A 461,373-nucleotide genomic window follows, 5' to 3' on the forward strand; every position below is an offset into this window, starting at 1 on the left:
TTGCTGCAATTTGGCGAGATGGGTGACGCTGCATTGTTGATTGACACATCTTTCTTTGAAGGTGAAGATCAAGTTGAGGGTCAGTTTTTCCTCATTCCGGATCCACCATCCTTTGCAAAGATATTTGAATCGCTAGGGGTGCCACTGAGCCATGATTGAGGACAAAAGCGTCGTTAAAGTCGGTATGGCGGATTTAAACATCGCTCATCTTCCTGGTGTAATCCGTACGACGGGCTTGGGCTCGTGTGTGGGATTAACAATGTATGACCCACATTTGAAGCTGGCTGGAATGGCGCATGTCATGCTTCCTACTTCAGAGATCGCCCGTGAAGGGAAACTGAACACTGCGAAATATGCGGATACGGCGTTGCCTGAGCTTTTGGAAAAGATGATAAAACTAGGCGCTTCTCACTCACGTATTGTGTCTAAAATGGCCGGGGGCTCTCAGATGTTTGCCTTTGCTGGCGCTGGAGATACAATGCGCATTGGACCAAGGAATGCAGATTCTTGTCGAGAGTGGCTTCAAAAACTCAATATCCCTCTTCTAGCAGAAGATACGGGTGGGAATTATGGACGAACGATTGAGATGGACTGTGAAACTGGACTTTTGACTATTCGAAGTGTACAAATGGGTGTAAAGGAATTATAAGACTATGATAGGAAACTACCGCATTAATCTTGGAGCAGGCATCGTTGGGTTTATTCTTACTTTTTTTGTAGCGTACAGCAGCAATGTGCTGATGACCAGTTTAATTCGCGGATTGATCGGATTCGTAGCCTGGTTTGTCCTTGCATATGGTTTACGCTGGGGATTGGGATTGCTGCTGAACCCTCAGATCGAGGGAAATGGGTATGGTTATGATTCACCAAATGCTCAAGATCAAAGAGGTTCACAGGTGGACATTAAAATCGAAGACGATGGACAAGAGCTGAATGATTTGCTCAAGAGTGGACAGAACGCTTCATCTGGGGACGATCTTCCGCCATCTGAGACGAAAGCTCCAACGGGATTCGCCCCTTTGGATCCGCCTAAACTTGTCCGGACCAAGGATCCGGAGGAATTGGCGCAGGCCGTTCGTCACCTGACAGACAAATAAGGAGGGTGAAAGCAATTGAACGAGCGTAAAGCTTCACATTTGAACCATTCTGATCTGTGGGAAAAGTGGAAAGAACATGGAGATCTTGATGCCAAGAAAACGTTGATTGAAAAGTATCTTCATATTGTAAATTATGTATCCGGTCGACTGGCTGTTGGTTTACCCAAAAATGTTCCCAAGGATGACTTGGAGAGCAATGGCGTTATGGGGTTAATTGATGCATTGGAGAAGTTCGACTATGAACGTGGTCTGCAATTTGAAACTTATGCATCATGGAGGGTCCGCGGAGCCATTCTTGACGGTCTGCGTCAAGGAGATTGGGTTCCGCGTTCTGTGCGTGAGAAGGCCAAGCGAATTGAAGACGCCTACCAACAGCTGGAACAAAGTTATCTGAGGTCTGTTAGTGATGAGGAAATGAGCGAGTACCTGGACGTGTCCACTAAAGATTTTCAACATATGCTTCAGGAAGTGGCAGTCATGTCACTTTGCTCGCTGGAGGACCCAATTCGTGAGGAAGAGTCTGAGACTCGTCTGTCTTTGATGGTGGATGAGAAAGCCAAAAACCCGGATTATAAAGTGAATGAGTTTTATTTGAAGGAAGCTTTGGTGCAAGGGCTTGACAAGTTGACGGTAAAAGAGAGAACGGTTGTTTCACTCTTGTATTACGAAGATCTTTCTCTTAGTGAAATTGCTGAGGTTATGTCTCTTTCTCCGTCTCGTATATCCCAGTTACATTCCAAGGCAATATTACGATTACGCGGCACGTTGGACAAACAGAAAGATTTGTTGATGCGTAAAGATTAATAGAGAGAAGTAATATCATTGGAGTTTGGGGAGTGGAAAGTCTAAAAGGGGGAAGAATTGCAGTGACACAGCGGACTGCTTTGGAGCAATGTTTAAACATTGTTTTATCGGACGACAAATGCACAGCCTACCTTGAATTTTCCAAAGAGGAAGAAGGCTTTGCCTGCACGATCGATGAACTTGAACAATTTGTGGCGGACAAGGGCATCAAACAAGGTGTATCGCGAGAGGCATTATTACTTTTTGTGAGCAACCCTGAAACCTATTTGAAAGATAAATACAAGATTGCAGAAGGTGTCGCTCCCATTCAAGGAACAGATGGCTTCATCAAGGTCCTGGTTGGGATGGACGATACGAATGAACGACGACCATTGGAATCGGAAGATGGAACCGTCGATTACAAAGAAGTGACCCGGTTAAACAATGTCCGTAGTGGTCAGATCATTGCAGAGCGGATCGCTCCTAGCGATGGTATACCAGGCAGGGCAGTAACAGGTGAGGAAATTCCTTATCGTCCGGGAAAAGAAGCTCGGTTTAAAGTTGGGAAAAACGTTGTGATTAACCCGGATGGTTCTGCGATGTATGCTGCACTGGATGGGCTGGTTACCAAAACGGACGGTAACAAACTGAATGTGTTTCCGGTCTATGAAGTCAATGGTGACGTTGACTACAATAACGGTAATATCGACTTTGTAGGCACAGTTGTCATACGAGGCAATGTACTTACCGGATTTAAAGTAAAAGCAGCAGGTGACATTCGTGTCGTCGGAGGTGTCGAAGGAGCTGAACTGGAAGCAGGCGGCTCAATCGAAATTACCGGTGGTATTATTGGTTATAACAAAGGACTGGTACAAGCAGGCCATAATGTTAAATGTACTTTCATTCAAGAAGGTAACGTAGATGCCGGTGAAGATGTTCTGGTTTCCCAAAGTATTATGCATTCCAATATTCGTGCTGGCCATGGTGTCATCTGTGCGGGCACCAAAGGTCTTATCGTTGGTGGCTCGATCCAGGCTGGTCAGAACGTCTCAGCGCGTGTTGTGGGCAACAGCATGTCCACGGTCACTTCCATTGAAGTTGGTGTGCTACCAAAGCTGCGTAACGAACTCAATGATTTGCGCAAGGAAGTCAGAGAGCAGATGGATTCCTTGGATAAAACGAAGAAAGCTTTGACATTGCTGGATCAATTAGCTGCCGCTGGACAACTCACTCCAGATAAGATGTCGATGCGAATCAAGCTGAATGCTACGCAGAAATCTGCTCTTCGTATAAGTGAAGAAACGAAAATGCGTATCTTTGAAATTGAAAAGGCACTTGAAGATACAAGTAAGGCTCGTGTTGATATTCTGAAGATGATTTATGGAGGCTCTAAAATAGTTATCGGCAGATACACGAAATTTATTAAAGATCCAGTGAGTCGAATTTCATTTTATTATCACGATGGTGATATTACGATGGTTCCATACGTTTAAGTACAGCATTCAGGCACAGGAAGAAATCCATTCGAAACCGTGAGGTGAGCGTATGAGTTTCAAAGCAGTGGAGTTGCAGATTGCGGTACCACGAACAAGTGAAGCGGGACGTTATCAAAGTGAAGCTCAGCAGCGACCGATTACGGATCAGAATCTTTTGGCAGAGCAAACGTCGAAAGAAGCAAATGAAGCAAGGCAACGAAGTGAAGCAATGGACGAAACTTCACAGACTTCGGTGCGTGATGGTCATAACCATGATGGGGATCAGCAGAGTGGTTCCGATGGACAGGAGTCTGCTCAGGCTCAAGAAACTGTCAAACCTGCAGAGCACCCGTACAAGGGAAAACACATAGATCTGTCTTTATAATAAATGGTTGTTATGGACATGGAGTCTTGCGCACCGATGGTTGAATCAGAAGGAGAGAACCCAATTTGTCACCATGGATCATTATTGTCATATTAGGGGCCTGCGCCATCGCCTATGCTTGTATTATGCCTCGGAAAAACAAGGCGCAAGAGCCTGGGCATCAACTGGTGCAGGAGATGGAATCTACGCTTGAACACTACATGACCGAGATCGAAAATGATAATGATGCTCTTATTCAACGTGTGGCTGAAATGAAGGGAGAAGCGACAGCAGCCGATCAACGTATGCAATTGCAACTTCAGGAATTACAGCAACGGTTGGATCAGCTGGAACAGAGCAAAAAGTACGAACCTGTCGCAACACCTGTTGCACACTCCGGTAATGTATCCGTACCATCTTCCGAAGGTTTGCAAGCACAAGCGCTCGTGAAAAGTGTACAAGCAGAGGCGGCCCAGCAGGCGTTAGAAGCAGACCAACAGACCAGTGAAGCCGAATCTTTGCCTGGGCGTGAGTCGATTAAAGATCGATATGCAGAACTCTTTAATCTACATGCTGAGGGTAAGTCGATGGATGCCATATCCAAGCAGACAGGCATTCAGCGTGGTGAGGTACAGTTAATACTGCAACTGGCAGAACGGGAGGAAAGCTAAGTCATGGACAAGCGATCCTTGTGGATTGGTCTGGGGAGCGGCTTGATTATTGGTGCGGTTTTGCTACAACTGGCCACAGTTGGACAAAATGCATTATCGGATAGTAATCTGGACCCCGAGCAGACCGCCAATATGACCAAAGAACAGCTCGAAACAGCCGCAAAAAGCCTGGATATGAAGGTGGTCGGTTCTGAAGAGGAATTGTACACAGAAGCTGAGTGGGTAGAGAAGAAAAAGCAAGAAAGCAGTGAGTTGCAAGGGGAAACAGCAACACCGCCTGAGACAGTAACCTCTACGGAAACACCCGCAGAGCCTGAGAAGCCACAAGAGCCTGCTGCAAGTGAAGGTGAAGGGCAAAAAGAGATAACTGAGCCGAAGACAACAGAACCTGTAACGCCGAGCAATCCGAAAGGCGCAACAGTATCGTTCAAGGTACGTTCAGGCAATAGTCTGGCGATCGTTGCAGCAAACCTGAAAACTGCGGGAATCGTAGATGATGCTCAAGCGTTCATCAAGGCTGGCAAGGCTGAGCGAATCAATACGAAAATCCAAGTGGGTACCTATGCGCTTGAAAAAGGCGAAAGTTTCAAATCCATTATCGCAAAAATTACGAAAGAACCGTCAAACTGAGCATGCTCGGACAGGACGGTTTTTGCGTATTAAACGGTGCATTTTCAAAGCTTGGTAATAATTAGCGCCTGAGTTACATATCAAGTTTAAATGATTCGATACTAGCAAAAAACGAAAAGTAGATTTTAGCTTTAAAGATGTTGCATCGGACAGTCAGTTATGCTATATTAGATAACGGTGTTAAAACACACGCATGTGCTAATTTTGTTGAGGGTGCTTTCCTTATGGAGAGTCTTGGCGAAAAATGATGCCGGCGGAGGACACAATAAAAACCATATTAGGAGGTGTGTGAAGATGGCAGTAATCTCCATGAAGCAGCTTCTCGAAGCTGGGGTACACTTCGGTCACCAGACTCGTCGTTGGAACCCAAAAATGGATCGTTATATCTTCACTGAAAGAAACGGAATTTATATCATCGACTTGCAAAAGACGGTGAAAAAAGTCGAAGAGGCTTACAACTTCGTTAAAGGAATCGCAGGAGAGAATGGTAAAATTCTTTTCGTGGGTACTAAGAAACAAGCTCAAGATTCCGTTAAAGAAGAAGCTGAACGTGCTGGTCAATTCTACATTAACCAACGCTGGCTTGGCGGTACCCTGACTAACTTCCAAACAATTCAAAAACGTATTGATCGTTTGAAACAGTTGGAAGCTTGGGAAGAAGACGGTACATTCGCTGTATTGCCTAAAAAAGAAGTTATCTTGCTTCGCAAAGAAAAAGATCGTCTGGAGAAATTCTTGGGCGGTATTAAAAATATGAAAGGCCTGCCAAGCGCCCTGTTCATCATCGATCCACGCAAAGAGCGTATCGCTGTTGCGGAAGCTCGCAAATTGGGTATCCCAATTGTAGGTATCGTTGATACTAACTGCGATCCGGACGAGATCGATTATGTTATCCCAGGTAATGACGACGCGATCCGCGCTGTTAAATTGCTGACAGGTAAAATGGCTGACGCAGTAATCGAAGCTAACCAAGGCGAAGAAACTTCCGCTTAATAGATTCGAACATATGTTATAAACTAAATGAAAAGGGTGGTTGGCAGGTGGATAACCTCTCACTACCCTTTTTTTAGAGTGTACGTACAATACTTAATGTTGGAGGGAATTTATAATGGCAGTTAATGCGAGTGCGGTAAAAGAACTTCGCGAAAGAACGGGCGCTGGTATGCTCGATTGTAAAAAAGCACTGGAAGAAGCAAATGGTGATGTAACAAAAGCAGCTGAATTGTTGCGTGAGAAAGGTCTCTCAGCAGCAGCAAGCAAAGCAGGCCGTGCAGCCACTGAAGGCGTTGTAGAATCTTACATCCACGCTGGTGGACGTATTGGTGTCTTGGTTGAAGTTAACTGTGAAACTGACTTCGTTGGTAAAACGGATCAATTTAAGGATTTCGTTAAAGATGTAGCTATGCAAATCGCTGCAGCTAATCCTAAATTCGTTACACGCGAAGAAGTTCCTGCAGATGAGCTGGAAAAAGAAAAAGAAATCCTGAAAGCTCAAGCTCTTAACGAAGGCAAACCAGAGAAAATCATTGAAAAAATGGTTGAAGGCCGTATCGGTAAATACTACGAAGAGTACTGCCTGCTGGAACAAACTTTCGTAAAAGATCCAGACAAAACGATCTCTCAATTGCTGAACGAAAAAATCAGCCAAATTGGTGAAAACATCTCCATCCGTCGTTTCGTTCGTTATGAACTGGGTGAAGGTCTTGAGAAAAAAGTAGACAACTTCGTAGAAGAAGTAATGTCCCAAGTAAACAAATAAGACGGTTTCCATAAACCGGCGAGCAAAATTGATTTTCGAAGATATAAGAATGATGAAACTTCGAAGCGTAAACTCCCTTATATCTCAGGAAAACAGTGCCTTACCGGTTAAACGTTTTTCCTAAAAGAGCGGAACACAACTGTGTTCCTTTCTTTTTAAGCAGGAGGCCATGCGCGAGAAGTTTTGTTGGTTGAACACCAAGCGTGTTCAATTCAAAGTGGAGGGTGAATAATTGGAACAGCCAGTATTTAAACGTGTTGTCTTAAAGGTCAGCGGAGAGTCTCTTTCCGGTCAAAACGGCTACGGTATTGATGCAGATACGATCTCGTCGATTGCCCAACAGGTAAAAGAGGTTGTTGCACTTGGTGTACAGGTTGCTATTGTTTGTGGCGGCGGAAACATCTGGCGTGGAATTGCCGGTAGCGAAAAAGGCATCGATCGTGCAACTGCCGATTATATGGGTATGCTGGCGACAGTGATGAACTCGCTGGCACTGCAGGATGCTTTGGAACAGATTGAAGTGCCTACGCGTGTACAGACATCTATTGCAATGCAACAGATTGCAGAGCCTTATATTCGTCGTAGAGCTATTCGTCATCTGGAGAAAGGCCGGGTCGTTATTTTTGCAGCAGGTACAGGTAACCCGTTCTTTTCCACGGATACAACAGCAGCACTGCGCGCAGCGGAGATTGAAGCAGAAGTTATCTTGATGGCCAAAAATAAAGTTGATGGTGTATACTCAGCAGATCCGTTTAAGGACAGTACAGCTGTGAAATTTGATCAGTTGACTTACATGGATATTCTTAACAAAGACCTTGGTGTAATGGATTCAACGGCATCCTCGCTTTGTAAGGACAACAACATCCCGTTGATCGTATTTGCCATTACAGAACAAGGTAACATCAAACGTGTTGTTCTGGGCGAACGTATCGGAACAATCGTTAAAGGGAGTGTAGATTAATGCCACAAGCGGTTAAACAACATGCCGAAGAGCGTATGGAAAAAGCAATTCAAGCATTGCGTCGTGACCTGGCTACTTTGCGTGCAGGCCGTGCAACTCCAGCTCTTCTGGACCGAATCCAGGTAGAGTATTATGGAGCAATGACGCCATTGAATCAACTCGCTAATATCAGTACTCCGGATTCCCGTACACTGATGATTCAGCCTTGGGACAAATCCTCCATGGGTGACATCGAGCGTGCCATCATGAAATCGGATCTGGGTCTTACTCCAGCCAATGATGGTAGCATGATCCGTTTGTCTATTCCGGCATTGACGGAAGAACGTAGAGCGGAACTTGTTAAGCTGACGAAAAAGTTCGGTGAAGAAGGTAAAGTAGCGATTCGTAACATTCGCCGTGACGCGAATGATGACATCAAGAAAATGGAAAAGTCAGATATTTCCGAGGATGAATCCCGGAGACATCAGGACGATATCCAAAAATCGACCGACAAGTTTATTGCTGAAGTCGATAAGGTACTCGCTGCCAAAGAAAAAGAAATCATGGAAGTGTAAGACAAGCGCAGCCCCTCCAATACGGTGGGGTTTTGTCTCTTTTTCCAAGCTTCAGATAAAGAAACTTCAGGGATTTTGGAGGAACAGGAATGATCAAACGGGTTCGGTCGTGGTGGAATGGGGCTGACAAGCAGGAAACGCTGACTATATCCGAGGACAATATCCCGCAGCACGTCGCCATCATCATGGACGGCAATGGACGATGGGCCAAACGTTTGGGACTCCCGCGTATAGCCGGGCACCAAAATGGCATGAAGGCGGTCAAACGTGCGACCATCGCGGCGGATGAACTGGGCATCAAATATCTGACGATGTACGCTTTTTCGACAGAAAACTGGACGCGTCCAAAAGAAGAAGTGGATTTTCTGATGCGACTTCCGCAAGAATTTCTAGCCATAGAGCTGGATGAACTTATAGAAAAAAATGTGCGCATTCGCATGATGGGTCAAGAGGAACATTTACCTTCTCATACCATTAATGCCTTGCGGGAAGCCATTCGTCTTACGGAACATAATACAGGTCTCGTTTTGAACTTTGCAATGAACTATGGAAGTCGTCGTGAAATGACGGACTGTGTTAAACAGATCGCTCTGCAGGTGAAATCGGGGGAACTATCGGCAGAGGACATAACACCTGAACTCATTGATAGACATATGCTGACGGTTGACATGCCTGATCCGGATCTGCTGATCCGGACGAGCGGAGAGTTGAGATTAAGCAACTTTATGCTTTGGCAGCTTGCATATAGTGAATTATGGTTTACGGATATATACTGGCCCGAATTTGGCAAAAAGCATTTGCTTGAAGCAATAGCCGAATATCAGCGCAGAACAAGGCGTTACGGCGGTTTGAAATAGATGGAGGATGAAGCCGTTGAAACAGCGACTAACGACAGGAATCATAGCAGGTGTGTTGTTTTTAGGTTTTTGCATGCTGGGCGGACCCTGGTACCATGGTTTGGTATTGCTTATGGCTCTCATCGGTTATTATGAATTTGTTAAAATGACCGGGGTGATGCCTTTTTCAGGTGTGGCCCTGATTGGATATGCTGGTGTTTTTGCCATTGTGTTTCCTTGGGAAATGCTTTGGGAGGCAAGACCGCTATCCTTATTTCAGGTCATCTGGATAGTAATGCTTGTACTGATGACAGCTTCGGTTGTCACCAAAAATAAGGTTCCCGTGAATACAGTGGCCATGCTTTTCCTCGGCGTGTTGTATATAGGGATCGGTTTCTATTACATTGCAGAATCCAGACATCTGCATCATGGGTTGTTCTGGACGTTCCTGTTGCTGGGCTCCATATGGGCCAGTGATGCAGGAGCTTATTTTGTAGGGAAACTCATTGGTAAAAACAAACTGTGGCCTTCCATCAGTCCAAACAAGACTATAGAGGGTGCACTGGGTGGCATCGTAATTGCAATTGTTACTTCTGTTATTTTTGCATTAGTATCAGATGGTTTGCTTTCCTGGCAGAGAGCGATTGTGATCGGAATTGCCTGTGCAGTTGTAGGTCAGATGGGTGACTTGATCCAGTCTGCATACAAACGTGTATATAATATCAAGGATTCAGGCAGTCTTCTCCCAGGGCATGGAGGCATTCTTGATCGGTGCGACAGCTGGATTGTTGTTTTTCCATTCGTACATATACTAATGCTACTGCCCTACTAAAGAAGAACATGAGTCTGAGATAACAGCATTATTCGCCGTAGGCATTGGATAATTAAAGATGAGGTGCAGCATGAAAAAAATTGCGATTCTTGGGTCAACCGGTTCCATTGGAACCCAGACACTGGATGTAGTTGACATGCATCCAGAACTCTTTCAAGTGGAGGGACTGGCTGCCGGAGGCAATACAGACCTGCTGATCGAACAAACCAAACGTTACCGGCCGAAGAAAGTATCAGTGGGGTCCAAAGAACTGGCGGAGAAGATAGCTCCACATTTGCCAGCAGGAACGCAACTATTTTATGGCAACGAAGGACTCGTAGAAGTTGCGGCAGGAACCGATGCGCATACGGTTGTTACAGCGGTGGTGGGCAGTGTTGGATTGGAGTCAACGCTTGCTGCCATAGATGCAGGCAAACAGATCGGACTGGCCAATAAGGAGACATTGGTTACAGCGGGGCATATCGTTACGACAAGAGCAGCTGCCAAAGGAGTCTCTTTACTGCCCGTTGATAGTGAGCACTCTGCGATATTCCAATGTTTAAATGGTGAAAACAGAGAACGCCTGACAGGCATCACGCTCACCGCTTCAGGTGGATCATTCCGTGATCTTACCCGTGAACAGTTGAAGAACGTGACTATAGAGGATGCGCTTAAACATCCGAATTGGTCAATGGGCTCCAAAATCACGATAGATTCGGCAACGATGGTTAACAAGGGTCTTGAGGTCATTGAAGCACATTGGTTATTTGGTCTTCGATATGATCAGATTAATGTATTGCTTCACCCAGAGAGTGTTATTCATTCATATGTGGAATTTGATGACACAAGCATCATCGCACAACTGGGGAATCCGGATATGCGAGTTCCAATTCAATATGCACTGACTTACCCTGACCGCTTGCCATCACCGGCACAGCGTCTGTCTCTTGCTCAAGCTGGGAAATTACATTTCCGTGATATGGATATGGAACGGTTCCCGTGTTTAAGAATGGCGTATGAGTGTGGTAAAATGGGAGGAACCGCAACAACGGCGTTTAATGCAGCCAACGAGGTTGCTGTGGCAAGATTTCTAAAAGGTGATATTTCTTTTTTGCAAATTGAATATATTATAGAAAAAATTCTCGAAAAGCATATCAACGTCCTAAATCCTAGTTTAGAAGAAATAATGCAGTCAGACGAAATTTCTCGTGATTTAGCCAATTCTTTACGTTTATTTTAAATTCTTATATGGGGATACTTTCTAAAACTGGTCATTATTTTTTAGTGTGGTATAATATGTATGTATTTTATCTTTTTTTAGGAGGTTTTATAATAATGAGCGTACAAGAACAAATTATGGCTATGCGTAATCCTGATTTTAGAGCTACTCTTGTTGATTTTGAACACCCCTCTGGTTCAGTTAGTGAAGCGAATCTGGTAAATATGATGTCGGACCAAGAAAATGATCCTGAATTTATTGCTATTAGTAATTTTTGTCTGACTGTTCTTACTTGCAATTCGCTAGGATGCATGGCATAACAGATTGGGAGATTATAGCTAATGAGATATAGCAAGAAAAAGAGTCACTTTTCAAGATCGATTGTTGATCTAAAAGGTGACCTTTTTACTTTATGTCAGAGCACCCTATACCAATCGTGATTATAATGGTGATGCTTTGCTTCTTAGAAGATAAAAATAAGTTTAGGTGATACAGGAAGGTTAATGTTGAACAGTAGTCCAAACTTAGAATTTAGAAAAAAGCTTATAGAGACATACGATCCTAATGCAGAGATCGGAATGGAAGGAAGCCTTGATTGGGTGAAAACAATTATTCATTCCTATGTGGAATTTGATGACACGAGTATTATTGCGCAGCTTGGTAATCCGGACATGCGAGTTCCCTTTCAGTATGCGCTGACCTATCCAGACCGATTACCGTCACCTGCACAGCGACTTTCCTTAGTGCAAGCGGGCAAGTTGCAATTCCGTGAGATGGATATGGAACGGTTCCCATGTTTAAGAATGGCATATGAGTGTGGTAGAATGGGTGGAACAGCAACAACGGCATATAATGCAGCGAATGAGGTTGCTGTGGCAAGATTTCTAAAAGGTGATATTTCTTTTTTGCAAATTGAATATATTATAGAAAAAATTCTCGAAAAGCATATCAACGTCCTAAACCCTAGTTTAGAAGAAATAATGCAGTCAGAAGAAATTTCTCGTGATTTAGCCAATTCTTTCCGGTTATTTTAAATTCTTATATGGGGATACTTTCTAAAACTGGTCATTATTTCTTTAGTGTAGTATAATATATATGTATTATATCTTTTTTTAGGAGGTTTTATAATAATGAGCGTACAAGAACAAATTATGGCTATGCGTAATCCTGATTTTAGAGCTAGTCTTGCTGATTTTGAACACCCCTCTGGCTCAGTTAACGAAGCGAATCTGGTAAATATGATGTCGGACCAAGAAAATGATCCTGAATTTATTTCTATTACGATTTATAGATGCCCGTCTCTTTTTTGTGAGTCTGTTCTTTCTTGCAAAACGGTAGGATGCATGGCATAACAGATTGCGAGATTATAGCTAATGAGATATAGCAAGAAAAAGGGTCACTTTTCAAGATCGATTGTTGATCTAAAAGGTGACCTTTTTACTTTATGTCAGAGCACCCTATACCAATCGTGATTATAATGGTGATGCTTTGCTTCTTAGAAGATAAAAATAAGTTTAGGTGATACAGGAGGGGTAATGTTGAACAGTAGTCCAAACTTAGAATTTAGAAAAAAGCTTATAGAGACATACGATCCTAATGCAGAGGTCGGAATGGAAGGAAGCCTTGATTGGGTGAAAACAATTGGAATGATATTGAATCAATCCACAGTCCAAAAATCCTCAAATCAGGATAAAAAGCTCTTTAGTTCATTTTTTGAACCCTTTCTTATGTTTGCGCAGAAGCATTTTGATGTCCTATTGCTAAAACACGAGTCACTTCAGGGAAGTATTGAATCGCTGAGGCATAATTGGTATGAGGAACTTTATTCAAAACTGTTAAACTTGAGTATTCGAACGTTAATTCAGGAGATGCATATCGCAAGGTTATCAGGACTTTTACTGGGCGATACGTCTGAAAACCGCTATAACTATTATAATAATGTATTATTACATGATAAAGATTATATCGAATCGCTTTTTATGATGTATCCGGTGTTAGCTAAATTGATGACAGATGAAACAACAAGAGTCATTGAATATCATACAGAAATAATGACACATCTTAGCATGGATCTGGACACGTTAAAAAATGAATTTGATAAAGATTATCTTTTCCTAGAGAGAATTTCAACAGGAGCAGGTGATACTCATTCTAAGGGGCGTTCTGTAAGCGTACTTTATTTTAGTGATGGAAATAAGTTGATCTATAAGCCACGTTCGCTCAAAATTGATATTGCATTCGAAAAGTTGATGAACTGGATCAATGTATTCAATAATAAAATGGAGTACAAAACAACTAGATCTGTAGATTGTGGTTCATACGGCTGGCAGTCATACGTAGAATATACAGAGTGTACCACCAAAGACGAAATCAATAGATATTACTATCGTTATGGAGGTTATGTGGCCTTATTGTACATTCTGGGTTCAAGAGACTTTCATTTTGAAAATATTATAGCTGATGGGGAGTATCCTATTCTCATTGATCTGGAGACTTTGTTTTCCAATCGTGTTGCATCTGAAGCTAATGAAAACTGGCGAGAGTTGTTTCTTAATGAAATGGATCGTTCGGTATTTAGTAGCATGCTGATTCCTTTTAAACGAACCCCCGAAGAAGATACGGATACGAGTGGACTAGGAAATTGGGGAGATCAGAAGAATCAAGTGATTGGTGAAGTTATCGAATTTCCATTTACAGATGAAATGAAATTGATAAGTAAAAAAGTAACGAAAGAGCAAGGTTGTAACAGACCACAATTGCAAGGAGAACATATAGAGTTTGACGCATATATAACCAAAATCCAAGAAGGTTTCACAGATATGTATCATTTTATTATGGATTTTAAGGATGAGATTGTAGCTACGCATGGTCCGATGAATAATTTTAAAAATGCGTCAGTTAGAATGATATTCAGATCAACAAATGATTACGGAGAATTTCTTAAATCAAGTTTACATCCAGACTATCTTCAAAAATTATCCAAAAGAATTCAACTGTTTGAACACTTTCAAAAGAGTTCGGCCTATACGCCGTACTATAGCAAGCTTGTTCCGTATGAGATGGAGTGTTTATTGCAACAAGAGATTCCCGTATTTAATTTTTACATGGAATCGGAACATATAACGATTCAATCCAACATGGAGAAGGTGGAACTTAGTTTTCAAATGACAGGCTCCATAAGAATTCAAGAGCAATTAAATAGACTAGGTAAACATGATTTTGAGAAGCAGTTTAGATATTTAACGATGTCACTTACTTCGTCCGTAAAATCTTTAAAAGGCAACGAATCTTACTCTGTTGATCCGATTGTAAACAATGTAGATTTCTTGAAAATGGCTATAAAAATTGGTGATGAGTTAATAGATCATGCAGCCTGGGATCAGGAAAAACAAACGATTATATGGATTGATCGTAAACCCATTACTGATAAAGGGCATTACATTGGGATATTAGAGCCTACTTTATATGATGGTTCACTTGGAATTGTGCTATTTATGGCTTATCTTGGAATTGAATCGGGTGACTCAAGATACAGTGTCTTTGCTAAAGAAGCGCTGCAAACCTGTTTAGATACTATAACCGTGGCCCAAGAAAACAATCTTTCTCTATTCAGTGGTTTGTTGGGATATGCTTATACATTGTTGCATGTATCGTTTATTTGGAAAGAAAAGGAATATTACGATGTGGCCTTAACGTATATAGATAAAGTGAAGTCACTAATAAAAGATGACAAGCAGCTTGATGTGATTGGCGGAAGTGCGGGGGCAATTATATTGCTTACTCAATTGTACTCACAAACCTCAGATCCCAAATTCAAAATATTGGCGAGTGAATGTGGAGAGCATCTTATAAGTAAGCTAAAAGATCCTGTGGAAAGCGAGGAAGTCTTGCTCAATGGACTATCGCATGGGTTAAGCGGATATGCTTGGGCATTCGTTGAACTTTGGTCCATTACTGGTATACAAGAGTATAAAAGTTTTGCTAAGTTGTTAATGAATATGGAACGAGAAGATTACAGTCAATATCACAATAATTGGCGTGATAAACGATTTAAAGAGCAGAATGAATTTCAATCCGTCTATTGGTGTCATGGGGCACCCGGTATTGGTCTCTCAAGACTCCACATGTTACAAAAGATAGATGACTCTAGTCTGGCCGATGAGATTGAGGCAGCAAAAACCAAAATCATAGAAGATGGTCTACAGTTACCTCCTTTTATGTGCCACGGAAGCCTCGGGAATTTAGATATCTTACTATCTATTGAGAAAGTGATGGGTACAACAAGAAATCACAAAACCTTACAGGAAGTTGGCGTTGAAATTTGCTTGAAGTATAATAGAATCTCGGCTAAGGATTTTCAATTAGGGCTGATGACGGGAATTACAGGCTTCGGTTATGGTTTACTTCGATTGAACAATCCTGAAATTCCTTCTATTTTGTCACTGGAGATACCAGCAATTGGTGCATTTGCGGGGTCTTAAAAAACTTCTTGGTATTTAATTAAGAATAATGTTATTCTAGAGCATGCATAATAAGTTAAGGAGGTGTAGTGTTTGTTGGAGACTCTTAAAATTGCGTTCTATATATTCATGATGTTCTTTGTTATTGTAGCAATTCATGAGTGGGGCCATTATTATTTTGCTAAGCGCGCTGGCATTTTGGTTCGTGAATTTGCAATTGGATTTGGCCCTAAAATGTTCTCATATAAAAAGGGTGAAACTCAGTTCACGTTCCGTTTGTTACCTTTTGGTGGGTATGCTAGAATGGCAGGGGAAGATCCTGATATCTCAGAAATTGATGTAGGACAAACCATATGTGTTCGAATCAAGGACGATAAGGTTGAGAAAATCTTTACGAGCAATCTTGAAAAATACAAGAATGTTATAAAAGGTGAAGTTTTGCATATAGACCTTGAAACAGCCCTTAAGATTGAACTTGATGTTGACGGAGAGTCTATGATGTATTCTGTTCATCCTCAGGCTGTAATTGTGAATAAACACTCTAGCATGCAAATTGCGCCTAAAGATCGTTGGTTTAGCAGTAAGACTGTAGGGCAACGTTCCTTAGCTATTTTTGCAGGACCTATGATGAACTTTATTCTAGCATTTGTATTGTTCGCAATATTTGTTCAAGTGAGTGGCGTTCCTGTTGTGAATCCTTCCTACATAAAAATAGCAGATGTTACAGCAAACACTCCTGCGGAGAAGGCTGGATTTAAAGAGGGAGATATCATTAAGAGTATTAATGGTGCTCCGGTTGGAGTAGACCAGCAAAAGGTTATCTCTTCAATCTCTGAGTCAAAAGATAAAGCCATGAGTTGGACAGTTATTCGTGAGGGGAAAGAGCTTAATGTTTTTGTTACTCCTACAGCATTACCGGGACAAGATGGTGGGAAAGTAGGGATTTCACTCGGATTTCCTACTAGACAAGCTGGTTTTTTTGAAACCTTTACGCTTTCTGGTAAATACACGATTGAAACTTCAAAGTTGATTTTCAAAGGTCTTCAACAGCTTGTGCAGAACTTCACCCTGGATGATATAGGTGGACCTGTCAGAACCATTGAACTAACAGGAGAGATCGCTAAATCAGGGTTGGATAGATTAATATACTGGAGTGCAATGATTAGCATCAATCTTGGGATTTTCAACCTGTTGCCAATACCTGCACTTGACGGTAGCCGTCTTGTATTTTTGGGAATTGAAGCGCTGCGCGGCAGACCTGTTGATCCCAATCGCGAAGGCATGGTGCATTTTATCGGATTTGCGATGTTGTTTGTGTTGATGCTGGCAGTAACTTACAATGATATATTACGTTTAATTAACGGATAATTACGGTTGGACTACGCTCTGGAGATTCAGAGATAGTCGTTATGGGAGGACGCTGGAGTCTTATGTCAAAGGAAAATGATAAACAGTTCGTGACTGAAATCACACCACAGGGTGAGGATTTCTCACGCTGGTACATTGATGTTATCAAAAAAGCTGATCTCATGGACTATGCACCCGTACGCGGTTGTATTGTGTTCAAACCAGACGGCTTTGAAATCTGGGAACATATTAAGGATGAGTTGGATCGTCGTTTCCGGGAAACGGGCCATCGCAATGCGTACTTCCCGATGTTCATTCCTGAGAGCTTCTTTCAAAAGGAAAAAGAGCACGTGGAAGGTTTTAACCCTGAATTACCATGGGTTACTGAAGCTGGCGGAGAGAAGCTGGAAGAACGTCTGGCAATCCGTCCTACATCCGAAACGATTATCGGTCACATGTATTCCAAGTGGATTCAGTCTTATCGGGATCTTCCGGTACTGATCAACCAGTGGGCTAACGTAGTTCGTTGGGAAAAAAGAACGTTGCCGTTCCTTCGCACAAGTGAGTTCCTGTGGCAGGAAGGTCATACAGCGCATGAGACGGAAGAAGAAGCACGTGAAGAAACGATGAAAATGCTTGAGATTTATCGTGAAGTGGTTGAGGAATACTTGGCTATTCCTGTAATTGTGGGTCAGAAAACCAAATCCGAGAAGTTTGCGGGTGCGGTGGATACGTACTCAATCGAAGCCATGATGAAGGATGGACGTGCTGTACAAGCAGGTACATCTCACTATATGGGGACGAACTTTGCAAAAGCATTTGAAATCCAGTATCTTAGCCGCAATAATGTGCTGGAGCTGGCTTACACTACTTCATGGGGAGTAAGCACACGTTTGATCGGTGCATTAATTATGGTTCACGGAGATGACCGTGGTCTCGTACTTCCTCCTAAAGTGGCACCAACACAAGTGGTCATGATTCCAATTGGGCCTCCGAAAACGCGTGATGCTGTTGTTGGGCGTGCAGATGAGTTGTTCACTGAGTTGAAAAAAGCTGGAGTTCGTGTGAAAATGGATGACCGCAGCGATGTTCGCCCAGGTTGGAAGTTCAATGAATACGAGATGCGCGGTGTTCCGATTCGTCTGGAGATTGGTCCACGTGATATGGAAAATGGCGTTTGTGTACTCGTATCACGGATCACAGGTGAGAAGAAAGTGGTAGAACAAGCGAACCTGGTAGAAGAGATCCAGGCTATGCTGACACAGATTCAGGCAGATATGTTAGAGCGTGCTCGCACATTTATGTCGGATAACTTCTACTCCGTGGATACACTCGATGAGATGAAAGAACTGATGGAAAATAAACGCGGGTTTACACTGGCTGGATGGTGCGGTTCAGAAGCTTGCGAAGATAAAGTAAGAGAAGTCACAGGTGCAACAAGCCGGAACATTCCGTTCAAGCCTGCGGAAGAAAAGCATACGTGCCTGGCTTGTGGTGAACAGGCAGAACACACGGTTGTGTTTGCAAGAGCATACTAAGTCAGGATCACTTGACGAAAAGCACTTATTCACCGTTTAAGTAATGAATGGAGAGCTTCTGTCGGATAAAATGAGTCGGTGCGAGTTCGGATCGGTGACATTTTTGAATGCAGGGGCTTTTCATGCTTTAAGGGGGTACAAGGAGGAACACGATGAGCGGATTCGAGGAGAAGAGAAAACGGTTTGAGTTGTTGATGAAACAGGCAGAGCTTCCGGCTGGCCTGTTAGAGCCCTATTTTTTGGATGGATGGATTGAACAAGTAGAGACCAATCGAAGTAATCGGGAATGGAATATTCTGATTGCGAAGGATACGTTGGTACCGGCTCCAATCTATCGCACATTTTGCCTGCATATTCAAGAGAAGATGAATCATATTGCCAAAATTTCATTTGGCTTCAAATACACGGATCAAGTACAAAATGGTGATATCGTCAGTGAATATTGGAATCTGTTTCTGGAGTGGGTTACCCGTGAGATTCCATCTGTAAATGGTTGGATGAACCGGACAACCTTTGAATGTGAAGAGGATCTTCTACAACTGACAATGAGTGATGCAACGTCAATGGAGTTGGCTCGTAAGAAACAGATTGATCAGGCTATTACAAAATTCTATGATAAGTACTTTCATCTACCTCTTCGCATCAAGATGCAAGTGGGTGAAGTGGGAAGTAATAAAGAGGCCATGGAACAGTTCCAGGCCCAAAAACGTGTAGAGGAACTTGAGGTCATCGAGAAGATGATGAGTGAAGTGGACACAGAAATCCCGGTGGATGAGGAGCAGGGTGATCTGCGTTTGCAAATGGGTTATGACATTAAGGAACCTGCAGTGCCCATGCAGGAAATTCAGGATGAAGAGAAGAAAGTCACGCTTCAAGGTTCGGTGTTTGGACTGGATCGTAAAGAATTGCGAAACGGAAATACATTGTTTACCTTCTATCTGACCGATTTCACGGATTCCATGCAAATGAAGATGTTTGCCAAAACAAAAGAGGATGTGAAAATTCTCAGTTTGCTGGCTAACGGTAAATGGGTGAAAGTGCGTGGTCGTGTAGAATATGACCGGTTTATGCAAATTCCTGAGCTCGCCATGATTCCTTCGGATCTGATTGAAGTTAAAGCACCACCGTCTCGCAAAGATAATGCACCAGAGAAACGGGTGGAGTTCCATTTGCATTCTACGATGAGTACGATGGATGCTGTAACTTCAATCGACAAATATGTGAAAATGGCAGCGGAGTGGGGACATAAGGCGATTGCTGTCAGTGATCATGGTGGGGTGCAGGTATATCCCGAGGCTTCCAAGGCAGCTAAGAAAAACGGAATTAAAATGATCTACGGCCTTGAGGCCAATGTCGTGAATGACTCTGTTGCCGTTGTAATGGCTCCTCAGCCATTGGATCTCCAAACAGCAACATACATCGTATTTGATATCGAGACCACAGGTTTGTCGGTAACACAGAACAAAATCATTGAGATTGCAGCAGTGAAGATGCAAGATGGTAAGGAAATCGATCGGTTTGCAACATTTGTGAATCCGCATGAACGCATTCCCTACAACATTCAGCAGTTGACCAATATTAATGATGACATGGTAAAAGACGCACCTGAGCTGGAGCCTGTTATCCGTGATTTTGTGCAGTTTGCTGGTGATGGGGTGCTTGTTGCGCATAATGCACGTTTTGACATGGGCTTTATCCAGGCTTCCCTGAAGCAAATTGGATTGCCAGAGCTTCCTAACCCGGTCCTTGATACATTGGAACTGGCGCGATTGTTATTTCCCAAAAATAAGAACCACCGTCTGAATACGATGGCGGATAAATATAAGGTTGGACTCGAAAGTCATCACCGTGCCATAGATGATACGGTTGCACTCGCGGGTATACTGATCGGATTATTAAATGATGCTGCTCAGATGAAAGGTTTAACGAGGCTTGATCGCTTGAATGATTATGTAGGTGTCGACTTGTCGAATACAAGACCTTTCCATTGTGGAATCTATGCATTAAATGATGTCGGCAAGAAAAATCTATATAAGCTGGTATCTCTCTCTCATACGGAACATTTCAAGCGTGTACCTTGCATTCCCAAATCGAAACTGATTAATTTGCGTGAAGGCCTTGTTATTATATCGGGCTGTGAAAAAGGGGAGTTTTTCGAAGCGGTGCTTAACAAATCGCTCGAAGAAGCGGAAGAGATCGCTGAGTTCTATGACATACTGGAGATCCAACCGCTTACCATGTATATGCATTTGGTGGATAAAGGGTTGGTGGCTACGCCCGAAGAAATCAAAACAGCGATCCGTAAAGTCATCGATATAGGTGCAAAACTGAATAAACCGGTCATAGCCACGGGTAACGTGCACTATTTGGAACCACGTGACAAGTTATATCGGGATATCACCATTCACGGAATTACAGGATTTAGTCCACTGAAAGATCAGCGTAAACCGGATGCACATTTTAGAACGACAGAGGAAATGCTGGAAGAGTTCCAGTTCCTGGGCCAAGATAAAGCTTACGAAGTCGTTGTTACAAATACGGTGGAGCTGTCTGATCGATTTGAGGAAATTAAGTTATTCCCGGACAAACTGTTTACTCCGATTCTGGAAGGTGCAGACGAAGAAATCCGTAATACCTGCTATGAAACTGCCAAGTCCATCTATGGCGAGGAGTTACCGGAAGTAATCGTGGCACGATTAGAGAAAGAACTCATTCCAATTATTAAATACGGTTTTTCTGCCAACTATCTGATCTCGGAGCGCTTGGTTAAAAAATCGAATCAGGATGGTTACCTCGTAGGTTCACGGGGATCAGTAGGCTCCTCTGTTGTTGCTACATTCCTGGGGATATCCGAGGTTAATCCACTACCTGCTCATTATATTTGTGTGAATTCGGAATGCAAACACAGCGAGTGGTTCCTGGACGGCAGTGTACGGAGTGGATTTGACCTTCCAGAGAAAGAGTGTCCGGATTGTGGTGGCACACTTAAAGGAGAAGGCCAGGATATTCCGTTTGAGACCTTCCTTGGATTTAAAGGAGATAAAGTTCCCGATATTGACTTGAATTTCTCTGGTGATTATCAGCCTCATGCCCATAACTATACGAAAGTACTATTTAGTGAGAAGAGTGTTTTCCGTGCGGGGACCATTGGTACGGTGGCTGAGAAAACAGCATTTGGTTTTGCCAAGAAATATGAGGAAGAACATCACAAGAAATGGCGCGGAGCTGAATTGAATCGTTTGGCCTCTGGATGTACTGGGGTGAAACGGAGTACTGGACAGCATCCCGGCGGTATTGTCGTGGTACCTGATTATATCGAGGTGGAAGACGTTACACCTGTTCAGTTTCCAGCTGACGACGTTAATGCGGAGTGGAAAACCACACACTTTGATTATCATGCTTTTGAAGAAAACTTGCTAAAACTTGATATTCTGGGGCATGATGATCCAACTATGATGCGGATGTTGCAGGACTTGACAGGGGTCGATCCAACGAGCATTCCGATGAATGATCCCAAAGTTATGAGCATGTTTAACTCAACCGACGCTCTGGGTGTTACACCGGAACAGATTAGGTCGCCAGTCGCGACGTTTGGCGTGCCAGAGATGGGAACGAAGTTTGTACGTCAGATGCTTGTCGAATCCCAGCCGACGTCTTTTGCCGATTTACTGCAGATTTCCGGATTGTCCCATGGTACAGGCGTATGGCTTGGAAACGCTCAGGATCTGATTAAGAACGGAACGTGTAACATTAAGACAGTGATCGGTTGTCGGGATGATATCATGTTATTTCTGATCTATAAAACGGGAATGGACGCAAGTCTGGCATTTAAGATTACCGAGAGTGTTCGTAAGGGACGGGGCCTGCCGCAGGAATGGATTGACGAGATGAAGAATTGTAAAGTGCCTCAATGGTACATTGATTCGTGTCTCAAAATCCAGTACATGTTCCCGAAGGCACACGCGGCCGCTTATGTTATTTCGGCAGTACGTACGGCGTTCTTCAAGCTGTATCATCCGATTGAATATTACGCAACTTACTTTACCGTTCGGGCGGATGAGATTGATATCGAACTGATGTGTCAGGGATATGACGCGATCTATCGCAAAATTACGGAAATTGAGCAATTAGGTTTCCAGGCACCTCCAAAAGAGAAAAACATGTTACCTGTTCTGGAAATGGGTCTGGAAATGGCAGCACGCGGATTCTCACTGAAATCCATTGACTTATACCGTTCGGAAGCGACAAAGTTCATCGTTGACGGAAAATCACTAATCCCTCCATTTTCGGCGTTGGCAGGAATCGGGGATAATGCTGCTCGCAACATTGCTGCAGCAAGAGATCATGGTGAGTTTCTATCGGTTGAGGACTTCCAGCAAAAGTCGAAAGCAAGTAAGACCATTGTTGAACTCCTGTCCAATATGGGATGTTTCCGTGGCTTGCCAGAGAGTAATCAGCTTTCCCTTTTCTAGGATTGAATTTGGATCTAAACATCGCGATTGCTGGGGGAACGTAATTTTTCCTTCATTAGTAAGTAAACTGCCTGAACCATCGCTTACTTGTCACTATTACCAGACTATGTTATAATTTTTGAAGTGAACGAGATAGTACGAATTTCTAAAGAGTGGGGAAACCCACTCTTTAGTCTTTGGTATACAAGAATCTTGGGTATTGAATAATCTGCCAGTGCTTTTTTTGCTGGTGTAACCTAAGTTGGAGGTTATTGGTTTTGAGCACAACGAACATTAAATCTACCGTGGAAGAAATGATCCAACCCTACTTGAACGAACAAGGCTTCGAGCTGGTTGACATCGAATACGTCAAAGAAGGCAGCAACTGGTTTTTACGGGTGTATGTCGACAAAGAGGGTGGCATCGACATCGACGATTGCGTCTTGATCAGCGAAAAGCTGAGCGCCAAGCTGGATGAGAACGATCCGATTCCAACCATCTATTTCCTTGAAGTGTCTTCTCCCGGTGCGGAGCGTCCACTGAAAAAACCTGAGGACGTTACCAAAGCTGTAGGCAAAAATGTTTTTGTTACAACCTACGAGCCGGTGAACGGATTGAAGGAATTTGAAGGCAAGCTGCTTTCCTTTGATGACGAGGAACTCGTGATCGAAGCAGGCAAAAAACAGCATGCCATTTCTTATGATAAGGTTGCCAGTGCGCGCCTAGCTATTTTGTTTTAAGTGCCTTGTTCACTTTATTAATGAAAAAGACACATCTCACGATAACGGCAAGGTGCTCATGAGTTCAGAGCCTTTCGCCGTTTTACGTATGAGATGCCATGTTTGAAAGGGGGATCAACATTCATGAGTATGGATTTTATTGAAGCAATGAATGAATTGGAACGGGAAAAAGGGATCAGCAAGGATGTGCTGTTTGAAGCGATCGAGGCTGCACTAATTTCCAGCTACAAGCGGAATTTCAACACGGCCCAGAATGTGCGTGTTGACATGAACCGTAATACGGGAGTTATTCGAGTGTATGCCCGTAAATTGATCGTGGAAGAAGTCCTGGATTCACGTACCGAAATTTCATTGCCTGCTGCACGAGAAATCAACCCACACTTCCAGCTGGAAGATATTGCGGAGATTGAAGTTACGCCGCGTGATTTCGGACGTATCGCGGCACAAACTGCCAAACAGGTAGTGACCCAGCGGATTCGTGAAGCCGAACGCGGCCTGATCTACAACGCTTTCGTAGATAAGGAAGAAGATATCGTTACGGGAGTGGTGCAGCGTCAGGATTTGCGCAATATCTACATCGATCTGGGCAAAATCGAAGCGGCTTTACCGCTGACCGAATTGATGCCGAACGAGAAGTTTGTTCATGGTGACCGTATTAAGGCGTATATCACCAAGGTCGAGAATACGACGAAAGGGCCGCAAATCATTTTGTCCCGTACCCATCCGGGCCTCTTGAAACGTCTCTTTGAACTGGAAGTGCCTGAGATCTTTGACGGTGTAGTTGAAATTCGCTCCGTCGCTCGCGAAGCAGGGTTCCGCTCCAAGATTGCCGTACATTCCCGCAACGAGGAAGTTGATCCAGTTGGATCTTGTGTAGGTCCTAAGGGAATGCGCGTGCAGACCATTGTGGGTGAGCTGCGCGGTGAAAAAATCGACATTGTTCGTTTCTCCGATCAGGTAGACGAATATGTTGCTAATGCACTGAGTCCTTCCAAAGTATTGGAAGTTCATGTATTTGAGGAAGAAAAGATGGCTCGGGTTATCGTTCCGGACTATCAACTGTCGCTCGCAATTGGTATCAAAGGCCAAAATGCCAGATTGGCAGCCAAATTAACCGGCTGGAAAATCGACATTAAGAGCGAGAGCCAGGCGGAACAGGAATTCGGCAGAGAAAAAGATTCTTCTTCTGAAATGCATCAGGATTCCGTCTCCGTCGACTAAAGTAAAGTACGGGGGGCGCTGACGTATGAAACCAAAAAAAGTGCCGCTGCGCAAATGTGTGGCATGCCAAGAAATGATGCCCAAAAAGCAGCTGATTCGCATTGTTAAAACGCCAGAGGATGAAGTGCTGATCGATTTGACTGGCAAAAAATCCGGACGTGGTGCCTATTTATGCGGCAAAGAGTCCTGTTTTAAGCTCGCACTCAAAAACCGGGCTTTGGATCGGGCGTTGAAAGGCAAAGTCTCACCTGAAATTTACGAGCAATTAGCAGCTGACTTCATCGCGGTTGAGGATGAATTCAAAGCAGCACAGGAGCGTGAACATGACTAATATTAAAACGCTGTCTTATTTGGGACTCTCTATGCGTGCAGGTAAACTTGTAACAGGTGAAGAAATTGTACTTAAAGCGATCCGTTCTTCCGAAGCTAAAATGGTTATTGTTGCGGGTGACGCCTCAGCCAATACACAAAAGAAATTTCGCGATAAATGCGGAACTTATAAGGTTCCTCTGTTGATCGGATTTGACCGGGATAGTCTGGGTTCAAGTATCGGTAAAGACACGCGTGTTGTTCTTGCAGTAACGGATCGAGGGTTTGCAAAAATGATCTCCAAGCAAGTCGGTATAATGTCGGAGGTGGAGTATATTGAGTAAACAGGAAAACAAGGATAAATTGCGAGTTTATGAATATGCGAAGTCCCTTAATATGAGTAGTAAAGAAATTATAACCATTCTTAAAAAGCTGGAAATTCCCGTAAACAATCATATGAGTGTCATGGAGAATGGTTCAGTCGGTAAGGTGGAACAATTTTTTAAAGATATAAAATCCACTGCTGCTTCGAAACAAAGCAACGATGCAAAACCAGTTGCTACTTCGGCAGTGCGCAGTGACAAACCAGTGGACAGCAACAAGCCGGCCGGCGGAGTGAACACGCCGAAGAGCAGTAACCCATCCGGTAGTCCCGTACAAACAAAAATACAACAGGAAAAGCAGGTAGGTATGAACAATAGACCAAATTCCAACAATAACAATGGCACCCAAAGACCCAGCGGCCAAGACAGCCGCAACAGAACAAACTCTTCCCAAGGCTCAAGCCAAGGAGGACAATCAACTAACCGTCCAAGACCAGCTCAAGGTGGACAAAGCAGTACTGCATCCCGTCCGCAAGGATCGGGTCAACGTCCGAATAACAGCGGTGGCGGTCAGGTAAGAACTTCAGGACCTAACAGCGGTGGTAACACAGGTACTGCTGGCAACCGTAGCGGTGGCCAAGGTCAGAGCCAAGGACAAGGCCAACGTAGAAGCGGCCCAGGTGGCACTACTGGCAGCAACAACAATAGTGGTAACCGTTCGAACAGCGGTGGCGGGGGACGTCGTTATGATGACAACCGTGGCGGCAACTTCCGTGGTAACCGTGGTGGCAAGAACAACCGCAACAGAAATCAACAACAGTACCAACAACGTGAAAAAATTGATAACACACCTAAGAAAATCATCGTTCGTGGTGATATGACTGTTGGTGAAACAGCGAAGTTGCTCCATAAGGATGCTTCCGAAGTTATCAAAAAGCTCATCGCTATGGGCGTTATGGCAACAATCAACCAAGAGCTTGATATCGAAACGATCCTTCTGCTTTCAGGTGAATTCGGTGTTGAGGTTGAAGTGAAGATTGTGCTTGAAGATGACCGTTTCGAAACACTGGAAGAGAATGATGATGCTGCTGACTTGCAGGCTCGTCCACCAGTAGTTACGATCATGGGTCACGTTGACCATGGTAAAACTACTTTGCTGGATGCTATTCGTTCAACGAATGTATCCGATGGCGAAGCAGGCGGAATCACGCAACATATCGGTGCATATCAAGTTGAAATCAACAACAAAAAGATCACGTTCCTGGATACTCCGGGTCACGAAGCGTTTACAGCGATGCGTGCACGGGGCGCACAAGTTACGGATATGACGATTATTGTCGTAGCTGCGGATGACGGTGTTATGCCACAGACAATTGAGGCGATTAACCATGCCAAAGCTGCTGGGCTACCAATCATCGTGGCTGTCAATAAAATTGACAAGCCGGGCGCTGATCCAGACAAAGTGAAACAAGAACTAACTAGCTATGAACTCGTTCCTGAAGAGTGGGGCGGAGATACCATCTTTGTTAACGTGTCAGCAAAACAAAGAATGGGTCTGGAAGGTCTGCTTGAAATGATTCTGCTGGTTGCAGAAGTGAACGAATACAAAGCGAACCCGGACAAACGTGCCCGTGGTACAGTGATTGAAGCCGAGCTGGATAAAGGACGTGGCCCAGTTGCACGTATCCTCGTACAGCACGGTACATTGAAAGTCGGCGATGCATTCGTAGCAGGTAACTGCTTCGGTCGTGTCCGTGCGATGGTCAATGACAAAGGTCGTCGTCTGAAAGAGGCTGGACCTTCAACACCTGTTGAAATCACAGGTTTGACTGAAGTTCCAGGTGCGGGAGATCCATTCATGGTGTTTGAAGATGAGCGTAAAGCGCGTTCCATCGCTGACAAACGTGCGATTACGCAACGTGAATCCGATCTGGGTACACATACTCGCGTAACGTTGGATGATCTGTTCCAACACATCAAAGATGGCGAGATCAAAGATCTGAACGTAATCATCAAAGGTGACGTACAAGGTTCGGTTGAAGCATTGAAAGGTTCCCTTGCGAAGATCGAAGTTGAAGGTGTACGCGTGAAAATCATTCATAGCGGCGCTGGTGCAATCACGGAGTCCGACATCATTTTGGCGGCAGCATCCAATGCCATCGTGATTGGTTTCAACGTTCGTCCTGATAACCAGGCGAAAGCAACTGCAGATCAAGAGCAAGTAGACATTCGTCTGCATCGCGTAATCTACAGTGTTATCGAAGAAATTGAACAAGCGATGAAAGGTATGCTTGATCCGATCTACAAAGAAAAAGTTATCGGTCATGCTGAAGTTCGGAGCACGTTCTCCATCAGTAAAGTGGGTACCATCGCTGGTTGTATGGTTACCTCGGGTAAAATTACGCGTTCTGCGGAAGCACGCCTGATTCGTGATGGCATTGTCCTTTACGAAGGTAAGCTGGATTCCCTGAAACGTTATAAAGATGATGCCAAAGAAGTAGCCCAAGGTTACGAGTGCGGTATTACACTGGATAAATATAATGATCTCAAAGAGGGCGACGTTATCGAAGCCTTCATTATGGAGACAGTACAACGATAAGCAAGGAAGCATGAGGTGAACAACGATGGCTAAGATTCGTACAGGTAGAGTGGGCGAGCAGATCAAGAAAGAAATCAGTCTGCTCATCCAGTCTGAACTGAAAGATCCACGTATCGGCTTTATTACGGTAACGGGAGTCGAAGTGACAGGAGACTTGTCGCAAGCCAAAGTTTATCTGAGTGTCTTCGGTGAGCAGGAACAAAAAGATAACACGCTCAAAGCTCTGGCAAAAGCAAATGGATTTTTGCGTTCCGAGCTGGGCAAACGTATCCGGTTCCGGCATGTTCCCGAGTTGATATTTAAGATTGACGAATCCATCGCTTATGGCAGCCGAATTGAGAAGCTGCTTGGCGATATTGGTTCCGACAAAGACGAATCCCAGTAACAGAATAGAGGAGACGGCAATGCACACTTATGAACAGGCGCTCCAGGCCGGAAAGCAATTTCTGCTGGAGCATGATGATTACCTGGTCGTGTCGCATGTACAGCCGGACGGTGACGCAGTCAGCTCGACGGTAACGGTGGGCTGGCTGCTGTCATGTCTGGGTAAGACATTCACGATGATTAATGAAGGCAAAATTCCCGGGCGTATGCATTTTTTGTGGGAAGCAGGCAACATTGTGAACATGACCGAACAACCACCGCAGCGAAAATATAAAGCTGTTATTTGTGTGGATTGTGCAGACTTTGCCAGAGTAGGTTTGACACGTCATTATTTCGAAGACGATGCTGTTATTTTGAATATTGATCATCACCCTACAAATGACGGTTATGGTACAGTCAACATCATTAAGTCAGATGCTGCTGCAACCGCTGAAATTTTGTTCGATTTTCTTAACCTGTTCCAAGTAACATGGGATAAAGATGTTGCGACGGCAGTTTATACAGGATTGCTTACGGATACAGGTGGCTTCCGCTATGCCAACACCAGCCCAAATGTAATGACAACGGCCTCCAGACTGCTTGAACATGGCGTGGATGGACCCTATCTTGCCCAGACCTTGTTGGAGCAGGTGACTCTTCCGCAAGTTCGGATTTTGAATCAGGCACTATCAAGCCTGCAGATGACGGATGATGGAAAGATAGCCTGGGTTGTTATTACACCAGATGATATGGTGGCTTGTGGAGCAGCTAATGAAGATCTTGAAGGGGTAGTGAATTATCCGCGTAACATTCAGGGCGTGGAAGTTGGTATCTTTTTCAAAGTCATCAACGAGAATGCGGTCAAGGTTTCTTTGCGTTCAGCTGGCAAGATTGATGTTGCTGCACTAGCCCAGACCTTTGGCGGAGGCGGGCATGTGCTTGCAGCCGGATGTCGTCTGGAAGGCAGACTTGATGATATTGTCGCAAAAGTACTGAAGCAGGTGAACTCACAATGGTAAAGCCATTTGAAGGTGTACTTCCGGTATATAAACCGGCGGGATTTACTTCTCATGATGTTGTAGCCAAAATGCGTCGCATTCTCAAAATGAAGCGCATTGGGCATACGGGCACACTTGACCCACAAGTTACAGGCGTTCTGCCGCTCTGTCTTGGACGGGCGACACGTGTGGTGGAGTACATGCAGGAGCTTCCGAAGGAATATCTGGCTACGCTCAGATTGGGACTCTCTACTGACACAGAGGATATGACAGGGGAAGTCATTGAGCAGGCACAAACGACTGTGGAAGTAACACAGGAACAGGTTCAACAGGTGCTAGAGCAGTTTCTGGGCACGATCTCTCAAGTACCACCCATGTATTCTGCGGTAAAGGTAGACGGCAAACGTCTTTATGAGCTTGCTCGTGAAGGTAAGACGGTAGAGCGTAAGAGTCGTGAGGTCACAATCTATGAGCTCGAGCTTACAGGGATTGAGACTCAGGGTGAGACCACCGATATATCTTTCCGGGCTTTATGTTCAAAAGGTACCTATATTCGGACATTGTGTGTAGACATTGGCCGGCAACTCGGATATCCATCGACCATGGTTCAACTGGAGCGTACAATATCGGCAGGTATCTCTGCAGATCGTTGTCTTCGTATTGAAGAAGTGGAACAGCTTATGGCTGACGGGACTTTAGCGGAGGCGCTGATTCCTGTTGACGAGGCTATTTCTTCAATTCCGGCCCACAAGGTTGGAGAAGAACAGACCAAAGGAGCACTTCAAGGTCAGAAACTGTCTGCACGTCTTCTGGAACCACCTGTAGAGCAACCTGGGTTAATGCGGTTGTATGCTCAGGATGGTACGTTTCTGGGGATATTTGAGCGGGATGAACTAAAACCAACGGTGAGGGCAGTTAAAGTCTTTTTGCCGGAATAAAGAGGTTTCGGGCTTGGAGTTGTGGTGATGCTCAAGCTTGGCCTATCTAGTGAAATGCAGGTGAATGATTGTGAAAACCGTAATGCTAACCTATCCGCAGACGTTACATTCGACTGAGCTGAGCACACTGCCCCAAGTGCTTGCGATTGGTCAATTCGACGGACTGCATCTCGGACATGCAAGTGTCATTTTATCAGCTGTCCGCATTGCGCGGGAAACGGGCATGCAGGCAGCGGTCATGACCTTTCATCCACATCCGAAGGAAGTTATGCGCAAAGGGGATTACGAGGGTTATTTAACTCCCTTGAGAGATAAAGAAGATATCTTGGCAGGAATGGGCGTTGATGTACTCTATGTGGTGGAGTTCAATGAAGATTTCTCACGGTTGACGCCGCAACAATTCGTACACGACCTGTTGATTCCTCTTCAGACACGAACAGCGGTGGTGGGTTTTGACTTCCGTTTTGGTCACAAGGGTGCAGGGGATGAACAACTTCTTCGTACTTTGGGAGAAGGAGAGATGACGGTGGAAACCGTTCCTCCGTTCTTGTTAAATGGTGAAAAAGTGAGCAGTTCTCTTATTCGTGGCCTGTTGAAGCGTGGGGAGATGGATGAGGCCAGTCACTGGCTTGGCCGATCTTACAGCATCAGAGGAACCGTCATTCATGGGGAGAAGCGTGGACGAACGATTGGATTTCCTACAGCCAACCTTGAACTCACGGATCATTACGTTACCCCCTCGAAGGGTGTTTACGCTGTTCGTGTGCAGTATGGCGAACAGGAACTGCATGGCGTAATGAATCTCGGTGTGAAACCTACGTTTCACGAAAGCGGGATGAAACCTACGTTTGAAGTGCACCTGCTTGATTTTGATGGACACTTATATGACCAAGAACTAAAGGTTGAGCTCGTTCACTATATTCGTGCAGAACGAAAGTTTGACTCCATTGATGCATTGATTAGCCAGATTCGTGAAGATGCATTAACTGCCGGCCACCTGTTATCTTAAAGGTTCAGGATTAAATGCATGTTTACATTTACTTTAACTAGGCAATTATGATATACTGTACTACGTTGTCGATTAAGACAACATTAACCTTGGCTTGGTTGCTTGCTCTCACCGGCGGTGACGAGGCTAATGGCGATTATATTGAAGGAGGTGAACAGGATGGCATTGACTCAAGAACGTAAACAACAACTGATCGACGAGCACAAAACTCACGAGTCCGATACAGGATCTCCAGAGGTGCAAGTTGCTATCCTTACGGAAAACATCAGAAGTTTGACAGACCACTTGCGTACGCATAAGAAAGACCACCACTCACGTCGTGGACTTTTGAAAATGGTAGGTCAACGTCGTAAGCTTTTGGCTTACGTGAAAAACAAAGATGTTAAACGTTACAGCGCACTGATCGAAAAACTCGGATTGCGTCGTTAATTATCGTACATGTTTTCAAAACCAACCTGGCTGTTATCCGTCATTCTTTTGTCTAAAAGGACAAGCGGAACCTACAGCCGGGTTGTTTTGTAGATGAACATGTTGCCATATATTTGTAGATGGGGCTCCGTGAGGAGCTTTTGTTGTGCAGGTTAGCATGTTGAAAGTTCCATACATAGCTAATGAATGCAGGACAAGCAGGAAATACTGTAAATATGCAGAATCCATTGAATTAGGAACGAATATAAGGAGGGGTTTCATGGAACAGCGTGTTGAAATGCAGCTTGGTGGAAGAAAGCTTACGCTTGAGACCGGGCGTTTGGCCAAGCAGGCTAATGCTGCCGTTAAGGTAACATACGGGGATACCGTGGTATTGTGTACCGTGACAGCATCAAGTGAGCCGAAAGATCTGGACTTTTTCCCATTAACGGTGAACTATGAAGAAAGATTGTACGCCGTAGGTAAAATCCCGGGAGGATTTATTAAACGTGAAGGCAGACCGAGTGAGAAAGCCATTCTTTCAAGCCGTCTGACAGACCGTCCAATTCGTCCTTTGTTCCCGGAAGGCTTCCGGAATGATGTACAAGTTCTGAATATCGTTATGAGTGTGGATCAGGATTGCGAACCGCAAATTGCTGCAATGATTGGTACATCGGCAGCATTGAGTATTTCGGATGTTCCATTCAGCGGACCGATTGGTGGCGTGAAAGTTGGACGTATTGATGGCGAGTTCATCATTAACCCAACGATTGCACAGCTTGAAGTCAGTGATATTGAACTGGTCGTTGCAGGAACCAAAGATGCCATCATGATGGTTGAGGCGGAAGCAAACGAAGTGCCGGAAGAAGTGATGCTCGAAGCAATCATGTTTGGACATGATGAGATCCAAAATATTATTGCTGTAATCGAACAACTTGTGCAAGTTGCTGGAAAAGAAAAAATGGCTGTTAAGTTGCGTACCGTTAATACTGAAGTTAACAGCAGCGTGCGTGAATTCGCCAGCGCTCGTCTGGTCGAAGCGGTTAAAATCGCCGAGAAACATGCTCGTCAAGATGCAATCGATGTAGTGAATGACGAAACCGTTGCTCACTTTGAAGAGAAATATATTGAAAGTCCGGAATTGTTCAAAGACGTGAAGGAAGTTCTGCACGATATCGTCAAAGAAGAAGTGCGTCGTCTGATTACGCATGATAAAGTTCGTCCGGATGGACGTGGACTTGCTGAAATTCGCCCAATTGAATGTGATACATCTCTGTTGCCACGTGCACATGGTACAGGACTGTTTACGCGCGGTCAAACGCAAGCACTTAGCGTTTGTACACTGGGTGCACTGGGTGATGTTCAGATTTTGGACGGAATCAGTCTTGAAGAAACGAAACGATTCATGCATCACTATAACTTCCCACCATTCAGCGTAGGTGAAGCTCGTCCATTACGTGCTCCAGGCCGTCGCGAAATCGGACATGGTGCTCTGGGTGAGCGCGCGCTTTCCAAAGTGATTCCTTCCGAAACGGATTTCCCATACACGATTCGTTTGGTATCTGAAGTTCTGGAATCCAACGGTTCATCATCTCAGGCAAGTATCTGTGCCAGCACTTTAGCTATGATGGATGCAGGTGTACCAATCAAAGCTCCAGTTGCGGGTGTAGCTATGGGTCTGATCAAAGATGGAGATCATGTATCCATTCTGAGTGATATTCAAGGTATGGAAGATCACCTCGGTGACATGGACTTTAAAGTAGCTGGAACACCTGAAGGTGTAACTGCAATCCAAATGGACATCAAAATTGCTGGTATTAATCGTCAAATTTTGTCTGATGCATTGGCGCAAGCCAAAGAAGGTCGTATGCACATTTTGGGCAAAATGAACGAAATTTTGAAAACTCCACGTGAGCAGTTATCACAATATGCACCTAAAATTACAACGATGCATATCAACCCGGACAAAATCCGTGATGTTATCGGTGCAGGTGGTAAAATTATCAATAAAATCATCGAAGAAACCGGTGTTAAAATTGATATTGAACAGGATGGACGTGTCTTTATCGCTTCTTCCAACCAGGAGATGAATGATAAAGCCAAAGCGATCATCGAAGGTATTGTGCGCGAAGTATTGGTCGGCGAGATTTATGTCGGCAAAGTAAAACGCGTAGAAAAATTCGGTGCATTTGTTGAAGTACTTCCGAACAAAGAAGGTCTGGTACACATCTCGCAACTGTCAACTGAACGTGTTGCCAAAGTGGAAGATGTTGTAGCTATCGGTGATTCCATTACGGTAAAAGTAACGGAAATTGACCCACAAGGTCGAATCAACTTGTCCCGTAAAGCAGTTTTGACTGCTGAAGCTCCGGCTCAATCCTAGGATACCGAAGCGACAGGTTATAAATGGATAGATTGAATGAAGAGACAGAATGTGAATTTCTGGCTCTTTTTTTAACGTTTAAATACGTAAAGCAAGGATGAAAACATGGCTTAGCATTCATATTCTTGCCCTTGTCCTCATATGATGGGGACAAAGACGGCGGGAGGATGGAGCTGTGGGAAACCAATCCAAAAAGCTGACGGCTGTTCTGGCGGGTGTGACTGCGGTCATATTGATCGGACAAGTTGGCAGTGTACGTACATACATTACGGAGATCCGTGATGGGCCAGGTACGCAAAATGCTTTTGACATGTTTAAGGAAGCAACTGGAGAAGATGCGCTGTTGTCTGCGATTCGGGATAAAGCGGCTGAAACGAAAATTGCTCCGGTGAATGCCAGAGTGGATCGGGTATGGAAAGCAATTCCTGGTTATAATGGCATGGAGATTGATGTGGAAGCGACATACCGTAAGGCGCTGAGTGGAACGTTGAATACCAAAATAGCGTATGTCTACCGTCAGATTGAGCCGGAGATTCAGCTTAAAGATTTGGGTGCACATCCGATCTATCGGGGAAATGCAAACAAACCGATGGTTTCTTTTATGATTAATGTGGCCTGGGGGAACGAATACATTAAACCGATGCTGGATACGCTCGATGCCGAGAAAGTGAAGGCTACTTTTTTTCTGGATGGAAGTTGGTTAAGCAAAAACGTTGAACTGGCCAAAGAAATTCAGAAGCGTGGGCATGAGATGTCCAATCATGCGTATTCTCACCCGAATATGAGTCGATTGAGCGCAGAACGGGCCAAGCTGGAAATTAGCAAAACCCAGGATCTGCTCCATAAAACACTGGGTGTAGAGAATCGTTGGTTTGCTCCGCCTTCCGGTGACTTTAATCAGAAGACCGTTGACATTGCTTCATCCATGGGGCTGCAAACCGTGTTATGGACAGTAGATACTGTGGATTGGCGTAAGCCAAGCCCGGATGCCGTTGTTGCTAAAATTGCAAAAAATACCGAGGCAGGCACGTTAATTCTAATGCACCCTACAGCTGCTTCTTCGGGAGCTTTAAAGGGCATGATTCAATCCATACGGGCCAAAGGTCTGGTGCTCGGAACAGTAAGTGAGACGTTGTCTTCGGAACGTGTAAATACGTCTGCGGTTGAGTGAACGTTGTTTTTTTGTTAATATCAAACAGTTGGAACCAAATGTCGATTTCAATTTCAAGGTTGAGATCAAGGCAATTATAGAGATGTAGGAGGGCCAACCATGAAAAAAATTCAGCTGGGCAATGGCCTCAGAGTTGTCATGGAACAGATACCGACCTGCCGTTCTGTGTCTTTCGGAATATGGGTCAAGACAGGTTCGCGCAATGAGCAACCTGCAAGTAACGGAGTATCACATTTTATTGAACACATGTTGTTCAAAGGAACAGATCGTTATGATGCCAAGGCGATTGCAGAGCAGTTCGATGCGATTGGCGGTAACGTGAATGCGTTCACTTCCAAAGAATACACGTGTTATTATGCTAAAGTGTTGGATGAACATTTGCCGATTGCGGTTGATGTATTGTCTGATATGTTTTTCCGCTCCAAAATGGATGATGGTGAATTGATCAAGGAGAAAAACGTCATTCTGGAAGAAATCTCAATGTATGAAGATACGCCGGATGATATGGTTCATGATCTGATGGCCTTGGCCGCCTATGGTGAGCATCCACTCGCATACCCAATCCTGGGTACGGAAGAACGTCTCAAAGCGATGGATTCCAGTCATCTGCGTGCATATATGAAGGAGCACTACACGATTGAGAACACGGTCATTAGTATCGCGGGTAATATTGATGACAGTGTAATCGATCTGATGGAGAAGCATTTTGGTGCTTTTGATGTAAATGGGGTAACGGAAGCAGTCACGATGCCAGCCTTCCAAAGTGGACAGCTCTTTCACAAAAAGAAAACGGAACAGAATCATATCTGTATTTCGTTCCCGGGCTGTAAAATCGGTGATCCGCTGCAATTCGCTATGGTTGTTCTGAATAACGCCATTGGTGGAGGCATGAGCTCCAGACTGTTCCAGGAAATTCGTGAGAAACGGGGTCTTGCGTACTCCGTGTATTCCTATCATAGCTCTCATGCGGACAGCGGACTTTTCACGATATATGCGGGTACAGCACCAAAACAGACCAAAGAAGTGCTCGATCTGACCAAAGAGGTTCTGCGCGACCTGGCTGTTAACGGCTTGTCCGAAGATGAACTTCGTAAAGGAAAAGAACAGCTGAAAGGCAGCTTGATTCTGAGCTTGGAAAGCACAGGCAGTCGCATGAATCGTCTGGGTAAAAACGAACTCATGCTGGGCAGACACCATACGCTGGATGAGATGATCACCAAAATTGAGCAAGTTACCATGGACGATATTAACGCGGTACTTGATCTGATGTTTGCTGAGCCTTTTGCACTTGCTATGGTTGGCGCTTCAGATAAGACGATCGCTGGATTGAGAAGGGATGATTTTGTTGCATTACGTTCAAATACAGAAACTGCCGGGCAATGAAGATATTAAACTGCCTCAAAAAATGTCGGAGCTGGCATCCGGCTTTGATGTAGTAGCTGCACTTCAGGAAGATGTTGTATTGCACCCGGGTCAGCGTACGCTGATTCCTACCGGACTTGCGATGGCAATGCCAGCTGGATTGGAAGCACAGATCCGTCCTCGGAGCGGACTGGCATTCAAACATGGTATTACCTGCCTTAACACACCGGGGACCATTGATGCGGATTATCGCGGAGAAGTTAAAGTGCTGTTGATTAATCTGGGTCAGGAACCGTTCACGATTGTACGGGGAGAGCGCATCGCACAGATTGTCTTCCAGACCGTGCCTGCGGTTGAATTGACGGAAGTGAATGAACTTTCGGAAACGGTACGTGGCGAAGGCGGATTTGGTCATACCGGGAAATAAGCAGCGTAAATATACCCATTCTTTAGAGTCGTCCCTGACAGGGGCGGCTCTTTTTTACATTCGAGAAACGGACGGTGGAATGCAATTATTGTTTTCACCCCCCTGTGGGCCCTTGCATACGATAAGGCATACATGTGGTGAAAGGAGTGACGTCCCGATGCTGACCGGAGTCCGGATTGTAGTCCTGGGCGGAGATGCGCGGCAGCTTGAAGTCATTCAAAAGTGCGCTGAGCTGGATGCAACGGTAAGTGTGGTGGGTTTCGATAAAATAGAGCGTTCCATTCCAGGGATTGAGCACCAGGAACTGGAGGACGAAGTGTTTGCTTCCGCAGATGTACTGGTACTGCCTGTCGTCGGTTGCGATGATCAGGGGAAAGTAAGTACTTCATTCAGTGACACACCGATCTATTTGAAAAAGGAACATATTGCAGCATTACCAGAGCATTGTATTGTGTTCACAGGTATGGCAAAGCCGTTCCTGCGCGAACTTTGTCTTGAAAATGGGCTGCGACTTGTTGAAGTACTTGATCGTGATGATATTGCACTTTACAACTCTATTCCAACAGCTGAGGGAGCCATCGCCATAGCTATTCGGGAGACGGACTTCACAATCCATGGTTCGGAATGCATTGTGCTTGGCATTGGTCGAACAGGATTCACAATGGCCAAAACATTGCAGGGACTTGGAGCAAATGTACGGGTGGGAATCAGGCGGGAAGAGGATGCTGCCCGCGCTACAATAATGGGCTGGAAGCCTTTCATGACAACGGATTTGGCCGCTCAAACCGGGGAAGTTGACTTGCTTTTTAATACGATACCGACTATGATAATCACAGCACAAATCCTGTCCAGAATGCCGCAAAAGGCTGTCATTATCGACCTCGCATCCGCTCCTGGCGGCTGTGATTTCAGGTATGCTGACAAACGCGGTATCAAAGCGCTACTTGCGCCTGGCCTCCCCGGCATTGTTGCTCCCAAAACGGCTGGCGGCATTATTGCCGACGCGTTGATCCGTTTGCTTTTGGAAGAACAGAACGCACGGGAGGTTAAATCATGAACTGGCAGGGAAAAACGGTAGGTTATGCAATTACGGGTTCTCATTGTACGTTTGAAGAGGTTATGCCGGTAATTAGCCGCTTCGTAGCTGAAGGTGCCAACGTCATTCCGATTATTTCGAATTCGGTTCTGACGACGGATACACGCTTTGGTACGGCGCAAAATTGGCAAAAACAGTTGAAAGATATAACAGGTAATGATATCATTTCTACAATTGTTGAAGCGGAGCCATTAGGGCCTTCCAAGTTGCTTGATGTGCTGGTGATTGCTCCATGCACAGGGAATACAACAAGCAAGCTGGCTAATGCGATGACCGACAGTCCAGTGCTAATGGCCGCCAAAGCGCAGATGCGCAATCAGCGTCCGCTTGTGCTCGCGATTTCCACGAATGACGGTCTGGGCTTGAATGCTGCGAATATCGCCAAATTGCTCGTGGCCAAATATTTGTATTTTGTGCCATTTGGGCAGGACGATCCAATGAAAAAACCAAACTCGTTAGTCGCCAAAATGGAATTGATTCCAGAGGCTTGCTGGAGTGCTCTTGAGGGCAAACAGTTGCAGCCGATGATTGTGGAGCGTTCTTCACAGGCTTGATGGAACAATGATTCGGTGACAACGTTTATGCGCTTGGAGAAATGAAGGGGTTCGAGAGACAAAGAAAATCATGGGGGACGATATGCTGGATTGAACAGCTACTATGTCCACGTTCCTGTATATAAGGCATTCCTGCTTGCGGGCAGTACAGGTTAAGCAAGCGGGAGAGGTCTATTGTGAATGTATGCGTCATGACCTCGTATAAAATGCTGAAATTATCGCATCAGAACGCTCCCTAGAGTGATCCATTTGTTGATTTGACCCGTGTCCAGTCTTCTTGCGTACACAAATGGAGGAATAAAGATGCGTATCATGGTACAGAAATTCGGAGGCACGTCTCTCTCCACTGTTCAGGCGAGAGAGCATGTGCTCCGTCACGTTAAACGTGAACTTGAAGCAGGATTGAGTCTGGTCATCGTTGTGTCTGCGATGGGCCGCCGCGGCGAGCCATATGCGACTGATACATTGCTGGACTGGGCTGCACAGAACGGAAACGCACTATCCGCACGCGAAAAGGATTTACTGCTGTGCTGTGGTGAAATCATATCTGCGACAACGTTGAGCAGTTTACTCGAACATGAAGGCATTCCAACTACAGTGCTGACCGGCGCACAAGCAGGTTTTGTGACGGACGACAATTTCGGGAATGCCCGGATATTGGATGTCCGTCCTGTTCGTGTGTTGGAGCAGCTTCAGCTCGGCCGTGTCGTTGTTGTAACCGGATTCCAGGGGCAGACAGAGAACGGAGACTTCACGACACTGGGTCGTGGGGGAAGTGATACGTCTGCTACAGCTCTCGGTGCAGCATTACGTGCTGAAATGGTGGATATCTACACAGATGTGAACGGGATACTTACCGCTGATCCGCGAATTGTTGAGGATGCACGTCCACTGACTGTTGTGAGTTATGCAGAGATCTGTAACATGGCCCACCACGGGGCCAAGGTAATCCATCCACGTGCGGTTGAGATTGCGATGCAATCCCAAATTCCAGTGCGGGTAAGATCTACTTTTGCAGACACGGAAGGAACGCTGGTTACGCATCCGGAAGGATTTCAGGATGTGCAGACAGGCATTGTTGACCGTTATGTAACAGGCATCGCCTACGTGAGCAATGTAACGCAAATTACGGTGGATGTGCCTGGTGGTGGTGCAGATCGATTGCAACTTAAAGTGTTCAAAACCATGGCAGAGAATTCAATCAGTGTTGATTTTATTAATGTTACCCCCTCGGGAGTTGTCTATACGGTTTTTGACAGTGATTCCGAGAAAGCCATACAGGTATTGCAGGAGATAGGTCTCAAGCCACAAAGCTTGTCCGGTTGTGCCAAAGTGTCCGTCATTGGCGGAGGCATTAATGGTGTACCTGGAATTATGGCTCGAATCGTGGAGTCCTTGACACTGGCAGACATTCAGATCCTGCAATCGGCAGATTCGAATACAACGATCTGGGTACTCGTAAAAAAAGAAGATATGGTTCAGGCCCTGAGGGCACTTCACGCCTCATTCGAACTTCATTTGTAAATAACTGAAGTTAGAGGAGCCAAACCTGTTTTGAAGGAGGAATCGAATTGGACTTTGGAAGATTGATTACAGCAATGGTCACTCCGTTCAATGAACAAGGAGAGATTCATTGGGAGGAAACGGCACGTCTAATCGACTATCTGATTGCAGATCAAAAGTCGGAGACGCTTGTGGTTTCTGGAACAACAGGGGAGTCTCCAACACTTAGTGATACTGAGAAAGTTCAATTATTCGAATTTGCAGTGAAACATGCGGCCGGTCGGTGCAAAATTATAGCCGGAACGGGAAGCAATAACACGGCACATTCCATCCATTTGACACAGGAAGCTGAACGTGCCGGAGTGGATGGCATATTGTTGGTAGTTCCGTATTATAACAAACCTAGCCAAGAAGGTTTGTTCAAACATTTTGAAGCGATTGCAGGCTCTACCAAGCTGCCAATTATGCTCTACAACGTGCCTGGGCGGACTGTAACCAGCCTGTCAGCAGCGACAACACTTCGTCTTGCGCAGATACCTAATATCGTCGCTACGAAGGAATGTGCGTCTATGGAGCAGGTTACGCTGATTGCAGCAAGTGCTCCAGAGAATTTCAGAGTCTATTCCGGTGATGATGCTTCAGGCTTACCAGCGATTGCGGTTGGAGCACATGGAATTGTCAGTGTGGCCAGTCATGTCGTAGGGGCAGAAATGAAGAAAATGATTGATGCCTTCTATGGCGGAGCACCTCTTGAGGCTGCTCAGATTCATCAGCAGTTGTTCCCAGTGTTCAAAGGCCTGTTTGAGTGTCCACAGCCTCTACCAAACCCGGTAGCGGTGAAATATGCGCTGACATTACGTGGTCTAGACGTTGGTTCTGTACGATTGCCCCTTATTCCGCCAACGGAAGAGGAGCAGGTTTATATCAAAGGTTTGCTTAATTTGTAATCATTTTGGCTGCTTATGGACTATTTTATTAATCATGGGAATATCCTTCAGATCAGCAAAAGAACCGCTCCTCTTCGTAGAGGCTGCGGTTCTTTTTTTTACGAGTAATGTGAGGTTTCTTTTCGAATGCTAAGGGGAAACCTACAGGTTAACGAGAGAGTGACTTGTTTTTTTTGTTTTTAATCATGTATAATGATGTCAAGTGACTGGGTGCGGTATTTTTTTGAAATTGAAAGCGACATCGTTTCGTGGTGTAGCTTTGCGGTGAAAAAGGAAGGAACGGCTAAGAGGGAATTTCAAATCCAACTTGTTGGTCAAAGGGAATAACTTCGAAGAACTTCTTCCAAATATCGTGAATAAAGGTGTTCTTTTGCATTCATCCCGATAGGTGGGTATGTGATGTATGGACTACTTTTCTTAACTTACAATAAATAATAAGGTACGACGTCCAACTACCATAGGAGGTTTAGATTCATTTGTCTAAGAAAAATAATAACGATAAACTGATGATTTTTGCTTTGGGCGGCGTAGGCGAGATTGGTAAAAATATGTACGTCATCCAATACGCCAACGACATTGTAGTCGTAGATGCTGGTCTTAAATTCCCGGAAGAAGATATGCTTGGTATTGATATTGTCATCCCTGACATTTCTTACCTGACTGAGAACCGTGACAAAGTAAGAGGAATTATCCTTACTCACGGACATGAGGATCACATTGGTGGTCTGCCATATGTTCTCAAACATCTGAATGTTCCTGTATACGGAACAAGACTTACGCTTGGACTTGTAGAAAACAAGTTGAAAGAAGCGAATTTGCTGGGTGAAACAAAACGTATTCTGATTGATGCTGATTCCGAGATCCAACTTGGATCTGTTCTGAAAGCATCGTTCTTCGCTACTAACCATAGTATTCCGGATTCTGTTGGTGTATGTGTCGAAACACCGGAAGGTGCAGTTGTTCACACAGGTGACTTCAAATTCGACCATACTCCAGTCAATGGTCAATATGCAGATCTTCAGCGTATGGCACAGATCGGAACAAATGGCGTGTTAGCGCTGTTGTCCGACAGTACAAACGCTGAGAAACCTGGATTCACACCATCGGAGAAAAATGTGGGTATCGTTCTGGAAGATATCTTCCGTAAAGCGAGTCAACGTGTTGTTGTAGCGACATTTGCTTCCAACGTACACCGTATCCAACAAGTGATCAATGCAGCAGAAGTGACTGGACGTAAAGTTGCAGTTATCGGACGCAGCATGGTGAATGTGGTTGGTATTGCTTCAGAACTGGGTTATCTTGAGATTCCGGATGGCATGATCATTGAACCTGAAGAAGTAGGTAAGATGGCAGCTGATCGTGTCGTAATTCTCTGTACAGGAAGTCAAGGAGAGCCAATGTCAGCACTGACACGTATGGCTCGTTCCACACACCGTAAAGTGGACATCCTGCCAGGTGATACCGTTATTATCGCAGCAACACCAGTTCCAGGTAATGAAAAATATGTAGGCCGTACGATTGATGAACTGTTCCGTCTGGGTGCTAACGTGCATTACAGCGGTGCTAACAGTGGCGTCCACGTATCTGGTCATGGTAGCCAGGAAGAGCTGAAACTGATGCTCAACCTGATGAAACCGAAATTCTTCTTGCCAATTCACGGTGAATTCCGTATGCAGCGTCGCCACGCGGTTCTTGCTGAATCTGTAGGGGTAGAACCTGAGAACATTTTCATCACGGATATCGGTGAAGTGATTGAAATTCAAGGTGGAGCAGCACGTAGAGCGGGTAAAGTTACTGCAGGTAATGTGTTGATCGATGGCTTGGGTGTAGGCGATGTGGGTAACATTGTACTTCGTGACCGCAAATTGTTGTCACAAGATGGTATCCTTGTTGTTGTGGTAACCCTGAGCAAACAGGATGGAAAAATTGTTTCCGGTCCTGACATCATCTCTCGCGGATTTGTGTATGTACGTGAATCGGAAGGACTACTGGATGAGGCTAACCGGATCGTTAGCAGCACATTGCAGAAGTTGATGAGTGAGAACGTTAACGAGTGGGCTTCACTCAAAACGAATGTTAAAGATGCATTGGGACGCTTCCTGTATGAGCAAACTCGTCGTAGACCGATGATTTTGCCAATCATTATGGAAGTTTAAAATAAGCAAAAACATATATTCAGGCACACAGTCGCCCCTTCTCTACGAGTAATATTGGACGGTTCCTCGTAGAGAAGGGGCTTTTTTTGCGTTTTTCAAGGAGATTGCCACAATGTGAGGCAATTTGATGTTGCGGGTATAAGGCGGTTGGAAAATTCCCCATACTAAGGAAATACATTAAATGTTTCTGGAGAAGGGGATTAATGAAATGAATGAACGTATGAATGACAAGCAGGCGTCAAAATCCAATCAGCCGGAGGTTGAAGCACCGGAAATGCCGATCAGGGAGGAGAAGGACATCTCTCCCGTGACGGAGGCTATTCAGCAATTTGGGCAGACACAGTCGCCAGCAGGCGAATCGAACATCTTCTGTATGACCATTATTGGACAGGTGGAAGGGCATTTAATTTTGCCACCACAAAATAAAACAACAAAGTACGAGCATATTATTCCACAGCTTGTCGCTGCAGAGCAGAATCAGCGTATTGAAGGTATTCTGATCATTCTGAACACGGTAGGTGGAGATGTAGAGGCGGGTCTGGCTATTGCAGAGATGATTGCTTCTCTGAGCAAACCTACGGTTACTGTGGTCATTGGAGGCGGGCATAGCATTGGAGTTCCGATCGCTGTAGCTTCGACGTATTCTCTCATTGCTGGAAGTGCCACGATGACGATCCATCCCATTCGGATGAACGGTCTTGTCATTGGTGTACCTCAGACATTTGAGTACATGGAGAAAATGCAGGAACGGGTTGTTCGTTTCGTCACTTCACATTCAAATATATCTGAAGAGATGTTCAAGGAACTGATGTTTAAGACCGGTGAGTTGAACCGGGATATTGGTACAGCTGTAGGAAGCGCAGATGCAGTGAAATATGGACTAATGGATGCAGTTGGCGGCATTGGTCAGGCCATTGCGCAGTTAAATCAGCTCATAGGAGACAAGAGACAGACTCTGCAAGCGGGAGGTTACACCCAATGACATTATATACCGTGATGCCCCCTGAACAATTATGGTCAGGCATGTGGAAAGAGAGTGAAGATACGAGAGAGATCAAGATGAATGGATTATTAATGCAGGTGAGACCTGTTAATGACAATGAAGCCGTTATTGTACGTTTGCTGGATTGTCCACTTGAAGCCTATCTGAATCCTGCTAATATGCCCGGTTCGACCATTCCGCTTTCGGGTAACTTGGGACCAGCATAACGCGACGAATTCAGACAAATTGAGCAGAAAAAGAACATATGTACGGATTATATTTGTATGGTATAATATTCTTCTGGGGGTGACCTGATTTTGGCCAGAAGAAAAAAGAGGAAAAAAAAGGGCGCTGGTTTTAGTGGCGTTTTAAAATATGAAATTTACGGGATTGTGCTTATTACCCTTGCTGTCATAGCATTATCGGGTGAAGCCACCGTTGGACGTTCGCTTTCCAAGATGTTCGGACTGATGCTTGGTAAGTTTTATTTTGCGATTCCACTTGTTGGTATTTATTATGGTCTCATGGTGATGATTCACCGGAAATGGCCGAGTGGCTGGACCACACGCAAGACAGGACTTGTTTTGCTGGTCTTTGCTTTAACTCTCATGAGTACTGTTTCTGCAATGCACCAGAAGCTCATTCCGGTTGGTGCGCTTGAGCCTGGTGCTGTGATTACGCAGGTACATAATGATATGCAAACCGAGTTGCTAACCCCTGCTGCGCCAGGTGAGAGGGACTCCATGCTGAACAAGGACATCAGCGGTGGTTATCTTGGAGCTGGGCAATTTGCTCTTTTCCTGTGGCTGTTCGGCAGTCTTGGGGCGAGACTCATCATGATTGTCATGTTTATCATCAGTTTTATGCTGATTACAAGTCTATCTTATGTGGATCTGATTCGAATATTCCGAACCAAGATTTGGGATGCCGGGAGTTCGATGTACAAGAAGCTGGAGTCGAGGCCCTCTGCACGTTCTGCTTCAGCATCTGATGGAAGGAAGAAAGGTAACGCTCGTAAAGTGGTGCCTGTTCCTGTTGAAGATGACGAAGACGAGTATGAGGATGAATTAGAGGAACAGCATCTGCCAAAACGAAAAGCGCCCATATTCTTCCAACTTTTCGGAAAATGGGGAGCTAAACGGGAACAGGCGACATCAGGACGTGAAATGGATGAGGTCGATTCGGCAGAAACAGAACAGATTGTGTACCGCGCCGAACAAGATCACAATGTAGAGGCGTGGCAGGATGCGACCGAAGACGTAGTGAACAAATCAGCTTCATCACGTGTTCCTGTTCAGGCTAAACCTAACTCAGCGCCGATCATTCGAGACTTTTTCGAGCACGTCAGAACAGAAGAGGCAAGCATTGAAGATGATCTGGACGATGCTTATCCTTTCCCGGATAATCTGGCCGATCCAAACGTAGTACAACAGGACGAGCATGCCATTAAAATAACGGATGAACTGGTAGAGACGGAGTGGTCTGCATCCGATGCGGGTACAAACGGGATGAATGCTGTGGATGAGATTCAGAGTGGAGAAGAAGTACCTAATGATGCAATGCAGGGAACAGATACTCCAACTCCTGAAGGGCAGGACACACCACCGGTGAAACCAACACCGCCACCTCCTAAGCCGTACAAGCTGCCATCATTCCGTCTCCTTGCCAAGCCAAACAATGGGGGCAAGGCGGGTGACCAGAAGGATTATATGCAGACAGCACGCAAGCTGGAAGCTACACTGGAGAGTTTTGGTGTTCGTGCCAAAGTGCTTGAAGTGGTCCGGGGCCCTGCTGTTACAAGGTATGAAATTCAACCTGATATTGGTGTTAAAGTCAGCAGAATTGTCAGCCTAACTGATGATATCGCGTTGGCTCTGGCGGCAAAAGATATTCGGATGGAAGCACCGATTCCCGGAAAGTCTGCGATTGGTATCGAAGTACCTAATGGTGAAGTATCGGTTGTAACGATGCGTGAAGTAATGGAGACAGCAACGTTCCAGGATGCAGAATCCAAAGTGACCATTGCCTTTGGCCGAGATATCTCGGGACAGACGATTATTGGTAACTTGGCTCGTATGCCCCATTTGCTGGTCGCGGGTGCTACAGGTTCCGGTAAGTCGGTGTGTATTAACGGAATTATTACCAGCATATTGTACAAAGCCAAGCCGGATGAAGTGAAGTTCCTGATGGTCGATCCCAAGATGGTTGAGTTGAACGTATATAACGGAATTCCACATCTGATGGCACCAGTAGTAACTGATCCTAAACGAGCGTCACTTGCTCTCAAAAAGATTGTGGTTGAGATGGAGAAACGATATGAACTGTTCTCCAAATCAGGCACACGTAACGTCGAGGGTTACAATAATCTGATGAAAGATAATCCTGCGGCTGTTCTGCCTTATATCGTTGTCATTGTGGATGAGCTTGCAGATCTGATGATGGTTGCAGCCGGAGATGTAGAGGATGCCATTGCACGACTTGCTCAGATGGCTCGTGCAGCCGGAATCCATCTAATTATTGCCACACAACGTCCTTCTGTTGACGTTATTACCGGGGTAATCAAGGCTAACATTCCATCGCGGATTGCCTTCGGCGTATCCTCCCAAGTCGATTCCCGAACGATTCTGGATATGGGTGGGGCTGAGAAACTGTTGGGCCGTGGAGACATGTTGTTCATGCCAATGGGCGCATCAAAACCGGTTCGTGTACAAGGTGCATTTATGAGCGATGAAGAAGTCGAGAATATTGTAAACTACGTACGTGGTCAAGGTGAAGCACAGTATGATGAGTCCCTTGTACCTGAGGTGGACGACTCTATCCAAGCTGAAGATGAAGTACAGGACGAGTTATACGAAAAGGCAGTACAGATTATTCTGGAGGCCAAGCAAGCGTCTGTTTCTCTGCTACAACGTCGAATGCGAGTAGGATACACCCGTGCCGCACGTTTGATTGACTCCATGGAAACCCGGGGCGTTATTGGTCCTTACGAGGGTAGCAAACCAAGGGAAGTACTGGTTTCACTTGAACAGTATCAGCAGAATAAAATAAGCTCGTAGTGTAACATGTAACATGGTTACAACGAATCGTTTAAGCCCTCAACCGTATTGGTTGAGGGCTTTTTGCTTGCTCAGTAGACTGAAGTTTTGCCATCTACTCCAAAGATCGGATGATTTGGTGCATAGGAAACAAGCAGGCTTGTCATAATAACCTTAGCGATTCTGTTAATCCCACAAGAGAAAGGTAGAGCACAGTCGATGCGAAAAATGAACCTATGGCTTTTCACTGCTATTTTGCTGATATCCGCATTGGGAATTCGTTATTTGCTTCCTGGGAATACAGCAACTGAAAGTTCAGCCGAGCGTACACCGCAGGTAGAAGAAAAGGCCTTGCCTACGTTTAGCAGCAATACAGTGAAATATGGAAGTTACGGTCAGGATGTATATGAGCTTCAGGGGCGTCTGAAGTACCTGGGATTTTACAATGGTAAAATCGACAGTAATTTTGGCAGCAGCACACTGAAATCCGTTAAATGGTTTCAATCCGAGTTTGGCATGAAGGCAGATGGTGTGGTTGGAGCTGAGACCAAGCTCAAGCTGTACAATGCGTCAACCAAATGGTCGCCAACAGAGCCGCCGCTACACAAGGAATCCTCAGGTGGGGGGGGAGGCAGCAACAATACGGCAGATAAAGAGCAAGATAATATGGGATCTGCCAATGCCCTTGGTCTCTCAGAGAATGAACTCAAGATTATGGCTAACGCTGTATATGGTGAAGCCCGGGGTGAACCGTTTGAAGGTCAAGTCGCAGTAGCAGCAGTAATTTTGAATCGCGTAAATTCACCAAGTTTTCCAAGTACACCTTCAGGTGTAATTTTTCAACCAGGTGCATTTACGGCTGTAGCGGACGGACAGATCTATCTGGAACCGAACGCACAAGCCAAAAAGGCAGTTGAGCAAGCCTTGAATGGATGGGATCCGTCCGGTGGATGTCTCTATTATTTTAACCCGAAGACAGCAACATCCAAATGGATCTGGACCCGTCCACAAGTGAAAACAATCGGACAGCATATCTTTTGTATGTGATGATGTTGGAAGCAACCAGAAGGCGTGACTTCGGTTGCTTCTTGCCTTTTGAATGGGTTAAAATGGTTGTTACGTTTAGCATAATACGATTGCATGATAAATGACGCCGTAAAGGGGTTTTGACATTTGAATACATCAGGATTCGAACGAGGTAACAAGAGAGAGTTTCGTATACATGTGCTTCCGACTAAACGTTTCAAAACGTTTGCTATATCGCTATATGCAGGAGTTCCCTTACGGGAAGATACAGTAACCAAAGTAGCGCTGACACCTTTTGTTCTGCGACGCGGCACGGAGTCCTATCCGGAAACAACGCAATTTCGTGAGCAACTGGAGCATCTGTATGGAGCAGGTTTTGGTTTTGACGTTTATAAACGCGGGGATTATCAGATTGTACAGTTCCGAATGGATACCATTAATGATTCCTTTGTTGGAGGGGATGAGCAGCTACTGGATCGTTCATTTGCCTTCCTTGGAGAGGTTCTTACACGACCTGCACAGGAGAATGGACATTTCAGGACGTCTTATGTACAAGCAGAGCGAGAGACTGTTCGTAAAAAGCTGGAGTCCATCGTGAATGATAAAATGCGCTATGCCGGTGAACGCAGTATTGAGGAAATGTGCAAGAACGAGCCGTACCGTCTTCACCCACTGGGTGAGCGAAAGGCTCTGCCCGGAATCGAGCCTGACACACTGACTGCGTCTTATCAGGAGTGGCTGCAACAAGCGAGTATGGATCTGTATGTGGTAGGGGATACGACACTGGAGGAGGTCGAGAACCTTGTTCAGCGTCATTTCAATGTAGATCGAACGTCCTCCTCTGATTATCAGACACAGGCAGCGGTTCGAGGAGATAAGGAAGTGGAGACCGTTGTGGAGCGACTGAATGTGAGTCAAGGAAAACTCAATATGGGACTCCGTACATCTATCACTTATGGAGATCCTCTGTATGCCGCAGCACTAATGTACAACGGGATTCTCGGTGGTTATCCTCATTCCAAACTGTTTGTAAATGTTCGTGAAAAGGAAAGTCTGGCGTATTACGCGTCTTCGAGATATGACGGACATAAGGGCATTGCAACGATTCAATCCGGGATTGAAATCCCTAATTATGAGAAGGCTGTCACTATCATCAAGCAGCAGCTGGAAGAAATGAAAAGCGGTACAATCAGTGATCTGGAAATGTCTCAGACCAAAGCAATGATCCGTAACCTGCTTAAGGAAATGCAGGATTCTGCTTTTGAGATGATCGCTTATGACTTCAATCGACAGTTGTCCGGCAAAGAGAGAACGGCTGAAGAACTGTTGGCTCAGGTAGAACATATTAGCAAGGAAGATGTACGTGAGGCGGCAGAACAATTCCGTCTGGATACGATTTATTTCTTGCGGGACGAGAAGGAGGAATAATCGGTGGAGAGCATTCGGTATGAGCATTTGCAGGAGACACTATATTACGAAGTAATGGATAACGGACTGCATGTCTATATTTTGCCTAAACCGGGATTCCAGAAAACGTATGCTACGTTTGCAACCAAGTATGGATCGGTGGATAATCATTTTCAGGTTGAAGGGCAGGAAGAAGTGAAGGTCCCGGATGGGATTGCTCATTTCCTGGAGCATAAAATGTTTGAAGAACCAACAGGTGATATTTTTGCAACATTTGCGTCTCATGGTGCTTCAGCTAACGCGTTTACGAGCTTTGATCAGACGGTTTATTTGTTTTCAGCGACCGAATATGTGAATGAAAATATACAAACATTAGTCGACTTTGTGCAAAATCCTTACTTCACGGATCAGAACGTGGAAAAGGAAAAAGGCATTATTGGACAGGAAATTGACATGTATGCTGATAATCCGGATTGGCGTGTTTATTTTGGATTGATTGAGGCCATGTATCAGAAACATCCGGTGCATATCGATATTGCAGGAACGGTGGAATCCATCCGTACAATCACCAAAGAGATGTTATATGAGTGTTATAACACCTTCTATCACCCGAGTAACATGCTCTTGTTTGTGGTGGGTGGTGTAGATCCACAGGAAGTCATTGATATGGTTCGATCGAACCAGAAGCAGAAGGATTATAAGCCACAGGGGAGTATTCAACGTTTCTTCGAACCGGAGCCTGAGCAGGTAGGAGAAGCCAGACGGGAAGCAAAACTGGCTGTTTCACTGCCCAAATGTCTGTTTGGATTCAAGGAGACGGACGTTGGTCTTACCGGAGAACAATTGTTACGGCGAGATATGACAACGCAGCTGATGATGGATCTTTTGTTTGGCTCAAGCACACGGTTATTTCAGAAGCTTTACGATGAAGATCTGATCTCGGACAGCTTTGGACATGAGTATAACAGTTCACCGCAATATGCATTTTCAGCCATTGGTGGGGATACCAAAGACCCGGATCAACTGCTCGCGCGTATACGTGAAGAAGTGAATGCCATTGTAGAAAAAGGGTTCGAATCTAAGGATTTTGAACGTGCACGTAAAAAGAAAATAGGCGGATATTTGCGTATGCTCAATTCTCCGGAGAACATTGCGCATGAATTTACACGTCAGCAATTCCGTGGCGGTGATTTTTTCAATATGCTCCCGCTCTATGAATCGATTACACTGGAAGATGTAAATCTCAGACTGAGAGAGCATATTCGCTGGGATCAACTGGCTGTATCGCTAGTCGTGAGTCCTTGATATGGAGAGGGGAACAGGACAATTGAAGGCAATCGGGGAAATGACTGTACTGGTAACTGGCGCAAGCGGTGGCATTGGAGCGGCGATCGCAGAACGCTTCGCCAGAGTGGGAATGAATGTTGTTATACACTATATGAAATCGCATGAAGCAGCCAATGAAGCCGCCAGACGGTGTATGGAACAGGGGAATGGAAAAATCATGACCGTGTCTGCGGATCTTCGCAGCCGGGAACAGATTGAACGCATGCGTGAGAAGCTCGAGTCGCATAATCTCATGCCAGATATCCTTGTGAACAATGCAGGAATCTCGCATTATGGGATGTTGTCTGATGTTACAGAGGAGATCTGGGATGAAGTGATGGCGATTAATCTCAAAGGCACGTTTATGTGTACACAGGAAATGATGCCTCACATGATCTCTCAAAGGTATGGCCGAATCATTAATGTATCGTCGATCTGGGGACTGTCTGGTGCTTCTTGTGAGGTGCTGTATTCCACAACCAAGGGTGGGGTGAATGCATTCACCAAAGCGCTTGCGAAAGAACTCGCACCTTCCGGAGTAACCGTAAATGCCGTTGCTCCTGGTGCCGTTCAGACATCCATGCTGAATCATCTGGATCATAGTGAACTGAAGATGCTGGAAGAGGAAATTCCGGCAGGAAGACTTGCTCAACCTGATGAAATCTCATCACTGGTTTATTTTCTGGCCCTCCCTGAATCGGGTTATATCAATGGGCAGATCATCAGTCCAAATGGCGGTTGGTTAACGTAAGAAAAGCAAGAAAACTTGACTGGCTGTGAACGAAACAGGTGAAGGTTGCTGAGAAGCAGCCGTCTTCCGGATTATTTTCAAAATGTCCGTATATAAAATGCCTCGAAAGCACATATTACAACTGTTGATTTTAAATCTCAAGCGTCATCTAAGGAGGATTTATCATGTCAACAGAAAAAACAGTGCTCTCCAGTTTTGACACATGGAAGAAGTTCTTGGGTGACCGCGTACTGCAAGCAGAGAAGATGGGGATGAGTGAAGAAACCATCAACAAACTTGCGTATGAAATCGGCGACTTCCTTGATGAGAAAGTCGATCCGGCGAACCATTCCAACCGGGCATTGAAAGAGTTATGGGATGTCGGCGATGCAGATGAGCGTCGTACGATTGCGACCCTGATGGTCAAATTGGCCAAACAAAACGCATAAGATTACAGATGAAGAGCTCCCGCAAGGGGGCTTTTCTCTAATGATTACAAACGGATTACAGAGCTGTTCTTGTAATTCATTTTCATTTTATATATCATTAACGTGACCCATTTTTAGAAGATGTCTCAGATTGTTGTCCAGTGGACACGTTCTGTTGCTGTCGAATAATGTGGAATAATGCATTACGGGGTGTTGAAATGGAATCTAAACAATGGTACATGGAATATAAAATACATAAGAACAGACCTGGTTTGTTAGGCGATATTGCGTCTATGCTGGGGATGCTTGAAGTGAATATATTGACCATTAACGGTGTTGAAGGCAAAACTCGAGGCATGCTGCTTGAATCGGATGATGATGAAAAGATCCGTTTGCTTGGTGAAATGCTTGGCAAAGTAAACAGCATCACCGTCTCGGCTTTGCGTCAACCTAAATTGGTGGATATTCTGGCCGTGCGTCATGGCAGATACATTGACCGTGACTCGGATGATCGCAAGACATTTCGTTTCACACGAGATGAACTTGGGTTACTTGTGGACTTTTTGGGTGAAGTATTTAAGAGGGAAGGCAATCAGGTCATCGGTTTGCGCGGAATGCCTCGTGTTGGCAAAACGGAGTCTATTATTGCGGGCAGCGTATGTGCAATGAAGCGATGGACGTTTGTTTCCTCCACACTTCTTCGTCAGACGATAAGGAGTCAAATGTCCGAAGACGAATTGAACCCGAACAATGTGTTCATTATCGACGGAATTGTAAGTACGATTCGTTCAAGTGAGCGGCATTACAATTTGTTGCAGGATATTATGTCCATGCCTAGCACCAAAGTTATTGAACATCCGGATATTTTTGTTCAGGAATCCGAATATGATTTTAATGATTTTGATATTATAATTGAACTTCGCAACAATCCGAATGAAGAAATTATTTATGATACGTTTACGGCTAGCTACACCGATGAATTGTAAGGAACCGTACGGAATCATGGAATAGATTAGCAACAACTCAAGAGATAAACATAAGGAGGAGATGGCATGTCTGAACTGGGTCAGCAGTTAAGGGAGGCCCGGCTGCAAAAAGGGATGAGTCTTGACGATGTACAGGAAATGACAAAAATTCGCAAGAGGTATCTGGAGGCCATAGAAGCAGGAGACTATAAAGTGCTGCCGGGCAGCTTCTATGTGCGTGCTTTCATCAAAACCTATGCGGAGACTGTGGGACTGAACCCTGATGAGCTGCTGGAGGGACACAAAAAAGACGTACCCGCAGAAGAGACGGAAGCAACGATGGAACCGGTTATTCAGAAGCGTTCCAGCCGTCCGGTTGAGCGAAGTAATCGGTGGATGTCTGTTGCGCTGATGTGGACATTCCCTGTTTTGATCGTAGTGCTGTTGTATGTATACGTGGTGTATAACAATGGTGATGAATCAGATAATCAGGGGCTTGATTCAGTCAAAATTACAGACAGTCAACAACAGCCTGAAGATAAACCGGATCAACCTGCCGACAACGGACAGGCATCTAATCCGCCTGCGACAGATTCAGGTACTGACGGTACTGGTGAAGGCGACGCTGGCGGTAACGGTGGCGGTACTGACACAGAAGGACAGACGGACGGTCAAACTGATGGTCAAACGGACGGACAGACGGATGAAACTGAGGAAAAACCAACTGACAATTCACCGTCTAATGTGACTGTTGCAGAAGATGGGAAATCAGGGAATATTACGAACTTTAAAGTTAACGGTAGTGCAGGGCAACCTGTAACGGTTACGATCAAAGCAACAGGTAATAGCTGGCTGGAAGTGTATAAAGGCGAAAACTCCAGTGGAGAGAAGTTGGAGTATGGTAACACAGCCGAAGGTGACAGCTATACCTTTGAGTTGGATAGTGTAGGCATGTATATTAAGTCTGGTTACGCTGCAGCGACCACGATTGAAGTTGGCGGGCAAGTTGTTACGGATGGCAAGGCGACCAATCGGATCCGTTTGAAGCTTGGTGAAGACAGTAGTAGCACTACTTCTTCCACAGGTGTTGAAAATGGATCAACGGATGCTACAGGGGGTACCACGGGTAGCGAATAACCCGGTCAACTGCAGGAGACAATAATCGTGTCTTAACTTGCAGTTAACTTTTGGTGAAGTGAGGTGGATGGCTGTGACAGTCAGCTGGATCGTAACAGGTTTAGGGATCATTGTCAGCCTCCTGGGTTATTACCTGACTCCAAGTGCTTGGGGTTACGGAATATTGGGTTTTGGACTTGCACATGTACTTTTGGGTGTGCTCGATATGTTCAGACAGCCCAACCGCAGCCGCTATTAGTTGGAAGCTGGACCAGCAAAGCATTTTTGGCAGCCACTTCAAGTGGAAGCCAAAAATGCTTTTTTTCTTTGTGTAAACAGCTTGAAATTAGACTTTTGCTTAAGGTATCCTCTATAATGTTACAGAACATACGATTAACTGAAAGGGTGACTGGTTTGAGCTCAGAAAATTCATTTGATATCGTGTCCAAAATGGACTTGCAAGAACTGACAAATGCCGTTACACAAACCGAGAAGGAAATTGGCACTCGTTATGACTTCAAGGGCAGCAAGAGCAGCCTGAAACTGGATAAGGATGCGTTAACGATCGTATCTGATGATGAGACCAAACTCAAGGCTGTCATTGACGTGCTGCAATCCAAAATGGCGAAGCGTGGTCTACCATTGAAAAACATCGATTACGCAAAGGTAGAGCCAGCGTCTTCTGGTACAGTCCGCCAGCGTTTGAATTTTAAACAGGGGATTGATCAGGACATCGCCAAGAAAATCAATATCCTGATTCGGGATTCCAAGATGAAGGTGAAGAGTCAGATTCAGGGAGACCAACTCCGGGTAACTGGTAAGAGTAAAAATGATTTGCAAGCTGTCATGCAGCTGTTAAATGGTGCTAACCTGCCTCTGGATTTGCAATATACAAATTTCAAGTAATATGGCCTTTTTGTAGCAAAAGTGTTTTTTGACACGGTATTGGGCGTATATTATACTAAGTGTGCATTGCTGGCAGTCAAGCATCAAGTCCAGTCCTCATCGTTTGCTGACTTTGTGAAAAGCAGTACATCTTCTGGAAGTCACCGGAACGTTTAAAGCGTTTTGCTTTTGAGCGGTTGACTTTATTTTTTGCGTTTCTACATAGTGGGATCATGTTAATATGGATTGACATTGAAACTTTACATTTCATGTTCCGGATGATGATAACGGGATTATGATGATTGTTTGGAGTAATGGAGGATATGAGGGAGGGCGTCTTGTGAATTTACCCAACCGGATTACGCTTGCACGAATTTGCTTAATCCCTTTTTTGATGGTGTTCCTGCTCGTGGATTTTCCATTTTATCCAGAGCCGTTGCAGCTTGGAAGCTTGTCGCTTCCGTATAATCAACTGATTGCTGCTGTTATTTTTATCATCGCCGCAAGCACAGATGGAATTGACGGATACCTTGCGCGGAAAAATAACATGGTTACCAATCTGGGGAAACTGCTCGATCCACTCGCAGACAAGCTGCTGGTTACTGCAGTTTTGATCTCGCTTGTGGAGATGGGCAAGCTGGATTCCTGGATTGCAGTTGTGATTATTAGTCGTGAATTTGCAGTTACCGGCTTGCGTCAAATTGCATTGCTGGATGGTTCGGTTGTTGCCGCCAGTGCTTGGGGCAAGCTGAAGACTGTAGTGCAGATTGTGGCGATTGTGCTGTTGCTGTTGAACAATTTCCCGTTTTCATACACGGGTATTCACGTCGATATTATCGCGGTATGGGCAGCAGCGCTTATTACCATCTGGTCGGGTATCGATTACTTTATCAAAAACAAAAACCTGCTTCATTTTACAAAAGCATAATGGTTTGTTCTTAAATGGGTAATCATGAAGGAAGCATTGGGTCAGGGGCAATAGGAAATTATCCTATTGCCCTTTGATCACTCACCACGTGTACAGGAGGATGCTCAATGAAGGCAGAAATCATTGCAGTTGGCACAGAGCTACTGCTTGGACAAATCGTCAATACCAATGCCAGATACCTATCCCGTGAATTGGCTGCGATGGGGATCGATGTATATTTCCAAACGGTGGTTGGGGATAACCTGAACCGGCTTAGTGAAGCTATTCGCATTGCGCAGAGCCGTGCAGACGTTATTTTATTTTCCGGTGGCATCGGACCTACCCAAGATGATCTGACCAAGGATGCGCTCGCAGCTGTTCTTAACCGGAAACTGCATACAGATCGAATGGCTATGGACAAAATTGAGAGCTTTTTCAGAGATCGTAATGTGGACATGACAGAGAATAACCGACGTCAGGCGATCGTTATTGATGGCGGAACACCTCTGGCCAACGAAACAGGCCTTGCGGCAGGAAATGCGATTTCTGACAATGACAAATATTATGTTGTGATGCCTGGACCACCTAAAGAGCTGATTCCAATGTTTGAACAAGAAGTCAAACCTTGGCTGTTCCAGCATGTACTCACAGAAGAGATGCCGATCTATTCCCGAATGCTCAAATTCGCAGGTATTGGTGAATCTGCTCTTGAAGATCGACTTCTGGATCTGATTGACGCGCAGACAGACCCTACGATTGCTCCTTACGCGAGCGAAGGCGAAGTTACGGTACGTGTCTCCACAAAGGCTGCGAGTGAGGGAGAGGCGAAGCTGAAGCTGGATGCGATGGAGGTTCAGATTCGGGAGCGTTTGACAGAACATCTCTACGCGAACGAGGATGTGCCTATAGAGTACACGATTGTAACCATGATGTCTGACATGGGGCTGACGCTCAGCGCTGCTGAGAGCTGTACAGGAGGGCTTGTCATGCAAAGTCTGACCTCTGTACCCGGAAGTGCGTCAATGCTCAAAGGTGGAATTGTTTGTTACTCCAATGAAATTAAAGAAAAGTTGCTGAATGTGCCTCATGATTATCTGGAAGGTGAAGATGCACCTGGGGCGGTAAGTCCTGAGGTTGCAAAAGTACTTGCTGAGCAGATCCGCATGATTGGCGATGCTGATTTTGGCCTGGCTGTTACCGGTGTAGCTGGACCGGGATATTCGGAACGCAAACCACCCGGACTTGTCTTCATCGCTCTTGCCGAACGTGGAAAAGAGACGGAAATTCATGAGCTACGTATTAATGGTAATCGTGAGACGGTTCGCATTCGTTCAGCCAAAGCGATTCTTTATCGCTTATGGCAAAAACTTGTGGCGATGGATTGATTAGTTAATAGCTTCAATTGCATTTACAGTTCCAAGCAAGTATAATTAAGGAAGACGGAAGAACCGTAGAATTAGGCTTTAAAGCCTTGTTTACGGTTCTTTTTTCTGTTTAATGGAAAGTTTCCTTGAGGAAGAGGCGCCTCGGCCTTTACAAAAAAAACGAATGTATGTTCGAAAAAAAGCTTGGCAAACGTGTTAAAACAAGGTATTATTATCTTATAAACAGTAAAGGGTGTGAGCTTATTGTCAGACCGTCGTGCCGCGCTTGATATGGCGCTCCGTCAAATAGAGAAGCAATTTGGTAAAGGATCCATCATGAAACTGGGTGAGTCCACTCATATGAATGTGGAAATTATTCCCAGCGGTTCCTTGGCTTTGGATATTGCATTAGGAACAGGCGGCTTGCCTAAAGGCCGTATTGTTGAAATATATGGACCCGAATCCTCTGGTAAAACAACCGTAGCATTGCATGCTATCGCTGAAGTACAAAGAGCGGGTGGACAAGCTGCATTTATCGATGCCGAGCATGCTCTTGACCCACAATACGCAAGCAAACTTGGGGTTAATATTGATGAATTGCTTCTGTCTCAGCCAGATACGGGTGAGCAAGGGCTGGAAATTGCAGAAGCTCTTGTACGCAGTGGTGCAGTAGATATCGTCGTTATTGACTCTGTAGCCGCATTGGTTCCAAAAGCAGAGATTGAAGGCGAAATGGGTGATTCACACGTTGGTTTGCAAGCGCGTTTGATGTCTCAGGCGCTGCGTAAACTGTCTGGTGCAATCAGCAAATCCAAAACAATCGCAATCTTCATTAACCAGCTTCGTGAGAAAGTCGGCGTTATGTTTGGTAACCCGGAAACAACACCTGGTGGTCGTGCTCTGAAGTTTTATTCCACAGTACGTCTGGATGTGCGTCGTATTGAGAGTATCAAATCAGGCAATGACATGATTGGTAACCGTACTCGTATTAAAGTTGTGAAAAACAAAGTGGCACCTCCGTTTAAACAAGCGGAAGTGGATATCATGTATGGCGAGGGTATTTCGAGAGAAGGCAGTATCATTGACATTGGTACAGAGCTGGACATCGTTAATAAAAGTGGTGCATGGTACTCCTACGAAGGCGAGCGTTTAGGACAAGGTCGTGAGAACGCCAAGCAGTTCATGAAAGAGCATAAAGATATTGCTGACATCATTGAACAAAAAATTCGTGTAGCCAGTAACTTGGTTACTGCAGTTCCTGCGCCAACGAGTGAAGAGCAACAAAAAGAAGCAGCAGAAGAACAAGAATTGTTTGAAATCAACGAGTAATCTCTCAAAACCTCCCTTGTAGGGAGGATCCTGAGGGTGTTCCCCACTGGACTCCGTAAACTTATCTGATTGAGCTTGGATCAATCTGGATAATGGATTGTAGTGGGGTACTCGTGCTGTCCAACAGCCCCTGTCCCAATGGACAGGGGCTGTTGGCACGCTAACTGTGGAGATAAAGGCCGGGCTGCGCTCCCGGTCTTTTGTATTATTAGTGTTCTATGTCTTATGTGAAGATGTGCTTGGCGTAGTCAGAATGAAATTGTTATGAAAGGGGAGACCAGAATGGATCAACATGACGAGGATTTATATGAAGAAGCAGAACAGGACGGCCTATCCCAATTTCCGGACAACGAAGAACTTATTATTACACGTGTAGAACGAACGAAGAGCAGGCAAGCTCGTTATCGAATCACTTTTGGCATCCACTCCATTACGGTTCTTGAAGATGTGATGATTAAATACAGGATGACTCAAGGTAATATGTTTATGAAGAAGGATCTGGAGGAAATCATTGTAGCTGACGAGCGACAGCGGACGTATGCACAGTCTCTGCGTTTTTTGGAGCATAAGCCACGTACGCGCCATGAATTAAGTCAGAAACTTCGTCAGAAGGAGTTTGCTGCACCTTTGATTGAAGAGGCGCTGGATCGGCTTGAGCGGGAGAACCTGGTGGATGACGATCTATTTGCGAAGGAATGGACAAGACAGCGTATGGAGGGCAAGCGGAAGGGAAAACTGTGGATAAGGCAAGAGCTGCGTCAAAAGGGCATTGCCAATGATCTCATTGTTGAGGCACTAGAAGGGATCAGTACAGATGCGGAATTTGAGACTGCCTTGAGTGCAGGACGCAAAAAATGGAATCAGGTCAAAGGGGACGTCAAAGAGAAGAAAAATAAAACGCTTCCCTTCCTAATGAGACGTGGTTTTTCAATGGATATGGTGCGCAAGGTCGTGAATTGTTTAATTGAAGAAGATGAGGCTGGGGACCCTGAAGATGACGAAGCGTTGTTATGGGATTAGCAGACTAGAGTCTCTATACTGCATTCTCTTGACAATTTCTTTCGTCAAATACTAAAATGGACATGAGTCTGTAAGAAATGGACAACCCTTTTTCCTTCCAAAAAAGCGGTTTCGGTTTCTTAAGATTTATACCATTCTTAATTATGGGTTCGCTGGAAACAGTGAATAGTACGTGGAAACATGTACATGTGAAATGAAAATCGGCGGGGGATCGCCGTGAGTATTCGTTATTCCCAAACATATGTAAGGTTTGAAAACTGCAAATTGACCCAAGGAATGCCTTGGAGGAACCAACGAGGAGGTGAACAGTATGGAAATTGCAATCACGATCGCTCTCGTTGCAGCCGCGCTATTCATTGGGTTCGGAGTAGGATATTTTATTCGCAAATCTCTTGCAGAGGCTAAAATCTCTAGTGCGGAACAAGCTGCCGTACAAATCGTGGAGAACGCGAAGAAAGAGGCAGAAGCACTGAAGAAAGAAACGGTGCTGGAGGCGAAGGACGAAATCCATCGCATTCGCGCTGAAGCTGAAAAAGACACTCGTGAACGTCGGAATGAAATTCAACGACAAGAAAGACGATTGTTGCAAAAAGAAGAGTCGCTGGATAAAAAATTGGAATCACTCGAACGTAAAGAAGAGCAAGTGGCTAACAAAGAGAAACGAATTGATGAGACTCAGCAGCAGATCGAAATGATTTACAAAAACCAGGTGACAGAGTTGGAACGTATATCCAACCTCACCATGGAAGACGCACGCAGTATCATACTGTCCAACGTAGAACAGGAAGTTCGTCATGAGACGGCTCAAATGATCAAGGACATTGAACAACAAGCGAAGGAAGAAGCGGACAAAAAGTCCCGCGAGATTATTACACTCGCCATCCAACGTTGTGCGGCTGACCACGTAGCGGAAACAACGGTATCTGTTGTTACCCTGCCAAATGAAGAAATGAAAGGCCGGATTATCGGTCGTGAAGGACGTAACATCCGTGCGCTTGAAACCCTTACAGGGATTGACCTCATTATCGATGATACGCCAGAAGCTGTTATTCTGTCGGGCTTTGACCCGATTCGCCGTGAGATCGCCCGTACTGCCCTGGAGAAACTGGTGGCTGATGGACGTATTCACCCGGCACGGATTGAAGAGATGGTTGAGAAATCCCGCAAAGAAGTGGATGAGCGCATCCGTGAATACGGTGAGCAAGCTACCTTTGAAGTGGGCGTGCATGGTCTGCATCCGGATCTGATCAAAATTTTGGGCCGGTTGAAGTTCCGTACAAGTTACGGTCAGAACGTCTTGAAACATTCCATGGAAGTCGCTTATCTGGCTGGATTGATGGCTGGCGAACTCGGAGAAGACGTAACTCTGGCAAGACGTGCAGGTCTATTGCATGACATCGGTAAAGCGCTGGATCACGAAGTGGAAGGATCACACGTCGAAATTGGCGTGGAACTGGCGAAGAAATACAAAGAACATCCGGTTGTAATCAACAGTATCGCGTCCCATCACGGAGATTGCGAAGCGACTTCGGTCATTGCCATGTTGGTTGGCGCAGCAGATGCGCTCTCCGCAGCAAGACCAGGCGCACGCCGCGAAACGCTGGAAACGTATATCAAACGACTGGAGAAGCTGGAAGAAATCTCAGAGTCCTTCGAAGGTGTCGAGAAATCGTACGCCATTCAGGCCGGACGCGAAGTTCGCGTTATGGTACAGCCTGAGAAGATCGATGATGCTGAAGCCTTCCGCTTAGCCCGTGACATCACGAAGATGATTGAGAATGAACTCGACTATCCGGGTCACATCAAAGTCACCGTCATCCGGGAAACCCGTGCGGTTGAATACGCAAAATAGAGCATTACGGAAAAGTGGCCGCAGTAGTGGGCCACTTTTCCTGTTGATAGCCTGTTAAAAGGCAACTATACATCATGGAGCATGAGATAGAGTCCTGCAAAGGTTCCACATTTGAAGTAAGAGGACTTTGCAGGAATTGAGGAGGCAGTAATCAATGAAAGTTTTGTTTATTGGTGACATTGTAGGTAACGTGGGACGTAAGGCATTAAAGGAAAATTTACCTTACCTGAAATCGAAGTATAAGCCACATGTGGTGATTGTGAATGGTGAAAATGCGGCAGCAGGTCGTGGTATTACCGGTGCAATCGCAAATGAGTTTTTCAACTGGGGAGTACATGGTATTACACTTGGTAATCATACTTGGGACAATAAGGATATTTTTGATTTTATAGATGATGAGCCCCGCATGATTCGTCCAGCGAACTTTCCACCAGGAACACCAGGACGAGGGTACACGGTTGTCAAAGGCGAAGGGAAAGAGCTAGCAATTGTCAATCTTCAAGGAAGAACGTTCCTGCCTGCTCTGGATTGTCCATTCCGTGTAGCTGATGAAATTGTAGATGAGCTGCGCCAAGACCATAAATGTATTTTGGTCGATATGCATGCTGAAGCGACGTCAGAAAAGATTGCCATGGGATGGCATCTGGATGGGCGTGCGTCTCTCGTTGTAGGTACACATACGCATGTACAGAGTAATGATGATCGGATTTTGCCTGGAGGAACAGCTTACTTGACGGATGCAGGCATGGTAGGGCCTCGTGACGGTATATTGGGTATGGAGCGTGAGGCCGTGCTGCGTAAGTTCTACACCCAGCTACCTGTACGTTTTGTTGTGGATGATGGCAAATGGCACTTCCATGGTGTTTTTGTTGAAATTGATGAAGCCACAGGTGCGGCAACACGCATCGAAAAAATTCGCCTGACGGAGGACGAGTGGCGCATGGAATAGGGGTACTGTCCCAATTTGCAGGGAAACCCGTCTAAAAAGAAGGAATTTTTTTGCCTCCCGCGAATAACATCTAGTAAGTGGAAACAAACTTTCAACATTCCCAGGGAGGTACTTACCATGGATGTATTAAAAGTTTCAGCAAAGTCCAATCCTAATTCTGTAGCCGGCGCTCTTGCAGGGGTTCTTCGTGAACGTGGAAATGCTGAACTGCAGGCAATTGGAGCAGGAGCACTGAACCAAGCCATTAAAGCGGTAGCGATAGCCCGGGGATTTGTAGCACCAAGCGGAGTTGACCTGATTTGTATTCCAGCTTTTACAGACATTGTGATTGACGGCGAGGACCGAACGGCCATTAAGCTGATTGTGGAGCCCAGATAATACATGCAGTATGCATTGAACCTGTTTACGATGTAGACAGGTTTTTTTGCGTTTTTTTGCAATGACATATGGAGGAGGGTTTAAGATGTCCATGTCTGATTGGCGTGTAGCTGATTTTCACTGTGATGCACTGAGCAAAATTTTGATGCAGCCTGCTCTTTCATTCCAAGATGCTCCACAACTGGATGTGAACTTGCAACGTTTGAAAGAGGGGAATGTAGGGTTGCAGGCGTTTGCCATCTATTTACCCGAAGTGCTGGGCAGAGGCGAGTTTGAACATGTGATGGGACAGTTGGAGATTTATCGTAGACATGTGGAGAGAAGTCAGGAGCGGCCTGACGGCACACAGACGTTGTTATGGCGTGAACAGGTGGCTCAGGTGGGGCAAACAGAGGGGCCGTGGGGATTAATCACACTGGAGGGTGTGGATGGCCTGGAGGGCAACCTGTTCTATCTGGAGCTATGTTATCAGATGGGCGTTCGAATTATTGGACTAACGTGGAATTATGCCAATTGGGCGGCTGACGGAGTAATGGAGAAACGTGGAGCAGGTCTGACCGAGAAAGGGAAGCAGCTGGTGCACCAGTGTAATGAAATCGGAATGCTGCTCGACGTGTCACATCTGACAGAGAAAGGTTTCTGGGAACTGGCTGATTTGAGCAAACGTCCTTTTATCGCCTCCCATTCCAACAGTTATAGCGTGTGTCCCCATGTGCGTAATCTGAAAGATGATCAGATTCAGGCTATCATTGCCCGGGAAGGGCGGATCGGACTGACGTTTGTACCCTGGTTTGTAAAGCAGGAGGGGGAAGTACGTATAGAAGATCTGCTGCCTCATATTGAGCAATTCTGTTCTCTCGGCGGGCAGCATCATCTGATGATGGGGTCTGATTTTGATGGAATTTCAACGTATATTCAGAAACTGGAACATTCAGGACATTATCCGAGACTGATGGAAATCCTGCTCAAACATTATGATGAACATCTGGTTCGTGGCTGGTTGTGGGGGAATGCGATGAGTTATCTGAGGGAACACTTGCCAGAGAGCAATCCGAAGATGCAGATGAAGGGCAATTCCATGAAATAGTGAACTGGTGTGTGTTAAATGTGTTGAATTGAAACTGGTTTTCCAAATAAAGGAGGGGAATGATGGCGAAATAAGTGTATTTCATGAATTTTCACCACTTCGTTTTCATTTCACTCCAAAAAGGGGTATAATACCATTGGATTGTTAAGAGCCTGAGTACAGGCCATAGATAAACAAGGAGTGAATTTACAATGAGTAAAACAGTACCTGTGGGCGTATCTGCCCGTCACATTCATGTATCCCAAGAGCACGTTGAAATTTTGTTTGGCAAAGGTTATGAACTGACTGAATTTAAACCTCTGTCCCAGCCTGGCCAATACGCTGCTAACGAAACTGTAGCGGTAATTGGTTCGAAAGGACAGTTTGATAAAGTGCGTATCCTTGGACCTGTTCGCCCTGAAACGCAACTGGAGATCTCCATGACAGATTCATTTGCGATTGGTGTTAAAGCACCTGTACGTGAATCTGGAAGCATTGAAGGTACACCAGGAATCACAATTAAAGGTCCTGCTGGCGAAGTAACAATTGATAAAGGTGTTATCGTTGCTGCTCGTCACATTCACTTCCATACTTCTGATGCTGCTAAATGGGGTATCGAGGACAAACAAATGTTGAAAGTTCGCCTTGGCGGAGATCGCGGTCTTGTACTGGAAAATGTACTTGCTCGTGTATCCGATTCTTTTGCACTGGACATGCATATTGATACAGATGAAGCTAACGCTGCTGGCGCTCGTAATGGCGACACTGCTGAAATCATCGATTAATTACATGTAATAGCTTCAGCCGCCAATTAGGTCGGTCTGAATAACATATAAACCTGAGCACAGCCATCAGGGGCCGGTTAATTCCAGCCTTGATGGCAAGGCTCAGGTTTTTGTGTTTTCTGAGTGTTCTTCTGCGCATGGCATGTTTCGGATTAGACGAAGGTACATACGGTTTGGATGTGGAACTACAGCCCAATTCATGCTATAATTTGCTGTAATGCTCTTTTAATGTTCCACGCAAGAAATTCATGTGGAACAGGGATGAATGTACGATTTTTTATTAATAGAGGCTGTAAGGAGTGACCGAAGGAAATGGCTAAAGACTCAAAAAAGGATTACTCCCAATATTTTGATTTCTCGGATGCCAAAGTAATTTCGCAAGATGAATTCAGCAAAAAGATAAGAATCCGGGGCCGTGAGATTAACATCAAATCGGAACCCAATCATCGTCAGGAGAAACAGCGGGGTAAGGAAGACGTTCAGGTGCTTTACGAAAATGCCGTTCCCGATGAACTGAAAAACATAGGGAAAGGCAAACATTATATTGTATATACGTATGGATGTCAGATGAACGAGCATGACTCGGAAACCATCAAAGGACTGCTTGAGTCTATGGGATATCAGGCTACAGAGAATCGCAAAGAAGCTGATATTATTCTGCTCAATACGTGTGCCATACGGGAAAATGCGGAAGATAAAGTATTTGGTGAGCTTGGTCACCTGAAAACGCTAAAACTCGAACGTCCGGGATTGTTACTTGGCGTATGCGGTTGTATGTCCCAAGAAGAAGGCGTCGTCAACCGAATTATGCAGAAGCATGGATTTGTGGATATGATCTTTGGTACACATAATGTGCATCGACTGCCACATCTAATCCAGGAAGCGCTGTTCAGCAAAGAAATGGTTGTTGAGGTATGGTCCAAGGAAGGCGACATTATCGAGAACCTGCCGAAGAAACGTGAGGGTATGCGCGGCTGGGTGAACATTATGTATGGCTGCGACAAGTTCTGTACATATTGCATCGTTCCCTTTACCCGGGGCAAAGAACGCAGCCGTCGTCCTGAAGATGTCATTGCCGAGGTTAGAGATTTGGCACGACAAGGCTTTAAGGAGATCACGCTACTTGGTCAAAATGTGAATGCGTACGGCAAGGACTTCACCGACCTGAACTACAGCTTTGGTGACTTGATGGATGCCATTCGCCAGATTGATATTCCAAGAGTACGGTTTACAACCAGTCACCCACGTGACTTCGATGATCGCTTGATTGAAGTGCTGGCCAAGGGTGGAAATCTGGTGGAGCACATTCATCTTCCGGTGCAATCTGGCAGTTCGGAAGTACTCAAACGTATGAGCCGCAAGTATAGCCGGGAACACTATCTGAAGCTGGCTGACAAAATTAAAAAGGCCATCCCGGATGTTGTGTTGACAACGGATATTATTGTTGGTTTTCCGGGGGAAACGGAAGAACAGTTTGAAGATACACTTTCCCTTGTCCGTGAAGTAGGGTATGATTTTGCCTATACCTTTATTTATTCCCCACGGGAAGGTACACCGGCTGCGGTGATGGAAGACAACGTACCGATGGAAGTGAAGAAGGAACGTTTAAAGCGCTTGAACGAAACGATCAACGAATACAGCCACCGAAGCAATGAACAGCAACGTGGCAAAATCGTTGAAGTGCTCGTTGAAGGCGAGAGTAAGCGGAATTCCGAAGTTCTGGCAGGACGTACGCGCAGCAACAAGCTGGTGCATTTTGAAGGACCCAAAGATTTGATCGGTACTTTTGTACAAGTGGAAATCACCGATCCGATGACTTTTTATATTCGGGGCAACCTGCTCTCCGAGCCGGTAGCTGCCAATCAGTAATAGTAATACACACACCAATAAGATGAGTATTTTTTGCACTTAGCGGGGTTACGGCCGAGCGTAGCGAAGGTGACGGAATCGATTCTGTAGAAGCGAATCGTTCGCCTTTGTCTCCAAATTTTAACCTTGAACATTTCAATCGAAAAAATTCGGAGACAACAGCGATCAAAAGAACGATCCGACACCGCAGCAGTCACTCAGCAGTCAGCTGAACTTAATGCAACATTGAGTATTCATCTTATATCATCTCATAGAATGGAGCGATTTCAGTGGCGCAGGAAGAAGTGCAGTACAACCATTATGGAATGCCAACCTACGATACGCGCAATCTGGTCATACGCGACGACATTATGGGAAAAGCCAAAGAATTGGCTGATATGCTCGGAACGAGTGAGGAAGTTAGACAGTTTCAACAGGCTGAAACCAAAATTCGGGATCATGAGCGCATCCAGCAGTTGATTGCAACGATCAAGAAAAAACAAAAAGAGATTGTTGCTTTTGAAAGCTTCAAAAATGTGGAGATGGTCAGCAAAATTGAACAGGAAATTGAGGATCTGCAAAGCGAACTGGACAGTATTCCATTGGTTACGGAATTCCAACAGAGCCAGAGCGACATCAACTACTTGCTTCAACTAGTGATCTCCGTAATCCGGGATACGGTTTCTGAAAAAGTAAACGTGGAGGCTGGAACGGATTCACCTCCGACCAGTTGCGGTTAAATGACGGAAGGGTGCGGACGCTGTCCGCGCCTTTTTTGACATTACATAACCGTTAACGTGGAGTGGCTATCGCCAAGTACTCGGAATATAATTCCAAGCAAAGCTCCACGCTGTGGGGTTATTTTGTGTGGCGCAGCTGATTTTTAATGATAATGGCACATGACATCAAGAGAGCTTGATACGTACAGTGAATAAAGGAGAAATGAATAATGAGTATTTTGGACAAAATGGTGGAAGACGGAGACGGACGATTCTGGGGATTTCTCGGCTGTCGTTATATTAAAGGAGACGGCAAAGAAGTACAGATCGCGTTGACAGCAGGCGAACATCATACCAACTCCATGGGGATTATCCATGGGGGTGTATTAACTTCACTGATGGACCAGGCGATGGGTATGGTTGCAACAGCAGCAATGGAAGTGGACGGCTGTGTGACAACGAATCTGAACGTACATTTTCTCGCACCAATGAAACAAGGGGAATTAATGGTGACAGCTACGGTATTGCATCAGGCGGGACGCAGTGTTACGACTCATTCGGAGGTTCGTGATGCATCGGGTACGTTGGGATGCATGGCTACGGCGACATTCCGCATAGCACGCCCTAGAACGTAACGCACGAATCCTGCGGTTGACAAAAGATATTATTATGTCATAATGAAATTATCAAAATGAAAATAGTCGGTGGTGCCCATGAGCGAAAACTACGAACACTTCAATGCAGAGAGCGACGAACAAGCAGCACGTGAGTATAGTTCCAAAAAATATCGTACCCCCGATGGAGTTCCTGCGGATATCGTTATGTTTACCTTGACCAAGCGGGAGCGCAAGACGGTGACGAAGACACTTCCCATCCGGGAACTGAAAGTGATGCTGATCAAGCGCAAAGGCTGGCCTTTTGCAGGCAGATGGGCATTACCCGGTGGATTTTGTCAGGAGAATGAATCCATCTACGGTGCAGCTAAGCGTGAGCTGATGGAAGAGACAGGTGTAGATGGTGGACATCTGGAGTACTTGAATGTATACAGTCAGCCGGGTCGTGACCCGAGGGGATGGATTATCTCTCACGCATTTTTCGCGCTTGTGGAAGAATGGATGCTGGATCAACGCCAAGCAGCAGATGATGCTGAGGATGTTGGATTGTTCACGATCCAGGAGGCGCTGCAAGAACTGGAACTGGCCTTTGATCACAGAACAATCATTGAAGATGCTTATCGACGTATTCAACAGCAGATGCTGGAAACGACGATTGCTCGTCAGTTTCTGCCACGTGATTTTACATTAAGTGAATTATATCAGGTTATTCAAAGTGTTGTTCCGGATTTTGAAGAACCAAACTTCATTCGCAAGATTACGTCTACCCGCAGCCGTAAAGGCATTGTGGAAGAAGTACGGGATGAAGAGGGGAACCTGGTGAGTTCCAATCAGTACTCGCAGCGTCCGGCACAGCTATATCGTTTTACAGAACTGGTACCACGTCTTTCCATCTATACGTAATAAGGTGTAGATGTGTCAATCTGATTGAATCAGGATCAACCATTTCTGGGCTAAGGGAGTGTTGACGATGAAAGCACTGATTGTCATTGATTTTACGAAGGATTTTGTGACAGGCTCTTTGCCTGTAGGTCAGCCGGCAATAGAGATCGAAGAGACGATTTCGGCTGTAACTGAGGCCTATTGTAAGAATAAACATGAAGTGATTATGGCTGTGGATCTGCACGAAGAGAATGATCCGTATCACCCGGAGACGGTACTTTTCCCACCTCATAACATCCGTAATACGAAGGGAAGACAGTTATATGGTCGTCTTGCCCAAGTGATGGAAGAACGGAAAACGGATATACAGTGGATGGATAAGACGAGATATAGTGCATTCTGTGGGACCGATCTGGAACTCAGACTGCGTGCACGTGGTATTACGGATATTGCACTGATTGGGGTATGCACGGATATTTGTATATTGCATACCGCAGTGGACGCTTACAATAAGGGTTTTCATATTACGGTATATGAAGATGCTGTTGCCAGCTTCAATCCGGCAGGGCATGAGTGGGCACTTGGACATTTTCGTTCCAGCCTTGGTGCTTCGGTGGTTAAGGCGAGCGAGACGGTCTTGGCTTGATGAATGTGGTGAAGGGTGTATAGAGTTTTTCACGGGAGACTTGTTTGTTTAATACGGATGAACAGAATCATGAGAATGAGTCTCCCTATGTTAACCCGTGTTCACAGATGAAATCTGGGGGCACGAGCGGAAGTCAGAGAGGATGAGACAAATGCAGACAACTAGCCTGGCTTTACATACGGATAAATATCAGATCAATATGATGTACGCCCATTGGGTGAATGGTACTCACAAGCGGAAGGCGGTATTTGAAGCCTATTTCCGTAAACTTCCTTTTGGCAACGGATATGCGGTATTTGCCGGATTGGAACGTATTGTGAACTATATCAGTCAGCTTCGGTTCACGATGGACGACATCAAATTTTTATCCAAACAAGAGGAAAATTACGATCCGGTCTTTCTGGAAGAATTGCTCCAGTTTTCATTTCAGGGAACGATTCATTCCATGAAGGAGGGTGCAATTGTTTTCCCTGACGAACCGCTCATTCGGGTAGAAGGCTCCATTATGGAGACACAATTAGTGGAGACGGCGATACTTAACTTCATGAATTATCAGACGTTGATTGCAACCAAGGCTTCGCGGATTAAACAGGTAGCACAGCAGGATACGTTGCTCGAATTCGGCACACGGCGCGCACAGGAAGCGGATGCTGCCATCTGGGGCGCACGTGCCTCGTATGTAGCAGGTTTCCATGCAACGTCCAACATGCTGGCCGGAGAGCGCTTTGGGATCCCAACAGCAGGTACACATGCCCATTCCTGGGTACAGAGCTTTATGAGCGAACAGGAGGCGTTTGACGTGTATGCCAAAGTGTTGCCTGATCAGGTTACGCTGCTGGTTGATACCTTTGACACGTTGAACAGTGGAGTACCTCACGCCATCAAGACAGCCAAGAAGCTGGAGAGCCAAGGTAAAAAGATGAATGCCATTCGTCTCGACAGTGGTGACCTAGCGTACTTGTCGATTCAGGCACGTCAGATGCTGGATGAGGCTGGCCTGGATTATGTGAAAATTGTAGCATCCAATGATTTGGATGAAAATACGATTTTCAACCTGAAGGCTCAAGGAGCACGGATTGATACATGGGGTGTTGGTACACAGTTGATTACCGCTTCTGACCAGCCATCTTTGGGTGGAGTGTACAAATTGGTGGAGCGTGAAGTAGACGGTGCCATGCTGCCTACGATCAAAATATCTGCCAATCCTGAAAAAGTGTCCACTCCAGGTAAAAAGGAAGTGTTCCGGATCATTGATCCGAAACATGGCAAAGCGATTGCAGATTATATCTGCTATCCAGATGAAGAGCAGCCGCTACAGGGCGGACCGCTCAAGCTGTTCAACCCGCTACACCCTTACCTGAAAAAGACGGTTACCCGCTACGAAGCGGTAAATATGCTGGAGCCGATCTTTGTGAACGGACGCAAAGTGTATGAACTGCCTAATTTGGATGAGATTCGTGCGTATCATCGAGAGCAGATGGACCTTTTCTGGCCTGAATACCAGCGGAAGCTCAACCCGGAGATCTACCGTGTGAACATCAGCCCTGCGGCATGGAATATGAAGCAGAAGCTCATTGCGGAACATGTGAAATCCACAGAGGAATAATTCACACATAAGAATTACAGAGAGGCATAACCAGTGAGGAATACTGGTTATGCCTTTTTGAAGATCATAGAATTATACGTTTTCAGCGGAGCTGAACGATTCGATGATCACAAGAAAAACTTCAGCTAAATGCGGTCTGTCTTCTATGAAAGTACGTCGATAGACTTTTTTCTTATATGATCCCGATGAGATGGACCATTGATGTAAGAAATCTCATGGACAGACTGCCAAGGTAACAGGCTATACTGGAAATAGTCATGCGCAATTCAAAAAGGTTGTAGGGGAAAGCAGTAATTATTTCTCGGGAAAGCGCAGGAGACGCCAAATTCTGCATCGCATTGTTTCAATCCCGTAGCTGTAGGGGATGAAAGTAAGAGGAGGTGCAGACATGAGATGGATATTAGGACTGGTCTGGATCGCTTTTATTGCCTATGCAGTGTTGTTGGCACCAGGGCAGTCACCTGGAAGTGACCCGATATTCAAAGAACTGATCACCCTGCAAAGCAAAGAACCTTGGTTACTCACGGTATTTTCGTGGTTAGGTATTTTTCCGGCAGTGTATGCTTGTTTGCTGTTAAGAACATCTGTGAAAGAACGAGGTGGCCGTGTGCCGGCTTGGCCTTTTGTTATCCTTTCTTTCGGACTGGGGGCTTTTGCCCTGCTTCCTTATTATGCATGGTCATCATCCGCAAATAGAGCTTCGGGTTACGGAAGCTTACATTTTGGGCGTCAGCGTGAGTCGGGAATTGGACGAGTAGCCGGCAACAAGCTGACGCATGTAGTCCTTCTGCTGTTGACGCTGGTCACAGCATTTTATGCTGTGACGCAAGGTCATCCGGATGTATACATGGAAGCATTCAAGCAATCTGCCTTTGTACATATCATGACGATTGATTTTGTACTACTGACCTTACTTTCGATGATTGGGATATACAGGGATACTGAAGTGAGTCGACATTCAGCAGCTTGGACCGCGGCAGGCATCATCCCTATTGTGGGTCCACTAATCTATCTGTTGACACTCAGAAGAGACAGAGCTTGATCATCAACATCTGAAGAATGCAGAAGTAAAAGGTAGCCGTTAAGCCTGAATGCGAACAATTCATGTGCTTAATGGAAAAATATATAAAATCCAAAGAAGGAGTGGCTATCAATGAAAAATCATTTTAACGCATATGTTGTCCGTAAAGAAGAACAGGGCGGAGTGAAAGCTGCTATAGAGCAACTGAAGAAGGAAGATCTGCCTAATGGAGATGTAACGGTACAGGTGCAGTATTCCAGTGTCAATTATAAAGACGGACTCGCTACCCTAGAGAAAGGCGGTGTCGTCCGTGAGTACCCGATGGTACCTGGAATCGATCTGGCCGGAACGGTAGAGGAGTCGGTCAGTGGACGTTTTGCACCAGGAGATCGGGTGATCAGTACAGGATTTGAACCTGGCGTATCCCATTACGGAGGGTACAGCGAGTATGCTCGTCTGCGCAGTGAATGGCTGGTGCCTCTGCCACCGGGTCTCAGTGAGAAAGAAGCCATGGCAATTGGAACCGCAGGATTTACGGCTGCACTTTCGGTTGATGCGCTGTTACAGGCTGGAGTGACTGCGGAGATGGGCAAGGTTCTGGTTACGGGTGCAACGGGTGGTGTCGGCAGTATGGCAGTTGCCATTCTGGCGAAACTGGGCTTCGAAGTAACAGCCAGTACAGGTAAGAAGGTTCAGGAGGAGTCATTGCTCCGAAACTTGGGTGCCTCAGAGGTTATTACTCGTGAAGAAGCTGATGCTCCAGCTAAAGGAGCCATGGGGAAACAGCTATGGGCGGGAGTTGTTGATCCAACAGGAGGACCAGCTCTTGCGGAGCGATTGAAACAGATTCAATACGGAGGTGCGGTAGCGGTATCCGGGTTAACCGGAGGCACAGCTTTTGAATCCACGGTACTTCCGTTTATTTTGCGTGGCATCCAGCTTATAGGTATAGACTCTGTATATTGTCCAATGGAACGTCGGGAACGATTGTGGAAACTGCTCGGTGGAGAATGGAAACCGGAGCGCGCACTTGAACTGGGAATCCGGGAGATTTCTCTAGACCAATTACCTCATACACTGGAGACGATACTCCAAGGTGGTGCAGTAGGTCGTACGGTGGTCAATACAATATCAGATCTGCCATCCGCATAAGATTCTAAGTCCTTAGACATGCTAATTCTACCTGATTGGGTCACAGTACACGTGGCTGGAAAGGAAGGATTGGCATGTGGTTTGGTAGAAAAGGGCGAAGGCTGGTTGGAAAAACAATAAAGTCGGTACTTGTAAGTGGCGTGTTGATCACAAGTATCTGGTCCCTGGTGGCTTGTTCGGCATCATCCATTGAACAGGAGCGGAAGGTCTATACCCGCGAAGCGACAGATGAAGGAAATATGCGGGCACAGAATCAAGGACACGGATTAAACGGTGAATTGGTGAGTGAGATCAGTAAGAGTTTTGAATCAAAAGGCATCCAGCTGATGAATAATATGTCTGCCGATGACGGCCATGGTGGGATCTCTTATATGTATTTGTTGAATGGAAGTGGCAGACACATCGTGAAAGTTCATATTTTCAGTGATAAGGCTGCACGAGCTGCCAGCATGAAACAAATGTATAGTGAGGATCGTGATGAGGCTGTCTTGGAGAATGCGCTTGGACGGACAACGATTCGCAGCAAAGGATACGTCTCACTCGTTTATACAGCTTCTGGTGGAGAAAAGGACAAGTATGAACAGGATGTTATGCAGGTATTCCAACATGTGTTGGAGCAATTAAGGTAGGAGAAGATGGGAGCACAGAAAACTTTCAATCCTTACCGTACAGCTGAAAATAAACCCTAAAACCCGTCTGATCTTTCAGACGGGTTTATATATTTCACGCATGACATGCCGCAGCTCGGGCAAAATGAGTTTTTCCATGGCCAATTTAACAGCTCCTTTGGAACCCGGCATGGAGAATACGGCTGTGCGTCCAATCGTTCCAGCGACGGCTCTACTCAGGATGGCAGCGGAACCGATATCTTCGGTGTAACTGAGAAAACGGAAGATCTCACCGAAACCCGGGAGTTCCTTGTCCAGTAGTGAGGACACCGCTTCGTAGGTTGTATCTCGGGGTGCAATCCCTGTTCCGCCGCTAAGCAACACAGCTTCGACATCATCACGAACAGCTGCATCTTGCAGGATGGTTCGAATGCTCTCCGTTTCATCTGGTGTGATGATGTATTCAACGATCTGATAACCTGCTTCATTCAAAAGCTGGTGCATGAGCTGGCCACTGGTGTCGGTGTCTTTGGTGCGTGTGTCCGACACCGTAACAATCATGCACGATACCGTGTCAGGGGCTTCCTGGCGATGTTGTTCCACTGAATTAGTCATGAAACTTCCTCCTTCAATCAACATGTCCTCATAGCATAGACCATCCGGTAGAATCAGGCAATGTACTGGAGAAGAGTTGAACGTTATTGCACAACGAATGCGGGATGGTGTACACTCGCTAGATATAGATAGATCAGGTTAAAAGAAGGACAATCAGAGAGGTGTATACGCATGAATGAAACGATTTTAAAAGAACAATCCATACCTGTATATATACTGTCAGGTTTTTTGGGGAGTGGCAAAACAACACTGCTTGTTCAGTTGATTGAACATTGGCAACAGCAGAGTTTGCGTCCCGCAGTGGTTATGAATGAGTTAGGCGAAGTTAATCTGGATGGTCAGATTGTGGATTCCACCGTTCCGATGACAGAGATGTTAGGTGGATGCATCTGTTGTACCGTACGTGGTGACTTGGGATTGCAACTTGCTGATCTCGTTCAGGAGGAATCACCGGATGTGATCATCATTGAAGCCACCGGTGCGGCGAATCCAATGGAGATTCTGGATGCGGTAACGGAGACCTCACTCTACATGCGATTGGAACTGAAAAGTCTCATTACTGTTGTGGATGCAGCACATCTGTCTGGCCTGTATCAGGAGCAGAAGGGGCAGACGTTCAAGCTGATGCAGGAGCAGATTCGTTGTGCGTCTGTGCTTCTCTTGAACAAAACGGATCGGGTGAGTGCACAGGAACTGCAAGATCTGGAACAGCTTTTGGCAAAATGGAATGGCTTCGCACCTGTAATTCCTACAGTGAAATGTGAGGTGGAGATGGATCTGCTGCTTCGCAGCGGGGCAGACGTGCATGTACGTGATTCAGCTTCTGAAGCAGGCAAGCCGGCTCACCAAGAGCATCATGTGCATACGGAAACCTGTGGTACACATGGCTGCAATCATGGACATGAGCATACACATCATACAGTCCAAGGCGATGCTACGAATACTGACGCATCTCATAACCATAGTCATGACCACGGTCACGAGCATTCTGCTCCTCATGCCTCACACGAACATGTTATGGTGTATACGCATTATTTCAGTCATCCGGTGAACAGCGAAGCGTTTGAACAATTTGTATCTGCTTTGCCACGAGACGTGTATCGAGCGAAAGGTATTTTATCGTTTAGTGACACGGCGAGCCGTTTCTGGTTCCAGTATGCTTACCGTGAATCGGATTATATGAAGATCACACCTCAAGGAGATGTTCCTAATGTTGCTGTGTTTATAGGTGAACATTTTGACCAAACTGTCATTCGTGACCAATTACTGGAATTGGAAGCGATAAAGTAGGTTAGATGATTCAAAATTCCTCCGAACTGGGTATTAAGATGCATAGCAAACTTTGCCTGGGAGGTAACTTTAAATGACACAACAACAATATCAACAATGTATCGATGCTTGCCTGGAGTGCATGAATGCTTGCAACGTATGTTACATATCGAGTCTGAAAGAATATGATCTGGCGATGCTGCGTGATTGCATTCGTTTGAATCGGGAATGTGCGGAGATCTGCAGTTTTGCTGCACAAGCGATGACACGTGGAAGTGATTTCATTGCTGAAATATGCGAATTGTGTGTGAAAGCTTGTGAAGCTTGCGCCGCAGAGTGTGGCAAACACCACCATGATCACTGCCAGGCATGTGCAGAGGCTTGCCGCAGATGTGCAGAAGCTTGCCGGTTAATGGCAGCAGTGGCGTAAATATTATTTCACTGGAATATATAATTAAAACCGATAATGACCTTTGTCCCCTAAGGGAAGGCAGTGAACACAGGCATCTGAGACGATGTGCCTCTGTGTTGCCTTTCAATAGGGGATTTTTAATGCAGGTTGCCAAGTCTGATCGTGGTATGTATAATGATGGCAATGAATTGAAACGAAGAATATCAATGATCGGGAGAGTAGCCAGATCCATACATGACAGCGAGCCGGGAGAGGTGGAAGCCGGTATGACATGACCTGAGTGAACCGCACCCGTGAGATGGTTATCCGAAAAGATGAATTTATCCCGATTGGGGATAGGTCATATCTGTCTGAGGGTAATTCGGCTTGCGACCGTTATACGCATCGAGCGGAACAGGTTCTACAGGTATGCATGTTTGATGCATATTAGGAGTAGCTGTTCACCTAGAGTGGTACCGCGGGAACTGTTAAGTCAGCTCTCGTCTCTTATTTAGAGACGAGAGCTTTTTTTGTGTTTATTTTCAGCCAATAATGAATGGATAAGGAGTGTTTGACATGTTGATGAAGAAGGCTGCGGCCGATATTGCCCCTTTAACGGGATTGAATGAACAAGAGGTTCTGAGATTACTGGAAGTCCCACCACAGGCGGAGATGGGGGATGCAGCATTCCCTTGTTTTGCATTGGCGAAGTCATTAAAAAAAGCACCGGCAGTCATTGCGACCGAGCTCGCAACAAGTCTGCAGGCATCTGGAATTGAAGCGACTTCCGCTGGGCCGTATGTAAATATCCGATTCAATCGGGAGGAGCTTGCGCCGAATCTGCTGAAAGAACTGGGGGATGCCGCATTCGGTAAGCTTCAGCTTGGTCAAGGTTCACGTGTTGTGATTGATATGTCTTCCCCTAACATCGCAAAACCCTTCGGAATCGGACATTTGCGTTCTACTGTAATCGGTGCAGCACTGTATCGGTTGTATAACGAAGCGGGTTATACCTCTGTAAGTGTGAATCACTTGGGAGACTGGGGAACCCAGTTTGGCAAGCAGATCGCAGCGTATAAACGGTGGGGCAATGATGAAGCATTGCAGGCAGACCCGATCCGTACGTCTCTTGAGCTGTATGTGCGTTTCCACGATGAGGCGGAGAATGATCCTTCTCTGGAGATTGAGGCACGGGATTGGTTCCGCAAGCTGGAGCAGGGAGATGATGAAGCACAGCGGTTATGGGCGTTCTTTGTGGAAGTTAGCATGAAGGAATTCAACCGGATGTATGAACGTCTGAATGTACAGTTCGACCATACGCTGGGAGAAAGCTTTTACAATGACAAGATGGGTGCAGTGGTTGAAGAACTGAAGGCAAAAGGTTTACTTGAAGAGAGTGATGGAGCACTCGTGGTACGTCTGGAGGATGAGAACATGCCCCCGTGCCTGATTATCAAAAAAGATGGAACAACAATCTATCCTACACGGGATTTAGCTACGGCGGTTTATCGTCATGAGGTGATGAAGGCAGATCGGTTGTTATACGTGGTCGGAGGCGAGCAGAAGTTACATTTCCGTCAGGTATTTGCGGTCCTATCCCGGATGGGTCATGAATGGTCTGCGAAGTGTGAACATATCCCGTTTGGATTAATGCGTTTTGAGGGACGGAAAATGTCTACCCGCCGCGGTAAAGTCGTATTTTTGCAGGAAGTATTGGATGAGGCAGTCGCTCGTGCTTTGCAGATTATCCAGGAGAAAAACCCGAATCTGGAGAACCCTCAGAAGGTGGCTGAGGCGGTTGGTGTAGGTGCCATTGTCTTCGGTGATCTGCGTAATAGTCGGTTAAACGATGTGGACTTCTCCTTGGAGGATGCGGTGAGTTTTGAAGGAGAGACCGGACCTTATGTGCAGTATACCCATGCCCGGATTCAAAGTGTGCTTGCCAAGGCAGAAGAGGCGATCCGCGTGGAAAATGAAAACCCTCTGTCTAACCCCAGTCTTGCGGATGGTGAGATTGACACAGTGACCACTCCATCCTGTATCGGAGATACCTCATGGGCATTACTGAAACTGCTTGGTGATTATCCCGAGTATCTTGAAAAAGCAATTCATCGGAATGAGCCTTCGGTCATTGCCAAATATACAATAGATGTCGCTCAAGCGTTCAACAGCTTCTATCACGCCGAACGCATTGCGGATGCGTCATCTGATGTAAGATCCTTCAGGGTGGCATTGGCCAAACGGACTGCCGAACGCCTCGCGTACAGTTTACATTTGCTAGGTGTGCAAGCTCCAGAACGGATGTGATCCCAGGTGATATGGAGTACACGTGGACTTTTCAAGAAAGCCAATCAAGATGTACCAGACTCATTAGGTCGAGGTATGTTGCTTCAACGAGTGAGCAAGCGATTAGGTAATGCTCAAGTACTTGATGAAATTAACCTGGAAGTGAAGCAGGGAGAATGTGCTGTACTTGTTGGCAGAAACGGTTCTGGCAAAAGTACGTTGCTACGTATGTTGGCAGGTATTTTGTTACCCGATACAGGATCGATACAGCGCACAATGAAGGGTTCTGATGGGTATGCAGTAGATGGCTTGCCACGTTTACCCTTTACTTCTGGAGAGTACTTGTGGGACATGGGACGGATTCGGGGCATTCGCCCCGAAATACTGCGTGAGCGGATTAGAGAACTTAGTGAACTTTTATATCTGGATACCGCGATCGATCAGAAGTTACCCCTATTATCCAAGGGCACATTGCAAAAAGTGAATTTGATTCAGGCCCTGTTACCTGGACCGGGTGGACTTTTGCTGCTGGATGAACCTTTATCAGGCTTGGATATTCCAGCTCAAGAGGGCATTGTATCCCTATTGGGGCAATGGAAGGATGAAGGGACATCCATCGTTACAGCTTGTCATGAACCGTTGCTTATTGAACGTTTGGCAGACCAGGTAATTGTGTTGAAAAAAGGCAGCGTGCTCCGCTACTGGAGTCGTGAAGATATACTTCAAGCTGGCGAACCCGTTGTACGTATTCAAAGTCTGATGGAAGCTGGAGAGGATCTGGCTGACGATCCATCCATTTTACAACAACGGGGAGTCCTGTCTTTAGTCCGTAATACGAGCTTGGAGAAATCCAATGCTTGGTTGTGGGATTGGAAAGTAGTTCAACAATCAACAGATGATGTCCTCAGAATGATTCTGGCATCCGGAGGTTCGGTTGTGTCTGTACAACAGGAAGAAAGTCAATTACATATGGAAAGTCTGCTGGAAGGACAACATCCAGCTGTACATGCGAGTCGTGGAAGTGTCACAGGATCTGTGGACTTTAGCTCTTCCATGGATGATGCGGGGGGAGAAGCCGAATGATCTATCTGACCCGATATTTGTTAAGGCATCACATTCGCTCACAGAAATATTTTGCACCGGTTATCTTTTATATCATCGCCATGCTGCTGATCTATTCCTACAAACCCAACCCTATTGCGGACAGTTACAGTGTCACGGCTATGCTGTTATTTCTGGCAGCTGCTTGGCTCGGAGTAATGGTGATGAATACCGAACCTGCTAAGCAGTATCAATTACTCGTCCTTCATACAGGAAGCAGGCGTAAGGTTGTAATAAGTCAACTCATCTGTGCCTGGATAATGCAATTCATGCTCACCGTAATCACTGTGCTGTATCCCGTGTTCGCGGGAATGTTCGAGAGACAACCTACAGGTGAGGAGTGGATGATGACTTGGTTAGGACATCTGGGATTATCACTGCTGGGATTAGGCATCAGTGTATTTTTTCAAAAATCGTACATTCCCTTGCTTAGTCGCAGTATGCCTGCTCTCATTATTGTATTATTACTATCGTTTATCCAAGGTTCCTTAAGTGAACGTTTGCCTGAATCGTTAGAATGGCTTGGCCGCATTCTTCCACCAGCCTTTTATCTGGTTCGTGAGATGATGTTATTTGATGAATCAAAGATGGACTCTTTTGTCTCGGTTATGCTGTGGACTGTGCTCTATGCATTAGGGTTACTAATCATCCATGTGTGGCTGTCCGGAAGAAGAGATCTGCGGAGTTAGGAGACGCGCTTCCCGATAACTTGAATGTTGCTCTTGGTTTGGTTAGGATAGAGGGACATGGAATGGTTAACATTGTACGGTTGAAGGGGGCGCTCGCATATGCAAAATACAGATATCCAGAATGGTGACATGCTGGACAGCGAACACTCCAGGGAATTGTTTGCCTATTACGGATTGGCAGTGTACTACGGGCAGGCGCTTGAACAGCAGCTGGTCAATCTGATTTTATTAATGAAAATGTCTCAGGGCAAAGCCGTGTCTGAAGAGGATCTGGAAGATCTGTACGAACGAAAGATGAGCAGTTCACTGGGGCAGCTCATTCACGAAGTGCGCCATCATTTTACATTCTCTGAGGAAGAGACTCGCCAGTTGAATGAATTATGGCAACAACGTAACCGTATTGTACATCATTATTTCAAGGAACGAATTCACGAGACATTCAGTCCGGAAGGACGTTCACGCATGATTAAGGAATTGGAGGATTTCAAAGACCGTGCACAGGAGTTGGAGATCCGACTTCAGCAATATACGGGTGCCTGGATCGCAGAGCTTGGTCTGGATGCCGAATCCGCAGCAGCTCTGCAAACGCTGGAGCGGATGCATACCGAGAGTATGCGAGCAAGGGCTTTGGAAGAGGATGAATGACAAGCAAACGGATAACGAAACGCTGGATATTAATGACGGCTCTGGCTATAGTATTAGTTGGAATCCTGTGGACTGTAGTTACGGCAGTACGTATATCAGCCTATACGAATGAGGACTCATCCAGGGTATCGGATGCAGCGATCATTCTGGGCGCAGCCGTGGCGGGGGATGACCCTTCACCTGTATTTCGCGAACGTATTGAACACGCGATTGAATTATACCGTCAGGGTACCGTTCGTAATCTGCTTTTTACAGGCGGGTCAGGTGATGATGGAGAACATACGGAGGCTGAAGTTGGTCAGAAGTATGCCATTGAACATGGAGTAGATCCAGCGGACATTCGTGTAGAGATCAAATCCAGAATCACCGAGGAGAACCTGGTCAATTCAATTCCAATTGGTGAACAGGCCGGTTATCAAACCTATACGATTGTGAGTGATCCGTTACATATGAAACGGGCCATGAAGCTGGCTGCCGGACTGGGTATGGATGCCGTACCCTCTCCGACACGAACTACGGCGTATCGAACCTGGCGCAGCAAGTTTCCTTTTCTCGCAAGAGAGACCGTGATGTACATGGGATATACGATCAAAGGATGGATAGACAATCCGCAGCAGCCATGAGGTTGCACGCGGATTTTTTTTGTCTGGCCGAAATCGAAATAAACAGTATCGGAACCTGAATCCCGATGAAAATACAAAAAACCGATCTACACCGCAAACCCTGAGGTAGCTGTGTAGATCGGTTTTTGTTTTGCCGTCGAGTACATCATTTTGATTGGTTACTTAAAGAACGTTCTGTTTTACTCTGTTATGCATTGCCTCCGGCAAAGGAGGTGGAGGTTGGAACGGAATCACCTGACGGATTCTCGAGAGTTGCGACCGCTGCTGCTTGCGCACCTTGTTGAAGCTGATACATCTTATAATAGCGGCCTTTAAGCTCCATCAGTTCATCATGTGCACCTTGCTCAACGATACGCCCGCGATGCAGAACCAGAATCTGATCTGCTGAACGAATGGTGGAGAGACGGTGAGCAATGATGAAGGTGGTACGTCCTTTTTTGAGGACTTCGAGTGCGTTCTGAATCAAAGCTTCTGTTTCCGTATCAATATTGGCTGTCGCTTCATCCAAAATGAGGATGGCGGGATCAAACGCCAGTGCCCGAGCAAAGGAGATCAGTTGGCGTTGCCCAGCAGACAATGTACTTCCTTTTTCGATGACAGGTTCGTCAAAGCCTTGAGGCAAATGAGCCAGTATGCGTTCAGCGCCTACATCACGCAGCGCCTGTTCAATTCGTTCACGGGAGATCTTCTCATCGCCGAGACTGACGTTGGAAGCAATGGTGCCTGTGAAGAGATACGGGTCCTGCAATACAATCCCCATATGCTCGCGAATCCACTGTTTAGGCAGATCTTTGACGTTCTGACCGTCAATCGTGATCTTGCCTTTTTGCGGGTCATAGAACCGGAACAGCAGGTTGATAATTGAGCTTTTACCTGAACCGGTGTGACCGACCAGAGCGACGGTCTGACCTTGGGATGCTTTAAACGAGATATTGTTAAGCACATAATCCTTTTTATAGGCAAAGGATACATCGTCGAAGACAACATTCCCCTTGTATCTTGGCATGGAGCCATCCGTTACGGCTTCTCCCTTTTCATCCATCAGCTCAAAGACGCGACCAGCGGATACGAGGGAGGAGTCCAGGTTGGCGAGCTGATTCACCATGCCGGTAATCGGCTGGAACAAGCGGCCCAGGACATCAACGAAGGCATACAGAACACCTAATGAGATAATACTTGTGCCATCCAGCACACTGGAACCAAAGTACCACAGGACAACCGCAAAGGCGATATTCCGTAATACGTTAACCAGGTTGTGTGAGGTGAAGGCATTCAGGTTCAGCATTTTGTTCTGGTGTTTCATATAGTCATCATTCAGATCTTCGAATTCCTGTTTGGTTTGTTTCTGATGGCGGAATACGCGGATAATGGACATCCCCTGAATGGACTCGTTAATGATTGCATTGATCTCACTCAGTCGTGATCGAATGATCGTGTTGTAACGAGTGGCGAATTTGCGATAGAGCACAATCCATGTAATGAGCATCGGCACAACGAATAATGAGATTAGACCCAGGCGAACATCAAGCAGGAAGAGTGCGACATACACACCTGTAATCGTGATGATTCCTGAGAAAAAGTTCGAAAGAACGGCAACGAACAGATCCTTGACGGCTTCTGTGTCGTTCGTGACCCGAGATACAACTTTACCTGCGGGCAGGTTATCAAAAAAGTGCACCGGCAGTCGCTGAATATGGGCATACACATCGTTACGCAGTCTTTGAATGACCTTGTTGGCCGAGGACTGCAGCCAGAATGTTTTACCAAACTCCATAATGACCGAGATCACGAGGAAGATCATGTAATACACAATTAATTGATAGATGCTGGGCATCTCCGGTTTGTAAAAAGCAAACAGTTCACCAGCGGACAGCGGTGTTGCCGCATATTGGCCTGTCACTTCACCTGCGCGTGTAACCGTGAGGGTTCCATCCGTATATGTGCGGTCCCCGTCAGGTGCGCTTACCGGTTCGTTTACAAAATAAAAACTTCTGCCGGCTTGTAAAACCCGCACTTCCGAACCTTTGTTTTCATCCGGTTCGAACAAACCTTCGCGTTTGTAGTTCTTACCGTTGTATACTGCGGCTTCATCTGAAGCTGTTGTCTCATAGAAAGGCTGCTCAATCGCGAGCAAGTGATTGTCGATCATGGATTTGGCGATGAACGGCCCGGCAAGCTCGGCCGCAACACCAATGGTAAGCATAATTAATGCAGCGATAAATGTTCCTTTGGCTTTCAAGGCGTAATCAAGCAGCCTTTTGCCTGTATTAGACTTCAATGAATTGACCTCCTACGTGGACAGATTGGACTCGACCTGTTGCCGTTCATACTGTTCACGGTACCAGCCGTTCATGGCTAACAATTCCTGGTGAGTGCCTTCTTCCGTAATTTTCCCGTGCTCCAGTACGATGATTCGGTCAGCATGTTCAATAGCAGACAGGCGATGAGTCGAGATCAGCGTGGTTTTGCCCGAGCGTTTGTTGCGTATATTTTCAATGATTTTGGCTTCAGTACGTGCATCGACAGCAGATAAGGCGTCATCCAGGATCAGAATATCAGGATTGGCAATAAAGGCACGCGCCAGCGATACCCGCTGTTTCTGTCCACCGGACAGAGAGATTCCTTTTTCACCAACAAGTGTATCCAGTCCATCGGACAAGGTTCCCAGATCACCGTCAAAAGCGGCGGTACGAATGGCTTCCATGATAACTTCATCACTGGCCCCAGGTTTACCAAATTGAATGTTCTGACGAACTGATTTGGAGAACAAAACTTGTTCCTGTGGTACGTACCCAATCCAGCTGTGCAAGTCATCTTTGGCGATATCCTGAATCGGATGACCCGAGATGCTTAATGTGCCTGAACCGGCAGGGTATTCATGAAGCAGTTGTTTGAGCAAAGTAGACTTACCGCTACCTGTACGACCCACAACACCTAATGTTTGACCCCGTCGCAACGAAAAGCTGATGTGACTGAGATTGTCCACAGTGGAACTTGGGTAACGGAATGTAACATCCTGCATCGCAATTTCTGCTGGATTCGTAACGTGAGCAGGTTGATCAACATCTTGTACGGCAGGTTCTACCGATAAAGTCTCGTTGACCCGATCAAGCGAAGCGCTACCACGTTGCATCAGGTTAATTAATTCGCCGATGGCAAACATGGGCCAGATCATCATCCCCAGGTACATATTGAACGATACGAGATCTCCCAGGGTAATTTCATTATGAAATACAAGATATATGCCGTAGGCAAGTGCAATCACATAACTGAGTCCAACGAAGAGGCGGATGGTAGGTTCAAATAGGGCATCCATTCTGGCAACAGCCAAATTTTTGCGATACACATCTTCGGTCACATCGGCGAACCGTTTCTCGTCCAGACGTTCCTGCACATAGGCACGCACGACGCGAATACCGGCGATGGATTCCAGTACCTGGTCGTTCATATCTCCGAATGCATCCTGTGCCAGGGTGTAACGTTGATGTACAGCTTTACCATAGATCATCATGGCAATGGCGATAAAAGGTAATGGCAGAATTGCCGCCAGGGTCAGTTTCCAACTAACCAGGAACCCCATGGCGAACAATACGGTGGCCAGAAAGGCTGTAGAGTCTGTTAAGGTCAGCATGCCGAAGCCTGCTGTAGTGGCAATGGAACGAAGATCATTGGTGGCCCGAGCCATCAGATCTCCTGTTCGGTTTTTCTCAAAAAAGGGAGGAGTCATCCGTAACAAGTGGTCCATAAAGCGTGAACGAAGCAGCCGCTCAACCAGGTTGGCACCACCAAACAGTTTGTGCATCCAAACGTATGTAACCAGATAGATAATGATGACCGTTCCCAGAATAAGCAAAATATAACGGGTAAGTGAGGTGCCGGTAATGGAACCGCGCACAATCTCGTCGATGGCATTGCCAAGAAGACGGGGAGGCAGCAGTTCGGCAATGCCCACCAGAATAAGCAAAATGACACCGGTTAGGTATCGTTTGCGTTCCAGCCGGAAGAACCAGGCCAGGTTTTTAAGTACAGAGAACAAGTGTTATCCCTTCCTTTCGATGTCCGAGAAATGCAAATTCCGTTCATGTATGCCGAAATGTACCCACAAAAAAAGACATACCGCACGCAGGCGGTATGTCTTCATATAATCATACGGCAGCATGGCTCAGAGAACAGAGCCGTCACCATATATAAGTTCGATTGTGAGTATACATCACAGAGGTTCTAATGAAAGAACGCCTTGTCATGCCGACTTATGAACGGAATAATGATTTCGGGTGTGCTCCGGTATTTAGTTGTGTGCTGAATTGACCAATCATATGTTTATTAAACACCGTAATCACCCTTTCTTTTTTTGGAAATAAATACAATGTAGACCTCGTATGTTTGCATCTTAACACCAGCTTTTACAATCTGTCAAACATTTTTCACAACTTATTTTGTCTTTATGTGCTCACTCAGGTTTGTATTCAAGTCCCTGTCGAGATATGATGGAACATATATATACAGAAGGAGCTGACACCAAATGAGTACCATACATGTATCCGATCAAGCTGCTCGCTGGTACAAGGAAGAACTGAATTTGAACGAGGGGGACAGCATCCGTTTTTTTGCCCGTTATAGCTCTGGCGGAGGTCTTCATCCTGGATTTTCGTTAGGTATTGCTGTGGAGAAACCAAGACATCCTGCGGATCAAACCGAAGTGTCGGGAATTCAGTTCTTTATGGAAGATCACGATTATTGGTATCTGAAAGGGCACCAACTGCATGTGGATATCGTTGATGAAGGTCAGGATATCGAATACCGTTATACGGAAGTCTAGGGCGATTTTGAGACATACCCTAATCCTTGAAGTATTCTGCTAAGTAATAGATGGATTACAGGTCGCCACCGGCTTCCGAGTAGGAGGAGGGGATAAGCAGTGAATCTGCCAGCACGAGATTTGGCCCAGTATATCGCAAAACGCTCTCATATTGTTGTAAAGGCGGCTGTGCGGGCTGAGAACGAACAAGGTGAATTACTGCTGATTCAGCATGCTGAACACGGTCACTGGCGGTTGCCAGCAGGTGAGATGCGCCCGGGTGAGGCCATTGAAGATGCTGCACATCGGGAGTTATGGGAAGAGACAGGTTGGACTGCTGATACCATGACACTGGAAGGTCTCTATTCGGGGCCTGACCTTCGGTATCTGCATTCAAGCGGAGATGAAGAGTATTATGTCATTGCTCTGTTCCGGACAGTGATCATTCAGGATGACCTTGTAGAGTCGCGTGTAAATAGTGATGCAGGTCTGAAGTTTTTTGCGCTGGAGTCGTTACCACCTCTTAATCAGATTAGCCGAATCCTGTTAGCGCGGGATATTGCAGAATAAAATAAGTGTTGACCGCAAAAAAAATGACCTTGGCATGCACGATAAAGTGGATGCCAAGGTCATTTTTTAAAAAATCCCATTCAGGTGCTTAGAGCATGAATTACACCTGATCCAGTGGTTCATCATCCATCGCAAAATCAAAATCATCAATATCGAATACCTGTACAGGCGATTCAGACTCAATTATGCGTGCAATCAGTTCAACCTGATCGGTGAGAATCGGGATACTCAGGCGCTGAGATGTCAGCAGCAGTTCGGTCTCAATGGGATCGAAATACTCCCCGTACTGTGCCGTATCTATTGCATTGATAATGGCAATGGATACTTGGTCACCAAATAAAATGGAGGGGCTTTTGGCCCATGGAACAAGTAACGCACGCTCTATTTTTTTCTTATTCAGCGGTTCCTCGAAATAAGAAATCATTTCATTGATTTTGGATTTCACATGCTGATCATCTGCCGGGTTATCCATCATGGGATCAGGACTGGTCTGGAATTCATATAGCTCAAGGATGGTGGTATAAGGAACAATATATTCAACAGGCGCGGGCGGCGCTAACAATTGACCGTAAATGGCCACCATCACGGCTTCTGTAATAAACTGACGTGACATGGTTCCTGAATCCTCCTGCGCCATTAATAGTTGCAAAGTGAATCTATATTTCATGCAACAGCATAACCACAATATGCATTATTCTGCTGTAGACTCGTGTACATAATTTGCATGAATAGAAGTATATCACACAACGGTGGGAAATACAGCCAATCTGCATAGCATGTCAGGTCACAACCTTTACAACTTGAATCAGGATTTGCCCAAGAGCAATGATAAAATTCCCGCCGCAATCAATGGACCCACAGGTACACCCTTGAACAGGGCAACCCCAAGTACCGTTCCGATTAACAGCCCTGCAACGACAGTTGGTTGTGTACCCATCAGCGTAGCGCCACGTCCTCCAAGATATGCCACCAGTAATCCTACGCCAATGGCGAGCAGTGATTTCCAGTGCAGGAAAGACTCACCGATCGTCTGCAGACTCATCTTGCCACTGGCAAGAGGTGCCATCACGCCAATGGTCAGAATGATAATGCCCAGTGTAAGTCCGTATTTTTCAAGCCATGGAAATGCCTGATTCAGGTTCAGGACTCGTAGCAACAACAGAAATACCATCGCTACGGTCACAGGTGTGTTACTGCTGATAATCCCGAGAGCTGCAAATACGAGCAACAGCAGGGAAGTCATATCCATTGTTTTCATTTCCCTTCAGTCTGTCCACGTTGTTTGCTAACGATATGTTCCGCAATGTAACGTCCATGCCAGCGCCCGGATTCAATAAAGACTTCATTGGCATTACGACCCGAAGCGATGACTCCGCCTACATATACACCAGGTACGCTGCTTTCCATCGTTTGTGCATCATATAGAGGTTTATCCATATCATCAGACATCTCCACACCTACCGAAGTGAGTAGTTGACGATCTGGACGGAAACCGGTCATTGCCAGTACGAAGTCATTATCCAGTTCCCGAGTGGAACCATCCGTGTGTATCAGACGAATCGAATCATCGAGTATTTCATTCACGCGTGATTCCAGGTGGAGTGTGATATGACCTTTTGTCACCATGCTCTCGAATAGCGGACGTACCCATGGTTTAATATGCTGGGACAGACCACTGCCGCGATAAACCATATCAATATGTGCTCCGACCCGAACCAGTTCCATGGCCGCGTCCACGGCTGAGTTGCTTCCGCCAATAATGGCGACACGTGTACGGGTATAAGGGTGGGCTTCCCGGAAGTAGTGGGTTACTTTATCTTTATCTTCTCCAGGGATGCCCAGATAGTTAGGATGGTCAAAATAACCGGTAGCTACAACGACATTGCGTCCAACATGTACGATGGCCTCCCCGCGGCGATTGAGCGTATGTACCTCAAGCGTACCATCATCCTTGCGTTTAATTTCACGGGCTTCCTCATAGTTATGAACACGCAGACCAAAATGTTCGGCTACCCTGCGATAATAGGCAAGTGCTTCATAACGAAACGGTTTATCATTAGGTGTGCTGAACGGAACGTTTCCGATCTCAAGCAGCGGGGCTGTGCTGAAAAACTGCATATGGGTTGGATACAGATAAATAGATTGAACGATATTGTATTTCTCAACGATCACAGCGGACAGTCCCAGCCGCTCACATTCAATGGCAGCAGACAGACCGCATGGGCCTCCGCCGATAATAATGACATCTTCCATGTTCTTAATCCTCCTTATTTCAAGCAATATAATCCTACCGTAAATAACGAGCCAATGCCAGTTCAAGCGTGTAGTTTAATTAGACAAGCTTACTTGAAACCAAAGGAGTTGACGTGCAGAGAAGAAAAGACTAATATCAAATTAGATGTATATCTAAATGAAAGTGAGATGAACGATGATGCAGCTGGAGAAAATTGTGGCTTATCATAAAGCGTTGGCTGACCCGACCCGGCTTCGCATGCTGCTGTTGTTGGCACAGGGTGAACTGCACGGACAGGCACTTGCCGAGCGGCTGAATCTGTCACAGCCAACCGTGACACATCATGCATCCAAGCTGAGAGAGGCGGCGCTGATTAAGGAACGACGGGAGAAAAATACAGTGTATTTCACACTCAATCCTTCCTTTATCCGCGAGAATGCACAGGCTTCGGTTGATTTTATCTTTAACCGAGAGGAGGTTGCGGATATGAGTGATGTGAACGAAACATTGAAAGCGTCGGTCATGAGAAATTTTTTCTCCAAAGATGGACGACTGCGTCAGATTCCGGCTCAATACAAGAAAAAACTGATTGTACTAGGTCATCTGGTCGAGCAGCTTGAATTTGGTCGGAAGTATACGGAAAAAGAAATCAATACATTTATAAAGCAATACCATGAAGACTTTGCCACGATTCGGCGGGAATTTATCATGCATCAGTTCATGTATCGGGAAGAGGATATCTATGAATTGAATCCGAAGGAAATGTGGACACGCTGGGATCAGGTCAAATAAAGTGGGCTGGTGGTAAAAATAATTTGGGCTTGACAACTGTAAAGCTCAGTGTGTAACATAATGGATAATTCTACAAGGGAGGCGATTGTTTATGACAAACTTAAATGCAGTATACGTTAATTTGAATATGAACAGCGTCTCCGGAACGGATCAAAGCATGTAATTTTGCGTTAGCTGGATAGCAATATCCATTGTAACGTGAAGTATCACATGCTCAGATGAAGCCACGGGTGACGCACCCGTGGCTTTTTTTGTTTGCCGATAAAAGGGTGTTCCTGAATGGTTTATATCGGATGCTTAAGTATTCTGTCCGTTAGATCTGCAAGAAGGGATGATCTTGATTCGGCTAACTACTTATTGCCGCGGGTGTATTTCTACTCGTGGTTTTTTTGTTTTGATCTGAACCGGAGATGATTGTTCACTCGGCTTGAACGAAGTAAACAAACTTATTTTGGGAGGAATTTTTATTTTAGATAACCATATTGAGAAGTACGGCTGGTCTGCAAAGTGGCAGGAACTGTGGCAAGAGACAGGGATGGAAGAGCAGGAGAGAAAACCAGCCAGAATTATCGCAGACCATGGACATCTGCAACGTTTGATTACAGAAGAGGGCGAATGCTGGGGAAGGATTTCGGGTCGACTGCGTCATGATAGTCTGGAGACCAGCTTGGTTCCAGCGGTTGGCGATTGGGTGGCGATTACAGGTCAGGCAGGTGAAGAAGCTATTATTCACAATCTGGTGCCACGTCGGAGCAGGGTATCGAGACAGGCGGCAGGTCCAGTGACCAAGGAACAATTAATCGCCGCAAACGTAGATACACTGTTAATCGTGGCTGCACTTAATCATGATTTCAACCTTAGACGACTCGAAAGATACGTGATGATGGCTTGGAATGGTGGCGTGAGGCCAGTCATTGTCTTGAGCAAAAGTGATCTGTGCAACAATGTGGAAGAACAGATCCGAAGTGTAGAAGGAATTGCTCCAGGCGTTGTAGTGCTTGCGATATCTGCAGTGGAGGGTCAAGGGAAATCCTTACTGGAAAGATATTTGCACCCAGGGTTGACTGTTGCGCTCACAGGATCTTCTGGCAGTGGCAAGTCTACGCTGGTGAACTGGATGATGGGTGAGGATCTGCAGCTTACGCAATCCGTCCGCGAGGGAGACAGCCGTGGGAGACATACGACAACACACCGGGAGATGTTTGTACTTCCACAGGGCGCCGTATTAATCGATACTCCAGGAATGCGCGAGCTTAATCTCTGGGATGAGGGCAATGATGGACTGTCGCATGCGTTTGGAGAAATTGAAGAACTTGCCGCCACGTGCAGATTTCTGGATTGCAGTCATACACGGGAAGCTGGATGTGCAGTGAAAGAGGCCATACAGGACGGTTCATTGGATGAAAAAAGGCTGAATAATTATCTGAAAATGCAGAAGGAATTGCAATATCAGCAGCGCAAGGAAGAAGTGGCATCCAGAAGGCGTACCGCCTCCAGCAAACCGGCCAATAGTCGCAAACCCAAGCACTCCCGTAGTGTGAAAGAGTGGGAGGAAGCATGAAATCAGGCGGGCATCATCCAGTATCTTGCATAAGATAGGTCAGGAGGGATGTCATTATGCCAGATTACAGGATTATTGTAGATCTGTCTGACCACATGTTATATCTTCTGGATGGCAATCAGGTGATTAAAGGTTATCCCGTAGCCACCGGCAAGATGCTTACGCAGACTCCAAACGGGGAGTTCACTATTATTAACAAACAATCGAATCCAGGTGGGCCATTTGGCGTGTTCTGGATGGGACTGTCTGCTCCCCATTATGGCATACACGGAACCAATGAGCCTTGGTCTATTGGCAAATCCGTCTCCCATGGTTGTATACGCATGTACAACTCGGATGTATTGGATCTGTCTTCCAAGGTATCTGTAGGCACGAGAGTAACGATCCGGCCGTAGGGCCGGATTTTACTTTATAAGAGTTAGTTCAGTGGATGAGTTTGGAATTATAGAAAGATGAACATATAATATGGTAAAGCTGCGGCAGTTACGTGAGAAAGCGAGTGATAGCTATGTTGATCAGGCCGGCGCGTGAAGGGGATGCGCAGGGGATAGCCCATGTACATACGGAGAGTTGGAAAACAACGTATCGGGGAATTGTGCCCGATGATTTTTTGGATCATTTGACTATAGAATCAAGATTGTCCCAGTGGGAGAAGACCATTCGTTCTGGCGAAAAGGATCAGATCTTGGTAGTAGCTGAACAGCATGATGGGAACATTGTCGGATTTGCCTGTGGGGGTAGGGAGCGTGAAGGCAAATTAGCTTATGATGGAGAGTTGTACGCCATATATTTGCTGAAGGAAGTACAACAAACGGGGATAGGTCAGCAACTGGCGACACATGTCGTTCATCATCTGCAGACCCACAATATGAAACGTTTGATCATATGGGCTTTGGAGCGTAATCCAGCTTGTCGCTTCTATGAAAAGATGGGAGGCACTCCAGTCCGGACACAGTCCCTCCGCATTGGTGGTCAAGATCTGATCGAAGTTGGCTACGGATGGGAAGACTTGAGCCTCTTTGGAGAGAAGAGCCTACCCGACTGTTGAGAGACGTCCAGATGCTGAGAGAATAGTGTGGATTGTGTTGTTTCCTTAAGCTTAAGGAATGGAAGGTTAATTCAGGTCTTCTCGTTTGCGTAATTCTGAACAAGGTTAATGATGTATTACACCGTTGTGCAGGTGCGACATTTTATCTTGATCAGGAGGCGTATTCACATGACTTTAATGGACACTGAACATACAACATGGACGAAACAATATATTAATGGCCAATGGGTAGATGGCTCCGGTGAGAAAACAATGGAGAATATCAATCCTTATACGGGAGAAGTTATTGCCACATGGCGCTCTTCCAATAAGAAAGACATAGATAAGGCTTATGAGTCAGCTCAGAAAAATTCGATTGAATGGGCGAAGTCATTACCTGCTGCGAAAGAAGAGGTACTGCGTAAAGTTTCATCCCTGATGACAGAGCGGAAAGAGGAGATCATTCAACTGTTGATCACGGAATCCGGCAGTACCCGAATCAAATCGGAGGCGGAGTTTGCAGCGGCTAAACGCATTGTGGACGAAGCAGCATCTTTTCCTTATCGTATGAAGGGTGAGATTATTCCGTCCAATACCCCTGGCAAAGAGAACCGTGTGGTTCGTGAGCCGAAGGGAGTGATTGGTGTTATCGGGCCATGGAACTTCCCTTTGCATCTATGCCTGCGATCTGTCGCTCCAGCGATTGCTCTTGGTAATGGTGTGGTGATTAAACCGGCATCAGACACTCCGATTACGGCAGGTTGGCTCATTGCCGATTTGTTTGAACAGGCTGGTCTGCCTGAGGGCGTGCTGAATGTCGTTGCCGGAAGTGGCGGCGAGATCGGGGATTACTTTGTCGCTCATCCGGTTCCCAAAGTAATTTCATTTACGGGTTCCACAGAAGTTGGACAAGGGATCGGTAAACTGGCGGGTGAACATTTAAAAGAAACGGCACTGGAACTAGGCGGCAACAACGCCATGGTTGTGCTGGAAGATGCGGATATTGAACATGCTGCCGAAGCGGCTGTCTTTGGCAAGTTTCTGCATCAGGGACAGATCTGTATGGCTCTGAATCGTATCATTGTGCATGCCGATATTTACGACCAATTCGTCGAATCATTTGTTGCCAAAACGAAGAATGTCCAGGCAGGTGATCCAGCGGATGCTAACACACTCGTGGGTCCTCTCATTCGGGAAAAAGAGGTAGAACGATTGTTGGAGCTTGTAAACAAAACCAAGGCCGAAGGCGCACGGTTAATGCTCGGTGGGACCAGTAAAGGCAGTGTGCTGTATCCTACTGTACTTGCCGATGTTAAACCTGAACAGGATATCGTGCAGCAGGAATTGTTTGGCCCAGTAGCAGTGATCATGAAGGCTCATGATGAGCAGGAAGCTGTACGTTTGGCGAATGATACGCCTTATGGACTTAGTGGTTCCGTATTCACAAGAGATCTGAATCGAGGATATCAGGTTGCTCAGCGCATTGAATCGGGTATGGTGCATGTAAATGATCAGTCTGTGAACGATGAAGCGCATGTGATGTTTGGCGGTGAAAAAGCTTCGGGGATTGGACGTTTCGGTGGGGATTGGGCCATTGAGAAGTTTACACGTACGCGTTGGATCAGCATTCAGCACCAATATCGGGAATATCCGGGAGTGAAATAAGTCGAAAAAGGGTGAACTAGCAGGTTCATTTATAAATGATTAGAGTGGGTTGCAAAAAGATCGACAAATCATGCGAAAGTCCATCTCCAGCTTGGTGAGACGGGCTTTTTGCACAATTTTACACCTCAGCAAAACACGGCATAATATAAGAGCGGAAAAGCTGTTTGGGGCTGACACTATCTGGTTATTTATGGATACACGGAAGAATCGATCCGTAAATCCAATGGCAAAGGGGCTTAAATTCATGTCCATTGACCGCTTTATTCTGAGGAAACTGAATACCTGTCAGGAAGAACATACACGTGCCAATTTGGTTCGGCTGTTTGTCATTCGTATTCGTAAAGCCGAGATTGCGGAAGAAGAACATGATGCCGCCTATGTCCTGAGCAAACTGCACTGAGCGATGGCTGATAACAATTGCGATCCGCTGTTAACGTGTATACAACTCAAAAAAGGAAGCTTGTCTATATAAACTGTACCCTATGTAAAGGACATTTCTAAAAAAAACTATATGGCTTCAAGAAGATGATCTCTGTATTGTACAGGGGTCATCCTTTTTAGGTTCCACTGGTATCTATAGTGATTATAGTAGGTCATATAGGCTTTAACTTCACGTTTGACTTCGTCTAACGTGGCATAGCTCTTTAAGGAAGTTTCGTCCTTAAAATGACCAAAAAACGACTCCTGCGGTGCGTTATCCCAACAATTTCCTCGTCTTGACATGGATTGTCCAAGCCCCATCCGTTTCACTTTCTTCTGAAAATCCGGATGAGTGTAATGCGTACCTTGATCGGAATGAATGAAGGCATTACGACTCTTCTTGAATTTGCGATTTTTCTGTAAGTGGAGCAACGTGTTTGTCGCCAGATCCATCGTCATTCGCTCCGACACATGATAAGCCAAAATTTCATTGGTGGAACTATCCTTAATGGTGGACAGATAGGCGCGTTTCCCTTGGCCGTAACTTAAGTATGTAATATCTGTTAGAAGTACTTTGCCCGGGATACCTTGTTTGAAGTTGCGTTGTAACAGGTTAGGCATGGTTCGATGCTCATGGGTTGCCTTCATCATTCGTTTGTAGGGATTAGCTCGTCGATGAGGGCATACAATATCGTATTTTTTCATGATTCTTCGGATGCGCTTGAGATTCCACATGATCTGAAATTGTCCTTGCAGCGTCATCTTAATGGAGCGAGCGCCCTTGTTACGTTTCTTAAATTGGAAGGCTCGACGGATGTACACACCTATTTCCTCATCAACCTGTTCCTTCTTCGTGCGTCTGTGAATGGCTGAAGTGCTCCAGTATCGGTAGTATCCGCTTTTGGAGACCTCGGCGGTCTCACACAGAACACTTACCATTCGCTGAAGATGGTATTTCTCAATCACGGTTCGGATTAACCTGTATCGAAGACTAGGCGTTAGTTTTACTCGTGGTTCCACCCCCGTTCGGCCAGGCGAATCTTTTTTAAGAGTTCATTCTCTGCTTGGAGCAGGTGAATCTGTGCTTCGAGTTTCGCGTTCTTTTCTGCCAAGGTTAACTCACGTTTTAGAGACTCTCCTGAATGTTTGCCTCGTGTATTTTGTAAGCCTAGAGCTCCTTGCTCGTTGTAACTGGCTCTCCATCGGTCGGCTGCGGCTTTGACCCGAGTCATTCCAATGATCTGAACGTCAAATCCACAAGTCTCAAAGATCTCTCTAGGCAGCCTTTCTTGCTGATTTAATGTAATAAAGAGTTGTTTGAACTCGTCCGTATAAGTGATTCCCTTGGTCGAAACAGACTTCACATAGGGATTTGTAGCAAGTTGCACTACTTCGCCGGTTGTAAATGTTTTTTTACTCATTAATCGTTCTCCGTCCTTGTCTCATTCATGGTATACAACAAAAATACCCCATAGAGAGACTTTTTTAAAGTGTCTACTCTATAGGGTACAGTTTAATAACGACAGCTTCCTTTTTCATGTCTTGTAATGAATGTGGCTTGACTGACTCCTTTTAATATAAGGATAAAGCAAGGGAGTCGTTTTCACTTCGACTGTGGAGAATGGCTTCTCCATTAACAATCTCAATACTAATTAAAGAATGCAGACATTTTTGAATGGCGCGTTTACCGTTGCTAATTTTATGCTCAAGAGCACTGCTAAGCAATCTTAATGTCTTCTGCATAGGTTGTTTGTTTTCTTGATTAAAATATACAGGGATTGATTTGTTTTGAAAGGTTATTAGGGTTCTCACTTGAAATCACCTCACGGTTGTTATTTCATACAGCTAATATTAAATTCCAATGCTTAAAATTACCTTAAAATCAGCTTATGAAAACATAAAGGTGGGTAATGTTTGAAAAGTGTTCACAATTCAATTGTGAGCGAAGGAATAAAAGTCCTGAAATACGTAACTTAATTACCATTTAAATGGAACAAAAAACGATAATTTTCGTATCCTCGCAATATTTAATTGCATAACTGCCACGAAAGTTCTGAGTCGAATGTACGATATTTTAATATATACGTGGGTCATATGTAACAAAATTACAGGTGGTACATTGCAAACAGGGTGTTTATGTAAGAAAATAGGGTTGATATAACGATTCATTCTCTTTTTTTTGATTTAATCTGACATTAGGACAATTTACATATGAGACCATGGGAGGGATTCGGATGATTCTAACCGTGTATTCCGGCCGCGAGGAAGGAGAATGGTTCGACATCGATGTTCCGGACGAATGTACCATCGAACATTTGAAGACATTACTCGGCGTTCGCATTTTTGGACAGGCACCGGGCGACGGCATTCAGTACATCCTTGAGGCCAAGTTCCCGGAAGGTCTGTGGTTCTCTCCACAGAACGCGCAGCAGTTAATGGAAACCGGGTTGCGGCAAGGCAGTTGCGTACGTGTCCAGCGGGCATTTTCAACGACTTCAGAAGAAGCGCCTGTATATGGAAGGCGTTCATTGTTTCAGCAGGACAGCAACAAATAGGGCTTTTGAACGTATACATTCATTATTGAACGAACTAAAGGAGGTCTTCTCTTCGTGAATGTGTTATATCAGCGTTCTCCAAGAATGACACCGGTTCTCAAGGAAGAGAGACTCGAAGTACTCAGGCCTCCAACAGAACCGAGCAAACCCACGTTTTCCATGATATCCATTATTGTGCCGATCATGATGACTATGGTCAGTATTGGTTTCTACGTATATATCAATATGACCGGCAAAATGAATAACAGCAGTTATATGATGTTTCAGATGATGACGGTCATGATGATGCTTACTTCTTACACCATTCCATTCTTCGTGTATCTGAGCAACAAGAAATCATATCGCAAAAAATTGGAAGAACGAAAAATAATGTATCTTGCCCAACTGGACAAACACAGGGAAGAACTGAAAGAAGCTCAGGCGGAGCAAGTGAAGAGCCTGTACGAAATTCATGGTGATCCGGGTGTGTGTCTTCAAGTGGTGAAGAACCGGAACAGTTCCTTGTGGGAGCGTTCACCAGAGGATGATGATTTCCTTCAGGTGCGCATTGGTACGGGAGAGATTCCATTCCGCATCAAACTTCAGGTTCCGCGAATTGATGGTTACGAGAAGGATGAGCTGATTGAAGCGGCCCATGAACTTGCGGCTGAATTCCAGACGGTACCGGATGCTTCCATTACATTGCCTTTGTTCCAATCGAAGGTTATGGGACTTGTCGGTGATCGGGAGGAAGTACTTGCTTCCCTGCGAGTCATCATCTCACAACTGACGGTACGCCATTCCCCGGATGAACTGAAGCTTGTTGCTTTCTATGAAGAAAAGGACAGCAAAGAATGGGACTGGCTTCGCTGGATGCCCCACATCTGGGATGAAGACCAAGGACAACGCTATATGGCCGACAGGCACAGCGGTGCGCATCAATTGGCGGACAGCTTGTTTTCCGTGTTGAACCGGCGTCGTAACAATAAAGAAGACCGCTACAAGAAAAGCGTACAAACGCCATGTTACGTTGTGATTCTCTCCGATACGCAATTAATTGAAGAAGAACCGTTGCTTCCGTTGCTGCTGGAGTCGGCTCACGAGATTGATGTATGCACCATCATACTGGCTAATCGCAAGGAGTCTCTACCGATGCATTGTCAGTTGATTATGGATGCCTCCAAAGGCAAAGGGGTGTATATCAAAAAAACGGAAGATGCAGATGTTATTCAACAAACGTACAAGCCTGATGTGATCTCGAAGGAGATGGCAGAGGCGCTTTCCCGTTATATGTCACCGATCCGCTTAAAGCGGTCATCTGCTTCAGATATCCCGCAAGTGCTTCCGTTATTCGATATGCTGAGCACATCACGCGTGGAAGATCTGGATGTGGTGTCCAGGTGGGGACAGACGAGATATCCTGATACGCTGCCTGTACCAATGGGTGTACGCGCTGGCGGCAAAAAAATTGCGATAAACCTGCATGACAAGATTGAACGTCAGGGTCATGGTCCCCATGGTCTGATTGCAGGTACAACCGGTTCAGGTAAAAGTGAAGTCATCCAGTCCATCGTAGCTTCACTCGCTGCTGAATTCCATCCACATGATCTGGCCTTCATGCTGATTGACTATAAAGGTGGCGGTATGTCCAATACATTTGTTGATCTGCCTCATGTGGTAGGGACAATCACCAATCTGGATGGGAATCTGATCGAGCGGGCGAATATTTCACTTCGTGCCGAACTGGTCAGAAGGCAAAAAATATTAAATGATGCGGGAAACCTCCAGCATATTGATGAATATTACAAGATTCTGCGTTCCAGACATGAACAGCCACTTCCACATCTGGTTATTATCATTGACGAGTTTGCTCAATTGAAGCGGGACCAGCCGGAGTTCATGGATGAATTGATCAGTATAGCGGCGATTGGCCGGACACTTGGGGTTCATCTAATTCTGGCAACCCAAAAGCCAGCTGGTGTTGTGGACGATAAAATATGGAGTAATTCGCGCTTCCGGATCTGCCTTCGCGTACAGAGTGAGGGAGATAGCAGGGATATGATCAAGATTCCAAATGCTGCCTGGATTACAAAGCCTGGTCGTGGATATTTCCAGGTTGGTAGTGATGAAGTGTTTGAAGAAATGCAATTCGCCTGGAGTGGTGCACCGTATAACCAGCAGGAGGATTCAACAACGGTATTACCTGTTATGGAAGTGCGCCTGAACGGTAAGCGGGAGCCTCTGTTAACTGGAGAGCGCAGAGCCGTTCTCAAAGGTGAAGATGTTCCGAAACAGCTTCAGGTATTTATTGATTATGTTGCGCAGTCTGCAGCGGATGCGGGTATCCGTCGTTTGCCAGGACCATGGTTGCCACCTTTACCAGAGACACTGGAATGGGAAGGTCTTCAGGACTGGCAGGAAGAAGAGAATCGGGATCTGCTGCTTGATGGCGGGGCGAATGGTCTGAAACCACTGGTTGGTTTGCTGGATGATCTCCCTAATCAGCGCCAACAACCGCTCGCATTGCCTGTGGATCAAGGACATCTGGTCGTGTACGGCATGCCAGGACTGGGCAAAACAACATTTGTTCAGACCTTGCTTATGTCTTTGGCCCGTTCCCATAGAACTGAACCTTGGCATGGTTACATTATCGATATGGGCCGTATGATGAAAGACTTTGTAGCACTACCTCAGATCGGTGGTGTGATGATGGCTGAAGAGGAAGACCGGATCAAGCGGTTATTCCGCTATATTCTCAAGCTGTCAGCACAACGCAAAGATATCATCTCGGAGGCGGGGGTTAAAACGATTTCGGCGTACCGCCGGACAGCTCACGCGGCTGTCCCGCAGGTTGTGGTCGTTATCGATGGTTATCTTTCATTCCGCAATGCCTATCCGGAAGAGAATGAACTTCTGGAGACGATCCTGCGTGAAGGCGGAAGTCTGGGTATCACCTTTGTGCTCACAGCCAATCGGGTAACAGATGTATTTGAAAAATTCAGAAGCAATATTCCCAATGCGGTTTCATTTGAGTTATCCGATCCAAGCGATTATTATTATGCCGTGGGAAGACCTTCCAAGGCCCCAAGCCAACTTCCGCCAGGAAGAGGTCTAGTCAAAGGGCAAGTGCCTCCGTTAATGTTCCAGGCGGCATTACCCTCTTCAGGGGCAGATGAGGGCAAGCGTTCATCGGCACTGCGCCGTACGATTGCTGAGATTCGCCAAGGCTGGACAGGAGAAGAAGCTCCGCAGATTGCTCCACTTCCGGAAGAGATCAAACTGAAGGATCTGCTCATTCGGACAGGATCATATGGTCAGGCTTGGGATACATCGTCTGTAACTGTCCCTGTGGGACTGCTTACGGATGATCTGGAACCATTCGAGCTTAATCTGCGTGAAGGTCCGCATTTCATGGTAACGAGTCCGATGGAAGGCGGCAAAACGACATTTTTATTGACATGGATGTTATCACTGGCTTATCATGCTTCTCCGGAAGATGTGCAAATATACACAGTAGATATGCGTTATGGCTCAGGTGGGCTGGGGGAAATCAGCAGTTTGCCCCATGTCCGTGGACATGTATCGCGAGAAGAACAGCTTGCACCTGTGATTCAACAGTTGTACGATGAAGTTCTGAAAAGAGGCGAGATTTCCGGTGGACCGGAACTTGTGCTCGTTATCGACGATGCGGACACCTTGTCCAAGCAGCTAAACGATTTTAATGTAAAAGATCAATTGGGAGCGATTGTTCGTCAAGGAAGGGATCGCGGTGTACACGTGATTCTGTCCGGGGTTCCGGCAGACTTCCCAACCTTTGGTTCTGACTGGGTAACGGATGTGAAGGCTTCCCAGAGCGGAATGCTGTTCGGGACTTTAGACCCTAACGATCTCTCGTTCTTCCGTATACCTTATTCCGAATCTGGAGGTAGTACAGGTGGGCTGAAGGTACTGCCTCCGGGTCAAGGTTATTATGTAAAACGTAAATATTCCAGGGTTAAAGGTGCAGTTCCATGTGATGACAGCTGGAAAATGACCGATTGGATTTCTGAAATTCGTGACCGATGGCATGTTGTAGTTTGAGGGGAGGTGGCTCATAATGTTGACGGTTCATGATTCTAAGCAAAAGGTAGTCACGTTGCAAACAAAGGAACTTTTTTTCCTGGCTGGTATTCTCGGTTCAGACCGACTGCTTGGTGTGGAAGATCCGTTTCGCGGCTATATGGCGGAGGATATCGCGATGGAGTGGGAGCGTGTCAAAACCTCCCTGCTGGACAAAGGATATCTGATTCGGGATCAGGATACCGATGAGCTGATCATGACACCGACCGTTTTCTCCAGGGTAGCCATTGCCGGATTGTCCGACAGAGCTTGTTGGATTCGCTACACGATCAACGGAAAGTCGTATGAGAGTTATATCCATTGCACGGATGAGCGGGTCGTTGAAGTTTCCCGTGTTGACGACGTACCGGACTCGTTCCGGCTCAGCGATCTGGGAAGTGTTCGTGAAGCCATTGATGTTCTGATAGAGCGGATGAAATGGAGCGGCCATTCTCCTGCGGAGAAACCGGCCCTAATGTGCTCCAAGAAAAAATTTTATGATGTCATGAATGAGCTCGAAAACAGCGGGATACAGACCGTAGCAAAGGAGCTCGAGCAGGAGACAAGTGATCCTGAGGGCTCACTTGCACTGGCACGCTGTCTGGTGGGTAAGGAGTCAGACGGGGAGCTTAGGTTGCTTGTATGGAATGAAGATGGGTGGAAATCACAGTCGGCAGCATTTGCTGCAAGTGCGGTCTCCAACTGGTTGTTCCGGATGAGCACTGCGGCTTCAGATGATTGGCTTGTTGCAGCACTGACGACTAAAGAACAGTTTCACGAGATGCTGCTGGACTGGCTTAAACAGCCTGCAGGGGAAGAGGAAAGGTGATGGTAAATGCGCATTCGTGTGGAACCGGATGTGCTTCGGGCACTGAGCAAGCAGATTCAGTATGCAGCGGAGCAAATACAGCAAAAGATGACAGTGTTGGATCAGGCGATTCATTCGCTGGAGTGGGAGGTTGAATCCCGCGCAGCGGTGATGAATGAATGGAATCACAGTAAACGACTGGGCGAGGATGCGCTGCGTCGATTAATGGACTTAAGCGTACAGCTGGGACGCAAAGCGTTGTTATTCCAGCAGGCAGACATGGAGTATCGTTCCGTGCTGAGTCATGTGAACACAGCCTATGGTAATGCGGTCAATATGCTGAATGTTCTTCAGAACAATCGTACAGGAGAAATCATGCCTGCACATTCTGCAACTGTAGCTGTAGTATCCGATCCCCTTTCCGCAATGGCGGCCGTATATCGTGTACAGGATGCCGCTCCGCCTGATGGCTCCCCGGCTACACTGGTGCAGGCTATGCAGCCTGAGCCTGTAGCATGGAGATTCACAGATCCTTCCTTTCGGGGGAGAAGAGGGACCGAGCCTGTGGTTTCCTGAGCAAAGTAAATGAAAGTAACAGCAGAAAGTGAATTTTTTTTTTTTGTAAATAGGCTGTTAGGAGAAGTTTCAAATGCTGAAAATGGGGTAAATAGGATTAGGTCCTTCGGCTTTTGTCCGATCGATCCCGGTATAGTACAATTTGAACAAGCTAAAAATTTAATTGCACAAACCAAGGAGGAATTTACAAATGGCAGGACGTATTTTAGTTACCCCAGAGCAGCTTGATCAGGTTTCCAACCAATTTAAACAAAGCGGTGAGCAAAGTCAGCAAATCGTATCTACATTGACTCAATCCATCACAAGCATGGAAGGACAATGGGAAGGTATGACAAAGCAACGCTTCTTCCAGGAGTTCCAGGAAGCTAGCAAACAAATGCAATCATTCGTTCAAACGCTGAACAGCATCAGCGCTGAACTTACAGCTATTGCTAACAAATTCCGTACAGCTGACCAAGCTCGTTAATCTGCTTTACATAGATCAGGCCGATGTGAAGTCTGAATTCGTCCTGAATTATAGGTGGATAGCAAGCTGAAGATGTACAACTACAGCAAAAACCGGGCGTTTTCACAACACCCGGTTTTTGTTGCAACTATGACACTAGGACAGAGAGAGGGATAAGCATGTCTTTTCAACCAAATCCCGGGGATGAAGTGGTGATTAACGACATTGCCTATACGATTGGGCAACATCCGGCTGCGCCGGGTCTGGCTTATGCCCAAGCCGGAAGGCAGGGGATTGTTTATCAGTTGATACCCCGTAATGGTTCCATTCATGGGTCCAAAGCACTAAAAGTCTTTTTTCCTAAATTCCGTATTCCGGCTATGGTATATCAGTCTGAACATATGGAGTCTTATAGTGAACTGCCAGGTTTGCAGGTATGCAAGCGTGATGTGCTCACTCCGGAAAGAAACGGAGCGCTCATTGGAAAACATCCCGATCTGTTATATGCGGTGTTGATGCCATGGGTGCAAGGTCAGACCTGGTTCGATGTGATCAGTGATCAGAGACAGTTGACGGCTGAGGAGAGCCTGAAGCTGGCTAGAGCGCTTGCTGGAACGGGTTCGGCTATGGAACAACGTGGACTGGCTCATTGTGATATGTCCGCTCCCAATGTAATGATTCCGTTTTTTTCCGAAGTGGAGAACCTGGGGAAGGCGTCTGCGGTAGAACTTGTGGATGTCGAGCAGATGTACGGTTCCAAGATGGATCGTCCGGATGCCCTGCTTGCCGGGTCACCCGGTTATGCAGCCCATCGAACAGTGCACAGCGGTTTGTGGAGTTCATATGCTGACCGATTTGCCGGAGCTGTTATCATTGCTGAAATGTTAAGCTGGTCGGACCCTGTGATTGTAGAGAAAGCGTGGGGCGAAAGCTATTTTGACCAGCATGAAATGCAAACGGTGAGTGAACGCTATTATGCGATGCGGGAGTCCCTTGAGAAGCGTTGGGGTTCCAAACTGTCCGATCTGTTCATTCGAGCTTGGGAAAGTCACGATCTGAGCAGCTGCCCGACGTTTGGTGAGTGGTATGTTGCATTGGCTGCGGTAGACGTGGATCAGGCCAATGCGGCGGCTGCTGCGACATCGGAAGAAGAAGCTGCCAATCCGTCCGAAGCTGATGTGAATCTGAAAAAGAGCTCAGAACCAGTAATTGAACCGGTGAATACGCAAGACGGGAACCGTCCTCAAACGCCGCACTCTCCCGATCAGGAAGCGGTTGTGAACCGTCTGTTCCTGCAAGCAAGAGCCCTGGAGGATGAAGATAAACCGGCTGCAGCACTGGAAGTGTACCGCTCGCTTTATCATTTTATTCCTCATAACAGCGCGATGCAGATGGAAGTGGAAGCTGCAATCAAGGAACTGGATGCAAAGCTTAATCCAAAAGAAGACACAGACAAGCCTGTACCTGTGCCATTCTACAGATCCAAAAAGTTCATGATATCCTCCGCTGTGCTTATTGTATTGCTGGCAGGTGGCGTGCCAACGGTCAAAATACTCGCCGATCAGGCAGAGGTGAAACAGAAAGAACAGCAGGAAGCCACACGACTGGCAGATATCAAAGCTGCGGAAGAGGCTGAAGCAGCAAAGGCAGCTGCGCTCAAACAGCAGGAAGAACAAGAGAAGCAAAAGGCCGCAGATGCTGCAAAACTGGACGCAGAGGAAAAGAAAAAGCTCGCTGAAGCCAAGCAGAAGGCAGCTGAAGCAAAGAAAAAAGAAGAAGAACGTAAGGCGTTACAGGCCAAGTACGACAAACAGGCGAAATATGAGGCTTTTCTGGTGAAGCAGGAACAGCAGAAGAAAGAAGCCGCTAAGAGAGCGCAGCAGGAGAAGTACGATAAACAGGCAAAATATGAAGCTTATCTGGTCTGGAAAAAAGAGAATGATGCGAAGCTTGCAAAACAGGAAGCGGAGCGTAAAGCGGCAGCTGAAGTTAAACGTCAACAGGAGATTGCTCAAAAAGCAGCTCTGAAGAAAAAACGTGCCCAGAATGTGGTCACGCTGATTGCTCATTACAATAAGACGTATAACGCGCAAAAAGGCAGAAAAATTGAAAATGCGGAAGCATATGCCCGAGATTTCAAAAATCTCTACAATACCGATGCTTCCTATTTCAAAGGTGTTGGCAAAGTAGCCGCTCGAATGAGTGCCATTAACAAATTTCTGAGCAACAACAGTTACAAATTGCCTAACTTATAAATTAATGTGAATGATGGAGGTGACTCACCCTAGATGAACTACACGATTCAAGCATCACAGCGTACACCTGCACTTATTATATATTTAATTGATATTAGCGCCTCCATGAACATGGTTCTGGAAAATCGTCGACGGATTGACGTCGTCTATGATGCCTTATCTCTCGCGATCCGCCAAATGGTATTTCGGTCTACCAAGGGAAATCGTCTGACACCTCGCTATCGTATAGCCATATTGGCTTACAGCGATGATGTATATGACTTGTTGAACGGAATCAAAGGAATTGATGAGATCGCTGCCGTTGGTTCTTTGCCTGATCTGACTCCGAGACGGTTTTCAGATTCTGCGAAGGCTTTCCTGCAGGCCGAAAAGATTCTACAGGCCGAAATTCCAAATATGCAGGATTGTCCTGCGCCACTTGTATGCCACATGACCGATGGGGTAGCCACAGGTGAAGATCCCGAACCTATTGCAAAAAGAATTATGGGTATGAGTGTACCTGACGGCAATGTACTGGTGGAGAATATTTTTATATCGGATCATTTGCTTGAAGGACCAATTGCTGAACCTAGAAGATGGAAGGGAATCTCTTCGGAAACGAATCTACAGGATGAGCATGGAGAGAAGCTGCGGAATATGTCATCCGTCCTGCCCGAAAGTTATCGGGAAATGCTTGTTGAAGCTGATTATTTGCTTGCACCCGGTGCACTCATGATGTTGCCAGGTACATGTGCAGAATTGGTATCAATCGGGTTCCAGATGTCCGCTGCTACGCCTGTGAGATAGGAGGGGAATCATGAGAGCGATGCGTTTGGCAACATTGTCTGCTGGAGATAAGGGGGGCCATGCCGAGCAACGGCATGGCAACTTTCGCTATGTGAGTGTACAGACCGGGGAACAGCCGCTAACTCGCTATCAAGGCACATTCAAGTGCAGATATGGTTATGGCAGAGCGGCTGAGACGGTACATCAGGGAGATACCGGACAGGACTTTGCTGCGGTACGTATGAAAGGGAATATCTGTAATTTTGTTTTGTGTGATGGCGTAGGCATGAGTTACCTGGGCGATTTTGCAGCGCGTTTCCTAGGGAATGCTTTGCTGGATTGGTTGGAAACGACGCAACACACAACGGTAGAGGGTGTTGAGCGTCTTCTCTATGACCTTACCCTTCCCGCATCGGAGCAATTGGAGAAATTACAGCCACTGGAAAGTTCCCCTTTGTTGCTGCGTGAAGTGTTGATGGAAAAGCGAAGTCGGGGCAGTCAGGCCATGTATGTCTGTGGGCGGATTGAGCTCACGGGAGGCGGCCGAAAAAGTCGGGTGTGGCTTGCGTGGCAAGGAGATTCCCGTATTCGCCTGTGGCGTAATGGTCAGGAACAGTCTGAATTATTTCAGACTCACTGCAAGACAAATGAGCGTTGGTCTACCCTTGAAGGACCTGTTGGTGGTAAGCCGCACATCTGCGAGATGAAAGGGTTCGCAGGAGATTCACTGCGTCTTCAGTTATATACGGATGGACTGAACGACCTGGATGCCATTCAAGCCTATGTCCCGGATGAACACATTCAGGTACTGCTGGATGCTACACATACCGGCGGTCTTGAAGATGATGCCGCTTTCATTGAGCTGGAATGGTGAGTGCCAGTTATAAAGTTGTGGACTGATCCTGAAGTTGCTAGGACATTGGTGTAGATCAACGGTGAAAAAACTTGTTGGTGTTGATTTAAAAGACACTCTTTTTGGGTAATCTTGTGAAGAATTGACTTTTAGCTTGAACGTACATTCTTACATAATTGCTAAAATGAAGGAGTGGGATGGATAATGACACAGCATAACGGCAAGTCACGGTTCCAAGGCAAGGTTGCGATTATTACCGGAGCAGGATCCGGGATTGGGAAAGCCACTGCGGTCAAGCTGGCTAAAGAGGGTGCACATGTTGCATTGTTTGATCTGGTGAATGATCGGATCTCGGAAACGGAAGCAGAGATTAATGCGCTGCACCCCGGTGCGGCAAGAGCATTTGATGTAGACATTTCCGACCCGGCACGTGTGGAAAAGGCTGTACTGGAAACCGTTGAGTTATTCGGCGGTTTGGATATTGTTTTTGCCAATGCGGGCATTAACGGTGTATCGGCACCGATTGAGGAAATTCAGGTTGAAGATTGGCAACAGATTATTACAACCAACCTGAATGGTACGTTTTTCACGATTAAATATGCATTGCCTCACGTGAAAAAACGGGGTGGCGGCAGTATTATCATCACGAGTTCGATTAATGGCAATCAACGCTTCTCAAGCTTTGGCATGTCGGCATACAGCACGTCCAAGGCAGGACAGGTTGCTTTTGCCAAGATGGCTGCGCTTGAGCTGGCGAAGTTCAAGATACGTGTGAACGTGATCTGTCCAGGAGCGATTGCAACAAATATCGATCAAAGTACGGTCAAAACGGATGATCTACAGCAGATCATTATTCCGATGGAGTTCCCGGAAGGACAGCAACCACTTGCGGACGGGCCGGGTCAACCGGAACATGTTGCCGATCTGGTAAGTTTCCTCGCATCGTCCGAATCTAGACATATTACCGGAGCAGAGATCGTCATAGATGGTGCCGAATCATTGCTCAGCTAAGTGAGTATTCTGGATAAATTTCATTTTTGCTAAGGCGTGTCTTAGGGTGTGTCTGCGATAGTCGTTCCTCTGGAACGGCTTTTTTTGTTATAATGCTAACATTCGAATAGAGATACTGAAGAGCAGTAGGGTACATTCATTAGGAGCGATTATATGCATATAGAGTTACCGATACAAGAGATTATTCCTGAGTTAAGACAGTTATTTCGGGATCAAGATACAGGTGTGTTAATTGCAGAGCCAGGAGCGGGAAAAACGACGGTTGTACCGCTGGCTTTGCTGGAGGAGCCGTGGGTTGCGGGACGGAAAATCATAATGCTGGAACCTCGAAGGCTGGCTGCGCGTTCGGCTGCATCGAGACTGGCGGCTACGCTAGGGGAAAAGGCGGGTCAGACTGTAGGATATCGTGTACGCATGGATACCCGGGTGAGTCAGGCGACACGCATTGAAGTTGTGACGGAAGGGGTATTGACCCGGATGTTGCAGCAGGATCAGGGTCTTGAGGACACGGCAATGATTATATTTGATGAATTCCATGAGCGTCACTTACATGGGGATTTGGGCTTGGCGCTGGCATTGGAATCCCGAGCGATGTTACGTCCAGATCTGAAATTGCTGGTCATGTCGGCTACCCTTGATCCTGTTCCCGTCTGTGCATTGCTTGGCGAAGGTACAAGATCAATTCACTGTCCCGGACGCACGTTTCCGGTGGAAACTCGATATGTACCGAGACCGGCAGCTATGCAGTTGGAACAATTCACGGCTCAGACGGTGACCAGGGCATTAGCTGAACAGGAGGGAGACGTGCTTGTTTTCCTTCCTGGCGCAAGAGAGATACACCGTACAGAGCGAGAGTTATTAAACGGTTCTCTTCCTGCGCACGTGAAAGTTCATTCCCTGTATGGCAGTATGCCGATGGAACAACAGGATGAGGCCATACGGCCGGCGGCTGAGGGGTCGCGCAAAGTTGTGCTGTCCACTTCCATTGCGGAATCCAGTCTCACACTCGCTGGAGTTAAGATTGTGGTGGATGCAGGGCTGAGTCGTGCATCGGCATTTTCGCCGCGCACGGGAATGAGTCGGCTTGTCACTCTGCCGGTGTCCAAGGCGTCAGCCGATCAACGGCAGGGTCGTGCAGGGCGAATTGCCCCGGGGGTGTGTTACCGGCTATGGAGCGAAGAGGTTCATGGGGGACTGCCTGAGGCAGCTCGCCCGGAGATCACCTCCGCGGATCTTGCGCCGCTGGCGCTGGAGCTTGCCGTCTGGGGTGTCCAGTCCCCAGCAGAGCTGCAATGGCTGGACACCCCGCCTGACGCCGCCTACGGCCAGGCACAGGCGCTGCTGCGCCAGCTGGGCGGCCTGGACGACGCAGGCCGCATCACGCCCTTCGGGCGGCGGATGAACACGCTTGGCGTGCATCCGCGACTGGCCAGCATGCTGCTCCGCGCAGCGGAGCTTGGGCTGGCCAGCTACTCCAGCATGCTGGCGGCACTGTTGCAGGAGCCTGCCGGCCTTCGCAGCAGTGGCAGTGCAGGCGCGGGCACGGACCTCCGCCCGCGCGTAGAAGCGCTGCTGACCGCTGACAGCAGCGGCATGCCGCAAGCGGCAGCGGCTGTCGCAGACGGCGCGGCCGTGCGGCGCATGCTCCAGGAGAGCCGCCAGCTACGCTCGGCGCTCGGCCCGGCGGCCGATCCGGTGCGGCCGGATGAGGACAGCTGCGGATTGCTGCTGTCCTTCGCCTATCCGGACCGGATCGGGCAACGCCGGGAGGACGGCCGCTATCTGCTGAGCAGCGGCCGCGGCGTACGGCTCGCAGCGACAGAATCGCTGAGCCGTGCAGCGTATCTGGTCGCAGCCGAGGCAGACGACCAGGGCGCAGATGCGCGCATCCTGCTGGCTGCGCCGTTGCAGGAGCAGACATTGGTGCAGGCAGGTCAGCACTTGCTGCACGATGAAGTGCAAGTCGCCTGGGATTCCAATACCCGCAGCGTGCGCGCACATAAGAGACTTCGTATTGGAGCCCTTGTGATTAAAGAGAGCAGTATTGCACAGCCACCTGAAGATCAGGTGCTGGAAGCACTGTTAAACGGGATACGGATGGAAGGGCTGGATTGTCTACCCTGGACAAAAACGTCCAAACAACTTGCGGACAGGCTACGGTTCCTGCATCTCCATCTACCTGAGTGGCCTGACCTGATCGAAGATGATCTGACCGAAGAGTTGGCAGAACATCTTACCCCTTATCTGACAGGCATGCGATCGGCAGCCGACCTCAAGAGATTGTCGATGCAAGATGTATTACTTGGTGGCCTGAGCTGGACGCAACGACAACAACTGGACGATGAAGCGCCGACGCATATACAGGTGCCCAGTGGCTCACGTATTCCTGTGGACTACAGTCGTCCAGAGGACCCGGCGCTGGCAGTAAGATTACAGGAGATGTTTGGACAACAGGAGACACCGCGTATAGCGGGTGGGCGAGTCCCGTTGACCATCCACCTATTATCACCGGCTCAGCGACCTGTACAGGTCACACGAGACTTGGCGAATTTCTGGCGAGAGACGTACTTTGACGTCAAAAAAGATCTGAAAGGTCGTTATCCGAAGCATTACTGGCCGGATAATCCACTTGAAGCGGTCGCCACAAATCGGGCTAAACCACGGGGGAAATAGAATAATTATTTCATTTTTAAAGACATCAACGATTTGGTTCCCAAAGGGCGCGTTATCAGGGTTAGACTTTGCTGAACAACAGTCAGTTTTGTAGCTGATCGAATCATTCTCTGTCTTAAAGAATCACCCTTTAACCAGGACGTGTCTCCAAACTCGCTAACGTGCACTTCTACTATCTTTTCGCTCCATGTTACGTCACTTTGCCTTTTCGTCCCATGCTGCGTCACTTTCCCTTGACGTGCCCCGGCACGTCTGCTAAAAACTTCCTGCATGGAAGGAGAATTCGGCAAATCTGCTTCTTTAGAGGTTGAAGGCACACCCCAGAGCGTATCTTCAACCTGCCGAAGCCAAAGCGTAACTGGAACGTGCCTGGAGCAGAAAATGGGGCTGAACATGGAGCAGAACATAGAGCAGAGCGCTAACGAACCTGTGACGTCTTATTCGGCGATTTGAAGCGCCCGTAATAATCTAAGGAATCTGAAACACGCTATATTTGAATAACCATCCATTTACAACGGGTTTGTCAGGTGATTTTGGTAAATAACGTGTCTCATGTTCCTTACAAAATATAAGGAGGGCCCGAAGGATAAATAAGACGTCCTCGGTTCCTTAGAATATCGTCTGGACAATTCACCAGGATCAGCCAGTCTGGACTTCAAGATGATTTGGACGCCCACGTCCTTCAACGTAGAGCATGCCTGACAACGTATCATATGCCTGAGTTTGAAGGCACACCATGATGAGGAATAAAAGGAATGAACCTCAGCAATTATTTGCTATCAACACATAGTATATTGACTTGCGAGCGTTTAAAAGAAACTTAGGCGGGTAATAACATAGCGAACCACTCAATAATATGAGGAGGAATTCACTATGCAGAAGAAAATCGTAGGTGTGTTTAATACAGAACGTGAAGCATCGCAGGCTATCGAGGGTCTGAAAGCACAAGGATTCACTTCAGACGAAATCTCCGTTGTTACACAGGATCGGGATGAACTGAAGGCTATTCGGGAAGAGACAGGTACCAAAGCCCCTGAAGGTGTAGCTGCGGGTGCAGCAACAGGTGGTGTCCTTGGTGGCGTAGCCGGTCTGCTCGCAGGTATCGGTGCACTAGCCATACCCGGCATAGGACCGATTCTGGCCGCAGGCCCTATTGCAGCAACATTTACCGGTGCAGCTGTAGGTGCGGGAGCTGGCGGACTTGTGGGTGGACTTGTGGGACTTGGTATTCCGGAAGAGGACGCTAAACAGTATGAGGAGTATGTACAGAATGGTAAAATCCTGCTGCTCGTAGATTCTACGGATCGGGACTCCGATGTGTACGATGTGTTCAGTGGCAACAGCCAGCTTAACCGGGACAGAGCCGAAGCAGCTCATCGCGGAGATGTGCCAGCCGAACGTCCGGATCTGGATATGGAAGAACGCAGATTGGAAGCCCAAAACAAGGCAGCGCGATTCGGTAACAATACATTCCTGTAATCTTGCCGCGAATATAATCGATATAAAATAAAACCCAATGACTTATTATCTGCAAAATGGAATGACATATATGATCCACCAGATGGTCATTAGCCGGTTTCCTTAAGGGAAGCCGGCTTTTGTCCCTGTGTTGCATATGGGCGGGTGTCAATAATGTCGGATGGTGTTTTTACCCAGTCAAGCAGGGAATAACAATACATATAACAGTACAGCCAAAGCGAGTCCAATCACCAGTAGCATCATGGTAAGAAACCGGATTAATCCGGTCGATGCCTGAAACGTCTGTTCATTGATTTGTGTACGCTTCCGATGATAGGCTGCTGCCGAATACACAATGATGGATATGCCGCCAATCAGAGAAGTGATACCGGTAATAATCGCCGCAATATGTGCAAGCCGATCATACGCCGACGAGTTGAAACCAAATCCGGCAGCAAGAAATCCGATGCCCGCCATGGCAATACCGGTGCGTACCCAGGCCAGAAAAGTTCGCTCGTTAGCCAGATGTTGCTGGACATACTTGGAATCGGTAGTGGTTACGTCTTTGTCTGTTAAAGAAATGTGAATCAACTCCGTTCAATAAATATACGGCTTCATTGTACTTTGTTTTTATCGCAAAACCAAGAAAGGATGGCTGAATGTATGCCTCGCAAAGAACGAATTACAGAAATAGAGAGCTTAAGGGGAATTGCCTTTGGAGCGGTGGTTCTTCAGCATTCCATCGCACATTACTCATTAGTCCCGGAGACGAGACTGGAGGATGGTGTGTTACTGGCCATACTGCTGATGCTCTCCAAATTTGCAGTTCCTTTATTCATATTCATAACAGGGATGGTGCTGTTTTATAATACGGGAGACAAGCTGCATTATGGCCAGTTCATGAGAAAAAGAGTAAACGACGTCATCGTGCCTTATCTAATCTGGTCACTCATTTATTTTACACTTGCACCGCGAGGCTGGACCGGATTTGGATGGAATGACATCCCAGACCTAGGTCTGAAGTTGCTTACGGGCAAAACGACTTCACACTTTTGGTACATCATTATGCTGATCCAGTTTTATCTGTTATTTCCGCTCTTCTTGCGAGCCATTCGTTATGTATATAACCGATATGAGGCCAAGGGACGCTTGATCGCATTATTGATTTCTGGTGTGGTGTATCTTGTACTTGCGGATCAATTAAGAAACATTGCCAAATTCATGGAACGGCTGAATATACCGGTGCTGACAGATGCTTTTACAACGTATGCAGACCGCAATTTCCTCTATTTTTTTATTTATTTTGTGCTAGGTGCAGCCGCGGGGTTATCCGTCCAGCACTGGAATGAATGGATTCATCGATTGCGCTGGATATACTGGACAGTGTTTATTGTTCTGGGTCTGCGGTTTACTTATTTATTAATGCTGGAGTTTCAGAAGCCGGAAGGAATCAAAATTACGTTCTACACGGTCAGCTTGATCCGCCCTGATATGGCACTCTTTCTGATCGCTTCCATTATGGTCATGTACCAGTTGGCCGGAAAACTGCATAACCTCAGGGCTACACGATTGCTGGGATGGATTGGTGGTGTATCGTATGGCGGTTATCTGATGCATATGTTGATGCTGCGGTATAGCTACATTCCGGATGAGTTGTTTTACGTTGCTATGGGTTGGAACCCTGTCGTCCGAATGATCATCACCTGGTTGTTGGCTCTTACATTATCCTGTGTAGTGACATGGCTTATCTCGCGTGTAAGCTGGGGCAAATGGATTGTGGGAGCCGTACCGAAATCTGTCCACAATAAATGAAAACATCAACATATGAAAAATTCATAATAGATCACCACAGCCGCATAGAAGTGTACGGGAGTACGAGAGTATATGAACACAAGATACAGGAGCACAGGTATTACAGCTTTTACAGCTTTTGCACAGACTTTCTTGTCATTAAAATTCGATCTCACGACACCCTGAGCCCTGAAATAAACAACTGTTGAATCAATTTCATAACTCACTAAAAATGGATTTCTGTAACTGAATATAGACAAATTGAACCGTTTCGATCGATATCCAGCCTTGATTGAAGCAGCTAAAGGTATTATGAAATTGATTCTTTTGAATAAAAATTAAAATTTCATTACCTGAAAAATTCACAACAGAAAACCTTTTTCCGTGCTTCCCCCAGGCTATCCCATATTCACACGATTTCTTGCTCGCCCTCCTTGAAGATAGATAAAAGGGAGGCAAAGCGGAGAAAGATGGCAGAACACGAACATAAGTTTTATAATACTAGATATATAGGTTCTGACAGGAGGGGAATGAACGTGGCTTTTATGATTGCACAGCGGGCATTTATCAAGCTGTATCTGATTACGATGGTTGAACAGCACAGGGGGTATGGTTACGAGATGCTGGAGGCGATGAAGCAGGAATTCAAAGACTACGGTTATGTACCACCCCAGAGCGAGGTATATCGGGCACTGCATGAATTGGTACAGCAAGGTGTTTTTTATCGGACAAAGAAACTTAAAGGCAATGATCCAAAGGTCGATTTTCAGGAAATCGTTTTATATCATTTTACGGATGATGGTGCGGAAAAAGCTGAGTTATACAAAAAACAGGTCAAAACGGATCTGGATCGTTGTCTCGGCATGTTACACAAGGCAGATGAGGACAATTACGGTACGAAAGGAAGATAAGCATGGATAAACAGTTACAGTGGGGTGTACTCGGTACGTCAACCATTGCCAAAAATGCAGTCATTCCAGCAATCCAGCAGTCCGAACGTGGTGAAGTCTTGGCAATTGCCAGCCGCAGCAAGGAAAAAGCGGAAACCCTTGCCGAAGAACTCGGCATTGCCAGATCCTATGGCAGTTATGAAGAGCTCATCGCTGATCCGGACATTGAAGCCGTCTATATTCCTTTGCCTAACCATATGCACAAAGAATGGACCATTAAAGCTGCACAGGCTGGCAAGCACGTGTTATGTGAGAAACCAGCTGCCTTGAATGCAGATGAATCGGCAGAAATGATTGAGGCATGTCATCAACATGGTGTTCTTTTTGCAGAAGCGATTATGTATCGATATCATCCCAAGCACAGACGTGTGCAAGAGATTATAGCTAGTGGAGAAATAGGTATCGTCAGAGCCATCCATGGTAACTTTACCTGTAATACCGCTGATGACAAGGAAAATGTAAGGTTCAAAAGAGAGATGGGCGGTGGATCATTATTCGATCTTGGCGTGTATCCGATCTCGGCGGCCCGGATGTATCTGGGACAGGAACCGGAAGCGGTGACAGTTCACGCTCTATTCTCGGACGAGCATGATGGCGTGGATATGATGGCGTCGGGACTGGTAGAATTTCCGAATTCGGTAGCTTTAACTTTTGACTGTGGCATGTGGGCTTCAGGACGAGCGGAGATGGAGATTCTCGGGACGGAAGGGCGGATTGAACTGCCAAAAGTATTTGGCTGGGAGAACAGTGATATCCCACCTCAGATTATTGTGCATACCGATTCGGTCAGCCGGGAGGAACGTGTATCGGTGTCGAATTCCTATGTGCTTCAGGTGGAGACATTTGCAACGGCTGTGCTTGAAGGAGAAGCCTTACCTTTCAGTCCGGAAAATACCATTCAAAACATGCGCGTTATTGATGCATGCCTGGAATCGGCTCGAACTCGTCAACGGGTGCAACTGATCGATTAGTTTAGGTCAGGTCAGTTTAAACATACTAGAAAAGTAGACTCCATCTTCAGGGATGAGAGTCTTTTTTCTGTCTTAAAATGTTACAATTATAATATTTTACAATTTAAACCTCTTCATTTGATCTTTCTACCAAAATGATGTGATATAAATAGTCATGAGATGACTTGTTTACTATAATCTAGCAGAACATACAACTAGACCGTTACAGCTTGCAGAACGCATATCGTGACAACGTTCATCTACTTTGAGGGATCGGGAGGCCGGATTGATGAAAAAGTTGATATCCACCGCATTACTGGCATTGTTGTTAACGTTTGTTTTCCTTACAGGTTCACAGTTCACTCCAGTCGCACAGCAGAAGGCATCTGCTGCAACATGTACCATCATCAATACGTTTACGGGTGTAGCAAACTATTTGAGTGCAAACGGAACGTTGCCATGTAACTTTATTACCAAATCACAGGCAACAGGACTCGGCTGGGTAGCGTCCAAAGGAAACTTGGCTGTAGTTGCTCCTGGGAAAAGCATCGGTGGGGACACATTTGGCAACCGGGAGGGGCTGCTGCCTTCGGCCAGCGGACGTACATGGCGCGAAGCGGATATTAACTATACTTCCGGCTTCCGTAATTCGGATCGGATTGTGTACTCCAATGATGGGCTCATCTACAAAACGACAGATCACTATGCATCATTTACACGTTTGAAATAGAGGAAGGAGCAGCCATGAATACCGTGATTCTGGATGGAGAAGACTTTGCTAGTAGCGCTGAACTTCATCAACAATTAAAGGACAAGCTGAAACTGCCGGATTTTTATGGCGGTAATCTCGACGCTCTGTGGGATTGTCTGACGGGTACGATTGAACTTCCACTAGAGCTAAAATGGATCAACTACCAAATCAGCGAAGAACGACTAGGGAATGAAGCAGGCCGGGTTCGTGATTTGATGTTGGAGGTACAGGCTGAACAGGCTGGATTTCAATTGCGTCTTGAGAAGTAGGCAGCAAATGAAGGCAGTTCAAATATAATCCGTCAAGCCGAGCAGACCACATGTGGTCTGTTTTTTTGTGTTATAGGAGGTTGTCCAAAAAGGTTGTTAAAAAAGTCTTTGTGTTGATTACGAATCTTCTAAAAGCAGAGCGAATTTTTTTACTTTACTTACTTATCGTTAAAATTATTTTCACGGAGGTATTGATTTCTGCATAACTTACGTTAAAATAAAATTAACATGAAAAATATTTTAACGTTGAGGAGTGAAAAGGGATGAGCGATAACACAGCAGTTGGCAAGCAAGGTATGGGTGAGTTAATACGAATCAGACCGTACATGCAATTTATGCTTAGTAAAGTTGTATCCAGATTTGGTGATTCGATTGACTCGATTGCCTACAGTTGGATGGTGTACATTCTAACCGGTTCAAAAGTGCTGATGGGTACGTTGCTGGCGGTGAATTTTTTGCCCAATATCCTTCTGGGTCTGTTCGCCGGGGCTTTGGTTGATCGCATGTCTCCCAAAAAAGTGATTGTGATTACGAATACCGGTCGCGGGTTGTTGGTGGGGATTACAGCTCTGCTGTTTGGATTGGGCCAACTTGAAGTCTGGCATCTGTTTGTTATTACAATTCTGAATTCTTTGCTGGAATGCTTCACTAGTCCTGCGGAAGTGTCCAGTGTCCCCCGATTGCTTCCCCAATCGATGCTGCTTTCGGGTAATGCGATGTCCTCTTCCGCAACCAGAGTGGCCGAACTCGCAGGACTTGCAGTGGCTGGTGCCCTTATTGCTACAATAGGCATTGCCTGGACGATCCTGATTGATGCGGGGTTGTTTGCGCTAAGTGCTTTGATTATGAGCCGAGTAGGCTACCCTGAAGTCTTAACATCTGCTAACAATGAAGATAAAACATCAATTGAAATGAATTCTCTTCCATCCGACAAAAGTAGTATATTCTCCGAAATGGCGGAAGCTTTTCATTTTCTCCGTAAACATGCCTTATTGTTAATTGTCTCCATCCTGTTTGCCTTCGTTAATTTCTGCCTGATGCCGTTTAATGTTCTTCGTACACCCTATGTCATTGAAACACTGCATGCTGGCGCTGGGGGATTAAGTCTGCTCAGTGGGCTGATGGTGGGAGGTATGTTGCTCAGTGGCGTATGGTTGACACAAAGGGGAGCGAATTATCGTAAAAGTGTGCTGGTCATTAGCGGTATTGTCATGTTGGGTCTCAGTTATGCGATGACGGCACTACCCGCTTATATGACTTCCTTCCAACTGCCGGTTGCAGCGGCCTTTTGTCTACTGATGGGTATGGGGATTCCGCTGGCTACAACACCGCTGGCCACCTATCTTATGGAAGTTACCCCTTCGGAGATGCTAGGCAGAGTGTACGCCCTTCAAAGTATGCTTGTCTTGAGTGTCGCACCACTTGGAAGTCTGGTTTCGGGAGCACTTGCAGATTGGATGACCATGCCTGTTCTGTTTATTGTCTTTGGTATTATGCTTGCCATGTCAGCAGGTATGTTGTTATTTAGCAAAAGTTTTCGAAGTGCTCTGTGAAGATATTCAGAAGTGATCATAAGCCGATTTTCTGTATCAAGTCATTTCCGGTTCGTTTTGACCGAAGTCCTGACGCAACGTTATAATAGAGATATCGATGGACAACAGGTACCCCGGAAATGAGGATACAGGGATGGCGCACAAGGTTCTTTCAACAATTGAAGAAATTAAAATCTACTCCGATCCGTATCGGATACAGATTATGAATATGTTTAACAAGCAGGGCAGACCATCCACTGTTAAAGAGATCGCCGACCAGATGGGTGAGGTGCCAGCCAAAGTTCACTATCATGTGAAAAAGTTGGAGAAAATTGGTCTGCTGACCATCGTTTCCACGCGTGAGATTAATGGGATTATCGCAAAATATTATGAACCATTCACCGGAGAGATCCATCTCCGTCACGAAGATGAAGATAAGGAAAACTCTCCATTGAAACAGGTGTTTCGGTCCGAGACGCTCAAATTATTAAATGAGATGTTCGAACAGAGTCGTCAGCGATTCATGCATCAGGCGGAAAACGAAGATCGGATGTTTCTCTCGGACATCACACTGTATGCAACCCGTGAAGAAGTAGAGCAGTTGTATAAAAACATCATAAAACTCTGTGAACCCTATACTACAAAAGAGAATCAGCAAGGGGAACATGAGGTCTTTCAGTTATTCTCTGCTCTCTCTAAACCTATAGTGAAAATACCTGCTTCTAAGACAAATGCAAAAGAGAAAAAGAAAGCTATGTCTGATAAGGGTAAAGCAACTCCGAAAACGTCTCGATCTGTGTCTAAGCGGCAGGAATCTGCATCATCTGGTAGTGAGTCGGAAGAATAAACGGATGGAATATTTGGGTTCAGCCTTATCGCTGGAAGCAAGTAACGGCAACGTGAGAGACTGCTTTGGAGAAAACTAGAAAAAGCCGCCCAATGGCGGCTTTTTAATGCGTGATAAGGAAGGCTAATGGTGGAGCAGCCTATGGAATCAATCAATTTTGATGCCTACCGTTTCAGTTCATAACGAAGTTACATGTTCTCATCGTAGCCCTTCACATCACGTTTGGCTGCGGTTGCGGGGGAGTTGGATGTGCCATATTCTTCAACTGCTTCCCAGGCATCTGCGTTGTCGAACTTGCCCGCTCGCTGCTGTCTTCCTTCTCCAGCACCACTTGGAGGCATGGTCATTACTTCTTCTTCAACAGGCCGATCGTTGCTGATCTCCCGATTAGGCGTGTCGTCAATACAGTAAGCGGTATAGGGGATAGCCTCAAGTCGTTCGAAGGGAATATCTTCGCCGCACGTTACACATGTTCCATATGTACCTTGCTCCATACGTTCCAATGCGTCGTTTACTTGATTGAATTCGTCTGTTAATGTATCGTCGATCGCCAGATCACGGCTGCGTTCAAATGTTTCCGTACCGGCATCTGCCGGATGATTATCATAGGAGGACAGCTCACCGGTTGAATCTTTCAGCGACTCGACTGGAGCACCGTCTTCCATGCTGGATTCAAAATGACGCTGCAAGTTTTCACGTTGCTCCAAAAGGGCGTTTTTCAGTATTTGATGTTGATCTTTAGTTAATGTACTCATAAGGACATGCTCCTTTCCCGTTGTGGGGTGTAGTGTGTCTTTACCCGAATTGGAAGAAAAGCAATCATTTTCGTGAGGAATAGGGCTGTATCGTTTTATATCTGACGGATTATGTGTTATAAAAAATAGAGAGAGAAATTGCCGTGTGTTCTTCCCAGGAAATAGAACTACGGCTTGGCTTATAATGGAGGTTGTCAATATGGATGAACATATGAAACGAAGATTGGATAAACAAAGACAATTGTTCAAACAATTGGGTGTGCAGCTAGATGCGTTATCGATTCATGAAAAACAATTTAATTATAAACTTCGTGGTTATGATCCGGATGAGGTAGATGCTTATCTTGACCTGGTCATCAAAGATTACGAACGTTTCTATGCCAATATTGCAGATCTGATGGACAAATGGCAAGAACAGCAGTTAACGATCCGCGATCTCAAGTCGTCCGCGAAACCGGTGGAAGATCCAACCAAGATTGATCGCAAACAACTGGATGATATTGTAAAACAACTGGAATACAGTGTGCGACAGCTCAAGATCAGAGCACGTCCCGAAAAGGATCTGTTCTCTGAATAACGGCAGCATGTCCTGGATTATATTAAATAAAGGTGGTTAATCATGAGTACTCATTTTTCGGTCAGTGTGCATTGTTTGTTGTTATTGTCACTCAGCGCGCCTGAACGAATCACGTCTGCACATATTGCAGGTAGCGTGAATACCAACCCTGTCGTCGTCAGACGTATTCTGGGCGGGCTGAAAAAGGCAGGATTGGTGAACTCCTCTCCTGGAACAAGAGGCTTTTACTTAGCGAAGCCATCAAGTGAAATCACATTAGCCATGATCTATCAGGCTGCCAAGGACGAAGGTCCATTGTTCCCGATTCACGGCAATTGTAACCCGGATTGTGAAGTGGGCTTGCATATAGACAGCTTGCTGACCAATCTGTATCAGGTTGCCGAGGCGAAGGTGGAGCAGTTCTTTGCATCCATTACACTCGAAGATATGGAACGTTCCTGTACTCAGATGCAAGCTGTTCCATCACAGATAGAATAGATTGCAACAAGACGAAGGAAAGGTGGGTTGTTATATGAAAATTGTAGTCATCTCTGACACGCATTGTTCACGTAAATCACGGAAGTTACCGACTAGGCTCCTGGATGTATTGCCGAGTGCAGATCTCATTCTTCATGCCGGTGACTGGTCGGATTGGAGCGTATACCCATTGCTTAGTGAGTATGCACCAGTTGAAGGGGTAGCTGGTAATACCGACCCGTCCGAAATCGCTGAAAAACTGGGATATTCCCGTATTGTTGAAGTGGAGGGACTTCGTCTGGGGCTTGTGCACGGGCATCTGGGATCAAAGGGTACGGAGCAGAATGCAATTCATACCTTTGCAGGCCAGCATGTGGATGCTGTGATCTACGGACACTCACATATCCCGGTGATGCATACCGTAGACGACACGCTGGTATTTAATCCGGGGTCGCCTACGGATCGGCGTTTTCAGAAGCAATACTCATTTGGCATCATGACAATAGATCAGGGGAAAATACAGGCTGAACATGTGTTCTTTGATCGGGATTAGAGAGATAAGCGCTGGTTGCAAGTTGGACGAGTACAAGAGCCAGAACCAGAACCAGCTACTGAAGTGGCGACTTGATAACTGATAGGGAACCTTTTCCTTAAATTTCATCTTATATATATGATTATTGTACAAGGCATCTTTGAGCAGAATTCAAATCTGTTCCAAGGATGTCTTTTTTGATTTTTGATTACATCATTCTCTTGGAAGTTATCTCTGAATGGGGAATGTGCTCTGTTCGTTATCTGTCATTCATCTGTTGGCGTTTTCCCCTATGGTGACGTTCAGTGGAGTGATACAATGCCTTTACGACATAAAATGAATACGTTTACATAAGGAGATGGATCATGATGAAACTGTCTGTATTCACGGTGGCTACCCCTGATCTGAATGCAGAAGAATTGGCATCGGCTGCGGCAGCAGCGGGGATTGATGGAATTGAGTGGAGATTCCGTGGAATTCCTGAAGATGCTGTGTCTGAAGAGCCTTCTTACTGGAGAAATAATCGATGCTCCTTAGATCCGAGCCGCTGGGAAGAACAGGTTCCTGTTTTTCGTGAAGCAGCGTTAGGGCAAGGTAGAAAATCCATCGCACTTGTACCTTATCTGAACTGTGGAGATCTTTCTGCCACCGAACAGGCGTTTCAGGCTGCGGCTGGGTTAGGTGCTTCAATGATGCGTGTGGGTGTTCCTGGATATGATCGCAAGACCCGTTATCCTGAGTTGTATCGTAAAGCCGTTGATTACCTGAGTGAAGTACAGGATTTGGCCAAACAGTACAACATCAAGGCGATTGTAGAGACGCATCACCAGACGATAGCACCGACGGCATCGCTGGCCTATCGGCTTGTGCAATCACTCGACCCGCAGCATGTGGGTGTATTGTACGATCCAGGCAATATGGTACATGAAGGATATGAGAATCATCGAATGGGACTTGAGTTGCTGGGCCCTTATCTGGCTCATGTACATGTAAAAAATGCCGGGTGGTTTGAAGCAGAAGGGAAAGATTCGCAAAAGGCTAATGTGACTGAGAAGAGCAGCGGAGTGGCTCTGAATACAGCCTGGAAATGTCAATGGACGCCGCTGACTGAAGGCATGGTCGATTGGGTACAGATGGTGCGGGATCTTCGTGCCGTCGGGTATGACGGATATTACGGAATAGAGGACTTTAGTGGCGCCTTGAAATCCAAGGCAATGTTACAGCATTTTGCAGACGTTTTCGCCGAAATTGAGCGTCGTGTGGACGAGGAGGAGCAGTCATGAGTATCGTACGAGTAGCGGTGATTGGTATAGGAAACATGGGAGCAGCACATGCCAAAACGTTGGTGGCTGGAGAAGTACCCGGTGCAGAGCTGGTCGCCGTATGTGATGTAAGAAGAGAGATGGAGAGCTGGGTATCCAGTCACCTTCCGGCAACGGTCACCTATTGGCAGGATGCAGAGCAGATGATGGCTTCGGGTACGATTGATGCAGTCATTATTGCAACGCCGCATTATGATCATCCGGAACAGGCCATTCAGGCTTTCCAGCATGGCTTGCATGTCATGATCGAGAAGCCGGCCGGTGTATATACGAAACAGGTACGCAAGATGAATGAAGCGGCCGCAGCCAGTGGCAAAGTCTTTTCCATGATGTACAACCAGCGGACCAATCCATTCTACATTAAGCTGAGAGACTTGATTGCTTCGGGCGAACTGGGTGAAGTACGGCGTACCAACTGGATTATTACGAACTGGTATCGATCCCAAAGTTACTATGATTCCGGCGGCTGGCGGGCAACATGGGCAGGTGAAGGGGGCGGTGTACTGATTAACCAGGACCCGCATCAACTGGATCTGTGGCAGTGGACCATCGGCATGATGCCGGTACGAATGCGTGCTTTCTGTTCGTTTGGCAAGTATCGGAATATTGAAGTGGAAGATGATGTAACAGCTTATGTGGAGTATGAAAATGGAGCAACAGGTGTCTTTGTAACGACTACTGGCGAAGCACCGGGTACGAACCGATTTGAGGTCAACGGAGACCGAGGTAAAATCGTGATCGAAGATGGAAAACTTACGTTCTGGCGACTTCGGGAATCTGAGCCTGAATTCAATCAGCGGTTTACCGGAGGTTTTGGACAGCCAGAATGCTGGAAATGTGAAATCCCGATTACGGGTGTGGAAACGGGGCACCCGGGTCTGATTCGTAATTGGGTTGATGCGATTCGAACAGGTGCAACACTTATTGCTCCCGGTGAGGATGGTATACACGGATTGACGTTATCGAACGCTATGTTGCTGTCCACCTGGACGGATAACTGGGTGGATCTGCCGATCGACGAGAATCTGTTCTACGAGCATCTGCAGGAACGCATTGCTGGATCAACGACGAAGAAAGACAAGGCATTCAGTGGCAGTCAACCTGCTGATTTGAGTCAGACGTTTAAATGAAGACGATTTTATATAAAACGAGTTCATTGTAATCAACATTTTATAATAAGGATGGGATGACATGGCTAAAGACGGGATGTTTTATGCACCAAAAAGTGTTACCAAAGAGGTCGTATGTGGTCCGGGTGAGTTCACCATTGCTGCTGTTGCGCTGGATCATGGGCACATCTACGGCATGGTTGGGGGATTGTTGGAGGCTGGAGCTACTCTCAAGTGGGTATATGATCCGGACCCGGCGAAGGTAGAGGCATTTCGGAAGCAGTTCCCACAGGCTCAAGTCGCTGAATCGGAAGCCGAAGTGCTCGCCGATGATGAGGTGTTGCTGGTGGCAAGTGCAGCGATCCCTTCAGATCGTGCGCCGCTTGGTATGAGAGTTCTGGCCGCAGGCAAGGATTATTTTACAGACAAAGCCCCGTTTACCACGCTGGAGCAATTAAAGCTTGCACGAGAAGAAGTGAAGCGAACGGGCAAGAAGTACATGGTGTATTACAGTGAACGACTGCATGTAGAAAGTGCGATCTATGCGGGGCAGCTCATTGAACAAGGGGCAATCGGCAAAGTAGTGCAAGTTATGGGTACAGGCCCGCATCGCCTGAATGCTGGAGGAAGACCCGACTGGTTCTTCAAGCATGAGCAGTATGGCGGTATTCTCTGTGATATCGGGAGTCACCAGATCGAACAATTCCTGACGTTTGCATCATGTACGGACGCTGAGGTAGGGTTCAGTCGTGTGCATAACTTCAATCACCCACAGTTCCCGGAACTGGAAGACTTCGGCGAAGCTTCTCTGATCGGGGACAACGGAGCGTCCGGTTACTTCCGAGTGGACTGGTTCACACCGGATGGTCTGGGCACATGGGGCGATGGGCGTACAGTTATTCTGGGAACGGACGGTTATATCGAGCTGCGGAAGTATATCGACATCGCAAGGGAACCTCAGGGGGATCAGGTCTATCTGGTAAACCATGAAGGCGAGTTTCGCTACAGCGTGAAGGGCAAGGTCGGTTATCCGTTCTTCGGTCAGCTGATTCGCGATTGTCTGGATCGGACCGAGACAGCCATGACACAAGAACATGCATTCAAAGCGGCAGAACTCTGTCTGATTGCACAGCACAAAGCCATGAGCGAGCGCGTGGTGTGGAGTAGCGGAGCGAAGTAAATGTTTTAGGTGAAGGTGAGCAAAAGTTGATTACTAAAGATTATCCGTAATTCTTGTATTGTTGAGTGAAGAAAGAGCAGCCCAAATGTTAAACTGCCTCCAATAGGTTAGTCTTTTCTAACGAATGGAGCAGTTTGCACTGGGGCTGCTTTTTTAAGTATCTTCGTGACTTCGCAGATGGATTAATATGGGTTATATTATATGTAGTTCGGATATTCATTAAAAAGAGAGGTATTTACGAAGTTCGTATATATGATGTTAGGCGAAATTCAAACTAAGGAGAAATTCAAATGAAACTTGAAGGATTAAAAGCCCTTTATAAAGATATGAAAGCTAAAAAGATTGAAAGATATAAGATCCAGTTTAGCTTTCACGGAGTAGCTTTTGATGTGTTCTTTTTTATAGATGAAAATCCTTTTATACTAATGTTTGGAGTTAAAGTGGAGAACTTTTATTTTGAAGTGCAGGTTAAAGCGGGATTTGAAGTAAACCCAATTTTTGATGAAGATACATATCAAGAATTAATGAAAATCTTAAATCTTAGTTACGATCCAAATAATCCATTTAAGCCTAAGTACTTCTTTGAAGAATTTAATAAAAAGATCCCTCAAAAAGTTATTTTAAGTTATCTACCTGAGCCACAAGAAGTTGCTGCATTCCGCAGAAATGTTGAAGAGAACCAAAAGATATATTTTTTCGGCTGGAAGGATAATAACAAGACAAATGAGAATGTAAGTCCTGAGAATTTGCATAAAACTAAGCTTCTTTTAGGAGAGGTCGCTTATGAAAGATGTAAGAAAAAGAATATTAGTAGCAAATGGACTGATAAAGAACACTTAGCTCTAAAATTTAATCTTCCTAATTAATTAGAAACGTTTGAACCTCGCCTAACAATATATTCACGCTGCGGGCATACGCCCTGGGTCCGGCATACGTCGGACACTCGACATACGTCGAGTCGTGAATACAGGAACGTTATACGACAGAATCTAAATAGCAGATATATAACACACAGATGTAATCGTGTTTAACAATCCATTAAATATAAACTATGCGCTAAATATAGAGAACTAATTTTATCTTAAGGTAAAAAATGTTTATTAAGGAGATTTTATGATTAGATTCGAAGAAATCGAGGATGAAATTATAATTCGATACACACCAAGGGATGGGGTATATTGGATAGCGAAGAAATTTGAAGATAACAAGGAGATAGCTATACATAAAACCTTTTACTTCGAAAAGAATGATTTATATAAGGAGATCGGTTCAGAAGAATTTACTATAATAGAAGAGGCACAATTTTCTTTTGCAAAGTTAGAAGGCGACTATTTTAGAGTCAAGAAAACTGCAATTGGGATAGAGAAGGAGTTATTGATCCATAAAAGTATAAAATTCCAACTAAATATATTTAAGACATGGAACAATATATCTATTTTCAAAAGGGTTTTTGATGTGATAGAAGGGGATTTGTCAATTGGACCAAAAGAGTCGGATTTACCTATAGAAGAATTCAAGAAAATATTAGAGATATTCCCCAAATCTACTGAACTACGGAAATATTCGAATGCAAGGATTAGCCATATATTAAAGGAATATGTAGATATGAAACGAGATTTTGTATCGGACTATAATTCCTACATGTCTAAAAAGTCAGTTGCTAATAGTGCTAGGTCTAGCTTAAGTGCTTCATTTGCTGAATATGAAATAATGAAGTATCAGATAGTGCTGAATCGTCTTAAAGATATGCTGAAAAATGAAAAAGGCTATTCTGAATCAGACTGGCAAAACGAAATTATTGATGTTTTAATATTGATTTATCCTAAATATATCACAGTATTCAAAGAAGTAATCGTCTACGACGATTACGATTCGAAAGAAAGAAGATTAGATTATATGCTAGTTGACTCAAATGGAAATGTTGATGTGGTTGAAATAAAAAAACCTAATTCTAATGCTTTAATTTCGACAAGAACATATAGAGACAATTATGTCCCTGTTAGAGAACTCTCGGGTACTATCATGCAAGTAGAAAAGTATCTGTTTCATTTAAACAAGTCGGGTAGACAAGGTGAATTGAAGCTAACAGATAAATATAAGGATTTGCTTCCGGATGGTTTCAAGATTAACATAACAAATCCTAATGCTATATTAATTCTTGGAAGAGAAGAAGATCTTGGGATTGAACAACTTCGAGATTTAGAAGTTATTAAACGAAAGTATAAAAATGTGATGGACATTGTTACATATGATGATCTTATTAGAAGATTAGAAAGAATCATTGGAAAATTTCAAAGTCAATTGCCGAAAACCCATTCAAGAAGTGATTCCGACGTATAACATAATATTAACGACTCAGCGCATGCTGAGTCGGTTAATAAAGACGTTAGATGAAATAAAGGAGAATACAGATGGAAAAAATAGTTTTCAGTCAGATTACATATGCTTATGAATTTACAAATATAGAGATCTTCTTCAAATATAAAAATATGACTTTTTTTAGTACTGATAATCTTACAAGCGTTTATACAGATAATGGAGCTTCTCAAGCAAGGGAGTTCCAATTGAATTGCATTACCAGTATTGAAATGCACGAAGGAATAAATGAAAGTAACAGATACAATAGAGCAAGCATACTTACAGTACTTGGAATTGTTTCTTTTTTCGTGGGAATCCCATTAACGGTTTATCATAAAATAAAAGGAGAAGATACAATAATACCGAATAATTTAATTAATGAGGAACCTTTAAAATTAACTATTGAAAATGAAGATTATACGGAACGATTAAAATCTGTGTTGGAGAAGTTAGAATCCGATGAAGAGGTTGTAGTATCTTTATTAGACCGTTGGAGAAAAGCAAACTACTTAGTAAATGAAAGCGTTGATGCAAATCTCTACCATGATGAAGCTATTCTTAATTATTTTCATATTATAGAACTAATTTGTGAAATCTACTCAAAAGATTTACGAATAGATTTGGAAGAAAATATAAAAGGGTATGTTGAAGAATTTTATAAAAAACATTTCTTTTTCAATGAAAATCAACTTGAGTCACAAGTCAATTCAGTAAAAAAAGTCTTTACTGAAGTTTTGATTGGTAGGGACTTAGCATTGTCACATAAAATTAAATTTGTTCTAACTAAATTCAATATGTTGAATCCTTTTGTTGAATATTTTATAGACTCTGTAATAAAAACAAGAAATGCTATTGCTCATGGGAGATTTACATACCAAGAAAAATTATCTTGGCCTTTACCACCGTTTTTTTTCATGTCTAATGAATCGTTTGAAATATTAGACTCCTTAAACTTTCTTACAGCTAGATTGATTAGCTGTTATTTAGGGATTGAATGTTGGAAAAAGGAATGGGAAGAAGTAGATAAAGATTTAATGCCTCCTGATAAATTGCTAGAAAAATTTTTGACAAATGTTTCGGAATTTCCCGAGTTGAATTGTGTAAGTATTAATGAACCAAATCAGTATCATATTACATGGAGGTCAATTTTCAAACACTATGTAAGTAATCCTAAAAAATTCAAAATAGAAAAAATTGAAATTGTTTTAAAAAGCTTCTTTATGGATTGTACAGTCAACGAGTCCAGCGCCGGTGATTTATTTAACATATCTGTGATCTTAAGTGACTCAAAGGATGAGGAAATTCAAAATACAGCTATAAAGAATATAGATTTGATAATTCAGAATAGGTGGTATCTTTGGTCTAATAAAAGAGATATTTATAGTTATTTAGAAAAAATGAATGTTCCACCTATCTGGTATCTGAGTTATTTAAAGCAGTAAAGATCATTATTACGTTATTTAACATAATATTTAAGTGGCGTCTCCTGACAGAGCCTTGGTCTTCTGAGTGAATTTCGGAGAGAGATTTCAGTAGAAAGCTCCTTCGAGGTTCACGAATACAGAAACGTTTTACGACAGAATAAAATACAATAGAAAAGAGGATCATCTGATCCTCTAAATGCTAGAGTTTTGCAATTCGCTAAAGAGTTGTAGAGCGTCTTTGAAACCTTGTATGTAGATACTTCTTTCTAAGATGGATTGAAGAGAAATTTGAGCGTCTTCGTAAAGAAAAACCGTATGTTGAAGTTGATCGGGCAAAGCATCACGAAGTGTTTTAAAGTATTGATCTGTCTCAGAAGAAAGCCGAGTGTATTCTGCATGACAATCTAAAAGCTCAGTATAGAGTAATTCTAGACGTATTCTTATCAGTGGTTCTGTTAGCGATTCTAATGTATTAACCATATCCTGTTCCTCCTTTGATTAACTCTATAGAGTTATTATATAACCTCATAAAGTTAATTACAAGGTGAATATTTGACTTTGTAGAGTTAAAACTTCGCTTTTAATTGATGATTACTAATGTGGAAGATAAGATAGAAATATGGAGGGGAAAAGATGAACGTAATCAAGTGTAATATTCGAGAACTCATGGCAGAACATCGAATAGATGATATAACAGAATTGATGGTGAGATCAGGCTTAAGTCGTAACTCAATCAACAAGTTATATCGGGAGACGAAAATAGAAACAACAAAGCTAGAAACCTTATTTAAACTATGCGATACATTTAACTGCAAATTATCGGATTTAATTGAATATGTACCTGAAGAAGAAAAATAGTGAAGGTATATTCAAGAAGTGATTCCGTCGTATAACATAATATTCAAGCTGCGGCTCCTTTGGAGCCTTGGTCTGCTGGATGAATTTTTGGAAGCGTTTCAGCAGACACATCCGACTTCGTCGGACGTCTTGAATACAGGAACGTTATACGCAATCCCAAGACACAAATATAAAGGACTAAAAAATGAGAAGGACAATAAAGATTCTTGTAGGATTGACAGTCGCAATAATAACAGTGGCGATCATTGGGTTCGTAAGAGGTGACGAAAATCAGTCACCATTACGATATATAAAAACAGATAGTTACCATACTGAATTCAAGATCACCCAAAAAAATGAAGTGATTATAACCGAGGAAATTCATATTCAAAATCTTAGTAATGACTCACAAAGCTTTAAAGTGATTGGGGTCTATTCAGACGATTTTAATAATGGCTTACTGACAACAGAAAAACTGAATGGATATATAGGGAATCGTAAACAAGAAATTTTAGAATTAGCTGCAAATCAAGAACAGACTTTTAGAATTGATTTTATAGGGAAGAAGGGACAGATAAATACGAAGCAAGATCGAAACCCACCTAAAGAAATCGTATTTACAATCATAGATAAATAAGACGGAAGAAAGCGGACTCGAAGAAGTATGGGACAGCGTATAACATAATATTCACGCTGCGGACATTGTTCCTTGGTCCGGCATACGCCGGACACACGACATGCGTCGGGTCGTGAATACAGGAATGTTATAGGAAATCAGCAAACACACAAAGAGAACTTGTTTTATTTAACATATTTTTTGAGGAGAAGTGATTGAGTGAATAAAGACATTCTACTTGAATGGGACAATAAGCATAGTGCGATGAAATGCACGAAAGAAAACTACTGGAAAACCTATAGGAAGTGGCGTGACGAGAACAAAAGCGATTATCATGATACTTTTATGGGAAAATTATATGATGAATTTATAAGTCTTGAAGAGCGTGCTATATACCTAAAATATAGTTTTAATACAACAGAAGCAGTGGTATTTTGCTCGATTAATATCTTTTACATAGAAGAGCAAATAGGAACTTATGATATAGAGTTCTTTTTGAACGGTGAGATCGCTGATGATTACCTGGATTTTGGAGACGTATTACTTAAAGATCGGATGATTAAAGTAAAGCATAATTTGAAGACTGCAAGAAGCGCTTTAAAACTGGGATTTGAAGTATCAGACATCTTGAAAATCACAGAAATCCCACTCAAATATATAGAAATATTAAAAGAAAAATATAGTTGACATGAAGGGAATGGTACAAGAGGATAAGTGATTCACGTTGCGGACATTCGTCCTTGCCCCGGCATTCGCCGGACACCCGACATGCGTCGGGTCGTGGATATAGTAACGTTATATGCAATCCCGGAGATCTAAGTTCCAATTGAGGATGAATGTATTAGGAGGGAAGGATGATGAATAATGGTATGGCATCATGGCAAGAACTGAAAATAGATTATGAAATTAATCAAATATCTCCCAATATATCAACTAGACTAGAAGATATTGAACGTATCCCTACGGGGCTTGGAATCAAAATACTCACTATTCTTATTGAATGGGCTTGCCAGCCACAAAATACCCACCCAATTGAAATAGCGAGGAAAAAGATTAAAACAATTCCTTCTGATTGGCTAATAGAACATCTTCCTAATGTAGCTAAAACAGCAATTTGTCTTGACGATGAATGGGAGTATCGTAGATTGTTAGAGCTATTTTCAGAGGCAATTCCAAAATTACTAGATTGGGGAATTGAATTGGGGATTAATTCTAAAAATGAAGGAATCAAAGAGGCAGCAAATGACTATAAAGAAAAATAACAGTTTTGTAGAGTGCAATGAAATGAGAATGTAGATTGGAGCCTTAATTCAGTGGGGCGTCGTGAATACAGAACGTTTATTGAAATCAGCGTAAAAACAGTATAACAATTCATTATTTTATTTTTGAATAGGAGAGAAACCATGCTGGAGGCAGTCATTTTCGATATGGATGGAACACTATTTCAAACAAACAAAATTTTAGAATTATCGTTAGAAGAAACATTTACTATCTTAAGGTCTCTAAATGAATGGTCGAGTGAAGCTCCAACCCAAAAATATCGTGAAATAATGGGAGTTCCTCTACCAGTAGTTTGGGAAACGTTACTACCGAACCATTCAAACGAAATCAGACGAATTGTAGACGAAATCTTCTTGGAGAAGTTAATTGCAAATATTAATTATGGCAAAGGTGCGCTTTATCCGCATGTCAAAGAAGTTTTTGATTTTTTAAAACAGGAAGGCTGCTTAATTTTTATTGCAAGTAATGGACTAATCGAATACCTCAATGCTATCGTTAACTGTTACAAGTTAAATAATTGGGTGACAGAAACCTTTAGCATCCAGCAAATAGAGACTCAGAATAAGGATGACTTAGTTAGATATATCCTTATGAAATATCACATCAACAACGCAACAACGCTGCTGTAGTTGGCGACAGGATCTCTGATATCAATGCAGCAAAAAACAATGGATTGAAGGCTTTTGGTTGTCGATTTGACTTTGCCCAAGAATGGGAGCTTAAACAAGCGGATTACATTATTGATGATTTACTTGAATTGAAAAAATATATTTAACATCATGGGAAGTGGAACTTTTGTGTAAGTATTTTCGAAGAAGACGCTGACATCCTATAACATCATATTCACGCATCGTAGCCTGACAGCTCCTTGGTTCGCCAGAAGAGAACGGCAGAGAAGCGTAATCAAGCGAACACACCTGCGAGGCTAAGTCCGTCGGACCCGGCAGCTTCGCTGCCTTAAGCCTCTCGATGTCATGAATACAGGAACGTTATACGCAATCCCTTAAGAATGTTAAACCATTCAACCAATTAATAGCCAATAATAAGTATAGGTGAAAGAATACATTTACAACGTAGCAGTTGAAAACCAGGATGAACGGAGTATTAGAAGGTGTACCATATAACAATAAAATTCCACATCGTTAGTTATGCTCCTTGGTCATCAAGAGAAATACCAGAGAAGCGGATTCATAATAAAGTGCAAACTAAAGAATATTTCTATTATGCGAAAGAGAGGATCAAATGAATTATCATTTTGGTTTTTCATGGAAGGGTCTGATAATCTTTTTATTGCCAATGATACCAAATATATTTTATTTTTTAATTCCTGCGTTAGATATATCAGGAAACAATGCAAATAGCCATTTGATTTTAGATGTTTTGGAGCACGGAAGTCAGGCGATATTTTTCTTTCTTCTGATATTTGTTGTAAGAGAACAAGCATCTGAAATGCGATGTCCGTATATAATTGGTATGGCAATAATGTTGATTTTTTATTATGGGCTATGGATATTGTATTTTACAGGCAACGCAAACTCGATTATTTTTTTGGGGATGGCCGTTCTCCCGGTAGTATATTTTATATTAGCTGAGATTTGGCTTCAAAATTATCTGGCTATTATACCAACAGTACTTTTTGGTATTGTGCATGTCATTAATACATATTTGTCTATTGCGAATTAAAGGGAGGACAACAATCCTCTTAAATTTTGATTGTGCGTTCAGCATGTATTCTATATCAAGGATTAAGTTCCGAGTGGTGAGGTTAGAAGTAAGCCATAGCTTAAGGCAGGGGTGTCCAACTTGAGCAGGAATCTGAATGAAGCCATCGGCAAATCTCCGGTCCGAGGAACACGAGCTTCTTATAAGGGTAGCGGATGAAGTTACTACACAAACCAAAGTTGATACTGCTGAAGGCGTACGAGAGTAAATGAGGGGATCTTTCCTATGCGGAAACGGATTTGATAGGAGCAAAAGATAGAACCAAAGATAAAACACGTAAAGACATATTAAATACATAAAACACACAAGACATATAAGGATGAGGAATCGAAAAAGAAGGGCAGCGTATAACAATGCATTTTTGCTTCGTCGCTGACGCTCCTCGGTCTTCAAGAGGGATTTCGGAGAAGTGGAATCAGGCGACACATCCAACCAGCTAAGTGGCAAAGCCACCCGGACCTCCGGACCTTAAGCCGTTTGGACGTCAGAAATGCGCAACGTTATACGCGATACCCTAAAATTAAGAAGAAACTAAAGAACAATAAAAGAAGAAACATAATAAAACTTAATTGAAGGTGATAATTATGAAAGAATGGGACTACAGTAAGCCTTGGTTTCATGGCTCGCCATTATTTCTAAATGAATTACTAGTCGGAAGCACAATAACTCAAGATCGAGAGTTAGCAAGAATCTTTTCGCAGAAACCATCTATTGTTTCTTTTGATGAGAATGGCGCAAGATTTCATAATGGTAATTTATGTGGATACATTTACATAATTGATGAGGAAATTATAAGTGAGGATGTGTATCCACATCCAGCAACTACCATGAAACCTGGTGAAGAATGGCTCATAAAAAGAGGATTAAAAGTACGAAAGATAGATGAGACGAGAACAAGAGCGGAAGAACAACTTTCAGAGGAAGAGGAGTTAGAATTATTGGAAAAGCTAAATAACAGATAGCCCATAGCTTGGTCACAGAAGAGGGCACTGCAAATAACAATATATTCACGCCTCGGGCCATTCGGCCCTGGGTCAGGCAGGGGAATTGGGAGCAGCCGGACAACCCTGCACTGGCTAAGTCCGTCAGACCCAGCTGTAGCCCTTAAGCCAGTGAGGGTTCGTGAATACAAGAACGTTATCTGTAAGATTGAAAAATGATTAAAACTGTAAAAAGAAAAAGTATATATTATCTAATTATAGAGTTAATTCAATTGCAACGTTCTGTTGCTAGAGGGGAAGTGATCAAGGTGCTAATTTTGATCCTGCTTATAATTATTGTTATGGGTGTAGCGATTATAGATGGGAGATTAAAAAAGAAACTTGAAAATGATAAAAGAATTATTGAAAGATTAGATGTGTTAATTAATGAAGTGAGAGATATCCGTAAAAAATAGAGAAATAATAATCACACAAGAAAATAAAGGTTTATTGTTAATTGTAAATCGCTAAAACTATCAAATTCAAATCAGATGGAAAATAGGATTAAGTGGACTTTTTTACAAAAGGCACAAACGATTTCTTTTTTTTATCAGGGATGCATTTTAACGGACAACTGATTAGTAGTAATGAAGAAAGTATAGAACTTCAATTCTTTAATCCTGATGAAATGCCTGATTTATTTAATCAGCAACATACTGATGCTTTTAATGATTTCATGACTAAAAGAGTAGAAGTATTTAGATAGAATTAGAATAAAGTCTTAGGGGTGAAGGCAGATTCGAAGACGACTGATCCATAACATAACATAACATTCACGCTACGGGCGTCAGCCCTTGGCCCGGCATCCGCCAAATTATAAAGATTAGATATACTATTATTAAAGGACGGGGATTTCAATGAGTAGCTTGTTATTAACTTCTTGTGGTTTTTATACTCATGATATTAAAAATCAATTTCTGGATTTTATTGATGGAGATATTTCTCAATTAAAAGTCTCAATTATTACAACAGCATCCCCTAGAAAAGAAACTAATAGATATGCACAAAGAGCAATGCAAGAGTTTAAGGACATGGGATTTCAGCATATCAATTTTGTAGATATTGAATTTGATGACCCGCAAATTCTCTTACATAGAGATGTTATATATATTAATGGTGGGAATCCATTTACACTATTGTATTACGCTAAGAAAAGTGGTGCTGATGAAATTATCAAAACACTGGCCGCACAGAATGTAATTATAGTTGGAGTAAGTGCAGGAACGTTATTACTGGGGCCGAATATTAACATTGTCGATTTCTTTACTCCACAGATGAACACAATGAATTTAACGGATTTTAAGGCATTAGGTGTAACTGACAAGCTTATTTTTCCTCACTATGATCGAGAGGACATATTTAAAGATAGTACTAATAAAACAATTGAAGAGAGAATAGTAGAATTTGAATGCAATGAGAAATGTAAGGTGACAAGGCTTAAAGATGAAGAATATATCTCAATCTTAATGAACCAAGCACATTGAATCGAAGAAGCCCCTGAAATCTTGCTCACACCGCATTCACGCTGGGGCTACGCCCCTTGGTCTGCCAGTGGGGTTCGAGGAAGTAGTATCCAGCAGACAACTCCTGTGAGGATAAGTCTTCGATCCAGTCGCTCCTTTAAGTCTCTCGGGTTCGTGAATACAACAACGGTAGATAAAATAACGAAGAAGTTTATATCGGGAGTTGATTCATTGAAGTATTCAACGGTAGTTCTTGACTTGGACGGAACATTATTAAATTCAAAAAAAGAAGTATCTAAAAGAAACGTAGATGCGGTCTTATCCTGTTATCAGAGAGGAATGAGAATAATATTTGCAACAGCTCGACCGCCGAGGGCGGTTAATTGGTTGCTTCCACAAGGATTAGTAGATATCGGGGCTTTTGTATATTATAACGGAGCTCAAGTGATATGTAAGGAAACAAAGATAGAAATTAATGAATCAATCCCTGCTCATGTAACTACAGAAATTCTTGATTACTGTTTGAAGTGTAAACCTCAAATTGAGCTGACTATGGAAGTGAAGGATGAGTGGTTTAGTTTAAGAGAGCTTGATTATATTAGCTCAATGAACACACAATCAAACCCCGTAGTAAAACCTTTAAAAGAATTAAAGCAATATGATGCTACGAAGATACTTCTGACTGGCAATAATCACAATTCTGGATTGTTTGAAAAATTCGAGGGTAGAGTGAATATACTAATTACGGATAATAATAAATTAGTACAAATCATGCCTCTTCTGGCATCTAAGGAAATGGCAATTACTAAACTCTGTGAATTATATAATGTAGAATTGGATTACGTTATTGTATTTGGTGATGATCATAATGATGTAGGCCTCTTTAAGATGGCGGGATATTCTATTGCTATGGGAAATGCGATTAGGGAATTGAAGGAAATCGCTGATGAAATAACCGTTAATAATGATGAAAACGGTGTTGCTGTAAGTCTAGAAAGATTTTGTGGGTAACTCAAGGTTACTTTATCTAACAGTACATTCATACACCGTCGCACTTGCTCCTCGGTCGCCAAGAAGGATATCGGAGAAGTTGATTAAGGTGACACATTCAATCAGCTAAGTCTATTGACCCGTTCCCTACGGTAAGCTGCTTGAACGTCAGGAATACAACAACGTTAGCCGAAAGAAGTTCTTATTTTAGGAGGAGTCTATATGATATTAGAAAAAGTTATAAATAGAATTGCAATACAAAGTGAATATAAGGATTTGGTTGATAAGTATAAAGATCATATACTTAACGAATTTAAAGGTAAAATTCATAGCATTTATATGTGTGGCTCGATTCCAAAAGGAACGGCTCAACCTTTTAAGTCAGATGCAGACTTTACTATTGTATGTGCAAATCCCGAAGATATTGATTACGAAAGATTGTCAATGATTAAAGACAGGCTTTTGGAAGAATATCCATTCGTCACTAAGATGGATACGATCATTTGCTCGATTGATGATGTATTAAGTAGACCAAATGATTGGGGTTTTTGGATTAAGATCATTTGTGTTTGTATACATGGGGAGGACATTGGTGAAAAAGTACCCCCGATCATAATTTCTCCAGAATTCATTTTAGACTTAAATACAGATACCAAGGAGGAAGTAGATCGTGTACATCGTTCACTTTCTAATGTTAGTGATCACTCAATGAAAATTAGATATATTAAAGGTTACTCTAAGAGATTAATTCGTGCATTATACTCTTTGGTTTTAGAAGATACAGGGGTATGGGAAGATGAAATCATTAAGATGAAGAATGCCATATTAAACTATTGTGAGATTAACTCCGCTTTAGTTGAGTATCTATATGCTTGTTACTTGGATAGTAGCAATGTACTTGTTGAAGAGTTTTTGAGAATTGCAGATGAAGTATATCGCTATTTTGAGAACGCTTTAAATACAATGGCTGCTTCCAGAAATTCATTTGGCTAACAATATATTAACGATCGTAATTACCTTGAGAAGCGAGTGACCACATCCAGCCCCTAAGCCCATTGGACGTCGTCAATACAAAACGTTATCTGAAACTGGCAAGATTGAAAGGAGAAAACATGATACTTGGGTTGTATGAAGCACATTTACCAGTGAGTAACTTACATCAATCAATCGAATTTTATTCTAAATTAGGATTAGAGCTGGCCTGGAGAGATGAAGATACAGCTTTCTTCTGGATTGAAAAAGATAAGAGTTGGGTCGGTCTATGGCAAGGTGAAGAGTATCTCACTTCTTATCATCCATCATTAAGGCATATAGCATTTCGATTGAGTTATGAAGATCTTCGAGACAGTGTGAAATGGCTTCAAAACATTGAAATAGAGCTTGTTCCATTTGGAAAAAGAGATTCAATAGATCCATTTGCTAGGCCTAATCAGGGAAATGCTTCGGTCTACTTCAATGATCCAGATGGAAATAGTTTAGAATTAATGTGTTTTGTAAGTGTCCCTGAAAACTTAAAGAATATATCAAATAAATTATCAATCGAAGAATGGGAAGATCTTTTGAAAGATAAAAACTAAAGAATGTATTGGGATATTTAAAAGAAGTATCAGCATCAGATAACATAATATTCACGCTGCGGCTCCTACGGAGCCTTGGTCTTGTAGATGGAGGCGCTTCAGCAGACACATTGAACTACGTTGGACGATGAATATAGAAACGTTAAGCGAAATAATTGCTAGTGGAAGGAGATTTAAATGCATATTAGAGGAATAATTCTTGAAGGATACTCCAATGCCGGGAAGACTTCAGTATTAAAAGCAATTAAACGTTATCAATCACAAGAAGAATCCTCAGAACGGAGCGTAGTTATTCTTGGAGAACATTATTCTCAAATTTTGAATAATAAACATGGAGAATATGTAAGTCTGACCCGAGAAGGACACATTGAGTTACTTAAAGAGCGGGTTGAAATGCTAAAGAAACTTAACGAATGGGCAATTCAACTTGGTCCTGCATCTAGAGGATCTAGGGGACTATTTTATGTTCTGGAAAGGTTTCATTTAAATCATAGAGCCGCATTTGTAGATTCGGATTTGGATGAGATAAATAAAATAGAAGAACAGCTTGAGTCTTTAGGTGCCAGGTGTATTTTGCTTACAATCTCGCCCGAAGTTGTAGAAGAAAGAATTAAAAGTAGACAACCAGAAGAATGGATCTATAAAACAGAAGAAGAAGTAAGATCGTCGGTAAGTGAATTATTAAGAATCCAAAATGTATTAAGACATCAAGCTCAAATCTCAAGAGTTCCAACAATAGAAATCAATACAGATGATAAGAATTGGGATGAGTATGTAAGGGTAATCATGGAGGGCAACGACATTGCCTAACCAGATGTTCAAGCATCGTCGCTAGTGCTCTTTGGTCGGGTAGAAACTATAAGCAGAAGAATGTATCCAGCCAGACGTATCAGATCAAAACAACAAGCATAGGAGCAATATAATGACAATCATGTTCAAAGAAATAAAAGACATTGATACACAGGCAATTCAAGAACTGTTTCATTCGGTGGACTGGAAATCAGGAGATTTCCCAGAAGATCTGAGACAAGCAATAAACAACTCGCATACGGTTATAACAGCATGGGATGATACCAAATTAGTTGGCTTAATAAATGCATTGTCTGACGGCGTGATGACAGTATATTTTCATTACATGTTAGTACACAAAGAATATCAATCATTAGGAATTGGAAAGAGAATGATGGAACAAATGCTAAGTCGATATTCTAATATCAAAACAAAAGTGCTTATATCTTATGATAGTGCAGAAAAATTCTATGGATTATTTGGATTTAAGCCAGAAGAAGGAACTAAAGCCATGTTTATTTCAGAGATGGTATAGCATTTTGTGATGTTATCAAAGAAGTTGGTAGAATCAAATAACACCACTTTTCACTTCAAGGGATTTAGCCATAGCTATTCGAGGAAGAGTGGTTATTTAAACCAACATAGGAGGAATTAGAATGAAATTTATCGTTTCTGCTAGTGTAATCGTTCTCAATGAAGATAATGAGATTTTACTCATGAAAGGTCGAAGAGGTTGGGAAATGCCTCAAGGTTGTGTTGAAGAAGGAGAGACTATTAGGCAGGCAGCAGTTCGAGAAGTGAAAGAGGAAACAGGAATTGACATTGAATTAATTAAATTTTGTGGTTTGTATCAGAACATAACGCGCGGCGTATGCAACAATATATTTACTGGAAAACCGATTGGTGGAGCTTTAACTACCAGTGATGAAAGTGAAGAGGTGGGCTACTTTACTTTAGAAGAAGCTGGGCAAATGATAACATGGGGGAATTTCTATGACAGAATTCATAATGCATTAGATGAGAAAAGCCATCCATTTTTGATTGAATTTTCAGAATAAGGTCACTCATTAGATAAAGACAAATTAACGTATCGGATTTGCTCCCTCGGTCCGAAGACGAGATTTCAACAAATTAACTCTTACGACACTCCACAAGCTTTGCATTATGGTAGACTCCACCTTAAAGTCGCTCCTCTCTTGGTTGGTGATGTTCTAAACAAACACCATTCTACCCAAAATAGGGGCGCTTTTTATATTATTGTACCTTCGTAACTCAGGTTTAATTACGCTAGTTTTCTAATCCAAATACAGATATGAGAGTAGTGTAATATAAGGAGCAGCCCAAGAATAAAGGTTGCTTCTTTTTTGCTTTTATACTTCGCAAATGGAACATTGTGGGTTATATTGGATATGATTTGGTTCTATAGTAGAGAAATGGAGAGATGGTCAACTTTGGATAAAAATGTACGCTTTCCGATAGGACACTTTGAGCCAAGTCTTAAATTCTCTGATGAGGACCGAATCCACATCATTGGTCAAATTCTTGGAATTACGAAAACCTTAAGAGAGATTACACAACATCTCAATGATGATCAACTTTGTATTTCTTATCGTGATGGCGGTTGGACGATTACACAGATTGTGCACCACCTTGCGGACAATGACATGAACGCTTATATCAGATTTAAGAGAGCGTTAACTGAGGATGAACCGATGGCAAGCTCATATCGAGAGGATTTATGGGCATCATTACATGATTACAGGAATACGCCCATCGAAGATTCAATTTTGCTGATGGAGATACTGCACAAGCGATTTCTCACGCTGTTGTATGGTTTACATCCCGATCAGTTTAGACGAACACTCCGAACAGAAATGTTAGGTACAATTACATTGGATATTGCCCTTCAAAGATTTGTATGGCACGGGCAGCATCATATTGCTCAAATTAAATCTTGTATAACATCGCAGAGGTGGTAGGTCTTATCTCAGGTGTGGAGGTAACATAATGGGGAATTGTGAATTGAATTTCTGAGGAGCATTGGTTTGCTGCTATCACTTACCTAGGATTAGTATGTAAACGGATTCAGAAATAGGTGAGTGACTAGTGACTGCATTTAATATATAAAGTCAAATAGAAGTGAATCTAGATTAGGGGGATACGGATGTTGATTGAAGATGAGAACGTATACCCTGACTGTTCAGTTGAAATAAGAACTGTAGACATTGGCGGTTTAACAAAGCCACAGCTTATTCAAAAACTGGATCAATACTCTATTTTATTGAATAAATATGGAGAACAGTTGTTATATGATGAGAGATTTATAGTTTCCAGTGCAAAGCAAAGCTTGCAAACGGTTGAGTTGACCGTCAAACAACTTGGATTTTCGGATGGTGCTACGACTTTTGAGCTCTTTCGAAGAGCCAATGAACTTGGGTTGGAATGTTGTCCGGTTGAGTTAGGACCTTATCTAAGAATGCAATATTTGGATCAGCCTGAGATATGTTCTACCAATATATTTCAGAGGGTAACAAAGCTCCGTCCGGCTCCATTACCATAGCATCTGCAGCCCTTACGGAGGATAATGAATTTCCAAAAGGTTTTTATCTCAGACGAATAAACGACAAGTTATGGTTACGAGGATATCTTGCGGACGATTTGCATTTTTGGAGTCCTCATGATCGTTTTATCTTCTGTAGGGCTCGGCTTTCTATTGTATGAGGATCAGGAAGATGTTTTGAAAGGAAAGGAGTGAAGATCAATGGATATCAAAAACAAAAGCGGAGATGTGCTTGGAAAAATTCAAATTGAATCCTTACGCAATGATAATGCGATTGACCGAATCGTCATTGACTTAAAACCTGGTGAGGGGAAGGCGATATACACCGCAGATGTTATAGAGAACCAATTCACGCAACAGACCAATTATGCCCCCATTCCATGGGAAGACGGTTTGGAACGATTGCAACAACATTACTCTCCATGGCAGCCGAAATTTCCGATTGATTCTGATATAGATGCCATTCATGTATTTTATGGATTTGATAATTTAACTCCGCAAGAAATCGATGAAATGATTGAAGAAAGTAACAGGTCAGGCAGAAATGTAGTGCTACGAGACTTGAAGCCCAATAAGAAGGTTGTGGGCATAAGCATCACGTATAAAGAATACGGTGGTTATAAACTTAATATTTTCGGGACAACAAAGAGCCGGATCGCATTGCCTGATCATGATGGTACTAAGGTTAAACAAGCAGCCATCCGTGGCGTCGAAGCATTTTATATTTTCAATAACCAAACTTCCCAATTGGTATGGATCGAAGAGGATGTGCATGGGAAGGCGTTGCAATACGAGATCATTGGCAGAAACATGTCAGAAGATCTTGTGATGAAGATTGCGAAGTCAATGAACGGATAAATGATGATATTAATCTGAGTGAGGTGCAGCGATGAGTTACAAAGCTATTCTCATAGACCAATTAAACGCCTGTTATCATGACAAGAGCTGGTTTATACCGCTTCATGATATTCTGACAGACCTCAATGCGGCGGAGGCCGCTTATGTAAAGAATGAGGGAGAGCATTCCATTTGGGCGATCGTCAATCATCTTATTTTCTGGAATGAGAAGTGGCTTAAGAGATATATTGCCGAACAGGTCGATGGGCAGAATTCAGTGAATAATGAGGATACATTCGACATAGATCTGTCTAACTTGAATGATGTGGAATGGGGCAAGACATTACATAGACTGAAAACCGTCTTTAGTGATTGGAACAGGGCACTTGAAGATAGTGAAGAACATAAATTGACCCGTGAAATCCCTGCCTATTTCAACGCGCCATGGTGGGGAGTTGTATCAAATCTATGTATTCATAATGCCTATCATATTGGCCAGATCATGCTGCTCAAAAAATCAATGAAAAACACGTAGTACACGCTGTATTACATTTATAAAATTATACTTAAGCAAAGGAAGATGAACATCATGGAAAAAGGCAAAATTATATTTTTGAACGGTGTGACCAGCTCTGGGAAAACGTCAATTGTAGAGGCGATGCAATCATACGATGATCCGTTTTTCTATGTTGTGGCTAATGATTTATTTGAAAATACGATCGGTGATAAACATCTTCAGACGGATTACTGGAAGTATCTGAGTGAAGCGATTGTAATGATGTATCATACGGCAAAAGTATTTTCAGACCATGGCAAGCATGTTCTGATCGATGGCATACTTGTGGAAAGACCGGAGCTCGCGCCGCATTATGAACAAGTCAAACAGATTTTTGAGGGGTATCCACTGGATATCGTTGAGTTATATTGCCCCCTCGACATCTGCCGTCAGCGGAACATCGAACGTGGTGATCGCAGAGAAGAGCAATCGGATGAGCAGCATCAAACCATGGCCCAAAACATCAACTATAGCTATTCGATTGATACAAGTATGAACACACCGGAAGAATGTGCGGAGAGGATTATTGCAGCACTGTTCTAAACACAACGTTATGGGAGATGGTGACCATTCGTTCCGCATACTGGAGGTATTTTCTATATGTTGTTGAGCATAAATTGAACGTGCTGATCGAATGTTGGCAAGAAGGTCTGTATGTGCAAGGTTTAATTCATGATATATCCAAGTTCTTTCCGCAAGAATTTATTCCCTATGCAATTCATTTTTATTCAGAACAGAAGGATGAAGAAACCCATCTAAGATGGAAGAACGCATGGCTACATCATCAAAATCATAACAAACATCATTGGGAGTATTGGATTGTAAATAGGAATACAAAAGAAGCTCTGCCCATGCCTACGAAATATCTGATAGAAATGGTATGTGATTGGAGGTCTTTTTCAAGAAAATGGGGACGTAAAGTGAAAGATTCTAATCTGGTAGAACGAATGATAAATTCACAAGATATTATTTTACATCCAGTGACGAGAGAAGAGCTTGAACAGTTATTTATTAGAAAGGATGAGAAGTTCATATGATCATGGAAGCGGATCGTTATTGCAAATAAAGATACTCGATACCGTGATAATTAAGCAAAAAGCTGAATTCCGAAACTGTGGAGGTTATGATGACCATTCATACAATTGAATTAACTCAGGAAATCCCCGTAGACGGAGGTTATCTCGCGATTGGTGATGGTCACGCACGGCAGGGGGACGGTGAAGTCAGCTGTCAGGCCATTGAATGTCCGATGGAAGTGGTGGATGTCACGCTTAATGTGATTGATGATATGATTTTGACCAATCCTCGTGCACATACGCCATCCGGCTGGATTACCTTCGGTTTTCATGAAGATCTGAATGAGGCTACGGTTCAAGCATTAGACGGGATGCTCAATCTGATGGGTGAGTTGTACGGACTAGAACGAGTGGAAGCGATTGCACTTGGAAGCGCGGTAATTGACCTGCGTATCACCCAAATTGTGAATGGCGTTAAGGGTGTACATGCTGTCCTTTCGCATGACGCTTTTAAGTAACTATACAATTCAATTGTTCCCTTACCAGCCGCTCAATACCTCGAGCGATGGAGTGAGTTCGCAGATATCCATCTACTCAGCAATCATTGTAAGGAATGGATTGAGCCGAATCTGAGCTGTTTAAGCTCATTTACCAAAAGTGTAACCATTTCTAATCAAGTGGGTTTATGCAAACCTGAGATTGAAATATACCAACGGGTTGAAACCTTCTTGGCAGCTGGAGAAGAGGTTCTATTTATAGATGATCAAGAGAAAAATTTACATTCGGCTAAGCTACTTGGCTGGAGGACTTTACTGGCTGACGAAGAAGGAGATTGGGTTAATGAAGTTGAGTCATTGCTAATTTAGAATGTAATCCAGAAACCAATAAGTTCCGAATATTACCTGCTAAACTCCAAATTGTTTTAGATGATGATCTAAATGCTTGTATATGCCTTTACCCCATTGCTCGGCTGTTAATTTTCCGAAGAAGGGATGGGGGTGGCGGGAGAATTTTTCTGAAGCACCTTGTTGAAAGATATTAATCTGCTGCTCAAGCTTTTCTTTTTCTGCCATAAACTGTCGTTGGTCATCAATAATGATTGTCGGGATCGTAGACATATTATGGGGCAAGGGCTTGTCATTATAAAACATTGGTTTTGCGAACCGTCCTATAAGTCTCCCAAGTAATCCTCTAGGTGGAAAAGCATTTCCTAAGGGAATATCATGAAATGCTGAACAGTGAGCCAGCATTTGAGAGACCTGCATCGTGCCCCATTCAGGGATGGATTTTTCACTAAGTTGAGCCATGCGCTCTGTAATTTCAGCAGCATTGATCGTATCAAATATACTTTTCACAAGAACACCTCAGTCCTCTAGGATATAAAATTTGAACTTAAACTATCATCATTCTCTTATTGAAAGGTTTATCCTCTTACTATCAAGAATAATAAGATATGGTAAGTTTAGTCAATGTATTATAGGAAAACCACAATTGAAATCGGAGGATGCGAACTTGGAAAATAAGGAAACGTTTAATCTCGTAGCAGATGAATATGAACGATATAGACCCGTCTATCCGAGTGAAATGTTTGATGATATTTTTACATATCTGAATCTTAATAAAGAGGATTCCATTCTTGAGATTGGCTGCGGAACGGGGCAGGCCACTGGCGGATTGGTGAGCAAGGATTATACAAACATCACGTGTATTGAATTAGGCAGCAACTTGGCACAGTTCACCGTAGACAAATTCAAGTCATATCCATCGATTCAAGTAATCAACACTTCCTTTGAGGAATGGAATAACGAAGGAAAGCGATTTCAATTGATTGTGTCTGGAACGGCCTTTCACTTCATTGATCCGAAAGTTGGTTACCACCGGGCTTGGGAATTGCTAGAGAATACAGGCGGCATTGGACTTTTCTGGACGATTCATGTACCGGTCTATGACCCGCTGCACAATGAAATTCGTACCCACTACACAGCATTAGCCCCTCATCTCGATGATTCGCACTATCCTTCGCCAGATGAAGTTATCCAGGAGCGTAAAGAAATAACAGAAAAAACCGGCTTGTTCACGGATATTGAGGTTAAGGAGTATAACTGGATACAGACTTGCTCCAGCGAAGAATATGTCGCTTTATTAAATACCAATTCCAAACATCAGCTGCTTTCTATTGATGTTCGGCGTTCACTTCTAGAGCGAATTAAACATTCCATTGATGCTGCAGGTGGAACGATAGAGAAACAACATAAGGTTGCCCTTTTTCTAGGGAAGAAAAAGGTCTAAGGATATATGTTTTTATTTTTCCACAGAAGAACAGGAGGGAATATATGAGTGATCCGCGTTCAACATACAGTATCCAAACGGCAGCGTTAAGTTTACAAGAGGAATTAGAGAGGTTAAAGATACAGGCGGTAATGGGGTGGTCCAAAGAATTTCGAAATCTAGAGTGGTATGGTTTGAAAAATGGAATGCGTGTATTGGAGGTCGGAAGCGGACCAGGTTACATTACAGAGCAACTATTGAACAGTCTGCCGGACAGCGAGCTTACCTCGCTTGAGATTGATCGTTCACTGCAAGCACAAGCCAAAGAACGGCTGAAAGATATTCCTTCCAAGCGATTACAATTTGTAGAGTCTTCCATCTACCAGATGGATCTGCCTGATGATTCTCTTGATTTTGTCGTGGCAAGACTTATCTTTCTTCATTTGAACAATCCTGACGAAGCTGCACAAGAGATATATCGTGTACTGAAGCCTGGTGGCCGTCTTGCTATTATTGATGTGGATGACGGCGTTTTTGGAGCAGTGAATCCTGATGTTCCTGCTTTGCATACGGTATTAATGAAAATTTCGGACTATGTGGCACAACACGGCGGTAATCGCTTAATTGGCAGAAGTCTGCCGCGTCTCCTTTCTGAGAGCGGATACATCGATGTTGACATTGATTCTGTCCTTCAACATAGTGATCTGTTAGGCATAGAAGGGTTTAAGCACCAGTTTAATCTTAATCGTTTTGTACATTTTGCTGAAAAAGGTGTGATCAGTTCGGAGGAATTTGCTCAGCTGCAACAAGCTTCTGAAGCGATAAATCATTCGCCGGAAGCCTATGCCATGATGAATTTCATTACAGCTTGCGGTACGAAGCCATAGACATAGCTGGGTTGAAACTAATTAGGGACGGAGGATGGGGATGAATATCGTTCATTTTTTTCAGGAACTAGTAGTTCGAGGCGATCATCAGGGTATGATTGAGTTACTGAAAAACTTCGAACAATCCAGGAAATTGTCTGTCCATGAACGAGGCTGGGTCTACTGGAATGTTTCAGATGGTTATGCCTTGTTAAGAGAGCCGGAACCGCTTTATGCCAATCACCGGGAATTCTTCGAATGGGGGAAAGAAAACCTCGCTCCGGAGCAGTTACACTGGATTGTTTCGGATTCGACACAAGCGTTGTCATTATCTCTGGGGAACTACTTTGATCATTGGATGGATTGGTACCAATATGCTTGTGACCATGCCCCGAAGTTGGAGACCAACCGAGGTGTTCGATTCGAGAGCCATCGGGCTTTGGGTGGTTCGCTTTGGGTTTTGGAGAGATACAGTGCAATGGACAGTGTGCTTGAAAATATGAATCAGCTCATACAAGAAGATGAGACATGGTCCAATATTCTTTTTGCCCGAATTACATACAACAAACAGCGTCTGGCCTATCTGTATCATGCCGGGGAGGTTGCGGGAGTCGAAGCTCTTTTGAACGAAACGATGGACTGGATTGATGAAATCAATGATGGAACACTAAGCATTTCAAGAAAAGATGAAGTGGTCGGCAGCTGGAGGATATTAATGTCTCCAGAAATTCGCAGAGAGATATCAACATTTCGTTAAACAATTTGGCATGTATTTTAACGGATATCGAAAGGTATGAGGAAAGTGTGAGATTGTTTATGCATATACAGGAACGTGGTCACCACGTGAATGCATATGGTTTTTCCAAATGGATATATTCGATCTGGAAGACAAGAGGGGCTGAGGCAGTTAAAGATGCATTAGCAGATAATGCATCTTATGAAATAGCGGACCTTGTGAAACATACTCCTAAATTATCAGAAATCAAAGGTTTAGCATGAGGTGATTTAAGTCGCAAGAGGCCTGCACAACAACGTGAGAGGAGTGATGTGATATGAGAAACAATACGAAACGGAGTAGAAGAAATGGAGTTGCAAGAGGTGTTTTTGTCTAGCGCAGAGGACCCCCCAAGGAAGGGTTCCGAGGGATTCCTCTGTGTAATTTTCACGAGGAGGAATTTCAATCTATGATTCATTTAAAAAGTGTGTCGGAGGGTAATTGGTATGCATGCACCCAACTGAATGTAACTGAAGAGCAGAGAAAAAGTTTTCCCGCGCCAGTTGTATATTGGATTGCTGAATCCAAAGTAGTGGAAGACTTTCAACCCATGGCCATCTATTTTGATTCGGATCTGGTTGGATTTGCTGTGTACTCAGATAAGCCGGATCATGAGGATAACTACTGGCTTCTTGCTTTAATGGTAGATACAAAATATCAGGGCAGAGGTTATGGAAGAGAAGCGCTTAGGAAGTTGATTGATCTAATGAAAGAATCGCTGAATTGCAAACGCATCATGATTGGACACAGGCCGGAAAATGGTATCGCCGGAAATCTGTATGAATCACTTGGTTTTCACAGCGTAAGTGAGGGATTGATTGATGGCGAAGTCGTTCGGCTTCTAAGATGCAAGTAGTGCCAAATCACAAGTGATTTGGATTGTAAAGGAGGTAGCTTGTCTTTGAAGCATGTACACATTATTTTCTCATTACTCTTTATCATGTTAGGAATTGTGATTATTACGATCTCGAAAATGATTGAAGAGGTGATTCCCAAGCTGGGGTATGCAGCATTCCAGTCAGCAGCAGCTGGCAGTTATACTCCGAGTGATTATCAAGTGAATTTTGCAATGAATTATTGGATAGGCGCGATATGTATTTTGGGTGGAGTTATCGGTTTAATTAGTACAATGAATGTTGTCAGAAACTACATTCGTGAAATGAATATAAGAAACAGAGCGTTTGATGAAACTCATAATTATGACGATACAAGAGAACTGAAATAGGATATGATATGACATAAAAAAAGAAGGGGCGGTATACATGATTACATTCCAATACTTTGAACCGGAAGATTTTGATCAACTGATCGAATGGAGTGGGGATGAAGCATTTTTGCTCCAGTGGGCCGGCCCTCAGTTCCATTATCCACTTTCCAGAGAGCAGCTGTCGGATTATTTGCATGGTGCCAATGATAAGAACACTTCAAATAAGTTCATTTATAAAGTGATGGATGAATCAACTCAGGAGATTGTGGGCCATATTGCTCTTGGTGGTATCGATCGATATAATCGTTCAGGGCGTATCGGTAAGGTGCTTCTTGGCAAGCCATATCAGGGTAAAGGTTATGGGAAGCAAATGATCAATGAGGCACTTCGAATCGGATTTGAAGAGGAGAAGTTACACCGGATCAGTCTGGGCGTATTTGATTTTAATTTCTCAGCCATCCGATGTTATGAAAAAGCGGGCTTTGTACAAGAAGGACTTATTCGTGATGCGAGAAGATATGAAGATACATTCTGGAATCTTATCGAGATGAGCATATTAGAAAACGAATGGAAAAAATGACTTCTCAAAAGGATCATCATACTTGAGAGTCATCTTTCTTGAGAAACACTTCCATGAACGGATGTAATAACTACGTGTACGAAAATTTAAATGGGGAGGTCCTACTGTCATCAGAATGACAGCAGGACCTCCCTTAATTACTACCTTCCTGGTTTATTTCAATGATCCCCGTATCAATAAATTCCTCCACAGGCACACCGTCGCTAGCGAGTAACAGGGTCTCCATCATTTTGGCACCCCAGACTCCTTCATTCTGCGAAATAACGGCAGACAATTGACCGTTGAGTAACCCGTTTTCACTAGTCGGGCTATCACCGAACGCGATTAAATGCCGGTTAAGGCCTTTTGCTTTCCAGATCAGTGTAGAGGCAGAGAACGAAACAAAATCGAGCCCGATAATTGCATTGAAGTGAGGGTGAGCTTGAATCATGTTCTCCATATCGGACATGGCTTGATCTTCATTCCCTTGATGATAACGAACTTCCAAGATTTCGATGTCTGTTTCACTGCGGATATAGTCAATGAATCCATTAAGCCGCTGTTGCAAACCCTGCATTTCCTCCAAGCCATTCTCGACAAGAATCATGCCTTGATTATGCAGAAGTCTTGTAGTCGTCATCGCGAACTGCTGGCCAGTGCGATAGTTATCGGCGCCCACATAAGCGATTCGATGACTGGATGGGACATCTGACTCAAATGTAATGACAGGAATACCTGCAGCTTGGGCTGCATCAATAACGGGAGTAAGTGCAGCAGCATCCACAGGAGATATAGCTATCCCGTCCACATGCTGTTTGATCATATTCTCCATGATACGGATCTGTTGTTCGGTATTGGCTTCATCAGGGGCGTTTACAATTAACGTGATATTGTGTTTCCCAGCATACTCCGTTGCATCCTTCGTGATCATCTCATAAGTTGGATACGTCATTGGATAGATAATACCAAAAGTTTTGCTCGCTGCAGATTTCTCTACAGGTGGAGTCGCAGGAAGTGCTGCAGCCATCTGCTGGGGGCGAATATGTGCCGAACCGGATGAGATGATCATCGGGAACAGAAGTATTAGTGTAAGTAAAAGTGCAAATCTGGCTTTATTCATACATGGACTCTTTTCTCATATCTGATGGTCTGGCCTGCGATTCCTCGGTTCCTTGAGTTCGATATTCTCTTGGCGTAAAACCTGTTGTTTTCTTGAATATATTAGAAAAATAGTGAGAATCGTTGTAACCGACTTTGTAAGCAATTTCAAAGGTTTTGTTACTGGTTGTTTTCAACAGCTCCTTGGCTTTACCGATTCGAATCTGGGTTAGATGCTCCGTTATCGTTTGACCGGTTTCCTGACTGAAAATCTTGCTTAGATGACTTGGACTGATTCTGACGTGTGCAGAAATCATCTTCAACGAGACCTGTTCGTTATTGTATTCACGGGATACATAAGCTTTCACCTGATCAATGACATCACTGTATTTTCCGGAGCACGCTGCTCTTCTCTGCCATAACAGGTTAAGGAGGGAACAGAGGTATTGGGTGCAATCCTCCCAGCACGTAATCTTCCGAATCGTCTGTTGCAGGGAAGTAATGTTCTCATCCGAATGGTCACTCATGCGGAACAACTGATTCGCGAGCCGAAAAGACTCCAGCGTAAGATCATTCAACAGATAGAAGCCATACGAGGAGGACTTCCAGTCGAAGGACTGTAAAGGAGCGGCAAACTCCTGCACAAAATGGTCACGCAGGTTGGGGGTGCCGATTTTGAGAAATTCAAGAAACGAATTCCTGTCAAGAAAAAGAGTCGTTTGCTCATCCAGGTTAATTTCATGTAGAGAAGCTCTGTTCTGAAGAGTGAGTCGATTAATATATTTATCCTCCTCCGCTTCCAGATAAGAGACGTGAATTCCTTGCAGACGTTCCTGCTGACTGCCAATGCCCAGAATAATATTACATTTGAACGTATGCTCAAGTTCCATACGAACCCGCCCGCGAAGCTGCTCGAGATAGACGGATATGCTGTCATCGGAGTGATACTTGAGCAGAAGCACCAACTCGGTCCGGCTTCGAATATAAGGAAGAAGTTCAACGTGGGGATCACGAGTTTCCTCCAGTATGGGAAGCAGCTTCTTCATCAGGGATTCCGGGTCCCGGGAATCATCTGTTAATCGAACATCAATAATGACAATTGTATAATACCTGGCCGAGAGAGGAAGTGAGAGTTGTTTGGCTGATTCAATCGCATCGGTTGTACCGATGAGTCCTCCGCACAGATCGGCCAGCAGTTTTTCTTTGGTGATCGTCCGGTTTGTCATGCGTTGATGTTCTTCATCCATTTGTCTGCTGACCTTATGCAGCATTTGGATTAGCTCTGCTGCACTAATGGGCTTTAGACAGTACTCGGTCACACCAAGTCGGATAGCCTCCTGGGCATAGCTGAATTCATCATGACCGCTCATGATAATGATTTTGATATCAGGTTGTTGCGTGCGAACGATGGAGGTCAGTTCCAATCCGTTCATAAATGGCATTTTGATATCCGTAATCAGAATATCCGGAGCCCATTCGTGAATTAAAGGTAACGCAAGCTCACCGTCGGGTGCATCCCCGCAATAGTGAAAACCTTCCTTTTCCCAATCAATACAGCTCCGTATATTCTCCCGAATTCCAATTTCGTCATCCACGATCATAACCTTTTTCAACGGTTAACCTCCTTGCTTTTGGGGATACGAATCATAAATGTGCTGCCTTCCATATACGTACTTTCCATTTCAACACCATAAGATGGTCCGAAATAGAGCCGAATCCGGTGATGTACATTGAGTAGACCGAATCCGCCTTCCTGCTCGTTATCTTGGGGTGAATGTGAACCGGCCGGCTTCTCCAGCTCTTCACGTAATTGTGCCAATCGATCCGCAGACATGCCAATTCCGTTGTCTTGTACGGTGAGAATGATGCTATTGTCCTCTACATATCCGTGTATGGATATCAGTCCTTGACCGCGTTTGTTCTTGATCCCATGGTAGAGCGCGTTTTCAATCAGGGGCTGCAGCGTCATTTTCAAAATGGGATAATCCTGAAGCTCACGATCAACGCTGATCTCGTAGGTGAGAATATCGTGGTACCTCATCTGTTGAATAACCAAGTAACTCCGCGCATGTTCAAGCTCGGTTTGAATGGATACCCAGTCGAATCCTTTGTTCAGACTCAAACGAAAGAACTTCGAGAGGGCCTGCACAAGTTTGATTACATTTTCTTTTTTCTCTGCTTCAGCCATCCATAGGATGGATTCCAACGTGTTATACAGGAAATGAGGGTTGATCTGAGCTTGTAGCGTACGTAGTTCAGCTATTTTCACCTGTTCATTCTCTCGAATGCTCTTTTCGATTGACATTTTGAGTTTATCCAGCATCACATTGAAACTTTTGCCCAGATCAGCAATTTCGTCCGAGCCGTGTGGTGTGACTTTGGCTTCCAAGTAACCGTTTGCAGCTTTACGCATCTTGTTCATCAGAATTTGGATGGGAAGAATCAGTCGATTATTCAGGAAAAAATATAACGATATCGCAAAGAAAGCACTTAACAAAACCGTAATGATGATCAATTGGCGAATGCTATTGGCCTCTGCAATGATTTCCTGATAAGGAGCTACCCCGATCATTTTCCATCCGGTCTGTTTTGAGGTGCTGTATACAACAAATTGGGGCTTGGATCCTGCAGACAGGATAAAGCTATCGTGCTGTAGATGTAAAGGGACCGATCGGATCTGATCCATCATGGTTATGGATGCCGGGGTGGCATCCGGCCTGAAGAGTGTATTTCCGTATTGATCACTAATATAGAAAAAACCGGAATCCTTAATAGGGGTATTCGTCAAAAAATCATCAATGAACGAATCATTCAAATCAATCACTATGAACCCGATGACCTCATGTGTAATTCGCTCTTTGACCGTAGTTATAATTGAAAGCGCATTCTGTTTAGGGTAAGCAAACCCATCCAGCCTGTTATATTCGGCATAGGCTGCAGAATGAGGGATGCGCAGAATCGCATCCGGATACTGTATCAGATACTTGAAGTACGGGTTACGTAGCGGATTTCGTTCCAGCTTGAACACGCCTTTTCGTTCACTTATGCCTTTTCCATAGAAATTCACGAACGAGATATTAAGTACCTTGTCATACTTGTAGGTTTCGCGATAAAGATTGTATGTCTGAAGGATGGCTTTGGCTTCCGGGTAGGACTCCGATTGAGAATACAGGTATTGAAGCACTTGCGGGTTCTTGCCCAGTTCAAGCAGCCGTTCCGTATCCTCAAACAAGATGTCAATGTTCCTGGCAAGCTGGTCGGCAACCAGCTGTGTCGAGGCCTTGTTATGATTGGATACGACCGTATAGGATTTGTGGTAAGAAATCAATCCAACCACGATCAGTGGTACTGAACTGAGGATGATAAACATGCTGAGTAGTTTAAGCCTGAGGCTTGAAGCAATCCATTGAATGAGTTTCAACGTATTCCACTCCATCTGAAGGGATCAAAAATGTATCATTAGTATAACATGATTTTCTAATATGTAAGAGAATCGCTAAATACTACACAATTAAACAAAGAAATTACACGTTCTAAACTCCATTTTTTGAAATTACTAAATTATTACATAAATAAAGTATGAGACTCCATATAAGCTCGGAATGAAAGCGTTCTATAATGTGGTCACACCACAAGGTGAAACGAAAAAAGGGAGGATCACAACATGCGAACCAAAAAAAAGTGGGGACTTGCCATAACATTGGCTATGGTGATGCTGGTCAGCACGGCATGTAGCAGTACCAATGGAGGAGCAGGCTCCGATAAAGAAACTTCAACGAGTGGGAATGGCAGTACACCTGCCAGCGCCAAAACAATTACGCTTGGTTTTTCGCAGGTTGGTGCGGAGAGTGGTTGGCGTTCGGCGAATACCAAGTCGATTCAGGATTCAGCCAAAGAAGCGGGTTATGATTTGAAATTCTCCGATGCGCAGCAGAAGCAGGAAAATCAAATTAAAGCTTTGCGATCCTTCATACAACAGAAGGTGACGGTGATTGCTTTTTCCCCTGTTGTGGAATCGGGTTGGGACACCGTATTGAAGGAAGCGAAGGATGCAGGCATTCCCGTGATTTTGACGGACCGTGCTGTGGATTCGCCGGATAAAACCCTCTACAAAACCTTTATTGGCTCCGACTTTGTAGAAGAAGGACGCAAAGCAGGTCAGTGGCTTAGTGACCAATACAAGGACACACAAGACGAGATCAATATCGTTGAGCTGCAGGGTACAACAGGCTCTGCACCAGCGAATGACCGTCAAGAGGGCTTTATGGAATTGATTGCTTCCAATTCGAAGCTTAAAGTGATTGCTTCACAATCGGGTGACTTTACACGTGCCAAAGGCAAAGAAGTCATGCAAGCTTTCCTCAAAGCACATAAAAAAATAGATGTTCTCTATGCACATAATGACGATATGGCACTTGGTGCAATTCAGGCCATTGAAGCGGCAGGATTGAAACCAGGCGTAGATATTACCATTATCTCTGTGGATGCCGTGAAGGATGGGATGCAGGCTGCTGCTGATGGCAAAATCAACTTTATCGTTGAATGTAATCCGTTGTTGGGACCTCAATTAATGGAAGCGGTTCAATCGGTAGTGGACGGGAAAGACATCGAACCCCGAATCGTTACGGATGAGACGACCTTCACATCAGAGCAAGCCAAAGAAGCATTGCCATCACGCGAATATTAAAAGCAGATTCGTATAACACCGAAAAGTCATTTTTCGACCAGGCTGTCGCTAAATGACTTTTTTCCATAACAAAGGAGAGGGTTATATGGCTGAGCAAGCACCCATTTTGCAAATGTCAGGCATCACCAAACAATTTCCCGGGGTTAAAGCGCTATCCAGCGTCAGCTTTCGCTTGTTTCCGGGCGAGATTCATGCCTTGATGGGTGAGAACGGAGCGGGGAAGTCGACGCTTATTAAAGTTCTGACCGGCGTTTATTCCATTGACGAAGGAACGGTAACCATGGATAACCGTGATCTCTCGATCTCCGGTCCGCTTGAAGCGCAAAAGGCGGGAATCAGTACCGTTTACCAAGAGGTCAATCTCTGTCCAAACTTAACGGTTGCTGAGAATATTTTCATCGGGCGGGAACCGATGCGATTTGGCAAAATCAATTGGAAGCAAATGAACAAAGATGCGGAGAACCTTCTGCGAGACAGATTACATCTGTCCATCGACGTTAAGGCTCCTTTACAGACCTATTCGGTCGCGATGCAACAACTGATTGCAATTGCAAGAGCACTCAGCATCTCGGCAAAAGTGCTCATATTGGATGAACCCACATCCAGTCTGGACAAAAACGAGGTTCAGCAACTGTTTCGTATTATGCACAAATTAAAGAGTGAAGGTCTCGCAATTCTTTTTGTCACTCATTTTCTTGATCAGGTATACGAAATGTCGGATCGTCTAACGGTGCTCCGTAACGGGGAATTGGAAGGAGAGTACATAGCCGCAGAACTTCCACGCATGGAACTGGTGCTCAAGATGATCGGCAAGGAGCTCGAGGTCCTTGAGGAGCTTCCGAAGGAAGCGGATGCTGCCCAGGGGGAGTCGGGAGAACTGTTAATTACCGCTAAGGCACTTGGACGCAAAGGAGCAATTGAGCCGTTCGATCTGGACATTCGCAAGGGAGAAGTCGTGGGCTTGGCTGGGTTATTGGGGTCTGGTCGTACCGAGATCGCTCGCCTTTTCTTTGGTGCAGATCGTTCAGATGTAGGCAAGCTGCTCGTTGTAGATACAGGAAGTACGGTCAAGTCGCCGCGTCATGCAATTGATCAGAATATTGCTTTTTGCTCCGAGAACCGTAAAACCGAAGGCATAATCGATGATTTGACCATTCGGGAGAACATTATTCTGGCTTTACAAGCGACACGAGGCTGGTCCAAACCAATCTCACGCAAGAAACAGGATGAGATCGCCGAAAAGTACATCAACCTGTTAAATATCCATCCGAAAAACCCGGAGCATTTAATTAAAAATCTGAGCGGCGGTAATCAGCAAAAGGTGTTGCTTGCACGGTGGCTGCTGATGAACCCCGATCTGTTGATTCTCGATGAACCTACGCGTGGAATTGATATCGGTGCCAAGACTGAAATACAGAAGCTGGTGCTCTCTCTATCGAAGCAGGGCATGGCCGTGCTGTTCATTTCGTCCGAGCTGGAAGAAGTGATTCGTGTCAGCCACCGGATTGCCGTAATCCGGGACCGCAAAAAAGTGCAAGAACTTAGCGGGCATCAGATCAATCAACAGCAAATCATGAAAGCAATGGCAGGAGGTTAAAGAGATGGCGGGCAAGATGCGTAAACATCATTTGTTTTGGCCGTTATGTATGCTTGGTTTACTTTTAATCTTTAATTTGCTGTACTCTCCGGATTTCTTCTCCCTCGTCATGCGAGAAGGGAATCTGTATGGCAGCTTGATTGATATTCTCAATTTTGGAGCGCCCTTAATTCTGGTATCGATCGGCATGACACTGGTGATTGCAACCGGAGGTATCGATTTGTCCGTGGGCTCTATTGTAGCGATCTCCGGTGCCGTGGCTTGTATGAGCATCAGCAGAGGAGTGGATCAGAGTTCGCTCTGGCTTGTGTTGGGTGCACTTGGATTATCTATAGGTCTCTCACTGATCTTGGGCATATGGAATGGGGCGCTGGTTTCGGTCGCCCGAATCCAACCCATTATTGCAACGCTTATACTGATGGTAGCCGGACGTGGGATTGCGCAATTGATTACGAGTGGACAGATTATTACTGTATCCAACGCGAACTACGCCTATATCGGTGCAGGTTCGCTTGCAGCATTACCTTTTTCCATCTTCATCGTATTAACTGTGCTGCTTGTTGCCTCATTGCTGACGAGAAAAACGGCACTTGGACTGTTTATTGAATCGGTTGGAAGTAACGCAAACGCGGGCCAACTGGCAGGTATTCGTTCAAAAACAGTTATTCTCACGGTATATGTCTTCTGTGGTCTGTGTGCCGGCATTGCCGGGCTTATTCTCAGCTCAAATGTATCCAGTGCGGATGGCAATAACGCAGGTCTGTGGTATGAACTCGATGCCATTCTTGCTGTAGTCATCGGGGGTACTTCGCTCAATGGTGGTCGTTTCTATCTAATGGGTACCGTCGTTGGAGCACTCATTATCCAAACCTTAACAACGACGATCTATATGATTGGAGTCCCGCCAGAAGTTACGTTGGTTGTCAAAGCTTTTGTTGTACTGGCCGTATGTTTGATTCAATCCGATTCATTCCGCAATTCCATGGTGATCCGTTGGAAAAAACGGAAGTTTCCAGCCGAACAGGGGGTTAACCGCCATGTTTCTTAATCGTAAGTATCTCCCGGTCTTTGTCACCTTCGGTTTGCTGGCCGTGATGTTTGCCATAGGCTCTTTCCGCTATACGGGGTTCTTTTCCACACAGGTACTACTTAATCTTCTCATTGATAACGCATTTCTGATTATCACGGCGATTGGCATGACTTTTGTGATTGTATCGGGAGGAATCGACCTGTCGGTAGGTTCTGTCATTGCGCTGACGACCATCATTAGCGCAAGTCTGGTCGAGAAGCAAGGGTGGTCGCCTGCGATTGTTATACCTATGGTGCTTGTCATGGGTGCGTTGTTTGGCACAGTCATGGGGGCGATCATCCACTATTTCAAAATCCAGCCTTTCATCGTGACACTGGCAGGCATGTTTTTGGCGCGGGGGCTGTGTTATGTCATCAGTCTCGACACCATTACCATTACGAATCCATTTTACACACAGGTTGCACAGGCGAAAATTTCCTTGCCAGGGGGCAGCTTTGTCTCCATTAATGTGATAATTGGACTGGTTATTGTACTGCTCGCGATCTACCTAGCACATTACACCCGGTTTGGGCGCAACGTATACGCCATCGGCGGAAGCGAGCAATCCGCGCTGCTTATGGGACTGCCAGTTGCACGTACCAAAATCCTGGTGTACACGTTCAGCGGTTTGTGTTCCGCGCTTGCCGGTGTTGTCTTCACCTTTTATATGTTATCCGGTTATGGATTACACGCCATGGGTCTTGAACTCGATACCATCGCCGCTGTTGTAATAGGAGGCACCTTGTTAACAGGTGGTGTAGGGTATGTGGCGGGAACCTTTATTGGTGTATTGATCCAAGGGGCTATCCAAACTATAATTAGCTTCGAAGGTACGCTCAGCTCATGGTGGACCAAGATTGTGATTGGCCTGATGCTGTTTGTTTTTATTTTGTTCCAACGACTTCTTAGCGGGCGGCGAGTATCCTCGAAATCACTGCATTAAGTTGATCGAATTAAATGAAATATGGAGATGGGGGATGCGTGAGTGAGAAGACATGTGAACGGGTTGTGTTTGTTCATTCTACTGCTGCTTGTCGGCTGCACAACCCCTGAGTCTGAATCTGTTCCTCCTCCAATCTCGTCTAACAACTTAGAAACTCTTCCCTCCGTTGAGGAATGGATGGAATCAGCGGTAGCAAGGGATACCTCTACGAAACCGATTGTCTTGGGTTTTTCACAACTGGGCAGAGAGAGTGCCTGGCGTCTGGCAAACTCCACGTCTATTCGCAATGCTGCGGCTGAATCGGGAATCTCCCTTGTCATAAAAAATGCAGAACAGTCTCAGACGAAACAGTTCGAGGCTGTTCGGTCGTTCATCAGGCAAAAGGTGGATGTCATTGCCATTGCACCGGTCGTGGAATCGGGCTGGGATGGTATTCTTCAGGAGGCTAGGGATGCAGGTATACCCGTGATTATCGTAGACCGGTCCGTTGATGTCAAAGACACTTCACTTTTTGTGACAACGATTGGATCGGACTTTTATGAGGAAGGTGTGAAGGCCGGAAAGTACATTCAGGATCGGATGCGAAATCATCCGGGTTTGATACGGATTGCCGAACTGCAAGGCACGAGTGGTTCTACACCCTCTATCCAGCGTGGCGAGGGCTTTAAAAGCATTTTCGAAACCAGAGCAGATATCATTTTCTCACAAAGTGCTCCTGCCGATTTTACGGAGGACAATGGGAAACAAGTGATGAAAGAATTCCTTCAGGTCCCGGAAGACGAACGGCCGCAGGTTCTTTTTGCCCATAATGATGAAATGGCTTTTGGCGCCATTCAAGCGATAGAAGAAGTTGGGCTGAAGCCGGGAGAGGACATTATCATTGTCTCGGTGGACGGCTCCCGCAAAGCACTTGAAATTCTGGCGAGTGGGAAAATCAACGCTGTGGTGGAATGTAACCCGCTGATTGGTCCCCAGCTTATGCAGGCTACAAAAGAAATTATTGCAGGGCGTACACTCCCGAAGCGCATGGTGCCCCCGGAGGACATTTTTACACAGGAGAGTGCTAGACGGGAGATGTACAACAGGCGATTCTAGAATACGTGAATAAATAGAACATTTTGGATAAAATTCAATTTACTTTAAATAAACGTATCGTTTATACTGAACTCACCTTGAACTAAAGTTCTTTTCTATGAGAAAGGACGTAGCGGATTACATACTTTTGAAAGCGCTTTTTTGAGGGGTGAGAGTTCGATAAAGAGAGGGAGTGTAGAAGGTAGTATGCTGTGAATATATTATGAGGAGGTAATTTTATGTTCAAAGTTAAGCTGGCAAAGGCGGTAATATCTCTCGCACTTTTCGGTACCTTGTTTTCTATTCCGGGGGTGCCTGATGCTCATGCTGCAGATGCAAGTTGTCCGAATGGTTATGTAGGTCTGACGTTTGATGATGGCCCATCTGGAAATACAACAAACATGCTTAACGCGTTGAAGCAGGCGGGCTTACGGGCAACGATGTTCAATGTTGGACAAAATGCGCAAAATAATAAATCTCTGGTTTCTGCACAAGTAGCAGCTGGTATGTGGATTGGCAATCATTCCTATACACATCCAAACATGACTACATTAAACAGTTCTCAGATGTCGTCAGAGATTACACGGACACAACAGACGATCCAGTCCATTACCGGAAGTTCACCTAAACTGTTCAGACCTCCTTACGGTGCGACAAATGCGACCTTGAAATCCGTTGTGAGCCAAAACGGCCTGAAGGAAGTACTGTGGAACGTAGATTCTAAAGACTGGAATGGTGCCAGCGCAGCCCAGATCGTGGCAGCTGTGAACACGATGAAAAGTGGTGACATCATACTAATGCATGATCAGTACCAGACGACACTTCAGGCCATTCCGCAGATTGCACAAAATCTGAAGAATCGTGGCCTTTGCTCCGGCATGATCTCATCAACTACCGGTCGGGCAGTCGCACCCGATAATGGCACTACTAATCCCCCGAGTAACGGAACAAAAGTGGAAGCTGAGAACATGACCAAAGGTGGACAATACACCGGCAATATCAATTCTCCTTTCAATGGTGTGGTCCTTTATGCCAACAATGATTTGGTTAAATACACTCAGAATTTTGCAACGAGCACTCATAATTTCTCGCTTCGTGGAGCTTCAAACAATGCCAACATGGCTAGAGTTGATTTGAAGATTGGCGGACAGACGAAGGGAACCTTTTACTTTGGCGGAAGCGCTCCAGCGGTTTATACGCTGAATAATATCAGTCATGGGACGGGAAATCAGGTCATTGAGTTGGTTGTAACAGCCGATGACGGGACATGGGATATATACATCGATTACTTGGAAATACATTAACAAGCTCAAGGTTGATTGGAAAATAATGCACTATGATGAAATCCCGTTGGGTTGACCCAATGGGATTTCATCATGTTTTGGCCATTTTGTAACACAAAAGTGGAAGGAAAACATTTATAATGGATGAAATTGTATGTAAAGAATCTGGTTTCTATTGAAAAATTTTATTGAATAGGAGTGAAAGAATTAAATGATTATTATGATTAATGGAGCGTTTGGTTCGGGAAAAACTTCTGCAGCAGAAGCACTTCAGCCCTTAATTGCAAACAGCATGATCTACGATCCTGAAGAAATAGGTTATATGCTCAGAAAACTTCTTCCGGAGAATTGTAGAGAGGAAAGGGAACGTACGGATGATTTTCAAGATATCGATCTATGGAAAATTCTAACCGTAAAGACGGCTAAAGAAGTAAAGCAGAAATACAACAAACACTTAATTATCCCCATGACCATTTATAAAGAGGAAAATTTTAATTACATCTATAACGGGTTGAAAGAGATCGATCAGGACATTCATCATTTTTGCCTTACGGCTAAAGAAGAGACAATTTATCATCGTTTGGCTAAACGCGGAGATGAATATGGAGGCTGGCAATATCAGCAAGCACCAAAGTGTGTTGAAGCTTTTAAGGATGAACAATTTCAAACTCGCATTATTACCGATCATCTGGTGACTAGTGAAATCATAGAACTCATATTGAAAAAGGTCCTATCCAAATAATTATCATTTTTTTAATAGGAGGGTTTTATGATGATGATGATTGTACATGTGCTCTCGAGAAAAGAATGGGAAGCCGCGTTGATCAATGGGATTCTAAAATAAAGTCAGAAGTTATATGGGAAGATCTGTATAATGAAGGCAGGGAATATCCTCATATTTCCGGTGAATTAAATCTAGACGCGGTATTTCATACATATGATGAAGAAATGAACAGAAGAGGATGGAACCTAATTGACGACTGTGACTTTTGAAGAGGTAACCGAACAACACCTCCCTGAAATTAGAGAGATTTATAACTATTATGTAATGAATACAACGATTTCGTTTCATACGGAGGAATTAGATCTTGATCAGATTAAATCCTCTGTAATGAACAAGGATACACGGTATAAAACTTATATAATTCTTGAAAACAATCAAATGATGGGCTATGTTCTGATCACCCAGTATAAGAGTAAACAGGCATATGACATTTGCGGTGAAGTCACCATATATTTAAAGCCCGATATTTTGGGAAAAGGCTTGGGGAAACAAGCATTAAGTTTTATTGAGAAGATTGCAAAAGAACAAGGGTTCCATACCTTAATTGCGACGATTTGCATGGAGAATACAAGAAGTAAATCATTATTTGAGAGAAATGGTTATGAACAATGTGCTCTGTTTAAAGAGATTGGATATAAATTCGATAGAAAACTGGATATTGGAAGTTTCCAAAAGATATTGTAAGGAGAATACGAAATGAGTAGAAACCTATATATTATATCTGGACCCCCTGGAGTAGGGAAATCTACAACTTCCAAGCTGCTGGTTCAGACTTTAGATAAAAGTGCTTACATTTGTGGAGATGCAGTTAGTCACTTCCCGGTCAAAGGGCGAGGTAAACCCTGGCTTGATAAGGATACAAATGACTTAACTTGGAAAAATATATCTAGTCTAGTGAAAAACTTATTGGATTATAAATACGATGTAGTGCTGGACTATGTGGCCCTTCCGGAAGACATTGATGGTTTAACGACAGAATTGGCAGACTATCATGTTCGCATAATCTATGTTGTATTAATGGTTGATCGTCAAACGATTATTCGTAGAGACCGTCTAAGAGCGGAAGAATATCAAATGAAAGAAAGAAGTATAATTCTGCTAGATGAGTTTGAAAATCATCCGGACCTGAAAGTAGATAACAAGCTGTATACTATTCATTTTACAGAAGAACAACTACCAGAAATAGTAAGTGAAATTATAAATAAGGAGAAATATCGAGTGAAATAACTGTACTGTTATTGTGCTTCGAATTGAAAATGATAAGAGGGTGAACAGATGAAGAGAGGAATACGTTTTGAAATACCAAATGCCTATGGTCGCTTTCTTGGGGAGATTTTAAAACCTATGGAAGTATCTAATTTCGATTGGTTTATTGGTGAGGAGGAGTCCTACTTCGTTGTTGATGATACGTTAGGGGATGATCTTTTTCCAAATATGATTATGGGTATGAATGGAGAAGAATTACAGAAGATTATTGATAACAACGAGTATTATTTAATATTTGCGAATTTAAAAGCATTTCCAAAAGGCACACAAGTAACAGATGTAATCACCTATGAAGATTATGTGGAGAGTGAGTGTCAGATGGTTCTTCTTGTGATCGATAGTACCTACGTCACGGTTTATTGTAAAGAGCTAGAAAAAGTCGAGGAATTATATAAACATATAAATAGACAGGGATTTGAATCTCTCGCATATTTAACAGATGAGAATGATGCGAGGACAAAACTATCGGTCTGGTGATAAAGAAACTTGGGATTAACTGCTAACGTTTGATAGACCATCCCATGCATACGTGGATATCCAGTAACATAGCGATTAGTTTAGGTTTTAAGCGCTAACGAACCTGATACGTCTTATTCGGGAATTTGAAACGCCCTCCGCAATCTAAGGAATCTGAGACACGCTATACCAGAAAAATAGCCTTTTGTAGCGTTTTTGTCAGATGATTTTGGAAAATAAGATGTCTCATGTTCCTTACAATTTTAAAAGAGGACCTGAAGCAGAATAAGATGTCTTGTGTTCCTTAGAAAATCGCCTGGCCATTCGTCAGCATCAGTCACCCTGAACTTCAGCAATTTTCGGACGGTAAGCTGGAACCCATCATCGTTTACTTGCCTGAGTTTGAAGCCACACTCTAGTCCGTTTCCCCATGATATTTGAATGTTTATGAATACGATTACATCTTTATGAATGAAGAAGGAGCTGAGAAAATGATGGAGACAGAACGACTTATATTTCGGAAATATACTAAAAATGATTTTGATTTACTTTTTGAGATGACACGTGAGCCGAATATGATGAAATTTATAAGACATGGTGGACCCTGGACGAAGGAAGAAACCATGCAAAGCCTGGAAAAGTTCATCAACTGGAATAAAGACAATGAGGGGTTGTTACTCGCATTTAACAAAGAGGATAACAAGTTAATTGGAACCTCTGGACTGATTCCTCAAATCATTGAGGGCACTCATGAGCTAGAAGTTGGTTACTGGGTTATAGAGCAATACTGGGGAATGGGTTACGGATATGAACAAGCAAAAGCGTGGAAAGAATATGGAATGGATCACTTGAAGCAGAAAAGATTAATATCGTTGATTCAACATGGCAATGTGGGTTCTATGAAAGTCGCGCAAAAGAATGGCATGAAACACGAGAAGGACGTAGATATAATTGGGAAAAATGTAGCAGTATACTCGATTGAGGTGAAGTGAATATGACTCGATTTCCTGAGCTAGAAACCAAAAGATTGCTGTTAAGAGAGATTAAACAGAGTGATTCCCAAGACATATTTCATATTTTTTCTTCAGATGAAGTTACAAGATTCTACGATGTAGAAAGTTTCACAACTATAAAACAAGCAGAAGAACTTATACAAAGGAGGAAAGAACGATTCGAAAATGGTCAGGTGATCCGCTGGGGAATTGCTTTGAAATCGGACAACAGAATTATTGGAACATGCGGATTTCATGGTTGGATGAAACAACATCATAAAGCTGTGATGGGATATGAGTTAACACCGGAGTTCTGGCGGCAGGGTTACATGACCGAGGTAACTCGGAAAATCGTTGAATATGGATTTAAGAACCTTGAATTAAACAGAATTGAAGCCTTTGTGGAGCCAGAGAACGCGGGATCAAGGAAGTTGCTTGAGAAAATGGGGTTCAGTGAAGAAGGCATATTGAAAGAACATTATTATTGGAAAAATCGATTTGTTGATAATGTTATCTATGCATTTTTGAAGAAAGAATATGTATGAGAATACGAATTATTGGATCTTGCGGCAGTGGGAAATCAACATTAGCCAAAGAATTATCTGGTAAGTACGGTATTCCTTCTTATGAATTAGACAATCTCATATGGGACAGAAGTGCCAAGAATCTGAGATATCCTGAAAGTGTCAGGGATGACTCCATCCAATCTATTGTCAGTTCAGATGCTTGGATCATAGAAGGAGTGCAGTACAAGGATTGGACTTTAAAATCCATACAAGAAGCGGATTTGATTTTTGTATTAAATCCAAATGTTTTCATCAGAGATTATCGAATTATAAAGAGGTTTGTACTGTCCAGAGTTGGTTTGCAACCGTGGAATTACAAGCAGTCATTCAAGAATTTATGCCAGATGATTGTGAAATGGAACCATCAATATAATATAGAAGAAGTTATATGTACAATTAACAAAAACCATAAGACTGCAACAATCACGAAGAATAAAACACAAGTGATACAATTGATTGAACATCATTTGGAAGCGGATGTAAGTGAGAGTGAAAAGAACGTTAGAATGAATTAAGGAATGTCGAAAGAGGAGATACAGTGGTGAATATAAAAATACAACCAGTCACACGAGAGAATTGGGAAGAGGCGCTGAAGATCTCTTTGTATGAACACCAAGCGTCATTAGTTCCATCTGTTATTGAGGGGATAGCTTACGCCTATATAAAACCGTGGGATGAAGCATTTGATCCTTACGTACTTGAGATCGATGGGAAGGTTTTTGGTTTCTTTTATCTAAGTTATACTCCCAATAGTACAGATAATTACTGGATTGGTGGTTTTCAAATCGATCAATTCTATCAAGGCAAAGGAATGGGAAAGCGCGCTATAAGAGCCATTTTAGATTACATTACAAAACAGCATCCGGTATGCAAGGTTATTTCATTAACGGTTGAACGGGATAACGAAATAGCACAGAACTTGTACAAGAGCATGTCTTTCATTAGTGAGAATAGAACCAATTCAGATGATGAAGTGATCTACAGGTTGGAAATAAAATGACAGACTCAACATGTCAGAGGGCAATACATATTTGTTAACCAAGAGCTACCATTGGTTGCGGTATTCACTACAATTATATCCAATGATAGCTTGTTATCACTTCATTGGTTTAACAATTTTATATTGAAGAATAGTTGTTTATAGGAGAGATAACATGAGCCACTGGTTTGATCTATGAACTCGATCCAGAGTTAATCAAATTTGCAGTTATGATCGCTAAATACAACAATAAATTCATCATTATAAAAAATAGGAAAAGAGGAGGTTGGGAGATCCCAGGAGGCAACAAAGAAATAGGGGAAACCATTTTACACACGGCGAGTCGAGAACTCTATGAAGAGACAGGGGCAGTACGCTTCGAATTAACTCCTTATGGTGTATATGAATGGAATGGGAGCTTTGGTATGGTTTCTTATGCTGAGGTTAAATCGCTGGAGAGCTTACCGGAGTCTGAAATCGATGAAATAAAGCTTGTGGATGTATTACCTGAAGGGATGAACTTCGGAGATATGTTATATCGTTTCTCAGACAGATGGGATGGACTTGAGAACCATAAGCTTAAGAAATACACTATCGAAATAATCATTTGAATGAGTTACCTGAAATTAAAATAAGCTAGTTTTAGTTGGTGGAACTCTGTTTTGAAACTAAAGGAGATGAAAAGAACTAGTGAATAAGAATAAGGGACTCATCATGTCACTATTACTTTTATTGATTTTAATTTTGTTATGGGATTCCTTTCGAACTTCAATTTTTGAAGCAGTTACTGTTCAAAAGATTAGTGAAAATGAAATGACTGTAATTAATTTTAATAATCTTGAAAGAACAATAGCCGTTCCAATGGATATGTCAAAACTAATTGAAGAGAACAAGGAATACACTATTTTGTACGATAAAAGGGTCTTTGATAAATACAGACTTCGATCTATAAAGCCATAGGATCTTAGAAATAACATGGGGAAGGAGAGATGGCAATGACCATGATAACGTATAGAACGTTGACCCTTGATGATATGAATCAGCTGCAGGAAATAGATCGTTCGGAACATATTGATCTCATCTATGAAATGAGAGAGAACCGATTGGTTGAGCTTGAACAAAATCATGAATGCTCAAACTGGGATGAGATGCTTTTGAAAGAGATTCAAAATCGATATGTGTACGAATTAGAACAAGGTGGCATGGCATATGGTGCGTTTGCTGACGATCAATTAATCGGATTTGGTGTGCTGGCACATCAATATAGAGGAAAAGAACGAAATCAATTACAAGTTGACTTGATGTATGTCTCACGCGGGTACAGAAGACAAGGTATTGGTAAACGTATTCTAAACGAGTTAGGTGAAGAGGCTAAGAAACGTGGTGCACAGTATCTGTATATCTCCTCCACAGAGACGAAATCAGCGGTATCCTTTTATAAAAGTCAGGGCAGCCAGATTGCAAGCGACATCGATCAAGAACTTTATGACAAAGAGCCGAACGATATACATATGATAAAGGAGCTGGGCACATGACAACGGTTGGGATACTTGGCACCATTTATAATCCTGAACTCAGGGAGCGATATCATTGTTCCCTTTCTCTTTACAAGGATGTGATTACTGAGTTTAAACCAGATCTCATTTGTGGTGAAGTTCATCCGCAGAGTTGGATGAGGTATCTGAAGGACAAACATGATAGAGGATACTGGGGAGAACCAGCCAGTGAGTATTGGGAATTGGTCTTCCCTTTATGCGAGGAGCATAACATCCCATTTGTCCCTATTGACTGGTTTGAATTGGATGTGTGGAATGCTTTTGATCCATTCAACGGTTATTCGGACGTGGAACGCAAAGAACTTGAACAACGGGATGATCACTGGTTTGCAGAGCAAATGTAGACGTATCAGTTTGGCGAGATTCCTTTTAATTCAAAGGAGTTCGATCGTGTAACCAGACAAAAATATGAATGGTTGCATCAGGTAAACGCGAAGGCACAGAACTTTCGATGGGTGGTCCGCAATCAGATTATGGTTCAAAGAGTCAAAAATACAATTGAAGCTCATCCAGAAAAACGAATCCTCTGTATCGTTGGAGCCGATCACAATTACATCTTCCAACAAGAGCTTATGATAGAACCCGTTGAATTGTTGTATCCGTTACGATAAAGGAATCGCTGGTAGAATTACAAATGAAACTTATTATTTAAGGAGCATTACATGCGCAAAAAAATACGTAAAACACTCAAATACAGCATACTTAGTATTATTTTAATGGTTATAGTAGCTCTGATATTTGCCACATGGACACCCAAAATTAAAGGTGAAAACAGCATCAGCATGTTAGAGCAGGTCGAAATTAACGGTACAGGACATGAAGTCATGATCAGGGGTGTTGATCGGACTAACCCTATCCTGATTTTTGTGCATGGCGGGCCGGGATGCTCGGAGATTCCATACGTAAGGAAGTATCAGAAAGAGCTTGAGCAACACTTCACGGTGGTGCATTACGATCAACGTGGGAGTGGGAAGTCCTATCACTTTTTTGAGGATTACTCGAATCTCACAACAGATGTATTAGTAGATGATTTGTTAGCGTTAAGGAATTATGTATCTAAGGAGTTAGGTCAAGAGAAGGTTATATTAATTGGTCATTCATTTGGTACATACATCGGGATGAAAGCTGCGGCTAAAGCACCTACTCAGTTTCACGCTTATATAGGCATTGGACAGATGGCTAATACACTTCAGAGCGAACTGGAAAGTTTGGAGTACACGTACGAGCAAGCGAAACAAGCCGGTAATGAAGATGACGTTAAAAAACTGGAGCTAATCCGCAGCTCGATCGAGCAAGGAAAGGAACTTACGCCTAGAATTTTGTTGCAAAAGTACGGTGGTGCAGCCAGACTCATCAACGAGAATAGAGATTATATTTCAGGATTCCTTTTTAATCCCGAATACAATGGGCTGGATATGATACGCTTTTATTCAGGGATGTTCAGTTCACAAGACATCTTACTGAAGGAAGCATTTGGTCAAAATTTACCTGATATTGTTGATCATCTGGAGATTCCTGCCTATTTTGTAACGGGGAAATATGATTATATGACCACTGCGAATGCAGCACGTGATTATTTTGACATATTAGAAGCACCGATCAAAGACTTTATTGTATTCAACGAGTCAGCGCATTACCCACAGTTTGAGGAGAAAGAAAAATTCGTAAAGTGGTTAAATGAGCTATTTTAATATGCATTGAAAGGAGCAAGATCGTATTGTTAAGTGAATTCATTGTGCTTGAAGAAGAAAGTGATGAGAGTTACCGGTGTTACACTCTGCAAAATACAGTGCAAATATTTGAACATTGCATACAGGATGAGGGTTTAAATGACATCCGAATATATGTGTCCACTAATACACCGTTAGATTCAATTGTTCATAAAATAGAAGACTACATTAAGTGGTTTTCAACGTGTGAGACTGTCTTTCGAGAATATTATGAGAATGAACTTCATGAAAAGGTACATCCGAATTGGTTTAATGAGATTGAAGTCTATCGTGTGGATATCACATTTAACAGTATAACCCACTACGGCGCAACAATATCTTGCGGAGATCATATTTTGCGCGATCACATCATGATTATTGATTTTGATAGAGAACAAATTCAAGCAATCCACTTAAATGGATAGATGGATTATTTTGTAGTAAATAGTCATAAAAAACAATAAAGATATCGCTTTATTTTCCATAAATGTGTTATTATGTTGGTGTCGGACGAAGAATTCATTTGTTTGATCGATAGAGAGAGGAGGCACGTATTCTCGAATCATTCAATCTGTATGGATAGATTAACTGCACTGCTTGTTAAAAATAATAGAATAAGCGGAGGTATGGTTATGTTCGAAAAATGGAAGAAATTTGGCATCAGCAGCTTGGCACTGGTATTAGTGGCTGCGGTAGCCTTTACCGGATGGAGCGCTAAAGCATCAGCAGCGGACGCTTCGCAAATAGTGTCTGAGATGGGTGCAGGATGGAATCTCGGCAATCAGCTGGAAGCAGCGGTGAACGGTACACCGAATGAGACAGCTTGGGGCAATCCTACGGTAACTCCAGAGTTAATCAAAAAGGTAAAAGCGGCAGGCTTCAAATCCATTCGTATTCCCGTTTCCTATTTGAACAACATTGGAAGCGCTCCCAATTATACAATTAATGCGGCATGGCTGAATCGAATTCAGCAAGTCGTGGACTATGCGTACAATGAAGGTCTGTATGTGATCATCAATATTCATGGTGATGGGTATAATTCCGTACAGGGTGGATGGCTGCTCGTGAATGGTGGCAATCAGACTGCCATTAAGGAAAAATATAAGAAAGTGTGGCAGCAAATTGCCACCAAGTTTAGCAACTACAATGATCGCCTTATTTTCGAATCCATGAACGAAGTTTTTGATGGTAACTATGGCAATCCAAACTCGGCCTATTACGCCAATCTGAACGCATACAACCAAATCTTCGTGGATACGGTTCGTCAGACTGGAGGTAACAACAATGCCAGATGGTTGCTAGTTCCAGGCTGGAACACCAACATTGACTACACTGTTGGTAATTATGGCTTTACTCTTCCGACAGATAATTACAGATCCTCGGCTATTCCTAGTTCGCAGAAGAGAATCATGATCTCGGCACACTATTACTCTCCGTGGGATTTTGCAGGTGAGGAAAACGGCAATATCACACAGTGGGGTGCAACTTCTACGAATCCTGCCAAAAAGTCTACTTGGGGACAAGAGGATTATCTTGAATCGCAATTCAAGTCCATGTACGACAAATTTGTGACTCAGGGCTATCCTGTAGTGATTGGTGAGTTCGGTTCCATTGATAAAACGTCTTACGATTCCAGCAACAATGTTTATCGTGCTGCATATGCCAAAGCAGTTACAGCAAAAGCCAAGAAATACAAAATGGTTCCTGTGTATTGGGATAACGGGCACAATGGTCAACATGGATTCGCATTATTTAACCGTTCAAATAATACCGTGACTCAGCAAAATATCATTAATGCGATCATGCAAGGTATGCAATAATTTACTGTCTATCTGCATTCGTGCAAACGGCGTGTTCCTCCAAAAGGGACATGCCGTTTTTTGTGCTACCCGGAGATAAAGTTGAACAACATTTACCAATGCATTTTACATAAGCCACATACAGAATTCATTAAATCCCACACTACCTTTTATATACTTAATTTGCTTGATATAGCGAACTAAAAGGACTAGGTGGTAGACAGAATGTTAAAAAAACGTGATTTGCAGGAATGCCTTTCACTGTACAGCTTAATGATGGACCCCGCAGTTTCTCCTTACGTTCGTTATGCATGCCAATCGTATGAGGAATATCTATTCCTGACGAAACAATTGATGGCTGAAGAAGAACAAAAGACAGTGATATCCCGAACGATTTTGAATGAAACAGGGCAGCCTATTGGAACCATTGATCTATATCATATTGAGCATCGAACCGGTTTTTTAGCCACATGGATTGGATCACCGTTTTTTGGAAATGGGTATAGCCAAAGAGCCAAATCAGCCTTCTTTGTTGAATTGTTTCTGGAACATGGGATTGAAACGGTATTTATGAAGATACGCAAGCAGAATATAAGATCCAGAAAAGCAGTACAAAAACTGCCTTACGTGAAGTTGGCCAATGATGTCTATCCCGATGTATATCAACGGATCAATGCCAAAGAGCAAATCTATGATCTGTATCATGTAGAACGGTCAGCCTTTTTCGAAAATAGTATGGATCTGCACCAAGTAGTAGCTACGTAACTTATACAGAGAGCGTTAACAGCGGCATCAGTGATGACGCCGCTGTTTGATATGATATAGGAACGGACCGTTAATATAAAATGCAGGAATATGGACTAGAGAATCGAAAGACATTAAGTAGATAACCTCATAAAATAGTGGACGGCTCAAGAAGGAGGCATTAAATGAATAATATTAACAAGATTTTGGGTGTAGTCCTCATGCTTGGCAGTGTGTTCATTTCGACAATGGAGAGAATTTCAATCCGAGTATCTGTCGCTATAGTAGAAGCAGGATATGCTTCAGGAGGGACTAACGTCCCCCCGTTTGCTCAGACGAACGAGCATCCAACAGGTTTACTCGTATACTTCATGTTCTTTGTTGGATTCATACTATTGGTTGCGGGATTCCCGGGGAGTTATAAGAAAAATCGTAATCATGGGCATAGCAAGGAAGTTTAGCTTGAGGAGGGATGAAAGTGTCCGAACAGGAGGAAGCGTTATCGGGAGGTAATGTGAATCAGGTTGTCAGAATAGGTGAGACGGTTCGCCGGTATGCCAAACCAAATCCATACGTGATTGAATTGCTTTTGCATCTCGAAAAAGTGGGTTATGATCATGCCCCTCGATTTTTGGGAATAGATGAACAGGGGCGAGAAATACTTTCTTACCTCAAAGGCATCGTTCCAGGCAATGACTACCCTGATCTAGAAGAGTATATGTGGTCAGACGAATCTTTGATTGAAGTCGCAAAACTGTTGAGAAGTTACCATGATGCGACCGTTGGATTTACAACAACATCAGTATCAACGAACAGATATCCAGGCATAACTGAAGATGAAGTTGTATGTCATAATGATTTTGCGCCGTATAATATGGTGTTCAGGGACGGCCGTCCTCAAGGAATGATTGATTTTGATATGGCAGGTCCGGGTCCTCGTCTGTGGGATATCGCCTATGCCTTGTACACGTCCGTTCCACTCGCAGATTTCTCACCAATGATGGATGGAAAGGGTGTTATGCCTTACTCTAGCCAGGCACATGGATCTGTGCGAAAAGAACGCATTACATTATTTATGAGCAAGTATGGACTGAGTGTGCCCACAGACCTGAAGGAATGGGTTATATCACACATTCGTTTTATGTGTGAAACACTATCAGATCGCGCAGCTGCTGGGGAACATGCTTTTATGAAAATGGTAGAGGAAGGTCATCTCGCACACTATGAGAAAGAGCTTGTCTTTCTAGAAAAGCATTTTGAGGATTGGACTTAATTAAGGAGTGATCACTTCAATGTACAAACTTAAAACAATAATAACAGACCAAAGTGTCATTGAATTTATTGAACAGATCGAGCATGCAAAGAAACGTGAAGACGCTTATCAATTATTGGATATCTTCACGGAGACGACAGGTTATGATGCGAAAATGTGGGGACCGAGTATAATTGGATTCGGTGCATATCATTACAGATATGAATCGGGTCACGAAGGAGATGCACCACTAGTGGGCTTCTCGCCACGAAAGGCGAAGATCAGTTTGTATTTTGCCACAGGGGATAGCGAGCGAGAAAATCTATTAAAGGACTTTGGAAAACATACAACAGGGAAAGCATGTGTGTACATCAACAAGGTCGCGGACATTCATGTGGATGTGTTGAAAGCGCTAATCGTGCAGTCTGTTGAGTTCTTAAAAGAAACTTATCCGAATCAATAAATCTGCACGCTCAACAAGTACTGAATCACTAGAGAACATAAAACGCTTCAATCTATCACATAAACGTTATAACGCATAAACAGGCTGTCTTGAAGATCAAGACAACCTGTTTATTGCCAGCAGTTCTCGTTCAGGAGTGGAGAATCTTATACATATGACATGTTTAATTCGTACCGTAAATATCCAACGTATATGTTGAGCAGGACCATAATCAGTTAACAAAATGAATACGCTCAGAGTCCTCTACCGTGTAGCTTGCCCGTACGTCCGAATCTCGATCAATTCCGCATACCTGCTGCCATTAGTAGCATCAATGATTACTCTAAGCGCTTGCACATACACAGGTGTATCCAAGGAATGGATGACTTTTCTTCTGCGGTTTTCCGATACGTTTATAATCTCGATCCACTCATCAGACGGATTCAATACTTCCACTCGATAATCGCGTACAAGTTCAGGCATGACGCGGAATGTGGTGTGATGGTGATGTAAATTAACCAGATCCTCGTTCACATCATCATTAAACGTCAAGTGCAACTCAGCCAAGGTCTGTGGTTCTTCCCATGTCAGTTGTACCCATTCAGGCTTGCCAGACTGCATCGGCTGTGACATCCACTGCTGCGGACCACCAAAGGGGCGATGGTAACCGTTGATCGTGTTGTCCGCTGTATAGGCCGTGGTCTCAGAGAGGGTACGACAGCAGAATGGCTGACGTGCCAACCCTTGCATGGACCATAATACGACAGGCTGATCTGTGGCGTGGTCCTCCAGATTTTTGGACACATGGTTTTCTTCCGTTTTGAAGAAGATCAGTACGCCGCTGTGTGCTTCTGTCGAATGGTAGAGTGACAGGGCTTTATTTGCACGGATGATAATAAAAGCATTCTGCGGTTCTTCCGGTTGCCATTCGAGCGGAAGGTTCACCCACTGCGCGGTTCCCGCTGTAACGTTAACGGTTGCATTGACTTGTAACGAATGCGGGACGTAGTTCTCCTTACGCCCCGTATCCCACAGCTCTACCGTCAATGCGGTATCGCTGGATGCATCCAGCAGCAGCTCCAGGCCGCTGAGCATTGGATGCACAGGCAGCAGCAGTGCAACATCCGTACCCAGTGGGTACGTCTCGCCAGGCTGCTCCAGAGCGATGCCCGTCAGCGTGCTGGAGGCTGTAACCTTGGCACGCCGGGCCAGATCCAGCTCATCGTGGCTGCGCACCCCGATGATGGAAGCGTCCTGCCGCAGCAACGTCTGCTGTAGGACCGCCAGATGCCTCGCGTGCAGCTCGCGCGGCGACACCCCCATGGCCGCACAGAGCGCCGCGCCTGTACCCGCGGCTTCGCCGATGACCGCGCATGTTGCCATGACGCGGGTCGTGCCGAAGGCGACATGTGATGCACTGATGTCGCGTCCGGCCATGAGCATATTCCGCACATTCGCGGAATACAACGAGCGGAACGGCACGTGATACACGCCATCGGCATGCATATGCTTCGAGCCGCTCGCTTCGGCATACATGCCCTGCGGAGGATGCAGGTCAATGGACCAGCCGCCAAAGGCAACGGCATCCGGGAATTCCCGTTGGCTGATAATATCGTTCTGGGTGAGCACATAATCACCCGTGAAGCGGCGGTACTCCCTTTTGCCAGGCAGCGAACCAATCCACTCCAGCGTCATATGGTCGGCATCAAACTTGCCGGAGTTCTTGATATAGTCCCAGATCCCGTAGATCACGGACCACAGTTCATCACGGATCAGCTCATTGTCATGAACGGTGTCATGTTCACCGCCCCATTCAATCCACCAGTAATGACAACCGGAATCCCCGCTGCGAATGACCCGGCGAATCGGAATGCTGGTCTGTGTAATATCCTTGGCAAATGAAGGGGGGATATAACGGACAGGCGCACCCGTATCCTTGGTATAAAAGAGGAGCGTACTGCCCAGCGTGATTTGATCGGCCACCTCAGGTGCCCATTCTTCACCATATTCGCTGCGGGCTTCCCGGCCGAGTGCAAACTTGGCTCCAGCCAGAAAGCCAACCAATCCATCGCCCGTACAGTCCAGATAGATCTGACTTTCGAATCGGATTTTGCGCTCAGAACCCATCATCCATCCGGTAACGGAGGTGATCATGCGTTCATCCCCATCCCCAGTGGCCTCTACTTCATGTACATCCGTGTTCAGGTACAGGCTGATGTTGGATTCAGCTCGAACGGCTTCCAGAATGATCAAGTCCCAGAGATAAGGATTGCCCTCTGGATTACGATACTGATTCTCTACAAATAGTTCCCCCATGATGCCCGTCTCGCGGGCATAACGGTTAATCCCGTGGGCGGTAGCGCCGCAGACCCACACGCGTACTTCACTGCTGGAATTGCCACCGAGTACAGGACGATTCTGTACCAGAGCGACATGTTGGCCCAGCCGGGCAGCAGATATGGCAGCGCATACGCCAGCAAGCCCGCCCCCGATGACGGTGATATCCGGTTTAACGAGTTCGTGCTTCATATGAACACCTCTCTCTTTGAATATGGATGAGCCTAAGCTCAGAATTCATATTTCATATCTATAATTTCATATTAGTTCTATATATTTACTTTTCAAATACACTATATTATCATCGAGCATATACTTTATTTCATAACAAAGGCGGGTGTGTCATGGACCTCCTTAATCACATCTACTGGAAGAAGAAAGCCGAATTTGCTCTGGCAGAAGATATCTACGACGCTTGGGTGGTCTTTGCCGTTGAAGAGGGTGTATTTCGTTACGAGATTGATGGGCAGAGCGGAGAGGCGGGTTTTGCTGATCTGGTGTTATGTCCGCCCCACGTTCCTTTTCGCAGAGAGACGGTAACCCCGCTGACGTTTCACTATATGCTGTTCCGTTGTAACTCTGCAGAGGATGAGCGTCTCCTGCCGCCAATCGGAAAATCCCTCATTAATGATACAAAGCGTCTGGCTTCAACATATGCCTACCTGCGTCAGGCGAGTGAGGACAACGATGAGGATACAACAGGATGGAAAACCCATCTGATGTTGGATTTGTGGCGGCTATATCAATGGGAGCGCAGACAGAGCAGGCTAATGGAAACGAAGTTCACGGAGGATGCCCTCATGGCTGAAGCGGCAGTATTGTTGGAGGAATGGGCGGGAGAGGCGGTCAGTCTTCGAACGTTGGCCGAACAGTTGGCTTTGAGTCCAGTCCAGCTCACCCGAAGGTTCCGGGAGGCCTTTCAAGAGACACCATCCGATTATCTGAAAGCGATTCGTCTCAAAAAAGCAAAAGCTTTGCTGGCAGATAGCCGTCTGACTCTCACGCAGATCGCTGAGAGATGTGGATATGAGAACGGATTTTATCTGAGCCGTGTATTTTCGTCCACCATAGGAATCAGTCCCTCAGAGTATCGGAAACGACATCAAGTATGAGGTAAGGGTCTCGTCCATCTAGCCTTCCATCCATTCACTCATTCATTTCTTGCTTACACCAATAGAACATATCTGTGTAGTTCACATGGATGCAGGCAGCGAATATCACAAATCCATGCAAATCATTCGACTCCGGCTGTAAATGGCAGGCAGGTGCTATAATGGGGTCATTAATTGTAGGGGAGCGAGCACTAAGGAATGAAGAAGCCAAATTGGAAGAGTTGGTTGCCACAGCGGCTCAGATATCGTCTGTTCGGTGCATTTGTGGTGTTGATTCTTTTGCCGTTCAGTGCATTGAATGTCTACAATTATCAGCAGATTGAATCCCTGGTCGAGCAGAAAATTAGTGAACAGAGTCATGAGCAGCTAGTCCAGATGTACCGCTCTCTGGAGGAGCAGATGAGCATTGCCTTCAAAACGCTCATTTTTCTGGAACAGGATTCCGCGGTAAGAAATGTGCTAACCTCCCCGGGCAGTCGTACGCCGCTTGAGAACAAGTCGCTGGTAGAAGAAAAGTTCAAGATGATCAACAACAGTTTCTTCCTATATAATCCTTCGGTGTACTTTACCTTGCTGGATTTTCGTGATAGCGTTTACACTTCGTATTTGCCCAAAAAAGCACTAACGTATGGCCCCTATCTGGAACAATTCCGTGAGCGTCTGGGGGAAATAACCATTCCAAAAGGCGGTGCGGATTCACACTCGCTTCAACCGGAAGAACTCTTCTATCGCTGGGATGCACGGGATTCCAACCCTGTGCTCAGAGAGTTATCCTCCAGCCCATATCTCTTGTCGCTGTATGCTTATATGAAAGATAGCGGCGGCAAGCGATACGGGCTGGCACGAATTAGCATCGATTATTCCTACTGGTTCCAGACCATGCTGAAGGATTCACAGAGTAACCAGGAGTATTATCTTATTACAGGTAGTGGAGAGACCATAGCCAGTTCATCCAAAACAGCGGTGCTTTCACCAGAGGTTACGCGTGAAATAGCTCTTCATCCGGCACAGGCTTATCTGACCGATCCAGCCTCGGATACGCTGATTAACTACGTGTACATCGAATCACTGGACTGGTATATGGTGAATCGGATTCCACTTTCCATCCTGTTTACAGAGATATCCGAGCTTAAACAGCGTTACTTTCTGACCTTTTTTGGTTTCACAGGAGCATTTGTAGTGATGGCTTTTATGATCTCGGCAACGTTCACGCGTCCCTTGTCACACTTACAGAATAAGATGAGGGAGGTTGTCCGCAAAAACCTCAAGATTCGTATTCCCGAAGGCCGCAGCCGAGGGGAAGTATTGGAATTGACACGCACGTTTAATACGATGCTGGATGATGCCAATCAGATGATCAACAGACTCAAGGCGGAGGAACGCCAGAAGGAAGCGGTACATTTTCACATGCTCCTGGCCCAGATGAATCCGCACTTTCTCCTGAATACATTGAATACAATGAAATGGAGCGCGATCCGCAGCGGGAATGAAGAGATCTCCGAGATGTGTGTTTCCTTGGGCAAATTACTGGAAGTCAGCCTGAATTCACAGGTCGAATTGGTATACCTGAAGGACGAGATTGAGTTGGTTCAAGCCTACCTTCATATTCAGCGGATTCGTTACCGCGATAGCTTTGAGGTGACTTGTGAATTTGACGATAAATTGGAGTATGCGCTGGTGCCCAAGCTGAGCTTGCAGCCACTGGTGGAGAATGCCATTCATCACGGTGTCGGGCCACTGGAACAACTTGGTCAGATCCGCATCGGAATTTACAGGCAAGACACAGGAAAGCTGATGCTGGAGGTGGCAGACAACGGAATTGGAATGGAGGAATCCCGGCGTTTGCAAGTGACCCGGACGCGTCCGGGGATCGGTCTGTCCAACCTTAGGGAACGATTGCGGTTATTGTTCAAAGGTCAAAGTAAACTTGAAGTGATCGATAACAAACCTGGGACATTAGTGAGGTTCAGCATTCCTTTTTTATTGTCGACGCCTTACTTACAGAAGCGGTCAGACTAGACGACTGGAGAGGGGAATCTGGCATGTGGAAAGTATTACTTGTGGAGGATGAGGTATTTGTACGTGAATCGGTACGAGAGATTATTTCCTGGGAAGAGCTGGGTTTCACGGTCATCGGAGAATCCGGTAATGGGACCGAAGCACTGGCGATGATTATACAGGATACACCGGATTTGGTACTGACCGATATTGTCATGCCAGGTATGGATGGTCTGGAATTACTTAAACAGACCCGTCAGGCCGGGTTAAAAACCAAATTTGTCATGCTCACCTGTATGGGGGAGTTCGAATATGTACGCCGTGCAATGGAATACGGGGCTTCCAATTATATTTTGAAACTGTCCATGAGTGTGAATTCACTGCGTGATACACTCCGTAAAGTAAGTGCAGAACTGGGAGCTTCAACTGAAGCCCGGACAGAGACAGATCATCATGAAGTGCCACCTTCCACACCGGTTCTCACATCAACGCCTGATTTGCCTAATTCTCTTACGGTCTCTTCTGCGCCCTCACCTGAACCTGATCTTCCATTTACACCTGTTCGTGAGCCGATTGTGAAGCATCCGGAGATTAGCAAAATAATTCAGTATATCGGACAGCATTACGACCAGGACATTACCGTCAAATCCATGTCACGATATGTGATGATGGGCGAGAATTATGTGAGCGCTTTGTTCAAAAAGAAAACCGGTCATACCCTAATTCATTACCTGCATGGGGTACGGATGGAGAAAGCGGCTGAATACTTGCGCGAGACGGACCTTCCTGTACAGGAGATTGGTTACCGGGTAGGATTCGGAAGTGATAATTATTTCATCAAAATATTCAAGCGTTGGACCGGTTGCACGCCCAGCCAGTATCGCCATCGTTCGTGACTCACAGGATGAGTAGAAGGAATATGTGTACCGAGTGCTCAGGCAAGCACAAGTAAATCCGCATTTTTGTTCAATCCGAATCATGGATATGTATCTTATGAACCCAGCAAGGTCCCTGCTACGATGTAACGGAAGGTACACTTCAATTCAGGGAGGTCATGTGACCAGATGAAAATCAAAAAAGGATTAACGGGGTTAATCGTAGGCGCGCTGATGCTGGGATTACTTGCCGGCTGTGTAGGTAAAAATGAGACGAACGGTGGAGATAACGGAGGTGGAGCGGCAGAGGGAAAAGTGAAGCTCACCATGTGGGGCGCGGTGCCGCCTGAGAATGGTCCACAGGAAGTGGTGGATACCTGGAATGCGGAGCATCCTGATATTCAGGTGGAATATGTGCGGTTTGTGAATGACGATGATGGCAACCTGAAGCTGGATACGGCGCTGTCCACCGGGCAGAACGTTGACCTGTATGTCAACTATACCCTTACAAATCTGGATAAACGCATCAAGGGCGGGACAGCGCTGGATCTGGGCGAGTTCACCGACTACAACATTGATGAGAAAATGGGTGAAGATGCGGCTTCCTGGAAAGTGGACGGTAAATATTACGGGATGCCAACCAAGAAAAACGCTGCCTTCTTCGCTTTAAATATGAAAGCGCTTGATCAGGCCGGACTGAGTGTACCGAAAGCTTGGACATGGGATGAAGCCCGTGAATATGCACTCAAACTGAAGACAGCTGGCTTCAAGTACGGATTGGTGCAGCATACCGCTTCCTATGTAGACCCGCTCGATTCCGTTCTGGTGAAGAACGGTTATGTTAAGGCAGACGGTTCTTCCAACCTCGATGATCCACTCGTTACCAAATGGCTGGAGACGTTGAACGGGATGATGAAGGAGGATGCAACCACGCCTCCACTCGGGGAGCAGCTGACTTCCAAAATGCCGGTGGAAAACATGTTCCTTGGCGGTGAGTCTGCCATGATTAATATCGGCGAATGGCTGATCCGTACATCCAACAATATGACTGAGTTCCCTCGGGATTGGAAAATCGCCTTTGCCCCTGTACCGAGACTGGCTGCAGAGGAAGCGGATATGGTGAAGAGTGGAGGACTGGGTGACTTTATTGCGATCAATTCCAAGTCGAAAAATAAAGAAGCCGCATGGGAGTTCCTGAAATGGTACGCCGATGGGGGAATGATGCCGATGGCTGCGGGTGGACGTCTGCCTTCATCGAATGCCGTTGATCAGCAGACTGCCATTGATCATTTGCTTGGCGATTATGCTGATTCTTATGATAAAGAGTCTCTGGAATTTGTGTTGTACGGTGACGAGACACCTACGTTTGTCCGCAGCATTGCGCAGGAAGTGGTCGATCTGCGTGCACAGGAGTATGAAAAGTTCTTCCTCGGTAACCAGACTGCCGAAGTAACGGTACAGAACATGGTCAAACGACATAATGACTGGCTGAAACAGAATCAATAGATTGCAAAAGCAATGAGTCCAAAGGCCGTCCCAATGGGGCGGTTTTTTCTATATAAACAATAGAACAATTCCATGTTATTTCTCTCCCGAAAGGCACTGCCGAAATACATATATCTGTGATATCAGGTACAGGGTTATGTTCCTTAAATGTTAGAGGACATCTTGTTATGCTTAATTCCAGAACAGATGTTAAGGAGTGGGGGAGCATATGCATAAATCCTGGATGAAACGGCAGAGCAGACTCGGGTATCTGTTTATTGGGCCCAATATGATTGGCGTGCTGTTGTTTTTTATTATACCGGCTGTCTATTCGTTCTATCTCATGTTCACTGATTACAAATTCATGAGCCCGGAGACGAATTTCGTAGGGCTGGACAATATCCGCCGGATGTTGAATGATGATCTGTTTGGCGTGGCGCTGCGAAATACATTTGTATTTCTGTTAGCGGTTCCGGTATCAATGGGGTTGGCTTTTATCGTGGCGGTGGCGCTGAACAAGTCGGTGTATTGGCAAAAAACGCTGCGTGCCCTCTATTTCATGCCCTATATCACCAGCGGCGTTGCCATCGCTTTTGTCTGGATGCTGCTGTTCCAGCCAACATCGGGGCCGATTAATGGTTTCTTGCGGGGAATCGGTATTACGAATCCACCCGGCTGGTTATCAACAACCGAATGGTCCATGTATGCGATTGATATCATCTGGATCTGGTTCATGTTGGGTTACAACATGATTATTTATCTGGCCGCTTTGCAGGAAATTCCGGAGGAATTGGTTGAGGCTGCACGGATAGATGGAGCCCGTCCCTGGCAGACAATACGCCAAGTGATCTGGCCGCTTGTGAGTCCAACGACCTTTTTGTTGCTAATTACCGGGCTGATCATGACCATCAAAAACTTTGGTATCATTCAAGCGATTACCCAGGGTGGGCCAGGGAACAGTACAACCGTCCTGTCGCTGTTTATCTACCAGAATGCCTTCCGATATTACGAGATGGGATATGCTGCTGCCATTAGTTGGGCGCTCTTTGCCATCATCATGGTCTTCACTGTATTACAGTGGCTCGGTCAGAAACGTTGGGTTCACTATTAAGGAGGGGAGGAAATTGTTATGGAGAAACAAATTGCCGCGAGTGCGAAGCCCCCAGCTCCACATTCACCTAAAGTTAAAGTCCGCATGGAGTCCTTGACGCAGATTCGAAAAATCATACTGACAATTCTGATGTCCGGGTTTGCTTTGCTGATGATTATGCCGTTCATCTGGATGATCAGCACGTCGTTCAAATCTCCTGCGGACGTATTCACCTATCCCATCCAGTGGATACCCTCCAGCCTGAACTGGGAGCATCATATTAAGGTCTGGAGCGGAGTGGATACCTTTGCCACATATTATCTGAACTCGTTGAAAATATCGCTAATTAGCACGATCGGAGCTGTATTTCTCTCGGCTTTTGCAGCCTATGGCTTCGCACGGATTCAATTCAAAGGCCGGGAGACACTGTTCCTGATCTATCTCTCAATGATGATGGTGCCACCGCAGGTACTCTTTGTACCGAAGTTCCTGATGTTTGAATGGGTTGGCATATATAATACGCATTGGGCATTAATCCTGCCTGGAATATTCACGATTTTTGGGGTGTTTATGCTGCGGCAATTCTTCCTGTCCGTGCCTTCAGAGATCTCGGAAGCGGCGTTCATCGACGGTGCCGGTCACCTGCGCATATTCTTCAGGCTGATTCTGCCCTTGGCGAAGCCTGCACTGGCTACCCTGGCCATTATCGATTTCTCCTGGCACTGGAATGACTATGAGAATGCGCTAGTGTTCCTGATCGACAAAGACCTGTACACTGTGCCGCTCGGACTGCAGAACTTTATTCTGGAGAACAATGTGGACTACAACGGCATGATGGCCGCTGCCACGGCAGGCATTATTCCGATGATCATCGTTTTCCTCGTGGGTCAGCATTATATCATTCAGGGCGTGGCCGGAAGTGCCGTGAAGGGCTGAAACTGCTGTCACTGTGATCCCATATAATAACCCTTTTGCTGAACGAAGAGATTTTCGTGGCAGAAGGGTTTTCTGTTGTGAGGGAGAGTAACTTATCTTCTCCAATACAATAGTTCAAACTTCGTATATAATTAACAATGACATATGATGCTGTATGACTACATAACTATCGCGAGGTGCACTAGACTTATGCCAACCATCTACGACTTTACCGTAACCAGAACCAGTGGAGAGCGTTTCCCGCTCTATCAATATGAAGGAAAACCTGTGCTCATCGTAAACACGGCAAGTAAATGTAAATATACGCACCAGTTTGATGACATGCAGAAGCTGTATGACCAGTACAAGGATCAAGGGCTTCAGATTATTGGTTTCCCGTGTAACCAGTTTGCAGAGCAAGAGCCTGGAAGCAGTTCGGAAGCGGAATCCTTTTGTCAGATTAACTATGGTGTGAAATTTCCGATGTTCTCCAAACTGGATGTGAATGGAGAAGCGGCGCACCCGCTCTACGACTTTTTGAAAAGATCAGGGCCTTTTGCTGGCTTTGATGAAACAGATATACAGGCCAAATTATTGAAATTAATGGTGGCTGAGAAGGCACCAGAATGGTTACACGGCGATGCAATCAAATGGAATTTCACGAAATTCCTGATTGATGCAGAGGGTCGTGTGGTCAGACGCTTCGAACCTATCGACTCCATCGACGAGATTCAAGAGAGTATTAAACAGCTTCTATAATTTCACTTTCATATATCCTACAGGGGCATGACACAAATCGTTTCCCTCTTCCGAACAGGAGGTGCATGAATGTGCCGAGCATGATGCAATTTAGTGCTTCACTGGAGTATAGTTACCGATCCACTAGCACGTTTAACCCAGGCAAGTCAGATGGATTCCATTCACATCCACATTATGAGATTTATTATTTTCATGATGGAGAATGTACTTACATCATAGGGGACCGGGTATATAACCTGGAGCCGGGTGATCTGGTGCTGATGCATGGCTTGACTCTTCATCGACCGCATCCGAAACCAGGCAGTGCTTATGAGCGAAGCACACTGCATTTTGATCCGTCTGCAATCCGCAGCAGCCTGCATCCGGACCGTATGGCTGAGGTCTTGAGGCCATTTGAAGAACTCAGAAATTGCCGGGTCAATCTGAAGGGAGATAGCCGCTTTGAATTCGAAGCTCTATTGCATGATCTTCATCGTCTGTCTCAAAGTCAGAGCAATTTCAGGCAAGAGCGAATGAATGTCAGACTGTGTGATCTGTTGTATTTTGTAGCAGAGATCTGCCAGGGTGATGTCCAGGAACAACTTCCCTCATCGGAGAGAGAGCGGCATGTCCAACACATTATTCGTTATGTGGATACCCATTATATGAAGGACATTGGTCTGGATGATTTGGCACTGGAATTACATCTGTCCAAGCCATATCTGGCAGGCATGTTTAAGGAAATGACAGGTTTGACGATATTCAAATATCTGTATGACCGCCGTATCAATCAGGCGAAGCTTTTGTTTCAGTTTCAGCCTGAGATCACCGTGACAGAAGCAAGTCGATTGTCCGGTTTCAAACGCCTTTCGCATTTTAGTCGGATGTTCAAACAAAGTGTGGGATGTTCGCCTGATCTGTACCGTACCCAATTGCATCGCCAATCATAGAAGTCTTGTTTGAGCTGACCAGCTTGTCTGGTTGGCTTTTTTTGTTGATTTTCGCTTGAGGAATGCATACCACTGTGTTTAGAGGACACGCAGAACAGGTAAAGAAAGGTAATGAACCCAGAGGAGGCGAATATGAATGAAACAGCGCACACCGGATCAGAATAACAGCGATACCCATCAGGAGCAATCCCGTGACAATCCTGAACAATATAAGACAGAGCACGAAAGTCTGCTTGACAGATATGAAGAAGAACAGACTGTAGATCCAATTCCGATGGAAGATCTGAATATGGAGGCTCAGGAAGAGAAGAATAAAGACCAGACAAAAAGCAACTCGTCTACTGAAGAGAAATACCGGGCGGATTATCGTAAAAAGACGGGCGAAGGATAATTTCAATTGCTGTATTGGGCAAACTTGTTGAATTGTTTTCGGTGAATGTATATTTAGTGAAAATAAATTAGTTTGTTGACTAATGTATGTTACTATATTATAGTTACTGTGTTGGCAATTGAAAAAAAATTGGGAGGCGATTAAGAATGACAACTTTTTTTGATGCGTTGAAAAACAGAAGATCTTATTATGGGATCAGCAAGGAATCTACAATTTCGGATGCTAAAATCCAGGAAATCGTAGAAGAAGCGGTGAAATATACACCAACTTCCTTTAACTCACAAACATCCCGTGCCGTTGTATTGCTCGGTGAACAACATGATAAATTGTGGAATCACACAGAAGAAATTTTGCGTGAAGTGGTAGGCAATGAAGAAGCCTTCAAATCCACAGCAGAGAAAATGACTGGATTCCGCAGCGGATATGGTACGGTTCTCTTCTTCGAAGATAACAATGCGATCGCACAGCTTCAACAAAATTTTGCAGCTTATGCAGATAACTTCCCAATCTGGGCTAACCAATCCAACGGCATGTTGCAACTGGTAATCTGGACTGCTCTGGAACAAGAAGGTCTGGGTGCATCTTTGCAGCACTACAACCCGTTGATTGATGAGAAAGTGAAGCAAGAATGGAGCATTCCTGAGAACTGGAGATTGATCGCTCAGATGCCATTTGGTAAACCAACGGCAGCACCGGGTGAGAAAGAATTCCAACCCATTGAAGAGCGCGTAAAAGTACACAAGTAAGCTTCGCATTTCCCAACATTTAACCACATACGGCCTCGCTTTAATTTGATACGATGATAGTTGATCGTAATCCAATGAAGCGAGGCTTTTTGATGTGAATAATAGATTAAAAGACATAACAAACCAACGGATATGGAAAATAGCTTTATGCGGGTTATTAACACTTGGATCGGTGGCTGGATACGGCTCTACCGTTCAGGCTGCAAGCGTGCAGCAACAGTTTCAGGATACGCACACCAGTTACGCTAAGGATGCCATTACACATCTGGTGGCCAAAGGTATTGCTGCCGGTACGTCAGAGACTACGTTTGAACCGAAGAAAGCCGTTACTCGTGCAGAGTTTGCGACGTTTGCGGTTAGATTGCTAGGTTTGAAGTCCGTAAAAAATAATATAAATCCCTATCAGGATATAAGCATGAATGCTTGGTATTACGGCAACGTTGCCGCCATGACGAATCTTTTTATTTTGGAAGGAAAGGGTCAGGGAACGTTCCAGCCTAATGCTTCCATTACGCGTGAAGAAGCGGCTGCCCTTCTTGTGCGAATGTTAAAACAACAACCCGTAGAGACATCACTCTTATCTTCAACGTATTTCGATGCAGCGGATATCTCGGACTGGGCACGTCCTTATGTGCAGACAGTATATCAACTTGGACTAATGCGGGGAAGCGGAGGCGTGTTCCGACCACATGACCAGGTAACGCGGGAAGAAGCAGCCGTCATGCTTGATGCCATTTTACAAAAGAAAACATGGTCTGAGCAGTTACAACGTGGGGATGAACTTGGCGTTCAGCTGGGCTGGCAATATAACTCCACTACAGCTGAGTTCAAGAAGCAAGTGGAACAGTCTGAAGTGAATACGCTTGTCCCGCGCTGGTTTTTCCTGAACAGCAGTATGAAAGTAACTGATCACGCAGACCCTGCATTGATTTCCTGGGCATCCGCCACCGACAGGCAGCTATGGCCATTACTTGGGAATCGTTCCGATTCGGCACTTACGCATCAGATGTTATCCAGTTCGGCCAACCGAGCGGCAGTGATCTCACAGGTAGCCGCTTATGTCAAAACCTATAAACTGGACGGCATTAACGTGGACTTCGAGAATGTCGATCCTGTGGATCGTGAAGGATTAACGGCATTTGTCACCTCGTTGACGGCAACGTTGCACGCACTGGGTGCAGTTGTCTCCGTGGATGTATCGCCAGACCTGGGTACAGATTGGACGGATGCATTTGATTATGCCAAGCTGGGCGCTGTATCGGATTATATGGTGCTGATGGGATATGAGGAACACTGGAATGGTGATCCAAAAGCAGGGTCTGTGGCCTCTCTTCCATGGGTGGAAAAAGCTTTGGATACCATGCTCTCCGAGGTGGTACGTGCCAAAACAATTTTGGCCCTTCCGTTATATACACGGGACTGGTCTTCCGTTAATCCAGCAACCAGTTCTTGGGACATTACACTGGCAGAGCAGGGAATGCGTGCGCATGCTACGGGATCTGTAAGACGATGGGATGCAACTCTGGTTCAATATATTATTGGGTACAACAGTAACGGTATGCCAAGATATATATGGGCAGAGGATAGTCGTTCTTTATCAGCCAAAGTGTTAATGAGTGAGCAACGGCAAATTGCTGGACTGGCTTACTGGTATATGGGCGGCGAAACAGCCGATGTATGGAACGCCATTTCAAATGCTTCGCGATTTGAATCGTATAACTTCTAAATATTCATGAATTTGATAGACTCAAGCGAACCGGGATGTTGCCGGATGGTTTGGGTCTGTTTGTTTTGGTATAAGATAAGCAATATGAGGAATCGTTTAAGCTTGGCTGAACGGTTTAATGTATATAAGGACAAAATATATATATATTGAGCTAAACATTTACACAATAACGGAGAGGACAGAAAGAGCCTGAAGAAGCGAAGCGTGCGCCTAAAAGCTTTCTGAAAGAAAGCTGCATCGAAAGCATACGCTTATCTCCGGATTTACCCTTTGTAAAAGGTATTAAAAAAATCTGGGGATAACAGCGATCGGAAGGTTGTTCTGTCATCGGAGTGACCAATGTAAATATTCTTTAGTTCAATGTATATAGTTCAGGAGGAGAAGAAGCATGCGAGAGGTTGATTGCATAATTGTAGGTGGAGGGCTCGCAGGGCTTCAGGCAGCCATTCAGCTTGGACGTTATTCAGCTCATCAGGTGTTGGTAATCGACGCGGGAGAAGGCAGATCGACGTTGTGCCGGACTTATCATAATATCCTCGGTTTCCCCGATGGGGTATCCGGTGAAGAGCTTAGAGAACGAGGCAGGATGCAGGCAGAGCGGACCGGTGTATCTTTTGAGAAAGACCGTATTGTTAAAGCAGGACGTCATGGAGAGAAGATCCAATTGTTCGGTACTTCAGGAACTGAATATAGGAGCAAAACCGTGTTATTGGCAACGGGGCTCACGGATAGAGTTCCGGACATTCCGGGACTAACCCCTACGCTGGGCCGAACCGTGTATGTCTGCCCTGATTGTGATGGTTATGAGATTCAGGATCAACGTACCGTACTATTGGGATCTGGCGAACCAGGTGCCAATATGGCGATGATTTTAATTCAGCGTACGAATGATCTGTTATATATCAATCATGAGCAGGCTCCCATATCTGCAGAGCTGCATCGCAGCATGAAAGAGGCGGGAGTGCGTTATCTGGAAGCGGCTGTTCAGGAAGTGCAACAGATTGAGGATGGCCATATCACCGGTGTTCTGACCGAAGATGGTCAGATCTTTGAGTCGGAGCGTGGATTTATCGCATTTGGAGGCAATCGTGTACACTATGAACTGGCGGAGCAACTTGGAGCTGTAATCGCAGATAATAAACATGTGGAAGCTGATCCACGTAGCTTGCAGGCAGCGACAAATGTGTGGATTGCCGGGGATCTGGGCCTGCACGCAGAGCAAGCAACTGTTGCGATGGGTGAAGGTTCCATTGCCGCGATCTGGATTCATAAGGCGTTACAGCAGATGACAAAGGATTCACGTTGAAATGTACCTCTGGATAAGAGGCTGATTATTCAATTATTACCAAAAAGTCCTCCCAAGCCATGCGTATGGCAGGAGGACTTTTTAAGCTAACTTTTGCTATGGAGAAAAGGATTACGCTTGTTTATCCGATGAATCCGTTGACTTGGAAGAAGACTTCTCGTCCTTTGAGTCATGTGAGAAATCTTTGCGAATGTTGTCCACGATATCACCAACCACGCCTTCGATCATATCGGTTGGTCCGGGATTATTTTTGTCTGGATGGATAACGGTATTTACTCCTGGTTCAAGTTCATCGTTTGTCTTCTCATGTTTGGTTTTATCACGCATGGGAAATTCCTCCTGGTTCGATATTGTATAAGGTGTTCATTAACATATCCAAACACCGTTACGTATATGTAAACGATTAACCGCTGTAGTACTTTTGAAACGTGTACTTGCTCATATATAGAAGATCTATACAGAATTGAACGTACTGATTAAACTTCTGCAATACGTTTATATTATAGATAACCAGTGAGTATTAAGTTTAAAGCACCAAACCAATAAACAACTATTATGCAGGAGGTTATTCAAATGAATGAAGAAAATCATGTAATCCATAAAGATGGCCAGGTTTCAACGGACAAGGTGGACAATGCAATCGAGAAGATTGCGCCGGAAGAAAGAGAACAGATTCTACAGAACTTTGATGCATTTAAAGAATATCTGGGTAAGCGAATTGCCATGGGAGAATCGATTGGACTAAGTGAGGAGCAGATGGCCAAAATTGCCGAGAAAGTAGCGGATTATCTGGCAGCTCGGGAGGAACCCCGGAATCGTGAAGAAAAACTGCTTCAGGAGCTGTGGAATGTCGGCAAGGAAGATGAACGTCACATGCTCGCTCATATGCTCGTTCGTTTGGCACAAAGCTCCACACCCAATCATTAAGATTAACATCTATGCGGGAACCTGTGACGTCTTATTCAAGGGTTTGAAAGTCCCGCAGCAAACTAAGGAATCTGAGACGCGCTATATTGGTATAAACGGCCGTTAATTTCGTGTTTCAGGGAATTTTGGCAAATAACGTGTCTCATGTTCCTTTCAAAATAAAAGGAGCGCCAGAAGAGCAAAAAAGACGTCCTGGGCTCCTTAGTTGTCTGGACCATTCGTCAGGACGAGGCAGCTTGGACTTCAAGATGTTTTGGACACAGACATCCTTCAACGTATCACTTGCCTGAGTTTAAAAGACACACCCTAGTAAAGAACCTCTGAATGGCGATGCCTTCATTGGTTCTTTGCTGTTTACGGAGACTATAGACAGAAGTAATGACGCGCATTGTAACTATTTTTAATCTGGCTGATACTTTTATAATCCCTGTTCTAAGTATGATAGGAAAAGAAAGAACGTTGGAATCGATAGTTCACATGAGCGTTTGAGAAGCAAGACTTCCGGTTAAGGAATAATAACGTTCATATTAAGGAGAGATGTTACCTATGAAGAACGCGACAAAACAATGGAAACTACGAATGATCGGTGCAGTTGTTGCTTTACTTGGTATGATTGTGCTGACTACATATTTACTTACCCCTGCGAATGCTCAAGGTAGTACGGATGCTCAACAACCTTCTGCGAAAGAAGCTCAAGTTGCAAACTCCGAGATGTTTACAGCCTATGTTGAAGGTATGCATATAGAAGACGGCAAATTGTTTATGACAGTGGACAAGATTGGCTGGTATCAGGGTGAAGAAGCCGATGCAATTTTTGCACAGCGTAATCCAGAAGCAGGTATAGACGGTGCTCCAGATGGTTACTATATTGTCAATGACAGCAAAGAGCAGGAACAAGTTGAGGTTAGTGCCAATGCTGAAGTGTTGATGCAGTTGTATGATCGGGATGGTACGATGCAGGGCGTAGACATTCAGTGGAACGAACCCGTGACATTATCCAAGTTCGAATCGTTGTATGAGAATACCCGTATTCTTGATCTGTCCGTATTCCCGTATCATCTGACGGTGCAGGATGGAAAAGTGACTAAAATTGTGCAACAATACATCCCATAAAATAAGATGAAATTCATCATTCAAGCATTCCTCCTGTTCATTGGAACGGTGAGGGATGCTTTTTGGTTATGACAAATTCATGAAAGCGATTGTAATTAATGGTAGGTACATGTATCATTATTGGAATGGCGTTTTTACATAGTTCAGGAGGAGCCTCATGCTTAAAGACATGATTGCATTAACTAAGCCCGGACTACTAAGGTTAAATGTGTTTGCGGTGGCGGTAGGATTCTGGGTAGCTTCAAAATGGGATATCAACTGGTTATCTCTGCTCATGGTCGTGATTGGATCAACTTTGGTTATTGCTTCAGCTTGTGTAATCAACAATTATTGGGATCGTGAATTGGACCAAAAGATGGAGCGCACCAAAAAAAGGATGGATTACATCAACCATCTGAAGCCAGGGTTTGTACTTGGCTATGGCATTATCCTGGGTGTTGTGGGACTAGCAGTACTGTATCTCCTGGTGAATCCGTTATCAGGCTGGATGGCACTGCTTGGGTGGTTCGCTTACATCGTGATTTACACGATGTGGTTGAAACGCAGTTCGACGTGGAGCACGTCGCTGGGTGGAATTGCGGGAGCGATGCCGCCTGTCATCGGTTATACGGCTGTAACCAATGAGATTGATGCAGGTGCCTGGTTGCTGTTTGCACTATTATTCTTGTGGCAGCCACCACACTTCTGGTCATTGGGTATTCGCCGGGTAGAGGAGTATCGCGCTGCGGGCTTCCCGTTGTTGCCAGTGGTTAAAGGGGTGAAACGCACAAAGTTTCAGATGATTCCTTATGTTTTTCTGCTGCTTCCTGCTGTATTTCTGTTGTATTATTACAACTACGTAGGTCTGGTATTTCTGATTGTATCTCTGGTCGGTGGACTGATCTGGTTCGTGCATACACTTAGCGGACTGAAGACACAGGATGATGAGAAGTGGGCAAAAGTAAACTTTCTGATCTCGGTTAATTATCTCATGCTCGTATTTATTGTCATGGTAGCAAATACGGTATGGTCTTAATTAGACGATGAACAGATCATTTTCAGAGAGATTTCACCGTTCTGTCATCGAAGTGTCCAGTGGAAATATGCTTTAGTCCATTTTTTATAACAAGCTGCATCGAATGAAAAAGCACACGATGGAATAGCGTTTGGACAACCTTAAGTTGTTACAACATATTCTCTGGGGTGCTTTTTTGGTATAATAAAACAATTGAATCATATATGTGGAAATTATATTGCAAGATGGGAAGTGACAGCATGAGTAATTTGGAACAGGCCGTACGATGGAGACAAGAAGGCAAGGTGCAGGAAGCGATTGAACTACTGCAAGAGATTACAGTCCAGGAACCCGAGAATGCCAATGTCTGGTATCAGCTCGCTTGGGCACATGATTCGCTTGGGTTAGAGCGGGAGGCTGTCCCGCATTATGAGAAGGCACTAAGTCTTGGACTTTCTGGCGAGGACAGAGCAGGTGCAATACTTGGACTAGGCAGTACATATCGAACGCTTGGACAGTATAAGCAGGCGAAGGTTTGGTTTGAAACGGGCATGAAAGAATTCCCGGCGTACCGGGAATTTGAAGTTTTCTATGCCATGGTGCTCTACAATCTGGGTGAACATGCAGAAGCGATGCAAAGACTGCTCGTGCAACTTGCGGACACATCAAGTGACAAGAGAATCAATGACTATAACAGAGCAATCCGTTACTACGCAGATCAGCTCGATCGGGTGTGGGAATAGATCGAATACACAGAAAAGGGGATGTATGAATGAACTCCAATCAAGAACTGAAACAGGTAAATGAAAGATTGGATCAGATTGAGCAAAAGCTGGATAACCTGGGAGGCAGCCAGCGGAACAAACGCTCACCTGGCGTGCGCTTCCTGATTGGTTTTGGCATCACGATTGCGATTATATCTGTACTGCTGCTGACTCTTGGTGTTATCCAATTTGTGAGTATCGGATAGGAGAAATCGATCTTAACTACAGAGCTAGTGAGTTCTCCAAATTTACATAGCAGGGCCAAGCCACTGTTGCACCTCTTCTATAAAACGTCGCGTAGCGGGCGATAGATTACCCAAAGATGGGCAGGCCATGCCAATCGTACGATAAGGATCTCCAGTGAGTGGCACGAGCGCGAGTGAATCAGTATGATTTTGAAGTACCATTTCCGGCAGCAAACTGATTCCGAGACCATTCCGGACCATCGCCATGATGGCTTGATCCTCTGCAACTTCATAGACGACATTAAGCTTGGCTGCATGCTGCCGGATCAGTCGTTCAATCTCGTTATCTCCGCCCCACTTGGGCAGAATAAAGGGTTGCTCCAGCAGAATATCAAACGAAACAGACTCCTCTGAGGCGAGAGGATGATCCAGAGGCAGGATACACATCATCCTGTCTTTTTGCAATGGGATCGTCTCAAAAGGTGATGAATCGCCGAGGGACAGAAATCCAAGATCGATAGCACCTCCAGCCAACCAGCCCTCAATCTCAGCATAATCACCTTCCCACAGCTTGATCTCAATTCCGGGATGACGCAGACGAAATTGTTTCAGGATGCCCGGCAACCACTGTGTGGACACACTGGCGAAAGTACCAATACGCACGGTACCAATCTCCGCGCCGCGAATGAGGGAGATTTCCTGATTCATGAGTTCCGTCCAGCGCAGAATTTCACGGGTGTATCCCAGAATACGTTCGCCTTCAGCGGTAACACGCACACCGGAGCGGCCGCGATGGAGCAGTGAAAAACCACATTCTGTCTCAAGACTTGCGATGGCATGGCTGACTGCGGATTGGGTGATATTCAGAGCTTCAGCTGCTTTGGTGAGACTGCCATACTCCACAACGGTATTCAAAATTTCGTATTTGATCAGTGACATGAATGGTTCCGTTCCTTCCCATTTTCGATACATGAGTTTATTTCATATAATACATTATAAATATTCATTTTTATAATGCAAAGAGATCGTTTATACTTGCCAAGGCGAGTTACTTTGACGCACGATCACACAGATCAGAATACATAGAATGAAGGTTGAAGCAAGATGAATGGTGTACAGGTTAATCAAGGTCAGGCAACAAGAAGAGCGGACATACAGATGCTGCTCGCAACGGTCATATGGGGATCATCCTATCTGTTTATGAAATCGGGCCTGGAGTCCATGCAAGAATTGAATCTGGTCGCATTTCGTTTTGGAATTGCCTTTATTGCCGCAGGACTTCTTTTTCATCGGCGGTTGTTTAAGATGGATCGCAGAACACTTGTGGCAGGAGCGATTATGGGGACAGCTTTATTCGCTGCATTTGTATTCATCACCTATGGTGTGCAACGAACAACGACATCGCAGGCGGGATTCCTGATAAGTTTGGCCGTTATTTTTGTACCGATCCTAACGACCATCCAGCATCGTCGTATGCCAGACAAACGATTGACGCTCAGTATCCTGGTTGCAGTTACCGGGCTTGGCTTGTTGACGCTTCAACATGAGCTTAGTCTGCACACGGGAGATATTCTCTGCATACTAGCAGCACTTGTGTATGCCATCTATATCATGATTGCTGGCAAGTTCACACCGAAGCATGATCCATTAACATTAGGGACAGTTCAATTGGGTGTTGCGGCGGTGTGGGGAATTGCAGCTACATTTATGCTGGAGACGCCACGTATGCCCGATACGGCTGAATCCTGGGCAGCCATTCTCGGGTTAGGTGTTTTGTGTAGTGGCTTGGGGTATATTCTGCAGACACTCGCGCAGCGTCATGCCTCTCCTACAAGAACAAGTCTGATTTTTTCACTCGAACCACTATTTGCAGCAGCCTTTGCATTTACCTTTCAAGGAGAGTCGCTAACGTTGCAAGGGTATGCAGGAGCAGCTTTGATGTTGGTCGGTGTTCTGATCACAGAGATCAAACTTCCACAGCCTATCTTCTGGCGCAGAAAACGCCCGGTTTTACAGTCGGAACTCGGCGATCAGGGAGCACCAAGTGTATAATTGGAGACAAAGGGTCCTTTCGTCATCTTCTATGAAGGTGGGGAGAGGGCCTTTTTTGGTTATGTCGTACACCTTGTGAAACAGATAAACATCTACCTAACAAAAACAAAATAACATAACCTTGTTTTGTTGATTTTTATTTTTTATGCTACACTGAATGGAAAATTAGGAAAAACGGGTGAGTAGGATGGCCAAAAGAGTAACGATGCAGCAAATTGCGGATGCTGCGGGGGTGTCCAAATTCGCAGTCTCCCGTGCGCTGACGGGCAAGCCTGGTGTGAGTGAGCATACACGCGAGATGATTGTCAGAACAGCGGGGCAGCTCGGGTATTTCAGAACTGAGCCTAAGCGTTATCCGGGCGAGACACAGATATCAACGGAGATGAAGCCAGAAGCGGAGCGACAAGGCACGATATTGATTTTGTTTCCTAACGTTCGTTCTCAGAATCGATCTTCCTTATACTGGGGGCCAGTATTTGATGGCATTTCTGAGAGGTTGAATGAGAAGGGAATGGATATTTTAACGCTGACAGAACCCTCTTCAGATCGGATGTTCTCGGTCCTTAATCCCGAAGCGATCAGCGGAGTCATTACCGTGGGTACCATCTCGACATCGGTATTGCTGGAGATTTACAGGCTGCGTATTCCGCTTGTCATGGTGGATCATGAAGACCCTGCCATATACGCAGACTCGGTTTTTACGGACAATATGAAATGTATGAAAGAACTGGTTCTTATGCTCGTTGGAAAAGGATATAGAAGGTTCCAGTTTGCAGGGCAACTGCCAGATGCGGCAAGTTTTAGAGAACGCTGGCTTGGATATCGTACGGTGCTGGAAGAGAAACAGTTGGAGGGGAAACAGCAAGAAGGCTTGCTGGGACCAGAGTATGATGAGATCCGGAGATCCATTGCTGAAATGGAACTGGAGGATATACCTGAAGTTATCGTATGTGCAAATGACCATACAGCTGTCATTGTCATTCAGGCACTCCAAAGTCGAGGCATTCAGGTGCCCGAACGTTGTGCCGTAACCGGATTTGACAATACGCAGACGGATGAACCCATTCTTGCTTCGGTACATATTAACAAAGAGAATCTGGGAACGAGAGCAGTAGATCAGCTATTGTGGCGGATTAAACATCTCGATGAGCCTTATGAACGCAAGCTGATCTATTCGGAATTAATTATTCGTGATGAATATAACGCCAGTATACAGTAATGGGATATGAACTTACGGGCTTATTTTAACAATGATCATATGGGTAAATGAAATCAGGTGAAAGACATGGAGAGGTTGGAGCTTCATGTCTTTTTGTTATGCAGAAACCATTTAACAAATTAAATTACAAAACAGATTGACTATAAGAAGTAAATCGTGTTAATTTTGTTTTGTAAGTTATTCGTTTTTATAATAACAAAACCTAACAAAATAATGTTTACCAACTCTAACAACAATGGAGGCTGTCATGAGCACAATACAATCACATGTTTTTCAGAATTGGACGTTTAAGGCTTGCGAAGATCAAGAGTGGATGCCGGCTCAGGTGCCCGGCTGTGTGCATACAGATTTGCTGAAGCTGGGCAAGATTCCAGATCCTTTTTATGGAACGAACGAAAAGGAAGTACAATGGATTGATAAGATAGATTGGGAATATCAGACGGAATTTGACGTTGCCGAAGGGTTGTTCTCGCAGGAACATCTGGAACTGGTGTTTGATGGTCTGGATACATATGCGGATGTGTATGTGAATGATGTGCATGTGTTATCAGCAGATAATATGTTCCGAGTATGGAAGGCGGATGTGAAGGCGGTATTGAAGGGAAACGGGAACATTCTCCGAATACGTTTTCGGTCTCCAATTCAGGAAGATCTGCCGAAGCTGGAGAAGCTCGGATATGCATTACCTGCATCCAATGATCAGTCCGATGTTGGCGGACTTGGCGACAAGAGAGTAAGTATTTTTGCACGTAAAGCCCCGTATCACTATGGTTGGGACTGGGGTCCGCGATTTGTAACCAGTGGGATCTGGCGTGAAGCACGTCTTGAAGGTTGGACACAGGTACGAATCAATGATGTATATATCCAGCAAAATGAAGTAAGCGCTACCTCAGCTTCATTAACTGCTGTTGTGGAAGTCGAGACATCACAAGCGGTAGATACGATTATTCGTATCGGCGCAGATGGACAGAGATGGGAAAGATCCGTATCGCTACAACCTGGAACTCAGACTGTGGAGATTCCAATCTCCATGGATGAACCGAAACTGTGGTGGAGCCGTGGGCTTGGTGATCCGCATATGTACACTTTCCTTACCGAAGTGCTTCAAGGTGAGCGAGCTGTGGCTGAATCTACAGTGAAGACTGGGCTTCGTTCCATTCGGCTGGTACGTGACAAAGATGAAGCGGGAGCATCCTTTTATTTTGAATTAAACGGGGTTGCGGTCTTTGCCAAAGGGGCCAATCACATTCCGAATGATAGCTTCATCACTGAAATTACTCATGAACGTTATCGTCATGAGATCGTATCCGCAGCCGAATCCAATATGAATATGTTGCGTGTGTGGGGTGGCGGAATCTATGAGCAGGATGTGTTCTACGAACTGTGTGATGAATACGGAATCCTGGTATGGCAAGACTTCATGTTTGCATGCAGCATGTATCCAGGAGATGAAGCGTTCCTGAACAGTGTGAGACATGAAGCCATTGATAATGTGAAACGTCTGCGCAATCATCCAAGTATTGCACTCTGGTGTGGGAACAACGAGATTGATTCGGCATGGGCTCACTATGTTGAGAATGGTGGCTGGGGTTGGAAAAAGGAATTTACTGCCGAGCAGCGTGAAAGCATCTGGGCCGATTACGAAGCCATCTTCCATGATCTGCTGCCAGAAGTGGTTGAAGCGTATGCTCCAGGTGTGGATTACTGGCCTTCTTCACCACTTGTATCCCTGACAGGGGATGAGACGCAGCATGCGCACCCGTCCACAGCCGAAGGGGATATCCACTACTGGGGTGTGTGGCACAATGTAGAACCATTCGAGAACTATAACGTGCATGTGGGTCGTTTCATGAGTGAATACGGATTCCAGTCTTTCCCGGAGTACAAGTCAGTACGCACTTACGCGGAAGAAGAGGATCTTGCTCTGGAATCGGAAGTCATGCTTGCACATCAGAAGAATGGCGCTGGTAATCGTCTGATCAAACAGTACATGGATATGTACATGCATGAATCGAAGGACTTCCCATCGTTCCTGTATATGAGCCAGGTGCTTCAGGCCGAAGCGATGAAGACAGCGATCGAGGCACACCGTCGCCGCAAACCATTCTGCATGGGCACACTTTACTGGCAAATGAATGATTGCTGGCCGGTGGCTTCATGGGCAGGTATGGACTACCTTGGTCGCTGGAAAGCATTGCAATATTATGCGAAACGCAGCTTCAGCGATGTGTTGGTATCGGTAGATGGAACAAAAGAAGATACAACAGATATATATATCATTTCGGATCAATTACAACCTGTAATAGGGCAGTTACAGATTCGTTTGCTCGGGTTCGATGGAACGGTGCATCGTAATGAAACACATGACGTGACCTTGGCATCTAATACAGGAGATCAAGTGCTGTCATTACGTAACGCGGAGTGGCTTGAAGGTCATGATACAGCTAACACGCTGCTGCGCCTGGATCTGAAACAGGAAGGTGCGGCGAATATTGTACAGGAACACTATTTTGTACCGTCCAAAGACCTTGCTCTGCAGCCTGCAAACATCAATGTAAGCGGGGGAGCGGATGAGAACGGCGTTCATCTGGTACTGGAAAGTGATGTGCTTGCTAAACAGGTATGGCTATCTTCGGATGTGGAGGGTGTCTTCTCAGATAACTTCTTCGACTTGATTCCTGGCATTCCGGTGAAGGTGCACTTTACGTCCAGAGAGGGAATGCAGTCTAATGATGTGATATCAAATCCGGGACCGATCGAGGTTCGATCCATGATTGATTTTATTCGTTTGACCTAGAAGACACGGTTGGAGTCTCTCGTAAGAGAGATTTCAACCGTTTTTTTATCCTGACCCCATTTATATATCGTAATGGTTTCGTAATACTTCGCTTAGAGAATCGTAAGCTGTCTTGCTTATTGTAATCCATGTAAGAAATAAACGAATGGAGAGTGATAAGAATGATGAAAACAAATAAGAGCAAAAAAGTGATGGTAGCAGCGGTATTGATGATGTCTATGGCCTTTTCTGGATTGGCAAGTGCTGCAGATATGAAAACGATTAAAAAGGATGGCATGGAGCTTGTTCAATTGAGACAGGCGGCGAAAATGTATGATTACAGCATTATGTGGGACAGCAAGGATAGATCTGTAACTTTGATGTATATGGGCCAAATGGATGACATGAAGATGAAAGACGACAACATGATGGAAGATGACATGAAGATGAAAGACGACAACATGATGGAAGATGACATGAAGATGAAAGACGACAACATGATGGAAGACGACATGAAGATGAAAGATGACAACATGATGGAAGACGACATGAAGATGGAAGAAACGATGATGCCTGCGGGGAAAACGATAAAATTGTGGATTGGATCGAAAAAAATCATGGTAGACGGTATGCAAGTTAACTTGAAATCGATGCCTGTCATCCATGAAGGGAATTCGTATGCGGCTGAGTCTGTAATTAAACAGTACATGATGCCAGCCATGGGAATGAAGTAATTTAAGGGCTAAGCATCGCCATCACCATATGATATGATTGGCTCAAATGTATTTTCTGGAATATGGGGTGGGTTCGTTTGAATGAATGTGTACTTGTTGCTGATGATGATACCAATATTACGGACGTTTGTCGCAGGTATCTGGAACGGGAAGGTTATCTTGTCGTGACGGCCAAGGACGGTTTGGAGGCTATTGAGCTGTGGCACAGCCAAACACCAAGCTTGATTGTACTCGACCTGATGATGCCACATAAGAATGGCTGGGAAGTTTGCAACGAGATTCGGCAAACTGAGGATGTGCCCATTGTAATGCTGACGGCCCGTGGTGAGGAACAGGACCGTCTGATGGGACTGACGATGGGGGCGGATGATTATCTGACCAAACCATTTAGTCCGAGAGAACTTGTTTTGCGTGTGAAGGCAATCCTGCGGAGAATGCGAACCGCGCAGGCATCACCTGTAACAACATCTGAATATACGATCAATTATGAAGGGCTTACCATTGATTTTACCAAGCGTGAAGTGCACATCAGCGGGCAGGCCATTGAATTGACCGTTACAGAGTTTGAGATGTTGTATTTGCTGGCAAGTCACCCGGGTCAGGTGTTCTCCCGTAATCAGATGTTAAGCAAGATTTGGGATTTTAGCTATGAGGGAGATACAACAACGGTGACTGTACATGTTCGGAGACTACGAGAGAAGATCGAACAGAATCCTTCTGATCCAAAATATATTAAAACAGTTTGGGGTATAGGCTACAAGTTTGCGGGTGGCAGTTCATGAAACTTCGCACATACTTGGTGTTGTCCAGTCTCACAGGCATTGGCGTATTATTAATTTGTTTGTTCATCAGTTATTCCAAAATGCTGCTTACGATCGAACAATTGTATTGGTTATCGGCTATAACGGCAGGGGTAGGCTTACTTTCGTTTATTCTTCAATATTTGCTGACTAAGCCATTAGAGAAATCAATTGCGCGAATTACACAGCAGACGATACGAATTGCCGAAGGGGATTTCCATACGGAAGTCCCTCTCATCGGTACGCAGGAATTTAGGCTCCTGGCACAGCAATTTAATGAAATGAGTTCCAAGCTGAAGGAAAGCTTTGATCATCTGCATCACTCAGAAACCGCGAGACGAGAGTTGATCGCCAATGTTTCCCATGATTTACGGACTCCCTTGGCATCCATTCAGTCCTTCGTTGAAGCGTTGGAGGATGATGTCATTAAGGATAAAGAAACCTTTCAACGTTACCTGAACACAATACGACTTGAAACGATGCGTTTGGGAGGGCTTATTCAAGACTTGTTCGAATTATCCAGCCTGGAAGCGCAAGGGGAGGTATTTGAGCCTCAACCTTGTCACGTCGATGAGTTGCTGCTCAGTACGTTGGAGAGTTTTTCGTTTCACCTCGCCGAGAAAACGCTGAACGTTGAAATCGATTTGCCCGATAAATTACCAGCCGCGGTCATGATGCCTGCACAAATGAAGCGGGTCCTTTCCAATTTGCTGCAAAATGCCATTCAATACTCTCCTATTGAAGGAAAAATCATTTTGGCTGCCGAAGAGAAGGGGCAGTTTATACGAATTTCAGTTACGGATGAAGGGGAAGGCATTGAAGCGGAGGAAACTTCGCGTATATTTGAACGTTTTTATCGAATTGACAAATCACGCAGCAAGAGCAATGGGGGGGCCGGGCTTGGCCTTGCCATCGCTCAATCAATTGTTGAACTCCATGGTGGCGAGATCGGGGTTCAGAGTACAAAAGGAGAAGGAAGCTGCTTCTGGTTCACACTTCCGATCTACGTCAGTCGTTAACCTAGGTTAATCAAGCGCAGTATTTATTCAGGTGGTGAATGACTTGACCAGTGATTTAGTATTCCTTTTCGGCGTTTTTGGTGCAGGATTGTTATCGTTTTTTGCGCCATGTATTCTGCCACTGATCCCGGTATACGTATCTTATCTGTCGGGAAGTATGGTCAACGCTACGAATCAGCAACAGCCTGACACCAATTCGGTTCGGTTGCGGTCTACACTTGTTTTGCGGACATTTTTATTTGTTCTTGGGCTGTCCCTGGTATTTGTTTTACTCGGTTTTGGTTCGGGCATCGTTGGTAATTTGATCACAAGTCCTGTGTTTATTGCCATCTGCGGAGCCATCGTGGTGCTTTTTGGGATTTATCAAACCGGGTTGATCCGGCTATCCTGGCTGGAACGGGAGAGAAAGCTGTCAAACAATCAAGCCAAACGGGGAGGGTATGTCGGAGCGTTCCTGTTGGGTCTGACGTTTAGTTTTGGCTGGACGCCTTGTATCGGGCCTGTGCTGGCGGCCATTCTTGGTATCGCCGCAGGAGAAGGCTCTCCACTGTATGGCGGGTTTCTCATGTTCCTGTATACCCTTGGGTTAGCGATTCCCTTTCTGATTCTGTCCGTTTTTTCGGAATATGTTATGAAGCGGATACGTCGTTTATACAGGTACATGGGTGTCATCAAAATAACTTCCGGCTGTATTCTTATTATCATGGGACTATTGTTAATGACAGACCGACTAAACAGCTTGGTGACCTGGTTTCAATAATCATTGGAGGAATTTGGTATGAAGATGGCACGGAAATGGATGGTATCTGTAATCGTATACGCTGGAGTCCTGTTGATCTTGAGCGGATGTGGATCACAGCAAACTGAATCAAAACAAACGGGGTCATCATCAACCCCAGCATTAACATCCGATATGAGTTCGTCAACCATGATGAACAATGGCGAGACGGCTCCTGAATTTTCATTGCGTGATCTGAAAGGAAACACGGTTGGACTCTCTGATGTTCAAGGCAAGAAAGTGTATGTGAAATACTGGGCTTCCTGGTGTTCCATCTGCCTTGCGGGTTTGGAAGACCTGAACAATCTAGCGGGTCAAGACAATGATTTTCAAGTCATTACGATTGTGACGCCAGACTACAAAGGGGAGAAATCCTCCCAAGCGTTTACCGAATGGTTTGACCAACAGCCGTATGATAACATAACTGTTCTTTTGGATGAGAAAGGTGTATGGGCCAAGAAATTTGGTGTAAGAGCGTATCCTAGTTCCTTTTATATTGGCTCTGATGGTATTTTAACGAAATCGCAGCCAGGGCATGCATCCAATGAACAGATCATGGAATCATTACAAGAGATTTTGTGAGAAGGGAGGAAGTGTCATGAAAAGGACGCTGCTCGGCTTGTGCCTCCTTGTTATAGCGATAGTTGTGTCTGCTTGTGGAAACAGGGCTGAGAGTCATTCATCTTCATCTTCGATATCCACTCAACCTGTCAAGGCATCGAGTGTCTCCGAGGAAAACCTGAGTAACCTGTACTTGGCAGGAGGCTGTTTCTGGGGTGTGGAGGCATATATCGCTCGTATTCCGGGGGTTCAGGATGTGACTTCCGGTTATGCCAACGGTGAAGGAGAGAATCCAACCTATGAGGAGGTTATTCGCGGGGACCGGGGGTTTGCGGAGACGGTTCATGTAAAATATGATCCGCAGCAAGTATCTTTGCAGAAATTGCTTGAATCTTATTTTCGAGTTATTGATCCTACCAGCTTGAATAAGCAGGGCAATGATCGTGGCGTTCAGTATCGGACTGGCATATATTATACGTTGCCTGAAGATGCCAAAATCATTGAGCAGGCTGTAGCGGTAGAACAAGAAAAATATGACCAACCCATTGTAACGGAAGTGATGCCTCTGCAGAATTATTATTTGGCGGAGGAGTACCATCAGGATTATTTGGAAAAAAATCCGAACGGATATTGTCACATTGATATGACTGTCCTGGATGACCTGGAGATTGGAATTGATCCGGCTCAATATCCACGTCCAACAGATGAACAATTAAAGGAACAATTAACAGACGAACAGTATGCGGTTACGGTAAACAATGATACGGAGCATGCGTTCAGTAACGAATACTGGGATAATGAGGAGCCCGGTCTGTATGTGGATATTGCAACGGGAGAGCCGTTATTCACCAGCCTGGATAAGTACGATTCCGGTTGCGGGTGGCCAAGTTTTACAAAACCGATTGTACCTGAGGTTGTTACCTATACAACGGATACGAGCTTTGGGATGGAGCGCACGGAGGTACGAAGCCGGGCAGGTGACATCCACCTCGGTCATGTGTTCGATGATGGTCCCGAAGATCGCGGCGGCAAACGTTACTGCATTAACAGTTCATCGATCCGGTTTATTCCGTTAGACAAGATGGAGGAAGAACGATACGGGTATTTATTGTCTTTTGTCGAGTAGAGAAGGGCAGCTGACTTTATCAAAAGATAATAAGGCCATAATTTTAGAACGGTTGAGATCTCTCTATGAGGGATTTCGACCGTTTTTTGTTCTGCGGCATCTAACAAAAACGGAGCTAGGCTTCTAAGATGGTTCCATCATTGTTATAATTGATAATCATTATCAATTATAGGTGGGTTTTTAGTCACAATGCCAAGGTATTGTGTGTGTTTGATCGCTCAGGAGAGGGAGTTTATATGGGAATTCAGAATGACATCAAGCTGTGGGATCAGGTACAGGTTCGCGTGCTTGATGTGCGTCTTATATCACTCGCAACACACGAGTTCATACGCAATTATGTGTTACCAACCAGTGCATTTGTGTATGTTCAAGGCAGGGGTCAGGTCTGGCTGGATGAAGAGGTATGGACTACAAGCCAGTTCTTGCTGCTGCATGGTGGAAAAGGAAGACGTCTGACACTTGAAGCGACAGGGGTTATGGAGGTACATCTGATTTTGTACAAATCAACCTTGCCCTCCAACGTGCTTGTGGAGTACCGAATGATGTTGAACCAGCGTAATCCGTTTGAAGAGTCCTGGGCGACAGTGCCGGATCATACACTTGAGCTACGTGAGCTTGTGCGGAATATACATGAATATTGGTCAGGGCAGGAGCGAGTGAGCAAAATTCAAGTCAAAGTGTATTTTTTTCAACTGGTACAGCTAGTTTTGTTACAGCGGAGTCGCATGTTTAACGAAGTTCAACAGCCTTCGCTTACCGATCAGGTTTTGCGATATATCAAAGCTCATTACCGGGAATCCATCTCACTTGATTCGCTTGCCCAGTCCTTGAGTTACAGTCCGCAATATGTATCACGCAAATTCAAGGAACAGACGGGATGTACACCGACAGAATATGTGATTCGGTTACGAATGGGTGAGGCAAGGAGTCTGCTTGCGTCCACAGAAGCTTCATTACAGGAGATTGCTGCGTATGTGGGTTATATGGACCCGTTTTATTTCAATCGCATATTCAAAAAAGAGACCGGTATCACACCGGGGCAATATCGGTTGAAGCAGCAGGAAAACTCGAAATCAGTTTCAAAAAGTACATTAAATGCAACAAATGAATCCATTGTAACAGGTGGGGATGAACGTTATCCTTTAATTGATGATGATAATCATTATCAATATAAGGGAGATGAGGAAATCAACATGTTTAACCATTTTAAATCAGCGATCATGTCGCTTGCGCTTGTACTCACATTAAGTGCTTGTGGAACAGCCCAGCAGGGGGCAGAAACATCCGAAGCTGCAGCTGAACCCGAACAACCGGCAGTCGTGGAGACCCAAATGGTAAATACGACCTTTGGTGAGGTAGAGATTCCTGCACATCCGGAGCGAGTTGCTGCCATAGATTATCTGGGAACGGTGCTTGCTCTTGGTGTCAAACCGATTGGTGGAGGCCAATTTCTGATGAACAGCCCTTATCTGGAAGGTCACTTGGATGGTCTTGAGACCATAGGGGATTCCGTTGAACAATTGATGGAGTTGGAACCTGATCTCATTATTACATTGAATCCGGACAAGGCGGCTTATGAGAAATATAGCAAGATTGCTCCAACCGTTTCGATCGCATCCATCACATTCCCGACACTGAAGGATGAAGTGAACTATTTCGGTAAAGTCCTTGGCAAAGAAGCGGAAGCAGAGAAGTGGCTGTCTGATTTTGATGAGGAGGTTGCCAAAATCAAACAGGAGGTGCAGAGCGTTGTTCCAGCTGATGCTACATTCTCCGTTATGCAGGAATATGATCGTCAAGTGTTCATTTTTGGCAATCAGTCGGGCCGAGGAGGACGTAACATCTATGAATTGCTTGGATTGCAAGCACCAAAGAACATTCCATCCGAGTTGATGCAGGGCGCTTATCATGAATTCTCCATAGAACTGCTCTCCAAATACGCTGGAGATTACATTGTGTTGACCAGCAACTCTCAACTGAAAGACCTTCAGGCAGATCCGATCTGGGGTTTATTGCCTGCAATCAAAAATGGAAAAGTGTACATATGGACGGAAGAGCAATCCTGGTTCCGTGATCCGATCGCCTTGTTGAAACAGACACAGGATCTGGCTGAATGGATTATTGGACTTAATACACCGTCTAAGTAAGGAACTTCAGAAAAACCGTGCCGCCCAGTTTGCTGAGCAGCACGGTTTTCATATTCTTATGTAGGACTGAACAGTAGAGGGGATTAACTGCCTGTAGGTAGATGAAATAACAGTGTGATTACCTAAGAGTTTATTCGCTCTTTTGTTCGTTCTGAATTTCTTGCAGATCCTCCAGCTGGAGTGTAAGGTCATTCTCGGGGTTTGCACTCACAATGACTTCTGACTGTGATTGTTGCTGACCTGGCTGGTTCGACTTGGCGGCAGATTTGATCACGTAGAGACTTTGAACGGAGTTGAGCAGGCTGGCTGGGGTGTCTTCATACGTTTCCAGGAAGAGTACATAGTCTTTGGTAGGAATCAGCTTGAGGTTGTCATCATTAATAATCTCGGTGTTGCCTAGTTGTCCGCCAAGTTGCTTCACTTCAAGTTTTTCCCCGGCAGTGTAACTGCCCTTATAGGATTCAGCGACCTGAATCGTATGGATCGTATAGATTTTGTCAAAGGAAGATGGCTCTCCGCCCGGATCGGACGCGGGATTTAACTCGTTCTCATTGGCAGCATCAGTAACTTGTACAATATCGTTTAAAGCTTCCACACGAGTCTCAACAACACTACCTTTCACAATGGTATTTGCTCTCTCGGACAGGTCGCCAATGCTGGCATAACTCGGGTAATCTTCAGAAGCAATAATGGTCATGGGTGCATCGGATGGGGACGCGGTAGGTGTAACAGAAGAACATCCAACAGCAGATAAAATGAAAATGGAAGAAAGAAGCAGCGTTAATACTCGATTTTTGTTCATGGATAGGAATCCTCCTTGGATTTTGGGATAAGTTCGTAGCAGATTAGTACTTGGATCTTACGTTATTGATATCAAAAGTTTGGGGTTGGGTCATGGAATTGCGGTTGCGGGAGTAAGACATAATGGAAGGACTGCTTGTTGTTGGGTTGTCACCGAGCCATATGGAGTGCCCGAGTTCGTGGACAAATACGCTTTGAATGAAGTTGGATAAGTTGGTTGCGTCAGGGGTGATCGTGGCTGCATTGAGTTCGATGCGGAAGCTTACGACTTGACTGCCGGATACAGAGGCGTAGTTGACACCATATGCTGTATTATTGAAGTTTCCTGCGGTGATGGTGTTTGGGGAGTTACTTGTTTTGGTGAATTTAACTTTGGCACCTGCATTGTTCCAGTTGGTAAGGGAAGCGTCCATGGGAGTCTGCCATGCGGAGGCGTAATTATACGTACGAATGGGGATGGTGGTGCTTGGATAACCGTAGGTCAGAAAGGTTGCCGCATAGATGGTACTGCCAAACATCGCAATCGCTGAGAGCAACATGATGCTCATCAAAAACTTCCTTTTCATACTTAAAACCTCCAATAAATGTATTTTATTCTCTATTATAGTAACAAGTAATATTGGAGTTGAAATGAGTCCGAGGTCGTTGTTTTTGTTGTGAAAAACATGAAATATATCTTGATCAGACCCTAATGGTGTCAAAATAAGTCATTTTCTGTTCGATATGCATGCATAATTTCCCTAAAATTACAAACAATACGTTCAACTTCTCATAGGGAAAGGTAGTGCTTGAACATGTGCAACCGATTTTCATTGGCAGCCGATTTGGACGATGTCAGAGATCATTTCAAGATTCAGCGAGTGATGTATTATTACAAAAACCGATACAATATCAGCCCAACCCAGCATACGCCGATTATTTTGCATCAGGATGGTGAGCGTGTACTGGATGAGTTCCGGTGGGGGTTCATTCCATTCTGGGGTCGTGATGCCGTTAACGCGAATCTTATGACGGTACATGAGAATCCTTCCTATTACAAACTGGTAGAGACCAAGCGCTGCGTCATTCCCTGCAATGGATTATATTACTGGCGGCAAGAGGGCAAAAAAAGTTATGCAGTTCGTGTTGTCATGCCAGATCGCGGTCTGTTCGGCATTGCCGGGTTATACGAGGTGTGGAGAGATACACGGAAAGAGCCGCTTCGTACCTGCACGATGCTTATGACCGGCGCAAACATGGTTACACGCGAATTTGGCAGTAAAATGCCAGCGATTCTCTCCGAAGAAGAGATCAACACCTGGCTTGACCCGGCTAATACACGGGTGACTCAGTTGTTACCGCTATTAAAATCGTATAACAGTACAGAGATGAATCTGTATCCAGTCACCCCAATGGTTGCCAATGATGAACACGATTGTTACGAATGCGTGGAAGAGATGGATCAGAAGCTGGCTTACGTTCGGAGTTTCTGAATATCCTTTGCATGATGTGAAGAAAATGAAGAGGGCTGAGAGTCTGGAGACACTCTGCTCTTTTTTTCCTTTCAGAAAATGAAAAGTTGCAATTGCGGTGAAACGTAACTATAATCATTACAGTAAGTGAACGCACATATTCATATATCTATTAAAAGAGATATTTATAATCAGGAGGGAACCACGAATGAATCCAAAGTTTAACCAGATGTTTGAACAAGTTTCACTGCCGACTGGTATTACACTGAAAAACCGTATCGTGCTCGCTCCCATGACTCATATGTCCTCGAATGCTGATGGTACGATATCTGACGCTGAACTTGCTTATTATGCACGTCGCACCGGTGGTGCTGGCATGTCAATTACGGCTGTAGGGCATGTAACAGAGCATGGCATTGGTTTCCCGGCTCAGTTTGGCGTTTATGATGATCGCTTCATTCCTGGTCTGAAGAAACTAGCTGACACCATGAAACAACAGGGCTCCGTAGCCGTATTGCAAATTTTCCATGCGGGCCGTCTTACGCCTGAACAAGCTGTACCTGCGGGTCAAGTAGTTGCTCCTAGTGCGGTTGCAAGTGAGCGTCCGGGATCTCCTGAACCAAGAGAGTTGACGGATGCCGAGATTACTTCGATTATCAAAGACTTTGGTGAAGCGACACGTCGTGCCATTGAAGCCGGATTTGATGGTGTTGAGATTCACGGTGCTAATGGTTATCTGATCCAGCAATTCTTCTCCCCGCATTCCAACCGGCGTGAAGATCGTTGGGGCGGAAGTGTAGAGAAACGTCTGACATTCCCACTTGCTGTAGTGGATGAGATTCAGAAAGTGGTTGCCGAACATACCAAACTGCCATTCATCATTGGTTACCGTTTCTCTCCGGAAGAACCGGAAACACCGGGACTCACAATGGAAGATACGTATGCACTGGTGGATGCGCTGAAAGATAAAAACTTGGATTACCTGCACGTTTCCCTGAACGAATTCTGGTCCAAACCAAGACGTGGCGAAGCAGATACGCGTTCGAGAATGGAATTCATTCTGGATCGTGTGAACGGTAAACTGCCTGTTATTGGCGTAGGTTCAATTCATACGGCTGATCAGGCCGCTGAGGCGCTTCAAACGGGAGTACCTCTGCTTGCCATTGGACGTGAGCTGATTATTGAACCGGATTGGGTTGAGAAAATCGAGAGTGGACGGGAAGAAGATATTGAGACGATTCTGACCAAATCCGATCAGGAACGTCTGGTTATCCCTGACGGGTTGTGGAATGCAATCATCCACACACCAGGCTGGTTCCCTATGGCAGAAGATAAATAAGATACACTTCAGAACTGGAATGGAGGGGGCGAAAGCTCCCTCTTTTTGCACATGGTCCAAATTCTCCTTGTCATCGCTCTGTGGTATGATGGATGAACAGGATTAACTGGATAATCAACGGTTTGGAGTGAAGGAATATGCTCGTAGCTGAACGGTATGAGAAAATAGTGGAATGGGTGGATACGCAAGGCAGCATGCGTGTGACCGAACTTAGTGAGCGCTGCGGGGTGACGGAAGAGACGATTCGTCGTGATCTGGACAAGCTCGAACAGGCAGGCAGGCTCAGGCGGTCCCATGGCGGGGCGGTCAGCGTAAAATACAAGGATGAGTTACAGTCGGAGATTCCGTATCCGGAACGGGCTATAGCCCATGCAGAAGAGAAGCGCAGAATTGCAAGCGAAGCAGTGAAAATGGTGGAATCCGGCGACCGGATCGCCCTGGATGCAAGTACAACGGCGTGGTATATGGCGGCAGGATTGCCAAACATTCCACTGACGGTATTAACCAACTCGATTAAGGTCGCCGCTGAGCTGAGTAACAAGGAACAGATTCGAGTTATTGCCACAGGTGGGCAACTGGCTTCGAAGTCACTGTCTTTTGTAGGACCGCTGGCAGAACGTTCGCTTGATGCCTATCATGTGGATAAAGTATTCCTGTCTTGCAAAGGAGTGCATCTGACCAAAGGCATCAGTGAATCCAATGAATTACAGGGCTTGGTGAAGCAGAAAATGATCCATATTGCGGATGAGGTCATTTTACTTGCAGATTCCAGCAAATTTAACATACAGGCGTTTACCAGAGTTGCTGAGATGAGAAGTGTGGGCAAAGTGATTACAGATCAGGGTGTAGATGAAGAGCACGTTAACGCATTGATCGAGCAGAATATTACGTGTATACGTGTGTAAACAAGAAAGGAATGAATGTCATGAAACATCCTTTTCATCTGAAAGCGGTATGGAATGGTGGGCGTAACAGTGAGGGAACAATCGATGCAGGTGGATTAAAAACGGTCATATCGATTCCGCAGGAGATGGGCGGACCCGGTACGGGAACTAACCCAGACGAGATGCTGCTGGGTGCAGCCTCCACCTGTTACCTGATCACGCTGGCAGCGATGCTGGAGCGTTCGGATATTACGCCGGATGAATTAACGCTTGAATCGGAAGCAACGGTAGATGTTACAAATAACGTATTTACGTACGAACGGATCGTACATAGACCCCGGATTGTACTCAGCCAAGATGCTTCAGAAGCGGATCTGACCAAGGCTGAGCGCCTGGCGCATAAGGCTGAATCCTCCTGCATGATCTCCCGAGCGGTGGCAGGTAATGTTCAGATGGAGACACAGCCTGTCATTGTTACTACAGGAGCTAACGCGGTGTGATATACTGAAGAATAGACGATTCAAGTTGTCATTTGTGTAAAATAAGGAGTAATTCAGTATGAACACACAGAAGCGCAAGACTAACCGCTGGGTACGTTTAACACGTGCTATGAAGCTGAATTTCCTCAAATTGTTACGTGCTCCCGGAGGTGCCCATAAAGTATCTACCGGATTTGCCATAGGGTTCGGATTGGAACTGATCGTGATCTCGACCGCTTCCCTGATCTATCTCGTATTTTATCCGATTGTGCGACTGTCTGGGGGTTCGGTGCCAGCAGCGATTGTTGGCAATGTGATCGGGAAACTTACGTTTTTACCTATTATTCTGATGCCACTCGCCAAACAAATTGGCTCATGGATATTGCCTGCTCACAGCATGGGACAGGGACTGGTACATGAGAGTGCATTCATGGAGCTGTTTCGCGGGAACTGGTCGGCCGTGAGTGAATTGTTGCTTGGTGGACTGGATATTCTGGCAGGCATGTCCGTGTTTGGTGTCATTCTGGGTGTGATTTCGTACTTTGTCGTGAAATTCTTCTACGTCAGAGCGCTCAACCGGCGTTATGAACGCCGGTTGGAGAAACGCCGACAAGCGGACATCGCTTCGGTATCACCTCCGGTATTAATCAGGAAGCCATCACAATCATAATGGGCAGCATCAACATGGATGCAGCGGTGGTCCACAGAATACAGCGGGATACAAATTGCGGAGAAGCATTGAACTGTTCAGCCAAAATAACGGCGTTCACTGCGGTCGGCATCGATGCGAGGATCAGCAGCACACTGAACAACGTACCTTCGACCTGAAGAGCGGTCAGTATCAGCCAGGACAGGATCGGCGCAGCTGCGAGACGGACCACAAGCCCGGTCCAGAAAGCTCGGCGTACATTGGGTAGCCAAGGCACCGTTGCACCTTTTGGTCTGAGCATCTGGGCTCCCAGAATGGCGAGTACGACAGGAGAGTAGCCCGCAGCCAGCATAGAGATCCCTCCATCCAGTGCTTCAGGCAGGCTCAGATTGGATGCACGCAGCGCAATGGCGATGCCGGCAGCATAGATGGATGGCATGCGGAAAACGGACAGGATCGCATCTTTTACCGCGAATTCGGATCTCGCAGCAAAAAAGATACCTACCGTATTAACAATGATCATCTGTCCAATGACGTAGACGGAAGCCTTGTCGAGCCCAAGCTGACCAAAGGCAAGCAGCACAAGCGGGAGCCCGTAATTCACGCAGTTTGTAAACGTGGAGACGAGGGTGAGACCCGCTTTTTCGCTTGCACCCAGACGGAAAATCCGGCTTAACAGCTCGGCGAGTGCCCACAGGGCAATCAGATTAATAATAGAGAACCAGAATGTGCTGGTGACGTCCGTCCAGGTAATCTCTGCATGCAGCAATGTATTGAAGATGAGCGCAGGGCTCAAAATATAAAGGGAAAAGGTCGAGAGCGACCGGGTATCCCAATTTTTGAAGCGTTTTAACAGAATACCTCCGATCACGGGAAGTGAGATCGGCAAGAACACATGGTATAACGTGAGTAAAAATGAGTGAAGCAATGCAATTCAGTCCCTTCTGGATGAAAAACCTATCTTATCATAGCAGAAGATGCATCTCATATGAATGGATTTCAGTATGATGATGTGTAGTAATCGCCTTGTTTAACTAAGGATTCCCCTGAGGGCAGCGACAGCGGATTGCTATTTTGATATGGCAGATTTATTATAGAAGAGGTGCAACAAGATTACATACACATAGAGGAGGAAACTGTAATGAGTGAATCAAAACGCTTGCTCGTACTTGCTGGCTCTTACGCTGAAGCGGAAAATGAGGGCATTTATGCATATGAATTGAATGAGGATACAGGAAGCTTGTCCAAGCTTGACGGCATCGCGGGCGTGAAAAACCCAACGTTTGTCAACGTGGATGCTGAGGGTAACAAACTGTACGCGATTGGTGAAACAGCGTCAGCTGAGGGCAACAAAATGTCTGAAGCTGTAGCTCTGAGCATTGATCCTTCTACAGGAAAATTATCGTTGCTGAACCGGAATGACTCCATTTCAGCTCCGCCATGTCACATCCAGCGTGACCCTTCCGGCAAATTCTTGATTCTCTCCAGCTACCACGGTGGTCTGGTAGGTCTGCAAGCCTTGACGGATAACGGTGAAGTTGGAGCGCTTCTGGACGAGAAGAAACATGAAGGACAAGGTGCGCATCCTGAACGTCAGGACAAGCCACATGTGCACTCCGCATTCTTCAGCCCGGATGGTAAATACATGATGGTACAGGATCTGGGCGCAGATAACATCGCGATCTATTCCATTGATGCAAACAAAAATGAACTTGTGCTGCACAGTGAAACCAAAACACATCCGGGAGCAGGCCCACGTCACTTGGCGTTCCACCCGAATGGTCAATTCGCTTATGTCATCAATGAAGTGGATTCATCCATTACTTCGTTCCAATATGATGCAGCAGCGGGCACGTTGACTGAATTGTCTACAGTATCTACACTGCCTGATGGATATGATGGCAAAGAAAATACAACAGCAGAAATCACGGTTTCCAATGATGGACGTTATGTATATGGTTCCAACCGTGGACATGACAGCATCGTTGTATTTGCAGTAGATGCAGACCAAGGTCACCTGACACTGGTTGAACATGTATCTGCTGAAGGTGAGCACCCGCGTCATTTTGCTCTGACACCTAACGGCAAATTGCTGATCGCAGCTAACCGTGATACGAACAACCTCGTGACATTCACGGTAGATCAGGACAGCGGACGTCTGAAATACACAGGTCACAGCACAGGTGTATCCAAGCCGGTATGCGTGAAACCTGTATATCTGTGAATCAATTTCATAATACCTTTTAGTGAGTTATGAAATTGATTCGTGTAAAATGTTAAATTTTTAAAACCAGCTCTGCTGGGATTGAAAATGATAAGGACCCTGCCATGTGGCGGGGTCTTTTATATTGAATATTTAATGGGATGATTAGGTTGCTGTTCTGCTGTAAGCAGGCGTATTGGAATAGAGGATTAATTCTATGTTGGATTCATCTAACAACGAAAAGTTGTCAATAGTATCGCCCAAGTAACTACCCCACTTCAAAGTGCGTACTTCCTGAATGGATAGTCAGAGTCTACAATAAGTGAGTAGCCAAAACAAACACTGCATGCATCTGAACAGACAAATTGGTGCAGGCTAAATATCTGATTATTATTTGTACAGGAACGACTCATACTTGAACAACAAAGGAGAAATAAATGATGAAATTGCAATTGGCGCTTGACTTGGTAAATATCCCTGAAGGTATCGCACTGGTTAAAGAGGTTGAACAATATATTGATATCGTTGAGATTGGTACACCAATCGTTATTAATGAAGGTTTGCACGCGGTTAAAGCGATGAAAGAAGCATTCCCTAATCTGCAAGTTCTTGCAGACCTTAAAATCATGGATGCTGGTGGTTATGAAATCATGAAAGCAGCTGAGGCTGGTGCGGATCTGATCACTGTGCTTGGGGCAACCAATGACAGTACGATCAAAGGTGCAGTAGCAGAAGCGAAGAAACAAAACAAACAAGTTCTTGTGGACATGATCAACGTGCCTAACCTTGAACAACGTGCTCGTGAAATTGATGCGCTTGGCGTAGATTACATCTGTGTACACACAGGTTATGACCTGCAAGCTGAAGGACAAAGCCCGTTCGAAGATCTGCAAACGATCAAAGCAGCTGTGAAAAATGCTAAAACGGCAGTCGCTGGTGGAATCAAGCTGGAAACATTGCCAGAAGTCATCAAAGCACAACCGGATCTGGTTATTGTAGGTGGCGGTATCACAGGACAAGCAGACAAAGCGGCAGTTGCAGCTGAAATGCAACGTCTCGTTAAACAAGGGTAAGCGAATGACCAAAACACAATACGCAGCTGACATCTTGAAGGAGCTGGAACGCACGTTAAGTCAGATCGATGATGCAGAGATGCAAGCGATGGCTGAACATATTCTGGCTGCAGAACAGATTTTTGTAGCAGGAGCAGGACGGTCGGGACTTATGGGAAAGGCTTTTGCCATGAGACTGATGCAGATGGGGCTTCGTGTATATGTGGTGGGCGAGACCGTAACACCTGGGATCAGCTCGAAGGATTTCCTCTTGCTGTGCTCTGGCTCAGGAGAGACAGGCAGTCTGGCAGCGATGGCTCAGAAGGCCAGTCAAGCAGGTGCACCTGTAGGACTCATTACAATTAAGCCAGAGTCCACGATTGGGAAATTGGCGACTACGATAGTGCGCCTTCCGGCTTCAGCCAAAGAGGACACAGCAACTTCCGGAGCGGCAGTAACCATTCAGCCGATGGGCTCGTTGTTCGAACAAGGACTATTAATCGGCATGGATGCTCTCATCCTTACGATGATGGAAATGAAGGGTATGACCGGAGCGGATATGTTTGGCCGCCACGCGAACCTGGAATAGTGAATAGATGAAAGACCGGAATCCTTTGATTGTAAAGGGTTCTGGTCTTTTTTGCGATACACAGTCATTTATGTCTATAGGTTTTATCCGTAATTCTCACTTAAACTTTGCATCCCGACCAGGCTGTAGTAGAATTAATAGAAAGCTGTATCGAATGAATGTACTTATTACATCATGCATGGAGCGGAAAGCTTACTTCGAGTGAAGTGTCCCGTGATATGCGTAATATACGCGATATAAGATTGAAGATGAGGGGGCTCGGAGCCATGGCGTCTGAAGTGAAGGAACGGATTAATCTGAAAGAAATCAACTGTGAGAAGGAATTGACCCTTGCGGTGATCGGTGGCAAATGGAAACTGATTATTTTGTGGCATTTGGGTCTGGAAGGCACCAAACGTTTCAGTGAGCTGAAACGCCTAATCCCTCATATCACCCAGAAGATGCTGACCAACCAGCTACGTGAGCTGGAGGAAGACAAGCTGATTGAGCGCAAGGTGTATGCAGAAGTCCCTCCTCGGGTGGAATATACGTTGACAGATCACGGTCAAAGCCTGATGCCCGTCCTGCACGCGATGTATAACTGGGGTAAAAATTACGGTGAAAATGTAATCTGGAAAGAAAGCTAAATAAGTAATGTTCATTAAGTCGCTCGGTGTATGGGGTTTTGCCATCACCTAGCGTTTTTTTTAGTTACTTTCAAACCATGGTCACATGAACAAAAGTTTATACGAGACGTAGAGGACAGAAATAGCTTGAAGAAGCGAAGCTAAAAGCTTTCTGAAAGAAAGCTACATCGCAAGCACATACTGGCCTTTATCTTAGATACCCCTTTTGTATAGATGGAACTAAACATTCACACGAGAACGTAGAGGACAGAAAGAACCTGAAGAAGCGGAGCGTTCGCCTTTATCACCGGATTTTCACCTTTGAAAAAGGGAATCAAAAAATCTGGGGATAAGAGCGATCGGAAGGTTGTTCTGTCATCGGAGTGGTAAGTGTGAATAATCTTTAGTCCAATCTATACTCCTTGAACTGGAATATGATACGATGAGAGATATTGGAAAATGCAAGGAGGATGACAACTAAAGATGGAAAAAATACGTACACGCGCTGAGGTAAATCAGGAAACGACTTGGGATTTGAGAGACTTGTTTGTAACCGATGCAGAATGGGAGCAGGAGCTTCGATCACTTCCACTGGCTGCTGCCCAGATCGAAACGTTCAAAGGACGTCTGGGCGAAGGCGCTGAACAATTGCTGGCTTGTCTGGATGCGCGTGAAGCTTTGCAGGAGCGGATCGGCAAGACGGCTTCTTATGCCCGCTTGAAGCAGTCCGAGGACAGCACCAATCCGGTGAATATTGAGAATTCAGCTAAAGCAGGAGATATCCTATCAAATCTGTCGTCGTCCTTGTCTTTTGTCAATTCGGAGATCATTGATTTGCCGGAGGGAACCGTTGAACGTTACCTTGAAGAACTTCCGGGATTGGAGCCGTATGCACGCAGTTTGGAGCGTTTGATTCGAGAAAAAGCACATCGGCTTACGCCAGAGACCGAGAAGGTACTTGCCTCACTTGGAGAGGTACTGGATTCTCCATACCGTATCTATCTGCGCGGTAAACTGGCAGACATGACGTTTGACGATGCTCTTGATGGAGAGGATAATACTCGTCCACTGTCCTGGTCATTCTACGAAAATAATTATGAGATGTCATCTGATACAAAGCTACGCCGTTCTGCTTATGCTGCATTCAGCTCGACATTAAATGATTACAAAAATACGTTCGCAGAAGGTTATGCAACCGAAGTGAAGAAACAGGTTGTTTTATCCAGGCTACGTGGTTACGACGATGTTACAGATATGCTTCTCAGCCCACAGCAAGTGAGCAAAGAGATGTACAATAATGTGCTCGATATTATCCAGCAGGAACTCGCACCTCATATGCGCAGACTGGCGGCTCTTAAGAAACGTGAGCTGGGTCTGGACAAACTGATGTTTTGTGATCTGAAGGCGCCGCTTGATCCTGAATTTAGCCCTGCCATTACATATGATGAGGCGTGCACACTCATTCGAGAAGCACTTGATGTGCTTGGGCCGGAGTACGGCGAGATCGTAGAGCGAGCATTCCGTGATCGCTGGGTGGATTACGCAGATAATGCAGGCAAATCCACAGGGGCATTTTGCTCCTCCATATATGGTTCACACTCCTATATCTTAATTTCATGGGCAAACAATATGCGCGGAGCATTTACGCTTGCCCATGAAGTGGGGCATGCAGGCCACTTCATGCTTGCGGGACGTTACCAACGGCTCACGAATACACGGCCATCTCTTTATTTTATTGAGGCACCGTCGACCATGAATGAAATGCTGCTGGCAGACCATCTATTGAAGCGTTCCGATAATCCGAGAATGCGTCGCTGGGTCATTTTGCAATTGTTGAACACATATTACCATAACTTCGTTACACATCTGCTGGAAGGTGAATTACAGCGCAGGGTGTACGCACGCGCAACCAATGATGAGCCCATTACGGCAAAGACGTTGAGTCAGCTCAAGGGAGACATCCTTTCCGAATTCTGGGGACCTGATCTGGTAATTGATGAAGGGGCCAAGCTCACGTGGATGAGACAACCTCATTATTATATGGGACTATATCCATATACCTATGCGGCAGGCTTGACGGCTTCCACAGCGGCTGCACAGCAGATTCGTGAAGAAGGACAGCCTGCGGTAGATCGCTGGCTTGATGCACTCAAAGCTGGTGGAAGTCTCACGCCACAGGAGTTAATGAAGCTTGCGGGTGTGGATATGTCCGGACCTGAGCCGATTCGCTCTGCGGTTGCTTATGTCGGCAGTCTGGTCGACGAACTTGAACGTCTGTATTCCTGATCTGGTTCATATAGTATACGGACAAGGCAGAACGGGTTGTCTGCATGCACCGCCTTCCTTGCGTGGGGGGCGGTGCATCTTATTTTTGCAAGGGGAAAGGAACGATGATGAATGGCGTTAACAAGCGAGTCCTCATCGATGGGCCGATTAAGCGTAGACGGCTTTGGTGTGTTTGACGACATGAATGGAGTACCAGGTTTTGAAGGCAATCAGGGTGGTTTTTTTTCGGGATTTAGTGAGTTTGCTGCAATGAATGCATTTGCTTCGATTTTCATTGGCGCCATATTTCTCATCATTGCGGGAGTTATTGTTTTTGTTATTATTTCAGGCATACGCTCAGGGATGTCAAATAACGCGGCAGCCTTGTTAACCCTGCACTCAACGGTGGTGACCAAACGAACGGAAGTTTCAGGTGGCAGCGGGGATAGCCGTGCGACTACCCGGTATTATGTTACATTTGAATTCGACAATGGGGAGCGCACTGAACTAATTGTTGGCGGAAACCATTATGGCATGATGGTGGAAAATGATCGAGGGATGCTGACGTATCAGGGGACACGATTCAAGCATTTTGAGAGAGATGTACAGCCCCAGTCCGGGGTAAGCAAAGGTCAATTTTATACGTAAAAAAAGAAATGCGGCTCCTCCCAAGTGGGAGAGAGTCGTTTTTGGTATACCCAAAAGAAAGAAATACCGAAGGGTATTCAAACGCTTACAATGGTGATATACTCGTAAAATAAAGTAAAACAGTATTAAACAAAAACAAACAAACAATAAATACAGAATAAAGTACAGGGTTACGGACTGAATCAAGAGATACCGTTTGGAAAATAGGATGGGTTCGAAAGGTTGGTGAAGCGCGGTGAGTGTGCTGGCTTATGATTTGGGCGCTGGGAGCGGGAGAGCGTTACTGGGACATCTGAATGATCGAGGGATCGAAACGAGCGAAATTCATCGGTTCAAGAATGAACCAGTGAAGGTTGGCGAGCGGATGCACTGGGATATTCTGCGATTGCATCATGAATTGTTGCAAGGGCTTACACTTGTGAAACAGCAGGGAGAAAAACCAGAGAGCCTGGGGATCGATTCGTGGGGCGTTGATTTTGGTCTGCTTGGCAGTAATGGTGAGTTGCTGGGTAACCCATATCATTACCGTGATACACAGTTTAACGGCATGATGGATCAGGTGCGCCAAGAGCTGAGCTCCCAGCGAATCTTCGAACGTACAGGGATTCAGTTTCTTAGCTTTAATACCTTGTATCAATTGGCGACACTTCAACGCAGCGGTTCCCCGTTACTTCATGAAGCAGAGCGTTTTCTCATGATTCCGGATTTACTACGTTATTTCCTGACCGGGGAAGCGGTGAATGAGTTTACCAATGCAACCACAACCCAATTATACAATCCATCAGCGGGGCAGTGGGATAGTGAGTTGCTGGCGCATATTCGCATTTCGGAGAAACTGTTTGGTGAAGCCGTGCTGCCAGGTACCCGTGTTGGACAATTGCGAAGCAGTATCTGTAACGATCTGGGATTGTCCCCGATTCCCGTGATCGCTGTTGCGGAGCATGATACGGGTTCAGCCGTTGTGGCTGTTCCTGCAACGGAACGTTCATTTGCTTATCTGAGCTGTGGAACCTGGTCCCTGATGGGTACGGAGATAGATCATCCTGCGATAAGTAGCCAGAGTCTGGCCTTGAACTTCACGAATGAAGGCGGGGCGGGCGGAACATTCCGTCTGCTGAAGAACATTATGGGCTTATGGATTTTGCAGGAAAGCATGCGGGAGTGGGACCGCCAGGGGCAGGGAATTAGCTATGATGTGTTATTGGCAAAGGCCGAACAGGCACCTCCATTTGCTAGTTTGTTTGACCCGGATGATGAACTGTTCATGCCCGCAGGAGATATGACGAAGCGTATACGTCAGTATTGCCGTGATACAGGGCAAGTGGTACCAGAGGATCAGGGGGCTATTGCCCGGGCAATTCTGGAGAGTCTGGCATTGAAGTATAGGAGAGTTCTGGAATGGACGGAGCAATTGTCGGGTCAGATGTTCAACGGATTGCATATGGTCGGTGGAGGCATCCAGAACCGCCTGTTATGTCAGTGGACTGCAAATTCCATTGGCAAGCCGGTATGGGCAGGTCCGGCAGAGGGAAGTGCCATCGGGAATATGGCTGTGCAATGGATGGCGAGCGGAGCTTTTAAAGATATCTGGGAGGCTCGTAAGGCCATTCGAGATTCATTTCCGGTAACTACGTATGAGCCGCAGGACAAGTCAATCTGGGAAGATGCTTACGGCAGATTTCTGCGTGTGACGGCTTCATCCAATTCACAAGCGGGGAGTGAGGTGTAACATGCTGGCAGCCGAGCGGTATGACCGAATTGTGGAGATGGTGAACGTAAAGGGCAGTATGCGTGTATCCGAGCTTAGTGAGCGCTGCCGGGTGACGGAGGAAACCATCCGGCGGGACCTGGATCGGCTGGAACAGGCAGGGCGACTGCGCCGATCTCACGGTGGTGCAGTGAGTGTGAAGGAAGATCAACCGGAGATCCCTTACCGGATCAGGGAGACAACACATGCGGAAGAGAAAAAGCGGATTGCACAAGCGGCTCTGGCGATGATTAATCCGGGTGATCGCATTCTGTTGGATGCCAGCACAACGGCAGGTTATATGGCAGCGAATATGCCGGATTTCCCGCTGACGGTCTTAACCAATTCGATTCAAATCGCCACTGAACTCAGCAGCCGTGACAAGGTTGAGGTCATCTCAACAGGGGGGCAGCTGGCATCGCGCTCGTTATCTTTTGTTGGGCCGCTGGCGGAGCGTTCTCTGGAAACGTATCACGTGGATAAAATGTTTATGTCGTGCAAAGGTGTACATCTCGAAGGTGGCGGAATCAGTGAATCCAATGAACTCCAGGCAAGGCTGAAGCAGAAGATGGTTGGCATTTCCGATCAGGTCATCTTACTTGCAGATGCCAGTAAATTTGGTGTCCGTGCTTTCGCCCGGGTATCCGGGTTAAATGCAGTCCATATGATCGTTACCGATCAGCCATTGGAGGCTGAACAGACAGACCGGTTGAGCGGATACGACATAGGGATCATTACAGTTTAAGATTTTAGAATTTACTTATATTAATTGAACTAAACATTTACACGAAACGGAGAGGACAGAAATAACTTGAAGAAGCGAAGCTAAAAGCTTTCTGAAAGAAAGCTGCATCGGAAGCATATACTGCGCCTTTATCCCCGGATTTTAACCTTACAAAAGTAAATTAAAAAATCTGGGGATAACAGCGATCGGAAGGTTATTCTGTCATCGGAGTGTTTAGTGTAAATATTCTTAGTCAGATTCATCTACTAATCAGTTAATAGGAGCGTGTAATTATGAAGGTCTCCTTATTCATTACCTGCCTCAGCGATGCCATCTATCCCCGAGTGGGGGAGGCTATGGTCAGATTGCTCGCGGCTCATGGTGTTCGGCTGGATTTTCCGCCGATTCAGACCTGCTGCGGTCAGCCTTCCTACAATAGCGGGTACTGGGATGAGACTCGGGTAGCGGCCAAGACCATTCTTGAAGCGTTCGACGACAGTGATTTTGTGGTCTGTCCCTCGGGATCTTGTACGTATATGATTCATCATTATCCCGAACTGTTCGCAGATGAACCGGTATGGTTGGAGAAGGCAAAACGACTGGAAGCCAAAGCCTATGAATTCACTCAATTCCTCGTTCAGGTACTCGGGATTACCGATCTGGGCGCACATTTTCCGCACAAAGTAACCTATCATCCATCCTGCCATGGCAGCCGTCTGCTTGGTGTGAAGGATGAGCCGATGGCGCTGCTATCCCAAGTAAAGGGACTGGAATTGGTTCCACTCCCATTTGCTGAGGATTGTTGTGGGTTTGGGGGTACGTTTGCCATTAAAATGTCCGATATTTCAGGAGCGATGGTGACGGAGAAGGTCGATCATGTCAAAGAGACACAAGCCGAAGTGCTGGTTGGGCTGGACATGGCCTGTCTGATGAATATCGCAGGTAATCTGCGTTATCGGAATGAACCGGTGCGTGTGATGCACCTGGCGGAACTACTGTATGAGGGGGTGCGAACAGGATGAGCCAACCGGGAGTTATGGATACGACGGTCAAAGAACGTGCCGGACTGGCCTTGAACGATGATTTTCTGCGTAAAGCGGTCAAATTCACGACAGAACGATTGCGTAACGGAAAGAAGTCTGCCTCAGAAGAACATGGAAATTGGGATGAATGGCGGGAGCGTGGCCGTCAGATTCGTCTGCACACAATTGCATATCTGGATTATTACCTAAATGAATTTGTGAATAACGCCCGTGCGAACGGGGTTCATATTCATTTTGCAGATACATCGGTGGAAGCAGCGGCAATTGCGCTGGATATTGCGGCGCATAAGCAGGCTTCTACGGTGGTGAAATCCAAATCGATGGTGTCGGAGGAAGTGCATCTGAATCATGTGCTGGAGTCGGCGGGCATTGAAGCCATCGAGACTGACCTGGGTGAATATATCATTCAGTTGGCAGGCGAAGCTCCATCTCATATTGTCATTCCAGCCATCCATAAGAACCGCTACCAGATTGCCGAGTTGTTATCCAAGGAAGCGGGTGAAATTCTGGAGCCGGATACAACGGTACTTGCCGGATTTGTTCGCAAAAAGCTGCGCGAGAAATTCCTCGAAGCAGATATCGGCATGACCGGCTGCAATTTTGCGATTGCAGAGACAGGTTCCATGGTTTTGTTCGAAAATGAAGGTAATGCCCGTATGGTATCCACTGTTCCCAAAACACAGATTACACTGATGGGCATGGAGCGAATCATCCCGTCGTGGACGGATCTGGAGGTCATGGCAACCTTGTTACCACGCTCCGCAACAGGTCAGAAACTAACGATGTACATGTCAGGCATCACAGGTCCGCGTCGTACAGCGGATGGAGATGGACCAGATGAAATGCACATTATTATCGTGGACAACGGTCGATCCCTACAGCTTGGTGATCCTGAATTCCAGGAGTTGTTGAATTGTATTCGCTGTGGTGCTTGTCTGAATGCTTGTCCAGTATATCGTCATATTGGAGGTCATGCCTATGGTGGCACCTATAGTGGTCCGATTGGCGCGGTACTGACACCTGCACTCAATGGCAACATTGATGAATGGAACGATATTGCGGGTGCTTCGAGTCTGTGCGGAGCCTGTTATGAAGCATGTCCAGTTAAAATTCCGCTGCATGATATGCTCGTTTATTTACGTAGGCGTAAAGTGGAAGACGGCCATGGAAACAAAATGGAAAGCATGGGCATGAAGGGATTTGCCGCTGTTGTATCCAATTCCAAACGTTTCAGTGCGGCCATACGTCTGGGACAGATCGGGCAGAAGGCAGTTGTACGCAACAACGGCATTTCTCTCAAATTGGGACCACTTAAAGGCTGGAACAATTATCGGGTTGCGCCAAGCCTCGCCAAGAAATCCTTCCGGCAACAATGGAACAAGCTGGATCAGGAAATGAACCAGAAGCAACCGGCCATGGATTCTTCTGTTCGCAGTCGCATGGAGCAAATTATACGTGAACGAGAGGAAGGGGAGGGTACTAAGCATGGTCACTGAACATCAGCAATGGCTTGCACAATTGGAGAAGAAGTCCATGGAGAAACAGGAGCAGTTCATGAATGACATTGCTTCGAAATTGAAGAGACCAAGGCAACGCCATGCGCCGACCCAACCCTTTCGGGGAGCCCCCGACTTTTGGACTGAACTGGAATGGGATGAAGAGAAGCGTATTCAAGCATTTACGGATAACTTTGTGAGTGTAGGCGCACACATTGCCCGGGTTCAGAACATGGAAGAAGTGTCTCAATTTATAGCCAACAAATCTCATGAACTGAGTGCCAAATATATCATTCGGCAGAATGAACAGGCGTTACAGGATCTTGGGTTGGAAGAGCAGCTTCCGGACGTACAGATCTCAGTCTGGAATAGTCAGGCGGATGAGAACTGGAAGGCTCGTGCAGCTGAGGCAGATATCGGTGTGGTCATGGCGGATTATGCAACAGCATACACAGGCTCGGTCACTGTACTTTCTTCACCGGAAAAAGGTCGTTCAGTCAGTCTCTTGCCTACGGTACTCATCATCATTATTCCAGTGGATCGACTGTACACCAGACTGGGTGAGACCCTGGATCGATTTGACGAAGCGGGAAGAGAGAATCTTCCGGCAGGCATTCACTTTATTTCCGGGCCAAGCCGATCTTCCGATATTGAAAATGATTTAACCATTGGCGTACACGGACCAGGCATTGTTTATGGTTTAATTATGGGTTAACGGTGTCGAGTGTTATGGCACATCATGATTTTGATAACTGTCCGAGATGCAGTATTTGACTGCTGAGGGCAGTTTTTTATTTGGCCTGCTATAGTTAAAAACTATCATAATTATATCAATTATATATTTTACCTATTAATGATGGAGGTGTATAATCCATCTCAAGAGAGAATTCATATGAGATACAAAAGAGAAAGAGGAGGATGAATACAGATGAGTATATTTTCTTACCAAGTTCCGTTTATGGATGGACATAACGGTGATTTTTCTGCTTTTAAAGGGAAGGTGCTGCTTATTGTGAATACAGCAAGTCGGTGCAGCTACTCGCGTCAATTCAGTGAACTTCAGCAGATGTATGAGAAATATGGTGATCAGGGGCTGGAGATTCTGGCGTTCCCTTGTAATCAGTTTAACGACAAAGAACCTGGCAGTAGTGCTGAGGTAGCCGAGTATTGCAGAAGTCAGTTTCAGATATCCTTTCCGATTTTGGAGAAGGTTGAGGTCGTTGGGCAATCGATGCATCCGTTGTTCCGTTATCTGATTGAAGAATCGCCGTTTCAAGGTTATGATCTGGACACAAAGGAAGGACAGTGGATGGACACTTTTGTGAAGGAGAAGCATCCAGAATTGTATCAAGGGGACGGGATCAAATGGAATTTTACCAAATTCCTGATTGATCGCATTGGGAACGTCCATGGCCGTTATGAAACGACAGTTGCTCCATTAGAGATGGAGTTGGCTATTCAGAATCTATTAAAGAATTCATAAGTATACCTTAATCCCTGTCCTGAGGTCCTATGACTTTGGGACTGTTGAAGATTGGAACTGGAAATGTTAGGGTAAAAGAAGATAACGAAGTCATCCATTTTTTTTAATCAAAAATGACCAATATACCATTTCAGTCAGTTAGTTCTTTAAATGGTTTTATCGTTATCTGGATGAAATATGAAAATGTGCAAAAAATAACTTGAATCTGTTGATCTGAAGAGTAAGTGTAAACGCGTCTGTAAACCAAGTCATAATTTTTTAGTTGTAGAACTCTTAACTTGGAAAGAAGGAGTGAGTGTCATGCCACCAATTTCAGTGCCTCAACCAAAAACATTTGGCCCATTGGGCAATTTGCCGCAATTGAATTTTGAAGAGCCGGTGCAGTCCTTGGTGAAACTTGCGGAAGAATATGGACCGATCTTTCGTATGGAGTACCCCGGGCGAAGTGAATTGTATATTTCAGGTCACGAACTGGTCGCCGAGGTAACAGATGAATCCAAATTCGACAAACGTGTGTGGGCCCCCCTTGCGAAGGTTCGTGCATTTGCAGGAGATGGACTATTTACGAGTTGGACCGATGAGCCGAATTGGAAAAAAGCCCATAACGTACTGCTGCCAAGTTTCAGTCAACGTGCCATGCAGGGATATCACAACAAAATGATTGATCTGGCTGTGCAGCTGGTTCAGAAATGGTCACGATTGAACCCGGATGAGACAGTTAACGTTCCGGATGATATGACACGTCTTACGCTCGACACGATTGGCCTGTGTGGGTTCAACTATCGGTTTAACAGCTTCTATCGGGAAGAACCACATCCATTCATTACGAGCATGGTTCGTGCGTTGGATGAATCCATGAGTTCATTGCAGCGACTACGTCTGCAAGACAAGCTAATGATCACCAAAAAGAAACAGTTTGAACAGGATATCCGTTCCATGTTCTCCTTGGTGGATCACATTATTGCCGAGCGCAAAGAGAAACCGCAGGAAGGGGCAGATGATCTGCTGTCCCACATGCTCAGCGGCAAGGACCCGGAGACAGGAGAAACACTGGATGATGAGAACATCCGTTATCAGATTATTACATTCCTGATTGCTGGACATGAGACCACAAGTGGGCTGTTATCCTTCGCCGTTTATTATCTGATGAAGAATCCGGATACGCTGGCTAAAGCCCAAGCTGAGGTGGATCAGATTCTGAAAGATCCGGTTCCCACGTACAACCAGGTTCGCAATCTGAAGTACGTTCGCATGGTTTTGAATGAAGCATTGCGGTTATGGCCAACGGCCCCGGCATTTTCTCTGTATGCAAAAGAGGACACGGTACTTGCGGGTCAATATCCTTTGCAAAAAGGAGACAGTGTCAGTGTACTTATTCCCAAGCTGCATCGTGACCGCGAAGCCTGGGGAGACGACGTAGAGGAATTCCGCCCGGAACGGTTCGAAGATCCGAGCAAAGTGCCGCATGATGCCTACAAACCTTTTGGTAATGGTCAACGGGCCTGTATTGGTCAGCAGTTTGCACTTCAGGAAGCAACGCTGGTACTGGGTATGGTGTTGAAGCATTTTGACTTCATAGATCATTCTGATTATCAGTTAAAGGTGAAAGAAACGCTGACACTCAAACCGGATAACTTCACAATTCGTGTACGTGCGCGTGGCGGGCAACCAGTCATGGCCGTTCCGGGTGTAGCGGTCGAAGAACCAAAGCCGGTTGCCAAAAGAACAGAGCCGGATGCAGCGAATGCCCACCACACACCGATGCTTGTTCTGTACGGTTCCAATCTGGGCACCGCTGAAGGCATTGCTCGTGAAATTGCGGATACTGCCAGATATCAGGGTTTCCGGAGTGAGGTCGCTGCGCTGGATGATCGTGTTGGCAAACTGCCAAAGGAGGGTGCCGTCATTATTGTCAGTGCATCCTATAACGGTCAGCCGCCAAGTAATGCCAAGATGTTTGTCGAGTGGATTGAACATGCGGATGCCAATGAATTCAAAGGGGTGCGTTTCGCCGTTCTTGGATGCGGTGACCACAACTGGGCCAGCACCTATCAGCGTATTCCGCGTTTAATTGATGAACAGTTATCTTCCAGAGGAGCAGAGCGGTTATCACCGCTGGGTGAGTCAGATGCCAGCGGTGATTTTGAGAAACAGGTGGGGGATTGGACGGAGCAATTATGGCCGGATCTCGCACGAACGATGGGACTGAAACTGAACACAAGCTCCAATAGCGAACGCAGTTCACTATCTGTACAGTTTGTCAGTGGGCTCGCCGTAACACCGCTTGCGGATACGTATGATGCACATGTAGCGGAAGTACTGGAGAACAGAGAGCTTCACGACGCAGGCAGTGAACGCAGTACACGTCACCTGGAGATCAAATTGCCTGAAGGCATAACCTACAAGGAAGGGGATCATCTGGGTATTCTGCCGCAGAATCCACCGGAGCTGGTGGAACGTGTATTGCGTCGTTATGGATTCACCGGAACGGAGCATCTCGTTCTGGATGCATCCGGTCGCAGTGCCGCGCATCTGCCGCTGCATCAACCGGTTAACCTGTATGATCTGCTCAGTCATAGCGTTGAGCTTCAGGAAGCGGCAACTCGTGCGCAACTGAGAGAAATGGCAGCATACACCGTATGTCCACCGCATAAGAAGGAGCTTGAAGCGCTGCTTGATGAATCTGTGTATATGGATGAAGTGCGGAACAAACGGATCTCCATGCTGGATTATCTGGTGAAATATGAGGCATGTGAACTGCCGTTTGAGCGTTTCCTTGAATTACTGCCTTCATTAAAAGCCAGATATTATTCGATCTCCAGTTCCCCGCGTGTTCAGCCCGATCAAGCGAGTATTACGGTCAGTGTTGTGCGTGCCCCGGCATGGAGTGGGCAGGGAGAATACAAAGGTATTGCGTCCAACTATCTGGCTAACCTGAAGTCGGGTGACGAGATTGTGATGTTCACGCGGACACCGGAATCCGGGTTCCAACTGCCGGAGGATGCACAGGTTCCCGTCATCATGGTAGGTCCGGGTACAGGTGTTGCTCCATTCCGAGGTTTCTTGCAAGCAAGGCATGTATTGAAGGAACAAGGTCAAGAGGTTGGCGAAGCCCATCTGTACTTTGGATGCCGGAATCCCGAACATGATTATCTGTACAAAAATGAACTGGAAGCAGCCCAGCAAGAAGGGCTTGTGAAACTTCATACGGCCTTCTCCCGTGTAGACGGGGAGGAGAAATGTTATGTACAGCATCTGATGAGAGACGATGCCCATCATCTGATTCCTTTGCTTGAAGAGGGTGCGCATCTGTACATCTGCGGTGATGGCAGCAAGATGGCACCTGATGTGGAAGCTACACTCCAGCAGGCATACGCTGATATTCATGGCAAGTCCGCGAAAGAAGCAGAAGACTGGCTTAATCAGCTCCAGCAGGAAGGTCGTTATGCCAAGGATGTGTGGACAGGCATCTGATGTAAACATGTGAAGGGTCAGCTTGATCCGTAACTGACTGAGCGGTGAGATACAGAAGCAGTTCTGTTCTCACCGCTTTTTGACATAAAATGATTCTTCAGCAGATGAGTGGTTGCATGGGGTATAATTATATATTGGAAGGGAGCACCCGTATGCAGACATTTGGGAACCTTTGTATGGCTTGCGAAAAGAATCAGCTTTACTTCCGCCTACAAGGTCGTTTCAGTTTTTTTCTTCCGACGGTTGGTCGATAGATCGACTCGACGCTGGAGAGAGGAAATAAAATACGGGAAGGAACTCTGCCTTTTCCCTGGAGTTCAAGATAATCCAGTCCCACGCCCACAAGTCTGATATTGTTAAATGCATTCCTGGAAGGGAAAGTCGTGCGGATTCCCACTCTGACGCCTCGCCGTGTTCGAGGAATATCGAATACCCGAATGGAATTCAGACTGAGTGGAATGAATAACTGCCGGTTTACTTTGATAAACTGCCTTGGATAGACACGACGAATACGTCCCGGTTCCAAGCCGGAGAGTGGAGTATTCAGTTCTGCAAGGTGCCCCTGGAGTTCTGCCAGACGCTGCTGAAGTGTTTTTCCAGTATGGAGATGCTGCCAGCTCATAAGTATTCCTCCGTTCGCCATTTGTACCTAGTATATGAAGGAACGGGGTAGGAAGGTGTACGTTTGATAGCCCATGTTCGTTACGGCTAACGGGGTTTCATTTTATAATAGAGGAGTGATTCACATGATCGTAGAGATGTATAAAGACCTCATTCAGGATGAGCGTGGCAATTATTATCTGGCAGTACAGATGGATGGTAATGAGCTTACGCTTGTTAATGCATTTGTTGAAGCGGCATTCACACCTGAACTGATCTACAATGAAGAGTTTCGTACCAAACATAAAGAGATGGAAGGCGGGTTTGTAGGCAAAATTGCGATGGACCTGCTCAGGCACGATGTGGTCATGGGGATGAAGCAAATCGACCGCAAGCTGTTGAACCTGTCGGATGTGGAACAGCAGTTCACGGTGAATTATATTGATACGATTGAATTTTATCGTCACCCGGCGTGGAACCGGAAGGTGTAAAAGGAAAGACATTTCCTCTGTAAACAGAGAGAAGGTTCTTCTCCAATCCAATTGGCCATGATCTTACTTATACCAGCAACAGAATATATTGAGATGTAAAAGCGCAAGTGCAGGGCAGTAAGCCTTCGCAACTTGCGCTTTTTGACGTATATGGTCAACGACCTAGGAGACTTAGAAACGAACCAGATTATTGACGTTGACAGGCAAGCCCGTGGCGATAGCGCGATTGGCCGCAATACCCGTCAGAATGGATCTGGCACCGTCCACGTGGTTAGCTGCACGATGGAACGGATCTTCTACAGGCTCTCCAAACAGATCGTTCAGCAGAACCGGGTCACCTCCGCCATGTCCACCTGCTTTCTCTTCCACTTCAACCTCATATGGCGCATCAAACATTGGAAGAACCCGTAACGTTTTACCGATCAAAGCACCTTCTTTACTTTTGTCACCCAATGAATTGACATAAGATTGCTCCACAATGTTCATTTCAATCCGGCCTTTGGTGCCATTAATGGCAATGCGGTAACCTTCCCATGGCTGGTAGGCAACGAGGGAGTAGGTCAGAATGGCTTTGTTCCGATACTTCACCAGAACACCCATCGTATCCTCAATGTTGATGCCATCCCCAAATACGCTTTGATCCCGCTGATAACCATCTTCTGATTCAGCATCCAGATACATGGACTTCATATGAGCATCCGAATCCAGATGAAGTGCAAAAGGATCTTCTTTTGCGATCGGATTGCCAGTTGCCCGATTGTAGAACTGCGTTACACCGCGTTCTTCTGCGTTTTCTCTGCCGTAATACATGAGATCACCAAATGCAAACACGGTGTCCGGCTGTGAGCCGATCCAGAAATTCACCAAGTCGAAGTGATGGGTAGATTTATGCACGAGCAGTCCGCCGCTATTACGCTTGTCCCGATGCCAACGGCGGAAATAGTCTGCCCCGTGGCGGGTATTCAGCAGCCATTCAAAGTGAACGGAAGTGACCTTCCCGATGGTATCATTCAGAATAAGTTCCCGAATCTTAGTATGGTGCGGTGCATAACGGTAGTTAAAGGTGACCCTTACATTCTGGCCAGTTCGCTTGACAGCATCCAGAATATCCTGACATTTCTCCTCATCGATCGTCATTGGTTTCTCGGTGACAACGTCACAACCCAGTTCCATCGCGCGAATGATGTACTTGTGATGGGTACGGTCAACGCTCGTTACGATGACATAGTCAGGCTTCTCGTTCTCAATCATCTGATCAAACTGATCTGCAGGATAAGTAGGTACCTCGGGATAATTGTACTTTTCCTTCAACAGTTGATTCGCGTAATTCATACGGACTTGATTTATATCACAAAAGCCGACAAGCTCGGAAGTATCCCTGTAATCCCGGGTTAAAGCACCATAAAAAAATTCGGCACGGCCGCCGGTTCCAACTAATACATAACGTTTCTTGTTACTCATGTCTATCGCCTCCTTGAATATAGCTCTAGACTATAACAAGGGAGTACTTCTTTCGCCGCATTTTATGCGTAACCGCTTTCAAATGCCGCATATTTTGCTATAATTTATGGAAAGGAGAGAGGGAGACATGACAGAACCTTTTCGTGCGGATTTTCATGATCCTACGGATTTGCTGCACATCGAATATGATCGTCGCATTGGATATTTCTCGATGACGGATGACCACCTGCATGATCATTATGAGTTGTATTATCTGTTGTCTGGTGAGCGTATTTATTTCATCAAGGACCGAACCTATCGGGTAAAGGCTGGTGACCTGGTGTTTGTTGACCGCAATACGGTTCACAAGACATTGGAGAGCGGCATGCCTGACCATGAGCGGATGGTGCTCTATTTGAAGCCTGAGCTTTTTGCAACCATGGCTATTTCCGCGGAGTTAGTTGAAGGCTTGAAGGAACCCTTTTGCTGGGAGATTCCTATTGTAAGGTTTCCATCTCAAGTCACTGAGGTTCTGGAACGGATGGTTAGCGAAATGGTGGATGAAATGCTTCGGCCTCAACCCGGAAGCAACCTGTTGCTCCGTCACCGGGCTATTGAATTGTTGTTGCATGCCTATCGTAATCAACACCTGGGCAGGTTAAGCTCCGATGATCGTGAGCCGGTTCTTCATCCCAAGACACAGGCAGTTGTACGTTACCTGAATGAGAACTATCAGAAACCACTGACATTACCGGAGGTGGCGGGCATGTTTCGCATTAGTCCGCATTATCTGAGTCGATTGTTCAAACAAACGACAGGATTTACCTTCAGTGATTATCTGAATCTGTTACGGGTGAAGGAAGCACAGCGTTTACTGCGAGAAAGTGAAGAATCCATTACAGACATCGCTTGGCTTGCGGGGTTCAGTAACTTCTCTCATTTTGGCAAGATGTTCAAACGTACCGTTCAGGTATCACCAAGAGTCTATAGGCAGGAATACAATGAATCGGGTTCCGTGAGGACCTTAAAAGAGGGAGAGAATGTACGATGATTGAAGCGAGATTAAATGAACTGGGGATTATTTTACCACAGGCCAGCGCCCCCGCAGCGAAATATGCCAATGCCGTTATTGTGAATGGAATCATGTATGTATCCGGGAAAGGGCCTGATACCTCCGAACGCGGTAAAGTTGGAGCAGACTTCACAACAGAACAGGGATATGAATTTGCCCGGAACGCTGGACTGGAGGTGCTTGCTGTCGTTCGAGACGTGCTGGGTTCACTGGATCGGGTGAAGAGAGTGGTTAAAGTGCAGGGATTTATCAATGCGTCCGCTTCGTATCAGGAGCATCATAAAGTGCTGAATGGATTCTCGGATCTGATGATGGAGGTATTTGGGGATCATGGGGTACACGCTCGTTCAGTATTCGGGGCAGTGTCCGTAAGGGATAATTTGCCGCTGATCATTGATTCCATATTTCAGGTAGAGGAGTAGGTATAACGATGACAGAATCGTCTTCATTTAATCCGATCATGTTAACGATACCCGAGAGCTTCCATACGGAACGCCTTACGATTCGAGCACCTAAGTGGGGGGACGGTGCGGCTGTTAATGAAGCGGTCCGTGAGAGTGCGGAGCAGCTGCGGTTGTGGTTACCTTTTGCCGAGAAAATCCCTTCATTGGAAGAGTCTGAAGTGACTGTTCGCAAAGCAAGACTGCAATATCTGGAACGTACCGACATGATGTTGCATTTACGTGACAGACACACGGATGATTTCGTAGGCAGCAGTGGGTTACATCGCATCGACTGGAATGCACGCTGTTTTGAGATCGGTTACTGGATTCGAACATCGCGAGCTGGTGAGGGTTTGATGACAGAAGCGGTGAAAGGGATAGAGAATTTTGCCATTACTCATCTGGAGGCGAACCGGCTGGAGATCCGCTGTGATGCCCGCAATGTGCGAAGTGCCAAAGTAGCCGAACGAGCGGGTTATACGCTGGAAGGTATACTGCGCAAGATGCGGCGTGACAGCACAGGTACGCTGGTTGATTGTATGGTTTTCTCCAAAGTCAGAGGCAGTGAGTTCGAGTAAAGGGAGGGTAGATATGGAGCGAATTGGTCAGGGAAGAACTGCGGAAATCTATGCCTATTCGAACGAGCACATTATGAAGTTATATCGAATGGATTTTCCTCACGAAGCGGTTCAAAATGAATTTAGAATAAGTGAGCTGGCATACAAAAAAGGACTACCCGTCCCGCAGGCAGTATCCTTGATAGAACATACTACGTCGCGTGCTGGCATTGTTTTTGAGCGAATCCAGGGGATTACCCTGTTATCACTTATCATTCAGCAACCGGAGTTCCTAGATCAGCTGGTGTTTAAAATGGCTGACTGCCATTACAGACTTCATTGTGAGCGAGATGATGAAGGGACACTCCCCTTACAGAAGCAGATTTTATCGGGAGCGATTCGCAATGTTCGATTATTGTCGGAGGACGATCAAGCGCGAGTCCTTTCTTACTTAACAACATTGCCTGATAGACAGCAGATCTGTCATGGCGATTTTCACCCTGATAATGTTATGCTCAGTGAGGCTGGCGATCAATACTGGGTCATTGATTGGATGACTGGAATGTCCGGTGATCCTGCGGGTGATGTGGCTCGAAGCTGGGTAATATTAATGAGTGCCACATTGCCGGAAGATACAGATCCTGCTATACGAATGGGGTTTGAAACGGCTCGTGAATCGCTGGTCAAATATTACATCCATCATTATATGCAACTTTCCGGGATTACACGTGTAGCAATAGAGTCCTGGATGCTGCCAGTTGCCGCCGCGCGTCTTGACGAGGATCTGCCTGCTCAAGAGGTGGAACAGCTGCTCAAGTTTGTTCAGGAACGAATTCGTCTGTTATAAAAGTTGAATTACATATTATTTACACTGACACTACGATGACAGAATAACCTTTCAATCGCTGTTATCCCCAGATTTTTTTGATTCCCTTTTCCGAAGGGGGAAATCCGGGGATAAAGGCGAAGCATATGCTTCCGAAGCAGCTTTCTTGCAGAAAGCTTTTAGCTTCGCTTTTTCAGGTTTTTTCTGACCTCTTCGTTATAGTGTTAATGATTAGTTCAATATCTATAGACGAATCTAATGATTTTATATATAAGGGTAGAGAAAGAGAGGGGACATATTCATGCTGCATTCATTAAAGGCCATACAATCATACAAGTCAGGAAACACGCCGGAAGCCCAGCCATTATGGCTGCAACTGCTGGCAGCAGCAGAGAAGCCCCATATTAACCTCGAACGCATTCATTCCATTGCCGAACTTGAGGGAACAAATCCGGTGCTGGACTACACAGAGCGTACACTTCACGTGCTGGAGGAGCTTCAGGTTTCTTTTTGGGTGCGAGAAATTATGGAGGACGTATTAATCTGGTCAGAGACGGCGAAGGCCGGATCATTGGAGCAGCGGCGGGTATGGCAAAAGCAGGGCGTTAACTTGTTTGTACATAATTTGGGGTCCGCTCAGTTATATGATCTATACGCAGAGGCAGACCACCTGGATAATGACATCGGTAAGAGCAGGGAGACGAGTTTAAATCAACTTGGATCTCCGGGCGATGCCTTAAGTAAAAATGCGGATATAAACGAGCATGATGCGCTGAATTCACACACACCAAGACATGAGGTTATTCGTACTCTAATTGCTACGCATGGACTTATTGGTCAATACATACGCGGCGAGATTCCATTTGCCGAGAATGCTTCGCTCCACGCCTTGATCGTCAAAGGATGGCTTACTACAGATGAGTTGCACACCATACTGATGGCACTAAATGAGTGCATTATCGCAGGAGTTGATCCAGCGTTATGGAATCAGGTTCAGGCTGAGGTACAGCGAATTGTAGGCTGGATTATCGCTGGACCGGATCATGAGGACTGGAACGTGAAGGAACGGTTATCCCGCTTAAGAAGTTCATCCATTCGGCAGGGAGAGGCTATGGATACGGCGTACGCCAAACTCCAAACCGAACTGGATGTAGAACAGGCGTTGGCTCCGCTGGCTCATCGTACTCTGTGGTATGTGGAGTCGGCCATGCAGGATTTTTCGTTGCAAGAGATGGTGAAAGTGTTCCTGTTGACGCTTCGCAGCGATAGCATGCATCCCGCATGCATGGAGAGTCGATCTGAAATCGTTCGCCATATCAGCTTCGAACCATTGATGAATACGATGTATTACGATTACAAAGGCGTCAAGAAGCTCAATATTTACAAGAAACGAATGATTGAGAAATATTTGGAACTGTATGCATGGGAACAGATTACGGCTGGAGAGCAGATCGTCTATCCCCATCTGACCCATCGCATTGAACGTCATGAGGATCTGCCAGATACACTGTTTGTGACCTTTGAATTTTCTCCAGCGGCGGAGAAGCTGATTGCATTCTGTATTGAAGCAGAAAAGTCACCGTTATACGAGAAGGCTGTACTGCTGTTATTTGACCTGTTCGGATTGCGCCGGGATGCCTATGACCGCTTCCACAACGAAGAAACGTATTTGTCCGATATGAACAGCTCCGGTGATTATAAAAAAGTACTGCTCGACTATATCGTTGGTAAACGGGTACTGGATATCGGTCCAGGTGGAGGAATTCTGCTGGATCTGATTGAGCAGGAAAAACCGGAAGTGGAGCCGATTGGTATCGATATCTCAGCCAATGTCATTGAAGCGCTGGAGCGCAAAAAACAGCGTGAGGGACATCGCTGGCAAGTGATGAAGGGCGATGCCCTGCAACTGGAGCAATATGTGCAGCCGGGCACAGTGGATACGGTTATTTTTTCATCCATTCTGCATGAATTATATTCATATATTGAACTGGACGGTCGAAGATTTAATTCCGATACGGTTGTAGCAGCGCTGAGAAGTTCATTCCGTGTGCTGTCACCTGGAGGAAGAATTCTGATTCGGGATGGGATCATGAGTGAACCGGAGGCACAGAAGCGCCGGATTCGTTTCCTGGAAGCGGATGGGATGCGCTGGCTAGAGCGGTATGCAGAGGATTTTCAGGGACGTGCAATTCAATATGAGCGGATCTCAGACAATGAGGTCGTATTGCCGATCAACGATGCGATGGAATTTCTCTATACCTATACGTGGGGTGAAGAGGCATACGTGCATGAGATTCAGGAACAGTTCGGTATATTCACGCCGACAGCCTATGAGAACTGTATTCGAGAAGCGCTGGGTGAACAAGCCGAAATTATTACTCTCCGACATTTCCTTCAAGAGGGGTACACGGAAGCACTTGGAGAACGAATGATCTTCATGGAGGAAAATGGTGAGCCTGCGCCTTTGCCAGACAGTACCTGCCTAATTGTAATTGAGAAGAAAAAAGGGTTGGCGAATGGATGATGAGAGAGGCCAGGACGTTTTTGTATTTTGTCAGACATGCGGAGTCTCGATATGTTGAAGGACAGGAACACGAGCGTGGACTGACAGAGCAAGGTTATCAAGATGCGGGAACGGTTGCCAGTCTGCTCCATGGGGAGCAGATTCAACTGTTCTATTCTAGCCCTTACAGGCGAGCGGTAGATACGATTCAGATTCTGGCAGATTGGTCAGATGGAATTGTGGTGACAGAGGAAGATTTGCGTGAACGCCAGTTGTCGAGTTCAGATGTGAAGCATGATAATTTTCGTGAAGCCAAGCAGCGGTTGTACCGTAATCCTACGTATGCGTATCCAGGTGGGGAGTCTGGTGAACAGGCTCGCTCAAGGGCAGTAGCGGTGATCGAGAAAATTTTGGATACACATGTGGGTCACAAGGTAGTCATTGGAACCCATGGAGATGTCATGACGCTTATTTTACAACATTATGATTCTTCCTACGGGTATGATTTCTGGGAGAAGACTACGATGCCGGATATCTATAAGTTGCAGTTTGATGGAACGCGCAAGTTGGTCCAGGTCACCCGATTGTGGGAGTGACAGAGTTATATATGAGGAATGCATTAGCCAGAATGATAGTGGGGAGGAGTGACTTGGACGGATGAAAATTACGCTGTTGCCTGATACATACTTTATTGAAAATCTAATCGTATCTTCATTACAGGATAGAATGTACTGCATATTTGATCTCGAAGGGACGGGCATTAATCCCGTGGTGGAGAGTGTGACTCAATTTGGTGGGATGCACTACCAAAGAGGTCAACGGTGTAACACAACATTTTCTTCACTTGCACGTGCAAACAAACCTATACCAGAAGCTGTGGCAAAATTAACAGGCATTTCGAATGAGGATATGATAGAGGCTCCATCGTTCGTAGAAACATTTCAGGAATTTCTGAAATTTATTGGGGATAATGTGCTTGTAACACAAGCAGGATATGAGTATGACCTACCCATCTTGAAGCGGCATTGTGATGAGTATGGGCTTCCGATGTTGACTAACCCGGTACTCGATACAAAAGCGATGTTCACCTACATTCATCCTGAGATTAATGAGGTCGTCTCTACGGATTTTTTGATTCGGTATTACGATCTGAATACGGATGGAATACACAGGCACAATGCTTTGGCAGATTGTGGTGTGATTGCTCGTATCTTTGAAAGTATCCTTAGCGAATACGAGGAACTTCAATTGGATCATTTTACAGCTGATTCTAATCGAATGATGAAGCGGTTTGTTATACCTGAGATGTATCTGACATGATGATGAACTGGAGGGGAGATCAATGAGCAAAGCAGACGTGGAGAAGCTACTGGGGGATCTTAACGAGGGGCGGATTCTGACCCAGCAGACATTCGAAGGATTGGATGTGGAAATTTACCTGGATAAAAGGGATGCCTCTGCATTTGCTGACGAGTGGATGCAAGCTTTTGAACGATGGGCTCAAGATACCGCGGTGGCTGAAGAAGAGGTGCTTCGCGCATGCAGGGAACAGGCGTTCAAACAGACCTTGGCTCTCACCGGCGAACCTGAGTTAGCGGGGTATGTAAGTGATGATATGGGTTTAATTGGTGCTGCATTGTTACAGAGTACGGCGAACGATTCCTTTGTGGAGAAGCTGTTGGAAAGTTATCGTCAAGGCAGGTTGCCCCTGCGATAAGCGGGGGAGGACCACAGGGTTGTTTCGTTTGTATAAAAAAACAGCATCAAATGTACATTGTGGGTCGACTGAGGCATAAGGTACAATTCACCTAAGCAATCGATGAGAATGATAATCATTATATGTGAAATATTCTCACGGTTACATCAACAGATCACATAGGGGTGAAGGGTAACATGGTAGGTTTAGTTAAAGGTTTCAAAGGGTGGATGATTACATTACTGCTCATGGGTCTGGTTATTTCAGGATGTAGTACAAATACCGCTACGGATGCGGAACAGACTCCTGCAACTGAAAGTGCAGCCTCTGGAGAAAATACTACTGAAACCGAAACAGAGCCTACTACACGGGTTGTACAGGATGAATTTGGAGATGTGACAATTCCGGTTCAGCCACAGCGGATTGCTGGAATATATGTGGAAGATTATCTGAAGGCGCTCGATATTAACCCTGTAGTGCAGTGGTATAATCCGATGTGGGGTGTACAGGATTATTTAGGACTGGATGTTCCTCAATTTGATACCACAGGGAGCATTGAAGCTTTGTTGGAATATGATCCGGATCTCATCATTGTAGATGGTGGGGTAGATATGGAGAAATATGAGATGTACTCCAAGGTGGCACCGACGTATCGTCTGCCTGAGAGCGTACTGCAGGATTCGAACCAAATTTTGAAAACCATTGCCGATGTTGTAGGTAAACCGGACAAGGGTGAAGAAGTTGCTGCGGCATTTGAGGCTAAGATTGCAGATGCTAAGGCGAAGCTGCAGGAAGCGGTTGGAGACGAGACGGTCGCAGTTGTCCGGCTGAATGTTAACGATGACACACTGGCTTTGTTCGGTGTGAAGAATCGATTTACCGGATTTATTTATTCCGAGCTTGGTCTAACACCTCATCCTCTGGTTAGCAAGATGGAAGAATACCAGGAAATTCTGTCTGAGGAGGCCGTGCCGCAACTTGATGCAGATCATCTTATTGTTTTCCCTTCCAATGGTGAATGGTCTTCTCCTGAGAACAAGGAAGCCTTGAAGGTACTTGACAGCAAATTGTGGAAATCTCTTCCGGCCGTTAAGAACAATCAGGTATATATAATGGAAAGATCACATTGGCAATCAGGTGCGATTACAGCGAATTCCATGAAAATTGATGATCTCTTGGAAAAAATGACTCCATAAGTATAATCTCATAAAGAAAGTTCTTCAGCCAGGGTTGAAGAGCTTTCTTTTTTCGTATACACTATTTTAAATGATAATAATTCTCAGTTAAGGACGATGAACATGTGCCACACCATAATACAACTTATCCCCAAGCCCTGGCTATGCTCACTTCAGCATATGGAATACGTAGATCACCATAAGTCTCATATTGATAAACGTTTGTTATACAGAATGTCGTCTTCACACGCCATATTTGTTGTAACGTCTGGGAAGGGGTCAATAGTTTGCTCAGATCGGGAATCTCATTTGGAAAAAGGAATGATTATGTTTGTTCCGGCTGGAACATCCGTTAAAATAGAAGGTTCGCCTTGGACAGAAAGTGAATTGCAGTATTATAAGCTTGATCTGATGGTGGGTGAGTTAAGCGAAGAGACTTCGAACGCTTTGTCTAGAAGAAACACGGAGGAGCGGCAGGAACTTTCACAAAGTCCAGTTTCTCCAACATTATTACCTCTTATGCAACTCAGTTACATCCCGTGGAGTACCTGTCTGGAAGCCTTGGAACAAATACTGCGTCAACAGGTCACTGGCGATTGGCTGGATCAATGGGAGGTACAGCTTCGTTTCCAGGAGTGGTTCCGTGCCTTGCTTCGCCAGAGTGCCCCCGAAACAGAAGTACCCGATGACCGTGCCCGTCTTCAAAGTTCAATTCGTTATATTGGCGACCACTATGATCAGACGATAACTGTGGATGAGCTCGCAGCAGATATTGGTCTAACAAGAGCCAGCTACACTCGGCAATTCAAAAAAATTACGGGTAAGCTCCCGCTTGAATATGTAAATGCGGTTCGGCTGGAGCGCTCGAAGCAACTATTGCAGCTCACGGATGATCGCATCCATGAAATTGCACAGAATGTGGGATTTAGCAGCGAGTATTATTTTGGTCGTCGGTTCAAGCAATATGCTGGTATTTCACCTGGGTTATACCGCCGTCATCACCGTCAAGAGGTTCGTGTCTTTGCTCCGTATCTGGAGGACTTTGTGTTGGCTCTTGGCGTAAAACCTGTACTGCAATGCTCCCATCATTCTTGGGGGAGACAGCAATATTTGGGGTTGGATGATGTACCCGAATTTGATGTAAGCCAGCAGGATGCTCAATTTAATGTGGGCAACATACCTGACTTTATCATGCTGGACAAGGGATTTGATCGATGGAATCTGGACCGCTTTGAGCAGGTAGCACCTACATTTTACGTAGAACATCTGGGAGAAGATTGGCGCTCCATTCTGAGATCGACAGCTGATGTGTTGGGGAAGGTGAATCGGGTTCAAGATGTAATTGGTGCGTATGAGGACAAGGCAATGGAAGGTAAGAGTCGGTTATCACGTTATATGCGTGGCCAGACTGTAGCTTTTTTACGCATATCCGCTTCGGATATTACTCTCTATGGGGATCAGCAGGGCTACGTCGGACCTGTAATTTATCAGGATCTTGGACTGACTCCACACTCCCGTGTGCAGCAATGGACAAGACACGAGCGGAGGATTTTCATTGGATTGGATCAGTTAAGTCAGCTTCATGCGGATCACTTGTTGATTACATTTGACACTGGAAACTCGGCCAAACCTGGAGATGAGCGCGAACTGCTCGAAAGGGATGAATGGAAATGTCTGCCTGCGGTGAAGAGTGGCAATGTGTATGAGGTGGATTTTATGAGCTGGATGAACTACGGTGTGATCTCTCATGGGAAGAAAATCGACGATATACTGCGGTATATGGGTTAAATGATGCAATATCTGAGAGATGTGTTAATTTGTAGTAGCGATGGCTGTCATTAGCGTTCCGTCAGTATGTTCACTGAAACCACCAGTTCCTATAAGCATAACTTCCTGTATTTCCTCATTGGAGTTTAATACATCAACCATACTTAAGTCATCATTGAAAGTATATTGGAAAGTTCTTATATCGCTCTCTTGTGACTTAGTTAAATCTAGTCTGGTTATACCTAAACCATTTAACCGCTCTTATCCGTAGGGCTCATAGTTAAATTCTTGATCCAGAAGAGAAGGAAGCAATCGATATTCGGTTTATTAAAGGGTATACCCGAAAGGAAACCATTCTCTTTATGAGAAGGGTGTGGCAGCCAGTACCGTGGAGGCTGCAATAGCGGCATATGACTGGTGTGTTCCTCATCTCGTCTTTTCCAATTCTCAGCAAAAGCAAAACAGCTGATGGGCCAACCGGGAGGCAGTCGAGCAAAGGGGAACTCCTGATAGAGTTTCTGGCTATGCTCCTTATCCTGACTATCCGCTTCCTGAAGAAGCCAAAAATTTAGTTATGCTCTTAAGACTTAATATTGATGGAAGCAATGTAATGTTCTCTGATGTTTATCAAGGTTCGCCATTTATTGCTGGAAATAATATAAGCCTTTCCTTAGTTAATGCTGACATGGATGGAATTAAAGCTGCATTCGATAAACTTAAAGTAGGCTGCACTGTAGTCATGGAGCTTCAAGAAACCTTTTGGTCCAAATTATACGGTGGCTTAACAGATAAATTCGGGATTACTTGGCAGTTTAGTTACGATGATGGTTCCACGAACATGTAATTTTAAATATACACGGAACAAATATTAAAGGATATAGAACTTTTCTTAGTTAAGAAAAGAGTCTATATCCTTTTTGATTGTTGAAACAGACATATATATTTAAGCTTCAACTTAGCTCAATTGAAATTAATTCATACAGAGCGTTCACATTACATCCAATTGTGTCGGCGATAGATATTGCGATTTTAAGAGGCATGATTCGCTTCTTATCTATAAATTATGTAATGCGCTCGGGCTTATAAAATAAGAGCTGTGCAAGTTCATCTATGTTCATGCCACGACTGAAGAAGATTGAAGGAGAGGGATAATTGTGGCACTAAAGATGCACTAAAGATTAGAATCCGAAAGCATCGGTAAAAGAGGACGCTATTGGCATAACACCCACAGTATCTTTTTTGTTTGTTAATATTAGTAAGAAAGTTATAAGTTCCATTAGAAACAATATATCCGAATCTCATCTGCTTAAATTAAAATAGTATGCCTTCATAAACTGTTAAGAATTGCTCTCTATAATTCAAACTGTAAGCATTAAAACAAATTATTAGGAGGGCATTAATATGAAAAAAAAGAGATTGAAGTGGGTTGGATCAACAGCATTATCACTTGTACTGGTAACTAGCATATTACCAGTGGCAGGGGCGACTGGTGTGTCTAAAGTTAATAGAGTTACGGAAGTGAATGGAACTGTGACTACAAAAAGTGAGAAAAACAATGTATATGTAGAGAGTGAATTCGCTACGCTAAAAAGAGTTGTATTGACACAATCTGAAGCTTTTATGCACTTCAATTTTGATGATTTTCCAGAAGGAGACATGCCTATGCCTGAAGGAGGCATGTCTATAATGAATACGGATCCGGCAGAGGCACAGAAAAAGTGGGAGAAAGAGCGTGAAGACCTTAAAAAGGTTCTTGAAAAATACGGTGTTGAGGTTCAACGTCCACGCCTTTTAAATGAAAAAGAAAAACAACTAGGGGCTGTGAAAGATGGCATTACAGGTGGAGAAGGAGTAACTAATTTCTTTGTGAGAGATCCATTCTTCACAATCGGAAATCATCTAATTGAAGGTTCATTTAAATCGGCTTACCGGAGACTTGAGGTTTTACCTGTTAGAAGTATTCTGGATAAGGAAGCAGCCCAAAATAACGTTCCGCATGTAGCTGTCCCACAACCAGACGTTTCTAAAGGAATCAACTCTGCTGCCGGTCCTTACCTTGAAGGTGGAGATATCCTCGTGTATGGAAAGACTGTATTCGTCGGTAATTCTGGTCTAGCTTCAAACAAAGCCGGTATTGATTGGCTCAGAAACTATTTGACACCATCAGGGTATAAGGTGGTTGAGGTGAAGCTAGAGCCTGGCACATTGCACCTGGATTGTGCTATCAGTTTTGTAAGAGATGGATTAATGATTGTTAGCATGGATTCGTTAGCCAATGGGCTCCCAGAAGAACTTAAAAATTGGGACAAAATCGAAGTGAGTTACAAGGATGCTCAAGATTTGGCGGTAAATGGATTGCCAATCAGTAGCAAAGTATATGTTACGGACATTGCATTCAAAAATACAATTGGAAAAGAGCTAGAGAAAAGAGGAATCAAAGTAGAATATGTTGATTACGAAATTTCTCGTTCTTTCGGCGGAGCTTTCCGTTGCAGTACACAGCCATTGCTTCGCACGGATAGTTAAAAGTTAAATCAAGTATGAGGTGAACTATGACAAGCCGGATTTTAGTAGTTGAAGATGATCAGGAGATTCGTGATCTATTACGTATGTCTCTTGTCCGTGAAGGTTATGAAGTAACAACGGCTAAAGATGGAGAACAGGGAATTGAATTAGTAAATGAGTCATTGGATTTGGTGATTCTGGATATTATGATGCCTGGAATAAACGGACTGGAGGCTTGTATACGAATCAGAGAACGATACAATGTTCCTATTCTTTTTCTAACTGCTAAATCCGGAACTTTGGACAAAACGGAAGGTTTGCTTGCTGGTGGAGATGATTACTTAACTAAACCTTTTTCTGAACAGGAGCTTCTGGCAAGAGTTATTGCTTTGTTGCGTAGGTATACGATTTATCAAGATAAAAAGGATTATGGCGAAACATTTCTTATCGGAGGACGTTTAAAAGTAAGTGAACAATTTAACGATGTATGGAAAGGCAGTCAGAAGATTGAGCTTTCCGATCTGGAGTACGGTCTACTAAAACTGTTGATGACCAGAAGAAATAAAATTTTCTCTGCCCAAAATATTTATGAGAGTATTTGGAAGGAACCTTATTTCTACAGTTCAAATAATACGGTAGTAGTACACATCCGAAAATTACGATTGAAAATCGAAGAAGATCCAGCAAAACCAGCGTATATCTTAACAGAATGGGGAAGAGGTTACCGTTTTGGCCACTCATAAACTTACTATATCTAAAAAGTTGACAATTTTAATAATTATTGCTCTCACCATAAGTGTTCTTTGTTTTTTACTTTTGCAGTCCATAAGCAATCGGGTTATGGATCATTATTTTACTTCTGATGAGCGTTTAAAGTCCGAATCTCAAGTTTACGTCCAAAAATTTTCAGAATATGTTTCAGCAAACGATCTGTCAACGACAGATCGTATTGCGTTTTCAGACTGGATTAAAAGTCAGAAGAGTAATTTATTTTTATACGTATTTCAGAACCAGGTGCTTCAATATGATTCCTTGTACCATGCTGATGACGAAGGAGCATATGGAAGTCAGCCTGAAACTGATTATGATCGACGGAACTCTTACACAGTACAATTTAAGGATGGGACAGGTAACGTTTCAATCTATGGATTTTATTTTTCCCACTACTATAATATGGCCTACATGCTTGAAATATTGCTGTCCGCAATGTTATTTATAACCATTGTTTTATTTGGAATACGTAGAGGAATCAAATATTTACGCACAATTAATAATGAAATTCATATCCTTGAAGGCGGCTCATTAGACTATTCTATAACGGTACGAGGGTATGATGAATTGGCGATGATTGCGGAAAGTATAGAGGAACTACGTAAAGCATTTTTAGGCAGGTTAGAAAGGATAGACAATTTGCAAAATGAGAGTAGAAATCTTGCAACCGAAATGTCTCATGATATGCGTACGCCACTGACATCTCTCATCATGTATTTAGAGTTTGCCCGTAATACACCAGAAGATTTATGTGTAGAAACAAGGTATCAAATCGAGAGTGCGTATCAAAAGGCTCTCCAACTTAAGAATCGTACAGACGATTTGTTTTCATATTTTTTATTAGATAAAGAGAGGGAGGCAGATTTAGTAACCCTTTCCGTTCGGGAATCAATTCATGATGTATTGTCAGATATTACAACTGTACTCAGAGCGGAAGGATTTCAGGTGCTTGTAAATGGTTCCCCTACGGATGTCATGATTACTGTAGATATGGAAAATATTGGACGTGTATTTGATAATTTTCTGTCAAACATACTGAAATATGCAGATCGAGAGCAGGATATTAATTTATTTACTTATATAGAAGATAATCATTTTGTGATTTGTGTAGAAAACAAATTAAAAATAAATAATGAATCTGTAGAAAGTTATAAATTGGGTGAAAAAATCATAGAAAAAGTTATGCATCGGATGCTAGGACAATTCTCTTCATCTGAAGATCAAGAGAATTACAAAATTATCTTGAAATTTAAAATAAGTCGAGCTTTTAAATAGCTGACTAAAATTGCATGTAACGTGTTTTCGTAGATCTATCACGTTGACTGTATTCAATTCGTTCGACGATGAAGAGATAAAGGGAGTCATCACATCAATTGACAAACCAAGCAAGAGAGTCAAAATTGAACGCGGCGAAGAAGATTACAGTTGGATTAAATTAGAGGAAATTATTACAGCCGGGAACTAAAAAAGTACTCTAGCCTTTAAGGCTAGAGTAACACAACTACAAAAATTACGAAAAAATAACAATCTCTGCGAATGCTGGTGAATTCATACGACTTTAAAGTATGATGAACCCGCTAAATAACAGTGAAAATCAGCCTAAACGATTCAAGGAAAATGCATGAGAATATAGATAGAACATGTCGTGGATGAACCATGATGTGATTTCTTATGGGAAGAAGATTGAGGATGTACTGAGATTTATGGCGTGTGGGGTGGGAGTTAAAACTACAAACTAGCTGGTTTCAATATTAAATTAAACTCGAAGAAATTAAAAAATATTCTACTAATCTGATTTACTGTATAATATAGGAAAAATGAACTGGAGAATAGACATCCTATGAAGAAAAAAATCTGGGCCTCACTTATAGTAGTAGCTGTTATTGGAATGGCCCCTGTTACAGCAATATCAACGACTGCGGTCGCCGAATCGCATGAAATTTTGGGTGAAGATCTTCCTGAAAGCTTACGATATGATTCTAACCATCCAGATATAATTTATGTGAAGGATTGTGGGGTCTTCGAGAAAGTTGATTCGAGTTTAGTAGATTACGGCGAAGAAGAAGTTGTGTTCGATGATTTACAAAAGGTAACAGATAAAACGAATGTAATTGTTGCTTATGATGCAACTTACGTTAAAAAAGGCGAATGGGAATAGGAAATTCATAAATTTATAATTTAGGAGCGCTAGGAAGATTTATATCCAATAATAAAATAAAATTTCGAGAATTTAGCTGAATTTTATAGATGAGCAAGTTTATGTTTAGACACATGAACCTATGTACACTAAAGTGAGTTTGTACATAAACACTTTAGGAGGATTCATGTGAAAACAACATTGTTTAAGAAAGTCGGATTATTGATTGGAGCATTAATTTTTGCTATCAGTTTCGCACCTAATTCAGGGGTACATGCTGCGGTAGATTATAGCGGAGGGCTCATGGATAAGATGTTAATGACACTCAGCGATACTGAAAGCAAGGGAAGTAAATCTACATATGCATTAACAGATAATAATGAAGCTACAAGCGCGATTATAGAAAAATGGAACACTCCATCTACAGCGGTTGATCATGCAGTTGGAATCTTTAATGGAACAGTTACAGCGAATGCTATCCGTGTAAAAGCAGATTTTGATGTTTCAATTGGATTATTCGATTCCACTGGAAAGGCAATTTTACCGACGTATTGGTACACAGTAAAAGCAAATCAGGCTGATGGAAGATTAATTTATCTTCCTACAACGTACAAAGGAATAGCAAAAGTTAACTTGTTTAATTATTCCAATACACGGACAGTCAGTGTATCCGAGTTTCAGCTGTATAATATGACACCTCCAGCTAATCCATTAGATCTCGCAGCATCTGCAGATGAATCATCCATTGGATTGACCTGGAATGAAGTAACGACAGCAACCAGTTACACGATTAAAAGATCCACTACGGCAAATGGGCCATATACAACATTGGCAACTGGAGTAACTAAGGCCAATTATACAGATTTAGATGTAACTCCAGGTACCACCTATTATTACGTAGTGACGGGTGTTAATCCTGTTGGAGAAAGTATTGACTCAAATGAAGCCTCGGCAATTATTGAGAGCAACGGTCAGGTTGATCCTGAACCAGAGCAACCAACCACACCAGAACCAGAAGAACCTGCAACTCCGGAACAACCAGAGGAACCATCCACTAACCGTGCCATTTTTGTCGTTACCATGACAACGGGCTTGGAGAAGGAATTCGACCTAAGCATGAAAGAAGTAAATGATTTCATCAACTGGTATGAAGCCAAGCAAGCTGGAAGTGGCAAGGCATCGTATGCGATAGATAAACACGACAACAACAAAGGGCCTTTTAAGAGTCGGAAGGATTATATCCTGTTTGATCGGGTGCTCACGTTTGAGGTAAGTGAATACTAAAAATGTGAAGTTCCTCCAGCTTAGCTGAAGGGGCTTCTTTGTTGTTTATTTTGATAAATGAGCCAATACAATTACCAAAAAGGCTAGTTTGATCTTATTTTAGTGTAGCGTTTACAAAAAAACTGGATAACGAGCACAAAATGCAAAAGCGAATGTCCTTGACTGAACGATTGCGACATACCATTAGAATGAAGGCTGATCTGTAACGCAGGGTTTGAAGTCTTCAAGCATAGCCATGAACGGCGGATGGGAGAACTGTAATGACAAAACGGGTAATTCTGTTGGAAGAAGGTACGGCAGAGATGAAAGGGCTAATGGGCAGTAAAGGGGCTGATCTTGCAGAGCTAATCCATGCAGGGTATTCTGTGCCGGCCGGATTTGTAGTCACTACGGAATGCTGTCGCGAGTTCTGTACCCGTCTTGGACATCTTTCCAATGAAGGAGAGAAAGAGATTATTAACGCGATCCGGCATCTGGAACAGCAAACCGGGAAGTTCTTCGGACACTCGGAGAACCCGCTACTACTCGCGGTACGTAAGGACCAGGATCGAGCCTCAGCAACTGCGACACTGCTCAATGTTGGTCTGAATGATGTTACTGTGGAAGGACTCGCACGTCAAACCGGTGATCGGTTGTATGCACTCCAATGTTATCTAGATTACTTAAAGGAATATGGACAGCTGGTATATGCAATTCCGTCTGAATCTTTCACAGAAATATCGAGTCACGTCAAGGGTCGGGATGAAACGGAACTTGAATTAAGCATTACCAAATTTAAATATTTAATTGAAGGGGAGGGGCGTAACCCTTTTCCTCAAGATGTTCAAATTCAATTCAAAGAAGCAGTACGTGCGGTATATCATTCACAGCGTATTATAGCATCCAGATCTCAGGACGAGATCGTGCGTAAACCATATTACATCTCTTCGGAGCAAAGCGCTCCTGTTCTTATACAGACGATGATGCATGGAACATGCGGAGAATCAAGCGGGACCGGAACAATATATACACGTAACCCACTGACAGGAGAGAGGGGAATTACTGGACAATACGTCATAACCGGGACCTACCATCAAACGGATCAAGGTCTAGAGCGGTTAAGAGATGACGAACCTGAGCTGTACACAAGTTTGCTGGAGATTGGAGACCAGTTGGAGACGCGTAATGGAGAAGTGCAGGAAATCACCTTTGTGATTGAATCCGGCGCGTTGTATGTTGTGCAGACCCAGCCCGCACGATTATCCTCCACAGCCACACTAAGGAGTACTGTATATTTTGTGCATGAAGGACTCATCACCAAAGAGGATGCACTGTTACGCATAGAGCCTGGGCATATCACGGAAGTGTTGGAGCAATACTACACAGATTCTAACAGCGAAGCGAGCAATGGACATCTGCCCATACAGATCCAGCCATTAGCTAATGATGAATGTCCAGCTTATAACAACTCAGGTCCACCTTTATCAGCAGATCTGCAACTACTGCTCGATTGGGCTGATGAAGTGAAAGAGCTGAAGGTACTGGCCAATGCTGATCGACCACAGGATGCCCTGAAAGCACGGCTACTGGGGGCAGAGGGGCTAGGTCTGTGCAGGACAGAGAACATGCTGTTATCACCTGCGCGGTTCCCATTTGTACAAAAAATGATCCTGGCAGACAGTGAATCCGAACGCAGGCGTGGTTTGGAGCGTCTGTTGCCGATGCAGCAGTCTGATTTTGAACAGATATTCGAAGCGATGGATGGATGCCCGGTAACGATACGTTTGCTCGATTTGCCGTTACATGAACTACTACCGGATCTGGGAGTGTTGGAGAAACGACGTGAGTGGTTACAAGCAGAGGAGTGGCAGGAGCAAAAAGACCATCAGATTGAACTGGAGGAGCTGGAGCGCGTAATTCGCAGAGTCTGTGAATTGCATGAACATAATCCGACATTGGGGCAACAGGCTTGTCGGCTGAGTACAGTGTTCCCGGAAATCGTTGATATGCAGCTGGAAGCGATATTCCGCGCAGCGGTGAAAGGCATCCGGCAAGGCTGGTGGGTACGTCCCGAGATTATGATCCCGCAGATCGGTCATGTGCATGAACTTCAGGTTATGAGAGATCTGGTGGATCATGTGGCTGACCAAGTACTTGGTGAGGAGAAGCGGCATTGTCTCTATAGAGTGGGAGCGATGATCGAAGCTCCGAGAGCAGCGCTAACGGCGACTCACATTGCTCGCCAGGCAGACTTTTTCACGTTTGGCGCGGATGAGCTGACAGAGATGACATTTGGATATAGTCGCCAAGAAGCCGAGAAGCGATTCCTTCAACGTGATACGGACTCTCGTACGGTAACGAATAATCCATTCCATGTGCTGGACATCGAGGGAGTTGGACAACTGGTGGAGATGGCTGTAGTCCAAGGTCGAATTCGAAAACCTCATCTGAAGACAGGGATCTGTGGAAAAAATATTGTAGATCTGGTGTCGATTACGTTCTGCCACCGCATTGGTCTGGATTACGTAAGCTGTTTGCCTGAACAGATCCCTTATGCACGAATTGCTGCTGCACAAGCAGCCATTAAGGGACAGAGAGAGGGAGCGGACACGCAGAACACGGATATATCTACAATTGCGTAACGCTCACCCTGTCTTACACGGAACTTCCATGGAATAGCAACCAGAAAACTGTTATACTGAAATATGCGTTTTGTAAAATGAACGTAAAATTTCAGGGTAAGGGTTGAAGGCGACCATGTATAATTCCAAAAATGAACGAACTCCATCACGGACCTTATTCGCCGTGTTATTCATTCTTATGCTGTTGAAGCTGTCACTGCTGCGGTATTTCTTTTTCCAGGGTCTGTCCGGCATCGGTCTGTTAACTGACGCATTAGGCGCACTAACTGTGGTATGCCTGCTGGATCTGATCGTGCCCAAAGGCTGGAAGCGAGCAGTATACGGAGGATTCAATGTTCTGTTTTCTCTGGTGCTGTTCGCGGCTACGCTGTATAACGTTCATTTCAGTTCGGTACCCACCTATACTGTGCTTAGTGAACTGGGGCAAGTTGCTCAAGTGCGGGGAAGTATAGGGCCTCTTGTACGACCAACGCACTTTTTGTTTTTCGTAGACATTATCCTGGCGTTGCCAATATGGCTAATTATGCGAAGACGTTCAGCCGGGCGTAACCGCAACAGTTATCACGATAGCGGGTTGACGTTTGGCAGAATCCGGAGACGTTACTGGGGCAAGCTCGGCGTCGCGCTTACCGCCGCATTCTGCATCGTGCTGTCTGGCAGTTTTATTGTCAAAGGTGAAACAATTGATAATGAGCTGGTTCGGGCCGAGAATCTCGGTTTCCTGAACTATCAGGTATCGTCTGCCATTCTAACGAGCAAAGAGAATGAGGCCATTGCGAATGGTAACATTAACGAAACAATTGCCAAGATCAATGAGCTGGTTAGCCAGTATCCGTATCAGAATAAGTCAAGTGATGGTACAGCCGTGAAAGCCAAATATTTTGGTCAGGCCAAAGGTAGTAACCTGATTGTACTGCAACTGGAGTCCTTTCAGAATTTCCCGATTAATGCTTCATTAGACGGTCAGGAGTTAACACCGGTACTGAATGATCTGGCCAAAGAAAGCTATTATTTCTCTCATTTCTTCCAACAGATCGGACAGGGAAACACATCAGACGCGGAGTTCATGTCGAACACGTCTATCTATCCAACTGGCGTTGTTCCCATGTCAGCCGGGTATAGCGATCGTGATCTTCCCAGTCTACCCAAGGTACTGGCGGAAAAGGGATATGAGTCAGAGACGTTCCATGGGAATGACGTTACCTTCTGGAACCGGAACAAAATGTATCCGGCACTCGGATTCACTCGTTACTTCGACAAGCCCAGCTTCGAGAACGACAGATTCAATGACTTTGGACCATCGGATGAAGAGTTATATCGTGTAGGTGTGGAAAAAATGACTGCGCATCAGGCTGCGAATCAGCCGTTCTATGCTCAGTTCATTACGGCTTCAAGTCACTCGCCGTTTACGGTTCCAGCTGATCGTGCACGGATCACGATTCCTGCGACCATCACGAATAAACTGCTTCACGATTATCTGCAAGCGATCAACTATACGGACTACGCGGTCGGTCAGCTCATTGATGAGTTGAAAGCGAACGGATTATGGGATAACACAACGTTAGTGCTCTACGGGGACCACTTTGGTCTGCCTGCTGACGAAGAGATTACACAGCAAATCCAGGCGAATCTTGGCGTCCCTTATGACGGTAAAGTAAGTCGATTCAACATTCCGTTAATGATTCATACGCCGAAACAGACCAAAGGACAAGTGATTGAGCAGCCAGGCGGTCAGTTGGATATGTTGCCAACGATCATGAACCTGATGGGTGTCTCCCTTCAAGATGAGAAGTTTACTGCCTTCGGACATGATCTGCTCAACATGGACCACAATGCCTTCGGTATCCGGTATTACTTGCCGACGGGTTCATTTGTCAACGATGACATTATGTTTATCCCGGGTGCGGGCTTTGACGATGGAACAGCCTATTCGCTGAAGACTTACGAGACGGTAACGGATTTGGAACCGTATCGTTCCGATTATGAACATGTGCTCAGCTTGATGAAACTGTCTGACGAGTATGTGAAGTTGTTACCAAAACGTGCACCATAAATCAAAATTTCTGCAACAGGTCAGATCAAAAACGTCACCAGTTCAAAAGCTGGTGACGTTTTTTTGCATGTTTCTTGCACAAGTGTGGTAATAAAGAGAATAACTAAAGTTTGAAACTGTAATAATTAATGTTACAATGGAATGAGCAAGAATGAAGTGAGCAAAAGCGCGTAATATTCGCAGATCTCATATTCAAAGTACTTATGAACCTAACAGACGAGAGGATTGAATATATATGAAACTGAGTGTACTTGAACATGGACATATCAACGAAGGTCGAAATGTACAGGATACGTTGCAGGAAACGGTCAAACTCGCACAACATGCGGATCAATTGGGGTACTCCCGTTTCTGGATGTCGGAGCATCACGGTAGTGGTGCGCTGTCTTTCTCCAGTCCTGAAGTTATGATTGCACATGTGGCTGCCCATACGGATCGAATTCGCGTAGGTTCCGGTGGCGTTATGCTACCTCATTATAGTGCTTATAAGGTTGCAGAGAATTTCCGTCTGCTGGAAGCTTTGCATCCGGGGCGGATAGACCTTGGGATTGGCAGAGCACCAGGCGGCATGCCGATTGCCAGCAGAGCGCTGAATGAGGGGAAATCTTCGAATGTACACTTTTTCCCCCAACAGATTGCGGATCTCGGCGGATACTTTCATGAAGAATTGCCTGAGGATCATCGGTTCGCATCCCTTGTGGCGGGACCATCAGTTCCCACGGTACCAGAAGTGTGGTTGCTGGGTTCCAGCTCTGAAGGTGCAAGAATTGCTGCAGCGCAAGGGACGTCGTATGCGTTTGCCCAATTCTTCGGAACACCAGGCGGCGAAGAAGCGATGAAACATTACCGCAGACATTTCAAGCCGTCCATCCTGAATGACAAACCACATTCAATGATTGCTGTCTCGGCATTCTGCGCGGAGACAGAGGAGGAAGCCGCTGAAATTGCACGCAGCAATGAACTTTTCTTCTTACGCCTTGGACGAGGTCTTGAACAAAGTTCATTCCCATCTCTGGAGACGGTGAACAACTATCCATTCACAGCGATGGAGATGGAACAGATCCACCAGCGCCGTTCTTTTTCCATCGTGGGTACACCGGATCAGGTGAAAGACAAAATTACCGCAATGGCAGAACGCCATGAAGCAGATGAAGTCATTATTGCATCAGCAGTCCATTCGTTTGAAGCACGTCTGCGCTCATTCGGCTTGATTGCAGAAGCCTTTGGACTCAAGCAGGACTAATGGTGAGCAAGCGGGAATAACTACTCTAAACAGACTGGAATCTTGCTCTTGCAAGGTTCCGGTTATACTCTTGCGTGATCAGGGAGAGGAGAGATTCACATGCCAGATGTGTCATTAGTGATATTCATGGCTGTTACGATGAATTTAATGCACTGCTTAAGCTTGCAGATTATAATCCGCAGCAGGATGAATTAATTTTACTCGGTGATTATGTGGATCGTGGTCCAAGCAGCAAACAGGTCATTGAACAGATTATGCAGCTTCAACAACAGCACCATATTATGGTGATCAAAGGCAATCACGATGCCATGATGGTCAAGGCGCTTACCCAGGATGTTGAGCAATATGATCAACACTGGATTCGTAATGGCGGATTACAAACGATGGCAAGTTATCTGGACCTGGAGCTTACTTTTGATGAGCAACAGATAGATTGGGAAGCTTATGCTGAAGCTAAAAAGTGGATACGTACACACTATGAACACCATCTACGCTTTCTGGAACAGCTTCCGCTGGTGTACGAAATTCCGGGTTATATTTTTGTGCATGCCGGGATCAACCCGGATATCGAGGATTGGAGAAGCCAGTCCGAGCGGGACTTCATCTGGATTCGTGAATCATTCTATTCCAGACCAACGACGATTAGAGAGACGGTCGTATTTGGACACACCCCCGTGAAGCATTTGCATGATGAGACAGGCATTTGGTTTGACCCGAGCGGAGACAAAATTGGCATTGATGGTGGTTGTGCCTACGGAGCACAATTGAACCTGCTGGAGATTAGAGAAGACGGGAGTCTACAGACCCTTTTTGTACGGCAAGGGCAGAGCGCGGAAGAGCCTGAGATCTAATGTTTTCGTTGCTTATCAGAGTTTCATATGCTAATTTTTAAGGTTGTACGATGGAATAAACAGGATACATATCATATCGACTTGAGGGGTATGACCAAGTTTGGCTATTTTCAAAATGACTTGCCTGAGAATGATTTGCAATTAATTCGCTGTAAAGGGATTGGAATTAAGCCTTATTAGCGCTATAATCAGTAAGGGTATGATTAAATATGACATTTATTTTCTATATAAGTTCAACTAAACTTTTTACACGAGAACGGAGAGGACAGAAAAAAGCTGGAGAAGCGGAGCGTTCGCCTTTATCACCGGATTTTCCCTTTAAAAAGGGAATCAAAAAATCTGGGGATAACAGCGATCGGAAGGTTATTCTGTCATCGGAGTGGCAAGTGTAAACATTCTTTGGTTAAACTTATATAAATCAGAATTGACGGAGGGCTATGAATATGGAAAAAGCGTTAATCTTCGGTCACAAAAATCCCGACACGGATACGATCTGTTCGGCAATTGCCTATGCGGATCTCAAAACAAAATTGGGTCAGGACGTTGAAGCTGTTCGTCTCGGCGAAGTCAATGGTGAAACCCAGTTTGCACTGGATCAATTCAAAATTGCAGCACCACGTCTGATTAAAACAGCTGCAAATGAAGTAAACAAGGTTATTCTGGTTGACCACAACGAGCGTCAGCAAAGTGTAAGCGATATTGAGGAAGTGACTGTTGTTGAAGTTATCGACCATCACCGTATCGCTAACTTTGAGACAAGCGGACCTCTGTATTTCCGTGCAGAGCCTGTAGGTTGTACCGCAACCATTTTGAATAAAATGTACAAAGAAAATGGCATCGAAGTGAGTGCACCGATTGCTGGCCTGATGCTGTCTGCAATTATCTCCGACTCCCTATTGTTCAAATCCCCGACTTGCACAGAGCAGGACGTAGCCGCTGCACGTGAACTGGCTGCCATTGCTGGTGTAGATGCAGACACATATGGTCTGGACATGCTGAAAGCCGGCGCGGATCTGAGCCAAAAAACAATTGCTGAACTAATCTCCCTGGATGCCAAAGAATTCGTAATGGGTCAATCCAAAGTGGAAATTGCACAGGTTAATGCCGTTGACGTGAATGATGTTCTCGTGAAGCAACCTGAGCTTGAAGCAGCTATTGAAGCGATCATTTCCAGCAAAGGTCTCGATCTGTTTGTATTTGTCGTAACAGACATTCTGAACAACGATTCCGTAGCTCTGGCATATGGTACATCCACTAAAGCAGTGGAGAAAGCCTACAATGTGACGCTGTCTGATAGCAGAGCTATCTTGAAAGGCGTAGTATCACGCAAATCACAAATTGTACCGGTCCTGACGGAAGCATTCAACACGCTGTAACTCAAACCGATTGGCGTATTTGTACGCTGATATGTATTACAAATACGTAGCAACACCATCCTAGCCTGCTCTGATCCGTAAATGGTCAGGACAGGCTTTTGATGTAGAGGAGGAAGAAATCATGATCAAAAATGAAAAGATCAAAGCAGCCGAAGTGCAGTTGACCGGCCTGAATGGTGAAGATCTGGGTGTGATGTCCACGCAGGAAGCACTTCTACTTGCGAAGCAGCATAAGGTAGATCTGGTGTGCCTGTCCTTGATGACGAGTCCGCCTCCGTGCAAGCTGATTGGAGCTGAAGCGGCCAAAGCGGAAGCGCAGCAGGCGAAGAAAAAAGCGAGTAAATCCCCCGATAAACGTAAAGTAAAGGAAATTCGCTTGAACCTTGCGATGGAAGATCATGACCGGGAGACGAAGCAATCTCAAGCGGAGCGCATTCTGAAGAAGGGTGATTCGGTAAAACTCGTCATCCAGGTGCATGGAGCCAAAGAAGGAGTTGCAGGCAAGGAGTGGGCTGAGCAACTGAGCAAATCGCTGGCTGAATTCGGTAGCAAAACGACAGGTGTTCAGGTAAGTGGTAAACAGGTTGTTGTGCAACTGGACCCGATTGCTTAAACTGCCAGGAGCGATCCTCGATGTAGCACAAAGGTAAGGCGAATATTGATACCGTAATGATCTTTTAAATGTAAAGAAAGCCCAATGAGGTGGCAGGTTAACTGCTGCTGTATTGGGCTTGTTTGTCATCACTTGGATTGAAGTATCGTGCAATTTAATGTAAAAGCCGTTTCTGTTCCAGTAGTTCAGCTGCGTAAATAACGGCTGCCACCAAGTCGTACATATAACTGTCCGGGTAACACAGGCGTAGAACCAGCGGCCATATTATTCTGGTTGTTTTTGGCGAATCGGGATAAATAAAAGAAGTCCGGATAGATCACCATATCCATCAAGTAGGCGGAGACCCGACTACCTGGAACGCGGAACTGATTCAGGGTACGTATAATATCTTCGCCGCGTGCAATACCAATGCCGTGTCCGTAATACCAGTTCTCGCGCAGCATGAACGTATTCTCTCCCTGCCACTCGGGAGTTTCCGGAGAAACATCCGGATTCTTGAAATACAGCACATCTCCTGGCAGGGCGGTTTCGCTACCGTTTTTTTCGGTTAATCGCAGGTCACTGTCATAATGCCAGTCAAAGAGTAACAGATTTCGAAACAGGGAATTAAAGGCGTCTTCGCGAATGCTTCCCAGCACGCCACCATACAGCACAATAACGGTAGCTGTTGCACATTCAAAGGCATATAAGTGTCCATTCCTCCAGATATCCCGGATACCGTCGGCGGGGGACACGTTTGATCTTAGTTCGAACCCACCTTCCGCATTACGATTCCAGTAGGCAGGATTACATCTGGATTTTTCAAAGGATGCAAAACTCACACCACTTCGATCCAATCCTTCCGCTGCATCCACGAGAGAGCCCCTCAAGTCCCACTCAAAACGAAGATGATCCATGGATTGGTATACATACCTTGTAGGCCGATTCTGGAGTTGCTGTAACCAATGCCATTCAAAAGCAGACCATTCCGAGCGGTTCAGCTGGGCGGGTTGATTAGCAACAATGATCATGATCCATAACCTCCGTTCCTATTCGAATATTCAACTTTGTATAATCGGGAGAGCACGGGTATTGTGTAGTATATGTCGGTTCATGCAGGAATTTTGTCCGATCTCGTTTATTAATCCTTGCATTTGGGGTAGTACTCTATAGATGAAGTTATGTTCAGGTCGATCTATTCATACGGAATACATTCAGATTCTCATAAAGGAGGACATGTAATGTCGAAATCCATTACAGAGAGCCGATCTCTGTTTGAACAGTTGTATACGCACGCACCAATCGGCATTGCTGTCGCATCGCATGTAAATGGACGGTGGTTGCAGCTTAATCCTGCATTTTGCGAGATGCTTGCATACAGTGAAGATGAACTGATCGATACTTCGGTCATACATATGATCTACGAAGAAGATCTGCATATGGAGGAATTCCGCAGCAAGTTTTGGGAAATGACCCATGAAACAAGTCCGATGTACGAGACGGAGGTGCGTCTGAAACGAAAGGACGGTTCGTTATTATGGGCAACCATTAGAGCTTGTATTGTTAGGGATGAAACGAATGGTGAGCCCTTGTATTTGCTGGTACAAGCTGCTGATATTACGAAACAAAAAGATGCAGAGGAAATCCTCATTGTGCAACGTAAACAATTGGAAGAGAGCAGTCGCATCTCTCGGCTGTTGGCGGAGTCTTCACTAGACCTGATTGCAATACATGATGCCGATTCTAGTCGTACATTTAAATATGTATCAAATGCATGTAAAAGCATGTTGGGCTATGAGTTGGAAGAAGTTATAGGTAAGCCGGGAACATTTGTTATCTATCCGGAGGATGTGCCTTTGGTTGAAGCGTACGTAGAAGAGCAGAGAAAGGGTCTTGCTCCCAAACGGCTCAATTATCGCCTGCTACATAAGGATGGATCTACGGTATGGGCAGATACGATTACGCACTATGTATATGACGATGCAGGTGAATTGATGGAGATGGTCGCCGTAACCCGGGATATCACAGCCAGCCAGCAACAACAGTTAAGCATGCAGGAGTACAGATCGTTATTTGACTGCAATCCCCTAGGTGTGGCTTCTCTTGATCTGGAAGGCAATCTGCTGAAAGCCAATATGGGTCAGGAACAGTTGACAGGACACACCAAAGAGGAGCTGCTGAATCGACCTTTTGATCACCTCATTGATCCTGTAGATCTGGAGAAGACTCGATACCATTTTGAGGAGACGGTGAAGGGCAATGCACAGAGTTACGAGATAGGCCTAATTCACAAAAATGGGCAGCGAATTGAAACAAATGTGATTAATGTTCCTATTATACTTGAGGAGAAAGTTGTCGGGGTCTATGGGATTACCAGTGACATTACTGAGTCCAAACGTTACGTCGAGGAGATCGAGAATCTTAGTTATGAACGGGCATTGATTTTGAATGGCATGTCTGAGGGGGTTATTGGACTGGACCTGGATGGGAATCTGAACTTTGCCAATCCGGCCGCTGCGGAGATCATGAACTTCTGTCCAAGTGAAATGAATGGCAAACCATTAGAACAGATGATGATCCAAATGCAGAGCGATGGCATCCCATACCCATCCAGGGATACACCTATTCTACAGGCTGTTCGTGAGGGACGAGGTCTGCCGCGTACCGAATCCGTATTCTGGAGACAGGATGGGTCCAGTTTTTTGGCGGAGTTCCAATTGAAGCCGATTATGGATCAGGGTAGAACCCGCGGAGCAGTTCTGGTCTTCCGTGATATGACATCTGTTAAGGACATCATACGTGCCAAGGAAGCAGCAGAGCATGCAGACCGAGCCAAGTCCGAGTTTCTCGCCATCATGAGTCATGAGCTTCGTACGCCATTAAACGGCATCATGGGCATGGCCCATCTGTTAATGGAAACCGAGCTGGATGATGAACAGAAAGGTTTTACGGAAATTATGATTGATAGCGGCGAATCCCTTTTGTACATTTTGAACGAAATTTTGGATTTCAGCAAAATCGAAGCCGGCAAAATGGATCTTGAGCGCGCACCTGTAGATATTAAGGCGATGCTGGGCGGGGTGATCGAGCTGTTTGCACTGAAGGCATCAGAGAAAAATATTGAACTCTATTGTGAAGTGTCGGATCACATTCCTGAACGCATTCGAGGGGATGAGACACGAATCCGGCAGATTTTGATTAATCTGGTGGGTAATGCCGTTAAATTCACAGAGCAAGGCCGCATTGAGGTGAGCGTAGGTGCTGATTTCTCAGATGAGCATGGTCAGGATAAACTGATGTTGACCTTTAAGGTGAGAGATACAGGGATCGGAATTCCAATAGAAAAGCAGCATCAATTGTTCCAATCCTTCTCACAGCTTGATCCGGCCATCAATCGTAAGTTTGGCGGGACAGGTCTAGGCCTTGCGATCAGCAAAAAACTGGTTGAGTTAATGGGCGGAGCGATTGGCGTACAGAGTGAGATCGGTGAGGGGGCAGAATTCCAGTTCACCCTCGTAGTGGAGCGGTGGTTAGAGGAAAGTAATGATCCGATTGACATCACCACGAATGATGAACTGCAATTGGATCGAGCTAGTCTTGCCCATGACATCAAAATTTTGATTGCTGAGGATCAAACGGTCAACAGTCATCTGTTGGAGGAGATGCTGCGCAAGTTTGGCGGAGTATGTGATATCGTTGAGAATGGTGCACAGGCCGTCGATTCTTTGAACAAGGTTCAATATGACCTGGTGTTTATGGATATTCAAATGCCAGTTATGGATGGGATTGAAGCGACCTGCCACATCAGAAAGAGCCACCCAGACATACCGGTTATTGCAGCGATTACAGCTTTTGCAGGCGCCGGTGACCGTGAGGAGTGTCTGAAATGCGGGATGCAGGACTTTATCAGCAAACCGTTTCATTCCACGGAGATTAGCCGCGTACTGAATACATGGGTTCCATATATTCGCTCTCAAAGGGTAACGTAACGGAAAAATAACCTGCGCCTTGAAATTCAAGGTACAGGTTATTCTGTCATTTACGACCAGCCTCCGATTAAACCGGAGAGAGTCACACATTCGTCATCTTCCAAATCTGCAATCAGAGTGAGTTCTTCGTTGTCTTGTGGATCAACGGAGAATAATTCACGGCGTCCGTCCTCATGCACAATAATGACTAACTGATGGCCGCCCTTTGTATCAAACTGGTACTTAACTCCGATACCAGGTAGTGGGCATTCGCGGATATTCATGAAACTTGTCACCTCTTTAGCTTTGCTTAATAAAAAATTAACCGTTCACACAGTACGGATGTATTCTACTATCCATAACACCGTTTGGCAAGTCACAAATAAAATTGGTGTGAAGAATTAATTTTTTCCGCGATGTGACCTTGCACTTTGGTGCTGTCTGGCCCGTCTGCGACGAACAAAAAACCAAATGAGCAGAGCAGCGATTAATAGTAGGCCAATGACTGCCATGATAATGATGTTCCGAATATTGGGAACCTGTACAGTCAGATCCAGTTTATTCATCTGGAGGGGTGAAACGTGCCAAATCAGCGTTTTTCCGCCATCCTCTACCTGATCTGCATTGGAATCAGCTGCCTTGATGGGCAAAGACAACTTAAAGTCAAAGTTAACATCCTTTAACAAGAGATTTTTAAGAAAGCTGGGTACCTTGTTAATCTGATTTTTGATCTCACCATCGGGCATGGACTCCATGAGATCGGCTTCTGCTGTAATATGCATTTTGGAAGTGAAGAAGCCAGGTGAAGTTGATTGTTCAACCTTGATCCCTTGTGGTAACTTGGACGTATTAAAGCTGGTTTTATTGCTTTTTTCATAATGGGTGGTCGCTGTGAGTTGCTTCTGATCTCCTTGTTCCGAAACCTCTGCCTGGAAGTTATTTCGATTCAATGCATCTGCAATCAGAGGCATGAGATTGTCTTGTCCAATTTTTCCAAGAGCGGAGTTCTTTACGTTGAGATTGAGATCCAGATCCGTTGATCCATCCATATTTACCGTTAGATGGGCTTCTCCATCAGCACAAGCGGATAAAACAGATAACATAAGGGCTAATAAAACAGTAAGAAATAACTGACGTAAGGGGATGCGAGTTGACATGTCTTTCAACCTTTCTGCTTAAAAATCCAAATTCCATTTCATAGAAGTATAGTATACACCGTAAGCATGGCGGATGAAACTTTGCACCGTGCAGCGAGGTACGTATGATTTAGTGTGATCGGGGAAATAATCCATTTATTAAAATTAAAGATTTCGTATTTTTGTCAATGTTCGGTCAATTCAAATGGCGCTTCACCGTGTACACTAGTAGTAGTGTGATGAATATACGGAAGCAGGGAGGTTACATTCATGACATATATCATTATTATGGCTGTTATTATGGTCGTGGGCATGGTCGGAATGGGCTGGTTCTATCAGATTATGGATAAAGACCAAAGCTAGTATTGTTTAAATGTGAAAAGAAGAGAGACAACCTATAAGCTGGCTTCGCTAACGCGAGGCGGGCTTATTTGTGTGGGGAAAATGTTGAGGCACTGACCTTACATAAGTACGTAATATATGTAACCAGTCGTGTTGCACAATTTGACCGATGGACAAATATTTTTCGTAAAGATGGGATTTTTTAGCTGCTCTTTTGTATAATAGGGGGTAGTTTAACTCGGGATGCTCCCGAAATTCTGCCAAACAGGAAAGGGTGTACATAATGAAATTTAGTGAGTATACGTATACACGTCCGAATCTGGAACACATCAAGACATCTTTCCGTGAGCTGTTGAGCGGTTTTGAAGCTGCGGCAACGGTTGAAGAACAGAGTGGATTCATGGATCAGATTAACGCGCTGCGCAGTGATTTTGAGACACAAGCCCAATTGGTCTACATCCGTCATTCCATTGATACCAATGATGAGTTTTACAAGGCAGAGAACGAATTTCTGGATGAGAATGCACCAATTGTGCAGGAATATATTACGGATTTTTACCGCGCACTGGTTAACTCCAAATTCCGCAATGAGTTGGAACAGAAATGGGGTTCACAGCTGTTCCAGCTGGCAGATCTTTCACTGAAAACATTCAGCCCGGAAATTATTGAAGAACTCCAGAAGGAGAACAAACTTTCCACAGAATACAATCAATTGATCGCATCCGCCAAAATTCCGTTCGAAGGTGAAGAACGCACGTTGCCACAGCTTCATCCATTTGAACTGTCCACGGATCGCTCCATGCGTGAGCGCGCTTCGGAAGCCAGATACACTTTCATGGCTGAACATGAGGCTGAATTCGATCGCATTTACGATGAACTGGTTAAAGTACGTACACAGATCGCGAAGAAACTGGGTTATCCAAGCTATGTAGAACTCGGTTATGATCGTATGAACCGTACAGATTACAACGCCGAGATGGTTGCCAACTTCCGTGCACAAGTTCGCGATTATATCGTGCCTGTAGCGACCAAGCTCAGAGAGCGTCAGCGTAATCGGATCGATGTGGATACACTGTATTATTACGATCAGGGCTTCAGCTTCAAGACGGGTAACCCGACACCTAAGGGTGACGCGGACTGGATTATCGAACATGGTAAAAAAATGTACGCTGAATTATCGCCAGAGACGGATGCTTTTTTCCAGATGATGACCGAAAACGAGCTTATGGATCTGGTAAGCAAAAAAGGTAAACAGGGCGGCGGATATTGTACGTTCCTGAACGATTACAAAGTGCCGTTTATCTTCTCCAACTTCAACGGTACATCCGGTGATATTGATGTATTGACACATGAAGCAGGTCATGCTTTCCAGGTGTATGAGAGCCGTGATTTTGCAGTGCCTGAATACAACTGGCCGACATATGAATCGGCTGAGATTCATTCCATGAGTATGGAGTTCTTCACATGGCCGTGGATGCAGTTGTTCTTCAAGGAAGATACGGACAAGTACAAGTTTGATCACCTGTCTTCCGGTTTGTTGTTTATCCCCTATGGCGTAGCCGTGGATGAATTCCAGCATTTTGTATATGCGAATCCGGATGCAACACCAGCGGAGCGTAAGCAGGCATGGCGCAACATTGAGAAGACCTATCTGCCACACATCAATTACAAAGACAATGCGTATCTGGAGCAGGGTGGTTTCTGGCATAAGCAGGGTCACATTTTCTCATCGCCATTTTATTACATTGACTACACGTTGGCACAAATCTGTGCATTCCAGTTCTGGAAACGCAGCAATGAGGACATGAAGTCCGCATGGGCCGACTATCTGACATTGTGCAAAGCGGGAGGAAGCCTGTCCTTCACCGGATTGGTTGAACTGGCTGGATTGAACTCACCATTCGAGGATGGCTGTGTATCCTCCGTAATTGGCGATATTGAGGCATGGCTTGACGGCGTGAACGATAAGGCGCTGTAAGCCTTCGTCAGGATGCTTTTAGTAATAGTACCTTCAGTAAGGTATAAGTAGTGGATAAAGCTTTAAGATAGATAAGTAAGACGGCTTGGAGACCTTCGGGTGTCTGGGTCGTCTTTTTCATTATAGGTAAAAATCAACCTTCAGTGTAACATTTATCGGACTCATTGTGATTTATTTCACTATATCTGAAAACGGATTCAGTTACAATGGAGATAGTAAATCAGGGGTTACAGGAGGCTGGTTCAAATGGCAACACATGCATATTATGTTCCGCCCGTGAACTTGATGGGTAGAGGCTGTTTACAGGAAGCAGGTCAGATGATTGAACAGATGGGTATCCGCAAGGCGCTGGTTGTAAGTGATCGTCAATTGATTACTTCAGGCGTTGCTGAACAGGTACTGTCTATACTAAGAAAATCAGGGTTAGAATATGTTGTATATGATGAGGTTCAGCCTAATCCAACATGTCAGAATGTACATGATGGACTTCAAGTATTCCAGGATCATGGCTGTGACGCCATTATATCGATAGGCGGAGGTTCACCGCAGGATGCTGCCAAAGGGATTGGTATTGTAGCTACGAACGGTGGGCATATCCGTGAATATGAAGGACTGCATCAATCGAAACATAAGTCCGTACCACTTGTGGCTTTTAACACAACAGCGGGCACATCGAGCGAGGTGACAATTAACTACGTGATTACAGATGAGGAACGTAAAGTGAAGATGGTTATGGTAGACCGCAACAGTCTGGTCTCGCTGTCGGTTAATGATCCGGAGCTGATGCTCAGCAAACCTGCAAGTCTCACAGCGGCTACAGGAATGGATGCCTTGACCCATGCCGTAGAAGCGATGGTTACACCGGGTGGATTTACAGTGACAAGTGCGACAGCTGCAGCAGCTGTTGAATTGATCTTTGAATATTTGCCTAGAGCCGTGAGAGACGGCAGTGATCTGGAAGCGCGGGAACATATGACGTATGCGTGTTTCCTTGGCGGGATTGCTTTTAATAATGCGGGCCTGGGTTATGTCCATGCGATGGCGCATCAACTGGGTGGCGTATATGATCTGCCGCACGGTGTCTGTAACGCAATGTTACTCCCCTATGTGGAAGAGTTAAACGCCAAGCATGTACCCGGCAAATTCCGTCATATCGCTAAGGCAATTGGTATGAATGTGAAGGGTAGAAGTGATGAGGAGTGTTCCAATTACGTCATTGAGGCCATACGTCAGCTATCGAAGGAAGTAGGCATTCCTGAGAAACTGTCTGAATTGGGTGTAAAAGATCCCGATGTGGAACTTCTTGCGGATAACGCGATGAAAGATGCCTGTGCACCAGGCAATCCCTATCAACCGTCCAAGGATGAAGTGATGGAGTTGTTCCGCAAAATTATATAGACTGTTTCAGAAACGGATACATCAAAGTACAATCTTGTTGAAGCTAGAGGATCATGAACCAAGCAGGGTCCAAAAAATAACAGACAAAATGAGCCGGGATGGAAAGTCGGCTTTTTTGTCATGTGAACTCATACTTTTTACTTATTTTCCCATTTAATGATTGTACAAAAACTAAAGGATTTTGCTTCTCTATTATCGAATATAATATGAATAACAGCGGCACGAGAAAGGGTGATCTTACCCGCAACTTGATGTCGATGTTTTCCAGTAAGATTCCCCAGTCCGTTTCGTGTTTAATGTAAATAGGAGTAGTCTATTTCATTGTTCACGAGCTACACCTGAAGTTCTGCATCTAACATTCACCTCTGTAAGACAGTCAAGGCAATTCTACACCAGCATCATCTCTATTTCAGGCTTTACAATCCAAGAAGTTCAACTGCAATAAGATTCATCCAGTTACACATCTGTACAGCATGCTCCTAATCATGACAACAGTGTCCACACAACAGAATATCGATTATGGGCTCTGAAATGAATCAGAACGAATGCACGTGGAGGAGGCTGTAATGATGGCGAAAAAAGAAGTTGTAGCGATGCTACTTGCCGGAGGGCAAGGTAAGAGGTTAAAAGGATTGACCAAATCACTGGCTAAGCCGGCTGTATATTTTGGGGGCACGTACCGAATCATTGATTTTCCGTTGAGTAACTGCTCTAATTCTGGTATTGATACAGTGGGTGTATTAACTCAATATGAACCACTTGTCTTACATTCCTATATTGGCATTGGCAGTGACTGGGATCTGGATCGGAAAAACGGCGGGGTATACGTACTTCCTCCGCATGAACGTGAAGACGGTAGCAACTGGTACCGGGGTACAGCGGATGCGATCTTCCGCAACCTGAACTTTATTGAACAATTCGATCCTGAGCATGTGCTCATTCTGTCAGGGGATCATATCTATAAGATGGACTACGAAAAAATGCTCCAATATCACAAAGAAAAAGATGCGGATTGCACCATATCGGTCATTGATGTCTCCTTGGAAGAAGCCAGCCGGTTCGGTGTGCTGAATACCAACGATGACTATAGCATCTATGAATTCGAAGAAAAACCTCCTGAGCCCAAGAGCACACTTGCTTCCATGGGTATCTATCTCTTCAAGTGGGATGTACTGAAACGTTTCCTGATCCAGGATGAACAACAGGCATCCACCTCCTATGATTTTGGTAAAGATATCATTCCGTTATTGCTTGAAAATGAAAAATCCTTATACGCATATCCGTTCGAAGGGTATTGGAAAGATGTAGGTACCATTCGCAGTCTGTGGGAGTCGAATATGGATTTGTTGGACGAAGATACCCCGTTTAATTTGAATGACCCGGACTGGCGTATTTTCACACGTAATCCGAACCAACCTGCACAATACATCTCGCCTTCGGCCAAAGTGCGGAATTGTATTATTAGTGAAGGCAGTGTGGTGCATGGAGAGGTCAATCATTCCGTTCTGTTCTACGGAATTGAGGTTGGGGAGAACAGCGCCGTTATAGATTCTGTCATCATGCCAAGGGTGAAGATCGGGCAAAATGTGCGTATTCACCGAGCAATCATTGCAGAAGGATTGGTTATTCCGGATGGAACACAGATTTCGCCCGCACCGGGAGATGAGAGTGATATATTACTCGTCGATCAGGAAGAACTGGAGCGTCAGCTTCGCCAAGGAATAACCAGCAAGGCCTAATTGAAGCCAAAAGGACGGTGCATGCGATGAAATCATTGATCGGAGTTATTAACCTTGACCATGAACTTGAGGAATTGAAGGAATTGACGTACTTTCGCTGCGGAGCCGCGGTGCCTTATGCCGGGCGTTACCGTCTGATCGATTTTGTTCTATCTAATATGATGAATGCCGGAATTGAGAGCATAGGGGTATTTGTCCGTCGTAAGTATCGCTCGCTGATGGACCATCTCGGTGACGGCAAGCCTTGGGATTTGGATCGTAAGCATGGGGGCATGTTTATTTTACCGCCGGACTGGAACGACCCAACAGATACATCACAGGGGGACTTGCAGCATTTCCATAACAATCTGGACTTCTTCCGCAGAGGTGCAGGGCAATATGTAGTGCATGCGGGCAGTCGCCATGTGACCAAAGCAGACCTCCAGGATGTCTACAGGTATCACATCAGTAAAGGAGCGGACGTTACACTGGTCTGCAAAAAAGTGGATCAGCTGCTGCCTGAGCATGACGCCTGTGTCAAAGTTGATCATGACGGGGACGGTAACGTGGTGGACATTCACCAAAGCGCTAATCACGCGAATATATATACAGAAATTTTCATTATGGAAAAGGAATTGTTCCTGCGCCAGGTGCAGCGCTGCATTGATCATGGCGAGAGCCATTTCTTTCGGGATGTGATTCAAAAAAATCCGGATGGATTGAATATCGCTGCGTATGCATATGATGGCTATCACGCAGTCATCAATTCCATTGACAGTTATTACCGCAACAGTATGGATCTGCTGAACACAGGGCAATATGAACAGCTGTTCAAGGAAGATCCGATCCAGACCAAAATTAAATACGAAGCACCTGCCAAATATCTGGATACCGCCGATGTTAAACATTCACTTCTCGCGAATGGCTGCATTGTAGCTGGAGAGGTGGAAGACAGCATTTTATTCCGGGGCGTACAGGTGGCTAAAGGTGCCAAAATTAAGGGTTCAATCATCATGCAAAAATGCTACATTGGTGAAGGAACCGTACTTGAGAACGTCATTCTCGATAAAGACGTGAAGCTCACCGGAGGACAGACGCTGATCGGTGACCCGTCGAATCCATACATTTTAGCGAAAAGTACTATTATCTAATGCCCACACGTAACCGATATCTTCTATAAATATATATAAAATAAAAATCCTGTAGGATGGATTTAAGGTTCATACACTTTCGACGAATGAATTGCATCTTCGAAAGTTCTCACCAGCATGCAAACGTAGTGAAGGGAACGAAATCGATTCTGAAGCGTAGCGGTCGCCTAAAAGCTTTCTGCAAGAAAGCTGCTTCGAAAGCATATGCTGGTTTCAAATTTTATCCTGTATTATATAAATTCAACTTGAATAATTACACAAAACGGAGAGGACAGAAATGACCTGAAGAAGCGTAGCGCTCGCCTTTATCCCCGGATTTTCCCATTTCAAAAAGGGAATCAAAAAAATCTGGGGATAACAGCGATCGGAAGGTTATTCTGTCATCGAAGTGGCCAGTGTAAATATAATTTAGTTCGATTTGTATGAATCGCCACCATCCTGCAGGATTTCCCCGGGAGGAACCTACTTTTGTTTGACAACAAGGAAACGTTCAAGAGCATATTTACACGGAATCTGGTCAGCAAATTGGGCAAACCGATTGAAGAAGCAACACAGGAAGACGTGTACCATGTACTGGGAAGCATGATTCGTGAATATGCAGGCCAGGATTGGGCAGCGTCGAATCAGGGGTTCAAGCAGCGCCAGGATAAACAGGTCTATTACTTCTCGCTGGAATTCCTGATTGGACGTCTGCTCGGCAACAATCTGCTGAATGTAAATGAATTGGAATTGGTCCGTGATAGTTTAGCTGATCTGGGTTTCTCCTTGGAAGAGGTGGAAGAGCAGGAGGCGGATGCAGGACTCGGTAACGGAGGTCTGGGACGACTCGCTGCCTGTTTCCTGGATTCACTCGCTTCACTCCGATATGCAGGACATGGTTGCGGGATTCGATATAAATACGGTTTGTTTGAGCAAAAAATCATCAATGGTAATCAGGTCGAGTTACCCGACAATTGGCTGGATAAGGGCAATGAATGGGAAGTCCGCCGTCCAGACAAAAAGGTGGAAGTACAGTTCTGGGGCCGGGTAGAAGCTCATGAGCAGGATGGAGAATATCAGTTTGTTACAAAAGATGCCGAATCGGTTATCGCCATTCCCTATGACGTGCCTGTCATCGGTTATGGTCAGACCCATGTAAATACATTGCGACTCTGGAGTGCCGAGCCAAAGCGCGAGACTTCACTCGACACCCCTTCGAACTATTACGGTTATCTGGATTATAGCCGTTCGGTTGAATCAATCTCGGAGTTTCTATATCCAGATGATTCCCAGTATGAAGGAAAGCTGCTGCGATTGAAGCAGCAATACTTCATGTGCTCGGCAGGTGTACAGAGTGCCTTGCGTACGTTCAACAAGCTGGAGCTACCGTATGATCGGTTGCCTGATAAAGTGGCCTTCCACATTAATGACACGCATCCAACCTTGGTTATTCCAGAACTGATGCGCATCCTGATTGATGTGAAGGGGTATGGCTGGGATGAAGCATGGGATATCACAACCCGTACTGTATCGTATACCAATCATACAACGCTTAGTGAGGCGCTTGAGAAGTGGCCTGTATCCATGATCAGCAGGCTGCTGCCACGAATCTACATGATCATTGAAGAGATCAACAAACGCTTCTGTGGCATGCTGCTGGACCGGTATCCAGGAGATCAGGATCGCATAGGGCATCTGGCGATTGTTGCAAACGATCAGGTACGGATGGCACATCTGGCGATTGTAGGCAGTCATAGCGTGAATGGTGTTGCTGCTTTGCATACCGAGATTTTGAAAGAGCGTGAGATGGCTCCCTTCTATGAACTGTATCCAGAGCGTTTCAATAACAAAACGAATGGTATCACCCATCGCCGCTGGTTGATGCATGCCAATCCGAAACTGTCGGATCTGATTACGGATACAATCGGTAACGATTGGATAACAGAGCCGGGCAAGCTGGAGCAGTTGGCTGGCTTTGCGGATAATACATCATTTCAGGAGCAGTTCCGTTTGATTAAGCGGGATAACAAAGAGCGGCTTGCTGCGTATATTCTGGACCATACCGGGACAGCAGTGAATCCGGATTCCATCTTTGATGTACAGGTGAAGAGGCTGCACGGGTATAAACGTCAGCTGTTGAACATTCTGCATGTCATGCATCTGTATAACCGGCTTAAGAATGATGCTTCGTTTGATATGGTACCACGAACGTTCATCTTTGGTGCCAAGGCAGCGCCGAGTTATTATTTTGCCAAGAAAATTATTAAGCTGATCAACACCGTGGCTGACACAGTGAATCGGGATGCGGCCGTGAATGACCGCTTGAAGGTATTTTTCCTCGAGAATTATTCCGTCTCTCTCGCAGAGAAAATCATTCCCGCTGCGGATGTTAGTGAACAGATCTCAACCGCAGGTAAGGAAGCTTCCGGTACGGGCAACATGAAATTTATGATGAACGGTGCTTTAACGATTGGCACGATGGATGGAGCCAACGTGGAGATGGCGGAGCAGGTCGGGGAAGAAAATATGTTCATCTATGGTCTGCGTGCAGACGAAGTGCTTGAGTACTATCGTTCGGGTAGCTATCGTCCGAATGAGATTGTGCAGCACGATGAACGCATTCGCGAGGTTGTGGAGCAATTAGTACATCCAGGTGCATTCTGTTATCGTGACGGGGAGTTCTGGGATATTTATGACTCCTTACTGGCCCATGGTGATGAATACTTTGTATTGCGTGATTTTGCTGCTTATGCAGACGCGCATGCTGCGATTGACCAGGCGTATCGGGATATTCCGGGCTGGACTCGGAAAGCGATATTAAACACGGCTCATTCCGGCATATTCTCCAGTGATCGTACCATTAGTGAGTATGCGACAGATATCTGGGGTATTCATCCCGTGTCCGGGAACTGGAAAGGTTAAGAATAGATTGTTAGACTAACAAGTCCCCTTGTTCACAAGAGACATCTCTGCTGGTAAATCAACCATCGTAGAGAGCATCTCCTTGTAGAACAAGGGGATTTTGGCATACAGTGTATCATAGTGTCATTCAACTTGAAGATAAGCGAAACTCGCGTATTTTTCATCATACAAGTTCGCACACAAAATCAAAAAAAAGATCTGGATCTCAGTCATACTACATAAGAAATCGTTTGATATTTTGAATTAGATAGGGGAGCCGTCACTATGGATCATTACACACGAATTCAGCTTGCTATTGAGTATTTGGAGCAGCATTTGCAAGATGATTTTAATATCAGAGAGACGTCCGCTGCTGCGAGCTTTTCGGCGTTTCATTTTCAGCGTTTATTCCAGGCAATTACGGGATTCACAGTACTGGAATACGTGCGCAGACGCAGATTAACGGAAGCTGCTGCGATGTTGCGGGGCACATCGGAAGGCATATTGGACATTGCGATGAGCTTTGGCTATCAATCTCAAGAGGCATTTACACGTGCATTTTCAGCTTACTTTGGAATGACACCCGCGAAGCTGCGTAAGTTGGAAGTGGATCAGTTGTCATTTTTGAAGATGCAGCGGAGCATTGATTTTAACGATTATCGAACTCAGCTTGATGGAACTTTCCACATGAACACACCCCGTCTGGTCACATTGGCACCGAACTGGATTGTCGGCTATGAATATAAGACCAACCTGAATGACAATCAGCATTATGCTGAGATACCCGGATTTTATCACGATTTTGGGTTGGAACAGAGATTCATGGTTATCCCGGAGAGGACACGCCCTGATATGGCATACGGTGTGGCTTGTCATTTTGAAGAGAATGGAGCATTTTCTTTTATTGTGGGTGAAGAAAGCGGTGGAGCATCGCAGATACTAGAACCCGGTTTTACCTCGATTGAAATTCCCGGCGGCTTGTATGCAGAGTTCACCGTGGAAGGCTCCGGGCAGGATATCCGTAAAATGATCTATGGCAGCTGGCTGCCGCAGTCGAACTATGAACGGAGGGAAGGGCCGGACTTTGAAGTGACGGATGTCTGGAAATCGACCCCTGAACAACTGGACATGAAGATCTATATCCCGTTAAAATAGACCTTACCGCTTCGCGGAATTCAAGGTCGGAGGACAGATGAATGAGCGAAAAGTCGTGGCTCCACTCCAAGTGGATGCTGACCATTGTTACTTGCATGGCAGTCCTTTACCTACTGATTATGGGCATTTTACTGTTTGTCAGTGGACGAACACCTAGCATGTATTATCAATATAATCTCGTACCCTTCGAGACGATTCGTCCACTTCTTATGGAGAGGGAGAGGTACAATACAGATACCTGGGTCAAAAACCTGTTTGGCAATATCGTATTGTTTATTCCGCTGGGTATCTGGATTCCATGGTTGTTTCGGAGGTGTCGTTCGTTCCTGACATTTACATCTACAGTTGTTTTACTTCTGCTGGGTGTCGAGGTCACACAATTGATTACACGTGTAGGTTCGTTTGATGTGGATGACATTATTCTGAACACGATCGGTGCCTGGATCGGATACGCCGGATTTAAGTTAGTCTTATGTTCACAAAAAAGGACTCGGAATTGAACCGCAGATCGCGGTCCATGACCGGGTCTTTTTGCATAAGATACCTTTCAAATGTTTACAAGGGAATCATTTCGGATAAAACATATTAACGGCTTATTTATATCGTGAGCAGAGATTATATATATAAATTGAACTAAACTTTTACACGAAACGGAGAGGACAGAAATAACCTGAGGAAGCGAAAGAGTTCGCCTAAAAGCTTTCTGAAAGAAAGCTGCATCGGAAGCATACGCTATCCCCGGATTTTCCCCTTATAAGGGGAATTCATAAAATCTGGGGATAACAGCGATCGGAAGGTTGTTCTGTCATCGGAGTGTCCAGTGTAAATATTCTTTAGTTCAATTTATATAGTGGACAAAGATGAGAGCGAGGTGGGCGATATCGTTTGGTGGAAAGAGAGTGTGGTATACCAGATTTACCCGAGCAGCTTTAAAGATTCGGACGGGGATGGATATGGCGACTTGCAGGGAATCTATGAAAAGCTCGATTATTTGGAGAATTTAGGCGTGGATGTGATCTGGCTCTGTCCCATTTACGATTCACCAGGACATGATAACGGATATGATATCCGGGATTACTACGGCATTTTACGCAAGTATGGCACGATGGAGGATTTTGATCGATTATTGGCAGAGGCACACAAGCGTGGTCTCAAGATCATGATGGACCTGGTGCTGAATCATACGTCAGATGAACATGCGTGGTTTGCTGAATCGCGTTCGTCAAAGATGAATCCGAAGCGGGATTATTATATTTGGCGTTCAGGCAAAAATGGGCAGGTGCCGAATAATTGGGAGTCCTATTTTGGGGGTTCGGTGTGGAAGCATGATCCCGAGACAAATGAATATTATCTGCATCTGTATTCCGAACAGCAACCGGATCTCAACTGGAACAATGCACAGATGGCAGAAGAGATGTATGAGATGGTGCATTGGTGGCTGGAAAAAGGGGTCGACGGATTCCGTTTCGATGCAGTAGCGCATATCGCCAAGGCAGAGGGTCTGCCAAGTGCCCACAATCCGGATAATCTGCCGGTGGTTCCAGCGTATCAGCTCTTTTCCAACCTGGAACAGGTACACTCGATCTTGAAGAAGCTGAATAACATGATCCTAAAACCCTACGGACCCATGACAGTTGGCGAGACTTCGGGACTTGGGCCTGAGCAGGCTTTGGCTTATGTCGGGACGGATCGTGATGAGCTTAATATGGTATTCCAGTTTGAGCATATGTTTATCGATGCCAAATCCTCCGGAATTGGTAAATGGAACTATAAGGAATGGAAATTGACAGATCTCAAAGAAATCATGAGCCGATGGCAAACGGTTTTGCATGGTAGAGGCTGGAATGCCAATTATATGGGCAACCATGATCAGCCACGCCCGGTTTCCCGTTTTGGTGATGACGGTAAATATCGGGTGCGTTCTGCTCAGATGCTGGCGACATGGATGCTTACACTCGAAGGAACCCCCTACATCTATCAAGGGGAAGAGATTGGCATGACCAATGTCGCTTTCCCGGATATCGAGCAGTACCGGGACATCGAGACCAAAAATTATTACAATCATTACATTGGTCAAGGTAAGTCGAAGCATGAAGTCATGCAGGCGATCTGGCTGAAGAGTCGCGATAATGCTCGCACGCCGATGCAATGGGATGAGACGGAACACGCAGGGTTTACCCAGGGGCAGCCGTGGATTCAGGTAAATGATAATTATCCTGAGATTAATGTGGCTGATGCCGAAAGTGATCCGCAATCCATTTTGCATTATTACCGTAAGTTAATTGTGCTTCGCAAACAGCATAAAGTGCTTATCTATGGCGCGTATGAACTGCTGCTGCCGGATGATCCGGATATCTATGCCTATACACGAACGCTGGATGATGAGCAGATGTTGGTCATTCTGAATTTCCGTGGGCATGAACCGGAGATGCACTGGCCGGAAGGCTGGGATTCCGAGCATGCCAAGCTGATCATCAGCAATGTAAGCAGACGTTACTCTACCGATGAAGGCGCAATTCAGCTTCAGCCGTATGAAGCAAGGGTATATCGTAAGCAACGGTGACACGGAGGCTAGCGTAATTTTGCGTTGGTGAAGAGCTATGATTTATAATAAATAGTGGTTTTCAAAATAATCAAAACATATGTCGGGAGGAATCCAAGTTGTTGAATATTACGTTCCACGGTCACTCCAGTGTTCAGCTGGGCACAGAAGAAAAGTCTCTGATCATTGATCCCTTCCTGCGTGGCAACGAGCTTGCCGTCACGAAGCCTGAAGATATTAAGACAGATATTGTGTTGCTGACACATGCACATATGGATCACATCCTCGATGCTGAGCCTATTGCCAAAGCAAATAACGCCAAAGTTGTGGCTATTGTGGAATTGGCTACATATATGTCTTGGAAAGGTCTGGATACACTCGGCATGAACATGGGCGGAACGGTAGATCTTGATTTTGCTCAAGCCAAAATGATTCAGGCGTTCCATACTTCGGGGATTGTGCTGGAAGAAGAACAACGGATCATGTATGCAGGTTTGCCTGCTGGATATATCATTAATATTGGTGGTAAAACGATTTTGCATGCCGGAGACACAAGTCTCTTCGGGGATATGAAAATGATCGGTGATCGTCATGATATTGATGTAGCTTTCTTGCCGATTGGTGGACATTTCACTATGGGACCTGAGGATGCGCTGCAAGCGGCCGAATGGTTTAATGCCAAACTGACGATTCCGGTTCATTATGATACATTCCCGGTGATTCGTCAGGATGCGGAACACTTCGTGCAACAACTAGCTGGAAAAGGGTTGGAAGGCCGTGTGCTCGCCCCCGGAGAATCTATTACCCTGTGATGCACATTTAACCGCTGTTCAATAATAAATGGATTTATGGATAAAGACGAATATCACGTTAAGATAACTGACGTGATATTCGTCTTTTTTCGGTTTTAGGTTCAATTTTCACCGATAGAGTTGGTACAAATGACAAAAACATTGAAATTCCATTGTTGAACTCCCTTTTAGAATGATATAAAAAGTTACACGGAAACCAAACAGAAATCCGAATTGACCGCAAACAGGGGGAGCGTTCATGTCATTTATGAAATCATTATTTTTTCAAATTATTGTAGCGGTAATCATCGGGATTGGCGTAGGCATTCTGTGGCCGGATCTGGGTAGCTTGCTGCAACCGCTCGGAACAGGTTTCATCAAATTGATCAAGATGATCATCGCACCACTGATTTTCATGGTGATTGTAACAGGCATTGCCAAAATCGGTGATCTGAAGTCGGTAGGTCGCATCGGGCTGAAAGCCATCGTGTGGTTCGAGATTGCAACTACAGTGGCGCTGGTACTTGGATTGGGAACAGCCAATCTGCTTCGCCCCGGTGCCGGAATGAACGTGGACCCTTCAACCATAGACGCAAGCGGCATTGAAGCGAAAACCAATGGTTCCGAGTTACCGCACACGGTAGACTTTATCATGAATATTATTCCGACAAGTGTTGTGGATGCCTTTGCACAAAATGCACTTCTGCAAGTACTGCTCGTGGCCTGCCTGTTCGGGGTTGCGCTGGCAGCAACGGAGAGTAAGGCAAAAGAGAATGTACTTACGCTGATTGAGAACTTGCTCGGCATTATGTTCCGCATCATCGGTTATATCATGAAACTCGCGCCAATTGGTGCATTTGGAGCCATGGCTTACACGGTAGGTGCCTATGGGGCTTCCACTTTATCATCCTTTGGTCTGTTAATTCTGGCCTGTTACGGCGCAGCGCTGCTGTTTCTGGTCATGCTGGCATTGGCTGCCTGGTGGATTACCGGGCTGAATTTCCTGCAATTTGTGAAGTATACCCGTTCTGAAGTGATGCTGGCAATTGGAACCGGATCCTCAGAAGTGGTGATGCCACGCATGATGGACAAACTAACCAAGGCGGGTTGTGATCGTGCGGTTGTGGGTCTTGTAGTGCCGACGGGGTACTCGTTTAATCTGGATGGCGCTTCGATCTATTTATCCTTGGCAACGGTTTTTGTTGCTCAGGCCGTAGGGATTGAACTGACATTGATGCAGCAGATTACGATTTTGCTGGTGTTGATGTTAAGTTCCAAAGGCATGGCAGGAGTACCTGGCTCCGCATTCTTGGCCCTGTCTGCAACGGCAGTGGCTGTCAATGCTTTTCCGGTAGCAGCGGTTGCTCTGCTGCTTGGTGCAGATCGATTCATGGATACAATGCGTGTATTCACCAACCTGATGGGCAACTGTGTCGCAGCATTTGTGGTGGCAAAATGGGAAGGTCTGCTGGATCAAAAGCGAATGCGTGCCGTACTCTCTGGTGAGATCAGTGCTGCTGAACTGGAAAGGGAAGAGCAAGCTGCACTATCTTTATTAATGTTGAATATGCAGGAAAAACAAGGGAAAACCGTAGTTTCACCGGAGATGTCGTAAGAGGCGTGTCTCCGCTGTGGTGATGAAGTCAAGTGACAGCAACCCTATAATAACAATCCATTACAACAGTAAAAAACAGTAGAATACATTTAAAAAGTTCAACCAAGTTCAACCAAATTAGACCGTCTGTTGCCCGCACCAATGGTGGGAAGAACAGACGGTTTTTTGTTGTCCCAATACAGATATCATTGGGTTCACGAACGCAGGTTCCAAAATAAATGTTACAGAGGAAAGATTTATGGGGAATGTGTAGAAGAGGCGAAGAATATACATATTATAGTTTCAACTTGTATATACATGTTTACTTATGTAATATAGATATGAAGTTAACCGAGAACATCACATAAGAGCATTACAATTTATTGGAGGCGTTAACATGAGTTCTAATAACACAACTCCGTCATCTTGGTGGAAGACATCAACGGTGTATCAGGTATATCCGAAGAGTTTTAATGATACAACCGGATCGGGTACTGGAGATATTCGTGGATTAACCGAGAAGCTTGATTATTTGCAGCATCTGGGTATCGATATTGTGTGGTTGCAGCCGGTATATGTATCTCCGCAGCATGATAATGGGTATGACGTAGCGGACTATTATCGGATTAATCCGGATTATGGAACGATGGAGGATTTTGACGAATTGCTGAAAGGTCTGAAGGCTCGTGATATGAAACTGATGATTGATATCGTGGTGAATCACTCCTCGACCGATCATGAGTGGTTCCAGCAATCCCGTTCTTCCAAGGATAATCCGTATCGGGATTATTATATTTGGAAAGATCCTGCTCCGGATGGCGGTGTGCCAAACAACTGGCAATCCAAGTTCGGTGGGCCTGCTTGGCAGTTCGATGAACAGACGGGACAATATTTCCTGACTTTATTTGATAAAACGCAGGCAGATCTCAATTGGGAGAATGAAGAAGTACGCAAAGCTGTACGGGATATGATCAAGTTCTGGGCCGAAAAAGGTGTGGATGGTTTCCGTATGGACGTGATCAACCTGATCTCCAAAGACCAGCGGTTCCCTGATGATGATGGTAGCGTGTCACCGGGTGATGGACGCAAATACTACACGGATGGACCGCGTGTGCATGAGTACATCACCGAGATGTACGATGAAGTATTCGGGCCTTACAACATGGTGACCGTAGGGGAAATGTCCTCCACAACACTGGAACATTGTATCCAATATTCGAACCCGGCTTCCCGGGAGTTTTCGATGACGTTTAACTTCCATCACCTGAAAGTGGATTATCCGAATGGTCAGAAGTGGGAACTGATGCCGTATGATTTCGAAGCGATGAAGCAGCTCTTTAGTGAGTGGCAGACAGGCATGCAAGCTGGTGGTGGCTGGAACGCCCTGTTCCTTAATAACCATGATCAGCCTCGGGCATTATCCCGATTCGCCGATGATGGTGATTATCGTGCCGAAAGTGCGAAGATGCTTGCAACAACGATACACGGCATGCAAGGTACACCTTATGTCTACCAGGGTGAAGAGATCGGCATGCCGAATCCGGTCTGGAATGACGTTAGCGAGTTCCGCGATATCGAATCAACGAACATGTACCGCCTGCTTCAGGAAGAACGAGGTAAATCCGCTGAAGAGGCTTTCAACATTGTAAAAGAGCGTTCCCGGGACAACTCCCGCACACCGATGCAGTGGAATGGAAGTAAGAACGCCGGATTTACTACCGGAACACCTTGGCTGAAGGTGGATGAGCGGTATCCTTCCATTCACGTGGAACAGCAGCTGGCTGATCCAGATTCGATCTACTACCACTACCGCAAATTGATTGCCCTACGTAAACAGGTTAACGTGCTGAGCGACGGTCTGTATGAACGATTGGACGATGCACACCCGAATGTATTCGCGTACGCACGGACCAATGGAATTGAAACCCTGATTGTTGTATCCAACTTCAGTAAACGAGACGTCACGTTTTCGCTTCCGGAAGTGGTCTGGAATGATCATATTGCAGGCAAATCAGCAGAGTTACTCATAGGGAATACGGAGGCAGCCCCTGCGCTGACGCAGGAAATCTCTCTCAGTCCGTATGCATCCTATATGTGGCTTGTGCCACAACAGGACTAATCACATTTTATAAATAGGAAGTGACACTATGGCAATCGATAAAAAACAGGTTGAGGAGATCGTCCGGGCAGTCGGTGGCAAAGAGAATATTGAAGCTGCTACACACTGTGTTACACGACTCCGGTTTGCCTTGTATGATGAGAGTAAAGTGGATACTGAAAGTCTGGATCAGAATGATCTGGTTAAAGGACAATTCTCTTCCCAAGGACAATTCCAGGTCGTTATTGGGCCTGGTCTGGTGGATAAAGTCTATGATGAGATGATTCAGATTACCGGGGGAGATCGTTCTTCCAAGGATGATGTGAAGGCGGTTGCTGGTAAAAAGCAAAATCCAATCCAGCGAGCGATCAAAACACTCTCGGATATTTTCATTCCGATCTTGCCTGCAATCATTACGGCAGGTCTTTTGCTCGGGATTAACAATATTCTGACAGGTCCAGGCATTTTCTTTGATGGAAAATCACTGGTGGATGTTTATCCAGCCTGGAAGGATCTTGCGTCCATTATTAATACAATCGCAAGTACAGCCTTCACGTTCCTGCCGGCTCTAATTGGTTGGGCAGCTGTAAAAAGGTTCGGCGGCAGTCCGCTGCTCGGGATCGTGCTGGGTCTCATTCTGGTACATCCCGATCTGCTGAGTGCATATGGTTACGCTGATGCTGTAAATAATGGCACGGTGCCAACATGGAATCTGTTTGGTTGGGAGATTGAGAAGATCGGTTATCAAGGGCAGGTTCTGCCAGTACTGGTATCGGCCTATCTGCTTGCGAAGATGGAAATTTTCCTGAACAAAAGGGTGCATGATTCGATCAAACTGCTGGTCGTTGCACCAGTTACATTGCTGATTACCGGATTCCTGGCATTTACGATTATTGGACCGGTTACGTTTGCTATTGCAAATGCAATTACATCTGGTTTGATCTATGTATACGATTCATACGCGGCGCTGGGTGGTCTGATCTACGGTGGTCTCTACGCTTTGCTCGTTATCACCGGTATGCATCACACGTTCCTTGCGGTAGATGTTCAGCTCATCGGTAGTCAGGGTGGTACGTTCCTGTGGCCGATGCTGGCATTGTCTAATATCGCACAGGGTTCAGCGGCACTTGCGATGATGCTTGTCCTGCGTGAGAAGAAAATGAGAGGACTTGCAGCAACGTCCTCGGTATCGGCCTTCCTCGGGGTAACTGAGCCGGCGATCTTCGGCGTGAATATCCGTTATCGTTATCCGTTTATCTTTGGTATGGTCGGTTCCGCGATTGGCGGTGTGTTGCTGACGATGAATAATGTTCAGGCAACATCCATCGGTGTAGGTGGCGTACCGGGATTCCTGTCGATTTTCCCTAACAAATGGGGTGTCTTCTTCATCGGCATGGCGATTGTCCTGGTTGTACCATTTGTACTGACCGTCCTTTTTGGCAGAGCCAAACTGAGAAAAGAAGATCGTAGTGCAAGCAATGAAACCATTAATGAGCCTAAAGCGGTTACGTCGCAGTCTGCTTCGGGTGTTACCTCTTCAACTGCAAAAACAGATCCAAACCAGCGCACACGTAGTGCAGCTCAAGTAGGAGACGAAGCCGTGAATACACTGGAAATCATGGCGCCATTAACAGGCCAGGCCGTATCACTGGAGCAAGTACCAGATCCGGCTTTTGCCGAGAAACAGATGGGTGAGGGTGTAGCAATTGAACCTTCCGGCAATGTTGTTGTTGCCCCGTTTGATGCTCAGGTAGCTCATGTGATCAAAAGTAAACATGCGGTGATTCTTGAACACGCGAGTGGATTACAGGTTCTGATCCATGTCGGGATTAATACCGTATCCCTCAAGGGTGAAGGCTTCAACATGCATGTGGAAGCTGGCGAGCATGTAAAGGCTGGACAAAAGCTGTTGGAGTTTGATCGTAAGGTAATTGAAGATGCGGGATACCCGCTGATTACCCCGATTATCATTCCAGATGGTCAGGATATGGTTGAACGGGTGGAAGTCACGACAGGTGATGTTAGATCCAATCAAAATGGTGTGTTGAAGGTTCATCTGAAAGGTTAATTGAATACAACAACAAGAAGGGGCTGCGTGATGTGCAGCTCCTTTTTGCTGTAAGATCGTTATTTTCATGGCGATCATGGTAAACTGTATATAAAATGGAAGAATCACATTTTTAAAATAATGGTGGTTGGAAAGGTTCTTCTGACAAAGCAAGCTTCAGGCATGTTCGAGTCGTGGAATTCATATGGTGGAGAAAGAGTTCCTAGATCGATGAGGAGGAGAGCCATGACACGTATTGCGGTGATGGTCATTCATGGGCTGGGTATGCGGAAGGATGGGTACGCGGACAAGCTGATTGCTTGTTTGCATAAGGAATTGGACAAGGTGATGGTCTTGCCTGGAGCCTCCAAACAGATGCTCGATATCGAACCTGTATATTGGGCGGATGTATTTGAGGAGCGGGAAGAGGCGCTCTTTCAACAGCTCGTCAGCTCTCCGGGATTGAACTTTCAGGCGTTGCGCCGATTTGTCATCCACTACCTGGCTGATGCGGTTGCTTATCAACCGGTGGAAAATCAAGGCCATAACTACGATGCCGTACATCGAACGTTGAATCAGGCGATGCATACCCTTGCACAGCGTAATGGACCGGAAGCTCCGCTCTGTGTGGTTGCCCATAGTTTGGGTGCCGTAATCGCCAGTAACTTCTTCTACGATCTGCAATATCCGTCCAGTCGTGTGCCTGAGGTTGTGGATGTGAACTCGGCTCTGGAGCGGGGGGATACCCTGACCCATTTTTACTCGTTTGGTACAACCTTGCCCTTATGGAGTTTGCGTTACCATGACTTTAGTTGTCCAATTCAGGTGCCCTCTTCCCATGTGAATCAGTACTATGCTGGGCTGGAAGGGGAGTGGGTGAACTTCTACGATCGGGATGATATTCTGGGTTATCCATTACGCCCCATTGATCCCGCTTATGAGAAAGCGGTCAAAGAAGACATTGAAGTGAACTCTGGCGGCGTGGCTATGAGTTGGAATCCGCTAAGTCATGGGGGGTATTTTTCCAATCGAAGTATGAATCGGAGAATTGCTCAGGGGCTGGCTCGAACCTGGACCTGGATAAATCGTTCATAATTAAGAGGTAGTTCAAAAAGTCCGCTTTTGATTACGAAGGATGCCTAATGGCATCATCAGCATCGAATATGGAATTCAGCCGAAATGTCCGTTGCTCACGTAGCTCTATCTACGCTCCGCTACTCCATTTCTATCTTCATCCCATCTTCTTGGTATTGAAAACCGGTCTTTTTGAACACGTATTGTCAGTACTATAAGTATTAAAATTAGGAGGGAATATGTATGGAATGCAGGACAGGCTGTGCCGCATGTTGTATCGCGATCTCCATATCGTCACCGATACCGGGCATGGCTCATGGCAAGCCGGCAGGTGTACGTTGTGTGCAGCTTACGGATGATAATCGCTGCGGAATTTTTGGCCAAAAAGATCGTCCTGCGGTATGCAGTGGATTGCAAGCTGAGGAAGAGATGTGTGGTAGCACCGATCAGGAAGCATTTGATATTCTAACCTGGTTGGAGCAAGAAACTGCACCGAGGGTAATATGAGTAGGTTGTTTTAATGAATTGGGATAATTATACTTAATAGGGAAGAAGGTCGATCAGAGAGAGGAGACGCGAATACAATGGGGCTTGTTAAACGTTTTGTATTGGTTGTTGTGAATATGATCGGAGAGTTATGGATGGGGTTTTACCGACGTAACTCGGATTATTATGACCATCAGACTTCGGAGTCTAAAAGTAAGATTGGCTATTATGCATTTATTATTGGGGCAACAGTTGTTACGGTAGGCATTGTAGGCTGGATGTACAACCGAATTTATTCATAAGTAGTCATTATGCTTAAAATTGAATGAGGCCAAATGCTGAAGTAGAGTGTGTACAACTAAAAGAAAGTATCCGCAGGATGTGACATCAAATGGATACTCTCTTTGGCATGGAATCAGGTAGGAATATGATCATTGAAGATAGGGCTTAGCTTTCTTTTCTTTTAACATATGTACAAGAATCATCTTCAGTACGGAAGAGACGATGAAGAAAATAAACAGAATCCGAAACAATTGATACCCGGATACAACCGAAAGATCGGCATTCACTTCATGTGCCATGATGCTCATCTGATCCATCCCGCCAGGGGCCATACTGAGTAGTGAGGTTGCCGCGGAGAGGGAGAACACATTCATTAATAGATAACTCAATCCAAGCGCACCAACAATGAGCAGTACACTACTCATCACCGCTAGCGTGACTGTCTGTGTCTTGCGTTGCAACTGTTCTGGCTTGAGCATCAGTCCAACATGACTGCCAATCATCAATTGCGATACGTTTAAGAGAGAGGTTGGCAGACTTGGCGTGTGCATCGTTGTACTTAATTGAACGACACACATGACAATCATTGGACCCAGCATAAAGGCCGTCGGAAATCGGAGTTTGCGTGCAACCCATGCACCAGCTACACAGAGCGGAGCATAGACAAGAATCTCGGGGAAAAGGGAACCCCACGTCGCAACGTCAATGAACGGATGATCCAAACCGCCACCTGCGATACCTCCAATCCACGGACTGAACAGCAGGAACGGAACACAGAAGACAATCATGATCAGCCGAGTCACCTGCAAAAAGGTAACCAGCGTCAGATTGATGGATTTCATCTCTTCTGCAAGGGACACCATCTGGGACAGTCCTCCTGGAATGCTGCCAACCAGCAGGGAGGGGAAGTCAAAGTCGGTTATCTTTGAAGCGATGTAGGCCGTAATTACACACAATCCGATTAACAGCAAGGTCATCAGAAGCATCATGGGAAGTTGTTGCAAAATGCCATGCAGGGCCTCTTTTGTTAAGGTGAGTCCAATCGAATAACCAACAATCAGAATGCCATAGTCCCGAATGGAGGCAGGCCACATGAGTGGCCATTTGGCGACTTGGGAGCCAAGCAGCATGAATACCATTGGCCCGAGCAACCACGGGATCGGTGTATGAATGATTGTGAACAGCAATCCGCCAAGAACAGAGACACCCAGACTAAGAAAAAACCGAAAGACAACATGGGAACCAAGCTTGCGCATCAGTTCCATCCGTTTAGCCTACCGGTTGAATGAGGTGGTATGGGATTCAAGTATGCATTCAGGTTTAATGAAGGATTCATGTTCATGTGTGATCACTCCTGATGATGAGATACGTTGCGTTATCTGCGGAACAACCAGACTGCTTCTGTTCAACTCATTAAGATCCTGCAAGAGCCGTAGCGGAAGGTTTGGGTTCTCTGAACATTACATAGTACATCAGTGATGAAATAACGTATAGACAGCCTGTGATGCTGAAAGTGATCGCATAACCCCAATACGTTCCGTACGTGGTGACCAGATAGGATTGGACAGGCCCCATGGTCGCCCAACCAATCATGAACGAGGTCTGCATCAATGAATTGGCAATCCCGCGGCGTTTGTCCGAGATCCGATCCACCAGTATGGCTGAATGAATGGGATTGGCTGCGTTCATCAATGCTTGTCTGAATAAGAAACTGAGCGAAGCGATGAACAACAGATTGGTGAAGCCTGTTAATAGAAGGAAGGGCAGCGACATGACCTGGAAAATGACAACGGCTTTTACGCTTCCGACCTTTGCCGCCAGGGTAGGACCAATCAGCATGGATACAATCGTCATAATCTGACCAAGTGCAATCAGTAAGCTCATGCCACTCAGAGAAACCGAGAACCGATTGGTGAAATACAGATTCAGATACGGTACAACCAGTCCGGAACCTAAACCAATTAACAACTGAGTCACAATAAACTGACCAATCAGTCGGGAATCTTTTTTCTTCGTGATCGAATCGTCCGTGCTTGGGGTATTCGTTGAACTTTCCTTTAGATCCGCATTGGGTTGAAGAACGGGTTGCGCCGGAATCGTGGTCTGCGGAGCAGCCTTGCCTTCGGTTACAAATAACAGTGGAATAAATGCAGCTAGTGTTGCTGCACCACCGACAAATAAAACCGTCTGCAATCCGGTCACTTTGGCGAGTCCTGCCGTATGTAACAAATCTGCGAATACACCGCCACCCAGGCTACCAAGCACCTGGGAAGCGAGCACAAGAGATGAATAATAACTGAACATCTTCAGCCGCTGGCTTTTCTTGACGTTTTCCGCCAGATAAGGAATGGCCAGTACTTGGAACACCCCAGCGAAAAGGCCAGAGAATACCGCGAACCAGATCAGCCCTGTAGCCGAATAATCGAAGGAGCGTCCGATCAGAAAGATTCCGCTGAATAACGCCCCGGTAATGAGTAATCGCTTGCGGCTGAACAGATCACCGCATAGACCGATAGGAACAAACATAATGGCTGTTGCGAGTGATTGAATACTTACAATCTGGCCGTTCATTGTATCATTATAGCCCAGACCCTGAATGTACAGATTGTACAAGACAGAGAACATGCCATTTCCGATCTGATACAGAATGCTAGCCAGGAAAAACAGTTGAATATTGCGGGACCAGCCGCGAATTTCATCATTAATATGTTGTAAAACTCTCAAGTGGTTCCCCCCAGTCTGCCTGTGCAGTGATTCCAGTTTAACAGGAAAGGGGAATTTGCGGAAGAATTGACCACTGTTTATTTTGGTTCAGGGGCATCAATCACACGAGCAATGACGAATCCATCGTAACCTTTACTACCGACCGTTTGCAGTGCTGTAGCTTCAAGCCGAGGGTGATCCGCGATCAACTGCAGGAATGATCGAACACCCTGAACTCTGGGGTCTGTGCTGTCTGTGCGGATCACTTCACCGTCCCTGACGATATTATCACCAATAATAAGACTCCCCGTCCGAGTCAGTCGCAGGGCCCATCTCAGATAATCGGGATTACTCGGTTTGTCAGCATCGATGAAGATCATATCAAACGGTTCTCTGTATTCTTCCTGAACATCGGGAAGGGTGATTAGGGCAGGACCAACTCTAAGGTCAACCTTGTGCATCAGCCCTGCTCGTGTGAGATTGGCTCGGGCCAAGTCTGCATGGTGTGATTCGGATTCCAGTGAGACGATGCGTCCGTGTTCAGGCAGCGCTCTTGCCATCCAGATGGTACTGTATCCACCCAATGTGCCGATTTCAAGTACACGGGATGCGCCTTGGATTTGAAGCAGGAGTTGAAGTAACTTTCCTTGATTTGGTGTTACGTCATGAGCAGGGAGCCCAGCTTCGGCATTGCTTTGCAGTGTATGTTCCAGCAGGGAATCTGATGGAATCAGCAGATTATTCATGTAGTCGTCGACTTGAGTCCAGGTATTCTGTAGTTCGGTTGTATTAATATTCTTCATCTTCACATGTTCCTTTCCTTGTTCCTTGTATTGGATTTCATATTTCAACTATAAATGGAGTAGATATATAAATAAAATATATATTATGTATGATAATATAACTTTAGATTATGAATTTGACGTGGAAGAGGTGTAAATATGAATCTGCATGGATTACGATTATTTCATGCCATCGTGAGATATGGCGGGGTCACTCGTGCCGCAGAGGAACTGAATATTAGTCAACCTGCGGTATCTTCTCAGGTGAAGAAGTTTGAACGTGAATTGGGAATCCAGCTTTTTGTTTCGGAGGGAAGAAGACTGGTGCTTACGGATGCGGGGATACAGTTAACAGGTTATGCGGAACGTCTGTTCATGCTGGAGCAGGATGTCGAGAATTTTGTGCAGGATTTTCGGGAGGGCAAGAAAGGACTGATCCGTCTTACGGCAACCTACTTGCCTTCAAATTTTCTGTTGCCGGGCTGGATTGCGCGGTTTAAACAAATGCACGAGGATGTGGAGATTGTTGTGAGCACAACTAATACCCGGATGGCTTTTGACCAATTACTTCGTTATGAGGCAGAGATTGCAGTGTATGGTGGAAGTGGCATTACACATGCAGGTGTCCAATGGGATGAATTGTTTGACGATGAGATGTGGTTTGTTGTGCACCCTGACCATCCGTATGCGGGCAAAGAAATCGAGCTGCATGAGATGATGGCAGAACCGTTCATTATGCGCGAAGAAGGCAGTGCCACGCGTGAGCGACTCGTTTCCCTTTGCACAACAAATAACCTGGCCGCTCCCCGCATTGCGCTTCAGTTCAACGGGCTTAACGAAACGATTAGTGCGGTGAAGGCAGGTTATGGGGCCAACTTTATATCTTCTTTGGTTGTGAACGAAGATGTGCAGCAAGGCAGGCTGGCACGTGTGTTTGTTCGAGGTGTACAGCTGAGAAATACGGTTGCCGTATGTACACGAGCCGGGGAGGTATTATCACCTGCTGCACAGCATCTGGTCAAGCTTATCCGCCAAGAAGCTGCTTTGATGAAATAAATAGCGTGATTGTACTTAAAATAACTTAAAGTCCATGTTCAAAAAGACCAGTTTTCAGTATCCTAAAGTGGATTTTTGTACAGCCTCTTGAATGGACAGATTGCTTCTTCTACTATTAACTTTTATTAACTTTCGCTTTGTTGTGAAGTTCCCCATGCATGTAATCGGGCGTATAGGGTTACGCCGCCAATGATCAGGACAGGAATCCAGACTGCAATCATGGGCACACGGTGGAATAACAATGCGGCTGCAATGACGCCGATCAAATAGATGACAACAGCACCTGCACGAAGGTAGGAGTCTGTAGACAAGGCTTTGGTTAACGATCGGATATTGGCATGTCGCAGCTTTTTGAGAATGTTCACGGTATCCTCGACCACAGCGGCCAAATTATTGGTGAGCACGGTTGTTGAGATGCCAGCAATGCCAATGCGGCGTGCCGCAGTTGTTTGCATCCCCATTGCAACGGCTAGGATGACAATTAACAGATAGGACAGTTGTTCTGAAAATGGACTAATCATGGCGATCGCGAACAGCAGGAGCAATATGCTTTCAACAGTAAATACAGCTGTGACCTTAGAAGACCAGCCATTTTTGGTCTGCACAGGTCCAACCATATGTGCTGCAATGGCATTGCCAGTAATAAAACCAATGAGAGCAAGCAGTGATCGCAGCACGACAAATTCCTGAGCACGGGCAATGGCAATACCGAGCAGTACAATATTTCCCGTCATATTGGCTGTGAGCACATGCCCCAGTCCCAGATATCCGATCAGGTCCACCATTCCGGCAGACATACAGAGAAGCAACATGGCGTATTTTTGGAGGGTGCTTTGATTCATCCTATCCGTCCTTTCAAAAAAACGTAGCTCCTCCAGTATACAGCCATAACCCATGCATCTTCAAAATGAAATTCATCGCGCAAGATTTAAGGTGCAGCGAGCCAATCAAACATATTGTTAACCGCTGACTCATGTATTTTCTCGTGAAAATGATGATCCTGCCCGCCATAAGCGTGAAATGTGACGTCTGCACCTCGCCGCTTAAGCCAGTGATACATTCGGGTTCCGTGACTATAATTCACTTGTGTATCTGATGTACCATGCATGATTAGCACGGGACAAGATAGTTTGTTCGCTTTTGACAAGGGAGAACGGGCGAGATAAGCTTCTGGAACCGTGCGTGGGGAACCACCCAGCACCCGTTTCAATGTGCGCCTCAGGTCGGTTCGCTCATGGTAAGTGCGTTCCACATCGACGACACCGCTCCAAAGAACTAACTTATGTACTCTGTCCGGTCCCTCATTATAGGCAGTTGCGGTATGTACAGCATTAATGGCTCCACGGGAGAACCCCATTAACGATATCCGAGTCGGATCGACAAAAGGTAATCGTTGCATTAACCGGTAAGCGGCATGCACATCTTCTGCATCTCCTCCGCCATACTCGTCACGCCCCTCACCGCCTTCGTTGCCACGATAGGACGGAGCGAACACGATATAACCTTTATGTACAAATTGCTCAAGCCAAACGGTATTTACCCCGCCATAGCTGCCAAGTCCGCCGCGACAATAGATCAGCACAGGCCACTGTTCCTGTGTGTGTGCGATATCATGCATTCTGGCAGAAGGGTAGTGGCTGGCAAGTGGTTGCAAATGTAGAGATGTATGTATGGAAGCGAATTCCGGAAAGGCAGAGGAGACAGAGCCGGAATGAGAAGTTTCATATGTCGTGATATCAGGTAATGAACAACCTTGTGGCAGGTATAAATAAGCTTTAACTCGAAGTGTATCGGATGAATACGTCACTTGATAGAGCAGTAAAATCCACCTCTTTTATTAATAATTGCGGGCCAAATGACAGGGATGCTTCTATAGGATGCGCGTAAAATAAGTTCCCATACCTTCCAGGCTGAATCGCCAGCCCAAATGTGAGAAATTCGTTTATTGGCTCCATATGATTTATAATGGTTCAGGAGACCTGTGGATTGACCGCTTGTTCTCATATTCATAAAACTAATTTTAGTGTGCAGAAAGAAAGGGAGAAAGCCATGATGAACGCTCCACATCCAATCGATCAATTCAAGAAATTCAAATATGAAATTACCAGATTTATGATGATCTATAAATTTGCTCTGGATCAAATGGAGACCAAGATTGAAGTCCTGAAGGAAGAATTCCAGTCTTTGCATGATTACAGTCCAATTGAGCATACAAAGTCCAGACTGAAATCTCCTGAGAGCATTATGAACAAGATGTTCCGCAAAAATCATGAGTTAACGTTTGAGAGCATCAAGCAAAATATCAAGGATATCGCCGGGGTACGGATTACATGTTCTTTTATCTCGGATATCTATCGCATTAAGGATATGTTGTGCAACCAGAGTGATCTGCGTGTACTGGAGGTCAAAGACTACATCGAGAATCCAAAGCCAAACGGCTACCAAAGCCTTCACCTTCTGGTGGAAGTGCCTGTGTACATGTCCAATGGTGAGGAACGAGCATGTGTGGAGATCCAGATCCGTACAATCGCGATGGATTTCTGGGCGAGTCTGGAGCATAAGATTTTTTATAAATACAATAAGGATGTTCCCGAGCATTTGACCAGAGAGTTAAAGAGTGCGGCAGATTCGGCAAATGCGCTGGATCAACAGATGGAGCGACTTCACCGGGAAATTCAGGAGATCAAGGACGCGGATAACGAGCGGGATGAAGAAGAATTACGCCGTATTATTATTAACAATCAGCAGTTCACACTGCCGTCTAACTTGCTCAAGCTGTTGGGTAGCGGGGAGTAGTATTTGATGAAAAGTACAACAGCTTCATTGAACACAAACTCCACATCTCGTGTACGGATGGCTTTAATTCTGGGGACATTGTCGGCCTTCGGGCCGTTGTCCCTGGATATGTATTTACCCGCATTGCCCACGCTGTCTGATGAGTTTGGTTCATCTACATCGTATGCTCAACTCAGTCTGACGGCGTGTATGATTGGACTTGCGGTTGGACAGTTGCTTGCTGGACCTCTAAGTGATGTGCGTGGTCGGCGAACACCGCTCATTGCAGGGCTTGTGCTCTATACTATCGCCTCCATACTTTGCCTAGTCAGCCCTACGATGGGCTCTTTTGTTGTGCTGCGGTTCATTCAAGGTGTAGCTGGAGCAGCAGGGATTGTCATCTCGCGCGCAATCGTCAGAGACGTATATTCGGGCCCGGAACTGACACGGTTCTTCTCTCTGTTAATGCTGATTAACGGCGTAGCCCCGATTGCTGCACCAATCATTGGTGGACAATTGTTGACGTATACGTCGTGGCGCGGCGTATTTATTTTGCTCAGCCTCATCGGAGTACTGACGCTGTTGGCTGTCATTTTCGGTCTCGGGGAGACACTGCCTTCCAACCGCAGATCAAGCGGGGGACTGAAGCAGACATTAATAACGTTTCGCCAAATCGCAGGGGATCGTCAGTTTATGGGTTATGCGTTGACCCAGGGTTTCGTAGCGGCTGGCATGTTTGCCTACATATCCGGTTCACCGTTTGTGCTTCAGAAGATATACGGGGCATCCCCGCAAATGTTCAGTGTATGCTTCGCCATTAACGGGTTAGGCATTATTCTGGCCAGTCAGGTTGCTGGCAGACTTGCAGGTAAGGTATCTGAAACCCGGCTGTTAATCGCGGGGCTGCTAACCGCGGCGCTCGGAGGAACTTCACTGCTCATCGCCATTCTGGCCGGAGGTAATCTGATCTCTGTGCTGATTCCGTTATTTCTGGTGGTATCCAGTGTTGGGTTGGTCAATACCGCGTCCTTCGCCTTGGCGATGGCCAATCAGGAGAAATCGGCAGGCAGTGCGTCTGCACTTATTGGTGTGATGACGTTCCTATTCGGAGGTATTGTCGCTCCCCTCGTAGGTCTCGGAGGAGAAGGAACAGCTGTGCCAATGGGAATCGTTATTGCGTGTGCTGATCTCGGTGCCTTGGTGATTTATTTCCTAATGGTCAGTAGAGGTAGGAAGCGCCAGAACTATTAAGTATTGAGTTAAATGCACTGATTCTGCACAACCTTGCGTTTATGGAGTCTTAATAGTGTAAAGTGACTTTGGGTTAAAAGAACGAAAAAGAGCCTTATTTGGAAGGAATCATGCTTCCAAATGAGGCTCTTGCTGTAGGTAAGGACAGGTTTAGCAGAGCGCAAACAAAATCTGTGTATTGGACAGTATACCTGGCGTGAGGAATGGATAGAAGTACCCCACCACAAAACCAAACAGATTAATCGCAGGCCACATCAGGTAGACATCATTGTATGTGAAGACAAGGGACCACCGGTTATAACAAAAGTTGGGCAGCGCACGTTCTTCGTTACCTCGTGGTGCCGCTGCACCAGTCTGTGCAAATTGCACAGCTTGAGTGAGGTTTTGCGGCTGTTGCTGGAGGAAGAGCGGAAGCAGACCCGGGCTGCTTTTGATCAGGTTATACAGAAAAAGCATCTCTGCCGGAGGCTGACCTACCGGACGAGGATAGGCACTAAGCAGGGTGGGCAGGTTTCCTTGAGTCAGTTGCGTAGGTACACCCGGTGCTGTACCCTGGATTGTACCTGGAATGCCTCCGGGGATATACGGACCGGGTACTCCGCCTGGAATGTATGGAGGATAGGAGCCTTGACCGCCAGGTATACCCGGAAACGTCGTACCACCCGGGGTGCCGCCACCGCCACCTCCTGGGAACAGTGGAGGCAATTGAAAGGAACGGTCTTCTCCATAACTTAGATAAGGGTTATATTCGTAATACATGTACAGAACATCCTTCCTGTCGTCGTATTCTGCATTCAGCATATGGCGGCATCCGCCTATATGTGAGTGCCGTCAGAAGATTTTATATGATCAACTCGTCGCATAATCGGATTGACAATTGAACTGATAACAATTATCATTGTCAATGAAATCGGACAAATGTACATACGGATATTATATGTATCAATATTTTTGAACATTAAAATCTGTCACAATAACGCCGAATAAGGTTTTCATAATGAATTGAAAGGGGATATATCAAGTGTTTAAGAGAAATAAAAAGATGATCATGATTCTAATTACGATGATGGTTATGTCCATCTGGTTGGCCGCGTGTGGTACAAAAACGGCAGAGAATGGAGCAGCAGGAGAGAGCGATACAACAACGGAGACAGAGACACAAACAGAATCCGCTACAGAGCGCACATTAACAGATGCAATGGGACACGAGGTTACCATCCCGGCTAATCCGGAGCGCATCATCGCCTCTTATCTGGAAGACCATCTTGTTACACTCGGTGTTAAGCCAGCAGCACAATGGGCCATCAACAACGGCAGTGGTTTGCAGGATTATCTGCAAACCGATCTGAATGGCATACCTGGTATTGCAAGTGATCTACCTTTTGAAGCCATGGCCAGTTTCTCACCAGACCTGATTATTATGGGTTCTGAAAGTACAGTTGAAGGGGAGAAATACGAACAGTACAACAAAATTGCCCCTACTTATGTACTCGGAGATGAGGTCAACAAGGACTCGCGTCAGGCTCTGCTCAAGATCGGCGAGCTTCTGAACAAATCGGATGTAGCGCAGAAGGCGCTTGACGATTATGATGCCAAGGCAAAGGAAATCAAAGAAAAAGTAACTGCTGTTACTGGAGGAACAAAGTCGGCAGCAGCGTTGTGGTTGTTCAATAACAAGTTTTATGTTGTAAGCAACAATGTTTCCAGTGGTGAAGTGATGTACAACGAACTTGGACTTGCAGAGCCTAATGTTGTGAAGGAAGCATCTGCGAAGGCAACGGGTAACTGGTCTGAGATTTCATTGGAGAAGATCGCGGAAATGGACGCAGACTATCTATTCCTGGTGAACAGTGACAAGGGAGCAGGCTCAGAAGCGCTGAAAGATGCCGTATGGCAGAGCATTCCTGCTGTAAAGACAGGTAATGTCTTTGAATTCACCCGGTCCAGTAGCTGGTTGTACAGCGGAGTTCAAGCGAACCTTCAAATTATGGAAGACATTCAGAACAGCATTGTTAAATAAGAAATAGTCGGTATGAAAAAACATGTTCCTACTTCCTGGTGCAATCGCACCAGGGAGTTTTTTTGTTAATTCAGCATTTTACGTTATATAATAAATATGAGTGTGTTATCGTGTCCTGAAGTGAAATTGACATTTGCTTCACGAGCATGGAAGGGGATATTTACATATGTATACATTGGATCCACTTGAAATAACGGGAAGAGACAACTATAAACTGATGAGTGGTTCGGTGGTACCACGTCCAATTGCTTTTGTGACGACTCGTTCAGATGAGAATGGTGTAATTAATGCGGCGCCGTTTAGTTTCTTTAATGTGGTTAGTTCGGACCCGCCGCTGTTATCCATATCCATTGCACGTAAAGACGGTATCATGAAAGATACTGCACGTAATGTGCTTGCTCATCAAGAACTGGTTGTGCATATCTGTGATGAAGCAATCATAACAGAAGTGAATGAGACAGCAGCCATACTGGAACCCCACGAAAGTGAGCTTGAGCGGACAAAACTTACTACAGTGCCAAGTACCAAGGTTGCTGTGCCAGGAATTCAGGAAGCACACATTCGGATGGAGTGTGAACTGTATCAGCACATTCCCATCACGAATGATGAGGGCAAACCCGCGAGCGACTTGCTGCTGGTACGTATTGTACAGTATCATTTCAGCGAACAAGTCTATAATCCTGATAAGGGCTATATCCTGATGGATCATTTGAAACCAGTCAGCCGACTGGCAGGTAATGATTATGCCAAGCTTGGGGAGAGATTCACGATAATTCGACCTGAATAGTTCTTACAGACCGAATTTGTAATATATGAATGGGTTCAATCCGGAAGCAAAGGCGGACAGCACGTGCGAAACTCGCATATGTTGTCCGCCTTTGCTTGTTAATATGAACATAAACAGGACAGGGAGTGAATAGACTTGTACTATATCCTGCATGTCATATGAACCTATTTTATATATAGGTTGTTTAAAAAGCCTACTTTTGAACACGTACTATAAGGGGGTTAAGCCGATGAACCAGCTTGAGGCAAATACTGGGGCAAGTATTATGGGAATAGGAACGGCATGGCCTGCCCACCGTATTGAGCAAAAGGATGTGTCTGCCCGTCTCGCGCAAGCGCTGGAACATGAGCCGGATGCGAGAAGGTGGGCCAAACGGATCTTTAATCAGTGCGGTGTGGAGACTCGTTATACGTGTGAACCGAATCTGCTTGAGCCTGTTGATTCTTGTCGATATTTACCCTTTACCAATGCGGAGGAGGTTCCGACTACATCCGAGCGTATGGGCAAATACAAAGCCGCAGCTGTTCCACTTGGTCTCGCGGCGGCCGGACAGGCCCTTCAGGATGCAGACGTAACCTCCTCGGAAATTACACATCTCATTACGGTGAGTTGCACGGGGCAATTCCTGCCCGGACTTGATGTTCGGCTGATCCAACAGCTTGAACTGTCACCGCAGATCAACCGGATTCCACTGGTGTTTCAAGGATGTGCAGCCGGTCTGAAGGCAATTCAACTGGCGAATTCCATTGTAACGACAGATCAGAAGGCTACAGTTCTCATCGTGTGTGTGGAACTATGTACACTTCACTTTCAGCCATCTGCCAAACGGGACGACCTGTATGCCGCATCGTTTTTCGGAGACGGCGCCTCTGCCTGTGTTATTGGCGCGCCCGGAACAGACCGCAATGAATGTTTTCGACTGGGCCGAGGGCACTCAACGCTACTCCCGGATTGTGCAGAAGAAATGATCTGGGAAGTGGGCAATACAGGCTTTGCTCTCTACCTGTCACCACAGATTCCGAAGCTGCTTGGTTTGCATCTCGGCCCAGAGGTAGAACGGTTGCTGGAGGGGAGCGGTTTCCCGGAAATATGGGCAATCCATCCGGGAGGCAGAGGTATCGTGGATGCCGTTCAGAAGTTGTATCAGTTGACAGATGAGCAGGTCTCCTACAGCCGAAACATCCTGCGGGATTATGGGAACCTGTCGTCCGTGACGATTCTTTTTGTTCTTCAAGCCATCCGTGAGGATTACAGACAGAAGGAAGAGCATTCCAGTGGGATAGCACTGGCCTTTGGCCCGGGACTGACAGCAGAGTTACTTCCTTTTACATACATCCCTGCCCCCATAGCGAACAGAACACCTGTGAATCATGGCATCCAATAGTTCGCGAACCCGAGTGAAGGAGATATACACCGCAAGTGTATGAATGTGCTTATGATCTTACCCTTACCGATGAATATAATCGAATGACTAATCTGATCGCAGAGGAGCTAAGGTATGGGTTATCGCAGACTTGCTGCCTTCATCAGCCGATATCCGCGGTTCATTATTCTCTGCTGGGTATTTATCATCGGGATGTCAGCGGTCTGGGCGTGGAAGTTACCTGACATTGTTCAGGATCACGGATTAAAACGGGTTCACGGGGATGCGCAAGCGGTTGAACTTGTTCTGGAGGACGAATTCGGATCTCCTGCTGATCCGGTTATTCTGGTTTTTGAGAAAAAGGAAAATACCTCACCGTTACAGTTCCGGCAGTGGATCAAGGATCGTTTGACACAGGTCCAAGTGCTGCCTGCAGTAACCTCTATCACGTTCCCTCTGGATGCTAGCGAAAGGTTAACGCTGCAAGACCAAAGGGCATATGCCCTTGTGAAAATGGATGTGCTCGCGCATCAGATGGGTCCTCCGCTGGAGCAGTTGCGCGCCGTACTGGCAACAGACGGTCCAGGTACGGTGCGATTGACGGGAAAGGCAGTCGTCCAGCAGGATGTCAATCATCTGAGCTTTCGTGATCTGGAACGGGCAGAGATGGTGGGACTGCCGATTGCCCTGATCATTTTGTGTTTTGCATTCAGGGGGCTACATGCCGCGTTGATTGCTGTCATGATGGGGATCAGTGCTGTGATTACCGCGATGGGAGTCACGTCACTCCTTGGTTTTCATCTGGAATTGTCCAACTTTATCATTAATGTGATTCCCATGGTGGGCATGGCACTGAGTATAGACTTTGCCCTCATCATCCTGAGCAGGTACAGGGAAGAACTTCAGCGGGTCTACGTAGATGAAGGCAAAGCTAACGTTACGGGTAGTAGCCTGGATATGCAGAGCGAGGTTTTGCGCAGCGAGATTCTTCAGCGAACATTGCGTACAGCAGGCAGAGCAGTGTTGTTCTCGGCAGCTTGCGTGCTCCTTGGGCTACTGGGTCTGCTCTGGATCAGACTGCCGATGTTTCTAAGTGTATCATTGGGGGCCATTATTGTTCTGCTCCTGTCGCTACTGTTAAATGTTACGCTGCTGCCAGCTCTGCTGTCACTGTCTGCGGGCCGGGTCTTCAGGCGAAAGTTAGTCCATTCGTTACCCAGAAGCTCGGTCTGGCATAGATGGTCAGCAATGGTCATGAAACGACCAGTCAGTATGGCAATGGGAGGTACGGTTGTGCTGCTCCTGTGTGTTTATCCAGTGACTCGGTTGGAACTGTCCGTCCCGGATGCTTCTTCACTGCCAGAGAGAATGGAGTCCCGCCAGGCAGCAGAGCAGTTGCAACATGATTTGGGGCAAAAGAATACCTCCGCCATTGAGATCGTGATTGGCGGACAGCAGGAACTGTTGACTGCCTCACACTGGCAGATAGCCCACAACAAAGCCCGTCAACTACTGCAGGACTCAGGCGTATTGAGCATTGTTTCACCATGGGGCCTATTACAGCCGAATCAAAACGGTTCGCAAAGCCTTTTTCAAATTCCACCGTCGGCGCTAACTCCTTCCATAGAAGGCAAGGAGTCAACCAGGACGGCATGGCTGCGTTCAACGGTCTCTGATCACTCGATTCGATTGATAGCCACGGTGCACGGGGAGCCTGGTTCGGAACAGGTTGCAGACTTGCTGGAACGAATGAGGAATAGCGATCATGCACCAGGTTCCAACAACGTAAAACTACGTTATGGTGGGGAAGCTGCCAAGCAGTATGAAATAATGCAGGAAGTCACAAGTCAACTGCCCAAAGTGCTGGTATTTGTAGTGGTCACCAATTATCTTGTGTTACTGGCGGCATTCCGATCGATGCTCATTCCAATCAAGGCAATTGTGATGAATCTGCTCAGCTTAGCCGCTTCATTTGGCATATTGGTGTGGGTGTTCAATGAAGGACATCTAGGTATGGAGCCGTCAGCTATTGCCATTATGATTCCTGTATTCATTGCAGGACTGGTGTTTGGCATATCCATGGATTATGGTGTGTTTATGCTGAGCCGTATTCAGGAAGTGTATAGACGAACCGGAGACAGTGATGTGGCTGTCCAACAGGGATTGGCTTCCACTGGCCGTCTGGTTACCTCCGCAGCGGCAATTCTGCTTGCGGTGACCGTGCCGTTTGCTTTTGCCGAAGTTGCAGGTGTGAGGCAGTTAGGGATCGGAATCACGGCAGCGGTGTTGATTGACGTTACATTAATCCGTCTAATACTGGTACCAGCATTGATGAAATTAATGGGCAGGTGGAACTGGTGGCTGCCAGGTCAGACGAAATGAAGGGTATTTCCGTAACCTGTCTTCAGGTTGGAGATATCCTTTTTTTGGCTAGAAATCATGTGATTCCATTCAAAACAGGCAAACATGTTCAATTCATGGGTGACCTAGATGTTCTATAATGGATGGGATTAATTCCATACAACAGTCTTTTATCTACGTTATCTTATGAAAAACAGGAGGGACACAGGCCCATGTCTGATATTGAAGCCTATCTACAACAACAAACGAATCTTCGTGGTCGTTCCGCGTATCATGCAGATCAACCCCTGGAGTTATGGTGCAGTCAGTTACGTACTCGTGTGAAAGAGCGGCTGGGCGGTTTTCCAACGATGGCGGCCACACTGAATCCTGTCTTACTGGAGCGCATTACATGTGACGGATATATTCGGGAGCGGATTGAAATCACGACCTATGCAGGACTTCGCATGCCTGTATATTTATTAATTCCGGGTGATGGAAGCGTTACTGATACAAAGAGACCTGCTATTGTTGCTTGTCATGGGCATGGCTACGGTAGCCGAGAGATATCGGGCATGGAACCGGATGGATCGCCACGGACAGGAGAGCCCGGATTACACAAGGACTTTGCAGTAGCTCTTGTGAAGCGTGGATATGTGGTTGCGGCTCCAGAGCTGCTCGGATTTGGTGATCGAAGATTGGAAGAGGACCGCGATGCGCCACCAGGGGTAAGCTCCTGCACGAAGATTGCTGCGCATCTGCTCATGGTGGGGAAGACCCTCGCCGGTCATAGGGTGTATGAAACAACACGTGTATTGGATTATGTATTGACCCGGCCAGAAGTGGATTCGGAGCGAATTGGAAGCATGGGTATCTCGGGTGGTGGGTTGGTGACCGCATTTACAGCCGCGTTGGATGAACGGTTCAGGGCAACTGTAGTAAGTGGTTATGCAAGTACATTCCAGGGCAGCATACTGGATCGGAACCATTGTCTGGACAACTATGTGCCAGGTATCCTGCGTGAAGCGGAGTTGCCGGATCTCATCGGCCTGATTGTGCCTAGGCCACTTTTTGTTGAAGCCGGAAGTGATGATCAGGTGTTCCCAATCCATGCAGCGAGAGAGGCGTATGCCCGTTTGACACACATATATGAGCAGGCGGGAGCATCAGAATCACTGGATGCGGATTTCTTTACAGGTGGACATGAGATTAGCGGTGCGAAGGCTTATGACTGGCTTGATCAAGTGCTGTGAAGCTGAGGCTTATTACCATCTATATAAGTTGAACTAATCATTTACACGATAACGGAGAAGATAGAAAAAACCTGAAAAAGCGAAGCGTTCGCCTTTATCACCGGATTTTCCCTTGAGAAAAGGAAATCGAAAAATCTGGGATAACAGCGATTGGAAGGTTATTCTGTCTTCGTAGTATATTCGAGAGGAGAATTCAGTGATGAAATGGTCAATATCAGTAAAGCTTCTGCTCTGTTTTGTTCTGTTTGCGAGTACAATGGGCATCGGTTTGGGAAGCAGTGGAGGGCAAGTCGCCGAAGCGGCAACGGACAATTACAGATTTGATTTTGGTTCGGGTGCTGTTGAGAGCGGTTACACAGGCGTGTCCGCAGGAGATGCCTATACGCCTACGAAAGGTTATGGCTTCAACACACCTGCACAGATGAGGAATGTGTCTGCCTCAGGAAGCGGGGTTAAGAGTGACGCTGTGCAGTTTCTGACTTACGGCACCAAGAGCACCAATACCTTCAATGTGAATCTGTCCAATGGCCTATATGAAGTTAAAGTGATCCTGGGTAACACCTCCAGAGCGAGTGTAGCTGCAGAAGGTGTGTACCAGATTATTAATATGACGGGCAACGGGGCAACGGACCAATTTCAAGTTCCGGTGACTGACGGGCAATTAAACCTCCTGGTTACGGAAGGAAAGACAGGCACCGCCTTCACACTTAGTGCACTCGAAATCCGAAAGTTATCCAATCAGACCGTTACCAACCGCACAATCTACATTGGTGGTGACTCAACAGTCTGCAATTACTATCCGCTGGGTAGCAGTGTACAAGGAGGTTGGGGACAGCTGTTTCCGTCCTATGTGAACAATTCCACCTTCCAGGTTCGAAATATGGCGGCAAGTGGTCAATTTGCGAGAGGTTTCCGCGATGATGGTCAGATGGAAGCGATTCTGAAGTATATCAAGCCGGGAGATTATTTTATTTTGCAATTCGGAATTAACGATACCAATGCCAAGAATAATACAACGGAGGCACAGTTCAAGGAAATTATGCGGGATATGGTGCGTCAGGCGAAGAACAAAGGAGCAACGGTGATCCTCTCCACGCCTCAGGGCCGGGCAACAGACTTTAATACAGCCAATGTACATCAAGCGGAGAACCGCTGGTACAATCAATCCACACGTGCACTTGCTCAGGAAGAGGGAGTCACCCTTGTTGAACTGAACAAGCTGAGTTCTGCCTATTTCACGTCTATTGGTCCTGCTGCAACACTTGCTCTGTATATGACAGGGGATAGTCTGCATCCGAATCGTCAAGGGGCTGCGGAGCTTGCACGTATTGTGGCTGCGGATCTGAGAAGACAGGGACTGAATGGATTCTGACTTTACTACTTAAACAGTCTGCATAATCACGGCTGATAGGATCCGTGTATGCAAAATAAAAAAAATACCCCCGAGAACAACCCGCGAAACGGGCGGCTGATCCTCGGGGTTATTTGTTATGCCCAGGCTGGGGATTACTCCATCATATCCTTGGCTTCATGGTTCACTTTTTTCCCTTTTAACAAGGGTTCCAATTCATCTTGTACGCTCTGCTCCCACAGGGGTACATCAGTGCGATAGGCGGCCCGTCCGTTCAGATGTCCGGCGACCGGAGCCGTGATGAATACAAACAGGATACCTAACAACAAGCGGGCACTGATATAGTTATCGAAATACCAGAAGTAGAAAAATGTAGCGCTTAATACACAGAACACTCCGAGTGTCATACTTTTGGTTGCGGCATGGGCACGTAGATATACATCAGGCAGACGAATAAGTCCAAATGCGCTGAGTGCACTGAGTAGTGCACCGAGCAGTACGAGTAGACCTATAGCGGTTTCAGTGGCTACTTTAACGATCTCCATCATTTTTGAATACCGCCCCCCGTTCGATATAACGTGCAAATGCCACTGTACTTAGAAAAGCCAAAATGCCAATCAGCAAGATAATATCCAGATAGGCTTGGGTTTGCAGCATCATCGACAGAACGGCAACGATGGCAATCACATTGATACCGATGGTATCCAGTGCCGTGATCCGGTCAGCCATGGATGGTCCCCGAAGCACCCTGTACAAGCAACCCAGAATGGCTAAGGAGAGAATGAGCAATGAGATGAACAACAGCGAGGATAACATTAACGCGTCACCTCCATAATTGCTTTTTCGAATGTATTTTGGATATCATCTCTCATTTTCTGTTCATCCTTGATATCCAGTGCATGAATAAACAGTTTGCGTTGGTTACCCGAGATCTCAAGCGGCAGAGAACCTGGTGTCAATGAGATGAGTAAGCAGAGCAGAGTAACTTCCCAATCCGAGGACAATTGAGTTTTATACGTAAAAATACCGGGCCTTATATCTAACTTTGGCTTGATAATCTGGCGTATAACCTCAATGCTGGCTCGCACCAGTTCCTTGAACAGCAGTGTAATCAGTTTGAAGATGGCCCAGACTCGAACAACATAGAAGCGCTGGGGGAAGAATCTGCGCATCCCCCCGATGAGAAGCAGTCCGAGCAGGTAACCTATGAGAAAACCAACACCATTCCAGGCATTGTTCAGAAACATCCATACAAAAGCAATGATAAGATTCAGTACAATCTGAAAGGCCATAGACATCTACTCCTTCAATACGGCATCAATATAAATATTGGGATGCAGTAGAATATCGCCTGCGCGGGAGGTCAATTGGAACATGCCTTCAGCCCCCACACCCATTACGATGATGAATACAAACAGAATTCCGGCAGGAATCAGAAGGCCGTTCACCGCGTAAGGGCGTCTTGTAACCCCGGCAGGTGGTTCGCCCCAGAACGCTTGTATGAAGATGCGTAGTACCGAATATAACATCAATAAGCTCGAAAGCACCGCAATGCCGGTAAGACCATACAGGCCTGCCTGCAAGCCTCCTTCAAAGAGAAGCAACTTCCCTGGAAATCCACTAAATGGCGGCAAACCTGCCAAGGCAAGTGCGCTGATGAAGAACATCCAGCCGAGCAGCGGATAGCGATGGATCAGCCCGCCCATGTTATCGAGTTTGGATGTTCCGGCAACAGCGATCAAGGCACCGCCGAGCAGGAAGAGCAATGTTTTGATCAACATATCATGCAGCATATAGAAGAGCAGACCTTCCAGTGCAGGGCGACTGGCCGAGGCCATACCAAAAGCGACAAACCCTACACCTGCGACCACGTTGTAGATGAGAATCTTGTTTACATCGCGGTATGAGATCGCACCGATGACACCAAGGACCATCGTTGCACCAGCCATCCATCCGATCAGTGCATGGAAGAAATCCGGATCATGATAGAAGATCAGTGTGAATGTTCGCACAATCGCGTACAAGCCAACCTTGGTTAGCAATCCTGCGAACAATGCAGTGACGACAGCAGGTGGTGCCGCATAAGAGCCCGACAGCCAGAAGAACAGGAACAGTCCGGCCTTGATGCTAAATACGATCAGAAAAAGTACGGCAATCAGGGTAATGACCCCACTTTGTCCCACTTCAGCAATCTTTACCGACAAGTCTGCCATGTTCAGTGTGCCAGTAATGGAGTAGAGGAAGCCGATGGAAGCGACAAACAGTGCTGAAGAAACGATGTTAATCAGGACATATTTGATCGTTTCCCGAAGCTGTCTTTCCGTACCTCCCAATACGATCAGTGCATAAGAAGAGATGAGCATCAGTTCAAAGCTGACAAACAAATTGAACAAATCTCCGGTTAAGAATGAACCGTTAACTCCTGCGATCAGAAAATGAAAGAACGGATAAAAGTGATGCTCTTCCCGCTCCTTGTTCACACTGCGGAACGCATACAGCAGACACGCCAGTGCAATGATGGAAGCGGCAACGACAAGTAGCGCCGAGACCATGTCTGCAACAAGCACAATACCATAGGGAGGTGCCCATCCACCCATATTAAGCGTTAGAACTCCAGTCTGAGCTACCCGCGTAATGAGTATCGTTGAGACCGCTGCTGTAAACAAAAGTCCAATGACACTAATGATCCGCTGGATATTTATTTTTCGGAAAAATAGCAGGGCCAGAACACCTGTAATCAAAGGCAACAGAATGGGCAGAACGACGAGATTATTCATATGGGCGCCCCCTTACTTCTTCCATATCGTCTGTTTTCAGCTTCAGATAAGAACGATAGGAGAGAACAAAGAAGAACGCAGTGAGTCCAAAATTAATAACAATCGAAGTGAGTATCAAAGCCTGAGGAAGAGGATCGACATAACGTTCAGCCATCTCCCCAAGCAGTGGTGGTGCCCCGGTTTTGAGACGTGACATGGTGATCAAGAGCAGATGCACGCCATGGGTTAGTATGGACATGCCTAGTACGATACGGAGCAGGCTCCGCGACAAGATTAAAAAGACGGCAACCGCAAACAGAATGCCAACGGCTACACACATCAATATTTCCATATCAGCGATCCTCCCCGATCTGTAGAATGATGGTCATGGTGACACCCAGGACAGCGAGATACACGCCAAGATCAAATAGCATGGCCGTGGCGAGTTCTGTCTCTCCCAGCAAAGGAAGTTCGAAATAGCCGAAGGTTTGACTTAGGAACGGGACTCCGAATATAAATGAACCCGCACCTGTAAGTAAGGCTATACCCAATCCGATTCCTGTTAGAATACGGAAGTCAACCGGTAACGCTTTGCGTATCGTATCTGTACTGAATGCCAGAGCAATCAATACGAGTGCTGCCGCTGTTACCAAGCCGCCGATGAAACCTCCGCCCGGATTGTGGTGACCTGCAAAGAAGAGGTGCATGGCAAACGTCAGTATGATGAACACAACGACTTTGGTGGTCGTTTGCAGCAATACATCATTACTCTGCAAGGGGACGGTATCCCACGAGGATGAGCTGCGTTCCCGGTTACCATACTTTTTCGTATTGTCCGCTTCATCATCCAGAGCAGGTTCGGAATCCTGTATCTCGTCCTTCTTACGGAACTTCAAGCGGGCTCCGAGGTCTTTCGCTTCGAGGTTCAGATTAATCATGGAGTAGATGGATAATGAAGCAACGCCAAGCACCATAATCTCCAATAACGTATCGAAGCCACGGAAATCTACCAGCAACACGTTCACGACATTTTTACCACCAGCCGAGTCATACGCTTCCTGAAGGAAAAAGGTTGAAATGCTGTCCAGTGATGCTGTTCCGCTTGCGGCCAATGCAACAAAAGTCATGACGATCCCGACTGCAATCGCTACGATCATATTTACCGTGAGATAACTGCGGCTTGATTTGCCACGTTGAAGCTCAGGCAGATGGTAGAAGCAGAGCAGGAACAATGCAACGGACACGGTCTCAACAATCATCTGTGTCAACGCCAGATCCGGTGCCCGGAAAAGTACAAACAGCAGGGTTACGAGGTAACCAACTGCTCCGGTCATAATGACTGCCGACAGTCTGTTCTTGGCAAAAGGAATCGAAACTGCAGCACCGATGAGCGTGACTAGCAGTACCACCTCATAGAATGAGTAAGGTGCATTGCCCTGCAGATTCCAGGTAATATTTTCACCTGAACGGAAGAAGGCATAGACCAGCAACGCGACCGTGAATGAGAAAATGTAAACGAGATAATTACGAACCGAGCCATTCATATAGGCTTCCGTCCATTTGCGTGCATAATGCTGGAGATTATCCAGTACGACATGGTACATATTGTTAATCGTTAATCCTTGTGGATAGTGCTCATAAATATTCCTCCATCGTGGCAACAGCTTGTAGAGAGTGATTCCGAGAATCACAACTCCGATCGTCATAATCAGTTCCGGAGTCCATCCATGCCACAGGGAGAAATGTACATCGAAGCGCTCATTCCCATTCAAGAGGGATGGAAGCACAGCTGCCATTGCCGGTTCAATCAGTGAACCGGCCAGCAGATTCGGGAAGAGTCCGAATACAATGACAAGAACACCTAGAACAACAGGCGGAATGAGCATGCCAGCGGGCGCTTCGTGCAGCTTCTCGGCAGGGATCTCGCTTTGGCTACGACCGAGGAATGTTTTGAACACGATAATAAGCGCATAGATCAGGGTAAACACACTTGCAAGCCAAGCGAATACCGGCAATAGAACACTCCAGGACCCAAGTCCAAAGATTCGCAGATGCGTGACTTCCACCATCGCCTGGAAGAATAACTCCTTGCTCAGGAATCCGTTGAACGGCGGAATACCCGCCATGGCAAGTGAACCGATCAGAGCCACGGTGAATGTAATTGGCATGAATGAAGCAAGTCCACCGAGCTTTCGAATGTCACGTGTACCCGTTTCATGATCGACAATGCCTACGACCATAAACAGAGCGGCCTTGAAGGTCGCATGGTTAAACAGGTGAAGCAGCGCAGCGGTTATTGCCACGGTATACATCGCAGAGGATTCGCCATATCCGAAGTAGAGAGCAGCAGATCCAACCCCTAAGAGGGACATGATCAGACCAAGTTGAGAGATGGTTGAATAGGCGAGAATCGCTTTGAGATCGTTTTTTTTCACCGCCAGGAATGATCCATAACACAAAGTCAGAAGACCAACGCCGGTCACGAGCCAGAACCAGAGTCCCTGTCCACCGAAGATTGGTGTAAACCGGGCTACAACGTACAGTCCGGCCTTAACCATGGTGGCTGAGTGAAGATAGGCACTAACAGGTGTCGGAGCTTCCATGGCATCCGGCAGCCAGATATGAAATGGGAACTGAGCTGACTTGGTGAAAGCTCCAACCAGGATCAAGACAAGTGCGGGTAGAAATAATGCGCTCTCCTGAAACTGACCCAATCCTGTAATGGTTGCACGAATACTGAATGTTCCGGTAATGAGATACATCATCATGAATCCGGTAAGCATGGCGAAACCACCAAATACCGTAATCAGGAATGATTTTTGTGCTCCTGAAGTCGAGGCTTTACGTTTGTAATGGAATGCAATCAACAGGAATGACGTAATACTGGTCAATTCCCAGAATCCGTAGAGCACGATCATATTATCAGACAGCACCACGCCCAACATGGCTCCCATGAACATCAACAGATACAGGTAGAAACGGTTCAGCGCTTCTTTCATATCCATGTAGAAGATGGAGTAGAGAACAACGAGGACACCGATTCCGGTGATTAGCAGTGTCAACATGAGGCTCAGACCGTCCAGATACAGATTAAATCCAATGTCCAGTGAAGGAATCCACGGGATATTTCCAGATACGGTATTGTGCTGTGACACAGCGGGTATGAGACTCGCAAAGTATACAAATAATAGTGCCGGGACAAGGAGAACCGGCCATCCCAAATGTTTTTTACGGAAGAAACGATGCAGCATGGCAAGAAAAATGCCAGCGGCAAAAGGCAAAATAACAGCAACATGAAGCAGGCTCAACATTACACCCCCAATGTTTAGTATTTCGATTACTCTCTCTGTGACATACAGGCGCATGATCCTTTGAAGGATATGCTTGCTCTCTATATTCATAACCCAAGTATGTATATACAGAATCGTGTCTATTCTTTGAATGGAAGAAACACGGTGAAGATTTCAGTATAATATTATATGGGCATGTATAATAAAAAAATATACAAGTTCCGATAAATATGAAAACGATTAGGTGACATTCCGTGTACTCTTTGCAGCATAGTTATGTTGAAAGGCAAGATGGTTTCACCGTGTAATGGAGGAAGTAATGTCATTCAAAATTAGAACTGTGCTTACAGTTATCTTTGCTGTGTTATCCTTGCTGGTTACCCTGACGATTGGGTCTATTTTTAGCCAAAAGTCATTTGTTGCTGTAGAGACTGAGATTGGTCACTCGCTTACAGGCACGGCCTCACAGGCTTCGGACAAGCTGGATCGATTCATGTCCGCTCGCGCGGGTGAACTGGACCTGCTGGGCCGAATGGCTTCGTTGGAAGATGGATTCCAACCTGATGAGATTCAGATGCTGCTGGATCAGTTACAAGATAGCTTTCCCTCATTCTCATGGGTTGGATTCATGGACCCGAAGGGAAAAGTGTTATCTGCCACGGATGGTATCTTGCTTGGGGAAAATTTATCAGAGCGACCTGTGTATCAGGAGGGAATCAAGGGTAAATTCATTGGAGATGTGCATAATGCAGTACTTCTTGCCAAGCTGCTTCCGAATCCAACGGGAGAGCCGTTGCAATTTGTCGATATCAGTTTTCCGCTGAAGGATAGCAAAGGAATGATTCAAGGTGTGCTCGCTGCACATTTAAGCTGGGAATGGGCGAAGGAAGTCGAGGAATCGGTACTTGCCCCATTGAAAAGGGAAGAAAAAGACATTGAGTTTTTTATCGTGAGCAAAAAGGAACATACCGTGCTACTCGGGCCGAAGGAATGGGTCGGTAAACCGTTGGTATTGCCCGGCATTGAAGAGGCCCGGCACAACAAAAGCAGTTGGTCCATTGAAAAGTGGCCTGACGGTAATGAATATGTGACAGGGTTTGCCTACAGCCAGGGCCATCTGGATTATCCCGGATTAGGCTGGACCGTAGTCATTCGTCAAGTCAAGTCGTCTGCGTTTGCTTCTGTGTTTGATCTGATGTGGTTTAATGTGTGGACTGGACTCGCCGTTACTGTGCTGTTTGCACTGATTGGCTGGGTTGTCTCACGTCTGATCTCTGCCCCACTTGTGCGTCTTACCAGAGTAGCCAATCGACTGCGTGCAGGGGAAGAGCTTGAGATTCCTGCGATTAAGGGGATTAAGGAGATTGAAGTGTTGTCCCGTTCGCTTCGGGATATGCTGACCTCTCTTATGAATAAAGACTCAGAGCTGGTCGTGATGCAGAATCTGGCGCATTTTGATCAGCTGACTAGACTGCCGAATCGGACTGCCCTTGAAGTGTATCTGGAGGAGTCTCTGGAAACCGAAAGTGAAAATCACACGCTGACTTTTCTCTATCTGGATCTCGATGGATTCAAACGGGTCAACGATACACTTGGACATCAGACTGGAGATGTGCTGCTACAGAAAGTGGCCCAGCGACTGTCTGCTCTTGGTCAAGTGAAGGGGATAACCGTCCGATTGGGCGGAGATGAATTCCTGATTGTACTTCAGTCTGTTGGAAGTCATCCGAGGGAAGAGGCCATGGCTTATGCAGAAGCCATCATTCAAAGTCTGAACAAGCCGTTTATTATCGAATACGAGCGCATTCGAATTGGATGTAGCATTGGAGGTGCTGAATATCCAACCAACAGCGACAATCCAAGTGAGATTATACGGATGGCTGACGAAGCTTTGTATGAGTCCAAACGTGCAGGCAAGAACAGAATGACATTTTATTCCGAGTTGAAGCAGGACCATTAGCGTATAATAACATAGCTGGGTTATCCCAATCATCTTTGTGCGAATGTGCGTATAAACAAGGAGGGGTGAAATGTCTGGAAAATATACAACTGTACCTTATGGTTATGAGCCACCTGCGGCCAGCCGCAAAGGCACACTGACTTTTTATGACTCGTTTGAACATGTAACTGATGAGCAACTCGAGCGCGCCGCTTCAACGGTGGATACCCGTTCATTCTTACAACTTGTGCTGTATCCTTTACACGAGAGCACGTTTAAGCGCATGAGCAAGGAACCGATACGGGCATATTACAAAAGAGAAGACCGCCTGCATGATTGGCGGCGGGAACATCCAACTTCACGTATACGTGTGGAGGGGCTTGAGGGCAAGAGAAAGAAATATACACCTGTGGATAGCGCGCTGCGCCATATCACTGCGGAATATCCAGCCCCTCACTTTCTTTATTTGACGATAGAGATGGCAAATATGTTTGCTTCATTTGATTCCTTCAAGGATTGGATCAAAGAGCTGCGTCTCATCATTGACGGATCTTCCGAATACCTGCATCCTGGACTGGAGCAAAATCGTCATCGCTGGGAATGGGCGGAATGAAAACATAGATGTATGAAGAAGATCGGCCTGCTGATCGTATTCAGACCCCAAAAAAGTTGTGTTGTACAAACCGTAACTTCGGTGTACAGCACAACTTTTTTATTTATATTTTCTCTGCCAAGGATGAAGTCAGATCAAGTGAGGTTACGGTTTTATTTTTACCCGTTCGTTTGGCGGCATACAGACAGGCATCCACTTCCTCGAACAGTTTGTCTTTGGTTAGATTAGGACTGTAGCTTTTGAGACCGATACTCACCGTTACGGAAGCACCTTCAAGTTCAAGATGGCCCATCAGGGCAATCTTCTGACGAATCTGTTCCACCAAGGCATAGGCCTGCTTGAAAGATTGCTCAAACAACAATAAGGCGAACTCTTCGCCCCCGTACCGTGCTGCAATATCACTTGAGGTAATGGTTTCCTGAATGATCAGGGACACTTTCTCCAAAATGATGTCTCCAACCCGATGACCAAAGGTATCATTAATGGATTTGAAGTCATCAATATCGATCAGGGCCAGGTGCAGATTCATGCCATTGTTGGCATACTCAAATGCTTTTTCATAATAATCCTTGAAAGAGCTTTGATTATAAAGGTTGGTTAAACCGTCTGTTTTGGACTGTTTGGTCGTAATGGCATTTCGCACAATAAGGTCCTGCTTGGCAAGCATGCTGGCCTGAAGATCATCGAGCACCTCAACGCCGCTGGTTACGATAACCTGTGCTACATATGTGCCTAAGATTAGAAAAGCAGGAATGGATACCATATCAAATGAAGACAGGTAGGATCGGTAGGCAGGGTCGAACAGAACGAGAAGGTAACCAATCATCTGCATCAGGAAAACAATCCAGACTCTCTTTTTGCTGAAGAACAGAACTGAAGCGAAGATGGGCAACAGACAGATTGCTAATATAATCCGAATGTCATAATTGACATAAATAATCGTCCAGGCGATAACCGTGCTGGCTATAGACATGGTGTAAAAGGAATATGAGCTGGAGCGCCGATCAATCCAACTTGCGAACAAAATGCATGAACTGCTGACGGCCGTAGGCCAGAACAGGACATTTATCAAGAAATCTGTAGGTGTACGATCATACTCCAGAAACAGGAAACAGCCAATCTGAATGGCGAAATGTGCAATAATAACAACCCAGTAGGCATGGAGCATTTTTTGAATCCATTTGGAATGTTTGAACTCGTATTCTGTTGGAATATGACTATTGTGAGTATCGAAACCTTTCATATATCACCGCTGACTGCATCATAATGGTACGACAGAATTACTCTCGTATAAGATGATTATAAATCACAATGAACAAAACGCAAATGTATTTAACTGTTCTATGAAAACAAGACTCACAGAAGTTTCGCGTTGTCACAAACTTTTTATGGAGGACAAACAAAACTCAATGATACACTCATAGACTATATAACATGGCTCCGATCCATATGTAGGAAATCATTGATGAAGGGGAGGTGGTCTTCATTCCTCTTGTCGTTCGTTCAACCGTTAATGCTACGGGAGCAATTACATTTACAGGAAATACGCTTGGACTGAGTCGTTCGGAAACAGCAGGGGTACCCGGAACACAGGACAGTATTGGAGGTTTTACCACAACCAACACCAGCCTCCAGTACGGCACCTATCCATTGGGAACGACAAGTCTGTATCAGAGCAACAGTTCAGCAGCCATTCTTACACTGCCTGCTGGAAGTACCGTTCTGTATGCAGAATTGATCTGGGGCGGCAGTTACATCAATGGTACAGTCAATCTGAGTGCTGCCATCAACAATCCGGTTACGTTTATTACACCTGCAGGGACATCCAGTATTACTCCTGACCCAGCTACTTATAATCAGTTTGATCTGGGGAACGGCGCTGCCGGCTATGTGCGTTCAGCCAATGTTACTTCACTTGTACAAAATGGGGGAGCCGGTACATACACCACCGGAGCAGTGGTAGGGACTATTGTCATCACTAATGATTCTACAGCCAATCATGCAGGCTGGACACTTGGAGTCATTTATCAGAATCCCAGTCTGCCCTTTCGTAACATGTCCTTGCGTGCAGGTGGGGTACTGGTTCAAGCAAACTCTGGGCCAGTTGTTACCACACTGACTGGATTTGCTACGCCAATCTCTGGTGCATTGGGAGGAAGAATACTGTTTAGTGCGCAGGAGGGCGATGCGAATCGAACAGGCGATCAAGCATTATTCGGACCAACCTCGGCAACTTCGGTTGCCTTGTCCGGGCCCAATAATCTAGCTGCGAACTTTTTTGCTTCTCAGATTAACGGAGATACCGGAGCGCTTAATACAACAGGAACGTTTGGGACACGAAATCAGATTAACGGAGCTCCAGGTACCAATATTATCGGTGGACGCCAAGGCTGGGATATTACCAATGTGGATGTTTCAGCAAGACTGATCAATAACCAGTCATCTGCGGTGTTGACATTAACGACCTCGGGGGATGCCTACATTGTCAACGCCAATGCGATTCAAGTTGATATTAATGCGCCCAAGATCACATTGGCTAAGGCAACGGTCGCCGCCGGTGCAGTTGCTGGGGATAGTATCCTATATTCGGTTACCGTTACCAATGCAGGCACTGCGAGTGCGGCCAGTGTTGTTTTATCCGATTCACTTCCTGCAGGTCTTACCTTTATTCCAGGCAGTGTCACGGTTGCAGGTATACCCCGTCCAACACTTGATGTGACGGCAGGCATTCCGCTGGGTTCGTTAACTTTATCCAGCAGTGTCGTTGTAACCTATCGAGCACTCATCGGTCAGGATGCAAGCATCCTGCAACTGGTAAATTCGGCCAATGCAGCCTTTACATTTCAAAGTGTAGCAGGGGGACCAGTCATTACCGGAGTTATTCCATCCAATAACTCCACCCTTACTGTTTATTCGCCAAACCTGTCCATTGTGAAATCGGCGAGTACCACCAATGCCACAGTGGGTGACCTGGTAACCTATACACTCCAAGTGAACAACGGAGGGAATGTTGCTGCCAACGTTATCTTGAGGGATAACATTCCAAGTGGCAGCTCATATGTAGCAGGCAGCTTTCGTCTGAATGGAAATGTGATTGCTGGCGCCAATCCGGTTACGGGGGTTAATCTGGGGAGCCTCGCGGCAGGAAGTGCCAATACGGTGACGTTTCAGGTACTTGTAACAAGCTTGCCGACACCGCCGACTCTTGTGGATCAGGCTACGGCTTCTTATTCCTTCAATTCACCTGATGGTCGGACGGTCACGGGAAACATCGCCTCGAATACCTTAACAATCCCGGTAACATTGCCCAATGTAACCGCGGTAAAATCAGCATCCGTTACCGATGTTGCTGTCGGGGAGACCTTCACGTACACCGTAGTTACTACCAACAGCGGTATTCAGGTGATTAACAATGTGGTACTTACAGATGCGCTCCCTGCCGGAGCAACATTTGTTTCCGGCAGTGCAACCGTAAGGGGAACTGTCGTACCGTCTGCGAATCCGAGCAGTGGCATCTCTATTGGGACATTGGCGGCCGGAAGTTCTGCAACGGTGACGTTTCAGTTGAATGTGCAGTCTCTGCCTGCTTCAGGTTCGTTAGTCAATCGAGCGGTAGTGTCCTATAGCTCTGGTTCGTTCACGGGCATTTCCAACTCCAATTCCATTACAACCCCTGTCTACCAAGCCGTTGTCGGTATCAACAAGTCGGCAAGCCAAACCAATGCGACACTGGGGGATCAGATTGCATACACACTTGCAGTCACGAACAGTGGAAACATAGCGACTCAAGTGAATGTGACCGATACGATTCCAGCAGGGCTGACGTTTGTCCCGGATTCGGTAACCGTGAATGGTACTGCACGTCCTGGAGCCAGCCCGTTAACCGGAATAACACTGGGCAGCCTCCTGCCGGGAGTTACAGCGACGGTGGTGTTTCGCGTTACACTCACCACACTTCCGACACCCCCAACACTGGAGAATCAAGGGACCGCAAGTTATACGTATCAGCTTCCAAGTGGACGGAATCTCTCCGGCAGCAGCTTATCCAATATCGTTCGTATACCTGCATCGGCTCCCAATGTTTCTATTAGTAAAACAGTAAACACACCGGATGCAACAGTAGGAGATGTGCTTACGTATACCGTTGTTGCAACAAACGCAGGAATTAGTGCAGTACAAAATCTGGTGATTTCGGATGCACCATCCGGCTCTGAATTTGTCACGGGTAGTGTCACAATTAATGGATCTGCTGTTACCAGCGCAAGCCCCGTTGCGGGAATCGCAGTGGGTACATTGAATAGCTCAAGCAGTGTAACTGTGACCTATCAGACCCGAGTGAGTTCTGTTCCATCCACGGGTTTGGTTAGTAACCGGGCCAATGCAGCATTTACATCAGGCAGTTTTAATGGTGTTTCTTCTTCCATATCAGTAAATACCCCCATATTTCTGCCAGTGATTCAAGTGGTGAAGTCAGCCAGTACAACAAGTTTGACGGTAGGCGATACGTTTAATTACACCATCCAAATTAACAATACAGGTAATATAGCTGCAACGGTTACCTTGACAGATCCCATTCCAGCTGGAGCAGTATTCAGCACAAATAGTGTCATTATTAATGGCGTACCTACACCTGGGGTCGGCCCGGAGTCGGGAATCAGTCTAGGGGAGATTGCTGCGGGTTCAGGTGCAACGGTCACCTTTGTTGCGACGGTTACCAGTTTGCCAGATGCAAGGCAGTTAATTAATCAGGCGGTTGCTTCATTTGCCTACACGCTTCCAAGTGGGAGAACGGTTGCCGGTCTCTCGTCATCAAACACCATCACTATTCCAGTGTCTCTGCCCAATGTTACGATTGTTAACAGTGACAATGTAGAGTACGGCGTAGTCGGGGATGTCATTCGATACACATCTGTTATTCGTAATAACGGCACAGTAGCTGTTAATAATGTGGTATATGTCAATCCTCTTCCTTCGAATACCCCATTTGTACCCGGAAGTGTCATTGTGAACGGGACTTCGTTCCCGCTCTCCAATCCGACAGCCGGCATTCCAATCGGTACGTTGGCTCCAGGAGCCGAGGTTACCGTAACTTTTGAGGTGACGATTACCATGCCGATTCCTTCGCAGATTAACAATCAGTCGACGGTCAGCTTCACATCCGGTTCATTTTCAGGGTCATCATCGTCCAATACCACTCAGACTCCGGTCATACAACCGCAGATTTCACTTGTCAAAACAGCAAATACCGTAAATGCGACCGTAGGTGATACGGTTGTATACACGGTAACGGTCAGCAATGCTGGCAATCTGGAGGCAAATGTTACCCTGACAGATACCATTCCTGCTGCGACTACTTTTGTACCCAACAGTGTGGTTGTATCCGGTGTGCCAGAGCCGGGAGTAACACCAGGAACAGGTATTCCGGTAGGCATTGTAGCAGCGGGGGCGACGGCTGTTGTCACGTTTGCCGTTGTTGTGGATTCACTTCCATCTCCACAGCAGCTTAGCAATTTTGCTACATCATCCTTTACATTTACACCTCCAGATGGGCGGACGTTGACTGGCTCAGCCACTTCGAATACACTCACGTTCCCGGTCTCGTCACCAAACGTCGCTGTTGTCAAAAGCACAGCTTCCACTGCGGCTACGGTAGGCGATACGGTGACCTATTCCATTCTGGTGACCAACAGCGGAATTGCACCGGTGAACAATATTCAGTTTTCAGACCCGATTCCAGCTGGAGCCTCCTTTGTTACAGGGAGTGTCACAGTGAATGGGGTTGCGCAACCCGGAGCCAATCCGGCAGGTGGGGTACCCCTTGGTACATTGGGGCCCGGAACGTCCGCGACGGTCACATTCAGCATCCGTATCGACGCGATCCCGCCAAGTGATCAGTTGAGCAATCGCTCTACGGTCAGTTTTACCTCAGGTACATTCTCAAGCACAACCTTTTCAAATACCGTGGTCACTCCGGTGTACCAGCCTATTCTTTCAGCACAAAAAACAGCCAGTACACAAAATGCTACCGTTGGGGATACAGTCAGCTACACGATAACCGTGAACAATCAGGGAAACTTTGGAGCCCAGATTAACCTGACAGATAACCTTCCAGCCGGAACCATCCTTGTTCCAAATAGCGTTATTGTGAACGGTCAACCGCTACCAGCAGGAAATCCAGCAACGGGCATCCCCGCAGGCAATGTGGCTCCCGGAGCTACGACCACCATTACCTTTTCAGTAGTTGTTGATACGCTGCCAAGTCCGCAACAACTGGTGAATCAGGCTTCGGTAGCTCTATCATATACATTGCCGGATGGGCGGAACATCACGGAGTCTGTTCTATCCAATGTGTTGACCATTACCGTATCGGCACCAGATGTCGATGTCATCAAATCCACAACTTCAACGGCGGTATCAGTTGGTGATATCGTAACGTATAGCATCGCTGTAACCAATAACGGAATTGCAACGGTCAACAATGTGGTTTTCACGGATGCAGTGCCGACAAGCACCGTTCTTGCGCCAACCGGCGTGTTTGTCGATGGTGTTCTGCGCCCTGGAGCCAATCCTTCTACGGGAATAACACTTGGTTCCATCGCACCTGGCGTTACGGTAACCGTTGTATTTAGTGTGCAGGTTACGGCGCTCCCGGCGAGTGCAGTGTTAAACAATCAGTCCACGGTCAGCTTTACATCAGGTGTTTTCTCAGCGACCACATTTTCCAATACGGTTACAACTCCGGTCTTTCAACCTATTCTGGCTGCAGTGAAAACGGGAGATCAGTCGATAGCAACGGTAGGGGATACCGTTGTGTACAGCATCGCCATTTCCAATACCGGGAACTATGGGGCATCTGTCACGTTAACGGATACCATTCCGGCAGGAACAGAGTTTGTTCCAAATAGCGTTATTATTAACGGGGCTTCTGCACCAGGTGCAGATCCAGCTTCGGGTATTCCGCTTGGTGTCGTTTCCACAACAACTCTGGTTACCTTCTCCGTTGTGATTGTGACGTTACCTTTGAGCCAGTCCATTACCAATCAGGCTTCTGCGACATTTTCGTATACATTACCTGATGGAAGAACACTTGGAGGCACGATTACGTCCAACGCACTCAACATTCAAGTATCTGCTCCGAACGTGAGTGTAGTTAAGACGGCTTCGGTAGTTGATGCCGTGGTAGGCGACACGATTGTGTATGAAATGGTTGTGACCAATGAAGGAATTGACCCTGTAAACAATATTGTGTTAACCGATCCCATCAGTCCTGCCGTAACATTTGTTGCTGGCAGCGTCCTGGTAGATGGCGTTCCACGAGCCTCAGCAAACCCGGCGCTGGGCATAGCCCTTGGTAGTTTAGCCCCTGGAGCATCGATAGCGGTATCGTATGCAGTTCGGGTCAATACGCTTCCAACACCACCACAAGTGAGCAGTCAGTCTTCCGTAAGTTTCACATCGGGTGTTTTCTCGGGAGCAGCGTATTCCAATACGGTGGTAACACCAATCTATCAGCCGATTATTGCCGTAACCAAAACAGGGAGCACCTCCAATGCAACGATTGGTGACACCATCACCTATTCTTTTGCGATTAACAATAGCGGGAATCTTGATGCAAGTTTGACATTAACGGACAATATACCGAATGGAGCCGTACTGCTTCCCAACAGTGTTCTGATTGATGGTGTTCCACAGCCAGGTGCCAATCCGGAGACGGGTATCGTTGTGGGTACCATACCGTCCGGAGGTACGGTTATTGTAACGGTTACCCTCGAAGTGACTGTAGATACGTTGCCACAGGATCAGCAATTGGTTAACCAGGCGGTGGCCAACTATACATTTAGTCCACCCGATGGCCGTCTGTTGACGGGGACCGTATCTTCGAATGTTCTGGTTATCCCGGTATCTGCACCAAATGTTGTTGTTGCCAAAAGCACAAGTGCCATTGATGCTGTTGTTGGTGATGTAATCACCTATACGGTTGTAGTAACCAATAGCGGTATTGAAGTGGTGAATAATGTGGTCATGGTTGACCCGGTACCTGTCGGTACAGTATTTGTGCCAGGAAGTGTTACGGTGGATGGTGTGCCAAGACCAACAGGCAATCCGAATACAGGCATCACGCTTGGTTCGATTGCTGCGGGTGCTTCCGTTACGGTTACATTCAGAGTAGAGGTTGTGGTGATATGAGCCAATCTTCCGGTCCGTTGTCCCACTGGCTAAAGAATCAGTCCCTGGTTCGATTCAGCTCGGGTGCGACTGAACTGGAACAGGTATCCTATTCGAATACGGTTGTAACACCGTGGATCGGCCCCAGGCTTGAAGTCAGAAAAGTCTGCAATGTCACGGAGGCTGCCTTGGGGCAGTCTCTTATCTACCGTGTTGAAATTGTTAACACCGGAAATCTTACGGCCCTAGTGTACCTATTGGATAAGCTATCTGCAGAGACGGCACTGCTTCCCAACAGTGTACTGCGTGATGGTATTCCGTTACCGGGAGCATCACCGGAGAGAGGATTACCTCCAGCTGAAATCGCACCTGGAGCCACGTTGCGATACCACTTCCAAGTTGTAATCTTGCTTTTACCTGAGACACTGAAGCTGCTGAATCAGGCACAGGTTAACTATGAGTTTTTGACACCGGAAGGCAGAACGGTTACAGGTATGGAACAATCCAATATCGTGGAGGTCAATCTGGTCTCATCCCGGCTGGAGATATCCTTGCAGGCGGATCGTATTTATACCTTCTCAGGGGATATTGTCATGTACACCGTCATCGTGAGCAATCCGGGTTTTATTGCAGCTACGAATGCCCAAGTAACGATTTCTTTGCCACGAGGTATTGTTTTTATACCTGCCAGTGTCATCGTAGATGAAATGTTTGCGCCACAAGTAACGCCTGATACGGGCATACAACTTGGAGAGATTTTGCCTGGAAGCTCAATTAGGATCCAATATCGGGTTCAGGCTATGGCGGGAAGCGATGCGAACGGAATATCAAGTGTAGCTGCACTGACGTATATCTCGGCAGGGCAGCAGGAAACGGTCTACTCCAATCAGGTTACCCTGGAAGTGATACAGCCCCAGGTCTCTGTGCTGAAAAGTGTACTCCCGCTAACGGCCACATTGGGTGATGCCGTCCAATATAATATTACCGTCTCCAATGCAAGCAGTTATGCGGTGGATGGAACTCTCCTCGATGTACTGCCAACAGGTGTGACATTTATCGAAGGCAGTCTGGGCTGGAATGGGGTTAAACGTCCCGGATCCAATTTGGCTAAAGGGCTTAATCTGGGGACGTTGACAGCACGGTCGGTTCTGAATATTCAGTTCGAAGCGAAACTTCCAGATCGAGATGAATCGATGCCTGATGACTACAGGTATGTGAATCATGCTAGCCTGATGTATACATTTCGGTTGCCGGATTCACGGTCAGTGCAGCGGATGATTACATCCAATGAAGCTGTGGTTGAATTAAAAGCCCCGATAATTCAGGCTTATGTTCAAGTGACACCCACTTTGGTCGAGCAGGGAGGTACGGTCACTTTTCAGGTACGTGTGGGGAATACGGGCAATTTGCCGGCACGTGTACAACTTGGGAGTATTCTACCTGAGGGTGCCAGATGGCTTGGGCAAGCTACGGGTGAGATCCAATTGAGCTTACCAGAGTATTCCACACCACGGGTTCTGCATGTGGGTGTGATTGAGCCTGGAACGGAAAAGAACATCTCCTATGTAGCGAAGTTAGCTTCTGAGAAGACGGGTACGCTCCAAGGAGCCTTGATTGCCAGGTACACGTATGAATGGAATGGACAAAAACGGGCTGGCGAAACCCGTTCGAATGAGTACAGCATCATTGTGGAGTATGGAGAAGAATAGGAGGTATCACGGTTAACGGTAACTTGCCTGAGGAATTTGCTCATTCTGGATGCCATGAGATTACACGAACGTAAATGAATGGTATACTAATTGAATATGAACTCGGCAATCAACCCGTGGAATCGGGACGTCGGAGTAGAGGAGGCAGCCACATTGGCAAAAGCAAAAGTAGCAAAAAGACCTACACGGGATGAGTTTGAACTTGAAGAGTTGGGAAACCAGCTGGTTGAAGCCTTTCGGGAACGTTCGGAAGTACTGTTGACGGTATGGGGCAAAGAAGATCAGGTGCAAGGAGTCATCGTCAAAATGGACTCCCGTACACGACTCGTGCATGTAGAGTATACCGAAGAAGAGTTCACGGCGAAGGTGCCTTTTCTGGATATCATGCGTGTGCAATCTCCCCGGTACTGAACGAAAAAAACAGCAAATTGAATAATTAGGGCATCCGCCCTGTCAAAGTCGTTCTTCCTGCATAAGATATCCCATACCTGTTGCAGAGGAGGTACGGTCAATGAGCGAAGTATTAGGTGGAGAAACAAGAGGCTACGGATACGGAGGTTTCACTTCTGTAGGTGCCATTCTGGTTCTGTTCATCCTGTTGGTTATCATCTCCAAAGCGTTCTTGGTATAATTGCATATCTCTTAAGAATGAAAGAAGCTCTGCCATCGCGGCAGAGCTTTTTTATTCGTTCAGTCATTGGCGAATTTTGTAGAAAATCGGTGTAAGTCCTGCTTACGTTATGTTAGAATATAACCATCCCTAGAGAAAGAAAGAGGTGTTTTGATTATGAGCCAAGCGTTAACAGAATCTTTAAATGAACAGATGAATTTTGAGTTTTATTCCGCTCATGTATATTTGGCTATGGCAGCCTATTGTTCAAGCAAAAGTCTGGATGGATTTGCGAACTTCTTCATCGTGCAAGCGGAAGAAGAGCGATTCCATGGCATGAAAATATACAAATTCCTGAATGATCGTGGACAACGTGCCACACTTGAGGCTTTGCCAGAACCGAAGAATGAATATGCTTCGATGCTGGATGTATTTGAACATGGTTATGCTCATGAACAGCAAAACACGAAAAAATTCTACAATCTGGCTGACATCGCTCTGAATGAACGTGAACATGCAACGATGTATTTCCTGAAATGGTTCATTGATGAGCAGGTTGAAGAGGAAGCATTGTTTGACAACATTATTCAGAAGCTGCGCCGCATTGAAAAAGACAGCAATGCCTTCTACATGCTGGATGCCGAGTTTGGCAAACGTTCGTTCACTGCTCCTGCTGAATAAATGCATGTAGGGAGTCAATAAGATTCCAGCGTCAAAACACCATTTACATACTGCATGAGGTAATGATCCTGAATGCAATCGGGCAATCACCTTGCAAGGGATGATGGTTTGATGCCATATGCTGATTGAATACAAAGAAGCCTGCACTTGTGCAGGCTTTTTTGCATGCAAAGATATGTAATGATTATATTGATTTGCTTGAAATGGAGTAAAGGTCTATCAAAATTCTGAATGTGGGTAATAGAGGATATGTCACAATTGATCTATCCTGACGGGATCTTATTTTGCGCAAATCTATCAAATTCGTATTAAATTTTAGGTTTATCTGACAAAAGTGTAACTCTACCGTAGCCTTTGGAGCGAGAACAGGAGTCCCTATCTTTGATAGTATTAGGATTAATCGCCAAGGGATGAAGGTAAGAAAACATGGACACCCGGGGAAATATAACACATAAGGGAGACTTTTAATTATGCTACATATTCGTAAATCTATCATGGTCACACTTGCAATTCTATTGATCATCCCACTATTATTGCCGCAGTCGGTATCTGCCAAATCTGCTGCATCCAAGGATGGTGCAAGCAAAGCAAATTCCAAAATCATATACCTGACGTTTGATGATGGGCCAACCGCTCATACGGGTCAGTTACTGGATATTCTGGATCAGTATCATGCGAAGGCAACGTTTTTCATGCTGGGTCCTCAGATGGAGAAATTTCAGAAGGCTACCAAACGAATCGTAGCTGACGGGCATGGATTGGGTCTGCATGGTGTGACTCACGTTCCAAGCAAATTCTATAAATCTGCATATAGCGGATTAAAAGAGATGCAACAGGCCAATGTAAGTCTGAACAAGGTTGCTGGAGTTAAAACAAGTCTCGTGCGGACGCCATATGGTAGTAAACCTTATCTCAAACCGGCATTCCGTAATGTACTGCTGGGTCAGGGTGGATTCCATCTATGGGATTGGAATGTGGATTCGGAAGACTGGAAATACCAGAAAGATCATCAGAAAGTCTATAACAGTGTAATGAAACAGATCCACAATGTGCAAAAGAGCGGAACAACGCCAGTTGTGCTTATGCACGACCAGGAAGCGACGCTGAAAGTATTACCGCAAGTATTAAAAACATTGAAGGCAGAAGGGTATCATTTTGAAGTATTAAGCAAAAAAGTACAGCCGGTTAACTTCTGGAATGACAAGCGTTAATCTTATTAATTTTTCGATTGGTTACAACGAAGGAGGTACACATCATGAAGAAACAACGATTATGGATCACGATTCCAGTAACGACAGCCGTTTTACTTGCTCTGGCAGGATGTGGCGGACCGGATTCAAATGCAGCATCATCAGAGAATAGTTCTTCACCAACGACAACCGTGGGTGAGCAGACCGAGACCGGCAGTGGTGGTGCTGATTTCTCTAATGAAAATGAAACGGGAACCAAAGAGAATACGGGCACAACAGATAATGAAAACACATCAGGATCCAAGGCAAATGACAACCAGGTTGCCACTGGTCAATCAGGTGTAAATGATGTGATCAAGCAAGTTCGCAACCAGTTGAAGATGAAGGATGCAGCGTTACCCACTTCATTCACATTGGACAAGGGTACGTCTTTGGGTGCGGCAATACTGTCCAATACTGCTGATGCATTTAAAGTAAACTTCTACGCTACCACTCAGTCTGTTGCCATTAATGATCACTCCTTAACTGCATCCGACAGTAAGATACCTGTACTGGCTTCCTATGAAGTGAAGACCTATAAGGACCCGAATCAGCCAGAAATTTTCCCTGAGAAGGACCTGAAAGATATTCCAGCAGATATGGCTGTGGATCTGGGACATGGCATCAAAGGCATGAGTGAAGGTGCCGCAGGCAGTCAATATCTGACTTGGCAAGAAGGAAGATGGACGCTGGAAATTCGTTCGGTTTCCGAAGATGAAATGAATAATCCGGGCATAGCGAAGAAAATGGTGGAGTACCTGGAGTCACATACCTTGCCTGTACCCAAAGATAAAGGATATATCAAGGTTGAATATCCAAGTGGTGGACAGTCTGTTCATGTAACGATCTCATGGCAGGACGGTAACCAAATTCATCAGCTTAAGACCGATCAGGTGCCATTAGAAGCTCTTGGCATGGTTGTATCTGTAAAATAAATCTTGAGTGTTTACGGATATTCTGCAATGTAGAAGAGATGAGTGTTGGATTGTTACGATACACATAAAAAAGCTTGGCCCAGGAAGAAATTGCTGGGCCAAGCTTTTTATTTTGAGCATGTTATCGCAGCTTATGCAGTCGGGGTACATGCTTATTTTTGTTTCAATGGGTTAAAGCGGTTCTTTCATTTGAACCACCCTTTTTCCTTGGAGCGAGTGATGGCCTCAATGCGATTACTGGCATTTAACTTGTTGAGAATAATGGAGATGTAGTTACGCACCGTGCCCGTTGTGATGAACAGATGCCCGGCGATTTCCTTGGTGTTCTTCCCATCTGCCATGAGGCCTAGTACGGCATTCTCCCGTTCTGTAAGAGGGTTTTCTTCTACATAAGCTTCATCTACCAAATCCGGAGCGAAGATGCGTCTGCCATTCATAACTTGGCGGATCGACTCGGCAAGTTCTTCAATTGGACTGTCTTTGAGCAGGTAACCACGGACACCGCCCTTTAGGGCACGTTCGAAATATCCGGTCCGGGCAAAAGTGGTAAGGATAATGACCTTACAGCTCATTCCTTTGAGTTCTTCTGCGGCTTCAAGGCCGCTTTTCACGGGCATTTCTATATCCATCAGACAGATGTCTGGTGCAAGCTCCTGGACAAGGGCAAGGGCTTCCTGGCCGTTGCTGGCACGTCCGACGACTTCCATATCTTCCTCCAGATTGAGGAGAGAAGACAAGGCGCCGAGCATCATGCGCTGATCTTCCGCGATTACAATTCTAATCATGATTCTGCCTCCTTTATCGGTTTGCGAACGAGTTTCGGAACATGAATAATGATCGCTGTACCCGGGATGTCTGTTGCAGAGCGAATATCCAGACAACCATTCACAAATTCAAGTCGTTCCTTCATGCCCAAAATTCCTGTTCCGCGCCGATCCTGTTTGCGAGTTCGTTCTATTCCAACACCGTTATCTTGAACGGTTAATACATTATCCGCTAGTGTTTCTTTAATGATGATAGTACAGGTTGTTGCCTGACTGTGTTTGACGACATTGGTAACAGCTTCTTTCAAGCACATACCGAGCACATTTTCATTCAATTGTGACGTATCCTGTAACTTCGGATTACCTTCCAGCATAAATTCAATCGAAGCGGCCTTCAGAATCTGCTCCGCCCGGAACAGTTCATCGACCAATTGTGTACCACGCATGGTGGTGACCATTTCCCGGACTTCCTTCAGAGCTGTACTTGCCGTTTGTCTGAGGTCGTTCAATTCAATCTCGGCCTGATCGGGATTATTGCGGAGCAGCCGTCTCGCCAGATCGGTTTTCAGACCGATCAGAGAGAGCTTCTGTCCAAGTGTATCGTGCAGGTCACGAGCGATACGCTGGCGTTCTTCCATTTTTACGAGATCATCAAGTCGCTTGTTCGCATTCTCCAATTGGCCTTCCAAATGTTCAGTTTTGTTTTTGTTATACGTACTGATTGGGAGCAGGATGGAGGCCATTAAGCTGATGAATACAAACGGGAGTTGGCTCACCAACAGAGAACTCTGATTAATGAAACCGTAATTAATGGTTACGAAACTGGCTCCCAGGTTCACCGAGTAGAGGGTGAAGAATCCGGCTTTATTTTTAATATTCCCAATAAAAAAAGCAAGAAACAATGAGAAATACGCATAATCATAGGCGATCGTCATTGTAATGGATATGGCAATAAGCATTCCAATCCACATGTACACCTGCCAGCCCTTGGTGATGAAAGCGAGCAGGTAACAGACGAAGAAGACGAGGATAATGATGATGCCGGTTACCATCGTCCATAATTTAGAATATTGCGATATAAAATAGAATGGCAGGATGAAAAAGGCGAGCCATACATAAAGGTTCAGCCCTGTTTTTTTATAAAAATTTTGCATCCACTTTTGAATGGAATTCTCCTCCTTGCACTTGTACTCAACTTTAGCATGACTGTAGCATGACTATGGCTTGAACACAAGAAAACGAATCCGACAGAGTTAAGGCTTCTCTGTCAGACCCGCTGGATTGGTTACTCGGATAGGCGGTTGAACATACGGCTTGCGGGATAAGTTTTTGAGCTGTCTGAAGCTAATAAACTGTTTGGAATCTTCATCCCACAGACGGAAGCGCAGGGCAACCAGACTGGAACGTAGTGTAATAGTTGTTGCTTTTTGCAAAGGTGGTGTTGCGTTATGTGCTTCTTCCAAGAAATAGTTAGGTACACGCGGGCTCAAGTGATGCACATGGTGGAACCCGATATTACCACTGATCCATTGCAATAATTTTGGCAATTTGTAATAAGAACTGCCTTCAACAGCTGCTTTTACATAACTCCACTCATCTTCATGTTCAAAATACGTCTCTTCGAACTGATGTTGAACGTAGAACAGCCAGATCCCAAAGAAACCGGAGAAGAAGAAGATAGGTGCCTGCACCATTACAAAAGCCTGCCATCCGACTAACCAGGACATGAATGCATAGAGCACTACGATCAATACGGTAGTCAGGTGTGTATTGATACGTTCTTTACGTCTAGCACCTTTACGGTTAAAACGGTAAGCCAACAGAAACACGTAAATGGGTCCGATACAAAACAATACAAACGGGTTACGATAAATCCGATAGAAGAGACGACCCCAAGGAGAAGCTGCTTTATATTCGTCAACCGTCATAACCCAGATATCACCTACACCACGTTTGTCAAGATTACTGCTTGTTGCGTGATGGATAGAATGCTCGTTTTTCCACTGCTGATAGGGTGTAACTGTTAATACACCAGTAATGGTACCGAGAATATCATTGGCGCGTTTGCTCTTGAAGAATGAACCATGACAGCAGTCATGGAAAATAATAAAGGTCCGCAGTACAAATCCGGATGCCACCAAGGCAATCGGGAAGGTCAGCCAGTAGGAAACCGATAAGCTAAAGTAAGCTGCAGCCCATAACAAGAAGAGCGGGAGCAATGTATTGATTAACTGGCGGATACTTAGTCTGAGATCATTTTTTTCGTAAGGGGTAACTTCTTTTTTTAAGGCCATTTCTTTTGATCTGTTCATAAAATTGTGTCCTCCTTCAATCGTTATAACTGTAATCAGCTACAACTTGGCGTTTCCCGCTAGACTTTCCTGTGGGAAGCGTTTTTATCATTGTAAAACAATCCGAACATGACAGTAAGTCATAAACGTCAGCCTTCTGTAATGATGAATATCAACGATGGACCATGACATTTGTCATGGGTGTATGATACTCAATAGCTCTACAGAAGACAGAAGAGCAGGTTTTACTAATTCCTTTGCACAAATTACGCAACAATTTGTATTATGTATACAAATTTTGTTGGGAGCATGGTAAAATCTATCCTTGAGTGGTTATGACAACTTATGAGACGGGTCGATTAGGTTGATTTCTGATGGATTGGATGGAATGCATAATGAAGAAACGAATTACGGATATCCTATTTATTATGGCAGGTGCATTTCTGTTTGCACTGGCGGTGAACCTGTTTGTCATCCCGAACGATTTGGCTGAAGGCGGCGTCACGGGTATCACGATTATTTTGTATTACCTGTTTGAATGGTCCCCTGGACTGATGAACTTGATCCTGAACGGTATTTTGTTAATTGTGGGATATCGGTTTCTAGATAAAACGACTACGGTATATACAATTATTGCAGTGGTATTTAACTCGTTGTTCCTGCATCTGACGGAGAGTTGGACGATTGCATCGGATGAACTCTGGATCAATACCATTTTTGCTGGATTATTTGCCGGTCTTGGTATTGGCTTGATTGTTAGAGTGGGAGGCACAACGGCGGGAACAGTGATCCTGGCCCGACTTGCCAACAAATATCTGGATTGGAATATCAGTTACGGACTTCTGTTCTTCGATCTGATTGTGGCTTTCTCCTCATACTTCATCATTGGACCACAAGGATTAATGTGTACAATTGTCTTGCTGTTTGTTGGAACCAAAACGATGGAGTTCATTATTGAAGGGCTCAATCCGAAAAAAGCCGTTATGATTATCTCTTCCAAACAGGATGAAATCGCAAAGCAAGTCATTGAGAAGATGGATCGCGGAGTAACCGTCCTGTCCGGTCATGGCTATTACACAAAAAATAAGAAAGAAATTCTATACATTGTGATTAGCAAGCAGGAAGTTTCTATGCTGAAGAAGATTGTACGAGCAGAAGATGAGATTGCTTTTATCACCATTCATGACGTGCGTGATGTTTTCGGTGAAGGATTTATTGAGCTCTCCAAAACTTGATGAATATATGTATATAAGGAAGAAAAAGTTGCGGTGAATATCACCGCAACTTTTTTTGGTAGGTTAATGGTATGCGGTATTAATCTAGTTCGATAAGAAAGAACCCTTCTCCGAAGAGAAGGGCAAAAGAGTATTAGTAATGTCTTCTTTTTTTGACTCCACAATATTCAACAGTGACATGACAGTGTTTTTTACACTTTGTAGGGACATATTTAACTTTGGTAACACAAGTTTTCGTAATTTTTTTGTAAAAACACTTTGGTCTTGGATGATGACATTTATGATGCTTTCTGTACATATTAAAACCTCCCTGATCGTGATAAGGTATTCTATGAACAGGTCACTGTTTCGGAAATGTATAAACGTCTATTATTGTATAATAATTCCTTTATTAGGCTTTTGTGTTACAGGTGAAGGTGTGATTCTTTCTAGTAAAAGAGTGCAATGACAAAAAGCTGTACACCTACCAAGCACGATGATATATTGAATTTAATTATTTTGTTAATAAACTTAACTAACTATAGGAGGAGGCGATAATATGGCTGGCACACCGCAATATATTCGCAATCTGAATGAAAATCTCATCATGGATGTTCTTATAACTCAGGGAACCATGTCGAGAGCGGATATCAGCCGTCAGACCGGACTTAGTAAACCAACGGTATCTTTGGCGGTCGAACATCTGATTGACCGTAATCTGGTGAAGGAAATGGGGCGAGCTGACAACGCTCAGGGTCGAAAAGCAACCCTCATTCGTTTCAATGAAACGGCTTATTATGTCTGTGGTATAGATATCGGTGCAACACGTATTCGGATTGCGTTATCCGATCTGAATGGAGAGATCATTGCCTATCGAACATATCCCATGGTTGTTCAAGGAGCTTATGAGCGAGCAGAAGCGACAATGCTGGAGCTTCTTCGAAGCCATATGAACGAACTGCTTGATGAGAATCATCTGAACTGGGATCAGATTCAGTGCATCGGGTTCGGTATACCAGGCGTAGTGCTGCCTGATTCAGGGCGTATCAATCGTATTGTGGACCCGTTAGCGGGTCTGGAAGAAGCTTTCTCTCTAGAGTCGTTGTCAGGAGCTTTTCCCTGTGAAGTAATACTGGAAAATGATGTTAATCTTGCGGCGCTTGGGGAGTATCGGAGTGGTGCAGCAGCAGGGTATCCCTTGTTTGTTTTTTTCTCCATCGGTACAGGGACGGGCGCTGGCATCATGGTACATGGCCAACTGCTTCGAGGTTTAGGTGGCTTAACTGGAGAGATCGCGGAGATGTTGGTGGACGATGGCCGACGTCTGGAGGAAGTGCTGTCCGCTGATGGTCTGATGCAACTGGCAAAAGATGATCTAGATCAGCATGATGAACTATTATTGGAGGCTGCTCATTCGGGTGCGGATGTTCTTCACAGACACCTGACTCCTGAGAAGTTATTCGAAGCTGCACGCAGTGGAGAAGTAGAGGCTGTAGAGATTCTACAACAATACAGCCAGAAGATTGCTTCCGCTCTGCGTCAGATTAGCGTTGTGCTTGCTCCGGATCTCATTGTGCTTGGCGGAGGTGTAGGAGGAAACGGTGATGTGTTATTGCCTTTACTGAGGCAGATCATCTCTGAGCAATTCCCGGTGCAACCACAGTTAATCTGTTCCAAGCTTGGTGAGCAGGCTGTTGTCACTGGTGCGGTACAAGTAGCCATACAACAAACGATGCTGAACCTTCAGCAGGAAGCCATGGAATAAGAGATTGGATAGACAACATGTGAGGAGGGAAAGGCATGACAGAATCCGTAAAAAACGTAAGTAATGATTATCAGTCCAATCAGAATGGTACGGTTGGAGGGGATCCATCCGGCTGGATTGCAGGTATTGACATTGGAGGCACCAAAACATTAATGCTCTTGTCATCACAACAGGCTGGAAATGAAGTTCATGAACGAATCTTGCCTACTCTTGCCAGTGATCAGCCGGATGTGTTTTTCCGATGGTTATTCGCTGAACTGGAAACGTTCTGCCGTGAGGTGGGGTGCAGTCTGAATCAACTTTCAGGTGCAGGTTTGGGATTTCCTGGTGTGATTCTGCAGGAGGAAGGAATACTGCGAAATGCTCCAGCTTTTCAGTGGCCTGAGCAAGATATTCGTCCTATTATTGCGAAGTATTACACCGGGAACATCATGTTGGATAACGATGTGAATATGGCCGCAATGGGAGAATATGATCAAGGGGCAGCGCAGGGACATCGCCATTGCGTGATGGTCACGGTTGGAACCGGCATTGGAGCTGCACTAGTTCTGAATGGACAGCTATACAGTGGTCAGCATGGAGCAGCCGGCGAGATTGGGCATTTTATTGCAGGAGACGAAGGGCTTCATTCAGGCTACGTTGCGGATGCTGATTCATTTGGTGTATTCGAGCAAGCGACTTCAGGTACCGGAATTACGGAACAGGCAAGGCGGTATTTTGCTGATGGAAAGGGAAGTTCCTTATCCGTGATCATGAGTCTGGCAGGAGGGGAATCGGAACAGATTGAAGCCAGGCATGTGTTCAAAGCAGCGGAATCGGGTGATCTTGCTGCCCTGGAAATTCTGGAACTGCCCATGCGTTATATGGCTAGAGGTCTGGCGAATATTACGGCTTTACTCAATCCTTCCATTATAGTGATCGGTGGTGGCGTGGCTGCATCCAACCCATCCTATTATCTAAATGAAGTGCATACACGCCTCCAACGTTATACTGTTCTGCCTACACTTTTAGCTGTAGCTGAACTGGGGAACAAAGCAGGAGCAATCGGGGCATTGGCTGCAATCAAGTCGAGTCTGACACGCACATAAAAATAGAGAATAGGCGAAGCAACTACAGACATAAAGGATGGAGATCCGGATGAGAAGTAGACATATGAAGGCTTACACAGAGAAAACAAAAGCCGATTCCAATGATGCAAAACGTGTTTTACTCCAATTGCAGGGGCTATATCTGTTTATGGGGCTTGCCGGGGGGATGTTTAATCCGTACATTAATCCCATATTGGTAGCACAAGGGTTTTCCAGTAAAGAAACCGGATTTATTATGGCGTTTGGCACACTTGTATCCATTATTCTTCAACCTATATGGGGAATTCTGGTAGACAAGTTTAAAAAGACACGGTTCGTACTGGTGATAAGCCTGCTTGTTCCTGCATCGTTAGCGTATTTCTACAATATTCAAGTGTACTTTATATTAATATTGATTTATACTTTATGCACTATATTCCAAGTGACTCAAATACCCGTTGCTGACTCCTATGCGGTTACAGCTGCGAGAGCCGCGAACACCTCATATGGCATGATCCGACTCTTCGGCAGCATAGGAACGGGAGTTGGGGGATTTGCCGCAGGGATGTATCTCTCCCAGTTTTCCATTCACATGTTATGGCTGCCATTTCTCCTGTTTAACATTCTGAGCGCTATACTGGCAAGTACACTTCCCCGGCAGACGAGCATATCCTCGTCCTCGGTAACCTTCTCCGTAGGTTTGGCAAGATTGCTCCGAAACCGGACATTCCTTCTATTTCTAACAGGTTGTTTCCTGATTAACCAAACGCTCACTGCGTTTAACTCCTTTTTTGTTATTTCATTTCAGATGGCTGGCGGTTCTGTGACCATGACAGGTACAGCACTGTTGCTGGCGTCAATTACTAATGTTCCATCCATGTTGGCAGCGGCATTCATACTCCGAAAATGGGGACATGAACGGACGATGCTGCTTGCAGCGGGGGCGTATATGTTACGTTGGGGAATACAATGGCTATGGCCATCGCCTGAGGTCATGATTGGCGTTCAGGTGCTGCATGGGTTATCCTTCGGATTCTTTTATATTGCAGCTGTGGAATATGTGGCTTCCGTTACGGGACGGGAGATGCAGGCCACAGGTCAAAGTTTATTTAACATGGTATTTGCTGGCCTGGGCGGAATTGTTGGTAATATGCTTAACGGATATTTGCTCGATTCCGGCGGTCCATCACTGATGTATCTGGCTTGCACGATCAGTGCAGCACTAGGATCAGTGATTCTGTATATCGTCAGCAGGCAGGCCAAAGAACAGAGAAGAGTATACTCATTAGAATAGAGATGGAAGGAGTTGGAGCCTATGAAAGTAAATCTGAAGCGGAATTGGCACACCAAGTTAATGTATTCGTATTTTCCTATTTTTCTGCTTACGATTTCCATTCTGATCTTTCTCTCCTTCCTGATTGTCAACGAACTCTCACGTAACGAAACTCAAAAAGCCGACATGATCTCCACCCGCTATATCGTGGATACACTGGAGCGCTCGCTAAGTGACATTGAACTTCGGTTGCTTGAAGACATTGGTGCAAACAAGACATATAGTCGCTTTCTGGAAGCTGGACAGGGACAATTATCGAGTCAGTTCATCTATGATGCGGCAAGTGGACTGGGACGTATGCTGGATCAGCAGGATATGATTCAATCCATTTATCTCTATCGTATGTCCGATTCCCAGATTCTTACGCCCAGAGGCATGATGCGTTTGGAAGATTTCGAAGATCGTGACTATATTGAGCAAGCCTTGAAAGATCGCGAGAACCTCGGTTGGAACTTGCCACGTGATTATAAGGAACGTTCCTTCGACGTACCTTCACAGGTGATTAGCATGAATAAATGGCTTCCTTTACCGTGGGGCGGGGAAGGACTACTCGTCATTACCATCCGCATGTATGCAGTGGAACGGCAGATTGATAACATGACCAATGAAAAGTTATCTGTTCTTCAGGTTCGGGATAAAAGCGACAATCTGATCTATACCGCCCATCAAATGGACCCTTCAGCAGGTGAAATCCTTAATCGTGTGACTGCGGACAAGCTTGGTCTGATCTTTGAGAGTGGTATTCAATCCGGACAGCTGTATTCATGGGTATCCCTTGTCTCTTATGTGTGGATCGGTATTGGATTATTAACGATTGTTGGTGCGGTGGCTGGACTAATCTACATTACTCGCAGAAATACACGCCCCATTCAGCTGATCATGAATCGAATTCAGGCGTTACAGCCACGTGCCGAGGAGGATGAAGCAACTCCATCCGTCAAAGATGAACTGGCACTCATCGATCGTGCGCTGGAACATCTGATTGCTCAGACGGTTGACTATGAGAAACAACATCATGAAAACTTGCTGATTCATCGCAGACAGTTGCTTGTTGATCTGATGGAAGGAGAGCGAATGGATTCGTTCCGTCAGCGACTTCGCCATCTGCAACCGCTAGAGGAACGATTCATGGAACCGAAGAGTGTTGCAGTCCTCATTGCGGAGATGAATGGTGACGATCTCTCGACCAATCAGAATATTCTGAAGATTGCGCTTATGAACGTAGTGGAAGAACTTGTGCAGAATGAGACCCAGTTCGGCGGTTGGGCTGAATGGTTTGGGAACCGCAGGCTTATTGTAGTGATTGCATCGGATGAGCAGGAAGGACTGGATCGTGAATTACTTATGGATCTGGCTAAGCAGATGCATATGTGGATTGCGGAAAACTTCCGCTTACGGTTTACGTTCGGGATTGGACGAACCGTACCGGGCTGGGAGGAGATTACTCGTTCCTATGCGAGTGCAGATGCGGGTTTGCAGCATAGACTTACGCTTGGTAAAGATGCCATCGTTCTCAGTGAGCAACTGCCGGATCGTATTGAGCTGCAATCGTACAAGTATTTGCAGATGCTCGCAGACTTTGTCCGTGAATTTAGACTAACCGGTGATGGTTGGCGAACGCAGCTGGACCAGATGTTTGTTGCGTTCAGCGAAGATCAGATTACAGATCACGATATTCGCATGTTGCTGCAGGCGTTAATCCAGATGTTGTCCCGTGAATTCGGGGAGCTGTCTGAGCGGTTGCAAAGCCAATTTGCCGAGGAAATCCTGACTCGTCTTCGCAGTGATATCCAGCAGGTGGAGACACTGGAGGGGATTCAAGAGATTTTGCAGGAGTGGCTTAAAGAGGTTTATCGCAATTATGTGTCTGTAAATGAAACGAAAAGTCATCGCGCGATGATCAACGAGCTGCGGATCTATATTGAAGAGCATTTTGATGATCCGGATCTGTCGCTGAAACATTTGAGTGATCGGTTCCAGATCTCGGGCAAATATGCGAGTTATCTGTTCAAGGAAGAGTTTGAAATGAAGTTTGTTGATTTTCTGGTAAAACTGAGGGTCGAAAAGGCCTGCCGTCTGTTGTCTGCATCCGATATGGCTGTTCAGGATATTGCTCTGCAAGTGGGTTATGCCAATGCCATCTCCTTTGGCAGAGTATTTAAACGGATTATGGGCGTGACACCAGGGGACTACCGCAAGCAGAGTGGAAAACAAGGAGATCAATAACGGAATTGCACGTGTTAGAACATCCGGGTATCGGGGGAAATCGAATAATCCTAGAGATATCCATGAAATCTCCTGTATGAGGGAATAAGGTCCTTAACCTTGTCTTCCTTTGCAGGAGATTTTTTACATGCGGGAAATGCCATCGATATTTTGTTTGGTCAAATGAAGTTTAATCTTCCGCCAAGGAATTAATACGTCGAATCGTTCTACTCGTGTTGCTAAACAAGGAGATCACATAAGATGTGGTCTCTTTTTCATTTTTTGAACAGATATTTAATGGAAAAAAGATTATTGCAAGTTGGGGGATGCCAGATTGGGTATGAGAAATCAAATAGAATACAACATTTTATGTTATTGTAGTTAACATTAAAGGTGTGAAAATTGTATATTGTCAGGAATTATGTTTATATATCGCAGTATTTAACTTAAAAACCGTGAGTTTTACATTTTGAAAATAGTTTATTGTCTAAATATCAGATCGTATGTAATGATTAGTGACATTCACAGGTGCAACAAAATGGGATGAACAAAGTGGAGTGGCAATCATGTGAATCCATTCAGAGAGTGTGCGAAAGGGGAAAGGTCAAATGAGATTATTTCAAAGACGTAAGGCAGGCAAGGCAAGTTCAATCCTCGCAGTGGTAACAGCGTTCGCTCTATTATTATCTGCATGTTCATCAGGAAGCGAATCGACATCTTCATCAGGAGAGTCGGGTTCGGGGGAAAAAACAACTTTGAAAGTAGAAATCTTCGACCGGGGAAACACCCCGGCGGGCTACACCATTTCGGACAGTTATCTGACTCGCTTCATTCAAGAGAAGTTTGGTGATCCAAACAACATCGATGTTCAATTTGTTCCAGTACCACGTTCGGAGGAAGTACAGAAGCTTAATGTTCTGATGGCGAGTGGCTCTGAAGTACCTGATATCGTCTTTACCTACGATTCGGGAACATTCAACCGGTATGCAGAGCAAGGAGGTCTGACCGAACTTACGGATCTGATCAATCAAAGTGGTCCTAACCTGAAGAAGTTCCTGGGAGATGAAACGCTGGCCTACGGTCAATACGATGGACAACAGTTCGCGGTTCCAGGTAAACGTCTTGTACTTGGCAAGTACGCATCCTATGTCCGTCAGGACTGGCTGGACGCGCTCGGATTGCCTTCCCCTGAGACAGCTGAGGAGCTGCATACAACACTGAAGGCCTTTAAGGAAAAAGATCCGGGTAAAGTCGGTACAGGACTTATTCCGATGGGGATGTCGATTGCCTCGGCTCAATATGAACCACTGATCTGGTCATTCATTGAACCGCTGACGGAAGAACAGAAATATACATTAACGCAGCAACTGGGTTCCAATGACTATCCAACGTTGTTGCCTGGTTTCAAGGACGCCCTGAAATATATGAACACACTTTATAATGAAGGATTAATGAGCAAGGACTTTGGACTCGACAAAGACAAGAAAAAGCTGTGGGAAGATGTATCTAACGGGAAAGTTGGATTCTACACTGAGGATGCAGGGGAGATTTATATCTCTGGTACGTACAAAAACCTGCAAACCAATCAACCGGGTGCAGTGATTACACCCATTGATGCATTTAAAAACTCGGAAGGCAAATTTGCCAAACCGGCATATGCACCCAATGCGATGTATGTCATGATCCCGAAATCGAGCAAAAATGCGGAAGCCGCGATGAAGTATCTGGATTGGATGGCTTCGGGCAACAACCTGTTCGACCTGCAATTCGGTGTTGAAAACGAGAACTATGAACTTGTGGATGGGGTACCACTGATCAAAGATGATGCTTCTCCTGAAATTGCAGGCCGTATCTATAATTCCGGTGACATTGCCATTATCGTGAACGGTAAATACGTTGGGGATGACAAGAAAAATGAAGAGGCCTATGTCGTACAGGTAGAGTCGAAGTATCGGGATGATATGCGCAAGTCGGTAGCGATCTCTAACACGGACACCATTCAACCAGTACGTTTCTCCAAACCGATTGATGCAGAAGCACGTTACGGTAACGGTTTAAAAGACAAGTTCATGGAGTTTTTCGTCAAAACTACCATTTCCAAACCCGCTGATTTTGAAGCCACGTATGACAGCATGATGAAGGACTACATGGCGAGCGGTGGTCAAGCAATCCTGGATGAACGTACAGAAGCTTACAAAGCGATGAAATAAGTAGAGTAGAGATCACATCTAAATGTGTATGACAACAAAGAACAGGGATTTTATTAGGGCGATGGCAACATCGCCTTGATGAAGAATCCTGAATGACATGGGGGGAAGGTTTATGAAAACAAGCATCTATTTCCGCAGAAACTGGCAACTATATGCGTTGCTCCTACTGCCCATGATCTACTTCATTATTTTCAAGTATGGGCCAATGTATGGCGTGCAGATTGCGTTCAAGGATTTTAACTTCTTTCAAGGGATCTCTGGTAGTGAGTGGATTGGTTTGGATGCATTCAGAGAAGTTTTTCAAAATCAGGGGTTCTACACGGCATTACGCAACACGTTAGTGCTAAACATGCTGGATTTACTGGTTTCCTTCCCGGCGCCGCTTATACTGGCCATCTTATTATTCGAGCTGAAGAAGGCCTGGTTCAAAAAGTTGGCACAGACCTTACTGTACATTCCTCACTTTATTTCGTGGGTCATTATTGGAGGAATCGTACTTCAGGTATTTGGTACGCAATCCGGTTTCATTAACAATATCTTAATGAGCATGGGGTTTGATCCATTGCCTTTCCTTTCAGACAAAAACTATTGGCTCTTTACGTATCTTGCGGTAGGTGTGTGGCAGAGTGCAGGCTGGGGTACGATTCTGTATCTGGCATCCCTGACGGGCATTAACCGGGAACTCTACGAAGCGGCTGAAGTGGATGGAGCAAGTCGGTTACGCAGAATCTGGCATATCTCCTTGCCAGGCATCAAAACAACGATTGTTACCTTATTGATCATCAATGTCGGCAACATGATCTCCATCGGTTTCGACCGACCGTTTATTATCGGAAACGTGGCTGTACGTGAATACTCGGATGTACTCAGCACGTTTGTCTATCGTGTCGGTTTACAATCTGGTCAGGTCACGCTCGCAACAGCTGTAGGTTTGTTCCAGGCATTAGTTGGACTTGTCTTCATACTGGGAGCGAATTACACGTCCAAGAAATTAACTGATGAGAGCATTATGTAGTGGATTAGATTCACATATGATCTGTAAGGAGTGAGTGAGATGTCTGAAAACACGGAGAATCGAATATTCAACACGGTAAACGTCATTCTTATTATCATTACGATGGTGCTGTGCCTTGCACCATTCATTCATATTATTGCGATCTCGCTCAGTTCAAACCGGGCGATCGGTTCAGGAGAAGTTTCCTTTTTCCCCAAAGAGTTGTCCTTTGAGGCGTACACCAAAGTATTTGCAGATGGATCAATGATTCGTTCCCTGATCTATACCATTTGGCTGACCGTCCTGAGTACGGTGCTAAGCATGGTGATGACTATCGCAGCAGCTTATCCACTGGCGAAGAGTAATCTGAAAGGGCGCAAGTGGTTCATGCTTGTCATTGTGGTGACGATGTTCTTCAGTGGCGGCATTATCCCCGAGTACATTCTGATCAAAAATCTACATTTACTCGATAGCACATGGGGACTTATTCTGCCTGGATTGATTAGTCCGTTCTACATGATTATCCTCATTACCTTCTTCCGAGGTATTCCTGAAAGTCTGGAAGAAGCAGCAGGCATTGATGGAAGCAGCCACTTCGGAACACTTATGCGCATTATCTTGCCGCTGTCCCTACCGGTTATGGCGACACTGAGCTTATTCTACGCGGTAGGACGGTGGAATGGTTTCCAGGATGCACTCATGTATATTACGAAGCCTGAGCTATATCCTTTGCAATTGAAGTTGTATCAGATGATTCAGCAAAACCAGATTACAGAATTGATGCAGAACGAAGGCATTGGTGCTGTTCAAGTACTGCCTGAGAGTCTGAAAGCAGCCAGTGTTATATTCTCCACGTTACCGATCCTGCTTGTGTACCCGTGGTTGCAGCGGTACTTTATCAGTGGCGTAATGGTAGGTGCTGTAAAAGGTTAACAGTCTCGGGAGGTCCATGACATGACACAACGAATGGTAGAGAAGATGTCGAAAGAGCAGCAGTATCTTATAAATCAGTCCATGTTGATGATGGATAGCTTTTATGACGAGGAATTGGATCTGCTTCGGAGTTTTGAAGAGGAGGATTCATCGCAGCACAGCACACGAGCGAGTGCACATTATGCACTCGGGTTGTTGATTCGAAATGAGCCTGGTGATGTGGAACGCGCGATAGGAGTGTTCCACAAGGTGCTCGATGTTCAATATGACGCTCCGGATGAGATCTATCACGGGACCTTCGCGACCCGACCCAATGATGTGCATCCACCAGCGGGTCACTACGCTTGGAAATCTTTTGCGCCAGGCACGGCCTATTTCCTGGAACGCACCTTTGAGAAGGTGTCTGCGCAGTTTATCCATAAACTACAGGAAGAGGGTTCTCTGCTAACAGAGGCAGCAGACCCCAAACAACTGAAAAACCTTTTTTATTCGGCAGTGAATCAGGTTCTGCCACCAGTCTGGATCAGCTATGATCCCAACTGGCGTGAGTTTATCGCTTGTGTCTGTGTGGTTGTAACTGCTGAATTCGCCGATCTACTGCCGGAGACACTCGTGAAACGGATGGATTATGCGATGGAACTGGCTGTTCAAGGATCAATAGAACGCAGGTTATCGGACGTAATCCCGATGAACACCAATATTGAGTTAATGCATATTTTCATCACCCACTACTACGGCCATCGTTTGAACCGAACAGATTGGATTCAGCATTCGGATGAACAGGCGGAGGGGTTGATAAAAGAGTTTGAACAATACGATGGTACATTCGCGGAGTTCAATACGACAACGTATTATGGGGTGGATCTGTCCGTGCTTGGCATGTATCGAAAGTATGGACTCACCGAACGTTTGATCGAAATTGGACACCGGATTGAACATGGGCTGTGGAATAACATTGCGCTATATTACAATGCCAACCTCGAAAATCTCTCCGGCCCGTTCTCTCGGGCGTACGACATGGAGATGCGAGAACATAGTTCGATCGGTGTATTTATCTATCTCTTGCTCGGTGAAGGCTATGAATATCTGGCAGGAATCAACTGTGAATCTGGGCATGATCCATTGATTGCGCTCCTTGGGGTGGATGTGCCCGCTGAAGCCGTGCCATATTTCAAGGATCATCAAGAGGATCGGCTTGTGCAGAAACAGTTCATGGAACTGTGTGAGCGCAATGATCCAACGTCCAATCGGAATTTGTGTACAGCCAAAGCCTGGATTGGTGAGGACCGGATGATCGGGGCCATGTCGGGAAGTGTGAATACCAACGGCCAGATGCATCCAGCCACGATCCACTGGCAGACAGAGACGGGGGAGCGTTATTATCTTCGCTTGATCCGCCGTGAGGTGGGCGAGGGGTGGAATAGTCATCTGCGCGGAATAACGTTCGATGCGGATCTCACACCTGATTCGTTAACCATTGATGTGAAGCTCTATACGGAGGAAGAGATCGATGTTTATTTTGAAATCAGAGGGCCATCCCTTCGTCAGCAGGATATTACACCAGCGTTATGGCAGTTCCCTGGACTTACGTGTGCCGTGAAGGCTGAAGCGCCTGAACCATCTGTGTTAATGTACGTGAATCATGCGGAGATCATCTATCGTTATGTGCCTGGGAAGACGGCAAACAAGATGAGATTTGAATTGACTCTCCGTGAAGACAACGGTTTGAGGAATAAATAGGTAGATAAGATGAACTGAACATTTACACGAGAACGAAGAGTGCAGAACCGATCTGAAGAAGCGGAGCGTTCGCCTGAAAGCTTTCTGCAAGAAAGCTGCATCGGAAGCATAAGCTATCACCGGATTTTTCCCTTTGGAGAAGGGGATCAAAAAAATCTGGGGATAACAGCGATCGGAAGATGGTACTGCAATTGGAGTGATCTAGTGTAAAGTTTATTGGTTCAACTTATATAGATAGAGATAAATGGAATATGAATGGCCGATAGAATGAGTGTCAGGGGGACCAAGTATGTACACAGACAAACAAGAATATTCGTTCTCAACATGTTGGAATATCAAACGTCATACGACCGGACAAGGCATGATTGAGGAGATCAAGTCTCTCGGATTCAAACAGGTTGAACTGAATTATAACGTTACGGAAGAGATGCTGCAGACGATAGAGCCGATGATTGAACGGGGAGAGATCGGTGTATCCAGTGTGCATAATACATTTCCGCATGTGGCTGATCCGGATTACGGAACGGATTCCATCCTGCTTGGATTCGATGATGAACCGCGCCGCAAACGGGCGATTGAACTGTTACTTCGCTCAGCCGAGTACGCACATCGTTATGGTGCCAAGGCTGTTGTTGTACATCCCGGTGAGGTTCCGTTTGAATACAACATAGATGAAGCGTTGAAAAAGATATACCACGATCAGGGGCCGGACTCACCGGCATATCAATCTTTATGGCAAGAGATGCTGGAGAAGCGGGAAGATGGCAGCGCACATTACCTGAGCCGGATTCAGGAGAGTCTGGAAGAGGTATGCGACTTGTCGGAACAGCGGGGATACGGTGTGAATTTCGGTATTGAAACCCGTTCACGCTGTTATCAGATGCCGACTTTGCATGAAGCCGGAACGATTATTGGACAAATGAAGGGCGCGCCGCTTGGTCTCTGGTATGATATTGGTCACGGTATGATGATGGATCGAATGGGCCTGTACGATAATGTACGTGAGGCTAACGCGTTGATTGATCACGTGGTTGGCGTGCATATTCATGAAACCGTAGGGTTGGCAGATCATTGGTGTCCATACATCCATAGTAAAGACATGACCTTTTTTGATTCGTTTTTGGATATTATCGACCGTTCTCCGGTGAAAGTATATGAGCTGAAAGCCGCGTGTACACCGGAAGAAATCGATGAGAGTCATGGAATAATCACGGCTCGTATTGCTGAACGTCATGCGGCGCGTCAGCGCGCATAGGGAGCACACGTACCAAGCATGAATGCACTTTATTAGGGAAAGTAAACCAACAGATAGAGCGGTTCAGAACAAACCTCAGGTTGCATTACAGGGTGTTCTGCCGCTCTTTTGTTGTTCTTTTTAAAGTGATATATGTTTTTACCGTTTCTCTGGGAGTGTTACGTCACCGAGAATCCCTGCCTGGTAGCCTTTGACTACAGCACCAATTCGAGATTTCACACCAAATTTCTGTGTAATGGAGGTTATATGATACTCCACTGTACGTTGACTGATCGCCAGATCCTGCGCAATCTCCTTGTTGGTCATCTCCAGTGCAATTCGGTTAAGTATTTCCCGTTCTGTTGCCGTGAGTGATTCCTCCAGATTAGGGGATAACATGGTCTCTGGAATAAGAACATGACCCAACATACTTTGGTGAATGGCGTTGATAATCTGTCCATACGTTGCTTGTTTCGACAAGTAGGCATGGACGCCGAGATCATAAGCTTTTAACTGGAATTCGTGATAGTTATATCCGGATAACAGTATGATTTTAACGGATAACCCGTATTGATCTTTCAATCTTCTCACAACCTCGAACCCGTCAAGCTGGGGCATGCGGATATCCATCACAACAACATCTGGCCGCAGCGCCTCTACTTCGGATAAAAAAAGCAATGGGTCGCTGAATGTCTTCACTACCTGTATGTCTGGTTCACGATTCAAACGGTTGTTGAGGCCTTCCATGACCAGAGGATGATCATCAAGCAGTACGACTGTGATTGGTTCGTTCATTATTCAATAGCTCCTTTGGTTAAAGGCAAACGAATGTTGATGGAGGTTCCTTTGCCAAGGCTGGAATGTATGGTGAATTCTCCACCCAGATGTTGAATGCTGCTTTGTATGGATATCAAACCGAAGTGCCCTGTTGCAGTATCAAATGTGGTATGAACATTAAATCCCAAGCCGTCATCCTCTACTTGGAGAATCAAGTCATTATCCCTTGTATGTACCTGAATGGAGCAAAACGCAGCTTCGGCGTGTTTCATTACATTCATAATGAGTTCACGGATCGTCCGAAAAACAGTGGACTTTAGAGGTTCGTACTTTAACTCTTCAAAGAGGGCGTTGTAGTTAAGTTCCATTCTGATCCCACTTTGCATTTGAAGTGTACGGATAAGCCATTGCAACGCTTCCTCAAGATCGCTTCGATCCATAATATGAGGGTAGAGATCATCACATAATTGACGTATATCTCTCTGGGAAGCATACAGGCACTCCAGCCAAACAGCCGTTTGATCCTTACGCGTCTCTCCGGTATCGTGTAATTCCTCCAAATCACGAGACAGGAAAATCAGGTTTTGAAGCAGTTGGTCATGAAGGAAATATGAGGTTTTCATACGCTCTGCCTGTTGGGCTTCCATCAAAATATCATTGAACTCCCGATGACGGCGTATCTGGTGTTCATGAAGCGTTGTCTGATCTACACGGTGTTCATATCGCTTCTGAAGATCGGATAAGAGTCTGCCATTGACGAGCATTCGAATCGCTTCCAGCCTGCCTTGATCAATGATATCCTGCTCTTCTGCTGAAAAAAAGGTGCGATTTTCTTTGTGACCAATGCCCAGAAATCCCGCCATCTCCGTCGTTGGTTCACCTGACAGCTCCCAAACCTGTGCCAAATCATATTTTTGTCGTAAAACTTCAATATCCAACGCCTGGTTATCTATATTCTGAATGGAAGTAAAAATCCCTGTACCTTCCTGAGAATATCTGTGCTTATCATCAATCCATATGACAATTACACCTTCAATATCCAGCATCTTGTGGAACATCTCGGCAAACACGTGAATCATGTCCCGCATGTTTTGCTGCTCAGCCATTCGCACAGTCAACCGCAGTTGCTGGTGTTCCAACCAGTCTTTGTTAAGTTTGTTTTTCTTGCGTGAGCGGGTGAGCGTGTACTGATACGCCCAAGTGATTAGCAAAAACGAGACAAACAGTAAGCTGATATGAATTAACAAATGCAGGTGAGATGCAGCCAGAAACAGTAAAAATACGATTAAAACATATAGTCCATGAATCATCAATCTTGGCATAACCAGTTTGAGGTCAAGCATACTCCGTTGTACAAGTACATAAGTGAACATCCATGATAAAGGTAGAAATCCAATTAATGTGTACTCTACAGGCAATAATGGTTCACCTTGAAGCAGGGTTGGAATAGCAAAACAGATGATGAAGGGAATCAGGCTAACAAGTATTCCTGTTAACATGAGCAATAGCTGGTTCTGCTCCTTGCGATTGTAGCTTTTACGATTAACCCATGTCATCCAGATTAAGATCAGAAGGGTTGCACAAAGAATAAAGTTGAGCAGATTGGTTGGACCAGACGGTGCAGCAGGTGTGCTAATTAAAGTAATGCCTTGATTGATCTGAACATCGGTCATCATCCACTGCTTGATGTACAGAAAGGCAAGGCCAGTAGAGTAGGCAACGGCAACACCTCTGCTGATGAATAGTAACCACTGGAAACGATGCAGGTGGGTACGGAACACAAAAGACACATAAAAAGCAGTTAGACAGTAAGGTAACCATGCCGCACAAAAGGCCAGAATATAATTGGATAAAGGCAACTGGGATGTGTATATCGTCAGTATACATATGGCCATGGACAGGTTAAGGAGGTAGAACAGGCGCATCACTCGTGAACTGGGTTGGCTAAACAAGGCATAGGTTCCGGTCAGCAACAGCAATAATTCTACAATGGATGAGAAGCCGATGTTGAACCATTCACGTGGTCCAGGCTTCATTGTATGTTCGGATGCCTGACCGTGAGAATTCTCAACGCCGATGGTGTAGGCTTCAGTCACTAAGAATACACCTTTTTGATGGAGTAACCGGACTCCTCCTTTGGGTTCTAAGGAGATAACGGTGTCACCTGATCTAATCCCGGATGTATAAGCTAAACCTTGCGGATCTACATCATGTACTGCCCAAGAATTGGAGGCATTTGGTGTCAACGAAAGTCCGATATAAGGATTCATAAATGAAGAGATATGGATATACGTGGCTGTCAGTATAAAACACAACATCGTTACAAACCACACGAAATTAAATTTAGTTTTCATGAATCTATGTAATGAAAGTTTTAGTCGCATGGTAAAATCATCCGTTCTTAATAAAATGCATCATTGGTAAAATGAAGTGGAAAAACAAGCCATGTAGCAATGACATGGCTTGCCGAGCATCACTCTATGTTAATGTAGCAGAGTGCCTAACATTTTGTACATCAAAACTGATGATTCCTGCCTGAGCATAGGTTGCTTCGATCTATAATCCACAGCACCGCTGCTGGATACGGATACTTCCGGACCGTAGAGACCTAGAGCAACCACAAACTGGACACCTTCTTCAGCCCAACGATCCTGTGAACCGATGAGATTGGCAGTTACGGCAGGTGCGCCAAGGAGTTGTTGTGCCGTTCTCGATATGATCACCGCTGCCTCTTGCCTTGTTATGGCTTGCTCGGGATGGAACAATCCATGGCTATTACCTTGCACAATACCCAGTTCAAGCGCTGTTTGAATGTAGGCGGCATAGGGACTTGATTGGGTATCTTTAAATGTTGGTGATTGAGCTGAAATGGACATCCCGCTTATGCCCACAACCTGTGCTACAAACTCCCCCCGACTAACAGGCTTCTCTGGTTCAAATAGGGAATGATCCTGTGGATACAGGCCAATCTGTGTTAAGCGATAGATGTATGGAGCATAGGGATGGTCTTCTGGCACATCTTCATAAGGTCTGGCTTCTGGCAATTTCTCGGACCAGCTATCTGACTTGTTGTAATAGAAATACGTGATTTCACCTGACTGATTTTTTTTGAAACCAGCGAGCTTGCCGTCCTCATCCTTGAACAGCGTGTCCTTAACGGGTGTTAAAGTGTGAGTGCCATAAGCATCTATAACCTGAAGACCTTTCTCTGTTGCTGAAATATCATACAACCATGCGGGCAGACGGATATCTCGATATAGTCCCTCGTAGGTAAGAAGTAAAGACTTGGGTACGCTATAATCACTATAATGCGTCTCGTTGTTTGGATAAAAATGATCCATAAATGCTTGGAAAAGCGCTTCTCGCACATCTGGTCCATCACTGTTGGAGACGATAAATAGTCCAGTCTTCTCGTTAGGCAACAGCCACAGATTGGAGTGGAATCCGTCAAGATCGCCTGCTTTACTCACGACTTTCCGTCCATGATTATACTGTGAATAGGTGGATTCGAATCCATAACCTGTACCAGGTATATCCGGGTGTATGGAGACATCCAACGTTTGCATCGCTTGAATGGATGACGGTTCGAGTATACGTGCACCCTGGTACGAACCTTGATTGAGCTGCGCAAGCATAAAGTGAGCTATATCCCGTCCAGTTGTAATTAATCCGCCCTCAGGGGAGCTGTCCGGTATATTGGGGTATTGCGGAAGCTCCTGTCCTTCAGCGCCATAAGGAGTTGCGAGTTTTCCTAGCGTGTCTTTGCTTAGGGTGAAATGGCTATCCGACATATGAAGAGGGTTAAATATATGTTGTTGTACATAAGTCTCAAACGGAAGTTTGGACTGTTTCTGAACGATGTAACCCAAGAGTGCATAGCCGTAATTGTCGTAACGGAAAACTTCTCCTGGATTGCGAACAACGGACGGTTTGTTGTCTTGGATGAATTGCTCAAGCGGATAAGAACTTTCAAGTTCTCTGTCTGTAGCTGCTGCATCTGTGAAATCAAACCCGCTGGTGTGGGTCATCAGATGTTCCAATGTTAACGATGTTCCGGTATGGTTGGTCAGATGCAAAGCGTCTGTGTATGCGCTGATATCCTGATCAAGCTTTACGTTACCTTGCTCGGCCAATTGCATAATGGCGGTTGCTGTCAGCGTTTTGGAGATGGAGGCTACACGGAATAGAGTGGAGTCGGCGTCGACGGGGATTTGTTTTGCCACATTGGCATAGCCATATCCTTTATTCAACACGATCTGTTGATCGTGAACAACGGTGACTACCGCACCTTTCAGAGCAGACTTCACTTCAGGCTGGGCGAAGAATTGATTGATGAACGATTCAGTTTCCTGAGGGCTTACCTGAGGAAGAGGGGGACTGCTCTCTGCCGATACACTGGTTATTGTGGTAAAACTCAGAGATGCACCCAGGAGGATGTTGGCTATGGCACGTTTCCACCTGTGATTTGATTTGTAGCTCTGTTCTTGTTGTTGTCGAGTTGGACATGTTGCTACGTGAGATTTCATGAAATTCTCCTTTGAGTTGAGATATGTTCGTTCTCTTACATCTAAGTACATCTATAATCTATCAGTTCAAATGTGATGGCGATTCCGTAGTACGCGCTTATTACGGCAGGACTTCCGCAAACCTTTTTGCGTGATCCCGCAATTGTGGAGGATGAAGAGTGAGTTTTGAATGATCTTGAATATATGAAAAGAGGTATTTGTCATGATGGACCCAACAGGGACCTCGACAAATACCTCTTTTTGTTTCGTCTTTTATTTTCTATGCAAAGCGACATAGTGCAAAGTAATTGGGAAGTAGATTTTATAAAACTACTCGTACATCCGTCGTTCAAGTTCAGAATAGGCAATCGCAGGATCATCACTGGAATTATCAATATAAGCGACGGATGCAGAAGGGAGGGGCCAGGCTATTTCTTTACGGACGAGAGAAGCTGTGAAGGCATCCCAGTTGGCTAACTTCCATTCATCTAGTGGGGATTGTCTTGCTGTGATCCGCTTGTGATACAACGCTTCATTCTCTAGATAAATATAGGCAACACGCACATCCGTATCATCCAGGGTATGTCCAATTCGTGCAAGTTCCTGCTCGATCCAATCCGGGGTACCGATTTCCTTGGTAAATGGCCCCACAACGATCGTATCGATTCCCAACTGAACGTTATCCAGAGCAGCATCCATCGTAATGCGGTACCCAAGATCACGGCATAACCTTTTGTATTCAGGCGAATCTCGGTCGGATGGATCAAGTCCCTGAAGGGTCATGATCGCCTCAGCCGCGGGACGAAGCAGAATATCCATATCGAAGAAAGCCGCTTTATGTTTACGGGAAAGGGCTTTGGCAAGTGTAGTCTTGCCACTTCCGGCCCCGCCGAGAAAGAAAATCAATTTGCTCATGAATGTAATGCCTCCTTAGTATGGTGCAAGTGCGTGTAAGATGTGAGCTAATATCATTTGCTTATTTTAGCACAATCCATAACAATCTCACTTCATCACCTGCGAAGGAAACCAGATATGACGCAGGTTCGCCCAGCCCTGGCTGTTGAAAGATATACCACGTACCGAAGGCAGATAAGCGGTTTCTACCGGTTTTTCGGATAAATGGAACAGTAAATTCTGACCAACCAAAAATTGCTCAATGCGGTCTAATTCACGAGTTCGATCCGCAGCGATGGGAGAGGCTACGATGGTTTGCAAGATCTCATGGATCGTTATACGAGTAGAATCTTCCAGATGCTCAGATAACGTAGAGTAGAGATCATACCTTCGCAGTTCTTCGTCCCTGTCCCGAATGAGAGAGAAGAGAATCAGATCAGACTCCAGCCGCAGATTTCCTTTGAACTGCTCCATCGTAGCAGTACGGACAGTACAGGAGAAACCGCACTGCTCCAGTATGGACGCCAGATGTTGGGCATCCCTGCGATATTGTGGGATGGTTGCAATGTGCAGGGAGACGGGACTGGAGGATACGGAACTCATCGATATATCGCTAAATCCCTCCGAGTGGACTTGGACTTTCTTGGTATTCACGGCACTAAAATCAGTCTCCACGACCTCAGAGTTATCTCCACGTCCGTCATCTCTATACATTCCAGCAAGGCATGACTGAAGGTGTGCTCTTACTTCCGGATCGTTTAACGGTCCGGTTTTTTGCGTATTACACGTGAGTAATTTATGAACCATCACCCCTGCACTAATCTGTGTCCAGTCTGCACCCGCAGACGAAGACGGATTATGAACAAGATGAAAGAACGGAGTTTCGATATCTTGGCTATCATCCATTTTTGCCGAGGCACTCCACGGAATTTGCAGGATATCTACCCGGTCCATTTGTGCTCTACCCTGAAAATACGATGAAAAGGCTTCAAGTCTGCACAAGTGATCATCCCAGGCGGTGACCTTGAACGGTCCCGTCCCAACAGGTTTTTGCATCCCATGCACATCACTCGAATGCTTCATCTTATGTTCGTTTGTTCCTGATGAGGGTACAATCGCCGCACGACTTGTTGTCAGGAAGGACAAAAACAATTCATGAGGATTTTTAAGCTGGAAACACACGGTTAAGGAATCGACCGCTTCAATAGATAGAATCTGTTTACTTACATCACGGTACAGTGTCCGGCGATCTGTAGATTGCAGCCGTTCAAACGTATGAACAATATCATGGGCCGTCAACAACCGACCATCGTGAAATGTAATACCTTTTCGCAAATAAAAGATCCAGGTCTTTCGGTCTGCACTGACATCCCAGGTATGAGCGAGACATGGGAGAATCTCTCCCTGTTCGCCCCGCTGAACCAACCCGTCAAAGACATGGCTGGTAACAAAGGATTCAGCTAATAGATTAATGTACAGCGGATCAAGCGCATGAAGCTGTTGGCGCAGGGGCAACCGAAGCGTATCAATCTGCTCATTATTGGTGCCGGCTTCCGTATGATGTCCTGAATACCCAAGCAACCACTGGTTTAGATGATCCTGCATGATTGTTGAACTGGAGAATGCGCTCACCTGCTCGGCAGCTTCCTGCAATTCCCGGCGATTCATGGCCTGCATCATATATTCTGCGGCGATTTGATCAGCCGGAACAAGCAAGGTAAGTGAAGAACGCCGACCCCTGCCACGCTGGGAAACCCAATGAACCCAGTCATGGGCAACCATCTTTTTGACAATCGTTAACGTATTGCGATGTGTACAATTTAGCAACTCAGCGAGATCGGCGAGTGTAAGTTCATGTTCTGTGTGGTGGCCGTAATGGCGATGCAACAGCAGATATTGCTGATGTAATTTCAAGTGTTGATTCCCTCCTGGAGGTGAACTCTGACGTATTCCTCTAAAATAAGAAGTTTTGTCGAATTTAATTTCTATTTATATTCCTATTTTATCATCTAGAATATAGCATAGAAAGGTTAATGGAGGTTTTTCCCATGATTGATAAAATAATGGCTTCACCGCAACGCGCTCTAATCACGCTACTGTCTGCTTGGATGCTGGCAATCATTCACCAGTATTTATTCTATGGTAATGAGATTGGCGTATCGTATCCTATCTTTGTAATTCTCTTTTATGTGTTCATGTATCTGTTTGCACGGGATCGCATGAGGTCTTTCAAGTTCATTGATGCTTTTGTAGCGGCTGTAGTGCTATTGTTGTCACTAACGTTCCTGTTATACGACAATGAACTGCTGTATGTTCTTAATTTTCTGGTCATACCTGGCGTAGTTATCTTACATATGACGTATCTGATGGGCAGAAAACGGAAGCAGTGGTGGGAGATTGGCTTGATTGGTACGGCTATTGACCACTTGCTGCCTCAAGCCATACGTCATTGGGGGACTGTTGCTGCTATTGCTGTGAGAGCAGGCGGGCGTGGCATGGGCAAATCCCAGAAAACAGTTGTTTTCAAAGTACTCATTGGTCTTGTGGCGTCCTTGCCTATCCTCATTGTAGTCGTTGCATTACTGTCCTCTGCTGACGGGATCTTTGATCAGTATTTAGCCGGTTTTCCGGAGTGGCTGAATCAATTGGCTTTTACTCCAGGGATACCGAGAATCATCTGGATTGTCATCGCAGGTGTATTGCTGTTCGGTTATGTATGGGGATTTGTACAGCCAATGCAATATGAGGCAGAGAAGAGAGCGAACGCACATTGGAAAAATGGAGCAGCATCCACGGTTGATAAGCGTGATCACACCTATATATTCTCTCCTGTGGACCCGGCCACTGAAGGTCAGGTTACCAATAAGATTACACCCGAGCCCGAACGCACTCCGGTTCAGCGGGAACCATTCAGATTGGACCCTATCATTGTGGGGACGATGCTGATTGTCATTAACTGTGTGTACGTTTTGTTTGTACTTGTACAGTTTTCGTATCTGTTTGGTGCAGGAGAGGGGCATCTTCCGGTAGATCTGTCTTACGCAGACTATGCGAGAAGTGGATTCGCGGAGTTAATTCTCGTCACAGGTATTAACTTCTTTATTCTTATTGTTGCTTTGCAGTATACCCGTTCGAGTGGCAAAGCGGGTTCCATCGTGCATCAGGTACTTCTCCTGATTCTGGTCAGTTGTTCAGCAATTATGTTGTATTCCGCGTTTATGCGCCTGAATCTGTATGAGCAGGCATATGGATATACGTACATCCGCTTCTTGGTACACGCATTCATGATCTTCCTCGCACTCCTGTTGCTGATTGCCGGCCTTCGTATACGGTACACATCAATACCGCTGATTCGCTGGTATATTGTGCTGGCGCTCACAGCTTATGTTGCAGTCAACTATGTGGGCATGGATAAACGGATTGCCGAGCTGAATATTGAACGTTATCATCAGACTGGCAATATTGATGCAACCTATCTGGCGAGTCTGTCAGCAGATGCAGTTCCGTTACTTCGTGAGTTTGCTCTGGAGGAGTTTCCGGATCTCAAGAGGGAAATGCTGGAACGTCAAGCATATCTGGATATGGATACATCAGATTGTTCCTGGCCTTCTTATAACGTGGCAAGACACCGAGCTGAGCTAGAGTTGTCCAAATTGAGAACGGAATAGCTGAATAGTAGTTGTTTTCACGTACGGATTTATGCAAAAACAATATGTAAGTGTTATAATATAAAAACTAACCTATAAAGGGGGTGAATCCCTTGTTTGAACTTCAGGAACTATTACCGTATTTATTCTCGATTGGACTCATCTTCACCGTCAGTTATGCCTATATCGCCCATCTTCACTGTGGCATGACAGAGTATTGGATGGAAGGTAGCGCCGGTGGTGGACTTGAACCAGTACTTCCCGCTTTGAGTTTGGACAGACAACACAGACAGGAAGTCTGGAGCCGCATGATCAGACGAAGAGAAGCGCCCGATGAAGATGATTCAGATTGTCATTCCTCGTTGAACGATTGGTCAACAAATCAACGAGGAGGATATATATGGAACATAAGACCAACAAGGGATTCACTTTTACTTCGGGCAAGGGACGGATCTATGGCCTGATTGCCATTTTGTTTGCAGTCATGCTGCTTGCCGGATGCAGCAACAACGTGTCGGAGATTACTTCATCGACACCGGGATTTTTTAATCACTATATCGTATTTCCACTGTCGTACCTGATTCAGCACATTGCCACCATATTTAACGGAAGCTACGGGGTCGCGATTATCGTGATTACGCTGGTCATTCGTTTAGCGCTGTTACCCTTGATGATGCGTCAAGCCAAGTCCCAGCAGGGAACACGAGTCATTATGAACGCCATGAAACCCGAGATGGATGCGCTTAAGAAAAAATATGAAGGCAAAAATGACCCTGTTGATAAGCAAAAGCTGTCTCAGGAAACGATGGAGCTGTACAAGAAACATAAGTTCAATCCACTGAACATTGGTTGCTTGCCGATGCTCATTCAGTTGCCTATACTTTCAGGTATTTACACAGCCATCCGACTTACACCGGAGTTATCCTCCCACTCGTTCCTGTGGTTCAAACTGGGAGCGCCGGACTACGTACTCGCAGTGGTGGTCGCGGTCATATATCTGATTCAAGCCAAGGTATCACAAGCCAATATGGCGCCTGAGCAGCGAAAACAGTTCGCTATTATGGGTTATCTCTCCCCATTGATGATGGCATTCTTTTCTCTTACAGCTCCGGCAGCGATGCCGCTCTACTGGACAGTTGGGGGGGCATTCCTTGTACTACAGACATTATTGTTCCGCAAAATGTACCCGGTGGAACATCCGCAGGAGCCTGCTACGATTGAGGTGAAAAAGATCAAGTCTGTGCAACATAACAAGTCCAGAAAACACGCCAAGTCACAGTGACTTGAGGCGACATCACAACTACGCTATTTCACCCTATGGAGCAGACACGTCGTCTACTTTATAGGGTGTTTTCGTGAGAGTGGAAACGAGTGATCAAAGAACAATTCTCATCACTCAACAGGTTTTAGTATATAAGGTAAGGGGTTGACATATTTATTCTATAAGGGGTTTTCAGGCAAGTCCAGTTTGAACATGATGAGGTAGATTTATGGAATAAAAACAAATAAAATTTATTCATTGGATTTATTGACAAAATTTGATGCATCCATTACCATTTTGTTTAAGAGTTTTGGGGAGGAGCGAATCTAGTGTAAATGTTTATCAAAATATAACGATTTTTGTGAATTCATACCACGATAAATTTAATTCATTGGATCTGGAGGAAAATTAGTGGATATTATTATCGGGCTTATACTAGGTATAGTGGAAGGACTTACGGAGTTCGCCCCAGTGTCATCTACAGGTCATTTGATTTTGGTGGGACATTTGCTAGGTTTCGAGGGTACTGTGCGTGCTTCGACATTTGAGATTGTAATCCAACTCGGTTCAATCCTGGCTGTGGCTTTTCTGTTCTGGAAACGAATTCTCAGCATCCTCGGTATCCATGTTGGAGAAGATCGGAAAGCGACAAAGTCTACGGAAAAATTAACACTTATTCATATCATTATTGGTGTTATCCCTTTTGGTGTTGGGGGCGTATTTTTTTACGATTACATAAAAGAGGTTTTGTTCAGTGCTCAAACGGTTGTTGTAACGTTAATCCTTGGCGGGATTCTGATGATTGCAGCCGAAATATTCAAACCAAAAAAGCCGGCTGCAGAAACATTGGATCAAGTCACTTACCGGCAGGCTTTAATCGTAGGTCTGTTCCAGTGCTTTGCACTTGTTCCCGGTTTTTCGAGAATGGGTGCTACGCTATCGGGAGGTTTGCTAGCAGGTATGAGTCACAAAACAGCCTCGGAATTTACGTTTATAATGGCACTTCCTATTATGTTCGGAGCTTCACTAAAGGATTTATACGAGAGCTGGGATTATCTGTCGGTTGATGATCTTCCCTTATTTATTACGGGGTTTGTGACTGCTTTTATTGTAGCCATGATTGCAGTTAAATTTTTCCTGAAGTTGATTAACCGGATTAAACTGATTCCTTTTGCAATCTATCGTTTTGTATTGGCAGCCGCTTTTTGGATCTTTTTGCTAAACTAGAGCATTCTTATTATCTATTACATGTGAATAAATTAACCGTCGCCGGGAGTCTTATCCATGATCAGTGTTTTTATCAACTCACATTGAAAAGGAAAGATTCCCTTTTGCTTTTTTTTTGGAAATAGGTAGTTATCAAGGGAGATTCATCTACTGGGGTGGGAGTGCAAAATATGACACCATTCATCATAAAGCAAAGCATCATGTTTGTCATACTGTATGGAATCCAATTTTTGATCGGTACGATTGTACTCAAATATCAGTTGCGTGTGAATTACGCTCGTAAAATTGTTCATTTCATGTCTTTTATTACACCAATGGCTATTGAATTGATCGTGAGTTCCAGTACAGGATATACCGGGCCCATTTTTATCGTCGGAATGCTGATGAACTGCGTTATTATGCTCATTTATATTAAGCCAATTCGCGAGAAAAGTGTATTGGTTCAACGCATGTTTGCTTCTTTTGATCGTCCGGAAGATCGTCCTCATACTTTGCTGTGGATGAATACGCAATTAATTGCCGGCTACGTCGTTCTGGCACCCTGCTTTCTGTATTTTCAAAGCATAGGTTATGGTACGCTGGCCTTTATTCCCGTTATCATCAATGGACTAGGAGACGGGCTAGCCGAACCGATCGGTATTCGCTTTGGAAAACATAAATATCGTGTTCATGCCTTATTTTCGAAGAAAAAGTTTACGAGAAGTATCGAAGGCAGTTTATGTGTGTTCTTATCCGCAGTATTGATCCTTTTGGTGTTTGCAAGCAGTTTTACAGTTCCACAATTAGTTGTTGCACTGCTGGTTCTTCCTATAGCTGTAACTCTAGCTGAGGCATTCTCACCCCATACTGTAGATACACCGTTTATACTTATCGTTGGTTTTGCGTGTTTGTACATGATCATTTCATTTGTTTAACAAGGAGAACTTCATATGACAACCAGTGAATACAAGGTGATTTCTATTAAATCCAGTTATGAAGCATTCATTAATTATAGCTATATTGTCGTTGATGAAACGACCCGGGAGGCAGCGGTTATTGATCCTTCCTGGGACCTCGAAGCCATTCTGGATTCCCTGGAAGCTGAGCAGGCCAAACTCACACACATCCTGTTGACACATTCCCATACGGATCATGTACATCTTGTGGGGGCATTGCTCGACCGTTTTAATCCTCAGGTTTATATGGGGGGTGCCGAAATTGATTTTTTTAGGTACCACTGTAAGAATTTGAAGCCTGTAAAGGATCGAGATGCCGTTTTAATGGGCAATACACTAATATCCTGTATAAACACCCCAGGACATACGCCGGGCTCTATATGCTATTCATTAACAAATCATATTTTTACAGGAGATACTCTGTTTGCAGAGGGATGTGGCATATGCTCCGAACGCGGAGGGGATCCAGGTGCGATGTATCAGAGTTTGCAAAAAATACGGCAGCAAATACACCCTTCCGTCAGGGTATACCCTGCACATTCATTTGGCATTGAACCGGGTCAGACACTTCAGATGCTGCTTGAGAGAAACATATATTTTAATATTTTCGATGAAGAACAGTTTATTGCTTTCCGGATGAGAAGGAATCAGCCGGATGCCAAAAGCTTTGTGTGAAGGAACAAGAGGAGTGGCATATGAAAGAAAACATTGTTTTTATGTTCTCCGGTCAGGGTTCACAATATCTTCAAGCGGGAAAAGAATTATACCGGAGTTATTCGGTATTTCGCCGATGGATGCAGCAGATGGATCGTTGGGTTCAAGACATCGGCGGCAGATCCATTATACAGGAATTATATGATTCAAATCGGCCTTATTCTGATAGTTTCGAAGAAACTCTAATTACACATCCCGCCATTTATATGCTGGAATATGCGCTTTCAAGGACATTAATGGAGAACGGGGTTATACCCACAACCGTTGTTGGTACCAGTTTGGGGGAGTTCGCTGCAGCGGCTGTATCCAACGTAATAACTCCCAAGGCGGGACTGGAAGCAGTGTATAGACAAGCTGAAATTATACACAGGACTTGTATTCCGGGAGGCATGCTGGCTGTATTGCATAGTCGTGACATCTATGACACTAATCCGGAGCTACATGCGGAGTGTGAGCTTGTTGCTGTGAACTCGTCAAATCATCTAGTCATCTCGGGGGAGTTGAAAGGGCTTACAATAGCGGAGAATTGGCTAAAAGGCGAAGGGATTTCTCATGTCAGACTGTCTGTTACTCATGGCTTCCATTCAGCATGTATCAATCCTGCGGCCAAAGAGTATTTAGCCTATCTGGACAAGCTGTCTTACGATGCACCCCAGATTCCGCTTGTCTCTAGCTTGACCGGACAAGCTGTCACCAAGGTATCAACCGATCATTTTTGGCGAGTTGTCAAGGAACCGATTCTTTTCTCTCAGGCGATATCTCATATACGAGAAGAGAAACCGGATAGTATATTTCTGGATTTGGGGCCTTCGGGTACACTTTCCAGCCTCATAAATCAGATTAGCCACAGGAAGGAACGAACATATATAACCATGACTCCCTTCCATCAGGATGCAAAACATGTGGAAGAGATCATTAGTCGTTACGCCAATTCGAATGAAACTGGAGGGGATGAACCTTTGTGGGCATATGTATTTCCAGGGCAGGGATCACAGAAGTTGGGCATGGGTGAAGGATTATTTGAGCAGTTTCCAGAGTTGACCCGGCAAGCGGATGATATTCTTGGATTTTCCATTCAGGAACTGTGCTTGTACGATCGGTCTCAGCAATTGAGCCTGACAGAATATACGCAGCCGGCTTTGTTTGTTGTTAATGCCATGATGTATCTACATAAAATCAAGGAAACAGGCAGAAAGCCAAGTTTGGTTTCGGGCCACAGTTTGGGAGAATACAATGCGCTTTTTGCCGCAGACGTATTTGATTTTGCTACAGGATTGAAGCTTGTACATAAAAGAGGAGAAATCATGAGCATGGCCCCTAAAGGGGGGATGGCCGCGGTTATCGGTTTAACCGAGAGTGCATTGAAGACAATTCTTCAACGATTTGGACTGTATCAACTGGATATCGCCAATCTGAACTCCCCGACCCAAATTGTTTTGGCAGGGCCTCAAGAAATCATTGATCAGGCCAAACCAATTTTTGAACAAAACGGTGCACAGATGTATATCCCTCTCAGGGTCAGCGGCGCATTTCATTCGCGTTATATGGAAAAATCAGCCAAACAATTCGATCAGCATCTCCAGCGTTATACATTTTCCGCTCCTACGATGACCGTCATCTCAAATTATACAGCCCGACCCTATCGTACAAATGAAATTCATGCCAATTTGGTCCGCCAAATTACACATCCGGTTCGCTGGTCTGAAACGGTACGGGTTCTGATGGGCATGGGCGTAAACACAATAGAAGAGATCGGTCCAGGCAATGTGCTGACTAAGCTGGTTACCAAGATTCAGACAGAGTGCGAACCCATCGTATATCGTCCTGAAGACATGTCTGTCAAACCATTATCGTCAGCAGTCCACCCCGATACTCCAATATCATCCGTTGTACAGCCTGGCAACCAAGAAACTCGACTGGCCGAGTCTCTTGGCTCGAAACCCTTCAAAAAGGACTATAATCTGAAAATGGCCTATTTGACAGGTGCAATGTACAGAGGCATTGCTTCGGCGGAGATGGTTGTTAAAGTGGGGCAATCGGGAATGATGGGCTTTTTGGGCACAGGGGGGTTAAGCCTGAAGCAGATCGAAGAAGGAATCGATTATATACAACACCATTTGCAGGATGGACAGGCATATGGGTTAAATCTTCTTCATCAAATGACACATCCTGAACGTGAAGAAGAACAGGTTAACTTATTACTACGTAAAGGTGTAAATACAGTAGAGGCTTCTGCCTTCATGGGTGTTACTCCGGCATTAATCAAGTACCGTGCTCATGGACTGAAGCGTTCATCAGACGGGCGGGTATCCGCAACCAATCGCATTATTGCAAAAGTATCCAGACCTGAAGTGGCTGAAGCATTTTTAAGCCCCGCTCCGGAATTCATGGTTGAGAAGATGTTGAAGGAAAACAAGATTACATCTGTTCAGGCAGAACTCCTGAAAAAAGTACCCATTGCAGAGGATCTGTGCCTTGAGGCTGATTCGGGTGGACATACAGATGCGGGTGTGGCGTATGTCCTGCTGCCTGCCATGGTTCGTCTTCGCAATACAATGATGGAAAAGTACGGTTATTCGAAAGAAGTCCGCATTGGTGCTGCCGGTGGTATTGGTACACCTGAAGCAGCAGCAGCTGCTTTTTTGCTCGGAGCGGATTTTATCGTAACAGGTTCAATCAATCAATGCACGGTTGAAGCAGCTACTAGTGACGCTGTCAAAGATTTACTACAGGATATGAACATTCACGACACGGAATATGCTCCTGCTGGAGACATGTTTGAGATTGGAGCCAAGGTACAGGTTCTCCGCAAAGGTGTATTTTTCCCCGCCAGAGCGAACAAGCTCTATGATTTGTACCGGCAGCATGATTCTTTAAATGACATTAGTGAAAAAAACAAACAGCAGCTGGAAAACAAATATTTCAAAAAAACCTTTGAAGAAGTATATCGCCAGGTCGTTCAGTATAGATCTCCGGAGGAAATACAAAAAGCCGAACAGAATCCCAAATACAAAATGGCATTGGTATTCAAGTGGTATTTTGCCCACAGTACGATGCTTGCAATGGAAGGAACAGCAGGTCATCAGGTCGATTATCAAATCCACTGTGGTCCTGCCTTGGGAGCTTTTAATCAATGGGTGAAAGGCACACCGCTGGAGGACTGGAGAAACCGCCGCGTAGCTGAAGTGGGCATAAAGTTAATGGAAGATACGGTTTTGGTTATGCAAGAGCGCCTGAAACAATTGGCTATGGCCGTTGAGATGAACTAACTTTTAGCATTGTGGGGACAGGGGGGGTGTGATGATGCGACAAAAGAAGAACATGGAGCCAACATCCGATATTGATCCAGGATTTCGCCTTACAGATATTGCAATTGTTGGTATGGCATGCAGGTTTCCGCAGGCTGATCATTATACGACGTTTTGGGATAATCTTGCGAATGGAGTGGATTCTGTCAAGGAGATTCCTCCAGATCGATGGGATGTATCGAAGTTCTATTCTCAAGATATTGACGCCCCGAATAAGAGCATTGGTAAATGGTGCGGTCTGCTTGATGATGTGTATTCTTTTGATCACCGCTTTTTCAGTATCTCTCCCCGAGAGGCCAAAAATATGGACCCACAGCAACGAATGATGCTTGAAGTTTCCTGGCAATGCATTGAAGATTCCGGGATTTCACTTCAAAGGTTACAGAATCAGATCACTTCCGTTTATGCCGGAGTAATGACGGTAGATCACCGCCAAATGGCGTGCCTTCCCGAATTGGAGATAGATAGCTACGCTTGTCTTGGAAATTATGAAAGTATTCTTGCCAATCGAATTTCTTACATTATGGACTTCAAGGGCGCGAGTATATCAGTAAATGCAGCTTGTGCATCTTCATTAGTAGCCGTCCATGAAGCCAAACAAGCCCTGCAACGAAAAGAGTGCAATTACGCCTTAGCTGCATGTGTAAATCTAAATTTGCATCCCTGGAAGTTTATCTCATTTTCCAAGTCAAGAATGTTAAGTCCGGATGGACGTTGTAAAACCTTTGATAAGGAAGCCAATGGTTATGTACCAGGGGATGGAGCAGGCGTGTTGTTGCTTCAAAGGCTTGAAGATGCGTTAGCAGAAGGTAATCATATCTACGGGGTTATCAAAGGATCTGCCTGCAATCATGGTGGAAGAAGCGCATCCATAACTGCTCCGAGCATGAGGGCACAACAAGACGTCATCTTGGCTGCTTATCAGGATGCAGATATTTCCCCGGAAATGGTCACGTATATTGAGGCACATGGAACGGGAACGTCATTGGGAGATCCGATTGAAATTGAAGCGCTTAAAAATGCATTTGCTGCCTATACTTCCCGAACCCAATTCTGTCGGATTGGCTCGGTAAAAACCAATATTGGCCACTTGGAGAGTGCTGCGGGCATGGCTGGTATTGTGAAAGTGATCATGATGATGAAACATGGTAAAATACCTGCCAACCTTCATTTTAACGATCCTAATCCGATCATAGATTTTAAGAATACTCCTTTTGAAGTGGCGGGGTCTCTAACTGATTGGAACAGTGCTGGCGAAGGTTTACCTTTAAGAGCGGGCATAAGCTCTTTTGGTTTTGGTGGAGTCAACGCACATCTGGTGATTGAACAGTGGTGCACTGCACCCTCGAACAAACAGAAGGATGCCGTCGCCGCCCGTTCTCAACTGTTCACGCTATCAGGCAAATCGAAATGGCATTTGGAAAAACAGCTTGAATCGTGGAGAGCATTCTCGCTAACATCCGAGTTTGATGAGTGTACGCTGCGTGATATTAGTGGAACATTGTCCACGGGAAGAGTGGCTTTTCCTTATCGTTATGCTGTGATGGTAGACAATTTACAGCAGTTGAAGGAAGAGTTGCATTCGGAATCAAGTCGTCCTTTCATGCCCAAGCAGCAAAAGTGGGCAATAAGAATGGGGCACTTTTCCTATATAAACTATGAGCAATTTAGCAATTTAACCCGTGGTTTACCGCATGTGGAGGACATCATCCAATCCTTACTGAATCAAATTGCCGATAGTGATCGTCCACTTGCCGATCACTATCGGCAGATGTTCTACAATGGACCATGGGAGCAAGAGACACTTCCGTGCTGTCAGTTCATTGCTGGATATGCCGTACTTCGATGTTTACTTGATGCGGGCTTAAAAGTGGAATGGATGACAGGGGAGCATACAGGGATGTGGGCTGTTCTTGCCGTAAACCAAATGATCGCTCCCGAAGAAATCCTTTTGAGGCTTTCAGGAAAAAATGAAGCTGATTTCATTAAACTACATCGTCCGTGTCTGCCTTACTATGACCCAACAGTGCAAGATATTTTGTATCCGATGTCCTTTGGCGAGTCTTATCTCCGGCGTTTGTTGGGTAGCTCGCAAATTGAAAGTGTGGACTCTGGGAATAGCGAGCATGATCGATTCGAATATCCAATGGTAAGTGATCACGAACGGGTTAAATATTATCTGACTAAGGGTCAATCACTCATCGCTCATCAGTTCACCTTCAGAAAGTATGTAGATGAATGGTCGAATCTTCTAGGTAAAGTAAGTGGGGACGATTGGAATTTGGAGGAGTTGCTTGGAAAGCCTGTTGATGTCTTGATGTTTACGGAGCTTTCCACTAAGCAGTTGTTCATTATAGTTACCGTTGTGGCTTATTCCCTAAGGAAGTTGAACCGCAAATGGAATTTGACGATAATGACTGAGCCCGATCCACGATTCGAAGAAATGTTGGATCTGATGAACGATCACATCTTACTTCCTGAAATGGTCGCCCGGCTTGTTTTGGATTCCAATGTGGACTATAAGGTTGTTGCCGAATCCATGAACCTGAAACAGCGAGAAAGGGATATGGAGCCCAATGACAACCGATTATGTGCTCGAATTGATAACGTGCCCGAAATTGTAAATGTTGAGCAATGGCTGCATCAAACACAAGAAAGCCAAGTTGATCTGGAGAAGATTTCGTCAGACATCAAGATCATTGACATCGGAGTAGTTCAATCGGCCGCACCTGATACGCTGAAACTTGCTTTAAAAGAGGATGAAGCGGGATATGACTTCTGGAATATCCTCGGTCAGTTATGGCTCCATGGCGTGAATGTGAGGTGGGACCTATGGTTCCCTTCAGGAACATTTAACAAGCTTGCCCTGCCTACTCAGCGTTTCGAGTCTGTAATACATCGATTACATGACCATAATGATACGGTAGCTCATGAAGCTAATCAATCGGTTAGCGATGTATATATGCTTACAAGTGTATATGAGAACAGCTTGGATAGGGCGTTGCACCCGATGATCGGCCGGAATACCTCAACCTTGGATGAATTCAAGTATCAAACGTTGTTTACAGGCAAAGAATTTTTTCTGAATGATCACCGCGTAGATGGTAAACGAACATTACCAGGTGTTGCTTATTTGGAGATGGCATTAGCCGCTGTGCAGAATGCAGGCATCCAGGAGGTCATCGGTTTTGGTGATGTGGTGTGGTCAAGACCCCTAATAGTCATGGAGCAACCTGTTGAAGTAAACATTTCGTTGTCTAAAACCCAGGAAAAAATTCAGTTCCACGTATGGACCGGCGACTATGTGAACCCTAGAAAAGTTTATGGGCAAGGGACGTTGTATGGAATAAAGACAGATGGCAACAAACAGGACACACGACAAGGCAATCCTTATAGGGTTAAACGGGATATCGATGCGATTAGAGGAAGATGTGTTGACCCTATTTCAGGAGTATATCGCAAACTTGAAAAGAGTCATCTGGTCTACGGTCCTTCCTTCCAATCCATTATGGACTGCTGTATGGGTGAGAACGAAGCTATTGCCAGGTTTGTCCTTCCAATCCCTTGTTATGAACAGTTACACGCGTATACGCTTCATCCTGTAGTGATGGACAGCGCACTGCAGACAGCGATGTTACTTGCCCAAAAGGTGAGCTCTGCTCCTTGTATGCCCTATTCCATAGGTGCGGTCAAATGGTGGAAGCGGCTTCCAGACAAGGGAAGTGTATATGTCAGGCAGCAGGGTACGCAAGGGGAAAAAGCATTCAAGTTTGATATTGTACTGCTTGATGAGCAGGAACTAATATGCATGGAAATGAGCGACTTTACAGTAAGACAGGTTCAGGACAAAAAGAGTCATGCGAAGGACCCATTGAAAACACTTTTGCGAAAATTGGAAGCCGGAGAGGTTGAACCTATTGATGTCTTAACTTATATGGAGGAACGATGAGAAAAGATCAGATGTTATCACTGGATCAGATTCTTGAAATGGTGAAGGGACGACGTCTCTCATCAGAGACAGCCTACCAGCTTATACAGGAAATAGAGCGGCATGATACTTTGGCTTCCAATAAGAAAAACCTGCATCAGAATACGTACCTGTATCCATCCTGGGAAATTCAAGACCTTCAACGTACCGTTTTCAAAAGTGAAAGGCTTCTGTTATTTGTTTCTGGTGAAGAACACATGCAGCAATGGAACCAGAGCACTTCCGTAATTCGTGTGTTACAGGGAAATCAATTCATTGAGCAGGATGTTAATACATTTATAGTCCGCCCGGGACAGGAAGAGGATGTTGACCGTTTGTTCAACAGGCTGTCCGAATTACAGTGGATTCCTGATACTGTCGTTCATGGATGGAGTGGTACGGTACTTCCAGAAAATGAAGGGACCCTATTGAACAAGTGGCTCGCCCAGGGTGTGTACACCTTATTTTATACATGCCGATGGCTGGCGAAATGTGCTGACAAAAAGAAAGTACATCTTTTATATGCTTATTCCAGCGATCGTAAAGAAGAACCGGCAAATGAAGCTGTAAGCAGTTTCATGCGCAGTGTGAAATGGGAACACCCGCAATGGACATGTCGTACATTGGACATGGGAAATGAACCAGTCGATATGTTTCACCTCATCCAACAGGAGATGGAAGCTCGGGACCAGGCGGTAGAGGTACGTTATCGGGGCAATCGACGTTATGTGAAGAGATTGCTATCGCTGCCGAAAACAGAATATTCACAAGTAGAGTGGAATAAACAAGGCGTTTATTTGATTACAGGTGGGATGGGTGGTATCGGCCTCCAGTTTGCCTCCTTGCTTGCCCAATCCGCTCGAGTCATTGTTTTGTCTGGACGTTCCATTCTGAGTAGGGATCAGGAACAACAATTGTGTGATCTAGGGAAGTTTGGAGCTGAAATAGTGTATATTGCGGCGGATGTATCGCAACGTGAGTCCGCTTTTAATCTCATCCGTGAGTGCAAAACCAGATTTGGGGGCATTCATGGTCTGATTCATTGCGCTGGCGTATTGAGAGACTCAATGCTTCAATCCAAAAATAAAGTGGACATGGATGCTGTTATCGCTCCTAAAGTATACGGAACGGTTTGGCTAGACGAAGCTTCTTGTCATGAACAGTTGGACTTTTTCATCGTTTGCTCTTCCGTCATGTCCATTCTGGGCAACGCTGGACAATGTGATTATGCTTTTGCCAATGGCTTTATGGACAGTTTTTGCCGTCAGCGGAATCGGTTGAACAAAGAGGGGATGCGTTCGGGTCAAACGCTCTCTCTGAATTGGCCTCTGTGGTTGGAAGGAGGGATGGGAGTAGATTCAACCCATCGTCTTTTTTTGGAAAATACGCTCGGGGTTTCATCGATATCCAGCGAACATGCTATACAGGCTTTTGAGGATGCTTTTCATTGTAAGGAAAGTCAGCTAGTGATTGTTGGCGGGGATGCAACCAAATTTCAGAAGGTACACGAGAAAACGTCGTTTGCGGATGTGGACTCGGTTCCAAAAGAAATGTTGTTAGAGAACAGCATAAATGAGGAGGTTTTACTAGAAAGGGCTTCAGAAATTATGTTGACCATATCCTCACAGATTCTCAGTGTTGATGTACATGAAATGGATCTGGATGCGGATAAAAGCGACTATGGGTTTGATTCCATTTCGACGACTGACTTTGTCAATCGACTCAACGCAACGTACAACATTGATCTAACGCCCCCTATTGTGTTTGAATATGCGACTTTAGGGGCCTTTGCAACCTACCTAATCGGAGCTTATGGCGAAGACATCGCCCGATATCATGGAATGAGTGGCGGGCACGTTGAACTCGAATTGCAGACTCCGCATATGGTCGGTGATGATGAAACACATGAGATTGCAAGTGAGCCTATCGAACTCCATAGGAGGAATAAAGAACCCATTGCCATTATTGGAATAGGCGCTCACATGCCTCAATCCGAGAGTATGGATGAACTATGGGAGAACTTGGTTTCCGGGAAAACATTCATTTCCGAAATCCCTCCTGAACGCTGGGATTGGCATCAATATTATGGGGACCCAATAAAAGAAGTCAACAAAACCAACATCAAATGGGGCGGATTTATGAAAGCCATTGATCAATTTGATGCTTCGTTTTTTGGAATTTCGCCTCATGAAGCTGGGTTGATGGACCCGAGACAGCGCATTTATTTGCAAACTGTATGGGAAGCCATTGAAGATGCCGGTTACAGGCCATCGGAGTTGTCCGGGAGTAAAACAGGTATGTTTGTCGGGGTGGTTAGTTCAGATTATTATGACCTGATTCACCAATCAGGCGTTCCAACTGAAGCACATACAGCTTTGGGCATATTTCATTCCATTCTGGCTAACCGAATTTCATATCTTCTAAATCTGCATGGACCTAGTGAACCCGTGGATACAGCCTGTTCCGGTTCACTGGTCGCCATTCATCGGGCAGTGGAATCGATACACAACGGAGAATGTGAACTGGCAGTTGCTGGAGGCATCAGTGTTATCGCAAGTCCACAGCTGATGATTGCCTTTAATCAGGCAGGCATGCTCAGTGTGGATGGTCGCTGTAAAACCTTTGATCAAGGTGCTGATGGGTACGTTCGTGGCGAAGGTAGTGGGGCATTGCTGCTCAAACCGTTGTCCAAAGCGGAAGCGGATGGAGACCATATCTATGGAGTAATTCAGGCAACGGCTATAAATCATGGGGGACATGCCAACACTTTGACATCTCCAAATCCTAATGCACAGGCAGAACTTATTGTTGAAGCATGGTCCAGATCCGGAATTGATCCGAGGACAGTAGATTATATTGAAGCACATGGTACGGGGACCCCATTGGGTGATCCGATCGAGATAAATGCGCTTAAAAAAGCTTTCTCTCAGCTGGTTCAAGACTGGGATGAGTTGCATGGTAAGCCGAGCGGTTCTGCCTCTGAGTCCTCCGTTCCGCACTGTGCAGTCGGAACGATAAAAACCTATATTGGACACTTGGAGGCAGCAGCAGGAGTGGCGGGAGTCCTCAACGTGGTACTCAGTATGAAGCATAACCGATTGTTGCCGAATTTGGAGCTAAATGAAGTTAACCCTTACATCCAGTTGGAGAACAGTCCGTTTTATATCGTAAAGGAAGGGCAGACCTGGAATCGTAAACATGATGCTGCCCCAAGAAGTGCAGGCGTAAGTTCATTTGGCTTTGGAGGTGTCAATGCTCATATTGTCATCAGCGAATACGTGACTAAGCATGACAGTTCCCTGATTATATTCAATCGCCCCCAGTTACTCATCGTTTCTGCAAAGAACAGAGATCGATTGAAAGCATATGCGAGGCGAATCGTTGAATTTCTGAGTCAAACGGATGGGATTACCCTGGCTGATGTTGCATTTACAATGCAAACGGGCAGGGAAGAGATGGAGGAAAGACTAGCATTGGTGAGTTCAAGCATCGATGACACCGTGGAAATGCTTAATCGGTTTATTGCAGATGAGACAGAAAATCTATCTCCATGTTGGCAAGGGAGCGTAACCAAGCGCAAGCCCTCACAAGATGAACAGGCTATAGCTTACCATCAGCCTTCCACAGATCAGGATTTCATGGTTGAAGCAGAGCTCCATAAACTTGCTCAGCTCTGGGTAACTGGCAACCGGATTGATTGGTCTTCAATGGATAAAAGAGAACGAAAACGGAAAATTTCCATCCCGACTTATCCGTTTGCAGAGACACGGCACTGGCTTCCTAATCCAGTCAAACGGATAGAAAGCCAAGAGATTCATCGGTCGGGAGTGGACAACAGATTCATGATGAAGCTGGAAAATAGATCGGATTTTCGCGCATACAGCTACGAATTTGCATTTACTGGACAAGAATCCTTTTTTCGGGATCACGAAATAAACGGATATAACGTATTGCCTGCCTCAGCTCATATTGAATTGATCAGAGCCGCTGTCATGATGGCTGCTCAACCTGGAGAGGGCGAACAAATCAGCCTTAAAAAGCTCGTATGGCTCAAACCTGTTGTCGCCAAAAAAGGCATGGGAAGGCTTCAAATACTTCTTAAACCATCTTCGAATGGATTTATTGAGGTCACCGTTCATTCTCCAACTAGTTCTCAGGGGGATGAGACAAACACCGTGGTTTTTAGCCAAGGGACTGCTGTGATAACCAAGCGTGAAGTACGCAAAACATACGAAATGGAGAATATCCTAAGCAGCTGTAGTCTGGGAAATTTTACATCAGAGCAATGTTATTCCTTTTTTTCCGCCAGGGGTATGCAGTATGGTCCAGACTTCCAGGGTCTGAAATCTGTAGCAGTGGGTCATGATCAAGCTCTGGCCAGAATTGCCTTGCCTCCGGGTATTATGGATGGATATCAGGACGGCACCATTCATCCTGGACTTCTGGATAACGCTTTTCAGGCTGCAATCGGGATCTGGCTAAGTACTTCGGGAAGTATTCAGGACGAGCAGCAAGATAGGCCTTTGTTGCCCTTCTCTATACAACAAATTCAAATCATTGGCTCCTGTGAAGCTGAGATGTGGGCTCATGTCCGAGTCCATCAGGAGAGTGGCAGCGCTGCTGTGCACGCGGATACCGAATATGACATAGATTTGTTTAGTGTGAAGGGTGATGTACGGGTATCCGTTAGGGCAATGCGTTTTAGAAGACCTGAGTCGAAAGTTCCAGATCTTGAAGAAACTAAAGGTGTGGAGACTTACGAGTTACAAATGTTGGCCCCTGTATGGAAAGAGCAGACAATCGGCTTGTATGAACATGAACGTGTACTCAACGATCTCCCGGGAGAAATATGCTTGGTAGGTACGAAGAGCTCGTACTTGACCCAGCTGCTCAAACACCTGCCACATGCCGAGATGATCGTTTTGAATCCACAGGATTCGATCATGCGCATCTCTGAACAACTAAACCTAATCATGAACCTTCGTCATATGGTGTGGATATCTCCGATAACGGCTGGAAGCTCGCCTGATGTCAAGGGAATGGTCGAGGCTCAGGAAGATGGCGTGTTTCTTCTATACAGACTGATTAAGGCACTTCTTCAGAATGGATATGGGAATCGGAGCATGGAATGGACTGTAATCACGATGCGGGCAAACGCCATTCATACACTAAATTCGGTTGATCCCACTCATGCCGGGATACATGGTCTTATAGGAGTACTGTGCAAAGAACGACCCGGATGGAAGGTTAGACAGGTGGATTTGGATCAGTTGAATGATAAGAATATGTACGAATTGTTTTCGCTGTCTGCTGATTCCTATGGATTCCCATATGTAAACCGACAAGGCGAATGGTTTCGTCAACAACTTGTGCCCGTTACATATTCTCCTGTGAGTTCCGGGCAGTCTCATTCCTATCGCCATGGGGGTGTATACGTTGTTATTGGAGGAGCAGGCGGAATCGGAGAGGCATGGAGTGAATATATGATCCGGCATTACAAAGCCCAGATCATCTGGCTGGGAAGAAGGGAGCTGGATGCTGATATTCAAGCGAAATTGCAAAGGCTGGGCGAGCTTGGTCCCGCGCCCTGTTACATGGCTGTTAATGCAACGGATTCGGAAGCAATGCGTCAGGCATGTTCAGATATTAGGCGGAATCATCAAGCCATTAATGGTTTTATTCATTCTGCCATCGTGTTGGAGGATCGCAGTCTGGAATATATGGACGAAGCTTCTTTTCGGAAAGCTTATTCCACCAAGGTAGACATCAGCATCAATATAGCCAAAGCGTGTATCGGAGAGTCGCCTGACTTTGTACTCTTTTTTTCGTCCATGAATTCCTTTTTGAATTCGGCCGGACAGGCGAATTACGTAGCCGGCTGTACGTTCAAAGATGTATTTGCCCAATTTTTGAGACAGTGCTGTGATTTTCCTATCAAAGTGATGAACTGGGGATATTGGGGAAGTGTGGGTTCGGTACGTTCTGAATATTATAAGACACGCATGGCGAAAGCAGGACAAGGTTCAATCGAAGCTCCTGAAGCGATGGAGGCTCTAGATGTACTGATGAATGGTGTGCTGGATCAGATTGCATTGATAAAGAAACAGTCTTTGGTAGATATACAGATCTTAGATGAAGAAGAATCCATTATGGTCTATCAGGGAGCTGTACCGTCTCAGGTTATATAACAGGGGTCTGAAGAGCGGGGATTATCAGACGGTGGGGGGAACGTATAATGACAGAACTGAAAGAGTTGTTGGGTCAATTATTATGGGGCAGACTGCATGCTGCAGGACTTTTGAGCAATTTCCGGGGTGAAGATGCAGCTGTAGCAGAAATACCTGATTCATTGATCGAGCGTTACGAAAGATGGTGGCGGGAGAGTTTTCTTTATTTGCGAAAATACGGTTATTGCACCTCTACTGACGCTGTAAATCCCTTGATTCAGACCAACGATACGGACCTGGCTCATGCATGGAAGGAATGGGATAGGAAAAAATTGCTGTGGCTATCCGATCCAAATGTGTCTTCCTACATTCCACTGCTGGATGCCACGCTCCGAGCACTGCCGGACATTTTGACTGGTCAGAAGTCCGCAACCGACATTATTTTTCCGAATAGTTCCATGCATCTGGTGGAGAACATTTACATGAACAATCCTGCTGCCGATTATTTCAATGCCGTTTTGGCAGATCGGGTTGCAGCTATTATAAAACAGCTACTTGTGCGGGAGCCGAGTGCACATATTCGCATTGTGGAGATCGGAGCTGGAACAGGAGGCACGAGCCAGGCGGTTTTTAACCGTCTGAATGATTTTTATCCCCATATTCTGGAATACTGTTATACGGATACTTCCCAGGCTTTTTTAAGTCATGCCCAAAAGGTATATGGCCCGCGTTATCCGTACCTTACATACGGAACGTTTGATTTGTCCAAACCGGTGTCCACCCAATCTTTGCAAGCGGGGACCTATGATATAGCGATAGCAACAAATGTCATGCATGCTGCTCCTAATATTCGCCTTGCCTTAAGGAATGTTAAGGCATTGCTCCGTTGTAAGGGTGTCTTTTTGATTAATGAAATTACCGAAAATACGCTTATGAATCACCTTACGTTTGGGTTATTGGATGGGTGGTGGAGCTATGTGGACCCTGCTCTGCGTATTTCTGGAGGACCTTTGCTTGAACAGGAAACTTGGAAAAACGTATTGTTATCCGAGGGGTTCGGGGAAGTTCAGTTACTGGCTCACACTGACGAATTCAAGGGCCAGCAAGTGATAATGGGGACAAGCAATGGCGTGGTACGTCAGCAAACCTTGAAACATGAGCAAACGGTAAAACATCAGGTCCAAAGTCAAACGAGCCGTAATTCGCAGAATATGCAGGGAAAACCGTCAGAAATCCGGTTACCTGAATTGGAGAGTTCACGTTCATCCGAAGAAAAACTGAAGTACATAAAGGAAGTGCTTGTTCGGACACTATGCGAATCTTTGAAAGTGGAGGCACAGCTTATCGACCATGAGGAGGCTTTTTCCGATTATGGGGTTGACTCCATAACGGGTGTTCGATTAATTCATTCGATTAATGAACGATTGGGAACGGAGCTGTTCACCACTGATATTTTTGATTTTCCTTGTGTCAACCAGCTTGCACAGTATATTGCCCCTATGTATCAGGAGAAACCGCTGGAGCCAGAACAACAAATGGAGTTTCATGGAGGTTGCAGTGCCGAGAAGCCCGACGTTCAACGAACTGAACGGATTAGTGAAGAGCGAGAGTTCACGTTGGATGATGCCATGGAGAGTCATTCCGATGGCGATATAACATCCCCCGGTTCCAACAACAGACACAAGGATATTGCGATCATTGGCTACAGCGGTAGATTCCCGCAATCGGATAATGTGGATGAATTATGGGAGCATTTGGCCGCAGGTCATGACTTGATTCAGCGTGGGGCGCGGTGGACTTCGGAACAGACAGGATCATCCGTAGAGAAAACGGAAAATAATCATGGAGCTTTTTTGGAAGATAGCGACTGTTTTGACCCCTTGTTTTTCAAAATTTCCAATGTTGAAGCAATGCATATGGACCCGCAGCAGCGATTGTTTCTGGAGGAATCGTGGAAAACCCTTGAACACGCTGGATATGCAGGGGAACTGATTCATGGCCGCAAATGCGGAGTCTACACCGGATATTGCGGAGGAGACTATGAGAAGTTGATCGGTGAACAGGCACCTGCACAAGCTTTTTGGGGTAATGCTGCATCCATCGTACCTGCCCGGGTATCCTATTTTCTGAATTTACAGGGGCCAGCAATCGCAGTGGATACCGCATGTTCTAGTTCGTTGGTTGCCATTCATCTGGCTTGTCAAGCTCTATGGTCAGGGGAAGTGGAGCTTGCTCTGGCAGGTGGAGTGTTTGTGCAATCCACGCCTGATTTTTATAATTCTGCTAGTCGGGCGGGCATGTTGTCCCCTGCTGGAAGGTGTCATAGCTTTGATGAACGTGCAGACGGTTTTGTACCGGGTGAGGGTGTTGGGGCCGTGTTGCTCAAACGGCTGGAGGATGCCATCCAAGATGGCGATCATGTACACGGGATCATCAAAGGCAGCTGTATCAATCAGGATGGGAGTACCAATGGTATCACAGCCCCTAGTAGAGCTTCGCAGGAAAGACTGGAACGCCAGTTATACGACCAGTTCGGTGTTAATCCGGATCAGATCCAATTGGTTGAAGCGCATGGTACTGGAACGAAACTGGGTGATCCCATTGAATTCGAAGCACTGAACCGAAGTTTTCGGAAGTATACGAGCCGTTCACAATATGCTGCACTAGGTTCGATCAAGTCGAATATGGGACATTCGATTGCAGCAGCGGGCATAGCCGGTGTGATCAAATTGTTATTGGCCTTGAAACATCAACAGATTCCGCCATCCATCCATTATTCCAAAGCAAATCCCAATATTGATTTTTCGAAAAGTCCATTCTATGTCAATACTCAATTGAATCCATGGCATACACCTCCCGGACGAAAAAGGGCTGCTCTTGTAAGCTCATTTGGCTTTAGTGGGACTAACGCTCACCTTGCCATCGAGGAGTCTCCCGGAGAGTTTTCTCCTTCAATACATAAACCGGGTTATCTAATGGTGTTGTCTGCACAATCGACAGAACAGTTGAGGGAACAAGTGAGACGAATTGCTCAGCATTACAGGAAAGTGGGAGCCCAGCTTGATTACGCAAGCACAAGCTTTACTTTGATGACGGGGAGAAGACATCTGGAGCATCGGTTGGCGTGTGTAATTCAGCATTCTGACGAAATGGCCTCCATTTTGGAACAATGGCTTGAAACCGGTGGCTCATCACAGATCTATGCGGCGGATTTATCAGGCCAGCCTTCCAAAGAGCAATCCGTTCTTCGACGTTATGGCAATGAATGTATCCAAAAAATCGCTGCGGAATCATTAGATGATTCGCGATATGTTGAAAACCTGCATACTATTGCAGAACTGTATGTACAAGGGTATGAATTGGATTATAACCGGCTTTATTTGACAGAAAAGTATAAAAGAATACCTCTGCCAACGTATCCTTTTGCACGGGAAAAATATTGGGTGAGGTCTGGGATAGCGACGAGGTCCGTTGAAACAGATGTAAAAAGTGAGATTTTGAATGTTGCTTCTGACAACAAAGAGGAGAGAATAGCAAAGCTTCTTTTGAAGCAATGGAAGCATTCGGCAGTTACAAATCCTGATCCTGGGCATGGAAAAGTTGTGGTTGGATCTACACTGGAAACCGTTGGGCTTGCCAATAAACTTTCACAAATGATACAGGGCAGCCAGGTTGTGCTTGTGAGTGAGGAGGAGCAGGACTCTGGACGTTTGCTCGATGTTTTGATGAATTGTGATGCTTTTATAGATCTGTCAGGCTGTGGGCGAAAGATGGAAGCAGAAGAAATGATGCTGGACAAACTGACCTACTGGTTAGCAAGGCTTCAACAAATGATTGATACCCGTGGTCACAAAGAATTAAAGCTGCTTGGAGTCACTATGGGGCTGGAGTCTTTCCAAAATAAATCGATTTATCTAGGTGGAGCAGAACGGGCTGGGCTCTACAGGATACTACAAAGTGAGTACAGACATATTATTTCGCGGCATATCGATGTGGACCCGGCAGACAGTGAGTTTGATGTCGCAGCACAAATCGTTCAGGAGTTAACTCATACGGGTAAGGAACAGGAAGTCTGTTATCGTGAAGGACAGCGGTACAGTGCTTATCTTGATACACTCGAAAACATCAATATACAGCAGTTGAATCAAAACCGACTCGCTTTTCCATCCAATCATGTTCTTTGGGTCACTGGAGGGACACGGGGTCTAGGCATGCTTTGTGCGCAGCATGCCGTCCGACACTACGGGGTCCGTAAACTTGTTCTGATGGGTCAGACCCCATTTCCATCTCGACATGAATGGAGGGCACGATGCGAGGACAAAGATGAGATCGGCAGTAAAGTTAGAAGTGTCCTGGAATTGGAGAAGCAGGGCGTACAGATTGAAGTACTGTCTTTTGATATAGGTGATAAAGAGAAACTTCTGGAGGCTGCAAAACACATACGTTCAACGATGGGCGTAGCCGGAGGAGTAATTCACGCAGCTGGCATAGCCGACATGGAAAATCCCGCCTTTATTCGTAAACCACTGGAGTCGATTCGGAACGTATTGTCCCCCAAAATATTAGGCACTGTAGCACTCTATGAATGCTTCCGTCACGATCCTTTGCAATTTTTTGTCCTGTTCTCTTCTGTGGCTGGAGCCATTTCGAAACTTGGTGTCGGACAAAGCGATTACGCTATGGCTAACACCTACATGGATTATTATGCCGCAGCGAATGCCCATACCAGCCCACTTATCAGTATCCAATGGTCGAACTGGAAGGAATCCGGGATGGGTGAGTTTCCAAGTCAAGCTTATAACGAAACCGGTCTGCTTAGCATCACGGATGAAGAAGGATTGAAGCTGCTGGACTGGGCACTAATCAACCAACCAGGTGCAGTCATGCTTCCGGCAATCGTGAGCAGCAAATTCATTGACACTGAGGGGAAATTGGGAATTTCCAGAGTGGTGAAAGCAGAAACGATGTCCGAAATACCTATGACAAGTGGTGTTCCTTTTTCTGATACATCCGAGATATTACAGATGAAATTAAGTTCCATATTCGCCGAGGAATTGTGTATTGAACCCGAGAAAATGAACCCGGACCGATCCTTCGAACATTTCGGGATGGATTCAATCTTGATTGCTCAGCTGGCACGCCGGATGGAACGCGAACTTCAAATTCCTGTGGTGGAACCTGGTCTTTTTTTGGACTATCCAACGATTGCAGGACTGACAGGGGCTTTGCTGCAAAAATACGCAACAAGTCCACGTACATCTCCCGAACAGATCAACAGACATGAGGCTCGACAGATTCTCCAGCAGCCCAAAGATCGTTCTCGATCCCGAGTGGCCATCATTGGAATGGCCTGTCATTTCCCGGATGCGGTGAACCCGGAACAATTTTGGAACAATCTAAAAACAGGCAAAAACAGTATACGTGAAATTCCGTCATCCCGGTGGGATTGGAGAACGTACTACCATCCTGATGGCAAAGCCGGGAAAAGCATGAGCAAGTGGGGGGCTTTTCTCGATGAGCTGGAATGGTTTGATCCCGATTTTTTCGGAATGGATCATTCCCTGGCAACTCATCTGGACCCTTTGCAAAGGCAGTGGCTTGAGGTTAGCGCTGAAGCACTTGCAGATGCAGGATATGGAAAGAGTCAGCTTGAGTCGCTTGAGGTTGGTGTGTTTGCAGGGGCAAGAACAGGTCATTTCATGAGCAAAATACGTCGGGACAACAAACAAACCATTATTGGCACAGGTCAAAATTTTATTACGGCACATTTAGCTCATTTATATAACCTCAGAGGTCCTAACATGGTCGTGGACACTGCTTGTTCCAGTTCCCTAACAGCCATCCATCTGGGTGCCCGGAGTTTGCAGAATGGGGAAGCAGATCTGGTGATCGCCGGTGGGGTTGAAGTTTTATTGGATGAGACCCCTTATCTTTCCCTGACTGCATCAAAGGTGCTGTCACCAGATGGACAATGTAAAACCTTTGATGCCTCCGCTAATGGAATTGGGGTTGGGGAGGGCTGTGGAGTAATCGTCATGAAACGATTGGAACAGGCCATAACGGACGGTGACAAAATCTACGGAGTGATTGATGGCTCTGCGATTAACAATGATGGTCATACAATGGGCGTCACCACACCGAATCCCCAGGCTCAGCAGTCGTTAATCGAACGTGCCATCAAGGATGCAAATATTGATCCGGCTTCAATCAATTATGTAGAAACACATGGAACAGGCACGGTCATTGGAGATCCCATTGAGCTTAAAGCGTTAACCCAAGTGCTGGGAACCAGTATGAAAAAGGGGGATCTTTGCGGTGTGGGAAGTGTCAAAAGCAATGTGGGACATCTGTTGAGTGCAGCAGGGGCAGTTAGCATGATCAAGGTTTTGCTGAGTATGGTACATGGTCAGATCCCGCCCAGTTTAAATTGTCCGCATCCGAATCCGAGATTTCGGTTTGAAGAAAGTCCGTTATTCCTTGTTCAAGAACTTACACCTTGGACCAATAAAGTGTTGCGTGCGGGTGTCAGCGCGTTTGGACTCGGAGGAAATAACGCTCATATCCTTGTCAGCAATGAAGGTGTACCAGACCCAAATAAAGCAACACTGGAACCTCGTTTCAATCGCATTATCTGGAATAGAGCCCGGTTTTGGCCGGATGAGGTTGAGGAGAAAAACTTGGTGTTCGGATCGTCATCAGGACAAACCCATCGTAAGCCTGAGCATATGCTGTCTTTCTTCACACCGAAAAAAATGCAGTAAGGGGGAACTGTCGTTGATAGGTCGCAATCAAGAAACATACGTGCAACGTTTAAGCCACAGCAACGCCATCGTTCAGGATCATCGTGTACACGGAATTTGTACGTTACCCGGGGTCACCCTACTGGATATGATCTATCGTTTGTCGGCTTTATATTTGGAGACACACTCTGTCGAATTGCGGCAGATTTTGTTTACAACGCCCATTGTGACATCAGAGCAATTTGATCGCGAGATTGCTGTGACGTTCTCACCTGTACCTTCAGAGTTGCAATGGAGGGTAACCATTACAAGCAACAAAGTGATGAATGGTACCATCGATCAGGGCAGTGAAGAACAACATATGCAATGTACGATGTTTCTTGTTGATCCTGAGTTTAATCCACCCGTGATCCATATTCAGGATCTGAAAACTCAATCCCGAGATCAGTGGAGCATGGATGAGGTTTATCAATTGGCGAGGCAGGTCAACATCGAGCATGGGCCATTTATGCAAACTTCAGGGGTCGTCTACCAATATGAGAATCAGGAGCTTATGTGTCTGAATCTCAGTGAGCAGGCTTCCGTTTACTCCAATGAATTTTATGCACATGCAGCTTTTTTGGATGGGGCAACTTTTGCGGGCTCCTCATTTCGTTTAAAGGAAAAAGCACAGGGGATGTTTGATGATCAGACTCCCTATATTCCTTTTATGATTGAACGCTTCTGTATTTATGGTCCGTTACCTGACACCATTGGTGTGTACTCGCTCGCTCGACCATTGATAAACGATAATTCTGTCTCATCACCAGATCTGATTTCTACAGATATTAGAGTGGTTGATTCTGCTGGCAAGTCCTTGGTTGAATTTGAGCGTTTAACCGCTAAACGTATTCGTAATCCTCATTTGATACAGAAATGGGCCGAAGTACATCAGAATCCAAATGGGGTAGAAGGCTCAGGTTCAGAGGATTCATCTGTACCAGAGCTGGCCACAAAGGTCAATATACAAGATTCACCTGTCATCATAGATGATACATCCGAACTATCGAATCAGCGAAGAGGTGTTCCAGAAGGGAACACGAAGCAGGTTGCGGACTATTTAAAGGTAGAGATAGGCAAAGTGCTTGGAACATCTGAAGCGAATTTGGACACAGAACTGGGATTTTATCAGATGGGACTGGATTCCTTGCAGCTTATCAACCTTTCAAGGACGCTGGAGAACAAAGTGAAGGAGCAGCTTTACCCCACGCTGTTATTTGAATATTCCAATATTAAGTCTCTTGCTGCATACCTGCACCAACATTGGCCTGAGGCATTTACTGAAAATCAGTACACGGAGAGCAAAGCTTCGGCCAGCAAGGCAAGCATCAAAACTTCAGAACTCAATCATGATCGGGGAAAGAGTGATGATTACTCATCTGTCATGCTCGAACCCTTCTGGGAAGAGGTCACGCTGCATATGCGTAACACCTCAAACACAGTGCGGAGCCACGTTGTTATTCTTTGCGAGCAAGCAATTGGACATGATCAAATGATCAAGGAATGTTTTCCGCAATCAGAGGTTGTCACACTAACCAGTGAACGTACCATGCCACAGTCATTTGAACAAATGTGCGAGCAATGTATAGTCTGGCTTCAGAATTACATGCAGCAGTTTCCCAAAGCGGAGACCCATATTCAAATAATTGGTCCGTCAGGAACGGGCACTGATTTTTCAGGCGCGATGGGAGCCCTTTTAAGAACAGCTCATGCAGAGAACCCTCATCTGCATGGACAGATCATCACGGTGAATGATATTCATAACGTTACAAGAACCCAATGGGCGGACTGGTTGGATAAAGAGCGAGTAACACATTCCTCGGGAGTCAGTGAAGTGTGTTACACCGGAAAATCTCGTGTGCGGATGGTGAAAAAATACCGTGAGAAGCCGATACCGATGCTGCAGAAAAGCCAGTATGTTGCAAAAGATGGTGTTTATCTGATTACTGGTGGATTGGGTGGATTAGGCTTGATGGTAGGTCGCCATTTGTCTGAGCAAGGGAGGGTTACATTGGCGCTGGTGGGGCGTTCTTCTCTTGGCAAAAAAGAGTCCGATAAGATATCGGAGTTGAAGAGTCTGGGAGCGGATGTTCATTATTTTCAGGCAGATCTAACGCATAGCGAGCAGACGAGTCATGTCATCCAGCAGATTCGGACCAGTCTGGGAGTTATTCGGGGAATCATACATTGTGCAGGAGTTACCCGGGACCAATTCATTTTACAGAAAACAAAAGAGAATATTTCGGAAGTGCTAGGCCCTAAAGTGAGCGGACCTTGGTACCTGGATGAATATACTCGTGATCAACCACTGGACTTTTTTATTTTATTCTCTTCACTATCGGCTGTGCTCGGGAATATGGGACAAGCAGATTATGCTTGTGGTAACGCTTTTATGGATCGGTTTGCAGAGCGGCGTCAGCAACAGGTTGTGGCAGGACAGCGATCAGGCAGAACCCTTTCAATTAATTGGCCTCTATGGGCGAATGGAGGCATGTCGATCGATCCAGTTTACCAGCAGCAGTTGGAAGTCAAAACGGGATTGGCCCCGCTGCCTCAAGACGAAGGAATGCAACTGTTCGATTCGCTTATGATGAATGCATCAACGCAGACTGTTGTGATGTATGGTAAACCTTCGTTTATCCGAAGTTTTGCACAAACTACTATCCATGTGGAGGGCCCTTCTGCAGCAAAAGTTTTAAATCATGAGGTTCCTCGAAAAGAAAAGAGACCATCGGAAATGCATACAGAAGATATAGCCATTATTGGTGTGGCTGGCCGCTATCCGATGGCTCGGAATGTGGATGAATTTGCTGCCAATCTGTTATCAGGTAAGGATTGCATTACAGGTTTTCCCAGAGATCGTTGGGAACAGGGGCGGTTTTCGTATACGCCGGAATCATATTATCAGTTTGGGGGATTCATCGATAAGATTGATGAGTTCGATCCACTATTTTTTAATTTATCTCCCCGTCAGGCGGAGATGATGGACCCCCAGGCAAGACTTTTTCTGGAGACGGCATGGGAAGCCTGTGAAGATGCGGGATTTCGCGTTGAACGCAGTCAGCACCAGGATGCTTCAACAGGTACCCGGAGTGTAGGTGTATTTGCCGGCGTATTCTGGAATCATTATGAGCTGTTTGCATCGGAATTGACAGATCGCGGTGTACCTACATCCTTGGGGGTCAGTGCAGCGTCCGTTGCAAACATGGTATCGTATTGCATGAATTTCCATGGTCCTTCTCTTGCGGTAGATACCATGTGTTCCTCCGCACTAACGGCCATTCATCTGGCCTGCGAAAGCATTCGAAATGAGGAATGTGAGTATGCTCTTGCTGGCGGAGTCAACGTCATTACGCATCCACATCGATACATGTTTTTGAAAGAGGCACAGCTATTATCATCCGATGGACGATGCCGCAGTTTCGGAGAGGGCGGAGACGGATATGTGCCGGGTGAGGGAGCAGGAACGGTGTTGCTGACCAGTCTGAGTCATGCCGAAGAGCAAGGTTATTCCATCTATGGTGTTATTAAAGGGTCTGCAATCAATCATGGAGGAAAAACATCAGGCCCAACGGTACCAGACTCAACAGCACAGTCGGAAGTTATTAAACATGCATTCAAACGTTCAGGGGTTGATCCTCGAACGGTCAGTTATTTTGAGACACACGGCACAGGAACGTCCCTCGGAGATCCGATCGAGGTACAGGGACTGAATAAAGCATTGGCGGACTGGTCACTGCCGGAACAGAGTTGTGCAATTGGTTCACTGAAGTCCAATATCGGGCATTTGGAAGCGGCTGCGGGTGTGGCTGCGTTAACCAAGGTACTGTTACAGATGAAACACAATCGGATTTTTCCTTCCTTACATGCGGAACGTCTGAATCCGTACATTCCTTTTCAGAACACTCCTTTTTATGTGGAGAGGGAAGGAAAGGACTGGAGAACTATGAAGGCAGATCGTAACACTCCAGAAACCCATCCTTTGCGAGCGGGTATTAGCTCCTTCGGAGCAAACGGCAGTAACGCCCATTTGATTGTTGAAGAATATGCACCAACAGCAGTAAATTCCAGTTCAGATTTGGAGTCCGAGCTTCCAGTCATTGTTCCGTTATCTGCCAAAAGTCAAACAAGTCTGCTTGATCATGTGCGCGACATGATGAATTATCTCTCCACCAGTAAGGAATATCAAAATTCCGCCGCCACACGGGGAATCAAGCTATCCAATCTGGCATACACGCTGCAGGTGGGCAGAGAGCATATGCGATACAGGGTTGCCTTTGTTGTCAGTTCTCTTGAAGAGCTGAGAAGGAAATGTACAGAGTATGTGCAAAGCAAAGACCAAGGCCAGCGGATTGGATCTTTGAACAGTCGGGCTGGTTATGAGGGAGAAGTCAGGCTTCATGAAGATGCGATCACAGAACTGTTTCAATCAGATGAAGACATTCGGACAGCAATCGAAATATGGATGAACAAAAGAAAGATGGCTTCAATCGCTGAAGTATGGGCCAAAGGAATAACCATTGATTGGAACAGCATGTACCAGAAGGACAGCAGGCCTACTCGAATCAGTCTCCCTACCTATTCATTTCAAAGAGAACGCTATTGGGTCCCCATGGTCCATGCAAAAAGGGAGAGCGGGACTGCAGGTTTCGGCAAAAAGGTTACAGTTCTGCACTCCATGCTGCACCACAACCGTTCGGATCTGCTGCGGGGCCAGTGGTACAGTAGTCAGTTCAATGGAAATGAGCCTTTCCTAAGCGATCATGTTGTACAGGGGCACAAGCTGCTTCCAGCTGTTGTTCAGCTGGAGATGGCCCGGGCAGCAGCGGCGCATGCAGCGAATTGGCCTCCGCTCACACACAGTCTGCTGCTGCGGCATGTAATGTGGAGCAGGCCGCTCGTTGTTGGAGAGGAGCCTCTGGAGGTTCATCTCGTGCTTGAGGCCGAGGCAGATGGAAGCCTGTCCTATGGAGTTTCGGCAGCGCCAGCAAATGAGTCTGCAATTGAATCTGGAGAAGCGGTGTATAGTCAAGGGCGTGTAAGTGTGGGAAGACCTCTCGTAGAAGCCGTGCAAACCTTGGATTTGCAGGCTGTGCGCAGCCGGTGTACAGAGGGACAGGCCAGTGGAGCAGTTTGTTATGAAGCATTCCGAAAACTGGGTCTGGAGTACGGTCCGTCCCATCAGACCATTGCCGAATTGCAATGGGGGGCAAACGAGGCCTTGGCGCAGTTGCGTCTGCCACAAGCGCTCTTCGAAGGGCAAGCGGACACTGTGCTGCATCCCGGTATGGTGGATGGGGCCTTGCAAGCATCCATCGCCCTGCTGGCCGGAGATCAGATCGCGGAAGTGCTGAGATCCACTACTCAGGAGGGGGCAGTAAGCTTGGAGAGCACGGCCCTTGCGAGCACAACAGAACGACATGGGAACCCGCCCGCTTCCGCTCCGTTGCCTTTTGCGCTGGAGGAGGCGGAAGTGATATCTCCTTGCCAGGCGCACATGTGGGCGGTGGTGCGTGTTCGCCCCGAGCCAGCGGCATCTTCCGCTGCGGAGGCTAGCGTCCGTAAACTGGATCTGGAGCTGTGCGATTCGGAGGGACAGGTTTGCATTCGACTGCGGGGCGTGACCTCGCGTGTGCCCGAAAGCCGGGAAGGTGTGCTGCTGGTGCAGCCCAAGTGGCAGGAGCTGCCGAAGCGCTCCCTACCGGCTGAAGCTGTGGGGGTTGAACCCGCGGTGCTGCTGTGTGATTGGGCCCCGCAAGACTTCGCGGCTGCGGATGTGTCCTGGAAGCAGATGGTGTTAACGGGGGCGTTGGAGGCGCGATACGGACAGGCTGTTCAGGCCATTCTACACCATGTGCAGCAGCAGCTTGCGATGCAGCGAAGCCACCGGATGGCTGTGCAGGTCGTCGTGGCGGGAGATGAACAAGGAAGACGCTTCGCCGGCCTGAGCGGGCTGCTGCGGACGGTGCGACTGGAGCATCCGGGCTGTCTGGCACAGCTTGTCGAAGTCCGGCCAGAGACATCGGCCGCCATATTGACCGAGCAGTTGCACCAGTGTGCGCTCCATGCGGAGGAGAGCCATCTGCGTTGGGAAGCGGGTGAGCTGAAGCGAGCGGGCTGGCAGGCGGTTGACGTGGACAGAGATGAGAACGTGGACACGAATGAGATGACGAATGGGAATGCAGAGACAGAGATGAAGACAAAGCGGAAGACCAGTGTCCCACGGTTGTCCCCTTGGAGAGACGGAGGCGTGTACGTCATTACAGGCGGAGCCGGTGGCCTGGGACGGATCTGGGCCCGGGAGATTTCAGCCCAAACGGAAGGCAGTACGCTTATATTGACTGGCCGATCCCCGGCGATGCCAGAGGCGGTACAGCGAGAGATGGCGCAGCTCCCTGCCCAGGTGCTTTATGAAGCAGTGGACGTCACCGATCGAGAGGCGGTCCACGGACTGTTCGGGCGTATCCGTCAGCAGTATGGCCAGGTGAACGGGGTGCTGCACTGTGCCGGAGAGATCCGGGACAGTCTGATACGGTACAAAACGGAAAGCGATTGGCAGGCCGTGCTGGCTCCGAAAGTAGTCGGCATACGGAATCTGGAAGAAGCGATCGGGACCGAAGCGCTGGATGTGCTGCTTCTGTTCTCCTCGGGTGCAGCGGTGACGGGGAATGCAGGGCAGGGTGATTATGCCGCCGCCAATGGGTATATGGATGCGTATGCGGTGAGCCGAAATGCGCGGATGAAACGCGGGGAGTGTCAAGGGCGAACCTTATCCATCAACTGGCCGTTGTGGGAAGAAGGCGGAATGCAGCTGGAGGAAGAGGGGAAGCAGCGTCTGTGGAAACAGCATGGACTGAGACCGCTGGGAACCGCGTCGGGAGTAAAGGCGTTGTATCAGGCCTGGGCGAGTGGAGGCAGCCAGGTATTGGTGGCGGAAGGCAAGCTGTCGGTGCTGCGAAGAAGCCTGCTGGAGCCGGTAGATTCGGGGTTAACTGAATCGATCGAGCCAGCAAACGCAGACGCAGATAGGCAAGCGCCTTCGCCGGAATCGTTATCCATCAAGCTTGGAGCCCCTCTGGCGGGAGGCATGACCCAACAGGAAGCTGTATCTGTGCTCACGTTGGAAGTGGCCGCTTTGTTGAACGTAGGGGAGCAGGACGTGGACCCGGACATGGACTGGAGCGAATATGGTTTGGACCCGGTGCAATGGAGTGAACTTTCCCGCAGACTGCTAACTCGGCATGGATGGGATATTTCTGCAGAGACACTGTTGGAACAAATGAGCCTCCACGCAACCGCTGAGCAGTTCGTGGGTCAATTAAACCTTTCCAAGAGTTCAACAGCAGATATATCTGTGAGTATCGAGGATACGGAAGAGGTTACTGGACTTGAAGGCAATCTTGAGGATCAAACCATCCTTTGGTTAATTAAAACATTGGCTCCCGTGATTGGCTTGCTAGAATCAAGGATTGAGCCAGATGTCCCGCTGGAGCAGTATGGTATCGATTCGCTGCTCATTATGAAGATGACGGACGTATTGGAGAATGAATTGGGGTCTCTGTCCAAAACGCTGTTCTTTGAATATCAGACCCTGAGGGAACTAAGTCATTACTTTATGAACATTCATCAGGTTCGTTTGGATACGCTGCTTCAGCAACGAGGGATGAAACCAGCCGGAATGACACAGAAGAATGTGCTAGCGATTTTACAGAATGTGTCGGACTCCCAAACACACGCACCAACACACGCCGTGATGTCGAAACGAACGCTGCTGACAGGAACCCCATTCGAACCCGAAGCCGAACCTATTTTGAAAGAAACGGACCCGGACCTTGCCATTCATATGGACTCACCTTCTGGTGGTCAAAAGGGCAAGAATAATCAGCATCAGGATATTGCCATTATCGGAATGGCGGGCAGATATCCTGGTGCCCGTAATATCGGTGAATTCTGGCATAACCTGCGTAGTGGTATGGACAGTATTACCGAGATTCCATCTGAACGTTGGGATCACGGGCAGGTGTATAACCCAGAGCCAGGAATTCTAGGCAAAACTTATGGCCGTTGGGGTGGTTTTTTGGATGGTGTGGATGAGTTTGATCCGTTGTTTTTCAAGGTATCTCCTCGTGAAGCTGAAACAATGGACCCTCAAGAACGACTTTTTTTGCAGTGTGTATATGAAACACTGGAAGATTCGGGATACACAAGACAAAGCTTGAGCACGGAGAAAGTGGGCGTCTATGTAGGTGTGATGTATGAGGAGTATCAGCTCTATGGGTCCCAGAATTCCATGGCATTCAACGGTAATCCTTCTTCCATTGCCAATCGGGTTTCGTATTTCTGTAATTTTCGCGGACCAAGCATGGCCGTGGATACAATGTGTTCGTCGTCATTAACATCCATTCATTTGGCCTGTCAAAGCCTGCGACAGAACGAGTGCCAGGTAGCTGTAGCTGGCGGTGTGAATGTGTCGGTTCATCCCAACAAATATATTCTTTTGTCTCAAGGGAAGTTTCTGTCCAGCAAAGGACGGTGTGAGAGCTTTGGCCAAGGTGGGGACGGCTATGTTCCGGGTGAAGGTGTCGGCGCGGTTCTGTTGAAACCGTTGGCGAGAGCCATAGCGGATGGGGACCGGATTTACGGTGTGATCAAAGGATCGGCGCTGAATCACGGGGGGAAAACCAATGGATACACCGTGCCAAATCCCAATGCACAGGCTGAGGTTATCGGTGACGCCCTGCTTGAAGCAGGTATTGATCCGCGAACGATCAGTTACGTGGAAGCGCATGGAACAGGAACCTCGCTCGGGGACCCTATTGAAGTGGCCGGTTTAACAAAAGCATTTCAGCGGACGGTCCAATCCAACTTCAAGTGTGCCATCGGTTCAGCCAAATCCAACATTGGTCACTGCGAGAGCGCAGCAGGCATTGCTGCGGTAACCAAAGTGTTGCTGCAGCTGCAGCATGGGGAACTCGCGCCATCCTTGCACGCGGAAGAGACCAATCCAAACATTGATTTTACCCAGAGTCCATTTGTGGTTCAGAAGTTGCTCGGACCATGGAAGCGTCCGGAAATAGATGGAGTGCAGATCCCAAGACGTGCAGGCGTATCTTCATTTGGAGCTGGGGGTGCCAATGCACATATCATCATTGAAGAGTATACCCAGACAGGTATGTACTCGGAACAGATAACAGTTGGCAAAGATCACCCTAAATCTCCTGTTATCGTTGTGTTGTCCGCAAGAAATCAGGAACGACTCTTGGCAAAGGCCAAAGACTTACTTGAAGCGTTATACACCGGAATATATGTGGATTCGGATATGAGGAACCTGTCCTATACTTTGCAAGTTGGACGTGAATCGATGGAAGAGCGTCTGGGCTTGCTGGCGGTGTCCATAGAGGAACTCATTGCGAAACTAAAAGAGTATGTTGAACAGGCAAACAATCTGGAAACACAAGCTTCGCAAATGGTTTTTTATACCGGTCATGTGAAAAAGGGTAAAGAGATGCTTTCCATCCTTAGTCGGGATGAGGATATGGAAGAAATGGTGAACCGGTGGATTCAGAAGGGCCAGCATGAGAAATTACTGGATTTATGGGTGCAGGGTCTGAACCTGGACTGGAATACATTATATGTTGCTGAGGGTAAACCCCAACGGATCGCCCTACCGACCTATCCATTTGCAAGAGAAAGATACTGGATCCCGCAGCAATCTCAGGGCAACACGATAAGTGAATCAAAAGTTAAGCAGGAGGAACCTCCTCTTGCAACCCCATCGGAGCCATCGGACCATAATCTTATGCTGACCCCAATATGGGAAGTAGTCGAAAAGACTGAAAAGTCCGAATTCAATCCTGGATATAAACGATGGCTGGTCATTGGAGGTACAACGGAGCAATGGGAGATGGTTCATCAGATCCATGCAAAATCAATCCGTATGGATGCGGAAACTGCTGTAGATCCCGTCAGTCTGATGAATGCCTTGAAAAAGGTCGATACGATTGATCATATCATTTGGTTATCCAATCATATGTCTCTCCCTCCAACGTCACTGAATCATATGATATTGGCACAGAATATGGGCGTGAAAAATGTGTTTCGAATCATTAAAGCCATGATTCAATTGGGATATGGTCATCGTCCGTTGGAATGGTCATTCTTAACCTGTCAGACACAATCCGTATGGTCTAGCGACCGGGTTAATCCTGCGGATGCCGGAGTTCATGGTCTTGCCAGCTCAATGGCGCAGGAGTTTCCACAATGGTATGTGCGTCTTGTGGATTTGCAAGCTGGTAACATCAATGAACGTTCTATTCGTGGAGCGCTCTCACTGGAACCGAAAAGTAAAGGGGATCTCCAGGTCCATCGAAACAACCGCTGGTACAGTCAGGAACTTGTTCGCCTGGAGAGCAATGCCCCTCAGGACAACAACAATTATCGTTATGGTGGAATATATGTTGTCATTGGCGGGGCCGGCGGGATCGGAGAAGTATGGAGTGAATATATGATTCGGACCTATCAGGCGAGAGTGATATGGATCGGGAGAAGTGAATACAACGACGAGATACGGAATAAACAGAATCGTTTGTCAGCTCTGGGGGCTGCTCCCGAATATATTTCGGCCAATGCAGCCAGTGAAGAGGAATTAATGAGTGCGTATGAAACGATCAAAAGCCGGTTCAAGACCATAAATGGTATTGTGCATTCAGCAATTGTTTTGCAAGATGGCAGTCTGGAGCAGATGACAGAGGAACAGTTTCAACATGTATTTGTCGCCAAACTGGATGTAAGTGTTGTGATGGCAAACATATTTGCGAAAGAAAATCTGGACTTTGTCCTTTTTTTCTCATCTATGAACTCTTTTACCAGACAACCAGGCCAGAGCAATTACTCGGCGGGCTGTATGTTTAAAGATTCGTTTGCGCATTGGTTGCGACAATCCTGGACATGTCCGGTCAAAATTATGAACTGGGGTTTCTGGGGGAGTGTAGGCCGTGTGGCTTCATTGGAATACAGGGAACGCATGAACCGGATGGGTGTGAGTTCAATTGAGGCGCCAGAAGCGATGGAAGCCTTGGAGATGCTCATGAGCATAGATCTTACACAGGCTGCCTTGTTAAAAACAAAAACAAATTTGATTCCTGGAATCAATATGCAAAAATCTGTACAAGTCTATATGTCGGATCAGTCTCTAAAGGCAAGCAGGCCAGTGACTCGTGACCTCGTGCATACCTCTCATCCAGACAAGAATACAAGCCATTTGCTCCAAGAGATGGAGCCTTTGCTTGCAAAACTGATGTGGGTGCAGCTGCAAGCCTCCGGTTGGTTTGAATCCGATGTTAGCTCCGGTACTCTGGCTGAATTAACACAGAATTTGTCGGACACCTATGCTCATTGGATCAGAGGAAGTTTGACCGCGCTAGTCCGTTACGGCTATCTGATGAAAACCGATTTTGGTTACAGGGTATGCAATTACGACGAGCCGAAAGCCGAAACGGCTTGGCAGGAATGGGAGCATAACAAACCCGGATGGATCAAACACCACGGCGCGGAATCACAAATCAGATTGGTTGAAACGATGCTGAAGGCGCTGCCAGATATTATCGGCGGAAAATGCCTAGCAACCGAGATTATGTTTCCTGATTCCTCTATGGAATTGGTCGGGGGGATATACACGTGAAAATAAACCGTTATAACGAAGTGCTTGCTGAAACAGCACTACATTATGTGCAGCATAAAATCCAGTTGGACAGCTCTGCTCTCCGCATGATGGAGATTGGGGCGGGAACCGGAGGAACAAGCGCAGCCGTTTTGCACAGACTGAAACCGGTGGAACAACATATTCAAGAGTATGCATATACGGATGTATCCCAAGCATTCCTTTTGCATGGTGAACAGAAGTATGGAGCAGGCAGGTCATTCCTGAATTATCGTATGTTTGATGTTCGTTATGCTCCGTCTGCCCAACAGATAGACACCGGTGCCTATGATGTGGTCATCGCAGCCAATGTGCTGCACGCAACTCCCGATTTGCGGACAACACTGCGTAATGTGAAGGCTCTGCTAAAACAAGGCGGAATGCTGTTAATTAACGAGATTAGCAGCAATTCCCTTTTTACTCACCTTACCTTTGGTTTATTGGATGGATGGTGGCTGTATGAGGACCCCGAGCTTCGTCTAACCGATTCTCCCGGAGTAGCACCTCATGTATGGGAACAGCTGTTACTGGAAGCGGGTTTTCATTCTATCGAATTTCCTGCACAAGATTGGCACGAGGAAGGGCAGCAGGTCATTGTGGCATACAGTGACGGCATAGTAAGGCAGATCGACGCGGAAGTTACTCCAGTTGGATCATCCAATCAGGCACGGTCTGAATTACAGTCCAATGATTCGTTCTCTCCAGGAAGCCGTCCTGAACTGCAAGAAAAGAAGCCGAGCAAGTCATCTCTTGGTTTGGAGAGCACTTCAGCAACCACATTGAAAGCACATGTAAGAGAGATCGTTACAGATATGCTGTCTGCTTCGCTTAAAGTGAACACCACCATGATTGATTCAGAGGAACCCTTCTCCGAATATGGTGTGGACTCCATTACAGGCGTACGGCTTATTCAGTCGATCAACGAGGCGTTATCCATATCTTTGCAGGTCTCCAGCCTGTTTGATTATAGCTCCATTGAGTTGTTATCCAACCATATCGTTGAAAAGTATAGGGACGGCCTTGTGCAAACCATCGAAAAGATTTCCAAATCTGTAGATCCGGTGGAGTTGAGCTCTGAAGCTGCTGCCCCGCATGCATACAAAACAGAAGGTTCATCCGAACACAATCATGACCAGCATTTTGTGTTCCCAGAGTCTTATAGTCCTTTAAAGGTGGAACGGGGAGATATCGCTATTATTGGGATGAGCGGGCGATTTCCGCAGTCAGATGATATTCATTCCTTATGGGGGAATTTAGTCACAGGAAAGAATCTGGTCGGGAGAGTTACGCGTTGGGATCTATCATCTTATTTTGAAAAGGATACTTCCTATTGCAGCCATGGTGGATTTTTGGAAAACATAGATGAATTTGATCCTCAATTTTTTAACATTTCAGGTACGGAAGCTGCTCATATGGACCCGCATCAGCGAATTTTTCTTGAGGAATGTTGGAAGGCGCTGGAGGATGCTGGATATGCAGGGCAGGCAGTTGCCGGGCTGAAGTGTGGTGTATACGCGGGATTTAATGAGCTTGATTACCGGACACTGCTTGGACCGAATCCTGTTCCGCAGGCATTCTGGGGCAACTCGGGTTCAGTCATTCCTGCTCGAATTGCATATTATCTGAATTTGCAGGGCCCTGCTATTGCAGTGGATACGGCATGTTCAAGCTCACTCGTATCAGTTCATCTGGCTTGTCAGGGATTATGGTCTGGAGAGACGGAAATGGCGCTTGCCGGAGGAGTCTTTATACAGTCCACCCCAGGTTTTTTCATTGCATCCAACCGGGCCGGCATGCTCTCAACGACAGGAAAATGTCATACTTTCGACCAGCGGGCAGACGGATTTGTGCCTGGAGAAGGTGCAGGAGTTGTAGTGCTGAAGCGTTTAAGTGACGCTTTGCGTGACAGGGACAACATCCATGGGGTTATTCGCGGTACAGCCATTAACCAGGATGGAGCCTCGAACGGGCTCACCGCGCCGAGTGCGAAGTCTCAGGAGCAGCTCATGAGTGAGGTCTACAATCGTTTTGACATCCATCCTGGAAATATCCAACTGGTTGAAGCCCATGGAACGGGAACTAAATTGGGAGATCCCATTGAATACAGTGCGCTTGTGAAAGCGTTCCGGTCGTACACCGAAGAGGAAAATTACTGTGCCCTTGGTTCAATCAAAACGAATATTGGACATGCTGCGGCCGCTGCCGGTGTGGCTGGACTGATCAAAATTTTACTTTCCTTAAAACATGCAAAAATTCCAGCTTCCCTTCATTTTCAGGAAGGCAACGAACACATTCCGTTTGCAAGCAGTCCTTTTTACATCAATACAGAGACAATCGATTGGATCACACCGCCAGGTGTTAAAAGGATGGCCGCAATCAGCGCTTTTGGCTTCAGTGGAACGAATGCGCATATGGTCATTGAACAAGCACCTGTTATGGGAAGTCAGAAGGTCAATCGTCCCGGGAACCTGATTGTTTTATCGGCTCAGTCACAGGAACAATTGGAAGTTCAAGTCAAGCAACTGGTTAGCTTCTGCAAAGAACAATCCGATGTGAGCTGCTGGGATATGAGTTATACATTGCTCATGGGACGAAAACATCTGAACTCCCGATTGAGCTGTGTTGTCCGTAATGAGCAAGAGTTGATCAGAATATTGGAGAAGTGGCTTGAAAAGGGAGCCGCAGCAGAAGTTCAGGTGGTGGAACTGTCACATACACTTCGCCCGCAGTCTTCATTAATGCGTTATGGAAATGAATGTTTGCAGCATTGTTCGGAATCACCGAATTCGGCTGAATTTACGGAAAAATTAGCAGCAGCAGCAAGCTTATATATGCAGGGATATCATCTTGATTTTGAATTGTTGTTTAAGCATGCGGCCGCAGGACGAATCTCACTGCCCGTGTATCCGTTTGCCAAGGATAAGTACTGGATTGATGCTAGTCACCCACCAACAAATGATCATACGATCCAACAACATGCTAACCAGAGCATAGAGGACTCAAACCAGTTGCTTCATCCTTTGCTGCATCGTAATACTTCGAATTGGGCTGCCCTCCAATTCAGTTCCACCTTTGATGGCGAAGAGCTTTTCCTGAAGGATCATATTGTGCAAGGGGAAAGTGTATTTCCGGGTGCAGCCTATCTGGAGATGGCTCGTGCTGCAGTGGAAATGGCTCATACGCATGATGATCTAGAACAGACATGGATAAGTCTGAGCCATATCGGCTGGTATGGACCACTACAGGTGAACAAAGAGCCTGTTCAGGTTGACGTCTTGCTTCATCCGCTTGAACGGGGAGCAATCGAGTTTCGGATACAGAGCCAAGGTGCGGAAGAGACTGTTGTTCACTGTCTTGGGCAAGCGGCAATGATGGAGCCGCAGGAAGTTGGACAGACAGATCTGACACAGATCAGAGCCCAATGCACCGAAGGGTTTTATACAAGAGAAGGTTGTTACAACCAGTTTAAACAAATGGATCTGCAATACGGGGATTATTATCAGGGAATTGAAGAGTTGTACATCGGGACCAATCAGGCGCTTGCCAAACTGAGCCTTGCAGGAGAGTTTTCCCATGAATATGGCGGAGGTCAGCTTCACCCTGGTCTTACAGATAGTGTCCTACAGGCATCCATTGGACTTCTGTTGGTGGCAGCAGGAGGTCCACCTGTTACAACACCGGTTCCGTTTGCCATGGAGCAAGTGGAGATACGGGGAAACAGTGCATCATTAATGTGGTCGCATGTTCGCGTCTGTACTCCGAATGACGCTCTAGTTGAAACGAAAAAGGTTGATATTGATGGATATGACGATAAGGAACAGCTTGTCCTTCGAATCAAGGGGCTGACGTTCCGCGAGCTCCCTAGACAGGTAGAGCAGCATGGGGATGAAGGGACTTTGCTGGCTGAACCCTATTGGAGAGTGGCACCTGCTGACACATTTGCCGGAGGTGTTTCCGGGAATGAGACCTTAACCGTGGACAATCATGTGGTGCTTTTATTCGAAGATAGCAATCACAGTTATCCAGGAATTGAGAAATATTTACAGCGATTTTCCATTCAAAGTGTACGTATTCCGTCAACGGATTTCAACCAGTCTTGGGACAAATTATTTACCAACAGCGCTTTGCAGGTGCTTGAAGAGATCCGGCTTCTTCTGATGCAGGCAGTGCCCCATGTTAACGATGAAAAATGGCTGCAAATTGTCATTCCTGGCGAGTTGTCGTTGTATCGCGGAATTGCCGCTATGTTAAGAACGGCCGAACTGGAGAATCCATTCTTTCATGGTCAGGTTATTGAGATTTTGAATGAAACGGAATCGGAGATGCTGGCAAACATGCTCGTAGATAATCGGGACTACCCAGAGCATGGTTTAATCCGTTATAAGAGTACACCAGGGCAATCAGGTATTGGGCTTCGTCATGTTCAGGACTGGAAAATGATTGAACATGATCCATTTGAAAGTGCATTCGACATCCCATGGAAACCCGAAGGGGTCTACGTTATTACCGGGGGAGCAGGTGCTCTCGGGATTATCATGGCTGAAGAAATAGCGCTTCATGCACCCTCCTGCACCATTGTTGCTGTAGGGAGAGCATCCTGGTCAACCATTCGGAAGCCATTGGATGCTTTACGTGAGAAAGGAATAAACCTTCTTTACAGACAAGGGGATATTTCGGATCGACAGACCGTGCAAGAATTAGTGAGTTCATTCAAGATGGAGTTTGGTAAGTTGAACGGGATCATTCATTGTGCAGGAATTATACAGGATGACCCCATTTTTGCTAAAAGAGAGGACGATCTTCGCAACGTTTTTGCACCGAAGGTGTCCGGTATTGTTCATTTGGACGAAGCCACTCGGGAGGAGAAACTGGATCTGTTCATCGTTTGTTCGGCTGTTGCCGCGATGTTTGGCAACCCTGGACAAGCCGACTATGCGGCAGCCAACGCTTTTATGGATTCTTTTGCATCTGAACGGCACCAGCGAGTGCAGAAGGGTGAGCGGTACGGGCGGACCTTGTCCATAAACTGGCCGCTGTGGACTGAAGGGGGTATGACGATACCTGAAACCGTTCAGCAAAGGATGTTCCATCGTTACGGTTTGGCGGGAATGGAAACGTCAAGCGGCATACAGGCCTTCTATCGGGCTTTGGCAACAGAAGCTGGACAGATTGCTGTTTTGTCGGGTGATATGACCCGGATCAGGAGGCTTCTACATTCCAAAAACCAACAGGGATTCCTGGCTTTCAATGGTGAGAGCGAAAGACTGGAAACGATGAAAGAAATAAATTCTCCTGTGGGGGAATCAAACCGATCACAGGCAGCTGACAAAACCAAACGAACGGTTCAATTTTTGATCCAAACTCTTGCCGAAGTTATTGGACTGCCCGAGTCTCGCGTTCGAGCGAATGCACCTCTGGAGCAGTATGGAATCGATTCAATCCTGATCATGCAGATGACAAACAAACTGGAAAGTTTATTTGGACCACTGCCCAAAACATTATTTTTTGAATACCAGACGATCGGGGATTTGAGCAGTTACTTTCTACAGGAGCAAGGCGAAAAACTGGACAGGTTGCTAAGGGAGGGAGATCCCGACACAACTTCAGATGCAGCATCCATACCTTTGGAAGCCAAGCATGTCAAAGTACAGCAAACCTCAGTGCAATCTGTCTTATCCATCCCTGGAGAGACCAGATCGCCCTATCTAACTTTTGGACAGACTCAAACGACTGCACCACGGATGAATGAATCACAGACTAATGTCTCCAGACAGGACACACCTGTCGATACGCAGCAGGATATCGCCATTATTGGTGTGGCGGGAAGGTACCCGGGAGCGCGGAACATCCATGAGTTTTGGGAGAATCTGCGCAGTGGAACGGACAGCATTACCGAGATTCCATCTGAACGCTGGGACCAGGAGAAGGTATATGATTCAGCGCCGGGCACACCGGGCAAGACCTATGGACGCTGGGGTGGATTTCTGGACGGTGTGGACGAATTCGATCCGTTGTTCTTCCAGATTTCTCCTCGGGAAGCTGAGATGATGGATCCGCAGGAACGATTATTCATGCAGTGTGTGTACGAGACGATTGAGGATGCGGGGTATACGCGGGAGCGTTTGGCTACCGACATCGTGGGTGTGTACGTGGGTGTGATGTACGAGGAATACCAACTGTACGGGGCCGAGTCCTCAATTGCGCTCTCCGGTAATCCGGCGTCCATCGCCAACCGGGTGTCGTATTTCTGTAATTTCCGCGGACCGAGTCTGGCGGTGGATACGATGTGTTCATCTTCGCTGACTTCCATTCATCTGGCGTGCCAGAGTTTAAGACAGAATGAGTGTCAGGTTGCAGTCGCGGGCGGGGTGAATGTGTCGGTCCACCCGAACAAATATATCATGTTGTCTCAAGGACGATTCCTGTCCAGCAAAGGTCGCTGTGAGAGCTTTGGTGAAGGGGGCGACGGGTATGTGCCGGGGGAAGGCGTGGGCGCGGTCCTGTTAAAACCGCTTGCACGAGCCGTTGCAGACGGGGACCGGATTTACGGCGTGATCAAAGGGTCGGCCTTGAATCACGGTGGAAAAACAAACGGATATACCGTGCCGAATCCCAACGCCCAGGCGGACGTCATCGGCCGGGCCTTGCGTGAGGCGGGCGTTGACCCGCGGACGATCAGTTATGTGGAAGCCCATGGCACGGGTACGTCGCTCGGTGATCCCATCGAGATTGCGGGGCTGAGTAAAGCTTTTCAGCAAGATCCGTCGGAAGAGGCCTACTGTGCGATTGGTTCAGCGAAATCCAATATCGGACATGCAGAGAGCGCAGCAGGCATCGCGGGAGTCACCAAGGTGCTGCTGCAATTACAGCATGGAGAGCTGGCGCCATCCCTGCATGTGCAGCAGACCAACCCGCATATTGACTTTAGTCAAACCCCATTCACGGTCCAGCGGGAGTTAGACGTTTGGGAACGTCCGAGAGTGGACGGTCAGATCGTACCGCGACGGGCGGGGATTTCCTCGTTTGGTGCAGGTGGAGCGAATGCTCATCTCATTTTGGAGGAATACCGGGAACCCGACCTGACGCGTGAAAAGATGAATGAGCAAAACGAGCAAAATGAAGTGCCAGGGATGATCGTGCTGTCAGCGAAGAACGAGGAACGGCTGGTCGTGCAGGCCCGTCAGCTGCGAGATGCACTCCGTACCGGGCAGAGCAGCTGGAAAGTGAGGGAGATCGCCTATACACTGCAAACCGGACGTGAAGCAATGGAGGTACGGCTGGGTGTGCTGGCGCAAACGATGGAGGAGCTGCTTGCCAAGCTGGACAGCTATGTGGAACAGGTGGGTCAGGCGGAACCAGCAGGCAAAGGAAACTTGTACTATCAGGGGCATGTGAAGCAAGGGCAGGAGCATCCGGGTTGGTTAACCGATGAGGAAGACATGAAAGAGAATGTGAAACGCTGGCTGTCCCAGGGTCGTTATGAGCATGTACTTGACGCGTGGACACGAGGGGCAGTGATTCAGTGGATGGAGCTATACGGGGACAACAGACAGCAGCACCCGCGCCGAATCAGTCTGCCGGCGTATCCGTTTGCAGCTGAACGTTACTGGGTACCTGAACCCCTTGTCTCAAGAGAACAGAGGAGCAAAGTAATACAACATACAAGCGTACCTATTTTACATCCGCTCGTACATTGCAATACATCCAGCTTTGGTTTGCAACGATATGCCAGTACGTTTACGGGCGAGGAAACGATTTTGGCCCATCATCAGGTCCATGGAGAGAAATGGCTTCCGGGTACAGCCTATCTGGAAATGGCCAGAGCGGCGGTTCAGCAAGCTGTTGGACTTTTCGATGATTCGTTGCAGGTACGGTGTATTCAGAAAGTCACATGGATGACACCTCTACAGGTGGATCAGCCGGTTGATGTTCTCATCGAACTTAAACAGCAGAATGATGGAATCGTAGGTTTTGAGATCTATAGCTTCACTCATGGATCTGAGCAACTCAAACGAACACATTGCAAGGGTTCCGTTCTGCTGGGGGGAATACAGGCATCCGTTCAACCAAACGGAAACAAACCTTGGCTGGTTGAGAAGGCAGAACGTGTCCTAGCAGGTAAGGAGTGTTATTCCTTGTTTGACGGATTGGGTCTATCCTACGGGTCCGCCTTTCAGGGACTTACACAGCTGTTCATCCAGGATCATCAGGTTTGGGCACAGTTGCGGTTGTCTCCGGCAGTCGGACATACAGAGCAATATGTAATGAATCCATATTTGCTTGATGCGGCGTTCCAGGCCTCCATGGGTCTTTTGCTGAAGCAACATGTGGAGGGGGGCCGAAGTCCTGATTCAGTGCCACTGCCGTTTACACTAGATCAGTTGGAACTCCTGTATCCTTGCACAGAAGAGATGTGGGTGCGTGTCCAACAGATGGATCACTCTTCTGGGGCACAGGGGCTGATCAAGTTTCAGATTGAGATGTATAGTCCGGACGGAAAGTTATGCATTCGGATGACAGAATTGGCATGTAAAGCTCCCACAGCGGATAAGCTTCCTTTATTTCAAAATCCGTTGACGACCGGGGGGATACCTCCTGTTGGACATGTTCTGATGACACCCATATGGAGTGTATTTACGCCGGAGGAGATAGCGCTTCCGCTATCCGTTGGTAACAAGGTGCTCATCATTAGTGACAACGATACAAGTCATAAGCAAGCTCTGAAACTATATCCGGGCGCAATGCATATGTTGCCCCATAACAGCGTACTTGGTTGGAAGGACAGCCTGTCGGAGTTTGCCATTCTGGATCACATTATATGGCACGCTCCTTCCCCCGGTAATGTTTGCATGGCAGATGATTCGATTGTTGAGGGACAGGAGCAGGGGGTTCTTCAGCTGTTCAGAATGATCAAGAGTCTACTAGAGCTTGGATACGGTAATCGAAGCTTGAGATTGACCCTCATTACGACAAATGCGATCCCATCCTCTCCAATGGATGAAATTAATCCTACCCATGCAAGTATTCATGGTTTTGCGGGCTCTTTGGCCAAAGAATACTCCCGGTGGAGCATAAAACTGCTCGATCTGGAGCATGAGGTTGAATGGGCGGAGACCCAAATGCAAGAACTACCTTGGAATGGGCAAGGAAACGCCTATCTGTATAGGGATAACGAGTGGTTACGCCAGGAGTTGATCCCGGTAAATGTGCACAATGAACATGCAATTAAGGATGCTTATCGCCAAGAGGGAGTATATGTGGTCATTGGTGGGGCAGGTGGCATTGGACAGGTGTGGAGCGAATACATGATCCGGCAGTACAATGCACGTATTATCTGGATCGGGCGCAGGGAACCTGATTCAAGCATTCAACGTTGTATAGAACGTTTGGAGTCCCTGGGCAGTGCTCCCGAGTACATTGTGGCAGATGCGACAAATGCAGATTCCCTCCAGAAGGCCTATGAACAGATCAAGCGAAGACATCCCCTTATTCATGGTGTAATTCATTCTGCGATTGTATTGCAGGATCAGAGTATCGCCAATATGGAGGAGGATCGTTTTCAAGCTGTCTTATCTGCAAAAGTCGCTGTAAGTGCACGCATGGCTCAGGTATTTGGACAGGATGACCTCGATTTCATGCTGTTTTTCTCATCTTTTAATTCGTTTACCAGGTCTCCTGGGCAAAGCAATTATGCGGCTGGCTGCACCTTCAAGGATGCGTTTGCTCATCAGCTTGCAATGGAGCGTTCCTATGATGTCAAAGTCATCAATTGGGGTTATTGGGGAAGTGTGGGAAGTGTAGCCTCGGAAGAATACAACACCCTTATGAGCAATGCCGGTATCGGTTCTATTGAAGTAGCTGAAGCGATGAAAGCACTGGAAATCCTTTTGACAGGATCACTGGATCAACTGGGGCTTGTCAGAACGACCAGACCTCTTTTTATGCAAGAGCTGAACTTGAACAAAGTTGCATCCCTGAATGGTTAACAGAACGATGTGTTGACAGGGTGCATGAACCGTTTTGCACGGTACGGGAGAGCAGCAGAACATAAATGTTTCCAATGAATGGGCATCTGCCACCACAGGGAGGTTAAAACAATGGATGATCAGGTGTATATTCCGATTACAAAACATATTCCCGAGGGACTTCGCAGTGAGACAGATCAGTTACACGGGTTGCTTGTCGCATTATTGTCAGCGGAATTAAAGGCAATGGGGTTATTTGAAAAAAGCTATTCCAACACCAGGGAATGGTTAGAGAAAAACGGGATACCCGTTTTGTTTCATCGCTGGATGGAAGAGACACTTGCTGTGTTAGCCAAAGAAGAGGGGAATGGCGCTGAGGGCGGGCAAACCGCTACTACCTTCGAGAATGTGTGGCAGAAATGGGATGAAGTTAAACAGCAATGGCTGCAAAAGGGCCACCTTCGATCCCAGGTCCTTTTGGCAGAAACGGCATTAAAACACCTGCCTGATATTCTTCGGGGATACAAGCAGGCAACGGATGTTCTTTTCCCCAATTCAAGCATGACACTTGTCGAAGGCATATACCAAAACAATCCCATCGCCGACTATTTCAATGAGGTTATGGGATCGCAACTTATAACAATTATTGAAGAAAAAATAAAAAAGAATGCAACCATTCGGTTGAGAATCATTGAATTTGGCGCGGGTACTGGCGGAACCAGTACCCCTGTGCTTGATAAGCTCAGACCGTATGAGCAGTACATTGAGGAATATTGTTATACGGATATCTCTTCCTCTTTTCTATTGCAGGCAGAGCAGCGCTATGGAAATGAACACCCATATTTAACTTATAGAAAAATAGATGTGACCAAACAACTGCAGGGTCAATCCATTAATGAAGCTGTCTATGATATAGCAATCGCGGCCAATGTGCTGCATGCTACACCCAATATCCGTCAAACCCTCGGACATATCAAGGCAGCGATCAAAAAACAGGGGTATTTGCTCCTGAACGAGATAACCGATAATACACTTTTTGCCCATATTACGTTTGGTTTGTTGGAGGGCTGGTGGTTATACGAAGATGAGGCACTGCGTATTCCGGGCTGCCCAGGACTTACACCTAATACATGGAAAAAGGTGCTCGCCAAAGAGGGGTTCAGAAATGTTCGTTTTCCGGCATTAAATGCTGAAGAGTGGGGACAACAAATCGTTGTATCTCAAAGTGACGGCATCATTATACATGAAATAAAACAGAGTCCTGTATCTCATCCTGTACTGACACAAACCAGAGCGATTCCTGACGTGGAATGGAGACCCAATTCATCCCCGGTTATGGAGACTGGAAACATTCAACCTACAGCAGATATTCCTGACCACCTGATCCGGGATCATATTATTACGGTCATCCGGGACAGCATAGAAACTTCACTTAAGATGAGTCAGAACCGGATCGATAATCATCAAAGTTTCTCTGAATATGGCGTCGATTCGATTGTTGCCGTCAATCTGGTCAATCTTATTAACGAGCAATGTGGAATAGTGATGCAGACTACAGTGCTGTTCGATCATAACACGGTCCATGCCTTAAGCAAGCACATGCTGGAGCAATATCGACAAGAGATTGTGGCGTACATGCTGCCTGACCCGGCTACATCTCCACAGAGGAAAGACGAACAAGCTATCATTTTGGACATGAGCAACGATAATCGTAAGGCTGATAAGCCTGCTGTGCATAGGAATGAGGATCGGTTGCCAGTTCGGGATGAGAGAAGTAATCCTAATGCGACTTGGACAAGCACAATGGTTAATAACGAAAAGCTGGGATCCATTTCGGAAGGTTCATATTATCGATTGCTGCTGGAGAAACCTGGAGAACCCGATGAACTTAAACTGATTCAGGATAAATCGCGTTCACTCCAGTCAAACGAAGTGCAAATTGCTGTATATGCTTTTTCACTTAATTTTGGAGACCTGTTATGTGTAAGAGGACTGTATCCAACCATGCCCGCATATCCGGTTACCCCTGGTTTCGAAGTCAGCGGAGTCGTTGTTCAAACAGGTTCCGAGGTTACAGACCTTCGAAGTGGTGAAGAAGTGGTGGCCATGATGGGTGAGCAGATGGGTGGTCATGCCAATATGGTGATCTGTCCGGCAGCTCATGTAGTTCCCAAACCGAAAAAGTTAACATTTGAAGAAGCCTGCTCACTGCCGGCCGTCACTATGACCATGCTTGATGTGTTCCACAAAGCCAAACCACAGCCAGGTGAAAAAATATTGATTCAGACGGCGGCCGGAGGGACAGGTCTTATTGCCGTACAGCTGGCGCAGCATTATGGTCTGGAAATCTATGCCACAGCGGGTTCAGATGTAAAACTGAACTATCTGCAACAACAGGGTGTGCATCATACCATTCAGTATGTGGAGCAAGATTTTGCCGAGGAGATCCACCGTCTTACGAACGGGCAAGGTGTAGATATTGTTATCAATACTTTATCGGGTGATGCGATTCAAAAGGGGATGGCTTGTCTTGCTCCCGGTGGCAGATATATTGAAATTGCTATGACTGCCCTCAAATCAGCCAAAAATATTGATTTATCCTTGTTATCAAACAATCAGGCATTTTATTCGGTAGATTTGCGACGCATGGCCTTCCGTGATCCTTCTATAATTCGAACCTATATGAAGGAAATGGCGATCCTAATTGACCAGAACATCGTTCGTCCGACGATATATGCCACTTATCCTTTTCAACAAGTGAAAGAAGCATATAAGGCTATGGGAAACCGCAGTAATATCGGCAAAATTGTGGTACATATCCCTGAAGAACAACGTTTTAAGCCATATTCTGCTAAGCCTTGGGAGCAAAACGTTGTGGTAGAAGAGGCCATAATGAATCAAGAAACACCGTCAGTCAGGGAGGAAATAGCGATTATTGGAATCAGTGGCCGATTTGCACAAAGTCGCAATCCTGAGGATTTATGGCAACATTTGCAAGCCGGGAATGATCTGATTGGAGAGGTAAAACGTTGGGATCTGGACGCTTATTACGCGGATCAGCAGTCTTATTGTCGACATGGCAGCTTTATAGAGGATTTTGATCGTTTCGATCCTCTGTTTTTTAATATATCCGGCGTGGAAGCCACCTATATGGACCCGCAGCAGCGCATTTTTTTGGAGGAGTCCTGGAAGGCGCTTGAAGATGGCGGTTATGCTGGCAAAAAGGCCGAGGGCCTTCAATGTGGTGTCTATGTAGGCTGCAGCGGCATGGATTATCAAAGCATATTTGGACATGAGGGCCCTCCGCAGGCTTTCTGGGGGAACGCCAATTCTATTGTGCCTGCTCGCATAGCCTATTACCTGAATCTGCACGGTCCGGCCATTACAGTGGATACAGCCTGTTCCAGTTCATTGGTGGCCATTCATCTGGCATGTCAAGGATTATGGTCAGGCGAGACGAATATGGCTCTTGCCGGAGGCGTATTCATCCAGTCCACCCCTGGATTCTACATTGCCTCCAATCGAGCGGGAATGCTGTCTCCAACAGGACGGTGTCATACCTTTGATGAAGCAGCAGATGGTTTTGTTCCAGGAGAAGGCGCAGGGGTTGTTATCCTGAAAAGGCTTAGCGAGGCGCTGGATGACGGTGACCAGATTTACGGAGTCATTCGAGGGAGCGGAATAAACCAGGATGGGTCCACCAATGGAATTACGGCTCCCAGTGCGAAATCCCAGGAACGGCTTGAGCAGAACGTATATGAGACTTTTAATATTAATCCTGAACACATCCAGCTGGTCGAGGCTCATGGGACAGGGACCAGGCTGGGAGACCCGATTGAGTTCAATGCATTGGCGCAGGCGTTTAGAAAACATACGGACGAAAAGCAGTTCTGCGCGATCGGCTCGGTAAAAAGCAATATCGGTCATACGGCCACGGCAGCTGGAGTAGCGGGTTTGTTTAAAATTATGCTGGGGATGCGTCATCAAAAAATAGCCCCCTCCATTCATTTTCATCAAGCCAACAGCCAGATTGTCTTAAATGACAGCCCGTTCTATATCCCTACAGACACGATGGAATGGAAAGCCGGGTCAAGTGGCAAAAGATGTGCTGCAATCAGTTCATTTGGTTTCAGTGGTACGAATGCACATATGGTCATTGAGGAGGGACCTCTGCAATCCAGAGCGTCAGAGCCGATGCCAGGATATTTGATTGCACTTTCAGCCCGTACCGCCGAACAATTGCGTCAGCAGGTTGAACAACTCACCGCCTACGGAAGACAATTGCCGGAACAGGATTGCGGTAACTTGAGCTACACGCTGTTATTGGGACGCAAACATATGGATTTCCGCCTCGCCTGTGTGACCCGAAGTCTGAATGAAGCGATGACTATACTTCAACGCTGGTTGGATAAGGGAAGTGCACCACAGGTTCGGGTTTCACAAGGAACACCGGACACTTCACATGAGCACTCCTCATTACAGCGATATGGGAATGAATGTTTGCGGAGTTGTCAGAAGACGACACATGCAAGCGAATATTTAGAACATCTGGGTACTGCAGCGGATCTGTATATCCAGGGATATGAACTTGATTATGATCTGTTGTTTGAGCAGGGTCACTATTGGACCATATCCTTACCCACCTATCCATTTGCCAGAGAGCGGTATTGGGTGGAGCACGAAGAAATGAATTGCTCACCATTAATAGAGAAACCAACAATAGTTAAACCATCAAATGAGAGCATATTACTGCACTCCATGCTGCACCACAACCGTTCGGATCTGCTGCGGGGCCAGTGGTACAGCAGTCAGTTCAATGGCAATGAGCCTTTCCTAAGCGATCATGTTGTACAGGGGCACAAGCTGCTTCCAGCTGTTGTTCAGCTGGAGATGGCCCGGGCAGCAGCGGCGCATGCAGCGAATTGGCCTCCGCTCACACACAGTCTGCTGCTGCGGCATGTAATGTGGAGCAGGCCGCTCGTTGTTGGAGAGGAGCCTCTGGAGGTTCATCTGGCGCTTGAGGCTGAGGCAGATGAGAGCTTGTCCTATAAAATATCGGCAGCGTCATCAATTGAGTCCAGCGAAGCGGTGTATAGTCAAGGGCGTGTAAGTGTAGGAAGACCTCTCGTAGAAACCGTGCAAACCTTGGATTTGCACGCTGTACGCAGCCGGTGTACAGAGGGACAGGCCAGTGGAGCAGTTTGTTATGAAGCATTCCGAAAACTGGGTCTGGAGTACGGTCCGTCCCATCAGACCATTGCCGAATTGCAATGGGGGGCAAACGAGACCTTGGCGCAGTTGCGTCTGCCACAAGCGTTCTTCGAAGGGCAAGCGGATACTGTGCTGCATCCCGGTATGGTGGATGGGGCCTTGCAAGCATCCATCGCCCTGCTGGCCGGAGATCAGATCGCGGAAGTGCTGAGATCCACTACTCAGGAGGGGACAGTAAGCTTGGAGAGCACGGCTCTTGCGAGCACAACAGAACGACATGGGAACCCGCCCGCCTCCGCTCCGTTGCCTTTTGCACTGGAGGAGGCGGAAGTGATATCCCCTTGCCAGGCGCACATGTGGGCGGTGGTGCGTGTTCGCCCCGAGTCTGCGGCATCTTCCGCTGCGGAGGCTAGCGTCCGTAAACTGGATCTGGAGCTGTGCGATTCAGAGGGACAGGTTTGCATTCGACTGCGGGGCGTGACCTCGCGTGTACCCGAAAGCCGGGAAGGTGTGCTGCTGGTGCAGCCCAAGTGGCAGGAGCTGCCGAAGCGCTCCCTACCGGCTGAAGCTGTGGGGGTTGAACCCGCGGTGCTGCTGTGTGATTGGGCCCCGCAAGACTTCGCGGCTGCGGATGTGTCCTGGAAGCAGATGGTGTTAACGGGGGCGTTGGAGGCGCGGTACGGACAGGCTGTTCAGGCCATTCTGCACCATGTGCAGCAGCAGCTTGCGATGCAGCGAAGCCACCGGATGGCTGTGCAGGTCGTCGTGGCGGGAGATGAACAAGGAAGACGGTTCGCCGGCCTGAGCGGGCTGCTGCGGACGGTGCGACTGGAGCATCCGGGCTGTCTGGCACAGCTTGTCGAAGTCCAGCCAGAGACATCGGCCGCCATATTGACCGAACAGTTGCACCAGTGTGCGCTCCATGCGGAGGAGAGCCACCTGCGTTGGGAAGCGGGTGAGCTGAAGCGAGTGGGCTGGCAGGCGGTCGACGTGGACAGAGATGAGAACGTGGACACGAATGAGATGACGAATGGGAATGCAGAGACAGAGGTGAAGACAAAGCGGAAGACCAGTGTCCCACGGTTGTCCCCTTGGAGAGACGGAGGCGTGTACGTCATTACAGGCGGAGCCGGTGGCCTGGGACGGATCTGGGCCCGGGAGATTTCAGCCCAAACGGAAGGCAGTACGCTTATATTGACTGGCCGATCCCCGGCGATGCCAGAGGCGGTACAGCGAGAGATGGCGCAGCTCCCTGCCCAGGTGCTTTATGAAGCAGTGGACGTCACCGATCGGGAGGCGGTCCACGGACTGTTCGGGCGTATCCGTCAGCAGTATGGCCGGGTGAACGGGGTGCTGCATTGTGCCGGAGAGATCCGGGACAGTCTAATACGATACAAAACGGAATCCGACTGGCAGGCCGTGCTGGCCCCGAAAGTAGTCGGCATACGGAATCTGGAAGAAGCGATCGGGACCGAAGCGCTGGATGTGCTGCTGCTGTTCTCCTCGGGTGCAGCGGTGACGGGGAATGCAGGGCAGGGTGATTATGCCGCCGCCAATGGGTATATGGATGCGTATGCGGTGAACCGAAATGCGCGGATGAAACGCGGGGAGTGTCAAGGGCGAACCTTATCCATTAACTGGCCGTTGTGGGAAGAAGGCGGGATGCAGCTGGAGGAAGAGGGGAAGCAGCGTCTGTGGAAACAGCATGGACTGAGACCGCTGGGAACCGCGTCGGGAGTAAAGGCGTTGTATCAGGCCTGGGAGAGTGGAAGCAGTCAGGTAGCGGTGGCGGAAGGCAAGCTGTCGGTGCTGCGAAGAAGCCTGCTGGAGCCGGGATATTCGGGGTCGGGCCAACCGATCGAACCGGTAAAGTCAGACAAGCTTGAATCGATGTCGGAACCGTTATCCACCAAGCTTGGAGCCCCTCTGGCGAGAGGCATGACTCAGCAGGAAGCTATAGCGATGCTCACGTTGGAAGTGGCCGCTTTGTTGAACGTAGGGGAGCAGGACGTGGACCCGGACATGGACTGGAGTGAATATGGTTTGGACCTGGTGCAATGGAGTGAGCTTTCCCGCAGGCTGCTAACTCGGCATGGATGGGACATTTCTGCAGAGACACTCTTGGAACACTTGAACATGAGTCAAACTGTCCAGCAAGTTACCGGTCAGATCCACCCGATGGGGAAGGAGCGAATGGACCTGCATAAAAAAGAAGAGAACCTTGGCCTTGTTCATAAGAATGATGCTGATTTGCGAGTAAAAACAGTTCAATTTCTGCAAGAGCGTTTAGCCCGTGTCATCGGTCTTCCGAAATCAAGGATTGACGTAGATACTGCAATGGATCGATACGGGATAGATTCGTTACTTATTATGCAAATGACCACTAATTTGGAAGAACAGTTTGGCCTCTTGCCCAAAACACTTTTTTTCGAGTATCAGACCCTTCGGGCTCTGAGCGAATATTTTCTTGAGCACCATCATGAACCATTGCGACTCATTTTAGGGGAAGAACTTCCTGAGGAATCCGATGGTATATCTCGTGCTTCGGTTGCTGTACAGAATCCGGGGATAGAGGACGTTAAATCCAAGGGCATTTTACGCCAAAAGAGGACGTTAAAGAATCAACAAGCTACTAATCCAGAGTCGAAGAACGTTGGTTCATTGAAATCTTTGAATCCAATTGAATCATCCAATCGGGTTCAAGAGGATGAGGAGAAGCAGGATATTGCCATTATTGGTGTGGCGGGAAGGTACCCGGGAGCGCGGAACATCCATGAGTTTTGGGAGAATCTGCGCAGTGGAACGGACAGCATTACCGAGATTCCATCTGAACGCTGGGACCAGGAGCAGGTATATGATTCAACGCCGGGCACACCGGGCAAGACCTATGGACGCTGGGGCGGATTTCTGGACGGTGTGGACGAATTCGATCCGTTGTTCTTCCAGATTTCTCCTCGGGAAGCTGAGATGATGGATCCGCAGGAACGATTATTCATGCAGTGTGTGTACGAGACGATTGAGGATGCGGGGTATACGCGGGAGCGTTTGGCTACCGACATCGTGGGTGTGTACGTGGGTGTGATGTACGAGGAATACCAACTGTACGGGGCCGAGTCCTCAATTGCGCTCTCCGGTAATCCGGCGTCCATCGCCAACCGGGTGTCGTATTTCTGTAATTTCCGCGGACCGAGTCTGGCGGTGGATACGATGTGTTCATCTTCGCTGACTTCCATTCATCTGGCGTGCCAGAGTTTAAGACAGAATGAGTGTCAGGTTGCAGTCGCGGGCGGGGTGAATGTGTCGGTCCACCCGAACAAATATATCATGTTGTCTCAAGGACGATTCCTGTCCAGCAAAGGTCGCTGTGAGAGCTTTGGTGAAGGGGGCGACGGGTATGTGCCGGGGGAAGGCGTGGGCGCGGTCCTGTTAAAATCGCTTGCACGAGCCGTTGCAGACGGGGACCGGATTTACGGCGTGATCAAAGGGTCGGCCTTGAATCACGGTGGAAAAACAAACGGATATACCGTGCCGAATCCCAACGCCCAGGCGGACGTCATCGGCCGGGCCTTGCGTGAGGCGGGCGTTGACCCGCGGACGATCAGTTATGTGGAAGCCCATGGCACGGGTACGTCGCTCGGTGATCCCATCGAGATTGCGGGGCTGAGTAAAGCTTTTCAGCAAGATCCGTCGGAAGAGGCCTACTGTGCGATTGGTTCAGCGAAATCCAATATCGGACATGCAGAGAGCGCAGCAGGCATCGCGGGAGTCACCAAGGTGCTGCTGCAATTACAGCATGGAGAGCTGGCGCCATCCCTGCATGTGCAGCAGACCAACCCGCATATTGACTTTAGTCAAACCCCATTCACGGTCCAGCGGGAGTTAGACGTTTGGGAACGTCCGAGAGTGGACGGTCAGATCGTACCGCGACGGGCGGGGATTTCCTCGTTTGGTGCAGGTGGAGCGAATGCTCATCTCATTTTGGAGGAATACCGGGAACCCGACCTGACGCGTGAAAAGATGAATGAGCAAAACGAGCAAAATGAAGTGCCAGGGATGATCGTGCTGTCAGCGAAGAACGAGGAACGGCTGGTCGTGCAGGCCCGTCAGCTGCGAGATGCACTCCGTACCGGGCAGAGCAGCTGGAAAGTGAGGGAGATCGCCTATACACTGCAAACCGGACGTGAAGCAATGGAGGTACGGCTGGGTGTGCTGGCGCAAACGATGGAGGAGCTGCTTGCCAAGCTGGACAGCTATGTGGAACAGGTGGGACAGGCGGAACCAGCAGGCAAAGGAAACTTGTACTATCAGGGGCATGTGAAGCAAGGGCAGGAGCATCCGGGTTGGTTAACCGATGAGGAAGACATGAAAGAGAATGTGAAACGCTGGCTGTCCCAGGGTCGTTATGAGCATGTACTTGACGCGTGGACACGAGGGGCAGTGATTCAGTGGATGGAGCTATACGGGGACAACAGACAGCAGCACCCGCGCCCAGTCAGTCTGCCGGCGTATCCGTTTGCACGAAATCGCTACTGGGCTCCAAAGAAAACCGAGTTGGTATCGTCCAGCGCGGTTGGTACGAACGGATCAGCCATGCTCCATCCACTTTTGCATAGCAATACTTCGGATCTTCAAGAGCAGCGGTACACTTCACTCTTTACAATGGACTCGCCTATGCTTATGGATATCAATAAAGAGCAAACAACAAAATTATTGCCCGACTTGCTTCATCTGGAAATCGCCTATGCAGCTCTGGATTTGGCCATACCTGATGATCATGATTCAGCAGAATCAGCATTATCGATCCAATTGCAGGATGTGATATGGGACAACCCTATTTATGTGTCTGATCAGCCACTTCCGTTACACATCTCATTGCAATCCGAATCACATTTAACAGTGGGATACGTCATATATGGTGAAAATGTAGGGGGATTTCAACCCGTATATAGTAGCGGAATGGCCAAAAAGGTGGCTTCAGAGTTCACAGGATCAGATGCTCTGGAAATTGATTCTATCGATATGCTCTACACCGCTGAGCTGGATTCGTCAATCACTGCTTTTGCGAACCATGCTTCAAAGTCAGCCTTGTCCTCATCTCCTTATGCGGTAGAACGTATATATGTGGGGGAAGACCATATTCTGATCAAGTTTGAAGATGCAACGGATGTGTTATCTATACCACCAGTGTACAAACTGCCAGTAGATGCAATTCACCTTGCCGTTTATGGGGGGCTAGGCTGGACAGAAATTGAAAATGAAGCAAAGCAGCAGTTGGATATGTCTGCTTCACGTCCTGTTTACATTCAATCCCTTCAAAGACTTGATGCAGTAGGCGCATCAAATATTTCTTGGGCGAGAGTAGACAGAAGAGAGCGAATGAATGGGGCGTCAGGACTTGAAGTGTTGGACATTCGTTTGTATTCATCAGAAGGACGCGCAGTGTTGAAGATTCAGGGATTAGAAGCAGGCTTTACAGCCATGTCGCAGGGGACAGAAAACGACGGAATAGCGGTACATTCGAATGCTGCAACTACAAGTGCAGGTGCATTTGTACTTGAATCTTCATTCGGTGAATCCGAGAAAGAAACTGTGATCCTCTCCAAAGAAGCTTCATCTGCTTCCATGGCTTCTCGCCGGAGACCGGAGCTCTTGGGCCTAACAACGTCTGAGTGTGTAAGGTGGGAGTTAAAGGAACTGGCAGGCCAAACGTTGAAAATTCCAAGGGAACTGATTGATGGCAATGAAAATCTTGCCGAATATGGATTTGATTCCATTAGCCTGACTGAATATGCAACGGTTCTTAATCAGCATTTTGGAATGGACCTGGCACCATCCATATTTTTCGATCACACCACACTTCATGAATTGGCTCATTATCTGGAGCGAGAATTCGAGCAGACCATCACGGATCAATATGCAGATCACGACATTCAAACGGGAGAAAAACATACAGAGCAAGCCGCACCGTTAAAAAGCAAAGTGGCACAGCATCGTTCCAAAGCCCGAAAGCCTAACGCCCAGAGACAAGCATCTGGCAAGTACTGGCGTTTGGGAGATACACGGCGAATGCAAGCGGCCGATGAACCTGTTGCCATTATTGGTATCAGCGGACGATTTCCCGAAGCGCGCAATGTAGATGAGATGTGGTCGATTCTCGTAAATGGACAAACGGCTGTTAAGACCGTTCCCTCGGATCGATTCACCAGCAGTAAAAAGGATGCTACTTGGAAATGCGGTCTTGTGCCAGGGATACGAGAGTTTGATCCCCGCTTCTTCGAAATCTCTCCACGCGAGGCCGAGAGCATGGACCCACGTCAGCGATTGCTATTGCAAGAATCCTGGAGAGCGCTTGAGGATGCCGCTTATGGCAAAAAACAACTTTCCTCCGGTCGGGTCGGCATGTTTGTAGGAGTGGAGAATAATGAATATTTGCAGTTTGTCGGCCTGGATGGACCGCTTACGTCCAATCACAATGCCATTCTGGCCGCCCGGTTGGCGTATCTGTTGGACCTGAATGGCCCGAATATGGCGATCAATACGGCTTGTTCTTCGGGTCTGGCGGCTGTTCATCAAGCTTGTGCCAGCCTGCGGGCGGGAGAGTGCGACACAGCTCTTGCGGCAGGAGTAAGCCTGCTGCTCACTGAGCAGGGGTTCGAAGCGATGTCCCAAGCAGGCATGTTGTCTGAGGACGGTCGCTGTTATGCGTTCGACCAGCGTGCTAATGGCATGGTGCCGGGAGAAGCGATCGCGGTTGTTGTATTAAAGACCTTATCTCAGGCTGAGGCGGATGGAGACTCGATCTACGGGGTCATTCGGGGCAGTGGCATGAACTATGATGGCAAAACGAATGGAATCACCGCGCCGAGTGGTGTGGCACAGACGGCGTTAATGAATGAGGTATATGCCCGGTATGGCATTCCGGCGGAGGACATGCAGTACATTGTGACCCACGGGACGGGAACACGCCTCGGAGACCCGGTCGAAATCAAGGCTTTGCAGGAAGCCTATAAAGGACGGAATATGGCGCCAGGTTCCTGTGCGTTAACGTCGGTAAAAACGAATTTGGGTCATACCCTCGCTGCATCCGGTGTGGTGAGCCTGATTAGTCTGGTACAGGCGATGCGTTATGAGACGATCCCGGCAAGTCTGCACTGTGAGGAAGAGAGTGAATATATCCAGTGGTCGGAGGGGCCGTTTTATGTAAACAAAAGCAAACGGCCTTGGCCACGAACGGAGCAGGGCAGGTTGGGCGCGGTAAGTGCTTTTGGCATGAGTGGAACCAACGTGCATGTCGTGGTGGAAAGTTATGAAGGCAACGGGCAAAAACAAATGGCTGGAAATACAGCGCCTTATTATTTGCTGGCACTGTCCGCCAAAACGGAAGAGGCACTACATCGCAAGGTGGAGGACATGATCGCCGTGCTGGAACGGGAAGAGGAGCCGGATCTGGCGGCAATCAGTTACACGCTCCTGGAGGGACGACAGCATTTCCGTCACCGTTGTGCGGTGGTTGTACAGTCCCGGGCGGATGCTGTGCATGTCTGGAAACAGTTCGGTACGAAAGAAAATAACGGGAAGATGTTTCGCGGGACAGTGGGCCGGGAGTTCACTGAACAGCGCATTGTTCGGGAACACGGTCATGAGCTTTTGCATCAACTTCAGCATGGAACTCAAGCGATCGCAACCGGGGCATACCGTGACATTCTTCATGTGCTGGCGGATTTATACTGTCAGGGTTACGCATTGGATTGGATGAATATGTACGGTGAGTCTGTTCCTGAACGCATTCATTTGCCTTCATATCCGTTTGCCCAGGAAGAATACTGGGTGACCCAGTCATCACCTGAAGCAAGCCGGTTGAACGAGCAGCTTCTGACAGCAAAGCTCCACCCGCTTGTACACCGGAATACGTCAACGCTGCGCGAACAGCGTTATAGCTCTGTTTTTGCACGGGAAGATCCGTTGTTACATGACCCTATGGAATCGGGTTACCAATGTTTGCCAGATTCAGCCCACTTGGAGATGGCCCGGGCTGCTGCGCAATATGCGTTAAAGGGAGCGGGCGAGATGAACCAGGCCCCGGTCCGGATGAAGCTGACCGAGCATCAATGGGTCAATCCGGTTGTGGTGACAGAGCAGGCGCTGGAAGTTCATTTGGCCATTATTCCAGAATCAGATCAATCTTTAATCTATGAAATATTCAGTGAACGAGCTGACGGTGATGAAGAGTTGTGGAGCAGGGGCCGTATTGAATATGAATCACAGGAATTCGTGAGTCCGCCTATGGACATGCAGTCCATCACTGAAAGATGCACACATTTGGAGACTGCAAAACTTTCTTCAGAACTTAAAGGATCATCCATTGTTTGTTGTTATACCGGCGAAAATGAAGTGTTAATAAAGCTTTCAGCTGAAATTAATGCTCAGGATCGGACTTTGTTATATACTCCAAAGTTACTGACTGAAGCTGTATCACTGGCAGCAAACATCTTTGAGACAAGATCAGTAAAGGCAGCAGATTATCTTAACAAGGCCATGCTAGCAAGAGAGGACGGCGAGTTGAGTGTACATGAAGTGCTGAGTAAAGAACAAAAACATACTTGGCTCTCTATGGAATCCATGGAGTTTACGGCAGATCACTTGCAGCATCCGCTGTGGATGTGGATCAGGGAGTTGGATTCCGGGCTTGATGTTACTTTCTGTGATGAGAAAGAACAGGTAGTTGCACACATGGCGGGATTACAGGTCCAAAAGAATTTGATGACAAAAGATATGCCGGAGGACATGGAAATAAAGGAGATAGAACGTGAGGTCGCTGATGATAGCCTTCTGATGGCTTTTGAGGAAATCTGGGAAGAATCGGAGCCAGAACTTTATCATGAAGAGAACCCACAGACCATATTATGTGTACTTTCCCGTCAGGAGAATCAGGAGAGGTTCATTTCACTGATGAAACATCACAATCCTGAGATCCAGCTGGTCTTCATCGATCCGGGAATGTGGGAAAAAGAGACGGATCTTGATCATCATGCGAAGTACAGGGAAGCGCTTCAGGAGATCAGCCAGCAATATGGGAATGTGGATACGGTACTACATTTGTCGGCACTAGAGGAGCCACTACTGCTGCAAGACACGAAGCCAATTTTACTTTTGCTTCAGGCATTGGCAGCAGAGAAGATCAAGCCTGGCCGAATTCTGCTCGCCGGGGAATATAGAACAGGAATCGAACGTTGTTACCTAGATGCATGGATTGGTTTTGAGCGTTCACTTGGGCTTGTTATGCCCCATACGAAATTACAAGTGATCAGCAGCGATAAACCATCCAGTAACGAAGTGAACTGGAAAAGGTGGAGTGAACGGCTGTGGCAAGAATTAAGGTCGAACCAGCGGTGTAGCGTGCGGTATGAGAATGATCTGCGCAAAGTAAGCCGTATCAGACCAATTTCGCCTGCCGAGCATTACAAACAGGGGACAGAATACGTGTTGCCAGGAAAGACATATTTGATAACGGGCGGATTGGGAGGAATTGGCCTCGCTTTTGCCAGAGCATGGGCTCCGCTGGGAGTAAATCTGGTGTTGATGGGCCGATCTTCTCTGGATTCCGTGAAGCAGCATAGGCTCGATGAATTGATCGAGGCGGGAAGTCAGGCTATGTATGTTCAGGCTGATGTTGCCGTACTGGAACAAGTCGAAGAAGCGGTGCGGGCTGTCAAAAGCAAATTTGGCACTATTCACGGACTGATCCACGCCGCCGGGATTGAAAGTCGGGTAAGTGTGCTGGATAAATCAGCAGCTGATTTTGAACGTGTGCTTGCTCCCAAAATTCGTGGAACATTGGCGTTGGACAAAGCACTGGGTAACGAATCGCTGGAGTTCCGCAGTTATTTCTCTTCTTCATCGGCTATTTTGGGTGACTTCGGCTCCTGTGATTATGCTGTGGCGAATCGATTCCAGATGGCCTATGCTCAAGAACAGCATCGCACGGGTCCTATACACACAGTATCCATCAACTGGCCGCTTTGGAGAGAGGGCGGAATGGGCACAAGCGAAAAGAATGCTTCGGCTATGTATCTCAAAACCAGCGGTCAACGTTTTCTGGAAAAAGACGAAGGGGTGGCATTATTTCCAAAAATTCTAAATGAACCTTACGCTCACCAACTCGTTATGGCGGGGAAACCGGAACGCATACATCGTTTTCTGGGTGTTGAATTCACACCTGAGGAGCCGGCCAGCACATCTCATACTTCGTATGAGGTCGGGAATCCAGTCTTGAATGAGGCGGCCCCTGCGTTAGGGCTGCGTGTGGAGTTGAGTGGTAAAACGGTAGCTGAGTGCGCTCAATGGGAGCTAGGAGAAATAGCAAGCGAGCTATTAAAGATACCTCATGAAGAATTGGACCCTCAAGCCAATCTCGCAGAGTTTGGATTTGATTCCATCAGCTTGACAGAGTATGCAGCACGGTTGAGCCGTCATTACGGAGCAGAATTGACACCATCCATTTTCTTTGGACATTCCACATTGAAAGGATTGGCTGAATATCTGGAAAATGAACATCGGGATGTTCTAGTTGGCATGTACGAGGAAAGGAAGGCCGTGACCGACATGAAATCCAATGTCGCGGACCGAGGTTACCGATCCGGACGTTCCGGAAGATGGGCTGGCGGCAAATCCTTCCCTGCATCCGATCTTCGTCCAACTGCACGTAATCTGGATAAAATGGATCAATTCACGGAACCTGTTGCCATTATTGGTATTAGCGGACGGTTCCCCGAAGCACGAGATGTGGACGAGATGTGGTCCATGATCAGTCAGGGTCAGGAAGCGATAAGAAGGGCACCGGAGGACCGGTTTTCCACCCACAATGGGCGTGAGCCTTGGAAATGCGGTCTTGTACCAGGAGTACGGGAGTTTGATCCACGCTTCTTCGAAATTTCTCCGCGTGAAGCCGAGAGCATGGACCCGCGTCAGCGATTGCTATTGCAGGAATCCTGGAGAGCGCTTGAAGATGCCGCTTATGGGAAAAGACAGCTTTCCTCCGGCCGGGTAGGTATGTTTGTCGGGGTGGAGAATAACGAGTATTTGCAAGTTGTCGGTCTGGACGGGCCGCTTACATCCAACCACAATGCCATTCTGGCTGCCAGATTAGCCTATCTGCTGGACCTGAATGGTCCCAACATGGCGATTAATACGGCTTGTTCTTCGGGGTTGGCGGCTGTTCATCAAGCTTGTGCCAGCCTGCGAGCCGGAGAGTGCGACACGGCTCTTGCGGCAGGGGTGAGCCTGCTGCTTACCGAGCAGGGACTCGAAGCGATGTCCCAGGCGGGCATGCTGTCTGAGAATGGGCGCTGTTATGCGTTTGACCAGCGTGCCAATGGCATGGTTCCGGGAGAAGCGATAGCGGTTGTTGTATTAAAGACCTTATCTCAGGCTGAGGCGGATGGAGACTCGATCTACGGGGTCATTCGGGGCAGTGGCATGAACTATGATGGCAAAACGAATGGAATCACCGCGCCGAGTGGTGTGGCACAGACAGCACTAATGAATGAGGTGTATACACGGTACGGCATTCGGGCAGAGAACATGCAGTACATTGTGACCCACGGGACGGGAACACGTCTGGGAGACCCAGTTGAAATCAATGCTTTGCAGGAAGCCTACAAATCAAGAAATATGGAGCCAGGCTCCTGTGCGCTGACGTCGGTAAAAACGAATTTGGGTCATACCCTCGCCGCTTCGGGAGTGGTGAGCCTGATTAGCCTGGTACAGGCGATGCGTCATGAGACGATCCCGGCAAGTCTGCACTGTGAAGAGGAAAGTGAATATATCCGGTGGTCGGAGGGGCCGTTTTATGTGAACAAAAGCAATCGGCCTTGGCCACGAACAGAGCAGGCGAGACTGGGAGCGGTAAGTGCCTTTGGCATGAGCGGAACCAACGTGCATGTCGTGGTGGAAAGTTATGAAGGCAGCGGACAAAAACGAACGGCTGGTTATGCGTCACCTTATTATTTGCTGGCACTGTCGGCCAAAACGGAAGCAGCACTACAACGCAAGGTAGAGGACATGATCGCTGTACTGGAACGGGAAGAGATGCCGGATCTGACGGCAATGAGCTACACGCTGCTGGAGGGACGACAGCATTTCCGACACCGTTGTGCGGTGGTTGTGCAGTCCAGGGAAGATGCCGTATACATGTTGAAACAGCGGGGGCAATCCAAGTCAGGGGTTTTGTTTGAGGGCGTGGTGCCAAGAAGGTTTACTGGACAAAAGCTGTTACAGGAACATGGGGATGAATGGATTATCAAAAGCACCGAAAGAAGTTTGTCCTCGGAGAAACAGAGGGATATACTCCATGTGCTGGCTGATCTGTATGCCCAGGGCTATGATCTGAACTGGGGACAGATGTATGGCGATGTACCACCATCACGCATCAGCCTGCCAACGTATCCTTTTGCCCGAGAGGAATATTGGATGGCGTCAAATGAAAGAGAGCAAGAGGAAGAGCAGCCATCGCGGGAGCGCTCATGGGCTTCTCTTCACCCCCTGGTGCAACAAAATACGTCTGATTTCACTGAACAAAGGTTCAGCTCGGTCTTCAATGGAAGAGAATTTTTCCTTAAGGATCATATTATTCATGGAATCTCCGTACTTCCCGGGGTGGCCCAATTGGAAATGGCTCGGGCTGCATTGCAGCTTACCGTTGCCGGCACAAGACCTGTTTTTCTGCAAAATGTGGTGTGGATCAGTCCCGTAGTCATGGATGGAGATGCAGCAATCCCTAACAGCATTCAGGTAGAAATCGGATTACATCCTGTCACAGAAAATCCTCAACGTATAAGTTATGAGATATACCGGCAAGACCAGCAGGTTGAGGGGAAACGTCATGTATACAGTCAAGGACAGCTGGGATGGAATGAAGAAGCTGAATCCCCTCCAATTCATGACCTGAACGAACTCATGGCTGCATGCAGCCGATCGACCTGGACGGGTGCAGATTGTTACAACGCATTTAGGCAAGCCGGTATCCAGTACGGACCTGCATTTGAGGGAATACAGCAATTGTTCATCGGTGAAAGGGAAGTTTTGGCCCAACTGAAGCTGCCTGAGCATTTGTTGCCGGAAATGAACTCATATGTCCTTCATCCCTGTATATTGGACTCCGCGTTGCAGGCCTCTATAGGCATGATGCTGGAGCATCCTGAAGTGGATGGGAAAAAGGCGGGACATGGTTCAGGTGGACCACAGCCTTCGGTTCCTTTTGCGTTAAAGAAAGTTCGGATCTATAAAGCTTGTGCTCAAGACATGTGGGCATGGGTGCGCTACAGCTCCGATTCCAGTTCGGATGGGAAAGGAATGACGTTTGATATTGATTTGTTTGATCAAGAAGGAAGTGTCTGTGTTCGTTTAATTGGCTTTTCCTCTAGACAGCTTCCCGATCCAGAATCCACAGCGCCAGGTGCTGACACAACCGCTCGGTCTGAAATGCTGCTGTTAAAGCCGTATTGGCGGGAGATGGAGGTGGAAGGAGCCGGTCGGAGCCGGAAGACTCCAGACGCTGAGCATATCGTTATTTTATGTGGTGCACTCGCTTGCAGGTTGAGTGAGATGCAGCTTGAATTTCCGTCAGCATCGTTTATACCGATTGGGTTGGATCAGGGAATGGCCACAGCCGAAAAGTGGTTTGAGGATGGTGCCTTGCAGGTGTTTGGTAAACTTCAAACGATACTGTCCAGTGAATCGAATAAACCTCGAATTATACAGGCCGTTGTGCCTAATGATGGAGAGCAGCGTTTGTATGCTGCGCTGTCGGGTATGTTGCAAAGTATTAAACTCGAATATCCGGCTGTTGCGGGACAGTTGATTGAAATGGACGAACAGTTGGATAACGCAGATATTTTACAGCTATTGAAGTTGGACGTTTACGAGCCTAAAGATAACTGGATTCGTTATACGGGTCGTCGACGGGAATTGGCAGACTGGCAAGAGATTGAACCGTCCACTGTTCTTGAAAAACGGTTTTGGCGTGATCATGGTGTTTACCTCATTACAGGTGGTATGGGAGGGCTTGGACTTGTATTTGCGCAAGAGATCGCCACACAAGCCAAGCATCCAACACTTGTTCTCGTGGGCAGATCACCGATGGACGGTCTGATGGAACAATCCCTTGAAATATTGCGAGAGCAGGGAGCACGGGTGGACTATTTGCAGGTTGATGTAACGGATGGTGAAGCCGTGGAGAACCTTGTTGGTAGCATCAAACAAGTCTATGGCGCTATCCACGGCGTTATTCATGGAGCAGGATTAATCAGAGACAGTTTGTTTCTTGCCAAGACAGAGGAAGAATGGCGTCAGGTTATGAAACCCAAAGTGGCGGGCACTATACACCTGGATCGTTCTACACATAAGGAAGCATTGGATTTCTTCATTCTGTTCTCCTCTGGAACTGCCGTGCTCGGCAATATGGGGCAGAGTGATTACGCTACAGCCAATGCATTCATGGACCTATTCGCAACATACCGGGAAACGATGGTGAGTCAGGGCAAACGAAGCGGCAGGACACTGTCCTTAAACTGGCCACTATGGGAAAATGGCGGCATGAAGGTGGACTCATCTGTCAAACAAATGATGTGGCGGCAAATGGGAATGAGACCCCTGCATTCGAATCAGGGAATAGAGGCATTAACCCTTGCACTATCATCCACTTCTTCCAGAGTGATGGTCATGGCAGGGAACCCTGAACGAATTCGGGGCAAGATCAGAACTGTAAAATCACAAACACTAGGTATTTCCTCCCCAATGTATACAGCTTCTCCCAAAGGGGATAAGCCCAGGGACGACCGCTATTCGGAACTGGTTAATCGTGTTCTGGACGGGGAACTAACGGAGTCACAATTTGTTGAAGCGTTCATGAAGGAATAGGAGTGATCGGATGAAAGACGACTTGTATCAAATATACAAGGATATCAGAACACGTAAACTAAATCCGCAAGATGCTGCCAATCAACTAACCTCTTTAATGGCGCAAAATCAACACACCCAGACTTCCGGCGAGTCTCAGGAGTCCGGGAACACGCTTCAGGCTGATACCGAGTTACATGAAAAGACACGCAGAATGTTGACTAAGGCTGTGGCTGATCAATTGAAGGTACGACCGGAGGAAATTGAAGCCGATGTGGAGCTCAGTGAGTATGGATTTGATTCCATTATGTTAACCGAACTGAGTAACTCCCTGAACAAGAACTACAGACTGAATCTGACCCCGGCCGTTTTTTTTGAACATTCAACTTTAGCGCAATTTACAGACTATGCTTTGGAAACTTATGTTGATCAATTTGCAGAACTGTGGACATCTCCTGCCTCGGCAGGAGATGTCAAGAAAACACATATTTCGTCTGAGTCCACAATGAAGAACAGATTTAAGTCATCCGAAAATTTTGAAATGGCTCACCAGTATGAGAACGCTGAGAATGCTGGAACTTCCGTAAATGATGAAAGCTTTCATCAAGCTCAGAAAAGAAACTCTCCAACCTTGCAGCGAGTAGACAATGCGATAACAACGTTTGAACCTGTTGCGATCGTAGGCATGACAGGAAGGTTTCCGATGGCAAAGGATACGGATGCGCTGTGGGAAAATTTAATCGAAGGAAGAGACTGTATCACCGAAATTCCATTGTCACGCTGGGATTGGAAGTCCATTTATGGAGACCCCCTAAAGGAATCGAATAAAACCAACATTAAATGGGGCGGATTTATAGATGGTGTGGATGAATTTGATCCTTCATTTTTTGGCATCTCCCCGCGGGAAGCGGAACTTATGGACCCACAGCAGCGTCTACTGATGCTCTATGTATGGAAGACCATTGAGGATGCGGGCTATGCTGCTCAAAGCTTGTCTGGAAGTAACCTGGGTATATTCGTGGGCACCTCCGGAACGGGATACAGCAGTCTGATTTCCCGTTCCGGAATGGCTATTGAGGGGTATAGCTCAACCGGAATTGTTCCATCCGTAGGACCCAATCGAATGAGCTATTTTCTGAATGTACATGGTCCAAGTGAACCGATAGAGACGGCTTGTTCAAGCTCGCTAGTTGCTATCCATCGGGCAGTAACAGCGATGAGAAATGGGGATTGTGATGCAGCCATCGTTGGCGGTATTAATACCATCCTGACCCCGGAAGGGCACATCAGCTTTAACCGTGCAGGGATGCTGAGTGAAGACGGGCGCTGCAAAACCTTTTCCGAACAGGCTAATGGGTATGTTCGCGGTGAAGGTGTCGGCATGCTGATGCTAAAGAGGGTGAAAGATGCAGAACAAGCGGGAGATCACATCTATGGGCTGATTCGGGGTACAAGCCAGAACCATGGTGGACGGGCCAACTCCTTAACGGCACCTAATCCGAAAGCACAGGCTGACCTATTGATCCAGGCCTATCGCAAAGCCGATATTGATCCAAGAACCGTTGGTTATATCGAAACCCATGGAACGGGGACACCTCTGGGTGACCCAATTGAAGTGAATGGGCTGAAGGCCGCTTTTAAAGAGCTGGCTCGTCAATCAGGAGATGAACCGCTTGGAACACCGCATTGCGGTTTGGGTTCTGTAAAGTCTCATATTGGACACCTTGAGATGGCTGCTGGTGTGGCGGGTGTCATGAAGGTACTGCTTCAGATGAAGCATCGTAAACTCGTGCCAGGCTTGCATCTGGATCATATTAACCCTTATGTCCAATTGGACAACAGCCCGTTTTATATTGTGCGGGAAACAAGAGAGTGGGCTGCCCCGAGAGATAGCGATGGCAGGGAAATGCCTAGACGTGCGGGAGTGAGCTCCTTTGGTTTTGGCGGCGTGAACGCACATATCATTTTGGAAGAGTATATTCCGAATCGGGAGAATCATGAAAAAAATACAACAGAAATCCCCGGACAACACCCTGCGATCGTAGTGTTGTCCGCCAGAAACGAAGCACGATTGCGTGAACAAGTGAATTTACTGCTTCAGGCCTTGCGTGAAGGAAAGTATGCAGAGAACGATTTGGCTAATATGGCCTATACGTTACAGATCGGACGCGAGCCTATGGAGGAGCGATTGGCACTGATTGTGAGGACTATGGCTGAATTGGCGACTGGCCTGACTCATTACATGCATGAAGGAGCAGTCACAGGTCATGACGGGATTGAAACGTACAGAGGGCAAGCCAAACGCAAGGACACACTCCTGTCACTAACAGAAGATGAGGAAATGCAGGATCTGGTCCATAAGTGGTACCTGCGTGGCAAGCTGGGCAAAGTCGCAGAGATCTGGACAAGAGGGTTCATTGTCCAATGGTCAGCTCTGTATGATGGGAAGAAACCAGCCAGAATCAGTCTGCCAACGTATCCGTTTGCCCAAGAAAAGTATTGGGTTCCGATCCCTGATTCCCGAATGCCGCGGCCATTCGAAGATGAATATTCGAACTCGGCAGGGGTTCTGCATCCCCTTCTACACAGTAACATTTCTAATTTATACTCACAGCGCTATAGCTCCATTTTTACTGGAACCGAGTCATTTTTGCAAACTTCTGCTACATCGGGCAAACGGACTTTTCCCGATGTAGCCTGTATGGAAATGGCTCGTGTGGCGGCGAAGCATGCCATGGAGTCGTCAGACGGGGATGGGCAATCGGTTATGAAGCTCAGATTATCCGATGTGAAGTGGGTGCAGCATGACACAAACATCCCGAACACGGCGTTTCCATTACAGATTCAAATTGAAATTTACCCTGAAGAAGATCATAAAGAACTTTTTTTCGAAATCAGCAGTGCTGGCGACAAAAAGGAACGGCAGTTATTGACGACGGGAAGAGTCTCCAGACCGGAAAGCTCTGCCTACGACCTAACAAGGTTTGACCTGAAAGTTATACGCAAGCGGTGTGAGTTGGATTTCAACTCAGCTACATTGAACGCAGACAATGTATGGTCTGGCGGACAGACGACGGGCCGTGTGAAACAAAGTTATAAGGGGAATGGAGAAGTGCTGCTACACATCTCCAGTTCCGAAGAAACTACAAGATCTACCAACATGTTCATTGATCCAGAAATGCTGAAAGACGTCATTCAAGTTGGATTATGTGAACTCTGTGGGCAACAGGGTCAAGTGAACCTCGGGGGAGCCATTACCATAAAATCAGTCCATTCCTTGGAGGTTTTGCAGGATGGGCAACCTGTTTGGGTATGGATTCGCCTGGGCACGCCGCCACATCATGATTCGACTGGAGCGGTTAGATCCGATCTTAGACTGGACGTAGCCATAGCCAATGACGCTGGTCAGGTTCTGATCTGGATGGAACAAGTCACCGTGAGTATGCCCGAGGTAGAAGGCGTAATCCTTCTGGAGCCACACTGGGAAACGGCCCCAAACCGCATGTCTTCTTCCGTACCGGTTTCATACAGCGAACACCGGATTATCCTGTGTGGTGAGTTGACAAATTTCACGATGACCGAAATGTTGAAACAGGAAATGCCAGGGGTTTCCCTGATACAACTCGGTTCAGCAGGAACCCTTGTACAACGTTACGAAGCATATGTGCTTGCCCTGCTGGAGCAGTTCAAAGATGGTGAGAGCCTTCGTCATGAAGGAAGCAAATTCATTCAGGTTGTCATACCTGACGATGCAGAACAATCCAGACTGTGGACTGGGCTGTCTGGCCTGCTCCGTACCGTTCAGCTTGAACATCCGCAGGTACGCTGCCAGCTTATTGAAATGCAGCGTGATACGTCACTGGAACAATGGGTGGAGCGGCTTAAGTCCTGTGCAAATTTGCCGAATGAGGATCACTTGCGATATATGGAGAATCAACTGTACCGTGCATCATGGAAGGAACTGGTTCAGGACGTATCCACCGAGGCAGTGAGTTCCATCAGGGAGCGTCCTAATCGAGAAGGGCATGAGCATCTGCCCGCCCATCCGTGGCAAGATGGGGGCGTATACGTTATTACTGGAGGAGGCGGTGGTCTTGGACCCATTTTTGCACAGGAGATCGCATTCAAGGCGACCGGGACAACGATCATCTTGACGGGCAGGTCTCCAGCGTTGCCAACTGCCGTCAGGCAGAGGATACAGGAACTGCCTGCCCACATTCAATACTTGACCATGGATGTAGCGGATGAAGAAAAAGTTCAGACAGTGCTGGCGATGGTCCGTCATACGTATGGGAAAGTAAACGGCATTCTGCATGGCGCAGGCATTACCCGGGACCGTCTGCTTGAAAATAAAACAGGTGCAGAGTGCAGAGAGGTGCTGGCATCCAAAGTTGCAGGGACGGTTTATCTGGATGAAGCAACACGGAGGGATGACCTGGATGTCATGATTTTATTTTCTTCCGGTACAGGTGTGACAGGAAACATTGGACAGGCAGACTATGCGGCTGCCAATGCTTTCATGGATCGTTTTGCTGCTTATCGCAATACGCTTGTCCACCGAGGAGAGCGGACCGGACAAACGTTATCGGTGAACTGGCCTCTTTGGGAATCGGGAGGTATGCAGATCAATGAACAGCAATTACGCAATTTGAAAAAACAGACGGGCATGCATCCTCTGCGTGAAGAAGAAGGAACGGCAGCCCTGTATCAGGCGTTGGCAAGTGGAAGAAGTCAGGTACTGGTTGCGGCAGGTGAAGTGACTCGATTGAGACAGAAGTTTTTGTCTTCCCCCGATGCTCTTGACTCACGGAATGCGGGACAGCAAGCAATCCCAGAGGAACAGACGGATACAGCCTGGCTTGAAGATAAGGTCAGGGAAACGATGGCTTCCATGATTTCGTCACTTCTTAAGGTGCAGGTTACACACATTGATCCCGAGGTTGAACTTGGGGAGTATGGACTTGATTCCATCATGCTGACGGAACTGACCAACACACTTAACGAGAATTTCAACATGAGTCTTACCCCGGCACTGTTTTTTGAATATTCGACGCTGCAAGCCTTCTCGCAATATGTAACACGTACCTATCAACAACAATTTTTGACGAGATTCTCATCCAAGATGGTTCCCACACAAGCAAAGAGTGGGACTGAACGAGCTGAACCTCTTGTTTTCCGACAATTTACAAGTAAACATGCCTCGGGCGTGGGAAGGGTGAAGCCAACAAACGTCATGGAGGATCAAGGCATTGCAATCGTAGGCATGAGTGGTATTTTCCCGATGGCTGCTGACCCAGATGAGCTGTGGGACAATCTGGCAGCCCAGCGGGATTGCATTACGGAAATTCCTCGGTCTCGGCGGGAAAAGTATGCTTATCAAAAGGATTCTTTTAACGAGACTGGGGAGCTCGACATGATCTGGGGAGGGTTTATTGAGGGTGTGGATCAATTTGATCCCGGATTCTTTGGTATTTCTCCCCGTGAGGCGGAACTTATGGACCCGCAGCAGCGGCTGCTAATGCTGTATGTGTGGAAAGCAATTGAAGACGCCGGATATGCTCCGCAAAGCCTATCTGGCAGCAAGCTGGGCATATTTGTGGGAACGGCTGGTACGGGATACAGCAATCTCATCGCGTCATCAGGCATGGCTATGGATAGCTATACGTCCACGGGAATTGTACCTTCGGTTGGACCGAACCGGATGAGTTATTTTCTTAACGTCCATGGCCCGAGCGAGCCGATTGAAACCGCATGCTCCAGTTCGCTGGTTGCGATCCATCGCGCAGTCACGGCGATGAGGAACGGGGATTGCAATGCAGCCGTTGTAGGCGGTATTAATACCATTTTGACACCCGAAGGATATATAAGCTTAACTAAGGCAGGTATGTTGAGCAGTGATGGTCGGTGTAAAACGTTCTCCGCTCAGGCTGATGGATATGTTCGAAGTGAAGGGGTCGGCATGTTGATGATCAAACCTCTCAAGGATGCCGAGGAAGCAGGAGATCATATCTATGCCGTTATCCGTGGAACAAACGAAAACCATGGAGGTCGCGCCAATTCATTAACGGCACCCAACCCCAAAGCTCAGACAGAATTGTTATTTGAAGCGTACAAAAAAGCGGGAATTGATCCGAGAACGGTAGGTTATATTGAAACACACGGCACAGGCACTCCTTTGGGCGATCCGATCGAGGTTAATGCGCTTAAAGCGACGTTTAGGAATCTGTATGAACACACAGGGGATAGACAAATGGGTGAGGCGCATTGCGGACTAGGCTCGGTAAAAAGCAATATAGGACATTTGGAGATGGCTGCTGGTATTGCAGGTGTAATCAAAGTGCTACTGCAATTAAAACATCAAAAACTGGCTCCAAATCTTCATCTGGATGAAGTGAATCCTTACGTGGAACTGGAGGATAGTCCGTTCTACCTTGTTCGTGATCTGCAAGAATGGAAGCCGATTACAAACGCGGACGGAAAGGCGATGCCAAGACGAGCGGGGGTCAGTTCGTTTGGTTTTGGCGGTTCCAATGCTCACGTCATTCTTGAAGAGTATACGGGAAAATTGGATAAAAAAGAGGCGAATCACTCAGCGGCACCTGAATATCCGACAATGATTGTTCTGTCTGCACGGAATAAAGGTGAGCTTCAGGAGCAGGTTCGTTTGTTGCTGAAGAGATTGCAGTACGATTCATATATGGATACTGATCTCCGCGATCTGGCCTATACGTTACAAGTAGGACGTAATGCGATGGAGGAGCGGTTGGGTGTGCTGACTTCCGGCATCGCCGATCTGAAGGAAAAGTTGAGCGCTGCACTGGATGGAGGCATGGAACAACTACCAGAAGGTTTAATGTACCAAGCGGGTCTGCAAGGTGGCAAAGAAGCATTATTATTTAACATGGACGAAGGCACAGAGGAAATCGTAAACCAATGGATGCAAAACGGTTCCTATGGAAAGGTGCTGGATCTGTGGACCAAGGGATATCCGGTTCGTTGGGAGCATTTATATAAAGATGATCAAGATAAACCTTCCAGGTTAAGCTTGCCCACGTATCCATTTGCTAAGGAAAAGTATTGGGTGCCGTATCAGTTCGCCCAAAAATTCGAATCGGGTTCCCCGGCCGAAAGACAACAATTTGTTTCTGAGAGTCAGCACGTACCATCGGAAGAAGCAACGGAACTTTTTTCTTTCCAGGAAATTTGGGAAGAATCCGCTCACCTTGACTCAGATTCGGCCAAGCTGGACAGAGAAAATGTCAGGGGACTGATATGTCTGTTATCCGATAAAAACAAACAGTCCATCATTCGCGAAATGTTGGCTCGCCGCAGTCCAGATACCGAGGTCTATTTTGTTGAAGAAACAGGCCTGGAGGCAGGGGAAATGGATCGGGAAGTATACTGTCAACAATTTCGCGTGATCGCCAAGCAAGGAGATCATATTGATGCGGTTCTGTATCTGTGGCCGTTTGATGATGCCCAATATTTACGTGATACAAGTCCGATTGTACACATGATCCAAGCGATGGTTATGGAGAATATACAACCCAAACGTATTTTACTGGCTGGAGAACATGCCACTGCGCTGGATCAGTGTTACCTCGACTCATGGATTGGCTTTGAACGTTCAATAAGTCTGAGTATGAAGAAGACGAAATTAACCGTATGCAGCTCGCAGGCACGACAGAACTCGGATATGTTGGCATTTGCGGACCTGTCGAACCTGCTGTGGGATGAACTTTTATCGGAATCGCCACAAAGTGTTCGTTTTGAGCATGGACGTCGTTTGGTAAGTCGAATGAAGCAAGTTGATTTAACGGAACATGCTGATGAGTATACCCTTTATCCGAAGCCTGGACAGACTGTATTGATTACTGGTGGACTTGGCGGATTGGGTGTTATTTTCGCAAAAGTCTGGGCTTCAAAGGGAATCAATCTTGTTTTGATGGGGCGATCTCCGCTGGATGAGATGAACAGGCAATTGCTCAAGGACCTTGGAAAAAATGGCAATAAGTTCATATATGTTCAGGCAGATGTGAGTGAAGCGGCGGAAGTAACAACGGCTCTGGAATCCGCAAAAATGCAATGTGGCGATATCCACGGATGGGTCCATGCCGCCGGAATGGAAAGTCAGGGAACCTTGCTGTCCAAAAGCATAAAAGAGTTCGATCAAGTGTTACGTCCCAAGGTTAAAGGATTACTTGTGATGGAGGAAGCATTGCAAAACGAACCTCTGGCTTTTCGTTGTTATTTTTCATCCTCGTCGGCGCTGCTGGGGGACTTTGGTTCCTGTGACTACGCTGTGGCCAATCGTTTTCAGATGGCGTACGCCCAGATGCAGGATCAGAATATTCGTACAATCGCCATTTTATGGCCACTTTGGAGAGAAGGTGGAATGGGCTCCAGAACGTCAGAAGGTACGGACATGTATCTGAGAACAAGTGGATTGCGTTTTCTGGAAAAGGATGAGGGGATCGCTTTTTTTGATCAGGTGATCAGACAATCCGGTACACATCAGCTTGCTCTGGCGGGAAGGGCAAGCCGGATACATCGTTTTTTGGGCTTGGACATGCCGGTTTCCAAGCAGTCTTCCCCTGGATTGCGCATAAAAGCGACAAAGCAGGATCAGGCCCAAATAAGGAATTCACATTCACCATTAAGGAAGACTTTACAGGAATGTGTAGTGCAAGAACTGAGAGACTGGGCTGCCCAACTGTTAAAAATGGAAGCAACCAAGTTGGACCCAGACCGGAATCTGGCGGATTATGGTTTTGATTCGATCAGTCTGGCAGAATTCGCTGAGCTTATGAGCCAGCAATTCCGGCTTGAATTGTCACCGACCGTCTTTTTTGCACATGGCACCCTGAACAGACTTTCGCAGCATCTGATCACATCCTTTTCCGAAGAAATGGAAGCAAGGTACAGCATGATGTCAACCGCATATCCAACACAAATACAGGATCACTCCCATACAGACAGAAACACCAATCCATCTGTAATGGAGCAGCTTGACGGATCAATGGATCATCCTGTCCCTGAACCTACTGAACTTCACAGGGAAGAACCTATAGCCATCATCGGCATGAGCGGAAGGTTTCCGCAGGCAGGCAACATCGAGGATTTGTGGACAAATGTTGAATCAGGTTCTTCATGTATATCGAGATTGCCCCGCAGTCGTTGGACCTCAGAAGGCGGGAAGGATGTAACCAATAAGGATGCTGATATTCCTGCATGGGGAGGTTATTTGGCGGATATCGATCATTTTGATCCGATGTTTTTCCAGATTTCACCGAACGAAGCAGCGATGATGGACCCCAGACAACGTCTGTTTCTGGAAGAGGCGTGGCATGCTCTGGAGGATGCCGGTTATATGGGGGATCGTATTCGTGGCCAGAATTGTGGGGTATACGTTGGGGTTGAAGAAGGCGAGTATGGTTATTTGACAGCAGAGAAAGGATCGATTAACGGTAATCAAAATGCCACACTTGCGGCCCGTATTGCATATGTTCTGGATCTGAAAGGGCCCAATATGGCGATCACCGCCGCATGTTCTTCAGGGCTGGTAGCTCTTCATCAGGCGTGTCAGGCGTTAAGGAGCGGAGAGTGCGACACAGCCTTGGCCGGGGCTGTGAGTCTGATACTGTCTCCCATGCTGCACACAGCTCTCCATCGGGCAGGCATGTTATCCCCCGATGGCCAGTGCCGCGTATTTGACGAACATGCTAACGGAATGGTGCCTGGTGAGGCTGTGACCGCGTTGGTGCTCAAACCTTTGAAACAGGCCATTCGGGACGGAGACCATATTTATGGCACAATTAGAGGCAGTGGTGTTAATTACAGCGGACGAACCAATGGATTGACTTCGCCTGATCCTGAGTCACAGGCAGAGTTGATGAAAATGGTGCACAAACGGTATCGGATTGATCCACGTAGCGTGCAGTTCATCATGTCGCAAAGTGTGGGATCACCGATAGGAGATGCAATTGAGATGCAGGCATTATCCAACGTATATGGTTCTTACAACGATCAGGACATATCCGTGGCGATTGGTTCCGTAAAACCTTTAATCGGACATACCTTTGCGGCATCCGGTTTGGTTAGCCTCATAACGATGTTGATGGCCATGAGGCATAGAACAATTCCGGCTTTGCATTCCTATGAAGAGCCTAATCGGCATATCAACATGAGCATGGGCAGCAACCTCAATATCAATAAAGAAAACAGACCGTGGAGAACGTCGTTGAATGTATCAAGAATGGGAGCGATTAGCACCACAGGCATCAGCGGGACAAATGCACATGTGGTTATCGAAGAGTACGTAGCCGCTGAAACAGAGCAAAATGATGCAGTGAGCGAAGATTCGGTGGCCCAAGTTGTCATTCTATCGGCGTTGAACAAGGAACGCTTGCAGGCCGCTGCGCAGCAACTCCTGAATACAGTCATATTAAATAACGAGATGAGCCTGAGGGATGTGGCGTACACGCTACAAGTGGGCAGAGAAGCGATGCCGGATCGCTTGGCTCTAATTGTGAGTCATAAAAAAGAGCTCATTACAGGGCTGAAGAAGTTTTTGAAAGCGGAAAAGCCAAATAAAAACTGGGTTGATTCTTGTCCGATGTTTACTGGAAGGGCAGAAGAAGATTCGGCAGTGAAGGAGCTGTTGTCAGGAAGAGCTGGCGAAAAAATATTGAGAGCTTTCATGGCTGATGGCAGCCTTGATAAAATTGCACTGTATTGGTCCAAAGGAGGCAACGTTTCATGGGAAGGTCTGTATGAAGGAAAGCCTGCTCAAATCATTTCATTGCCTGGGTATCCATTTGAAAAGAGAAGATGCTGGGTTGACCTTACTCATACTCTTGCTCATGCTAAATCTGTAGTCGTTTCCAGCCTGGAGGAAGGAGCTCCTGATTCCAGTATAGATGTAGCCGGGAATACATCACTGGAACACAGGATCACAGCCATCATCCTGAATCTGCTTGGCTTGGAAAGCGGTGAGATTCAGGAATCAACACCTCTTGTGCAATATGGAATGGACTCCATCGTGTTTATTCAGTTGATTCAACGATTGCAAACCGAGCTGAATCCTGAAATCAATGCAGCAGATTTGCAACATTGTTTGACTTTGGCAGACATCATAGCAAGTCTGACAGACAGAATAAATCAGACCCCTACGCTTCAGGGCAAGCCAACAAGTTTTATCGTCACCGGACCGGAGGAGAAGACAAATGGTACTTTGAATTCGATTGTTAAGTCATGGTCACAATTCCCCGAACTTGTTCGGCTGAATCATGCTTCTGAAGGTCGACCCATCTTCTGGTTTCACGCCGCAATGGGTGGGGTGGAAGGTTATCAGGTTATTGCATCCCGGTGTACACGGCCCTTCTACGGGATCCAGGCAAGAGGCTGGACGACTGACCGCTCTCCGTTATATGGGATCGAAGGCATGGCAATGTATTATGTGCATGTCATAAAAACCGTTCAGCCGGAAGGGCCATATGATCTTGGCGGTTATTCTCTTGGCGGCCTGATTGCATATGAGGTGTGCAGGTTACTTCAGAATCAGGGTGACCAGGTAAACAGCGTGGTGATGCTCGATTCCATCCATCTCTCTGATGAAGACGAAATGACTTCGTCGGACAAAGGTTATATTTTACAATCCGTGAATATGTCGCTAATGTCTTCGATTCTTCATCAACCGGAGAAAATTGCAGACACGTTAATTCACCGCGATGAAATCAATATGGAACTAAGTAATGAGGATTTTCTTAAACACTTAACAGAAATTGCGAAATCCAGAGGGCTTTTCAAAAATGAGAAGCATCTACAGCAGCTCATTGAGCAATGTGTCAAGGTTCAGCAGGCATATCAGGCAGATCAGTACCAAGTTCAATCGCTTGCAGATCGAGATGCTGTGGCATGTTATTATTTCCGCAATCAAAGCGGACACTTCTTTGGTGAACTTGAGCCTTACTTTGTCACGGAGGAAGATTGCATCGAACTGAACAACTCAACCTATTGGAGTATATGGGCGGAGAACATTCCGAATTTTAATTTGTTTGACATCGATGTATCCAACCATATGTTACTGTTGTCCAATCCCGCAAGCTCTGATCGAATAGGTGCTTTCTGCAAGCAGTTGTATTCAAGTGAAGGGGTTACGGAAAAAGACATTCAATCCTTCAAAAAAAGTACCAAGGTAAGAGTCCCACGCAAGAGTTCCAAAAACCAGATTAAATAAGATCATCAAAAAAAGCGTTGCTCATGAATGAGCGACGCTTTTTTTTGATGATCTTACGATCTTACATAATGGTCATCTATTGTTCAAGCGGACAAGCAGTCGTTGAAGACCACGAAAGCCTACATTGGGAAGCCATTCGGGCTCATCCTGAATCCATTCCATATGAGGATACCTTGCGATTAGGCGGCTCATGGCAATCTCTGTTTCCATCATCGCCAACTGGGCACCGATGCAAGAATGAATTCCTACACCAAAGGCCAGATTTCGCGCTTCATTGCGTTCAATATCAAATAGATGAGGATCGGTAAATTTTCGCGGATCATGATTGGCTGAACCGAAGCAGAACATGATCAATTCTCCCTTTTTAATCTGCTGATCCAGAATTTCCATGTCTTCAAGGGCGGTTCTTACGGTAATCTGTGCAGGGCTTTCATAGCGAAGGACTTCCTGAATGGTGCTTTTAATCAGACCTGGAGAGTCTTTCAATTTCTGAAGTTGTTCCGGATGTTTCATCAGTGTAAACATGCCATTCCCAATCAGATTACGTGTGGTCTCATGTCCGGCGAAGAGCAGCATGGCACATTGCGCATGAATTTCTTCAATTGTCAGGTGCACACCATCATCATCAGTTGCTTCTATAAGATAAGTAATAAAATCTTCCTGAGGATGTATTTTTCGTTCTTCAATCACATCTGTCAAATAGGCAGTCAACAGAACCAAAAGATTTTGTGCACGCGTGACATCCTCATATGTAACCGTCATGGAACCGAACAAGTGAACGAGACTATCTGCACATTCGGCCACACGTTCATACTGTTCCTCAGGCAGACCCAGTAGTTTCATAATGACTTTGGTGGGAAGCGGGTAAGCATAATCCCGAATCAAATCCACCTCTTCTTTTCCTTCCATTTCATCAAGAGAGTCGTCGATCAGATCCATAATGTAGGGAGCCAGATTTTTGACCGACACGGAGAAGGCCTGGGTTAACATTTTGCGATATCTGATGTGAGAAGTGCCATCCTGAAGGGACATCCACATTGAAAACAGACGAATAAACTCCAGAATTCCATAGAGCTGTTGCTCCGAAAACTGGACTGCCCAATATTGTTGTGCCGTGTTATGGGAAATGCGTGGGTCTGCAATGTACTTGTTTACGGTTTCATATCCACCGATGTACCAAAGTCCTCCATACAGATTCACTTTGTGAATTTCGCCTTGCTGAATCAGCTGTCGATACACGTCATACGGATTACCGAAGAAGTTCTCATTATAGAATGTGGTTGGATCATTTACATCAATGACAGGTATTGACAAGTGGTTTCCTCCTTTTATCACGGCTTTTTTTGAAAAATAAAGGAAATTATACAAAAATAGAGTAGCATGTATACTAGAATCTGTCGAGTTATGCTCAGAATATTCGCCAAATTTTACTTTCATTTTACTTAATAAAGCAAATAAGTAAATAGATTGACATGGAAATTTTAGGATAATATAATAAAAGTATTCTGCTTGCAAAGGAAGGATATCGTTATGATTACTGGACATTCCAATATCAGAGAGAATCCGACAGTGAACGAGAATAGAACAGACTATCCCCGCAATCATACCATCCATCAGTTATTTCAAGAACAGGCCCGCTTGCATCCCGATGCCATTGCGGTAGCCTCAGACACCATTCAATATACGTACAAGGAAGTAGATCAGTATTCAAACCAGATTGCCGCACTTCTTCGTCAGAAGGGAGCAGACCGCGACAAAATAATCGGTATTATGTTAGAGAGATCCCCTGAAATGATAATTGCTTTAATAGCCGTTCTCAAATCAGGGGCTTCTTATTTACCGATTGATTCCGAAACACCTGGGGAACGAGTGAATTATATGCTCAAGGATAGTGGGGCATGTATGCTGCTGACATCTCATCCTGAAGAGAATTACATAGAATGTATCGGTTTGGAGGTTATTCATCCCACCATTGAGGATTATTGTGACTTTCCATCCGATGCATTGACGGATATTAATCAGGCAGAAGATCCGGCTTACATCATTTATACATCGGGATCAACGGGTCTCCCCAAAGGAGTGGTGATCTCTCATCGATCAGCCATTCGTGTTGTATGTAATACCAATTACATCACCATTACGGAGCAGGACCGCATGCTTCAGATGTCCAACTATTCATTTGATGCATCGGTGTTTGAAATATTTGGAGCTCTACTGAACGGAGCAAGATTGGTCATTATTCAGAAGGAAGAGGCACTTCACATGCCCAGCCTGGCCCGCTCCATTAAAAAAAATGGGATTACCGTTATGTTCATCACAACTGCTTTTTTTAATGCTATCGTGGAACGTGAAATATCCTGCTTCCAATCGGTTCGCAAAGTGCTCTTTGGCGGGGAAAGAGTTTCGTTAACACATGTAAAAAAAGCGCTTGATTATATGGGGAGCGATAAGCTTATTCATGTTTATGGACCTACGGAAAGCACGGTTTTTGCCACATATTATCCTGTAAATGAAATCGAAAAGGAAGCGCTTACAGTGCCGATTGGCATTCCAGTCGCTAATACCTCCGTTCTGGTATTGGATGAGCATGATCATCCCGTCCCTGTTGGAGCAACCGGTGAATTATGCATATCCGGTGATGGACTTGCGCTCGGTTATTTGAATAACGATGAACTCACAGAACAAAAATTCATTCCGCATCCCTTATTTACATCAGAACGGATGTACCGCACGGGTGATTTGGTTCGCTGGACGCCTGAGCATACCCTTGAATTTTTGGATCGAATGGATCAACAGGTGAAGCTTCGTGGTTTTCGGATCGAGCTGGGTGAAATTGAAACCCATTTGTCCCGGCATGATGCGGTAGCAGAGGCATTTGTCATGATGCGAACAAACGATGCAGGCCATGCCTATCTGTGTGCATATATGGTGTTGACCCAAGAAAGCTCGATTGAGGAGCTGCGTCTTTTCCTGGAACAGAGAATACCGGAGTATATGGTGCCAAGCTATTATGTCAAACTGGAGCTGCTTCCGTTGACTGCTAATGGCAAGATTAACAAAAGTGAATTACCTGAGCCGGATAGCAGCATCCATTCAGGCAGGGAATACGTTGCTCCGACAACAGAGTTGGAACAACACCTGTCCATGATTTGGAAGGATGTACTACAGATCGAGCAATTGAGTGTAAATGACAGTTTTGCACATCTGGGCGGTCATTCCCTTAATGCCATTGAAGTGATTGCACGGATTAATGAGGATTTAAGTGCAAGTCTGCCATTAAACCAGCTTTTCCGTCTTGGAACGATCCAAAATATAGCAACATTTTTGGAAGAAAATAATGATGAGGATAACACGGAGGCTTACTTTACGGATCAAGGTGATCCTGCCAATATGCTTGAGCCATTTGGTCTTACGGGTATTCAGCTGGCTTATTTGATTGGACGTGACCCTGCATTTGAGCTGGGTGGAGCTGCAACCAATTTTACGGTCGAATTCGAGGCCGAGGCGGATATGGATTTGGTTAATGCAACTTTGCAGAAATTGATCAATAGGCATCCTATATTACGAACAGTTGTGTACGAGAACGGGACACAGCAAATATTGAAAAGTCCACCGTTATACACGGTAGAAGTGATAGACGTGTCAGAATGGGATACGGCATATCGTAGCTCGCAAATGGAAGCAGAGAGACAACGAATGATGACAAAAGTGATTGTTCCAAGCGATTGGCCATTATTTGAAATGAAAGCTTACCGGATGTCAGAGAATCAATATTATTTTTTTCTGAATCTGGACCCGCTTATCTGTGATGACAGCAGCTTGAAACTGCTCATCAAGGAATTCAAATGGCTCTATGCGAACGGGGATCAGGAGCTGCCGGAGCTTCAATATAATTTCAGGGACTACGTTCAGGCAATGGCACGTTTCAAACAGTCTGCACGTTATTTCAAGGATCAGCGCTACTGGATGGACAAGCTGGAAGACTTTCCGGGTTCTCCGACTTTGCCGCTCAAATGTAATCCGGCAGACATAAACGTGCCCCAATTCAGCAAATTCTCGAACTTTATAACGGGTGAACATTGGAACAAGCTTAAACAGCAGGCAAGGCAGCATAACGTTACCCCAACTTCCATTTTATGCTCAGCCTATGCCTATGTACTTGCGCATTGGTCAAACCAGGAGAGATTTGGGGTCAACCTGACCGTATTTAACCGGATTCCGTTTCATGAAGATGTGAAGAGGATGGCGGGAGACTTTACAACGCTGATGCTGCTGGATATTGATGCCCAAAAATCTCTGAATTCGTTCTGGACATTTACAGAGTCAGTGCAACATTCATTGCTGGATGCATTGGATCACAGACATTATGATGGCGTTGATTTTATAAGACAATTGGGCAAAAAACATGATATGCACAAAAGAGCAGTCATGCCAATTGTATTTACAAGTGTCTTAAATGAAAATGTGGAAGATTCATTTGACGCTTTGTTTAACTTTGACCAGATCAAGTATTTCAGTACAAGAACCTCACAGGTTTATATTGATAATCAGGTCTATGAAATCAATGGCGGTTTGTATATCACATGGGACTTTGTGGATCAATTGTTTGAACAAGAAGTGATTGAATCTATGTTCCAGCAGTATCTGAACATTCTGAACCAAGTGATCTCTGCAACACAAGTTACCAAGCTTGAGTTAAGTCAAGCGAGCAGGCAACTCATCAAACAGTATAACGATACGAGCAAACCGTTTACTCTGAAGCCTTTGCATGACCTGTTAACTGCAACAGCGACCAGATTAGGAGATCGGGTGGCGATTCAGCATCATGAACGTTCCATTTGTTACATAGAGTTGGAACGCAGATCGAATCAGATAGCTAGGTATTTGATCGATCACGGAGTACAGCGGGGCGATTATATTGGTGTGTATGGCAAGAGATGCATTGACACCATTGTGAATATATTCGGTGTGCTCAAAGCGGGAGCAGCTTATATTCCGCTTGATCCGGACTATCCGGAGGAGCGTAAGCAATATATTCGCGAAAAGGCCAACTGTAAATTTTTCATCATGCCAGAGCTATATGAGACGGAATCGTTAGAAACCTACTCTGCGGAATCCATAAACAGCAGAGTGACGAATGATGATATGGCCTATGTTATTTTTACTTCTGGCAGCACGGGCAAGCCCAAAGGTGTGCAGATCAAGCACGGCGCAGCAGCCAATACGATCCTGGATATGAATGAAAGATTCAACGTAACATCCAGTGATCGAATGATGGGCATATCTTCATTATGTTTTGACTTATCCGTCTATGATATTTTCGGCGCAGTCAGCAGCGGGGCTTGCCTGGTTCTTATTGATGATCAGCGTGACATGTTTCAGCTCAAGAACGTGATGGAACAAGAAAAAATCACCATTTGGAATTCGGTTCCTGCTCTTATGGACATGTGTGTTGATCTGTATTCACCGGGAGAGAAGAACAACGACCTTCGTCTGGTATTGCTTAGTGGTGACTGGATATCTCTGCGGCTTCCTCAGAAAATAGTAGACGTATTTCCTGAATCTGAGGTGGTTAGTTTGGGAGGAGCCACTGAAGCATCGATATGGTCCATCTATTACCCAATCACGGCAGTGTCTGAGCAATGGAAGAGTATCCCTTATGGTAGACCACTAGCCAATCAACAAATTCATGTGCTGAACAGACAACTTCAACCATGCCCTGTAGATGTTGAGGGGGAATTGTACATTGGAGGAAGCGGTGTAGCAAGCGGTTATCTTCATGACGAGGAAAAAACAAGACAGTCATTCATTGTTCATCCACAGTTCGGGTACATCTACAAGACAGGCGATTTTGGTGTCCTTCGATCCGAAGGTTATGTGGAGTTCCTGGGCAGAAAAGATAGCCAGGTCAAAATCAAAGGTTATCGGGTAGAACTTGGTGAAATTGAGAACGTACTTTTGCAAGCTGAAGATGTGCAAAAGTCAGCCGTTATTGATGTTGCTGACGAGAACGGAGTCAAGAGCCTTGTTGCCTTTGTTGTTACAGATCAGGATGTGGACACACTGCCACTGAAAGCCCTTTTGCAAAGTAAATTACCAAATTACATGGTTCCGTCCATGTTCCTGAATGTAGATGAAGTTCCGCTTACTGCCAATGGCAAGGTCAACAAAGCGACACTTGAACAAGTGGCAAGGCAGCATCAACTCACTGTTCGTGAACATGCTGTAGTGGATACAGAGCCTGTCAATTCCATTCAGGAACAGCTGCTTCAGATCTGGAGTGATGTGTTTGGCTTGAAGCAGATTGGCCTGAACGTAAGCTGTTTTGATCTCGGCGGAGATTCGCTGAAAATTATGGCAATGGTGGCTGAAGTGAAGAAGCGTCTTCATGTTGAAGTTCCCATTGGTGAAATGTTCCGAAATGATACGATATACAGCTTGGAACAATACTTGGTTACCAAAGCACATGTCAAACCTGCTGTGATCATTGAGAAGTTAAGTCGCCGTGACCGGTATAAGGCTTCTGCAGCCCAGAGAAGCATGTACACCCTCTCGCTGCTTGAAAATAATAGGGGAGCTTATCACATTCCCATGGCGTTGCTTATGGAAGGAGAAGTACACTTCGTACGGCTTGAGAGAGCGCTTCAAACGTTTATTGAGAGGCATGAAATACTGAGAACTGGATTTGAAGTGATAGAGGATGAGCTTATTCAGACGGTTCATACAAACGTAGCCTTTGAACTTGAATATGATGATCTTGGAGAACTCGATACAAATGACCATGAACTCGTTCGTTTGACAAGCAACCTGTGCAAACAGTCCACTCAAGCTTTTGATCTCCGCCAGCCTCCTTTAATGAGGGCAAAACTGGTGAGAATTGGCCATGGACGTCATTTGTTTATTATAAATTTCCACCATATTGTGGCTGACGGTACATCTCAAGGCATATTGATGAACGAATTGCTGGAGCTCTACAGTGGCTCAATTCTGCCAGACGTTGATGTGCATTATCAGGATTATACGGCATGGCAGGAACAGTACAGTCATTCGGATGAGATGGCGAAACAGGAGGCGTACTGGCTGGATATATATAGTAGTACCCCGCCAACACCTGAGCTTCCGTACGACTTCAAACGACCTGAAGTTAACAGGTATGAAGGAAACAACATCTACAATCACTTGGGCGAGAGCCTGACCTGCGACATCAGGCAGCTTGCCAAGGATACCGGATCAACGTTGTATATGGTGATGCTTAGTGCCTATTTCCTATTACTGCACCGGTATACACATGAGAAAGACCTGGTTGTGGGTACGGCTGCCTCTGGCCGTCTGCATGAGCCGTTACAACATATGTTTGGAGTATTTGTGAACACCATTGCATTGCGAAACCAGATGAACGAATCGGATACGGTCAGACAGTTTATTGAGCAAATCAAACAATCAACCGTAGCAGCCTTTGAACATTCAGAGTATGCATTTGATGAACTGGTGCGAAAAACAGGTGCGCAGCGTGAGTTCAATCGTAATCCGTTGTTTGACACGATGTTTTCGCTAGAGAACGCTTCGCTGTTTACTCGTGAAAAAGAGGGTATGCAGGTGTCGCCTGTCATGTTTAATCTGGATAATGCAAAATTTGATCTGACATTCAACATCCTTGAGTTTGAAAATGAAATCGTGCTTAACGTGGAGTACTCCACCGATTTGTTTGGTCAGGAAACCATTCAGCGCATGAGTGAAAACTATATTGCCTTAGTAGGCAACATGATATCCGGTCTGGAACAGCCGCTTAGCGAGATTGAAAGTGTGTCTCCGAGAGAAAGAGATCAGTTGATTCATACCTTTAATTCACCATCTATGGAGTATCCGTTGCATCAAACTGTGGATGAGCTCTTTGAACAGCAAGTGAGACGTACACCGGATCATGTTGCTCTGGTGATGGGCGAAAATCATGTAACCTATCGCGAGTTGAACCAACGAAGTGAACAGCTTGCTGATCTACTACGGAAAAAAGGAGTGCGTGATAACAACATCGTCGGGGTCCTCGCAGAGCGTTCAATCGATGCGGTGATCGGAATGCTGGCGGTTCTAAAAGCAGGCGGAGCATATTTGCCCATTGACCCAGCCTATCCAAATGATCGTATCCATTACATGCTTGAAGACAGTCAGACCCAATGGGTATTAACACCGAAGGAACGGTTTGAACATGTCGTTCAGGGAAAAGAAAGCTCTGTCCATCTCATTGATTTGCAGACTGAACTTTTGCAAACGGACGAATTTCTGGTCTCCTCTTCCTTGCAACCAATACGGGGGCAAAGTCGGGATCTGGCTTATGTCATTTACACATCAGGTTCCACAGGTCAGCCCAAGGGAGTGATGGTTTCACACCAATCGCTTGTTCATTTGTGTACATGGCATCATAAACGGTATCAGATTACCGATGCTGATCGCAGTGCCAGCTATGCAAGCTTGAGCTTTGATGCTTTTGTGTGGGAATTGTTCCCATACCTGTTGTCAGGAGCTTCCGTACATCTGATTCAGGATGAAATCAGGCTGGATGTGGTGCGCATCAATGATTACTTCCATCAGCATCAGATTAGTATTGCGTTCCTGCCTACAGCGATTTGCGAGCAGTTTATCCGGCAGGAGAATCGTTCCCTTCGAACATTGCTGACGGGGGGAGACAAGCTGAATTATTTTGAATCCCGAAACTATGAGGTTGTAAATAATTATGGACCAACTGAAAATACAGTCGTCACCACAAGTTTTACCATAGATCAGATGTATTCCAATATTCCTATAGGTCGACCACTGCCGAATACCAACGTGTTTATTCTGAGTGGCAGTGACCAGCTTTCGCCTATAGGGGTTCCGGGTGAATTGTGCATAAGCGGAGCCGGACTTGCAAAAGGGTATTTGAACAGGCCGCAGTTAACGGCAGAGAAGTTTGTTCAACATCCGTTTAATCCAGAACAACGGATGTATCGGACCGGAGATTGGGTTCGTTGGCTTTCGAATGGCAATATTGAATATTTGGGTCGTATGGACGATCAGGTGAAAATACGGGGATTCCGTATTGAGCTTGGAGAGATTGAACATCTGCTTTTGCAGAACCCAGGGGTGTTAGAGGCGACAGTTGTCGCGCATACAGACCCGGCAGGTTCGACATTTCTTTGCGGCTATGTGGTTTGTCATGAGGGGTATCCTGTGGGATTCATCGATGAGATTAAAGAAGAATTGACTCGGTGTTTGCCTTCGTATATGGTGCCTGCCCATCTCGTCATAATGGATCGTTTGCCTTTAACAGCTAATGGTAAAGTGAACCGTAAGGCATTGCCGATTCCGACACTATCGGACAACCGAACAGCTATCGCGTATGAACCACCAAGGAATCCGGTTGAAATTGCACTGGTCACTCTTTGGCAGGACATTCTAAAGATTGGAAATGTGGGTGTCCATGACCGGTTCTTTGATATTGGCGGACATTCCCTGCTGGCGACCATACTAATCTCCAGATTACACAAGGAGATGCAGGTAGAAATGCCACTGGTACAGATTTTCCGTACGCCTACAATCCGTGGCATGGCCCAATTCATTCTGGATCATAAAAAAAGCAAATATACATCTATTCCCCATGCGCCATTGCAGTCCTTGTATGATTTATCAGCAGCGCAGCAAAGAATTTATATTTTGAGCAATCTGGATCCTACGGATACAGCCTATAATATGCCTCTTGCTATGAAATTAAAGGGAAGCATAAATAAAAAACAATTGAATGAGGCGTTCTCCCGCCTGATTGCAAGACATGAATCGCTTCGAACTTCATTTGTCATGAATCAGGGTAAGCCTGCTCAACGAATTATGCCAAGCGTCGACTTTGAAGTTCAGTATAGTTCCCTCCATACCGCAGGGGAACCACCTGTTCTATCCGAGTGGGTACAACCTTTTTCATTAGAAAAAGCTCCGCTGATGCGGGCTGAACTTGTGCAAACCAAAGCAGATGAACATGTCCTTTTGTTTGACATGCATCATATGATTTCAGATGGAATTTCGATCGGGATTCTATTGCATGAACTGGCCGAGTTCTACAATGGCAAAAAATTGCCACCTGTCGCTACACAGTACAAGGATTATTCACTCTGGGTACACGAGCGACAATCTAACAGTGACTCGATGCGGCATGAGAAATATTGGGCTGATGTATTGAAGGAAGAGGTTCCGGTTCTTGACCTGCCTTTGGATTTTCCACGGCCGAAGACTAAGACGTTTAATGGTGATCAGATTCGTTTGCATCTGGATGAAACACTGACGGTTTCCCTTGAGCAGCTGGCCAATGATCAGGGAGCCACCATGTATATGCTGTTTGTCTCGGCATTTACAACACTGCTCTCCAGATATACCGGACAGGAAGATATCCTGATTGGTACACCGGTATCAGGTCGGAATCATGATGATCTCAACCGTGTTGTCGGCATGTTTGTAAACACAATAGTTCTCAGAAATGCGCCGCTGGGCCATTATACCTTCCAGCAGTATCTGGAACAGGTGAAGGAAAATACACTTCAGGCCTATGAGCATCAGGAATATCCATTTGAACGTTTGGTGGAACAGGTTGATGTGAAGCGTGATCCTTCACGCAATCCACTGTTTGACGTCATGCTTGTTCAAAATACAGATCATCTTGATCTCCAGATGAACGATGTAGAGGCCGGTTTGCTTGAAGATGGCATTCAACGTTCCAAATTTGATATGACGGCCAGAATGAACAAAACCAACCTGAGCTGGAATCTCGAACTGGAATATAACACGGATGTGTTCCGGGCGGAGCGTATTCAGCGCTTTGCTGAACATTTTGTCGAGATATTGAGACAGGTCGCTGCTGCTCCAGAAGTACGACTGGATCAATTGGATATTCTGACGCAACCTGAGAAAACCGTTCTGACAGGGTTCAACCCGCCGAGACAGGCCTATGAACGGGACAAAACATTGGTCCAGATGTTTATGGAGCAGGTTGAACACAATCCGGACAACATCGCTTTAGTTTTCGAGAATGAACAGCTGACCTACCGCATGTTGAATGAGAGGGCGAATGTCCTGGCTTGCGAGTTACGTCAGGAAGGAGCAGGACCAAATCACATTGTAGCTGTGATGGTTGAGCGCTCCATAAATATGATCGTTGCGATTGTAGGTGTGCTCAAATCAGGTGCGGCTTACATGCCGATCGATCCTGAACTTCCTACTGAGCGTAAGCGTTATATGCTGACTGACAGTGGTGCGCGTTTATTATGTACAGCAGATCATTCCATGGTGGATGACCTTGTGTTTGAAGGTACAGTTATTTTATTGGATGCATTGGATCGTTCAGGGCTACGTGAACCAGTACGTGAACCGGACTTGATCAACCATTCCAGCGATGCGGCTTATGTCATTTATACTTCGGGTTCTACTGGCAAACCCAAAGGCGTCGTTGTTGAACATTACAATGTTCACAATCTGGTGGACGGATTGGTGGAAGCGATATATCAGCACTATGAGACCCCTTTGAATATTGCATTGATTGCGCCATATATCTTTGATGCCTCGGTGAAGCAGATTTTTGCTGCTTTGCTGCTGGGACATGCACTGCATATCGTGCCTAAGAGCACAGTCTGGGAAGCAGATCTTTTGCTGAATTATTATGCTCATCATCATATTCATGTGTCCGATGGTACGCCTGCTCATCTGAAATTGCTCACTCTGGCCTCGAACGGATGCAAACAGCAGTATGAACTGCAAGAGCTGATCATTGGTGGGGACGTGCTGACCTTCGATCTTCTCGATGAAGTATATACCACGCTCCCTGGAATGAGAGCAAACGTTACAAACGTATATGGACCGACGGAATGCACGGTGGACGCGGCTTGGAACAGAATCATGTATGGGATAGGCGAGCGATCAGGAACGATTCCGATTGGTAGACCGATCCGGAATACAAGTATTCTGATTATGGATCGTTACAATCGTCCTCAGCCGGTTGGTGTACCCGGTGAGCTGTGTATTTCTGGTGAAGGTGTAGCACGCGGTTACTTGAATCAACCGGATCTTACGGCAGAGAAGTTTGTGGACTCACCTGTAGACAACGATCGGAAAATGTATCGTACAGGCGATACCGCCAAATGGCTACCGGATGGAACCATTGAATTTGTTGGTAGACAGGATGATCAGGTTAAAATCCGTGGTTATCGAATTGAACTGGGGGAAGTGGAGTACCAGTTAACCCGCCTGGAGGTAATTCAAGAGGCATATGTTAATGCAGGTCAGGATGACAGTGGTAATGATTATCTGTGTGCTTATATTGTGATCACTGATCCGGGGATCTCCATTATGGACGTGCGTGAGAAACTTGAGTTACAGGTTCCTTCATATATGATACCAGCCCATTTTGTCAAAATGGACCACTTGCCGAGAACGGTAAGCGGAAAAGTGGATCGCTCCCGTCTCCCTGAACCGGGCAACAGCATACTGGATGACTCGAAGTATGAATCGCCGAGGAATGACAAAGAGCAAAAGCTTGTTCAGATATGGGAGAACATCTTGAATCTGGATTCCATTGGGATTCATCACAACTTTTTTGTTATGGGTGGGGATTCCATCAAGGCACTTCAGACGATTTCCGGATTGTCCAAGCTGGGTTTGAAAGTAGAGATGAAGGATCTCTTTGCCAACCCGACGATCCGGCAGCTTAGTCCATATGTTAAGCAGTCCCAGACCCCAACTACTGGGAATGCTGAGGTGACAGGTGAGGTTTTCCTAACGCCCATTCAGCAGCGCTTTTTTGCAAGAAACGATACGGATCACAACCATTACAATCAGGCTTTTATGTTATTCGGGCAGGATGGGTTCGATCAGAACGCCATTCGGCTTAGTTTCGATAAACTGATGGAGCATCATGACGTGTTAAGGATGGTTTATGAATATAACTCTTCTGGAGAAATGATCCAGACTATCCCGAGCTATAGAAGCGGTATGTTTGAGTTCGATATTGTGGATGTCAGAGGCGCAGCACAACCAGAGGCAGAGGCATTCATTGAAGAGCAGGCATCGTTATTGCATAAGAAAATGCGGATTCATGAGGGACAGCTCGTTAAACTCCGGCTCTTCCGGCTTGATGAAGGCGATCACCTGTTAATCACTATTCATCATTTGGTCATGGATGGTGTGTCCTGGAGAATTTTGCTCGAAGATTTGGAGTCGTTATACATGCAAGCGGTTGAACAAAAGCCGTTTGATGTGGGACCCAAAACCGTCTCTTACCAGCAATTTGCTGCTGCATTAAAGTCGTATTCCAAACATCACCTTTTGCAAAAGGAGCAGGCGTTCTGGAAAAACGTGTCCAGTGTGTATACGCCATTCCTGGATTCTCAGCGCCAAACAACGGACACAGTCCATGACCATGGTCATAGCGCTACCCTTGTATCTGAGCTTGATCGTGAACAAACCGGCTGGCTTCTTCAACAGACAAACAGAGCCTACCAAACGGAGATTAATGACATTCTGTTGACTGCACTTATGCTAAGTGTAACCGAAATGACCGGTCAATCCCGATTCAAAATCATGCTGGAGGGGCATGGCCGACAAGGACTTGAAACCGAGCTGGATGTCAGCAGAACGGTCGGATGGTTTACATCGGTATATCCGGTAGTATTTGACCTGTGTCAAGAGCTGGAATTGCCTAAAGCAATTAAAACAGTCAAGGAAACACTGAGAGCCGTTCCCAATAAAGGCATCGGATACGGAATTCTCAAGTATATGGCTGCTGATCAGCATGGTTTTGCAGATGAAAAGGAAGCATCTATTTTGTTCAATTATATGGGTGAACTGGACAGCAGTTTGGAACGGAACTTGTTCAGTTCGTCTCATATCCCGGTAGGACAAACGGTGGGTGGGCAGCTCATCAGAGCGCATGATTTTGAAATAAATGCAGTTGTAATGGATGGAAAGTTCACCGTTCATACGACTTACAGTGATGGAGCATATGAAGGTGACATTGCTGAACAGCTTAATCGGTTGTTCATTTACAACTTGCATCAAATCGTTCAACACTGCCGGAACAAGCAGGGCACAGAGAGAACCCCGTCCGATTATGGGAAGCATCCTGTATCCATAGCGGAGTTGGAAGCCATACAAAATAGGGTTGATCCACTTGTGATTAGCAAAATTTATCCGTTGACCTTAATGCAATCCGGCATGCTGTACCATTCGCTGGAGCAAGAAACATCACACGCCTATTTTGAGCAGGTATTTGTGGAATTAAAGGGTAACGTTGATATGGAGATATTGAAATACAGCTTTGGACGGGTGATACAGCGCCATGAAGGGCTTCGTTCCATATTTGAATATCAACTTGTACAGCAACCTCGCCAGCTTATTATTGACCAGCAGCAGGCTGAATGGTTGATGCTGGATTGGACCGGAAAGAGCCAGGATGAACAGCTTCAACGGATGGAGCAGTTCATGACTGCTGATCAGGAAAGAGGGTTTGACCTCAGCCGGGAGTTATTAATCAGATTCTGTCTGATCTCCAGAGGGGTGGATGCGTACACACTGGTCATCAGTCATCATCATATTTTGCTGGACGGCTGGTGTCTGGACATCCTGATTCATGAAATGTTTGAGATTTATGCCAGTCAGCAGGCTGGGCAGCCTGAAATGCTGGAAGAAACCAGGCCGCTGGGGGACTACCTCGACTGGCTTGATCAACAGAACAAGGAGGAAGCACTGGCTTATTGGAAACTGTATCTCCAGGGCTACTATGAACGAGTCTCTTTGCCCAAAACAGGGGCTAACCTGGATACAGCAGCGCCAACGTTGCGGGAGCAGGAAATTCAATTCCCGCGTGAACTCACAAGTCAGCTAAAACAGTTCGCTGTGAACCATCAGGTTACATTTAATGCGTTGATTCAGGCAATATGGGGCATGGTCTTGTGCAGATACAGTGGTACAGAAGATGTCGTATACGGCACAGTCATTTCCGGGCGAGACGCAGATGTTGAAGGAATAGGGAATATGGTCGGGTTGTTTATTAACACGATTCCTACGAGGGTGAAGCTTGAATCGGATGAGCTTTTTGCCAATGTTCTCCGCAGGGTTCAACAGGAAGGGATGGAAGGTCAAAAGTATGGCTATGTTCACCTGGCAGATATACAGGATCAAAGTGAATTAAAAGCTGATTTGCTTGACCATGTACTGGTATTCCAAAATTTTGGTAATGAACAGGCTGCGAGCCTTGCGGCGGAGCATGTGACAGGAGTCACGCTGGAGCGCGTTTATGGCAATGAGCATACACACTATGATTTGAGTGTGACTGCTGTTCTGGACGATACATTCAGACTTAAATGGTCTTATAACAGTAACGTACTGGATTCAGATCTGATGAATGGTCTGGGTAATCATGTTCTCTACGTGGCGGAGCAAATTAGTGCAAACCAGAATATTCGTGTAAGCGAAATTGCTCTTATTGGCGAGCAGGCCCGCCATAAGATGGAGTTGTTATCCCATGGCCCGATGACACCATATCCCAAAGAAAAGACATTATCTCAGCTATTCGACGAACAGGCAGAGCGAACTCCGGATGCAGTTGCATTGGTCATGCATGAAAAACAGTTCACCTACCTGGAGCTGCAGGAGAAATCAAATCAGATGTCGGAACGTTTGCGCATGCGAGGCATTCAAAATTCATCCATCGTAGGACTGATGGTACAACGCTCTTCCGAGATGATTATAAGTATTCTTGGAATTCTCAAATCCGGAGCAGCCTATTTACCGATCGATCCCGAATGGCCAAGAGCACGAATTGTGCACATGCTGCATGACAGCGCTGCAGCCTTGCTACTTACGGAGGAACAATGGATGGAGGATTTCACAGGCGTCACTGAAGTCATGAATGTACATGCGAATGTTGAAGACACCATCCGATTAGAGAGCATAGGCATGAAGGAATCAGCACCAACCTTGGCATCCGAGGATAAGGCCGGAGACGATCTGGCTTATATTATCTACACTTCGGGCTCTACGGGGAAACCAAAAGGTGTAATGATCTCCCATGCCAATGCCATTCGGGTAGTGAAAGATACAAATTATATTCAGATCTCTGCATCCGATTCGATATTGCAGCTTTCAAATTATGCCTTTGATGGCTCGATATTTGACATCTTTGGAGCGCTATTAAACGGCGCGAGGCTGGTCATGATTGAACAGGAGACACTGCTGGATATTAACCAATTGTCCAAAGTGCTGACAGAGGAGAGAATTACGGTCTGTTTCATGACGACTGCTTTGTTCAACCTGCTGGTTGATCGTGCGCCTCATTGTTTGCTTGGACTTCGAAAACTCCTGTTTGGAGGGGAGCGGGCTTCGGTCTCCCATGCCCGAAGAGCTCTTTCTCATATGGGAGCAGATAAACTGATTCACGTATATGGTCCTACGGAAAGTACAGTGTTTGCAACAAGTTACCCTGTACAAGCCATAGGTGACAATGATGGAAGTCTTCCGATTGGCAAGCCCATTGCGAACACATCTGCATGGATTCTGGACGACAATCAACAGTTTGTTCCAAATGGAGTACCTGGAGAGCTTTATCTCTCAGGTGATGGATTAAGTCTCGGTTATCTGAACAATGAAGAGCTGACTGAAGCCAAATTTGTCAACAATCCATATCAGCTTCATGGACGAATGTACCGTACTGGTGATCGGGTACGCCGACAGTCTGACGGAATGATTGAATTTTTGGAGCGAATGGATCATCAGGTGAAGCTGAGAGGTTATCGGATCGAGCTTGGGGAGATTGAACAGATACTGATTTCGCATGAGCATGTCCGTGAAGCCACGGTTGTAGCTGTCAAAGATTCGGGTGGGCAGGATACATTGTGTGCTTACCTTACCGTCCTGAAAGAAGTCAATCGGGTGGATATGCAATCCTATATGGAAGCCCGTTTGCCAGGCTATATGGTTCCTTCCTATTTCAAGGTATTGGAGCAGCTCCCACTTACGCCAAACGGGAAAATAGACCGCCATGCGTTGCCTCGCCCTGAGATCGCAGTCAAATCAGAGACAACGTATGAGGCACCTTCCAATTATGTGGAGGAACAGCTAGTAAACATATGGGAAGAAGTGCTGAATGTGAAGCCGATAGGCACCGCCCACCATTTCTTTGAATGCGGCGGGAACTCCCTGAAAGTGATGCATGCAGTTCAGTTGACTAACCGAAAGTTGCAAATGGAATTAAAAATCAGTCAATTTTTTGAGTATCCAACGATTAAACAACAGGCCTCTCATATATTGGGCGGTAGCACAGCTGGCCCTGATGTGAATGAATATGTGGAAGAAGAGATTTAGCAGTTCGTTCTTTATGTACAATAAATGAGTCAATGATCCGTGAGAGACTGCATCACAGATAGCCCCTTCATTAGATGCGGTGTAGAGGTGCAGTTTCTCCCGGAATTCCACGTCTTAGGCGTCATACTGAAAGGAATGGTGAATTCCTATGAACATAGCGGAGTTTATGAATCATTTACAGAAGAAGAACGTGAAATTGTACCATCAAGACGGAAAAATCAAAATGATTGGACCGCGTGAGGAAATCAATGCTGATCTTAAATCACAGATTAAAGAACACAAACAGGCACTTATTCAGTTTCTGATCCATCAGGAAGAAGTATGGAATGCGCCTATTCCAAAGGCCCAAGAGTCGACCAACGAGATGTACCCCTTGTCCAGGGCTCAGAAAAGAATGTATATTCTGCATCAAATGGACGATCAGGGAATTGCTTATAACATACCAATGGCGGTGAAGCTGACGGGTCATCTTGAACTGGATTCACTTGAAGCAGCGATTGGGCGTGTGATCGAGAGGCATGAAGCGCTTCGAACTTCATTTGTCGATGATCAGGGTGAGCCTGCTCAGAAGATTCATCCTCAAATTCGGTTTAAGCTTGATTTCAGCGAACGGAATGAATCAGATATCTTGGTCAAGATCAAACAATTTATTCGACCTTTTGATCTAACGCAGGCTCCGCTGCTGCGGGCGGAACTGGTTCGCTTGGATCAAGATCATCATGTACTGCTCATGGATATGCATCATATTGTATCCGATGGGATGTCATTTGCGCTGTTTTTGAATGAACTGGCTGAACTATACAGTGGAAAACCGTTGACACCTGTTTCCATCCAGTACAAGGACTATGTAGCATGGGAGAAAGCCAAAGAACGTTCAGGTGATCTGAAGAAGCAGGAGACATATTGGCTGGATACGCTGAGTGGGGAACTGCCACAACTTCAAATGCCTCTGGATTATGCCCGCCCGCCAGAGCAAAATTATGCCGGTCAGCGAATGGTTACCCAATTGGATCAGGAATTAACGAGAAAATTGCAGCGTCTTGCCGATGAGCATGACGTAACGATGTACATGCTGCTTTTATCAGCCTATGCAGTCCTTTTATCTAAATATACTGGACAGAAAGACATTATCGTGGGTACCCCGATCGCAGGCAGGTCGAATGAACATCTCAAATCAGTAATGGGTTTGTTCACCAATACAATAGCAACAAGACATAACATCGACCCGGAGCAGACATTCGTCGCGTTTTTGAATCAGGTGAGAAGGCATACCTTATCTGCATATGAGAATCAGGATTATCCTTTTGATGAACTGATTGAAAAACTGAACTTACCTATGGATCGGAGCAGACACACACTGTTTGATACAATGTTTGATTTGCAGCACGCCGAGGATTATGTGTTCCAACTTGGTCAGCTTCAAGCGGAAATGTGTGAATTCGATCTACCGGTCTCCAAATTTGATCTCAGTCTCACCGTAATTCATTACGGAAGTCACATGAAACTGGATCTGCAATATGCTTCCGGATTGTTTGCCAAAAATAGCATGGAACGTTTTTTAAGTCACTTGATGAATGTGTTGAATGAGATTGCGTTGAACGTCACGCAAAAGGTAAGTCAGCTTCGCATGTTGTCCAGTCATGAAGAGGATCAGGTGTTGTATGAGTTTAACAGCAAGCGAGTGGATTCGTACCAGGGTACCTTAAATGATTGGTTTGAAGAACGCGCTGCATCTACACCTGAACGGATCGCAGTAGTCCACGGGGAAAAATCCATGTCGTATAAGCAACTTAATGAACGAGTAAACAAGCTGGCACGCCTGCTTCGAATGAGAGGGGTGAAGCCCGATTCGATCGTTGGTGTTATGGTGGAGCGTTCCTTGGATATGATTGTTGGGATACTTGCAGTTCTTAAAGCGGGGGCTGTATATATGCCGATTGATCCTGAACTGCCTGATGACCGAGTATTATACATGCTCAGGGATAGCGAGGCCGTGTTGCTTTTGAACGGGTGTCCTTTGAGAGACAGACTCCACATCACATCCGAGCTGGAGATGGACGACCCGGAAATTGAACGTATGGAACCACACAATCTGGAAGGTGTTAATGAGCAAGAAGATTTGGCCTACGTGATTTACACTTCCGGTTCAACGGGTGCACCTAAAGGGGTCATGACCACTCATGGAAATGTATTGAACTATATTTCTACATTTTTGAACAGAGTACCGCTAACAGAGGAGGATGCGGTTCTTCAGGTAGTGTCCTTTTCTTTCGATGCGTTCACTGAGGAAGTATTTCCGTTGCTGGCTGTATCCGGGCGTATTGTCCTGAGTGACAAGTTAAACGAAACGCATGTAGATGACCTGGTTATGCAGATTGAAAAAGAGAACATCACTGTCTTAAGCTGTTCCCCGCTCCTTCTAAACGAGTTGGACAAAAACTGGCATCTGCGTCCACATGCCAACATGAAATTTATCAGTGGCGGGGATGTCCTGAAATACGAATATGTCCGGAATATGGTCGGTTCGGCTCAGGTGTACAATTCATATGGACCTACCGAAGCAACGGTATGTGCTACATATTATCGTGTGATGCCACAGGACGAAGGAAGAGTGTCAATTCCCATAGGCAGTCCTCTTGGTAACTATGAGGTGTTTATACTTGATGAACATCAACAACCCGTTCCGATTGGTGTAGCAGGGGAATTATATATCGGCGGAGCAGGGGTCGCTAAGGGATATCTCAACCTTGCCGAGCTCACACAATCCCGTTTTGTAGATCATCTGCTTGCATCGGGGAACAAAATGTACCGCACCGGGGATATGGGGAGATGGCTTCCGGATGGAAATATCGAGTTTCTTGGAAGAAATGATGAACAGATTAAAATCAGAGGATATCGCGTTGAAATTCGGGAAGTGGAGCATCATCTGGCAGATCATCCCGATGTAAGCGACGCTGTAGTTATAACTCAAAAAGACCAACAGGGTCAGCTCTGCCTATGCGCTTATATTGTCTGGAATTCGCCAGAACATGGACATGGCTTTGATGAACTGAAAACACATGCGAGAGAACGATTGCCAGCTTACATGATTCCTTCATGGTTTATGAGCTTGGAGCAAATTCCGCGTACCCTCAATGGTAAAGCGGACCTTAACGTTTTGCCCCATCCCGATGTGGACAGCATGGCCAATACGACGTATGTGGCCCCAAGCAATGAGCTGGAATGTATATTGGCATCCATTTGGGAAGAAATATTGGAACTTCGGCCGATTGGTGTAGATCATAGCTTTTTTGAACTGGGTGGTCAGTCTTTGAGAGCATTTGCCATGATGTCAGCCATTCAGAGAAAGTTAGAGCTTCGGATTACACTCAAGGATATCTTTAACATGCCTACAATCAGGCAGCTGGCTGCATGGCTTCTAACAGTGGAGACACAGCGCACTTGCCCAATCCAAAAGGCAAACGAAAAACCGTATTATCCATTGTCCGCAGCACAGCGAAGACTTTACATTCTGGATCGGGTGCAGCAAACGGGTTTGATGTATAACATGCCACTTATTATCCGTTTGTCCAAAGAAGCTGAACAGGTACGAATGGAGCAGACATTGCTTGAAATGATTCATAGACATGAAGGGCTGAGAACTTCTTTTACAGAAATCGATGGTGAGCCCGTGCAGCATATTCATGCCCAAGTGAACTTCTATCTTCTTGTAGGCAGCGGGTTGCAAAAGGATTTCGATCCGTTCATACATTCATTTATCCAACCCTTTGATCTGGAGAAGGCCCCTTTGTTCAGAGCTGCATTATGGCGAACAGAGACCAGCCAATATTTATGTCTTGATATGCATCATTTGATTTCAGACGCGGTGTCCATGGATATCCTTATTCAGGAAATAGGGCAAATCTATGAACATAAACAATTGGCACCATTAACCCTTCAATATAAAGATTATGCTGAATGGTCTCTGGCCCCGGAACAACAGGAACAAAGGCAAGAGCACCAGCAATACTGGACAGACAAGCTTAAAGGTGAATTGCCCGTGTTAAATTTGCCGCTTGATTTCTCCCGACCTGCGATTCAGAGTCATGAAGGAAACCGGCTTCAATTTGCAGTGGATTCCGAACTGACACAAAAACTGCGTTTGCTGGCTGCCGAAAACGGTGTAACGCTGTTTGTTTTGCTGTTAACCGCATATACGATACTTCTTGCCAGGTACACTTCCCAGGATGACATCATTATAGGGACTACGGTGGCAGGACGAGAGCATCCGGAATTGGAAGATATGGTGGGCATGTTTGTTAATACGCTGGCATTACGCTTCTATCCTGAACCCGATATGTCCTTGCAGCAGTTGCTTCATCATATTAAGGATACTACGCTTGAGGGCTTTGCCCATCAGGACTATCCGTTTGATGAACTGGTAAGCAAACTTGAAGTGAAAAGGGATGCAAGCCGGAGTGCGCTATTCGATACACTGTTTACTCTTCAGGCTGAACAGACAACGGGAATGGACGCTAATGATTTGCTGGCTGAATACTATCCGTTCAGTCACCCCACAGCCAAGTTTGATCTGAGCGTAACCGCGTTGGAAACAGCGGAGGGTATAGAGATGTTTTACGGGTATGCCTCTAGGCTGTTCAAAGAAGAGACCATTGAGAAACTGGCTGGGCATTATAACGAAATTTTGAAAGAAATTGTAAAAGATACTCAACGCACCATTGGTGAGATCAACATGGTGACGGAAAAGGAAAGGGAGCTGCTGCTGTACCAGTTCAACAACAATGTTCGGGACTACGCCCAACGAAAGTCCGTTCCGGAACAGATTGCAGACCATGCAATTCATTTTCCCGATAAAGTAGCTGTTGTATATGATGGGCAACAACTAACCTATAGCGAACTGAATGAACGGGCTACCGATGTTGCGGAAGCTCTGCTGGATCTTGGATTGCATAAAGAAATGCCTGTAGGCATTATGATGGATCGTTCATTGGAAATGATGGTTGGTTTACTCGGTATTCTCAAATCGGGTGGGGCATATATGCCTTTGGACCCTGCCTTTCCCGAGGAACGTATTCGCTACATGCTGGAGGATAGCGGTGCCAGCGTGGTTGTAACTCAAGAGCATTTGTTGTCCCAAGTGAAAAAATACAGTCATTCCATTAAAACTCTGGTGCTTGACAGTTCTTGCTCACCATTACAGAGCATTGAGGAGAAGGGCGGCCGCCAGGAACGGAATGGTGTGTCCCGAATAAAGCATGATGACCATGATTTGGCCTACATCATTTATACCTCAGGCTCAACCGGATTGCCAAAAGGTGTATTAATTGAGCATGGATCATTCGCCAATTTATGTTATGGCTTCAGTGAATCTCAGCAGATCACGGAGCGAGATCGTGCAGCTAATTATTTGCAAATTACTTTTGATGGGTCTATTATCGATATTTTTCCGACATTGGTGGTGGGGGCCGAGCTGCACATCATCCCATCTCAGCTGCGCCTGGATATGTCACGGCTAAATGCATATTTGAATGCACACTCCATTACATTGATCACGTTGCCGCCTAAGGTGTGTGAAGTTTTTATCCATCAACCTAATACCTCATTGCGTTTGCTAATTGCTGGAGGAGAACAGCTGAAACTTTCGTTTCTTCCTGACTACCCACTGATTAATGCATATGGGCCTACCGAGAACACAGTCGCTACCACCTACCAACGGGTAGATCAGGTTCACGGCAATATTCCGATTGGCAAGCCGCTCCCCAACATCTGGACGTACGTGATGAATAGTGATCATCAACTGTGTCCAGTTGGTGTAGCAGGAGAGTTATACATTGCCGGCAACAGTGTAGCCCGGGGCTACCTTAATAATCCGGACATGACTTCGGAGAAATTTGTGGACAACCCGCATGAACCCGGCGGCAAAATGTACCGGACAGGTGATCTGGTGCGCTGGCTGCCTGGTGGCCAACTGCAATTTATGGGGCGTACCGATCAACAGGTGAAAATCCGTGGATACCGGATTGAGCTTGGCGAGATCGAGCAACAACTGCTGAAACATCCGGCCATCCGGGAAACAGCGGTTCTGGCTCATCAGGACCCGCAGGGAAATGGGGCGCTGTGCGCCTATGTTGTAGCCAAAGGTGAAGCAGTGTGGACAGCTGCTACTGTTCGGGACTGGCTGGAAGCGGAACTGCCGGATTATATGATCCCGGCCTATGTGGTGGAGCTGGATCAGCTGCCGCTGACGTCCCATGGCAAGCTGGACCGCAAGGCGTTGCCAGAGCCGGACCACCATCTGCCTGCCGGGCCGGAGACGGAAGCACCGCGTAGCGAGGTGGAGCGCCTACTGGTGGAAGTTTGGCGTGATGTGCTGAACATGGAGGAGCTGGGCATCAATCACCAGTTCTTTGTCTCCGGGGGAGATTCCATCAAGGCACTCCAGATCGGATCACGTCTGGCCCGAGCGGGACTGCGGATGGAGGTTCGGGATTTGTTTGCCTATCCAAAGATTCGGGATCTCTCCCCGTATGTGAAATGGGATCAACGTGAGCGCCAGAGCCAGGAGCCTGTGGAAGGAGAAGTGCAGCTGACCCCGATTCAGCAGTGGTTTTTTGCGAACAACACGACGGAACGAAATCACTTCACGCAGTCCTTCATGCTGCATCGGGCGACCGGGTTCAAGCCGGACGTGCTGGAACCAGTGCTGGATCGGTTGCTGGAGCATCATGATGCGCTGCGCATGAGATATGAGATACAACCAGATGGGAGTATCCGCCAATTCAACCGTCCGGTTCAAACTGGAGAGCGGATGTATACCTTGCACCGATTTGATATACGGGACTGGAATGAACCGGAGCGTCAGGTCTATGAGGCGGCTACCCGGGTGCAGCAGGCATGTAACCTGGAAGAGGGCAAGCTGGTGCAGGTCGGGTGGTTTGAAGCCGAAGATGGAGACCATCTGCTGCTGGCGATTCATCACCTGGTCGTGGACGGGGTGTCCTGGCGAATTCTACTGGAAGACCTGGAAGTGCTGTATCAGCAAGCGGAGCGGGGAGAAGCGCTGGATGTGGGCGAGAAGACCGACTCTTACCAGCGTTTCGCAGAAGCCGTGCAGGATTACGCGAACAGCCCGCATGCCGCCAAGGAGCGAGCCTACTGGGGTAGACTTGCAGCGGAAGGGGCTGGACTGAACCTGGGAGAGCGAGAGGAAGCGGCGGAACCGGATCGATTTGCGGACAGCCATACCCTGCAAAGCACCCTGAGTGCGGAAGTCACCCAACAGTTGCTGCGGGAGAGCAATCGGGCCTATCAGACGGAGATCAATGATCTGTTACTCAGTGCGCTGTATCTTGCGGTGCGTAAGCTGACGGGTGAGCTGAAGCTGAAGGTGAACCTGGAAGGCCATGGCCGGGAGGATGTGCTGGAGGGTATCGATCTCAGCCGCACCGTGGGCTGGTTTACGACCCTGTACCCGGTTCTGTTGGAGGGTGAAGCGGAGGACGAACTTTCGACCACCATCAAACGGGTGAAAGAGGGATTAAGGAAGGTACCGCATAAAGGCTTTAGCTATGGAGCGCTGAAATATGTGGCCCAGATGCCGGAGTTACAGGCGGAGAAGAAGGCTCCAATTCTATTTAACTATTTGGGAGAGATCGGAGCATCCGCAAATTCCGGGTGGGTTCATGCTTCACATTTTAAACCGGGAGAAAGCATGGGCGAGCACATTGCACGCATGAACCCGATTGAGCTGAATGTAGCCATCTATAACGGAAGCCTGGCCCTTAGCACAACCTATACCAAGTCTGCGTTTTCAGAAGAAATGATTCTTAATTTAAACCATTATTATATCGAAGCAATTGAACAAGTGATTAATCACTGTATCAGCAAAGAACATACGGAGAAGACATCTACCGACTATGGATTTAGTGACTTGTCATTAGAGGATCTTGAAGATTTATTAAGCGAATATGAGCTGATTGAGGATTAATATTTGTCTATTTTCATCCCATGTTTAGGACAGCTTAGGTACGATCCAATAAGGAGATGATATCGGTCCATGAAGGCAAAAGTCGAGAAAATATACCCATTATCCCCGATGCAAAAAGGAATGCTGTTTCATGCGCTCGAAAATCCGTCTGAAGATGCCTATTTTGAACAAACGGTACTGGATATACGCGGGGAGATTGATCCCGAAATTCTGGAGCAAAGCTTCAATCAGCTGCTTGAACGACATGAAATATTGAGAGCCTCGGTTCATACCAAATTGGAGGAACCCGTTCATGTTGTTCTTGCGAGGCGGACGATCGGGTTTACCTTTCATGATCTGAGGGGCAGGTCAGACGATGAAGTCGCTGCCTTAATGCAAGATTTTATGGAGAAAGATCGTGCAAAAGGGTTTAATTTGTCCAAGGATAACCTGCTTCGAATCGCTCTTGTTTGTAATGGTGAACAGCATTTCCAGATGATCTGGACGTTTCACCATATGATACTGGATGGCTGGAGCATGGGCATTCTCTTCAATGAATTGCTGGATATATATGCTGATAGATCCAATGGCCTACCGTCTAAAATGGCAGATACCCGTCCTTATAGCAATTACATGAAGTGGCTCCAGCAGCAGGAACAGGAATCGGGCCTTGGGTACTGGGAGCATTATCTGTCAGGATACAGTGAGAAGACCGGCTTGCCTTCGATAAACCGATCAACAAGTGAGATTTCGTTCTCCAGAAGAGAGAAGAAAATAGAGTTTTCTCAAGCTCTCACCACAAAAATGAAAGAGATGGCGCAGAAACATGCCGTGACACTCCACACCGTCATTCAAGCGATATGGGGGTTTCTGCTCGCCAAATATAATGATAACGAAGATGCTGTCTTTGGGACCGTTGTATCCGGGAGGGATGCAGCCGTTGATGGCATTGAAAATATGGTTGGTTTGTTTATCAATACCATTCCTACACGTGTTACCTTTTGTGGAGAGCAGCCATTTGTGGAGCTTATGAAAAAGATTCAGTCGGACGCATTGAACAGTCAGGCGTATCAATATTTAAGTCTGGCCGAGGTGCAGGCCCGCACTGAACTCAAACATGATCTGCTTGATCATGTCGTTGTGTTTGAGAATTATGCTCTGGATACGAGGAAGATGGCGGAGAGATCCAATCTGGGTTTTGAAATCAACGAGATCACTGGAGAAGAACGAACCAACTATCCGTTTACGATGGCTGCTGGACTTGGGGAGAAATTGACGCTGCTGCTCATTTATGATGAGCATGTCTATGAGTCGGCTCTGATGGATCAGATTGAGAAGCATATGAAAGCGATTGTCCATCAAATTACATCAGATGAGAGTATCCAGATCCAGGACATTACGCTGGTTGGAGACGCTGAATTTCCGATGCTTGAAATGGTTTCAAATGGGGCTGTGACGGATTATCCCAAATGGAAAACCATTCCTCAGCTTTTTGATGAACAAGTCCAGAAGACACCTCATGCCACCGCCCTTATTATGGATGACGTGCATATCACCTACCGTGAATTGCAGGAAAAAGCGGATCAAATGGCATCCCGGTTATACGAATTTGGGCTATCCAAGCAGGCAGTGGTAGGACTGCTGGCAGACCGCTCGATAGAGATGATTGCAAGCATACTCGGGATTCTGAAAGCAGGGGCGGCTTATCTTCCCATGGACCCGGGTTGGCCGGAAGAAAGAATAAGTCATATGCTTCAGGACAGCAGGGCTACGGTGCTCTTGACACAGCCCGAATGGATCAGCCAGGCACCGCTGAATTTTCCAATATTACCGCTGTATGTGGACTACATGGATCATATGCCTGCGGTCATGGAGATGGCGGCTGCCACACAGGTAATGGAAGTGAAACCTGACAAGGAGAGCCGCATGGATGATCTGGCCTACATGATCTACACGTCTGGCTCTACCGGATTGCCCAAAGGAGTGATGATCTCTCATGCAAACGTAATTCGGGTTGTATGTGAGACGGATTACATCGATATTTGCCCGGAAGACCGGATTTTGCAGCTTTCGAATTATGCGTTTGACGGATCTGTCTTTGATATTTTTGGCGCACTATTGAACGGAGCCAGTCTGGTTCTGCTCAAGCAGGATACGGTTCTGGACACCCAAGCGCTCGCCGAAGTTATCGTTCGTGAGAAAGTCACGGTTTCTTTCATGACGACCGCACTGTTTAATCTGCTTGTTGATCGTGAGCCGGAATGTCTCCGTGACTTCCGCAAAATATTGTTTGGGGGCGAGCGGGCATCCGTGGTCCAGGCCAGGAAAGGACTGGATATTCTCGGAGCGGATCGCCTGATTCACGTATACGGACCCACAGAAAGCACGGTTTTTGCTACAGCTTATCCCATCAGGTCCATCGAAGCAGCGGTTACCAATCTTCCCATCGGAAAACCAATTGCCAATACTTCGGTCTGGGTTATGGACCGGTACCAGAATCCCGTTCCAGCTGGTATTCCAGGAGAGTTATGTATCTCCGGAGATGGTTTGAGCTTGGGGTATTTGAATAACAAGGAACTAACCGATTCCCGATTCGTTCCACATCCCTTACTTGAGGGAACGCGGATGTATCGAACAGGTGATCGGGTACGCCGGCTCCCAAACGGAGATATTGAGTTTCTCGAACGCTTGGACCACCAGGTTAAATTGCGCGGTTACCGCATTGAGCTGGGAGAGATTGAGCATGTTCTGCTGGAGCATGAAGGGATTCGTGAAGGGGTCGTAGTGACGAGAAAAGATGCAGCCGATCAGGACATATTGATTGCATATCTAAAGGCTGATCCAGCGCTGACAATCACTGGAATTCGTACGTATGTATCGGAGCGCCTGCCGGACTACATGGTTCCTTCCTACTTTATCCTGCTCAATGAGCTTCCCTTAACAGGAAATGGGAAGGTTGATCGCAGGGCGCTGCCTGAACCGGCAGAATGCATAGAACATTTGAAGCATGACCAATATGAAGCACCAAGTACGGTGCTGGAGAATCGCATTTGCACCATATGGAAAGAAATTTTGGGAGTGCAGATTGCGGGGGTTCATGATCACTTCTTTGAGTCCGGCGGTCATTCACTCAAAGCGACAGCACTGGCATCACGAATTCACAAAGAGATTCAGGTGATGGTGCCGATCCGACAGCTTTTCCTTGCTCCAACCATCCGAGGTATTGCCAATTACATTGAATCTGCTGCCAAAGAGGACTATCTTTCCATCCAACCGGCCGAATCAAAGCCCTATTATGCACTTTCGTCTGCTCAACGCAGACTTCATATGCTGCATCAGATTTCGGATACCGGAACTTCATACAATATGCCTGCAGTGATGAGAGTATCTGGAAAACTGGACGTGGCGCGATTTGAAGAGGCATTCCGGCAATTGGTACAGAGACATGAGTCATTCAGGACGTCCTTTGTCATTGTGGATGGCGAACCCGTCCAACGGATTCATTCACATGTTCCGTTTGCTGTTGAACATATTGAAACAGGAAGCCGATCATTGGAAGAAACGCTTTCGGATCGAATTCGTCCATTTGAGCTGGACAAGGCCCCATTAATGCGGATCGAACTTGTGAAAATCAGTGAACAGGAATATGTAGTCGTGATGGACATGCATCACATTATCGCAGATGGTGTGTCAACGGGGGTACTTGTTCAGGAGTTCCATGAATTGTATGAGGGGAAATCTCTGGCTGAGCTGAAGTTACAGTACAAGGATTATTCGGAGTGGCAAAAGGATTGGTTTAACAGTGAAGGACTCAAGACACAGGAAACCTACTGGCTTAATCGATTCGAGGGAGAAATTCCGGTCCTTCAATTGCCGACAGACTGGCCAAGGCCGCAAGTATATTCTTTTAAAGGAAATCGGGTGCAATTTTCATGTGACGAACAGCTTACACGCGAACTGCATCAATTGGCCAGAGATCATGAAGCGACATTATATATGGTACTGCTGGCGGCGTATACTACTTTACTTTCCAGATATTCAGGACAAGATGACATTGTTGTGGGATCTCCGATTGCGGGGCGCAAACACGCAGATCTCCAGCAGGTGATCGGTATGTTTGTTAATACACTTGCCATGCGGAATTATCCTGTAGCAGAACGGTCCTTTAGTGAGTTCCTTGGAGAAGTGAAGGAAAATGCATTACAGGCTTATGAAAATCAGGATTATCCGCTTGATGAGCTCATCAACAAGCTTCATGTCTCAAGAGACAGAAGCAGAAACGCATTGGTGGATACGATGTTTGTGCTGCAAAATCTGGAGCTTGAGCGTACATCCGGACAACAATGGGGTGATTTACACGTTGAGCCTTATGAGACGGAGCTGCCTATTGCCAAATTTGATCTGACCCTTGCTGCGGTCGAACAGAATGGCCGCATTGAGTTTGAACTGGAATATTGTAGTGACCTGTTCTCCCTTCAAACGGTTGAAAACATGAGCCATCACTTTATTCAATTATTAAAAGGGATATTAAGCCATCCCCACGGCAAGCTGGGTGAGTTTGAAGTTGTATCTGAGGAAGAGAAGCAGATACTACAGCATGTCTATAATGATAACGCCCGCACTTATCCGCTGCACCAGCGGGTATATGATTGGATTGCGCAATATGCTGTACGGACACCTGATCAGGTTGCAGTTGTGCATGACGGCAGAAGCATGACCTATCATGAGCTGAATGAAGCGGCAGACTTACTTGCAGATCGCCTGTGTCAGCGTGGTGTAACCAGAGAAACGGTCGTTGGTATTATGATGGATCGGTCTGTAGAAATGATTGCGGGCATTCTCGGAATTATGAAATCGGGAGGGGCATATTTACCACTGGACCCGTCAACTCCGGTTGAGCGAATCCGGTACATGCTTCAGGATAGCGGAGCAGGACTGGTTGTGACTCAGAGCGATTGGATGGAGCGGCTCCGGGCTGCTGATTCCGAATGTGTACCATTCATTCTGGATGAGGCAGCATTGAAGGATTGGAATGCTGCGGCATCGCTTCAGATTCCGCCTGCGGCTGATTCGGCAGCGATGACAGCAAGTCCTGACGATTTGGCATATATCATCTACACATCAGGCTCCACAGGTCTGCCAAAGGGGGTACAGGTTGAGCATAACGCCTTAACCAACTTCTGTTGTGGATATATAGATGCTTTACAGTTAACAGAGAGAGACCGGGTGGCAAACTATCTCCAAATGACCTTTGACGCTTCGATTAGTGAAATTTTCCCTGCACTAATGTCAGGGGCTACACTTCATATCATTCCGACCGAGCTGAGATTGGATATATCGAGGCTAAATGAATACTTATCGGAGTATGGAATAACGGCTGCAACGTTCTCTTCCAAAGTATGTGAATCATTTGTTGAACTGCCAAATTCCTCTTTGCGTTTGCTAGTTTCGGGGGGAGAGCAGCTTAAACTTCATGCCCTTCCGAATTACAGGCTGATCAATGCATACGGGCCAACGGAAAATACGGTGGTTACCACTCTGCATGAAGTTGATTCCATAGACGGTGTCATTCCTATAGGGAAACCTTTCACGAATACAAGAATTTTTATTCTGAATGATCATCTTCAATTCTGTCCGACAGGTGTGACTGGGGAGATGTACATTACCGGTCAAAGTCTGGCACGGGGTTATTTAAATAATCCAGAACTGACAGCCGAGAAATTTGTAGACAACCCGCATGAGCCCGGCGGCAAAATGTACCGGACAGGTGATCTGGTACGCTG

At 45.8% G+C, this 461,373-nt stretch carries 346 protein-coding genes and 3 pseudogenes (2 of these 349 only partly in view); 301 read left to right on the forward strand and 48 right to left on the reverse strand.

Annotated elements, in window-relative coordinates:
- The 72 genes and pseudogenes from MKZ13_RS11515 to MKZ13_RS11870 all read left to right on the forward strand — a co-directional run.
- Positions 1–159, forward strand: the end of a protein-coding gene (locus tag MKZ13_RS11515) for a chemotaxis protein CheC (RefSeq protein WP_091034987.1). Its footprint begins 462 nt before the window's first position; the window shows 159 of its 621 coding nt (coding positions 463–621); the start codon falls outside the window, past its left edge; its stop codon occupies positions 157–159.
- Positions 152–649: a chemotaxis protein CheD gene (locus tag MKZ13_RS11520; RefSeq protein WP_017689162.1), complete on the forward strand. Its 498-nt coding sequence runs from the start codon at positions 152–154 to the stop codon at positions 647–649. The genes MKZ13_RS11515 and MKZ13_RS11520 overlap by 8 nt, the downstream gene beginning before the upstream one ends.
- 4 nt (positions 650–653) lie before the next feature.
- Positions 654–1,097, forward strand: coding sequence for a hypothetical protein (locus MKZ13_RS11525; RefSeq protein WP_076208888.1), 444 nt, complete (start codon positions 654–656; stop codon positions 1,095–1,097).
- Between the two features lie 15 nt (positions 1,098–1,112).
- A complete protein-coding gene (locus MKZ13_RS11530) occupies positions 1,113–1,901 on the forward strand; it encodes a FliA/WhiG family RNA polymerase sigma factor (protein WP_339184077.1) in 789 nt (262 codons plus the stop codon).
- Positions 1,902–1,963: 62 nt separating this feature from the next.
- Positions 1,964–3,373 (forward strand): FapA family protein, encoded by a 1,410-nt coding sequence (locus MKZ13_RS11535; RefSeq protein ID WP_133384327.1) that lies wholly within the window; start codon positions 1,964–1,966, stop codon positions 3,371–3,373.
- A gap of 52 nt (positions 3,374–3,425) precedes the next feature.
- A complete protein-coding gene (locus tag MKZ13_RS11540) occupies positions 3,426–3,740 on the forward strand; it encodes a hypothetical protein (RefSeq protein ID WP_076208886.1) in 315 nt (104 codons plus the stop codon).
- A 65-nt stretch (positions 3,741–3,805) separates the two neighbouring features.
- A complete protein-coding gene (locus MKZ13_RS11545) occupies positions 3,806–4,390 on the forward strand; it encodes a hypothetical protein (RefSeq protein WP_237175952.1) in 585 nt (194 codons plus the stop codon).
- A 3-nt stretch (positions 4,391–4,393) separates the two neighbouring features.
- Complete coding sequence (locus MKZ13_RS11550) at positions 4,394–5,020, forward strand: hypothetical protein (protein ID WP_339184081.1); 627 nt, start codon at positions 4,394–4,396, stop codon at positions 5,018–5,020.
- Between the two features lie 294 nt (positions 5,021–5,314).
- Positions 5,315–6,013 carry a 30S ribosomal protein S2 gene (gene rpsB / locus MKZ13_RS11555; protein WP_017689155.1) on the forward strand — a complete coding sequence of 233 codons (699 nt, stop codon included), beginning with the start codon at positions 5,315–5,317 and terminating at the stop codon, positions 6,011–6,013.
- A gap of 115 nt (positions 6,014–6,128) precedes the next feature.
- Positions 6,129–6,779: a translation elongation factor Ts gene (gene tsf / locus MKZ13_RS11560; RefSeq protein WP_036609326.1), complete on the forward strand. Its 651-nt coding sequence runs from the start codon at positions 6,129–6,131 to the stop codon at positions 6,777–6,779.
- 232 nt (positions 6,780–7,011) lie between these two features.
- On the forward strand, positions 7,012–7,740 hold the full coding sequence (gene pyrH / locus MKZ13_RS11565) for a UMP kinase (RefSeq protein ID WP_076208883.1): 729 nt from the start codon (positions 7,012–7,014) through the stop codon (positions 7,738–7,740).
- A complete protein-coding gene (frr, locus tag MKZ13_RS11570; protein ID WP_017689152.1) occupies positions 7,740–8,294 on the forward strand; it encodes a ribosome recycling factor in 555 nt (184 codons plus the stop codon). Before pyrH ends, frr begins: the two co-directional genes overlap by 1 nt.
- 89 nt (positions 8,295–8,383) lie before the next feature.
- Positions 8,384–9,151 carry an isoprenyl transferase gene (locus MKZ13_RS11575; RefSeq protein ID WP_237175950.1) on the forward strand — a complete coding sequence of 256 codons (768 nt, stop codon included), beginning with the start codon at positions 8,384–8,386 and terminating at the stop codon, positions 9,149–9,151.
- 16 nt (positions 9,152–9,167) lie between these two features.
- The gene (locus MKZ13_RS11580) at positions 9,168–9,962 is read left to right on the forward strand and encodes a phosphatidate cytidylyltransferase (protein WP_100529403.1); all 795 of its coding nucleotides are present in this window, start codon (positions 9,168–9,170) and stop codon (positions 9,960–9,962) included.
- Positions 9,963–10,032: 70 nt separating this feature from the next.
- Positions 10,033–11,181, forward strand: coding sequence for a 1-deoxy-D-xylulose-5-phosphate reductoisomerase (locus MKZ13_RS11585; protein ID WP_339184085.1), 1,149 nt, complete (start codon positions 10,033–10,035; stop codon positions 11,179–11,181).
- A 95-nt stretch (positions 11,182–11,276) separates the two neighbouring features.
- Positions 11,277–11,480, forward strand: a complete 204-nt coding sequence (locus MKZ13_RS11590; RefSeq protein WP_339184087.1) for a hypothetical protein — start codon at positions 11,277–11,279, stop codon at positions 11,478–11,480.
- A 282-nt stretch (positions 11,481–11,762) separates the two neighbouring features.
- Positions 11,763–12,194 (forward strand): annotated as a pseudogene (locus tag MKZ13_RS11595) (1-deoxy-D-xylulose-5-phosphate reductoisomerase); the annotation flags it as partial.
- Positions 12,195–12,290: 96 nt separating this feature from the next.
- Positions 12,291–12,512: a hypothetical protein gene (locus MKZ13_RS11600; RefSeq protein WP_339184089.1), complete on the forward strand. Its 222-nt coding sequence runs from the start codon at positions 12,291–12,293 to the stop codon at positions 12,510–12,512.
- Positions 12,513–12,695: 183 nt separating this feature from the next.
- On the forward strand, positions 12,696–15,641 hold the full coding sequence (locus MKZ13_RS11605) for a type 2 lanthipeptide synthetase LanM family protein (protein WP_339184091.1): 2,946 nt from the start codon (positions 12,696–12,698) through the stop codon (positions 15,639–15,641).
- Between the two features lie 75 nt (positions 15,642–15,716).
- The gene (gene rseP / locus MKZ13_RS11610) at positions 15,717–16,988 is read left to right on the forward strand and encodes an RIP metalloprotease RseP (protein WP_339184092.1); all 1,272 of its coding nucleotides are present in this window, start codon (positions 15,717–15,719) and stop codon (positions 16,986–16,988) included.
- A 62-nt stretch (positions 16,989–17,050) separates the two neighbouring features.
- A complete protein-coding gene (gene proS, locus MKZ13_RS11615; protein WP_339184094.1) occupies positions 17,051–18,505 on the forward strand; it encodes a proline--tRNA ligase in 1,455 nt (484 codons plus the stop codon).
- Positions 18,506–18,657: 152 nt separating this feature from the next.
- A complete protein-coding gene (locus MKZ13_RS11620; protein ID WP_339184096.1) occupies positions 18,658–22,977 on the forward strand; it encodes a PolC-type DNA polymerase III in 4,320 nt (1,439 codons plus the stop codon).
- Between the two features lie 257 nt (positions 22,978–23,234).
- A complete protein-coding gene (rimP, locus tag MKZ13_RS11625; RefSeq protein ID WP_047842499.1) occupies positions 23,235–23,696 on the forward strand; it encodes a ribosome maturation factor RimP in 462 nt (153 codons plus the stop codon).
- Positions 23,697–23,819: 123 nt separating this feature from the next.
- Positions 23,820–24,917 (forward strand): transcription termination factor NusA, encoded by a 1,098-nt coding sequence (gene nusA, locus MKZ13_RS11630; protein WP_062833827.1) that lies wholly within the window; start codon positions 23,820–23,822, stop codon positions 24,915–24,917.
- Between the two features lie 25 nt (positions 24,918–24,942).
- The gene (locus tag MKZ13_RS11635; protein WP_017689143.1) at positions 24,943–25,248 is read left to right on the forward strand and encodes a YlxR family protein; all 306 of its coding nucleotides are present in this window, start codon (positions 24,943–24,945) and stop codon (positions 25,246–25,248) included.
- Positions 25,241–25,570, forward strand: coding sequence for a ribosomal L7Ae/L30e/S12e/Gadd45 family protein (locus MKZ13_RS11640; RefSeq protein ID WP_017689142.1), 330 nt, complete (start codon positions 25,241–25,243; stop codon positions 25,568–25,570). The genes MKZ13_RS11635 and MKZ13_RS11640 overlap by 8 nt, the downstream gene beginning before the upstream one ends.
- Positions 25,563–28,148 (forward strand): translation initiation factor IF-2, encoded by a 2,586-nt coding sequence (infB, locus tag MKZ13_RS11645; RefSeq protein WP_221824155.1) that lies wholly within the window; start codon positions 25,563–25,565, stop codon positions 28,146–28,148. Before MKZ13_RS11640 ends, infB begins: the two co-directional genes overlap by 8 nt.
- Positions 28,149–28,173: 25 nt before the next feature.
- Positions 28,174–28,533, forward strand: coding sequence for a 30S ribosome-binding factor RbfA (gene rbfA / locus MKZ13_RS11650; protein WP_339184100.1), 360 nt, complete (start codon positions 28,174–28,176; stop codon positions 28,531–28,533).
- A gap of 19 nt (positions 28,534–28,552) precedes the next feature.
- The gene (locus MKZ13_RS11655) at positions 28,553–29,530 is read left to right on the forward strand and encodes a bifunctional oligoribonuclease/PAP phosphatase NrnA (protein ID WP_339184102.1); all 978 of its coding nucleotides are present in this window, start codon (positions 28,553–28,555) and stop codon (positions 29,528–29,530) included.
- Complete coding sequence (gene truB, locus MKZ13_RS11660) at positions 29,524–30,447, forward strand: tRNA pseudouridine(55) synthase TruB (protein WP_339184105.1); 924 nt, start codon at positions 29,524–29,526, stop codon at positions 30,445–30,447. The genes MKZ13_RS11655 and truB overlap by 7 nt, the downstream gene beginning before the upstream one ends.
- 82 nt (positions 30,448–30,529) lie before the next feature.
- Positions 30,530–31,456 (forward strand): bifunctional riboflavin kinase/FAD synthetase, encoded by a 927-nt coding sequence (locus MKZ13_RS11665; protein ID WP_339185383.1) that lies wholly within the window; start codon positions 30,530–30,532, stop codon positions 31,454–31,456.
- Between the two features lie 47 nt (positions 31,457–31,503).
- A complete protein-coding gene (locus tag MKZ13_RS11670) occupies positions 31,504–31,638 on the forward strand; it encodes a hypothetical protein (RefSeq protein WP_339184107.1) in 135 nt (44 codons plus the stop codon).
- Positions 31,616–31,885 carry a 30S ribosomal protein S15 gene (gene rpsO / locus MKZ13_RS11675; protein WP_056700672.1) on the forward strand — a complete coding sequence of 90 codons (270 nt, stop codon included), beginning with the start codon at positions 31,616–31,618 and terminating at the stop codon, positions 31,883–31,885. The genes MKZ13_RS11670 and rpsO overlap by 23 nt, the downstream gene beginning before the upstream one ends.
- 259 nt (positions 31,886–32,144) lie before the next feature.
- Positions 32,145–34,247, forward strand: a complete 2,103-nt coding sequence (gene pnp / locus MKZ13_RS11680; RefSeq protein ID WP_101313440.1) for a polyribonucleotide nucleotidyltransferase — start codon at positions 32,145–32,147, stop codon at positions 34,245–34,247.
- A 175-nt stretch (positions 34,248–34,422) separates the two neighbouring features.
- Positions 34,423–35,418, forward strand: coding sequence for a polysaccharide deacetylase family protein (locus MKZ13_RS11685; protein WP_339184110.1), 996 nt, complete (start codon positions 34,423–34,425; stop codon positions 35,416–35,418).
- Between the two features lie 99 nt (positions 35,419–35,517).
- Positions 35,518–36,801, forward strand: a complete 1,284-nt coding sequence (locus tag MKZ13_RS11690; RefSeq protein ID WP_062833834.1) for a pitrilysin family protein — start codon at positions 35,518–35,520, stop codon at positions 36,799–36,801.
- Positions 36,761–37,207, forward strand: coding sequence for a dUTP diphosphatase (gene dut / locus MKZ13_RS11695; RefSeq protein WP_221824149.1), 447 nt, complete (start codon positions 36,761–36,763; stop codon positions 37,205–37,207). The genes MKZ13_RS11690 and dut overlap by 41 nt, the downstream gene beginning before the upstream one ends.
- Before the next feature lie 157 nt (positions 37,208–37,364).
- Positions 37,365–38,264, forward strand: a complete 900-nt coding sequence (gene dpsA, locus MKZ13_RS11700) for a dipicolinate synthase subunit DpsA (protein WP_076208873.1) — start codon at positions 37,365–37,367, stop codon at positions 38,262–38,264.
- Complete coding sequence (locus tag MKZ13_RS11705) at positions 38,261–38,857, forward strand: dipicolinate synthase subunit B (protein ID WP_076208872.1); 597 nt, start codon at positions 38,261–38,263, stop codon at positions 38,855–38,857. Before dpsA ends, MKZ13_RS11705 begins: the two co-directional genes overlap by 4 nt.
- A gap of 303 nt (positions 38,858–39,160) precedes the next feature.
- The gene (dapG, locus tag MKZ13_RS11710; protein WP_036670402.1) at positions 39,161–40,381 is read left to right on the forward strand and encodes an aspartate kinase; all 1,221 of its coding nucleotides are present in this window, start codon (positions 39,161–39,163) and stop codon (positions 40,379–40,381) included.
- Positions 40,382–40,428: 47 nt separating this feature from the next.
- On the forward strand, positions 40,429–41,307 hold the full coding sequence (gene dapA, locus MKZ13_RS11715; RefSeq protein WP_221824148.1) for a 4-hydroxy-tetrahydrodipicolinate synthase: 879 nt from the start codon (positions 40,429–40,431) through the stop codon (positions 41,305–41,307).
- A gap of 476 nt (positions 41,308–41,783) precedes the next feature.
- Positions 41,784–43,463, forward strand: a complete 1,680-nt coding sequence (locus tag MKZ13_RS11720; RefSeq protein ID WP_076208870.1) for a ribonuclease J — start codon at positions 41,784–41,786, stop codon at positions 43,461–43,463.
- A gap of 274 nt (positions 43,464–43,737) precedes the next feature.
- A complete protein-coding gene (locus MKZ13_RS11725) occupies positions 43,738–44,445 on the forward strand; it encodes an ATP-dependent Clp protease proteolytic subunit (protein WP_339185384.1) in 708 nt (235 codons plus the stop codon).
- Positions 44,442–44,672, forward strand: a complete 231-nt coding sequence (locus tag MKZ13_RS11730; RefSeq protein WP_221824146.1) for a YlzJ-like family protein — start codon at positions 44,442–44,444, stop codon at positions 44,670–44,672. Before MKZ13_RS11725 ends, MKZ13_RS11730 begins: the two co-directional genes overlap by 4 nt.
- Before the next feature lie 90 nt (positions 44,673–44,762).
- Entirely contained in the window at positions 44,763–47,501 is a 2,739-nt protein-coding gene (locus tag MKZ13_RS11735) for a DNA translocase FtsK (protein ID WP_339184115.1), read from the forward strand.
- Positions 47,502–47,699: 198 nt separating this feature from the next.
- Entirely contained in the window at positions 47,700–48,527 is an 828-nt protein-coding gene (gene sleB, locus MKZ13_RS11740) for a spore cortex-lytic enzyme (protein ID WP_047842506.1), read from the forward strand.
- A gap of 126 nt (positions 48,528–48,653) precedes the next feature.
- Positions 48,654–49,934, forward strand: coding sequence for a pitrilysin family protein (locus MKZ13_RS11745; RefSeq protein WP_339184117.1), 1,281 nt, complete (start codon positions 48,654–48,656; stop codon positions 49,932–49,934).
- Between the two features lie 3 nt (positions 49,935–49,937).
- Positions 49,938–51,218 (forward strand): pitrilysin family protein, encoded by a 1,281-nt coding sequence (locus tag MKZ13_RS11750; RefSeq protein WP_339184118.1) that lies wholly within the window; start codon positions 49,938–49,940, stop codon positions 51,216–51,218.
- Position 51,219: 1 nt separating this feature from the next.
- A complete protein-coding gene (gene fabG / locus MKZ13_RS11755; RefSeq protein ID WP_339184120.1) occupies positions 51,220–51,990 on the forward strand; it encodes a 3-oxoacyl-ACP reductase FabG in 771 nt (256 codons plus the stop codon).
- 164 nt (positions 51,991–52,154) lie between these two features.
- Positions 52,155–52,418: a DUF3243 domain-containing protein gene (locus MKZ13_RS11760; RefSeq protein ID WP_076208865.1), complete on the forward strand. Its 264-nt coding sequence runs from the start codon at positions 52,155–52,157 to the stop codon at positions 52,416–52,418.
- Positions 52,419–52,615: 197 nt separating this feature from the next.
- Positions 52,616–53,383 (forward strand): DUF3388 domain-containing protein, encoded by a 768-nt coding sequence (locus MKZ13_RS11765; protein WP_047842510.1) that lies wholly within the window; start codon positions 52,616–52,618, stop codon positions 53,381–53,383.
- A gap of 66 nt (positions 53,384–53,449) precedes the next feature.
- A complete protein-coding gene (locus MKZ13_RS11770) occupies positions 53,450–54,499 on the forward strand; it encodes a RodZ domain-containing protein (RefSeq protein WP_339184124.1) in 1,050 nt (349 codons plus the stop codon).
- Positions 54,500–54,566: 67 nt separating this feature from the next.
- Complete coding sequence (locus MKZ13_RS11775) at positions 54,567–54,737, forward strand: hypothetical protein (protein ID WP_017689116.1); 171 nt, start codon at positions 54,567–54,569, stop codon at positions 54,735–54,737.
- A gap of 155 nt (positions 54,738–54,892) precedes the next feature.
- Complete coding sequence (locus tag MKZ13_RS11780; RefSeq protein ID WP_017689115.1) at positions 54,893–55,384, forward strand: YajQ family cyclic di-GMP-binding protein; 492 nt, start codon at positions 54,893–54,895, stop codon at positions 55,382–55,384.
- A gap of 319 nt (positions 55,385–55,703) precedes the next feature.
- Entirely contained in the window at positions 55,704–56,291 is a 588-nt protein-coding gene (gene pgsA / locus MKZ13_RS11785) for a CDP-diacylglycerol--glycerol-3-phosphate 3-phosphatidyltransferase (RefSeq protein WP_221824136.1), read from the forward strand.
- A gap of 107 nt (positions 56,292–56,398) precedes the next feature.
- Positions 56,399–57,655 carry a competence/damage-inducible protein A gene (locus tag MKZ13_RS11790; protein ID WP_036670416.1) on the forward strand — a complete coding sequence of 419 codons (1,257 nt, stop codon included), beginning with the start codon at positions 56,399–56,401 and terminating at the stop codon, positions 57,653–57,655.
- A 243-nt stretch (positions 57,656–57,898) separates the two neighbouring features.
- Positions 57,899–58,963 carry a recombinase RecA gene (gene recA / locus MKZ13_RS11795; protein ID WP_036609261.1) on the forward strand — a complete coding sequence of 355 codons (1,065 nt, stop codon included), beginning with the start codon at positions 57,899–57,901 and terminating at the stop codon, positions 58,961–58,963.
- 282 nt (positions 58,964–59,245) lie between these two features.
- A complete protein-coding gene (locus tag MKZ13_RS11800) occupies positions 59,246–59,983 on the forward strand; it encodes a regulatory protein RecX (RefSeq protein ID WP_339184128.1) in 738 nt (245 codons plus the stop codon).
- A 310-nt stretch (positions 59,984–60,293) separates the two neighbouring features.
- Positions 60,294–61,835 (forward strand): ribonuclease Y, encoded by a 1,542-nt coding sequence (gene rny, locus MKZ13_RS11805; protein ID WP_036670418.1) that lies wholly within the window; start codon positions 60,294–60,296, stop codon positions 61,833–61,835.
- Positions 61,836–61,989: 154 nt separating this feature from the next.
- Positions 61,990–62,784: a TIGR00282 family metallophosphoesterase gene (locus MKZ13_RS11810; RefSeq protein ID WP_036609256.1), complete on the forward strand. Its 795-nt coding sequence runs from the start codon at positions 61,990–61,992 to the stop codon at positions 62,782–62,784.
- A gap of 117 nt (positions 62,785–62,901) precedes the next feature.
- Positions 62,902–63,162 (forward strand): stage V sporulation protein S, encoded by a 261-nt coding sequence (locus tag MKZ13_RS11815; protein ID WP_007430104.1) that lies wholly within the window; start codon positions 62,902–62,904, stop codon positions 63,160–63,162.
- Positions 63,163–63,247: 85 nt separating this feature from the next.
- On the forward strand, positions 63,248–64,249 hold the full coding sequence (locus tag MKZ13_RS11820; protein ID WP_339184129.1) for a dipeptidase: 1,002 nt from the start codon (positions 63,248–63,250) through the stop codon (positions 64,247–64,249).
- Between the two features lie 191 nt (positions 64,250–64,440).
- Positions 64,441–65,013, forward strand: coding sequence for a phosphate propanoyltransferase (locus tag MKZ13_RS11825; RefSeq protein WP_017689107.1), 573 nt, complete (start codon positions 64,441–64,443; stop codon positions 65,011–65,013).
- 312 nt (positions 65,014–65,325) lie between these two features.
- The gene (gene miaB / locus MKZ13_RS11830; protein ID WP_339184130.1) at positions 65,326–66,882 is read left to right on the forward strand and encodes a tRNA (N6-isopentenyl adenosine(37)-C2)-methylthiotransferase MiaB; all 1,557 of its coding nucleotides are present in this window, start codon (positions 65,326–65,328) and stop codon (positions 66,880–66,882) included.
- Between the two features lie 269 nt (positions 66,883–67,151).
- Positions 67,152–67,601 carry a YlbF family regulator gene (locus MKZ13_RS11835; RefSeq protein ID WP_036609251.1) on the forward strand — a complete coding sequence of 150 codons (450 nt, stop codon included), beginning with the start codon at positions 67,152–67,154 and terminating at the stop codon, positions 67,599–67,601.
- 209 nt (positions 67,602–67,810) lie between these two features.
- Positions 67,811–68,215 carry a PaaI family thioesterase gene (locus MKZ13_RS11840; protein WP_145318772.1) on the forward strand — a complete coding sequence of 135 codons (405 nt, stop codon included), beginning with the start codon at positions 67,811–67,813 and terminating at the stop codon, positions 68,213–68,215.
- 78 nt (positions 68,216–68,293) lie between these two features.
- Positions 68,294–69,097 (forward strand): NUDIX domain-containing protein, encoded by an 804-nt coding sequence (locus MKZ13_RS11845; RefSeq protein WP_339184133.1) that lies wholly within the window; start codon positions 68,294–68,296, stop codon positions 69,095–69,097.
- Between the two features lie 67 nt (positions 69,098–69,164).
- A complete protein-coding gene (locus MKZ13_RS11850; RefSeq protein ID WP_339184135.1) occupies positions 69,165–69,722 on the forward strand; it encodes an isochorismatase family cysteine hydrolase in 558 nt (185 codons plus the stop codon).
- 151 nt (positions 69,723–69,873) lie between these two features.
- Positions 69,874–71,328, forward strand: a complete 1,455-nt coding sequence (locus MKZ13_RS11855) for a nicotinate phosphoribosyltransferase (RefSeq protein ID WP_339184137.1) — start codon at positions 69,874–69,876, stop codon at positions 71,326–71,328.
- A gap of 388 nt (positions 71,329–71,716) precedes the next feature.
- Positions 71,717–72,370: a hypothetical protein gene (locus MKZ13_RS11860; RefSeq protein WP_339184139.1), complete on the forward strand. Its 654-nt coding sequence runs from the start codon at positions 71,717–71,719 to the stop codon at positions 72,368–72,370.
- Between the two features lie 111 nt (positions 72,371–72,481).
- Positions 72,482–73,501, forward strand: a complete 1,020-nt coding sequence (locus tag MKZ13_RS11865) for an acryloyl-CoA reductase (protein ID WP_339184141.1) — start codon at positions 72,482–72,484, stop codon at positions 73,499–73,501.
- 74 nt (positions 73,502–73,575) lie between these two features.
- Positions 73,576–74,130 carry a hypothetical protein gene (locus tag MKZ13_RS11870; RefSeq protein ID WP_339184142.1) on the forward strand — a complete coding sequence of 185 codons (555 nt, stop codon included), beginning with the start codon at positions 73,576–73,578 and terminating at the stop codon, positions 74,128–74,130.
- 75 nt (positions 74,131–74,205) lie between these two features.
- Here MKZ13_RS11870 and MKZ13_RS11875 read toward each other — a convergent pair whose 3' ends face one another.
- Positions 74,206–74,724 carry a MogA/MoaB family molybdenum cofactor biosynthesis protein gene (locus tag MKZ13_RS11875; RefSeq protein ID WP_339184144.1) on the reverse strand — a complete coding sequence of 173 codons (519 nt, stop codon included), beginning with the start codon at positions 74,722–74,724 and terminating at the stop codon, positions 74,206–74,208.
- Positions 74,725–74,895: 171 nt separating this feature from the next.
- Between MKZ13_RS11875 and MKZ13_RS11880 the strand changes: the two genes are divergently transcribed.
- The 8 genes from MKZ13_RS11880 (at position 74,896) to MKZ13_RS11915 (ending at position 81,728) form a co-directional block, all read left to right on the forward strand.
- Positions 74,896–76,014, forward strand: coding sequence for a GTP-binding protein (locus tag MKZ13_RS11880; RefSeq protein WP_339184146.1), 1,119 nt, complete (start codon positions 74,896–74,898; stop codon positions 76,012–76,014).
- 73 nt (positions 76,015–76,087) lie between these two features.
- Positions 76,088–76,423, forward strand: coding sequence for a four-helix bundle copper-binding protein (locus MKZ13_RS11885; protein ID WP_036609230.1), 336 nt, complete (start codon positions 76,088–76,090; stop codon positions 76,421–76,423).
- A gap of 122 nt (positions 76,424–76,545) precedes the next feature.
- A complete protein-coding gene (locus MKZ13_RS11890; RefSeq protein ID WP_256704105.1) occupies positions 76,546–76,680 on the forward strand; it encodes a hypothetical protein in 135 nt (44 codons plus the stop codon).
- Positions 76,681–76,960: 280 nt separating this feature from the next.
- Entirely contained in the window at positions 76,961–78,691 is a 1,731-nt protein-coding gene (gene argS / locus MKZ13_RS11895; RefSeq protein ID WP_339184150.1) for an arginine--tRNA ligase, read from the forward strand.
- Positions 78,692–78,697: 6 nt separating this feature from the next.
- The gene (locus MKZ13_RS11900; protein ID WP_221824107.1) at positions 78,698–79,753 is read left to right on the forward strand and encodes an ABC transporter ATP-binding protein; all 1,056 of its coding nucleotides are present in this window, start codon (positions 78,698–78,700) and stop codon (positions 79,751–79,753) included.
- Positions 79,750–80,460 carry a hypothetical protein gene (locus MKZ13_RS11905; RefSeq protein ID WP_221824105.1) on the forward strand — a complete coding sequence of 237 codons (711 nt, stop codon included), beginning with the start codon at positions 79,750–79,752 and terminating at the stop codon, positions 80,458–80,460. Before MKZ13_RS11900 ends, MKZ13_RS11905 begins: the two co-directional genes overlap by 4 nt.
- Positions 80,461–80,559: 99 nt before the next feature.
- Positions 80,560–81,105: a hypothetical protein gene (locus MKZ13_RS11910; protein ID WP_339184152.1), complete on the forward strand. Its 546-nt coding sequence runs from the start codon at positions 80,560–80,562 to the stop codon at positions 81,103–81,105.
- Positions 81,102–81,728, forward strand: coding sequence for a YdcF family protein (locus MKZ13_RS11915; RefSeq protein WP_339184155.1), 627 nt, complete (start codon positions 81,102–81,104; stop codon positions 81,726–81,728). Before MKZ13_RS11910 ends, MKZ13_RS11915 begins: the two co-directional genes overlap by 4 nt.
- Positions 81,729–81,915: 187 nt before the next feature.
- Here MKZ13_RS11915 and MKZ13_RS11920 read toward each other — a convergent pair whose 3' ends face one another.
- Complete coding sequence (locus tag MKZ13_RS11920; protein WP_339184157.1) at positions 81,916–84,006, reverse strand: ABC transporter ATP-binding protein; 2,091 nt, start codon at positions 84,004–84,006, stop codon at positions 81,916–81,918.
- A gap of 12 nt (positions 84,007–84,018) precedes the next feature.
- Positions 84,019–85,764 carry an ABC transporter transmembrane domain-containing protein gene (locus MKZ13_RS11925; RefSeq protein ID WP_221824099.1) on the reverse strand — a complete coding sequence of 582 codons (1,746 nt, stop codon included), beginning with the start codon at positions 85,762–85,764 and terminating at the stop codon, positions 84,019–84,021.
- Positions 85,765–86,250: 486 nt separating this feature from the next.
- Between MKZ13_RS11925 and MKZ13_RS11930 the strand changes: the two genes are divergently transcribed.
- A complete protein-coding gene (locus tag MKZ13_RS11930; protein WP_036609218.1) occupies positions 86,251–86,547 on the forward strand; it encodes a HesB/YadR/YfhF family protein in 297 nt (98 codons plus the stop codon).
- A 99-nt stretch (positions 86,548–86,646) separates the two neighbouring features.
- On the forward strand, positions 86,647–87,096 hold the full coding sequence (locus MKZ13_RS11935) for an NUDIX domain-containing protein (RefSeq protein ID WP_210107808.1): 450 nt from the start codon (positions 86,647–86,649) through the stop codon (positions 87,094–87,096).
- Between the two features lie 100 nt (positions 87,097–87,196).
- Here MKZ13_RS11935 and MKZ13_RS11940 read toward each other — a convergent pair whose 3' ends face one another.
- The 3 genes from MKZ13_RS11940 to MKZ13_RS11950 all read right to left on the reverse strand — a co-directional run bounded on the left by MKZ13_RS11940 (position 87,197) and on the right by MKZ13_RS11950 (position 89,349).
- Positions 87,197–87,709, reverse strand: a complete 513-nt coding sequence (locus tag MKZ13_RS11940; RefSeq protein ID WP_036609214.1) for a hypothetical protein — start codon at positions 87,707–87,709, stop codon at positions 87,197–87,199.
- Between the two features lie 192 nt (positions 87,710–87,901).
- A complete protein-coding gene (locus MKZ13_RS11945) occupies positions 87,902–88,345 on the reverse strand; it encodes a DUF441 domain-containing protein (protein WP_036609212.1) in 444 nt (147 codons plus the stop codon).
- 5 nt (positions 88,346–88,350) lie between these two features.
- A complete protein-coding gene (locus MKZ13_RS11950; RefSeq protein ID WP_339184163.1) occupies positions 88,351–89,349 on the reverse strand; it encodes a YpdA family putative bacillithiol disulfide reductase in 999 nt (332 codons plus the stop codon).
- 178 nt (positions 89,350–89,527) lie between these two features.
- On the opposite strand from MKZ13_RS11950, the gene MKZ13_RS11955 reads away from it, so the two are divergent.
- From MKZ13_RS11955 to MKZ13_RS11980, 6 genes are all read left to right on the forward strand, one after another.
- A complete protein-coding gene (locus MKZ13_RS11955; protein ID WP_083669797.1) occupies positions 89,528–90,121 on the forward strand; it encodes a metalloregulator ArsR/SmtB family transcription factor in 594 nt (197 codons plus the stop codon).
- A gap of 427 nt (positions 90,122–90,548) precedes the next feature.
- Positions 90,549–91,682 carry a ribosome small subunit-dependent GTPase A gene (gene rsgA / locus MKZ13_RS11960; protein WP_339184165.1) on the forward strand — a complete coding sequence of 378 codons (1,134 nt, stop codon included), beginning with the start codon at positions 90,549–90,551 and terminating at the stop codon, positions 91,680–91,682.
- A 56-nt stretch (positions 91,683–91,738) separates the two neighbouring features.
- Positions 91,739–92,077 (forward strand): L,D-transpeptidase, encoded by a 339-nt coding sequence (locus tag MKZ13_RS11965; RefSeq protein ID WP_076249779.1) that lies wholly within the window; start codon positions 91,739–91,741, stop codon positions 92,075–92,077.
- A gap of 92 nt (positions 92,078–92,169) precedes the next feature.
- Positions 92,170–92,730, forward strand: coding sequence for a GNAT family N-acetyltransferase (locus tag MKZ13_RS11970; protein ID WP_339184168.1), 561 nt, complete (start codon positions 92,170–92,172; stop codon positions 92,728–92,730).
- Between the two features lie 168 nt (positions 92,731–92,898).
- Positions 92,899–94,374, forward strand: a complete 1,476-nt coding sequence (locus MKZ13_RS11975) for an aldehyde dehydrogenase family protein (RefSeq protein WP_339184170.1) — start codon at positions 92,899–92,901, stop codon at positions 94,372–94,374.
- 190 nt (positions 94,375–94,564) lie between these two features.
- Complete coding sequence (locus MKZ13_RS11980) at positions 94,565–94,774, forward strand: hypothetical protein (RefSeq protein ID WP_339185480.1); 210 nt, start codon at positions 94,565–94,567, stop codon at positions 94,772–94,774.
- A gap of 107 nt (positions 94,775–94,881) precedes the next feature.
- On the opposite strand, the gene MKZ13_RS11985 is transcribed toward MKZ13_RS11980, so the two are convergent.
- Together MKZ13_RS11985 and MKZ13_RS11990 are read right to left on the reverse strand one after the other, a co-directional pair.
- Positions 94,882–96,215 (reverse strand): IS3 family transposase gene (locus MKZ13_RS11985; protein WP_339184172.1). Its coding sequence is split into 2 segments (ribosomal slippage): positions 94,882–95,813 and positions 95,813–96,215, totalling 1,335 coding nucleotides; the frame shifts between segments, so codons are not numbered across the junction.
- 151 nt (positions 96,216–96,366) lie between these two features.
- Entirely contained in the window at positions 96,367–96,606 is a 240-nt protein-coding gene (locus tag MKZ13_RS11990; RefSeq protein ID WP_074094612.1) for a hypothetical protein, read from the reverse strand.
- 422 nt (positions 96,607–97,028) lie between these two features.
- On the opposite strand from MKZ13_RS11990, the gene MKZ13_RS11995 reads away from it, so the two are divergent.
- From MKZ13_RS11995 to MKZ13_RS12055, 13 genes are all read left to right on the forward strand, one after another.
- Positions 97,029–97,349 carry a hypothetical protein gene (locus tag MKZ13_RS11995; RefSeq protein WP_221825192.1) on the forward strand — a complete coding sequence of 107 codons (321 nt, stop codon included), beginning with the start codon at positions 97,029–97,031 and terminating at the stop codon, positions 97,347–97,349.
- Between the two features lie 54 nt (positions 97,350–97,403).
- A complete protein-coding gene (gene essC, locus MKZ13_RS12000) occupies positions 97,404–101,408 on the forward strand; it encodes a type VII secretion protein EssC (RefSeq protein ID WP_339184176.1) in 4,005 nt (1,334 codons plus the stop codon).
- 16 nt (positions 101,409–101,424) lie between these two features.
- Positions 101,425–102,255, forward strand: a complete 831-nt coding sequence (locus tag MKZ13_RS12005) for a hypothetical protein (protein WP_339184178.1) — start codon at positions 101,425–101,427, stop codon at positions 102,253–102,255.
- Positions 102,256–102,261: 6 nt separating this feature from the next.
- Positions 102,262–102,810 carry a WXG100 family type VII secretion target gene (locus MKZ13_RS12010; RefSeq protein WP_017689072.1) on the forward strand — a complete coding sequence of 183 codons (549 nt, stop codon included), beginning with the start codon at positions 102,262–102,264 and terminating at the stop codon, positions 102,808–102,810.
- A gap of 9 nt (positions 102,811–102,819) precedes the next feature.
- A complete protein-coding gene (locus MKZ13_RS12015; RefSeq protein WP_339184181.1) occupies positions 102,820–103,038 on the forward strand; it encodes a hypothetical protein in 219 nt (72 codons plus the stop codon).
- A complete protein-coding gene (locus tag MKZ13_RS12020) occupies positions 103,001–103,276 on the forward strand; it encodes a WXG100 family type VII secretion target (protein ID WP_017689071.1) in 276 nt (91 codons plus the stop codon). Before MKZ13_RS12015 ends, MKZ13_RS12020 begins: the two co-directional genes overlap by 38 nt.
- 158 nt (positions 103,277–103,434) lie before the next feature.
- Positions 103,435–105,510 carry a hypothetical protein gene (locus MKZ13_RS12025; RefSeq protein WP_339184183.1) on the forward strand — a complete coding sequence of 692 codons (2,076 nt, stop codon included), beginning with the start codon at positions 103,435–103,437 and terminating at the stop codon, positions 105,508–105,510.
- 33 nt (positions 105,511–105,543) lie between these two features.
- Positions 105,544–106,296 (forward strand): vWA domain-containing protein, encoded by a 753-nt coding sequence (locus tag MKZ13_RS12030; protein WP_017689069.1) that lies wholly within the window; start codon positions 105,544–105,546, stop codon positions 106,294–106,296.
- Between the two features lie 10 nt (positions 106,297–106,306).
- Positions 106,307–107,149 carry a hypothetical protein gene (locus tag MKZ13_RS12035; RefSeq protein ID WP_339184185.1) on the forward strand — a complete coding sequence of 281 codons (843 nt, stop codon included), beginning with the start codon at positions 106,307–106,309 and terminating at the stop codon, positions 107,147–107,149.
- 183 nt (positions 107,150–107,332) lie between these two features.
- The gene (locus tag MKZ13_RS12040; protein WP_017689067.1) at positions 107,333–108,139 is read left to right on the forward strand and encodes an SDR family NAD(P)-dependent oxidoreductase; all 807 of its coding nucleotides are present in this window, start codon (positions 107,333–107,335) and stop codon (positions 108,137–108,139) included.
- 153 nt (positions 108,140–108,292) lie between these two features.
- Positions 108,293–110,812 (forward strand): ATP-dependent helicase HrpB, encoded by a 2,520-nt coding sequence (hrpB, locus tag MKZ13_RS12045; RefSeq protein ID WP_339184187.1) that lies wholly within the window; start codon positions 108,293–108,295, stop codon positions 110,810–110,812.
- Between the two features lie 270 nt (positions 110,813–111,082).
- Positions 111,083–111,265 (forward strand): hypothetical protein, encoded by a 183-nt coding sequence (locus MKZ13_RS12050; RefSeq protein ID WP_339184188.1) that lies wholly within the window; start codon positions 111,083–111,085, stop codon positions 111,263–111,265.
- Between the two features lie 420 nt (positions 111,266–111,685).
- Entirely contained in the window at positions 111,686–112,291 is a 606-nt protein-coding gene (locus MKZ13_RS12055) for a general stress protein (RefSeq protein ID WP_339184190.1), read from the forward strand.
- Positions 112,292–112,468: 177 nt separating this feature from the next.
- Here MKZ13_RS12055 and MKZ13_RS12060 read toward each other — a convergent pair whose 3' ends face one another.
- The gene (locus MKZ13_RS12060) at positions 112,469–112,861 is read right to left on the reverse strand and encodes a DUF202 domain-containing protein (protein WP_017689063.1); all 393 of its coding nucleotides are present in this window, start codon (positions 112,859–112,861) and stop codon (positions 112,469–112,471) included.
- A gap of 72 nt (positions 112,862–112,933) precedes the next feature.
- On the opposite strand from MKZ13_RS12060, the gene MKZ13_RS12065 reads away from it, so the two are divergent.
- The 7 genes from MKZ13_RS12065 (at position 112,934) to MKZ13_RS12095 (ending at position 119,360) form a co-directional block, all read left to right on the forward strand.
- Positions 112,934–114,082, forward strand: coding sequence for an acyltransferase (locus MKZ13_RS12065; RefSeq protein WP_339184193.1), 1,149 nt, complete (start codon positions 112,934–112,936; stop codon positions 114,080–114,082).
- Positions 114,083–114,597: 515 nt separating this feature from the next.
- The gene (locus MKZ13_RS12070) at positions 114,598–114,972 is read left to right on the forward strand and encodes a helix-turn-helix transcriptional regulator (RefSeq protein WP_105598241.1); all 375 of its coding nucleotides are present in this window, start codon (positions 114,598–114,600) and stop codon (positions 114,970–114,972) included.
- Between the two features lie 2 nt (positions 114,973–114,974).
- The gene (locus tag MKZ13_RS12075; RefSeq protein WP_339184198.1) at positions 114,975–115,982 is read left to right on the forward strand and encodes a Gfo/Idh/MocA family oxidoreductase; all 1,008 of its coding nucleotides are present in this window, start codon (positions 114,975–114,977) and stop codon (positions 115,980–115,982) included.
- A gap of 268 nt (positions 115,983–116,250) precedes the next feature.
- Positions 116,251–116,691: a ribonuclease gene (locus tag MKZ13_RS12080; protein ID WP_036609184.1), complete on the forward strand. Its 441-nt coding sequence runs from the start codon at positions 116,251–116,253 to the stop codon at positions 116,689–116,691.
- 14 nt (positions 116,692–116,705) lie between these two features.
- Positions 116,706–116,981, forward strand: coding sequence for a barstar family protein (locus MKZ13_RS12085; RefSeq protein ID WP_339184201.1), 276 nt, complete (start codon positions 116,706–116,708; stop codon positions 116,979–116,981).
- A gap of 263 nt (positions 116,982–117,244) precedes the next feature.
- Complete coding sequence (locus MKZ13_RS12090; RefSeq protein ID WP_339184203.1) at positions 117,245–118,534, forward strand: MFS transporter; 1,290 nt, start codon at positions 117,245–117,247, stop codon at positions 118,532–118,534.
- Positions 118,535–118,667: 133 nt separating this feature from the next.
- On the forward strand, positions 118,668–119,360 hold the full coding sequence (locus MKZ13_RS12095; RefSeq protein WP_339184205.1) for a helix-turn-helix domain-containing protein: 693 nt from the start codon (positions 118,668–118,670) through the stop codon (positions 119,358–119,360).
- A gap of 188 nt (positions 119,361–119,548) precedes the next feature.
- Here the strand turns inward: MKZ13_RS12095 and MKZ13_RS12100 are convergent, their stop codons facing one another.
- Positions 119,549–120,115, reverse strand: a complete 567-nt coding sequence (locus tag MKZ13_RS12100) for a TraR/DksA C4-type zinc finger protein (RefSeq protein WP_036609176.1) — start codon at positions 120,113–120,115, stop codon at positions 119,549–119,551.
- 199 nt (positions 120,116–120,314) lie between these two features.
- Here MKZ13_RS12100 and MKZ13_RS12105 point away from each other — a divergent pair, with 199 nt between their 5' ends.
- From MKZ13_RS12105 to MKZ13_RS12145, 9 genes are all read left to right on the forward strand, one after another.
- Positions 120,315–120,692, forward strand: a complete 378-nt coding sequence (locus tag MKZ13_RS12105) for a DivIVA domain-containing protein (RefSeq protein ID WP_017689054.1) — start codon at positions 120,315–120,317, stop codon at positions 120,690–120,692.
- A 42-nt stretch (positions 120,693–120,734) separates the two neighbouring features.
- Positions 120,735–121,169: an Rrf2 family transcriptional regulator gene (locus MKZ13_RS12110; RefSeq protein WP_339184208.1), complete on the forward strand. Its 435-nt coding sequence runs from the start codon at positions 120,735–120,737 to the stop codon at positions 121,167–121,169.
- A gap of 34 nt (positions 121,170–121,203) precedes the next feature.
- The gene (locus MKZ13_RS12115; protein ID WP_339184210.1) at positions 121,204–121,701 is read left to right on the forward strand and encodes a metallophosphoesterase; all 498 of its coding nucleotides are present in this window, start codon (positions 121,204–121,206) and stop codon (positions 121,699–121,701) included.
- Between the two features lie 347 nt (positions 121,702–122,048).
- The gene (locus MKZ13_RS12120; RefSeq protein WP_237176423.1) at positions 122,049–122,963 is read left to right on the forward strand and encodes a sugar phosphate isomerase/epimerase family protein; all 915 of its coding nucleotides are present in this window, start codon (positions 122,049–122,051) and stop codon (positions 122,961–122,963) included.
- On the forward strand, positions 122,960–124,132 hold the full coding sequence (locus MKZ13_RS12125) for a Gfo/Idh/MocA family oxidoreductase (RefSeq protein WP_339184212.1): 1,173 nt from the start codon (positions 122,960–122,962) through the stop codon (positions 124,130–124,132). Before MKZ13_RS12120 ends, MKZ13_RS12125 begins: the two co-directional genes overlap by 4 nt.
- A 61-nt stretch (positions 124,133–124,193) precedes the next feature.
- On the forward strand, positions 124,194–125,291 hold the full coding sequence (locus MKZ13_RS12130) for a Gfo/Idh/MocA family oxidoreductase (protein ID WP_339184214.1): 1,098 nt from the start codon (positions 124,194–124,196) through the stop codon (positions 125,289–125,291).
- A 290-nt stretch (positions 125,292–125,581) separates the two neighbouring features.
- Positions 125,582–126,157: a DUF6037 family protein gene (locus MKZ13_RS12135; RefSeq protein ID WP_339184216.1), complete on the forward strand. Its 576-nt coding sequence runs from the start codon at positions 125,582–125,584 to the stop codon at positions 126,155–126,157.
- A gap of 247 nt (positions 126,158–126,404) precedes the next feature.
- Complete coding sequence (locus tag MKZ13_RS12140; protein WP_311278882.1) at positions 126,405–127,631, forward strand: Shedu immune nuclease family protein; 1,227 nt, start codon at positions 126,405–126,407, stop codon at positions 127,629–127,631.
- Between the two features lie 71 nt (positions 127,632–127,702).
- Positions 127,703–129,091, forward strand: a complete 1,389-nt coding sequence (locus tag MKZ13_RS12145) for a hypothetical protein (RefSeq protein ID WP_339184220.1) — start codon at positions 127,703–127,705, stop codon at positions 129,089–129,091.
- 174 nt (positions 129,092–129,265) lie between these two features.
- Here the strand turns inward: MKZ13_RS12145 and MKZ13_RS12150 are convergent, their stop codons facing one another.
- The gene (locus MKZ13_RS12150; RefSeq protein WP_220029950.1) at positions 129,266–129,553 is read right to left on the reverse strand and encodes a hypothetical protein; all 288 of its coding nucleotides are present in this window, start codon (positions 129,551–129,553) and stop codon (positions 129,266–129,268) included.
- A 153-nt stretch (positions 129,554–129,706) separates the two neighbouring features.
- On the opposite strand from MKZ13_RS12150, the gene MKZ13_RS12155 reads away from it, so the two are divergent.
- From MKZ13_RS12155 to MKZ13_RS12265, 23 genes and pseudogenes are all read left to right on the forward strand, one after another.
- Positions 129,707–129,931: a helix-turn-helix transcriptional regulator gene (locus MKZ13_RS12155; RefSeq protein WP_339184225.1), complete on the forward strand. Its 225-nt coding sequence runs from the start codon at positions 129,707–129,709 to the stop codon at positions 129,929–129,931.
- A 214-nt stretch (positions 129,932–130,145) separates the two neighbouring features.
- The gene (locus tag MKZ13_RS12160) at positions 130,146–130,547 is read left to right on the forward strand and encodes a hypothetical protein (protein WP_339184227.1); all 402 of its coding nucleotides are present in this window, start codon (positions 130,146–130,148) and stop codon (positions 130,545–130,547) included.
- A gap of 198 nt (positions 130,548–130,745) precedes the next feature.
- Complete coding sequence (locus MKZ13_RS12165) at positions 130,746–131,213, forward strand: hypothetical protein (RefSeq protein ID WP_339184229.1); 468 nt, start codon at positions 130,746–130,748, stop codon at positions 131,211–131,213.
- 167 nt (positions 131,214–131,380) lie between these two features.
- Positions 131,381–131,788 carry a hypothetical protein gene (locus tag MKZ13_RS12170; RefSeq protein ID WP_339184232.1) on the forward strand — a complete coding sequence of 136 codons (408 nt, stop codon included), beginning with the start codon at positions 131,381–131,383 and terminating at the stop codon, positions 131,786–131,788.
- 141 nt (positions 131,789–131,929) lie between these two features.
- Positions 131,930–132,582, forward strand: a pseudogene (locus tag MKZ13_RS12175) (HAD hydrolase-like protein).
- Between the two features lie 467 nt (positions 132,583–133,049).
- Positions 133,050–133,490, forward strand: coding sequence for a hypothetical protein (locus MKZ13_RS12180; protein ID WP_339184235.1), 441 nt, complete (start codon positions 133,050–133,052; stop codon positions 133,488–133,490).
- A gap of 623 nt (positions 133,491–134,113) precedes the next feature.
- On the forward strand, positions 134,114–134,491 hold the full coding sequence (locus MKZ13_RS12185) for a hypothetical protein (protein ID WP_339184238.1): 378 nt from the start codon (positions 134,114–134,116) through the stop codon (positions 134,489–134,491).
- 194 nt (positions 134,492–134,685) lie between these two features.
- A complete protein-coding gene (locus tag MKZ13_RS12190; protein ID WP_192132250.1) occupies positions 134,686–134,925 on the forward strand; it encodes a hypothetical protein in 240 nt (79 codons plus the stop codon).
- A 92-nt stretch (positions 134,926–135,017) separates the two neighbouring features.
- A complete protein-coding gene (locus MKZ13_RS12195) occupies positions 135,018–135,215 on the forward strand; it encodes a hypothetical protein (protein ID WP_339184242.1) in 198 nt (65 codons plus the stop codon).
- Between the two features lie 151 nt (positions 135,216–135,366).
- Positions 135,367–135,993 (forward strand): Type 1 glutamine amidotransferase-like domain-containing protein, encoded by a 627-nt coding sequence (locus MKZ13_RS12200; RefSeq protein WP_339184244.1) that lies wholly within the window; start codon positions 135,367–135,369, stop codon positions 135,991–135,993.
- Positions 135,994–136,146: 153 nt separating this feature from the next.
- Complete coding sequence (locus MKZ13_RS12205) at positions 136,147–136,983, forward strand: Cof-type HAD-IIB family hydrolase (protein WP_339184246.1); 837 nt, start codon at positions 136,147–136,149, stop codon at positions 136,981–136,983.
- A 201-nt stretch (positions 136,984–137,184) separates the two neighbouring features.
- The gene (locus tag MKZ13_RS12210) at positions 137,185–137,955 is read left to right on the forward strand and encodes a nucleotidyltransferase domain-containing protein (RefSeq protein ID WP_339184248.1); all 771 of its coding nucleotides are present in this window, start codon (positions 137,185–137,187) and stop codon (positions 137,953–137,955) included.
- A gap of 119 nt (positions 137,956–138,074) precedes the next feature.
- Positions 138,075–138,539, forward strand: coding sequence for a VOC family protein (locus MKZ13_RS12215; protein WP_339184250.1), 465 nt, complete (start codon positions 138,075–138,077; stop codon positions 138,537–138,539).
- 177 nt (positions 138,540–138,716) lie between these two features.
- Positions 138,717–139,349, forward strand: coding sequence for a hypothetical protein (locus MKZ13_RS12220; RefSeq protein WP_339184252.1), 633 nt, complete (start codon positions 138,717–138,719; stop codon positions 139,347–139,349).
- A gap of 112 nt (positions 139,350–139,461) precedes the next feature.
- Entirely contained in the window at positions 139,462–139,863 is a 402-nt protein-coding gene (locus MKZ13_RS12225) for a GNAT family N-acetyltransferase (protein WP_339184254.1), read from the forward strand.
- Positions 139,864–139,984: 121 nt separating this feature from the next.
- Positions 139,985–140,386, forward strand: coding sequence for an NUDIX hydrolase (locus MKZ13_RS12230; protein WP_339184256.1), 402 nt, complete (start codon positions 139,985–139,987; stop codon positions 140,384–140,386).
- 351 nt (positions 140,387–140,737) lie between these two features.
- Complete coding sequence (locus MKZ13_RS12235) at positions 140,738–141,307, forward strand: YfiT family bacillithiol transferase (protein ID WP_339184258.1); 570 nt, start codon at positions 140,738–140,740, stop codon at positions 141,305–141,307.
- A 185-nt stretch (positions 141,308–141,492) separates the two neighbouring features.
- Positions 141,493–141,888: a hypothetical protein gene (locus MKZ13_RS12240; protein ID WP_339184260.1), complete on the forward strand. Its 396-nt coding sequence runs from the start codon at positions 141,493–141,495 to the stop codon at positions 141,886–141,888.
- Between the two features lie 201 nt (positions 141,889–142,089).
- Positions 142,090–142,746, forward strand: a complete 657-nt coding sequence (locus MKZ13_RS12245; protein WP_339184262.1) for a DUF4367 domain-containing protein — start codon at positions 142,090–142,092, stop codon at positions 142,744–142,746.
- A 31-nt stretch (positions 142,747–142,777) separates the two neighbouring features.
- A complete protein-coding gene (locus tag MKZ13_RS12250; protein ID WP_339184264.1) occupies positions 142,778–143,260 on the forward strand; it encodes a DinB family protein in 483 nt (160 codons plus the stop codon).
- A gap of 54 nt (positions 143,261–143,314) precedes the next feature.
- Positions 143,315–143,824, forward strand: coding sequence for an AAA family ATPase (locus MKZ13_RS12255; protein WP_339184267.1), 510 nt, complete (start codon positions 143,315–143,317; stop codon positions 143,822–143,824).
- 17 nt (positions 143,825–143,841) lie between these two features.
- Positions 143,842–144,318, forward strand: a complete 477-nt coding sequence (locus MKZ13_RS12260) for a DUF5662 family protein (protein ID WP_339184269.1) — start codon at positions 143,842–143,844, stop codon at positions 144,316–144,318.
- Positions 144,319–144,404: 86 nt separating this feature from the next.
- The gene (locus MKZ13_RS12265; protein WP_339184271.1) at positions 144,405–144,815 is read left to right on the forward strand and encodes an acetamidase/formamidase family protein; all 411 of its coding nucleotides are present in this window, start codon (positions 144,405–144,407) and stop codon (positions 144,813–144,815) included.
- Between the two features lie 387 nt (positions 144,816–145,202).
- Here MKZ13_RS12265 and MKZ13_RS12270 read toward each other — a convergent pair whose 3' ends face one another.
- Positions 145,203–145,652 (reverse strand): DUF1569 domain-containing protein, encoded by a 450-nt coding sequence (locus tag MKZ13_RS12270; RefSeq protein ID WP_339184273.1) that lies wholly within the window; start codon positions 145,650–145,652, stop codon positions 145,203–145,205.
- Positions 145,653–145,809: 157 nt separating this feature from the next.
- On the opposite strand from MKZ13_RS12270, the gene MKZ13_RS12275 reads away from it, so the two are divergent.
- From MKZ13_RS12275 to MKZ13_RS12300, 6 genes are all read left to right on the forward strand, one after another.
- A complete protein-coding gene (locus MKZ13_RS12275) occupies positions 145,810–146,586 on the forward strand; it encodes a methyltransferase domain-containing protein (RefSeq protein WP_339184275.1) in 777 nt (258 codons plus the stop codon).
- Between the two features lie 44 nt (positions 146,587–146,630).
- Positions 146,631–147,452, forward strand: a complete 822-nt coding sequence (locus MKZ13_RS12280) for a methyltransferase domain-containing protein (protein ID WP_339184277.1) — start codon at positions 146,631–146,633, stop codon at positions 147,450–147,452.
- 40 nt (positions 147,453–147,492) lie between these two features.
- Entirely contained in the window at positions 147,493–148,188 is a 696-nt protein-coding gene (locus MKZ13_RS12285; RefSeq protein ID WP_339184279.1) for a hypothetical protein, read from the forward strand.
- 427 nt (positions 148,189–148,615) lie between these two features.
- The gene (locus MKZ13_RS12290) at positions 148,616–149,062 is read left to right on the forward strand and encodes a GNAT family N-acetyltransferase (RefSeq protein ID WP_339184281.1); all 447 of its coding nucleotides are present in this window, start codon (positions 148,616–148,618) and stop codon (positions 149,060–149,062) included.
- 45 nt (positions 149,063–149,107) lie between these two features.
- Positions 149,108–149,431, forward strand: a complete 324-nt coding sequence (locus MKZ13_RS12295) for a hypothetical protein (RefSeq protein ID WP_339184283.1) — start codon at positions 149,108–149,110, stop codon at positions 149,429–149,431.
- A gap of 37 nt (positions 149,432–149,468) precedes the next feature.
- Entirely contained in the window at positions 149,469–149,993 is a 525-nt protein-coding gene (locus tag MKZ13_RS12300) for a GNAT family protein (RefSeq protein ID WP_339184285.1), read from the forward strand.
- Between the two features lie 133 nt (positions 149,994–150,126).
- On the opposite strand, the gene MKZ13_RS12305 is transcribed toward MKZ13_RS12300, so the two are convergent.
- From MKZ13_RS12305 to MKZ13_RS12315, 3 genes are read right to left on the reverse strand one after another with little or no spacing between them, the layout of a single operon-like run.
- Positions 150,127–151,092, reverse strand: a complete 966-nt coding sequence (locus MKZ13_RS12305; RefSeq protein WP_339184287.1) for a substrate-binding domain-containing protein — start codon at positions 151,090–151,092, stop codon at positions 150,127–150,129.
- On the reverse strand, positions 151,085–152,683 hold the full coding sequence (locus tag MKZ13_RS12310) for a response regulator (RefSeq protein WP_339184289.1): 1,599 nt from the start codon (positions 152,681–152,683) through the stop codon (positions 151,085–151,087). The genes MKZ13_RS12305 and MKZ13_RS12310 overlap by 8 nt, the downstream gene beginning before the upstream one ends.
- On the reverse strand, positions 152,680–154,491 hold the full coding sequence (locus MKZ13_RS12315) for a sensor histidine kinase (RefSeq protein ID WP_221825126.1): 1,812 nt from the start codon (positions 154,489–154,491) through the stop codon (positions 152,680–152,682). Before MKZ13_RS12315 ends, MKZ13_RS12310 begins: the two co-directional genes overlap by 4 nt.
- 243 nt (positions 154,492–154,734) lie before the next feature.
- Here MKZ13_RS12315 and MKZ13_RS12320 point away from each other — a divergent pair, with 243 nt between their 5' ends.
- The 25 genes from MKZ13_RS12320 (at position 154,735) to MKZ13_RS12440 (ending at position 174,289) form a co-directional block, all read left to right on the forward strand.
- Positions 154,735–155,757, forward strand: a complete 1,023-nt coding sequence (locus MKZ13_RS12320) for an ABC transporter substrate-binding protein (protein WP_221825125.1) — start codon at positions 154,735–154,737, stop codon at positions 155,755–155,757.
- A gap of 85 nt (positions 155,758–155,842) precedes the next feature.
- Positions 155,843–157,354, forward strand: a complete 1,512-nt coding sequence (locus MKZ13_RS12325; RefSeq protein WP_339184292.1) for a sugar ABC transporter ATP-binding protein — start codon at positions 155,843–155,845, stop codon at positions 157,352–157,354.
- A 4-nt stretch (positions 157,355–157,358) separates the two neighbouring features.
- Positions 157,359–158,402, forward strand: coding sequence for an ABC transporter permease (locus tag MKZ13_RS12330; RefSeq protein ID WP_339184294.1), 1,044 nt, complete (start codon positions 157,359–157,361; stop codon positions 158,400–158,402).
- Complete coding sequence (gene yjfF / locus MKZ13_RS12335) at positions 158,392–159,366, forward strand: galactofuranose ABC transporter, permease protein YjfF (RefSeq protein ID WP_339184297.1); 975 nt, start codon at positions 158,392–158,394, stop codon at positions 159,364–159,366. The genes MKZ13_RS12330 and yjfF overlap by 11 nt, the downstream gene beginning before the upstream one ends.
- Positions 159,367–159,408: 42 nt before the next feature.
- The gene (locus MKZ13_RS12340) at positions 159,409–160,461 is read left to right on the forward strand and encodes an ABC transporter substrate-binding protein (RefSeq protein WP_339184299.1); all 1,053 of its coding nucleotides are present in this window, start codon (positions 159,409–159,411) and stop codon (positions 160,459–160,461) included.
- Positions 160,462–160,679: 218 nt separating this feature from the next.
- On the forward strand, positions 160,680–161,744 hold the full coding sequence (locus MKZ13_RS12345) for a polysaccharide deacetylase family protein (RefSeq protein ID WP_339184301.1): 1,065 nt from the start codon (positions 160,680–160,682) through the stop codon (positions 161,742–161,744).
- Between the two features lie 190 nt (positions 161,745–161,934).
- Positions 161,935–162,465 carry an AAA family ATPase gene (locus MKZ13_RS12350; protein ID WP_339184303.1) on the forward strand — a complete coding sequence of 177 codons (531 nt, stop codon included), beginning with the start codon at positions 161,935–161,937 and terminating at the stop codon, positions 162,463–162,465.
- 240 nt (positions 162,466–162,705) lie between these two features.
- Positions 162,706–163,191, forward strand: coding sequence for an N-acetyltransferase family protein (locus tag MKZ13_RS12355; RefSeq protein WP_313771520.1), 486 nt, complete (start codon positions 162,706–162,708; stop codon positions 163,189–163,191).
- A 12-nt stretch (positions 163,192–163,203) separates the two neighbouring features.
- Positions 163,204–163,734 carry an AAA family ATPase gene (locus MKZ13_RS12360; protein WP_339184306.1) on the forward strand — a complete coding sequence of 177 codons (531 nt, stop codon included), beginning with the start codon at positions 163,204–163,206 and terminating at the stop codon, positions 163,732–163,734.
- Positions 163,735–163,782: 48 nt separating this feature from the next.
- Positions 163,783–164,250, forward strand: coding sequence for a DUF2691 family protein (locus MKZ13_RS12365; RefSeq protein ID WP_339184308.1), 468 nt, complete (start codon positions 163,783–163,785; stop codon positions 164,248–164,250).
- 446 nt (positions 164,251–164,696) lie between these two features.
- Positions 164,697–165,221 (forward strand): GNAT family N-acetyltransferase, encoded by a 525-nt coding sequence (locus tag MKZ13_RS12370; RefSeq protein ID WP_339184310.1) that lies wholly within the window; start codon positions 164,697–164,699, stop codon positions 165,219–165,221.
- A 2-nt stretch (positions 165,222–165,223) separates the two neighbouring features.
- A complete protein-coding gene (locus MKZ13_RS12375) occupies positions 165,224–165,766 on the forward strand; it encodes a GNAT family protein (protein WP_339184312.1) in 543 nt (180 codons plus the stop codon).
- On the forward strand, positions 165,763–166,302 hold the full coding sequence (locus MKZ13_RS12380) for a hypothetical protein (RefSeq protein ID WP_339184314.1): 540 nt from the start codon (positions 165,763–165,765) through the stop codon (positions 166,300–166,302). Before MKZ13_RS12375 ends, MKZ13_RS12380 begins: the two co-directional genes overlap by 4 nt.
- Before the next feature lie 26 nt (positions 166,303–166,328).
- Positions 166,329–166,787: a GNAT family N-acetyltransferase gene (locus MKZ13_RS12385; protein WP_339184316.1), complete on the forward strand. Its 459-nt coding sequence runs from the start codon at positions 166,329–166,331 to the stop codon at positions 166,785–166,787.
- A 167-nt stretch (positions 166,788–166,954) separates the two neighbouring features.
- Positions 166,955–167,377 carry an NUDIX domain-containing protein gene (locus MKZ13_RS12390; protein WP_339184318.1) on the forward strand — a complete coding sequence of 141 codons (423 nt, stop codon included), beginning with the start codon at positions 166,955–166,957 and terminating at the stop codon, positions 167,375–167,377.
- A gap of 79 nt (positions 167,378–167,456) precedes the next feature.
- A complete protein-coding gene (locus tag MKZ13_RS12395) occupies positions 167,457–167,726 on the forward strand; it encodes a hypothetical protein (protein ID WP_339184320.1) in 270 nt (89 codons plus the stop codon).
- A 35-nt stretch (positions 167,727–167,761) separates the two neighbouring features.
- On the forward strand, positions 167,762–168,301 hold the full coding sequence (locus MKZ13_RS12400; RefSeq protein WP_339184322.1) for a GNAT family N-acetyltransferase: 540 nt from the start codon (positions 167,762–167,764) through the stop codon (positions 168,299–168,301).
- Positions 168,298–168,666, forward strand: a complete 369-nt coding sequence (locus tag MKZ13_RS12405) for a hypothetical protein (RefSeq protein WP_339184324.1) — start codon at positions 168,298–168,300, stop codon at positions 168,664–168,666. The genes MKZ13_RS12400 and MKZ13_RS12405 overlap by 4 nt, the downstream gene beginning before the upstream one ends.
- A gap of 318 nt (positions 168,667–168,984) precedes the next feature.
- Positions 168,985–170,013: an alpha/beta hydrolase gene (locus tag MKZ13_RS12410; protein ID WP_339184326.1), complete on the forward strand. Its 1,029-nt coding sequence runs from the start codon at positions 168,985–168,987 to the stop codon at positions 170,011–170,013.
- Between the two features lie 44 nt (positions 170,014–170,057).
- Positions 170,058–170,456: a hypothetical protein gene (locus MKZ13_RS12415; RefSeq protein ID WP_339184328.1), complete on the forward strand. Its 399-nt coding sequence runs from the start codon at positions 170,058–170,060 to the stop codon at positions 170,454–170,456.
- A gap of 207 nt (positions 170,457–170,663) precedes the next feature.
- Positions 170,664–171,851, forward strand: coding sequence for a glycoside hydrolase family 5 protein (locus MKZ13_RS12420; protein ID WP_339184330.1), 1,188 nt, complete (start codon positions 170,664–170,666; stop codon positions 171,849–171,851).
- A gap of 204 nt (positions 171,852–172,055) precedes the next feature.
- The gene (locus tag MKZ13_RS12425) at positions 172,056–172,595 is read left to right on the forward strand and encodes a GNAT family protein (protein WP_339184332.1); all 540 of its coding nucleotides are present in this window, start codon (positions 172,056–172,058) and stop codon (positions 172,593–172,595) included.
- A 164-nt stretch (positions 172,596–172,759) separates the two neighbouring features.
- Positions 172,760–173,035: a hypothetical protein gene (locus MKZ13_RS12430; protein ID WP_339184335.1), complete on the forward strand. Its 276-nt coding sequence runs from the start codon at positions 172,760–172,762 to the stop codon at positions 173,033–173,035.
- An 11-nt stretch (positions 173,036–173,046) separates the two neighbouring features.
- A complete protein-coding gene (locus MKZ13_RS12435) occupies positions 173,047–173,847 on the forward strand; it encodes an aminoglycoside phosphotransferase family protein (RefSeq protein WP_339184337.1) in 801 nt (266 codons plus the stop codon).
- A gap of 19 nt (positions 173,848–173,866) precedes the next feature.
- A complete protein-coding gene (locus MKZ13_RS12440; protein ID WP_221825082.1) occupies positions 173,867–174,289 on the forward strand; it encodes a DUF1801 domain-containing protein in 423 nt (140 codons plus the stop codon).
- Positions 174,290–174,532: 243 nt separating this feature from the next.
- On the opposite strand, the gene MKZ13_RS12445 is transcribed toward MKZ13_RS12440, so the two are convergent.
- The gene (locus MKZ13_RS12445) at positions 174,533–176,797 is read right to left on the reverse strand and encodes an FAD-dependent oxidoreductase (protein ID WP_339184341.1); all 2,265 of its coding nucleotides are present in this window, start codon (positions 176,795–176,797) and stop codon (positions 174,533–174,535) included.
- Between the two features lie 152 nt (positions 176,798–176,949).
- Here MKZ13_RS12445 and MKZ13_RS12450 point away from each other — a divergent pair, with 152 nt between their 5' ends.
- The 12 genes from MKZ13_RS12450 (at position 176,950) to MKZ13_RS12505 (ending at position 189,937) form a co-directional block, all read left to right on the forward strand.
- Positions 176,950–177,717, forward strand: a complete 768-nt coding sequence (locus MKZ13_RS12450) for a helix-turn-helix transcriptional regulator (RefSeq protein ID WP_339184343.1) — start codon at positions 176,950–176,952, stop codon at positions 177,715–177,717.
- Positions 177,718–177,915: 198 nt separating this feature from the next.
- Entirely contained in the window at positions 177,916–179,736 is a 1,821-nt protein-coding gene (locus tag MKZ13_RS12455; RefSeq protein ID WP_339184345.1) for a histidine kinase, read from the forward strand.
- A gap of 23 nt (positions 179,737–179,759) precedes the next feature.
- Positions 179,760–180,611 (forward strand): helix-turn-helix domain-containing protein, encoded by an 852-nt coding sequence (locus MKZ13_RS12460; protein WP_339184348.1) that lies wholly within the window; start codon positions 179,760–179,762, stop codon positions 180,609–180,611.
- A gap of 168 nt (positions 180,612–180,779) precedes the next feature.
- Entirely contained in the window at positions 180,780–182,096 is a 1,317-nt protein-coding gene (locus tag MKZ13_RS12465; RefSeq protein WP_339184350.1) for an ABC transporter substrate-binding protein, read from the forward strand.
- 208 nt (positions 182,097–182,304) lie between these two features.
- Positions 182,305–183,186: a sugar ABC transporter permease gene (locus tag MKZ13_RS12470; RefSeq protein WP_074094700.1), complete on the forward strand. Its 882-nt coding sequence runs from the start codon at positions 182,305–182,307 to the stop codon at positions 183,184–183,186.
- An 18-nt stretch (positions 183,187–183,204) separates the two neighbouring features.
- Positions 183,205–184,101 (forward strand): carbohydrate ABC transporter permease, encoded by an 897-nt coding sequence (locus MKZ13_RS12475; protein WP_339184352.1) that lies wholly within the window; start codon positions 183,205–183,207, stop codon positions 184,099–184,101.
- A gap of 189 nt (positions 184,102–184,290) precedes the next feature.
- Positions 184,291–184,839 carry a glutathione peroxidase gene (locus MKZ13_RS12480; RefSeq protein ID WP_076216217.1) on the forward strand — a complete coding sequence of 183 codons (549 nt, stop codon included), beginning with the start codon at positions 184,291–184,293 and terminating at the stop codon, positions 184,837–184,839.
- Between the two features lie 65 nt (positions 184,840–184,904).
- Positions 184,905–185,768, forward strand: coding sequence for an AraC family transcriptional regulator (locus tag MKZ13_RS12485; RefSeq protein WP_339184354.1), 864 nt, complete (start codon positions 184,905–184,907; stop codon positions 185,766–185,768).
- Positions 185,769–185,904: 136 nt separating this feature from the next.
- Positions 185,905–186,159 (forward strand): hypothetical protein, encoded by a 255-nt coding sequence (locus tag MKZ13_RS12490; protein ID WP_221825065.1) that lies wholly within the window; start codon positions 185,905–185,907, stop codon positions 186,157–186,159.
- 146 nt (positions 186,160–186,305) lie between these two features.
- On the forward strand, positions 186,306–186,905 hold the full coding sequence (locus tag MKZ13_RS12495; protein ID WP_074094703.1) for a nitroreductase family protein: 600 nt from the start codon (positions 186,306–186,308) through the stop codon (positions 186,903–186,905).
- Positions 186,906–186,999: 94 nt separating this feature from the next.
- Entirely contained in the window at positions 187,000–188,631 is a 1,632-nt protein-coding gene (locus MKZ13_RS12500) for an S-layer homology domain-containing protein (RefSeq protein WP_339184356.1), read from the forward strand.
- Positions 188,632–189,019: 388 nt separating this feature from the next.
- A complete protein-coding gene (locus MKZ13_RS12505) occupies positions 189,020–189,937 on the forward strand; it encodes an NAD(P)/FAD-dependent oxidoreductase (protein ID WP_091017013.1) in 918 nt (305 codons plus the stop codon).
- Positions 189,938–190,048: 111 nt separating this feature from the next.
- On the opposite strand, the gene MKZ13_RS12510 is transcribed toward MKZ13_RS12505, so the two are convergent.
- Positions 190,049–190,264, reverse strand: coding sequence for a hypothetical protein (locus tag MKZ13_RS12510; RefSeq protein ID WP_076216209.1), 216 nt, complete (start codon positions 190,262–190,264; stop codon positions 190,049–190,051).
- A gap of 246 nt (positions 190,265–190,510) precedes the next feature.
- Between MKZ13_RS12510 and MKZ13_RS12515 the strand changes: the two genes are divergently transcribed.
- The 5 genes from MKZ13_RS12515 to MKZ13_RS12535 all read left to right on the forward strand — a co-directional run bounded on the left by MKZ13_RS12515 (position 190,511) and on the right by MKZ13_RS12535 (position 193,941).
- Entirely contained in the window at positions 190,511–190,864 is a 354-nt protein-coding gene (locus MKZ13_RS12515; RefSeq protein ID WP_036609024.1) for a DUF3243 domain-containing protein, read from the forward strand.
- A 546-nt stretch (positions 190,865–191,410) separates the two neighbouring features.
- A complete protein-coding gene (locus MKZ13_RS12520; RefSeq protein WP_221825058.1) occupies positions 191,411–191,977 on the forward strand; it encodes a hypothetical protein in 567 nt (188 codons plus the stop codon).
- Between the two features lie 157 nt (positions 191,978–192,134).
- Positions 192,135–192,992 carry a heme o synthase gene (gene cyoE, locus MKZ13_RS12525; RefSeq protein WP_339184361.1) on the forward strand — a complete coding sequence of 286 codons (858 nt, stop codon included), beginning with the start codon at positions 192,135–192,137 and terminating at the stop codon, positions 192,990–192,992.
- Positions 192,993–193,231: 239 nt separating this feature from the next.
- The gene (locus MKZ13_RS12530) at positions 193,232–193,714 is read left to right on the forward strand and encodes a tetratricopeptide repeat protein (RefSeq protein WP_339184364.1); all 483 of its coding nucleotides are present in this window, start codon (positions 193,232–193,234) and stop codon (positions 193,712–193,714) included.
- Positions 193,715–193,743: 29 nt separating this feature from the next.
- Complete coding sequence (locus MKZ13_RS12535; RefSeq protein ID WP_237175835.1) at positions 193,744–193,941, forward strand: DUF3040 domain-containing protein; 198 nt, start codon at positions 193,744–193,746, stop codon at positions 193,939–193,941.
- A 42-nt stretch (positions 193,942–193,983) separates the two neighbouring features.
- Here the strand turns inward: MKZ13_RS12535 and MKZ13_RS12540 are convergent, their stop codons facing one another.
- On the reverse strand, positions 193,984–194,859 hold the full coding sequence (locus MKZ13_RS12540) for a LysR family transcriptional regulator (protein ID WP_339184367.1): 876 nt from the start codon (positions 194,857–194,859) through the stop codon (positions 193,984–193,986).
- A gap of 165 nt (positions 194,860–195,024) precedes the next feature.
- Here MKZ13_RS12540 and MKZ13_RS12545 point away from each other — a divergent pair, with 165 nt between their 5' ends.
- From MKZ13_RS12545 to MKZ13_RS12590, 10 genes are all read left to right on the forward strand, one after another.
- Complete coding sequence (locus tag MKZ13_RS12545; RefSeq protein WP_076216195.1) at positions 195,025–195,972, forward strand: DMT family transporter; 948 nt, start codon at positions 195,025–195,027, stop codon at positions 195,970–195,972.
- Positions 195,973–196,159: 187 nt separating this feature from the next.
- A complete protein-coding gene (locus MKZ13_RS12550; RefSeq protein WP_339184369.1) occupies positions 196,160–197,191 on the forward strand; it encodes a LacI family DNA-binding transcriptional regulator in 1,032 nt (343 codons plus the stop codon).
- Positions 197,192–197,438: 247 nt separating this feature from the next.
- The gene (locus MKZ13_RS12555) at positions 197,439–199,988 is read left to right on the forward strand and encodes a glycoside hydrolase family 2 protein (protein ID WP_221825042.1); all 2,550 of its coding nucleotides are present in this window, start codon (positions 197,439–197,441) and stop codon (positions 199,986–199,988) included.
- Between the two features lie 161 nt (positions 199,989–200,149).
- Positions 200,150–200,701 (forward strand): hypothetical protein, encoded by a 552-nt coding sequence (locus MKZ13_RS12560; RefSeq protein WP_221825040.1) that lies wholly within the window; start codon positions 200,150–200,152, stop codon positions 200,699–200,701.
- A 77-nt stretch (positions 200,702–200,778) separates the two neighbouring features.
- A complete protein-coding gene (locus MKZ13_RS12565) occupies positions 200,779–201,483 on the forward strand; it encodes a response regulator transcription factor (protein WP_074094715.1) in 705 nt (234 codons plus the stop codon).
- Complete coding sequence (locus MKZ13_RS12570; RefSeq protein WP_076216184.1) at positions 201,480–202,520, forward strand: HAMP domain-containing histidine kinase; 1,041 nt, start codon at positions 201,480–201,482, stop codon at positions 202,518–202,520. The genes MKZ13_RS12565 and MKZ13_RS12570 overlap by 4 nt, the downstream gene beginning before the upstream one ends.
- A gap of 34 nt (positions 202,521–202,554) precedes the next feature.
- Positions 202,555–203,280 carry a cytochrome c biogenesis protein CcdA gene (locus tag MKZ13_RS12575; protein WP_339185385.1) on the forward strand — a complete coding sequence of 242 codons (726 nt, stop codon included), beginning with the start codon at positions 202,555–202,557 and terminating at the stop codon, positions 203,278–203,280.
- An 18-nt stretch (positions 203,281–203,298) separates the two neighbouring features.
- Complete coding sequence (locus MKZ13_RS12580; protein WP_339184373.1) at positions 203,299–203,880, forward strand: redoxin family protein; 582 nt, start codon at positions 203,299–203,301, stop codon at positions 203,878–203,880.
- 16 nt (positions 203,881–203,896) lie between these two features.
- Positions 203,897–204,985: a peptide-methionine (R)-S-oxide reductase MsrB gene (gene msrB / locus MKZ13_RS12585; RefSeq protein ID WP_339184375.1), complete on the forward strand. Its 1,089-nt coding sequence runs from the start codon at positions 203,897–203,899 to the stop codon at positions 204,983–204,985.
- Between the two features lie 236 nt (positions 204,986–205,221).
- Entirely contained in the window at positions 205,222–207,132 is a 1,911-nt protein-coding gene (locus MKZ13_RS12590) for an AraC family transcriptional regulator (RefSeq protein WP_339184377.1), read from the forward strand.
- A 130-nt stretch (positions 207,133–207,262) separates the two neighbouring features.
- On the opposite strand, the gene MKZ13_RS12595 is transcribed toward MKZ13_RS12590, so the two are convergent.
- A complete protein-coding gene (locus tag MKZ13_RS12595; RefSeq protein WP_339184379.1) occupies positions 207,263–207,934 on the reverse strand; it encodes a hypothetical protein in 672 nt (223 codons plus the stop codon).
- Between the two features lie 43 nt (positions 207,935–207,977).
- Positions 207,978–208,499, reverse strand: coding sequence for a hypothetical protein (locus MKZ13_RS12600; protein ID WP_221825022.1), 522 nt, complete (start codon positions 208,497–208,499; stop codon positions 207,978–207,980).
- Positions 208,500–208,727: 228 nt separating this feature from the next.
- On the opposite strand from MKZ13_RS12600, the gene MKZ13_RS12605 reads away from it, so the two are divergent.
- The 5 genes from MKZ13_RS12605 to MKZ13_RS12625 all read left to right on the forward strand — a co-directional run bounded on the left by MKZ13_RS12605 (position 208,728) and on the right by MKZ13_RS12625 (position 212,756).
- Positions 208,728–209,405, forward strand: a complete 678-nt coding sequence (locus MKZ13_RS12605) for an SOS response-associated peptidase (RefSeq protein WP_036608866.1) — start codon at positions 208,728–208,730, stop codon at positions 209,403–209,405.
- 187 nt (positions 209,406–209,592) lie between these two features.
- Entirely contained in the window at positions 209,593–210,723 is a 1,131-nt protein-coding gene (locus tag MKZ13_RS12610) for an NADH-dependent flavin oxidoreductase (RefSeq protein WP_221825020.1), read from the forward strand.
- Positions 210,724–210,860: 137 nt separating this feature from the next.
- Positions 210,861–211,628, forward strand: a complete 768-nt coding sequence (locus MKZ13_RS12615) for a DeoR/GlpR family DNA-binding transcription regulator (protein WP_221825018.1) — start codon at positions 210,861–210,863, stop codon at positions 211,626–211,628.
- A 20-nt stretch (positions 211,629–211,648) separates the two neighbouring features.
- Positions 211,649–212,107, forward strand: a complete 459-nt coding sequence (locus MKZ13_RS12620) for an OsmC family protein (RefSeq protein ID WP_076216163.1) — start codon at positions 211,649–211,651, stop codon at positions 212,105–212,107.
- Positions 212,108–212,165: 58 nt separating this feature from the next.
- Positions 212,166–212,756, forward strand: a complete 591-nt coding sequence (locus tag MKZ13_RS12625) for a DUF2062 domain-containing protein (protein ID WP_076327803.1) — start codon at positions 212,166–212,168, stop codon at positions 212,754–212,756.
- Here MKZ13_RS12625 and MKZ13_RS12630 read toward each other — a convergent pair.
- Entirely contained in the window at positions 212,734–213,663 is a 930-nt protein-coding gene (locus MKZ13_RS12630; protein ID WP_221825017.1) for an AEC family transporter, read from the reverse strand. The genes MKZ13_RS12625 and MKZ13_RS12630 overlap by 23 nt on opposite strands.
- Before the next feature lie 213 nt (positions 213,664–213,876).
- On the opposite strand from MKZ13_RS12630, the gene MKZ13_RS12635 reads away from it, so the two are divergent.
- From MKZ13_RS12635 to MKZ13_RS12695, 13 genes are all read left to right on the forward strand, one after another.
- On the forward strand, positions 213,877–214,959 hold the full coding sequence (locus tag MKZ13_RS12635; protein WP_339184383.1) for a lactonase family protein: 1,083 nt from the start codon (positions 213,877–213,879) through the stop codon (positions 214,957–214,959).
- A gap of 419 nt (positions 214,960–215,378) precedes the next feature.
- On the forward strand, positions 215,379–216,011 hold the full coding sequence (gene hxlA, locus MKZ13_RS12640; protein WP_036670570.1) for a 3-hexulose-6-phosphate synthase: 633 nt from the start codon (positions 215,379–215,381) through the stop codon (positions 216,009–216,011).
- Between the two features lie 4 nt (positions 216,012–216,015).
- On the forward strand, positions 216,016–216,579 hold the full coding sequence (gene hxlB / locus MKZ13_RS12645) for a 6-phospho-3-hexuloisomerase (RefSeq protein ID WP_221825015.1): 564 nt from the start codon (positions 216,016–216,018) through the stop codon (positions 216,577–216,579).
- 266 nt (positions 216,580–216,845) lie between these two features.
- Positions 216,846–217,205, forward strand: a complete 360-nt coding sequence (locus MKZ13_RS12650) for a helix-turn-helix domain-containing protein (RefSeq protein WP_036608849.1) — start codon at positions 216,846–216,848, stop codon at positions 217,203–217,205.
- 462 nt (positions 217,206–217,667) lie between these two features.
- Positions 217,668–219,470, forward strand: coding sequence for an oligoendopeptidase F (gene pepF, locus MKZ13_RS12655; RefSeq protein ID WP_221825014.1), 1,803 nt, complete (start codon positions 217,668–217,670; stop codon positions 219,468–219,470).
- Between the two features lie 138 nt (positions 219,471–219,608).
- The gene (locus MKZ13_RS12660) at positions 219,609–220,097 is read left to right on the forward strand and encodes a DUF2500 domain-containing protein (RefSeq protein ID WP_339184387.1); all 489 of its coding nucleotides are present in this window, start codon (positions 219,609–219,611) and stop codon (positions 220,095–220,097) included.
- A 235-nt stretch (positions 220,098–220,332) separates the two neighbouring features.
- Positions 220,333–221,826, forward strand: coding sequence for a rhamnulokinase family protein (locus MKZ13_RS12665; protein WP_076216147.1), 1,494 nt, complete (start codon positions 220,333–220,335; stop codon positions 221,824–221,826).
- A 1-nt stretch (position 221,827) separates the two neighbouring features.
- A complete protein-coding gene (locus MKZ13_RS12670) occupies positions 221,828–222,589 on the forward strand; it encodes a DeoR/GlpR family DNA-binding transcription regulator (RefSeq protein WP_221825011.1) in 762 nt (253 codons plus the stop codon).
- 272 nt (positions 222,590–222,861) lie between these two features.
- Positions 222,862–223,590, forward strand: coding sequence for a (Fe-S)-binding protein (locus MKZ13_RS12675; RefSeq protein WP_091031478.1), 729 nt, complete (start codon positions 222,862–222,864; stop codon positions 223,588–223,590).
- Positions 223,587–225,107, forward strand: a complete 1,521-nt coding sequence (locus MKZ13_RS12680) for a LutB/LldF family L-lactate oxidation iron-sulfur protein (RefSeq protein ID WP_339184390.1) — start codon at positions 223,587–223,589, stop codon at positions 225,105–225,107. The genes MKZ13_RS12675 and MKZ13_RS12680 overlap by 4 nt, the downstream gene beginning before the upstream one ends.
- Entirely contained in the window at positions 225,097–225,822 is a 726-nt protein-coding gene (locus tag MKZ13_RS12685) for an LUD domain-containing protein (RefSeq protein ID WP_221825005.1), read from the forward strand. The genes MKZ13_RS12680 and MKZ13_RS12685 overlap by 11 nt, the downstream gene beginning before the upstream one ends.
- A 213-nt stretch (positions 225,823–226,035) precedes the next feature.
- Positions 226,036–226,590 carry a glutathione peroxidase gene (locus tag MKZ13_RS12690; RefSeq protein WP_339184393.1) on the forward strand — a complete coding sequence of 185 codons (555 nt, stop codon included), beginning with the start codon at positions 226,036–226,038 and terminating at the stop codon, positions 226,588–226,590.
- Between the two features lie 300 nt (positions 226,591–226,890).
- Positions 226,891–230,064 carry a bifunctional cytochrome P450/NADPH--P450 reductase gene (locus tag MKZ13_RS12695; protein WP_339184395.1) on the forward strand — a complete coding sequence of 1,058 codons (3,174 nt, stop codon included), beginning with the start codon at positions 226,891–226,893 and terminating at the stop codon, positions 230,062–230,064.
- Positions 230,065–230,263: 199 nt separating this feature from the next.
- Here MKZ13_RS12695 and MKZ13_RS12700 read toward each other — a convergent pair whose 3' ends face one another.
- On the reverse strand, positions 230,264–230,686 hold the full coding sequence (locus MKZ13_RS12700) for a hypothetical protein (protein WP_237175811.1): 423 nt from the start codon (positions 230,684–230,686) through the stop codon (positions 230,264–230,266).
- 124 nt (positions 230,687–230,810) lie between these two features.
- Between MKZ13_RS12700 and MKZ13_RS12705 the strand changes: the two genes are divergently transcribed.
- A complete protein-coding gene (locus MKZ13_RS12705) occupies positions 230,811–231,155 on the forward strand; it encodes a hypothetical protein (RefSeq protein ID WP_215075235.1) in 345 nt (114 codons plus the stop codon).
- 171 nt (positions 231,156–231,326) lie between these two features.
- Here MKZ13_RS12705 and MKZ13_RS12710 read toward each other — a convergent pair whose 3' ends face one another.
- Positions 231,327–232,616 (reverse strand): Gfo/Idh/MocA family oxidoreductase, encoded by a 1,290-nt coding sequence (locus MKZ13_RS12710; RefSeq protein WP_339184401.1) that lies wholly within the window; start codon positions 232,614–232,616, stop codon positions 231,327–231,329.
- Between the two features lie 127 nt (positions 232,617–232,743).
- Here MKZ13_RS12710 and MKZ13_RS12715 point away from each other — a divergent pair, with 127 nt between their 5' ends.
- The 23 genes and pseudogenes from MKZ13_RS12715 to infC all read left to right on the forward strand — a co-directional run bounded on the left by MKZ13_RS12715 (position 232,744) and on the right by infC (position 258,088).
- Positions 232,744–233,646: an AraC family transcriptional regulator gene (locus tag MKZ13_RS12715; RefSeq protein WP_339184403.1), complete on the forward strand. Its 903-nt coding sequence runs from the start codon at positions 232,744–232,746 to the stop codon at positions 233,644–233,646.
- Positions 233,643–234,089 carry a RidA family protein gene (locus tag MKZ13_RS12720; protein WP_339184405.1) on the forward strand — a complete coding sequence of 149 codons (447 nt, stop codon included), beginning with the start codon at positions 233,643–233,645 and terminating at the stop codon, positions 234,087–234,089. The genes MKZ13_RS12715 and MKZ13_RS12720 overlap by 4 nt, the downstream gene beginning before the upstream one ends.
- 8 nt (positions 234,090–234,097) lie before the next feature.
- Positions 234,098–234,688 carry a GNAT family N-acetyltransferase gene (locus MKZ13_RS12725; protein WP_339184407.1) on the forward strand — a complete coding sequence of 197 codons (591 nt, stop codon included), beginning with the start codon at positions 234,098–234,100 and terminating at the stop codon, positions 234,686–234,688.
- A 13-nt stretch (positions 234,689–234,701) separates the two neighbouring features.
- Positions 234,702–235,514: an aminoglycoside phosphotransferase family protein gene (locus MKZ13_RS12730; RefSeq protein ID WP_339184409.1), complete on the forward strand. Its 813-nt coding sequence runs from the start codon at positions 234,702–234,704 to the stop codon at positions 235,512–235,514.
- A 280-nt stretch (positions 235,515–235,794) separates the two neighbouring features.
- Entirely contained in the window at positions 235,795–238,017 is a 2,223-nt protein-coding gene (locus tag MKZ13_RS12735) for a class I SAM-dependent methyltransferase (RefSeq protein ID WP_339184411.1), read from the forward strand.
- Positions 238,014–238,592, forward strand: a complete 579-nt coding sequence (locus MKZ13_RS12740; protein WP_339184413.1) for a histidine phosphatase family protein — start codon at positions 238,014–238,016, stop codon at positions 238,590–238,592. The genes MKZ13_RS12735 and MKZ13_RS12740 overlap by 4 nt, the downstream gene beginning before the upstream one ends.
- 61 nt (positions 238,593–238,653) lie before the next feature.
- Positions 238,654–239,316 carry a 3'-5' exonuclease gene (locus MKZ13_RS12745; protein WP_221824968.1) on the forward strand — a complete coding sequence of 221 codons (663 nt, stop codon included), beginning with the start codon at positions 238,654–238,656 and terminating at the stop codon, positions 239,314–239,316.
- 22 nt (positions 239,317–239,338) lie between these two features.
- Complete coding sequence (locus MKZ13_RS12750; RefSeq protein ID WP_221824966.1) at positions 239,339–239,713, forward strand: hypothetical protein; 375 nt, start codon at positions 239,339–239,341, stop codon at positions 239,711–239,713.
- 176 nt (positions 239,714–239,889) lie between these two features.
- The gene (locus tag MKZ13_RS12755) at positions 239,890–240,888 is read left to right on the forward strand and encodes an ABC transporter substrate-binding protein (RefSeq protein WP_221824964.1); all 999 of its coding nucleotides are present in this window, start codon (positions 239,890–239,892) and stop codon (positions 240,886–240,888) included.
- Between the two features lie 288 nt (positions 240,889–241,176).
- Positions 241,177–242,655: an AraC family transcriptional regulator gene (locus MKZ13_RS12760; protein ID WP_221824962.1), complete on the forward strand. Its 1,479-nt coding sequence runs from the start codon at positions 241,177–241,179 to the stop codon at positions 242,653–242,655.
- 493 nt (positions 242,656–243,148) lie between these two features.
- Positions 243,149–243,478, forward strand: a pseudogene (locus MKZ13_RS12765) (glyoxalase/bleomycin resistance/extradiol dioxygenase family protein); the annotation flags it as partial.
- 557 nt (positions 243,479–244,035) lie between these two features.
- The gene (locus MKZ13_RS12770; protein ID WP_221824958.1) at positions 244,036–245,160 is read left to right on the forward strand and encodes an arginine deiminase family protein; all 1,125 of its coding nucleotides are present in this window, start codon (positions 244,036–244,038) and stop codon (positions 245,158–245,160) included.
- Between the two features lie 26 nt (positions 245,161–245,186).
- Positions 245,187–245,882, forward strand: coding sequence for a response regulator transcription factor (locus MKZ13_RS12775; RefSeq protein ID WP_221824957.1), 696 nt, complete (start codon positions 245,187–245,189; stop codon positions 245,880–245,882).
- Positions 245,869–247,185 (forward strand): HAMP domain-containing sensor histidine kinase, encoded by a 1,317-nt coding sequence (locus tag MKZ13_RS12780; RefSeq protein ID WP_221824954.1) that lies wholly within the window; start codon positions 245,869–245,871, stop codon positions 247,183–247,185. Before MKZ13_RS12775 ends, MKZ13_RS12780 begins: the two co-directional genes overlap by 14 nt.
- Before the next feature lie 10 nt (positions 247,186–247,195).
- The gene (locus tag MKZ13_RS12785; protein WP_221824952.1) at positions 247,196–247,375 is read left to right on the forward strand and encodes a YolD-like family protein; all 180 of its coding nucleotides are present in this window, start codon (positions 247,196–247,198) and stop codon (positions 247,373–247,375) included.
- A gap of 375 nt (positions 247,376–247,750) precedes the next feature.
- Positions 247,751–248,068: a hypothetical protein gene (locus tag MKZ13_RS12790; protein WP_221824950.1), complete on the forward strand. Its 318-nt coding sequence runs from the start codon at positions 247,751–247,753 to the stop codon at positions 248,066–248,068.
- A 168-nt stretch (positions 248,069–248,236) separates the two neighbouring features.
- Positions 248,237–249,331, forward strand: coding sequence for a fibronectin type III domain-containing protein (locus tag MKZ13_RS12795; RefSeq protein WP_221824948.1), 1,095 nt, complete (start codon positions 248,237–248,239; stop codon positions 249,329–249,331).
- 260 nt (positions 249,332–249,591) lie between these two features.
- Complete coding sequence (locus MKZ13_RS12800; protein ID WP_221824946.1) at positions 249,592–251,952, forward strand: putative PEP-binding protein; 2,361 nt, start codon at positions 249,592–249,594, stop codon at positions 251,950–251,952.
- A gap of 115 nt (positions 251,953–252,067) precedes the next feature.
- Positions 252,068–254,005: an LTA synthase family protein gene (locus MKZ13_RS12805; RefSeq protein ID WP_221824945.1), complete on the forward strand. Its 1,938-nt coding sequence runs from the start codon at positions 252,068–252,070 to the stop codon at positions 254,003–254,005.
- 235 nt (positions 254,006–254,240) lie between these two features.
- Entirely contained in the window at positions 254,241–255,248 is a 1,008-nt protein-coding gene (locus tag MKZ13_RS12810; RefSeq protein ID WP_221824944.1) for an LLM class flavin-dependent oxidoreductase, read from the forward strand.
- 74 nt (positions 255,249–255,322) lie between these two features.
- Complete coding sequence (locus tag MKZ13_RS12815; RefSeq protein ID WP_313771518.1) at positions 255,323–256,099, forward strand: metallophosphoesterase family protein; 777 nt, start codon at positions 255,323–255,325, stop codon at positions 256,097–256,099.
- A 443-nt stretch (positions 256,100–256,542) separates the two neighbouring features.
- Entirely contained in the window at positions 256,543–257,475 is a 933-nt protein-coding gene (locus tag MKZ13_RS12820) for a manganese-dependent inorganic pyrophosphatase (protein ID WP_076217128.1), read from the forward strand.
- Positions 257,476–257,596: 121 nt separating this feature from the next.
- Positions 257,597–258,088, forward strand: a complete 492-nt coding sequence (gene infC, locus MKZ13_RS12825) for a translation initiation factor IF-3 (RefSeq protein ID WP_221824943.1) — start codon at positions 257,597–257,599, stop codon at positions 258,086–258,088.
- A 185-nt stretch (positions 258,089–258,273) separates the two neighbouring features.
- On the opposite strand, the gene MKZ13_RS12830 is transcribed toward infC, so the two are convergent.
- Positions 258,274–259,098, reverse strand: a complete 825-nt coding sequence (locus MKZ13_RS12830) for a protein-glutamine gamma-glutamyltransferase (protein WP_221824942.1) — start codon at positions 259,096–259,098, stop codon at positions 258,274–258,276.
- 210 nt (positions 259,099–259,308) lie between these two features.
- Here MKZ13_RS12830 and MKZ13_RS12835 point away from each other — a divergent pair, with 210 nt between their 5' ends.
- Positions 259,309–262,056 (forward strand): PAS domain S-box protein, encoded by a 2,748-nt coding sequence (locus tag MKZ13_RS12835; protein WP_221824940.1) that lies wholly within the window; start codon positions 259,309–259,311, stop codon positions 262,054–262,056.
- A gap of 50 nt (positions 262,057–262,106) precedes the next feature.
- Here MKZ13_RS12835 and MKZ13_RS12840 read toward each other — a convergent pair whose 3' ends face one another.
- Complete coding sequence (locus MKZ13_RS12840) at positions 262,107–262,319, reverse strand: hypothetical protein (protein ID WP_017688899.1); 213 nt, start codon at positions 262,317–262,319, stop codon at positions 262,107–262,109.
- A 117-nt stretch (positions 262,320–262,436) separates the two neighbouring features.
- Positions 262,437–263,192 carry a hypothetical protein gene (locus MKZ13_RS12845; protein WP_339184425.1) on the reverse strand — a complete coding sequence of 252 codons (756 nt, stop codon included), beginning with the start codon at positions 263,190–263,192 and terminating at the stop codon, positions 262,437–262,439.
- Between the two features lie 604 nt (positions 263,193–263,796).
- Between MKZ13_RS12845 and MKZ13_RS12850 the strand changes: the two genes are divergently transcribed.
- From MKZ13_RS12850 to MKZ13_RS12920, 15 genes are all read left to right on the forward strand, one after another.
- Positions 263,797–265,491, forward strand: coding sequence for a M3 family oligoendopeptidase (locus MKZ13_RS12850; protein ID WP_339184427.1), 1,695 nt, complete (start codon positions 263,797–263,799; stop codon positions 265,489–265,491).
- Positions 265,492–265,737: 246 nt separating this feature from the next.
- Entirely contained in the window at positions 265,738–266,889 is a 1,152-nt protein-coding gene (locus tag MKZ13_RS12855; RefSeq protein ID WP_221824933.1) for an iron-containing alcohol dehydrogenase, read from the forward strand.
- A gap of 569 nt (positions 266,890–267,458) precedes the next feature.
- On the forward strand, positions 267,459–268,628 hold the full coding sequence (locus MKZ13_RS12860; protein WP_076217121.1) for a glucose-1-phosphate adenylyltransferase: 1,170 nt from the start codon (positions 267,459–267,461) through the stop codon (positions 268,626–268,628).
- Positions 268,629–268,654: 26 nt separating this feature from the next.
- Positions 268,655–269,758 (forward strand): glucose-1-phosphate adenylyltransferase subunit GlgD, encoded by a 1,104-nt coding sequence (gene glgD / locus MKZ13_RS12865; RefSeq protein WP_221824932.1) that lies wholly within the window; start codon positions 268,655–268,657, stop codon positions 269,756–269,758.
- A 468-nt stretch (positions 269,759–270,226) separates the two neighbouring features.
- Complete coding sequence (locus tag MKZ13_RS12870; RefSeq protein ID WP_339184434.1) at positions 270,227–272,659, forward strand: glycogen/starch/alpha-glucan phosphorylase; 2,433 nt, start codon at positions 270,227–270,229, stop codon at positions 272,657–272,659.
- A gap of 264 nt (positions 272,660–272,923) precedes the next feature.
- Complete coding sequence (locus tag MKZ13_RS12875; protein WP_339184437.1) at positions 272,924–273,793, forward strand: effector binding domain-containing protein; 870 nt, start codon at positions 272,924–272,926, stop codon at positions 273,791–273,793.
- Between the two features lie 41 nt (positions 273,794–273,834).
- Entirely contained in the window at positions 273,835–274,293 is a 459-nt protein-coding gene (locus MKZ13_RS12880) for a VanZ family protein (RefSeq protein WP_339184440.1), read from the forward strand.
- A gap of 371 nt (positions 274,294–274,664) precedes the next feature.
- A complete protein-coding gene (locus tag MKZ13_RS12885; protein ID WP_339185386.1) occupies positions 274,665–276,356 on the forward strand; it encodes an alpha-glucosidase in 1,692 nt (563 codons plus the stop codon).
- Between the two features lie 98 nt (positions 276,357–276,454).
- Positions 276,455–277,147: a metal-dependent hydrolase gene (locus MKZ13_RS12890; protein ID WP_339184443.1), complete on the forward strand. Its 693-nt coding sequence runs from the start codon at positions 276,455–276,457 to the stop codon at positions 277,145–277,147.
- 238 nt (positions 277,148–277,385) lie between these two features.
- Complete coding sequence (dctA, locus tag MKZ13_RS12895; RefSeq protein ID WP_339184446.1) at positions 277,386–278,741, forward strand: C4-dicarboxylate transporter DctA; 1,356 nt, start codon at positions 277,386–277,388, stop codon at positions 278,739–278,741.
- Between the two features lie 376 nt (positions 278,742–279,117).
- Entirely contained in the window at positions 279,118–280,839 is a 1,722-nt protein-coding gene (gene treC / locus MKZ13_RS12900; RefSeq protein WP_221824922.1) for an alpha,alpha-phosphotrehalase, read from the forward strand.
- Between the two features lie 28 nt (positions 280,840–280,867).
- The gene (gene treP / locus MKZ13_RS12905; RefSeq protein WP_339184450.1) at positions 280,868–282,886 is read left to right on the forward strand and encodes a PTS system trehalose-specific EIIBC component; all 2,019 of its coding nucleotides are present in this window, start codon (positions 280,868–280,870) and stop codon (positions 282,884–282,886) included.
- A gap of 225 nt (positions 282,887–283,111) precedes the next feature.
- Positions 283,112–283,960: a chemotaxis protein gene (locus MKZ13_RS12910; RefSeq protein ID WP_221824917.1), complete on the forward strand. Its 849-nt coding sequence runs from the start codon at positions 283,112–283,114 to the stop codon at positions 283,958–283,960.
- 222 nt (positions 283,961–284,182) lie between these two features.
- Positions 284,183–284,446 (forward strand): YkgJ family cysteine cluster protein, encoded by a 264-nt coding sequence (locus tag MKZ13_RS12915; protein ID WP_339184454.1) that lies wholly within the window; start codon positions 284,183–284,185, stop codon positions 284,444–284,446.
- A gap of 77 nt (positions 284,447–284,523) precedes the next feature.
- Positions 284,524–284,727 (forward strand): hypothetical protein, encoded by a 204-nt coding sequence (locus tag MKZ13_RS12920; protein ID WP_017688872.1) that lies wholly within the window; start codon positions 284,524–284,526, stop codon positions 284,725–284,727.
- 129 nt (positions 284,728–284,856) lie between these two features.
- Here MKZ13_RS12920 and MKZ13_RS12925 read toward each other — a convergent pair whose 3' ends face one another.
- The 3 genes from MKZ13_RS12925 to MKZ13_RS12935 all read right to left on the reverse strand — a co-directional run bounded on the left by MKZ13_RS12925 (position 284,857) and on the right by MKZ13_RS12935 (position 288,213).
- On the reverse strand, positions 284,857–285,972 hold the full coding sequence (locus MKZ13_RS12925; RefSeq protein WP_339184458.1) for an AbrB family transcriptional regulator: 1,116 nt from the start codon (positions 285,970–285,972) through the stop codon (positions 284,857–284,859).
- Positions 285,973–286,120: 148 nt separating this feature from the next.
- Positions 286,121–287,431 carry an MFS transporter gene (locus tag MKZ13_RS12930; protein WP_339184460.1) on the reverse strand — a complete coding sequence of 437 codons (1,311 nt, stop codon included), beginning with the start codon at positions 287,429–287,431 and terminating at the stop codon, positions 286,121–286,123.
- Between the two features lie 77 nt (positions 287,432–287,508).
- Entirely contained in the window at positions 287,509–288,213 is a 705-nt protein-coding gene (locus tag MKZ13_RS12935) for an O-methyltransferase (RefSeq protein WP_339184463.1), read from the reverse strand.
- 138 nt (positions 288,214–288,351) lie between these two features.
- On the opposite strand from MKZ13_RS12935, the gene MKZ13_RS12940 reads away from it, so the two are divergent.
- A complete protein-coding gene (locus MKZ13_RS12940) occupies positions 288,352–289,248 on the forward strand; it encodes a LysR family transcriptional regulator (RefSeq protein ID WP_036608744.1) in 897 nt (298 codons plus the stop codon).
- 125 nt (positions 289,249–289,373) lie between these two features.
- Here MKZ13_RS12940 and MKZ13_RS12945 read toward each other — a convergent pair whose 3' ends face one another.
- Both MKZ13_RS12945 and MKZ13_RS12950 read right to left on the reverse strand, forming a co-directional pair.
- The gene (locus MKZ13_RS12945) at positions 289,374–290,090 is read right to left on the reverse strand and encodes a YoaK family protein (RefSeq protein ID WP_339184466.1); all 717 of its coding nucleotides are present in this window, start codon (positions 290,088–290,090) and stop codon (positions 289,374–289,376) included.
- An 86-nt stretch (positions 290,091–290,176) separates the two neighbouring features.
- Positions 290,177–291,055, reverse strand: a complete 879-nt coding sequence (locus MKZ13_RS12950; RefSeq protein ID WP_339184468.1) for an alpha/beta fold hydrolase — start codon at positions 291,053–291,055, stop codon at positions 290,177–290,179.
- Between the two features lie 245 nt (positions 291,056–291,300).
- Here MKZ13_RS12950 and MKZ13_RS12955 point away from each other — a divergent pair, with 245 nt between their 5' ends.
- Positions 291,301–292,044: a GTP pyrophosphokinase family protein gene (locus tag MKZ13_RS12955; protein ID WP_036608962.1), complete on the forward strand. Its 744-nt coding sequence runs from the start codon at positions 291,301–291,303 to the stop codon at positions 292,042–292,044.
- 6 nt (positions 292,045–292,050) lie between these two features.
- Positions 292,051–293,274 carry a multidrug effflux MFS transporter gene (locus MKZ13_RS12960; RefSeq protein ID WP_339184470.1) on the forward strand — a complete coding sequence of 408 codons (1,224 nt, stop codon included), beginning with the start codon at positions 292,051–292,053 and terminating at the stop codon, positions 293,272–293,274.
- 150 nt (positions 293,275–293,424) lie between these two features.
- On the opposite strand, the gene MKZ13_RS12965 is transcribed toward MKZ13_RS12960, so the two are convergent.
- A complete protein-coding gene (locus tag MKZ13_RS12965; protein WP_339184472.1) occupies positions 293,425–294,075 on the reverse strand; it encodes a hypothetical protein in 651 nt (216 codons plus the stop codon).
- A 220-nt stretch (positions 294,076–294,295) separates the two neighbouring features.
- Between MKZ13_RS12965 and MKZ13_RS12970 the strand changes: the two genes are divergently transcribed.
- The 6 genes from MKZ13_RS12970 to MKZ13_RS12995 all read left to right on the forward strand — a co-directional run bounded on the left by MKZ13_RS12970 (position 294,296) and on the right by MKZ13_RS12995 (position 302,409).
- Positions 294,296–295,294, forward strand: coding sequence for an ABC transporter substrate-binding protein (locus MKZ13_RS12970; protein ID WP_339184475.1), 999 nt, complete (start codon positions 294,296–294,298; stop codon positions 295,292–295,294).
- A gap of 166 nt (positions 295,295–295,460) precedes the next feature.
- Positions 295,461–296,081, forward strand: a complete 621-nt coding sequence (locus MKZ13_RS12975; protein WP_339184477.1) for a flavin reductase family protein — start codon at positions 295,461–295,463, stop codon at positions 296,079–296,081.
- 229 nt (positions 296,082–296,310) lie between these two features.
- Complete coding sequence (locus MKZ13_RS12980; RefSeq protein WP_339184479.1) at positions 296,311–297,465, forward strand: type III polyketide synthase; 1,155 nt, start codon at positions 296,311–296,313, stop codon at positions 297,463–297,465.
- Positions 297,466–297,579: 114 nt separating this feature from the next.
- The gene (locus MKZ13_RS12985; protein ID WP_339184481.1) at positions 297,580–299,826 is read left to right on the forward strand and encodes an MMPL family transporter; all 2,247 of its coding nucleotides are present in this window, start codon (positions 297,580–297,582) and stop codon (positions 299,824–299,826) included.
- Between the two features lie 191 nt (positions 299,827–300,017).
- Positions 300,018–301,037, forward strand: a complete 1,020-nt coding sequence (locus MKZ13_RS12990; RefSeq protein ID WP_339184483.1) for an alpha/beta hydrolase family protein — start codon at positions 300,018–300,020, stop codon at positions 301,035–301,037.
- 256 nt (positions 301,038–301,293) lie between these two features.
- A complete protein-coding gene (locus MKZ13_RS12995; RefSeq protein ID WP_339185387.1) occupies positions 301,294–302,409 on the forward strand; it encodes a GDSL-type esterase/lipase family protein in 1,116 nt (371 codons plus the stop codon).
- Positions 302,410–302,543: 134 nt separating this feature from the next.
- On the opposite strand, the gene mnhG is transcribed toward MKZ13_RS12995, so the two are convergent.
- The 6 genes from mnhG to MKZ13_RS13025 are packed head-to-tail and all read right to left on the reverse strand — an operon-like array spanning position 302,544 to position 308,452.
- Complete coding sequence (gene mnhG / locus MKZ13_RS13000) at positions 302,544–302,936, reverse strand: monovalent cation/H(+) antiporter subunit G (protein WP_221824897.1); 393 nt, start codon at positions 302,934–302,936, stop codon at positions 302,544–302,546.
- Positions 302,920–303,204: a Na(+)/H(+) antiporter subunit F1 gene (locus MKZ13_RS13005; protein WP_017688855.1), complete on the reverse strand. Its 285-nt coding sequence runs from the start codon at positions 303,202–303,204 to the stop codon at positions 302,920–302,922. Before MKZ13_RS13005 ends, mnhG begins: the two co-directional genes overlap by 17 nt.
- Positions 303,204–303,680, reverse strand: coding sequence for a Na+/H+ antiporter subunit E (locus MKZ13_RS13010; RefSeq protein WP_047842677.1), 477 nt, complete (start codon positions 303,678–303,680; stop codon positions 303,204–303,206). Before MKZ13_RS13010 ends, MKZ13_RS13005 begins: the two co-directional genes overlap by 1 nt.
- 6 nt (positions 303,681–303,686) lie before the next feature.
- Positions 303,687–305,165 carry a Na+/H+ antiporter subunit D gene (locus MKZ13_RS13015; protein ID WP_221824895.1) on the reverse strand — a complete coding sequence of 493 codons (1,479 nt, stop codon included), beginning with the start codon at positions 305,163–305,165 and terminating at the stop codon, positions 303,687–303,689.
- Positions 305,158–305,496 carry a Na(+)/H(+) antiporter subunit C gene (locus MKZ13_RS13020; protein WP_036670645.1) on the reverse strand — a complete coding sequence of 113 codons (339 nt, stop codon included), beginning with the start codon at positions 305,494–305,496 and terminating at the stop codon, positions 305,158–305,160. Before MKZ13_RS13020 ends, MKZ13_RS13015 begins: the two co-directional genes overlap by 8 nt.
- A gap of 1 nt (position 305,497) precedes the next feature.
- Positions 305,498–308,452 carry a Na+/H+ antiporter subunit A gene (locus tag MKZ13_RS13025; RefSeq protein ID WP_339185388.1) on the reverse strand — a complete coding sequence of 985 codons (2,955 nt, stop codon included), beginning with the start codon at positions 308,450–308,452 and terminating at the stop codon, positions 305,498–305,500.
- Between the two features lie 301 nt (positions 308,453–308,753).
- On the opposite strand from MKZ13_RS13025, the gene MKZ13_RS13030 reads away from it, so the two are divergent.
- Positions 308,754–310,394, forward strand: coding sequence for a diguanylate cyclase (locus MKZ13_RS13030; protein WP_339184489.1), 1,641 nt, complete (start codon positions 308,754–308,756; stop codon positions 310,392–310,394).
- A gap of 70 nt (positions 310,395–310,464) precedes the next feature.
- Complete coding sequence (locus tag MKZ13_RS13035; protein ID WP_339184491.1) at positions 310,465–310,986, forward strand: hypothetical protein; 522 nt, start codon at positions 310,465–310,467, stop codon at positions 310,984–310,986.
- Between the two features lie 103 nt (positions 310,987–311,089).
- On the opposite strand, the gene MKZ13_RS13040 is transcribed toward MKZ13_RS13035, so the two are convergent.
- Positions 311,090–312,229: a GGDEF domain-containing protein gene (locus MKZ13_RS13040; RefSeq protein WP_339184494.1), complete on the reverse strand. Its 1,140-nt coding sequence runs from the start codon at positions 312,227–312,229 to the stop codon at positions 311,090–311,092.
- 233 nt (positions 312,230–312,462) lie between these two features.
- Here MKZ13_RS13040 and MKZ13_RS13045 point away from each other — a divergent pair, with 233 nt between their 5' ends.
- The 7 genes from MKZ13_RS13045 (at position 312,463) to MKZ13_RS13075 (ending at position 324,316) form a co-directional block, all read left to right on the forward strand.
- Positions 312,463–319,173, forward strand: coding sequence for a hypothetical protein (locus MKZ13_RS13045; RefSeq protein ID WP_339184496.1), 6,711 nt, complete (start codon positions 312,463–312,465; stop codon positions 319,171–319,173).
- Positions 319,170–320,861, forward strand: coding sequence for a DUF11 domain-containing protein (locus MKZ13_RS13050; protein WP_339184499.1), 1,692 nt, complete (start codon positions 319,170–319,172; stop codon positions 320,859–320,861). The genes MKZ13_RS13045 and MKZ13_RS13050 overlap by 4 nt, the downstream gene beginning before the upstream one ends.
- A gap of 153 nt (positions 320,862–321,014) precedes the next feature.
- On the forward strand, positions 321,015–321,272 hold the full coding sequence (locus MKZ13_RS13055; RefSeq protein ID WP_036608707.1) for a YolD-like family protein: 258 nt from the start codon (positions 321,015–321,017) through the stop codon (positions 321,270–321,272).
- A 100-nt stretch (positions 321,273–321,372) separates the two neighbouring features.
- On the forward strand, positions 321,373–321,492 hold the full coding sequence (locus MKZ13_RS13060; protein ID WP_017688846.1) for a hypothetical protein: 120 nt from the start codon (positions 321,373–321,375) through the stop codon (positions 321,490–321,492).
- Positions 321,493–321,648: 156 nt separating this feature from the next.
- Positions 321,649–322,152 (forward strand): ferritin, encoded by a 504-nt coding sequence (locus MKZ13_RS13065; RefSeq protein WP_221824880.1) that lies wholly within the window; start codon positions 321,649–321,651, stop codon positions 322,150–322,152.
- Positions 322,153–322,622: 470 nt separating this feature from the next.
- Positions 322,623–323,363: a polysaccharide deacetylase family protein gene (locus MKZ13_RS13070; RefSeq protein ID WP_339184501.1), complete on the forward strand. Its 741-nt coding sequence runs from the start codon at positions 322,623–322,625 to the stop codon at positions 323,361–323,363.
- Between the two features lie 44 nt (positions 323,364–323,407).
- Positions 323,408–324,316 carry a hypothetical protein gene (locus MKZ13_RS13075; RefSeq protein WP_339184503.1) on the forward strand — a complete coding sequence of 303 codons (909 nt, stop codon included), beginning with the start codon at positions 323,408–323,410 and terminating at the stop codon, positions 324,314–324,316.
- 185 nt (positions 324,317–324,501) lie between these two features.
- Here the strand turns inward: MKZ13_RS13075 and MKZ13_RS13080 are convergent, their stop codons facing one another.
- The 3 genes from MKZ13_RS13080 to MKZ13_RS13090 all read right to left on the reverse strand — a co-directional run bounded on the left by MKZ13_RS13080 (position 324,502) and on the right by MKZ13_RS13090 (position 327,392).
- A complete protein-coding gene (locus MKZ13_RS13080; protein WP_036608692.1) occupies positions 324,502–325,101 on the reverse strand; it encodes a response regulator transcription factor in 600 nt (199 codons plus the stop codon).
- Complete coding sequence (locus MKZ13_RS13085) at positions 325,098–326,234, reverse strand: sensor histidine kinase (protein WP_339184506.1); 1,137 nt, start codon at positions 326,232–326,234, stop codon at positions 325,098–325,100. The genes MKZ13_RS13080 and MKZ13_RS13085 overlap by 4 nt, the downstream gene beginning before the upstream one ends.
- Before the next feature lie 99 nt (positions 326,235–326,333).
- Complete coding sequence (locus MKZ13_RS13090) at positions 326,334–327,392, reverse strand: fatty acid desaturase (RefSeq protein ID WP_091016855.1); 1,059 nt, start codon at positions 327,390–327,392, stop codon at positions 326,334–326,336.
- A gap of 374 nt (positions 327,393–327,766) precedes the next feature.
- Here MKZ13_RS13090 and MKZ13_RS13095 point away from each other — a divergent pair, with 374 nt between their 5' ends.
- From MKZ13_RS13095 to MKZ13_RS13140, 10 genes are all read left to right on the forward strand, one after another.
- Entirely contained in the window at positions 327,767–328,606 is an 840-nt protein-coding gene (locus MKZ13_RS13095) for a YitT family protein (protein ID WP_017688839.1), read from the forward strand.
- 538 nt (positions 328,607–329,144) lie between these two features.
- Entirely contained in the window at positions 329,145–330,350 is a 1,206-nt protein-coding gene (locus tag MKZ13_RS13100) for an ROK family protein (protein WP_221824870.1), read from the forward strand.
- Between the two features lie 35 nt (positions 330,351–330,385).
- On the forward strand, positions 330,386–331,438 hold the full coding sequence (locus MKZ13_RS13105; protein ID WP_221824869.1) for an ROK family protein: 1,053 nt from the start codon (positions 330,386–330,388) through the stop codon (positions 331,436–331,438).
- A 49-nt stretch (positions 331,439–331,487) separates the two neighbouring features.
- Positions 331,488–332,711 (forward strand): MFS transporter, encoded by a 1,224-nt coding sequence (locus MKZ13_RS13110; protein ID WP_260633020.1) that lies wholly within the window; start codon positions 331,488–331,490, stop codon positions 332,709–332,711.
- A 21-nt stretch (positions 332,712–332,732) separates the two neighbouring features.
- Positions 332,733–334,976 (forward strand): helix-turn-helix domain-containing protein, encoded by a 2,244-nt coding sequence (locus MKZ13_RS13115; protein ID WP_339184510.1) that lies wholly within the window; start codon positions 332,733–332,735, stop codon positions 334,974–334,976.
- 587 nt (positions 334,977–335,563) lie between these two features.
- Positions 335,564–337,165 (forward strand): extracellular solute-binding protein, encoded by a 1,602-nt coding sequence (locus MKZ13_RS13120; protein WP_221824862.1) that lies wholly within the window; start codon positions 335,564–335,566, stop codon positions 337,163–337,165.
- Positions 337,166–337,277: 112 nt separating this feature from the next.
- On the forward strand, positions 337,278–338,180 hold the full coding sequence (locus tag MKZ13_RS13125) for an ABC transporter permease subunit (protein WP_062834078.1): 903 nt from the start codon (positions 337,278–337,280) through the stop codon (positions 338,178–338,180).
- Between the two features lie 39 nt (positions 338,181–338,219).
- Entirely contained in the window at positions 338,220–339,092 is an 873-nt protein-coding gene (locus tag MKZ13_RS13130) for a carbohydrate ABC transporter permease (RefSeq protein ID WP_339184513.1), read from the forward strand.
- 21 nt (positions 339,093–339,113) lie between these two features.
- Positions 339,114–340,832, forward strand: coding sequence for a hypothetical protein (locus MKZ13_RS13135; RefSeq protein WP_221824859.1), 1,719 nt, complete (start codon positions 339,114–339,116; stop codon positions 340,830–340,832).
- A 289-nt stretch (positions 340,833–341,121) separates the two neighbouring features.
- Entirely contained in the window at positions 341,122–342,087 is a 966-nt protein-coding gene (locus tag MKZ13_RS13140; protein ID WP_339184516.1) for a TIM barrel protein, read from the forward strand.
- Between the two features lie 138 nt (positions 342,088–342,225).
- Here the strand turns inward: MKZ13_RS13140 and MKZ13_RS13145 are convergent, their stop codons facing one another.
- From MKZ13_RS13145 to MKZ13_RS13165, 5 genes are all read right to left on the reverse strand, one after another.
- Positions 342,226–342,861, reverse strand: coding sequence for a response regulator transcription factor (locus MKZ13_RS13145; RefSeq protein ID WP_221824855.1), 636 nt, complete (start codon positions 342,859–342,861; stop codon positions 342,226–342,228).
- Positions 342,861–345,197: an ATP-binding protein gene (locus MKZ13_RS13150; RefSeq protein ID WP_339184519.1), complete on the reverse strand. Its 2,337-nt coding sequence runs from the start codon at positions 345,195–345,197 to the stop codon at positions 342,861–342,863. The genes MKZ13_RS13145 and MKZ13_RS13150 overlap by 1 nt, the downstream gene beginning before the upstream one ends.
- A gap of 129 nt (positions 345,198–345,326) precedes the next feature.
- Positions 345,327–347,369, reverse strand: coding sequence for a serine hydrolase (locus tag MKZ13_RS13155; RefSeq protein WP_339184521.1), 2,043 nt, complete (start codon positions 347,367–347,369; stop codon positions 345,327–345,329).
- 309 nt (positions 347,370–347,678) lie between these two features.
- Complete coding sequence (locus MKZ13_RS13160) at positions 347,679–348,263, reverse strand: AAA family ATPase (RefSeq protein ID WP_339184523.1); 585 nt, start codon at positions 348,261–348,263, stop codon at positions 347,679–347,681.
- Positions 348,264–348,350: 87 nt separating this feature from the next.
- Positions 348,351–350,156 carry an ABC transporter substrate-binding protein gene (locus MKZ13_RS13165; protein WP_339184525.1) on the reverse strand — a complete coding sequence of 602 codons (1,806 nt, stop codon included), beginning with the start codon at positions 350,154–350,156 and terminating at the stop codon, positions 348,351–348,353.
- 134 nt (positions 350,157–350,290) lie between these two features.
- Between MKZ13_RS13165 and MKZ13_RS13170 the strand changes: the two genes are divergently transcribed.
- The 14 genes from MKZ13_RS13170 to MKZ13_RS13235 all read left to right on the forward strand — a co-directional run bounded on the left by MKZ13_RS13170 (position 350,291) and on the right by MKZ13_RS13235 (position 430,254).
- A complete protein-coding gene (locus MKZ13_RS13170; protein WP_339184527.1) occupies positions 350,291–351,910 on the forward strand; it encodes a DUF4173 domain-containing protein in 1,620 nt (539 codons plus the stop codon).
- Between the two features lie 92 nt (positions 351,911–352,002).
- Positions 352,003–352,353, forward strand: a complete 351-nt coding sequence (locus tag MKZ13_RS13175) for a hypothetical protein (protein ID WP_339184529.1) — start codon at positions 352,003–352,005, stop codon at positions 352,351–352,353.
- Positions 352,290–353,171, forward strand: coding sequence for a membrane protein insertase YidC (gene yidC / locus MKZ13_RS13180; RefSeq protein WP_339184531.1), 882 nt, complete (start codon positions 352,290–352,292; stop codon positions 353,169–353,171). Before MKZ13_RS13175 ends, yidC begins: the two co-directional genes overlap by 64 nt.
- A gap of 369 nt (positions 353,172–353,540) precedes the next feature.
- Positions 353,541–354,377, forward strand: coding sequence for an undecaprenyl-diphosphate phosphatase (bacA, locus tag MKZ13_RS13185; RefSeq protein ID WP_256704411.1), 837 nt, complete (start codon positions 353,541–353,543; stop codon positions 354,375–354,377).
- Positions 354,378–354,547: 170 nt separating this feature from the next.
- Entirely contained in the window at positions 354,548–355,291 is a 744-nt protein-coding gene (locus MKZ13_RS13190; RefSeq protein ID WP_221824842.1) for a hypothetical protein, read from the forward strand.
- 15 nt (positions 355,292–355,306) lie between these two features.
- Positions 355,307–355,987: an MBL fold metallo-hydrolase gene (locus MKZ13_RS13195; protein WP_076217160.1), complete on the forward strand. Its 681-nt coding sequence runs from the start codon at positions 355,307–355,309 to the stop codon at positions 355,985–355,987.
- A 20-nt stretch (positions 355,988–356,007) separates the two neighbouring features.
- Positions 356,008–359,295: an ACP S-malonyltransferase gene (fabD, locus tag MKZ13_RS13200; RefSeq protein ID WP_339184533.1), complete on the forward strand. Its 3,288-nt coding sequence runs from the start codon at positions 356,008–356,010 to the stop codon at positions 359,293–359,295.
- Between the two features lie 31 nt (positions 359,296–359,326).
- Positions 359,327–363,283: a beta-ketoacyl synthase N-terminal-like domain-containing protein gene (locus MKZ13_RS13205; RefSeq protein WP_339184534.1), complete on the forward strand. Its 3,957-nt coding sequence runs from the start codon at positions 359,327–359,329 to the stop codon at positions 363,281–363,283.
- Entirely contained in the window at positions 363,280–369,489 is a 6,210-nt protein-coding gene (locus tag MKZ13_RS13210) for an SDR family NAD(P)-dependent oxidoreductase (RefSeq protein ID WP_339184535.1), read from the forward strand. Before MKZ13_RS13205 ends, MKZ13_RS13210 begins: the two co-directional genes overlap by 4 nt.
- Before the next feature lie 47 nt (positions 369,490–369,536).
- A complete protein-coding gene (locus tag MKZ13_RS13215; protein ID WP_339184537.1) occupies positions 369,537–376,229 on the forward strand; it encodes a beta-ketoacyl synthase N-terminal-like domain-containing protein in 6,693 nt (2,230 codons plus the stop codon).
- A gap of 13 nt (positions 376,230–376,242) precedes the next feature.
- Positions 376,243–387,927: an SDR family NAD(P)-dependent oxidoreductase gene (locus MKZ13_RS13220; RefSeq protein WP_339184539.1), complete on the forward strand. Its 11,685-nt coding sequence runs from the start codon at positions 376,243–376,245 to the stop codon at positions 387,925–387,927.
- On the forward strand, positions 387,924–397,931 hold the full coding sequence (locus MKZ13_RS13225; RefSeq protein ID WP_339184541.1) for an SDR family NAD(P)-dependent oxidoreductase: 10,008 nt from the start codon (positions 387,924–387,926) through the stop codon (positions 397,929–397,931). The genes MKZ13_RS13220 and MKZ13_RS13225 overlap by 4 nt, the downstream gene beginning before the upstream one ends.
- Positions 397,932–398,042: 111 nt before the next feature.
- Positions 398,043–418,037: an SDR family NAD(P)-dependent oxidoreductase gene (locus tag MKZ13_RS13230; RefSeq protein WP_339184543.1), complete on the forward strand. Its 19,995-nt coding sequence runs from the start codon at positions 398,043–398,045 to the stop codon at positions 418,035–418,037.
- Positions 418,038–418,047: 10 nt separating this feature from the next.
- Positions 418,048–430,254 (forward strand): SDR family NAD(P)-dependent oxidoreductase, encoded by a 12,207-nt coding sequence (locus tag MKZ13_RS13235; RefSeq protein WP_339184545.1) that lies wholly within the window; start codon positions 418,048–418,050, stop codon positions 430,252–430,254.
- 72 nt (positions 430,255–430,326) lie between these two features.
- Here the strand turns inward: MKZ13_RS13235 and MKZ13_RS13240 are convergent, their stop codons facing one another.
- Complete coding sequence (locus tag MKZ13_RS13240; protein ID WP_221819614.1) at positions 430,327–431,568, reverse strand: cytochrome P450; 1,242 nt, start codon at positions 431,566–431,568, stop codon at positions 430,327–430,329.
- A 216-nt stretch (positions 431,569–431,784) separates the two neighbouring features.
- On the opposite strand from MKZ13_RS13240, the gene MKZ13_RS13245 reads away from it, so the two are divergent.
- The 3 genes from MKZ13_RS13245 to MKZ13_RS13255 form a co-directional block, all read left to right on the forward strand.
- Positions 431,785–447,624 (forward strand): amino acid adenylation domain-containing protein, encoded by a 15,840-nt coding sequence (locus tag MKZ13_RS13245; RefSeq protein ID WP_339184548.1) that lies wholly within the window; start codon positions 431,785–431,787, stop codon positions 447,622–447,624.
- A 166-nt stretch (positions 447,625–447,790) separates the two neighbouring features.
- Positions 447,791–455,611: an amino acid adenylation domain-containing protein gene (locus tag MKZ13_RS13250; RefSeq protein WP_339184550.1), complete on the forward strand. Its 7,821-nt coding sequence runs from the start codon at positions 447,791–447,793 to the stop codon at positions 455,609–455,611.
- A gap of 69 nt (positions 455,612–455,680) precedes the next feature.
- Positions 455,681–461,373, forward strand: partial view of a non-ribosomal peptide synthase/polyketide synthase gene (locus MKZ13_RS13255; RefSeq protein ID WP_339184552.1) — the 5' portion only. The gene runs 13,540 nt beyond the window's last position; only the first 5,693 of its 19,233 coding nucleotides appear in the window; it begins with the start codon at positions 455,681–455,683; the stop codon falls past the right edge of the window.

The organism is Paenibacillus sp. FSL R5-0701 (assembly GCF_037973995.1).
In the GTDB taxonomy this organism is placed as follows: domain Bacteria; phylum Bacillota; class Bacilli; order Paenibacillales; family Paenibacillaceae; genus Paenibacillus.

Bases quoted from the DNA above. Each gene is read 5' to 3' on its own strand.
- MKZ13_RS11520 (WP_017689162.1), top strand. From the start codon at position 152: ATGATTGAGGACAAAAGCGTCGTTAAAGTCGGTATGGCGGATTTAAAC.
- MKZ13_RS11525 (WP_076208888.1), top strand. From the start codon at position 654: ATGATAGGAAACTACCGCATTAATCTTGGAGCAGGCATCGTTGGGTTT.
- MKZ13_RS11540 (WP_076208886.1), top strand. From the start codon at position 3,426: ATGAGTTTCAAAGCAGTGGAGTTGCAGATTGCGGTACCACGAACAAGT.
- MKZ13_RS11550 (WP_339184081.1), top strand. From the start codon at position 4,394: ATGGACAAGCGATCCTTGTGGATTGGTCTGGGGAGCGGCTTGATTATT.
- rpsB (WP_017689155.1), top strand. From the start codon at position 5,315: ATGGCAGTAATCTCCATGAAGCAGCTTCTCGAAGCTGGGGTACACTTC.
- tsf (WP_036609326.1), top strand. From the start codon at position 6,129: ATGGCAGTTAATGCGAGTGCGGTAAAAGAACTTCGCGAAAGAACGGGC.
- frr (WP_017689152.1), top strand. From the start codon at position 7,740: ATGCCACAAGCGGTTAAACAACATGCCGAAGAGCGTATGGAAAAAGCA.
- MKZ13_RS11575 (WP_237175950.1), top strand. From the start codon at position 8,384: ATGATCAAACGGGTTCGGTCGTGGTGGAATGGGGCTGACAAGCAGGAA.
- MKZ13_RS11585 (WP_339184085.1), top strand. From the start codon at position 10,033: ATGAAAAAAATTGCGATTCTTGGGTCAACCGGTTCCATTGGAACCCAG.
- MKZ13_RS11590 (WP_339184087.1), top strand. From the start codon at position 11,277: ATGAGCGTACAAGAACAAATTATGGCTATGCGTAATCCTGATTTTAGA.
- MKZ13_RS11600 (WP_339184089.1), top strand. From the start codon at position 12,291: ATGAGCGTACAAGAACAAATTATGGCTATGCGTAATCCTGATTTTAGA.
- MKZ13_RS11605 (WP_339184091.1), top strand. From the start codon at position 12,696: ATGTTGAACAGTAGTCCAAACTTAGAATTTAGAAAAAAGCTTATAGAG.
- proS (WP_339184094.1), top strand. From the start codon at position 17,051: ATGTCAAAGGAAAATGATAAACAGTTCGTGACTGAAATCACACCACAG.
- MKZ13_RS11620 (WP_339184096.1), top strand. From the start codon at position 18,658: ATGAGCGGATTCGAGGAGAAGAGAAAACGGTTTGAGTTGTTGATGAAA.
- nusA (WP_062833827.1), top strand. From the start codon at position 23,820: ATGAGTATGGATTTTATTGAAGCAATGAATGAATTGGAACGGGAAAAA.
- MKZ13_RS11635 (WP_017689143.1), top strand. From the start codon at position 24,943: ATGAAACCAAAAAAAGTGCCGCTGCGCAAATGTGTGGCATGCCAAGAA.
- MKZ13_RS11640 (WP_017689142.1), top strand. From the start codon at position 25,241: ATGACTAATATTAAAACGCTGTCTTATTTGGGACTCTCTATGCGTGCA.
- rbfA (WP_339184100.1), top strand. From the start codon at position 28,174: ATGGCTAAGATTCGTACAGGTAGAGTGGGCGAGCAGATCAAGAAAGAA.
- MKZ13_RS11655 (WP_339184102.1), top strand. From the start codon at position 28,553: ATGCACACTTATGAACAGGCGCTCCAGGCCGGAAAGCAATTTCTGCTG.
- truB (WP_339184105.1), top strand. From the start codon at position 29,524: ATGGTAAAGCCATTTGAAGGTGTACTTCCGGTATATAAACCGGCGGGA.
- MKZ13_RS11665 (WP_339185383.1), top strand. From the start codon at position 30,530: ATGCTAACCTATCCGCAGACGTTACATTCGACTGAGCTGAGCACACTG.
- MKZ13_RS11670 (WP_339184107.1), top strand. From the start codon at position 31,504: ATGATATACTGTACTACGTTGTCGATTAAGACAACATTAACCTTGGCT.
- rpsO (WP_056700672.1), top strand. From the start codon at position 31,616: ATGGCATTGACTCAAGAACGTAAACAACAACTGATCGACGAGCACAAA.
- pnp (WP_101313440.1), top strand. From the start codon at position 32,145: ATGGAACAGCGTGTTGAAATGCAGCTTGGTGGAAGAAAGCTTACGCTT.
- MKZ13_RS11690 (WP_062833834.1), top strand. From the start codon at position 35,518: ATGAAAAAAATTCAGCTGGGCAATGGCCTCAGAGTTGTCATGGAACAG.
- dpsA (WP_076208873.1), top strand. From the start codon at position 37,365: ATGCTGACCGGAGTCCGGATTGTAGTCCTGGGCGGAGATGCGCGGCAG.
- MKZ13_RS11705 (WP_076208872.1), top strand. From the start codon at position 38,261: ATGAACTGGCAGGGAAAAACGGTAGGTTATGCAATTACGGGTTCTCAT.
- dapG (WP_036670402.1), top strand. From the start codon at position 39,161: ATGCGTATCATGGTACAGAAATTCGGAGGCACGTCTCTCTCCACTGTT.
- MKZ13_RS11725 (WP_339185384.1), top strand. From the start codon at position 43,738: ATGCCGATCAGGGAGGAGAAGGACATCTCTCCCGTGACGGAGGCTATT.
- MKZ13_RS11730 (WP_221824146.1), top strand. From the start codon at position 44,442: ATGACATTATATACCGTGATGCCCCCTGAACAATTATGGTCAGGCATG.
- sleB (WP_047842506.1), top strand. From the start codon at position 47,700: ATGCGAAAAATGAACCTATGGCTTTTCACTGCTATTTTGCTGATATCC.
- fabG (WP_339184120.1), top strand. From the start codon at position 51,220: ATGGAGAGGGGAACAGGACAATTGAAGGCAATCGGGGAAATGACTGTA.
- MKZ13_RS11760 (WP_076208865.1), top strand. From the start codon at position 52,155: ATGTCAACAGAAAAAACAGTGCTCTCCAGTTTTGACACATGGAAGAAG.
- MKZ13_RS11765 (WP_047842510.1), top strand. From the start codon at position 52,616: ATGGAATCTAAACAATGGTACATGGAATATAAAATACATAAGAACAGA.
- MKZ13_RS11770 (WP_339184124.1), top strand. From the start codon at position 53,450: ATGTCTGAACTGGGTCAGCAGTTAAGGGAGGCCCGGCTGCAAAAAGGG.
- MKZ13_RS11775 (WP_017689116.1), top strand. From the start codon at position 54,567: ATGGCTGTGACAGTCAGCTGGATCGTAACAGGTTTAGGGATCATTGTC.
- MKZ13_RS11790 (WP_036670416.1), top strand. From the start codon at position 56,399: ATGAAGGCAGAAATCATTGCAGTTGGCACAGAGCTACTGCTTGGACAA.
- MKZ13_RS11800 (WP_339184128.1), top strand. From the start codon at position 59,246: ATGGATCAACATGACGAGGATTTATATGAAGAAGCAGAACAGGACGGC.
- rny (WP_036670418.1), top strand. From the start codon at position 60,294: ATGGAAATTGCAATCACGATCGCTCTCGTTGCAGCCGCGCTATTCATT.
- MKZ13_RS11810 (WP_036609256.1), top strand. From the start codon at position 61,990: ATGAAAGTTTTGTTTATTGGTGACATTGTAGGTAACGTGGGACGTAAG.
- MKZ13_RS11815 (WP_007430104.1), top strand. From the start codon at position 62,902: ATGGATGTATTAAAAGTTTCAGCAAAGTCCAATCCTAATTCTGTAGCC.
- MKZ13_RS11820 (WP_339184129.1), top strand. From the start codon at position 63,248: ATGTCCATGTCTGATTGGCGTGTAGCTGATTTTCACTGTGATGCACTG.
- MKZ13_RS11825 (WP_017689107.1), top strand. From the start codon at position 64,441: ATGAGTAAAACAGTACCTGTGGGCGTATCTGCCCGTCACATTCATGTA.
- miaB (WP_339184130.1), top strand. From the start codon at position 65,326: ATGGCTAAAGACTCAAAAAAGGATTACTCCCAATATTTTGATTTCTCG.
- MKZ13_RS11840 (WP_145318772.1), top strand. From the start codon at position 67,811: ATGAGTATTTTGGACAAAATGGTGGAAGACGGAGACGGACGATTCTGG.
- MKZ13_RS11845 (WP_339184133.1), top strand. From the start codon at position 68,294: ATGAGCGAAAACTACGAACACTTCAATGCAGAGAGCGACGAACAAGCA.
- MKZ13_RS11850 (WP_339184135.1), top strand. From the start codon at position 69,165: ATGAAAGCACTGATTGTCATTGATTTTACGAAGGATTTTGTGACAGGC.
- MKZ13_RS11855 (WP_339184137.1), top strand. From the start codon at position 69,874: ATGCAGACAACTAGCCTGGCTTTACATACGGATAAATATCAGATCAAT.
- MKZ13_RS11860 (WP_339184139.1), top strand. From the start codon at position 71,717: ATGAGATGGATATTAGGACTGGTCTGGATCGCTTTTATTGCCTATGCA.
- MKZ13_RS11865 (WP_339184141.1), top strand. From the start codon at position 72,482: ATGAAAAATCATTTTAACGCATATGTTGTCCGTAAAGAAGAACAGGGC.
- MKZ13_RS11870 (WP_339184142.1), top strand. From the start codon at position 73,576: ATGTGGTTTGGTAGAAAAGGGCGAAGGCTGGTTGGAAAAACAATAAAG.
- MKZ13_RS11875 (WP_339184144.1), bottom strand. From the start codon at position 74,724: ATGACTAATTCAGTGGAACAACATCGCCAGGAAGCCCCTGACACGGTA.
- MKZ13_RS11880 (WP_339184146.1), top strand. From the start codon at position 74,896: ATGAATGAAACGATTTTAAAAGAACAATCCATACCTGTATATATACTG.
- MKZ13_RS11885 (WP_036609230.1), top strand. From the start codon at position 76,088: ATGACACAACAACAATATCAACAATGTATCGATGCTTGCCTGGAGTGC.
- MKZ13_RS11890 (WP_256704105.1), top strand. From the start codon at position 76,546: ATGCAGGTTGCCAAGTCTGATCGTGGTATGTATAATGATGGCAATGAA.
- argS (WP_339184150.1), top strand. From the start codon at position 76,961: ATGTTGATGAAGAAGGCTGCGGCCGATATTGCCCCTTTAACGGGATTG.
- MKZ13_RS11905 (WP_221824105.1), top strand. From the start codon at position 79,750: ATGATCTATCTGACCCGATATTTGTTAAGGCATCACATTCGCTCACAG.
- MKZ13_RS11910 (WP_339184152.1), top strand. From the start codon at position 80,560: ATGCAAAATACAGATATCCAGAATGGTGACATGCTGGACAGCGAACAC.
- MKZ13_RS11915 (WP_339184155.1), top strand. From the start codon at position 81,102: ATGACAAGCAAACGGATAACGAAACGCTGGATATTAATGACGGCTCTG.
- MKZ13_RS11930 (WP_036609218.1), top strand. From the start codon at position 86,251: ATGAGTACCATACATGTATCCGATCAAGCTGCTCGCTGGTACAAGGAA.
- MKZ13_RS11940 (WP_036609214.1), bottom strand. From the start codon at position 87,709: ATGTCACGTCAGTTTATTACAGAAGCCGTGATGGTGGCCATTTACGGT.
- MKZ13_RS11945 (WP_036609212.1), bottom strand. From the start codon at position 88,345: ATGGATATGACTTCCCTGCTGTTGCTCGTATTTGCAGCTCTCGGGATT.
- MKZ13_RS11950 (WP_339184163.1), bottom strand. From the start codon at position 89,349: ATGGAAGATGTCATTATTATCGGCGGAGGCCCATGCGGTCTGTCTGCT.
- MKZ13_RS11955 (WP_083669797.1), top strand. From the start codon at position 89,528: ATGCAGCTGGAGAAAATTGTGGCTTATCATAAAGCGTTGGCTGACCCG.
- MKZ13_RS11965 (WP_076249779.1), top strand. From the start codon at position 91,739: ATGCCAGATTACAGGATTATTGTAGATCTGTCTGACCACATGTTATAT.
- MKZ13_RS11975 (WP_339184170.1), top strand. From the start codon at position 92,899: ATGACTTTAATGGACACTGAACATACAACATGGACGAAACAATATATT.
- MKZ13_RS11980 (WP_339185480.1), top strand. From the start codon at position 94,565: ATGGATACACGGAAGAATCGATCCGTAAATCCAATGGCAAAGGGGCTT.
- MKZ13_RS11995 (WP_221825192.1), top strand. From the start codon at position 97,029: ATGATTCTAACCGTGTATTCCGGCCGCGAGGAAGGAGAATGGTTCGAC.
- MKZ13_RS12005 (WP_339184178.1), top strand. From the start codon at position 101,425: ATGTTGACGGTTCATGATTCTAAGCAAAAGGTAGTCACGTTGCAAACA.
- MKZ13_RS12010 (WP_017689072.1), top strand. From the start codon at position 102,262: ATGCGCATTCGTGTGGAACCGGATGTGCTTCGGGCACTGAGCAAGCAG.
- MKZ13_RS12015 (WP_339184181.1), top strand. From the start codon at position 102,820: ATGAAAGTAACAGCAGAAAGTGAATTTTTTTTTTTTGTAAATAGGCTG.
- MKZ13_RS12020 (WP_017689071.1), top strand. From the start codon at position 103,001: ATGGCAGGACGTATTTTAGTTACCCCAGAGCAGCTTGATCAGGTTTCC.
- MKZ13_RS12025 (WP_339184183.1), top strand. From the start codon at position 103,435: ATGTCTTTTCAACCAAATCCCGGGGATGAAGTGGTGATTAACGACATT.
- MKZ13_RS12030 (WP_017689069.1), top strand. From the start codon at position 105,544: ATGAACTACACGATTCAAGCATCACAGCGTACACCTGCACTTATTATA.
- MKZ13_RS12035 (WP_339184185.1), top strand. From the start codon at position 106,307: ATGAGAGCGATGCGTTTGGCAACATTGTCTGCTGGAGATAAGGGGGGC.
- MKZ13_RS12040 (WP_017689067.1), top strand. From the start codon at position 107,333: ATGACACAGCATAACGGCAAGTCACGGTTCCAAGGCAAGGTTGCGATT.
- hrpB (WP_339184187.1), top strand. From the start codon at position 108,293: ATGCATATAGAGTTACCGATACAAGAGATTATTCCTGAGTTAAGACAG.
- MKZ13_RS12050 (WP_339184188.1), top strand. From the start codon at position 111,083: ATGGAAGGAGAATTCGGCAAATCTGCTTCTTTAGAGGTTGAAGGCACA.
- MKZ13_RS12055 (WP_339184190.1), top strand. From the start codon at position 111,686: ATGCAGAAGAAAATCGTAGGTGTGTTTAATACAGAACGTGAAGCATCG.
- MKZ13_RS12065 (WP_339184193.1), top strand. From the start codon at position 112,934: ATGCCTCGCAAAGAACGAATTACAGAAATAGAGAGCTTAAGGGGAATT.
- MKZ13_RS12075 (WP_339184198.1), top strand. From the start codon at position 114,975: ATGGATAAACAGTTACAGTGGGGTGTACTCGGTACGTCAACCATTGCC.
- MKZ13_RS12080 (WP_036609184.1), top strand. From the start codon at position 116,251: ATGAAAAAGTTGATATCCACCGCATTACTGGCATTGTTGTTAACGTTT.
- MKZ13_RS12085 (WP_339184201.1), top strand. From the start codon at position 116,706: ATGAATACCGTGATTCTGGATGGAGAAGACTTTGCTAGTAGCGCTGAA.
- MKZ13_RS12090 (WP_339184203.1), top strand. From the start codon at position 117,245: ATGAGCGATAACACAGCAGTTGGCAAGCAAGGTATGGGTGAGTTAATA.
- MKZ13_RS12095 (WP_339184205.1), top strand. From the start codon at position 118,668: ATGGCGCACAAGGTTCTTTCAACAATTGAAGAAATTAAAATCTACTCC.
- MKZ13_RS12100 (WP_036609176.1), bottom strand. From the start codon at position 120,115: ATGAGTACATTAACTAAAGATCAACATCAAATACTGAAAAACGCCCTT.
- MKZ13_RS12105 (WP_017689054.1), top strand. From the start codon at position 120,315: ATGGATGAACATATGAAACGAAGATTGGATAAACAAAGACAATTGTTC.
- MKZ13_RS12110 (WP_339184208.1), top strand. From the start codon at position 120,735: ATGAGTACTCATTTTTCGGTCAGTGTGCATTGTTTGTTGTTATTGTCA.
- MKZ13_RS12115 (WP_339184210.1), top strand. From the start codon at position 121,204: ATGAAAATTGTAGTCATCTCTGACACGCATTGTTCACGTAAATCACGG.
- MKZ13_RS12120 (WP_237176423.1), top strand. From the start codon at position 122,049: ATGAAACTGTCTGTATTCACGGTGGCTACCCCTGATCTGAATGCAGAA.
- MKZ13_RS12125 (WP_339184212.1), top strand. From the start codon at position 122,960: ATGAGTATCGTACGAGTAGCGGTGATTGGTATAGGAAACATGGGAGCA.
- MKZ13_RS12130 (WP_339184214.1), top strand. From the start codon at position 124,194: ATGGCTAAAGACGGGATGTTTTATGCACCAAAAAGTGTTACCAAAGAG.
- MKZ13_RS12135 (WP_339184216.1), top strand. From the start codon at position 125,582: ATGAAACTTGAAGGATTAAAAGCCCTTTATAAAGATATGAAAGCTAAA.
- MKZ13_RS12140 (WP_311278882.1), top strand. From the start codon at position 126,405: ATGATTAGATTCGAAGAAATCGAGGATGAAATTATAATTCGATACACA.
- MKZ13_RS12145 (WP_339184220.1), top strand. From the start codon at position 127,703: ATGGAAAAAATAGTTTTCAGTCAGATTACATATGCTTATGAATTTACA.
- MKZ13_RS12150 (WP_220029950.1), bottom strand. From the start codon at position 129,553: ATGGTTAATACATTAGAATCGCTAACAGAACCACTGATAAGAATACGT.
- MKZ13_RS12155 (WP_339184225.1), top strand. From the start codon at position 129,707: ATGAACGTAATCAAGTGTAATATTCGAGAACTCATGGCAGAACATCGA.
- MKZ13_RS12170 (WP_339184232.1), top strand. From the start codon at position 131,381: ATGATGAATAATGGTATGGCATCATGGCAAGAACTGAAAATAGATTAT.
- MKZ13_RS12180 (WP_339184235.1), top strand. From the start codon at position 133,050: ATGAATTATCATTTTGGTTTTTCATGGAAGGGTCTGATAATCTTTTTA.
- MKZ13_RS12185 (WP_339184238.1), top strand. From the start codon at position 134,114: ATGAAAGAATGGGACTACAGTAAGCCTTGGTTTCATGGCTCGCCATTA.
- MKZ13_RS12190 (WP_192132250.1), top strand. From the start codon at position 134,686: ATGATTAAAACTGTAAAAAGAAAAAGTATATATTATCTAATTATAGAG.
- MKZ13_RS12200 (WP_339184244.1), top strand. From the start codon at position 135,367: ATGAGTAGCTTGTTATTAACTTCTTGTGGTTTTTATACTCATGATATT.
- MKZ13_RS12210 (WP_339184248.1), top strand. From the start codon at position 137,185: ATGATATTAGAAAAAGTTATAAATAGAATTGCAATACAAAGTGAATAT.
- MKZ13_RS12215 (WP_339184250.1), top strand. From the start codon at position 138,075: ATGATACTTGGGTTGTATGAAGCACATTTACCAGTGAGTAACTTACAT.
- MKZ13_RS12220 (WP_339184252.1), top strand. From the start codon at position 138,717: ATGCATATTAGAGGAATAATTCTTGAAGGATACTCCAATGCCGGGAAG.
- MKZ13_RS12225 (WP_339184254.1), top strand. From the start codon at position 139,462: ATGACAATCATGTTCAAAGAAATAAAAGACATTGATACACAGGCAATT.
- MKZ13_RS12230 (WP_339184256.1), top strand. From the start codon at position 139,985: ATGAAATTTATCGTTTCTGCTAGTGTAATCGTTCTCAATGAAGATAAT.
- MKZ13_RS12235 (WP_339184258.1), top strand. From the start codon at position 140,738: ATGATTTGGTTCTATAGTAGAGAAATGGAGAGATGGTCAACTTTGGAT.
- MKZ13_RS12240 (WP_339184260.1), top strand. From the start codon at position 141,493: ATGTTGATTGAAGATGAGAACGTATACCCTGACTGTTCAGTTGAAATA.
- MKZ13_RS12245 (WP_339184262.1), top strand. From the start codon at position 142,090: ATGGATATCAAAAACAAAAGCGGAGATGTGCTTGGAAAAATTCAAATT.
- MKZ13_RS12250 (WP_339184264.1), top strand. From the start codon at position 142,778: ATGAGTTACAAAGCTATTCTCATAGACCAATTAAACGCCTGTTATCAT.
- MKZ13_RS12255 (WP_339184267.1), top strand. From the start codon at position 143,315: ATGGAAAAAGGCAAAATTATATTTTTGAACGGTGTGACCAGCTCTGGG.
- MKZ13_RS12260 (WP_339184269.1), top strand. From the start codon at position 143,842: ATGGTGACCATTCGTTCCGCATACTGGAGGTATTTTCTATATGTTGTT.
- MKZ13_RS12265 (WP_339184271.1), top strand. From the start codon at position 144,405: ATGATGACCATTCATACAATTGAATTAACTCAGGAAATCCCCGTAGAC.
- MKZ13_RS12280 (WP_339184277.1), top strand. From the start codon at position 146,631: ATGAGTGATCCGCGTTCAACATACAGTATCCAAACGGCAGCGTTAAGT.
- MKZ13_RS12285 (WP_339184279.1), top strand. From the start codon at position 147,493: ATGAATATCGTTCATTTTTTTCAGGAACTAGTAGTTCGAGGCGATCAT.
- MKZ13_RS12290 (WP_339184281.1), top strand. From the start codon at position 148,616: ATGATTCATTTAAAAAGTGTGTCGGAGGGTAATTGGTATGCATGCACC.
- MKZ13_RS12300 (WP_339184285.1), top strand. From the start codon at position 149,469: ATGATTACATTCCAATACTTTGAACCGGAAGATTTTGATCAACTGATC.
- MKZ13_RS12305 (WP_339184287.1), bottom strand. From the start codon at position 151,092: ATGAATAAAGCCAGATTTGCACTTTTACTTACACTAATACTTCTGTTC.
- MKZ13_RS12320 (WP_221825125.1), top strand. From the start codon at position 154,735: ATGCGAACCAAAAAAAAGTGGGGACTTGCCATAACATTGGCTATGGTG.
- MKZ13_RS12325 (WP_339184292.1), top strand. From the start codon at position 155,843: ATGGCTGAGCAAGCACCCATTTTGCAAATGTCAGGCATCACCAAACAA.
- MKZ13_RS12330 (WP_339184294.1), top strand. From the start codon at position 157,359: ATGGCGGGCAAGATGCGTAAACATCATTTGTTTTGGCCGTTATGTATG.
- yjfF (WP_339184297.1), top strand. From the start codon at position 158,392: ATGTTTCTTAATCGTAAGTATCTCCCGGTCTTTGTCACCTTCGGTTTG.
- MKZ13_RS12345 (WP_339184301.1), top strand. From the start codon at position 160,680: ATGTTCAAAGTTAAGCTGGCAAAGGCGGTAATATCTCTCGCACTTTTC.
- MKZ13_RS12350 (WP_339184303.1), top strand. From the start codon at position 161,935: ATGATTATTATGATTAATGGAGCGTTTGGTTCGGGAAAAACTTCTGCA.
- MKZ13_RS12360 (WP_339184306.1), top strand. From the start codon at position 163,204: ATGAGTAGAAACCTATATATTATATCTGGACCCCCTGGAGTAGGGAAA.
- MKZ13_RS12365 (WP_339184308.1), top strand. From the start codon at position 163,783: ATGAAGAGAGGAATACGTTTTGAAATACCAAATGCCTATGGTCGCTTT.
- MKZ13_RS12370 (WP_339184310.1), top strand. From the start codon at position 164,697: ATGAATGAAGAAGGAGCTGAGAAAATGATGGAGACAGAACGACTTATA.
- MKZ13_RS12375 (WP_339184312.1), top strand. From the start codon at position 165,224: ATGACTCGATTTCCTGAGCTAGAAACCAAAAGATTGCTGTTAAGAGAG.
- MKZ13_RS12380 (WP_339184314.1), top strand. From the start codon at position 165,763: ATGAGAATACGAATTATTGGATCTTGCGGCAGTGGGAAATCAACATTA.
- MKZ13_RS12400 (WP_339184322.1), top strand. From the start codon at position 167,762: ATGACCATGATAACGTATAGAACGTTGACCCTTGATGATATGAATCAG.
- MKZ13_RS12405 (WP_339184324.1), top strand. From the start codon at position 168,298: ATGACAACGGTTGGGATACTTGGCACCATTTATAATCCTGAACTCAGG.
- MKZ13_RS12410 (WP_339184326.1), top strand. From the start codon at position 168,985: ATGCGCAAAAAAATACGTAAAACACTCAAATACAGCATACTTAGTATT.
- MKZ13_RS12420 (WP_339184330.1), top strand. From the start codon at position 170,664: ATGTTCGAAAAATGGAAGAAATTTGGCATCAGCAGCTTGGCACTGGTA.
- MKZ13_RS12425 (WP_339184332.1), top strand. From the start codon at position 172,056: ATGTTAAAAAAACGTGATTTGCAGGAATGCCTTTCACTGTACAGCTTA.
- MKZ13_RS12430 (WP_339184335.1), top strand. From the start codon at position 172,760: ATGAATAATATTAACAAGATTTTGGGTGTAGTCCTCATGCTTGGCAGT.
- MKZ13_RS12435 (WP_339184337.1), top strand. From the start codon at position 173,047: ATGAAAGTGTCCGAACAGGAGGAAGCGTTATCGGGAGGTAATGTGAAT.
- MKZ13_RS12440 (WP_221825082.1), top strand. From the start codon at position 173,867: ATGTACAAACTTAAAACAATAATAACAGACCAAAGTGTCATTGAATTT.
- MKZ13_RS12445 (WP_339184341.1), bottom strand. From the start codon at position 176,797: ATGAAGCACGAACTCGTTAAACCGGATATCACCGTCATCGGGGGCGGG.
- MKZ13_RS12450 (WP_339184343.1), top strand. From the start codon at position 176,950: ATGGACCTCCTTAATCACATCTACTGGAAGAAGAAAGCCGAATTTGCT.
- MKZ13_RS12455 (WP_339184345.1), top strand. From the start codon at position 177,916: ATGAAGAAGCCAAATTGGAAGAGTTGGTTGCCACAGCGGCTCAGATAT.
- MKZ13_RS12460 (WP_339184348.1), top strand. From the start codon at position 179,760: ATGTGGAAAGTATTACTTGTGGAGGATGAGGTATTTGTACGTGAATCG.
- MKZ13_RS12465 (WP_339184350.1), top strand. From the start codon at position 180,780: ATGAAAATCAAAAAAGGATTAACGGGGTTAATCGTAGGCGCGCTGATG.
- MKZ13_RS12470 (WP_074094700.1), top strand. From the start codon at position 182,305: ATGCATAAATCCTGGATGAAACGGCAGAGCAGACTCGGGTATCTGTTT.
- MKZ13_RS12475 (WP_339184352.1), top strand. From the start codon at position 183,205: ATGGAGAAACAAATTGCCGCGAGTGCGAAGCCCCCAGCTCCACATTCA.
- MKZ13_RS12480 (WP_076216217.1), top strand. From the start codon at position 184,291: ATGCCAACCATCTACGACTTTACCGTAACCAGAACCAGTGGAGAGCGT.
- MKZ13_RS12485 (WP_339184354.1), top strand. From the start codon at position 184,905: ATGAATGTGCCGAGCATGATGCAATTTAGTGCTTCACTGGAGTATAGT.
- MKZ13_RS12490 (WP_221825065.1), top strand. From the start codon at position 185,905: ATGAAACAGCGCACACCGGATCAGAATAACAGCGATACCCATCAGGAG.
- MKZ13_RS12495 (WP_074094703.1), top strand. From the start codon at position 186,306: ATGACAACTTTTTTTGATGCGTTGAAAAACAGAAGATCTTATTATGGG.
- MKZ13_RS12505 (WP_091017013.1), top strand. From the start codon at position 189,020: ATGCGAGAGGTTGATTGCATAATTGTAGGTGGAGGGCTCGCAGGGCTT.
- MKZ13_RS12510 (WP_076216209.1), bottom strand. From the start codon at position 190,264: ATGCGTGATAAAACCAAACATGAGAAGACAAACGATGAACTTGAACCA.
- MKZ13_RS12515 (WP_036609024.1), top strand. From the start codon at position 190,511: ATGAATGAAGAAAATCATGTAATCCATAAAGATGGCCAGGTTTCAACG.
- MKZ13_RS12520 (WP_221825058.1), top strand. From the start codon at position 191,411: ATGAAGAACGCGACAAAACAATGGAAACTACGAATGATCGGTGCAGTT.
- cyoE (WP_339184361.1), top strand. From the start codon at position 192,135: ATGCTTAAAGACATGATTGCATTAACTAAGCCCGGACTACTAAGGTTA.
- MKZ13_RS12530 (WP_339184364.1), top strand. From the start codon at position 193,232: ATGAGTAATTTGGAACAGGCCGTACGATGGAGACAAGAAGGCAAGGTG.
- MKZ13_RS12535 (WP_237175835.1), top strand. From the start codon at position 193,744: ATGAACTCCAATCAAGAACTGAAACAGGTAAATGAAAGATTGGATCAG.
- MKZ13_RS12540 (WP_339184367.1), bottom strand. From the start codon at position 194,859: ATGTCACTGATCAAATACGAAATTTTGAATACCGTTGTGGAGTATGGC.
- MKZ13_RS12545 (WP_076216195.1), top strand. From the start codon at position 195,025: ATGAATGGTGTACAGGTTAATCAAGGTCAGGCAACAAGAAGAGCGGAC.
- MKZ13_RS12550 (WP_339184369.1), top strand. From the start codon at position 196,160: ATGGCCAAAAGAGTAACGATGCAGCAAATTGCGGATGCTGCGGGGGTG.
- MKZ13_RS12555 (WP_221825042.1), top strand. From the start codon at position 197,439: ATGAGCACAATACAATCACATGTTTTTCAGAATTGGACGTTTAAGGCT.
- MKZ13_RS12560 (WP_221825040.1), top strand. From the start codon at position 200,150: ATGATGAAAACAAATAAGAGCAAAAAAGTGATGGTAGCAGCGGTATTG.
- MKZ13_RS12570 (WP_076216184.1), top strand. From the start codon at position 201,480: ATGAAACTTCGCACATACTTGGTGTTGTCCAGTCTCACAGGCATTGGC.
- MKZ13_RS12580 (WP_339184373.1), top strand. From the start codon at position 203,299: ATGAAGATGGCACGGAAATGGATGGTATCTGTAATCGTATACGCTGGA.
- msrB (WP_339184375.1), top strand. From the start codon at position 203,897: ATGAAAAGGACGCTGCTCGGCTTGTGCCTCCTTGTTATAGCGATAGTT.
- MKZ13_RS12590 (WP_339184377.1), top strand. From the start codon at position 205,222: ATGGGAATTCAGAATGACATCAAGCTGTGGGATCAGGTACAGGTTCGC.
- MKZ13_RS12595 (WP_339184379.1), bottom strand. From the start codon at position 207,934: ATGAACAAAAATCGAGTATTAACGCTGCTTCTTTCTTCCATTTTCATT.
- MKZ13_RS12600 (WP_221825022.1), bottom strand. From the start codon at position 208,499: ATGAAAAGGAAGTTTTTGATGAGCATCATGTTGCTCTCAGCGATTGCG.
- MKZ13_RS12605 (WP_036608866.1), top strand. From the start codon at position 208,728: ATGTGCAACCGATTTTCATTGGCAGCCGATTTGGACGATGTCAGAGAT.
- MKZ13_RS12610 (WP_221825020.1), top strand. From the start codon at position 209,593: ATGAATCCAAAGTTTAACCAGATGTTTGAACAAGTTTCACTGCCGACT.
- MKZ13_RS12615 (WP_221825018.1), top strand. From the start codon at position 210,861: ATGCTCGTAGCTGAACGGTATGAGAAAATAGTGGAATGGGTGGATACG.
- MKZ13_RS12620 (WP_076216163.1), top strand. From the start codon at position 211,649: ATGAAACATCCTTTTCATCTGAAAGCGGTATGGAATGGTGGGCGTAAC.
- MKZ13_RS12625 (WP_076327803.1), top strand. From the start codon at position 212,166: ATGAACACACAGAAGCGCAAGACTAACCGCTGGGTACGTTTAACACGT.
- MKZ13_RS12635 (WP_339184383.1), top strand. From the start codon at position 213,877: ATGAGTGAATCAAAACGCTTGCTCGTACTTGCTGGCTCTTACGCTGAA.
- hxlA (WP_036670570.1), top strand. From the start codon at position 215,379: ATGAAATTGCAATTGGCGCTTGACTTGGTAAATATCCCTGAAGGTATC.
- hxlB (WP_221825015.1), top strand. From the start codon at position 216,016: ATGACCAAAACACAATACGCAGCTGACATCTTGAAGGAGCTGGAACGC.
- MKZ13_RS12650 (WP_036608849.1), top strand. From the start codon at position 216,846: ATGGCGTCTGAAGTGAAGGAACGGATTAATCTGAAAGAAATCAACTGT.
- pepF (WP_221825014.1), top strand. From the start codon at position 217,668: ATGGAAAAAATACGTACACGCGCTGAGGTAAATCAGGAAACGACTTGG.
- MKZ13_RS12660 (WP_339184387.1), top strand. From the start codon at position 219,609: ATGGGCCGATTAAGCGTAGACGGCTTTGGTGTGTTTGACGACATGAAT.
- MKZ13_RS12670 (WP_221825011.1), top strand. From the start codon at position 221,828: ATGCTGGCAGCCGAGCGGTATGACCGAATTGTGGAGATGGTGAACGTA.
- MKZ13_RS12675 (WP_091031478.1), top strand. From the start codon at position 222,862: ATGAAGGTCTCCTTATTCATTACCTGCCTCAGCGATGCCATCTATCCC.
- MKZ13_RS12680 (WP_339184390.1), top strand. From the start codon at position 223,587: ATGAGCCAACCGGGAGTTATGGATACGACGGTCAAAGAACGTGCCGGA.
- MKZ13_RS12685 (WP_221825005.1), top strand. From the start codon at position 225,097: ATGGTCACTGAACATCAGCAATGGCTTGCACAATTGGAGAAGAAGTCC.
- MKZ13_RS12690 (WP_339184393.1), top strand. From the start codon at position 226,036: ATGAGTATATTTTCTTACCAAGTTCCGTTTATGGATGGACATAACGGT.
- MKZ13_RS12695 (WP_339184395.1), top strand. From the start codon at position 226,891: ATGCCACCAATTTCAGTGCCTCAACCAAAAACATTTGGCCCATTGGGC.
- MKZ13_RS12700 (WP_237175811.1), bottom strand. From the start codon at position 230,686: ATGAGCTGGCAGCATCTCCATACTGGAAAAACACTTCAGCAGCGTCTG.
- MKZ13_RS12705 (WP_215075235.1), top strand. From the start codon at position 230,811: ATGATCGTAGAGATGTATAAAGACCTCATTCAGGATGAGCGTGGCAAT.
- MKZ13_RS12710 (WP_339184401.1), bottom strand. From the start codon at position 232,616: ATGAGTAACAAGAAACGTTATGTATTAGTTGGAACCGGCGGCCGTGCC.
- MKZ13_RS12715 (WP_339184403.1), top strand. From the start codon at position 232,744: ATGACAGAACCTTTTCGTGCGGATTTTCATGATCCTACGGATTTGCTG.
- MKZ13_RS12720 (WP_339184405.1), top strand. From the start codon at position 233,643: ATGATTGAAGCGAGATTAAATGAACTGGGGATTATTTTACCACAGGCC.
- MKZ13_RS12725 (WP_339184407.1), top strand. From the start codon at position 234,098: ATGACAGAATCGTCTTCATTTAATCCGATCATGTTAACGATACCCGAG.
- MKZ13_RS12730 (WP_339184409.1), top strand. From the start codon at position 234,702: ATGGAGCGAATTGGTCAGGGAAGAACTGCGGAAATCTATGCCTATTCG.
- MKZ13_RS12735 (WP_339184411.1), top strand. From the start codon at position 235,795: ATGCTGCATTCATTAAAGGCCATACAATCATACAAGTCAGGAAACACG.
- MKZ13_RS12740 (WP_339184413.1), top strand. From the start codon at position 238,014: ATGATGAGAGAGGCCAGGACGTTTTTGTATTTTGTCAGACATGCGGAG.
- MKZ13_RS12745 (WP_221824968.1), top strand. From the start codon at position 238,654: ATGAAAATTACGCTGTTGCCTGATACATACTTTATTGAAAATCTAATC.
- MKZ13_RS12750 (WP_221824966.1), top strand. From the start codon at position 239,339: ATGAGCAAAGCAGACGTGGAGAAGCTACTGGGGGATCTTAACGAGGGG.
- MKZ13_RS12755 (WP_221824964.1), top strand. From the start codon at position 239,890: ATGGTAGGTTTAGTTAAAGGTTTCAAAGGGTGGATGATTACATTACTG.
- MKZ13_RS12770 (WP_221824958.1), top strand. From the start codon at position 244,036: ATGAAAAAAAAGAGATTGAAGTGGGTTGGATCAACAGCATTATCACTT.
- MKZ13_RS12775 (WP_221824957.1), top strand. From the start codon at position 245,187: ATGACAAGCCGGATTTTAGTAGTTGAAGATGATCAGGAGATTCGTGAT.
- MKZ13_RS12790 (WP_221824950.1), top strand. From the start codon at position 247,751: ATGAAGAAAAAAATCTGGGCCTCACTTATAGTAGTAGCTGTTATTGGA.
- MKZ13_RS12800 (WP_221824946.1), top strand. From the start codon at position 249,592: ATGACAAAACGGGTAATTCTGTTGGAAGAAGGTACGGCAGAGATGAAA.
- MKZ13_RS12805 (WP_221824945.1), top strand. From the start codon at position 252,068: ATGTATAATTCCAAAAATGAACGAACTCCATCACGGACCTTATTCGCC.
- MKZ13_RS12810 (WP_221824944.1), top strand. From the start codon at position 254,241: ATGAAACTGAGTGTACTTGAACATGGACATATCAACGAAGGTCGAAAT.
- MKZ13_RS12820 (WP_076217128.1), top strand. From the start codon at position 256,543: ATGGAAAAAGCGTTAATCTTCGGTCACAAAAATCCCGACACGGATACG.
- infC (WP_221824943.1), top strand. From the start codon at position 257,597: ATGATCAAAAATGAAAAGATCAAAGCAGCCGAAGTGCAGTTGACCGGC.
- MKZ13_RS12830 (WP_221824942.1), bottom strand. From the start codon at position 259,098: ATGATCATTGTTGCTAATCAACCCGCCCAGCTGAACCGCTCGGAATGG.
- MKZ13_RS12835 (WP_221824940.1), top strand. From the start codon at position 259,309: ATGTCGAAATCCATTACAGAGAGCCGATCTCTGTTTGAACAGTTGTAT.
- MKZ13_RS12840 (WP_017688899.1), bottom strand. From the start codon at position 262,319: ATGAATATCCGCGAATGCCCACTACCTGGTATCGGAGTTAAGTACCAG.
- MKZ13_RS12845 (WP_339184425.1), bottom strand. From the start codon at position 263,192: ATGTCAACTCGCATCCCCTTACGTCAGTTATTTCTTACTGTTTTATTA.
- MKZ13_RS12850 (WP_339184427.1), top strand. From the start codon at position 263,797: ATGAAATTTAGTGAGTATACGTATACACGTCCGAATCTGGAACACATC.
- MKZ13_RS12855 (WP_221824933.1), top strand. From the start codon at position 265,738: ATGGCAACACATGCATATTATGTTCCGCCCGTGAACTTGATGGGTAGA.
- MKZ13_RS12860 (WP_076217121.1), top strand. From the start codon at position 267,459: ATGGCGAAAAAAGAAGTTGTAGCGATGCTACTTGCCGGAGGGCAAGGT.
- glgD (WP_221824932.1), top strand. From the start codon at position 268,655: ATGAAATCATTGATCGGAGTTATTAACCTTGACCATGAACTTGAGGAA.
- MKZ13_RS12875 (WP_339184437.1), top strand. From the start codon at position 272,924: ATGGATCATTACACACGAATTCAGCTTGCTATTGAGTATTTGGAGCAG.
- MKZ13_RS12880 (WP_339184440.1), top strand. From the start codon at position 273,835: ATGAGCGAAAAGTCGTGGCTCCACTCCAAGTGGATGCTGACCATTGTT.
- dctA (WP_339184446.1), top strand. From the start codon at position 277,386: ATGTCATTTATGAAATCATTATTTTTTCAAATTATTGTAGCGGTAATC.
- treC (WP_221824922.1), top strand. From the start codon at position 279,118: ATGAGTTCTAATAACACAACTCCGTCATCTTGGTGGAAGACATCAACG.
- treP (WP_339184450.1), top strand. From the start codon at position 280,868: ATGGCAATCGATAAAAAACAGGTTGAGGAGATCGTCCGGGCAGTCGGT.
- MKZ13_RS12910 (WP_221824917.1), top strand. From the start codon at position 283,112: ATGACACGTATTGCGGTGATGGTCATTCATGGGCTGGGTATGCGGAAG.
- MKZ13_RS12915 (WP_339184454.1), top strand. From the start codon at position 284,183: ATGGAATGCAGGACAGGCTGTGCCGCATGTTGTATCGCGATCTCCATA.
- MKZ13_RS12920 (WP_017688872.1), top strand. From the start codon at position 284,524: ATGGGGCTTGTTAAACGTTTTGTATTGGTTGTTGTGAATATGATCGGA.
- MKZ13_RS12925 (WP_339184458.1), bottom strand. From the start codon at position 285,972: ATGGAACTGATGCGCAAGCTTGGTTCCCATGTTGTCTTTCGGTTTTTT.
- MKZ13_RS12935 (WP_339184463.1), bottom strand. From the start codon at position 288,213: ATGAAGAATATTAATACAACCGAACTACAGAATACCTGGACTCAAGTC.
- MKZ13_RS12940 (WP_036608744.1), top strand. From the start codon at position 288,352: ATGAATCTGCATGGATTACGATTATTTCATGCCATCGTGAGATATGGC.
- MKZ13_RS12945 (WP_339184466.1), bottom strand. From the start codon at position 290,090: ATGAATCAAAGCACCCTCCAAAAATACGCCATGTTGCTTCTCTGTATG.
- MKZ13_RS12955 (WP_036608962.1), top strand. From the start codon at position 291,301: ATGAACGCTCCACATCCAATCGATCAATTCAAGAAATTCAAATATGAA.
- MKZ13_RS12960 (WP_339184470.1), top strand. From the start codon at position 292,051: ATGAAAAGTACAACAGCTTCATTGAACACAAACTCCACATCTCGTGTA.
- MKZ13_RS12965 (WP_339184472.1), bottom strand. From the start codon at position 294,075: ATGCTGAATGCAGAATACGACGACAGGAAGGATGTTCTGTACATGTAT.
- MKZ13_RS12975 (WP_339184477.1), top strand. From the start codon at position 295,461: ATGTATACATTGGATCCACTTGAAATAACGGGAAGAGACAACTATAAA.
- MKZ13_RS12980 (WP_339184479.1), top strand. From the start codon at position 296,311: ATGAACCAGCTTGAGGCAAATACTGGGGCAAGTATTATGGGAATAGGA.
- MKZ13_RS12985 (WP_339184481.1), top strand. From the start codon at position 297,580: ATGGGTTATCGCAGACTTGCTGCCTTCATCAGCCGATATCCGCGGTTC.
- MKZ13_RS12990 (WP_339184483.1), top strand. From the start codon at position 300,018: ATGTCTGATATTGAAGCCTATCTACAACAACAAACGAATCTTCGTGGT.
- MKZ13_RS12995 (WP_339185387.1), top strand. From the start codon at position 301,294: ATGGGCATCGGTTTGGGAAGCAGTGGAGGGCAAGTCGCCGAAGCGGCA.
- mnhG (WP_221824897.1), bottom strand. From the start codon at position 302,936: ATGATGGAGATCGTTAAAGTAGCCACTGAAACCGCTATAGGTCTACTC.
- MKZ13_RS13005 (WP_017688855.1), bottom strand. From the start codon at position 303,204: ATGTTATCCTCGCTGTTGTTCATCTCATTGCTCATTCTCTCCTTAGCC.
- MKZ13_RS13010 (WP_047842677.1), bottom strand. From the start codon at position 303,680: ATGGCCTTTCAGATTGTACTGAATCTTATCATTGCTTTTGTATGGATG.
- MKZ13_RS13015 (WP_221824895.1), bottom strand. From the start codon at position 305,165: ATGAATAATCTCGTCGTTCTGCCCATTCTGTTGCCTTTGATTACAGGT.
- MKZ13_RS13020 (WP_036670645.1), bottom strand. From the start codon at position 305,496: ATGGAAATATTGATGTGTGTAGCCGTTGGCATTCTGTTTGCGGTTGCC.
- MKZ13_RS13030 (WP_339184489.1), top strand. From the start codon at position 308,754: ATGTCATTCAAAATTAGAACTGTGCTTACAGTTATCTTTGCTGTGTTA.
- MKZ13_RS13035 (WP_339184491.1), top strand. From the start codon at position 310,465: ATGTCTGGAAAATATACAACTGTACCTTATGGTTATGAGCCACCTGCG.
- MKZ13_RS13040 (WP_339184494.1), bottom strand. From the start codon at position 312,229: ATGAAAGGTTTCGATACTCACAATAGTCATATTCCAACAGAATACGAG.
- MKZ13_RS13050 (WP_339184499.1), top strand. From the start codon at position 319,170: ATGAGCCAATCTTCCGGTCCGTTGTCCCACTGGCTAAAGAATCAGTCC.
- MKZ13_RS13060 (WP_017688846.1), top strand. From the start codon at position 321,373: ATGAGCGAAGTATTAGGTGGAGAAACAAGAGGCTACGGATACGGAGGT.
- MKZ13_RS13065 (WP_221824880.1), top strand. From the start codon at position 321,649: ATGAGCCAAGCGTTAACAGAATCTTTAAATGAACAGATGAATTTTGAG.
- MKZ13_RS13070 (WP_339184501.1), top strand. From the start codon at position 322,623: ATGCTACATATTCGTAAATCTATCATGGTCACACTTGCAATTCTATTG.
- MKZ13_RS13075 (WP_339184503.1), top strand. From the start codon at position 323,408: ATGAAGAAACAACGATTATGGATCACGATTCCAGTAACGACAGCCGTT.
- MKZ13_RS13080 (WP_036608692.1), bottom strand. From the start codon at position 325,101: ATGATTAGAATTGTAATCGCGGAAGATCAGCGCATGATGCTCGGCGCC.
- MKZ13_RS13085 (WP_339184506.1), bottom strand. From the start codon at position 326,234: ATGCAAAATTTTTATAAAAAAACAGGGCTGAACCTTTATGTATGGCTC.
- MKZ13_RS13090 (WP_091016855.1), bottom strand. From the start codon at position 327,392: ATGAACAGATCAAAAGAAATGGCCTTAAAAAAAGAAGTTACCCCTTAC.
- MKZ13_RS13095 (WP_017688839.1), top strand. From the start codon at position 327,767: ATGAAGAAACGAATTACGGATATCCTATTTATTATGGCAGGTGCATTT.
- MKZ13_RS13100 (WP_221824870.1), top strand. From the start codon at position 329,145: ATGGCTGGCACACCGCAATATATTCGCAATCTGAATGAAAATCTCATC.
- MKZ13_RS13105 (WP_221824869.1), top strand. From the start codon at position 330,386: ATGACAGAATCCGTAAAAAACGTAAGTAATGATTATCAGTCCAATCAG.
- MKZ13_RS13110 (WP_260633020.1), top strand. From the start codon at position 331,488: ATGAGAAGTAGACATATGAAGGCTTACACAGAGAAAACAAAAGCCGAT.
- MKZ13_RS13115 (WP_339184510.1), top strand. From the start codon at position 332,733: ATGAAAGTAAATCTGAAGCGGAATTGGCACACCAAGTTAATGTATTCG.
- MKZ13_RS13120 (WP_221824862.1), top strand. From the start codon at position 335,564: ATGAGATTATTTCAAAGACGTAAGGCAGGCAAGGCAAGTTCAATCCTC.
- MKZ13_RS13125 (WP_062834078.1), top strand. From the start codon at position 337,278: ATGAAAACAAGCATCTATTTCCGCAGAAACTGGCAACTATATGCGTTG.
- MKZ13_RS13130 (WP_339184513.1), top strand. From the start codon at position 338,220: ATGTCTGAAAACACGGAGAATCGAATATTCAACACGGTAAACGTCATT.
- MKZ13_RS13135 (WP_221824859.1), top strand. From the start codon at position 339,114: ATGACACAACGAATGGTAGAGAAGATGTCGAAAGAGCAGCAGTATCTT.
- MKZ13_RS13140 (WP_339184516.1), top strand. From the start codon at position 341,122: ATGTACACAGACAAACAAGAATATTCGTTCTCAACATGTTGGAATATC.
- MKZ13_RS13145 (WP_221824855.1), bottom strand. From the start codon at position 342,861: ATGAACGAACCAATCACAGTCGTACTGCTTGATGATCATCCTCTGGTC.
- MKZ13_RS13150 (WP_339184519.1), bottom strand. From the start codon at position 345,197: ATGAAAACTAAATTTAATTTCGTGTGGTTTGTAACGATGTTGTGTTTT.
- MKZ13_RS13155 (WP_339184521.1), bottom strand. From the start codon at position 347,369: ATGAAATCTCACGTAGCAACATGTCCAACTCGACAACAACAAGAACAG.
- MKZ13_RS13160 (WP_339184523.1), bottom strand. From the start codon at position 348,263: ATGAGCAAATTGATTTTCTTTCTCGGCGGGGCCGGAAGTGGCAAGACT.
- MKZ13_RS13170 (WP_339184527.1), top strand. From the start codon at position 350,291: ATGATTGATAAAATAATGGCTTCACCGCAACGCGCTCTAATCACGCTA.
- yidC (WP_339184531.1), top strand. From the start codon at position 352,290: ATGGAACATAAGACCAACAAGGGATTCACTTTTACTTCGGGCAAGGGA.
- MKZ13_RS13190 (WP_221824842.1), top strand. From the start codon at position 354,548: ATGACACCATTCATCATAAAGCAAAGCATCATGTTTGTCATACTGTAT.
- MKZ13_RS13195 (WP_076217160.1), top strand. From the start codon at position 355,307: ATGACAACCAGTGAATACAAGGTGATTTCTATTAAATCCAGTTATGAA.
- fabD (WP_339184533.1), top strand. From the start codon at position 356,008: ATGAAAGAAAACATTGTTTTTATGTTCTCCGGTCAGGGTTCACAATAT.
- MKZ13_RS13205 (WP_339184534.1), top strand. From the start codon at position 359,327: ATGATGCGACAAAAGAAGAACATGGAGCCAACATCCGATATTGATCCA.
- MKZ13_RS13210 (WP_339184535.1), top strand. From the start codon at position 363,280: ATGAGAAAAGATCAGATGTTATCACTGGATCAGATTCTTGAAATGGTG.
- MKZ13_RS13215 (WP_339184537.1), top strand. From the start codon at position 369,537: ATGACAGAACTGAAAGAGTTGTTGGGTCAATTATTATGGGGCAGACTG.
- MKZ13_RS13230 (WP_339184543.1), top strand. From the start codon at position 398,043: ATGGATGATCAGGTGTATATTCCGATTACAAAACATATTCCCGAGGGA.
- MKZ13_RS13235 (WP_339184545.1), top strand. From the start codon at position 418,048: ATGAAAGACGACTTGTATCAAATATACAAGGATATCAGAACACGTAAA.
- MKZ13_RS13245 (WP_339184548.1), top strand. From the start codon at position 431,785: ATGATTACTGGACATTCCAATATCAGAGAGAATCCGACAGTGAACGAG.
- MKZ13_RS13250 (WP_339184550.1), top strand. From the start codon at position 447,791: ATGAATCATTTACAGAAGAAGAACGTGAAATTGTACCATCAAGACGGA.